This is a genomic window from Burkholderia ubonensis subsp. mesacidophila, assembly GCF_002097715.1.
GTDB classification, from domain to species: Bacteria; Pseudomonadota; Gammaproteobacteria; order Burkholderiales; family Burkholderiaceae; genus Burkholderia; species Burkholderia mesacidophila.
Genome location: NZ_CP020737.1, coordinates 3,114,800 through 3,563,879, shown reverse-complemented (window position 1 = coordinate 3,563,879; position 449,080 = coordinate 3,114,800). Strand labels below are relative to the sequence as shown.

Annotated in this window: 422 protein-coding genes, 1 tRNA gene, 2 pseudogenes and 1 riboswitch (2 of these 426 cut by a window edge); of the genes and pseudogenes, 243 read left to right on the top strand and 182 right to left on the bottom strand. The window is 68.4% G+C overall.

Translation table 11 applies throughout. From position 1 onward, the window contains the following. Nucleotides 1-632, top strand: the 3' portion of a protein-coding gene (locus B7P44_RS16775; RefSeq protein WP_084906018.1) for a TraB/GumN family protein. It extends 517 nt beyond the left edge of the window; the window shows 632 of its 1,149 coding nt (coding positions 518-1,149); its start codon lies beyond the left edge, outside the window; its stop codon occupies nt 630-632. Nucleotides 633-1,189: 557 nt separating this feature from the next. Here B7P44_RS16775 and pxpA read toward each other — a convergent pair. The 3 genes from pxpA to pxpB all read right to left on the bottom strand — a co-directional run bounded on the left by pxpA (nt 1,190) and on the right by pxpB (nt 3,742). After that, nucleotides 1,190-1,954 (bottom strand): 5-oxoprolinase subunit PxpA, encoded by a 765-nt coding sequence (gene pxpA / locus B7P44_RS16770; protein ID WP_084906016.1) that lies wholly within the window; start codon nt 1,952-1,954, stop codon nt 1,190-1,192. Nucleotides 1,955-2,015: 61 nt separating this feature from the next. Continuing rightward, on the bottom strand, nt 2,016-3,089 hold the full coding sequence (locus tag B7P44_RS16765; protein WP_084906014.1) for a 5-oxoprolinase subunit C family protein: 1,074 nt from the start codon (nt 3,087-3,089) through the stop codon (nt 2,016-2,018). Continuing rightward, nucleotides 3,086-3,742 (bottom strand): 5-oxoprolinase subunit PxpB, encoded by a 657-nt coding sequence (gene pxpB / locus B7P44_RS16760; protein ID WP_084906012.1) that lies wholly within the window; start codon nt 3,740-3,742, stop codon nt 3,086-3,088. The genes B7P44_RS16765 and pxpB overlap by 4 nt, the downstream gene beginning before the upstream one ends. A gap of 149 nt (nt 3,743-3,891) precedes the next feature. Here pxpB and B7P44_RS16755 point away from each other — a divergent pair, with 149 nt between their 5' ends. Continuing rightward, nucleotides 3,892-4,404, top strand: coding sequence for a winged helix DNA-binding protein (locus tag B7P44_RS16755; protein ID WP_084906010.1), 513 nt, complete (start codon nt 3,892-3,894; stop codon nt 4,402-4,404). Between the two features lie 119 nt (nt 4,405-4,523). Here the strand turns inward: B7P44_RS16755 and B7P44_RS16750 are convergent, their stop codons facing one another. Next, nucleotides 4,524-5,132 carry a 5-formyltetrahydrofolate cyclo-ligase gene (locus B7P44_RS16750; RefSeq protein WP_084906008.1) on the bottom strand — a complete coding sequence of 203 codons (609 nt, stop codon included), beginning with the start codon at nt 5,130-5,132 and terminating at the stop codon, nt 4,524-4,526. 8 nt (nt 5,133-5,140) lie between these two features. On the opposite strand from B7P44_RS16750, the gene B7P44_RS16745 reads away from it, so the two are divergent. From B7P44_RS16745 to B7P44_RS16730, 4 genes are all read left to right on the top strand, one after another. Next, nucleotides 5,141-7,093, top strand: coding sequence for a lytic transglycosylase domain-containing protein (locus B7P44_RS16745; protein ID WP_084906006.1), 1,953 nt, complete (start codon nt 5,141-5,143; stop codon nt 7,091-7,093). A 95-nt stretch (nt 7,094-7,188) separates the two neighbouring features. Next, a complete protein-coding gene (locus B7P44_RS16740; protein WP_084906004.1) occupies nt 7,189-8,145 on the top strand; it encodes a complex I NDUFA9 subunit family protein in 957 nt (318 codons plus the stop codon). Between the two features lie 35 nt (nt 8,146-8,180). Next, nucleotides 8,181-8,828: a glutathione S-transferase family protein gene (locus tag B7P44_RS16735; RefSeq protein ID WP_084906002.1), complete on the top strand. Its 648-nt coding sequence runs from the start codon at nt 8,181-8,183 to the stop codon at nt 8,826-8,828. Then, nucleotides 8,825-10,066, top strand: a complete 1,242-nt coding sequence (locus B7P44_RS16730; RefSeq protein ID WP_084906000.1) for a multifunctional CCA addition/repair protein — start codon at nt 8,825-8,827, stop codon at nt 10,064-10,066. The genes B7P44_RS16735 and B7P44_RS16730 overlap by 4 nt, the downstream gene beginning before the upstream one ends. A 54-nt stretch (nt 10,067-10,120) precedes the next feature. Here the strand turns inward: B7P44_RS16730 and B7P44_RS16725 are convergent, their stop codons facing one another. Then, entirely contained in the window at nt 10,121-11,170 is a 1,050-nt protein-coding gene (locus B7P44_RS16725; RefSeq protein WP_084905998.1) for a threonine/serine dehydratase family protein, read from the bottom strand. 235 nt (nt 11,171-11,405) lie between these two features. After that, a complete protein-coding gene (locus B7P44_RS16720; RefSeq protein ID WP_084905996.1) occupies nt 11,406-12,233 on the bottom strand; it encodes a helix-turn-helix domain-containing protein in 828 nt (275 codons plus the stop codon). A gap of 289 nt (nt 12,234-12,522) precedes the next feature. Here B7P44_RS16720 and B7P44_RS16715 point away from each other — a divergent pair, with 289 nt between their 5' ends. The 15 genes and pseudogenes from B7P44_RS16715 to B7P44_RS16645 all read left to right on the top strand — a co-directional run bounded on the left by B7P44_RS16715 (nt 12,523) and on the right by B7P44_RS16645 (nt 28,612). Continuing rightward, nucleotides 12,523-13,029, top strand: a complete 507-nt coding sequence (locus B7P44_RS16715) for a MaoC family dehydratase (protein ID WP_084905994.1) — start codon at nt 12,523-12,525, stop codon at nt 13,027-13,029. A 70-nt stretch (nt 13,030-13,099) separates the two neighbouring features. Further along, complete coding sequence (locus B7P44_RS16710) at nt 13,100-14,314, top strand: M24 family metallopeptidase (RefSeq protein ID WP_084905992.1); 1,215 nt, start codon at nt 13,100-13,102, stop codon at nt 14,312-14,314. A gap of 71 nt (nt 14,315-14,385) precedes the next feature. Next, nucleotides 14,386-15,354 carry an isopenicillin N synthase family dioxygenase gene (locus B7P44_RS16705; RefSeq protein WP_084905990.1) on the top strand — a complete coding sequence of 323 codons (969 nt, stop codon included), beginning with the start codon at nt 14,386-14,388 and terminating at the stop codon, nt 15,352-15,354. Nucleotides 15,355-15,403: 49 nt separating this feature from the next. Then, a complete protein-coding gene (locus tag B7P44_RS16700) occupies nt 15,404-16,246 on the top strand; it encodes an HpcH/HpaI aldolase/citrate lyase family protein (RefSeq protein WP_084905988.1) in 843 nt (280 codons plus the stop codon). A gap of 125 nt (nt 16,247-16,371) precedes the next feature. Continuing rightward, a complete protein-coding gene (locus B7P44_RS16695) occupies nt 16,372-17,283 on the top strand; it encodes a hypothetical protein (RefSeq protein WP_084905986.1) in 912 nt (303 codons plus the stop codon). Nucleotides 17,284-17,300: 17 nt separating this feature from the next. Further along, a pseudogene (locus B7P44_RS16690) lies at nt 17,301-18,443 on the top strand (2-isopropylmalate synthase); the annotation flags it as partial. Between the two features lie 62 nt (nt 18,444-18,505). After that, complete coding sequence (locus tag B7P44_RS16685; protein WP_084905982.1) at nt 18,506-19,423, top strand: alpha/beta hydrolase; 918 nt, start codon at nt 18,506-18,508, stop codon at nt 19,421-19,423. Continuing rightward, on the top strand, nt 19,420-20,673 hold the full coding sequence (locus B7P44_RS16680; protein ID WP_084905980.1) for an aminotransferase class I/II-fold pyridoxal phosphate-dependent enzyme: 1,254 nt from the start codon (nt 19,420-19,422) through the stop codon (nt 20,671-20,673). The genes B7P44_RS16685 and B7P44_RS16680 overlap by 4 nt, the downstream gene beginning before the upstream one ends. A 31-nt stretch (nt 20,674-20,704) precedes the next feature. Then, entirely contained in the window at nt 20,705-21,931 is a 1,227-nt protein-coding gene (locus B7P44_RS16675; RefSeq protein WP_088511458.1) for an aminotransferase class I/II-fold pyridoxal phosphate-dependent enzyme, read from the top strand. Between the two features lie 35 nt (nt 21,932-21,966). Continuing rightward, complete coding sequence (locus B7P44_RS16670; protein ID WP_084905976.1) at nt 21,967-22,866, top strand: hypothetical protein; 900 nt, start codon at nt 21,967-21,969, stop codon at nt 22,864-22,866. Then, complete coding sequence (locus B7P44_RS16665) at nt 22,866-23,840, top strand: fatty acid desaturase family protein (protein WP_084905974.1); 975 nt, start codon at nt 22,866-22,868, stop codon at nt 23,838-23,840. Before B7P44_RS16670 ends, B7P44_RS16665 begins: the two co-directional genes overlap by 1 nt. Then, a complete protein-coding gene (locus B7P44_RS16660) occupies nt 23,837-24,736 on the top strand; it encodes an isopenicillin N synthase family dioxygenase (RefSeq protein WP_084905972.1) in 900 nt (299 codons plus the stop codon). The genes B7P44_RS16665 and B7P44_RS16660 overlap by 4 nt, the downstream gene beginning before the upstream one ends. 45 nt (nt 24,737-24,781) lie before the next feature. After that, a complete protein-coding gene (locus tag B7P44_RS16655) occupies nt 24,782-25,696 on the top strand; it encodes an ornithine cyclodeaminase family protein (RefSeq protein WP_157721067.1) in 915 nt (304 codons plus the stop codon). A gap of 1 nt (nt 25,697) precedes the next feature. Then, nucleotides 25,698-27,152 carry an MFS transporter gene (locus tag B7P44_RS16650; protein WP_084905970.1) on the top strand — a complete coding sequence of 485 codons (1,455 nt, stop codon included), beginning with the start codon at nt 25,698-25,700 and terminating at the stop codon, nt 27,150-27,152. Between the two features lie 2 nt (nt 27,153-27,154). Further along, nucleotides 27,155-28,612: a DHA2 family efflux MFS transporter permease subunit gene (locus tag B7P44_RS16645; RefSeq protein WP_157721066.1), complete on the top strand. Its 1,458-nt coding sequence runs from the start codon at nt 27,155-27,157 to the stop codon at nt 28,610-28,612. On the opposite strand, the gene B7P44_RS16640 is transcribed toward B7P44_RS16645, so the two are convergent. Beyond that, entirely contained in the window at nt 28,587-29,906 is a 1,320-nt protein-coding gene (locus B7P44_RS16640) for an ATP-grasp domain-containing protein (RefSeq protein ID WP_133117972.1), read from the bottom strand. The genes B7P44_RS16645 and B7P44_RS16640 overlap by 26 nt on opposite strands. A 463-nt stretch (nt 29,907-30,369) precedes the next feature. On the opposite strand from B7P44_RS16640, the gene B7P44_RS16635 reads away from it, so the two are divergent. The 8 genes from B7P44_RS16635 (at nt 30,370) to B7P44_RS16600 (ending at nt 39,171) form a co-directional block, all read left to right on the top strand. Continuing rightward, entirely contained in the window at nt 30,370-31,494 is a 1,125-nt protein-coding gene (locus tag B7P44_RS16635) for a porin (RefSeq protein ID WP_084905964.1), read from the top strand. Between the two features lie 53 nt (nt 31,495-31,547). Then, nucleotides 31,548-31,997 (top strand): GAF domain-containing protein, encoded by a 450-nt coding sequence (locus B7P44_RS16630; protein ID WP_133117971.1) that lies wholly within the window; start codon nt 31,548-31,550, stop codon nt 31,995-31,997. A 32-nt stretch (nt 31,998-32,029) separates the two neighbouring features. Next, complete coding sequence (locus B7P44_RS16625) at nt 32,030-33,604, top strand: ABC transporter substrate-binding protein (protein WP_084905960.1); 1,575 nt, start codon at nt 32,030-32,032, stop codon at nt 33,602-33,604. After that, entirely contained in the window at nt 33,601-34,680 is a 1,080-nt protein-coding gene (locus B7P44_RS16620; RefSeq protein WP_084905958.1) for an ABC transporter permease, read from the top strand. Before B7P44_RS16625 ends, B7P44_RS16620 begins: the two co-directional genes overlap by 4 nt. Next, nucleotides 34,677-35,570: an ABC transporter permease gene (locus tag B7P44_RS16615; protein WP_084905956.1), complete on the top strand. Its 894-nt coding sequence runs from the start codon at nt 34,677-34,679 to the stop codon at nt 35,568-35,570. The genes B7P44_RS16620 and B7P44_RS16615 overlap by 4 nt, the downstream gene beginning before the upstream one ends. After that, nucleotides 35,563-36,420 carry an ABC transporter ATP-binding protein gene (locus B7P44_RS16610; protein ID WP_084906755.1) on the top strand — a complete coding sequence of 286 codons (858 nt, stop codon included), beginning with the start codon at nt 35,563-35,565 and terminating at the stop codon, nt 36,418-36,420. Before B7P44_RS16615 ends, B7P44_RS16610 begins: the two co-directional genes overlap by 8 nt. 4 nt (nt 36,421-36,424) lie before the next feature. Next, nucleotides 36,425-37,201, top strand: coding sequence for an ABC transporter ATP-binding protein (locus tag B7P44_RS16605; protein ID WP_084905954.1), 777 nt, complete (start codon nt 36,425-36,427; stop codon nt 37,199-37,201). 119 nt (nt 37,202-37,320) lie between these two features. Beyond that, the gene (locus B7P44_RS16600; protein ID WP_084905952.1) at nt 37,321-39,171 is read left to right on the top strand and encodes a M24 family metallopeptidase; all 1,851 of its coding nucleotides are present in this window, start codon (nt 37,321-37,323) and stop codon (nt 39,169-39,171) included. A 90-nt stretch (nt 39,172-39,261) separates the two neighbouring features. Here B7P44_RS16600 and B7P44_RS16595 read toward each other — a convergent pair whose 3' ends face one another. The 4 genes from B7P44_RS16595 to flgA all read right to left on the bottom strand — a co-directional run bounded on the left by B7P44_RS16595 (nt 39,262) and on the right by flgA (nt 43,082). Continuing rightward, a complete protein-coding gene (locus B7P44_RS16595; RefSeq protein WP_084905949.1) occupies nt 39,262-40,608 on the bottom strand; it encodes an SGNH/GDSL hydrolase family protein in 1,347 nt (448 codons plus the stop codon). A gap of 155 nt (nt 40,609-40,763) precedes the next feature. Continuing rightward, a complete protein-coding gene (locus B7P44_RS16590; RefSeq protein WP_084906752.1) occupies nt 40,764-41,204 on the bottom strand; it encodes a flagella synthesis protein FlgN in 441 nt (146 codons plus the stop codon). Nucleotides 41,205-41,280: 76 nt separating this feature from the next. Beyond that, nucleotides 41,281-41,619, bottom strand: coding sequence for a flagellar biosynthesis anti-sigma factor FlgM (gene flgM / locus B7P44_RS16585; protein WP_084905947.1), 339 nt, complete (start codon nt 41,617-41,619; stop codon nt 41,281-41,283). A 104-nt stretch (nt 41,620-41,723) separates the two neighbouring features. Next, the gene (gene flgA / locus B7P44_RS16580) at nt 41,724-43,082 is read right to left on the bottom strand and encodes a flagellar basal body P-ring formation chaperone FlgA (RefSeq protein ID WP_084905945.1); all 1,359 of its coding nucleotides are present in this window, start codon (nt 43,080-43,082) and stop codon (nt 41,724-41,726) included. Between the two features lie 204 nt (nt 43,083-43,286). On the opposite strand from flgA, the gene flgB reads away from it, so the two are divergent. The 12 genes from flgB (at nt 43,287) to flgL (ending at nt 55,159) form a co-directional block, all read left to right on the top strand. Beyond that, a complete protein-coding gene (flgB, locus tag B7P44_RS16575) occupies nt 43,287-43,763 on the top strand; it encodes a flagellar basal body rod protein FlgB (RefSeq protein ID WP_084905944.1) in 477 nt (158 codons plus the stop codon). Nucleotides 43,764-43,794: 31 nt separating this feature from the next. Continuing rightward, nucleotides 43,795-44,220 (top strand): flagellar basal body rod protein FlgC, encoded by a 426-nt coding sequence (gene flgC / locus B7P44_RS16570; protein ID WP_010090425.1) that lies wholly within the window; start codon nt 43,795-43,797, stop codon nt 44,218-44,220. A 38-nt stretch (nt 44,221-44,258) separates the two neighbouring features. After that, entirely contained in the window at nt 44,259-45,020 is a 762-nt protein-coding gene (locus B7P44_RS16565; protein ID WP_084905942.1) for a flagellar hook assembly protein FlgD, read from the top strand. A gap of 27 nt (nt 45,021-45,047) precedes the next feature. Further along, nucleotides 45,048-46,289, top strand: coding sequence for a flagellar hook protein FlgE (flgE, locus tag B7P44_RS16560; protein WP_084905940.1), 1,242 nt, complete (start codon nt 45,048-45,050; stop codon nt 46,287-46,289). A 20-nt stretch (nt 46,290-46,309) separates the two neighbouring features. Next, the gene (gene flgF, locus B7P44_RS16555; RefSeq protein WP_084905938.1) at nt 46,310-47,068 is read left to right on the top strand and encodes a flagellar basal-body rod protein FlgF; all 759 of its coding nucleotides are present in this window, start codon (nt 46,310-46,312) and stop codon (nt 47,066-47,068) included. A gap of 28 nt (nt 47,069-47,096) precedes the next feature. Then, nucleotides 47,097-47,885 carry a flagellar basal-body rod protein FlgG gene (gene flgG, locus B7P44_RS16550; protein ID WP_059760151.1) on the top strand — a complete coding sequence of 263 codons (789 nt, stop codon included), beginning with the start codon at nt 47,097-47,099 and terminating at the stop codon, nt 47,883-47,885. Between the two features lie 21 nt (nt 47,886-47,906). Continuing rightward, a complete protein-coding gene (gene flgH / locus B7P44_RS16545) occupies nt 47,907-48,596 on the top strand; it encodes a flagellar basal body L-ring protein FlgH (protein ID WP_084905936.1) in 690 nt (229 codons plus the stop codon). After that, complete coding sequence (locus B7P44_RS16540; protein WP_084905934.1) at nt 48,590-49,789, top strand: flagellar basal body P-ring protein FlgI; 1,200 nt, start codon at nt 48,590-48,592, stop codon at nt 49,787-49,789. Before flgH ends, B7P44_RS16540 begins: the two co-directional genes overlap by 7 nt. Beyond that, entirely contained in the window at nt 49,790-50,785 is a 996-nt protein-coding gene (flgJ, locus tag B7P44_RS16535) for a flagellar assembly peptidoglycan hydrolase FlgJ (protein ID WP_084905932.1), read from the top strand. A 221-nt stretch (nt 50,786-51,006) separates the two neighbouring features. After that, on the top strand, nt 51,007-51,762 hold the full coding sequence (locus B7P44_RS16530; RefSeq protein WP_084905929.1) for a flagellar brake protein: 756 nt from the start codon (nt 51,007-51,009) through the stop codon (nt 51,760-51,762). A gap of 141 nt (nt 51,763-51,903) precedes the next feature. Next, entirely contained in the window at nt 51,904-53,895 is a 1,992-nt protein-coding gene (flgK, locus tag B7P44_RS16525) for a flagellar hook-associated protein FlgK (RefSeq protein ID WP_084905928.1), read from the top strand. 22 nt (nt 53,896-53,917) lie between these two features. Continuing rightward, a complete protein-coding gene (flgL, locus tag B7P44_RS16520; protein ID WP_084905926.1) occupies nt 53,918-55,159 on the top strand; it encodes a flagellar hook-associated protein FlgL in 1,242 nt (413 codons plus the stop codon). 61 nt (nt 55,160-55,220) lie between these two features. Here the strand turns inward: flgL and B7P44_RS16515 are convergent, their stop codons facing one another. Continuing rightward, nucleotides 55,221-55,889, bottom strand: coding sequence for an HAD family hydrolase (locus B7P44_RS16515; RefSeq protein ID WP_084905924.1), 669 nt, complete (start codon nt 55,887-55,889; stop codon nt 55,221-55,223). A gap of 399 nt (nt 55,890-56,288) precedes the next feature. Here B7P44_RS16515 and B7P44_RS16510 point away from each other — a divergent pair, with 399 nt between their 5' ends. Further along, entirely contained in the window at nt 56,289-57,596 is a 1,308-nt protein-coding gene (locus tag B7P44_RS16510) for a solute carrier family 23 protein (RefSeq protein WP_084905923.1), read from the top strand. An 87-nt stretch (nt 57,597-57,683) separates the two neighbouring features. On the opposite strand, the gene B7P44_RS16505 is transcribed toward B7P44_RS16510, so the two are convergent. Next, nucleotides 57,684-58,571 carry a transcriptional regulator GcvA gene (locus tag B7P44_RS16505; protein WP_084905921.1) on the bottom strand — a complete coding sequence of 296 codons (888 nt, stop codon included), beginning with the start codon at nt 58,569-58,571 and terminating at the stop codon, nt 57,684-57,686. A gap of 96 nt (nt 58,572-58,667) precedes the next feature. On the opposite strand from B7P44_RS16505, the gene B7P44_RS16500 reads away from it, so the two are divergent. From B7P44_RS16500 to B7P44_RS16455, 10 genes are all read left to right on the top strand, one after another. Further along, entirely contained in the window at nt 58,668-59,330 is a 663-nt protein-coding gene (locus B7P44_RS16500; protein WP_084905919.1) for a chromate transporter, read from the top strand. After that, complete coding sequence (locus B7P44_RS16495; RefSeq protein ID WP_084905918.1) at nt 59,327-59,854, top strand: chromate transporter; 528 nt, start codon at nt 59,327-59,329, stop codon at nt 59,852-59,854. The genes B7P44_RS16500 and B7P44_RS16495 overlap by 4 nt, the downstream gene beginning before the upstream one ends. A gap of 125 nt (nt 59,855-59,979) precedes the next feature. Further along, nucleotides 59,980-60,321, top strand: a complete 342-nt coding sequence (locus B7P44_RS16490) for a zinc ribbon domain-containing protein YjdM (RefSeq protein WP_084905916.1) — start codon at nt 59,980-59,982, stop codon at nt 60,319-60,321. Between the two features lie 32 nt (nt 60,322-60,353). Continuing rightward, nucleotides 60,354-61,049: a YoaK family protein gene (locus B7P44_RS16485; protein ID WP_084905914.1), complete on the top strand. Its 696-nt coding sequence runs from the start codon at nt 60,354-60,356 to the stop codon at nt 61,047-61,049. 413 nt (nt 61,050-61,462) lie between these two features. Continuing rightward, complete coding sequence (locus tag B7P44_RS16480; RefSeq protein WP_084905912.1) at nt 61,463-62,584, top strand: porin; 1,122 nt, start codon at nt 61,463-61,465, stop codon at nt 62,582-62,584. Nucleotides 62,585-62,869: 285 nt separating this feature from the next. After that, entirely contained in the window at nt 62,870-63,097 is a 228-nt protein-coding gene (locus B7P44_RS16475) for a hypothetical protein (protein ID WP_042586494.1), read from the top strand. A 232-nt stretch (nt 63,098-63,329) separates the two neighbouring features. Beyond that, nucleotides 63,330-64,685: a glutathione-disulfide reductase gene (gene gor, locus B7P44_RS16470; RefSeq protein WP_084905910.1), complete on the top strand. Its 1,356-nt coding sequence runs from the start codon at nt 63,330-63,332 to the stop codon at nt 64,683-64,685. Between the two features lie 600 nt (nt 64,686-65,285). After that, a complete protein-coding gene (locus B7P44_RS16465) occupies nt 65,286-65,963 on the top strand; it encodes a CsgG/HfaB family protein (RefSeq protein ID WP_084905909.1) in 678 nt (225 codons plus the stop codon). 55 nt (nt 65,964-66,018) lie between these two features. Then, a complete protein-coding gene (locus tag B7P44_RS16460) occupies nt 66,019-66,435 on the top strand; it encodes a DUF4810 domain-containing protein (protein WP_084906750.1) in 417 nt (138 codons plus the stop codon). 10 nt (nt 66,436-66,445) lie between these two features. Next, nucleotides 66,446-67,120, top strand: a complete 675-nt coding sequence (locus B7P44_RS16455; RefSeq protein WP_084905907.1) for a DUF799 domain-containing protein — start codon at nt 66,446-66,448, stop codon at nt 67,118-67,120. A 101-nt stretch (nt 67,121-67,221) separates the two neighbouring features. Here B7P44_RS16455 and B7P44_RS16450 read toward each other — a convergent pair whose 3' ends face one another. From B7P44_RS16450 to B7P44_RS37505, 11 genes are all read right to left on the bottom strand, one after another. Beyond that, nucleotides 67,222-68,523 (bottom strand): NAD(P)/FAD-dependent oxidoreductase, encoded by a 1,302-nt coding sequence (locus B7P44_RS16450; protein WP_084905905.1) that lies wholly within the window; start codon nt 68,521-68,523, stop codon nt 67,222-67,224. Between the two features lie 24 nt (nt 68,524-68,547). Continuing rightward, on the bottom strand, nt 68,548-69,852 hold the full coding sequence (locus tag B7P44_RS16445; protein WP_084906748.1) for an NAD(P)/FAD-dependent oxidoreductase: 1,305 nt from the start codon (nt 69,850-69,852) through the stop codon (nt 68,548-68,550). A 100-nt stretch (nt 69,853-69,952) separates the two neighbouring features. Further along, nucleotides 69,953-71,548: a DUF3138 family protein gene (locus B7P44_RS16440; protein ID WP_084905904.1), complete on the bottom strand. Its 1,596-nt coding sequence runs from the start codon at nt 71,546-71,548 to the stop codon at nt 69,953-69,955. A 130-nt stretch (nt 71,549-71,678) separates the two neighbouring features. Next, complete coding sequence (locus B7P44_RS16435; RefSeq protein WP_084905902.1) at nt 71,679-72,512, bottom strand: ABC transporter permease subunit; 834 nt, start codon at nt 72,510-72,512, stop codon at nt 71,679-71,681. Next, nucleotides 72,509-73,495, bottom strand: coding sequence for an ABC transporter permease subunit (locus B7P44_RS16430; RefSeq protein ID WP_084905900.1), 987 nt, complete (start codon nt 73,493-73,495; stop codon nt 72,509-72,511). Before B7P44_RS16430 ends, B7P44_RS16435 begins: the two co-directional genes overlap by 4 nt. Beyond that, nucleotides 73,492-74,646: an ABC transporter ATP-binding protein gene (locus tag B7P44_RS16425; RefSeq protein WP_084905899.1), complete on the bottom strand. Its 1,155-nt coding sequence runs from the start codon at nt 74,644-74,646 to the stop codon at nt 73,492-73,494. Before B7P44_RS16425 ends, B7P44_RS16430 begins: the two co-directional genes overlap by 4 nt. A gap of 138 nt (nt 74,647-74,784) precedes the next feature. Then, nucleotides 74,785-75,903: a polyamine ABC transporter substrate-binding protein gene (locus tag B7P44_RS16420; protein ID WP_084905897.1), complete on the bottom strand. Its 1,119-nt coding sequence runs from the start codon at nt 75,901-75,903 to the stop codon at nt 74,785-74,787. A gap of 57 nt (nt 75,904-75,960) precedes the next feature. Continuing rightward, nucleotides 75,961-77,388: an aspartate aminotransferase family protein gene (locus B7P44_RS16415; RefSeq protein ID WP_084905896.1), complete on the bottom strand. Its 1,428-nt coding sequence runs from the start codon at nt 77,386-77,388 to the stop codon at nt 75,961-75,963. A gap of 28 nt (nt 77,389-77,416) precedes the next feature. After that, complete coding sequence (locus B7P44_RS16410; RefSeq protein WP_084905894.1) at nt 77,417-78,754, bottom strand: glutamine synthetase family protein; 1,338 nt, start codon at nt 78,752-78,754, stop codon at nt 77,417-77,419. Nucleotides 78,755-78,782: 28 nt separating this feature from the next. After that, nucleotides 78,783-79,574 carry a gamma-glutamyl-gamma-aminobutyrate hydrolase family protein gene (locus tag B7P44_RS16405; RefSeq protein ID WP_084905893.1) on the bottom strand — a complete coding sequence of 264 codons (792 nt, stop codon included), beginning with the start codon at nt 79,572-79,574 and terminating at the stop codon, nt 78,783-78,785. Between the two features lie 300 nt (nt 79,575-79,874). Continuing rightward, on the bottom strand, nt 79,875-80,060 hold the full coding sequence (locus B7P44_RS37505) for a hypothetical protein (RefSeq protein WP_084906746.1): 186 nt from the start codon (nt 80,058-80,060) through the stop codon (nt 79,875-79,877). Nucleotides 80,061-80,515: 455 nt separating this feature from the next. Between B7P44_RS37505 and B7P44_RS16395 the strand changes: the two genes are divergently transcribed. Next, nucleotides 80,516-81,067: a cupin domain-containing protein gene (locus tag B7P44_RS16395; protein WP_084906744.1), complete on the top strand. Its 552-nt coding sequence runs from the start codon at nt 80,516-80,518 to the stop codon at nt 81,065-81,067. 85 nt (nt 81,068-81,152) lie between these two features. After that, on the top strand, nt 81,153-82,643 hold the full coding sequence (locus B7P44_RS16390; protein ID WP_084905891.1) for an aldehyde dehydrogenase: 1,491 nt from the start codon (nt 81,153-81,155) through the stop codon (nt 82,641-82,643). 51 nt (nt 82,644-82,694) lie between these two features. Here the strand turns inward: B7P44_RS16390 and B7P44_RS16385 are convergent, their stop codons facing one another. Continuing rightward, a complete protein-coding gene (locus tag B7P44_RS16385) occupies nt 82,695-82,895 on the bottom strand; it encodes a heavy-metal-associated domain-containing protein (protein ID WP_084905890.1) in 201 nt (66 codons plus the stop codon). A 349-nt stretch (nt 82,896-83,244) separates the two neighbouring features. On the opposite strand from B7P44_RS16385, the gene B7P44_RS16380 reads away from it, so the two are divergent. Together B7P44_RS16380 and B7P44_RS16375 are read left to right on the top strand one after the other, a co-directional pair. Continuing rightward, nucleotides 83,245-83,577 (top strand): cupredoxin domain-containing protein, encoded by a 333-nt coding sequence (locus B7P44_RS16380; RefSeq protein WP_084905888.1) that lies wholly within the window; start codon nt 83,245-83,247, stop codon nt 83,575-83,577. A 12-nt stretch (nt 83,578-83,589) separates the two neighbouring features. Next, nucleotides 83,590-84,426, top strand: coding sequence for an FTR1 family iron permease (locus B7P44_RS16375; protein WP_084905887.1), 837 nt, complete (start codon nt 83,590-83,592; stop codon nt 84,424-84,426). 65 nt (nt 84,427-84,491) lie between these two features. On the opposite strand, the gene B7P44_RS16370 is transcribed toward B7P44_RS16375, so the two are convergent. The 7 genes from B7P44_RS16370 to B7P44_RS16340 all read right to left on the bottom strand — a co-directional run bounded on the left by B7P44_RS16370 (nt 84,492) and on the right by B7P44_RS16340 (nt 90,823). Then, nucleotides 84,492-84,710 carry a DUF6566 family protein gene (locus B7P44_RS16370; RefSeq protein WP_084905885.1) on the bottom strand — a complete coding sequence of 73 codons (219 nt, stop codon included), beginning with the start codon at nt 84,708-84,710 and terminating at the stop codon, nt 84,492-84,494. Next, nucleotides 84,710-85,168, bottom strand: coding sequence for a hypothetical protein (locus B7P44_RS16365; RefSeq protein WP_084905883.1), 459 nt, complete (start codon nt 85,166-85,168; stop codon nt 84,710-84,712). The genes B7P44_RS16370 and B7P44_RS16365 overlap by 1 nt, the downstream gene beginning before the upstream one ends. A gap of 39 nt (nt 85,169-85,207) precedes the next feature. After that, the gene (gene glmS / locus B7P44_RS16360; protein ID WP_084905881.1) at nt 85,208-87,040 is read right to left on the bottom strand and encodes a glutamine--fructose-6-phosphate transaminase (isomerizing); all 1,833 of its coding nucleotides are present in this window, start codon (nt 87,038-87,040) and stop codon (nt 85,208-85,210) included. Between the two features lie 52 nt (nt 87,041-87,092). Next, on the bottom strand, nt 87,093-88,454 hold the full coding sequence (glmU, locus tag B7P44_RS16355; protein ID WP_084905879.1) for a bifunctional UDP-N-acetylglucosamine diphosphorylase/glucosamine-1-phosphate N-acetyltransferase GlmU: 1,362 nt from the start codon (nt 88,452-88,454) through the stop codon (nt 87,093-87,095). Nucleotides 88,455-88,588: 134 nt separating this feature from the next. After that, entirely contained in the window at nt 88,589-89,605 is a 1,017-nt protein-coding gene (gene ttcA / locus B7P44_RS16350; protein ID WP_084905877.1) for a tRNA 2-thiocytidine(32) synthetase TtcA, read from the bottom strand. Next, nucleotides 89,602-90,006 carry a dihydroneopterin aldolase gene (locus tag B7P44_RS16345; RefSeq protein ID WP_084905875.1) on the bottom strand — a complete coding sequence of 135 codons (405 nt, stop codon included), beginning with the start codon at nt 90,004-90,006 and terminating at the stop codon, nt 89,602-89,604. Before B7P44_RS16345 ends, ttcA begins: the two co-directional genes overlap by 4 nt. Before the next feature lie 55 nt (nt 90,007-90,061). After that, entirely contained in the window at nt 90,062-90,823 is a 762-nt protein-coding gene (locus tag B7P44_RS16340; RefSeq protein ID WP_084905873.1) for an SDR family oxidoreductase, read from the bottom strand. 13 nt (nt 90,824-90,836) lie between these two features. Between B7P44_RS16340 and B7P44_RS16335 the strand changes: the two genes are divergently transcribed. Both B7P44_RS16335 and B7P44_RS16330 read left to right on the top strand, forming a co-directional pair. Further along, the gene (locus tag B7P44_RS16335; RefSeq protein ID WP_084906742.1) at nt 90,837-92,030 is read left to right on the top strand and encodes a class I SAM-dependent methyltransferase; all 1,194 of its coding nucleotides are present in this window, start codon (nt 90,837-90,839) and stop codon (nt 92,028-92,030) included. 12 nt (nt 92,031-92,042) lie between these two features. After that, entirely contained in the window at nt 92,043-92,237 is a 195-nt protein-coding gene (locus B7P44_RS16330; protein WP_084905871.1) for a DUF2905 domain-containing protein, read from the top strand. A 13-nt stretch (nt 92,238-92,250) separates the two neighbouring features. On the opposite strand, the gene B7P44_RS16325 is transcribed toward B7P44_RS16330, so the two are convergent. From B7P44_RS16325 to B7P44_RS16290, 8 genes are all read right to left on the bottom strand, one after another. After that, the gene (locus B7P44_RS16325) at nt 92,251-92,472 is read right to left on the bottom strand and encodes a hypothetical protein (protein WP_010090460.1); all 222 of its coding nucleotides are present in this window, start codon (nt 92,470-92,472) and stop codon (nt 92,251-92,253) included. Between the two features lie 134 nt (nt 92,473-92,606). Next, a complete protein-coding gene (locus B7P44_RS16320; RefSeq protein ID WP_084905869.1) occupies nt 92,607-92,807 on the bottom strand; it encodes a hypothetical protein in 201 nt (66 codons plus the stop codon). Next, nucleotides 92,804-93,265 (bottom strand): hypothetical protein, encoded by a 462-nt coding sequence (locus B7P44_RS16315; RefSeq protein WP_084905867.1) that lies wholly within the window; start codon nt 93,263-93,265, stop codon nt 92,804-92,806. Before B7P44_RS16315 ends, B7P44_RS16320 begins: the two co-directional genes overlap by 4 nt. A 249-nt stretch (nt 93,266-93,514) precedes the next feature. Then, complete coding sequence (locus tag B7P44_RS16310; protein WP_084905865.1) at nt 93,515-94,423, bottom strand: carbohydrate kinase family protein; 909 nt, start codon at nt 94,421-94,423, stop codon at nt 93,515-93,517. Beyond that, on the bottom strand, nt 94,420-95,700 hold the full coding sequence (locus B7P44_RS16305) for an AGE family epimerase/isomerase (protein ID WP_084905863.1): 1,281 nt from the start codon (nt 95,698-95,700) through the stop codon (nt 94,420-94,422). The genes B7P44_RS16310 and B7P44_RS16305 overlap by 4 nt, the downstream gene beginning before the upstream one ends. Beyond that, nucleotides 95,697-96,716, bottom strand: a complete 1,020-nt coding sequence (locus B7P44_RS16300) for a LacI family DNA-binding transcriptional regulator (RefSeq protein WP_084905861.1) — start codon at nt 96,714-96,716, stop codon at nt 95,697-95,699. The genes B7P44_RS16305 and B7P44_RS16300 overlap by 4 nt, the downstream gene beginning before the upstream one ends. Nucleotides 96,717-97,211: 495 nt before the next feature. Next, complete coding sequence (locus B7P44_RS16295; RefSeq protein WP_084905859.1) at nt 97,212-99,047, bottom strand: EAL domain-containing protein; 1,836 nt, start codon at nt 99,045-99,047, stop codon at nt 97,212-97,214. Between the two features lie 164 nt (nt 99,048-99,211). After that, the gene (locus B7P44_RS16290) at nt 99,212-100,246 is read right to left on the bottom strand and encodes a bile acid:sodium symporter family protein (RefSeq protein ID WP_084905857.1); all 1,035 of its coding nucleotides are present in this window, start codon (nt 100,244-100,246) and stop codon (nt 99,212-99,214) included. A gap of 363 nt (nt 100,247-100,609) precedes the next feature. Between B7P44_RS16290 and B7P44_RS16285 the strand changes: the two genes are divergently transcribed. The 3 genes from B7P44_RS16285 to B7P44_RS16275 all read left to right on the top strand — a co-directional run bounded on the left by B7P44_RS16285 (nt 100,610) and on the right by B7P44_RS16275 (nt 103,649). Further along, nucleotides 100,610-101,092 carry a peptide-binding protein gene (locus tag B7P44_RS16285; protein ID WP_084905855.1) on the top strand — a complete coding sequence of 161 codons (483 nt, stop codon included), beginning with the start codon at nt 100,610-100,612 and terminating at the stop codon, nt 101,090-101,092. Nucleotides 101,093-101,436: 344 nt separating this feature from the next. Next, nucleotides 101,437-102,516 carry a porin gene (locus tag B7P44_RS16280; RefSeq protein ID WP_084905853.1) on the top strand — a complete coding sequence of 360 codons (1,080 nt, stop codon included), beginning with the start codon at nt 101,437-101,439 and terminating at the stop codon, nt 102,514-102,516. A 170-nt stretch (nt 102,517-102,686) separates the two neighbouring features. After that, nucleotides 102,687-103,649, top strand: coding sequence for a LysR family transcriptional regulator (locus B7P44_RS16275; protein WP_084905850.1), 963 nt, complete (start codon nt 102,687-102,689; stop codon nt 103,647-103,649). A 96-nt stretch (nt 103,650-103,745) separates the two neighbouring features. Here B7P44_RS16275 and B7P44_RS16270 read toward each other — a convergent pair whose 3' ends face one another. Continuing rightward, entirely contained in the window at nt 103,746-104,705 is a 960-nt protein-coding gene (locus B7P44_RS16270; protein ID WP_084905848.1) for an NAD(P)H-dependent flavin oxidoreductase, read from the bottom strand. A 259-nt stretch (nt 104,706-104,964) separates the two neighbouring features. Between B7P44_RS16270 and B7P44_RS16265 the strand changes: the two genes are divergently transcribed. After that, nucleotides 104,965-105,861, top strand: coding sequence for an alpha/beta fold hydrolase (locus tag B7P44_RS16265; protein WP_084905845.1), 897 nt, complete (start codon nt 104,965-104,967; stop codon nt 105,859-105,861). A gap of 22 nt (nt 105,862-105,883) precedes the next feature. Here the strand turns inward: B7P44_RS16265 and B7P44_RS16260 are convergent, their stop codons facing one another. Further along, on the bottom strand, nt 105,884-106,375 hold the full coding sequence (locus B7P44_RS16260; RefSeq protein ID WP_084905843.1) for an Lrp/AsnC family transcriptional regulator: 492 nt from the start codon (nt 106,373-106,375) through the stop codon (nt 105,884-105,886). 110 nt (nt 106,376-106,485) lie between these two features. Between B7P44_RS16260 and B7P44_RS16255 the strand changes: the two genes are divergently transcribed. Further along, entirely contained in the window at nt 106,486-107,388 is a 903-nt protein-coding gene (locus B7P44_RS16255; RefSeq protein ID WP_084905841.1) for a DMT family transporter, read from the top strand. Between the two features lie 238 nt (nt 107,389-107,626). Here B7P44_RS16255 and B7P44_RS16250 read toward each other — a convergent pair whose 3' ends face one another. From B7P44_RS16250 to B7P44_RS16230, 5 genes are read right to left on the bottom strand one after another with little or no spacing between them, the layout of a single operon-like run. Continuing rightward, nucleotides 107,627-107,824 carry a DUF1289 domain-containing protein gene (locus tag B7P44_RS16250; protein WP_059829146.1) on the bottom strand — a complete coding sequence of 66 codons (198 nt, stop codon included), beginning with the start codon at nt 107,822-107,824 and terminating at the stop codon, nt 107,627-107,629. Further along, entirely contained in the window at nt 107,821-108,327 is a 507-nt protein-coding gene (locus B7P44_RS16245; RefSeq protein WP_084905839.1) for a YbaK/EbsC family protein, read from the bottom strand. Before B7P44_RS16245 ends, B7P44_RS16250 begins: the two co-directional genes overlap by 4 nt. Nucleotides 108,328-108,354: 27 nt before the next feature. Continuing rightward, nucleotides 108,355-109,287: a hydroxymethylglutaryl-CoA lyase gene (locus B7P44_RS16240; protein WP_084905837.1), complete on the bottom strand. Its 933-nt coding sequence runs from the start codon at nt 109,285-109,287 to the stop codon at nt 108,355-108,357. Nucleotides 109,288-109,324: 37 nt separating this feature from the next. Next, nucleotides 109,325-110,266 (bottom strand): 2-hydroxyacid dehydrogenase, encoded by a 942-nt coding sequence (locus B7P44_RS16235; protein ID WP_084905836.1) that lies wholly within the window; start codon nt 110,264-110,266, stop codon nt 109,325-109,327. Nucleotides 110,267-110,270: 4 nt separating this feature from the next. Continuing rightward, entirely contained in the window at nt 110,271-110,708 is a 438-nt protein-coding gene (locus tag B7P44_RS16230; RefSeq protein ID WP_059634379.1) for a VOC family protein, read from the bottom strand. A 167-nt stretch (nt 110,709-110,875) separates the two neighbouring features. Between B7P44_RS16230 and B7P44_RS16225 the strand changes: the two genes are divergently transcribed. Then, a complete protein-coding gene (locus tag B7P44_RS16225) occupies nt 110,876-111,499 on the top strand; it encodes an RBBP9/YdeN family alpha/beta hydrolase (protein WP_084905834.1) in 624 nt (207 codons plus the stop codon). A gap of 126 nt (nt 111,500-111,625) precedes the next feature. On the opposite strand, the gene B7P44_RS16220 is transcribed toward B7P44_RS16225, so the two are convergent. The 3 genes from B7P44_RS16220 to B7P44_RS16210 form a co-directional block, all read right to left on the bottom strand. Then, nucleotides 111,626-113,743 carry a phosphocholine-specific phospholipase C gene (locus B7P44_RS16220; protein WP_084905832.1) on the bottom strand — a complete coding sequence of 706 codons (2,118 nt, stop codon included), beginning with the start codon at nt 113,741-113,743 and terminating at the stop codon, nt 111,626-111,628. A 42-nt stretch (nt 113,744-113,785) separates the two neighbouring features. Beyond that, complete coding sequence (locus B7P44_RS16215; protein WP_084905830.1) at nt 113,786-114,061, bottom strand: hypothetical protein; 276 nt, start codon at nt 114,059-114,061, stop codon at nt 113,786-113,788. A 145-nt stretch (nt 114,062-114,206) separates the two neighbouring features. After that, nucleotides 114,207-115,127, bottom strand: a complete 921-nt coding sequence (locus B7P44_RS16210) for a LysR substrate-binding domain-containing protein (RefSeq protein ID WP_084905828.1) — start codon at nt 115,125-115,127, stop codon at nt 114,207-114,209. A gap of 114 nt (nt 115,128-115,241) precedes the next feature. On the opposite strand from B7P44_RS16210, the gene B7P44_RS16205 reads away from it, so the two are divergent. Beyond that, nucleotides 115,242-115,880, top strand: coding sequence for a glutathione S-transferase family protein (locus B7P44_RS16205; protein WP_084905826.1), 639 nt, complete (start codon nt 115,242-115,244; stop codon nt 115,878-115,880). 45 nt (nt 115,881-115,925) lie between these two features. Here B7P44_RS16205 and B7P44_RS16200 read toward each other — a convergent pair whose 3' ends face one another. Then, nucleotides 115,926-116,405, bottom strand: a complete 480-nt coding sequence (locus B7P44_RS16200) for a Rid family hydrolase (protein ID WP_084905824.1) — start codon at nt 116,403-116,405, stop codon at nt 115,926-115,928. A gap of 14 nt (nt 116,406-116,419) precedes the next feature. Further along, nucleotides 116,420-117,691: an MFS transporter gene (locus tag B7P44_RS16195; protein ID WP_084905822.1), complete on the bottom strand. Its 1,272-nt coding sequence runs from the start codon at nt 117,689-117,691 to the stop codon at nt 116,420-116,422. Between the two features lie 108 nt (nt 117,692-117,799). On the opposite strand from B7P44_RS16195, the gene B7P44_RS16190 reads away from it, so the two are divergent. From B7P44_RS16190 to B7P44_RS16180, 3 genes are all read left to right on the top strand, one after another. Then, nucleotides 117,800-118,756 (top strand): LysR substrate-binding domain-containing protein, encoded by a 957-nt coding sequence (locus tag B7P44_RS16190; protein WP_231716630.1) that lies wholly within the window; start codon nt 117,800-117,802, stop codon nt 118,754-118,756. A 95-nt stretch (nt 118,757-118,851) separates the two neighbouring features. Further along, nucleotides 118,852-119,079: a type II toxin-antitoxin system Phd/YefM family antitoxin gene (locus tag B7P44_RS16185; protein WP_167389804.1), complete on the top strand. Its 228-nt coding sequence runs from the start codon at nt 118,852-118,854 to the stop codon at nt 119,077-119,079. Continuing rightward, a complete protein-coding gene (locus B7P44_RS16180) occupies nt 119,079-119,459 on the top strand; it encodes a type II toxin-antitoxin system VapC family toxin (protein WP_084905815.1) in 381 nt (126 codons plus the stop codon). The genes B7P44_RS16185 and B7P44_RS16180 overlap by 1 nt, the downstream gene beginning before the upstream one ends. A 21-nt stretch (nt 119,460-119,480) precedes the next feature. Here B7P44_RS16180 and dapA read toward each other — a convergent pair whose 3' ends face one another. Then, entirely contained in the window at nt 119,481-120,374 is an 894-nt protein-coding gene (gene dapA / locus B7P44_RS16175; protein WP_084905813.1) for a 4-hydroxy-tetrahydrodipicolinate synthase, read from the bottom strand. Nucleotides 120,375-120,822: 448 nt separating this feature from the next. Between dapA and B7P44_RS16165 the strand changes: the two genes are divergently transcribed. Beyond that, a complete protein-coding gene (locus B7P44_RS16165; RefSeq protein WP_084905811.1) occupies nt 120,823-121,845 on the top strand; it encodes a sulfate ABC transporter substrate-binding protein in 1,023 nt (340 codons plus the stop codon). 25 nt (nt 121,846-121,870) lie between these two features. On the opposite strand, the gene B7P44_RS16160 is transcribed toward B7P44_RS16165, so the two are convergent. Beyond that, nucleotides 121,871-122,230: a c-type cytochrome gene (locus B7P44_RS16160; RefSeq protein WP_084905810.1), complete on the bottom strand. Its 360-nt coding sequence runs from the start codon at nt 122,228-122,230 to the stop codon at nt 121,871-121,873. A 10-nt stretch (nt 122,231-122,240) separates the two neighbouring features. After that, complete coding sequence (locus tag B7P44_RS16155) at nt 122,241-123,470, bottom strand: molybdopterin-dependent oxidoreductase (RefSeq protein WP_084905808.1); 1,230 nt, start codon at nt 123,468-123,470, stop codon at nt 122,241-122,243. 193 nt (nt 123,471-123,663) lie between these two features. On the opposite strand from B7P44_RS16155, the gene B7P44_RS16150 reads away from it, so the two are divergent. Next, nucleotides 123,664-124,635, top strand: coding sequence for an ion channel (locus B7P44_RS16150; RefSeq protein ID WP_084905806.1), 972 nt, complete (start codon nt 123,664-123,666; stop codon nt 124,633-124,635). Between the two features lie 12 nt (nt 124,636-124,647). On the opposite strand, the gene B7P44_RS16145 is transcribed toward B7P44_RS16150, so the two are convergent. Next, on the bottom strand, nt 124,648-125,262 hold the full coding sequence (locus B7P44_RS16145) for a glutathione S-transferase family protein (RefSeq protein WP_084905804.1): 615 nt from the start codon (nt 125,260-125,262) through the stop codon (nt 124,648-124,650). A gap of 488 nt (nt 125,263-125,750) precedes the next feature. Between B7P44_RS16145 and B7P44_RS16140 the strand changes: the two genes are divergently transcribed. The 3 genes from B7P44_RS16140 to B7P44_RS16130 all read left to right on the top strand — a co-directional run bounded on the left by B7P44_RS16140 (nt 125,751) and on the right by B7P44_RS16130 (nt 132,343). Beyond that, nucleotides 125,751-126,569 carry a LysM peptidoglycan-binding domain-containing protein gene (locus B7P44_RS16140; protein WP_088511455.1) on the top strand — a complete coding sequence of 273 codons (819 nt, stop codon included), beginning with the start codon at nt 125,751-125,753 and terminating at the stop codon, nt 126,567-126,569. A 58-nt stretch (nt 126,570-126,627) separates the two neighbouring features. Next, nucleotides 126,628-126,924 (top strand): lysozyme inhibitor LprI family protein, encoded by a 297-nt coding sequence (locus B7P44_RS16135; protein WP_231716690.1) that lies wholly within the window; start codon nt 126,628-126,630, stop codon nt 126,922-126,924. 1,846 nt (nt 126,925-128,770) lie between these two features. Continuing rightward, on the top strand, nt 128,771-132,343 hold the full coding sequence (locus B7P44_RS16130) for an indolepyruvate ferredoxin oxidoreductase family protein (protein WP_084905800.1): 3,573 nt from the start codon (nt 128,771-128,773) through the stop codon (nt 132,341-132,343). A 91-nt stretch (nt 132,344-132,434) separates the two neighbouring features. Here B7P44_RS16130 and B7P44_RS16125 read toward each other — a convergent pair whose 3' ends face one another. Next, nucleotides 132,435-134,102, bottom strand: a complete 1,668-nt coding sequence (locus tag B7P44_RS16125; RefSeq protein ID WP_084905798.1) for a Na+/H+ antiporter — start codon at nt 134,100-134,102, stop codon at nt 132,435-132,437. Nucleotides 134,103-134,434: 332 nt separating this feature from the next. Between B7P44_RS16125 and B7P44_RS16120 the strand changes: the two genes are divergently transcribed. The 3 genes from B7P44_RS16120 (at nt 134,435) to B7P44_RS16115 (ending at nt 137,022) form a co-directional block, all read left to right on the top strand. Then, on the top strand, nt 134,435-135,721 hold the full coding sequence (locus B7P44_RS16120; protein WP_084905796.1) for a sensor domain-containing phosphodiesterase: 1,287 nt from the start codon (nt 134,435-134,437) through the stop codon (nt 135,719-135,721). Between the two features lie 179 nt (nt 135,722-135,900). Beyond that, nucleotides 135,901-136,038: a hypothetical protein gene (locus B7P44_RS36365; protein WP_157721065.1), complete on the top strand. Its 138-nt coding sequence runs from the start codon at nt 135,901-135,903 to the stop codon at nt 136,036-136,038. Between the two features lie 261 nt (nt 136,039-136,299). Then, complete coding sequence (locus tag B7P44_RS16115) at nt 136,300-137,022, top strand: copper homeostasis protein CutC (RefSeq protein WP_084905795.1); 723 nt, start codon at nt 136,300-136,302, stop codon at nt 137,020-137,022. Nucleotides 137,023-137,189: 167 nt separating this feature from the next. On the opposite strand, the gene bioB is transcribed toward B7P44_RS16115, so the two are convergent. The 10 genes from bioB to aceK all read right to left on the bottom strand — a co-directional run bounded on the left by bioB (nt 137,190) and on the right by aceK (nt 148,413). Next, on the bottom strand, nt 137,190-138,209 hold the full coding sequence (bioB, locus tag B7P44_RS16110; RefSeq protein ID WP_084905792.1) for a biotin synthase BioB: 1,020 nt from the start codon (nt 138,207-138,209) through the stop codon (nt 137,190-137,192). Nucleotides 138,210-138,243: 34 nt separating this feature from the next. Further along, nucleotides 138,244-138,963: a dethiobiotin synthase gene (bioD, locus tag B7P44_RS16105; RefSeq protein WP_084905790.1), complete on the bottom strand. Its 720-nt coding sequence runs from the start codon at nt 138,961-138,963 to the stop codon at nt 138,244-138,246. Then, a complete protein-coding gene (bioF, locus tag B7P44_RS16100; RefSeq protein ID WP_084905788.1) occupies nt 138,960-140,177 on the bottom strand; it encodes an 8-amino-7-oxononanoate synthase in 1,218 nt (405 codons plus the stop codon). The genes bioD and bioF overlap by 4 nt, the downstream gene beginning before the upstream one ends. Beyond that, the gene (bioA, locus tag B7P44_RS16095) at nt 140,174-141,520 is read right to left on the bottom strand and encodes an adenosylmethionine--8-amino-7-oxononanoate transaminase (protein ID WP_084906740.1); all 1,347 of its coding nucleotides are present in this window, start codon (nt 141,518-141,520) and stop codon (nt 140,174-140,176) included. The genes bioF and bioA overlap by 4 nt, the downstream gene beginning before the upstream one ends. 427 nt (nt 141,521-141,947) lie before the next feature. Then, nucleotides 141,948-143,210 (bottom strand): dienelactone hydrolase family protein, encoded by a 1,263-nt coding sequence (locus B7P44_RS16085; RefSeq protein ID WP_084905784.1) that lies wholly within the window; start codon nt 143,208-143,210, stop codon nt 141,948-141,950. A 107-nt stretch (nt 143,211-143,317) separates the two neighbouring features. Then, entirely contained in the window at nt 143,318-143,755 is a 438-nt protein-coding gene (locus tag B7P44_RS16080) for a YchJ family protein (protein ID WP_084905782.1), read from the bottom strand. A 29-nt stretch (nt 143,756-143,784) separates the two neighbouring features. After that, entirely contained in the window at nt 143,785-144,462 is a 678-nt protein-coding gene (locus B7P44_RS16075; RefSeq protein ID WP_084905780.1) for an SDR family oxidoreductase, read from the bottom strand. 32 nt (nt 144,463-144,494) lie between these two features. Further along, nucleotides 144,495-145,691, bottom strand: coding sequence for an acetyl-CoA C-acetyltransferase (locus tag B7P44_RS16070; RefSeq protein WP_084905778.1), 1,197 nt, complete (start codon nt 145,689-145,691; stop codon nt 144,495-144,497). Between the two features lie 85 nt (nt 145,692-145,776). Further along, on the bottom strand, nt 145,777-146,544 hold the full coding sequence (gene can / locus B7P44_RS16065) for a carbonate dehydratase (protein WP_084905776.1): 768 nt from the start codon (nt 146,542-146,544) through the stop codon (nt 145,777-145,779). Nucleotides 146,545-146,601: 57 nt separating this feature from the next. Continuing rightward, nucleotides 146,602-148,413 carry a bifunctional isocitrate dehydrogenase kinase/phosphatase gene (gene aceK, locus B7P44_RS16060; RefSeq protein WP_084906739.1) on the bottom strand — a complete coding sequence of 604 codons (1,812 nt, stop codon included), beginning with the start codon at nt 148,411-148,413 and terminating at the stop codon, nt 146,602-146,604. Between the two features lie 296 nt (nt 148,414-148,709). On the opposite strand from aceK, the gene B7P44_RS16055 reads away from it, so the two are divergent. Beyond that, nucleotides 148,710-149,789 (top strand): MBL fold metallo-hydrolase, encoded by a 1,080-nt coding sequence (locus tag B7P44_RS16055; RefSeq protein ID WP_084905774.1) that lies wholly within the window; start codon nt 148,710-148,712, stop codon nt 149,787-149,789. Between the two features lie 16 nt (nt 149,790-149,805). Here the strand turns inward: B7P44_RS16055 and B7P44_RS16050 are convergent, their stop codons facing one another. From B7P44_RS16050 to argS, 6 genes are all read right to left on the bottom strand, one after another. Then, a complete protein-coding gene (locus B7P44_RS16050; protein WP_084905772.1) occupies nt 149,806-151,446 on the bottom strand; it encodes an ABC-F family ATP-binding cassette domain-containing protein in 1,641 nt (546 codons plus the stop codon). A 198-nt stretch (nt 151,447-151,644) separates the two neighbouring features. Next, a complete protein-coding gene (locus B7P44_RS16045) occupies nt 151,645-153,231 on the bottom strand; it encodes an ABC transporter substrate-binding protein (RefSeq protein ID WP_084905770.1) in 1,587 nt (528 codons plus the stop codon). 285 nt (nt 153,232-153,516) lie between these two features. Further along, entirely contained in the window at nt 153,517-154,290 is a 774-nt protein-coding gene (locus tag B7P44_RS16040; RefSeq protein WP_084905768.1) for an SDR family oxidoreductase, read from the bottom strand. A gap of 19 nt (nt 154,291-154,309) precedes the next feature. Further along, nucleotides 154,310-154,948 (bottom strand): thiol:disulfide interchange protein DsbA/DsbL, encoded by a 639-nt coding sequence (locus B7P44_RS16035; protein ID WP_084905766.1) that lies wholly within the window; start codon nt 154,946-154,948, stop codon nt 154,310-154,312. Between the two features lie 63 nt (nt 154,949-155,011). Next, entirely contained in the window at nt 155,012-155,932 is a 921-nt protein-coding gene (locus B7P44_RS16030) for an SPOR domain-containing protein (protein ID WP_084905764.1), read from the bottom strand. 78 nt (nt 155,933-156,010) lie between these two features. Continuing rightward, nucleotides 156,011-157,792, bottom strand: a complete 1,782-nt coding sequence (gene argS, locus B7P44_RS16025; protein WP_084905762.1) for an arginine--tRNA ligase — start codon at nt 157,790-157,792, stop codon at nt 156,011-156,013. Nucleotides 157,793-157,992: 200 nt separating this feature from the next. Between argS and B7P44_RS16020 the strand changes: the two genes are divergently transcribed. Further along, nucleotides 157,993-158,316 carry a DUF1840 domain-containing protein gene (locus B7P44_RS16020; RefSeq protein WP_042586434.1) on the top strand — a complete coding sequence of 108 codons (324 nt, stop codon included), beginning with the start codon at nt 157,993-157,995 and terminating at the stop codon, nt 158,314-158,316. 102 nt (nt 158,317-158,418) lie between these two features. Here the strand turns inward: B7P44_RS16020 and metH are convergent, their stop codons facing one another. The 5 genes from metH to B7P44_RS15990 all read right to left on the bottom strand — a co-directional run bounded on the left by metH (nt 158,419) and on the right by B7P44_RS15990 (nt 165,223). Continuing rightward, on the bottom strand, nt 158,419-161,136 hold the full coding sequence (gene metH, locus B7P44_RS16015) for a methionine synthase (RefSeq protein ID WP_084905760.1): 2,718 nt from the start codon (nt 161,134-161,136) through the stop codon (nt 158,419-158,421). A gap of 47 nt (nt 161,137-161,183) precedes the next feature. Next, the gene (locus B7P44_RS16010) at nt 161,184-162,263 is read right to left on the bottom strand and encodes a homocysteine S-methyltransferase family protein (protein WP_084905758.1); all 1,080 of its coding nucleotides are present in this window, start codon (nt 162,261-162,263) and stop codon (nt 161,184-161,186) included. A gap of 208 nt (nt 162,264-162,471) precedes the next feature. Beyond that, a complete protein-coding gene (locus tag B7P44_RS16005) occupies nt 162,472-162,729 on the bottom strand; it encodes a BTH_I0359 family protein (protein WP_059566449.1) in 258 nt (85 codons plus the stop codon). 284 nt (nt 162,730-163,013) lie between these two features. Then, a complete protein-coding gene (locus B7P44_RS15995; RefSeq protein WP_084905756.1) occupies nt 163,014-164,228 on the bottom strand; it encodes a DUF3108 domain-containing protein in 1,215 nt (404 codons plus the stop codon). 128 nt (nt 164,229-164,356) lie between these two features. Further along, nucleotides 164,357-165,223: an IclR family transcriptional regulator gene (locus B7P44_RS15990; protein ID WP_084905754.1), complete on the bottom strand. Its 867-nt coding sequence runs from the start codon at nt 165,221-165,223 to the stop codon at nt 164,357-164,359. A 136-nt stretch (nt 165,224-165,359) separates the two neighbouring features. On the opposite strand from B7P44_RS15990, the gene B7P44_RS15985 reads away from it, so the two are divergent. Then, entirely contained in the window at nt 165,360-166,352 is a 993-nt protein-coding gene (locus B7P44_RS15985; protein ID WP_084905752.1) for a fumarylacetoacetate hydrolase family protein, read from the top strand. 65 nt (nt 166,353-166,417) lie between these two features. Here B7P44_RS15985 and B7P44_RS15980 read toward each other — a convergent pair whose 3' ends face one another. After that, nucleotides 166,418-166,711 (bottom strand): DUF1493 family protein, encoded by a 294-nt coding sequence (locus B7P44_RS15980; RefSeq protein WP_231716629.1) that lies wholly within the window; start codon nt 166,709-166,711, stop codon nt 166,418-166,420. Between the two features lie 47 nt (nt 166,712-166,758). Next, nucleotides 166,759-167,145: an STM2901 family protein gene (locus B7P44_RS15975; RefSeq protein WP_231716628.1), complete on the bottom strand. Its 387-nt coding sequence runs from the start codon at nt 167,143-167,145 to the stop codon at nt 166,759-166,761. A gap of 345 nt (nt 167,146-167,490) precedes the next feature. On the opposite strand from B7P44_RS15975, the gene B7P44_RS15970 reads away from it, so the two are divergent. The 5 genes from B7P44_RS15970 to rfaE2 all read left to right on the top strand — a co-directional run bounded on the left by B7P44_RS15970 (nt 167,491) and on the right by rfaE2 (nt 172,296). Continuing rightward, complete coding sequence (locus B7P44_RS15970; protein ID WP_084905747.1) at nt 167,491-168,318, top strand: enoyl-CoA hydratase/isomerase family protein; 828 nt, start codon at nt 167,491-167,493, stop codon at nt 168,316-168,318. A 70-nt stretch (nt 168,319-168,388) separates the two neighbouring features. After that, on the top strand, nt 168,389-169,141 hold the full coding sequence (locus B7P44_RS15965; protein WP_084905745.1) for a PhaM family polyhydroxyalkanoate granule multifunctional regulatory protein: 753 nt from the start codon (nt 168,389-168,391) through the stop codon (nt 169,139-169,141). 31 nt (nt 169,142-169,172) lie between these two features. Continuing rightward, complete coding sequence (locus tag B7P44_RS15960; RefSeq protein ID WP_084905743.1) at nt 169,173-170,381, top strand: patatin-like phospholipase family protein; 1,209 nt, start codon at nt 169,173-169,175, stop codon at nt 170,379-170,381. Nucleotides 170,382-170,817: 436 nt separating this feature from the next. Beyond that, complete coding sequence (locus B7P44_RS15955) at nt 170,818-171,693, top strand: ferritin (RefSeq protein ID WP_084905741.1); 876 nt, start codon at nt 170,818-170,820, stop codon at nt 171,691-171,693. Between the two features lie 117 nt (nt 171,694-171,810). Then, the gene (gene rfaE2 / locus B7P44_RS15950; RefSeq protein WP_084905739.1) at nt 171,811-172,296 is read left to right on the top strand and encodes a D-glycero-beta-D-manno-heptose 1-phosphate adenylyltransferase; all 486 of its coding nucleotides are present in this window, start codon (nt 171,811-171,813) and stop codon (nt 172,294-172,296) included. Nucleotides 172,297-172,318: 22 nt separating this feature from the next. Here the strand turns inward: rfaE2 and B7P44_RS15945 are convergent, their stop codons facing one another. The 3 genes from B7P44_RS15945 to B7P44_RS15935 form a co-directional block, all read right to left on the bottom strand. Further along, complete coding sequence (locus B7P44_RS15945; RefSeq protein ID WP_084905737.1) at nt 172,319-172,561, bottom strand: hypothetical protein; 243 nt, start codon at nt 172,559-172,561, stop codon at nt 172,319-172,321. 99 nt (nt 172,562-172,660) lie between these two features. Next, nucleotides 172,661-173,449: a type III pantothenate kinase gene (locus B7P44_RS15940; RefSeq protein ID WP_084905735.1), complete on the bottom strand. Its 789-nt coding sequence runs from the start codon at nt 173,447-173,449 to the stop codon at nt 172,661-172,663. Further along, nucleotides 173,446-174,366, bottom strand: a complete 921-nt coding sequence (locus B7P44_RS15935; protein WP_084905733.1) for a biotin--[acetyl-CoA-carboxylase] ligase — start codon at nt 174,364-174,366, stop codon at nt 173,446-173,448. Before B7P44_RS15935 ends, B7P44_RS15940 begins: the two co-directional genes overlap by 4 nt. Before the next feature lie 268 nt (nt 174,367-174,634). Here B7P44_RS15935 and B7P44_RS15930 point away from each other — a divergent pair, with 268 nt between their 5' ends. Further along, the gene (locus B7P44_RS15930) at nt 174,635-174,817 is read left to right on the top strand and encodes a hypothetical protein (protein WP_133117967.1); all 183 of its coding nucleotides are present in this window, start codon (nt 174,635-174,637) and stop codon (nt 174,815-174,817) included. A 32-nt stretch (nt 174,818-174,849) separates the two neighbouring features. Beyond that, entirely contained in the window at nt 174,850-175,359 is a 510-nt protein-coding gene (locus tag B7P44_RS15925; protein ID WP_084905728.1) for a hypothetical protein, read from the top strand. Between the two features lie 28 nt (nt 175,360-175,387). Here B7P44_RS15925 and B7P44_RS15920 read toward each other — a convergent pair whose 3' ends face one another. The 3 genes from B7P44_RS15920 to B7P44_RS15910 all read right to left on the bottom strand — a co-directional run bounded on the left by B7P44_RS15920 (nt 175,388) and on the right by B7P44_RS15910 (nt 179,005). Continuing rightward, nucleotides 175,388-175,918, bottom strand: coding sequence for a hypothetical protein (locus tag B7P44_RS15920; protein ID WP_084905726.1), 531 nt, complete (start codon nt 175,916-175,918; stop codon nt 175,388-175,390). A 166-nt stretch (nt 175,919-176,084) separates the two neighbouring features. Continuing rightward, nucleotides 176,085-176,930, bottom strand: a complete 846-nt coding sequence (locus tag B7P44_RS15915; protein ID WP_084905724.1) for a tetratricopeptide repeat protein — start codon at nt 176,928-176,930, stop codon at nt 176,085-176,087. Nucleotides 176,931-176,938: 8 nt separating this feature from the next. Continuing rightward, on the bottom strand, nt 176,939-179,005 hold the full coding sequence (locus tag B7P44_RS15910; protein ID WP_084905722.1) for a bifunctional 2',3'-cyclic-nucleotide 2'-phosphodiesterase/3'-nucleotidase: 2,067 nt from the start codon (nt 179,003-179,005) through the stop codon (nt 176,939-176,941). 309 nt (nt 179,006-179,314) lie between these two features. Between B7P44_RS15910 and B7P44_RS15905 the strand changes: the two genes are divergently transcribed. The 7 genes from B7P44_RS15905 (at nt 179,315) to B7P44_RS15875 (ending at nt 185,156) form a co-directional block, all read left to right on the top strand. Continuing rightward, nucleotides 179,315-180,439 carry an MlaE family ABC transporter permease gene (locus B7P44_RS15905; protein ID WP_084905720.1) on the top strand — a complete coding sequence of 375 codons (1,125 nt, stop codon included), beginning with the start codon at nt 179,315-179,317 and terminating at the stop codon, nt 180,437-180,439. Continuing rightward, complete coding sequence (locus B7P44_RS15900) at nt 180,436-181,320, top strand: ABC transporter ATP-binding protein (protein WP_084905718.1); 885 nt, start codon at nt 180,436-180,438, stop codon at nt 181,318-181,320. The genes B7P44_RS15905 and B7P44_RS15900 overlap by 4 nt, the downstream gene beginning before the upstream one ends. Nucleotides 181,321-181,334: 14 nt before the next feature. After that, nucleotides 181,335-182,261: an MlaD family protein gene (locus tag B7P44_RS15895; RefSeq protein ID WP_084905716.1), complete on the top strand. Its 927-nt coding sequence runs from the start codon at nt 181,335-181,337 to the stop codon at nt 182,259-182,261. Between the two features lie 20 nt (nt 182,262-182,281). After that, nucleotides 182,282-182,920: an ABC-type transport auxiliary lipoprotein family protein gene (locus B7P44_RS15890; protein ID WP_407923993.1), complete on the top strand. Its 639-nt coding sequence runs from the start codon at nt 182,282-182,284 to the stop codon at nt 182,918-182,920. A gap of 16 nt (nt 182,921-182,936) precedes the next feature. Next, nucleotides 182,937-184,109 (top strand): VanZ family protein, encoded by a 1,173-nt coding sequence (locus tag B7P44_RS15885; RefSeq protein ID WP_084905714.1) that lies wholly within the window; start codon nt 182,937-182,939, stop codon nt 184,107-184,109. 67 nt (nt 184,110-184,176) lie between these two features. Next, nucleotides 184,177-184,494, top strand: coding sequence for a (2Fe-2S) ferredoxin domain-containing protein (locus B7P44_RS15880; protein WP_084905712.1), 318 nt, complete (start codon nt 184,177-184,179; stop codon nt 184,492-184,494). 17 nt (nt 184,495-184,511) lie between these two features. Next, the gene (locus B7P44_RS15875; protein WP_084905710.1) at nt 184,512-185,156 is read left to right on the top strand and encodes an alpha/beta hydrolase; all 645 of its coding nucleotides are present in this window, start codon (nt 184,512-184,514) and stop codon (nt 185,154-185,156) included. A gap of 157 nt (nt 185,157-185,313) precedes the next feature. Here the strand turns inward: B7P44_RS15875 and B7P44_RS15870 are convergent, their stop codons facing one another. Next, nucleotides 185,314-186,408 (bottom strand): IS5-like element ISButh5 family transposase, encoded by a 1,095-nt coding sequence (locus tag B7P44_RS15870; RefSeq protein ID WP_084905708.1) that lies wholly within the window; start codon nt 186,406-186,408, stop codon nt 185,314-185,316. Between the two features lie 551 nt (nt 186,409-186,959). Here B7P44_RS15870 and B7P44_RS15865 point away from each other — a divergent pair. From B7P44_RS15865 to B7P44_RS15855, 3 genes are read left to right on the top strand one after another with little or no spacing between them, the layout of a single operon-like run. Continuing rightward, nucleotides 186,960-188,276, top strand: coding sequence for a D-alanyl-D-alanine carboxypeptidase family protein (locus tag B7P44_RS15865; protein WP_084905706.1), 1,317 nt, complete (start codon nt 186,960-186,962; stop codon nt 188,274-188,276). Nucleotides 188,277-188,325: 49 nt separating this feature from the next. Further along, a complete protein-coding gene (locus tag B7P44_RS15860) occupies nt 188,326-189,252 on the top strand; it encodes a D-amino acid aminotransferase (RefSeq protein ID WP_084905704.1) in 927 nt (308 codons plus the stop codon). Then, nucleotides 189,252-189,560 carry an HP0495 family protein gene (locus B7P44_RS15855; RefSeq protein WP_010090550.1) on the top strand — a complete coding sequence of 103 codons (309 nt, stop codon included), beginning with the start codon at nt 189,252-189,254 and terminating at the stop codon, nt 189,558-189,560. The genes B7P44_RS15860 and B7P44_RS15855 overlap by 1 nt, the downstream gene beginning before the upstream one ends. A gap of 31 nt (nt 189,561-189,591) precedes the next feature. Here B7P44_RS15855 and B7P44_RS15850 read toward each other — a convergent pair whose 3' ends face one another. After that, on the bottom strand, nt 189,592-190,536 hold the full coding sequence (locus B7P44_RS15850; protein WP_084905702.1) for a transcriptional regulator GcvA: 945 nt from the start codon (nt 190,534-190,536) through the stop codon (nt 189,592-189,594). A 101-nt stretch (nt 190,537-190,637) separates the two neighbouring features. Between B7P44_RS15850 and B7P44_RS15845 the strand changes: the two genes are divergently transcribed. From B7P44_RS15845 to lipA, 3 genes are all read left to right on the top strand, one after another. Then, the gene (locus B7P44_RS15845) at nt 190,638-190,964 is read left to right on the top strand and encodes a DUF2917 domain-containing protein (RefSeq protein ID WP_084906734.1); all 327 of its coding nucleotides are present in this window, start codon (nt 190,638-190,640) and stop codon (nt 190,962-190,964) included. A gap of 83 nt (nt 190,965-191,047) precedes the next feature. Next, nucleotides 191,048-191,794 (top strand): lipoyl(octanoyl) transferase LipB, encoded by a 747-nt coding sequence (lipB, locus tag B7P44_RS15840; protein WP_084905699.1) that lies wholly within the window; start codon nt 191,048-191,050, stop codon nt 191,792-191,794. Beyond that, a complete protein-coding gene (lipA, locus tag B7P44_RS15835; protein WP_084905697.1) occupies nt 191,787-192,779 on the top strand; it encodes a lipoyl synthase in 993 nt (330 codons plus the stop codon). The genes lipB and lipA overlap by 8 nt, the downstream gene beginning before the upstream one ends. Nucleotides 192,780-192,843: 64 nt before the next feature. Here the strand turns inward: lipA and B7P44_RS36360 are convergent, their stop codons facing one another. Beyond that, nucleotides 192,844-193,464: a hypothetical protein gene (locus B7P44_RS36360; RefSeq protein WP_133117966.1), complete on the bottom strand. Its 621-nt coding sequence runs from the start codon at nt 193,462-193,464 to the stop codon at nt 192,844-192,846. A gap of 474 nt (nt 193,465-193,938) precedes the next feature. On the opposite strand from B7P44_RS36360, the gene tauA reads away from it, so the two are divergent. From tauA to B7P44_RS15820, 3 genes are read left to right on the top strand one after another with little or no spacing between them, the layout of a single operon-like run. Then, nucleotides 193,939-194,964: a taurine ABC transporter substrate-binding protein gene (gene tauA, locus B7P44_RS15830; protein ID WP_084906732.1), complete on the top strand. Its 1,026-nt coding sequence runs from the start codon at nt 193,939-193,941 to the stop codon at nt 194,962-194,964. Nucleotides 194,965-194,991: 27 nt separating this feature from the next. Further along, the gene (locus tag B7P44_RS15825; RefSeq protein ID WP_084905695.1) at nt 194,992-195,813 is read left to right on the top strand and encodes a taurine ABC transporter ATP-binding protein; all 822 of its coding nucleotides are present in this window, start codon (nt 194,992-194,994) and stop codon (nt 195,811-195,813) included. Then, the gene (locus tag B7P44_RS15820; protein ID WP_084905693.1) at nt 195,813-196,787 is read left to right on the top strand and encodes an ABC transporter permease subunit; all 975 of its coding nucleotides are present in this window, start codon (nt 195,813-195,815) and stop codon (nt 196,785-196,787) included. The genes B7P44_RS15825 and B7P44_RS15820 overlap by 1 nt, the downstream gene beginning before the upstream one ends. A gap of 26 nt (nt 196,788-196,813) precedes the next feature. On the opposite strand, the gene ggt is transcribed toward B7P44_RS15820, so the two are convergent. Further along, the gene (ggt, locus tag B7P44_RS15815) at nt 196,814-198,694 is read right to left on the bottom strand and encodes a gamma-glutamyltransferase (protein ID WP_084905691.1); all 1,881 of its coding nucleotides are present in this window, start codon (nt 198,692-198,694) and stop codon (nt 196,814-196,816) included. Between the two features lie 71 nt (nt 198,695-198,765). Then, entirely contained in the window at nt 198,766-199,728 is a 963-nt protein-coding gene (locus B7P44_RS15810; protein ID WP_084905689.1) for a LysR family transcriptional regulator, read from the bottom strand. Between the two features lie 177 nt (nt 199,729-199,905). On the opposite strand from B7P44_RS15810, the gene B7P44_RS15805 reads away from it, so the two are divergent. From B7P44_RS15805 to B7P44_RS15765, 9 genes are all read left to right on the top strand, one after another. Further along, on the top strand, nt 199,906-202,032 hold the full coding sequence (locus B7P44_RS15805) for a 3-hydroxyacyl-CoA dehydrogenase NAD-binding domain-containing protein (RefSeq protein WP_084905687.1): 2,127 nt from the start codon (nt 199,906-199,908) through the stop codon (nt 202,030-202,032). Nucleotides 202,033-202,062: 30 nt separating this feature from the next. Further along, nucleotides 202,063-203,271, top strand: a complete 1,209-nt coding sequence (locus tag B7P44_RS15800; RefSeq protein ID WP_084905685.1) for an acyl-CoA dehydrogenase family protein — start codon at nt 202,063-202,065, stop codon at nt 203,269-203,271. A gap of 9 nt (nt 203,272-203,280) precedes the next feature. Next, the gene (locus B7P44_RS15795; protein WP_084905683.1) at nt 203,281-204,411 is read left to right on the top strand and encodes an acyl-CoA dehydrogenase family protein; all 1,131 of its coding nucleotides are present in this window, start codon (nt 203,281-203,283) and stop codon (nt 204,409-204,411) included. Between the two features lie 31 nt (nt 204,412-204,442). After that, nucleotides 204,443-205,648, top strand: coding sequence for a CaiB/BaiF CoA transferase family protein (locus tag B7P44_RS15790; protein ID WP_084905681.1), 1,206 nt, complete (start codon nt 204,443-204,445; stop codon nt 205,646-205,648). Nucleotides 205,649-205,745: 97 nt separating this feature from the next. Continuing rightward, a complete protein-coding gene (locus tag B7P44_RS15785) occupies nt 205,746-206,051 on the top strand; it encodes a DUF485 domain-containing protein (RefSeq protein WP_084905679.1) in 306 nt (101 codons plus the stop codon). Between the two features lie 11 nt (nt 206,052-206,062). Beyond that, on the top strand, nt 206,063-207,748 hold the full coding sequence (locus B7P44_RS15780; protein WP_084906730.1) for a cation acetate symporter: 1,686 nt from the start codon (nt 206,063-206,065) through the stop codon (nt 207,746-207,748). Nucleotides 207,749-208,101: 353 nt separating this feature from the next. Then, nucleotides 208,102-209,391 carry a dicarboxylate/amino acid:cation symporter gene (locus B7P44_RS15775; protein WP_084905677.1) on the top strand — a complete coding sequence of 430 codons (1,290 nt, stop codon included), beginning with the start codon at nt 208,102-208,104 and terminating at the stop codon, nt 209,389-209,391. Between the two features lie 4 nt (nt 209,392-209,395). After that, nucleotides 209,396-211,417, top strand: a complete 2,022-nt coding sequence (locus tag B7P44_RS15770) for a sensor histidine kinase (RefSeq protein ID WP_084905675.1) — start codon at nt 209,396-209,398, stop codon at nt 211,415-211,417. A gap of 64 nt (nt 211,418-211,481) precedes the next feature. Next, nucleotides 211,482-212,837, top strand: coding sequence for a sigma-54-dependent transcriptional regulator (locus B7P44_RS15765; protein WP_084905673.1), 1,356 nt, complete (start codon nt 211,482-211,484; stop codon nt 212,835-212,837). Between the two features lie 110 nt (nt 212,838-212,947). Here B7P44_RS15765 and B7P44_RS15760 read toward each other — a convergent pair whose 3' ends face one another. Then, nucleotides 212,948-213,484: a TlpA disulfide reductase family protein gene (locus tag B7P44_RS15760; protein ID WP_045567123.1), complete on the bottom strand. Its 537-nt coding sequence runs from the start codon at nt 213,482-213,484 to the stop codon at nt 212,948-212,950. A 157-nt stretch (nt 213,485-213,641) separates the two neighbouring features. Here B7P44_RS15760 and B7P44_RS15755 point away from each other — a divergent pair, with 157 nt between their 5' ends. After that, nucleotides 213,642-214,223: a hypothetical protein gene (locus B7P44_RS15755; RefSeq protein WP_084905671.1), complete on the top strand. Its 582-nt coding sequence runs from the start codon at nt 213,642-213,644 to the stop codon at nt 214,221-214,223. 323 nt (nt 214,224-214,546) lie between these two features. Here B7P44_RS15755 and B7P44_RS15750 read toward each other — a convergent pair whose 3' ends face one another. Then, nucleotides 214,547-216,103 carry a YifB family Mg chelatase-like AAA ATPase gene (locus tag B7P44_RS15750; protein ID WP_084905669.1) on the bottom strand — a complete coding sequence of 519 codons (1,557 nt, stop codon included), beginning with the start codon at nt 216,101-216,103 and terminating at the stop codon, nt 214,547-214,549. 190 nt (nt 216,104-216,293) lie between these two features. Next, on the bottom strand, nt 216,294-216,545 hold the full coding sequence (locus tag B7P44_RS15745; RefSeq protein ID WP_006398174.1) for an accessory factor UbiK family protein: 252 nt from the start codon (nt 216,543-216,545) through the stop codon (nt 216,294-216,296). Nucleotides 216,546-216,898: 353 nt separating this feature from the next. On the opposite strand from B7P44_RS15745, the gene B7P44_RS15740 reads away from it, so the two are divergent. From B7P44_RS15740 to ptsP (B7P44_RS15710), 7 genes are all read left to right on the top strand, one after another. Continuing rightward, nucleotides 216,899-217,237: a P-II family nitrogen regulator gene (locus B7P44_RS15740; RefSeq protein WP_006398175.1), complete on the top strand. Its 339-nt coding sequence runs from the start codon at nt 216,899-216,901 to the stop codon at nt 217,235-217,237. Nucleotides 217,238-217,279: 42 nt separating this feature from the next. Then, the gene (locus B7P44_RS15735) at nt 217,280-218,797 is read left to right on the top strand and encodes an ammonium transporter (RefSeq protein ID WP_084905667.1); all 1,518 of its coding nucleotides are present in this window, start codon (nt 217,280-217,282) and stop codon (nt 218,795-218,797) included. A gap of 242 nt (nt 218,798-219,039) precedes the next feature. Further along, the gene (gene gshA, locus B7P44_RS15730) at nt 219,040-220,329 is read left to right on the top strand and encodes a glutamate--cysteine ligase (RefSeq protein ID WP_059962809.1); all 1,290 of its coding nucleotides are present in this window, start codon (nt 219,040-219,042) and stop codon (nt 220,327-220,329) included. Between the two features lie 36 nt (nt 220,330-220,365). Then, nucleotides 220,366-221,322 (top strand): glutathione synthase, encoded by a 957-nt coding sequence (gene gshB / locus B7P44_RS15725; protein WP_084905665.1) that lies wholly within the window; start codon nt 220,366-220,368, stop codon nt 221,320-221,322. Nucleotides 221,323-221,552: 230 nt separating this feature from the next. Next, the gene (locus tag B7P44_RS15720; protein ID WP_084905663.1) at nt 221,553-222,023 is read left to right on the top strand and encodes a PTS sugar transporter subunit IIA; all 471 of its coding nucleotides are present in this window, start codon (nt 221,553-221,555) and stop codon (nt 222,021-222,023) included. A 71-nt stretch (nt 222,024-222,094) separates the two neighbouring features. After that, a complete protein-coding gene (locus B7P44_RS15715; RefSeq protein ID WP_059566496.1) occupies nt 222,095-222,364 on the top strand; it encodes an HPr family phosphocarrier protein in 270 nt (89 codons plus the stop codon). Between the two features lie 201 nt (nt 222,365-222,565). Continuing rightward, nucleotides 222,566-224,335, top strand: a complete 1,770-nt coding sequence (gene ptsP, locus B7P44_RS15710) for a phosphoenolpyruvate--protein phosphotransferase (protein ID WP_084906728.1) — start codon at nt 222,566-222,568, stop codon at nt 224,333-224,335. A 46-nt stretch (nt 224,336-224,381) separates the two neighbouring features. Here ptsP (B7P44_RS15710) and B7P44_RS15705 read toward each other — a convergent pair whose 3' ends face one another. The 3 genes from B7P44_RS15705 to gpmA form a co-directional block, all read right to left on the bottom strand. Continuing rightward, the gene (locus tag B7P44_RS15705; RefSeq protein WP_059710976.1) at nt 224,382-225,134 is read right to left on the bottom strand and encodes a HesA/MoeB/ThiF family protein; all 753 of its coding nucleotides are present in this window, start codon (nt 225,132-225,134) and stop codon (nt 224,382-224,384) included. A 177-nt stretch (nt 225,135-225,311) separates the two neighbouring features. Next, nucleotides 225,312-226,859, bottom strand: coding sequence for a S41 family peptidase (locus tag B7P44_RS15700; protein WP_084905661.1), 1,548 nt, complete (start codon nt 226,857-226,859; stop codon nt 225,312-225,314). A gap of 182 nt (nt 226,860-227,041) precedes the next feature. Next, nucleotides 227,042-227,788 (bottom strand): 2,3-diphosphoglycerate-dependent phosphoglycerate mutase, encoded by a 747-nt coding sequence (gene gpmA, locus B7P44_RS15695; protein WP_084905659.1) that lies wholly within the window; start codon nt 227,786-227,788, stop codon nt 227,042-227,044. 135 nt (nt 227,789-227,923) lie between these two features. Between gpmA and B7P44_RS15690 the strand changes: the two genes are divergently transcribed. The 5 genes from B7P44_RS15690 (at nt 227,924) to B7P44_RS15670 (ending at nt 230,804) form a co-directional block, all read left to right on the top strand. Then, the gene (locus B7P44_RS15690) at nt 227,924-228,346 is read left to right on the top strand and encodes a rhodanese-like domain-containing protein (RefSeq protein ID WP_084905656.1); all 423 of its coding nucleotides are present in this window, start codon (nt 227,924-227,926) and stop codon (nt 228,344-228,346) included. Next, nucleotides 228,343-228,603 carry a glutaredoxin 3 gene (gene grxC / locus B7P44_RS15685; protein WP_084905654.1) on the top strand — a complete coding sequence of 87 codons (261 nt, stop codon included), beginning with the start codon at nt 228,343-228,345 and terminating at the stop codon, nt 228,601-228,603. The genes B7P44_RS15690 and grxC overlap by 4 nt, the downstream gene beginning before the upstream one ends. A gap of 100 nt (nt 228,604-228,703) precedes the next feature. Continuing rightward, complete coding sequence (secB, locus tag B7P44_RS15680) at nt 228,704-229,186, top strand: protein-export chaperone SecB (protein WP_017334323.1); 483 nt, start codon at nt 228,704-228,706, stop codon at nt 229,184-229,186. Nucleotides 229,187-229,212: 26 nt separating this feature from the next. Continuing rightward, nucleotides 229,213-230,211: an NAD(P)H-dependent glycerol-3-phosphate dehydrogenase gene (locus tag B7P44_RS15675; protein ID WP_084905652.1), complete on the top strand. Its 999-nt coding sequence runs from the start codon at nt 229,213-229,215 to the stop codon at nt 230,209-230,211. A 68-nt stretch (nt 230,212-230,279) separates the two neighbouring features. Then, nucleotides 230,280-230,804 (top strand): O-acetyl-ADP-ribose deacetylase, encoded by a 525-nt coding sequence (locus tag B7P44_RS15670; RefSeq protein WP_084905649.1) that lies wholly within the window; start codon nt 230,280-230,282, stop codon nt 230,802-230,804. 1 nt (nt 230,805) lies between these two features. On the opposite strand, the gene trmL is transcribed toward B7P44_RS15670, so the two are convergent. Then, entirely contained in the window at nt 230,806-231,276 is a 471-nt protein-coding gene (trmL, locus tag B7P44_RS15665; RefSeq protein WP_084905647.1) for a tRNA (uridine(34)/cytosine(34)/5-carboxymethylaminomethyluridine(34)-2'-O)-methyltransferase TrmL, read from the bottom strand. 108 nt (nt 231,277-231,384) lie between these two features. After that, nucleotides 231,385-232,116: a ComF family protein gene (locus tag B7P44_RS15660; RefSeq protein ID WP_088511454.1), complete on the bottom strand. Its 732-nt coding sequence runs from the start codon at nt 232,114-232,116 to the stop codon at nt 231,385-231,387. A gap of 119 nt (nt 232,117-232,235) precedes the next feature. Here B7P44_RS15660 and B7P44_RS15655 point away from each other — a divergent pair, with 119 nt between their 5' ends. The 8 genes from B7P44_RS15655 to B7P44_RS15625 all read left to right on the top strand — a co-directional run bounded on the left by B7P44_RS15655 (nt 232,236) and on the right by B7P44_RS15625 (nt 239,240). Continuing rightward, the gene (locus B7P44_RS15655) at nt 232,236-233,201 is read left to right on the top strand and encodes a methyltransferase domain-containing protein (protein WP_084905645.1); all 966 of its coding nucleotides are present in this window, start codon (nt 232,236-232,238) and stop codon (nt 233,199-233,201) included. Nucleotides 233,202-233,396: 195 nt separating this feature from the next. Further along, nucleotides 233,397-233,921, top strand: coding sequence for a DUF2244 domain-containing protein (locus B7P44_RS15650; protein ID WP_084905643.1), 525 nt, complete (start codon nt 233,397-233,399; stop codon nt 233,919-233,921). A 49-nt stretch (nt 233,922-233,970) separates the two neighbouring features. Continuing rightward, on the top strand, nt 233,971-235,536 hold the full coding sequence (coxB, locus tag B7P44_RS15645; protein ID WP_084905641.1) for a cytochrome c oxidase subunit II: 1,566 nt from the start codon (nt 233,971-233,973) through the stop codon (nt 235,534-235,536). Between the two features lie 43 nt (nt 235,537-235,579). Continuing rightward, nucleotides 235,580-237,187, top strand: a complete 1,608-nt coding sequence (gene ctaD, locus B7P44_RS15640) for a cytochrome c oxidase subunit I (protein WP_084905639.1) — start codon at nt 235,580-235,582, stop codon at nt 237,185-237,187. A 75-nt stretch (nt 237,188-237,262) separates the two neighbouring features. Beyond that, the gene (locus tag B7P44_RS35945) at nt 237,263-237,403 is read left to right on the top strand and encodes a cytochrome oxidase small assembly protein (RefSeq protein WP_042586883.1); all 141 of its coding nucleotides are present in this window, start codon (nt 237,263-237,265) and stop codon (nt 237,401-237,403) included. Nucleotides 237,404-237,426: 23 nt separating this feature from the next. Then, nucleotides 237,427-238,029, top strand: a complete 603-nt coding sequence (locus B7P44_RS15635; RefSeq protein ID WP_084905637.1) for a cytochrome c oxidase assembly protein — start codon at nt 237,427-237,429, stop codon at nt 238,027-238,029. A gap of 16 nt (nt 238,030-238,045) precedes the next feature. After that, entirely contained in the window at nt 238,046-238,246 is a 201-nt protein-coding gene (locus tag B7P44_RS15630; RefSeq protein ID WP_059531385.1) for a DUF2970 domain-containing protein, read from the top strand. Between the two features lie 136 nt (nt 238,247-238,382). After that, nucleotides 238,383-239,240, top strand: coding sequence for a cytochrome c oxidase subunit 3 (locus B7P44_RS15625; RefSeq protein ID WP_084905634.1), 858 nt, complete (start codon nt 238,383-238,385; stop codon nt 239,238-239,240). A gap of 183 nt (nt 239,241-239,423) precedes the next feature. On the opposite strand, the gene B7P44_RS15620 is transcribed toward B7P44_RS15625, so the two are convergent. After that, nucleotides 239,424-239,633 carry a twin transmembrane helix small protein gene (locus B7P44_RS15620; RefSeq protein ID WP_084905632.1) on the bottom strand — a complete coding sequence of 70 codons (210 nt, stop codon included), beginning with the start codon at nt 239,631-239,633 and terminating at the stop codon, nt 239,424-239,426. An 84-nt stretch (nt 239,634-239,717) separates the two neighbouring features. Between B7P44_RS15620 and B7P44_RS15615 the strand changes: the two genes are divergently transcribed. The 5 genes from B7P44_RS15615 to B7P44_RS15595 all read left to right on the top strand — a co-directional run bounded on the left by B7P44_RS15615 (nt 239,718) and on the right by B7P44_RS15595 (nt 243,797). Further along, nucleotides 239,718-240,428, top strand: coding sequence for an SURF1 family protein (locus B7P44_RS15615; RefSeq protein ID WP_231716627.1), 711 nt, complete (start codon nt 239,718-239,720; stop codon nt 240,426-240,428). 63 nt (nt 240,429-240,491) lie between these two features. Next, nucleotides 240,492-241,112 (top strand): SCO family protein, encoded by a 621-nt coding sequence (locus B7P44_RS15610; protein WP_084906725.1) that lies wholly within the window; start codon nt 240,492-240,494, stop codon nt 241,110-241,112. A gap of 25 nt (nt 241,113-241,137) precedes the next feature. After that, complete coding sequence (locus tag B7P44_RS15605) at nt 241,138-242,250, top strand: COX15/CtaA family protein (RefSeq protein ID WP_084905628.1); 1,113 nt, start codon at nt 241,138-241,140, stop codon at nt 242,248-242,250. Between the two features lie 8 nt (nt 242,251-242,258). Continuing rightward, complete coding sequence (gene cyoE, locus B7P44_RS15600; RefSeq protein WP_084905626.1) at nt 242,259-243,161, top strand: heme o synthase; 903 nt, start codon at nt 242,259-242,261, stop codon at nt 243,159-243,161. An 18-nt stretch (nt 243,162-243,179) separates the two neighbouring features. Further along, nucleotides 243,180-243,797: an SCO family protein gene (locus B7P44_RS15595; protein ID WP_084905623.1), complete on the top strand. Its 618-nt coding sequence runs from the start codon at nt 243,180-243,182 to the stop codon at nt 243,795-243,797. 111 nt (nt 243,798-243,908) lie between these two features. On the opposite strand, the gene B7P44_RS15590 is transcribed toward B7P44_RS15595, so the two are convergent. Then, the gene (locus B7P44_RS15590; RefSeq protein ID WP_084905621.1) at nt 243,909-244,199 is read right to left on the bottom strand and encodes a YciI family protein; all 291 of its coding nucleotides are present in this window, start codon (nt 244,197-244,199) and stop codon (nt 243,909-243,911) included. Nucleotides 244,200-244,389: 190 nt separating this feature from the next. Between B7P44_RS15590 and B7P44_RS15585 the strand changes: the two genes are divergently transcribed. From B7P44_RS15585 to B7P44_RS15570, 4 genes are all read left to right on the top strand, one after another. Continuing rightward, nucleotides 244,390-246,021, top strand: a complete 1,632-nt coding sequence (locus B7P44_RS15585) for a methyl-accepting chemotaxis protein (protein WP_084906723.1) — start codon at nt 244,390-244,392, stop codon at nt 246,019-246,021. Between the two features lie 209 nt (nt 246,022-246,230). Then, nucleotides 246,231-247,046 carry a MetQ/NlpA family ABC transporter substrate-binding protein gene (locus tag B7P44_RS15580; protein ID WP_084905619.1) on the top strand — a complete coding sequence of 272 codons (816 nt, stop codon included), beginning with the start codon at nt 246,231-246,233 and terminating at the stop codon, nt 247,044-247,046. A gap of 444 nt (nt 247,047-247,490) precedes the next feature. Then, nucleotides 247,491-247,709 (top strand): STM2901 family protein, encoded by a 219-nt coding sequence (locus B7P44_RS37350; RefSeq protein WP_205128702.1) that lies wholly within the window; start codon nt 247,491-247,493, stop codon nt 247,707-247,709. Between the two features lie 230 nt (nt 247,710-247,939). Next, the gene (locus B7P44_RS15570; protein WP_205128701.1) at nt 247,940-248,272 is read left to right on the top strand and encodes a DUF1493 family protein; all 333 of its coding nucleotides are present in this window, start codon (nt 247,940-247,942) and stop codon (nt 248,270-248,272) included. Between the two features lie 68 nt (nt 248,273-248,340). On the opposite strand, the gene B7P44_RS15565 is transcribed toward B7P44_RS15570, so the two are convergent. Beyond that, complete coding sequence (locus B7P44_RS15565) at nt 248,341-248,643, bottom strand: VF_A0006 family four-cysteine protein (RefSeq protein ID WP_084905615.1); 303 nt, start codon at nt 248,641-248,643, stop codon at nt 248,341-248,343. Nucleotides 248,644-248,855: 212 nt separating this feature from the next. Between B7P44_RS15565 and B7P44_RS15560 the strand changes: the two genes are divergently transcribed. From B7P44_RS15560 to nagE, 11 genes are all read left to right on the top strand, one after another. Further along, the gene (locus B7P44_RS15560) at nt 248,856-249,821 is read left to right on the top strand and encodes an ABC transporter substrate-binding protein (protein ID WP_084905613.1); all 966 of its coding nucleotides are present in this window, start codon (nt 248,856-248,858) and stop codon (nt 249,819-249,821) included. A 142-nt stretch (nt 249,822-249,963) separates the two neighbouring features. Then, nucleotides 249,964-250,860 (top strand): ABC transporter permease, encoded by an 897-nt coding sequence (locus B7P44_RS15555; RefSeq protein ID WP_084905610.1) that lies wholly within the window; start codon nt 249,964-249,966, stop codon nt 250,858-250,860. 1 nt (nt 250,861) lies between these two features. Continuing rightward, nucleotides 250,862-251,656 carry an ABC transporter ATP-binding protein gene (locus B7P44_RS15550; RefSeq protein WP_084905608.1) on the top strand — a complete coding sequence of 265 codons (795 nt, stop codon included), beginning with the start codon at nt 250,862-250,864 and terminating at the stop codon, nt 251,654-251,656. Nucleotides 251,657-251,821: 165 nt separating this feature from the next. After that, the gene (gene imuA, locus B7P44_RS15545; protein WP_084905606.1) at nt 251,822-252,532 is read left to right on the top strand and encodes a translesion DNA synthesis-associated protein ImuA; all 711 of its coding nucleotides are present in this window, start codon (nt 251,822-251,824) and stop codon (nt 252,530-252,532) included. Continuing rightward, the gene (locus B7P44_RS15540) at nt 252,465-253,943 is read left to right on the top strand and encodes a Y-family DNA polymerase (protein WP_084905604.1); all 1,479 of its coding nucleotides are present in this window, start codon (nt 252,465-252,467) and stop codon (nt 253,941-253,943) included. The genes imuA and B7P44_RS15540 overlap by 68 nt, the downstream gene beginning before the upstream one ends. A gap of 6 nt (nt 253,944-253,949) precedes the next feature. Beyond that, nucleotides 253,950-257,180, top strand: a complete 3,231-nt coding sequence (locus tag B7P44_RS15535) for an error-prone DNA polymerase (protein WP_084905602.1) — start codon at nt 253,950-253,952, stop codon at nt 257,178-257,180. 310 nt (nt 257,181-257,490) lie between these two features. After that, the gene (locus B7P44_RS15530) at nt 257,491-258,225 is read left to right on the top strand and encodes a GntR family transcriptional regulator (protein WP_084905600.1); all 735 of its coding nucleotides are present in this window, start codon (nt 257,491-257,493) and stop codon (nt 258,223-258,225) included. A 98-nt stretch (nt 258,226-258,323) separates the two neighbouring features. Next, entirely contained in the window at nt 258,324-259,427 is a 1,104-nt protein-coding gene (nagA, locus tag B7P44_RS15525; RefSeq protein WP_084905598.1) for an N-acetylglucosamine-6-phosphate deacetylase, read from the top strand. Beyond that, nucleotides 259,420-260,442 (top strand): SIS domain-containing protein, encoded by a 1,023-nt coding sequence (locus B7P44_RS15520; protein WP_084905596.1) that lies wholly within the window; start codon nt 259,420-259,422, stop codon nt 260,440-260,442. The genes nagA and B7P44_RS15520 overlap by 8 nt, the downstream gene beginning before the upstream one ends. A gap of 16 nt (nt 260,443-260,458) precedes the next feature. Beyond that, a complete protein-coding gene (gene ptsP / locus B7P44_RS15515; protein WP_084905594.1) occupies nt 260,459-263,041 on the top strand; it encodes a phosphoenolpyruvate--protein phosphotransferase in 2,583 nt (860 codons plus the stop codon). Between the two features lie 93 nt (nt 263,042-263,134). After that, nucleotides 263,135-264,892 (top strand): N-acetylglucosamine-specific PTS transporter subunit IIBC, encoded by a 1,758-nt coding sequence (nagE, locus tag B7P44_RS15510; RefSeq protein WP_084905592.1) that lies wholly within the window; start codon nt 263,135-263,137, stop codon nt 264,890-264,892. 115 nt (nt 264,893-265,007) lie between these two features. Here nagE and B7P44_RS15505 read toward each other — a convergent pair whose 3' ends face one another. The 6 genes from B7P44_RS15505 to rpoH all read right to left on the bottom strand — a co-directional run bounded on the left by B7P44_RS15505 (nt 265,008) and on the right by rpoH (nt 272,441). Further along, nucleotides 265,008-267,491, bottom strand: a complete 2,484-nt coding sequence (locus B7P44_RS15505) for a beta-N-acetylhexosaminidase (RefSeq protein ID WP_084905590.1) — start codon at nt 267,489-267,491, stop codon at nt 265,008-265,010. Nucleotides 267,492-268,011: 520 nt separating this feature from the next. Then, entirely contained in the window at nt 268,012-268,137 is a 126-nt protein-coding gene (cydX, locus tag B7P44_RS15500; RefSeq protein ID WP_042586361.1) for a cytochrome bd-I oxidase subunit CydX, read from the bottom strand. Between the two features lie 54 nt (nt 268,138-268,191). Next, nucleotides 268,192-269,328 carry a cytochrome d ubiquinol oxidase subunit II gene (cydB, locus tag B7P44_RS15495; RefSeq protein ID WP_084905588.1) on the bottom strand — a complete coding sequence of 379 codons (1,137 nt, stop codon included), beginning with the start codon at nt 269,326-269,328 and terminating at the stop codon, nt 268,192-268,194. Nucleotides 269,329-269,359: 31 nt separating this feature from the next. Next, nucleotides 269,360-270,940: a cytochrome ubiquinol oxidase subunit I gene (locus B7P44_RS15490; protein ID WP_084905586.1), complete on the bottom strand. Its 1,581-nt coding sequence runs from the start codon at nt 270,938-270,940 to the stop codon at nt 269,360-269,362. Continuing rightward, complete coding sequence (gene cydP / locus B7P44_RS15485) at nt 270,930-271,202, bottom strand: cytochrome oxidase putative small subunit CydP (RefSeq protein ID WP_193834331.1); 273 nt, start codon at nt 271,200-271,202, stop codon at nt 270,930-270,932. Before cydP ends, B7P44_RS15490 begins: the two co-directional genes overlap by 11 nt. Nucleotides 271,203-271,505: 303 nt before the next feature. Then, nucleotides 271,506-272,441: an RNA polymerase sigma factor RpoH gene (gene rpoH / locus B7P44_RS15480; RefSeq protein WP_084905584.1), complete on the bottom strand. Its 936-nt coding sequence runs from the start codon at nt 272,439-272,441 to the stop codon at nt 271,506-271,508. A 361-nt stretch (nt 272,442-272,802) separates the two neighbouring features. On the opposite strand from rpoH, the gene B7P44_RS15470 reads away from it, so the two are divergent. Beyond that, complete coding sequence (locus tag B7P44_RS15470; protein WP_084905580.1) at nt 272,803-273,369, top strand: acyloxyacyl hydrolase; 567 nt, start codon at nt 272,803-272,805, stop codon at nt 273,367-273,369. A 45-nt stretch (nt 273,370-273,414) separates the two neighbouring features. Next, nucleotides 273,415-273,798, top strand: a complete 384-nt coding sequence (locus B7P44_RS15465) for a nuclear transport factor 2 family protein (RefSeq protein ID WP_010090640.1) — start codon at nt 273,415-273,417, stop codon at nt 273,796-273,798. 140 nt (nt 273,799-273,938) lie between these two features. Here the strand turns inward: B7P44_RS15465 and leuA are convergent, their stop codons facing one another. Both leuA and ybiB read right to left on the bottom strand, forming a co-directional pair. Beyond that, a complete protein-coding gene (leuA, locus tag B7P44_RS15460; RefSeq protein ID WP_084905578.1) occupies nt 273,939-275,585 on the bottom strand; it encodes a 2-isopropylmalate synthase in 1,647 nt (548 codons plus the stop codon). A gap of 414 nt (nt 275,586-275,999) precedes the next feature. Further along, nucleotides 276,000-276,983 (bottom strand): DNA-binding protein YbiB, encoded by a 984-nt coding sequence (gene ybiB / locus B7P44_RS15455; RefSeq protein ID WP_084905576.1) that lies wholly within the window; start codon nt 276,981-276,983, stop codon nt 276,000-276,002. Nucleotides 276,984-277,215: 232 nt separating this feature from the next. On the opposite strand from ybiB, the gene maiA reads away from it, so the two are divergent. Further along, nucleotides 277,216-277,860, top strand: coding sequence for a maleylacetoacetate isomerase (maiA, locus tag B7P44_RS15450; RefSeq protein WP_084905573.1), 645 nt, complete (start codon nt 277,216-277,218; stop codon nt 277,858-277,860). 66 nt (nt 277,861-277,926) lie between these two features. On the opposite strand, the gene ftsY is transcribed toward maiA, so the two are convergent. Then, nucleotides 277,927-279,099 carry a signal recognition particle-docking protein FtsY gene (gene ftsY, locus B7P44_RS15445; protein ID WP_084905571.1) on the bottom strand — a complete coding sequence of 391 codons (1,173 nt, stop codon included), beginning with the start codon at nt 279,097-279,099 and terminating at the stop codon, nt 277,927-277,929. Between the two features lie 202 nt (nt 279,100-279,301). Here ftsY and rsmD point away from each other — a divergent pair, with 202 nt between their 5' ends. The 3 genes from rsmD to B7P44_RS15430 all read left to right on the top strand — a co-directional run bounded on the left by rsmD (nt 279,302) and on the right by B7P44_RS15430 (nt 280,893). Beyond that, entirely contained in the window at nt 279,302-279,925 is a 624-nt protein-coding gene (rsmD, locus tag B7P44_RS15440; protein ID WP_084905569.1) for a 16S rRNA (guanine(966)-N(2))-methyltransferase RsmD, read from the top strand. A gap of 138 nt (nt 279,926-280,063) precedes the next feature. Beyond that, nucleotides 280,064-280,564 (top strand): pantetheine-phosphate adenylyltransferase, encoded by a 501-nt coding sequence (gene coaD, locus B7P44_RS15435; protein ID WP_010090649.1) that lies wholly within the window; start codon nt 280,064-280,066, stop codon nt 280,562-280,564. A gap of 59 nt (nt 280,565-280,623) precedes the next feature. Continuing rightward, nucleotides 280,624-280,893, top strand: a complete 270-nt coding sequence (locus B7P44_RS15430) for a YfhL family 4Fe-4S dicluster ferredoxin (RefSeq protein WP_084905567.1) — start codon at nt 280,624-280,626, stop codon at nt 280,891-280,893. Nucleotides 280,894-280,934: 41 nt separating this feature from the next. Here B7P44_RS15430 and hisC read toward each other — a convergent pair whose 3' ends face one another. From hisC to B7P44_RS15385, 8 genes are all read right to left on the bottom strand, one after another. Next, nucleotides 280,935-282,002 (bottom strand): histidinol-phosphate transaminase, encoded by a 1,068-nt coding sequence (gene hisC, locus B7P44_RS15425; protein WP_084905565.1) that lies wholly within the window; start codon nt 282,000-282,002, stop codon nt 280,935-280,937. Between the two features lie 58 nt (nt 282,003-282,060). Further along, on the bottom strand, nt 282,061-282,663 hold the full coding sequence (pth, locus tag B7P44_RS15420) for an aminoacyl-tRNA hydrolase (RefSeq protein ID WP_042586348.1): 603 nt from the start codon (nt 282,661-282,663) through the stop codon (nt 282,061-282,063). A 108-nt stretch (nt 282,664-282,771) separates the two neighbouring features. Continuing rightward, entirely contained in the window at nt 282,772-283,377 is a 606-nt protein-coding gene (locus tag B7P44_RS15410; RefSeq protein ID WP_084906717.1) for a 50S ribosomal protein L25/general stress protein Ctc, read from the bottom strand. Between the two features lie 161 nt (nt 283,378-283,538). Next, nucleotides 283,539-284,495 carry a ribose-phosphate pyrophosphokinase gene (locus tag B7P44_RS15405; RefSeq protein WP_084906715.1) on the bottom strand — a complete coding sequence of 319 codons (957 nt, stop codon included), beginning with the start codon at nt 284,493-284,495 and terminating at the stop codon, nt 283,539-283,541. A gap of 45 nt (nt 284,496-284,540) precedes the next feature. Next, a tRNA-Gln gene (locus B7P44_RS15400) sits at nt 284,541-284,617 on the bottom strand. A gap of 52 nt (nt 284,618-284,669) precedes the next feature. Continuing rightward, nucleotides 284,670-285,551 carry a 4-(cytidine 5'-diphospho)-2-C-methyl-D-erythritol kinase gene (gene ispE, locus B7P44_RS15395; RefSeq protein ID WP_084905563.1) on the bottom strand — a complete coding sequence of 294 codons (882 nt, stop codon included), beginning with the start codon at nt 285,549-285,551 and terminating at the stop codon, nt 284,670-284,672. A 31-nt stretch (nt 285,552-285,582) separates the two neighbouring features. Then, nucleotides 285,583-286,203, bottom strand: a complete 621-nt coding sequence (gene lolB, locus B7P44_RS15390) for a lipoprotein insertase outer membrane protein LolB (protein ID WP_084905561.1) — start codon at nt 286,201-286,203, stop codon at nt 285,583-285,585. Continuing rightward, nucleotides 286,203-288,029 carry a tetratricopeptide repeat protein gene (locus B7P44_RS15385; protein WP_084905558.1) on the bottom strand — a complete coding sequence of 609 codons (1,827 nt, stop codon included), beginning with the start codon at nt 288,027-288,029 and terminating at the stop codon, nt 286,203-286,205. The genes lolB and B7P44_RS15385 overlap by 1 nt, the downstream gene beginning before the upstream one ends. An 87-nt stretch (nt 288,030-288,116) precedes the next feature. Between B7P44_RS15385 and mutM the strand changes: the two genes are divergently transcribed. Beyond that, on the top strand, nt 288,117-288,947 hold the full coding sequence (mutM, locus tag B7P44_RS15380) for a bifunctional DNA-formamidopyrimidine glycosylase/DNA-(apurinic or apyrimidinic site) lyase (RefSeq protein WP_084905557.1): 831 nt from the start codon (nt 288,117-288,119) through the stop codon (nt 288,945-288,947). A 25-nt stretch (nt 288,948-288,972) separates the two neighbouring features. After that, nucleotides 288,973-290,079 carry an A/G-specific adenine glycosylase gene (gene mutY, locus B7P44_RS15375; RefSeq protein ID WP_084905555.1) on the top strand — a complete coding sequence of 369 codons (1,107 nt, stop codon included), beginning with the start codon at nt 288,973-288,975 and terminating at the stop codon, nt 290,077-290,079. 25 nt (nt 290,080-290,104) lie between these two features. Here mutY and B7P44_RS15370 read toward each other — a convergent pair whose 3' ends face one another. The 11 genes from B7P44_RS15370 to kdsD form a co-directional block, all read right to left on the bottom strand. Further along, nucleotides 290,105-290,743: an LON peptidase substrate-binding domain-containing protein gene (locus B7P44_RS15370; RefSeq protein ID WP_084905553.1), complete on the bottom strand. Its 639-nt coding sequence runs from the start codon at nt 290,741-290,743 to the stop codon at nt 290,105-290,107. 26 nt (nt 290,744-290,769) lie between these two features. Then, on the bottom strand, nt 290,770-291,678 hold the full coding sequence (gene rapZ, locus B7P44_RS15365; RefSeq protein WP_084905551.1) for an RNase adapter RapZ: 909 nt from the start codon (nt 291,676-291,678) through the stop codon (nt 290,770-290,772). A gap of 76 nt (nt 291,679-291,754) precedes the next feature. After that, nucleotides 291,755-292,723: an HPr(Ser) kinase/phosphatase gene (gene hprK, locus B7P44_RS15360; protein ID WP_010090664.1), complete on the bottom strand. Its 969-nt coding sequence runs from the start codon at nt 292,721-292,723 to the stop codon at nt 291,755-291,757. 131 nt (nt 292,724-292,854) lie between these two features. Next, nucleotides 292,855-293,367, bottom strand: coding sequence for a PTS sugar transporter subunit IIA (locus B7P44_RS15355; protein ID WP_084905549.1), 513 nt, complete (start codon nt 293,365-293,367; stop codon nt 292,855-292,857). Between the two features lie 191 nt (nt 293,368-293,558). Continuing rightward, on the bottom strand, nt 293,559-293,927 hold the full coding sequence (gene hpf / locus B7P44_RS15350) for a ribosome hibernation-promoting factor, HPF/YfiA family (protein ID WP_017334258.1): 369 nt from the start codon (nt 293,925-293,927) through the stop codon (nt 293,559-293,561). 158 nt (nt 293,928-294,085) lie between these two features. Next, on the bottom strand, nt 294,086-295,591 hold the full coding sequence (locus tag B7P44_RS15345) for an RNA polymerase factor sigma-54 (RefSeq protein ID WP_084905547.1): 1,506 nt from the start codon (nt 295,589-295,591) through the stop codon (nt 294,086-294,088). Between the two features lie 165 nt (nt 295,592-295,756). Continuing rightward, nucleotides 295,757-296,533: an LPS export ABC transporter ATP-binding protein gene (lptB, locus tag B7P44_RS15340; protein WP_084905545.1), complete on the bottom strand. Its 777-nt coding sequence runs from the start codon at nt 296,531-296,533 to the stop codon at nt 295,757-295,759. After that, entirely contained in the window at nt 296,530-297,195 is a 666-nt protein-coding gene (gene lptA, locus B7P44_RS15335) for a lipopolysaccharide transport periplasmic protein LptA (RefSeq protein WP_084905543.1), read from the bottom strand. The genes lptB and lptA overlap by 4 nt, the downstream gene beginning before the upstream one ends. 20 nt (nt 297,196-297,215) lie before the next feature. Then, entirely contained in the window at nt 297,216-297,830 is a 615-nt protein-coding gene (gene lptC, locus B7P44_RS15330; RefSeq protein ID WP_084905542.1) for an LPS export ABC transporter periplasmic protein LptC, read from the bottom strand. A gap of 3 nt (nt 297,831-297,833) precedes the next feature. Further along, the gene (locus B7P44_RS15325; protein WP_084905540.1) at nt 297,834-298,370 is read right to left on the bottom strand and encodes a KdsC family phosphatase; all 537 of its coding nucleotides are present in this window, start codon (nt 298,368-298,370) and stop codon (nt 297,834-297,836) included. Then, the gene (gene kdsD, locus B7P44_RS15320) at nt 298,370-299,353 is read right to left on the bottom strand and encodes an arabinose 5-phosphate isomerase KdsD (RefSeq protein WP_084905538.1); all 984 of its coding nucleotides are present in this window, start codon (nt 299,351-299,353) and stop codon (nt 298,370-298,372) included. Before kdsD ends, B7P44_RS15325 begins: the two co-directional genes overlap by 1 nt. 126 nt (nt 299,354-299,479) lie before the next feature. Here kdsD and B7P44_RS15315 point away from each other — a divergent pair, with 126 nt between their 5' ends. From B7P44_RS15315 to purU, 5 genes are all read left to right on the top strand, one after another. Then, complete coding sequence (locus B7P44_RS15315; RefSeq protein WP_084906713.1) at nt 299,480-301,486, top strand: monovalent cation:proton antiporter family protein; 2,007 nt, start codon at nt 299,480-299,482, stop codon at nt 301,484-301,486. A gap of 76 nt (nt 301,487-301,562) precedes the next feature. Then, nucleotides 301,563-302,129, top strand: a complete 567-nt coding sequence (locus B7P44_RS15310) for an adenine phosphoribosyltransferase (RefSeq protein ID WP_084905536.1) — start codon at nt 301,563-301,565, stop codon at nt 302,127-302,129. A 26-nt stretch (nt 302,130-302,155) separates the two neighbouring features. Continuing rightward, nucleotides 302,156-302,770, top strand: coding sequence for a LysE family translocator (locus B7P44_RS15305; RefSeq protein ID WP_084905534.1), 615 nt, complete (start codon nt 302,156-302,158; stop codon nt 302,768-302,770). 10 nt (nt 302,771-302,780) lie between these two features. After that, the gene (locus tag B7P44_RS15300; protein WP_084905532.1) at nt 302,781-303,638 is read left to right on the top strand and encodes an NUDIX hydrolase; all 858 of its coding nucleotides are present in this window, start codon (nt 302,781-302,783) and stop codon (nt 303,636-303,638) included. A gap of 104 nt (nt 303,639-303,742) precedes the next feature. After that, nucleotides 303,743-304,627 (top strand): formyltetrahydrofolate deformylase, encoded by an 885-nt coding sequence (gene purU, locus B7P44_RS15295; RefSeq protein WP_084905530.1) that lies wholly within the window; start codon nt 303,743-303,745, stop codon nt 304,625-304,627. Nucleotides 304,628-304,715: 88 nt separating this feature from the next. Here purU and B7P44_RS15290 read toward each other — a convergent pair whose 3' ends face one another. Together B7P44_RS15290 and uvrA are read right to left on the bottom strand one after the other, a co-directional pair. Then, complete coding sequence (locus tag B7P44_RS15290; protein WP_084905528.1) at nt 304,716-305,801, bottom strand: AI-2E family transporter; 1,086 nt, start codon at nt 305,799-305,801, stop codon at nt 304,716-304,718. Nucleotides 305,802-306,067: 266 nt separating this feature from the next. After that, entirely contained in the window at nt 306,068-308,953 is a 2,886-nt protein-coding gene (uvrA, locus tag B7P44_RS15285) for an excinuclease ABC subunit UvrA (protein WP_084905526.1), read from the bottom strand. Between the two features lie 262 nt (nt 308,954-309,215). On the opposite strand from uvrA, the gene B7P44_RS15275 reads away from it, so the two are divergent. Continuing rightward, nucleotides 309,216-310,403, top strand: coding sequence for an MFS transporter (locus B7P44_RS15275; RefSeq protein WP_084905524.1), 1,188 nt, complete (start codon nt 309,216-309,218; stop codon nt 310,401-310,403). A gap of 102 nt (nt 310,404-310,505) precedes the next feature. Then, nucleotides 310,506-311,054, top strand: coding sequence for a single-stranded DNA-binding protein (locus B7P44_RS15270; protein WP_084905522.1), 549 nt, complete (start codon nt 310,506-310,508; stop codon nt 311,052-311,054). Nucleotides 311,055-311,146: 92 nt separating this feature from the next. Here B7P44_RS15270 and bamE read toward each other — a convergent pair whose 3' ends face one another. Next, nucleotides 311,147-311,494, bottom strand: coding sequence for an outer membrane protein assembly factor BamE domain-containing protein (gene bamE / locus B7P44_RS15265; protein ID WP_084905520.1), 348 nt, complete (start codon nt 311,492-311,494; stop codon nt 311,147-311,149). 156 nt (nt 311,495-311,650) lie between these two features. Here bamE and B7P44_RS15260 point away from each other — a divergent pair, with 156 nt between their 5' ends. The 13 genes from B7P44_RS15260 (at nt 311,651) to B7P44_RS15205 (ending at nt 326,453) form a co-directional block, all read left to right on the top strand. Further along, on the top strand, nt 311,651-312,523 hold the full coding sequence (locus tag B7P44_RS15260) for a hypothetical protein (RefSeq protein ID WP_084905518.1): 873 nt from the start codon (nt 311,651-311,653) through the stop codon (nt 312,521-312,523). A gap of 123 nt (nt 312,524-312,646) precedes the next feature. Then, on the top strand, nt 312,647-312,859 hold the full coding sequence (locus tag B7P44_RS36355; RefSeq protein WP_133117964.1) for a hypothetical protein: 213 nt from the start codon (nt 312,647-312,649) through the stop codon (nt 312,857-312,859). 36 nt (nt 312,860-312,895) lie between these two features. Continuing rightward, the gene (locus tag B7P44_RS15255; RefSeq protein WP_084905517.1) at nt 312,896-316,663 is read left to right on the top strand and encodes a nitrate reductase subunit alpha; all 3,768 of its coding nucleotides are present in this window, start codon (nt 312,896-312,898) and stop codon (nt 316,661-316,663) included. Further along, entirely contained in the window at nt 316,660-318,186 is a 1,527-nt protein-coding gene (narH, locus tag B7P44_RS15250; RefSeq protein WP_084905515.1) for a nitrate reductase subunit beta, read from the top strand. The genes B7P44_RS15255 and narH overlap by 4 nt, the downstream gene beginning before the upstream one ends. After that, nucleotides 318,186-318,887 carry a nitrate reductase molybdenum cofactor assembly chaperone gene (gene narJ / locus B7P44_RS15245; protein WP_084905513.1) on the top strand — a complete coding sequence of 234 codons (702 nt, stop codon included), beginning with the start codon at nt 318,186-318,188 and terminating at the stop codon, nt 318,885-318,887. The genes narH and narJ overlap by 1 nt, the downstream gene beginning before the upstream one ends. A 40-nt stretch (nt 318,888-318,927) precedes the next feature. Next, nucleotides 318,928-319,611 (top strand): respiratory nitrate reductase subunit gamma, encoded by a 684-nt coding sequence (gene narI / locus B7P44_RS15240; RefSeq protein ID WP_084905511.1) that lies wholly within the window; start codon nt 318,928-318,930, stop codon nt 319,609-319,611. 9 nt (nt 319,612-319,620) lie between these two features. After that, nucleotides 319,621-320,406: a peptidylprolyl isomerase gene (locus B7P44_RS15235; RefSeq protein WP_084905509.1), complete on the top strand. Its 786-nt coding sequence runs from the start codon at nt 319,621-319,623 to the stop codon at nt 320,404-320,406. 15 nt (nt 320,407-320,421) lie between these two features. Then, nucleotides 320,422-321,684 (top strand): MFS transporter, encoded by a 1,263-nt coding sequence (locus B7P44_RS15230; RefSeq protein ID WP_084905507.1) that lies wholly within the window; start codon nt 320,422-320,424, stop codon nt 321,682-321,684. Between the two features lie 152 nt (nt 321,685-321,836). Continuing rightward, the gene (locus B7P44_RS15225) at nt 321,837-322,601 is read left to right on the top strand and encodes a ParA family protein (RefSeq protein ID WP_084905505.1); all 765 of its coding nucleotides are present in this window, start codon (nt 321,837-321,839) and stop codon (nt 322,599-322,601) included. A 539-nt stretch (nt 322,602-323,140) separates the two neighbouring features. Then, entirely contained in the window at nt 323,141-323,719 is a 579-nt protein-coding gene (phaP, locus tag B7P44_RS15220; RefSeq protein WP_084905503.1) for a TIGR01841 family phasin, read from the top strand. A gap of 229 nt (nt 323,720-323,948) precedes the next feature. Next, on the top strand, nt 323,949-325,130 hold the full coding sequence (locus B7P44_RS15215) for an acetyl-CoA C-acetyltransferase (RefSeq protein ID WP_084905501.1): 1,182 nt from the start codon (nt 323,949-323,951) through the stop codon (nt 325,128-325,130). Between the two features lie 202 nt (nt 325,131-325,332). Then, the gene (gene phbB / locus B7P44_RS15210) at nt 325,333-326,076 is read left to right on the top strand and encodes an acetoacetyl-CoA reductase (protein ID WP_084905499.1); all 744 of its coding nucleotides are present in this window, start codon (nt 325,333-325,335) and stop codon (nt 326,074-326,076) included. 179 nt (nt 326,077-326,255) lie between these two features. Beyond that, nucleotides 326,256-326,453 carry a hypothetical protein gene (locus B7P44_RS15205; protein ID WP_084905497.1) on the top strand — a complete coding sequence of 66 codons (198 nt, stop codon included), beginning with the start codon at nt 326,256-326,258 and terminating at the stop codon, nt 326,451-326,453. A gap of 48 nt (nt 326,454-326,501) precedes the next feature. On the opposite strand, the gene B7P44_RS15200 is transcribed toward B7P44_RS15205, so the two are convergent. The 10 genes from B7P44_RS15200 to B7P44_RS15155 form a co-directional block, all read right to left on the bottom strand. Then, nucleotides 326,502-326,804, bottom strand: a complete 303-nt coding sequence (locus B7P44_RS15200; RefSeq protein ID WP_084905495.1) for a hypothetical protein — start codon at nt 326,802-326,804, stop codon at nt 326,502-326,504. Nucleotides 326,805-326,826: 22 nt separating this feature from the next. Continuing rightward, nucleotides 326,827-327,318, bottom strand: a complete 492-nt coding sequence (locus B7P44_RS15195; RefSeq protein WP_084905493.1) for a hotdog family protein — start codon at nt 327,316-327,318, stop codon at nt 326,827-326,829. After that, nucleotides 327,315-328,133 carry a beta-ketoacyl synthase chain length factor gene (locus tag B7P44_RS15190; protein ID WP_084905491.1) on the bottom strand — a complete coding sequence of 273 codons (819 nt, stop codon included), beginning with the start codon at nt 328,131-328,133 and terminating at the stop codon, nt 327,315-327,317. Before B7P44_RS15190 ends, B7P44_RS15195 begins: the two co-directional genes overlap by 4 nt. Continuing rightward, nucleotides 328,130-329,353: a beta-ketoacyl-[acyl-carrier-protein] synthase family protein gene (locus tag B7P44_RS15185; protein ID WP_084905489.1), complete on the bottom strand. Its 1,224-nt coding sequence runs from the start codon at nt 329,351-329,353 to the stop codon at nt 328,130-328,132. Before B7P44_RS15185 ends, B7P44_RS15190 begins: the two co-directional genes overlap by 4 nt. Nucleotides 329,354-329,433: 80 nt before the next feature. Next, complete coding sequence (locus B7P44_RS15180) at nt 329,434-330,312, bottom strand: polysaccharide deacetylase family protein (protein WP_084905487.1); 879 nt, start codon at nt 330,310-330,312, stop codon at nt 329,434-329,436. Beyond that, the gene (locus tag B7P44_RS15175) at nt 330,309-332,774 is read right to left on the bottom strand and encodes an MMPL family transporter (RefSeq protein ID WP_084905485.1); all 2,466 of its coding nucleotides are present in this window, start codon (nt 332,772-332,774) and stop codon (nt 330,309-330,311) included. Before B7P44_RS15175 ends, B7P44_RS15180 begins: the two co-directional genes overlap by 4 nt. Then, complete coding sequence (locus tag B7P44_RS15170) at nt 332,774-333,382, bottom strand: outer membrane lipoprotein carrier protein LolA (RefSeq protein ID WP_084905483.1); 609 nt, start codon at nt 333,380-333,382, stop codon at nt 332,774-332,776. Before B7P44_RS15170 ends, B7P44_RS15175 begins: the two co-directional genes overlap by 1 nt. A 3-nt stretch (nt 333,383-333,385) precedes the next feature. Beyond that, the gene (locus B7P44_RS15165; RefSeq protein ID WP_084905481.1) at nt 333,386-334,360 is read right to left on the bottom strand and encodes a lysophospholipid acyltransferase family protein; all 975 of its coding nucleotides are present in this window, start codon (nt 334,358-334,360) and stop codon (nt 333,386-333,388) included. Further along, on the bottom strand, nt 334,357-336,117 hold the full coding sequence (locus B7P44_RS15160; protein WP_084905479.1) for an AMP-binding protein: 1,761 nt from the start codon (nt 336,115-336,117) through the stop codon (nt 334,357-334,359). Before B7P44_RS15160 ends, B7P44_RS15165 begins: the two co-directional genes overlap by 4 nt. A gap of 58 nt (nt 336,118-336,175) precedes the next feature. Then, a complete protein-coding gene (locus tag B7P44_RS15155; protein ID WP_084905477.1) occupies nt 336,176-336,832 on the bottom strand; it encodes a COG4648 family protein in 657 nt (218 codons plus the stop codon). 547 nt (nt 336,833-337,379) lie between these two features. Between B7P44_RS15155 and B7P44_RS15150 the strand changes: the two genes are divergently transcribed. From B7P44_RS15150 to loiP, 8 genes are all read left to right on the top strand, one after another. Continuing rightward, nucleotides 337,380-337,643: a phosphopantetheine-binding protein gene (locus B7P44_RS15150; RefSeq protein ID WP_231716626.1), complete on the top strand. Its 264-nt coding sequence runs from the start codon at nt 337,380-337,382 to the stop codon at nt 337,641-337,643. A 116-nt stretch (nt 337,644-337,759) separates the two neighbouring features. Further along, a complete protein-coding gene (gene fabG, locus B7P44_RS15145) occupies nt 337,760-338,476 on the top strand; it encodes a 3-oxoacyl-ACP reductase FabG (RefSeq protein ID WP_084905473.1) in 717 nt (238 codons plus the stop codon). A gap of 89 nt (nt 338,477-338,565) precedes the next feature. Then, nucleotides 338,566-339,351 (top strand): glycosyltransferase family 2 protein, encoded by a 786-nt coding sequence (locus tag B7P44_RS15140; RefSeq protein ID WP_084905471.1) that lies wholly within the window; start codon nt 338,566-338,568, stop codon nt 339,349-339,351. A 143-nt stretch (nt 339,352-339,494) separates the two neighbouring features. Further along, on the top strand, nt 339,495-339,785 hold the full coding sequence (locus tag B7P44_RS15135) for a GYD domain-containing protein (protein ID WP_084905469.1): 291 nt from the start codon (nt 339,495-339,497) through the stop codon (nt 339,783-339,785). A 397-nt stretch (nt 339,786-340,182) separates the two neighbouring features. Then, a complete protein-coding gene (pdhA, locus tag B7P44_RS15130) occupies nt 340,183-341,271 on the top strand; it encodes a pyruvate dehydrogenase (acetyl-transferring) E1 component subunit alpha (RefSeq protein WP_084905467.1) in 1,089 nt (362 codons plus the stop codon). After that, a complete protein-coding gene (locus tag B7P44_RS15125) occupies nt 341,264-342,244 on the top strand; it encodes an alpha-ketoacid dehydrogenase subunit beta (protein WP_084905465.1) in 981 nt (326 codons plus the stop codon). Before pdhA ends, B7P44_RS15125 begins: the two co-directional genes overlap by 8 nt. A gap of 2 nt (nt 342,245-342,246) precedes the next feature. Next, nucleotides 342,247-343,371 (top strand): dihydrolipoamide acetyltransferase family protein, encoded by a 1,125-nt coding sequence (locus B7P44_RS15120; protein WP_084905463.1) that lies wholly within the window; start codon nt 342,247-342,249, stop codon nt 343,369-343,371. Nucleotides 343,372-343,553: 182 nt separating this feature from the next. Then, nucleotides 343,554-344,315, top strand: a complete 762-nt coding sequence (loiP, locus tag B7P44_RS15115) for a metalloprotease LoiP (protein ID WP_084905460.1) — start codon at nt 343,554-343,556, stop codon at nt 344,313-344,315. A gap of 90 nt (nt 344,316-344,405) precedes the next feature. Here loiP and B7P44_RS15110 read toward each other — a convergent pair whose 3' ends face one another. The 4 genes from B7P44_RS15110 to B7P44_RS15095 are packed head-to-tail and all read right to left on the bottom strand — an operon-like array spanning nt 344,406 to nt 349,122. Further along, a complete protein-coding gene (locus B7P44_RS15110) occupies nt 344,406-346,103 on the bottom strand; it encodes a lactate permease LctP family transporter (RefSeq protein ID WP_084905459.1) in 1,698 nt (565 codons plus the stop codon). 57 nt (nt 346,104-346,160) lie between these two features. Next, nucleotides 346,161-347,606: a LutB/LldF family L-lactate oxidation iron-sulfur protein gene (locus B7P44_RS15105; RefSeq protein WP_084905457.1), complete on the bottom strand. Its 1,446-nt coding sequence runs from the start codon at nt 347,604-347,606 to the stop codon at nt 346,161-346,163. Continuing rightward, nucleotides 347,603-348,325 carry a LutC/YkgG family protein gene (locus tag B7P44_RS15100; protein ID WP_084906711.1) on the bottom strand — a complete coding sequence of 241 codons (723 nt, stop codon included), beginning with the start codon at nt 348,323-348,325 and terminating at the stop codon, nt 347,603-347,605. The genes B7P44_RS15105 and B7P44_RS15100 overlap by 4 nt, the downstream gene beginning before the upstream one ends. Continuing rightward, nucleotides 348,322-349,122: a (Fe-S)-binding protein gene (locus B7P44_RS15095; RefSeq protein ID WP_084905455.1), complete on the bottom strand. Its 801-nt coding sequence runs from the start codon at nt 349,120-349,122 to the stop codon at nt 348,322-348,324. Before B7P44_RS15095 ends, B7P44_RS15100 begins: the two co-directional genes overlap by 4 nt. Nucleotides 349,123-349,245: 123 nt before the next feature. Between B7P44_RS15095 and B7P44_RS15090 the strand changes: the two genes are divergently transcribed. The 5 genes from B7P44_RS15090 to B7P44_RS15070 all read left to right on the top strand — a co-directional run bounded on the left by B7P44_RS15090 (nt 349,246) and on the right by B7P44_RS15070 (nt 354,639). Beyond that, on the top strand, nt 349,246-349,962 hold the full coding sequence (locus B7P44_RS15090) for a FadR/GntR family transcriptional regulator (protein WP_084905453.1): 717 nt from the start codon (nt 349,246-349,248) through the stop codon (nt 349,960-349,962). A gap of 209 nt (nt 349,963-350,171) precedes the next feature. Then, nucleotides 350,172-351,797 carry a phospholipase D family protein gene (locus tag B7P44_RS15085; RefSeq protein ID WP_084905452.1) on the top strand — a complete coding sequence of 542 codons (1,626 nt, stop codon included), beginning with the start codon at nt 350,172-350,174 and terminating at the stop codon, nt 351,795-351,797. A gap of 226 nt (nt 351,798-352,023) precedes the next feature. Beyond that, entirely contained in the window at nt 352,024-352,797 is a 774-nt protein-coding gene (locus B7P44_RS15080) for a class II aldolase/adducin family protein (protein WP_084906709.1), read from the top strand. A gap of 348 nt (nt 352,798-353,145) precedes the next feature. Beyond that, on the top strand, nt 353,146-353,580 hold the full coding sequence (locus tag B7P44_RS15075) for a CHRD domain-containing protein (RefSeq protein ID WP_084906707.1): 435 nt from the start codon (nt 353,146-353,148) through the stop codon (nt 353,578-353,580). 96 nt (nt 353,581-353,676) lie between these two features. Next, on the top strand, nt 353,677-354,639 hold the full coding sequence (locus B7P44_RS15070; RefSeq protein ID WP_084905450.1) for an alpha/beta hydrolase: 963 nt from the start codon (nt 353,677-353,679) through the stop codon (nt 354,637-354,639). Here the strand turns inward: B7P44_RS15070 and B7P44_RS15065 are convergent. Beyond that, the gene (locus B7P44_RS15065) at nt 354,609-355,463 is read right to left on the bottom strand and encodes an EcsC family protein (RefSeq protein ID WP_084905448.1); all 855 of its coding nucleotides are present in this window, start codon (nt 355,461-355,463) and stop codon (nt 354,609-354,611) included. The two genes, B7P44_RS15070 and B7P44_RS15065, sit on opposite strands and share 31 nt — an antisense overlap. Before the next feature lie 106 nt (nt 355,464-355,569). Here B7P44_RS15065 and B7P44_RS15060 point away from each other — a divergent pair, with 106 nt between their 5' ends. Together B7P44_RS15060 and B7P44_RS15055 are read left to right on the top strand one after the other, a co-directional pair. Next, the gene (locus B7P44_RS15060) at nt 355,570-357,165 is read left to right on the top strand and encodes an MDR family MFS transporter (RefSeq protein WP_084905446.1); all 1,596 of its coding nucleotides are present in this window, start codon (nt 355,570-355,572) and stop codon (nt 357,163-357,165) included. Nucleotides 357,166-357,199: 34 nt separating this feature from the next. Next, nucleotides 357,200-357,646 carry a MarR family winged helix-turn-helix transcriptional regulator gene (locus B7P44_RS15055; RefSeq protein ID WP_084905445.1) on the top strand — a complete coding sequence of 149 codons (447 nt, stop codon included), beginning with the start codon at nt 357,200-357,202 and terminating at the stop codon, nt 357,644-357,646. 64 nt (nt 357,647-357,710) lie between these two features. Here B7P44_RS15055 and B7P44_RS15050 read toward each other — a convergent pair whose 3' ends face one another. Further along, nucleotides 357,711-358,292, bottom strand: a complete 582-nt coding sequence (locus tag B7P44_RS15050; protein ID WP_084905443.1) for a DJ-1/PfpI family protein — start codon at nt 358,290-358,292, stop codon at nt 357,711-357,713. A gap of 174 nt (nt 358,293-358,466) precedes the next feature. Next, nucleotides 358,467-359,747, bottom strand: a complete 1,281-nt coding sequence (locus tag B7P44_RS15045) for an amino acid deaminase (RefSeq protein ID WP_084905441.1) — start codon at nt 359,745-359,747, stop codon at nt 358,467-358,469. 119 nt (nt 359,748-359,866) lie between these two features. On the opposite strand from B7P44_RS15045, the gene B7P44_RS15040 reads away from it, so the two are divergent. From B7P44_RS15040 to B7P44_RS15025, 4 genes are all read left to right on the top strand, one after another. Beyond that, entirely contained in the window at nt 359,867-360,796 is a 930-nt protein-coding gene (locus tag B7P44_RS15040; protein ID WP_084905439.1) for a MurR/RpiR family transcriptional regulator, read from the top strand. 2 nt (nt 360,797-360,798) lie between these two features. Continuing rightward, nucleotides 360,799-362,280 (top strand): N-acyl-D-amino-acid deacylase family protein, encoded by a 1,482-nt coding sequence (locus B7P44_RS15035; protein WP_084905437.1) that lies wholly within the window; start codon nt 360,799-360,801, stop codon nt 362,278-362,280. Nucleotides 362,281-362,365: 85 nt separating this feature from the next. After that, the gene (locus tag B7P44_RS15030; RefSeq protein ID WP_084905435.1) at nt 362,366-362,752 is read left to right on the top strand and encodes a RidA family protein; all 387 of its coding nucleotides are present in this window, start codon (nt 362,366-362,368) and stop codon (nt 362,750-362,752) included. A 256-nt stretch (nt 362,753-363,008) separates the two neighbouring features. Continuing rightward, a complete protein-coding gene (locus tag B7P44_RS15025; protein WP_084905433.1) occupies nt 363,009-363,611 on the top strand; it encodes a peptidoglycan recognition protein family protein in 603 nt (200 codons plus the stop codon). Between the two features lie 110 nt (nt 363,612-363,721). Here B7P44_RS15025 and B7P44_RS36350 read toward each other — a convergent pair whose 3' ends face one another. After that, nucleotides 363,722-363,952, bottom strand: coding sequence for a hypothetical protein (locus B7P44_RS36350; RefSeq protein WP_133117961.1), 231 nt, complete (start codon nt 363,950-363,952; stop codon nt 363,722-363,724). 216 nt (nt 363,953-364,168) lie between these two features. Here B7P44_RS36350 and B7P44_RS15020 point away from each other — a divergent pair, with 216 nt between their 5' ends. Next, entirely contained in the window at nt 364,169-364,522 is a 354-nt protein-coding gene (locus B7P44_RS15020) for a DUF1493 family protein (protein WP_084905431.1), read from the top strand. Between the two features lie 16 nt (nt 364,523-364,538). Continuing rightward, nucleotides 364,539-365,162, top strand: coding sequence for a hypothetical protein (locus B7P44_RS15015; protein WP_084905429.1), 624 nt, complete (start codon nt 364,539-364,541; stop codon nt 365,160-365,162). A gap of 43 nt (nt 365,163-365,205) precedes the next feature. On the opposite strand, the gene queF is transcribed toward B7P44_RS15015, so the two are convergent. Then, nucleotides 365,206-366,030 (bottom strand): NADPH-dependent 7-cyano-7-deazaguanine reductase QueF, encoded by an 825-nt coding sequence (gene queF / locus B7P44_RS15010; protein ID WP_084905427.1) that lies wholly within the window; start codon nt 366,028-366,030, stop codon nt 365,206-365,208. Nucleotides 366,031-366,041: 11 nt separating this feature from the next. Further along, nucleotides 366,042-367,565, bottom strand: coding sequence for a threonine ammonia-lyase, biosynthetic (gene ilvA / locus B7P44_RS15005; RefSeq protein WP_084905425.1), 1,524 nt, complete (start codon nt 367,563-367,565; stop codon nt 366,042-366,044). 551 nt (nt 367,566-368,116) lie between these two features. On the opposite strand from ilvA, the gene B7P44_RS14995 reads away from it, so the two are divergent. The 24 genes from B7P44_RS14995 (at nt 368,117) to B7P44_RS14885 (ending at nt 395,625) form a co-directional block, all read left to right on the top strand. Further along, nucleotides 368,117-372,142: a DUF3683 domain-containing protein gene (locus tag B7P44_RS14995; protein WP_084905422.1), complete on the top strand. Its 4,026-nt coding sequence runs from the start codon at nt 368,117-368,119 to the stop codon at nt 372,140-372,142. A gap of 31 nt (nt 372,143-372,173) precedes the next feature. Then, nucleotides 372,174-372,617, top strand: a complete 444-nt coding sequence (locus B7P44_RS14990) for an HIT family protein (protein WP_084906705.1) — start codon at nt 372,174-372,176, stop codon at nt 372,615-372,617. Beyond that, a complete protein-coding gene (locus B7P44_RS14985) occupies nt 372,614-373,027 on the top strand; it encodes a gamma-butyrobetaine hydroxylase family protein (RefSeq protein WP_084905420.1) in 414 nt (137 codons plus the stop codon). The genes B7P44_RS14990 and B7P44_RS14985 overlap by 4 nt, the downstream gene beginning before the upstream one ends. 52 nt (nt 373,028-373,079) lie before the next feature. Beyond that, the gene (gene ubiE / locus B7P44_RS14980; protein WP_084905418.1) at nt 373,080-373,811 is read left to right on the top strand and encodes a bifunctional demethylmenaquinone methyltransferase/2-methoxy-6-polyprenyl-1,4-benzoquinol methylase UbiE; all 732 of its coding nucleotides are present in this window, start codon (nt 373,080-373,082) and stop codon (nt 373,809-373,811) included. 41 nt (nt 373,812-373,852) lie between these two features. Then, nucleotides 373,853-374,863 (top strand): Tim44 domain-containing protein, encoded by a 1,011-nt coding sequence (locus tag B7P44_RS14975; protein WP_084906702.1) that lies wholly within the window; start codon nt 373,853-373,855, stop codon nt 374,861-374,863. Nucleotides 374,864-375,009: 146 nt separating this feature from the next. Continuing rightward, nucleotides 375,010-375,636, top strand: a complete 627-nt coding sequence (locus B7P44_RS14970; RefSeq protein ID WP_059612112.1) for a ubiquinone biosynthesis accessory factor UbiJ — start codon at nt 375,010-375,012, stop codon at nt 375,634-375,636. 12 nt (nt 375,637-375,648) lie between these two features. Next, on the top strand, nt 375,649-377,226 hold the full coding sequence (gene ubiB / locus B7P44_RS14965) for a ubiquinone biosynthesis regulatory protein kinase UbiB (RefSeq protein ID WP_084905416.1): 1,578 nt from the start codon (nt 375,649-375,651) through the stop codon (nt 377,224-377,226). A 23-nt stretch (nt 377,227-377,249) separates the two neighbouring features. Further along, nucleotides 377,250-377,885, top strand: a complete 636-nt coding sequence (locus B7P44_RS14960) for a methyltransferase domain-containing protein (RefSeq protein ID WP_084905414.1) — start codon at nt 377,250-377,252, stop codon at nt 377,883-377,885. A gap of 95 nt (nt 377,886-377,980) precedes the next feature. Continuing rightward, on the top strand, nt 377,981-378,319 hold the full coding sequence (locus B7P44_RS14955; protein ID WP_084905412.1) for an FmdB family zinc ribbon protein: 339 nt from the start codon (nt 377,981-377,983) through the stop codon (nt 378,317-378,319). A gap of 61 nt (nt 378,320-378,380) precedes the next feature. Then, a complete protein-coding gene (locus tag B7P44_RS14950; protein WP_010090712.1) occupies nt 378,381-379,031 on the top strand; it encodes a DUF502 domain-containing protein in 651 nt (216 codons plus the stop codon). A 61-nt stretch (nt 379,032-379,092) separates the two neighbouring features. After that, nucleotides 379,093-380,895 carry an aspartate--tRNA ligase gene (aspS, locus tag B7P44_RS14945; protein ID WP_084905409.1) on the top strand — a complete coding sequence of 601 codons (1,803 nt, stop codon included), beginning with the start codon at nt 379,093-379,095 and terminating at the stop codon, nt 380,893-380,895. 156 nt (nt 380,896-381,051) lie between these two features. Next, on the top strand, nt 381,052-381,579 hold the full coding sequence (gene nudB, locus B7P44_RS14940; protein WP_084905408.1) for a dihydroneopterin triphosphate diphosphatase: 528 nt from the start codon (nt 381,052-381,054) through the stop codon (nt 381,577-381,579). After that, complete coding sequence (gene clsB / locus B7P44_RS14935; RefSeq protein ID WP_084905406.1) at nt 381,576-382,865, top strand: cardiolipin synthase ClsB; 1,290 nt, start codon at nt 381,576-381,578, stop codon at nt 382,863-382,865. Before nudB ends, clsB begins: the two co-directional genes overlap by 4 nt. A gap of 187 nt (nt 382,866-383,052) precedes the next feature. Continuing rightward, on the top strand, nt 383,053-383,652 hold the full coding sequence (locus tag B7P44_RS14930) for a TetR/AcrR family transcriptional regulator (RefSeq protein WP_084905404.1): 600 nt from the start codon (nt 383,053-383,055) through the stop codon (nt 383,650-383,652). Between the two features lie 57 nt (nt 383,653-383,709). Continuing rightward, a complete protein-coding gene (locus tag B7P44_RS14925) occupies nt 383,710-385,497 on the top strand; it encodes an acyl-CoA dehydrogenase C-terminal domain-containing protein (protein ID WP_084905402.1) in 1,788 nt (595 codons plus the stop codon). 113 nt (nt 385,498-385,610) lie between these two features. After that, on the top strand, nt 385,611-388,046 hold the full coding sequence (locus B7P44_RS14920; RefSeq protein WP_084905400.1) for a 3-hydroxyacyl-CoA dehydrogenase/enoyl-CoA hydratase family protein: 2,436 nt from the start codon (nt 385,611-385,613) through the stop codon (nt 388,044-388,046). Between the two features lie 16 nt (nt 388,047-388,062). After that, nucleotides 388,063-389,262 (top strand): acetyl-CoA C-acyltransferase, encoded by a 1,200-nt coding sequence (locus B7P44_RS14915; protein WP_084905398.1) that lies wholly within the window; start codon nt 388,063-388,065, stop codon nt 389,260-389,262. Between the two features lie 91 nt (nt 389,263-389,353). Further along, nucleotides 389,354-390,121, top strand: coding sequence for an enoyl-CoA hydratase (locus B7P44_RS14910; RefSeq protein ID WP_084905396.1), 768 nt, complete (start codon nt 389,354-389,356; stop codon nt 390,119-390,121). A 190-nt stretch (nt 390,122-390,311) separates the two neighbouring features. Then, the gene (locus tag B7P44_RS36345; RefSeq protein WP_133117960.1) at nt 390,312-390,515 is read left to right on the top strand and encodes a hypothetical protein; all 204 of its coding nucleotides are present in this window, start codon (nt 390,312-390,314) and stop codon (nt 390,513-390,515) included. Continuing rightward, entirely contained in the window at nt 390,512-391,402 is an 891-nt protein-coding gene (gene cyoA, locus B7P44_RS14905; RefSeq protein ID WP_084905394.1) for a ubiquinol oxidase subunit II, read from the top strand. The genes B7P44_RS36345 and cyoA overlap by 4 nt, the downstream gene beginning before the upstream one ends. A 3-nt stretch (nt 391,403-391,405) precedes the next feature. Further along, nucleotides 391,406-393,418: a cytochrome o ubiquinol oxidase subunit I gene (gene cyoB, locus B7P44_RS14900; RefSeq protein ID WP_084905392.1), complete on the top strand. Its 2,013-nt coding sequence runs from the start codon at nt 391,406-391,408 to the stop codon at nt 393,416-393,418. Beyond that, complete coding sequence (cyoC, locus tag B7P44_RS14895) at nt 393,418-394,029, top strand: cytochrome o ubiquinol oxidase subunit III (protein WP_084905389.1); 612 nt, start codon at nt 393,418-393,420, stop codon at nt 394,027-394,029. Before cyoB ends, cyoC begins: the two co-directional genes overlap by 1 nt. Beyond that, on the top strand, nt 394,030-394,362 hold the full coding sequence (gene cyoD / locus B7P44_RS14890) for a cytochrome o ubiquinol oxidase subunit IV (protein ID WP_042586271.1): 333 nt from the start codon (nt 394,030-394,032) through the stop codon (nt 394,360-394,362). A gap of 87 nt (nt 394,363-394,449) precedes the next feature. Beyond that, nucleotides 394,450-395,625: a fatty acid desaturase gene (locus B7P44_RS14885; RefSeq protein WP_084905387.1), complete on the top strand. Its 1,176-nt coding sequence runs from the start codon at nt 394,450-394,452 to the stop codon at nt 395,623-395,625. On the opposite strand, the gene fdhD is transcribed toward B7P44_RS14885, so the two are convergent. Next, on the bottom strand, nt 395,610-396,434 hold the full coding sequence (fdhD, locus tag B7P44_RS14880; protein WP_084905384.1) for a formate dehydrogenase accessory sulfurtransferase FdhD: 825 nt from the start codon (nt 396,432-396,434) through the stop codon (nt 395,610-395,612). The two genes, B7P44_RS14885 and fdhD, sit on opposite strands and share 16 nt — an antisense overlap. A gap of 125 nt (nt 396,435-396,559) precedes the next feature. On the opposite strand from fdhD, the gene B7P44_RS14875 reads away from it, so the two are divergent. Continuing rightward, nucleotides 396,560-397,042 (top strand): nitrate reductase associated protein, encoded by a 483-nt coding sequence (locus B7P44_RS14875; RefSeq protein WP_084905382.1) that lies wholly within the window; start codon nt 396,560-396,562, stop codon nt 397,040-397,042. A 44-nt stretch (nt 397,043-397,086) separates the two neighbouring features. Here B7P44_RS14875 and B7P44_RS14870 read toward each other — a convergent pair whose 3' ends face one another. Beyond that, the gene (locus tag B7P44_RS14870) at nt 397,087-397,485 is read right to left on the bottom strand and encodes an acyl-CoA thioesterase (RefSeq protein WP_084905380.1); all 399 of its coding nucleotides are present in this window, start codon (nt 397,483-397,485) and stop codon (nt 397,087-397,089) included. Between the two features lie 174 nt (nt 397,486-397,659). On the opposite strand from B7P44_RS14870, the gene B7P44_RS14860 reads away from it, so the two are divergent. Beyond that, nucleotides 397,660-399,531 (top strand): ABCB family ABC transporter ATP-binding protein/permease, encoded by a 1,872-nt coding sequence (locus B7P44_RS14860; protein ID WP_084905376.1) that lies wholly within the window; start codon nt 397,660-397,662, stop codon nt 399,529-399,531. A gap of 13 nt (nt 399,532-399,544) precedes the next feature. On the opposite strand, the gene murU is transcribed toward B7P44_RS14860, so the two are convergent. Further along, nucleotides 399,545-400,264, bottom strand: a complete 720-nt coding sequence (gene murU / locus B7P44_RS14855; protein ID WP_084905374.1) for an N-acetylmuramate alpha-1-phosphate uridylyltransferase MurU — start codon at nt 400,262-400,264, stop codon at nt 399,545-399,547. Between the two features lie 2 nt (nt 400,265-400,266). Further along, nucleotides 400,267-401,301, bottom strand: a complete 1,035-nt coding sequence (locus B7P44_RS14850; RefSeq protein ID WP_084905372.1) for an aminoglycoside phosphotransferase family protein — start codon at nt 401,299-401,301, stop codon at nt 400,267-400,269. 214 nt (nt 401,302-401,515) lie between these two features. On the opposite strand from B7P44_RS14850, the gene B7P44_RS14845 reads away from it, so the two are divergent. The 4 genes from B7P44_RS14845 to rsmA all read left to right on the top strand — a co-directional run bounded on the left by B7P44_RS14845 (nt 401,516) and on the right by rsmA (nt 407,188). Beyond that, nucleotides 401,516-403,879 (top strand): LPS-assembly protein LptD, encoded by a 2,364-nt coding sequence (locus B7P44_RS14845; RefSeq protein WP_084905370.1) that lies wholly within the window; start codon nt 401,516-401,518, stop codon nt 403,877-403,879. Nucleotides 403,880-403,951: 72 nt separating this feature from the next. Next, nucleotides 403,952-405,310: a peptidylprolyl isomerase gene (locus B7P44_RS14840; RefSeq protein WP_084905368.1), complete on the top strand. Its 1,359-nt coding sequence runs from the start codon at nt 403,952-403,954 to the stop codon at nt 405,308-405,310. A gap of 11 nt (nt 405,311-405,321) precedes the next feature. After that, a complete protein-coding gene (gene pdxA, locus B7P44_RS14835; protein WP_084905366.1) occupies nt 405,322-406,326 on the top strand; it encodes a 4-hydroxythreonine-4-phosphate dehydrogenase PdxA in 1,005 nt (334 codons plus the stop codon). A 34-nt stretch (nt 406,327-406,360) separates the two neighbouring features. Beyond that, on the top strand, nt 406,361-407,188 hold the full coding sequence (gene rsmA / locus B7P44_RS14830) for a 16S rRNA (adenine(1518)-N(6)/adenine(1519)-N(6))-dimethyltransferase RsmA (protein ID WP_084905363.1): 828 nt from the start codon (nt 406,361-406,363) through the stop codon (nt 407,186-407,188). A gap of 63 nt (nt 407,189-407,251) precedes the next feature. Here the strand turns inward: rsmA and B7P44_RS14825 are convergent, their stop codons facing one another. Further along, the gene (locus B7P44_RS14825; RefSeq protein WP_084905361.1) at nt 407,252-408,181 is read right to left on the bottom strand and encodes a DMT family transporter; all 930 of its coding nucleotides are present in this window, start codon (nt 408,179-408,181) and stop codon (nt 407,252-407,254) included. A 269-nt stretch (nt 408,182-408,450) separates the two neighbouring features. Here B7P44_RS14825 and gloA point away from each other — a divergent pair, with 269 nt between their 5' ends. Then, complete coding sequence (gloA, locus tag B7P44_RS14820; protein ID WP_084905359.1) at nt 408,451-408,840, top strand: lactoylglutathione lyase; 390 nt, start codon at nt 408,451-408,453, stop codon at nt 408,838-408,840. Nucleotides 408,841-408,935: 95 nt separating this feature from the next. Here the strand turns inward: gloA and B7P44_RS14815 are convergent, their stop codons facing one another. From B7P44_RS14815 to glyQ, 5 genes are read right to left on the bottom strand one after another with little or no spacing between them, the layout of a single operon-like run. Then, nucleotides 408,936-409,838 (bottom strand): M48 family metallopeptidase, encoded by a 903-nt coding sequence (locus B7P44_RS14815; RefSeq protein ID WP_084905357.1) that lies wholly within the window; start codon nt 409,836-409,838, stop codon nt 408,936-408,938. A gap of 49 nt (nt 409,839-409,887) precedes the next feature. Beyond that, entirely contained in the window at nt 409,888-410,652 is a 765-nt protein-coding gene (locus tag B7P44_RS14810) for a lysophospholipid acyltransferase family protein (protein ID WP_084905355.1), read from the bottom strand. Nucleotides 410,653-410,695: 43 nt separating this feature from the next. Then, entirely contained in the window at nt 410,696-411,259 is a 564-nt protein-coding gene (gene gmhB, locus B7P44_RS14805) for a D-glycero-beta-D-manno-heptose 1,7-bisphosphate 7-phosphatase (RefSeq protein WP_084905353.1), read from the bottom strand. Between the two features lie 10 nt (nt 411,260-411,269). Next, the gene (gene glyS / locus B7P44_RS14800) at nt 411,270-413,369 is read right to left on the bottom strand and encodes a glycine--tRNA ligase subunit beta (RefSeq protein ID WP_084905352.1); all 2,100 of its coding nucleotides are present in this window, start codon (nt 413,367-413,369) and stop codon (nt 411,270-411,272) included. Between the two features lie 17 nt (nt 413,370-413,386). Next, nucleotides 413,387-414,391: a glycine--tRNA ligase subunit alpha gene (gene glyQ, locus B7P44_RS14795; protein ID WP_084905350.1), complete on the bottom strand. Its 1,005-nt coding sequence runs from the start codon at nt 414,389-414,391 to the stop codon at nt 413,387-413,389. Between the two features lie 333 nt (nt 414,392-414,724). Here glyQ and B7P44_RS14790 point away from each other — a divergent pair, with 333 nt between their 5' ends. Continuing rightward, nucleotides 414,725-416,362, top strand: a complete 1,638-nt coding sequence (locus B7P44_RS14790) for a tetratricopeptide repeat protein (RefSeq protein WP_084905348.1) — start codon at nt 414,725-414,727, stop codon at nt 416,360-416,362. Nucleotides 416,363-416,479: 117 nt separating this feature from the next. Here B7P44_RS14790 and lnt read toward each other — a convergent pair whose 3' ends face one another. The 7 genes from lnt to miaB all read right to left on the bottom strand — a co-directional run bounded on the left by lnt (nt 416,480) and on the right by miaB (nt 423,656). After that, nucleotides 416,480-418,171: an apolipoprotein N-acyltransferase gene (gene lnt / locus B7P44_RS14785; RefSeq protein ID WP_084905346.1), complete on the bottom strand. Its 1,692-nt coding sequence runs from the start codon at nt 418,169-418,171 to the stop codon at nt 416,480-416,482. 64 nt (nt 418,172-418,235) lie between these two features. Beyond that, entirely contained in the window at nt 418,236-419,123 is an 888-nt protein-coding gene (locus B7P44_RS14780; protein WP_084905344.1) for a CorC family transporter, read from the bottom strand. 289 nt (nt 419,124-419,412) lie between these two features. Beyond that, nucleotides 419,413-419,562, bottom strand: a complete 150-nt coding sequence (locus B7P44_RS37140) for a hypothetical protein (protein ID WP_167389803.1) — start codon at nt 419,560-419,562, stop codon at nt 419,413-419,415. A 66-nt stretch (nt 419,563-419,628) separates the two neighbouring features. Continuing rightward, the gene (locus B7P44_RS14775) at nt 419,629-420,261 is read right to left on the bottom strand and encodes a gamma-glutamylcyclotransferase (protein ID WP_084905342.1); all 633 of its coding nucleotides are present in this window, start codon (nt 420,259-420,261) and stop codon (nt 419,629-419,631) included. Between the two features lie 16 nt (nt 420,262-420,277). Beyond that, the gene (gene ybeY, locus B7P44_RS14770; RefSeq protein WP_084905340.1) at nt 420,278-421,057 is read right to left on the bottom strand and encodes an rRNA maturation RNase YbeY; all 780 of its coding nucleotides are present in this window, start codon (nt 421,055-421,057) and stop codon (nt 420,278-420,280) included. 153 nt (nt 421,058-421,210) lie between these two features. Then, entirely contained in the window at nt 421,211-422,257 is a 1,047-nt protein-coding gene (locus tag B7P44_RS14765; RefSeq protein WP_084905338.1) for a PhoH family protein, read from the bottom strand. Between the two features lie 25 nt (nt 422,258-422,282). Then, nucleotides 422,283-423,656, bottom strand: a complete 1,374-nt coding sequence (miaB, locus tag B7P44_RS14760; protein WP_084905336.1) for a tRNA (N6-isopentenyl adenosine(37)-C2)-methylthiotransferase MiaB — start codon at nt 423,654-423,656, stop codon at nt 422,283-422,285. A gap of 399 nt (nt 423,657-424,055) precedes the next feature. On the opposite strand from miaB, the gene B7P44_RS14755 reads away from it, so the two are divergent. Both B7P44_RS14755 and ribB read left to right on the top strand, forming a co-directional pair. Beyond that, nucleotides 424,056-424,739 (top strand): helix-turn-helix domain-containing protein, encoded by a 684-nt coding sequence (locus B7P44_RS14755; RefSeq protein WP_084905334.1) that lies wholly within the window; start codon nt 424,056-424,058, stop codon nt 424,737-424,739. Between the two features lie 129 nt (nt 424,740-424,868). Further along, nucleotides 424,869-425,018: riboswitch (FMN riboswitch) on the top strand. 117 nt (nt 425,019-425,135) lie between these two features. After that, a complete protein-coding gene (gene ribB, locus B7P44_RS14750) occupies nt 425,136-425,858 on the top strand; it encodes a 3,4-dihydroxy-2-butanone-4-phosphate synthase (protein WP_084905332.1) in 723 nt (240 codons plus the stop codon). Nucleotides 425,859-425,997: 139 nt separating this feature from the next. Here the strand turns inward: ribB and B7P44_RS14745 are convergent, their stop codons facing one another. The 4 genes from B7P44_RS14745 to glpD form a co-directional block, all read right to left on the bottom strand. Beyond that, nucleotides 425,998-426,684 (bottom strand): HAD family hydrolase, encoded by a 687-nt coding sequence (locus tag B7P44_RS14745; RefSeq protein ID WP_084905330.1) that lies wholly within the window; start codon nt 426,682-426,684, stop codon nt 425,998-426,000. Between the two features lie 198 nt (nt 426,685-426,882). Then, nucleotides 426,883-427,599 carry an MIP/aquaporin family protein gene (locus B7P44_RS14740; protein ID WP_084905327.1) on the bottom strand — a complete coding sequence of 239 codons (717 nt, stop codon included), beginning with the start codon at nt 427,597-427,599 and terminating at the stop codon, nt 426,883-426,885. A gap of 81 nt (nt 427,600-427,680) precedes the next feature. Then, on the bottom strand, nt 427,681-429,183 hold the full coding sequence (gene glpK, locus B7P44_RS14735) for a glycerol kinase GlpK (RefSeq protein ID WP_084905326.1): 1,503 nt from the start codon (nt 429,181-429,183) through the stop codon (nt 427,681-427,683). Nucleotides 429,184-429,262: 79 nt separating this feature from the next. After that, nucleotides 429,263-430,786, bottom strand: a complete 1,524-nt coding sequence (gene glpD, locus B7P44_RS14730) for a glycerol-3-phosphate dehydrogenase (protein ID WP_084905324.1) — start codon at nt 430,784-430,786, stop codon at nt 429,263-429,265. Nucleotides 430,787-430,948: 162 nt separating this feature from the next. On the opposite strand from glpD, the gene B7P44_RS14725 reads away from it, so the two are divergent. Beyond that, on the top strand, nt 430,949-431,314 hold the full coding sequence (locus B7P44_RS14725; protein WP_084905322.1) for a hypothetical protein: 366 nt from the start codon (nt 430,949-430,951) through the stop codon (nt 431,312-431,314). Nucleotides 431,315-431,691: 377 nt separating this feature from the next. Here the strand turns inward: B7P44_RS14725 and B7P44_RS14720 are convergent, their stop codons facing one another. Further along, nucleotides 431,692-431,889 carry a phage tail assembly chaperone gene (locus B7P44_RS14720; RefSeq protein WP_059612197.1) on the bottom strand — a complete coding sequence of 66 codons (198 nt, stop codon included), beginning with the start codon at nt 431,887-431,889 and terminating at the stop codon, nt 431,692-431,694. 306 nt (nt 431,890-432,195) lie between these two features. Next, nucleotides 432,196-432,975, bottom strand: coding sequence for a DeoR/GlpR family DNA-binding transcription regulator (locus B7P44_RS14715; RefSeq protein WP_084905320.1), 780 nt, complete (start codon nt 432,973-432,975; stop codon nt 432,196-432,198). A gap of 200 nt (nt 432,976-433,175) precedes the next feature. Here B7P44_RS14715 and B7P44_RS14710 point away from each other — a divergent pair, with 200 nt between their 5' ends. The 3 genes from B7P44_RS14710 to B7P44_RS14700 all read left to right on the top strand — a co-directional run bounded on the left by B7P44_RS14710 (nt 433,176) and on the right by B7P44_RS14700 (nt 436,515). After that, nucleotides 433,176-434,816, top strand: coding sequence for a gamma-glutamyltransferase family protein (locus B7P44_RS14710; protein WP_084906700.1), 1,641 nt, complete (start codon nt 433,176-433,178; stop codon nt 434,814-434,816). Nucleotides 434,817-435,110: 294 nt separating this feature from the next. Continuing rightward, a complete protein-coding gene (locus tag B7P44_RS14705; protein ID WP_084905318.1) occupies nt 435,111-435,938 on the top strand; it encodes a ferritin-like domain-containing protein in 828 nt (275 codons plus the stop codon). Between the two features lie 70 nt (nt 435,939-436,008). Beyond that, entirely contained in the window at nt 436,009-436,515 is a 507-nt protein-coding gene (locus tag B7P44_RS14700) for a hypothetical protein (protein WP_084905316.1), read from the top strand. Here the strand turns inward: B7P44_RS14700 and B7P44_RS14695 are convergent. From B7P44_RS14695 to B7P44_RS14685, 3 genes are all read right to left on the bottom strand, one after another. Beyond that, on the bottom strand, nt 436,509-437,978 hold the full coding sequence (locus B7P44_RS14695; protein WP_084905314.1) for a DEAD/DEAH box helicase: 1,470 nt from the start codon (nt 437,976-437,978) through the stop codon (nt 436,509-436,511). The genes B7P44_RS14700 and B7P44_RS14695 overlap by 7 nt on opposite strands. Nucleotides 437,979-438,117: 139 nt before the next feature. Then, on the bottom strand, nt 438,118-439,416 hold the full coding sequence (locus tag B7P44_RS14690; RefSeq protein ID WP_084905313.1) for a c-type cytochrome: 1,299 nt from the start codon (nt 439,414-439,416) through the stop codon (nt 438,118-438,120). A gap of 19 nt (nt 439,417-439,435) precedes the next feature. Then, nucleotides 439,436-440,200: a c-type cytochrome gene (locus tag B7P44_RS14685; RefSeq protein WP_084905311.1), complete on the bottom strand. Its 765-nt coding sequence runs from the start codon at nt 440,198-440,200 to the stop codon at nt 439,436-439,438. Between the two features lie 364 nt (nt 440,201-440,564). Here B7P44_RS14685 and B7P44_RS14680 point away from each other — a divergent pair, with 364 nt between their 5' ends. Beyond that, a complete protein-coding gene (locus B7P44_RS14680) occupies nt 440,565-441,497 on the top strand; it encodes a CopD family protein (protein ID WP_084905309.1) in 933 nt (310 codons plus the stop codon). A gap of 94 nt (nt 441,498-441,591) precedes the next feature. On the opposite strand, the gene dgoD is transcribed toward B7P44_RS14680, so the two are convergent. Next, nucleotides 441,592-442,740, bottom strand: a complete 1,149-nt coding sequence (dgoD, locus tag B7P44_RS14675) for a galactonate dehydratase (protein ID WP_084905307.1) — start codon at nt 442,738-442,740, stop codon at nt 441,592-441,594. Nucleotides 442,741-442,855: 115 nt separating this feature from the next. Between dgoD and B7P44_RS14670 the strand changes: the two genes are divergently transcribed. Next, nucleotides 442,856-443,539, top strand: a complete 684-nt coding sequence (locus tag B7P44_RS14670) for a FadR/GntR family transcriptional regulator (RefSeq protein ID WP_084906698.1) — start codon at nt 442,856-442,858, stop codon at nt 443,537-443,539. Nucleotides 443,540-443,597: 58 nt separating this feature from the next. Here B7P44_RS14670 and B7P44_RS14665 read toward each other — a convergent pair. Continuing rightward, a pseudogene (locus tag B7P44_RS14665) lies at nt 443,598-443,857 on the bottom strand (DUF1272 domain-containing protein). Between the two features lie 145 nt (nt 443,858-444,002). Between B7P44_RS14665 and B7P44_RS14660 the strand changes: the two are divergent. Next, complete coding sequence (locus tag B7P44_RS14660; protein ID WP_084905305.1) at nt 444,003-444,350, top strand: GFA family protein; 348 nt, start codon at nt 444,003-444,005, stop codon at nt 444,348-444,350. Nucleotides 444,351-444,365: 15 nt separating this feature from the next. On the opposite strand, the gene B7P44_RS14655 is transcribed toward B7P44_RS14660, so the two are convergent. After that, nucleotides 444,366-447,452 carry a transglycosylase domain-containing protein gene (locus B7P44_RS14655; RefSeq protein ID WP_084905303.1) on the bottom strand — a complete coding sequence of 1,029 codons (3,087 nt, stop codon included), beginning with the start codon at nt 447,450-447,452 and terminating at the stop codon, nt 444,366-444,368. A gap of 424 nt (nt 447,453-447,876) precedes the next feature. Here B7P44_RS14655 and B7P44_RS14650 point away from each other — a divergent pair, with 424 nt between their 5' ends. Further along, nucleotides 447,877-449,080: the 5' portion of a dicarboxylate/amino acid:cation symporter gene (locus B7P44_RS14650; protein ID WP_084905301.1), read on the top strand. 107 nt of this gene lie beyond the right edge of the window; the window shows 1,204 of its 1,311 coding nt (coding positions 1-1,204); the start codon lies at nt 447,877-447,879; its stop codon lies beyond the right edge, outside the window.

The window sequence follows — 449,080 nt, the reverse complement described above, 5'->3', positions numbered from 1 at the left end:
ACGGCATCTGCAACTACGCGTGCCTGCCGCGCCTGTTGCCCGAGCCGCTGTGGCAGCAGCTGGCCGGCCGGCTGCGCGGCAATGCGGCCGCGCTCGCCGAGATCCGCAAGATGCGGCCGTGGCTTGCCGCGCTCGTCGTCGAGACCTACGACTCGCTGTCGGCCGGCCTGCAGACCGAGTACGGCACCGAGGCGCAATTGCAGAACGTGTACCTGAAGAAGAAGGGCGGCCGGGTGGTCGGGCTCGAGACGCTCGCCGAGCAGATGCGCGCGTTCACCGGCCTCACGCTCGCCGAGCAGCGCGAGATGCTCGCGCAGGACATGGTGCAGACGCCCGCGCAGAACGCCGCCGACATCAAGGCGCTGCACCGGCTGTGGCGGATCGGCGACGCCGATGCGCTCGCCGCGTGGGCCGTCGCGAAGAGCGAGCGCCTGACGCGTTCGAAGGCGCTGTCCGCCTCGTTGGACAACAAGATCCTGTACGAGCGCAACCGGCGCTTCGTTACGCGGATGACGGCAATCGCCGCGCCGAACCGGCCGCTGTTCGTCGCGATCGGCGCGCTGCACCTGGGCGGCCCGCGCGGCGTGCTCGAATTGTTGCGCCAGCAAGGTTACCGGGTCGACGCGAACTGATCGCGCCGATGTCCGCGTGCCGATCATTCCCCGTTTGACGGGCGATCTGCGGACCGCGTGAGCGGCGTAAGGAAAACCCTCGATTCGTCAGAAAATAGCGTTTCAAACGATTGACATCTCGTTCGGGCAATCTCTATTCTTCATCCCACAAGTTGAAAAATTGAAAAGAACAGAAAAAGTTCTACGGGGTAGCAAATATAAAGCGCGGGGTGAGCGTTGCCGGCACGTGTATCGCGTGCCGGCCGCGGAGTGTCTGCATGCACGGCGGGGCCAACCATCGTCCGACATCAACTGCATGCGGGCCGACTTGCGGATAAGCAACGTTCCGTCGTCCGACCGGGGGATGCAACAGCGGGCGGCGGCGGACGTATTTTGATCCGGAGCAGGTCTTTCCGGTCGCCGTCGACAGACGGCTTCAGCTGGGCGAACCGGCATCCATCGATGCGGTCCGGTCAACGGAAAAGCGCCTCCAGGGCGCTTTTTTCTTTTCCGGATTCGCTATGGCCGCGCTGCGGTTCTGTCGGGTTTCCAGTCAGCCGCCGCTGCGACGGCGCCCGTCACGCGCCTTCGTCCGCATGCAGCGCCCCCGGCGCGACAACGTCGATCCCCGCCTGTTCGAGCGCCGCGCGAATCCTTCGCGCAAACGCCAGCGCATGCGGCCCGTCGCCATGCAGACAGACCGTCTGCGCATTGAGCGGCACCCACTCCCCGCTGACCGCGCGCACCCGCCGGTCGCGCACCATGTCGAGCGTGCGGGCGATCACCTCGTCCTCGTCGTCGACGAGCGCACCCGGCTCGCTGCGCGGCACGAGCGCGCCGTCCGCGCGGTAGCCGCGATCGGCGAACACTTCCTCGATCGCCGCGAGCCCCGCGTGCCGCGCGGCCGCGACGAACACGCTGTTGGCGAGGCCGAACACCGCGAGCGACGGATCAAAGTCGTGAATTGCGGACACCACCGCGTCGGCGATCATCGGATCGCGCGCGGCCTGGTTGTACAGCGCGCCGTGCGGTTTCACGTGCGCGATGCGGCCGCCTTCGGCCTGTGCGATCGCAGATAGCGCGCCGAGCTGATAAAGCACGCCTGCATAGATGTCGTTCGCCGGCAGCTGCATTTCCTTGCGGCCGAAATTCTCGGGATCGAGAAAACTCGGATGCGCGCCGATCGACACGCCCTTCTGCACGGCCCAGCGCACGCAGTCGCGCATCGCGTTCGCGCCGCCCGCGTGCCAGCCGCATGCGATGTTTGCCGACGTAACGAGGTCGAGCAGCGCCTCGTCCGATCCGTATCCTTCGCCCAGGTCGGCGTTCAGATCGATTTCCATGATGTTCCTCGTCCACCAATTGCGTGGCGCGCCGCCTGGATGCGGCGCTTGTTCTGCATCGTCACGCCGCGCGCGACTGCGCGCGCTGGCGCGCTTCCTCGCGCATCGCGATCGCGACGTCGATCTGCCGCAGGTAGGCCCGCTCCGCGGCCAGTGCGTCGCGCGCCGCGTTCGGCGTCGTGCGCACGAAACGGATCGGCAGGTTCAGGCGCGCCTGTGCGAGCTTCCACAGGTCCGCGCGAATCACCGTTCCGATCTTAGGATATCCCCCGGTCGTCTGCGCGTCGTGCATCAGCACGATCGGCTGGCCGTTCGGCGGCACCTGGATCGTGCCGGGAAGCACCGCGTGCGACAGCAGTTCCACCGGCCGTTCGCGGGTCAGCTCGACGCCGGCGAGGCGGTAGCCCATCCGGTTGCTGTTGGCCGTGACGAGCCATTCTTCATCCCAGAACGCCTGCTGCGACTCCGCGCCGAACGACGCGTAGTCGGGGCCGGGCAGCACGCGCACCGGCATCGCCCACGGCGCGTGCGCGTGGGCGGGCCGGTGGCGGCGCGGCGGCTCGTCGACGCGCGCGAAACCGCACCAGGCCGGCGCCTTGACGCCGAACTCGGGCGCATCGGCCGCGAGGCAGCCGAGCGTCGCCGGCGGCACGCCGACCGGCAGCCGGTCGCCGTCGCGCAGCACGCGGCCGCCGAGGCCGCCGAAGCGCGACGCGAGATCGGTGCTGCGCGAGCCGAGCATCGGCAGCACGTCGATGCCGCCCGCGATGCACAGATAGCCGCGCATCCCGCGCTTCGCGGCCGGCATCGTCAGCGTCTGGCCGGCCTCGACGGGCAGGCTCCACCACGAGTGGACCGGCATGCCATCGAGCGCCGCGCCGAATTCGGTGCCGGTGATCGCGATGCGCGTCGCGCGCGGGAAGCGGAAGGCGGCCGGGCCGATCGTGATCTCGACGGCGGCCGCGTCCGGGCGGTTGCCGACGAGCCGGTTGCCGACCTCGAGCGCGAGGCTGTCGAGCGCGCCGCCCTGCGCGACGCCGAGATGGCGCGCGCCCTGGCGGCCGAGATCCTGCACGGTCGACAGCGGGCCGGCCCGCAACACCTCGATGCCGCCCGGCGCTTTGCTCTGACTCATGTCGCGTGGACTCCCGCAATGGTGAAGCGCACCCGGTCGCCGGGCAGGAGCAGCGTCGGCGGCTGCCGGGACGGATCGAACAGCACGTGCGCGGTGCGGCCGATCAGTTGCCAGCCGCCGGGCGACGTGGCGGGGTAGATGCCGGTCTGCGCGCCGCCGATGCCGACCGATCCGGCCGGCACCTCGAGGCGCGGGGCCGCGCGGCGCGGCGTGTGCAGCGCGGCGTCGAGGCCGCCGAGATACGCGAAACCCGGCTGGAAGCCGAGGAAGAACACCACGTATTCGGCCGCCGCATGGCGCGCGACCACTTCGTCGGCCGTCAGGCCGGTGTGCGCGGCGACCGCCTGCAGGTCGGGGCCGGCCGCGCCGCCGTATTCGACCGGAATCTCGATCTCGCGGCCGGGCGCATGCTCGACGTCGGCGGTTTCCCACGCGTCGCGCAGCATGTCCGTCAGCGTGTCGGCAGACGCGGCGAGCGCGTCGAACACGATCGTCAGGTTGTTCATGCCCGGCACGACGTCGACGACGTGCGGCCACGCGCGCGCGGCCTCGGCAACGGCCCAGACGCGCCGCTGGCAATCGAGCGTGGCGGGGGGCGGCACCTCGCAGACAAGCGCGGCGTCGCCGAGCGGATAGATGCGTGGATGCGTCATCGGTCTGGCACGGTTCGGGCGGCAATATTAACGTACATTGTCAAGAAGATATCGACATCTTGCCAGTGCGCGTTTTTGCCTAGCTGGCGCGCACAGGCTTCTGACGTACACTCGGCACACCCTGACATCCTGCGTGCGCCGACTGTCCCATGAAGCGTCATCCGACCAAGATCGTCTCTTCCGAACACCTGGTTTCCGATTCGAGCGCGGAACTGTCCGAGCTCGAATACGGGCTCATCATGGCGGGCAATGCGTTCAACCGCTGGATGGTGCGGTGCATGTCGGCCGCGGGCGCGAAGGACATGACGGCGGTCGAGGTGTCGCTGCTGCATCACGTCAGCCATCGCGAACGCCAGAAGAAGCTCGCCGACATCTGCTTCGTGCTCAATATCGAGGATACGCACGTCGCGACCTACGCGCTGAAAAAACTGATCGCCCGAGGCTACGTCAAGAGCGAGAAAAGCGGCAAGGAAGTGTTCTTCTTCGCGACCCAGGCCGGGCGCGACCTGTGCCTGAAGTACCGCGAGGTGCGCGAACACTGCCTGATCGAGACGCTCAGGGACAGCGGCCTCACCAACGAACAGATCGGCGACGCGGCGCAGCTGCTGCGCCACGCGTCCGGGCTGTACGACACGGCCGCGCGGGCGGCGGCGTCGCTGTAGCCGGGCGCACGGCGGCCCGTGGTGACCCGGCAGTGTAGGCTGCCGATTGCGACGGTTTATTGACGGACGATGACGATGCCGGACGGCTTTCGGGGATCTTTCGACGCGCGGCGGCGCGCTCACGCGTCGGCGACGTAGGTTTCCTCGTCCGTCACGACCCAGTGCATCGCGAGATCGTGATCCTCGGCCGGCAGCGCGTCGACCTTGCACGCCTCGTACGCGATGCCCACCGTTACCGGCAGCGACCCGCCCGGCCACGCGGCGAGCGTGCGGTCGTAATATCCGCCGCCATACCCGAGCCGGTACAGCCACGTATCGAATCCCACGCACGGAATCAGCAGCAGGTCCGGCACCACGACCACGCCGGAGGCCGGCTCCGGAATCCGGTGATGCCCCTCGCGCATCGGCGTCGCGTCGTCCCACGCATGAAACTCGAGCGGCGTGCGCTGCTCGCGGATCACCGGCAGCGCCACCTGCCGGCCGGCCTGCGCCGCGCGCCACGCGAGCACCGCCGCGCGCGCGTCGAACTCCCCCGGCAGCGGCCAGTAGAACCCCACCGTGCGCGGCGCGAGCCGTTCGAGCAACGCACGCAGCCGCGCATCGAGCGCGTCGTTCGCCGCGGGGCGCGACGCGGCGTCGCGGCGGGCCTCGGACAGCGCCCGGCGCAATGCCTGCTTCCGTTCGGCCAGATGGTTGCGTGCTATGCTTTCGCTCACTCCGTGCTCCATTCAAAACGATGTCGAACAGCCTTTTTCGAGTATATCGCGCGGTCGCGCTGACGCTTTCGGCGGCCGCGGTCGTCGCGGGCACGGCCGCGTGCGCCGCGCCGTCCGGCGATACGCTCTCCGGGGACGACCAGACCTTCATCCAGCTGCGCGAAGCCGCGCGTCGCAACGACGCCGCGAAGGCCGCGCAGCTTGCCGCGATGATCCCGAACTATCCGGCTCCGTCGTACCTCGAGTATTTCCAGATCAAGCCGCAGCTGTTCGATGCCACGGGCCGCGCGCGCGTCGACGCGCCGGATGCGCCCGTGCTGTCGTTCCTGCAGCGCTACGACGGCCAGGCGATCGCCGACCGCATGCGCAACGACTACCTGCTCGTGCTCGGCGCGCGCCACGACTGGCGCAATTTCGACGAGCAGTACAAGCGCTTCGTGCTCGACGACGACACGCAGGTCAAGTGCTATGCGCTCGAATCGCGGGCCGCGCGCGGCGAGAACGTCGCCGACGCGGCGCGCGCGCTGCTCGTCGAGCCGAAGAACTACGGCGACGCGTGCGTCGACCTGATCACCGCGCTCGCGGTCAACCAGCAGTTCGCGAGCGACGACGTGTGGCAGCAGGCGCGGCTCGCGTTCGAGCAGAACTACACGACGCTCGGCGGCAAGATCGTCGATGCGCTCGGCCCGCGCCCGGTCGCGTTCGACCAGGCGACGAGCGCGCCGCCGCTGTTCCTCGCGCGCGGCGTCGGCCCCGACGCGGTGTCGCACCAGCTCGCGCTGATCGCGATCGGCCGCATCGCGCGCAACGATCCGGACCAGGCGGCCGGCGTGGTCACGTCGCTCGCGTCGTCGCTGACGAAGCAGGAACAGGCGATCGCGTGGGGCGCGGTCGGCTACCAGGGCGCGGTGAAGCGCTCGGCGCTCGCGTCGGTCTGGTATGCGAAATCGGCGAACGCGCCGCTGTCGAACTCCGCGTACGAATGGCGCACGCGCAGCGCGCTGCTCGTCGGCAACTGGCCGATGGTGCGCTGGTCGATCGAACAGATGCCGCCGTCGCTGCGCGACGATCCGGCGTGGGTCTACTGGCATGCGCGCGCGCTCAAGCAGAGCGGCGACACGCTGCAGGCGAACCAGGAATTCGAGCAGATCGCCGGGCAGTTCAACTTCTACGGCCAGCTCGCCGGCGAGGAGCTCGGCCAGCGCACGAAGATCCCGCCGCGCACGACCGTCTCCGACGCCGAGATCAGCGAGATGGGCAAGGTGCCGGGCTTCGCGCTCGCGCAGCGCTTCTACGCGCTGAACCTGCGCCTCGAAGGCAATCGCGAATGGAGCTGGCCGCTGCGCGGGATGACCGACCGCCAGCTGCTCGCGGCCGCCGAGTACGGCAAGCGCGTCGACCTGCTCGACCGCGCGGTGAATACCGCCGACCGCACGAAGGCCGAGCACGATTTCACGCTGCGCTACCCGTCGCCGTACCGCAACATCGTCGAGCGCTACGCGCAGTCGACGGGCCTCGACGTCGAATGGGCGTACGGGCTGATCCGCCAGGAATCGCGCTTCATCACGGGCGCGCGTTCGTCGGCCGGCGCGGGCGGCCTGATGCAGCTGATGCCGGCGACCGCGCAGCTCGTCGCGAAGAAGCTCGGCCTCGGCACGATCTCGCGCGCGCAGATGCACGACATCGACACGAACATCCAGCTCGGCACCTGGTATCTGGCGGACATCTACAACAACTTCGACAGCTCGCCGGTGCTCGCGACCGCCGGCTACAACGCGGGTCCGGGCCGGCCGCGCCAGTGGCGGCAGGTGTTGACGCAGCCGGTCGAAGGCGCGATCTTCGCGGAGACGATCCCGTTCAACGAGACACGCGACTACGTGAAGAACGTGCTGTCGAACACGACGTATTACGCGGCGCTCTTCGAAGGGAAGCCGCAGTCGCTGAAGAAGCGGCTAGGCATGATCTCGCCCTGATCTGCAACCTGCACACTGCCGCGCGAGACGCGGCAGTGTGCTTTTGGGGCCTGCAATCCGCGTGCGCGCGGGCGGGCCTGATGGGAGCCCCGAACATGGATCAGACCGTCGCGCTGTTGGGAGGGACCGGCTTCATCGGCAGCCGGCTCGTGAGTGCGCTGATCGATGCCGGCAAGCACGTGCGGATCGGCACCCGCCGCCGCGAGCATGCGCGCCACCTGATGATGCTGCCGGTCGAGATCGTCGAGCTCGAAAGCTTCGACGAGCGCCGCCTGGCCCGCTTCGTCGCCGGCGCACACGCGGCCGTGAATCTCGTCGGCGTGCTGCACGGCGGGCACGGCACGCCGTACGGCGCCGGCTTCGAGCGCGCGCACGTCGCGCTGCCGGCCGCGCTCGCGAGCGCGTGCATCGAGGCCGGCGTGCGGCGCCTGCTGCACATGAGCGCGCTCGGCGCGAATTCGCACGGCGCGAGCATGTACCAGCGCTCGAAGGGCGACGGCGAAGCCGCGCTGCACGCGGTCGCGGCCACCGATTCGCTCGCGCTGACGATCTTCCGGCCGTCGGTCGTGTTCGGGCCGGGCGACGCGTTCCTCAACACGTTCGCGCGGCTGCACCGCACGCTGCCGGCGATTCCGCTCGCGATGCCCGACGCGCAGTTCCAGCCGGTGTTCGTCGGCGACGTCGCGCGCGCGTTCGTCAATACGCTCGACCTCGCGGCCGCGCACGGCAAGACCTACGAGCTCGGCGGCCCGAAGGTCTATACGCTCGAGGAGCTGGTCCGCTATTGCGGCACGCTGGCCGGCCGCGAGGCGCGGATCGTGCGGCTGCCCGACGCGATCGCGCGGCTGCAGGCGGCGTTCTTCGAATGCCTGCCGGGCGAGCCGGTGATCACGCGCGACAACCTCGCGTCGATGTCGGTGCCGAACGTGCTGTCCGGCCCGCTCGCGCCGGAGCTCGGCCTCCAGCCCGTGAGCCTGGAGAGCATCGTGCCCGCGTATCTGGGCGACGCGGCGCTGCGGTCGCGCTTCGACTGGTTCCGCTCGCGCCGATAGCCGATTTTTCCCCTGCGTTTTCCTGGAATTACGTCATGAGACTCGTCATTGGAGACAAGAACTACTCGTCATGGTCGATGCGGCCCTGGGTGCTGCTCGCGCATTTCGGCATCCCGTTCGACGAAATCGTCATCGAGCTGCGCCGCGACGATACGAAGGCACGCATTCTCGAGCACGCGCCGTCCGGCAAGGTGCCGTGCCTGATCGACGATCACGGCGTCGCGATCTGGGATTCGCTCGCGATCGCCGAGACGCTCGCCGAGCGCTATCCGCAGCACCCGATGTGGCCGGCCGATCCGCTGGAGCGCGCGCATGCGCGCTGCGTGTCGGCGGAGATGCATGCGGGCTTCGCGGCCATGCGCGAGCAGATGGGGATGAACGTGCGTGCGTCGATGCCGGGCCGCGGCGCGACGCCCGACGCGCTCGCCGACGTCGCGCGCATCGACGCGCTGTGGAGCGAATGCCTCGAGGCGTCGGGCGGACCGTTCCTGTTCGGCGAATTCGGCATTGCCGACGCGATGTACGCGCCGGTCGTGATGCGCTTCAACACGTATGCGCCGGGCCTGTCGCCGGAAGCGGCCGGCTACGTCGAGCGCGTGACCGCGCTGCCCGCGGTGCAGCGGTGGATCGACGGCGCGCGCCGCGAGACGCACGTGATCGCCGACTACGAGCCGACGCCATGAGGGTCTATGCAGTAGGCGGCGCGATCCGCGACGAACTGCTCGGCGTGCCGGTGCAGGACCGCGACTACGTGGTGGTCGGCGCGACGCCGGAGCAGATGGTCGCGCAGGGCTTCAAGCCGGTGGGCAAGGATTTTCCGGTGTTCCTGCATCCGCAGACGCACGAGGAGTACGCGCTCGCGCGCACCGAGCGCAAGACGGCGGCCGGCTATCACGGGTTCCAGTTCTACTACGCGCCGGACGTGACGCTCGAGGACGATCTCGCGCGGCGCGACCTGACGATCAACGCGATGGCGCGCGAGGTGAGCCCGGACGGCTCGCTGGCCGGGCCGGTGATCGATCCGTTCGACGGGCAGGCGGACCTGCGCGCGCGCGTGTTCCGGCACGTGAGCGACGCGTTCGTCGAGGACCCGGTGCGGATCCTGCGCATCGCGCGCTTCGCCGCGCGCTTTTCCGGCTTCACCGTTGCCGACGACACGCTCGCGCTGATGCAGCGGATGGTCGACGCGGGCGAAGTCGATGCGCTCGTCGCGGAACGCGTGTGGCAGGAGGTCGCGCGCGGGCTGATGGAGGCGCGGCCGGCGCGGATGTTCGATGCGCTGCGCGAATGCGGCGCGCTCGCGCGCATCCTGCCCGAGGTCGATGCGCTGTGGGGCGTGCCGCAGCGTGCCGACTATCACCCGGAAGTCGATACGGGCGTGCACGTGATGATGGTGGTCGACCACGCGGCGAAGCAGGGCTATTCGCTTGCGGTGCGCTTTGCGGCGCTGACCCACGATCTCGGCAAGGCGACGACGCCCGAGGACGTGCTGCCGCGCCATATCGGCCACGAAGGCCGCAGCGTCGATTTGCTGAAGCCGCTGTGCGACCGGCTGCGGGTGCCGAACGAGTGCCGCGACCTCGCGCTCGTCGTCGCGCGCGAGCACGGCACTATGCATCGCGTGATGGAGATGGGCGCGGCGGCGCTGGTGCGGCTGTTCGAGCGCACCGACGCGCTGCGCAAGCCGGCGCGCTTCGCCGAGATCGTGCAGGCGTGCGAAGCCGATGCGCGCGGCCGGCTCGGGCTGGAGACCCAGCCGTATCCGCAGGCCGAGCGGCTGCGCGTCGCGCTCGTGGCGGCGCGCGGCGTCGATGCGGGCGCGATCGCGCGCGGTGTCGGCGCCGATACCGCGAAGATCAAGGACGCCGTGCATCGCGCGCGGATCGACGCGGTCGCGCACGCGCTCGACATCGGCGAGTGACGTGGGTGGACGGCGGGGCGGCGCGGGCGGTAGCTGCTGCGTGCGCCGCGCGCGTTATGCCGCCGCCTCGATGCGCGGCTCCGGTGCGCGCGCGGCCGGCATCCCCATCGCCGCATAGCGCGCGAACGCGTCCGGCGTCAGGTTCGAGCCGCAGACGATGAGCGCCACGCGCTTGCCGGCGAGCCGTTCGCGCAGCGGCCCGAACAGCGCGGCGGTCGCGGCCGCGGCCGCCGGCTCCAGCGCGAGCTTCATGTCGCGGAACAGCCAGTAGACCGCCTGCGCCAGCTGCGCGTCGTCGATCTGCACGACGTCGTCGAGATAGCGCCGGCACAGCGCATACGTATACGCGGACGCGTGCGGCGCGCCGAGGCTGTCGGCGATCGATGTCATCGCGAGCAGGCGCTCGGGGCGGCCCGACGCGAAGCTGCGGTGCATCGTGTCGGCGCCCGCCGGTTCCGAGCCGTACACCGCGCAGTGCGGCGCCAGCTGCTTGACGGCCGCGGCGATGCCGCCGCTCAGGCCGCCGCCGCCGACGGGGACGATCACCGCGTCGAGCCCGTCGATCTGCCGCAGCAATTCGAGCCCGATCGTGCCGGTGCCTTCCGCGATGCGCGGGCCGTCGAACGCGGGCACCATCGCCCGCCCGTCGCGCAGCTCGATTTCGCGGGCTTGCGCGAAGGCTTCGTGAATGTCCTCGGTGAGGATCACGTTTGCGCCGAAGCTTCGGCACGCGTCGATGCGGGCGGGGCTCGCATGGCGCGACATCAGCAGCGTCGCCTGCGTGCCCGACACGCGCGCCGCATAGGCGACCGCGACCGCATGATTGCCCGCGCTCGCGGCGACCACGCCGCGCGCGCGCTCGGCGGCGCTCAGCGCCTCGATGCAGTTGAGCGCGCCGCGCAGCTTGAACGTGCCGGTGATCTGGAACAGCTCGAGCTTGAGCCAGACTTCGGTGGCCGGCGCGAGCGTCGCGACGGCGGGCCCGGTGCGCCACTGCCAGACCGGCGTTTCCAGCACCTTGCCGCGCAGCCGCGCGGCGGCCTGGCGAATGTCTCCGAGCGTTGGCCATGCGCAAGGGAGGGCGGCTGCGTTTCGACTCGACATACGACCTTGCCTCTCAATATGGTTCCGTCTTCCTTCGCCCGCGCGTTGCACGCGGCGAAGGACGCCCGCCGCGCCGTGTTGGGCCGGTGTCGGTTCGGGTCTGTCCGTCAGGAACGGGTTTAAGTATGGCTAAAATTAAGTGTCACTTAAATTTTAGTCAAGGAAAATTTTTGAGATGAGGGCAGGGAGGCGGGGCGGGGTGCGGAGGCCGGCTGGAGCAGCCGGCCTGCGAGGGTTATTTCTTCGTGCGTGCGGCGGTCTTGCGTGCGGGGGCGGCGTCGGCCGAGCGCTTGGCGGCGGACGCGCGCGGCTTCGCGGCGGCGGCCTTGTCCGCTGCCCTGGCTTTCTTGACGGCGGGCCGCGCCGTGCCCGACGGCGCCGGCTCCGCGGCGCGGCCGCGCTTTTGCGCCGGCGCGCGGCGGCTCACGCGCGGCTCGCCCACCGGCGGTTTGGCATCGCTGCCGGGCGGCGCGAATTCGGCCGACGCGGACACGAATTCGGAGCGGCTGTCGTCGAACAGCGGCAGCGTACCGACCACGATCAGTTCCGCGGGCCCGGCGCCCACGTTGGCGACGCGGTGCTGCTTGTGCGCGTCGAAGTGGATCGAATCGCCGGGCGACAGCAGGTAGTCCTTCTTGCCGACGGTATAGCGGATCTGCCCGGACAGGATGTAGACGAATTCGTCGCCGCCGTGCGCGACCCATTCCGAGCAGTAGCCTTCCGTCATCTGGACCTTGAGGGCGTTGATGAGGCTGCCGTCGAAGGTGGTGGAGAGCCGCTCGTAGCGCTGCGACGTCTCGCCGACCGAATACGACTCGCGGCTGCCCTGGTGCGAATCGGGCTGCTCCTGGCGCGGCTGGTCGAGCAGCACGCCGAGCGGCACGTTCAGCGCCTTGGCGACGTTGACGAGCGACGAAATGGAGATGCCCGTGAGATTGCGCTCGACCTGCGACAGAAAGCCGATCGACAGCTTGGCTTCGGTGGCGACTTCCAGCAGCGTTTTCTTCGATTCCCGGCGCAGGCGGCGAATGCGCAGGCCGATATGCATGATGTCTGAATCCATGAATTTCCTTCGTGGCAACGAGTGGAAGGCGAGCGGAGGAGGCGGTGCAGTCGCCAGGACGTTCCTTTCCGCGAATCGCACGTAGCACGATCGTTCGCAAGACGAGGTCGGCGCATTGTACCGCGCAGCGTCGCCCGGGCGGTTCACGTGCCGCGCACACGTTTTACATTGGACATAAATTTCAGTCCGGTAAAAATTTTAGCTTGACCTCAATTTCGGCCTGATCTAGATTCTCGAACGCGGCATCAAAAATTTAAGTTGGACAATAATTTCCGAGGCTCTACCGCACATGGACAGACACGCTGGCTACACGCGCATCTCGCCGAACCGCTATCGCGAGGACAAGGGGTTCCACTACGACGACTTCGTCGTCGGCGAGACGATCGAGCACCGCCCCGGGCGCACGATCACCGCCACCGACAACGTCTGGCAATCGCTGATCGCGATGAACCAGCATCCGCTGCACATCGAGGGCGAATACGCGAACCGCACCGAATTCGGCGAGCTGCTGGTGTCGAGCCTCGTCACGTTCAACATCGTCAACGGGATGACGGTGCACACGATCAGCCAGAAAGGCATCGCCAATCTCGGCTGGGACGAGGTGCGGCTGCTCGCGCCCGTGTTCGTCGGCGACACGCTGTACGCCGAGACGGAAATCCTCGACAAGCGGCTGTCCCGGTCGCGGGCCGGGCAAGGCATCGTGACGGTTCGCACGACCGGCGCCAAGCAGGACGGCGCACCCGTCATCACGTTCAAACGTACTATCCTGATTCCGCAGCGCGCCGCATTGACGTAACGCAGCGCGCCGCGAACCTCGGGCGGAAGACCGCATTTTTTATCTCAAAAAAGTAGAAGGGAAACGAGACATGGCAATCGGCATCGGCGGATCGAACGCCGCAGCGGAACTGGCGAAACTCAAGGACATGACGGGCGGCGTCGAGCCGATCCAGCCCGCCGAACACGCGGCGCGGGTCGCGCGCGCGCAGGCGCTGATGAAGCAGCACGGGCTGGACGCGATCTACATCGAAGCGGGCACGAACCTGCTGTATTTCACGGGCGTCGCGTGGCGCCGCAGCGAGCGGCTGGCGGGCGCGCTGATTCCGGCGTCGGGGCCGCTGCATTACATCGTGCCCGCGTTCGAGCGCGGCACGTTCACCGGCATGCTGCAGATTCCCGGTGACATGCATTGCTGGGACGAGGACGCCGATGTGTACCGGCTGCTGGCGAACGTCATCGAGCAGGCCGGCTGCGCGAACGGCACGCTCGGTTTCGACGAGTCGGCGCCGTACTTCATGTACGAAGGCATCCGCGAGCGCGCCCCGGGCATCCGCATCAAGAGCGCCGCGCCGGTCACGAGCGGCTGCCGGCTGCGCAAGTCGGCGGCGGAGCTGGCGCTGATGCAGCGCGCGAACGACATGACGCTGCGGGTGCACCAGGCGGCCGCCGCGATCCTGCGCGACGGCATCGGCACCGACGAGGTGGCGGATTTCATCGACGCCGCGCATCGCGCGGTCGGCGCGCGGCGCGGCTCGACGTTCTGCATCGTGCTGTTCGGTCCGGACACCGCGTTCCCGCACGGCGTCAAGGCGCCGAAGCGGCTCGAGCGCAACGACATGGTGCTGATCGACACCGGCTGCCAGCTTCACGACTATCACTCCGACATCACGCGCACCTACGTGTTCGGCGAAGCGAGCGCGCGGCAGCGCGACGTCTGGGCGCACGAGAAGCGCGCGCAGGCGGTGGCGTTCGAGCGCGTCAGGATGGGCATCGCGGCGGAAGAAGGCGATCGCGCGGTGCGCGACTACCTGGTGACGGCCGGCTACGGCCCCGGCTACGCGCTGCCTGGCGTGCCGCACCGCACCGGCCACGGCATCGGTCTCGACATCCACGAAGGGCCGTACCTCGTCGGCGGCGACCGTACGGTGCTCGACGAAGGGATGTGCTTCAGCATCGAACCGATGCTGTGCGTGCCGAACGAATTCGGCATTCGCCACGAGGATCACGCGTACATCACGGCGGACGGCCCGCGCTGGTTCACGCAGCCGGCGAAGAGCATCGACGATCCGTTCGCGCTCGGCTGAGCCGCGCGTGCCGCCGCCCCGCCGGGCGGCGGCCGGCATCAGGATGGACCCGATTTCTTTGCGAGGAGAGCATGAAGGACATTCCGTTGATCGACCTGGGCGCGGCCGCGACGGGGCCCGCCGGTGAGCGCGACGTCGCGATGCGGATCGACCGCGCGTGCCGCGACGTCGGCTTCTTCACGGTGTGCGGGCACGGCATCGAGCGCGCCGTGTTCGACGACGCCTATCGCGCGTCGCAGCGCTTCTTCGCGCTGCCCGACGCGGCGAAGCGTTCGAGCCGCCTGCCGACCGGCATCACGTCGGGGCTCGACGACTACACGCCGTACGGCTACAGCGGCCTGCTCGAGGAAAACGCGTTCGCGTACATGGGGCAGGACAGCAAGCCGGCCGACTACGTCGAGAAATTCAGCACGGGGCGGTTGATCCTCGACGACGCGGCGCCGCTGCCGTTTCCCGAGGGCGACGAAGGGGCGGACCTGCGCCGTGCGCTCAAGCGCTATTTCGCGGCGTGCGAGCAAGTGGCGCAGCGCCTGACCGCGCTCCTCACGATCGCGCTCGACCTGCCGCGCGATTTCTTCCTGGTGCGCACCGACCGGTCGAACGATTCGCTGCGCTCGCAGCGCTATCCGCAAGTCGACGCCGCATTCGCCAACGACCAGGGGATGGGCGAGCACACCGACGGCACGCTCATCACGCTGCTCACGCATACGGTGCCGGGCATCGAGGTGCGCACCCGCGCGGGCGAATGGCTGACTCCGTCGATGCGCGGCCTCGATCATTTCATCGTCAACATCGGCGACCTGATGGCGCGCTGGTCGAACGACGTGTACGTGTCGACGCCGCATCGCGTCGCGCTGCGGGCGGCTGCCCGCCAGTCGATCGTGTTCTTCAAGCTCGCGAACGACGATGCGCTGATCGAGTGCTTCCCGAAGTTCTGCAGGACGGAGGCGGCGCGCTACGCGCCGGTGGTCTACAAGCAGTTCTCGCTGGACAAGATGAACGCGCTGTTCGGCCGCAGCCCGGAACCGCAACCGCAGTAACGCTTTCGCGATCCCGGACGCCGGGGTTGATTTCACGACGAGGTTCGACATGGATATCAGCTTTCTGTACACGCCCGCACTGCGCATCGACGACCTGCGCAAGAAAGCGGGGCTCGTTGCGCCCAGCCGGGTCATCCTCGACCTGGAGGATTCCGTGCATGCGCATTCGAAGGACAAGGCGCGGCGGCACCTGGCCGAGCAGGACGTCGGCGACCTGACGGCGGCGGGCCTCAGGTTCGGCATGCGCGTGAACGTGCTGACGAGCTACGACGGGATTGCCGACATCCAGTTCCTCAAGGCGCTGTACGAGAGCGGCAAGACCTACGTCGAGTACGTGCTGGTGACGAAGATCACGCACCCGAAGGAGGTCGAGGTGTACCGGTCGCTGTTCGCGACGCTGCCGAAGCCGCCGAAGATCTACGCGTTCATCGAGACGGTCGAGGCGGTGGACCGCGCCGACGCGATCGCGGCGGTCAGCGACGGCCTGTGTTTCGGGCAGGCCGACCTCGCGGCCGAGATGTACCACGCGAACGCCACGTTCATCGACTATGCGCGCGCCCGGATGTGCATCGCGGCGTCCCGCCGCCGGATTCCGGCGATCGACACCAACTCGTTCGACGTGGTCGACATGGATGCCTTCCAGAAGGAATGCGAAGCCGCGAAGGCCTACGGCTTTACCGGCAAGGCGGCCATCCATCCGCGCCAGGTCGATCCGATCAACCGCGTGTTCTCGGTGCGCGACGAGCTGATCGACCAGTACCAGGCGTCCATCGCCGCGTATGAAGCCGCCGAGACGGGCTTCGCGATTCGCGACGGCGAAGTGATCGCACCGCCTTTCATCACCAAGGCGCGCCGCATGCTGGCGTTCTACGCGAGCCAGGCCGCGCGCTAGGCCGCGCACCGATTCCGCGCCGCCAGGCGGATTTTTAAGTTAGGACGACGAACCGGCTCGCGCGAGCGGGCCGGCGGGGTGAACTCGTCTCCTGCATTCGACTCAACCGCACCCGGTACCTGAACATGAAGCCACTCGAAACGACTGATGTGACCCGCGCCTTCATCGACATCGGCGCTTATCCGACCCGCCTCGCGGACGGCGTGCTGACGCCCGCCGACGGCCGCCTTGCCGAGCGCCTCGTCGAGCTCGTCGACCGCGGCGCCGGCTTCGCCGTCTGCTACGGCGCGCAGGCGATGCTGGCGCAGCACGGCCTGAGCGTGCACGACGCGGCGGCCGCCGAAATGGCGCGGCGCTATTACGAAGCGCTGTTTCGCGCCGCGTCGGCGTCGTTCGACGCCGCGCGCGCCGACATGCCGTCGATCGACTACGACCGCATCGCCGCGATGGACGCCGACGGCTACAACGTGAACCGCAGCTTCACGCCGAACGGCGACCACACCGACGCGCGCGAATTCGTCACGACCAAGTGCGTGCACTTCGACGCGGCCACGCCGTTCATCGCGAATCTCTACGGGCCGTACGAGAACATCAGCGGCGGCTATCCGGTGATCTGCGACACCCGCGCGTTCTGCCGCGACCGCGGCATCACGCCGGCCCAGCTCGTCGAGAACATCCCGAACAACTACAACGTCGCGGTCAAGGCGGAATTCGTCGACCCGATCCTCGAGCACTATTCGATCGTCGTGCGTCAGGACCTGCAGCGCGACATCGTGATGCTCGTGCTGTTCAACGAAGTCAACGGCGGCGTCGCGCACGCGGCCACGACGCCGAGCCTGACCGACGCGCAGCGTCCGGGCAAGCGTCCGATCCGCCACATCGAATACCAGTTCGCCGACACGTCGAGCCTCGCGCGCTGGTACGACTTCTACCGGCTGCAGACCGTCACGGCCACGCCCGCGGTGGCGTCGAACGTGGCGCGCTATCACCGCGGCGAGACCGTGCCGGACGGCCGGATCGTCGACCTGGCTCACTGACACGCGAGGAGACCAAGATGAGCACCGACAAGATCGTCATTTTCGACACGACATTGCGCGACGGGGAGCAGAGCCCGGGCATCAACCTCAACACGGCGCAGAAGGTCGAGATCGCGCTGATGCTCGAAACGCTGCGGGTCGACGTGATCGAGGCCGGCTTCGCGGCGTCGAGCGCGGGCGACTTCGACGCGATCCGCACCATCGCCGCGCAGGTGCGCGACAGCACGATCTGCAGCCTGAGCCGCGCGGTGGAGCGCGACATCGACCTGACCGCGCAGGCGGTGGCGGGCGCGGCGTCGTCGCGGATCCACATCGTGCTGGCGACGTCGCCGATCCACATGAAATACAAGCTGCAGATGAGCCCGGAGAACGTGCTCGAGCATGCGACGCGCGCGGTGCGCCATGCGCGTCGCCACGCGGGCGACGTCGAGTTCTCGTGCGAGGACGCGAGCCGCTCGGAGCCTGAGTTCCTCGCGCGCATCGCGGAGGCCGTGATCGACGCGGGCGCGACCACCGTGAGCTTTCCCGACACGGTCGGCTATGCGACGCCGCACGAGTACGGCCAGATCATCGCGCGGCTCCTGAACACCGTGCCCAACGCGGACCAGGCCGTGTTCTCCGCGCACTGCCACGACGATCTCGGCATGGCGGTCGCCAATTCGGTGGAGGCCGCGCGGCAGGGCGCACGGCAGATCGAATGCACGATCAACGGCATCGGCGAGCGCGCGGGCAATGCGTCGCTCGAGGAAATCGTGATGGCGCTGCGCACCCGCGCCGATTTCTACCACGTCCATTCGCGCATCGACACGCGCCACCTGACGGCCGCGTCGCGCCTCGTGTCGGAGATCACCGGCTTCGTCGTGCAGCCGAACAAGGCGATCGTCGGCAAGAACGCGTTCTCGCACGAATCCGGCATCCATCAGGACGGCATGCTGAAGCACCCGCAGACCTACCAGATCATGACCGCGGCCGACGTCGGCGCGGACGATTTCCGGCTGGTGCTCGGCAAGCACTCGGGCCGCAACGGCTTCCGGATGGTGATGCACTCGCTCGGCGTCGAGTTCGCGAGCGACGTCGAGCTCGACACGGCGTTCTCGCGCTTCAAGGACATCGCCGATCGCAAGCAGACGCTCGCCGACGAAGACCTGCTCGCCACCGTGCGAGGCCATTGAGCGGCCGCGCGTCGCGCCATTCCGAGTTCATTCCGAAGAGGGCCAGCATCATGTTTACACCTGCATCGTTCGTCGACCCGCGCGAAGTCGACGCCGTCCTGGACGACCTGCTGAGCGTGCCGTGGCCGCCGGGCGTCGACGCCGCGCGCGTGCATTACGACGACCTCGGGCCGCCGATCGCGGACGACATCCGCATCGAGCCGATCGCGTCGGCGGACGTGGCCGGCCAGTTCCTGACGCCGCCGCTCGCCGATCCTGCGCGCGCCGTGATCTTCATGCACGGCGGCGGCTACGTGTTCGGTTCGCTGAAAAGCCACGGCGGGCTCGCGGCGGAAGTCGCGCGCGCCGCGCGCTGCCGCACGCTGCAGCTCGACTACCGGCGGGCGCCCGAGCATCCGCATCCGGCCGCGGTGGAGGATGCGTGCGCGGCCTACCGGCTGCTGCTCGCCGACGGCATCGCGCCGGGCCGGATCGCGTTCGTCGGCGATTCGGCGGGCGGCGGGCTGGTGGTCGCCGCGCTCGTCGCGCTGCGCGACGCGGGCCTGCCGCTGCCGGGCGCGACCGTGTGCCTGTCGCCGTGGGTCGATCTCGAAGCGACGGGGGAGAGCTACGAAACCCGCAAGCACATCGATCCGATGGTCGAGCGCGAGACGGTCGACCTGGTGCGCAAGCTCTACCTGAACGGCATCGACCCGCGCACGCCGACCGCATCGCCGCTCTTTGCCGACCTGACCGGCTTCCCGCCGTTCCTGATCCAGGTGGGCGAACGCGAGATCCTGTTCAGCGACGCCGAGCGGCTCGCGGCGAAGGCGCGCGCGAGCGGCCTCGACGTCACGTTCGAGGAATGGCCGGCGCTCTACCACGTGTGGCACCTGCAGTTTCCGGTGCTGAGCGCGGCGCGCGTCGCGATCGCCCGTATCGGCGACTTCATCCGTCAGCACACCGAACCGCAAGGAGACGCGCAATGAGCGACGTCGTTCACGACGGCATCGTCGGCCCGCACGTATGGCGGAACAACCAGAAGATGGTGCCCGCGGCCGAGAGCGCATGGGACGTCGCGCGCCGCAACAACATGCTCGGCATTCGCGTGGCCGCGCGCGGCACGCAGAACCGGCTCGTCGATCTCGACACGCAGCGCGAGTTCGTGAACCTGAGCTCGTGCTCGTACCTGGGGCTCAACAGTCACCCCGACGTGATCCAGGGCGGCATCGACGCACTGCGCGACGAAGGCATCACCGGGCTGTCGATGGCCGAGTTCCGGATCCGGCTCGGCCTGATGGAGGAGCTCGAGCACGGCCTCGCGCAGCAGTTCGGCGGCCCGGTCGTGCCCGCCGTGACGTGCAGCGCGCTGACCGCCGCGATCCTGCCGCTCCTCGCGTCCGGTCACCTGACGGACGGCGAGCCGATGGTGATGGTGTTCGACCGCTTCGCGCACTTCTCGATGGCGTTCATGAAGCCCGTGGTGGCGGACGAGTCGCTCGTGCTGAGCTGCGGGCACAACGACATGGACGAGCTCGAAGCCATCTGCAAGCGCTACCCGCGGGTCGCCTACGTGTGCGACGGCGTCTATTCGGTCGGCGGCGTCGCGCGGCTCGACCGGCTGCTCGACCTGCAGGCGCGCTACGGGCTGTTCCTCTACATCGACGATTCGCATTCGCTGTCGGTGGAAGGCGCGCGCGGCGAGGGCTACATCCGTTCGCGCCTGCCGGAGCTGAACGACCGCACGATCATCGTCGCGTCGATCGCGAAGGCGTTCGGCAGCACCGGCGGCATCGCGATGCTGCCGTCGTCGCGGCACTTCGACTTCCTGTACCGGTCCGGGCCGCTCGGCTGGTCGCAGAGCCTGCGCACCGCCGCGATCGGCACGAGCCTCGGCAGCCTGAAGGTGCACCGGAGCGACGAGCTCGCGCGGCGCCAGCAGCAGCTGCGCGAGAACATCGCGCTGTTCGACCGGCATGTCGACACGCCGCAGCGCGGCAACGGACTGAACATCAAGGTCGTCGAAGTCGGGACGCAGGAGCGCGCCGTGTTCCTGTCGAACGAGCTGTACCGGCGCGGCTTCTATTGCTCCGCGGTGTTCTTCCCGATCGTCGCGCGCGACCGGGCCGGCATCCGGGTGATGCTGCGCGGCGACCTGCCGACCGAAACGATGCAGCGCTTCATCGACGTGCTCACGGCGCTGCTGGACGACCTGAACGAGGCCCCGTCGCACGACTGACCGGGCCACTGCAATCACAACGAGGAAAAACATGGGACAGATCGAGGAACTGCGCGCGCCGCGCAACCGCTACCGCAACAACGACAAGGCGATCGGCATCGGCAATGCGTTCTGGGAAGCGACGCGCGACGCCGGGCTCGCGGGCATCGTCGCGAACCTGGACGGCGACGGCTATCTGAAGACGGACGACGGCCATCGTTTCCTGAACCTGAGCTGCTGCTCGTACCTGGATCTCGATTCGCATCCGGCAGTCGTCGAGGGCGCGATGGCGGCGCTGCAGCGCTACGGCGTGCTGGATCACTGCATCTCGCGGATTCGGATCCAGCTGCCGGCGCTGCTCGAGCTGGAGGCGCGGCTGTCCGCGCTGTTCCGCGCGAAAGTGGTGACGGCGATCTCGGCGAGCGCCGCCACCGCGGGCGTGCTGCCGCTGGTCGCGTCCGGGCACCTGAGCGGCGGCCCGAAGCCGGTGATGGTGTTCGACAAGCAGTGCCATTTCTCGATGAACCTGTACAAGCCGGTGTGCGGCGACGAGACGCTCGTGCTGACCTCGCCGCACAACGACATGAACTGGCTCGAGGACGTGTGCCGCAAGTATCCGAACGTGGCCTACGTGTGCGACGGCACGTACAGCATGGGCGGCCACGCGCCCGTGCACGACCTGCTCGAACTGCAGCGCAAGTACGGGCTGTTCCTGTACTTCGACGATTCGCATTCGCTGTCGATCATGGGCGAGAAGGGCGAGGGCTACATCCGCTCGAATCTCGGCGAGCTCGACGAGCGGACCATCATCGTCGCGACGCTGAACAAGGCGTTCGGCACGAGCGGCGCGGCGATCATGTTCGGCCCGAAGGGGCCGGACACGGCGCTGCTGCTCGAGCGCTTCGGCGGCCCGCTCGCGTGGTCGCAGCCGATGAACACCGCCGCGATCGGCGCGTCGCTCGCGGTGGCCGAGCTGCACGACAGCCCCGAGCTCGGCGTGCGCCAGCGCCGGCTGCAGGCGCACATCGCGCAATTCGACCGCCACGTCGCCACCGAGCAGAGCGGCAACGGCTTTCCGATCAAGCTGGTCGCCGGCCACGGCGACAAGGTGATCGCGGCCGGCCAGCAGCTCTACCGGCAGGGCTTTTATGTTTCGCCGGTGTTTTTCCCGATCGTGCCGCGCGACCAGGCCGGCTTGCGCGTGATGGTGCGCGCCGGCATCGACGACGCGGAAATGACGCGCCTGTGCGAGGCCGTCGCCTCGCTGGACCTCCACTGAGCCGCGCCGCGGCCGCTACCGACAAGGATATCGACATGACCCGCCTGCAATCCGACAAGCTTCGCCAATCCCTCATCGACGTCAGCACCGGCGACGTCACGTTCGAAGACGGCCGCTTCGTGCCGTCGCCCGGCCTGACCGAGGCCGCCGCGCGCCTGATGGAGCGCGACAACGGCTTCGTCGTCGTGTACGGCGCGGGCGCGCTGCTCGCGAGCCGCCAGCTCGAGCTCGACGCACACCGCGATCTCGTCTATGCGCTGTACGAGGACATCTTCCGCAAGGCGATGCAGCACGTCGAATTCGCGCGCTACAACGTGACCAAGCGCGATTTCACGCTCGCGTACATGGACGTCGACGGCTACCAGAACAACAAGAACTTCTCGCACGACGGCAAGGTGGACGGCCGCGAATACTCGACGACGAAGTGCATCCACTTCGATACGGCGACGCCGTTCGTCGCGAACGTCTACGGGCCGAACCGCAACATCGAGGGCGGCTACCCGGTGATCGCGGACGTGCCCGCGTACTGCCGCGACCACGGCGTCGCGCCGCGCGACATGGTGACCAACATTCCGGCCAACTACAACGTGGCGATCCGCGAGGAGCACTACCAGGCGCTGCTCGACGACTATTCGTTCTGCGTGAAGGTGAACCTCGACACCGACATGGTGATGGTGATGCTGTCGAACGAGGTGGAGTTCGGCGTCGCGCACGGCGCGACGGACCCGCGGCGCATCGTGCCCGGCGAGGCGTCGGCGCGCCCGATCCGCCATTACGAGTACCAGTACCACGCGGAAGAGCACTACGCCGAATGGCTCGACTACTACGGCATCGCGCAATCGCAGATCCGCGACCACGACGGCACGGTGAACCTGTCGCTCGACTATTACAAGAAGGGCAACCGGATCCACCACGTGATCGAGGTGGGCAACTGATGTCGGCTTATCGCAAGCACCGGTTTGCCGCGTCGATCCGCGAACAGGTCCGGCCGCTTTATCAGTCGAACAACTGGCGCGGCGGTCTCGCGGTGCTCGGAGACTACGCGGCGATCGGGCTTGCGGCGGCGGGCGGCGCGCGCTGGCCGTGGCTCGCGCCGGCCGCGATCCTCGTGATCGGCTCGCGCCAGCGGGCGCTCGTCACGCTGCTGCATGACGGCGTCCACCTGTCGCTCGCGCGGGCGCGCTGGCTGAACCGGTTCCTGACGCGCTGGCCGGCGGGATTCGCGATGTTCCAGAGCGACGAGTACTACCGGGCGATCCACGTGCCCGCGCATCACGGCCATCTCGGCGACCCGCAGCACGACCCCGACTACGTCGGCTTCCGCGAGAGCGGCCTGCTGGCGGTGACGAGCAGCCGCGCGTTCCTGCGCGGCTTCTTCTTCAAGACGCTGCTGCTCGGCAATGCGCTCGGCAACGTGCGCGAGCTGGTGACGGGCCGCATCGCGTACATGGCCGGCAAGCGCGGCGACCTCGCGCGGCTCGCGGCGGCGCAGGCCGTCGTCGCGGCCGCGCTGTCGTGGCTCGCCGGGCCGCTCGGCTATGTCTGGTTCTGGCTGGTGCCGTTTCTCACCGTGTCGCACGTGCTCGCGTGGTTTCTCGAGATCACCGAGCACTACCGGCTGTTCGGCGAGGACCGCTCCGAGCTGGAGATCACCCGCAATCGCTTTCCGTGCTGGTGGGAGCGCTGCTTCTTCGGCATGCACGGCGAGACCTGGCATCTGACCCACCACCTGTTTCCCGGCGTGCCGTTCTGGAACCTGCGCCGGGTGCACGAGATCCTGCTGCAGGACGACGCGTACCGGGCGGCCAACGCCGCGCGGGGCGGGCTGCTGTCCGCGCCGGCCGGGCGCGTGAGCATCCTGCGCGAGATTCTCGACGATATCGACCGAACCTATTGGAGACCGCTATGAGCGCGATTCCCCTGATCGACCTGACGCCGTCGCTCTCCGGCGACCCGGCCGGCGAGCGCGACGTCGCCCGGCAGATCGACGACGCCTGCCGCAGCGTCGGCTTCTTCACCGTCTGCGGGCACGGCGTGCCGCGCGACGTGATCGTCGGCGCGCAGGCCGCGTCGAAGCGCTTCTTCGAGCTGCCGCTCGCCGAGAAGCTGCGCTGCAAGCTGCCGACCGGCTTCACGTTCGGCAGCGACGAATACACCCCTTACGGCTACAGCGGCCTGCTCGAGGAGAACGCGTACGCGTTCATGGGCGTGAAGGGCAAGCCGTCCGACTACGTGGAGAAGTACAGCGCGGGCAAGCTCGTGCTCGACGACGGGCAGGCGCTGCCGTTCCCCGACGGCGCAGTCGGAAATGAACTGCGCGGCGCGCTCAAGGCGTACTATCGTGCCTGCGACGCGCTGTCGGACCGGCTGATGCGCCTCTTCACGATTTCGCTCGGCCTGCCGCGCGATTTCTTCACGATCCGCACCGACCAGTCCGCCGATTCGTTGCGCTCGCATCTTTACCCGGCCTTCACCGGCCCGATCGAACACGATCAGGGCATGGGCGCGCATACCGACAGCAGCCTGATTTCGCTGCTGACCCAGACCTCGCAGGGCATCGAGGTGCGCATCGGCGGCCGGGAATGGGTTTCACCCGGGCTGGGCGACGTCGATCATTTCCTCGTCAACATCGGCGACCTGCTGTCGCACTGGTCGAACCGCGAGTATCTGTCGACCGAGCACCGCGTGGTCCTGCTCGACCAGCCCAGGCAGTCGATTGTTTTCTTCAAGTTAACGAACGACGACATGCTCGTCGAATTCGGCAACAAACAGATGGATGCATTGTTCGGCCGCGATACGGTCTGATTCTGCGGCGGCGCCCGTGGCGCCGCCCTTCTGACGGAGACATGCTTGAAGCCGCCTTATTCCTACGATGCGCTGTACGCGGCCGCGAAGCTCGGCGACCTGATCGACGAACTCGACGAACTGGTGCGCGGCAGCGGGCACCGGCACATCACGGTGCCGCCGCGCGAGATCGTGCCGGCGGGCGACGCGGGCCTGTGCCTGTCGATGCCGGCGGTGAGCGCGCGGCACGGGCTCTACATCAACAAGGTTGCGACCATCTTCGAACGCGCGCCGGACGACGTGCTGCCGCGCATCCACGCGCTCGTCGCGGCGTTTTCCGCGACCACCGGCGAGCTGCTCGGGCTGTTCGACGGCGCGGCCGTCACCAACCTGAAGTGCGCGGCGGTCTCGGCGCTCGTCACGCGCTACTGCGCGGCCGAGCAGGCCGAGGTGCTCGCCGTGATCGGCGCGGGGGTGCAGGCGCGCCAGCAGGTCGCGGCCGTCTGCGCGGTGCGTCCGATCCGCGAGATCCGGCTGTACGCGCGCGATCCGGCGCGGCTCGCCGCGTTCGCGGGCGACGTGGCGGCGCAGTGCGGCCCGCGCGTCGCGATCGTGCGCGCGCGTTCCGTCGACGACGCGATCGACGGCGCGGACGTGATCGGCACGGCCACCGCGTCGGACCGGCCGATCGGCCGCTTCGCGAACCTGCGGCCGGGCGTGCACATCAACTGCATGGGCGGCCACACGACCGAATCGCGCGAGCTGCCGAACCCGCTGCTGCGCGACGCGGTGCTGATCGTCGAGGACGTGCCGACCGCGATCGAGGAAGCGGGCGGACTGCACCGCGACGCGCTCGATCTCGGCCGCCTCGCGGCGCAGCCGGTGGCCGACCTGCGGCGTCGCACCACCGTGTTCAGCTCGACGGGCCACGCGTTTCTCGACCTGGCGACGGTCGCCTACCTGCTGAAAGCGGTGGGCTGACATGGCCGATCTCGAACTCGACGCGGCGCCGGGCGCCGCGCCGCGCGATGCGGCGTTCGCGCGGCAAGGCTGGCTGGCGGTGCTGGGGGGGATCGTCGCGGTCCTGATGAGCGTGATGGACCTGCAGATGATGAACGCCGCGATGGCGCAGATCCAGGCGGGCGTGCACGCGCCGCTGGGCGCGGGCGCGTGGCTGTCGTCGGCCTACCTGCTCGGCGAGGCGGCGATGCTGCCGGTGTCGGGCATGCTGCTGGCCCGGCTCGGCAGCGCGCGCTATGCGCGCTGCTTCATCCTGCTGTTCGTCGCCGTGTCGATCCTCTGCACGTTCGCCACCGGCATGACCGGGCTCGCGGTGCTGCGTGCCGCGCAAGGGCTCGCGAGCGGCGCGCTGATTCCGTTCGCGTACGTGCTGATCATCCAGCGCCTGCCGCGCGACGAGCATGCGCGCGCGTTCGCGGTGTTCGGCGCGACGATGGCGCTCGCGCCGACGCTCGGGCCGGCCGTGGGCGGCGCGCTGGCCGCGCTGTTCGACTGGCGGGCGCTGTTCTACATCAACGTGCCGATCGGCGCGCTCGCGCTCGTGCTGACGCATGCCGGCCTGCGCCGGCTGCCGGCCGCCGATGCGAGCGCGCAGCCGGTCGACTGGCGCAGCGTCGCGACGCTCGCCGTCGCGCTCGGCGCGCTGCAGTTCGTGCTGCAGGAAGGGCGCGGCCTCGGCTGGCTCGATTCGCCGCTGATCGTCGCGCTGCTCTCGCTCGCCGGGCTGATGCTGGTCGGCTTCGTCGGCAGCGAGCTGCACAGCACGCGCGCGCTCGTCGACCGCGGCCTGTTGCGCAACCCGCAGTTCGTGATGGCGTGCGGCGCGAACGCGCTGGCCTGCGGCGCGACCTTCGCCAGCTACTTCGCGATTCCGTATTTCCTGATCTCGGTGCGCGGCGCGGGGCCGCAGCAGATCGGGCAGGTCATCATGCTGACCGGCGCGACGCAGTTCGTCGTGCTGTGGTTCACGCCGGCGATCGTCAGGCGGCTGCCGCTGTTCATCACGATCGCGCTCGGCGCGGGCCTGTTCGCGGCGGGCACGTTCGGCTGGAGCGCGCTCGTCGAGCACTACACCGGCGCGGGCGTGGCGGCGGCGCAGATCGCGCGCGGCGTCGGGCTGTCGCTGCTGCTCGCGCCGCTGTGCGTGGCGGCGACGACGGTGGCCGAGCCCGCGCAGGCGGCGAGCGCGTCGATTTTGTACAACATGTCGCGCAGCCTCGGCGGCTCGCTCGGCGTCACGCTCGCGGCGGCCGGGATCGATGCGGCATGGGCGGCGCGCGTGGTGTCGCCGGGCAGCGGCGCGACGGTGTTCGCGCACGCGTTCGGCTGGATGGGCGCGGTGGTGGCGGCGATCGGCGCCGCCTTTTGCATCGCATGGTTCGCACGGCGCGCGAACGTGCATTCCGGGGAGCGTTGAGCATGGCGTGGCGCAGTGTGATCGGCAGCATCGTCGCGGTCCTGATGACCATCATGGACATCCAGATCACCAACGCGGCCATCGGGCCCATCCAGGCGGCGCTGCATGCGCCGCTCGCCGATGCGTCGTGGATCTCGTCGGCCTACCTGATCGCCGAGATCGTCACGCTGCCGCTGACCGGGCTGCTGTCGCGGCGGCTCGGCTACCGGCGCTATGCGCAGGTGTTCAGCCTGATGTTCATGGCGGCGTCGGTGCTGTGCGCGCAGTCGACGAGTTTCGAGATGCTGGTCGGCTGCCGGCTGCTGCAGGGCGTCGCGGGCGGCGCGCTGATGCCGCTCGCGTACAGCCTGATCATGACGCGCCTGCCTGACGGCGAGCACGGCCGCGCGATGTCGTTGTTCGGCGCGATGGTGACGCTCGCGCCGATGCTCGGGCCGGTGATGGGCGGCTTCCTGACCGCGCATTTCGGCTGGGCGTCGATCTTCTACCTCAACCTGCCGATCGGGCTCGTGGGGCTCGCGCTGATGATGAGCGGGCTGCGCGACGAACCCGCCGCCGGCCGCGAGAAGACCCGGGTCGACTGGCCGGGCCTCGTGCTGATCGTGATCGGGCTCGGCACCCTGCAATACGTGCTCGAGGAAGGCAACCGCTACGGCTGGTTCGCGTCGCGCGAGATCGCGGTGCTGACGGGCATGGCGCTCGTCGCGCTGGCGGCGTTCGTCGTGCGCGAGCGGGCGAGCGCGCACCCGCTCGTCGCGCTCGGCCTGCTCGCGAACCGGCAACTGCGGATCGCGTGCGCGGCGAACGTGACGACGGGCGCCGCGGTCTTCGGCACCTACTTTCTCGTGCCGTATTTCCTGATCGAGCTGCAGCGCTACACGCCCGCGCAGATCAGCCTCGTGATCCTGTACGGCGGTGCGGTGCAACTGTCGATCCTCGGCTTCATCCCGCGCATCCTGAAACGTGTGCACGTTCACGTGCTGGTCGTCGTGGGCGCGCTGCTGTCGTGCGTCAGCGCGTGGATGTGGAGCATGGCCGCGGCGGATTTCAGCTATGCGTCGGTGGTCGTCGCGCAGCTGCTGCGCGGGCTCGGCTTCACGCTGATGCTGACGCCGCTCGGCGTGCTCGCGACGACGGCGACGGTCAAGCACGATGCGCCGTCCGCGTCGATTCTCTTCAACATCTCGCGCAGCCTCGGCGGGGCGATCGGCGTGGCGCTGCTGACGGCGCTCGTCGGGATCCGCCATGCCGCCTATCTCGACGGGCTGGGCGGCGCGCCTGGCGCGGCGGACGACCGCGCGGGCTTCGTGCTGGCGTTCGGCCAGACTTTCGCGGTCATGGCGGGCTTTCTCGCGGCGATGGCGCTGGCGTTCGCCGCGCTGCACGTCCGGCAGGCGGCCCGCGCGCGGCAAGCCGCACGCGGCCCCGGCCGGGCTACAGCTGTCGAATCCGATCGATGAAGTGCTGACGCGCCGGCGCGTCGAGCACGAGGCCCCACGCCATCTTGCCCGCGCCGCTCGACAGGTTGACCACGCGCGACGACGCGCTGCCGCGCACGAAGAAGCCGCAGGTATGGCCGTCGTGCACGTACAGGCCGAGCACGAGATGGTGCGGCGCGACGGCGTCGCTGTCGTCGTAGGGCATGGTGAGCGTTTCCGCCTCGACGAAGCGCTGCACGATCCAGTTCTCGATCCCTTTCTCGCGAATCGCGCGTTCCAGCTCGTCCGCCGACGTGGATGCGCCGATCAGCACGCCCTCGCCGCCGTACGAGTGGTTGAACTTGAAGACCCATTGCGCACGCTCGGCGAGGAACGCGCCCAGGTTGTCCTCGGTCAGCGCGTAGGTCGGCGGCACGTAGCGCCTGACCGCTTCCCGCTCGGCATCGTCGAGCAGCGCGCCGTACCGGTCGTCCCACAGCAGCGCAAGCCATAGCTTGCTCATCCGCATTTCCGCTTCGAACGTGTTCGTGATCACCGCGCCGCTGTCGGCAAGCCGCGCGAGGAACGCGCAGCCGTCGGTGATCTCGTCGTACGTGAACATCCGGTGCACGAGCGTGCGCTCGCCCAGCTCGCGGGCGAGCCATGCTTCGGGGTAGGTGTCTTCGCGGTGATTCGCGACCTCGCAGCCGGGATTCATCTGCCGCAGCAGCGCGGCGAGATCGTCGTGGCGCGGATAGCCGAGCGACGCATGGTGCACGGAATCGAGGATCACGATCCGCTCGATGCCGCGCGCCTGCGCGATGCGGGTGTACATCTGCGCGAGATGGTAGTCGGGCGAACGTGCCTGGCTGTCGGCGGGCAGGCCGAGCGCGCGGCAAAAGTGCAGGTAGCAGCCGTGGCTTTCCGCGCCGCCGACGGCCGAATGCACGTTGAATTCGCAGAACTGGTAGCCGTCGGCCGTCGGCACGATGTCCATGCGCGCGACGGTCATCGCGCCCGTCTGGAATTTATCCCAGTCGACGAAGCGCGCCATGTGGTCGGGCACCCGGAAGCGCCGCAGCAGCGCTTCGCGCGACTGGGTGCTCACCAGGTGCCGGGCGATCTTCAGTTGCGCGGACAACAACGCGCGGGCCGCCGCGCCGAGCCGCTCGTAATCGGTGCGGTCGATCAGCACGGGCTGCGGGAGGGCGACGTACAGGCGGGCTTCGAGCGCATCGAGCCAGTCTTGCGCGTGGCGGCGCGCGCCGCGCGCGACGATCGTGCGGCGCTTCGCCGTGATGGCTTCCATGAATGCTTCGTTGGTATGCGAAAGCATGAAGGCTCCAGAGAATGGGCGGGGTGGACTGCCGTCTGAAATTTAAGCGTCACTAAAATCAAAGTCAAGCGGGCGGCGCGTCTGGCGCGCTGTTCCATCCGTCTTCGCAGCGTCGGATTCCAGTGGCGTGAAATGAGAAATACCCCTTGTTTAAAGGGCTATTTATCGATTTATGGACGATCGTGACACGCGCGAATCCCTGCGAAACCGCGTCAAAATTTTAGCTTGACTAAAATTTTAGTCCGGTAAAAACTTGGCCCGCAGATCGCCCGCGGGCATGCGTCCGACGCCGACCAGGCAAGGCCCGTTGGCCGGTCTGCGGGCGGCGCGACGCCTGTCACGCGCGCCGCTCGAACACCCTGGCAGAGGCACCGGAGCGCGCACGCGGGGCAAGTGCATGTCGCTGCTGGCGAGCCGTTCCGGAATTCGCAAGACACAACGCAAGGACGGCTTGGAGATAAGCATGAATGTGTTGAAAGCAGCGGTCGCGGCAGCGGTGGCGGCATGGGCGTGTCACGCGCCGGTGGCGCGGGCCCAGAGCTCGGTCACGCTATACGGCGAGATCGATTCCGGTTTGACCTACGTGACGAACGAAGGCGGTTCGCACAACTTGAAGATGGACGACGGCGTGATGTTCGGCAACCGTTGGGGGTTGAAGGGCAGCGAAGACCTGGGCGGCGGCGTGAAGGCGATCTTCACGCTGGAGGGCGGCTACCGGCTCGGCACGGGGCAACTCGGGCAGGGCGGGCTGGCCTTCGGCCGGCAAGCCTTCGTCGGCTTGTCGAGCGATTACGGCACGATCACCTTCGGCCGTCAATACGATTCGATCTGCGACTTCCTCACGCAGTTCGCGGTCGGCCTGAACGGCACCGGCTACGGCACGCACCAGGGCGATTACGACCGCCTGGCGGGCGAGCGCCTCGACAACGCCGTGAAGTTCATGAGCGTCGACTACTCGGGGTTCAGCTTCGGCGGCCTCTACTCGTTCAGCAACCGCCCGGGCAATGTCCACGACGGCAGCGCGTACACGTTCGGCGCGCAGTACGCGCGCGGCGCGTTCAAGATCGGCGTCGCCTACGCGGCGCTGTTCAAGCCGGTGCTCGATCCGTATGCGGCCACCGGGCTGTCGCGCTTCCTCGGGCAAACCACCGCCACCGTCAATCCCGCCACCGGCGCGCGCACCGACGTCGCGCCGTCGCTCGTCGTCGAGTCGAGCAAGGTCGCGGGCATCGGCGCGAGCTATGCGGCGACCAAGGCGCTGACGCTCTATGCGGACGTCACGCACAACGCGATCGAAGGCTTCGGCCGCCGATCGTCCTTCAACGTCTACGAGGGCGGGCTGCGCTACGAAATCGCGCCCACCTGGACGTTCTACGGCGGCTACCAGCGCGACACCTTCGAGCAGCACGCGTGGAATCAGTTCACGGCCGGGCTGTGGTACGCGCTGTCGAAGCAGACCAGCCTTTATCTGGGCGGGGAATACCTGAGGGCATCGGCGGGCGTCGATCCGGTCGTGGGCTACAGCTTCGCGCCGTCCACGTCGAATCAGCAGACCGTCGTGCGGCTCGGCATGTTCCATTTCTTCTAACCGGGTGCCGCGTACGGCGCCCGCGTGCGCGCATCACAGCACACAGGACGGCCATGAGTACGGCAAACGATTGGTTCAAACACGTGGAAGACGCTTTTCAACGGACGGTCGGACACCGACTGTTCACCGCGATGCGCATCGTCGCCTCGGGCGGCGAAGCGGAACGCATCTACAGCAACGACGAGCGTGCTTATCCGCTCACCGGGCGCAAGCCGATGCTGCGCGACGCGTGGTACACGCGCGTGGTGGTCGAGCAGCGAAGTTTTCTCGCCCGGCAGCCGGACGAGTTTCGCGCGTTCTATGCGGATCACGAAAAGATCGTGGCGATGGGCCTCGGCAGCGCGATCAACGTGCCCGTCATACACGACGGACACGTGCTCGGGACGATCAACCTGCTCGACCGGTGCCATGCCTATGCCGAATCGGTGCTGCCGACCTGCGAGCGGTTGGCGCACGGCGCCGTTCAAGCATTTCTCTCGGCCGCCGCCGGCTCGGGGAAATGACGCGACACCACACACATTCGAGAAATCAAATCATGAGACACATTCTGACTTTCCTGATCGGCCTTGCGCTGCTCGTGCAGGGAGCCATGGCCGTGACGCCGAGGGACATGCTCGTCGTCGTCAAGAACATCGAGGACATCGTGAGCCTGGACCCCGCCGAAAGCTACGAGCTGACGAGCATGGAGCTCGGGGCCAACCTGTACCAGAACCTCGTGCAGTACGATCCCGCCGACCCGAACAACGTGCGGCCCGGGCTGGCCGCGAGCTGGAGCGTCGGGCGCGATGGCCGCTCGATCGACTTCGTGCTGAAGCCGGGCGCGAAGTTCGCATCGGGCAATCCGGTGCGGCCCGAGGACGTCGTGTATTCGTTCCGGCGCGTCGTCGTGCTGAACAAGGCCCCGGCGTTCATCCTCACGCAGCTCGGCTGGACGAGCGCGAATCTCGCGCAAATGGTGCGCAGGACGGGGGCGCAGACGCTCAGCGTCGCGTGGCAGGGCGAGTTCGGCGCGGCGTTCGTGCTGAACCTGCTGGCGTCGCGGCCCGCGTCGATCGTCGACCAGGCGACGGTGGCCGCGCACGACAGCCGCGGCGATCTCGGCAATGCGTGGCTGCAGGCGCATTCGGCCGGCAGCGGCAGCTATGCGCTGAAGCTGTACAAGCCGAAGGAGGTGGTGATCCTCGACGCGAATCCGCTGTCCCCGGCGGGCGCGCCGGCGATCCGCACGGTGCTGATGAAGAACGTGGCCGAAGCGGCGACGCAGCGGCTTGCGCTCGAATCGGGCGATGCGGACGTCGCGCGCGATCTTGGTCCCGACCAGATCGCCGCGCTGCAGGGCAAGCCGGGCGTGCGGGTGCAGACCTCGCCGCAGGCGATCGTGCATTTCGTGAGCCTCAACCTGACGCACGCGAAGCTGCGCAATCCCGCGATCTGGCAGGCGCTGCGTTACCTGGTCGACTACGACGGCATTGCCGGCCATCTGCAGAAGGGGCAGCTGACGGTGCATCAGGCGTTCCTGCCGAGCGGCTTCGCGGGCGCGCTGAACGACAACCCGTACCGCTTCGATCCGCAGAAGGCGCGCGCGATTCTCGAGCGCGCCGGCGTGAAGAACCTGAGCATCGATCTCGACGTGATCAACACGCCGCGCTTTCTCGACATCGCGCAATCGATGCAGGCCAGCTTCGCGAAGGGCGGGATCAGGCTGAACCTGCTGCCCGGCACGGGCGCGCAGGTCATCACGCGCTATCGTGCGCGCGCGCATGAGGCGATGCTGCTGTACTGGGGCGCCGACTACTTCGACCCGCATGCGAATGCGAAGTCGTTCGCGTACAACGTCGACAACGGCGACGCGAATCCGCAGAGCACGACCGCGTGGCGCAACGCGTGGCTCGTGCCCGAGCTGAGCCGGCGCACCACGGCCGCGCTGCAGGCGCGCGATCCGGCGCGCCGCGCGGCGGACTACCAGGCGATCCAGCGCGAGGTCCAGCGCAATTCGCCGATCGTCGTGACGTTCCAGGAGCTGAGCCAGGTGGCGGTGCGCGGCAACGTCAAGGGGTTCGCGGTCGGCCTGACGCCCGACCTGATCCAGTACGCGGGGGTGTCGAAATGACGCGCGCGCCGGCTTCCACTTTGGCCGGCGCGTCGCCGGACGGCGGATCGCTCCGATCCGCCGTCCGGCGGTGTGCGACCGGCCTCGGCCGCGCGCTGGGCGCGCTCGCGCTCACGTCGCTCGGCCTGCTGCTCGTCACGTTCCTGATCGGCCGCGCATCGCCGATCGACCCGGTGCTGAAGGTGGTGGGCGATCACGCATCGCCCGAGACCTACCGGGCCGCCCGTCATGCGATGGGGCTCGACCGGCCGCTGGCCGTGCAGTTCGTCCGCTACGTGCGCGACGCGCTGCACGGCGATCTCGGGCAGTCGACGAGCACCGGCCGACCGGTGCTCGTCGACCTGCTGACCTACTTCCCCGCGACGCTCGAGCTGGCCACGCTGGCGATCCTGCTCGGCGTGCTGCTCGGCGTGCCCGCGGGCGTGTGGGCCGCGCAGCGCCACAACCGGGCCGCCGATCACGCGATCCGGATCGTGGCGCTCGTCGGCTACTCGGTGCCGGTGTTCTGGCTCGGGCTGATGGGGCTCCTCGTCTTCTATTCGAAGCTCGGATGGGTGGCGGGGCCCGGGCGGCTCGACGACGTGTACCTGTACACGGTGCCCGCGTGGAGCAACGCGATGCTGATCGATACGCTGCGCGCGGGGAACGTGGAGGCGTTCGGCAATGCGGTGCGGCACCTCGTGCTGCCGGTGGCGCTGCTGGCGTTCTTCTCGATCGCGTACATCGCGCGCATCACGCGCGCGCTGACGCTCGAGGAGCTCGGCAAGGAGTACGTGCTCACCGCGCGCGCGAAGGGCGCGCCCACCGCGCACCTGCTGTGGCGGCACGTGATGCCCAACATCGCCGCGCCGCTCGTGACGGTGATCGCGCTGTCGTACGCGATGCTGCTCGAAGGCGCGGTGCTCACCGAGACGGTGTTCTCGTGGCAGGGCATCGGGCTCTACATGACGAACGCGCTGTTCGCGGCGGACATGCCCGCGGTGCTGGGCGGCACGCTGCTGATCGGCCTGGCGTTCGTCACGCTGAACGCGTGCGCCGATTTCCTTTCCCATCTGATCGAGCCGAGGTCCGAATGAACCTGATGACATGGCTGGCGGACGATGCGCCGGCAAGCACCTGGCAGGCCCGCTGCGGCGCGGCCTATCGCGCGTGGCGTCGCGCGCGCCGCAATCCCGCGATCCTGTTCGGCGCCGCGGTGGTGGCGGCGCTGCTCGCGTGCGCGGCGTTCGCGCCCGCGCTCGCGGGCTGCGATCCGAATGCGCAGGACATCGCGCAGCGGCTCGCGCCGCCCGGCGCCGCGCACTGGCTGGGCACCGACCAGCTCGGGCGCGACCTGTGGGCGCGCACGATCCACGGCGCGCGTCCGACGCTGGCGATCGTCGCGCTCGTGTCGCTGCTGTCGGCGCCGTTCGGGATGGCCGCGGGCATCTGCGCCGGCTACTTCGGCGGCTGGGCGAACGCGGTGCTGATGCGCGTGACCGACGTGTTCATGGCGTTTCCGCGCCTCGTGCTCGCGCTGGCGTTCGTCGCGCTGCTCGGGCCGGGCATCGAGAACGCGGTGCTCGCGATCGCGATGACCGCATGGCCCGCGTATGCGCGCATCGCGCGCACCGAAACGCGCGTCGTGCGGCGCAGCGAGTTCGTGCTCGCCGCGCGCGCGCTCGGCCTGCCGACCTGGCGGGTGCTGCTCGGCCAGGTGCTGCCGATGTGCCTGCCGTCGTCGATCATCCGCGTGACGCTCGACATGGCCGGCATCATCCTGACCGCCGCGGGGCTCGGCTTTCTCGGCCTCGGCGCGCAGCCGCCGATGTCCGAGTGGGGCGCGATGATCGCGAACGGCCGGCAGTACATCTTCGACCAGTGGTGGGTGGCGGCCGCGCCGGGCGCGGCGATCCTGCTCACGAGCCTGGCCTTCAACCTGCTGGGCGACGGCCTGCGCGACCTGCTGGATGCCAAACATGCGTGAGCTCATCGTGGAAGACCTGTCGGTCACCTATCCGACCCTGCGCGGCGACGTCGACGTCGTGCAGCACCTGTCGATGCGGATCGGCTGCGAACGCGTCGGCATCGTCGGCGAATCCGGCTCGGGCAAGTCGATGACGGCTCGCGCGCTGATGGGGCTGGTGCGCGCGCCCGGGCGGGTGCGCGCCGCGCGGCTCGAATTCGGCGGGCAGGACCTGCTCGGGCTGTCCGAGCGCGGCTGGCGGCGCTTGCGCGGCAGCGGCATCGGGCTGGTGCTGCAGGACCCGAAGTATTCGCTGAATCCGGTGCGCCGGATCGGCGAGCAGGTCGCCGAGGCGGGGCTGCTGCATCGCGCGTTCGGCAAGGGCGACGCGCGCGCGAAGGTGCTGGCGCTGCTCGCCGAGGTCGGCGTCGCCGATCCGGAGCGCGTGGCCGGCGCGTATCCGCACCAGCTGTCGGGCGGCATCGGCCAGCGCGCGATGATCGCCGCGATGCTGGCGGCGTCGCCGCAGCTCCTGATCGCCGACGAGCCGACCTCCGCGCTCGACGTGCAGGTGCGCGACCAGGTGCTCGCGCTGCTGAGCCGCGAGATCGACACGCGCCGGATGGGGCTGCTGCTGATCAGCCACGACCTGCGGATGGTCGCGCGCTTCTGCGACCGGGTGCTGATCATGTACCGCGGCCGCGTCGTCGAGGAATGCCGCGGCGACCGGCTGTTCGACGCGCGTCATCCGTACACGCGCGGGCTGCTCGACTGCCTGCCGTCCGCCGCGACGCGCGGCACGACGCTGCCGGTGCTGGATCGTGCGCGGCTCGACGGCGCGCGCGACGTTCTTTCCGCCAACGGGAGCTGACCTCATGACCCTGCTTCTCCGATGCACCGGCCTGTCGGTGCGGTATCACACGCGGCGCGGCGCGTTCGACGCCGTCGCGGACGTGTCGTTCGACGTCGCGCGCGGCGAGACCTTCGGCCTGGTCGGCGGCTCCGGCTGCGGCAAGTCGACCGTCCTGCGGGTGCTCGCCGGGCTCGAGGACGCGTGGCGCGGCGAGCTCGACGTCGACGGCGCGGTGCGCCGCGACGGCGCGCCGCCGGGGCGAGGCCATGCGCGCGCCGTGCAGATGGTGTTCCAGGATCCGTACGGCTCGCTGCACCCGAAGCACACGATCGACCGGACGCTGGCCGAGCCGTTGCGGCATCACGGCTTCGACCGCGTCAACGAACGGGTGAGCCGGGTGCTCGACCTGGTGGGGCTCGGCGCGCGCTTTCGCTACCGCTATCCGCACCAGTTGTCGGGCGGGCAGCGCCAGCGGGTGGCGATCGCCCGTGCGCTGGTGCTGGAGCCGCGGCTCCTGTTGCTCGACGAGCCGACCTCCGCGCTCGACGCGTCCGTGCAGGCCGAGATCCTCAACCTGCTGGCGGCGCTCAAGCGCGAGTTCGACATCGGCTACCTGTTCGTCAGCCACGACATCGGCGTGGTCAGCCACCTGTGCGACCGGGTGGCGGTGATGGAGCGCGGCCGCATCGTCGAGCAGCTCGACCGCGCGGGGCTGTCGGCGGGCGGCAGCCATCCGGCGGCGCGCGCGCTGTTCGGCGCGCCGGAAAGACCACCCGAAAGGCCGCTCGCGCAGATTTAAGTAAGGCATAAATTTAAGCTTGACGTAACTTTGGTCGAGCGGTAATTTGGGGCGCGCTGGCCGCGGGTTCGCGCGCCGCGCGCGCTCCCTCCGACAACAATGAACAATGTGGGCATCCGATGATCGATCAACTGAAATACAGTTTCTCCGGCCTTCCCCCCTACGATGCATCCGTTGACGAGACACACGCAGGCCTGTCGCGCCTGCTCGACGCCGTGCAGCTCGACGCCGTGGTGATCACGTCGCAGGACGAATTCATTACCGAGTACCTGCCGCGCCGCAACAACCAGCGCTACGCGCTGTCGGGCTTCGACGGCTCGGCAGGCTCCGGCATCTTCCTCAGCGCGGCGGCGGCGCAGGCGCTCGGCGTGCCGCAGTTCCTGCTGTTCGTCGACGGCCGCTATCACCTGCAGGCCGAAAAGCAGTGCAATCCGGCGCGCGTGCACGTCGAGAAGCTCGGGCTGAACGTGTCGATGTGGCCGGCGATGGCCGACTGGCTCGTCGCCCACGCGGGCCGGCTCAAGCGGGTCGGCTACGACGGGCTGCGGATCAGCGTCGCGCAGCGCGACCGGCTGCTCGACAGCACGCAGGCGGCGCAGTTCGACTGGACGAGCCTCGTCGGCCGCGAGATCGACCGGGCGATCGCGCTGCCGGGCTGGGTCGTCGAGCGGCCGATCTTCGAGCTGCCGGAATCGATGACCGGCGTGAGCGTCGCGCAGAACATCGCGACGCTGGGCGAGCGGCTCGCCGCGCACACCGGCGCGGCAAAAGGAAGGACTGCGTTCGTCACCTGCCTGGCGGACGACCTCGGCTATCTGCTGAACAGCCGCGGCTATCACATCCCGAATGCGTCGTCGCACCTGGGCTTCCTGTTCGTGGTCGGCGCGCAGGTCGTGCTGTTCCTGCCGGAAGGCTGCGACCGCTGTCCGGTCGACCTCGAATCGTATCCGGCGCTGCAGGTGATCCGGCGTGACTTCGACGAGCTCGAACGCTTCCTCGCGCAGTTCGTGGCCGAACAGGTGTGCTACGGCTTCGAGTCGGTCAACTGCGCGCTCGTCGAGACGGTGAGCCGCGTGTGGCCGCACGCCCGGCATGCCGATTTCAGCCCGGTCGAGGCGATGCGGGTCGCGAAGACGCCGGAAGTGCTCGACCAGTTCCGCGACGCGTTCGTGCGCAGTTCCGCGGCGATCGCCGACGCGATGCGCTGGGCGAAGACGGGCGAGCCGGGGCAGCGGCATTCCGAATACGACCTGGCCCGCGTGATCAACGACGCATACGGCGCACGCTCGGCGGTGGCGCTGACCTTCACGACGATCGCGGCGAACGGCGCCAACAGCGCGTCCGCGCACTACACGGCGGCGAGCCCGGAAGTCGAGCTGACGGAAGGCGAGCTGGTGCTGCTCGACAGCGGCGCGTACTACGAAGCCGGCTTCGCGACGGACTGCACGCGCGTCGTGCTGCGCCGGACCCGGCCGGACACGGTCGCGCAGCCGTGGCAGCGGGAGATCTACACGGTGGCGCTGAAGGCGTGCATCAAGGGGCTCGTCACGTCGTTCCCGAAAGACGCGTCGGGCGGCGACGTCGATGCGGCCGTGCGGCAGGTGTGCCGCGATCACGGCCACGATTTCGGCCACGGCACCGGGCACGGCGTCGGGATCCACGTGCACGAAGGCGGGGTGCGGTTCGCGCCGGGGTCGAAGTATGGTCTCGTGCCGAATGCGGTGATCTCGGTCGAGCCGGGCATCTACGTGCCGGGCAAGGGCGGCGTGCGGATCGAGAACATCGTGATCATCCATCCGAGCGAGCAGGAGCCGGACAAGATGACGTTCGAGAACATCGTCGCGGTCGGCTACGACTGGGACCTGATCGATCTCGACCTGCTGACCGACGACGAACGCGATTACCTGCGCGACTACGAGCGGCTGTGCGCCGAGCGCGGCACGCAGGTGACGGCGTGCCCGCTGCTGTAAGCGACGCCGGCGATGCCGCCGCGGGCCCGGCCCGGCGGCGGTGACGCGGATGACGGCGGCGGGCCGCGCGCGGCCCGCCGTTTGCGTCGATCAGTTCATCAGGCGTGCGCGCACGAACGGCGCGACCTGCTCGGCGAGCCACGCGTGCGTGCGCGTCGTCGGGTGCAGCGTGTCCCAGAACACGAAGCGCGCCGGATCGCGGCAGTCCGCGCGCGGCGTCTGCGCGGCCATGTAGGTGAACGACGACGGTTTCGGAATGTCGAGGCACGAGCGCTTCGCCTCGTCGAAGCCGTATTTGGCCGGGTGGCTCAGCAGGTCGTCGAACAGCGCGTACGCGTCGAACACCTCGAGCCGCAGCGTCGCGCCGTAGCGGGCGCGCAGCGCGGCGGCCGCGTCGGCGAGGCGCTTGTTGTAGTCCTTCACCTGCGCGGCGACGCTTGCGGTGTCGGTGCGGGTCGCGAACACCGGCGCGCGCGACACGTCCGGCAGCGTGACGAGCATGATCCGCGTCGCGCCGGCCGCGGCGAGCCGGTCAAGGCTGTCGCGCACCGCATTGGCCGCCTGCTCGGGCGAGCGCCCGTAGTTCACGAGATCGTTGCCGCCCGCGAACACCGCGAACAGCGTGTTGCCGGGCCGGTAGTCCGGCGCGCGCTCCATGTATTCGCGCCACGAGTCGATCTGCTGCACGAGGCCCGGCACGACGAGGTGCTGGTCGGTCGCCGCGCCGCCGATCGCCCAGTTGTAGAACGGCAGCCGCAGCGTGTTCGCGAGGTATTCGGCCCACACCGGGCCGTTGCTGAAGCGCCCCGCATGCCAGCTCGTGCCGTTCGGCAGCTTCCACTGGCTCGCGTTGAACATGTTCTGGGTGTCCGACAGGCTGTCGCCGAACACGATCAGCTTGTTGACGCGCGCGTCCTGCTGCGCGGAATCGATGGTCCACACCGTGTAGTTGAACGACAGCGCATTGTTGGCCGCGACCGCCTGCGTGAGGTCGGACTTGATGCCTTTCGCGGCCAGCGTCTTGCGGCACACGTCGGCCAGCGTGTCCTGCGGCGTCGTGCTGTAGAACATGTTCTTCCACTGCGTGACGCCGTCCGCCCACCAGTAGCCCGGCACGCGATACCAGTCGCCGCCGGCGGGGTCGCGCGCCCATTCGTAGGTCGCGGCCGGCTTCAGCGGGTCCGCGTCGATGCGGTACCAGCAGCGCAGGTAGGTGTAGGTGTCGGAGCCGCGCCGCGCGGTGCGCGGCGTCACGACGGACCCGGTCGAGGCGGCCGGCGGCGTGACGTCGGGGCCGGCCGGCGACAGCGACATGTCGCCGGTCGGCGTGGGCAGCGGCGCGGGGCCGGCGGCGTGCGCGGGAGCGAGCGTCAGCGTGGCGCCCAGCGCCGCGACGGCGGCGATGCGGTGTGACAGGGGAATACGGAAACGTTGCATGAGGCCCTCTTCTGATTGTTGTGATTGGACGGCCGCGCGGCTGCGCTGCCGTGTATTGGAGGGGACCGTGGGCGCCGGGTTCGAGCCCGGTCTGTTGAAACGTGAACTGCGTTGAACTGCGGTGAAACTCGGCGGCGCGGGCCGCCGCCGGCCGGTCAGCGCACCAGCGTCGACACGCGACCGTCGGGGCCGTAGAAGCCGACCCGCGCGGGCGCGTCGCGCAGCACCGCGAGCGCGCGCTCGTTGTAGTCCATCCGAATGCGGATCAGCATGCCGTTGTTCGCGTTCGCGCGGCGGGCGCGATCGGCGGCATGCTGCAGCAATTGCCAGCTGCCGGACAGGCGCGCGTCGTGCTCGGCGGCCTGGTCCATCCCTTTCTTGCCGCCGGGAAAGCCGAGCGCGGACAGCTGGGTGTCGCGGGTGCGCTCGAGCTGCGCGAGCCGGTCGATCAGCTCGCTTTTCTTCTCGATGATCCCGGGCAGCATCTCGAGCGGCTCGGGCGTCGTCAGCGCCTTTTCCTCATAGGCGAGCAGCGACGCGAACGCTTCGACCGTCGCGTGTTCGTCGTTGACCGTGGCCAGCAGCTCGTCTCTCATCGCCATTCGCTCTTCAGGCCGGCGCGCGGACGGGCCGCGCGCCGGCAAACCGGTTGGACCGGCCTTGCGGGCCGGATCAGGCGCCCTGCGGACGCTGCTGCTTCAGCAGCTCGCGGGCGGTATTCAGTACGCCGTCGGCAATCTTGCTCGCGTCGATCGTCAGCGTGCCGTTGCTCAGCGCGTCCTTGATCGACTGGACGAGGCCCGTGTCGATGTCGGCGTTGCCGGACGCCGACAGCGTGCGCAACTGCCCGGACAGGCCCGACAGGTTGACGGTCGCGTCGCCGCCGGCCGTGCCTGCGGCGCCCGCTTGCGGGCCGGCCGCGGCGGGCGCGTCGTCCTGCGGACGAGCTGCGCCGTTGCCGGAAGTGGCAGGCGCGCGGGTATTCGGGGTAGGCGTCGAATCGATTTTCACGATGGCATTCCTGTGCGGTTTGACCCAGATAACGGCAAGGCGGGGCCAAACTTTAGCACCTCGTGGGCGACGCAAACCTCCGAGGAATCAGAATCTTGTCTCGGTCAGAGCGGAATCTCCACCGTGCCGGCGTCCTTGACGATCGCCGTGACGATCTGCCCGGCCGCCATCCGCACCCGCACCGACTGGCCGGGCGCCGCGTTGGCGAGCGCGCTGCCTTCGCCCGAGATCGTGAAACCCGGCCCGGCCGCGACGACCCGCACGGTCTGGCCGGCTGTCACCGACGCCGCGCTCTTCAGCATGTCCTGCCGCAGCGGCAACCCCGCGGCGACGCGCGCGAGCGCGGTCGAGCCGACCGCCTGCGACGGATCGGTGATGACCGCGAGCGGCAGCAGGGTCAGGTCGCCGTCGCGCGCGATGAGGTCGGCCGCGGTGAGCACCTCGCCCGGCGCGATCTGCCGCGCGGCCGCGTAATAGGTGGCCTGCACGGTGACCTTCGCCTGCAGGTAGACGGTCCACGGCCGCTCGCCCGCGCAGCGCACGCCGACCGTCGTGCGGCCCCACAGGCGCGCGCCGGTCGGCAGGAACGGCTCGAGCGTCGTGCACGCGGCGAGCCCGCGCGGAAAGGAGGGCGCGACGCTCGCCGCCGGCTTGCCGGGCAGGCCGGCGATCTGCTGCTGGAGGAACGCGAGCGCGGTGCGCCGGATCGTGTCGGGGTCCTGCTGGCCGGGCGGCGTCGAGACGGCGGCTGCGGCGGCTGCGGCGGCTGCGGCGGCGGCCCCGGCGGCGGGGCCGGCGGCGGGGCCGGTGCGCGAGGCCGGCGCGGCGGCGGCCACGTTGGCGCGCCAGGCCGGTTGGCGCGGCGCGAGCGCGGGGCGCATCACCGCGGCGGGCTCGCCCGCGACGACCGTGGCGATCCGGCCCGGATCGGCAGCCGCGACGGCCGGCTGAGCCGGGCGTGCCGCGCCGTAAGCGGTGTTGGGGTTGCCGGCCGGCATCGGCGCGGCCAGGCGGGCGGGGGCGGGCGCCGGGAGCGGCGCCTGCGGGCGCGCGGCCGGCGCCGCCGGAACGGTGGTCGGGGGCACGGCTGCCACGGTGCGCGGCGCGTAAGCCGGCGTGCCGGCGGGCAGTCCGGGCATACCGGGGGTGCCGGCGGCCATGCCCCCCGCGATCGCCGCCGGGCTTGCCGCCGGGTTCACTGCCGGCAGCGCGCCGGCCGTTTCCGCGGCGTTCGCCCCCGGCGTCCCGCCCGGGTTCAGGTTCCCCGCCGGGCGCCCGGCGTTGGCCGCATTCGCGTTCGCGAGCGCGGTCTCGGCCGACTCGCCGCGGCCGGGAATCACGATCATCCCGTCGTCCGCGGCCAGCGCGGTCGTGGCGCACGCCCACAGCGCGGCGGCGAGCGCGAACGCCAGCCGCGCGTGTGGCCGTTGCCCGTTGACGCTGCGAAGAGCGCTGCCGGTCATCGTCGTGTCCTCGATCCGTTGATCCGATTGGCATTCTAGGGAGCGGGGCCGCCGCGCAAACGATGAATAGAGGGGGGCTTTGCCGCGTTATTCGTCCGATTGCCCGTTGCGCCCGCCGCCTACCATGCGTGTCATGGAAAAAAGCCTCTTTGGCCGCCGTGCGGCGAAAGAGCGGTGCAGCGCTTCAAACGGAGAGACGCACACATGCTGGACAGACTCGATGCCGAATTCGCGTTCGGCCGCCAGGCACTCGACGTGCGCGCCTATCGGCAGGAACTGCTGTCGTCGAACATCGCAAACGCGGACACGCCCGGCTACCAGGCGCGCGACGTCGATTTCTCGTCGACGCTCGCCCGCTCGCTGAAACAGGTAAACGGCGGCGTCGCGCCGAGCAACGCCGCGCAGCTGCCGCTCGCGCAGCCGGCCGGCGTGACGAGCGGGATGACGATGGCGTCGACGGCGCAGGGCCACATGGCCGGCAACGCGAAGCTGATCCCGACCGACGACTACGGCCGGCCGCAATACCGCCAGCCGACGCAACCGGCGCTCGACGGCAACACGGTCGAGCTCGACGTCGAGCGCGTGCAGTTCGCGAACAACGCGCTGCACTACGAAAGCGGGATGACCGTGATGACCCAGCAGATCAAGGCGATGATCGCCGCGATCACGTCGAACTCGTGACCGCAACCCGCATCGAGCATAAGGAGTCTCCATGCCCTCGTTGATGAACATCTTCGGCGTTGCCGGCTCGGCGCTGTCCGCGCAGTCGCAGCGCCTGAACGTCACCGCGTCGAACATCGCGAACGCCGACAGCGCGACCGGCCCCGACGGCAAGCCGTACAAGGCGAAGCAGGTCGTGTTCGCGGCCGATCCGCAAGGCCGCGCGCGCACCGCGTCCGGTCAGGGCGTCGGCGGCGTGCGCGTGGCGAAGGTGATCGACGATCCGTCGCCGATGAAGTCGACCTACGATCCGGCGAACCCGGCCGCCGACGCGAACGGCTACGTGCAGATGCCGAACGTCGACCCGGTGCAGGAAATGGTGAACATGATTTCCGCGTCGCGCTCGTACCAGGCCAACGTCGAGACGCTGAACACCGCGAAGCAGCTGATGCTGAAGACGCTGACGATCGGCACCTGAGCGCGTTTCCCCTCTCACCAGACAGAAGGCACGACCGAATGGCATCCTCCTCCACCACGATCGGCGGCAACGGCACGAGCACGTCGACGCTGCCGACCGACACGATGAACACGAACAAGGTGTCGACCACCGGCACCTTGTCGACCACGTCGGCGAGCGACCTGCAGACGACGTTCCTGAAGCTGCTCGTCACGCAGTTGAAGAACCAGGATCCGACCAGCCCGGTCGACAGCTCGCAGATGACCTCGCAGCTCGCGCAGATCAACACGGTGAGCGGCATCGCGCAGCTCAACACGTCGCTGACTTCGCTGTCGTCGCAGCTCACGGCCGGCCAGCAGACCCAGGCGGCGCTCCTGATCGGCTCGAACGTGCTCGCGCCGGGCAACGGCGTCGCGGTGAAGGGCGGCGCGGCGTCGCCGTTCGGCGTGCAGCTGCCGAACGACGTGTCGAACCTGACCATCACCGTGAAGAACGATGCGGGCGTCGTCGTCAACTCGATCAACGCGGGCAAGCAGTCGGCCGGCACCGTGCCGTTCAACTGGACGCCGACCGACGCGGCGGGCAACACGCTGCCGGACGGCAAGTACACGATCAACGCGCAGTACGTCGGCAGCGACGGCAAGACCTATACCGCGACAGCGCTGTCGACCGCGCAGGTCCGCAGCGTGATCAAGCAGGCGGACGGCACGGCGGGGCTCGTGCTGTCGAACGGCACGACGGTGGGGCTCACCCAGGTCGCGTCGATCTTCCCGAGCGCGTCGTCGTCGTCCACGTCGACCAGCACGACCACCACCAACTGATTCAGCTTTCAGGAAACGGAGACCGGAATGGGTTATCAACAAGGTTTGAGCGGCCTCTCGGGTGCATCGAACGCGCTCGACGTGATCGGCAACAACATCGCGAACGCGAACACGGTCGGCTTCAAGTCGAGCACCGCGCAGTTCTCCGACATGTACGCGAACTCGGTCGCGACGTCGGTCAACACCCAGATCGGCATCGGCACGCGGATCGCGTCGGTGCAGCAGCAATTCGGCCAGGGCACGATCAACACGACGAGCAACGCGCTCGACGTCGCGATCAACGGCAACGGCTTCTTCCAGATGTCGAACAACGGCGTGGTCACGTATTCGCGCGACGGCACGTTCCAGCGTGACAAGAACGGCTTCATCGTCGATTCGCAGGGCCGCAACCTGATGGGCTATGCCGCAGCCGCGGGCGGCGTGATCAACACCGCGGCGACCGTGCCGCTGCAGGCGCCGACCGCCAACCTCGCGCCGACCGCGTCGACCAAGATCACCGGCCAGTTCAACCTGAACTCGCAGGACACGGTGCCGGCCACGACGCCGTTCAGCCCGACGGACAACACGACGTACAACTACTCGACGTCGATCCAGGTGTACGACACGCTCGGCGGCACGCAGCAGGTCGACATGTATTTCGTGAAGAGCGCGACGGCCGGCCAGTGGGAAGCGTACGCGCACGTGCAGGGCCAGCCGACGACCGACCTCGGCAAGGTGACGTTCAGCCCGACGGGCCAGATCATGAGCACGACCACCCCGGGCGGCGTGGGGACCCCGTCGCTCGGCAAGTTCCCGTTCTCGATCACGACCAGCGACGGCTCCACGACGCCGCAGAACCTGACGCTCGACCTGACCGGCACGACCCAGTACGGCGGCAAGGACGGCGTGACCAACCTCGCGCAGGACGGCTTCGCGAGCGGCACGCTGTCGACCTTCACGATCGGCGCCGACGGCAAGCTGACCGGCAACTACTCGAACGGCCAGACGCAGACGCTCGGCCTGATCGCGCTCGCGAACTTCAACAACCCGAACGGCCTCACGAACCTCGGCGGCAACCAGTACGCCGAGAGCTCCGTGTCGGGGGTGCCGCAGATCTCCGCGCCGGGCAGCACGAACCACGGCGTGCTGCAGGGCAGCGCGCTGGAAAACTCGAACGTCGACCTGACGGCCCAGCTCGTCAACCTGATCACCGCGCAGCGCAACTACCAGGCGAACGCGCAGACGATCAAGACGCAGCAGGCCGTCGACCAGGCGGTCATCAACCTCTGACGCGCGGATAATCGGCAGCCATGGACCGACTGATATACACGGCGATGACGGGCGCTTCGCAGGCGCTCGACCAGCAGGCGATCGTCGCGAACAATCTGGCGAACGCGTCGACGACCGGCTTTCGCGCGCAGCTCGCGACCTATCGCGCGGTGCCGATGAACTTCGGCGACGGCAGCGCGATCGACCCGACGACGACCCGCACCTACGTGCTGTCGTCGACGCCCGGCGCGGACTTCGCGCCGGGGCCGATCTCGCGCACCGGCAATCCGCTCGACGTCGCGGTGCAGGGCGCCGGCTGGCTGTCCGTGCAGCTGGCCGACGGCAGCGAGGCCTATACGCGCGACGGCAACCTGCACGTCAACCAGGACGGCCAGCTCGTCAACGCGAACAACCTGCCGGTGGTCGGCAACGGCGGCCCGATCTCGGTGCCGCCGAATGCCGAGGTGACGATCGGCAAGGACGGCACGGTGTCCGCGCTGATGCCGGGCGATCCGCCGACCGCGGTCGCGATGATCGACCAGATGAAGCTCGTCAATCCCGATCCGGCGACGATCACGCGCGGCAACGACGGCCTGTTCCGCACCGCCGACGGCAACCCGGCGGACGCCGACCCGAACGTCGTCGTCGTGCCGAATTCGCTCGAAGGCAGCAACGTCAACCCGGTGAACGCGATGGTCGCGATGATCGACAACGCGCGCGCCTTCCAGCTGCAGTCGAAGATGATCCAGACTGCCGACCAGAACGAGCAGTCGGCGAACCAGCTGCTCAATTTCAGCTGACGCCAGCCAACGAAGGAGTCAATTCAAAGTGAACCGTTCGCTCTACATCGCCGCTACCGGCATGAATGCGCAGCAGGCGCAGATGGACGTGATCTCGAACAACCTCGCGAACGTCAGCACCAACGGCTACAAGGGCTCGCGCGCGGTATTCGAGGACCTGCTGTACCAGACGATCCGCCAGCCCGGCGCGAACTCGACGCAGCAGACCGAGCTGCCGTCGGGCCTGCAGCTCGGCACCGGCGTGCAGCAGGTCGCGACCGAGCGCCTGTACACGCAGGGCAGCCTGCAGCAGACCGGCAACTCGAAGGACCTCGCGATCGATGGCGCGGGCTTCTTCCAGGTGCTGATGCCGGACGGCACGAACGCGTACACGCGCGACGGCTCGTTCCAGACCAACGCGCAGGGCCAGCTCGTCACGGCGAGCGGCTACCAGGTCCTGCCGGCGATCACCGTGCCGCAGAACGCGACCGCGCTGACGATCGGCAAGGACGGCGTGGTGTCGGTCAAGCAGGCGGGCTCGAACAACGCGGTGCAGATCGGCTCGATCCAGATCGCGACCTTCATCAACCCGGCCGGCCTCGAGGCGAAGGGCGAGAACCTGTTCGCCGAGACCACGTCGTCGGGCGCGCCGAACGTATCGCAGCCGGGCCTGAACGGCGCGGGCTCGCTCAACCAGGGCTATGTCGAAGCGTCGAACGTGAACGTCGTGCAGGAGCTCGTCAACATGATCCAGACGCAGCGCGCGTACGAGATCAACAGCAAGGCCGTGACGACTTCCGACCAGATGCTGCAGAACGTCACGCAGATGAAGAGCTAACCGGAATCACTCGTCGCCGCAATGAAGCAGGTTCGTCCCTTCCCGTTCGTCACCGCCCGCGCCGCCTGCGTGCTCGCGGCGGCGGCGCTCGCGGGCTGCGCGCAGATTCCGCGCGAGCCGATCATCCAGCAGCCGATGTCGGCGCAGCCGCCGATTCCGCCGTCGATGCAGGCGCCCGGCTCGATCTACAACCCGGGCTACGCGGGCCGGCCGCTGTTCGAGGATCAGCGCCCGCGCAACGTCGGCGACATCCTGACGATCGTGATCGCGGAGAACATCAACGCGACGAAGTCGTCCGGCGCGAACACCAACCGCGCGGGCAACACCAACTTCGACGTGCCGACCGCCGGCTTCCTCGGCGGGCTGTTCAGCAAGGCGAACCTGTCGGCGACGGGCGCCAACAAGTTCAACGCGACGGGCGGCGCGAGCGCGGCGAACACGTTCAACGGCACGATCACGGTCACCGTGACCAACGTGCTGCCGAACGGCAACCTGATCGTCAGCGGCGAGAAGCAGATGCTGATCAACCAGGGCAACGAGTTCGTGCGCTTCTCGGGCGTCGTGAACCCGAACACGATCTCCGGCGCGAACTCGGTCCTCTCGACGCAGGTCGCCGACGCGAAGATCGAATACTCGGCGAAGGGCTACATCAACGAAGCCGAGACGATGGGCTGGCTGCAGCGCTTCTTCCTCAACATTTCGCCGTGGTGATGACGATGCGTACCTTGCTCGCGCGCGTGATGCGCCATCTCGTCCGCTCGAATCGCCTGGCCGCCGTGCGCTGCGCGCTCGCCGCGTGCTGCGCGCTCGCCCTCGTACCGGCGGCCGCGCACGCCGAGCGCCTGAAGGACCTCGCGCAGATCCAGGGCGTGCGCGACAACCCGCTGATCGGCTATGGCCTCGTCGTCGGCCTCGACGGCACCGGCGACCAGACGATGCAGACGCCGTTCACGACGCAGACGCTCGCGAACATGCTCGCGAACCTCGGCATCTCGCTCAACAACGGCTCGGCCAACGGCGGCGGCTCGTCGCTGTCGAACATGCAGCTGAAGAACGTCGCGGCGGTGATGGTCACCGCGACGCTGCCGCCGTTCGCGCGGCCGGGCGAGGCGGTCGACGTCACCGTGTCGTCGCTCGGCAACGCGAAGAGCCTGCGCGGCGGCACGCTGCTGCTCACGCCGCTCAAGGGCGCGGACGGGCAGGTGTACGCGCTCGCGCAGGGCAACATGGCGGTCGGCGGCGCGGGCGCGAGCGCGAACGGCAGCCGCGTGCAGGTGAACCAGCTCGCGTCGGGCCGCATCGCCGGCGGCGCGATCGTCGAGCGCTCGGTGCCGAACGCGGTCGCGCAGATGAACGGGATGCTGCAGCTGCAGCTGAACGACATGGACTACGGCACCGCGCAGCGCATCGTGTCGGCGATCAACGGCAGCTTCGGGCCGAACACCGCGACCGCGCTCGACGGCCGCACGATCCAGCTCGCGGCGCCGGCCGATTCGGCGCAGCAGGTCGCGTTCATGGCGCGCCTGCAGAACCTCGACGTGAGTCCGGACAAGGCCGCCGCGAAGGTGATCCTGAACGCGCGCACGGGCTCGATCGTGATGAACCAGATGGTCACGCTGCAGAGCTGCGCGGTCGCGCACGGCAACCTGTCGGTGGTCGTCAACACGCAGCCGGTCGTGTCGCAGCCGGGGCCGTTCTCGAACGGGCAGACGGTGGCCGCGCAGCAGTCGCAGATCCAGCTGAAGCAGGACAACGGCGCGCTGAAGATGGTGACGGCGGGCGCGAACCTCGCCGACGTCGTGAAGGCGCTCAACTCGCTCGGCGCGACGCCCGCGGACCTGATGTCGATCCTGCAGGCGATGAAGGCCGCAGGTTCATTGCGGGCCGACCTGGAGATCATCTAAATGGCGAATTCCGCGAATCTCTCCAACGCGAACGACCTGTCGCAGCGCTTCGCGCTCGACGTGCAGGGCTTCGACGCGCTGCGCGCGCAGGTCAAGCAGTCGCCGCAGGCGGGCGTGAAGCTCGTCGCGGGCCAGTTCGACGCGATGTTCACGCAGATGATGCTGAAGAGCATGCGCGACGCGACGCCCGACGGCGGCCTGTTCGACTCGAGCACGTCGAAGATGTACACGTCGATGCTCGACCAGCAGCTCGCGCAGCACATGTCGTCGCGCGGGATCGGCGTGGCCGACGCGCTGATGAAGCAGCTGATGCGCAACGCGAACCTCGGCGCGGGCGGGGCGGGCGGCGCGGCCGACGCCGGCGCGGACGGGCTCGGGATGGCCGGCTCGGGGATCGCCGGCAACGAGGGCGGCATGGCCGCGATGAACGCGATGGCGCGCGCCTACGCGAGCGCGGCCGGCAACAACGGCGCGCTGGCGAGCGGGCGCGGCTATTCCGCGGGCAGCGCGCTGACGCCGCCGGTGAAGGGCGCGGGCGGCTCGCCCGACGCCGACGCATTCGTCGACCGGCTCGCCGGCCCGGCGCAGGCGGCGAGCGCGACGACCGGCGTGCCGGCGCGCTTCATCGTCGGCCAGGCCGCGCTCGAATCGGGCTGGGGCAAGCGCGAGATCCGCGCGGCCGACGGCTCGACGAGCTACAACGTGTTCGGCATCAAGGCGACCAAGGGCTGGACCGGCCGCACGGTGTCGGCGCTGACGACCGAATACGTGAACGGCGAGCCGCGCCGCGTCGTCGCGAAGTTCCGCGCGTACGACTCCTACGAGCACGCGATGACCGACTACGCGAACCTGCTGAAGAACAATCCGCGCTACGCGGGCGTGCTGAGCGCGAGCCGCAGCGTCGAGGGCTTCGCGCACGGGATGCAGAAGGCCGGCTACGCGACCGACCCGAACTACGCGAAGAAGCTCATCTCGATCATGCAGCAGATCGGCTGACCAGGCCGCTTTCGTCTATCCTGTTGCGCTCCTTCTTTCGGACCGCGCCCGGCCTCGCCGCGCGCGGTTTGAACGTTTGCGCGAAAAAAATCGGAAAATCGATCTAAACTTTCGGGCAGCACTGCCGCTAAGTGTGAGAGACCTGCGACCGGGCCGACGATCTGGCCCGGTTTTTTGCGCACCGGTTCCCGGGCGCTCATGACAAGAAAGACCGGCAAGCCATGAATATCGAACTGTCGACGGACCCGAGCCAGGACGCGGGGCACTCCGGGCCCGACTACGCCCGCCGCAATCCGCTGGAAATCGGCGTGCAGCTGCGCAACCTCGTGAACCGCGGCGATTTCCTGACCGTCCAGTACCCGGGCGGCCAGCTCGTCACCCGGCTGCTCGAGGTCGACGTCGGCGCACGCACCTTCACGTTCGACTGGGGCGCGCTCGCCGAACAGAACGACGGCATTCTCGCCGCGTCGCACTGCACGTTCTCGGCCTCGCCGGAAGGCGTGCGCGTCGAGTTCGGCACCAGCGCGCCGCGCGAGACCCGCTACGAAGGGCTGCCCGCGTTCGAGGCCGACTTCCCGGACGTGCTGTACTGCATCCAGCGGCGCGAATATTTCCGGGTCGACGCGCCGATCATCGATCCGTACCTGTGCCGCGGCAAGCTGCCGGACGGCGAGAGCTTCCTGTTCGAAGTGCACAACCTGTCGCTCGGCGGGGTCGGCCTGCGCACGGCCGACGAGCGCGTCGCGGCGCTCGAGCTCGGCACGGTGCTGCCCGACGTCGAGCTGGAGCTGAACGGGCACGGCAAGCTGTCGCTCGACCTGCAGCTCGTGTCGCAGCGCTCGACCGAGGTGCCGAACGGCACGCGGCGCTACCAGCTCGGCTTCCGCTTCATGTCGTTGCCGGGCAGTGCCGAGAACACGCTGCAGCGCCTGATCACCCAGCTCGAGATGAAGCGCCGCCAGCTCGCGCGCGCCTGACGTCTGCATCACCCCCCGGCCGCCCGCTGCCATTGCGCGCGGCGGCCCGCATTTTCCCCTCAATTTTTTCGATCCGCGGCCGTTATACCGGGAGTCACGCAACCCGGCGGCCGCAGCGCGGCCGACCCTTCAGGATCGCGCATGTCCAACACACTGATGAACCTCGGTATCAGCGGCCTCAACTCCGCCATCTGGGGCCTGACGACGACCAGCAACAACATCGCCAACGCGGCGACGCCCGGCTACACGATCGAGCGCCCGGTCTACGCGGAGGCGAGCGGCCAGTACACCGGCAGCGGCTACCTGCCGCAGGGCGTGAACACCGTCACCGTCCAGCGCCAGTACAGCCAGTACCTGAACGACCAGCTGAACAGCGCGCAGACCCAGGGCGGTTCGCTGTCGACCTGGAATACGCTGGTCGCGCAGCTGAACAACTTCGTCGGCAGCCCGACGGGCGGGATCTCGACCGCGATCACCAACTACTTCACCGGGTTGCAGAACGTCGCGAACAAGGCGGCCGACACGTCGGTGCGGCAGACTGCGATCAGCAACGCGCAGACGCTGGCCGACCAGCTGAAGGCGGCCGGCGCGCAATACGACGCGCTGCGCCAGAGCGTGAACACGCAGCTGTCCGGCACCGTCGCGCAGATCAATACGTATACGACGCAGATCGCGCAGCTGAACCAGCAGATCGCGACGGCGGGCAGCCAGGGGCAGCCGCCGAACCAGCTGCTGGACCAGCGCGACCAGGCGGTGTCGAACCTGTCGAGCCTCGCGGGCATCCAGGTCGTGCGCAACGACCAGGGCTACAGCGTGTTCCTCGCGGGCGGCCAGCCGCTCGTCGTCGCCGACAAGAGCTACACGCTCGCCGCGGTCACGTCGCCGTCGGACCCGAGCGAGCTGTCCGTCGTGTCGCAGGGGATCGCCGGCGCGAACCCGCCGGGCCAGAACCAGTCGCTGCCGGATACGTCGCTGTCGGGCGGCACGCTCGGCGGCCTGCTCTCTTTCCGCCGCCAGACCCTCGACCCCGCGCAGGCGCAGCTCGGCGCGGTCGCGACCAGCTTCGCCGCGCAGGTCAACGCGCAGAACGCGCTCGGCGTCGACCTGTCGGGCAATCCCGGCGGCAACCTGTTCTCGACCGGCAGCCCGACCGTGTTCGCGAACCAGGCGAACACGGGTGGCGCGACGCTCAACGTGTCGTTCGCGAACCCCTCGCAGCCGACGACGAGCGACTACACGCTGTCGTACCAGGGCGCCAACAAGTACGCGCTGACCGACCGCGCGACCGGCTCGGTGGTCGGCACGGCCACGTCGGCGACGATGCCGATTTCGATCGGCGGGCTGAACTTCTCCGTATCCGGCACGATGAACGCGGGCGATTCGTTCACGGTGCTGCCGACGCGCGGCGCGCTCGGTGGGTTCTCGCTCGCGACCACGAACGGCGCGGCGATCGCGGCGGCGTCGCCGGTCGCCGTGTCGGCGTCGGGGACCAACACGGGCACCGGCAAGATCACGCAAGGCGCGGTGACCGCGGGCTACCAGGTTCCGGCCGGCGGCACGACGCTGACTTACGACGCGACGACCAACACGCTGTCCGGCTTCCCTGCCGGCACGACGGTGACGATCGCGACCACGCCGCCGACCACGGTGCCGATCGCCGGCCCGGCGACGACGGTGCCGTACACCCCGGCGACGGGCGCGACGATGACGATGACGGGCGCCGCGGCGGGCGCGATCAACGGCGTGACGATTACGCTGTCGGGCACGCCGAGCACCGGTGACACCTTCAAGATCGCCCCGTACTCGGGCGGCACCAGTGACGGCAACAACGCACTCGCGCTCTCGCAGATCGTGACCGCGAAGACGCTCGGCAACGGCACGACAACGCTGACCGGCGCGTACGCGAACTATGTGAACGGGATCGGCAACACCGCGAGCCAGCTGAAGTCGTCGAGCGCCGCGCAGACCGCGCTCGTCGGCCAGATCACGAAGGCGCAGCAGGAGGTGTCGGGCGTGAACCAGAACGAGGAAGCGGCCAACCTGATGCAGTACCAGCAGCTCTACCAGGCGAACGCGAAAGTGATCCAGACGGCGTCGACGCTGTTCCAGACCGTGCTCGGCCTGTTCAACTGACCGGATTTCGAGGATTCAAGCGATGCGAATTTCCAGCGCCCAGTTTTTCCAGCTGAACGTCGCCACGATGAACGACCAGCAGGCACAGCTCGCGCAGCTGTACCAGCAGCTGTCGAGCGGCGTGAGCCTGACGACGCCGGGGGACAACCCGGTCGGCGCCGCACAGGCCGTGCAGCTGTCGATGACGTCGGCGACGCTGTCGCAGTACACGACCAACCAGAATGCGGCGCTGGCGTCGCTGCAGGCCGAGGACTCGGCGCTGTCGAGCGTCAACACCGTGCTGACCAGCATCCAGTCGACGTTGGTGCGCGCAGGCGACGGTTCGCTGTCCGACACCAACCGCGCGGCGCTCGCGACGCAGATCCAGAGCGCGCGCGACCAGCTGATGACGATCGCGAACTCGAACGACGGCGCGGGCAACTACCTGTTCGCCGGGTTCAAGAACGGCAGCCAGCCGTTCACGAACAAGGCGGGCGGCGGTGTGAGCTACGTCGGGGACACGGGCACGCGCAACGTGCAGATTGCCGATTCCCGCACCCTGTCGCAGGGCGACAACGGCGCGTCCGTGTTCATGTCGGTGCCGACGTTCGGCAGCCAGCCGGTGCCGGCCGGGAGTGCGTCGAACACCGGCACGGGCACGATCAGCCCTGTCACCGTGACGAGCCCGTCGGCCGCGACCAACAACCACCAGTTCACGATCCAGTTCGGCGGCACCGCCGCCGCGCCGACCTACACGGTGACCGACAACACGATCGGCCCGACGTCGACGACGCCCGCGCAGCCGTACACGGCCGGCGCGGCGATTTCACTCGGCGGCGGCATGACGGTCGCGGTGTCCGGCGCGCCCGCGAACACCGATTCATTCACGGTGTCGCCCGCGCCGCAGGCCCCCGGCGGCGCCGACGTGTTCTCGACGCTCGATTCGATCGTCGCCGCGCTGAATACGCCTTCCGTCAACAACCCGGTAGCCATGGCGACGCTCAAGAACGCGATGACGGCCGGCGCGACGAAGCTCAGCAACACGATGAGCAACGTCACGACGATCCAGGCGGACGTCGGCGGCCGCGAGCAGGAAATCAAGGCGATGCAGACGGTCACGCAGACCAACTCGCTGCAGGTTTCCAGCAATCTCGCGGACCTGACGAGCACCAACATGGTCTCGACGATCAGCCAGTTCACGCAGCTGCAGAACGCGCTGACCGGCGCGCAGAAGGCCTTCGTGCAAATGCAGAACCTGTCGCTGTTCCAGTACATCAACCCGTGATGCAGCCTGCGCCGGACGCGATGTGAGCGCATGCTCACGTCGCGCGGCGCGCCGTCCGGCCTTAGCTGGACAGGAACGGGCGGGCTTCCTCGAGATCCGGAAAGACCAAGGCGCCGCGCGCGGTCAGGACGTCCGCCTTGGGCGGCGTGCCGACGCCGACGAATTCAAGGCCGAGATGCCGGGCCACGTCGAGGTCCCAGCGCCCGTCGCCGACCGAAACGGTGCGGCAGGCCGAGTCGACGCGATAGTGCCGCCGGGCGCGCTCGACGGCGGCCGCGACAAGATCTGTCCGTGAAGGGTATTCCGACGCGGTCACCAGCAGCGCGTCGTCGAACGGAATGCCGACGGCCCGCAGCTTCCGCTCGCTGACGCGCCTCACCCCGCCCGTCGCAAAGACAATTCCCCACCCCGACGCCATCGCCTCCCGCACGAACGCGCCGGCGCCGCGAATTTCCCTGAGTTCTTGGCGGGACAGCGCGTCGACGAAATGACGATCCACCTCCTGCTCGAAGGTCGCAACGGCCGATGCGCTCATCGGGCGCCAGCCGTTGGACGATAGCGCGTGCGCGAGGATGCCCGTGTCGGTGTGGTGCGGATAGCGCCCCCAGTCAGTGTCGAGGGCCGGCAGCTTCAGGGCCAGCATCGCCGCCAGGAACGCGGACTGGTGCATGGCGACCGAGTCCGTCAGCGTGCCGTCGATATCCAGGACAAGTAGGCGTTCAGCTTTCATCGATCACCAGCACATAAAGGGTGGGAGGGCGGGAAAACGCAGGCCCGAAGTTCAGGGCAGCGGCCATTCTACTGAGGAATTTCGGTGATCGGCGGGGCCGAAAGCGGCAGGCCGGCGTTGCGTTCTCCGCACATTCGCGATGAACCAAAAAAAAGCCGTTCGGGCGGGGAGCGCGAACGGCCAACGGAGAGTGCAGAACACTGCCGCGCCTGGTGCACGGCAGTGCTGCTACTTTAGGGAACCCGGCCGCCGCCGTGAATGGGACGAGTCAGATTCTGCGGCGGCAGGTCGATCGTCCGGCCGCTTGCCAGCACCACCCCCGCTCCGTACACTTCGCGCCAGATTCCAGACCGGCGCATCCCTCGCAGCCGGCGACCGACAAGACAGGAGCGTGTCCCGATGTCCGATTCCTATTTCCCGCGCTGGCGGGTGCAACCGCCCGGCGCGGCCGCGCGCGTCGTCGGCCTCGACGAACGCCTGTCGTGGCCGCAGATGATCGCGATGGGCGTGCAGCACGTCGTCGCGATGTTCGGCTCGACCGTGCTCGCGCCGCTCCTGATGGGCTTCGATCCGAACCTGTGCATCTTCATGTCCGGCGTCGGCACGCTGCTGTTCTTCGCGCTGGTCGGCGGCCGGGTGCCGAGCTACCTCGGCTCGAGCTTCGCGTTCATCGGCCTCGTGATCGCGGTGACGGGCTACGGCGGCAGCGGCCCGAACCCGAACATCCCGGTCGCGCTCGGCGGCATCATCGCGTGCGGCGTCGTGTATGTCGCGCTCGGCGCGATCGTGTCGGCGGTCGGCACGCGCTGGATCGAGGCGCTGATGCCGCCCGTCGTCACGGGCGCGATCGTCGCGGTGATCGGCCTGAATCTCGCGCCGATCGCGGTCAAGGGCGTGTCCGCGTCGCAGTTCGATTCGGCGATGGCGCTCGTCACCGTGCTGTCGGTCGGCGGCGTCGCGGTGTTCGCGCGCGGGATGATGCAGCGTCTCTTGATTCTCGTCGGGCTCGTGATCGCGTACGCGATCTACGCGGTCGCGACCAACGGGATGGGCCTCGGCAAGCCGATCGACTTCTCGATCGTCGCGCATGCCGCATGGTTCGGCATCCCGACCTTCCACGCGCCGGTGTTCGATCCGCACGCGGTGCTGATGCTCGCGCCGATCGCGGTGATCCTCGTCGCGGAGAACCTCGGCCACATCAAGGCCGTGAGCGCGATGACGGGCCAGAACCTCGACCGCTACATCGGCCGCGCGTTCATCGGCGACGGGCTCGCGACGATCGTGTCGGGCAGCGTCGGCGGCACGGGCGTGACCACCTACGCGGAGAACATCGGCGTGATGGCCGTTACGCGCATCTACTCGACGCTCGTGTTCGTCGTCGCCGCGCTGATCGCGATCGTGCTCGGCTTCTCGCCGAAGTTCGGCGCGGTGATCCAGACGATTCCGGGCCCGGTGCTCGGCGGCGTGTCGATCGTCGTGTTCGGGCTGATCGCGGTGACGGGCGCGCGCATCTGGGTCGTCAACAAGGTCGATTTCTCCGACAACCGCAACCTGATCGTCGCGGCCGTCACGCTGGTGCTCGGCGCGGGCGACTTCTCGCTGAAGTTCGGCGGCTTCGCGCTCGGCGGGATCGGCACCGCGACGTTCGGCGCGATCCTCCTCTACGCAATCCTGCGCAAGGAAAAGGAACCGGGCCCGGTGGTCTGACGCCGGGCGCCAGCCTGTCATGGACGGGGACGGATCACGGCGCGGGCGGCGCGATGCCGCCCGCGCTGCTTCACTCCACATCACACATCACGCGCCGGCGGCGTTCGCCTGCGCTTCGAGCCACGCGCAGAACTGCGCGACGACCGGCTCGTCCGCGTGCTCGCGCGGCGTGATCCACCAGTAGCTGCGCGTCGCGATGCGCGGGCCGTCAAGCGGCATCACGAGCCGGCCGCTCGCAAGCTCGTCGTCGATCAGCGGCAGCGGGCCGAGCGCGACGCCGAGCCCGTCGACCGCCGCCTGCAGCGCCAGGTAGAAGTGGTCGAACGATTGCCGCTTGCGGCCCTTCATCGTCGCGCCGGCGGCCGCGAACCAGTCGCGCCAGCCTTCCGGGCGCGTATCCGAATGCAGCAGCACGTGCCGCGACAGGTCGTCGACGCGCGCGATCGGCAGGCGCTTCGCCAGCGCCGGGCTGCAGACCGGGATCACGCTTTCGTCGAGAAAGCGGCCGCTCGCGCAGTTCGGCCAGTGGCCCGGGCCTCGGCGAATCGCGACGTCGAAGCCGTCGAGCATGTCGAGCGGCGCATTCGACGTCGACAGCTTCAGCTCCACGTTCGGCACGTCGCGCTGGAAGCGCGACAGGCGCGGCAGCAGCCATTTCATCGCGAAGGTCGGCAGCGCGTTGATGCGCAGCACGCGCGCGGCGCCGGTGCGCCGCAGCCGCTCGGTCGCGAGCGCGATGCTGTCGAACGCGGCGCGCACGGTATCCAGGTACTGGCGGCCTTCGTCGGTGAGCTTCACGCGCTTGCCGATCCGGTGGAACACCGGCCTGCCGAGCCACGCCTCGAACCCGGCGATCTGCCGGCTGATGGCACCATGAGTCACATGCAGCTCGTCGCCGGCGGCGCTGAAGCTTTCGTGTCGTGCCGCGGCTTCAAAGGCCCGAAGCGCGGAAAAGGGCGGGAGATCGCGTGCCATGCTTGTGATTCTAGATCACAAGCGAGCGCCGATAAAATCGTTTTGCGGGTGCGCCGGACGGCGGTAACCTCGACCTGTCGTTTATCGAGGACTCCCATGCAATCCGTTTCCCCGCCGCCCGCCCACGCGCCGCGCGACGTCGGCGTCGCCGAGCTGTTCACCGGTTTCCTGTCGCTCGGCCTCATGTCGTTCGGCGGCGCGCTGCCGTTCGCGCGCCGCACGATCGTCGAGGAGCGCAAATGGCTGTCCGCCGACGAATTCACCGATCTGCTCGGCCTGTGCCAGTTCCTGCCCGGCGGCAACGTGATCAACCTGTCGGTTGCGGTCGGGATGCGCTTTCGCGGCGTGCCGGGCGCGTTCGCCGGCATTCTCGGGCTGATCGCGGGGCCGACGCTCGTGGTCGTCTCGCTCGGCGTGCTGTATGCGAAAACCGAGCACGATCCGGCCGTCCGGCACCTGTTCGCCGGCTTGTCGGCCGCCGCGGCCGGCCTGCTCACGGCGATGGCGGTGAAGGTCGCGAAGCCGCTGCGGCATGCGCGCGCGGCGGCGGGCATCGCGGCGTTGGCGTTCGTCGCGATCGCGGTGCTGCGCATCCCGCTGCTCACGACGATGCTGGTGCTGACGCCGCTCAGCGTGTGGCTCGCCGCGCGACGCGGCGCCGCATCGGCCGCGGCGCCGGCCGCGCACGGCGCGCCGCCGGGCGCGGGCGCGCCGCGCGACGCGCAGCAGCGCGGCCCGCACGACGGAGGCGCGCGATGAACGACACGCTGATCGCGCTCGCGACCCTCTTCACGCAACTGTCGCTGCTCGCGTTCGGCGGCGGCAATACGATCCTGCCGGAGATGCAGCGGCAGGTCGTCGACGTGCACCACTGGATGAGCGCGCACGAGTTCACCGCGCTGTTCGCGCTCGCGCAGGCGGCGCCGGGGCCGAACATGATGATCGTGTCGCTCGTCGGCTGGCACGTGGCCGGCTGGTCGGGACTGCTCGTCGCGACGCTCGCGAAGTTCGGGCCGTCGTCGGTGGTCACGGTGCTCGCGCTGCACGCATGGGAGCGCTTCCGCAACCGGCCGTGGCGGCGCTACGTGCAGCAGGGCATGGTGCCCGTCACGGCGGGGCTCGTCGTCGCGAGCGCGGTGCTGATCGCCGACGCGTCGAACCACACGGCCGTGCAGTGGGGCATCACCGCCGCGTGCGCGGTGCTCGCATACCGCACGCGCATCCATCCGCTGTGGCTGCTCGCGGCCGGCGCGCTGATCGGGCTGACCGGCTTCGGGCAGTGAGCGCCGCCGCCGCGCAGGAGCGGCCGGCCTGAGGGTGTCATTCGGTCGCGCGTTGAGATGCGGCGGGGTGGTGCGGTGCAGCGGGCCGGTATACTGCCGGCTTTCAATCAGCAGGACCCAGCATCATGTCGACGATTCCCGCCTGTCCGCAATGCGCGATGGAGAACACCTACCCCGACGGCGAGCAGTATATTTGCCCGGACTGCGGCCACGAGTGGTCGAGCGCCGCACCGGCGGCGGCCGATGACGACGCGGCGCGCGTCGTGCGCGACGCGAACGGCAACGTGCTGGCCGACGGCGACTCGGTCGTGCTGATCAAGGACCTGAAGCTGAAGGGCTCGTCGGTCACGCTGAAGATGGGCACGAAGGTGAAGAGCATCCGCCTCGTCGACGGCGATCACGAGGTCGACTGCAAGGTCGACGGGATGAGCGTGATGCTCAAGGCCTGCTACCTGAAGAAGAATTGAGCTTCCCTGCGCGCGAAGGAACCGGAGGACCGATGGATCTCGACGGCGCCAGCCGCAATCTCACGGTCGCCGCGCTGCTGACGCTGTCCGGCGGCTATCTCGACGCGTACACATACGTCGGCCACGGCCACGTGTTCGCGAACACGATGACCGGCAACGTCGCGCTGCTCGGCATCAACCTGTCGGCAGGCGAGTGGGCCGCGGCGCTGCACCACGTGCCGCCGCTCGTCGGCTTTGTGATCGCAGTGTTCGTCGCACACCTGCTCGGGCTCGCCGCGCAGCGCGGCTGGATGCGGCACACCGCGTTCGCGAGCCTGATCGTCGAGATCGCGTTTCTCGGCATCGCCGCGAGCGGCGTCGTCGGCGCGTCGAGCGCGTGGCTGATTCCCGGCATCTCGTTCGTCGCGACGCTGCAGACGCTGTCGTTCACGCACCTCGAGGAACTGTCGTACACCTCCGTGATGACGACCGGCAACCTGCGGCGCGCCGCGCAGAAGCTGTTCGTCGGGCTGATTCCGCGCTACGACGCCGGCGCGCTGCACGATTCGGCGCTGCTCGCGACGATCAGCTTCTGCTTTCTCGCGGGCGCCGTGGCCGGCGGCCTCGTCACGCGCCTCGTGCCGGGCGTCGCGTTGTGGGGCGCGGTGCTGCTGCTCGCAGGCGCGTTCGCCGAAATCGTGCGGCGCGCGTGGCGCCGCGTCGACGCGGGCGCCGGCGCGGCCGGCTGACGGCGAAGCGCGGTCGGTTCCGTGCTGCGGCGCGGCATCCGTCGCCGCTGTGGAACCGGTCCGCGCCCGTCACGTCGCCGTGTCATTGCCTTGCCGTCTCGCTCGCAGCCTCGCAGCTCGTCTGCTGCGCCGCATCAACCGCATCCCCGCTCACTCCCGGCGATCCCTCCGCCGCCCGCCCGAGTCGTGACGGATTCCTGCCGAATCGCCCGCCCGTCGCGCAAGCCCTGCGCGTGACGGGCGTTGTGCGCTGACGACAATCGAACCGTTACCACGCATTTCAATTTCTTTCGCGATTCGGAGTCATCTTATGATTCTCGCCACGTCGCGCGCGCCAAGAACGCGCGCGATTGTCACCCGGCCGCGCATGCGGCCGGCCATGTAAGGAGACACCAACAAATATGGGATCGCTCATGAAGCAGACCACCAGACTCGCAGCACTCGCAGGGGGCGCCGCGCTGGCCTTCGCCAGCCAATACGCAGCGGCACAAAGCTCGGTCACGCTGTGGGGCGTCGCCGACGTCAGCGTCCGCTACCTGACCAACGCGAACGCCAAGAACGACGGCCTGCTGTCGATGACGAACGGCGCGATCACGAACAGCCGCTTCGGCATCTACGGTACCGAAGACCTCGGCGGCGGGATGAAGGCGCTGTTCAAGCTCGAGAGCGGCGTGGACCTGCAAAGCGGTGCGTTCTCGGACAGCGGCCGCATGTTCAACCGCGCCGCGTACGTCGGCCTGTCGAGCCCGTACGGCACTGTGACCCTCGGCCGTCAGAAGACGCCGCTGTTCGACCTGTTGTCGGACACCTACGATCCGCTGACCGTCGGCAACTACTTCGAGAACGCGTGGCTGCCGGTGGCGCTCGGCGGCGGGCTGTACGCGGACAACCAGATCAAGTACACGGGCACGTTCAGCGGCCTGACCGCGAGCGCGATGTACTCGACCGGCACGAACTACGAGAAGACCGGCCCCGGCGGCTTCTCCGGCCAGATCCCCGGCTCGCTCGGCAAGGGCAATGCGTGGGGTATCTCGCTGTCGTACGTGATGGGCCCGCTCAGCATCGCGGCCGGCGCGCAGCAGAACAGCGACAACTCGGCACGCAAGCAGACCATTTATCACGCGAACGTCGTCTACGCGTTCAGCACGGTGAAGGTCTACGCGGGCTACCTGCGCTCGAAGGACGATACGGGCTTCGTCGACAGCCTGCTCGCGCAGCAGAAGATTCCGACTGCGAAGGGCACCGGCCGGATCGACGACGGTCCGTTCGCGGGCGTGAGCTGGCAGGCCAGCGCGCCGCTGACGCTGACGGGCGCGTTCTACTACGACCACATGCGCAACGCGATGACCGCGAACGGCACGCTCGCGAGCGGCAATCGCTACGCGATCGTGGGCATCGCCGAGTACGCGCTGAGCAAGCGCACGGAAATCTACGGCACGGTCGACTTCAACAAGACGAACGGCGCGGCCAACGTCGAGCTGCCGGGCCGCAGCAACCAGACGGGTATCGCGATCGGCCTGCGCAATATCTTCTGATAAATCGCCTGTGCCGGACCGGCGTCCGGCTCGCGACGAAGAGATCCCCGCGGGGATCTCTTTTTTTCGTCTGCTCGACACGCGCACCGCGTATCCGTAAGCCGTTCGTCGGCATTCCGGAACATAGTTTTACAGTCCGCGCGCAGGTGTTCCGCTAAGCTGCATGGATCGCTCGGCGTGGCCGGCGCGGTCGGTAAATTGTGTATCCGGTGATGACAAACGCTGTCAGCCGGTTTTTTTTCGTGGAACGATGCGCTTCACGATTGACCTTGAAAGGGGATGATGATGGGTATCCTGAACACCGTTGGCGAAATCGCGGGCGCCGTGGCGGCCGTCGAAGCGGCAGAGAAAGTCGATCCGGATGCGGGTCTCCTGACCAAGGCGGCGGCGGCCGTCGCCGGTTTCAAGGGCGCGGAAGCGCTCGAGGGCATGCTCGAGAAGAAGGAAGAGAAGCCCGAGCAAGCGGCAGACGATACGCAGGCGACCGACGGCGGCGACACGTCGCAGGCATGAGCATGGCGGCCGGCTCGGCCGCGCCCGCGCAAGCCGCGCGGACGGGCGAGCCGGCGTCGCGCAGCCGGCGGGTCGGGCATGCGGTCGATCGGTGACGCATGACGAACCCGGCAGCCGGATTGATCGGCGAGAGGCAAGGTCTCTCGCCGTTTTTTTTGCGCGGGCGCCGCGCGCCGCAGGAAAACCGGAATCTTGCTATCGTGCCGTCATCCGAACTCGATGAGGGCATGCGATGGAATTCGACTACGACCTGTTCGTGATCGGCGCCGGCTCGGGCGGCGTCAGGCTGGCCCGGATGTCGGCGCAATACGGCGCGCGCGTGGGCATTGCGGAAGAAGAGCAGATCGGCGGCACTTGCGTGCTGCGCGGCTGCATTCCGAAGAAACTGCTCGTCTACGCATCGCATTACCCGCATGAAGTCGAGGACGCGCAGGGCTTCGGCTGGACCTTCGGCGCCGGCACGCTCGACTGGCCCGCACTGATCGCCGCGAAGGATCGCGAGATCAACCGGCTGAGCGGCATCTACGTGAACCTGCTGCGGCAGTCCGGCGTCGAGATGCACGCGGGGCGTGCAACCCTCGTCGATGCGCACACGGTCGCGCTCGGCGAGCGCCGTATCGCCGCGCGCCACATCGCGATCGCGACGGGGTCGCGCCCGTCGCTGCCGCCGCTGCCCGGCATCGAGCATGCGATCACGTCGCGCGAGGCGCTGTCGCTCGCGACGCTGCCGGCGCGCGTCGCCGTGGTCGGCGGCGGCTATATCGCGGTCGAGTTCGCGGGCATCTTCAACGGGCTCGGCAGCCGCGTCGACCTGTTCTATCGCGGCGCGCAGATCCTGCGCGGCTTCGACGACGACGTCCGGCAGTTCCTCGCCGACGAAATGACGAAGCAGCGCGTGACGATCCACACCGGCGCGTCGGTGGACGCGATCGAGCGCGCGGCCGACGGCACACTGAGCGTGCGCGTCGGCGGCGCGCACCACGGGCCGTACGATGCGGTGCTCTATGCGACCGGACGCGTGCCGAACGTCGAGGGCCTCGATCTCGAGGCGGCCGGCGTCGCGCTCGATGCGCGCGGCGCGATCGCGGTCGACGCGTATTCGGCGAGCTCGGTCGCGTCGATCCACGCGATCGGCGACGTGACGTCGCGGCCGCAGCTCACGCCGGTCGCGACGCGCGACGGCGGCCTGCTCGCGCTGACGCTGTTCGGCGGGCGGCGCGTCGCGGCCGATCACGAATGGGTGCCGTCGGCGGTGTTCAGCCAGCCCGAGGTCGCGACGGTCGGCCTCACTGAAGCCCGTGCGCGCGACGTGCATGGCGCAGTGGATATTTACCGCACGTCGTTCAAGGCGCTGCGCCACACGCTGTCCGGCCGCGACGAGCGCACGCTGATGAAGCTCGTCGTCGCGCGCGACAGCCAGCGGGTGGTCGGCGCGCACATGGTCGGGCGCGACGCGGGCGAGATCATCCAGGGCATCGCGATCGCGATCCGCGCGGGCGCGACGAAGGCGCAGTTCGACGACACGATCGGCATCCACCCGACCGCGGCGGAAGAGTTCGTCACGATGCGGCAGAAGGTGGCGGACTGACCAGCCGGAGATCGCGCGCCGCGCGCCCTACAGAATGCGAACCGCGTGCCGTTATCACGAGATGCAAGGTTCCGAACGGCGGCATTCAGGCTGTGCGTTTGCGAATGCCTGATATTCCCGAACGGCGGCAGGGTCCAACCGCGTCGTTCGGGTTCGCGGATCGCCGTGACGCCCGCTTTCCCGCTTCCCGCGGGGCGTCGCGCGCAACCGCGATGAGGTGCGGATGCGGGATGCCGTGCGCCGGTCGAGTCACGACAAGGCATATTCGGCAACGCGTTTGCTATCATCGCGCCAAACCAGAAACGGGGCCGACCATGCGCGATCAACAGCGCAGCAATCAGAACAACGGGGTAACCACGCCGCGCGCGAATCGTGACGATTTCGCCGCCGGCCCGCCATTCGCCGTGACTCGCTCGTCACGCGCGCATCCGCTTTTATTTTCCTGATAGCACCCAAGGCGACGCCTGCCGCGTTGCGTGATCGCGTCGCGTCGAGCGACGCATCGGCGCGCGCGTGCGCGCCGACGCCGCCTTGAAGTCCCGCTCGTGCGCGCGCCGGCGCGCCCGCCACGGGCATTCTTTCCACGCAAGGAGATCAGCAGTGAACATCCAGACACGACGCAACGTCCTCGTCGCCGCGGCGCTCGTCGCGGCGCTGACCGGCTGCGCGACCGAATCGTCGCGCACGCTCGACGTGCCGGTCGTCAGCAGCGCGCAGCGCCCGTACACGGGCAAGCCGGTCGCGATCGCGGTCGGCAAGTTCGACAACCGTTCGAGCTATATGCGCGGCATCTTCTCGGACGGCATCGACCGCCTCGGCGGCCAGGCGAAGACGATCCTCGTCACGCGCCTGCAGCAGAGCCGCCGCTTCAACGTGCTCGATCGCGAGAACCTCGAGGAGATCAAGCAGGAAGCCGGCTTCATGAAGAAGGCGCAGGCGGTGAAGGGCGCGAACTACGTGGTGACGGGCGACGTGACCGAATTCGGCCGCAAGGACGTCGGCGATCACCAGCTGTTCGGCATCCTCGGCAACGGCAAGACGCAGGTCGCGTATGCGAAGGTCAACCTGAACATCGTCGACACGACGACGTCGGAAGTGATCGCATCGAGCCAGGGCGCGGGCGAATTCAGCCTGTCCAACCGCGAAATCATCGGCTTCGGCGGCACCGCGAGCTACGACTCGACGCTCAACGGCAAGGTGCTCGATCTCGCGATCCAGGAGGCCGTCAACCATCTCGTCGACCAGGTCGACGCCGGCGCGCTGAAGCCGGCGAAGTAAGCGTTGCGCATCACGGCTTCACCGATTCACCACATCAACAAGAAGAGAAATGACCATGAAACGGGGTATCTGGCTGCCGGCAACGGCCGCCGCATTGCTGCTCGCGGGCTGCGCGGCGCCGACCACGCCGCCGCTCTATCAATGGAACGGCTACCAGCCGCAGGTGTACGAGTACTTCAAGGGCAAGACGTCGCCGCAGGAGCAGATCGACGCGCTCGAAAAGGCGCTGCAGCAGATCCGGGCGAAGGGCAACACGCCGCCGCCGGGCTTCCACGCGCATCTCGGGATGCTGTACGCGAGCGTCGGCAGCGAACAGCAGGCCGAACAGGAACTGCAGGCGGAGAAGCAGCTGTTTCCGGAATCGTCGCCGTTCATGGACTTCCTGATGAAGCACAAACCGGCGGCGAAGAAGCCGGCCGAGCAGAAAACGGCTGAGCAGAAGCCGGTCGATCAGAACACCGCCAAACAGTGACGCACCTGCCATGTTCAAGACCATTTCATTCAAGCTGCTGTCCGTGCTGTCGATCGTCGCGCTGCTGAGCGCCTGCGCGCAGCCGGTGAAGCACGCCGACTACACGGCGTTCAAGAAGAGCCAGCCGCGTTCGATCCTCGTGCTGCCGCCGGTCAACGAAACCAACGACGTCGCGGCGACCTACGGGATGCTGTCGCAGATGACGCTGCCGCTCGCCGAGGCCGGCTATTACGTGGTGCCGGTGGCGGTGATGGACGAGGCCTTCAAGCAGAACGGCCTGACCAACGCCGCCGAGATCCAGGACGCGCCGCCGGCCAAGCTGCGCGAAATCTTCGGCGCGGACGCCGCGCTGTATTCGAAGGTCTCGAAGTACGGCTCGGTGTACCAGATCATCGACAGCACGACGGTGGTGACCGCGTCGGCCAAGCTCGTCGACCTGAAAACGGGCGACGTGCTGTGGCAGGGCGAAGGCAGCGCGAACGGCAAGGAAATCGGCACCAACATGGGCGTCGGCGGTTTCGGGATCGTCGGTGTGCTCGTGCAGGCCGCCGTCAAGCAGATCGCGCATTCGCTGACCGACGAGGCCCACGACGTGGCCGCGCTGACCAGCAATCGCCTGTTGTCGGCCGGCCCGCCGACCGGCCTGCTGTACGGCCCGCGTTCGAGCAAGTACGGCACCGACTGACGGGCTGCCCTGCAGTGCCGTCGTGACGACGGCATCTGGCGGCCGGCCGCCACTCAAGCCACGGCGCGCGTCATGCGCGCCGTGTGCGTTTCGGCGCCGGCTCAATGCACGCCGAACGCGTCCAGCAGCCGATACCAGCTCATCGCGAGCACCAGCGCCGGCGTGCGCAGCCGCGCGCCGCCCGGGAAATCGCGATGCGGGACCCGGCCGAACAGGTCGAAGCGGCTTGCCTGCCCGTCGATCGCCTCGGCGATCAGCTTGCCCGCCAGCGCGGTCGTGTTCACGCCGTGCCCCGAGAACCCCTGAGCGAAATACAGCGTCGGCGCGACGCGCCCGAAATGCGGCGCGCGGTTCATCGTGATGTCGACGAAGCCGCCCCATGCGTATTCCACCTTCACGTCCGCGAGCTGCGGGAACGTCTTCAGCATGTCGCGCCGCATCGCTTGCGCGAGATGGCGCGGCTGCCGCGTCGAGTAGCTGACCTTGCCGCCCCACACGAGCCGCGTGTCCGGCGCCGGCCGGAAATAGTCGAGCACGAAGCGGCTGTCGCAGACCGCGGCGCGCGCCGGCATCAGCGCGGCGGCGCGCGATTCGCCGAGCGGCTCGGTCGCGATCACGTAGGTGCCCACCGGCATGATCTTCCTCGCGAGCGCCGGCGCGAGCGCGCCCAGATACGCATTGCACGCGAGCACGACGAAGCGCGCGCGCACGTGGCCCTGCGCCGTCTCGACGAGATGGCCGGCCGGGATGTCGCGCACGCGCGTCACGCAGCTGTGCTCGTGGATGCGCACGCCGGCCCCGGTCGCCGCGCGCGCGAGGCCGAGCGTGTAGTTCAGCGGATGCAGGTGGCCGCTGTCGGGGTCGTACAGGCCGCCCCGGTAGCGCGACGACTGCACGTAGCCGCCGAGGTCGTCCGCTTCGACGAACCGCAGGCGCTCGTAGCCGAAGCGCTTCGCGGCGTCGTCGCGCCAGCGCTTGAGCGCATCGGCATCGCGCGCGGTGTTCGCCGCGGTCAGGTAGCCGGGCACCAGCGCGCAATCGATGGCGTGCTGCGCGATGCGCGATTTCACGAGCGACAGCGTTTCGAGCCCCATCGCCCAGATGCGCTTCACGTCGGCGTCCGGCAGGTAGCGCGCGAACGTGTCGATGTCGCACGCGTAGCCGCCGATCAGCTGCCCGCCGTTGCGGCCGCTTGCGGCCCAGCCGACCCGCGACGCTTCGAGGACGACGACCGAATGGCCGCGCTCGGCGAGATTGAGCGCGGCCGACAGGCCGGTCAGGCCCGCGCCGATCACGCACACGTCGGCGTCGACGGCGCCGGCGAGCGGCGCGTGGCGCGTCGTATCGTTGGAGGTGGCCGCGTAGTACGACGCGGCATGCGGTTGGTTCGCGAATGTCTGCATGGTCAGGAACACGAATGAATGGGCTCAGCACAGCTCGCGCAGCCGGTGATACAGCATGCCGAGCGCGAGCGCGGGTTGCCGCCACGCGTCGCCGCCCGGGAAGCGGCGATGGCGCAGGCGCGCGAACAGGTCGAACGCGCGCGTGTCGCCCGCGATCGCGCCGGCGACCGCGCGCCCGGCGATGCCGGTGAGCGCGACGCCATGCCCGCTGAAGCCCTGGACGTAGAAGAAGGTCGGGTCGATCGCGCCGAAGTCCGGCGCGCGGTTGCGCGTGACGTCGACGAAGCCGCCCCATGCGTAGTCGACGCGCACGTCGGCGAGCTGCGGGAACACGCCGGTCATGCGCCGCCGGATCGCGCCGGCGAGCGCGGCGGGCGACGCACCCGCGGAACTCGCGCGGCCGCCGAACAGCATCCGGTGATCGGCGGAGAGCCGGAAGTAGTCGAGAAAGAAGTTGTTGTCGCACACCGCTTCGCGCCGCGCGATCAGCGCGTCGGCGCGTGTCTCGCCGAGCGGTTCGGTCGCGATGATGTACGACGCGATCGGCGCGATGCGCGCGGCCGTCGCCGCAGGCAGCACGCCGCCCGGCCCCGCGTTGCAGCACGACACGACGAAGCGGCAGCGAATCTCGCCGGCCGGCGTGCGCACGATGGGCCGCGCGCCGCGCACGACGTCGAGCGCCGGCGTATGCGCGAACAGCGCGACGCCTTCGCGGCGCGCGGCGTCGGCGAGGCCGAGGCAGTACTTGAGCGGATGCAGGTGGCCCGACAGCGGATCGTGGACGCCGGCGAGGTAGCGGGTTGACGCAATGCGCGCGCGGATCGCGTCGGTGTCGAGCCACGTCAGCGACGGATGGCCCCAGCGCGAGCTCGCCGCGTCCATCCATGCGCGCAGGTCGCCGATGCGGCCCGGCTTGGTCGCAACGGTCAGGTAGCCGCGCGTGAAGTCGCAGTCGATGCCGTAGCGCGAGATCCGCTCGGCGATCAGCGCGACGCCGTCGAGCGACAGTGCCCACGCCGCGCGCGCGCCGTCGGCGCCGAGCTGATGCTCGATCGCCTCGTCCTTCGCGAAGCCGGCGATCGCCTGCCCGCCGTTGCGGCCCGACGCGCCCCAGCCGGGCCGGTGCGCGTCGATCACGGCGACCGACAAGCCGCGCGCTCGGCAGTCCAGCGCGGTCGAGAGGCCCGCGAAGCCGGCGCCGATCACGCACACGTCGACGTCGAGCGCGCCGTCGAGCGACGGGTCGTCGGCCGCGGGGCGCGCGGCGCTCGCTTCGTAGTACGAGTCGCGCGCGAGCGCGTCGGCGCGACGGGTGAAAGACTGGCTCATGAAACCGACTCCCTCCATGCGGCGCGCAACGCGCCGGAATCCTGCGTGAAGCCTTGCGCGGGACGCCGCGCGCGCCGCACGGCGTCCCGCGCGGCCGGCATCAGAACGAATAGATGAACTGCGTCGCGAGCAGGTCGTTGGACTTGCCGTACGACCCGTCGTGGCGCAGGAACACCTTGTTGTTCGCCCAGTCGTGCCGGTATTCGACCTTCACGGTGATCTGCTGGGTCGGATAGAACAGCAGGTCGAGCGCGACGTCCTGGCGCACCGCGCCCTTGCACTCGAAGCCGAGCCCGCCGCCGGCCTTCGACATCGCGAGGCAGTCCGCGTCGACGCCGAAGCCGTTGTTCGGGTCCATGCCGTTGCCGTTCAGCGCGATGCCGCCGCCGCCGCCGCCGTTCTTGCTGTTCGCGAGCAGATCGTAGCGCAGCGTCACGCCCATGCGGCCGACCACCGGCGCGTTGAACTTGCGGTGCGCGAGCAGCGACAGCCCGTACCACTGCGCGAGCCCGCCGTTGAACGCCGCATGATCCTGGCGGCCGTAGTCGACTTCCGCGTTGTACTGCACGTCCGCGAGCGTGTAGGTCGCGTCGAGCTCGCCGAAGAAGAACGAGCCGTACGCGCTCGGCGCCGCGCCGCCGGGGCCGTAGTGGACGACGCCGTTCGAATCGATCGCGCTCGACAGCGTCTGCCGGCCGATGTTGAACGAACCGCCGAGGTCGAGCGCGCTCGACCACGTGTAGTCCGCGCGCGCGGTGAAGGTCGGCACCTTGTTGCTGGTGGTGATGGGATCGCCGAGCGCGTTGGTGCCCGTCGTCGTGACCGAGCCGTAGGTGCGGTACTGCTCGTTGCCGACGAAGAACTTCCACGCCCAGTTGCCCTTCGTGTAGTTCGCGCCGATGCCGACGTACGCGCCCGGGTCGGAGAAGTCGTACAGCAGGTTGTGCGTGAGCGTGAGCATCTGGTTCGACTGCTGCACCTCGTAGCCGCCGAAGCTCGGGATCAGGCCGGCGACGAGCGTCGTCGTCGCGGTGAGCGGCACGTTGACGACCGCCGTGTTCAGCAGGTTGTTGCCGATGTTGTTGCTGCTGCGCGAGTTCTGCAGCAGCGTGATGCCGTTGCCGCGGTTCGGCATCAGCGTGATCTCCGCCGACGGCGCCATCGGGCCGACGCCGAAGGTCTTCTTGATGTCGAGGTACAGGTCGCCGAACGTGCTGTTGAAGTAGTTGTACACGCTCTCGTGGTTCGCGAACAGGAACGACGACGTGCCCGGCGCGCGGTTGTAGATGTAGGTCGGATCGATGTAGCCGGTGATCGACAGGCCGGCGATCGGCCCGGTGTTCGCCGCGTCCGACAGCGAGTCGACCTTCAGCTGCTGGTTCGCGATCTGCTGCTTCATCTCGGTCACGTCGTCGTTGGTCAGCAGGGCCTGCGACTTGCCGTAGTCGGGCGACGACGGATCGGCGGCCGCCGCGGCCACCGCGGCCGGCCGGCCGCCGGCCGGCGCGCCGCCCTGTGCGATCGCAGATGCGGCGCCGCCGGGCTTCGCGGCGAGCTGCGCCTGCATCGCCTTCATCTGCTTCTGCAGCGCGGCGACCTGCGCCTGCAGCGCCTTGAGCTGGGCGGACGTCGAGTCGGCCAGCGCGATGCCCGGCAGCGCGCCGGCCACCAGCAGGCAGATCAGTTTCTTCTTCATCACGGATTCTCCTAGCGGTCGTATGTCGGCAAAAAAATGCGATGAGCGCAGCGCGGCGCCCGTGCGGCGCATCTGTCGGAACGCACGGGGCCGCGTCATTGTTTTGATGGATGAGCGGTGAGCGGGGCGCTCAGGAAAACGCGAGCCGCATGTCGGCCACGCGCCGTCGTTCGCGCGCGATCATCATCTGGTTCACGACGATCACGCCGATCGTGACGGCCGTGATGAACAGCGTCGCGAGCGCGTTCATCTCCGGATTCAGGCCGAGCCGCACGCGCGAGAACACGACGAGCGGCAGCGTCGTCGAGCCGGGGCCCGACAGGAACGCCGACAGCACGAGGTCGTCGATCGACAGCGTGAACGACAGCAGCCAGCCCGACAGCAGCGCCTGCGAGATCAGCGGCAGCGTGACCACGAAGAACACCTTCAGCGGCGTCGCGCCGAGATCGAGCGCGGCCTCCTCGAGCGACTTGTTCAGCTCCTTCACGCGCGACTGCACGATGATCGCGACGTACGACACGCACAGCATCACGTGGCCGATCCAGATCGTGACCATCCCGCGTCCCTTCGGCCAGCCGAACATCTGCTCGAGCGCGACGAACAGCAGCAGCAGCGAGATGCCCTGGATCACTTCGGGAATCACGAGCGGCGCGTTGATCATCCCCGTGTACAGCGTGAAGCCGCGGAAGCGGCCGAAGCGCGCGAGCACGAAGCCCGCCCACGTGCCGATCACGACCGACGCGGTGGCGGTCAGCAGGCCGATCTTCAGCGACAGCCACGCGGCCGACAGCAGCTCGTCGTCCTGCCACAGCGACGCGTACCACTTCAGCGAGAAGCCCGACCACACGGTGACGAGCTTCGACTCGTTGAACGAATACACGACGAGGCTGATGATCGGGATGTACAGGAACAGGAATCCGAACGCGAGGACGCCCGTCGACAGCGGTTTGCTCGGCTTGATCATTTCGCCTCCTCCAGTTCCTTGACCTGGTAGTACTGGAACAGCGCCATCGGCACGAGCAGCAGCAGCACCATCGCCACCGTCACCGCGGACGCCATCGGCCAGTCCATGTTGTTGAAGAACTCGTCCCACATCACGCGGCCGATCATCAGCGTGTCCGCGCCGCCGAGCAGTTCCGGGATCACGTATTCGCCGACCGCCGGGATGAACACCAGCAGGCTGCCGGCGATGATCCCGTTCTTCGACAGCGGCAGCGTGATCTGCGTGAACGCGACCCACGGCTTCGCGCCCAGGTCGTACGCGGCTTCGAGCAGCGTGAGGTCCATCTTCACGAGGTGCGCGTACAGCGGCATCACCATGAACGGCAGGTACGAATAGACCATCCCGATGTAGACGCCCGCGTCGCTGTGATACAGGCGCAGCGGCGTGTGGATGATGCCCAGCGCGATCAGCGCGTGGTTCAGCAGGCCGTCGTCCTTCAGGATGCCGATCCAGGCGTACACGCGGATCAGGAACGACGTCCAGAACGGCAGCATCACGGCCATCATCAGCACGTTGCGCGTGCCCGGCTCCGAGCGCGCGATGTAGTACGCCATCGGATAGCCGATCAGCAGGCAGAACAGCGTCGACACGGCGGCCATCTTCAGCGAGCTGAGGTAGGTCGCGACGTACAGGTCGTCCTTCAGCAGGAACGCGTAGTGGCCGAGCTGGACCGCGAAGTGCACGACGCCGTCCTGGATCTGCATCAGCGCCGAATACGGCGGAATGCCCATCACCTGGTCGGCGAAGCTGATCTTGAGCACCAGCACGAACGGCAGCGCGAAGAACAGCGCGAGCCACACGAACGGCACGCCGATCGCGACGCTGCGCCCGGACGGCAGGAAGCGCGACAGCGCGGCGAGGCGGCGCTTGCGCGCGGGGGCCGCGCTTGCGGCCACGGCACCGGACGACACCGGCGCGGGGGAGGAGGGAGCGGAAGTTCTCATTGCGTCAGCACCACGCCGCTGGCGGGCGACCAGGAGACGAACACGTCGTCGTTGTAGGCGGGCGCACCGTCATGCATCAGGTGCGAGCTGGACAGGTTCGACACGACGGTCTTGCCGCTCGGCAGGCGCACGTGGTACAGCGAGTAGCTGCCCATGTACGCGATGTCGGTGACGACGCCGCGCGCCCAGTTGTGCGGCGAATGCGGCTTGTCGCGCGACACGTGGATGCGCTCCGGCCGCACCGAGATGCCGACCGGCATCCCGAGCGGACCCGTCACGCCGTGGCTCACGTACATGCGCGTCTCGAGGTCGTCGCTCTCGACGAAGATATGGTCGGGCTCGTCCTCGACGACGCGGCCCTCGAACAGGTTGGTCGAGCCGATGAACTCGGCCGAGAAGCGGCTGTTCGGGTATTCGTACACTTCGCCGGGCGAGCCGATCTGCACGATCTTGCCTTCGCTCATCACCGCGAGGCGGCTCGCCATCGTCATCGCCTCTTCCTGGTCGTGCGTGACCATCACGCAGGTCACGTCGACCTTCTCGATGATGTTGACGAGCTCGAGCTGGGTCTTCTGGCGGATCTTCTTGTCGAGCGCGGACATCGGCTCGTCGAGCAGCAGCAGCTTCGGGCGCTTGACGAGCGAGCGCGCGAGCGCGACGCGCTGCTGCTGGCCGCCCGACAACTGGTGCGGCTTGCGCTTCGCGTACTTGCTCATCTGCACCAGCGCGAGCGCATCGGCGACGCGTTCCCTGATCTCGTGCTTCGGCGTGCCTTCCTGCTTCAGGCCGAACGCGACGTTCGACTCGACCGACATGTGCGGGAACAGCGCGTACGACTGGAACATCATGTTCACCGGGCGGCGATACGGCGGCAGCGACGCGAGGTCCTCGCCGTCGACGTAGATCTTGCCGGCGGTCGCGGTTTCGAGCCCGGCGAGCATGCGCAGCAACGTCGACTTGCCGCAGCCCGAGCTGCCGAGCAGCGCGAACAGCTCGTTTTTCGCGATCGTCAGGTTCACGTTGTCGACGGCCGTGCTGTCGCCGAACTTCTTCACGACGTTTTCGATGCGCACGAACGCGTCGTGCGTCGTGCGGGCCGCGGCGGCCGGCTGCGCATGGCGCGCAGCTGCGGTAGAGGGTATCGATTGCATGGGGTTCACCATTCGTTCGTCACGGATTGCAGGCGTGAGCGTCCCCGCGCGAGGCGCAGGATGCGACTCGCGGAAACGGCTCGTGCCGGGTGGAGCGGGGCGCGCGCCCGGACGGTCAGTCCGCGGCGCGCAAGGCGATCAGTGGCCGGTCTTCAATTGCGCCCACAGACGGTTCTCGAGACGCAGGATGTCGGCCGGCATCGGCTTCATCAGCGTCATCTTCTTCAGCACGTCCTCGGCCGGATACACGGTCGGGTCCTGCGCGACGGCCGGCGTGACGAACTGGTGCGCGGCCTTGTTCGCGGTCGGGTAGAACACCGTGTTGGTGATGGCCGCGTTGACCTTCGGATCGGACACGTAGTTGATCCACTTCAGCGCGGCTTCCGGATGCGGCGCGTCCTTCGGGATCACCATCACGTCGAACCACAGCAGCCCGCCTTCCTTCGGGTTCGCGAACTTGATGTCGTACGAACGTTTCGCTTCCGCCGAGCGGCGGTGCGCGATGCCGACGTCGCCCGACCAGCCGAGCGCGACGCAGATGTCGTTGTTCGCGAGGTCGTTGATGTAGCCGGACGAGTTGAACTGGGTGATGTACGGGCGGACTTTCTTCAGGACTTCGAACGCCGCCTGGTAGTCGGCGGGGTTCGTGCTGTTCGGGTTCTTGCCCATGTACTGCAGCGTCGCGGCGAACACGTCGACGGCCTGGTCGAGGAACGACACGCCGCAGCCCTTGAGCTTCGACATGTTCGCCGGGTCGAACACCAGCGCCCAGCTGTCGACCGGCGCGTTCTCGCCGAGCGCCTTCTTCACCGCCTGCGCGTTGTAGCCGAGGCCGTCCGTGCCGTACGCCCACGGCACGCCGTACTGGTTGCCGGGGTCGGCGTCCGAGATCATCTTCATCAGCAGCGGATCGAGGTTCGCGAGGTTCGGCAGCTTCGACTTGTCGAGCTTCTGGTAGACGCCGGCCTGGATCTGCTTGGCCATGTAGTTCGACGTCGGCACGACGATGTCGTAGCCCGAGCTGCCGGCGAGCAGCTTCGCCTGCAGCGTGTCGTCGCTGTCGTAGTTGTCGTACTTGACGTGGATGCCGGTCTGCTTCTGGAAGTTCGGGATCGTGTCGGGCGCGATGTAGTCGGACCAGTTGTAGACGTTCAGCTCGTCGGCGGCCTGCGCCGGCGGGCTGGCGACCGACGTGAACGCGGCCGCGGCGGCGAGGGCGACGGCGGAACAGGCTTGGCGAAGAGTGCGAGCACGCATGGTGGAGTTCCCCTGGTAAGGTGGCCGCGGCGCATGCGCGGCCCATATGCAAAGCCGTTACGAAATACCCAGTTGCTGGGCGGTCGCATCGACGGCCTTCTTCGCCTTCGACACGAGTTCGTCGATTTCCTGACGCGAGATCACGAGCGGCGGCGACAGCAGCATCCGGTCGCCGGTCGCGCGCATGATCAGGTTGCCGTTGAAGCAGAAGTCGCGGCACATCGTGCCGACGTCGCCGCCGTTCGCGAAGCGGCGGCGCTCGGCCGGCGCTTGCGCGAGCTGCAGGCTCGCGACGAGGCCCGCGCCGTGCACCTCGCCGACGATCGGATGGCGCGCGAAGGTCTCGCGCATCAGCGCCTGGAAGTACGGGCCCGTGTCGGTCTTCACGCGCGCGACGATGCCTTCGTCGCGCAGCAGCTTCAGGTTCGCGACCGCGACCGCCGCCGCGACCGGGTGGCCCGAGTAGGTGAGGCCGTGGTTGAATTCGCCGTTGTCGATGATCGGCCGCGCGACGCGCTCGTGGATGCCCACCGCGCCCATCGGCACGTAGCCGCTCGTCAGCCCCTTCGCCAGCGTGATCAGGTCCGGCTCGAAGCCGAAGTGCTGGTGCGCGAACCATTCGCCGGTGCGCCCGAAGCCGCCGATCACCTCGTCGGCGACGAGCAGGATGTCGTACTTGCGGCAGATCCGCTGGATCTCCGGCCAGTACGTCGACGGCGGGAAGATCACGCCGCCCGCGCCCTGGAACGGCTCGCCGATGAATGCGGCGACGTTCTCCGCGCCGAGTTCGAGGATCTTCGCTTCGAGCTGCTGCGCGCGCGCGAGGCCGAACGCCTCGGGCGTTTCGCCGGCTTGCGCTTCGCCGAAGAAGTACGGCTGGTCGATGTGCACGATGTGCTCGACCTTCGACGGCATCTGCTCGTGCATGTAGCCCATCCCGCCGAGCGTGCCGCCGGCGATGGTCGAACCGTGATAGCCGTTCTTGCGCGAGATCACGTATTTCTTCCGCGGCTGGCCCTGCACGCGCCAGTACTGGTGCACGACGCGCAGCACGGTGTCGTTGCCTTCCGAGCCGCTGTTGCAGTAGAAGAAGTGGTTGAAGCCCGGCGGCGTGACTTCCGCGAGCATCGCCGAGAGTTCGATCACCGGCGGATGCGTGGTCTTGAAGAACGTGTTGTAGAACGGCAGTTCCTGCAGCTGGCGGTACGCGGCGTCGGCGAGTTCCTTGCGGCCGTAGCCGACGTTCACGCACCACAGGCCGGCCATCCCGTCGATGATCTTGTTGCCGTCCGAATCCCACAGATAGACGCCGTCCGCCTTCACGATCACGCGGCTTCCCGTGCGGTTGAGCGCGCCCATGTCGGAGAACGGGTGGATGTGATGCGCGGCGTCGAGCGCGCGGTATTCGGCGGTGGTGCGGGCCTGCGCGGTGCGGGCCGCCGGCGCGGCGGGCTGGATCCAGGCCGATTCGTTGCGGTATGTCATGTTTCCTCCGTATGGCGGTTGCGCACGCTTACACGTGCAGCAGCAGATGGCGGCGTTCCCACGAGCTGATCACGCGGAAGAACGCTTCGTATTCGGTTTCCTTCAGTGCGAAATACGCCTTCAGGAACTTGTGGCCGAGGATTTCGCCGAGCGGCTCGCAGGCGGCCATCAGCGTCAGCCCTTCCTCGAGGTTGCGCGGCAGCTGGTACGGCAGGTCGTAGCCGTCGCTGACGAGCGGCTCGGTCGGCTCGAGGCGCTGCGTCATCCCGAGATAGCCGGCCGCGAGCGTCGCGGCGAGCGCGAGGTACGGGTTGCAGTCGACGCCCGGGATGCGGTTCTCGATGCGGCGCGCGGCCGGGCCCGAGTGCGGGATGCGGAAGCCGACCGTGCGGTTGTCGTAGCCCCACTGCACGTTGATCGGCGCGGCCATGAAGCGCGACAGCCGGCGGTACGAGTTGATGTACGGCGCGAAGATCGGCATCAGCGCCGGCGTGTACTTCTGCAGGCCGGCGAGGAAGTTGTAGAACATTGACGTCGCGCCGCCCGTCTCCTGCGACGTGAACAGGTTCTGGCCCGTTTCCTCGTCGACGATGCTCTGGTGCACGTGCATCGCCGAACCCGGTTCGTCTTCCATCGGCTTGGCCATGAACGTCGCGTACATGTTGTGACGCAGCGCGGCCTCGCGCACCGTGCGCTTGAACAGGAACACCTGGTCCGCGAGCGACAGCGCGTCGCCGTGCATGAAGTTGATCTCCATCTGCGCGGCGCCGACCTCGTGGATCAGCGTGTCGATGTCGAGATCCTGCAATTCGCAGTACTCGTAGATGTCCTCGAACAGCGGATCGAACTCGTTGACCGCCTCGATCGAATACGACTGGCGGCCCGTTTCGGGGCGGCCCGTGCGGCCGACGGGCGGGCGCAGCGGCAGGTCCGGGTCCTTGTTCATGTCGACCAGGTAGAACTCGAGCTCGGGCGCGACCACCGGCTTCCAGCCCTTCGCCTTGTACAGGTCGAGCACGCGGCGCAGCACGTAGCGCGGCGAGATCTCGACCGGCGAGCCGTCGAAGTGCACGCAGTCGTGGATCACCTGCGCGGTCGGGTCGACCGCCCACGGGATCAGGCGGATCGTCGACGTGTCGGGCACGCACACCATGTCGGGGTCGGTCACGCCGGTCAGCGAGCCGTCTTCCGGATATTCGCCGGTGACGGTCTGCACCATCACGGCCTGCGGCAGCCGCATCGATTCGCCGGACGTGAACTTGTTGCGCGGCGTGATCTTGCCGCGCGCGATGCCGGCCATGTCGGGAATGATCGCTTCGATCTCGGTGATGCGGTGTTTCTTCAGGAATTCGTCTATGTCGTGCATGTTTGTTCTCGTTGGTTGGTCGGCGCGCTCACGCGAGCGCGGCGGCGGCCCCGGCCCCGGCGTTCGTACGGGCGTCCCGGCGGGCGCGGCACGCGTCGCCGAACGCGCGAAAGATCGCGGTCGACAGCGGGTCGTGCGCATGCCGCCATTCCGGATGCCATTGCACGGCGAGCGCGAACGCGGCGGCGCCGGCGACGCTCACGGCCTCGATCAGGCCGTCCGGCGCGACCGCCTCGATCGCGAGACCGGCGCCGAGCTGCGCGATGCCCTGCTTGTGCAGCGAATTGACGCGCACTTCGTCGCGACCGTCCGCGAGTGCGTGCAACACGCCGCCGGGCGTCAGGCGCACCGCGTGCGCGGGGCCGTATTGCGTGTCGAGCGGCGCGTTGTCGTCCTCGCGGTGGTCGGCGAGGCCCGGCACTTCGTGCACGCGCTGATGCAGCGTGCCGCCGCAGGCGACGTTCAGCTCCTGGAAGCCGCGGCACAAGGCGAGCACGGGCACGCCGGCCGCGATCGCCGCGGGCAGCAGCGGCAGCGTCGTTGCGTCGCGCGCGGCGTCGTGCTTCGTGCCGGGCGCGCTCGGTTCGCCGCCGTAGCGATGCGGCTCGACGTTCGAATAGCTGCCGGTGAACAGCAGCCCGTCGACCACATCGAGGATGTCATCGACCGACTGGCGCTCGCCGAGCGCGGGCAGCACCATCGCGAGCGCATGCGCGCCGTCGACGACGGCGGCGATGTACTTGTCGCCGACCGTATGCGACGGATGCGCACCGATTTGCGTCATGTCGGCGGTGATGCCGACGAGGGGTTTCCTTTCCATGGCGTCGATCAGGTTACCTAAGCAAACCGTGAAGCGAGGCGACCGGCGCGGCCAGCATGGCTAGCGCAGATTGCAGGCGCGACACGGCCCCGCAGCCGTGCGCGAGGCGCATGGCTGCCGATAAGGGCGCGCAGCGGGAGATCCGGAACGGGTCGCGTTGCGCGCGACGATCAGGCCGACGTTCGTTTCGTGGTGCGGCGCAGCGCGCGGCAATGCATGCGCGAGCGCCATCCGTCACCGGTCAGGCGACGCGGCGGACGGGATGCGGGCGAAACGGACGACGTGAAAGGGAAAGAGGCGCTATGGCAGCAGCGACGCCACTTCGTCGGTATGGATGGCGACGAACGCGCGTGCGGAGACGGCGTTGTGACGCCGGACGGAACGACGGGACAGGATGGTGTAGATGGACAGATGCAGCAGGCGAGGACTATGCCAGCCGCAACTGCCATCGGTGATGGTCGGGGCGGCGCTGCGCAGACTTCGCACATCGCCACGATCCCACCTCACCAGAGGGCCACGGACTCTCACGATTACACTCGACTGGTTCGTTGAAAGTATTGAACGCCTGATTGCCTGAACGCGCGAGGCGTTTAAATAATCGAGACGCGGGTCGCGCGCCGTGAACCTCGGCGGGCATCGGTTTTTTGCGTTGCAATAACGCGTTTCGATGCGCGTGACGGTTCAATGACGCTGACCTGAGAGCCAGCATATACGAGCCAAAAACGGCGTCAAATGTTTTTTTATGGTCTTCGATCAGGGCTTTCCCGAAGCACTGCGAATAAAATATGCGTGAATGGAATGGCGGAAAAGTGTTGAATATTTCGGACGCCTTTCAGGGTTTTCCCCGCCAATACCCGACATAAAGTGATTAGAATATTCAACGGCCGCTCCACGCGTCGTTTCATTCTTTCCTCGCACTTATCGTGTCCGAAACCGAATCGATGTCCACCGAAGTCGCCGAGCGCCTGCGTTTCGTGCGCAACAAGCATGGCCTGTCGCAGCGCGAACTCGCGAAGCGGGCCGGCGTGACCAACGGCACGATCTCGCTGATCGAGCAGGGCCGCGTGAGCCCGTCGGTCGGCTCGCTGAAGAAGCTGCTCGAGTGCATTCCGATGAGCCTTGCCGAGTTCTTCACGTTCGAGCTCGTCGAGTCGCGCACCGTGGTGTCGCGCCGCGACGCGATGCCGAACCTCGGCAACGACACGCTCGCGTTTCATCTCGTCGGCGCAGGCGTGAAGGACCGCAACATGTGCATCATGCGCGAGGTCTACCAGCCGCACGCCGACACAGGGCCCGAGATGCTCGCGCATGCCGGGCACGAGGGCGGCGTCGTCGTGTCGGGCCGGCTCGAGCTCACCGTCGACGGCGCGACCTGGCTGCTCGATCCCGGAGACGGCTACTACTTCGAAAGCCGTTTGCCGCACCGTTTTCGCAATCCCAGCGCGGAGCAAGTCTGCGAGGTCGTCTCGGCCAACTCGCCGCCGACCTTCTGATCGCGCGTCATCGCATTCGCCACCGGCCGCACGACGTGCGCTGCCGCCCACCCGCGGCGAATGCCACAACCATTGAGGCATCCTGATGAACAAGTTGACTTTGAAAGATTGGCAGGACAAGGCAGCGTCGCTCGCGATCGAAGGGCGCGCGTTCATCGACGGCGCGTCTCGCGATGCGCAGTCCGGCCGGACTTTCGACTGCGTGAGCCCGATCGACGGCCGCGTGCTCGCGCAGGTCGCCGATTGCGGCGAGGCGGACGTGAACGCGGCCGTCGCGGCCGCGCGCCGCGCGTTCGACGCGCAGGTGTGGGCCGGGCTGAACCCGCGTGCGCGCAAGGCGGTGCTGCTGCGCTGGGCCGCGCTGATGCGCGCGCATCTCGACGAGCTCGCGCTGCTCGAGACGCTCGATGCCGGCAAGCCGATCGGCGACACGACGACGGTCGACGTGCCGGGCGCCGCGTATTGCGTCGAATGGTTCGCCGAAGCGATCGACAAGGTCGGCGGCGAAGTCGTGCCGGCCGATCATCACCTGGTCGGGCTCGTCACGCGCGAGCCGGTCGGCGTCGTCGCGGCGGTCGTGCCGTGGAATTTCCCGATCCTGATGGCCGCGTGGAAGTTCGGTCCCGCGCTCGCCGCCGGCAACAGCGTCGTGCTGAAGCCGTCGGAGAAGTCGCCGCTCACGGCGATCAAGGTCGCGCAGCTCGCGCACGAGGCCGGCATTCCGGCGGGCGTGTTCAACGTCGTGCCGGGCGCGGGCGAGCCGGGCAAGCTGCTCGCGCTGCATCCCGGCGTCGACTGCATTGCATTCACCGGTTCGACCGCGGTCGGCAAGCTGATCATGCAGTACGCGGCGCAATCGAACCTGAAGCGCGTGTGGCTCGAGCTCGGCGGCAAGTCGCCGAACATCGTGCTGCCGGACTGCCCGGATCTCGATCGCGCGGCGCAGGCCGCGGCCGGCGCGATCTTCTACAACATGGGCGAAATGTGCACCGCGGGCTCGCGCCTGCTCGTGCATCGCGACATCAAGGACGTGTTCATCGAGAAGCTCGTCGCGGCCGCGCGCGCGTATGTGCCCGGCAATCCGCTCGATCCGGCGGTGTCGATGGGCGCGATCGTCGACGGCATCCAGCTCGAGCGCGTGCTCGGCTATATCGACGCGGGGCGCCAGGAAGGCCGGCTGGTGACGGGCGGGGCGCGCGTGAAGCAGGAGACGGGCGGCTTCTACGTCGAGCCGACGGTGTTCGAGGTGAAGCCCGATGCGAGGATCGCGCGTGAGGAGATCTTCGGGCCGGTGCTGTCGGTGATCGCGTTCGACGACGTGGACGAAGCCGTGCGCATCGCCAACGATTCCGAGTACGGGCTGGCCGCGGCGCTGTGGACGTCGAACCTGACGACCGCGCACGAGGTGTCGCGACGCCTGCGCGCGGGCACCGTGTGGGTGAACTGCTACGACGAGGGCGGCGACATGAACTTCCCGTTCGGCGGCTACAGGCAGTCGGGCAATGGCCGCGACAAGTCGCTGCATGCGCTCGAGAAGTACACGGAGCTGAAGTCGACGCTCGTGCGGCTGCGGTGACGCCGGCCGCGCGCTGCCGGCTCCCTGTGGTACGGGAGCCGGCGGTGCGCGTTACGCGGCGCGCAGCGCGGGATGAAAGCCCGCGGCTTCGATGATCGACTGCACGCGCTCGGCGGATTGGGTCGACTGGACCGACACGCGCTTCGCGGCGACGTCGATGTCGAGCGTGGCGGCGGGATCGGCCGCGGTCACCGCGCGGGTGATCGCGTTCGCGCAGCCGCCGCAGGTCATGTCCTGAACTTCGAATTCCATGGTTTTCTCCAGAGTTGACGAGCCCGCACAGCATGAAGCTTGCCATCGTGGGAAGGTCAAGCGTGTGCGCGCCGGTGCGCAGGATACCCCGTGCGCCGCCTGCACGATGCGACAGCCATTCGTCAGCGTGTCATCAGACGAATAAAAACTTTGATCGGATCGTCAGTCGGTATTTAGCCTGATTGACCGTTCAGGGTCTGCCGCGTCGGCGAGGAAATACCTTTTGAGACAAAGGCTTGTGAAACGATGTGAAGCGCGATCCCCATTTTGCGAACAAGGGTAATTGATGCGGAAATGCGAATCGCTCTTAGTATCAATTCCTCTCCCGCATTTCTTTCTACTCCTGATCATGAATCGTTTCGCTTTCGGTTTCGCTCTGGCCCTGCTGGGCGCGTCGGCCACCTCCGCATTCGCGGCCGACGACGTCGTCAACCTGACCCTGAAGGACCACAAGTTCTCGCCCGAAGGCGTGACGATTCCCGCCGGCAAGAAGGTGAAGTTCGTCGTGAAGAACCTCGACGCGACGCCCGCCGAATTCGAAAGCGACGACTTCAAGGCGGAGAAGGTCATTCCCGCCGGCAAGTCGGCCGAGATCCTGGTCGGGCCGCTGAAGGCCGGCACCTACGAGTTCCACGACGAGTACCACGAAGCTCAGTCGAAGACGAAGCTCACCGTCAAGTAAGCGCACGCCATCATGTTGTCTACCGCCCTGATCGTCTTTCGTGAAGTGCTCGAGGCCGCGCTGGTGGTCTCGATCGTGATGGCCGCCACGAAGGGCGTGCCGCGGCGCGGCTGGTGGGTCGGCAGCGGGCTGGTCGGCGGCGTGATCGGCGCCGGCCTGATCGCCGCGTTCGCCGACGTGATCTCGCAGTGGGCGTCCGGGATGGGCCAGGAGGTGTTCAACGCGGGCGTGATGTTCGTTGCGACGCTGATGCTCGCGTGGCACAGCATCTGGATGAGCAAGCATGGCCGCGAGATGGCGCTGCACATGACCGCGGTCGGCCGGGCGGTTGCGGCCGGCAGCAAGCCGCTGACCGGGCTCGCGATCGTCGTCGGCGTCGCGGTGCTGCGCGAAGGCTCCGAGGCCGTGCTGTTCCTGTACGGCATCGCGGCGGGCGATCCGGGGCAGACGCCGCAGATGATCGCCGGCGGGCTGCTCGGCGTGCTCGGCGGCGCGGGGCTCGGCTATGCGATGTATGCGGGCCTGCTGCGGATTCCGCTGAAGCGGCTGTTCTCCGTCACCAACGGGCTGATCGTGCTGCTCGCGGCCGGGATGGCGAGCCAGTGCGTCGGCTTCCTGCTGGCGGCCGGCCTCGTGCCGTCGTGGGGCGACGCGGTGTGGGATACGTCGTGGCTGCTGAAGGATTCGAGCCTCGTCGGCAAGGCGCTGCATACGCTGATCGGCTATACCGCGCGTCCGGCGGGCATCCAGATCGCCGTGTACCTCGCGACGCTGGCGACGATCGTCGTGCTGGCGCGGTTCGTCGGCCGGCCGCAAGGCGCGGTGCGGCCGCCGCGACCGGTCGCCTGAGTGACGGGGTCTGAATGAGCGAAGGGGCGTCATGGACGCCCCTTCGTTCGTTTACCGGCCTGCGCTCAGCGGTGGTTGTCGATCCACGCGCGCGCCCATTCGAGCCCGGCGACGCGCGCCTCGTCATCGGTGTCGAACACGCCGAGCACGCCCGACGCTTCAACGAGCTTGTTGTTCTGCGTGATCGTGCCGCTTGCCGCGAAGCGCTCGGGCTGCATGATCTCGTCCTGCTGCAGGATCGCGTGGCCCCAGATCTGGTAGCCGTGGTAGCTTTCTGCTTCCATTATCGTGTCACCTTGGCGGGGCCGTTGCGGGTGCCGACGCGCAGCACGTTGCCGTCCGGCGTGTATTGCCGCGGGATGTCGGTGAAGGCGAGACCATGCGGCGAATCCTGCGCGTCCGGCTGCATCACCGTAAGCCGGCCCGGTGCGGGCTGGGCGACGGGGCGCGCGGCGGGCGTGGCGGACGGCGTGCCGGCCGCCGGCATGCGATGCGCGCCCGTCTTCAGCGTCTGCGTGGCGGGCGCGACGTGGCGCTTGTGCGGCTTCGCGACCGCCTTTTGCTGGACGGCGGCATGCTTCGCGGGGGCGGCCGCATGTGCGTCGGGGGCGTGCGCCGCCGGCGGACGCGGCGCAGCCGTGCGCGCCTCGGGCGGATTCCACACCTCGACGTAATGGTCGGCGGCCATGGCCGGCGTCGCACACGCCAGCGCCAGCAATCCGCATCCGATCAGTCTCACCATGCTTTCTCCGTCTGTCTCATCGGCGGCGCGCCGCGCCGCTTATTCCACCGTCACCGACTTCGCGAGGTTCCGCGGCTTGTCGACGTCGGTGCCGCGTGCGCAGGCGGTGTGATACGCGAGCAGCTGCAGCGGCACGACGTGCAGGATCGGCGACAGCTGGCCGTAGTGCTCCGGCATCCGGATCACGTGCAGGCCGTCGTCGTTGACGATCTGCGTGTCCGCGTCCGCGAACACGTACAGCTCGCCGCCGCGCGCGCGCACTTCCTGCATGTTCGACTTCAGTTTCTCGAGCAGCGTGTCGTTCGGCGCGACCGTGACGACCGGCATCGCTTCCGTGACGAGCGCGAGCGGCCCGTGCTTCAGTTCGCCCGCCGGATACGCCTCGGCGTGGATGTACGAGATTTCCTTCAGCTTCAGCGCGCCCTCGAGCGCGATCGGGTAGTGCAGCCCGCGGCCGAGGAACAGCGCGTTTTCCTTGCGCGCGAATTCTTCCGACCACGCGATGATCTGCGGTTCGAGCGCGAGCACGCTGTTCAGCGCGGCCGGCAGGTGGCGCAGCTGCTTCAGGTACTCGGCTTCCTGCGCGGCGTCCACGTGCCCGCGCAGCTTGCCGAGCGTCGCGGCCAGCACGAACAGCCCGACGAGCTGGGTCGTGAACGCCTTCGTCGACGCGACGCCGATCTCGGTGCCCGCATGCGTGAGGAACTGCAGTTCGGTGAGGCGCACCATCGCGCTCGTCGCGACGTTGCACACCGCGAGCGTGTGCGCATGGCCGAGCGACTGCGCGTGCTTGAGCGCCGCGAGCGTGTCGGCCGTCTCGCCCGATTGCGAGATCACGACGACGAGCTGGCGCGGGTTCGGCACCGATTCGCGGTAGCGGTATTCGCTCGCGATCTCGACCTGGGTCGGGATCTTCGCGATCGATTCGAGCCAGTACTTCGCGGTGAGGCCCGAGTAGTAGCTGGTGCCGCACGCGAGGATCAGCAGGCTGTCGATCTCGCCGAACGCGGCGGCCGCGGCGTCGCCGAACAGCGCGGCGTCGAACGCGTCGGCCTGCGGGATCGTGTCGCTGATCGCGCGCGGCTGCTCGAAGATTTCCTTCTGCATGAAGTGCCGGTACGGCCCGAGCTCGACCGCGCCGCCGTACGCGCTGACGACGCGGACTTCGCGCTGCGCCGCCGCGCCGTGGCGGTCGACGATCTTCACGCCGTCGAGCGACAGCTCGCACACGTCGCCTTCCTCGAGGAACGTGAAGTGGTCGGTGCTGCCTGCCAGCGCGAGCGCGTCGGACGCGAGGAAGTTCTCGCCGTCGCCGTAGCCGACGACGAGCGGCGAGCCCTGGCGCGCGCCGACGACCGTGTGCGGCTGGTCCTTGTGGATCACCGCGATCGCATACGCGCCGTGCAGCTGCTGCACCGCGTTGCGCACCGCGGCGAACAGGTCGCCGCGATACAGGCTGTGCACGAGGTGCGCGATCACTTCGGTGTCGGTCTGCGACACGAATTCGTAGCCTTTCGCGCGCAGCGCGTCGCGCAGCGACTCGAAGTTCTCGATGATGCCGTTATGCACGAGCGCGAGCGCGTTCGACGAGAAGATCGGGTGCGCGTTGTGCGTGACCGGTGCGCCGTGCGTGGCCCAGCGCGTGTGCGCGATGCCCGTGACGCCTTCGAGGTGCGACTCGCGGACCTGCGCGTCGAGGTCGGCGACGCGCGCGACGCTGCGCGCGCGCTTCGGGGCACCCGGCGTAGGGGCGTCCGGTTCGAGCACGGCGACGCCGCACGAATCGTAGCCGCGGTATTCGAGGCGCCGCAGACCTTCGATCAGCACCGGAACGATATTACGCTTTGCAACTGCGCCGACAATGCCGCACATGAAAACAGTCCTGTAAGTCGAAGCGGGCGCAACGACGGCGCCCGCGGGGTGTTCAGCCTTTCTTCTTGACCGGGCGGACGTAGCCGCTCTTCGCGGTCTGCGTCTTCTCGTTCAACGCGAGCATGCCGTCGGCCACGTCCTTCCAGATCGTCGTGCCCGCGGCGATCGTCACGCCGCGCCCGACGCGCACCGGCGCGACCAGCTGCGTATCCGAGCCGACGAACACGTCGTCCTCGATCACGGTGCGGAACTTGTTCGCGCCGTCGTAGTTGCAGGTGATCGTGCCCGCGCCGATGTTCACGCGCGCGCCGATGTCGGCGTCGCCGATGTACGTGAGGTGGTTCGCTTTCGAGCCGTGGCCGATCACCGCGTTCTTCACCTCGACGAAGTTGCCGACGTGCGCCTCGTCGGCGAGCTGCGCGCCCGGGCGCAGCCGTGCGTACGGGCCGATCACCGTGTGCGCGCCGAGCTCGGCGCCGTCGATGTGCGTGAACGCGTCGATGCGCGCGCCCGCACCGACCGACGCGTTGCGGATCACGCAGTTCGCGCCGATCGTCACGTTGTCGGCGAGCGTCACGTTGCCTTCGAACACGCAGTTCACGTCGATCGACACGTCGCGGCCGCAGCGCAGCGTGCCGCGCACGTCGAGCCGCGCCGGGTCGGCGAGCGTCACGCCGTCGGCGAGCAGCGCGTCGGCGAGGGTGCGCTGGTGCACGCGCTCGAGCTCCGCGAGCTGCGCCTTGCTGTTCACGCCGAGCGTTTCCCATTCGGCGTCCGGTTGCGCGGTGACGACCTCGAAGCCGGCGTCGATCGCGAGCTCGACGACGTCGGTCAGGTAGTACTCGCCCTGCGCGTTGTCGTTGTTCAGCGCGCCGAGCCACATCGCGAGCTGCGCGGTCGGCGTGACGACGATGCCGGTGTTGATCTCGGCGATCTTCTGCTCTTCCGGCGACGCGTCCTTCTGCTCGACGATGCGCGTGACGAAGCCGGCCGGGTCGCGCACGATGCGGCCGTAGCCGGTCGGATCGTCGAGCGTGACCGTCAGAATGCCGTAGCGGCCTTCGCGCGCGGCGGCGACGAGGCGCTCGAGCGTGGATACGCGCGTGAGCGGCACGTCGCCGTACAGCACGAGGGTCGGCTGCGCGGGATCGAGCAGCGGCAGCGCCTGGCGCACCGCGTGGCCGGTGCCGAGCTGCTCGGCCTGCACCGCGAACTGCACGTCGGGCGCGCCGACGGCCGCCTGCACCTGCTCCGCGCCGTGGCCGACGACGACCACGAGCCGGGACGGCTGCAGCGCGCGCGCGGTGGCGATGACGTGAGAGAGGAGGGGCCTGCCGGCCAGAGGATGAAGCACTTTCGGCAGCGCGGAACGCATGCGCTTGCCGGTGCCTGCCGCCAAAATCACGATATTCATGGCGCCAGCTTGTCAGAAGAGTTCGAAGCTACACATTCTAGCATGGGGCCCCGCCCGCCGAGCCCGGCCGAGGCGGGGCCGGCAGGGCTGGCGGGCCCGCCCGGCGGGCGTCGCCGGGCCCCGCGCGGGGCGGCTTACAGGTCGTCGAACTGGACGATCGAGATCGGTCGGGCCGCGTCAGGTTTGGCCGCGCCCGCGGGGGTGCTGTCGTCGCCGCTCGAGCACGGTTCCTCGTCGAACGCGATGTCGCCCTGCGGATCGGCCTCGCCGGTCGCGCGCAGCGACGTGAACGGGAACAGCGTGGTGTCCATCAGGTGCGACGGCACGACCTTCGCGAGCGCGTTGAACATGTTCTCGACGCGGCCCGGGAAGCGCTTGTCCCAGTCGCGGATCAGCGCCTTCATTTCCGCGCGCTTCAGGTTCGGCTGGCTGCCGCACAGGTTGCACGGGATGATCGGGAATTCGCGCAGCTCCGCGTATTTCTCCAGGTCGGTTTCCTTCACGTACGCGAGCGGGCGGATCACGACGTTCTTGCCGTCGTCCGACTGCAGCTTCGGCGGCATCCCCTTCAGCTTGCCGCCGTAGAACATGTTCAGCAGCAGCGTCTGCACGATGTCGTCGCGGTGATGGCCGAGCGCGATCTTGGTCGCGCCGAGCTCGCCCGCGACGCGGTACAGGATCCCGCGGCGCAGCCGCGAGCACAGCGAGCAGGTGGTCTTGCCCTCGGGCACGAGGCGCTTGACGATGCTGTAGGTGTCCTGGTTCTCGATGTGGAACGGCACGCCGATCCGCGTCAGGTACTCGGGCAGCACGTGCTCCGGGAAGCCCGGCTGCTTCTGGTCGAGATTGACGGCCACGATGTCGAAGTCGATCGGCGCGCGCTCGCGCAGGCGCAGCAGCACGTCGAGCATCGCGTAGCTGTCCTTGCCGCCGGACAGGCAGACCATCACCTTGTCGCCGTGCTCGATCATGTTGTAGTCGCCGATCGCCTGGCCGACCTGGCGCACGATGCGCTTGAACAGCTTGTTGTTCTCGTACGCTTCCTTCTGCTCGCGGCGCGTCAGCGCGGGGCGGCCGGCGCTGGCCGCGCCGTCTTCGACGGCGGCAGCGGCCGCCGGATCATTCAGATTGGGTGTGTGGGGGGCGTTCATGCTCGCTCCTCGTCCTTGATGCGAAAGACTTCGACGCCGACGGCGTCGCAGTCCGGATAGGCGTCCGGTTTCTCGGTACAGACGCGTACCGCGCGCACGGCGTCGTGCGCCAGCAGGCGCGCGGCGATCGCGTCGCACAGCGTTTCCTGCAGGTGGATGTGGCCGCGCGCCACGCACTGCGCGACGCTCTGCTTCATCAGGTCGTAGTCGACGACTTCATGCAGCCGGTCGTCGACAGGGGTGCTGAGCGCCAGCGGCACGAACAGGTCGACATTGATGACGACGCGCTGCTCGCCGCGCTTCTCGTGCTCGAATGCCCCGATGTTGATGTGCACCTCGTAGTCGCGCAGGTAGAGCCTGCGGCAATCCGCGAGGCGGGGGTGCAGGAGGGCGGAATGCATGGTCGTTCCAGTCAAATTGGCGTGCGCGCACGCAAAGCGGCGCGGGCGGCGGCCGTCATGGCGCGCGCCCGTGCGGTTCATTCGGGCCGGCGGCAGGCGGCGCCAGGTGCTCGCCGCCGTCGACGGTCAGCGTCGCGCCGGTGATGCCGGGCGCGTCCGCCAGGTAGCAGGCCGCCGCCGCGATGTCGTTCGCGTGCGGCGCGCGCCCGCGCACCAGCGCCGCGATGCGCACCTTCGGCGCGAGCGTCAGCGCCAGCGCGGCCGTCGCGCGGTTCAGCGCGGCCTGCATCAGCGCGTGCGACAGCTGTTCGGGCGCCGGGTGGAACAGCGCCTGGTCCAGCACGTGGATCGCGCACGCGCGCAGCGCCTCGTCGGCGCGCGCGGCGTCGGGCGTCGCGGCTTCGAGCGCGCGGGCCAGCGCGAGCGGCGCGGCGACGTTGCGGGCCAGCGCGGCGGCGAGCGACGCATGGCGCACCGAGTGCGCGTCGTCGGCATCCGTCGGCGCGCTGTGGAACACGACGCATGCCGGCCGGCCGAGCGCCGCGCCGCAGGCCGCGACCAGCCCGGCCGCGTCGGCTTCGAGGGCCAGATCGGCATCGAGCACGGCCGCACGGCGTCCGAGCGCGCCGACCTCGGCGACGAGCGCGTCGGCCACGGCCGGCGGCGCGTCGCGGCCGCGCTGCAGCGCGACGTCCCAGCCGTGCCGGGCGAACCCCGTGGCGAGCGCGCGGCCGATCGACGCGGCGTCGGCCGCGCTGTCCAGGGCGCCCGCGACGAGCACCACGCGCGCGGTCGACGTATCGGCTGAAACGGTCATTTACAATGCCGGGATGAACCCGAAAGCTCACGAACCCGCTAGTTTACCTGCTCCCGGCCCCGACGCGCTCGCGCAGTCCGAAACCCTCGCCGCGCAACTGCGCGACGAGATCGCGGCGGCCGGCGGCTGGCTGCCGTTCGACCGCTTCATGGAGCGCGCGCTGTACGCGCCCGGTCTCGGCTACTACAGCGGCGGCGCCCGCAAGTTCGGCCGCCGCGCCGACGACGGCAGCGACTTCGTCACCGCGCCCGAGCTGTCGCCGCTGTTCGCGCAGACGCTCGCGCGGCCCGTCGCGCAGGCGCTCGCGGCGAGCGGCACGCGCCGCGTGATGGAATTCGGCGCGGGCACCGGCAAGCTCGCGGCGGGGCTGCTCGCGGCGCTCGACGCGCTCGCAGCCGAACTCGACGAATACCTGATTGTCGACCTGTCCGGCGAGCTGCGCGAGCGGCAGCGCGACACGCTCGCGGCGGCTGCGCCCGGCCTCGCGTCGAAGGTGCGCTGGCTCGACGCGCTGCCCGAGCGCTTCGAGGGCGTCGTGGTCGGCAACGAGGTGCTCGACGCGATGCCGGTGCGGCTGTTCGCGAAGGCGGACGGCGCGTGGCGCGAGCGCGGCGTCGCGCTCGACGCGCGGCAGGCGTTCGTGTTCGAGGACCGGCCGGCCGCGCCGGCCGACGTGCCGCCGGCGCTCGCCACGCTCGACGGCGTGAGCGACGGCTACGTGGCCGAGACGCACGAGGCGGCGCTCGCGTTCACCCGCACCGTCTGCACGATGCTCGCGCGCGGCGCGGTGCTGCTGGTCGACTACGGTTTCCCCGCGCACGAGTACTACCATCCGCAGCGCGACCGCGGCACCCTGATGTGCCACTACCGGCACCGCGCGCACGACGACCCGTTCCTCTATCCGGGGCTGCAGGACATCACCGCGCACGTCGAATTCTCGGGGATCTACGAGGCCGGCGTCGCGACCGGCGCGGACCTGCTCGGCTACACGTCGCAGGCGCGCTTCCTGCTCAATGCCGGCATCACCGAGGCGCTCGCCGCGATCGACCCGTCCGACGTCCACGCGTTCCTGCCCGCCGCGAACGCGGTGCAGAAGCTGATCTCGGAAGCGGAGATGGGCGAGCTGTTCAAGGTGATCGCGTTCTCGCGCGGGCTCGACGGCACGCTCGACGCGTTCGCGCGCGGCGACCGCTCGCACGCGCTCTGACGGGAACGGCCGATGCTGCGCTGGCTGATGGCGTCATTCGTCGCGGTGATGATCCTCACGCGCTGCTGGCCGTGGCTCGGCAAGCTGGGCGTCGGACGGCTGCCCGGCGACGTGACGCTGACGCTTGGCGGGCGGCGCTACCCGTTTCCGTTCATGTCGACGCTGGTGATCACGATGCTGGTGTCGATGGTGGCGCGGCTCGTCTGACGCGCTGTGCGCGTCACAGCTCGATCTCGCCAAGGATGCGATGGGCGAGCGCCTTCGCTTCGTTGAACGCCTCTTCCTCGTTCGGGCTCGTGCTGCCGACGTCGTACACCGTGTTGTCGGGGGCCTCCCCTTCGTCCCGGCTCAGGATCACATAGCCCTGGAACTGGCCGTGGCCGGCGTGCCGGGTATGCGCCTTGGCCGTGTAGATGCCCTTCGTGAACGTGTTGGTGTCCATGATGCCTCTCCCGCAAAAGGACACTTCATCGTAGCACCGCGCCGCAACATGTACAGCGGTTCGTGCGGCTGTGTGTGACGCTGCGCGGTCCGCGCGACGGCATTCGAGATGCGTGGCCAGTGATCTCCCGATCGTCACTTCTCGGCACGCGGTGGCGCTTCCAGTTCGCGCAGACGTTTCTTCAGCCTACCGTTTTCCGCCATCAGCGCGGCAAACGCGATCGTCGTCGCCAGTGGAAAGTACCACTGGCCTGCGTAGTGCAGCGTGGCCCACGCGACGCCAGATGCAAAAACCGCTGCTGCGATTAACTCAAGCCGATCGCGGAGCCGGCTCATGCTGCGGCTCGTCCAAATACGCGGGCCCGACCTGCGTAAGCGCGCGAATTGATCGAGGGATTCAGAATTTCGGGATGGCGTGCAATCAAATAGTATATTTCGGTCGGGACTGGCAGACCATTGCGTCCCGCCCAAAGTTGTATTTTTGAGATTGTGGACACGGTTTTATTCGAGCAAGCCAATGATTCGTCGGTGGCAACGATCATGCTGCCAATCAAAGCTCCAATGTAATAAGACGCTCCAATTGAAGACAGTACCAGCAGTTTTTCCAAACCAGTTGTGGCAGCAATCAACTCGCCTACCGTGGCGCCGGTGCCAAGCGATTTTAAGGTGCTCAGAAGCGTTGTCAGCGTTCCGATCGCCATTTGCTGCGATTCAAACAGGCTCGATGGTACTGGCAGGCCCAGCGACGCCATGTTTTCTTTCAAAGCCGGATAAAATCCTTTGCATGCTTTCATCTCAATATAATCGGATAGTTATGAATAACGCCGAATATACACCATTCGGCACGGCTTCCATGCTTTGCCGTTCCGGTTGGATTAATCGAATGCTCTGGGTCCTGGCCATGTCGCGCGCGTTCGGTTTTGCCTGATCTTTCATTGGCCGATTGCTCGCCGTCGTCGGCAACGTGTTGCATGAGCACGTGCACTCTATTTATTGTTTGGCAACGCCTGAAAGCTCGAACGCGCCATGTGGTGCTTCCCGCGTCAGCCCTCCAGCAGCGCGACCACCTCGTCGAGCGTCGGCGCGTGCGCGCCGGTGTGGCGGCACGCGGCGGCGCCCGCGGCGAGCGCGAACGCAAGGTGCGCCGGCCACGGCCGCTGCGGCGCCGCCATCAGGCTGAACAGCATCCCGCCGATCGACGCGTCGCCCGCGCCGACCGTGTCGGCCACTTCGACGCGCGGCGGGCGCGCTTCATGCGTGGCGCCGTCCGCGTACAGCGTCGCGGTGTCCGCGCCGCGTGTGACGAGCAGCGCCGCGCGCGGATTCAGCGCGCGCAGCGCTGCGATCGCAGCGTCCTCGCTGCCGCCGAACAGGTGCCGCAGGTCTTCGTCGGACGCCTTGATCAGGTCCGCGAGGCCGGCCATCTTCTCGAGCGTCGGCCGGTACGCGGCCGTCATCAGGTTCCGGTAATTCGGATCGAAGCTGATCTTCACGCCGCGCGCATGCAGCTCGGCTGCGAGCGCGATCAGCGTGCCCGCGAGCGGCTCGCGCACGAGGCTGATGCAGCCGAAGTGCGCCCATTTCACGTGATCGGCCCAGCCGGCCGGCAGCCGCTTCGGGTCGAACGCGAGATCGGCGCTCGCTTCGCCGATGAAGAAATACGCGGGCGGCCGCGTCTCGTGGACGATCGCGAGCAGCGGCGGGCGCGCGACGCGCTGCAGGAACCGCAGGTCGAGCCCGGCCGCTTCGCTCGCGCGCCACAGCGTGTCGGAGAAGCAGTCCTCGCCGATCGCGCCGGCGAGCGCGCTCGGCACGCCGAGCCGCGCGACCGCGCGCGCGACGTTCCAGCCGGCGCCGCCCGGCACCGAGGTCCAGTGCGCGCCGCCCGCGCGCACCATGTCGGTCAGGATGTCGCCGGCGGACACGAACGCCGGAAAGCCGCCGCCCGTCATTGCGTCGGTTCGCTGCGCGCCGTGCGCGCGAGCGTCGCGAGCACGTCGTAGCACGCGCCCATCGTGTGGTAGTCGGTCTTGCCGGCGGGGCTCTTCTCGTCGCTGTACTTGCGGTTGTCGCAGGTCAGGATCCGGTACCACGCGCCGTAGCGGTGATCGACGAAATGCGCCCAGCTGTAGCGCCAGATCTCGTCGTACGAGTCCCAGTAGCGTTCGGCGCCGGTGCGCGCGCCGAGCATCGCGGCCGCCGCGAACGATTCCGCCTGCACCCAGAAATACTTGTTGTGATCGCAGATCGTGAAGTCGGGGCCGAAGCCGTAGCAGAGCCCGCCGTGATCGGCGTCCCACGCGTGCGCGAGCGCCGCGTCGAACAGCTCGGCCGCGCGCGGCGCGAGCCAGTCGAGCGGGCGGTGCCGCTCGAGGATCAGCAGCAGCTTCGCCCACTCGGTCTGGTGCCCCGGCTGGAAGCCCCAGGGCCGGAAGATGTTCGAGCTGTCTTCCTTGTTGTAGTCCCAGTCGACCGACCAGTCCGCGTGATAGTGCTCCCACACGAGGCCGCCCGACAGCGCCGCCTGGCGCCGCGTGACGTGCGTCGCGAGCTTTTCCGCGCGGTCGAGGTAGGTGAGGTGGCCGGTCGCCTCGTACGCGGCGAGCAGCGCCTCGGTCATGTGCATGTTCGCGTTCTGGCCGCGGTAGCTCGACACGATCCAGTTCGGTGTCGCGTCGTCCGCGTAGAGGCCCGCGGCGGCGTCCCAGAAACGGTGCTCGGCGAGTTCGTAGGTCGCGGCGATCAGCGGCCGCGCCTCGTCGACGCCGGCCATCGTCGCGTGCGCGGCGGCGAGCAGCACGAACGCGAGGCCGTAGCAGTGGCGCGTGCCGTCGAGCGTCGCGCGCTTCGCGCCGTCGCGCCAGTCGAGTTCCCAGTCGTAGCCCTGCAGCGCGTCGTCCCAGTGCGCGTCGCGCAGGAAGCGCAGCCCGTGGCGCGTGTATTCGAGATGGCGCGGATCGCCGAAATGCCGGTACGCCATCGCGTAGTTGAAGACGAACCGGCAACTGCTGACGAGGTGCCGCGACGTGCGGTTGTACACGCTGCCGTCGTCGCGGAAGTAGTGGTAGAAGCCGCCGGTCGGATCGAGCGCGTTCGGTGCATAGAAGCGCAGCGTGTCCTCGACGTGCGACAGCAGGAACGACGGATCGCGGAAGCTCGCGACGAACGGGGCCGGATGGGCGTGCGCGGCCGGCGTCGCCGGGGCGGGTTGGGCCGGGGGCGTAGTCATGATTCGGTGCTCGTGGCGGTGACGGGCGCCCGCGTCGCGGCGGGCCGGCTGCTGGCCCGCACGATCAGCTCGACGGGCAGGCAGACCTCGGTGTGTTCGGGGGATTCGGCCAGCAGCAGCTCGACGCCGCGGCGGCCGAGCGCTGCCTTGTCGACGGCGAGCGTCGTGAGGGGCGGGCTCGCATGCGCGGCGGCGGGGATGTCGTCGAAGCCGACGATCGCGATGTCGTCCGGCACCCGCAGCCCGCGCGCGATGCACACGCGCTGCGCGGCGAGCGCGGCCGCGTCGTTGTACGCGAACACCGCGTCCGGGCGCGGGCCCGGCGCGTCGAGCAGCTGCTGCATCGCGCGCGCGGCGCCGGTGTCCGGGTCGAGCCCGGCGTCGATCGTCACTTCGTAGGCCGGGTCGAAGAGCCGCCCGGCTTCGAAGAACGCGCGCCGGTAGCCGATCGCGCGCTGCGTGATGCTGTAGTGCGCGGGCGAGCCGCCGATGAACGCGATGCGCGTGCGGCCGGTGGCCAGCAGATGGCGCATCGCGAGCGCCGCGCCGGTCGCGTTGTCGATGTTGACCGAGCGCAGCCCGGGCGCCCACAGGTCGATCAGCACGAGCGGGCGGCCGGTCGCGGCGAGCGCCTCGATCGTCTCCGGCTCCATGAAGCCGGCCACCGCGATCGCGTCCGGCGCGTGCGGGCGCATCTGGCGCAGCACGTCGTCGTTCGGGCCGACGGTCAGGAGCGTCGGCACGATGCCGCGCTCGCGGCACGCGTCCTCGACGCCGTGCAGCACGTGCGAGAAGAACGGGCTGGCGGGAAAGCGGTTGTGCTGGCGGTGCAGCAGGAAGGTGAGCCGGCGGATGCGCGGCCGCAGTTGCGCGGGATCGTAGCCGAGGCGCTGCGCGATCTCGACGATGCGCGCGCGAGTGGCTTCGGACAGGCCGGGCTGGTTCTTCAGCGCGCGGGACACGGTGCCGATCGAGACCTCTGCCGCCCGCGCCACGTCGCGAATGGTGGTGCCCATCGTTCGGAAATCCGGTTTGTTTAGGGTGACGGCGATTGTATAGTAAAACGTAACGGGAAAATCGCGCCAGATTGCCGGGGAATACCCGTAAATCCGCGAATTTAAAGCACTAATCTACGTCGACGCTTTTACTAAAAATACTAAACAGGCGCGACGAAAGGCAAGGTGTCCGCGCGTCGCGGTTAGGGCCTGTTCACGCTAATAACGGGCTTGCGAACGTGCCTTGCCGGCCGTCCCCCAAGGGGACTTCCTTTGGGCGCGTGCAAGGAGGAAGGAGCGCCGTTTGGCCGAGCCAAACAAGCGACGCGCGACGCCGCAATGCGGCCGGCAAGGCACGTTCCCGTAACTAAAAAATTCCTGCTTGGGGCTGGCCGCCAGAAGGGCCGATCGCCGCGTCATGCTCCTTGCGAATACGTCCAGTATTCGCTGCGTCGCATTCCTTGCGCTCGGCCCTTCTGGCGGCCAGCGCAAGCCCGTTATTAGCGTGAACAGGCTCTAATGCGGCGCCGCGGGTGGTTCGCCGCGCGCGAGCAGCGCCGCGCGGCCCGCATCGAGATCGACGACCGCGAGCCCGTCGGGCTGCTGCTTCGCGCGCCGTTTCGCGAGCGCCGCGACCGACGCGATCTCGTCGCTGCCGTAGCGCATCGCGCGGTGCGCGCCAGCCGGCACGCCGACCGCGCCGATCGCCATCGTCACGAAGCCGAAGAACGCCGGGTTGCCGTGGCGGTCCTCGCCGCGCAGGCCGCCCGCGCGCTGGTCGGTCAGCGTGTAGAAGCGCTGCGCGCCGTCGTTGAAGCGGCCGATCGCGGCCGCCGTCCGCGCGCGCCAGTCGTCGCTCTGGAACAGCACCAGGAAATCGTCGCCGCCGACATGGCCGAGGAAGTCCCGCTGCGGATCGCAGATGCCGGCCAGCACGGTCGCGGCGTACTTCAGCACCTCGTCGCCCTGCCAGTAGCCGTACTGGTCGTTGAACGGCTTGAACTGGTTCAGGTCGACGTAGCACGCGTGGAACCCGGCGTCGCGCGCGAGCAGCCGGTCGATGTGCGCGCTGATCGGGATGTTGCCGGGCAGGAACGTCAGCGGGTTCGCATAGCGCGCGGCCTCGATGCGCATCTCGGTCACCGCGCGCACGAGGCTCTCGCCGGTGCCGAGCCCGACGTAGCGGCCGTGCTCGGTGATCACGAAGCCGTCCGCGAGATAGCGCTGGTCGTTGTTGGCGAGCAGCAGCGCGAGCTGTTCCACCGTCGTCGCGTTCTCGATCATCAGCGGCGCGTCGTTCGCGAACTGCAGGCACGGCTTCTTGCCGAACACCTCGCGGTGGTACGGCAGCGCGAAGCGGTCCATGAAGCTGCGGCGGTTCACGAGCGCGACGGGCCGCTCGTGCTCGACGAGCGCGACCGCGTGCAGCTCGGGCATCCGGTTGAACAGCGCGAGCACGTCGTTGCTGGTCGCGTCGCGCGGCAGCGCAGGCGCCGCGACGAGCATCTTCGCGGCGACCGTGCCGCTCGGGCGGGCCGCGCGCGATGCATCCGGAAACACCGCGATGTGCGGCGCGCGGATCGCGTCGCGCGCGGCGGGCGTGACGACGCGCTCCGGCTGCGCATGCGGGCGGCCGAGCAGGAAGCCCTGCACGCAGCAGATGCCCATGTCGCGCACGACGATCAGGTCGCGCTCGTGCTCGACGCCTTCGGCGATCAGCGTCGCGCCGCTCGCGTGCGCGAAGTGCTGCATCGCCTTGACCGCCTCGAACTTCAGCGGATCGAGGGCGATGTCGTGGATGAAGAAGCGGTCGATCTTCACGACGTCGGGATGCAGGCGCAGCCACAGGTTCATGCTCGCGTTCGCGGTGCCGTAGTCGTCGAGCGCGAACTGGATGCCCGCGTCGCGCAGCGACGCGACCGCCGGCGCGACCTGCGCGAGATCGGTCGTCGCGTTCTGCTCGGTCAGCTCGATCACGATGCGCTCGGCGGCGATCTGCGCGCGCTCGAGCAGCGTGCGGGCGCGCTCGCGTTCGCGCGCGAGCTGCAGGATCGCGCCCGCGCTGAAATTGAGGAACAGCTTGCCGTCGCAGCCGAGCGCGGCGAACGCGTCGAGGCAGGTGACGGCGGCCGCGTGTTCGAGCGCGATGGTCGCGCCTTCGCGCGCCGCCTGCGCGAACAGTGCGGCGGGCGGCTCCAGGTCGGTGCCGCGCGGGCCGCGGATCAGGCCCTCATAGGCGATGACCGTGCCCGAGCCGAGGTCGACGATCGGCTGGAACACGGCGGCGAGCGCACGATCCGCGATCAATCGCGCGGTGCGGGCGGCATCGGGAGCGGCGGGGGTGGCGGACATGGCAGGACGGCCGAAACGTCGGAACGCCCGGCTTAACGGCGCCGCGCAGGAAGAATTGAATGAATTTTTCGTGACGCGATGCGCCGTCCTGGTGCATCGCCACGAATCATGGCCGCCGCGTCGCGCGGCGCGGGCCGGGTGAGGGCGTGACGGCGGCCCGCGCGTCAGCGCTTGCCGGCGCTCAGCGCGGAAGCGACCGGGCCGGGAGCCGCGCCCTCGTCGCCCGGTTCGCCCAGCCGGCGCGCGCCCCAGCGCTGCGCGAGCGCCGCGCAGGCCATCAGCTGGATCTGGTGGAACAGCATCAGCGGCAGCACGATCGCGCCGACCGCGTGCGCGGAGAAGATCACCTTCGCCATCGGCACGCCGGCGGCGAGGCTCTTCTTCGAGCCGCAGAAGATGATCGTGATCTGGTCGGCGCGGTTGAAGCCGAGCCGCTTGCTGACGAACGCGGTCAGCAGCAGCGCGATCGCGAGCAGCACCAGGTTGACGGCCAGCAGCCCGGCGAGCGCGCGCGGAGGAATCTGGTGCCAGAGACCCTGGTCCACGGCCTCGCTGAACGCGACGTAGACGACGAGCAGGATCGAGCCCTGGTCGACGAAGCGCAGCACCGCGCGGTTGCGCTCGATCCAGCCGCCGATCACGGGCCGCAGCAGCTGGCCGGCGACGAACGGCACGAGCAGCTGCATCACGATGCTGCCGACCGTGCTCCACGGCGACGCGCTCGCCGCCGACTGCGTCGTGATCATCAGCCCGACGAGCGCCGGCGTGACGAAGATGCCGAGCAGGCTCGACGCGGACGCCGCGCAGACCGCGGCCGGCACGTTGCCTTTCGCGATCGACGTGAACGCGATCGACGACTGGACCGTCGACGGCAGCGTGCAGAGGAACAGCACGCCGGCATACAGCGCCGGCGTGACGAGCGGCTGCAGCACCGGCTTCAGCGCGAGGCCGAGCAGCGGGAACAGCGCGAAGGTGCTGAGCAGCACGACCGCGTGCAGCCGCCAGTGCGTCGCGCCTGCGACGATTGCTTCGCGCGAAAGCTTCGCGCCGTGCAGGAAGAACAGCAGGCCGACCGCGATGTTGGTCGCCCAGTTGAACGCGTGCGCGGCCGGGCCGCGGCACGGCAGCAGGCTCGCGAGCACGACGGTGCCGACGAGGGCGAGCGTGAAGTTGTCGGGGAGGTAACGGGGGCGGGCCATCGGAATCTCGATCGGGACGATAGGAGGGCGTGCCGCGCACGCGCGAACGCCGCACGCGCGGACGCCGGTATTTTCCCGGTTGCCGATTCAAACCACAAATTCATTGTATGAATCGATTGATGAATCGGATGAATGCTGAGCGGCCGATCGCGCCTGTCGCGCTGGCGACGAAAACGGCAGAAGAATGTGCTGCGACGATCCGTCCCCTACATGAAAAACCTAGCAGTAACATGGTGTTACACCGATGCCCCGGACCTAACACTTTTTGGCTCGACACGATTTCGCCTCGCTCATAAATTACTGCTGAAAGGCGTGCGCCCGCTCAGGACGGGGCTCGCGGCAGGCAGAATCAGGCTCTGAACGATGACGGATCGGGTGAAACGGAAGATCGGACGATGGGTGGCGGGCGTGCTCGGCGCGCTGCTGGTGCCGCTCGCGCTTGCGCAGCCCCCGCACGGCGGACACGGGTTCGGCGGCGGCGGCGATCGCGGCCTGCGCGCATCCGGTCAGGCGTCCGGTGGCCCGCCCGTCTGGCGTCATGCACCGCAGTGGGCCGGTAATCCCGGGGCCCGCATGGGGGTCAACGGCTACGGCCCCCGCTGGGGCCTGCGGCCGACGCCGTCGTACGGCCACTACGCCGCGCAGAGCCCGTACCGCCCGATCAGCGCCGACGCGCGCCAGGTGCCGCGCCCGCCGGGCGGCGGCAACATGCCGCTGCGCGCCGGGTCGATCCGCGCCGACGTCGCCCGCTACAACGAGGAGCGGGGCGGCCGGCCGCTGCCGCCGCCGCGCGCGCAGGACGAGCCCGCGCATTCGCTGTATTTCTCGCCGTTTTACCGAAACTGAGCGCGCCCGCGTTCTGTCCCCCGCCGACTGATGCGAATTCGCCACAGTCGCGCATCGATTTCCGCTGATTTTCCCGCCGCATTGCGCTATCTTTCGCGCCCGGTTCGCGCGTGACGCGTCGCCGTGCCGCCGCGTGACGCGCTCGCGCGTTGCCGCCGCGCCCCGTCTGTCGCCGAACCGCCGTCGCGAAGTTAATGCCGCCGCTATACCCGCAATAAGCCCATGCATTTTTGACCGGAAAAATGATCCGCAAAGATGGCTGCGCCCCAGCACGACGCAAGCGGCGGCCCCTATAACAACGCTCGCGCCGCCCCGGTTTCTTATCGACAATACCTGGAGATCCCATGAAAGCATTTGCCCGCCGTGCGTCGAGCACGTCCGCCGCGCTGGTCGCGGCCGCCGCCTGCGTCGCCGCCGCGCCCGTCCACGCGCAATCGAGCGTCTCGCTGTACGGCCAGGTCGACGAGTGGGTCGGCGCGACGAAATTCCCGGGCGGCGATCGCGCATGGAACGTGTCGGGCGGCGGGATGTCGACGTCGTACTGGGGTATGCACGGCACCGAGGATCTCGGCGGCGGCTACAAGGCGATCTTCACGCTGGAGAGCTTCTTCCGCGCGCAGAACGGCCAGTTCGGCCGCTTCAACGGCGACACCTTCTTCGCGCGCAACGCGTACGTCGGCATCAATTCGCCGTACGGCACGGTGACCGCCGGCCGCCTGACCACGCACCTGTTCCTGTCGACGATCCTGTTCAACCCGTTCTTCGACTCGTACGTGTTCTCGCCGATGGTCTATCACACGTTCCTCGGCCTCGGCACGTTCCCGACCTATCCGAGCGACCAGGGCGCGGTCGGCGATTCGGGCTGGAACAACGCGGTGTCGTATACGTCGCCGGCGTTCGGCGGCGCGAACTTCGGCGTGATGTACGCGCTCGGCAACCAGGCGGGCGACAACGGCGCGAAGAAGTGGAGTGCTCAGTTCAACTATGCGAGCGGGCCGTTCGCGGCGACCGCGGTGTACCAGTACGTGAACTTCAACAATGCCCCGCGCGACCTGGGCACGCTCCCCGGCGTCACCGGCATGAAGAGCCAGGGCATCGCGCAGGTCGGCATGACGTACGACCTGAAGTACGTAAAGCTGTTCGGCCAGTACATGTATACGAAGAACGACCAGGTCGCGGGCAGCTGGCACGTGAATACCGGGCAGGGCGGCGTGACGGTGCCGCTCGGCGCCGGCACCGCGATGGCGTCGTACGCGTACTCGCGCGACGCGGGCGGCCTGAACCAGACGCGCCAGACGTGGGCTGTCGGCTATGACTACCCGCTGTCGAAGCGCACCGACGTTTACGCCGCGTACATGAACGACCACATCAGCAGCCTGTCGAACGGCAACACGTTCGGCGCCGGCATTCGCGCGAAGTTCTGACCCCGCGGGCACCCCGCCGCGCGAGCCGCGGCGGATTCGCGCCCTGTTTCGTTTTGTTGAACGGCGCCGCCAATTGCGGCGCCGTTTTGCTTTTGTTGACCTTTCTGTTTCCTCTCTTTTGCTACTCTATCTCGTAATTTCCCGATTCTCTGGAATTCCGAGCCAGTTCGATGGATACCCTCGTCAGCATGAATGTGTTTCGCTACGTCGTCGAAGTGGGCAGCTTCGTCGGCGCGGCGGAGCGCATGCAGATGTCGGCGGCGATGGCGAGCAAGCACGTGATGCATCTCGAGCAGCAGCTCGGCGCGCGGCTGCTGCATCGCACGACCCGCCGCGTCGCGCCGACCGAAGCGGGGCGCGAATACTACGAGCGCCTCGTGCAGGCGCTGTCCGAGCTCGACGAAGCCGGGCAGGCGGTCGGCGCCGCGAGCGTCGTGCCGCAGGGCCGGCTGCGCGTGACGTCGCTGTCCGCGTTCGGGCTGCGCCACGTGATGCAGGCGGTGACCGACTACGCGGACCGCTATCCCGACGTGACGGTCGAGATCACGCTGTCCGATCGCGTCGTAGAACTGATCGACGAAGGCTACGACGTCGCGGTGCGCGCGGCGCCGAGCGGGCTGAAATCGTCGTCGCTGGTCGCGCGGCAGATCGCGACCGCGCACATCATGCTCGTCGCGTCGCCCGAGTACCTAGAGAAACGCGGCACGCCGCAGACGATCGCCGATCTCGCGCACCACAACTACCTGCGGCGCGACACGAACTCGACGATGCTCGATGCGATGGTGACCGATGCGGCCGCCGCGTCGCGCGTGAATCTCAACGGCAACCTGATCGTCAACCACCTCGAAGGGCTGCGCGCGGCCGTGCTCGGCGGCGCGGGCATCGCGCTGCTCGGCACCGAAGTGGTCGGCGACGACCTCGAGGCCGGGCGTCTCGTGCCGGTGCTGCTCGACGCGGTGCCGCCGCGCGAGCTGCCGATCTACGCGGTGTACGCGAGCCGCCGCCATGTGTCGGCGAAGGTGCGCTCGTTCGTCGATTTCCTCGCCGCGCGGTTCGAGAACGAGTCGCTGTGCCCGTCGATCGAGGCGCGCCTGCGCGTGCTGCCGATCACGCGCATCAAGCGCACGGGCTGAGCGGCGCGGCAGTCGCCGCAGGAACGTCGCGACAAACAAAAAGCGCGAACCCCGTGAGGCGTTCGCGCTTTTGCTTTGCTGCGGTGACGCGCCGCGTCAGCGTGCGATGCCGAGCCGCGCCTTCGTGTCGTCGTACTCGCGCTTCAGGCGCTCGACGAGCGTCGCGACGCTCGGCAGGTCGTCCATCAGGCCGACGCCCTGGCCCGCGCCCCAGATGTCCTTCCACGCCTTCGTCTTGTCGCCGCCGAAGTTCATCTTCGTCTTGTCCGATTCCGGCAACGCGTCCGGGTCGAGCCCCGCTTTCTCGATGCTTTCGCGGATGTAGTTGCCGTGCACGCCGGTGAACAGGTTCGTGTAGACGATGTCGGCGGCCTTCGCGTTGAGGATCGCGTGCTTGTAGTCCTCGACCGCGTGCGCTTCCTGCGTCGCGATGAAGCGCGTGCCCATGTACGCGAGGTCGGCACCCATCGCCTGCGCGGCGAGGATCGAGCCGCCGTTGGCGATCGCGCCGGACAGCACGATCGGGCCGTCGAACATCCTGCGCACTTCGCCGACGAGCGCGAACGGCGACGTCGTGCCCGCGTGGCCGCCCGCGCCGGCCGCGACGAGGATCAGCCCGTCGACGCCCGCTTCGAGCGCCTTCTGCGCGTGCCGCAGGTTGATCACGTCGTGCAGCACGATGCCGCCGTAGCTGTGCACCGCGTCGACGATCTCGCGCGACGGGGCGCGCAGGCTCGTGATGAAGATCGGCACCTTGTGGTCGACGCACACGCGGATGTCGTGCTCGAGCCGCGCGTTCGACTGGTGGACGATCTGGTTGACCGCGATCGGGCCGATCACCGCATCCGGATGCTTCGCCTTGTGGTCGGCGAGCTCGGCCTGGATCTGCGTGAGCCATTCGTCGAGCAGTTCGGCCGGGCGCGCGTTGAGCGCCGGGAACGAGCCGACGATGCCGGCCTTGCATTGCGCGAGAACGAGTTCGGGATAGCTGACGATGAACATCGGCGACGCGATGACGGGCAGCGTCAGATGCTGAAGGACGGCGGGCAGTGCCATGTGAAGTCTCCTGATTCCGAACGTGGCCGTACGGCTGCGCGAACGGCGTTTCGAGTGTAGCCGGTGTGGCCGCAGTGAAGGTCTGCAGCACATATTAATACGAACGATCGTGCGTTTGCGTGCGAGCTTAACAAAGTGCGCCGTGCGCGGGCAATCGAGTGAGTGCTCTCTTTCTACGAATTCGGGTATCCACGTCCCTGTGCGGTTTCGAACGCGCTCCTACAATAGCCGCCTATAACAAACCAACGAGAAACAAACCATGTCGTTCGAGACATTCGCCCCGTTTCGCGTAACGGGGCAGGACACCGACATCTTCGGTGTCAAAGGAGGCGCGGGGCCGCCGCTTCTGCTGCTGCACGGCCATCCGCAGACCCACATGATCTGGCATCGCGTCGCCGCGACGCTCGCGAATCATTTCACGGTGATCGCGACCGACCTGCGCGGCTACGGCGCGTCCGGCAAACCCGCGAGCGACGCGCAGCACACGCCGTATTCGAAGCGCGCGATGGCGGCCGACCAGGTCGCGGTGATGCGGCAGTTCGGCTTCGAGCGCTTCTACGTGTGCGCGCACGATCGCGGCGCGCGCGTCGCGCACCGGCTCGCGCTCGATCACGCCGACGCGGTCGAGCGGATGATGCTGCTCGACATCGCGCCGACGCTCGCGATGTACGAGAAGACCGATCGCGCGTTCGCGACCGCGTACTTCCACTGGTTCTTCCTGATCCAGCCCGAGCCGCTGCCTGAGACGCTGATCGGCGGCAACACCGATGCGTACATCGAGCGCGTGATGGGCAACCGCTCGGCGGGCCTTGCGCCGTTCGCGCCCGACGCGCTCGCCGCGTATCGCGCGGCGCTCGCGCAGCCGGGCGCGGTGCACGCGATGTGCGAGGACTACCGCGCGTCGGCGACGATCGATCTCGAGCACGACCGTGCGGATCTCGAGCGCGGCACCAAGGTCGCGTGCCCGCTGCGCGTGCTGTGGGGCGCGAACGGGATCGTCGCCCGCTGCTTCGATCCGCTCGACGAGTGGCGGCACGTCGCGCGCGACGTCAGCGGCCGCGCGCTCACGTGCGGGCACTACATTCCGGAAGAGGCGCCGGTCGACCTGATCGACGAGATGCTCGCATTCTTCGAGGCGCGCGACCCGGTGGCCTGATGCGGGCTGCGGCGCGCGTGCGTCAGCGCTGCGCCGCGTCGTCGTCCGCAAGCGGCGGCAGCCGGCGCGGCACCGGCGTCGACTTGACGATCGCGGTGCTCGTCTCCGCGCGCTCGGTCACCTTCGCGAGGATGCCGTCGAGCTGCTCGATCGAGCGCAGGTAGAGCCGGCAGATGAAGCAGTCGTCTCCCGTCACCTTGTCGCATTCGACGAATTCGGGGATGCGCCGCAGCAGCTCCTCGACGAGATGCAGCTGGCCGGGCAGCGGCTTCACGCGGACGATCGCCTGCAGCGTGTAGCCGAGCGCGCGCGGGTCGAGCTCGACGGTGAAGCCGGCGATCACGCCCTGCGCCTCGAGGCGCCGCACGCGGTCCGCGGTCGCGGGCGCCGACAGCCCGATCTGCCGCGCCAGCTCGCTGGTCGCGATGCGTGCGTCGTCGGCGAGTGCGGCCAGGATCGCGCGGTCGGTCGCGTCGAGCGCGGCGACGGAGGGAGGGGAAAGGCGTTTCGTCATGATCGCTTTGCTTTCGAAGGTGAATCGGATGATTCGCTTCAGTTTAGCCGTGGAGATCGCGAAAGCAAGTTTCTAGAATCGAAGTCATCCGATCCTCAACGGGAACTGTCATGGCTTCGAACGAAATTCGCCGCGGCGCCGCCGAAATGGTCGTCGCGATGCTGATGTCCGGCACAATCGGCTGGCTCGTGATGTCGTCGCGGCAGCCGCTCGCCAACGTCGTGTTCTTCCGCTGCGTGTTCGGCGGCGCGACGCTCGCGCTCGTCTGCGCGGCGTTCGGGTTCCTGCGCCGCCCGCTGTTCTCGTGGCGCATGCTCGGCCTCGCCGCGCTCGGCAGCGTCGCGATCGTCGCGAACTGGCTGCTGCTGTTCGCCGCGTATTCGCGCGCGTCGATCTCGATGGCGACCGCCGTCTACAACACGCAGCCGTTCATGCTCGTCGCGCTCGGCGCGCTGGTGTTCCGCGAACGGATCACCGCGTCGACGCTCGCGTGGCTGCTGCTCGCGTTCGTCGGCCTCGTGTGCGTAGTGCGCGTCGAGCCGGCCGTGCTCGCGGTGCCGGGCGAGTATCTCGAAGGCGTCGCGCTCGCGCTCGGCGCGGCGTTCCTGTACGCGGTGTCGTCGATCATCACCAAGCACCTGAAGGGCACGCCGCCGCACCTGATCGCGCTGCTGCAGGTCGGGCTCGGCGTCGTGATGCTCGCGCCGTTCGCGCACTTCGACGCGCTGCCTGCGACGCCTGCGCAATGGCTCGACCTCGTCGTGCTCGGGATCGTGAACACGGGCGTGATGTACGTGCTGCTGTACGGCGCGATCCAGAAGCTGCCGACCGCAATGACGGGCGCGCTGTCGTTCGTCTATCCGGTCGTCGCGATCGCGGTCGACCGCGTCGCGTTCGGACAGACGCTCGCGTGGACGCAGGTGCTCGGCGCGCTGTTGATCCTGCTCGCGGCGGCCGGCGTCAATCTCGGCTGGCGGATCGTGCCGGCGCGCCGCGCGGTGGCCGGGCACTGAAATGGTCGTGCGATTCGGTTCACCGCTACGGTTCACCGCTACGGCTCGCCGCGGCGGTTCACTGCTACGGAGCGAAAAGCGTGCCGCGCGCGCACCTGCAACACGCTGTAAGAAGTTGTAGGGAAACACCCGATGCGATGCGCCGGCGTCGCTCGTATGATGCGTGCTGTGACGTTGATCACGTTCACAGGATTCCGATTCGAGATGCCGTTCGCCCGTCAGGCTGAACGGCATTTTTTTATGCGTCGCTCGCCGCGAGCGCACGCCGCGCGTCGAGTCGCGCAAGTACCTCACGCTTCGCGTCGTCGTCCGACGCGCGCCATCCCTTGATCTCGTCGCGGGTGCGCAGGCAGCCCGCGCACCATTCGGTGCGCGGATCGATCTTGCACACGCCGGTGCACGGCGACGCGACGGCGCTTTGCGGCACGTCGCTCATGCGGTCTCCCGCAGCGCGACGTCGGCAACCGGCGCGCCGGTCAGCGTGACGAGCTCCTGCGGCGACAGGTTGAACACCGCATGCGGATGGCCGGCCGCGGCCCACAGGCTGTCGAGCGCGAGCAGGTCGGCGTCGATCAGCGTGACGGGCTCGACCAGGTGGCCGATCGGGCACACGCCGCCGATCGCATAGCCGGTGTTGTCGCGCACGAACTTCGCGTCCGCACGGCCGACCTCGCCGACCCGCGCGGCGACCTTCTGCTCGTCGACGCGGTTCGCGCCGCTCGCGACGACCAGCACCGGCGCGCCGTCCGACTGGCGGCGGAACAGGATCGACTTCGCGATCTGCGCGACCGAGCAGCCGAGCCCGGCCGCCGCCTCCGCGGATGTCTTGCCGGTTTCGGACAGCATCACGATGCCTTTCGCATGGCCGCGCTCGCGCAGCAGCGTCGCGACGCGTCGCGCGGAATCGGGGAGGGAGTCGAGTGAAGTGGGTGTCGTCATGTGTTCGGATCCGTTGAATGCATGGGGTCAGGCGCAGCTCGGCGCGTCGGCCGCGCTTTGCGCCTTCGCGAGCAGCGCGCGGCCGGCGCGCGACGCGTTCGCGCGGCCGATCGCGTTCGAGATGAATTCGCCGGCGGCGACCACCTGCGCGAGATCGACGCCGGTGTCGATGCCGAGGCCCTGCATCAGGTACAGCACGTCCTCGGTCGCGACGTTGCCGGTCGCCCCCTTCGCGTACGGGCAGCCGCCGAGGCCCGCGACCGACGCGTGGAAGATCTCGATCCCCTCGAACAGCGCGGCGTAGATGTTCGCGAGCGCCTGGCCGTAGGTGTCGTGGAAGTGGCCCGACAGACGCTCGCGCGGGAACACGCGCGTGACGGCTTCGAGCACCTCGCGCGTGCGCTTCGGCGTGCCGACGCCGATCGTGTCGGCGATGTCGATCTCGTCGCAGCCGAGCGCCGCGAAGCGCTCGACGACGTCGACCACCGACGCGACCGGCACCTCGCCTTGGTACGGGCAGCCGAGCGCGCAGGACACGCTGCCGCGCAGCCGCAGGCCCGCGTCCTTCGCGGCCTTCGCGACCGGCTCGAAGCGCGCGATGCTCTCGGCGATGCTGCAGTTGATGTTCCGCTGCGAGAACGCCTCGCTCGCCGCGCCGAAGATCACGACTTCGTCGGCGCGCGCGGCGAGCGCGTTCTCGAAGCCCTTCAGGTTCGGCGTGAGCACCGAGTAGATCGCGCCCTCGCGGCGCTCGATGCCGGCCATCACCTCGGCGCCGTCGGCCATCTGCGGCACCCATTTCGGCGACACGAACGACGCGGCCTCGATGTTGCGGAAGCCCGCGCGCGACAGGCGGTCGACCAGCGCGATCTTCACGTCGGTGGGCACGAAGGTTTTCTCGTTCTGCAGCCCGTCGCGCGGGCCGACTTCGACGATCTTGACGGCGGTGGGGAAGGTCATGGCTGTCTCCAGTTTCCTGATATTTGAAATGCGCGATTCAGTAGCCGCGCGCGTAGTCGACGATTCCGCTGACGGGCTCGCCGCGCTCGAACGCGCGGATCTTGCCGGCGATCTGCTCGATCGCTTCCGCACGCAGCGTCTCGGCGGAGCTGTGCGGCGTGATCGTGACGCGCGGCGCGCGCCAGAACGGGTGGTCGTCCGGCAGCGGCTCGTGCTGGAACACGTCGAGCGTCGCGGCGGCGACGCGGCCGCTCGCGAGCGCGTCGAGCAGGTCGGCTTCGACCAGATGCGCGCCGCGCGCGACGTTGATCACGTATGCGCCGGGCGCGAGGCGCGCGAACGTGCGCGCGTCGAGAATGCCGTCGGTGTCCGGCGTGCTCGGCAGCAGGTTGACGAGCACCTTCGCGCCGTCGACGCACGCGTCGAAGCCGGCTGCGCCGGCGAACGTCGCGACGCCGTCGAGCTGCTTCGGGCTGCGGCTGTAGCCGCGCACCGGCAGTCCAAGGCCGGCGAGCGCCCGCGCGACCTGCGCGCCGAGCACGCCGAGGCCGAGCACGGCGACCGTGAAGGTCGCGCGCGGATGCGGCTCCAGCGCCTGCCAGCGGCGCGCGCGCTGCAGCTCGGCGTATTCGTCGAAGCGGCGCAGGTAGCGCAGCACCGCGTGCGTCACGTATTCGATCATCTGCTGCGCCATCCCGGAATCCTCGAGCCGCACGAGCGGCACGTGCGGCGACAGCGTGCCCGGATGCGCGCGTTCGAGCGCGAGCAGCGCGTCGACGCCCGCGCCCAGGTTGAAGATCGCGCGCAGGCCGTCGCGCGGCGCGAACAGCTCGCGCGGCGCGCGCCACACGAGCGCGTAGTCGGCGGCGGCCGTGTCGCCCGGCCGCCACGCGCGCAGCTCGGCTTCCGGCAGCGCCTGCGCGAGCTCGGCGCGCCATGCGTCGGCATCCTGGTACGTCGAATGGAACAGGACCTTCATGCCGTCACTTCGCGAACAGCTGGCCGATGTCGGCGAATGCCTTGAATTCGAGCGCGTTGCCGCAGGGGTCGAGGAAGAACATCGTCGCCTGCTCGCCGACCTCGCCCTTGAAGCGGATGTGCGGCTCGATCACGAAGCGGGTGTGTGCGGCCTTCAGTTTGTCGGCGAGCGCGTGCCATTCGTCCATCGCCAGCACGACGCCGAAGTGGCGCACCGGCACGTCGTCGCCGTCGACCGGATTGACCGCGCTCGCGCCCGTTTCGTGCGGCGCGAGATGCGCGACGAGCTGGTGGCCGAAGAAGTCGAAATCGACCCAATGATCGGAGCTGCGGCCTTCCGGGCAGCCCAGCAGGCCGCCGTAGAACGCACGGGCGTCGGCGAGGCTCGACACGGGAAAGGCAAGATGGAACGGGCGTAGCGCGCCGGCGGGCGTAGCGGGCATCGGGTGTCTCCTTTTGGGAACCTCACATTCTACGGTTTCGCGGCGGATTGCGTCGGCGGGCGGGGGCGCGATCCCGTCCGACGAAAAGCAAAGCACAAAATATTGGTTCGGCCGCCGCGGGCGGCGCGCCACAATCGGGCCTCGTCTTCAAGCGAGCGAGGGCAAACATGAGCGCATGCAGCAAATCGGTCTGGCCGCCGCGGCTCGTCACCGTTCCCGGCCTGCACGGCAGCGAAGGCGCTCATTGGCAGACCTGGCTCGAACGGCAGTTCCCGCGTTCGCTGCGCGTCGAGCAGGCGGACTGGGATGCGCCGGATCTCGCGGGCTGGGCGCAGTCCGTGCGCGCGCTGCTCGAGCGCGAGCGCGGGCCGTTCGTGCTCGCCGCGCACAGCTTCGGCTGCCTCGCGGCCGCGCACGCGCTCGCGCAGTGGCCGCATGCCGGCGAAGTCGCCGGCGTGCTGCTCGTCGCGCCGGCCAGCCCGCTGAAATTCACGTTCGCCGGCGCCTTCGACGCCCGGCGCCTCGCGGTGCCGTCGATCGTGATCGGCAGCGAGACCGATCCGTGGATGTCGCTCGGCGACGCCCGCACCCTCGCGCAGCGGCTCGGCAGCGCGTTCGTCAATCTCGGCGACGCGGGCCACATCAACACCGCGGCCGGCTTCGGGCCGTGGCCGCGCGCGAAGTACTTCGTCGATACGCTCGTGCATTGCGCGGCGCCGCTGCGTTTTCGGGAGGATGCGGGGGAGTTCGATGCCGCCTTCGCCGGGAGGATGCTCGCGCAAGCGGTTTGACGCATAGCGCGTGCGCGACGCCGCGCGCCACCATGAAAAGCGCCCTGCGGCGCGGGCCGAGGCCCGCCCTGCAGGGCGTCGTCGTTCGATGCGCGGCGCGACCGGCCGTCGGCCGCGCCGCTGTCGTCAGGCGGTGACCGGCTTCACCGCCGCCGGATCGGAATAACTCGGCCGCCCGTTCTCGACGTGCCCCGCGAAGCGGCGCGAGAACGCGCCGTTCGCGCCGTCGCTCACCGTCACGTCGTACCACTGGTGGCTCGATGCGAGCAGCCATTGCTCGACGCGCTCGTCGCCCGCGTGCAGCGTCACCTGCCGCGCCGGCGCGCCGTATGCGTTGTCGGCCAGCGTCAGCGTGACGTGGCCCGTCCCGTGATTGCGCAGCTTCAGGTACAGGTTGCCGTTCGCGACGTCGTAGCCGGCCTTGACCTCCGGCTGCGCGTGCTGGTGGCGATGCGCGGTCGCGGCCGGCGCGTTGCCCGAGAAGATCCGCACGAAGCCGTTCGGCCCGTACACCGAGAACGCATACGCGCCATTCGTCGCCGACAGGTCGAAATCCGCGTGCAGCGTGCGGTGCGCGCCGACCGTGTAGCGCCACGGCCCGTCGCCGCGATTCGTCGCATACACGTTGAAGTGCGCGCCCTGCTCGCCGCGGTTCGCGAATTCGATGCGCAGCCGGTTCGCGCCGTCGACGCGCGCGTTCACGTGCAATTCATACGGCAGCGCGCGCGCCGGCCGCACGCCCGGTTCCTGCGGATCGATCGGCGCCGGTTGCGCGGGCACGGTCGGCGCGGGCTGCGACGTGCACTGCTGGTCGGCGATCGAGCGGTATTGGCTCGTATCGGGCAGCGGCGGGAACGTCGCGTCCTGCGTGCGGAAATCGAACGCGGCGCTCAGGTCGCCGCACACCGTGCGGCGCCACGGCGTGATGTTCGGCTCGTCGACGCCGAAGCGCTCGCCGATGAAGCGGATCACCGACGTATGGTCGAACACCTGCGAGCACACGAAGCCGCCCTTGGTCCACGGCGACACGACCGTCATCGGCACGCGCGGGCCGAGGCCGTACGGCAGGCCGTCGGCCGTGTAGCTGCCGCCGCGCCCCGGGTTCACGACGGTGTGCAGCTCGCCGTCGGTCGTGACGGTCGATGCGCCTTGCGCGGCCGACGTCGGCGGCTGCGGCGGCACGATGTGGTCGAAGAAGCCGTCGTTCTCGTCGTACATGATGAACAGCACGGTCTTGCTCCACACGTCCGGGTTCGCGGTGAGCGCGTCGAGAATCTGCGACGTGTAGTTCGCGCCGTACGCGGGCGTGTATTTCGGGTGCTCGGAGAACACCGCTGGCGGCAGCAGCCACGACACCTGCGGCAGCCGGCCGTTGATCACGTCCGACTTCAGGTCGTCGAGCGTGCGCACCGTCTGCGCGCGCTGGTACAGCGACGAGCCCGGCTGCGCGTCGATGAAGTTCGCGAAGTTCTGCAGGATGTTCGTGCCGTAGTTGCCGTTGTACGGATCGGCCCACGTGAGCCCCTGCTGGTAGACCTGCCACGAGATGCCGCGCGCCTCGAGCCGCTCGGGGAAGGTCGGCCACGTGAGCAACTGGTACGCGGGCGGCCGGTCGCCGTCGACGTAGTCGGCGTTGTCGAGCAGCGGGCCGCCGAACTTGCCGGTCGGGTCGATCGTGCCCGTCATCAGGTACGCGCGGTTCGGGTGCGTCGGGCCGGGCAGCGAGCAGAAGTAGTGGTCGCAGACGGTGAACGCATCGGCGAGCGCGTAGTGGAACGGGATGTCCTCGCGCACGTGGTAGCCCATCGTCATGTCGGTCTTGTTCGCGGGCCACTGGTCGTAGCGGCCGCCGTCGATCGCCGCATGGGTCTTCGCCCACGAGTGGTCGAGCGCGCCGAGGCATTGTGCGCTCGTCGTCTTCGTGTCGAGCCGGAACGGCAGCACGGGCTTCGCCGGGTCCTCCTTCGACGGCTGGTACCACACGGGCTTGCCGTTCGGCAGCGGGATCGGGAACCGGTCGTTGTAGCCGCGCACGCCGCGCAGGTGTCCGAAGTAATGGTCGAACGAGCGGTTCTCCTGCATGAACACGACGATGTGCTCGACATCGCGGATCGTGCCGGTGCCGCGCGCGGCGGGAATCGCGAGCGCGCGGCGGATCGATTCGGGGAACGCGCCGAGCGCGGCGGCGGCGCCCGCGGATTGCGCGACGGTATGCAGGAAGCGGCGGCGGCTGGATGACGTCATGTTTTTCACCTCGATTCTGCGAACGGGGACGGAAACGGCGGATCAGCCTGGCGTCGATGCGGGGGCCGGTGCCGGGGCGGCCGGCTTCGCGCCGTCGTCGTCTTCCGGCGGATAGTGGACGACGGGGGGCGCAAGCGGCGCGGCCGCCGACGCGTTGCCGCCGGCGGCCGCGCCGCTGTTGAATGCGCTTGCCGTGCCGGCAGACCCGCCGGCCTGCTGCGCGCCGTCGGCCGGGTGTGCGCCATGCGATGCATCGTCGCTGCACGCGGCGGCGGACAGGGCGGCACAAAGGGCGACGGCGGTGGCAAAGCGGCGCATCACAAGTCTCCTGCGGGGCTGATCTCGAACGTCGTCGAGTATGACGAATCGATGAGGCGTTTCGATGAATCGTTTGCGACCGGCGCGTGATCGCGGCATGCTTTCGGCGCGGTGACGAATGGCTTTCGGTCGTGCGGGTTGCGCGTCAGCGGCGCGGCGTGCGGCGGCGCACTTCGCTGCGCAGCCAGTCGAGCCACGTCCGGATCGCCGCTTCCTTCGGATGGTCGGGACGCCACACGACATAGTGCGCGTAGACGTCGCTGATGCGCACCGTCGACACGCGTACGAGCGTGCCCGCCGCCAGCTCGGGCTCGATCAGCGAGCGGCGCGCGAGCGCGACGCCGCGCCCCTTCAGCACGGCGTCGATCAGCGCGTTCGCGTCGGTGAATTGCGGCGCGCGCGCGGATTCGGTGAGGTCGAGCCGTGCGGCCTGGAACCACGGCTCCCACGGCTGCGCGGGATGCCGCAACAGCGTCGCGCGCGCGAGGTCGGCCGGCGCGCGCGGCGCGATGCCGTCGCGATTGCGGTACGCGGGGCTCGCGACCGGAAACACGGTCTCGTTCATCAGCTTCTCGGCGACGACGCCCGGCCACGTGCCGGGGCCGTAGCGCAGCGCGACGTCGATGCGGTCGCGCTTGCGCAGGGGGGCGAGCGCGGCGTCCGGATGCAGTGCGATGTCGATGTGCGGGTGCGCGGCCGCGAAGCGCGGCAGGCGCGGCGCGAGCCAGCGTTCGGCGACGCTCGGCAGCACGCTGACGTTGAGCGTGACGGCGCGCGCGCGTGGCCGGCTGCGCGTCGCGAGCGCCGGCTCGAACGCGCGCTCGAGCACGCTCAGGCCCTGGCGCACCTGCAGCGCGAGCGCGTGCGCGGCGTGCGTCGGCGTCGCGCCGTTGCGTTCGCGCGTGAAGAGCGGATAGCCGAGCTGCGCCTCGAGCGCGCGAATGTGCTGGCTCACGGCGCCCTGCGTGAGCGCGAGCGCGTCGGCGGCGCGCGTGAAGCTCTGCAGCCGCACGGCGGTCTCGAATGCGCGCAGCGTCTGCAGCGGAGGAAGATGGATCGGTCGCATGGCGGGTATTAGTAGCACTAATGCCCGAGCACGACAATTCATCGTTTGCCGACGCCGCGGCCGCGTTCCTACACTCGGTGCCATCTTCCACACGGCCTGCATGGCACCGTCAACATGACTGCATATCGTCTCTACTATTCACCGGGCGCCTGTTCGCTCGCCTCGCACATCGCGCTCGAGGAAACCGGCGCGCCGTTCGACACCGAAGTCATCTCCGTGCGCGAGCGCGACAACTTCAGCGACCGCTATCTCGCGATCAATCCGAAGGCGCGCGTGCCCGCGCTCGCGATTCCGGGCGAGCCGCGCGTGCTCACCGAAACGCCCGCGATCCTCGCGTATCTCGCGCGCCGCCATCCCGACGCGCACCTGCTGCCGCTCGACGATCCGCTGCGCGAGGCGCGCTGCCACGAATGGCTCGCGTGGCTCGTCGGCTGGGTGCATGGGGTCGGCTATGGCGCGCTGTGGCGGCCGGGCCGCTTCGTCGACGACCCGGCGGTGCACGGCGCGATCAGCGCGCACGGGCGCGGCGTGATCGAAGCGGCGAACGCGACGATCGAAGCGAGCCTGGCCGACGGGCGCGCGTGGGCGGAGCCGGGCGGCCATTCGATCGTCGATCCGTTCCTGCTCGTGCTGTATCACTGGGGCGCGGCGGTCGGGCTCGACATGACGCGGCACGCGGCGTGGAGCGCCCATGCGCGACGCGTCGCCGCGCGGCCCGCGGCGCGGCGCGCGCTGGCGACAGAGGGGCTCTGACGCGCGGGATCGGAAGATGCCGGCGCGCAGCGTGCCCGGTGCGCGCTACGGCCGCGCGCCTGAGCGCGGCGCGAACGCCAGCGCCTTGATCTCGACGATGCCGCCGGGCGGATTCAGCTCGGCGACGGCGAGTTCGACCGCCGCCGGGTAGGGCGCGGGGAAGAATTCGTCGCGCACCGCGGCGATCGCGGCGAGCTGGCCGGTCTTGTCGAGCGCGACGTGGCCGCTGCCGAATACGTGGAACATCTGCAGCTCGACCACGTCGGCGAGCTGGGCGTCGCAGGCCGCCAGCAGGCGAGCGATTTGCCCGAACACCCGGCGCAGTTCGTCGCGAAACGCGGCGTCGTCGAGCGGCTGAGCGCCGTGCCGGGCGGCCACGATGCCCGACAGGAACACGAAATCGCCGGCCCGGCGCGCGGGCGCGTAATGGAATGCGTCGACGTCGGCCTGCAGCTCGGCCGGGACGACGACCTTGCCTGTCGTCGTCGGCAGGGTGACCAGCGTGTCTTGTGACAGATCATGCATAAGGAATCGAAACCTCATTGGGCAATGCGGCGGGTCTGCCGCGGAAACAACGGATAGGCGAGCCACGCGCACAGCGCGGTGGCGAGCCAGACGACGCTCCATGAACTGGCTGCGAGCAGATGCGGAATCGTGAGCGGTGTCAGGAACAGGCCGACGTACACGGCGGTGTTGGCCATGCCGAGCGCGGTGCCGGCGTTGTCCGCGCCTGCGAGCGTCGCGAGCTCGGTGTAGGCGACGCCGTGCCATGCCGACACGCACACGCCCGCGCCCACCAACAGCACGACTACCGCGGCGGCCGGCAGGCGAGCGGCGGCTGCCGTCGCAAGCGCGAGCAGGCCGAACGCGGCGACCGCGACGAGCACCGAGCCGCGCACGTAGGCGCGGCGGTTGCCGCGGCGATCGGTGTAGCGGCCGCTCCACACGCGCATGACCATCGCGCCGAGCTGGATCGTCACCATGGCGGCCGTGATGCCGGCGAGACCGAGCCGGATGAAGTCGTGCAGGAACACGGTGGCGAACGTGAGTATCGCAAATTGCGGCGCGCACAGCAGGCCGATGCCGAGCACCACGCGCCAGACCGGGCCGTTGCGCAGCGGATGCGGGCCGGCGGGGGCGGCGGTGGTCGCCGGCGCATGGCTGCGCACCGGCGCCTCCGGCGGCTCGTGCAGCCAGCGCCAGGTGAGCACCGCGGAGGCGGCGCACAGCAGCGCGAGCAGGCCGAAGACGCCGGCGAAGCCTGTGGTCGACGCGAGCGTCGGCAGTAGCGCCGCGCCGAGCCCGCCGCCGAGCGGCACGGCGGTCTGGCGGATGCTCATCGCGAGTCCGCGCTCGCCCTCGCGGAACCAGCGCATCACGGCGCGCCCGCTCGAGCCGTTGACGCTGCCGCCGAGCATGCCGACGAGCGCCATCGCCGCCGCCACGCACGTGAGCGACGGTACCGCGCCTGCCGACGGTACGATCAGCAGCGTCATCGCCGCGAGCACGGTGGCGGTCGCGAGCAGGCCGGTGAGCAGCATGCGGCGGTCGCCCCAGCGGTCGGCGGCCATGCCCCACGGCAGCTCGGATAGCGCGACGCCGAGCCCGAGCGCGCCGAGCACGAGGCCGAGCGCGCCGTTGCCGAGGTGATAGTCGGCGCGCAGCCAGATGGCAGTGGTCGGGATGCCGGTCGCGGCCGCGGAAAAGCTCATGTTGGCCGCGACGCCGACACCGAGCACGCGCCAGCGGTGCGCGGCCCCGCGGGCGGCGCGCGCCGTCGGAACCGAATCGAAAGTGGCTTGGGTTTCCATGATGTGCCGCCTCATTGAGCGATTGACGGCACACAGTGTCGCGTCCTACATTAATCCCGAAAATCGAAAAGTTTTTGATGAATCGTTCGATAAATCAGGATGATTGGCATGTCCCAGACGAATTTCGACCTCGCCGCGCTGCGCAGCCTCGTGGCCGGCATGGATCTCGGCAGCTTCGCGAAGGCGGCCGACCGCGTCGCGCGATCGTCGTCGGCGGTCAGTGCGCAGATCAGGAAGCTGGAGGCGCAAGCCGGTGCGCCGCTGTTTCGCAAAGCGGGGCGCGGCCTTGCGCTCACCGACGCAGGCGAAGCGATGCTGCGCTACGCGCGGCGCCTGGTCGAGCTGAATGACGAGGCGGCGGCCGCCGTGCGCGGCGTGAATCTCGACGGGTGGGTGCGGATCGGGCTGCAGGAGGATTTCGGCGAGGCGATCCTGCCCGACGTGCTGGGCCGTTTCGCGCGCGCGCACCCGAAGGTGCGGATCGAGGCGCGCGTCGCCCATAACGCGGAGTTGCTCGAAAGGCTCGACGCGAACCAGCTCGATCTCGCGCTGGTGTGGGGTGATCCCGCGTCGGCGGCGTTCGTCGCGCGCACGGGGATCGACTGCGAGGAGATCGCGCACGTGCCGATGCGGTGGATCGGCGCGGCCGGCTTAGGCGCGGCCGGCTTAGGCGCGGCGGCAGACGGTGACGCAGGCGAGCCGTCCGTTCGCATGCCGGGCGAGCTGCTGCCGCTCGTGGTGTTCGACCGGCCGTGCCGTTTCTTCAGTGCGGCGACGGCCGCGCTCGATCGCGCGGGCGTGCCGTGGCGCGTCGCGTTCACGACGCCGAGCCTCGCGGGCCTGTGGGCCGCAGCCGCCGCGGGCCTTGGGCTGACGGTGCGCTCGCATTACGGGCTGCCTGCGTCGGTCAGGTTGCTCGACGCTGCGCCGCTCGGCCTGCCCGACTTGCCGAGCGTGCCGCTGATGCTGCTGCGGCGTGCGTCGTCGGCGACGCCGACCGTCGATCGGCTCGCGCGGATCATGACGCAGGCGGTGAGCGGGGCAGCGACGGCGCTTGCGGCGTGACTCCGATCGGCGCGTGCGCCTTTAGTCGCCCGTTCGGCTGACTGGAGCGACTTGCCGAATCCCGCGACAATGGCGGTCACTCAATGGAGCCCATCATGCAGAACGCAAACCTCCACGACGCCGCGCTCGATCTGCCGCGGCTCGTCGATGCCGCGATCGCCGGCGAAGACGTCGTGATCTCGCAGGACGGCAAGCCTTCGGTCCGGCTCGTGCCTCTCAAGCCCATCCACCAGTATGGCCTCCTCAAGGGGCAGATATGGATCGCCGACGACTTTGATGCGCCGCTTCCCGACGACCTGCTGGATGCGTTCGAAGGGAAGTAATGCGCTTGCTGTTCGATACGCACATTTTTCTCTGGATGTTGGCCGATGATCCGAAACTGAGCGTTCGCGCGCGCAGGCTGATCTCCACCGCCGATGAAGTGTTCATCAGCAGCGCGAGCATCTGGGAAGTGGCGATCAAGGCCGGAAAGGGAAAGCTGGACGTCGACGTGGAAGGGCTGGTCGATGCGATCAAGACGAGCAAGTACCAAGAACTACCGGTTCGGGCCGCGCACGGAGCGGCCGTGCGCAACCTGCCCCATTATCATCGCGACCCGTTCGACCGGTTGCTCGTCGCGCAGGCGTGGTGCGAACCGCTGCTGCTGGTCACGGCCGATGGCGACCTCGCGCAGTACGGCTCGTCCCGAATCCTGACGGTTTGAAACAATTTCGGGAGCGAAATCCTACGCTGCCGCGACAGCCGGCGTGGATGCTTCCAGCGCCGCACAAAGCTCCACCACCTTCGCCCGCAGCGCGTCGCTTGCCGGCACGAACGGCAGCCTCAACCCATCCTCGCACCAGCCCTGCGCGGCCAGCAGCGCCTTCACGGGCGCCGGATTCGGCTCCGCGAACAGCGCCGCGACGAGCGGCTGCAGCGCGACCGCCAGACGCCGCGCGTCGGTGAGCCGTCCGTCGCGCAGCAGCGCATGGATGCGCACGTGCCACTCGGTCAGCACGTGCGCGCTGCTTGCGATCGTGCCGTGCGCGCCCGCGCACAGCGCCGCGAAGTTCTGGTTGTCGTCGCCGGACAGGATCGCGAGCGGCGTCTCGTGCACGAGTCGCGCCATCCGGTCGAGGCTGCCTCCGCACTCCTTGACGCCCGCGACGCGCGCGTCGCGCGCGAGCGCCTGCAGCGTCTCCAGCTCGACGTTCACGCCGGTGCGGTACGGAATGTTGTAGACGAGCACCGGCCGGTCGGCGGCTTCGACGATCACTTCGAAGTGCCGCCGGATGCCGTCCTGCGTCGGCCGCACGTAGACGGGCGGCGTCACGAGCAGGCCGTCGGGAGCCAGCGCAGCGAGCTCGCGCGCGCGCGCCGCGGCGAACTGCGTCGCGCTCGCGGTCAGCCCGACGATGATCGGAAGGCCCGGCACGGCGTCGCGCAGCGTCGCGAACACCGCATCCTGTTCGCGCGCGTCGAGCAGCGCGCCTTCGCCCGTCGTCGCGCCCGCGACGAACCCGGCGATGCCGGCGGCCGCATAGCGGCGCGCGAGCCGCGCGAGCGCCGCGTGGTCGACTTCACCGTGGTGAAACGGCGTGATGAGCGGCAGCCAGATACCTTCGAAACGTGTTTGCATGCAAAGCCTCATGGTGAAAACGGATGTGGGAGAGAACCGTTCCGCCGACGGGGTGCCGGAGCGAGGCTTGCGAGCGAGGAGAAAGAAACAACCTGCGGGCATCCCGTCCGGCATTCGCCTGACGGGACGCGACATCCCCGTCAGTCGAGGAGTCGTTTTTTCAGTTTCAGCCCGGCCGCGCGCGCGCCTGCCGCGACGGCGGCGAGGATCGGATGCGGGCGCAGGGCAACAGACATGGATGGACCGTGAAAAGGGCTGAACGGCGATCTTAGCATCAGATCCGGCGCGTGCGCGAGCGGTCGCCGTCACTTATCCGAAATCCTGCTTTGCTTTCCACGACTGATTGGAAGCCGCCGCGCGGCCCGCCGCTAGAATGCCCGCTTACGTTTCGATGACGGCGCGTGCGCGCGCCGGCACGCATCAACCACTGGAAGCGGGGCATTCAACGATGGGATACACGAACGGAATCGGCGGCCGGCTGCTGAAGGGCGTCGCCGCGGCGGCGCTGGTCGTCTCGGCTGCGGCCGCGCACGCGGACACGTCGCTGCTGAACGTGTCGTACGACGTGACGCGCGAGCTGTACAAGGACATCAACGCGGGCTTCGTCGCCGCCTACAAGCAGAAGACCGGCGAGACGGTCGCGATCAGGCAATCGCACGGCGCGTCGAGCGCGCAGGCGCTGTCGGTGCTGCAGGGCCTGCAGGCCGACGTCGTGACGATGAACCAGCCGAACGACATCGACCTGCTCGCCGAGCGCGGCCAGCTGCTGCCGAAGGACTGGCGCACGCGCTTCCCGGACAGCAGCTCGCCGTACTCGACGACGATGGTGTTCCTCGTGCGCAAGGGCAACCCGAAGGGGATCAAGGACTGGAGCGATCTCGCGAAGCCGGGCGTGCAGGTGATCATCGCGAACCCGAAGACGTCCGGCAACGGCCGCTACGCGTATCTCGCCGCATGGGGCTACCAGAAGCAGAAGGGCGCGACCGACCAGCAGGCGCTTGATTTCGAGAAGGCGATCTTCCGCAACGTGCCGGTGCTCGATTCGGGCGGCCGAGGCGCGACGACGACGTTCACGCAGCGCGGCATCGGCGACGTGCTCGTCACGTTCGAGAACGAAGTCGCGCTGATGGACACCGGCGCGTCGGGCGCGCAGTTCGACGCGGTGTACCCGTCGGCGAGCATCCTCGCGGAGCCGCCGGTCGCGGTCGTCGACAAGGTGGTCGACAAGAAGGGCACGCGCAAGGTCGCGCAGGCGTATCTCGACTACCTGTACACGCCGGATGCGCAGGAGATCATCGCGCAGCACCATCTGCGCCCGCGCGACCCGAGCGTGCTGAAGAAGCACGCGGCCGAGTTCAAGCCGCTGAAGACGTTCAGCGTCGAGCAGGTCTTCGGCAACTGGGCGAACGCGCAGAAGACGCACTTCGCCGACGGCGGCACGTTCGACCGGGTGATCGTCGACCGGAAATGACGGCGGCCTGACGCGGCACGATGCATCACGGCTTGCCGTTGATCGTGGTCAGGTAGCGGGCGAGGTCGTCGATCGCCTCGGGCGGCAGCGGCGCGCCATACACCGCGCGCATCTTGACGACTTCCGCCTTCCACTCGTCGAACGACAGCGGCGGCTGGCGCGTCACCATGCCGACCGAATGGCAGACGAGGCAGTGCTGGTTCGCGAGGTCGGCGCCCGGGCCGGGCGGAAACTTGCGCGTATCGCCGGGCAGCTCGACCTCGACCGTGCGAGTTTCGATCGTCCGGGCTGCCGCGGCGCGCGCCGGCCCGGTCGCTTCCGCCATCGCGACGCTTGCCGCGCACGTCGCGGCGGCGAGCAGGATCGCGGCACATGTCTTTGTCATGATCGGCTCCTCACGCGATGACCACGTTCGTCGTTTCGACCACGTTGCGCATGTAGCCGGCCGGGTTCCAGTTCGGTGCGTCGGGCTGCTCGACGCCGTCGGCGTTGACCGCCTTGACCTGCAGCGCCGCCGGTCCGGCGCGCCGCGGCGTGAACTGCGCTTCCCAGCGGCGGAAGCTGTATTTCCCGTAGTCCTTCCCGAGCCGCGCCGCCGTCCACGACGCGCCGCCGTCGGGCGAGAACAGCACGTTGCGCACGCCCGTGTCGCCGCCGAACGCGATGCCCCGGACCGTCTGCACGCGATCCTGCGCGATCACGCTGCCGTCGGCGAGGTTGGTGATGAACGAGCGCGGCACCATCCGGCCGATCGGCACGGTCGCGACGCCGGCCTGCCCGGGCTGGACGCTCGCATGCGGGGTGTCGGGAATCCGGTAGGCCTTCGCCATCCAGAAGTTGTCGTCGCGGCGGTCGATGACCTCGATGTCGTGCAGCATCTTCACCCAGTACGTCGAATACCAGCCGGGCACGACGAGCCTCACCGGGAAGCCGTTGAGCAGCGGCAGCGGCTGCCCGTTCATCGCGAACGCGACGATCACTGCGCCGTCGCGCGCGCGATCGACGTCGAGCGCCTTCACGTAGGCCGGCGTGGCGGGCAGCACGCCCGTGTCGAGGCCGTTGAAGCGGACCTGGACCGCGCCCGCCTTCACGCCCGCCCGGTCGAGGATGTCCTTCAGTCGCACGCCGGTCCAGCGTGCGTTGCCCATCGCGCCGTTGCCCCATTCGCCGCCGGCCACGCGCGGCTTGAAGAAGCCGCGCGAATTGCCGGCGCACTGATTGACGGCGGCGACCTCGACGTGCGGAAAGTCCCGCGCGAGCTCGCGCAGGCTCAGCGCCAGCGGCCGCTCGACGAGCCCGTGCACGGCGAGCCGGAACGCGCCGGCGTCGATCCGCGTCGGAATGTTGGCCAGGTGCCAGCGCACGAAGAAGCGGTCGTTCGGCGTGAACACGCCGTCGTCGAACACGGCGAACGGCGTCTCCAGCAGCGGCGGGCGGGTGCGCACGAGCAGCATCTCGCCTTTTTGCGGAAACGCGCGCGTCAGCTCGCGCAGCCCGTTCTCGAACGGCAGCGAGACCGCGTCTGCGGCGAATGCGTGGCGGAACCAGCCGCCGCCGACGGCAAGCAGGCCGCCTGCGGCGGCCTGCATCAGGTGACGGCGTTGTGGATCGAGTGGGGCGGCCATGTCGACCCCCGGGTTAGCCGATCTGTCGGTGGATAACGCAACCGTTCACCCGGCCGGGGACCCGCATGCGAGCCGGGGTTGCATTCAATATTAGGCGCTATCCGGCGTCATATCCGGTTCGGCTGCGCGTTGCATTTCCGCTTCCGCGACCCGCGTGCTACGCTCGTCGCCTCCCCGTCTGCGGCGCCGCGCGATGAACGTCGATCCTTCCGCTTCCTCCCCTCGCGGCCGCGGCCGCAAGATCTGGTCGGGCACCCGCCACGTGATCGCGTACGGGATGCCGCCGCTCGGCTGGCGCGACCTGTACCACCGCGCGCTGACGGTGAGCTGGCCCGTGTTCTTCCTGTCGCTCGCGGTGCTGTTCCTGCTCCTCAACGGCGGCTTCGCGACGCTGTACATGCTCGGCCACGCGCCGATCGCGAACCAGTCGCCGGCCGGGTTCGGCGGCGCGTTCTTCTTCAGCGTCGAGACGCTCGCGACCGTCGGCTACGGCGACATGCATCCGCAGACCCTCTACGCGCACGTCGTCGCGACGCTCGAGATCTTCATCGGGATGTCGGGGATTGCGCTGGCCACCGGGCTCGTGTTCGCCCGTTTCTCGCGGCCGCGCGCGAAGATCCTGTTCGCGCGCTACGCGATCGTGCGGCCGCTGAACGGCCGGATGACGGTGATGGTGCGGGTCGCGAACGCACGCCAGAACGTGATCGCCGAGGCGCGCGCGAAGCTGCGCCTGATGCGCGTCGAAGGCACGCACGAGGGCTATACGCTGCGCAAGATCCACGACCTGCCGCTCGTGCGCAGCGAGCATCCGATCTTCCTGCTCGGCTGGAACCTGATGCACGTGATCGACGAGTCGAGCCCGCTGTTCGGCGAGTCGGCGGAGTCGCTCGCGGCGCGCGACGCGTCGCTGCTGATCACGATCGAGGGCTCGGACGAGACGACCTCGCAGGTGATGCTGGCGCGCCACTCATGGGAACACGGCGAGATTCGCTGGTTCCATCGCTACGTCGACCTGATGCACGAAGAGGGCGGCATCACGCACATCGACTACACGCACTTCCACGACGTCGTGCCGGTCGACGCCGACACGGCGGGCGGCACGCCCGGCGCGACCATCGTGTCCCGCGAGGCACGCGCGCCCGGCCCGAGCGCGTCGTCGACGTAGCGGCCGTTCGCGTCAGGGATGCAGCAGCCGCGCCGCTTCGCGTTGTTCGATCGCGACCGCGCGGCGGAAGCCGTCGCGATCTTCCGCGCGCGCGACGTAATCACCGAGCACGCCTTCGTGCGGCAGCAGGTGCGCGTCGAATGCGATCTTCAGCGTGCTCGCGAGCAGCAGGTCGGCCGCGGTGAAGTGCGCGCCGACGAGCCACGGGCTTTGCGCCAGCGTCTGCGCGAGCGCGCGCTGCACGCGCGCGATGTTGCCCCAGCCGAATGCGACCGGGTTGCCCGACGCGCCGGTGAATTTTTCCGCCATTGCCGGTTCGAGGCAGGTCGGCGTGAAGAACAGCCATTGCAGGAACCGGCCCCGCAGTGGATCGTCGGGTGCGATGCCGAGCTGCGCGTCGGGAAAGCGGTCCGCGAGATAGAGCAGCACCGCGCCGGATTCGGCGAACGGCACGCTGCCGTCGTCGAGCGCGGGCAGCTTCGCCATCGGATTGACCTGAACGAACGCGTCGCTGCCCTGCTCGTGCGAGCGCAGGTCGATCGGCGCCAGCTCGTACGGCACGCCGATCTCCTCCAGCATCCACAGCGCCCGGAACGCCCGGGTCTTCGGCCAGTAGTAGAGCTTCATCGCGTGCTCCGTGTATGCGGTGACGATCCAGTGTAGTCGAGTCGGTCCGCGGAATGTGCGTCGTTCGTCGCGTGGCCGGCCGTGTGACGCGCTCGGTGGGGCTCAGGCGGCCAATGGGGCGGCGAGGCTCGGATTCTCGATACCAGACGGGGGCTTGGTGACCTTTTGTCATCTTTTTCCGTCCGTCTTTCCGGCTTTGAGCGGCTTCCGGCCGTGGTTCGGCTGTTCGGCGGCTATCCCGAAAATTGAAACGCGATCAGAGCATGTGCATTGTTTCTTTCATTTTTATTGCGGTGACGAGGCAACGATGCCGCAGGACGATGACGGAGAGGCCCGGAGCGTACCGAGCACACTGCCGTTGGCGGTCGTGCTGAAAAGGCGTCGATTAGCGCGACCGGGATGCTGAGTATGGAATATGCGCTCGTACAACTACCTGTTGTGCGCCGGAAGGCAAACAATACGATCAATTTAATCAGAGGGGTTTGAATATGGCGATTCAGGAACCAACGAAGACCGGCTTTGAAAAATGGCAGGACGATATTAATAAGGCCGCAGGCGATGTCAACTGGGATACCTGGGATTGCGAGATTCAGATGGCGGTGAACGAGTACAACCGGCACCTGTCAGGAACTGCCGGGTACAGCCCATTGGATTGGCACTTAATCAAGGCAATGCTATGGGTTGAAACAGGAGCAAATAGTTCGGAATGGAAGATTAAACCATTGCAGATCGGCGTATCAGGCGATCCAGGCTTGACATCATTCCTTTCGGGTAACGAAGGCGGTGACTTGATTCTGCCTCCCACCTGGAAAGGGCAACTGACTATGGGATCAGCGAGAACAATGCCAGCGCATAACATCCGCGCAGGAATTGGTTACCTGCTCATGCGCATGGCAACCTTTGAGCACCGTAGCGTGTCCGTTGCAGCCTCCAAGGTCTATGACGTCACAGTCAAGTCGGGCGATAGTCTCGACAAAATCGCGACGGAACACGGCAGTACAACCGAAGTGCTGAAGAAACTGAATCCAATGGTCGGCGTGTTGCGGCCAGGACAAGTCTTGAAGTGCCAAAAAGCCTCGGTTCGACGTGTCATCACGGGGTGGCGACCGTTATCCGCAACATCAGTGGCATTACGTTACAATTCAATGCGCCGCGATCCGAACTATGCAAAGAAATTGGACTTTGCACGGGTTTGGTACGCAAGGGAGCGGAGGCTTCATGCACGCAATAAGACGGATTGGTTTGGGGTTTATGCTGTCCTTGCCGCTGCTCTCAATTGCTGCGCCGGGCAATGTCGTCAGGAGTGAGAAGGATTTATACGAAGAGTGCGGCGCTTATTCTCAGGCTGGAATGAAGGATTGCCTTGTGAAGAAGGCCGATGAAAGTCGGGCATCTTTAAAAAAAGCTGAAATCGATGTGATTGCCGTGATAAAAAAATGGGATGAGGGTAATAAATATATCCGTGCATCCCAAGCAATGCTCGCGGCATCGAATAAGGAATTTGTGAAGTACCGCGGGGCTCAATGTGAATTTTCTGCTTCGCTAAGTGGCGGCGGAGCTGGTAATGCCTATGAAATGGGGCGACTGGCCTGTATCGCGGAACTCAACACCAGACGCGTCGAACAGCTACGCAACGCCGTCTCTGACTTACCGTTGAAGTAGCATTGAAACGCACAATGGCCAGCCTAGGGCCTGTTCTCGCTAATACCGGGCTTGCGCTGGCCGCCTTCCTGTTCCCTGGGAATATTCGGTTGTTTCCTTTCTGGATGACCTGAAGCGGCTTTTGTCGGATTTGATCTGGTTCACAGCAGGTGAGCGTGCCAATTCGATCAAGCAGCGGCGGCCCGTCACATAGTCGCGCTCGTTGTGGATATCCCGCCCCCCAACAACTCGAAACCCTGTGCATTTCGAAGGTGAGCGCGAGGGCCTGATCAAACGCGTCGCCAGAATCGATGTGGATAACCAACCCCCGAGGCAACTCGAAACACTGTGGATTTTAACGGTGAGAGTGAGCCCTCGATCGAACGTTTCGCCAGCCCGATGTGGATATCCGGCCTCCGAAGCCAGTCGGAAGGCTGTGGATTCTAACGGTGAGGGTGAGACCTCGATCGAACATTTCGCCAGCATCGATGTGGATAACCAACCCCCGAGGCAACTCGAAACACTGTGGATTTTAACGGTGAGAGTGAGCCCTCGATCGAACGTTTCGCCAGCCCGATGTGGATATCCGGCCTCCGAGGCCACTCGGACGGCTGTGGATTCTAACGGTGAGGGTGAGACCTCGATCGAACATTTCGCCAGCATCGATGTGGATAACCAACCCCCGAGGCAACTCGAAACACTGTGGATTTTAACGGTGAGAGTGAGCCCTCGATCGAACGTTTCGCCAGCCCGATGTGGATATCCGGCCTCCGAAGCCAGTCGGAAGGCTGTGGATTCTAACGGTGAGGGTGAGACCTCGATCGAACATTTCGCCAGCCTCGATGTGGATATCTGACCGCCGAGGCCACTCGGAAGGCTGTGGATTCTAACGGTGAGGGTGAGCTTTCGATCGAACGTTTCGCCAGCCCGATGTGGATATCCGGTCTCCGAGGCCACTCGGACGGCTGTGGATTCTAACGGTGAGAGTGAGCCCTCGATCGAACGTTTCGCCAGCCCGATGTGGATATCCGGCCTCCGAAGCCAGTCGGAAGGCTGTGGATTCTAACGGTGAGGGTGAGACCTCGATCGAACATTTCGCCAGCCTCGATGTGGATATCTGACCGCCGAGGCCACTCGGAAGGCTGTGGATTCTAACGGTGAGAGTGAGCCCTCGATCGAACGCGTCGCCAGCCCGATGTGGATATCCGGCCTCCGAAGTCACTCGGAACGCTGTGAATTCTAGCGGTGAGGGTAGGTCTCCGATCGAACGTGCCGTCAGCCACGAGGTGGCCAACCTATCTCCGACGCAACTCGAAAGGCTGTGGATTCTACAGGTGAGCATGATCCCCCGATCGAACACGTTGCCGATTCCAACGTAGATATCCGATTTCCGAAGCGACTCGAAGCACTGTGGATTTCAAAGGTGAGCGTGAACACCCGACCAGGCGCGTCGAGCCGCATTTCCATTGTGGATATCCGCCACCCCGGGCAAATCGAAACGCTGTGCAATCCAACGGTGAGGACGCGCGCCTCCAACCAGCCGGCCCCGGTCACACGGCGCACGAGCGCCGGCCGCCATCCGGCGAACGGCTATCTCCAACCCCCTGCTTCCACGGCCACCCGAGCACGCGCCACGACCCCCACCTGATCCGCCATTCATCCCCCGTGCGCGAAAACTCTCTCAAATCCCGCACAAATGCTGCGTAGTTTTTCTCACCGGACGGCCGTCCGAGCAAGATGAGAAAAAACATTCTCCTTTCCGCGCGAAAAAATAGAGCCATTCCGCTGCCGCCGGCACAGCGTCGCTCGACGCGCCGCCGACGCAGCCAAGAACAGCAGAAATCTGCACAAATCAGGAGACGTCCCCATGACCGCCCGCTTGCCCATCGACGGCACGCCCGCCCTATCCGACTACCGTCTGACCGACAACCTGACCGCGACGCGCGGCCGGATCTTCCTGACCGGCACGCAGGCGCTGGTGCGCCTGCTGCTGATGCAGCGCGCAGCCGACGCCGCGCAGGGCCTGAACACGGCCGGCTTCGTCAGCGGCTACCGCGGCTCGCCGCTCGGCATGGTCGACCAGCAGCTGTGGAAGGCGAAGAAACTGCTCGATGGCGGCGGCGTGCGCTTCCTGCCCGCGATCAACGAGGAACTCGGCGGCACCGCGGTGCTCGGCACGCAGCGCGTCGAGGCGGATCCGGAGCGCACCGTCGATGGCGTCTATGCGATGTGGTACGGCAAGGGCCCCGGCGTCGACCGCGCGGGCGACGCGCTGAAGCACGGCAACGCGTACGGCTCGTCGCCGCACGGCGGCGTGCTGGTCGTCGCGGGCGACGATCACGGCTGCGTGTCGTCGTCGATGCCGCACCAGAGCGACTTCGCGATGATCGCGTGGCACATGCCGGTCGTGAACCCGTCGAACATCGCCGACATGCTCGAATTCGGCCTGTACGGCTGGGCGCTGTCGCGCTATTCGGGCGCGTGGGTCGGCTTCAAGGCGATCTCGGAAACCGTCGAATCGGGCTCGACCGTCGACCTCGACGCGGTGCAGACGCACTGGCCCGCGCCGCAAGGCTTCACGCCGCCGGCGGGCGGCCTGCACAACCGCTGGCCCGACCTGCCGAGCCTGACGATCGAAGCGCGCCTCGCGGCGAAGCTCGACGCGGTGCGCCACTTCGCGCGCACCCACAGCATCGACAAGTGGATCGCGCCGAGCGCGCAGGCGAACGTCGGCATCGTCACCTGCGGCAAGGCGCACCTCGACCTGATGGAAGCGCTGCGCCGCCTCGACCTGACCGTCGCCGATCTCGACGCGGCCGGCGTGCGGATCTACAAGGTCGGCCTGTCGTACCCGCTCGAGATGACGCGCATCGAGACCTTCGTCGACGGCCTCGCCGAAGTGCTCGTGATCGAAGAGAAGGGCCCGGTGATCGAGCAGCAGATCAAGGACTACCTGTACAACCGCGCGGACGGCGCCCGCCCGCGCGTGCTCGGCAAGCACGACGCGGAAGGCGCATGCCTGCTGTCCGAGCTCGGCGAGCTGCGCCCGTCGCGGATCCTGCCGGTGTTCGCCACCTGGCTGGCTCGCCACAAGCCGGCGCTCGACCGCCGCGAGCGCGTCGTCGATCTGGTCGCGCCGCAGATCCTGTCGAACGAGGCGGACGCGGTGAAGCGCACGCCGTACTTCTGCTCGGGCTGTCCGCACAACACGTCGACAAAGGTGCCGGAAGGCTCGATCGCGCAGGCCGGCATCGGCTGCCACTTCATGGCGTCGTGGATGGACCGCGACACGACCGGGCTGATCCAGATGGGCGGCGAGGGCGTCGACTGGGCCGCGCACGCGATGTTCACCAACACGAAGCACGTGTTCCAGAACCTCGGCGACGGCACCTACTTCCACTCGGGGATCCTTGCGATCCGCCAGGCGGTCGCCGCGAAGGCGAACATCACGTACAAGATTCTCTACAACGACGCGGTCGCGATGACGGGCGGCCAGCCGGTCGACGGCAGCATCTCGGTGCCGCAGATCGCGCGGCAGGTCGAGGCGGAAGGCGTGTCGCGCTTCGTCGTCGTGTCCGACGAGCCGGAGAAGTACGACGGCCATCACGGGCTGTTCCCGAAGGGCACGACGTTCCACCATCGCAGCGAGCTCGACGCGGTGCAGCGCGAGCTGCGCGAGACGGCGGGCGTCACCGTGCTGATCTATGACCAGACCTGCGCGGCCGAGAAGCGTCGCCGCCGCAAGAAGGGCGAGTTCCCCGACCCCGACAAGCGCCTGTTCATCAACGACGCGGTGTGCGAGGGCTGCGGCGACTGCGGCGTGCAGTCGAACTGCCTGTCGGTCGAGCCGCTCGAGACGCCGCTCGGCCGCAAGCGCCGCATCGACCAGTCGTCGTGCAACAAGGATTTCTCGTGCGTGAACGGCTTCTGCCCGAGCTTCGTGACGGTCGAAGGCGCGGCGCTGAAGAAGGCCGCGGGCGCGGCGTTCGACGAGGCGGTGCTCGCCGCGCGCGTCGACGCGCTGCCGGTGCCGGCGACGCATCTGGACGCGGCGCCGTACGACATGCTCGTGACCGGCGTCGGCGGCACGGGCGTCGTGACGGTCGGCGCGCTGATCAGCATGGCCGCGCACCTCGAAGGCAAGAGCGCGTCGGTGCTCGACTTCATGGGCTTCGCGCAGAAGGGCGGCTCGGTGCTGTCGTTCGTGCGGATCGCCGCGCGCGACGAATGGCTGAACCAGGTGCGCATCGACACGCAGCAGGCCGACGTGCTGCTCGCGTGCGACATGGTCGTCGGCGCGAGCGCCGAGGCGCTGCAGACGGTGCGTCACGAGCGCTCGCGGATCGTCGTCAATACGCACCGGATTCCGAACGCATCGTTCGTGCAGAACCCCGACGCGAACCTGCACGCGGACGCGCTGCTCGAGAAGATGCGCCACGCGGCCGGCGACGGCTTCCTGTCGAGCTGCGACGCGCAGGCGCTCGCCGCGAAATTCCTCGGCGACTCGATCGGCGCGAACATCCTGATGCTCGGCTATGCGTGGCAGCTCGGCCTGGTGCCGGTGTCGCACGCGGCGCTGATGCGCGCGATCGAGCTGAACAACGTCGCGGTGCCGATGAACAAGCTCGCGTTCGCGGTCGGCCGGATGGCGGCGGGCGATCCGGTTGGCCTCGATGCGTTGTGGAATGCGCGTCACACGGTGGCGACGCACGCCGCGCCCGAGACCCTCGCCGAGCTGATCGCCGATCGCGAGGCGCGCCTCGCCGAATACGGCGGCGCGCGCTACGTCGAGCGCTACCGCGCGCTCGTGGACGCCGCGCGCGCGAAGGGCGACGACGCGCTCGCGCGTGCGGTCGCGACGACGTTCTATCGTCTGCTCGCGGTGAAGGACGAATACGAGGTCGCGCGCCTCTATGCGGACGGCGCGCTCCGCACGGCGCTCGAAGCGCAGTTCGAAGGTGTGCCGGGGCAGGACTATCGCGTGAAGTTCAACCTGGCGCCGCCGACGGTCGCGAAGGGCGGCAGTGACGGCAGCGCGCCGAAGAAGCGCGTGTTCGGCCAGTGGATGTGGCCAGTGCTCGGCGTGCTCGCGCGCGTGCGCAGCCTGCGCGGCACGTGGCTCGACCCGTTCGGCCGCACCGTCGAGCGCAGGATGGAGCGCGCGCTCGCCGACGACTACGAGACGACGCTGACCCGCGCGCTCGCGGCGACGACCGCGGACAACGCAGCAAGCGTCGCGCAGCTCGCCGACCTGCACGCACGCGTGCGCGGCTTCGGCCACGTGAAGCTGCGCAACCTCGCCGGCGTGAAGCGCGCGGAGCGCGAGCTCGCGCTGCAGCTCGGCATCGACGCGGCGACGAGCGCGCACGTGCAGCATGCGCTCGACGAAGTGAAGGGCGCGGGGATGCTGAAGGGGATTCCGGTCGTCGTCGCGAAGTAACGCGAAGGCAGGCGGATTGGAAAACGGCGACGCTTTGGGGCGTCGCCGTTTTTTTATGGGGAGGCGTTTCGACGGCGACGTGCCCGCGCCGTCAGACGATGCCCTTCTTGCGCGTCGACAGCGCCGTCTCCGACAAATCGATCTCGCGGATCAGCTTGGTCAGCGTCTCGTCGGAAATCCTGCTTTCGCCGCGCAGCCGGTACAGCACGGAGCGTTCCGCGCGCACGGCCGCGATCCGCATCTGCAGCTCCATCGTCTCGGACTGCTGCGCCTGCGCGCGCGGCGTGGGGCCGTCCTCGGCGAGCGCGGCGAGCCGGCGGCGGTACTGGTCCATCACGCGCGCGGAGATGTCCGCGCAGCGCGCGGCGCCCGATTCGTCGAGATCGGTCGAGATCGCGCCGTGCGACGAATCGATCGCGCGGATCGCGGCCTGCGCGGCGGCGGCGCGCGCGTGGCGCTCCTCGTCGGCGAGCGGATTGCGCGTCGAGCGCACGCCGCGCAGCAAGAGCGGCAGCCCGATCACGGCAAAGATCAGCGAACCGAGGATCACGGCCGACGCGACGAAGATCGCGGTGTCGCGGCCGGGCAGCGGCGTGCCGTCGGCGAGCGCGACCGGAATCGACAGCACGCCGGCGAGCGTCACCGCGCCGCGCACGCCGCCGACCGTCATCACCGCGATCGTGCGCAGCCCGGCCATCGTGCCGGCAAGGCCCTGGCGCGCCGCGCGGCGGCTCGCGATCCAGCGCAGCAGCCAGACCCACATGAAGCGGATCGCGTAGAGCGCGAGCATCATCGCGAGCACGTTGAAGATCATCCGGCCGACGAGCGCGTCGCTCGTGTGATGCGCGTCGACGAGCGCGCGGCCGATGATGTGCGGCAGCTGCAGGCCGAGCATGATGAACACCATGCCGTTGAACACGAACTCGATCATCGCCCACGTGCTTTCCGCGCGCACGCGCGACGCGACGGTGCTTTTGCGGGAGAAGCTCGTGTAGTTCATCATCATCCCGGCCGCGACGGCCGCCAGCACGCCCGACAGGTCGAGATGCTCGGCGATCAGGTAGGCCGCGAACGGCACGAGCAGCGTCATCACGATCCCGGGCGCCGGGTCGCCTTCCTGCTCGGCGTTCAGGAAACGCGTCGACAGCGCGCTGAACAGCCACGACACGGCCGCGCCCGTCACGAGCCCGCCCGCCGCGACGATCACGAACGTGAGCGACGCGTCGCGCAGCGAGAACATGCCGGTCAGCGCGGCGGCGACCGCGAACTTCAGCGCGACGAGGCCGGACGCGTCGTTCATCAGCGCCTCGCCCTCGAGGATGTGCATCAGCTGCGGCGGGATCCGGCCCTTGCCCGCGATGCCCGACAGCGCGACCGCGTCGGTCGGCGACAGCACCGCGGCGAGCGCGAACGCGATCGGCAGCGGCAACTCGGGAATCAGCCAATGCGCGAAGTAGCCCACTGCGAGTACCGTCATGAACACGAGCCCGAACGCGAGCATCAGGATCGCGCGGCGCTGCAGGTAAAGCTCGCGCTTCGGAATCCGCCAGCCGTCCGCGAACAGCAGCGGCGGAATGAACAGCAGCATGAAGATTTCGGGGTCGAACGTGACGTGCAGGTTGAATTTCGGCCACGCGAGGATCGCGCCGAACGCGATCTGCATCAGGGGCAGCGGCAGCCGCAACGGCAGCACGCGCGTGAGCGCGCCGGACAGCGCGACGGTGAGCAGCAGGACCAGGACGGTGAAGACAATTTCCATCGATACGTCGAAAGCGGGGTATGAAACGGTCGTACGGAGTGTAGCGTGCCGACCGGACGGCTGCGTTCGAGTGCGCCGGTGCGTGCGCACTGAAATGGTGCGCGTGGCGTGCGCCACAGCGGTGCGCCGCTCGCGCAGGCGTGCGCGGCGGGCGTGCACGGCGTGCGCACGAAGCTTGCTTGATGCTTGCCGACAAGCGACGACAACAACCGAAGATCCGAGGGCCGAATCATGACAACCCGCATGACAATCCGCATGACAACCCGCATCACACATCACGCGCCGTCCAGTTCGTCCGCCGCCGCGTTCGCCAGCATCAGGAGGAAGGGGGTATGACGATCGTGCAACAGGAGCGTCCGGCCGCCGCGTCGCCGTACCGCTTCGAGCGGGAGGTGACGTCCGGCCTCGAGCGTCTTGCGACGCAGCATCACGACCTGACGCTCACGAGCGTGTTCCAGCCGATTTTCAGCCTGTCGCACCAGCGTGCGGTGGGCTACGAAGCGCTGCTGCGCGCGCACGACACGCTCGACCGGCCGGTGTCGCCGCTCGACGTGTTCGGCGACGCGGCGCGTCACGGCGAGCTGCTGCAGCTCGACCGGCTCGCGCAGGCGCTGCATCTCGAGAACTTCGCGCTGCTCGGCGCGGAGCGCGAATGGCTGTTCCTGAACGTGCATCCGGGCGTGCTGACCGATCCGTTCCAGGCCGCGGCGCTGCTCGCGAACCTGAAGCGCCTCGACATGCCGCCGCGCCGCATCGTGCTCGAAGTGCTCGAGCAGCGCGCGGACGACCACGAGCGGCTTGCCGACGCGATGCGGGAATTCCGCGCGCAGGGCTTCCTGCTCGCGCTCGACGATTTCGGCGCGGGCCATTCGAACCTCGAGCGGATCTGGCAGCTGAATCCGGACATCGTGAAGCTCGACCGCATCATGCTGTCGCACGCGGCGCACCGCACCGGGCTCACCGCGATCCTGCACGGTCTCGTCACGCTGCTGCACGAGGCCGGCAAGCTGGTGCTGGTCGAAGGGATCGAGACCGAGCACGAAGCGCAGATCGCGCTGTCGTGCGAGGCCGATTTCGTGCAGGGCTACTTCTTCGGCCGGCCGGCGCCGGGGCTGTCCGACAGCGCGGCCGCGAACGCGTGCATCGGCGAGCTGACCGAGCGCTTTCGCCGGCAGACCGAGGCGCACGAGCGGCGCGACGCGCAGCGGCTCGCGCCGTACCTGCGCGCGTTCGAGCGCGCGGCCGAGCGTCTGGCGGCCGGCGAGCCGCTCGACGAGGTGTGCTGGAATTTCCTCGCGCTCGATGGCGCGGCGCGCTGCTTCCTGCTCGACGCGCAGGGCCGGCAGGCGGGCCGCAACGTCGTGCTGCGCGCCGATCGCGCGGCCCGCGAGACGCGCTTTCTGCCGCTCGCGGACGCGCAGGGTGCGAACTGGCTGCGGCGGCCGTATTTCCGTACCGCGATCGCCGAGCCGGGCCGCGTGCAGGTGACGCGGCCGTACCTGTCGATCAACGAGGCGCAGCCATGCGTGACGCTGTCGGTCGCGGTCCGCGTGGGCGACACGCTGCGCGTGCTGTGCGGGGATATCGACTGGGGCGACGAGGAGGTGCTGGAGGATTAGCCCGCGTGCATGTCGTGACGTGGCCGGCGGCTCGGGCGTACGGATTGATGATTTGTTGAGAATCATTCGTCAGACGAAGCCGCGCACCTACGATTACGTTTCCTGATCGGCGATCAGGACGATCCCGGTCCCGATTCCGCGCGATCGCCCATTTTGCTATTTCATGAGGAAACCCATCCATGATCAAGAAACTGCTGGTTTTGTTCACCGCTGCGTCCGCATTGCTCTTTGCAGGCTCCGCAGCCTACGCGGGCACGATCGTTTGCTTCCCGAGCGGCGAATGCGTTAACGTCAACGACCCCGGTATCTTCCCCTGATTTAAATCAGCGCATGTTGGCTCCGCAGCAAGGCCGCTCGGCCGGCGCTGCGGATTGCACCCCGGTCAATGCCGGGAAATCGCCGCAGGGGGCCCCGGCGGCGACTCCAGCTGCGACCCGACAGGATTTCACTGACGCTTTGTTCCCTGTTCTCCACGGCGTACACGATTGCACCGATACGTCGATGCGACCCGCTGTCTGGCGCTGCCCGCGCCGCTCGGCTAGGATGCGCGAATCGTCATACCGATACGCGAGCCGCCAATGAACCGAAGCGCTTCCCCGTCCGTCCTGCTCGAAGTCATCGCCGCGACCGTCGGCGACGCCAAAGCCGCCGCCCGCGCGGGCGCCGACCGTCTCGAACTCGTCACCGCGATCGGCGAGGGCGGGCTGACGCCGAGCGTCGGCCTGATCGAGGCCGTCGTCGCCGCGGTGCCGATTCCCGTCAACGTGATCGTGCGGCCGCACAGCCGCTCGTTCGTCTACGACGCCGACGATCTCCGGGTGATCGAGCGCGACGTGCGCGCGGCGGTCGCGGCCGGCGCCAACGGCGTCGTGTTCGGCGCGCTCGACGCGCGCGGCGACATCGACCTCGGCGCACTCGCGCGCATCGCCGGCGCCGCCGAAGGCCGCGCGCTCACGTTCCATCGCGCGTTCGACGTCGCGCGCGACCTCAACGCCGCATTCGACGCGCTGCTGCGCGTGCCGGCCGTCACGTCGGTGCTTACCTCGGGCGGCCATCCGTCGGTGCTCGACGCGGCCGCGACGATCGCGCGGATGGTGCGGCGCGCCGAGGGTACGCCGTGCACGGTGCTGGCCGGCTCGGGGCTGACCGCCGACGCGGTCGGCGACTTCGTCAGGACGACCGGCGTGCGCGCGGTGCATTTCGGCTCGGGCGTGCGCCCGCGCGGCGAGGTGCTCGCGCCCGTCGACGAGAGGCTTGTCGCGAAGGTGCGCTCGGTGCTCGACGGGGCCGGGCGAGCGTGACGCACGCTGCAGCCGCGCGTGCCGGCGAATCCGCGATCGAGGGCAGGCGCTGGCGGAGCGGGAAGACCGTGATCCGCGAGCCGCAGGGCAATGCCGCGCGGATCGTCGGCTGAACGAAAAAAAGCCGGGGCATGCCCCGGCTTCTGCATTGCGCGGTGGTCGCGCGCTTACGCGTCCGTGCCGAGCGCGTCCGCCTGGCTCGCGCGGATGCCGAGCCGGTCGAACAGCGCGCGGTCGCGCTGGGTCTGCGGGTTGCTGGTCGTCAGCAGCTGGTCGCCGTAGAACATCGAGTTCGCGCCCGCGAGGAAGCACATCGCCTGCAGCCCGTCGTCGAGCTGCTCGCGGCCGGCCGACAGCCGCACCACGGCCTTCGGCATCGTGATCCGCGCAACCGCGATCGTGCGGACGAACTCGAACGGGTCGAGCGCAGCGGTGCCTTCGAGCGGCGTGCCTTCGATCGCAACGAGGTTGTTGATCGGCACCGAATCCGGATACGGACTCAGGTTCGCGAGCTGCGTGATCAGGCCCGCGCGCTCGCGGCGCGACTCGCCCATCCCGATGATCCCGCCGCAGCACACGTTGATGCCCGCGTCGCGCACGCGGTCGAGCGTGTCGAGGCGGTCCTGGTAGGTGCGCGTCGAGATGATCTGGCCGTAGAACTCCGGCGACGTGTCGAGGTTGTGGTTGTAGTAGTCGAGGCCCGCGTCGGCGAGTTCCTTCGCCTGCTCGTCCTCGAGCATGCCGAGCGTCATGCAGGTCTCGAGCCCCATCTCCTTCACGCCGCGCACCATCTCGGTCAGCGCCGGCATGTGGCGCTCCTTCGGGTTGCGCCACGCGGCGCCCATGCAGAAGCGGCTCGCGCCGTTCGCCTTCGCGGCGCGCGCGGCGTCGAGCACCGCGTCGACGTCCATCAGCTTCTCGGCCTTCAGGCCCGTATCGTGATGCGACGACTGCGAGCAATAGCCGCAATCCTCCTCGCAGCCGCCCGTCTTGATCGACAGCAGCGTCGACAGCTGCACCGCGTTCGCGTCGAAGTGCTCGCGGTGCACCTGCTGCGCGCGGAACATCAGGTCGTTGAACGGCAGGTCGAACAGGGCGACGACGTCGGCGACGCGCCAGCGCTGCGCGGCCGGAGCGGCCACGGGGATTGCGTCGGTTTGCACTGCGGCAGTCTGGGCTTGGGTCATATCGTTGTTCCTGGGTGCGGGGAAATAGGGTGATTCAACGCTGCGCGGCGCGCAGCGCGTCGACGAGCGCGGCGACGTCGAGCATCGCCGCGGCGGATTCCGGGGCGGCCGGCGCCAGATGCGGAATGCGGCCGATCAGCGGCGCGCCGTGCTCGCGGGCGAGCCAGTCGCGCAGCGTCGCGACGTTCTCGTCCTGGAGCGACATCGCCGGATCGACGTGGTTCGCGACCCAGCCGGCGAGCGTGAGCCCGCGTTGGCGAATCGCGTCGGCGGTGAGGAGCGCGTGGCTGATGCAGCCGAGCCGCACGCCGACGACGAGCACGACCGGCACGCCGAGCGCGACCGCGAGGTCGGCCATGTCGCGCGTGTCGGTGAGCGGCACGCGAAAGCCGCCGGCGCCCTCGACGACGACGACGTCCGCGCGCGTCAGCACGTCGCGATGGCACGCGACGATCGTGTCGAGGTCGAGCGTCACGCCCTCCTGCGCGGCGGCGAGGTGGGGTGCTGCCGGCGCCTTCAGCAGGAACGGCGTGCGCAGCGCCGGCGGCAGCACGACGTTCGCGGCCGCGTCGAGCTGGTCGGCGTCCTCGTTGCGCCACACGCCGTCCTGCTCGTACGCGCCGGCCGCGACCGGTTTCATCGCGGCCGCGCGCAGGCCGAGCCGTGCGAAGCCGTGCAGCAGCGCGGCGGACACGAAGGTCTTGCCGATCTCGGTATCGGTGCCGGTGACGAACAGCGACAGCGGGGGGCTCATGCGGCCTCCCGCCGGTCCGCTTCGCCGGAGACCGCCGCCCGGTCGCTCGCGTCGATCAGCGCCGCTTCGAGCCGCGCGAGATCGTCGAACGAATGCGCGGCCGACAGCGAGATGCGCAGCCGCGACGTGCCGGCCGGCACGGTCGGCGGCCGGATCGCGGGCACCCACAGGCCGTGCGCGTCGAGCGCGCGCATCGCGGCGAGGGTCGCATCGTTGCTGCCGATCACGAGCGGCTGCACGGCCGTATGCGAATCGACCGGCTGCCAGCGCGTGCTGCGCAGCAGCGCACGGGTGCGCTCGATCAGCGCGGCGAGGTGCGCGCGCCGCGCGTCGCCTTCGTCGCCGGCGATCACCTTCAGGCTCGCCGACACCGCATGCGCGACCGCGGGCGGCGCGGCCGTCGTGAAGATGTAGCTGCGCGCGCGCTGGATCAGCCATTCGATCACCGTTTCGTGCGCGATGACGAACGCGCCCGCGACGCCGGCCGCCTTGCCGAGCGTGCCGACGTAGACGAGGTTCGGCGAGCGCAGCGCGGCGGCCGCGAGCGCGCCACGCCCTTGCGGGCCGAGCACGCCGAAGCCGTGCGCGTCGTCGACGACGAGCCACGCACCGTGCCGCTCGGCCAGCGCGACGAGCTCGGGCAGCGGCGCGAGGTCGCCGTCCATGCTGAACACGGTGTCGCTGACGATCAGCTTGGTCGGCGCGTCGGATGCATCGAGCAGCGCGGCGAGCGCGGCCATGTCCGCGTGCGGGTAGACCTGCACGGTCGCGCGCGACAGGCGCATCCCGTCGATCAGCGACGCATGGTTCAGCGCGTCGGAGAAGATCGTCGCGCCCTTGCCCGACAGCGCGGTGATCGCGGCGAGGTTCGCCATGTAGCCGGTGCTGAAGTACAGCGCACGCGGCGCGTCGGAGAAGCCGCCGGAAAAGCCCGCGAGCTCGTCCTCGAGCCGCGCGTGCGCGCGCGAGTGGCCGCCGAGCAGGTGCGAGCCGCCGCTGCCGGAGCCGTAGCGCTGCGCGCCTTCGCCGAACGCGGCGACGAGCGCCGGATGCGCGGCGAGGCCGAGGTAGTCGTTGCTCGCGAAGCCGACGATCGTGCGGCCGTCGACGCTCATGTGCGCGTCGCACGCGGTGTCCGCGGTGCGGCGCAGGCGGCGCAGGCCTTGTGCGTCGAGCTCGGCAAGGCCGCGCTGCAGGGTGTCGAGCAGGGTCATCGGGTGATCTCCGCGAGGGTGGCGTCGAGTGTGTCGCGCGTGCGCTGCGCGAGCCACGCGATGTCGTCATGAGTCATCACGTACGGCGGCATCAGGTAGACGGTCGTGCCGATCGGGCGCAGCAGCAGCTCGCGTTCGAGCGCGCGTTCGAAGAAGCGCCGCGAGAAGCCGCGCGCCGCGTCGCCGTCGAGCGCGACGTCGAACGCGAACAGCGTGCCGCGCTCGCGCAGGTGGCGCACCCGGGGATGCGCGGCGAGCGGCGCGAGTGCGTCGCGCAGCGCGGCGGAGTTGCGTGCATTGCGCGCGAGCACGTCGTCGCGCGCGAACAGGTCGAGTGTCGCGAGCGCCGCGCGGCACGCGAGCGGGTTGCCCGTGTACGAGTGCGAATGCAGGAAGCCGCGCGTCGTGTCGTCGTCGTAGAACGCCGCGAAGATCTCGTCGCGCGACAGCACCAGCGACAGCGGCAGGTAGCCGCCGCTGATGCCCTTCGACAGGCACAGGAAATCGGGCCACACGCCGGCCTGCTCGCACGCGAAGAAGGTGCCGGTGCGCCCGCAGCCGACCGCGATCTCGTCGGCGATCAGGTGCACGCCGAATTCGTCGCACAGCGCGCGCAGCCCGCGCACGTACGACGGATCGTGCATCGCCATGCCCGCCGCGCACTGCACGAGCGGCTCGACGATCAGCGCGGCGATCTTGCCGTTGCGCTCGACGAACAGGCGCCGCACGTCGGCGAGCGCGCGGCCCGCGACGTCGGCGGCCGTCTCGCCCGGCTGCGCGAGCCGCGCGTCGGGCGACGCGACGACGTGCGCGTGGCGGATCAGCGGGTCGTACGCGTCCTTGAACAGCGCAACGTCGGTGACGGCGAGCGCGCCGATCGTCTCGCCGTGATAGCTGTTCGCGACGCAGACGAATTCCTGCTTTTCCTTGAGGCCGCGATTGCGCCACGCGTGGAAGCTCATCTTCAGCGCGATCTCGACGGCGGACGCGCCGTCCGACGCGAAGAACGCATGGCCGAGCGTGTGCTGCGTGAGCGCGGACAGCCGCTCGGCGAGCTCGATCGCGGGCTCGTGCGTGCAGCCCGCGAGCATCGCGTGCTCGAGCGTGTCGAGCTGGTCCTTCAGCGCGGCGTTGATGTCCGGGTTCGCATGGCCGAACAGGTTGACCCACCACGAGCTGATCGCGTCGAAATAGCGGCGGCCGTCGCGGTCGTACAACCACAGGCCAGCGCCGCGCGCGACGGGAATGAGCGGCATCCGCTCGTGGTGCTTCATCTGGGTGCAGGGGTGCCAGACCGCGCGCAGGCTGCGCGCGACCCAGTCGTCGGTCGCTTGCGTACTCAAAACGGCTCCGGTGAGAAACAGGTGGCGCGCGGCATCGTCGGGGATGCGTCGCGGCCGGTATCGGATGACGGCCATGCAAGCCGTCAGGGCGGCGTGCAAAACACGGCATGTAAAACACGAAACGCGCTGAGATTAGCGTGTTCCGCCGCGCCTTGCACTACCGGTTACAAACGCCGCAAAGCCTTGGCTGGCGGGATTTTGACGCAGATCCGGGCGGCTCGGGACGGTACGGCTCAGAAGCCCCGAAATGCGTGCAGATGACGACGTCCGAGTGACGCCCCCCAGTAGAAAAAAATCATGATTCGCCGGTCCGGAATGCGCGGGAAAACAGGGCGCGAAGGCGCGCGCGGGCCGACGCGCGGCCGCGTCATCACACAAGCGAACGGGAATCGAAACAGGGGATGGGGTGGATCAGGCGAACGCGCGATCAGCGCGCCGCGAGCGAACGTGCGGCCTGCGCGTCGTCGTCGCGCTCGCCGCTGTCCGCGGTCTGCGACGTATTCGCGTTCCACACGACGCGATCGTTGACCGCATACAGCCGGCAAGCGCCCGCGCCTTGCTTCGCGCAGTTGTCGAGCGCGAGCGCCATCGGATCGTCGCCGCCCTCGGCCCATGACCACGCGCCTTCGGCCGACACCGCGAACGCGCGGCTCGGGTGCTGGTTCAGGAAGCGGCGATAGCCGTCGCGGCCGGCTGCGTCGATGAACGGCACCGCGTCGACCGCGTCGATCGACGCATAGCCCGACGCCTTCGGCTCGTGCGGGTTCGCCACTGCGTAGCGCACCGCGGTCGGCAGGTTCAGCTTGGCCAGGAACGCGTGGACGGCGGGCCACCAGACCGGCACGCCGTCGCGGTCGACGATCAGCCGGTGCGCGTCGTCCTTGTAGCGGCCGAAATCGACGAACTCCGCGCGGGTGCCGTGCGACGCATACGCGTCGTGCATCTGCGCGACGAGCGCCGGCGTCCACACCGAGTCGTTGTCGCCGTAGAGCCACAGCGACTGCACCGCGGTGCGCGCGCCGTACTGGTCGAACGCGTCGACGAGATTGCGCTGCCAGCCGTCGCACAGGTCCTGGCGCAGCCCGCCGGAGAAATTGATGATGCCGCGCACGCCGGCCGCCGCTTCGGTGCCGTAGGCGATCGATGCGAGCCCGCCGTGCGACGTGCCGGCGACGACGATGTGCGACGCATCGACGTACGACTGGTGTGACATGTAGCGGATCGTCGCGCCGATGTCGGCCGCCTGCGCGAGACCGTTCTTCGCGACGTTGCAGCCTTCCTGCTGATAGGTGCCGCCGGAGCCGGCGAAGCCCTGGCGGTTCGGCGCGATCACCGCATAGCCGCGGCGCACGAATTCGCGCGCGAACGCGAGCGGGCGGCTGCGCGGCTGCTGATGGAGGTCGCCGGGATTCTTGCCGTGGTTGAACACGACGAGCGGGAACGGGCCGGGGCCATCCGGCTTGAACAGCGTGGCTTCGAGGGTAACGGTGCCGGATGCGTCGGCCGGGATGCGGATGATCTGTTCGTTCAGGTCGGCGGCAACCTGGGGCAGGCCCGAGGCGCCGTAGTCGAAGCGTTCGGCGCGGGCGAGCGGCCCGCTCGAGGCGCCGGCGTTCGGCAGCGTGTCGGCCAGCGCGGCCGACAGCGCGCACGCTGCCATCCATCCCACCAGTACCTTGCTGAACGCCATTCGTAAGCCCTGCCATGCAACTCGACCAAACCAGGGCTCATCGTAGCCTGACAATTTTGGGTAGTGCAATGCGGGAATTACCCGGCGTCTGACACAGCAACTATTTATCAGCGCTCGCTTACATCGCCGTCAACGTAGCGCCAGAAACCCTGCTCGTCGCGCTCGAAACGGCTCGTCTCATGAAGCCGGTATGCGCGCCCGCCGACCTTGTAGCGGGCCACGAACTCGACCTCCGCGTGGCGCTCGTCGAGCGGCGCGTGGCGCTTCACCGCGAGGCCGAGCCAGCGCGGCGCGTCGGGCGCAGTGGGGTCGGCATCCAGATCTGCGGGGCAGGTGCGGACGGCCCACGTCGCGCGCAGGTAGTCGGTCGCGCCGAGCACGTACGCGCTGTACCGCGAACGCATCAAGTCGAGCGCGGTCGGCGCCGCCTCGCCGCCGTCGATGAAACGGCCGCAGCACGCGGCGTAGCGGGGCGCCGGCGCGCGGCCGGCGGGAAGCGGGGACGCGCCGCCGCATGGGCACGCGTCAGGTCGGGACAGAATCATGCGAAAGAGGAATTAACGACGTTGGGTTGTTACCAGGCCAGCTCGATGCCGTCGTACTGGAAGAAGCGGCCGTTCGCGAGCGCGAGGTCGGCGGCGGCTTCGGCGAGCACGCGCCGCATGCCGGTCACGCTCGTCTCCGGATCGATCGCCGCTTCCGCGCCGCCCATGTCGGTGCGCACCCAGCCCGGATGCAGCGACACGCACGCCGCGTGACGCGTCTGCAGCGACGCGATGCGCAGCACGTCGTTCAGCGCGGCCTTGCTCGCGCGATACAGCCAGCCGGTCGTGCCGGTCGCGTCGGCGATGCTGCCCATCCGGCTCGACACGACCGCGAGCACGCCCCGCGCATCCTCGACGAGCGGCAGCAGGATCGGCAGCAGCTGCATCGGGCCGCGCACGTTGGTGTGCATCACCGCGTCGAAATCCTCGGCGGCGATCGTTTCGACCCCTTCGGTGCGCGGCCCGTAGACGCCCGACACGACGATGGCGACGTCGAGCCGCTCGCCGTCGAGCTGCCAGCCGAGCGCGGCGATCTGCTCCGGTTGCGCGATGTCGAGCGGATGCGCGTGCGCGCCGAGTTCGCGCAGCGCGGCCAGCGATGCGTCGTCGCGCGCGGTGGCGATCACGTTCCAGCCGTCGCGCCGGTATTGCCGGACGAATTCGCGGCCGAGGCCGCGCGATGCGCCGATGATCAATGCGGTTTTCATGTACGACGCTCCTTGGCAGTGGTGCCGTTTGGTCAGAGGAGTTCGATGCCCATCGCGGTGGCTTCGCCGCCGCCGATGCACAGGCTCGCGACGCCGCGTGTGCCGCCGCGTGCGCGCAGCGCGCCGATGAGCGTGACGAGGATGCGCGCGCCGGACGCGCCGATCGGGTGGCCGAGCGCACAGGCGCCGCCGTTCACGTTGACGCGGTCGTGCGCGAGGTCGTGCTCCTTCATCGCCGCCATCGCGACGACCGCGAACGCCTCGTTGATCTCGTACAGGTCGACGTCGGCTGCGCGCCAGCCGTTGCGCTCGAACAGGCGGCGGATCGCGCCGACCGGCGCGGTCGTGAACTTCGCCGGCGCCTGCGCGAACGTCGCATGGCCGACGACGCGCGCGAGCGGTGCGACACCGAGCCGCGCGGCGGTGGACGCGCGCATCATCACGAGCGCGGCCGCGCCGTCGGAGATCGACGACGCGTTCGCGGCGGTGACGGTGCCGGTCTTGCCGAACGCGGGCTTCAGCGACGGGATCTTCGACGGATCGGCCTTGAACGGCTGCTCGTCGCGCGACACGACTGTCTCCCCCTTCTTGCCGGCCACCGTCACGGGCGCGATTTCCCAGCCGAACGAGCCGTCCTCGTTCGCGCGCTTCGCCCGTGCGAGCGACTCGATCGCGAACGCGTCCTGCGCGTCGCGCGAAAACGCGTACTCGGCCGCGCATTCGTCGGCGAACGTGCCCATCAGGCGGCCTTTGTCGTACGCGTCCTCGAGGCCGTCGAGGAACATGTGGTCGAGCACCTGGGCGTGGCCCATGCGCATCCCGCCGCGCGCCTTCGGCAGCAGGTACGGCGCGTTGGTCATGCTTTCCATGCCGCCCGCGACGATCACGTCGGCCGAGCCGGCGGCGAGCATGTCGTGTGCGAACATCGCCGCGCGCATGCCCGAGCCGCACATCTTGTTGATCGTCGTGCAGCCGGTCGAGAGCGGCAGGCCCGCGCCGAGCGCCGCTTGCCGCGCGGGCGCTTGGCCCTGGCCGGCGGGCAGCACGCAGCCCATCAGCACTTCGTCGATCCGGTCCGGGGCGACGCCGGCGCGCGCGAGCGCCGCACCGATCGCGGCGCTGCCGAGCTGCGGCGCCGCGAGCGACGCGAAGTCGCCCTGGAATCCGCCGATCGGGGTGCGCGCCGCCGATGCGATGACGATCGGATCGTTGTGATCGATAACTGACATGTTCGTCTCCTGTCGGCCCGAGTTGGCGCTTCAGCGCCTACACCGGCCCCATGCTTCGCACCGGGCCGGCATGAGCCGTTAGCCCTTACTCCGTTCCCGCGCAAGGCTTCAACGTATCCGCGACGGACTGCGCGACTTCGGTGAGCTGCGCCGCATCGGCCGCGACCATGTCGTTGCCGCGTGCGTGGTCGCCGCGCGCGCCCAGCGCGGCGACCGCGCGCCGGTAGGTGCCGTCGAGCGCGTCGGGGTTCGACACGGCCATTCCGAGGTCGCGCATGCGGCCGTCGTGCACGCCGTACACGAGCGCGTGCACGGTGAGCTGCTGGCCGCGCGCCCACGCGTCGTTGACGATCGTCGTGCGGCACACGTTGACGACCTGCTCGATCGCGTTCAGCTCGATCAGGCGGCGGTAGCGCGCCTCGCCGACCGGCCATTCGTCGAGCAGCGCCGCGTGCCGCTCGCGCACGTCCTGCACGTGGTGCAGCCAGTTGTCCGCGAGGCCGACGCGGCGGTTGTGCAGCGCCGCGTTCACGCCCGAGCAGCCGTAGTGGCCGACCACCATGATGTGCTTCACGCGCAGGATGTCGACCGCGAACTGGATCACCGACAGGCAGTTGAGGTCGGTGTGCACGACGACGTTCGCGATATTACGGTGCACGAACACTTCGCCCGGCGGCAGGCCGATGATCTGGTTCGCCGGCACGCGCGAATCCGAGCAGCCGATCCACAGGTATTCCGGCGCCTGCTGGTCGGCGAGACGCGAGAAGTATTGCGGATCGTCGGCGAGCTTGCGCTTGACCCAGGCGTCGTTGTTGTCGAACAGGTGTGAGAGCGGGTGGTCGTTGGTATTCATCGGGTTGGGATTCCGGGTACGGAAAACGGGTCGGTATCAGGGCGGTTTCGGGGCGTTTCAGGCGGCGCGCTGCGCGCCGCCTTCGTCGTCGTCCGCCGCGTCGAAGCGATCGGGGTAGCGCACGCAAAAGCGCAGCGACGCGTCGTACGGATGGAAATCGGGCAGTTCGCCCTGCAGCAGCCGGTCCTTGCTCGCCTGCCACAGGGCCGGCTCGAAGAAATCGGCGTGGTATTTCAAGAATACGTCGCGCACGCGCGGATCGCCGAGCAGGAACGGCCCGTAGGTTTCGGGAAAGATGTCGTGCGGGCCGATCGAGTACCACGGCTCGCCGGACAGCTCGTCCTCCTCGTGGCGCGGCGGCGGCACGCGGCGCACGTTGCAGTCGGTCAGGTACTCGATTTCGTCGTAGTCGTAGAACACGACGCGGCCGTGGCGCGTGACGCCGAAGTTCTTGTACAGCATGTCGCCGGGGAAGATGTTCGCCTTCATCAGCTCCTTCACCGCGTTGCCGTACTCCCGCACGCCGTGCTCGACTTCCGCGTCGGTGCCGTTCTGCAGGTACAGGTTGAGCGGGACCATCCGACGCTCGATGTACAGGTGCTTGATCACGAGGTTGTCGCCCTCGTATTCGAGCAGCGACGGCACTTCCTTCTCGAGCTCGCGCAAGAGCGCGTGGTCGAGCCGCGCGAGCGGCAGCGCGACGCTCGAATATTCGAGCGTGTCGGCCATCCGCCCGAGCCGGTCGTGGCGCTTGACGAGCTGGTACTTCTCCATGATCTGCGCGCGCGTCGTTTCCTTCGGCGGCGGGAAGCGGTCCTTGATGATCTTGAACACGTACGGGAACGACGGCAGCGTGAACACGAGCATCACGAGGCCCTTGATCCCGGGTGCGACGATGAAGCGGTCGCTCGAGTGCGACAGGTGATGCAGCAGGTCGCGGTAGAACAGGTTCTTGCCCTGCTTCTGCAGGCCGACCGACGTGTAGATTTCCGCCTTCGGCTTGCCCGGCATGATCGAGCACAGGAAGTCGACGTACGCGGACGGCACGCCCATGTCGACGAGGAAGTACGAGTGCGAGAAGCTGAAGATGATCTGCAGCTGGTCGCGGCGCAGCAGCACCGCGTCGAGCGCGAGCAGGCCCGGGCGCGTGTGGCGGATCGGCACCGCGAACGGCAGCACGCGGTCGCCGTTGATGATGCGGCCGATCACGTATCCGGTCTTGTTGCGGAAGAACAGCGACGACAGCACGTGGATCTGGAAATTCGGCGCTTCGTCGAAGCGGCCGAACTCGTCGTGGATCGCCTGCATCACGCAAGCGATGTCGCGCTCGAGATCCTCGAACGGCGGCTCGAGCTGGAAGTTCGTGACGATGCGCTCGAGCGTGACCGCGAGCCCGTCGGTGCCCGGGTAGTACGCGCGGTAGGTCGGCTTCGCGGCGGGCTCGTCGTTCTCGAGGTATTCCGTCGAGATCGCCGGGCGCACGAAGATGAAATCGTTGTTGAAGTACGAGCGGTGCAGGATCTTGCAGCACACCGAGTTGAAGAACGTTTCCGCGCACTCGGGCTGGCGGTGCGACGTCAGGAGGCCGATGTAATGCAGCTTGATCTGCTGCCAGACCTCGTCGTCGATGTTCTCCGCGTCGTATTCGTCTTCCAGCACCTCGACGCATTCCTGCACGCGATCGTCGTACGACGTGATGCGCTCGCGCGCGAGCCGCTGCAGCCCGTGCCAGTCCGCGCGCTCGAACAGGGCCTTCGCCTCGACGGCCGCCTCGCGGAAGATCCGGTAGTGGCGGTCGAAGTTCTCGAGCATGGTCTGCGCGACATCGAAGCCGATCTGCGACGACAGCAGTTTGGGGAAGTGATTCATTGCGTGCAGGCTCATGGGCGGTAAGCACTCGGTATTTTAGCGTCCGGGCGCCGGATTCAGCGCATCCGGCGGCGGGCCGGACGGCGCGTCATCGGGGGCGTTGCCCGGCGTTCCGCGACGTTCGGGGCTTCTTCGCATAAAGATACAGGTACGGAACCGAATCTGACGCGAACTTTTTTTGACGCGCGGGCGGCCCGGGCGACGCCCGCCGCGAGACGGCGATAGAATCGGCGGAACGCCCGCGGCGGCCCGGCCGCACGCCGGCCCCGCATGCATAACGACGAGACGCCCCACCGATGAACGCACTGGAACACCAACTCGACTATCCCTTCGCCGATACGCTGCCCGCCGCGGGCGACGCGTTCGAGGTCGCGCCCGGCGTGCGCTGGCTGCGCATGCCGCTGCCGTTCTCGCTCGATCACATCAATCTCTGGCTGCTGCGCGACGAGATCGACGGGCAGGCCGGCTGGACGATCGTCGACTGCGGGATCGCGTCGGACGCGATTCGTGAGCACTGGGAACGGATCTTCGACACCCATCTCGACGGCCTGCCGGTGCTGCGCGTGATCGTCACGCACTGCCATCCCGATCACTTCGGGCTTGCGAACTGGCTGTGCGAAGGCGGCGGCCAGTCGCGCTGGAAGGCGCGGCTGTGGATGACGCTCGGCGAATACATGTTCGGCTGCCTGATGGCCGCCGGCAACGGCTCGAACGCAGGCGGCGCAGCCGCGGCAGATCACTTCGCGCGCCACGGCCTCACCGATCCCGTGTCGCTCGACAAGCTGCGCAACCGCCGCAGCTACTACTCGGACCTGGTGCCGGCCGTGCCGCCGCGTTATCGCCGCCTGCGCGAAGGCGACGCGGTGACGATCGGCGGGCGCACGTGGCGCGTCGTCACGGGCTACGGCCATTCGCCTGAACATTGCGCGCTGCATTGCGATGCCGACGGCCTGCTGATCTCCGGCGACATGGTGCTGCCGCGCATCTCGACGAACGTGTCGGTGTTCGACCTCGAACCGGAAGCGAACCCGCTCGCGCTGTACCTCGAATCGCTCGGCCGCTACGAGACGATGGCCGCCGACACGCTCGTGCTGCCGTCGCACGGCAAGCCGTTCCGCGGCGTGCGCACCCGCATCGCGCAACTGCGCGCGCACCACGACGCGCGGCTCGACGAAGTGCGCACGGCGTGCGCGGAGAAACCGATGAGCGCGGCCGACATCGTGCCGATCATGTTCCGCCGCCGCGAGCTCGACATCCACCAGATGACGTTCGCGCTCGGCGAGGCGATCGCGCATTTGAACCTGCTGTGGCTTGCGGGCGAACTCGTGCGCGAGCAGGGCGACGACGGCGTGCTGCGCTTCAGCATCGCGCGCTGACTCCGCGCCATCAACCTCACGCGACGGGCTCGTAGCGCCACCCGTCGCGATTCCACTGCATCGTGTGCGTCGGTTCGAGCGCCGCGAGAAACGCCGCGTCGTGCGACGCGACGACCAGCGCGCCCGGGAAATCCGCGAGTGCCGCTTCCACCGCCCGCACCGATTCGAGATCGAGGTGATTGGTCGGCTCGTCGAGCAGCAGCAATTGCGCGGGCGTGCCGCGCCACAACGCGCACGCGAGCGCGGCCTTCAGCCGCTCGCCGCCGCTCAGTTGCCGCGCCGGCTGCGTCGCGCGCGCCGCATCGAGCTGCAGCAGCGCGAGACGGCTGCGCAGGTCGCCTTCGGCGAGCGGTGTGTCGAGCAGGCCGAGCTGCTCGACGATCGAGCGGTCCGGGTCGAGCAGCGCGAGCCGCTGGTCGAGATACGCGGCGCTCACGTGCGTCGTGCATTCGCCCGAGCGCGGTGAAAGTTCACCCGCGAGCATCCGCAGCAACGTCGATTTCCCGCAGCCGTTCGGGCCGGTGAGCGCGATGCGCACGGGCCCGCTCGCCGACCACGTGATCGCGTCCGCGGCGCCCGTCGCGCGCCACGGCAGTTGCGCGCGCTCGAGCGTGAAGAGCTGGCGGCGCGCGCTGACCTCGGTGCCCGGCAGCGACACGAGCACCGGCGCGTCGGCTTCGACGCGCGCGGCCGCCTGCTGCACGCGCTCGTCGAGCGTCGCCTTGGTGTCGTGCTGATGGCGCCGGACGTGCCCCATGACGTTGCGCGCCGCCCCCTTGCGGCTCTCGCGCGCCATCGACGACAGATTGGCCGTCTTCGCGTAGCGGAGCGATCCGGCCGCGTGGCGCTGGATCGTGTCGTGCTCCTGTTCGAGCCGGCGCCTGACGCGCCCGCGCTCGGTGCGCGCATGATCGAGCGCGGCCTGCGCGGCATCCTGCTCCGCGTCGCGCTGCGCGCGGTAGAGCGCGTAGTTGCCGCCGTACGAGCGCACGCGTTGCGGCGTCAGTTCGACGATCCGCTCGACGTCGGCGAGCAGCGCGCGGTCGTGGCTGACGACGACGAGGCCGCCGCGCCAGCCGTCGAGCGCCGCGCGCAGCCACGCGCGGCCCGGCGCGTCGAGATGGTTGGTCGGCTCGTCAAGCACGAGCAGGCCGGCGTCCGACAGCAGCGCGCCGATCAGCGCCACGCGCGCGAGCTGGCCACCGCTCAGCGCGTGCGCCGGCGTCGCGGGCTGCACGCCGTGCAGCCCGGCCGCGTCGAGCTCGGCGCGCAGGCGCTCGGCCAGGTCCCAGCGCTCGCCGATCAGGTCGAAATCGTGCGGCTCGGCGCTGCCGCCCGCGAGCCGCGCGAGCGCCGCAAGGGGCGCGTGCAGCCCGGCAGCTCGCGCGACGGTGCGCGGATCGGGCGACGCGTCGATGCGCTGCTGCGCGACGTAGGCGACCGGCACGCGGCGGTCGATCGTGCCGGCGCTCGGCGCGTGCCGCCCCGCGATCAGCTGCGCGAGCACGCTTTTGCCGATGCCGTTGCGGCCGACGATGCCGGTCGGCGTGCGATCGAGCGTGAGGTCGAGCGAATCGAACAGCGTGACGCCGGTGTCGAAGCGGAAAGAAACGTGATGAAGCGCGACGAGCGTCGCGGCGGACGTGACTTGAGCCATAAGCTCCTCCGAAAATGCATGAAACCGTTCGCGCGGCGCGCATGACGCGGCGGCGAAGACATTTTGGGAAGGCTTAGTTGTTCACTTTGGCTGGAGTCCGGCGAGAGAAAAGATCGGCGGAGTGTAGCAAGCGCGGCGCGCGATCCGCAAGCGGCGGGCGGTCACACCCGTCGCTTGCGCGCCACGGTCGGGGGCGGGTTACTGCACCGACACCGTCGCGAAGTTCTGGCGTCCGAACGGACTCACGCGGTAGCCGCTGACGTTTGCGCGCGTGAGTGCCGCCGCCGTCGGATAGCCGAGCGGAATCCACAGCGCCTGGTCGTGGATGAGCTTCTGCGCGGCTTCGTACAGCTTCGCGCGCTTGCCCTGGTCGGCCGTTTCCTTGCCGTCGGCGATCAGCTTGTCGAGCTGCGGATCGCAGTAGCGCGCGAAGTTGATGCCGGACTTCACCGCGTTGCAGCTGAACTGCGGCGTCAGGTAGTTGTCCGGATCGCCGTTGTCGCCGGCCCAGCCCATGAACAGCAGGTCATGCTGGCCGAGCTTCGCCTGCTTGATCAGCTCGCCCCATTCGATCACCTTCACTTCGGCCTTCACGCCGATCTTCGCGAGATCGGCCTGCAGCAGCTCCGCGCCGGCCTTCGGGTTCGGGTTCAGCACGCTGCCCGTCGGGCGCACCCAGATCGTCGTCGAGAAGCCGTTCGGGAAGCCCGCCGCGGCGAGCAGCTGCTTCGCCTTCGCCGGATCGTACGCATACGGCGCGACGTCCTTCGCGTAGCTCCACGTGTTCGGCGGATACGGGTTGTTCGCGGGCGTCGCGGTGTTGTCGAACACGACCTTCAGGTAGCTCGCGCGGTCGAACGCAAGATTCAGCGCCTGCCGCACCTTGTCGTTGTCGAGCGGCTTCTTCTGCGTGTTCAGCGCGACGAACGCGGTCATGAATGCGGGCGTCTGCACGACCTTCAGCGCGCTTTCGCCCCTCGCGGCGAGCACGTCCTGCGGCTTCGGCGACAGCGCGATCTGGCATTCGCCGGCCTTCACCTTCTGCAGGCGCACCGACGGGTCGGGCGTGATCGCGTAGATCAGCCGGTCGACCTTCGGCTTCGCGCCCCAGTAGGCCGGGTTCACGTCGTAGCGGATCAGCGCGTCCTTCGTGTAGCTCTTCAGCACGAACGGGCCGGTGCCGACCGGCTTCGCGTTCAGGTCCGCCTGCTTGCCCGCCTTCAGCAGCTGGTCCGCGTATTCGGCCGAGTAGATCGACGCGAAGCCCATCGTCAGGATCGGCACGAACGTCGCGTTCGGCTCGTTCAACACGAACTTCACGGTGCTGTCGTCGACCTTCGACACCGACTTCACGAGCTTGATCAGGCCCATCGACTGCGCATGCGGGAAGCCGCTCGCGCCGGCGACCTTGTGCCAAGGATTGGCGTCGTCGAGCATCCGTTCGAACGTGAACACGACGTCGTCGGCGTTCAGCGGGCGCGACGGCTTGAAATAGTCGGTGGTCTGGAACGCGACGTTCGGGCGCAGGTGGAACGTGTAGGTGAGGCCGTCGGCGCTCGCGTCCCATTTGTCCGCGAGCGCGGGCACGACCTTCTTCGTCGCTTCGTCGTACGACACCAGCGTGTTGAAGATCACGTCGGCCGACGCGTTGGTCGTGACGAGCGAGTTGTACTGCACGACGTCGAAGCCGTCCGGGCTCGATTCCGTGCAGACGGTGAGCGGCTTGGCGGCGACGAGGACGGGAGCCGCGGCCAGGGCGACCGCGGCGAACAGCTTGACGTGCATAGGTTCTCCCACGTGGCGTGTGCTTTTTGCTTGATTGATGACGGGATGCGAATGCGCCGCCCGGAGGCGACGCGGCCGGCGGATAGCATACCGTCAAAGCGCGCCTTGCGTGGAAAAAGGCGACGGAACGCGGCGAGTTGCGCGAAAAACGGCTGCGATGACGACGGAACGGCCGTTTGCGCGCCGGGCAGCCGGCGGTCGGGGCGGGAGAGAGGGCGGGGCGGGTTCGGGCGCGCGGCGGCGGCGCTCGAAAGCGGTCCGGCCGTGCGGCCGGACCCGGGGAGCTCAGTGTGCGCTTGCCTTCGGCTTGCGCGGGGCCTTCTCGAACAGGCGGTCGTACAGCCAGCGCGGCATTACGTGCAGCACCTTCGCGACGACGCCCATCTGCCACGGAATCACGCGGAACGCGCGCTGCTGCGCGATCGTTTGGGCCGCGCGCGCGGCGAAGCGGTCGGCGTCCATCAGGAACGGCATCCGGTACGGATTGTGCGCGGTCATCGGCGTGCGGATGTAGCCGGGCGCGATCGTCACGACGCCGACGCCCGCGGGGCGCAGCTCGACGCGCAGCGACTCGAGATACTTGATCGCGGCCGACTTCGACGCGCTGTACGCGCCGGAGCCCGGCAGCCCGCGCACGCCGGCGACGCTCGCGACGCCGACGAGCGTGCCGTGGCGGGCGGCCGTCATCGGGCCGACGAACGGCTCGAAGGTCGCGACCATCCCGAAGTAGTTGATGTCCATCACGTCGCGGAACGCGGCCAGGTCGCCCTGGCCCGTCACCGCGCCCTGGCTGATGCCCGCGTTCGCGATCACGACGTCCGGGCAGCCGTGCGCGGCGATGAACGCCGCCGCGGCGCCCGCGAGCGCGTCGGGGTCGCGCACGTCGGCGGAATAGACGGAGATGGACAGCGCGGGAAAGCGCCGCGCGAACGCTTCGAGCGCGTCGGTGCGGCGCGCGACGAGCGCGAGCGTCGCGCCCTGGCGCGCGTATTCCTCGGCCAGCGCGAGGCCGAGGCCGCTCGATGCGCCGGTGATGAAGACCTTCAGCGGAGTTGTCATGCCGACGCCGGGACGGGGATCAGAGCTTCTTGTCCTGGACCTGCTTCACGAGGTAGTCGAGGACCTGCGCGGTGCCTTCGAGGCTGTTCGTGTAGGCCGGACCCGTCTTGTACTTGCCCTGCACGACGATCGTCGGCACGCCGTCGATGTTGTAGCTCTTCAGCAGCTCGGCCGACTGCTTCACCTGGCCCTGCACGCTGAACGAGTTGTACGCGTCCATGAACTTCTTCTTGTCGACGCCCTGCGTCGCCAGGAAGTCGGCCTGCGCCTGCGGCGTCAGCAGGTAGTTCTTCTGCTTGTGGATCGCATTGAAGATCGCCGGCGTGACCTTCTCGGAGATGCCGAGCGCGGACACCGTGTAGAACAGCTTCGAGTGCGGGACGAAATCGTCGCGGAACGCGACCGGGATGCGCTTGAAGTCGATCTTGTCGCCCTGTTTCTTCACCCAGGCCTCGACCGTCGGCTCGAACTCGTAGCAGTGCGGGCAGCCGTACCAGAAGAATTCGATCACCTCGACCTTGCCGGCCGGCGCGGACACCGGCTGCGGCGCTTTCATCACCTCGTAATCCTTGCCGGCGACGGGTGCGGACGGAGCGGCCTGGGCGAAACCGGCCGCGAGGCTCAGGGACAGGAGAAGCGTGCTCAGCAGTTTTTTCATGTTGTGTATGGCAGATCTTTGTTCGGGAAGCGAAACGTGACAGGGGCGGCGGTGCGGCCGGTCTTACTGCTTCGTGAAACGGATCACCGCCGTGTCGACTCCTGCATCGGACAGGCGCTGGCGTGCCGAGTTCATATCCTCGAATTTCGAGAACGGGCCCACGCGCACGCGGAAATACGTGACACCGCTGACATCGCGCTTCGACACCTTCGACTCGAAGCCCTGGAAGCCGAGGCGCGCGCGCTGCTGCTCGGCGTCGCCTTCCGTCTTGTACGCGCCGACCTGCAGGAAGTAGCCGGTGTTCGCGTCGCCCGCGCTCGGCGGCTTCGCGGCATTGCCGGCGTTGTTCGCGGCCTGCTGTTGCGCCTTCTGCGCGGCTTGCAGTTGCGCCTGCTTCTGCGCGGCGAGGCGCGCGAGGTCGTCTTCGCCCGCCTGCTGTTGCTGCTGCGGCTGCTGCTGTTGCGGCTTCTTCGGCGGCGTATTGTCGGCCGCCTTCGGCGGGACGGCGACGCCGTTGTTTGCCGAGTTGTTCGAACCGTTCGACGCATGCGACCCGTTTGAACCATTCGAACCATTCGACGCGTTCGCCCCATTCGATGCGGTCGACCCGCTGGAGCCGTTCGACCCGCCGTTCGACGGCGGCACTTCGACGATCTGCGGCTCGGGCAGCAGGCCGCCGCCCTGGGTCTGGTTCGCGGCCTGGCCGGGCGCGGTGTTCGGCGGCGCCGGCTGCGCGGCCTGCGGCACCGGCTGGCCGGGCGTCTTGCCCTGCAGCGCGCGGTTCGGATCGAACTGCTGCGGCTGGCTCGCGCCGGTGTCGGCCGGCGGCGGCGCGACCTTCGACACGAACGGCGACGGCGAGCGCGTGATGTAGAGCGCCACCACCACGGCGATCGCGAGGCCGACGATCAGGCCCAGCACGATGCCCAGAAATGTTCCTCCGGCTTGTTTCGATTGCTTCGACGTGCGGCGTGGTTGTGCCATTGCTTGAGTCACCTGCAAAAAGAATCGTGAAAAGGCCACGGCGGGCGCAGCCGCGGCCTGTCTGCCCGCTCGGGCAACTTACATCTTGGCGGGCGCGGAGACGCCGAGCATCGCCAGGCCGTTCTCCAGCACCTGCCGGGTCGCGGCGAGGAGCGCGGCGCGCGCGGTGCGCGGCGCTTCGTCGTCGACCAGCACGCGCTCCGCATTGTAGAACGAGTGGAATTCACCAGCGAGATCGCGCAGGTAGAACGCGACCGCGTGCGGCGCCAGCTCGTTCGCCGCATGCGCGAGCATGTCCGGATACTCGGCGAGCTTCTGCATCAGCGACGCGGCCTGCGTGCTCGTGAGCTGCGACAGGTCGGCGCCCGGCAGCTGCGCGGCGTCGCCGTTGTAGCGCGACTTCAATTCGTTGAGCACCGAGCAGATCCGCGCGTGCGCGTACTGGACGTAGTAGACCGGGTTCTCGTCGTTCTGTTTCAGCGCGAGGTCGATGTCGAACACGAACTCGGTGTCGGCCTTGCGGGAGATCAGGAAGAAGCGCACCGCGTCGCGGCCGCGCGTGATCGTCGCCTCGTCGATCAGGTCCGGCGCCGCCTCCTGGCCCGGCGCCGCGCCGCCCGACCATTCGATCAGGTCGCGCACGGTCACGTAGCTGCCCGCGCGCTTCGAGATCTTCACTTCCTGGCCGTCGCGCATCACGGTGACCATCTTGTGCAGCACGTAGTCGGGGTAGCCCTTCGGGATGCCGATGTGCAGCCCCTGCAGGCCGGCGCGCACGCGCGCGATCGTGCCGTGGTGGTCCGAGCCCTGGATGTTGATCACCTTCGTGAAGCCGCGCTGCCACTTGGTCACGTGGTACGCGACGTCCGGCACGAAGTACGTGTAGGTGCCGTCGGTCTTGCGCATCACGCGGTCCTTGTCGTCGCCGTTGTCGGTCGTGCGCAGCCACAGCGCGCCGTCCTGCTCGTAGGTCACGCCGGCCTTGATCAGCGCGTCGACCGTCTGCTCGACGCGGCCTTCCTTGTACAGCGACGATTCGAGGTAGTACTGGTCGAACTTCACGCCGAACGCCTGCAGGTCCATGTCCTGCTCGTGGCGCAGGTACGCGACCGCGAACTTGCGGATCGCCTCGAGATCCTCGACGTCGCCCGCGCCCTTGACCGGCTCGCCGTCCTTCGCGGCGACCGTCTCGCCGTTCAGGTAGTCGCGCGCGATGTCGGCGATGTACTCGCCGTTGTACGCGGCTTCTGGCCAGCCCGCGTCGCCCGGCTTCAGGCCGCGCGCGCGTGCCTGCGTCGAGATCGCGAGGTTGCCGATCTGCACGCCGGCGTCGTTGTAGTAGAACTCGCGGTGCACCGCGTAGCCCTGGCTCGCGATCACGTTCGCGAGCGCGTCGCCGAGCGCCGCCTGGCGGCCGTGGCCGACGTGCAGCGGGCCGGTCGGGTTTGCCGACACGAACTCCAGCAACACTTGCTTGCCATGTTCGCGCGTGGACAGGCCGAATGCGCGCCCTTCCGCGAGCACCGCGGCGATCACGGCCTGCTTGGCCGCCGCCGTCAGGCGCAGGTTGATGAAGCCGGGGCCGGCGATTTCGGCGGCTTCGACGAGGCCTTGCGCGCCAGGCTGCGCGGTGAGGGCCGCGACGATCTGCTCGGCGAGCTGGCGCGGGTTCGCGCCGAGCGGCTTGGCGAGCTGCATCGCGACGTTGCACGCGACGTCGCCGTGCGCGGCAACCTTCGGGCGCTCGAGCGTGATCGCGGGCGCGACGAAGGCCGCGTCGGCGCCCTTCAGGGCGTGGGCAACCTGCTTCACGCTATCCGCGAGCAGGGCTTCGAGGGTCTGTTTTTGGGCTGGCAGCATGCTGGTAGAAGGCTTCGTTGATGGCAGCCGGGGAGGCCGGCGGACCGGCGCGCTCTTTTAAGCGCGCGTTTCAGGGATCGTAGAATTTTAACAGGTGCTAATATGCCGCTCAGGCGCCACGCGTCCGCGAGGCCGGACGCCGGCCTGCCGGCGGCCCCAGCCGGGCCCGGCGGGCACAACAAGATGAAAAGGGAATAGTCATGATTACGTTTAAGAGCAAGGCGGCACAGGATCTCGACGTGTTGAAGGATTTCGCCGTCTACGTGCTGGGTCTCGTCGGCAAGCAGCTTGGCGAGCGCGGCGTGATTACCCACGACGAGCTGGACCACGCGATCGCGAAGCTGGAAGACGCCGTCACGCAGGCGAAGCAGGAGCGCGCGGAGCACGCCGGCCATTTCCACGAGGACGAGGACGACCACGCGCACCACGAAGTGCCGCCGAGCCTGGCGCAGCGCGTCGCGCCGTTCCTGTCGATGCTGCGCGAAGCGAAGGCCGGCCAGGCCGACGTGCACTGGGGTTTCTGACCTCCGCCGGCCGCCGGCACGACAAAAAGCCCGCTCTCGAGCGGGCTTTTTGCTGGTCATTCGTCGGGTGAAAGGGCGGCGCGCGCCGCCCGCCGATGCGGATCAGAGCTGCGGCGCAAGCGCGCGCCGCGCGTCGTCGAGCGACAGCGCCATCCGCTGCGCATAGTCCTCGAGCTGGTCCTGGCCGATTTTCCCGACCGAGAAGTACCGGCTGTCCGGGTGCGCGAGATAGAAGCCCGATACGCTCGCCGCCGGCAGCATCGCGAGCGACTCGGTGACCGTCATGCCGATCTCTTCCGCATTAAGCGCTTCGAACATGTCGCGCTTCACGAGGTGGTCGGGGCAGGCCGGATAGCCGGGCGCCGGGCGGATGCCGGCGTACTTTTCGGCGATCAGCGCGTCGTTGTCGAGCATCTCGCCGCTCGCATAGCCCCACAGGTCGCGGCGCACGCGCGCGTGCATCGCCTCGGCGAACGCTTCCGCGAAACGGTCCGCGAGCGCCTTCAGCATGATCGCGCTGTAGTCGTCGTGGTCGGCTTCGAACTGCTTTTCCTTCACGTCGACGCCGAGGCCGGCCGTCACCGCGAACATGCCGATGTAGTCGGCGACGCCCGATTCCTTCGGCGCGATGAAGTCGGCGAGCGAGCGGTTCGGCCGCATCACGCCGTCGACCACCGGGCGCACGCTCTGCTGGCGCAGGTTGCGCCACGTGAGCAGCACCTCGGAGCGCGATTCGTCGGTGTAGATCTCGATGTCGTCGTCGTTGACCGTGTTCGCCGGCAACAGCGCGATCACGCCGCTCGCGGTCAGCCAGCGGCCCTGGATCAGCCGCGCGAGCATCGACTTCGCGTCGGAGAACACGCGGCGCGCCGATTCGCCGACGATCTCGTCGTTCAGGATCGCCGGGTAGGGGCCCGCGAGATCCCAGGTCTGGAAGAACGGGCCCCAGTCGATGTAGTTCGCGAGCTCGTTCAGGTCGTAGTTCTTGAACACGCGGCGGCCGATGAACTTCGGCTTCACGGGCGTGGTGTTCGCCCAGTCGACCTTGGTCTTGTTCGCGCGCGCCTCGGCGAGCGTGACCATCGGCTGCGCCTTGCGGTTCGCGTGCTGGTCGCGGATCCGCTCGTAGTCGGACTTCAGCTCGTCGAGATACTTCGCCGCGCCTTCGTCGGACAACAGGCTCGACGCGACCGACACCGAGCGCGACGCGTCCGGCACGTAGACCACCGGGCCTTCGTAGTTCGGCGCGATCTTCACCGCCGTGTGCACGCGCGACGTGGTCGCGCCGCCGATCAGGAGCGGAATCTTCTTCACGCGGAAATAGTCGTCGCGCTGCATTTCCGACGCGACGTACGCCATTTCCTCGAGGCTCGGCGTGATGAGGCCCGACAGCCCGATGATGTCTGCGCCCTCGACCTTCGCCTTTGCGAGGATCTCGTTGCACGGGACCATCACGCCCATGTTGACCACTTCGAAGTTGTTGCACTGGAGCACGACCGACACGATGTTCTTGCCGATGTCGTGCACGTCGCCCTTCACGGTCGCGATCACGATCTTGCCCTTCGCGCGCACGTCGCCGCCCGCTTCCGCGAGCAGGCGCTTCTCTTCCTCGATGAACGGGATCAGGTGCGCGACCGCCTGCTTCATCACGCGCGCCGATTTCACGACCTGCGGCAGGAACATCTTGCCCTGGCCGAACAGGTCGCCGACGATGTTCATCCCGTCCATCAGCGGGCCTTCGATCACGTTGATCGGGCGCCCGCCCGCCGCGTCGATCTTCGCGCGCACTTCCTCGGTATCCTCGACGATGAAGGTCGTGATGCCGTGCACGAGCGCATGCGAGAGCCGCTTCTCGACCGGCTGGTTGCGCCACTCGAGGTTCTCTTCCTTCTTCGCGCCCCCCGCCTTGAACTTGTCGGCGATTTCGAGGAGCCGGTCGGTCGAATCCGCGCGGCGGTTCAGGATCACGTCCTCGACCCGCTCGCGCAGCTCCGGGTCGAGCTCGGCATACACGCCGAGCTGGCCCGCGTTGACGATGCCCATGTCCATCCCCGCCTGGATCGCGTGGTACAGGAACACGGTGTGGATCGCTTCGCGCACCGGGTCGTTGCCGCGGAACGAGAACGACACGTTCGACACGCCGCCGCTCACCTTCGCGTACGGCAGGTTCTGCTTGATCCAGCGGGTCGCCTCGATGAAGTCGACCGCGTAGTTGTTGTGCTCCTCGATGCCGGTCGCGACCGCGAAGATGTTCGGGTCGAAGATGATGTCTTCCGGCGGGAACCCGACTTCGTTCACGAGGAAGTCGTACGAGCGCTTGCAGATCTCGGTCTTGCGTTCGTACGTGTCGGCCTGGCCGGTTTCGTCGAACGCCATCACGACGGCCGCCGCGCCGTAGCGGCGGATCAGGTTCGCATGGTGGCGGAACGCATCCTCGCCTTCCTTCAGCGAGATCGAGTTGACGATCGCCTTGCCCTGCACGCACTTGAGGCCTGCTTCGATCACATCCCACTTCGACGAGTCGATCATGATCGGCACGCGCGCGATGTCCGGCTCCGACGCGATCAGGTTCAGGAAGCGGACCATCGCCGCCTTCGAGTCGAGCATCGCCTCGTCCATGTTGATGTCGATCACCTGCGCGCCGTTCTCGACCTGCTGGCGCGCGACGGCGAGCGCCTCGTCGAACTGGCCGTTGAGGATCATCCGCGCGAACGCCTTCGAGCCGGTGACGTTGGTGCGTTCGCCGACGTTGATGAAGAGCGTCCCGGACGTGACGTTGAACGGCTCGAGGCCGGCAAGGCGCATCGTGTGATCGGTCATGGCGGTGCGAATTCGTGTGGTGTGGGGCGGACGGGGAATCGGTCGGGTCAGGCGGCGTCGCTGTACTGGGTCGGCCAGCGGCGCGGCTTCACTTCGGCGAGCGCCTTCGCGATCGCCGCGATGTGCTCGGGCGTCGTGCCGCAGCAGCCGCCCGCGAGGTTCACGAGCCCGGCCTGCGCGAATTCCTTCAGGAGGCCCGACGTGACGTCGGGCGTCTCGTCGAAGCCGGTGTCGCTCATCGGGTTCGGCAGGCCCGCGTTCGGGTAGCACGACACGTAGGTGTCGCACAGCTTCGCGAGCTCGGCGATGTACGGGCGCATCAGCGCCGCGCCCAGCGCGCAGTTCAGGCCGAACGTGAGCGGCTTCGCGTGGCGCAGCGAATTCCAGAACGCCTCGACCGTCTGGCCGGACAGGATGCGGCCCGACGCATCGGTGACGGTGCCCGAGATCATGATCGGCAGGCGCTCGCCGGTGTCCTCGAACAGCTGGTCGAGCGCGAACAGCGCGGCCTTCGCGTTCAGCGTGTCGAAGATCGTCTCGACGAGGAACAGGTCGACGCCGCCGTCGAGCAGCGCCTTCGCCTGCGCGTAGTACGCGTCGCGCAGCTCGTCGAACGTGATGTTGCGCGCGCCCGGGTCGTTGACGTCCGGCGAGATGCTCGCCGTCTTCGGCGTCGGCCCGATCGCGCCCGCGACGAAGCGCGGCTTGTCCGGCGTCGCGTATTGCGCGGCCGATTCGCGCGCGAGCCGCGCCGATTCGACGTTCATCTCGACGACGAGGTCTTCCATCCCGTAGTCGGCCTGCGCGACCGTCGTCGCGCCGAACGTGTTGGTCTCGACGATGTCCGCGCCGGCCGCGAAGTACTGGTCGTGGATCTCGCGGATGATCTGCGGCTGCGTGAGCGACAGCAGCTCGTTGTTGCCCTTGATGTCGCGCGGGAAGTCCTTGAAGCGCTCGCCGCGATACGCGGCCTCGTCGAGCTTGTAGCGCTGGATCATCGTGCCCATCGCGCCGTCGAGGATCAGGATGCGCTGCTTCAGCAGCGCGGGCAGCTGGGCGCCGCGCGTGTACGGGGCGTCGAGCGCGGCTAACGGAGCGGAACGAACGGCGGATGAAGTCGCAGACATGGCGGATGACCGGCGAGTCGGGAAAAGCGCCATTGTAGCCGGTGCGGCCGCGCGCCGTTAGGCGTGGCGCGGCGCCAAATGAAAGCCCCCGCGCGGCGGACCGGGCGGGGGCGGGAGCGGAGTGCTCGAGGCGGCGCGGGTGAGCCGCGCGCCGCGTGCGGCTCACCCGGCGGCATCGATCAGTATCGGGCGCCGGGCGGGTGTGTCGTCAGTGCAGGACGACCGGTTGCGTCATCAGGCTGTCGAACTGTCCGAGGAATTCGTCGACTTCGTCGAGCGACGGCTCGTCCTCGATCAGCTGCTTCACGTGTTCGCGAAACCGGGCGGCGAGTTCGCCGTCGATGAAGATCTCGCGCTGCGCGTTCTTGTCGACGATTTCGTAGCCACCCGAATTCATCGCGTGATGGCCGGCCTGCGGCGGGAACTCGACGACGCAGTAGTTGGGGCTGTTGTAGATCATTTGCATGGCGGCACTCCTCTTCGCAGTGGCTTCTGGCCTTGTTGTTCCCCTAAGTGGGGTAGACCTCGCCGGTTTCAAGGGGCTTGCGCTGCACACCCCGTTCCCTCTGCATGGGGTGTATCGGTTAGAAGCCGATATCTCCGAAACGTTTCCTATTGTCGGCCGGTGTACCGAAATAGTTGTTAAAGAGTGTCATGCGTGGCATGTCTGATATTACGGCGCGTGACCGCAAATCTTTATGGCGGAAAACCATCGGTCGAATTTGCCGATTCGGGGCGCGGCGTGCTGCGTCATGGCGCTGCGGGCGATGCGGCGGGTGGCGACGCAGCCGAGGCAGGGGTGGACGGCGGCGCAACCGCGCCGGACGTCGCGTCCGGCGTGCCGCCGGTGTCCGGCGCCGCGTCGGCGGACACGCCGGGCGCGGCCAGCGGGCCGTGCCACAGCAGCTCGATCTGCGTGCCGTTCGGTTCCGTCTGCACGAGTCGTGCGGGCAGCCAGCCGAGCGACGGCGCGAGCCACATGTCGATGCGCCGCGTGTCGCCGGCGCGGCGCGGCAGGCGCATGAAGTGCCGCGTCGCGATGAAGCCGGCGGCGGTCTGCACCTGCTCGTCGCCGATCACCGTGATCGGCCAGGTCTCGCCGCTGTTGTTGTCGATCACGAAGAACTGCTGCGTGACGCCCCGCTTGTACGCGTCGGGATTGCCGCGCAACAGGCCCGACAGCTGCATCAGCATGCTGAAGCGGTCCTGCACGCCGTCGGGCAGCGGCGCGTTGTCCGGCGTGCGCGTGAACACGACCTGCCTGATCTCGCGGTTGAAGATCGCGATGTCCTCCGGGCGCTTGCCGCGCTGCTCGACATACCGGTCGGGCGCGATCCCGTATGCATCGATGCGGCCCTGGCTCCGGTACCTGAACGGACCGACGAACGGCACGGGCATCGTCACCGACAGCTCATACGTTTGTCCGTCGCTGCGCCAGTGGATCGTCCCCGTCGAGTTCTGCATGCCGTTGAAGAACGCGTCGTACCGCAGGTCGCCGGACGGCGGCGCGGCAAACTTCACACCGTTCGACGCGGGGCCGGCTGTCGCGGCGCCGCTTGCGCCGCCGGCCGCCGCAGCCGACGCGCCTGATGCGCCCGTTGCGGTGCCGCCGGCGGATGCGCCAGCCGGCGGCACGCCTTCCGCGGCGGTCTGCGTCGACGTCAGCACCGGCTCCTGCGGCGCCGGCTGCGATGGCGCGGCCACCGGCTTGGCGGGCTTCGCGGGCTTCGGCTCGGCGGGCTTTGCAACCGGTTTCGGCGCCGGTTGCCGCTCGATCGGCCGCGGCTTCAGCAGCTCGATCTGCACGGGCACCTCGGCGGGCGCCGGCGGCGTGAACGGTTCGCGATGGCGCGTGAACCACAGCGCGGCGAGCGCATGCAGCACGAGCACCACGAACAGCGCGACGCCCGCGCGCAGCCAGCGGCGGGGCGGAGCGTAGCGGGGGCGGGCGTCGGAAGGCGGCATCGTCGGGCAGCGAAGGGTTCGGGGCGGTTGCGCAGCGTCGGCGCGCCGGTTGGCAGGTTGGCCGGTTGCGTCAGGATTCGGACCGCCGGGTGCGTCGCGCGTTCATGCGGCGCGTCGCGCACCCCGCGTCAGGCGTCGCGCGCGTCCGGACTATAGCCCAGTTCGTACGACAGTTCCTGCGCGCAGGCGCGCAGCGCGGTGTCGATCTCGCCGCCCCACGCGATGTCGAACGTGCCTTCGTGGCCGAGCGCGAGGATCGCGAGCGCCAGTTCGCCGACCGCGTCGAACACTGGCATGCAGAACGCGTGGATCGTCGGCAGCAGCATCCCTTCGACGCGCGCGGCCGCATGGGCGCGCACGTCCGCGAGCGCCGCGTCGACCTCGGCGAGCGTGCGCGGCCCGCCGTGATGCGGCGAGCGGCGCGTGTCGGCGAGCTCGCGCTCGATCATCGCGGCGGTCTTGCTGCGCGGCAGGTACGCGGCGAACAGCAGGCCCGTCGCGGAGCCGAGCAGCGGCATCACGTCGCCGAGCTTCAGCGACGCCTTCGCCGGATGGCTCGATTCCATCCAGTGCACGATCGTCGGGCCCTGGTTGCCCCACACCGCGATGCCGACCGTCTGGTCGAGCCGGTCGCGCAATTCGGTCAGCGCGATCCGCGCGAGCTTCACGCCGTCGACCCGCGCCAGGCGCGCGAGGCCCATCTGCAGCGCGAAGCCGCCGAGCTCGTAGCGGCCGGAGACGGGGTCCTGCGACACGACGCCGAGCCGCGAGAAGCTGACGAGGTAGCGGTGCGCCTTCGCCGGGCTCATGCCCGCGCGCTGGGCGAGATCGCGCAGCATCATCGCGCGCGGCTCGCTCGTCAGCACGTCGAGCAGGCGGAAGCCGACCTCGATCGACTGGATGCCGGAACGGACCTTCTCGCCGTTTTCGCCGGCGGCTTCGTCGGCGGTGTCGGAGTCGGCGAGATCGTCGTCTGGGAGCTGGCTGGCGGGCATGGGGCAACGGCGCGCGGCGCGCGATCTGGAGGCAAGGGGCGAATCGGCCACGGCGCACGCAAGGAAGGTGCGCCGCACGGATTCACCATCGTAAAATAGATTCCTTCCATCGTCACTACAACGGCAGATTCCCCCTATGAAACTTGCTTCGCTGAAGGACGGCACGCGCGACGGCCAACTGATCGTGGTGTCGCGCGACCTGCACACCGCGGCGATCGCCGACGCGATCGCGCCGACGCTGCAGCGCGTGCTCGACGACTGGGCGTTCTACGCGCCGCAATTGCGCGAACTGTACGACGCGCTGAACCACGGCCGCGCGCGTCACGCGTTCCCGTTCGATCAGGCGAACTGCATGGCGCCGCTGCCGCGCGCATTCCAGTGGGCCGACGGCTCCGCGTACGTGAACCACGTCGAGCTCGTGCGCCGCGCGCGCGGCGCCGAGATGCCCCCGGAATTCTGGACCGATCCGCTGATGTACCAGGGCGGCAGCGACGATTTCCTCGGGGCGCGCGACGACGTCGTCTGCCCGTCCGAGGAATGGGGCATCGATTTCGAGGCGGAAGTCGCGGTGATCACCGGCGACGTGCCGATGAGCGCGTCGCCCGACGATGCGCTGAAGGCCGTGCGGCTCGTCACGCTCGTCAACGACGTGTCGCTGCGCAACCTGATTCCGGCCGAGCTCGCGAAGGGCTTCGGCTTCTTCCAGAGCAAGCCGGCGACCGCGTTCGCACCGGTCGCGGTCACCCCGGACGAACTCGGCGAGCACTGGCGCGAAGGCCGCGTGCACCGGCCGATGATCGTCCACTGGAACGGAAAGAAGGTCGGCCAGCCCGACGCGGGCACCGACATGGTGTTCCATTTCGGCCAACTGATCGCGCACGCGGCGAAGACGCGCAACCTGCGCACGGGCTCGATCGTCGGCTCGGGCACGGTGTCGAACAAGGATTCGAAACGCGGCTATTGCTGCATCGCCGAGAAGCGCTGCCTCGAGACGATCGAGCACGGCGCGCCGCAGACGCCGTTCATGCGCTACGGCGACACCGTGAAGATCGAGATGTTCGACGACGCGGGCAAGTCGATCTTCGGCGCGATCGAGCAGTCGGTCGCGCCGCTTGATGGCGACGCGTGACGGTGACAGGCGCGGCGGTGTCGTGCACGAGTGCCCGTCGCCGCGCCCTGCGCCGATTATGGATCTCACTCGGCGAGTTTGCGCGAATCCCATATGCCGAGTTCGATTGCGTGCTCCAGCATGGCGACCGTCAACGGTTCCTTCTCGTATCGCTGCCGCGCTTTCTTCGAGAACAGCAGCAGTGCGATCACAAAAGGATTGAATCCTTCCCCCGAGAAATACCGGTCGAAGCGAAAGTCCCCCGGCTCGACCGAAAATTGGTCGAAAAATGCGCCCATGAAATCGTCGGCATCGTCTCCGGTGATGCCCAGGTCGCTTTCGAGGCGGTCGGTCGGCTTGAGCGGCCGGTTCGTGCTCATGCCTGTCGCGTGCCTGATAAAGGCCTCGAGTCGAGCGTGCGTCGTATTCATCGGGTGAACAGGCGATCTTCTCGATTGACGAGACGATTGAAGCGGGCAACCGAATTGGTTGCGATTGCGTAAACGTCGTGTGCCGCGACAGCCCAGCCGACGACGGGAATGGCGCGACCAACGAATGTACCGATATTGCGAACAAAGAAAAATTTCATTTGTTTAATGCTGGCATTGGTGAGCGTGGGCAGGATTTGATACTTGATGTTGTAATTCAGGAGGGCGCGAGAGCCAATTGACGCGAGCGACGTGTTTTTGGTGGCTCCGGCGAACTTGGCCCGCGTCGGAATCCAGTTCTGGCCCGCGAGTATCGCGGCGACTGCGCCAACATCTTCAACGCCGAGCTGTTTGCACGTTTCGTCAATGGAAATCAGGAAAAACAATTCCTATGGCGTCAGTTCGCGATGTGATCCGTAATGGTAGGTTTGTTTCATTGGTTTTCGAAGGGTAGTTGTCGAGTGATTACCATCGTGATTCAATGTGATTGAGTGTCAAGGGTTTAGCGACGGTTGTTAAACATGTTCGTGCTCATGCGATCGTGTCGACATGAACCCCGTCAACACGGGACCGGAAGAAAAACCGACCACCGACCACAGACCACCGGCATTCCGCCGTCGCTCGTTCTTCGCATGCCGTGGCGGTCCGTCCCACTGGGTAACGCCCGATTCCCCGTCGCGTCCGAGTGGTTACACTGGGCGGGTTTCCATCCTGAGTGCAAGGAGCAGCGCATGGCCGATCTCGCCGCATACGGCAGTTACGAAGCACTGAAGGTGACGCGTCGTCAGCACGGCGTGCTCGAGATCGTGATGAGCGGCGAAGGCGCGAACAAGAGCGGCCTCGCGACCGCCAACGAGCGCATGCACCGCGAGCTGGCCGACATCTGGCGCGACGTCGATCGCGATCCCGACACGCGCGTCGCGGTGATTCGCGGCGAAGGCAAGGGCTTCTCGGCGGGCGGCGACCTCGCGCTCGTCGAGCAGATGGCGAACGATTTCGACGTGCGCGCGCGGGTCTGGCGCGAAGCGCGCGACCTCGTCTACAACGTGATCAACTGCAGCAAGCCGATCGTGTCAGCGATGCACGGCCCGGCCGTCGGCGCGGGGCTCGTCGCGGGGCTGCTCGCCGACATCTCGATCGCGTCGAGGAGCGCGCGCATCATCGACGGCCATACGCGGCTCGGCGTCGCGGCGGGCGACCACGCGGCGATCGTGTGGCCGCTCTTGTGCGGGATGGCGAAGGCGAAGTACTACCTGCTGCTGTGCGAGCCGGTGAGCGGCGAGGAGGCCGAGCGGATCGGCCTCGTGTCGCTCGCGGTCGACGAAGCCGACCTGCTGCCGAAGGCGTACGAAGTCGCGGAGCGGCTCGCGCACGGCTCGCAGACGGCGATCCGCTGGACCAAGTACGCGCTCAACAACTGGCTGCGCTCGGCGGGGCCGACCTTCGACGCGTCGCTCGCGCTCGAATTCATGGGTTTCTCGGGGCCCGACGTGCAGGAGGGGATTCGCTCGCTGCGCGAACGGCGCCCGCCCGATTTTCCCGGCGGCGCGCCGTTCTGACGCGCGCGCTATGATCGATCCAGGCGGCCGGTCGATCCGGCCGCTCCCCCCAGTCAACCAGGATGCCCGCATGACGATCGATACCTCCGGCTCCAATCCGTTCTCCGGCTTTGCCGGCTTCCAGCCCGCAGACATGCTCGAACGCATGTGGGAAATGATCCGCCTGTCGCCGTTCGGCAGCATGGGCGCGTTTCCCGGCGCGACGCACGGGCTGCCGCCGTCGCTGTCGAGCATGTCCGACATGATGGCGCCGCTCACCAGCGTCGAGGAGCTCGACAAGCGCATCACCGACCTGCGAGCGGTCGAGCAATGGCTGAAGCTGAACCTCGGGATGCTGCAGTCCGCGATCCAGGCGCTCGAGGTGCAGCGCGCGACGCTCGCGACGCTGCGCGCGTTCGGCGCGTTCGCGCAAACCTCGATGTCGGCCGCCGAGGATGCGGCCGTCGCGGCGGCGAAGGCGGCCGCGACGCCGCTCGGCGACACGCCGGAAGGCGCGCAAGCGGACGCGCCGCCGCCCGAGGACGCGAGCGCCGCGCAGAACGCGGCCTTCGATCCGGCCGGCTGGTGGAACCTGCTGCAGACGCAGTTCAACCAGCTTGCGAGCCTTGCGATGGCGCAGCCGGGCGCACAACCGGCCGCGCCGGACGCACCGGCGGCGGCGGCATCGGCCGCGGCGCCGCCCGACGCGTCCGACCCGCCGCCGGCCGCGCCGCGCAAGCCCGCCGCGAAGCGCGCGAAGCCGGCCGGATCGGCCGGTTCTGCCGCGGCGCGCGCGGCGGCAGCGTCGACGCCCGCGAGCCGTCCGCCGAAGCGCTCGACGTGACGGCGCGGCGGCTCATGTAGCAGGCCAGGCGATGCGGCTCGCGCTCGTACTGATGGGAGGCGGTGCGCGCGCCGCGTATCAGGTCGGCGTGCTGAAGGCGCTGGCCGAGATCACGCTCGAGGCCGATCCGCAACGACGCACGCTGCCGTTCGCGGTCGTATGCGGGTCGTCGGCCGGCGCGATCAACGCGACGTCGATCTCGAGCCACGCCGACGATTTCTCGCACGGCGTGCGCCGCCTGCTCGAATTCTGGGAGCACCTGCGCGCGGACTACGTGTACCGCACCGACTGGCTCGGCATCGCCGCCGCGGGCGCGCGCTGGCTCGCGGCGATGAGCTTCGGCTGGGCGGCCCGCCGCTCGCCGCGCGGCCTCCTGGACAACGCGCCGCTCGCGCACCTGCTGCAGCGCGAGCTGAGCTTCCACCGGATCGAGCAGATGCTCGAGGCGCGCACGCTGCACGCGCTCGCGGTGACCGCGCTCAGCTACTCGAGCGGCCGCCATCTGACGTTCTACCAGGCCGCCGAACCGATCCAGGCGTGGCGGCGCGCGCAGCGCACCGCGCGGCTCGTCGACCTGTCCGCGTCGCACCTGCTCGCGTCGTCGGCGATTCCGTTCGTGTTCCCGGCCGTGCCGCTCGTGCTCGACGGCCAGATCGAGTATTTCGGCGACGGCTCGATCCGCCAGATCGCGCCGCTGTCGCCTGCGATCCACTTCGGCGCGGACCGGATCGTGGTCGTCGGCGCCGCGGACCCGCGGCCGGAGATTCCGGTGAACGGCGGCGGCTTCGTGCGCGGCTATCCGTCGCTCGCGCAGATCGGCCAGCAGGTGCTCGCGAGCGTGTTTCTCGATTCGATCGGCTCGGACATCGAACGGATCGAGCACATCAACCGGATGATCGCGCACCTGCCGCACCAGGTCGAAGTGGACAGCGGCTGGCGGCACGTCGACGTGCTGGCGATCGCGCCGTCCGAGCGCATCGAGCTGATCGCCGCGAAGCACCTGAAGCAGTTGCCGCTCACCGTGCGCGGGCTGCTCGGCGCGGTCGGCGGCAGCCAGCCGGCGGGCGCGTCGTTCGCGAGCTACCTGCTGTTCGAGGAAGCGTTCGCGCGCGAGCTGATCGAGCTCGGCTATCGCGACGGCTGCGCGCAGCACGACACGCTCGCCGCCTGGATCGCGCACGCGGACGGCGCGAGCGCGTCGCCGGCCGACGGGCAGGCGGCCGGGGAAATGCGGGTCTGATGCGGATCGGTGGCGTTTTCCCGACAGCCGGCTGCGACGCTTCGCCGCATGCCGGCTGTCGGGAAGCGACCGGACGCCTGTCGCGGAACCGTCATGCGTGCGTGATATCATGGCCGCCGCCGAATACATCAAATCGAGCAGCTCGCCGGACCGGCGCCCGCAAGGGGCCGCGACGGGCTCGCCAGCGAAGCCGGCCAGCGCCGGCCCCCACTCAGGCACGCGCGGTCGGTTCCGTTCGAGCGGAGCGCGGCACGTGGCTTGCCTCAAGCGAGCGGCTTACGCGGCCGCGCGGCTGCCGGACGCGGAACACGCGGCCGGGGGCTGGTTTCACGCGTAAAATTACAGTCTTGGTTGCAAAAAGCGCGTCCGCACGCGCATTGCTGCAACGATCACGTTTAAGAGAAGTCGCATTGCGCAGAACAGGGGTGGGACCATCATGAACACCATGCTTTATCCGGAACTTTACAGGTCGCTCGAAGCCGTCCGCTGGGACATGGAGAAGGACATTCCGTGGGACAAGTTCGACGCTTCGCTGCTCACCGACGAGCAGGCGAAGACGATCAAGATGAACGCGATCACCGAATGGTCGGCGCTGCCCGCGACGGAAATGTTCCTGCGCGACAACCAGCACGACAGCGACTTTTCCGCCTTCATGAGCGTGTGGTTCTTCGAAGAGCAGAAGCATTCGCTCGTGCTGATGGAATACCTGCGCCGCTTCAAGCCGGAACTGGTGCCGACCGAGGAAGAGCTGCACGCGGTGCGCTTCGAGTTCGACCCGGCGCCGCCGCTCGAGACGCTGATGCTGCACTTCTGCGGCGAGATCCGCCTGAACCACTGGTATCGCTGCGCGGCCGACTGGCACACCGAGCCGGTCATCAAGCACATCTACGAAACGATCTCGCGTGACGAAGCGCGTCACGGCGGCGCGTACCTGCGCTACATGAAGAAGGCGCTCTCGAACTGCGGCGACGTCGCGCGCGCGGCGTTCGCGAAGATCGGCGTGCTGATGGCGTCGGCGCGCCGCACCGAGAAGCCGCTGCATCCGACCAACCTGCACGTGAACCAGGCGCTGTTCCCGCGCGACACCGTGCAGTCGCGCCTGCCGGATCCGGAATGGCTCGAGCGCTGGCTCGACGAGCAGATCCGCTTCGACGGCGAGTGGGAGAAGAAGGTCGTCGAGCGCATCCTGCACAACCTGTCGATCCTGTTCGAGCGCACGTTCGCGACCGCGCAGGAGCTCAACCGGTATCGCAAGGAAGTCACCGGCCGCCTGCAGGCCGAAGGCGGCCAGGCGGCCGCCCAGCCGGCCTGACGACGAGACGCGCGCCCGGCTAGGGCGCGCACGACATGAAGCCCGCCCGGCCCGCCGGCGGGCTTTTTCTTGGGCATGCGCACCGCGCACGCCGTTCGCTTCCGCCAGTCACCCATCATGCCCGCTACCTTCGAACGTAAGCTGATCACCCGCGACGCGCTTGTCGCCCTGCGCGCGTCGCTGCCCGCGCCCGTCGTGTTCACGAACGGCGTGTTCGACATCCTGCATCGTGGCCACGTCACCTATCTCGCCGACGCGAAGGCGCTCGGCGCGTGCCTGATCGTCGGCGTCAACAGCGACGCGTCGGTGCGCATGCTCGGCAAGGGCGACGATCGCCCGATCAACCACGAGGACGACCGGATGGCGCTGCTCGCGTCGCTCGAAAGCGTCGACTGGGTGGTGAAGTTCGAGGAGCAGACGCCGGTGTCGTTGATCGAGGCCGTGCATCCGGACATCCTCGTCAAGGGCGGCGATTACGACATGGATGCGCTGCCGGAATCCGTGCTGGTCCGCGGCTGGGGCGGCCGGGCGCTGGCGATTCCGTTCGAGCATGAACGCTCGACCACGGCGCTGCTGAAGAAGGTGCGCGCGCAGCAGCCGTAAATCCGCGCCGCCGCGCTCGGCATCAGGGTGCGGAGGCCGCGAGCGGCTCCGCGGGCGCGGCCGGTGCCGCGATCGGGCCGCCCGTGAGCGCCTGATCGGCGCCTTGCGCGAGCGGCGTGACGCGCAGCGCGTCGGGATGCACCTGTCGCGCCAGCATCCCCGGATCGCGCGGACCGGCCGCCGGCAGCGGCCCGAACACCCCGCGCGCCACCACGAGCGCGAGCATGTTGGCGAGAAAGAGAACAGCGATCAGCCAGCGCAGCATCGTCGACACCCCTTTTCGTCATCCAGTCAGGCCAGCCGCGGGGCTGGTCATTCAGTTCGCCCGGTCCGTCAGCGCAGCCGACGGCGCGCGCATCCCGTTTCAACCATTCGCAACCCTTTCCGCCGCAATCAGCGCCAGTCCGGACAGGATCAGCGCATCGTGGCGCGTATGCGGCACCGTCAGCGCACGCGCGACGTCGTCCGCCGCGCCGCCCGCCAGCACGAGCCGCACCGGCGCTTGCCACGCGGCGTTCAGGTCGCGCCACGCGCGCTCGATCAGCCCGGCCTGCGCATACAGGCAGCCCGCCGACAGCGAGCGCGGCGTGTCGAACTGGAACGGTTCCGCTTGCGCGTCCGCGAGCAGGCCGCTCGCGATGTCGGTGGTGAGCGTCGGCAACTGCGCGGTGTGGCTGCCGAGCGAACGCATCATCAGCGCCCAGCCGGGCGCGATCAACCCGCCCGTGAAGCGGCCGTCCGCGCGCAATGCCTCGAGCGTCGTCGCGGTGCCGAACGTCGCGATCAGCAGAGGCTCGCCCGGAAACGCCGCATGCGCGCCGATCAGGCCGGCCCAGCGGTCGCTGCCGAGCTGGTCGGGCGTCGTATAGCCGTTGGTCACGCCGCACTGCGCGGCGCACGCGCGGATCGTCGTGCGCGGCAGGCCCGGCCAGCGTGCATCGAGCAGCGCGTCGAGCCGTGCGGCCACCTCCGCGCCGGCGACGTTCGAGATCCATGCGCCGTGCGGGCGCGGCACGTGCGACCAGTCCGGATCGGCGCCGCCGTCGCGCGCGTGGCCGAACGCGCCCGTCTCGACCAGTTCGCGCCGCGCGTCGGCGAGCGCCCACTTGATCCGGCTGTTGCCGGCGTCGATCAGCAGGTGCGGTGCGCTCATTGCGCTTCGCGCAGCGACACGTCGCCGGCCGCGATCGCCTGCACGCCGCCGGGCGTGTCGAGCAGCAGCTGGCCTGCCGCGTCGATGCCGGTCGCGATGCCGCGCGCGCGTTCCGCGCCTTGCTCGATCAGCACCACTTCGCGGCCCGCGTACGCGTGCCGCGCGTGCCAGCGCGGCACGAACGGCGCGAGCCCGTCGGCCGCGAACTGCGCGAGCGCGGGCGTGAGCGCGTTGAGCGACGCGGCGAGCGTATCGGTGAGGTTCGCCGCGGCCCACGCGGAAGACAGCGCGGCGGGCGGCAGCGCGCCCGCGGTCGACGCTTCGCGCGCGCGCTGCGCGTCGACCTGCGCGGCGACGGCTTCCGCGCCGCGCACGTTGACGCCGAAGCCGATCACGATGGCCGTCGCGTCGGACGTCGTCCATACCGTTTCGATCAGGATTCCGGCGAGCTTGCCGACGATGCGTTGGCCGCCGGCGTCGGCGGCGGTCAGCAGCAGGTCGTTCGGCCACTTGAGCGCGACGCCGCAGCGGGTATCGAGCGGCAGCGCGGCGAGCCCTTCGGCGAGCGCGACGCCGATCGCGAGGCTCAACCCGCCGAGCGCGTCGACCGGGCGCGGCACGATGCAGCCGACCGAGCAGAGCAGCGCGTTGCCCGGCTGCGCGAACCACGGGCGGCCTTGCCGGCCGCGGCCGGCCGTCTGCTCGAACGCGACCCGCACGAGCGGCGCGGGCAGCGCGTTCGCGGTGCGCGGCAGCGCCTTCAGGCGGGCGGCGAGGTCGGCATTGGTCGAGCCGGTCGCGGCGACGATGTCGAGCGGCCACGCACGCGGCGCGGCGTCCAGGTGCGCGTCGAGCCGGTTGCGCGCGATGTGCGCGTCGCCGGAGTCGGGCGTGTCGGAGGAGGTGGGGGCGTTCATGGCGACTATTGTAGCGACAGGGGGGCGAGGCGGTGCTCGACAGGCGCGCGGTGCGCGGCCGCCCGTTGCCGCGCCTCGACGGCGCCCCCGGCGGCGTGCCGCGAAACCGTCGGCGCTTTCTTCGGGAGAACGACGAGGCGTCGCGCGACCTGCGCCGTCGTCATCTTGATATTCCCGACCAGCGAGACTACGTTCGATATATCCGCTCCGGCGGCGTGTGCGGCGCGTGCCGCCGGTTCTCGTCGCTGCCGCATCGAGGGAAATCGCGATGAGCAAGCTTCATTCGTGTTCGAGCCTGTCCAGCCTGTTCGAGCGCTTGCACCGCAAGACGACCCGGGTCTCCGACGCCGTCGGGCCGCCGATGACGCGTGCCTGTCACCGGCTGTCGGAGTCGCTCGCGTCGGCATGGTCGGCGGTGCGCTCGGGTACGTCGCATACGCACCGGCATTGACGCGGCGGCGGACCGCTTTCAAGGAGATCGCCATGCAACTCCACATGCATTCGCACCATTACGCGCGCCGCATTCCGGTGTGGCGCGCCGCCGTGATCGGCGGGTGCGTGGCCGGCGCGGTGTTCCTCGTCATTCAGGTCGTCGCGTCGGCAATCATCGGACAGGACGCGTGGGCGCCGCTGCGCATGATCGCGGCCATCTATTTCGGCGACGACGCGCTCGCGCCGTCGACTACGGTCGAAGTGGGAACCCTGCTGGCGGCGCTGGGCGTGCACTTCGCGCTGTCGATCGTATTTGCGCTGATCCTGGCCGTGATCATCGCGTGTTTCAGCCTGGATTCGAGTGTCGGAATGGTCAGCGTGGCGGGGGCCGTATTCGGCGTGCTGCTGTACGTCGTCAATTACTACGGCATGACGCAATTGTTCCCGTGGTTCGCCGACGCGCGTGGCTGGGTGAGCGCACTCGACCACATCGTCTTCGGGCTGATCGTGTCCGACGCGTACATGCGTCTGGAACGGCCCGCGCGCAGCAGCGCCGCCTGACGGGATGTCACGGCGGCGCTTGGCCGGCTCAATGCTGTTCCATCTGCTCCAGCGCGTTGATGTCTTCCTCGGACGTCATTTCGCAGGCAAGCAGCGTCTTGCCCTTCAGCGCCGGGCCTTGGCGGGCCGAAACGAGGATCAGGGCGCCCCCCGGCCCCCGGACGGTCAGCCGGCGGGAATAGCCGACGGACGACGCGCCCAGCAGGTGGCCCTTCTCGGGGGCGAGCTTGTAGCGTTGCGCGAGCTGGTCGGCGACCTCACCTTCCACGAGCACGCCGATTCCCGTACTGGTGAACACGACGTTCTGCGTCGTGAAGCCGTCCCGGCGGATCGGCTCCGGCAGACGAAAGACCGCGGCGCCCAGCATCGATTCGTCCGGCTTCGGATCGGTCGCCTTGACGGTGTCGTAGATCGCGCTCATGAGGTCCGAAGTAAACGGCGGCTTGCAGATCGCGGCGCTGAAGATATCGGGATGGGCGGGCGGCGCGGCGAGCGCGACGAACGGGGCGGCGACGACGGCGCCGAGGGCGGCGCGAAGGCCGGACAGGCGATGCGACATGGATGCGGTCCTCTCAGGTTTTGTTGTGAGGCGGCATGATAAGGCACCGCCGCGCGCATGCCGGCGTCTCGCGATCGATCCCGGTTCAAGGCGATCGATGCGCGGGGCGCCGGGTCATGCGCGTCAGGCCACCGCCGTCCTGCCGGCTTGCGCTTCCGACGCACCCTTACGGCGCAACAACCGGATGCTTCAGCGCATGCGCGGTCTCGATCCACTGCGCGTGGAATTCGTCCGCATCCGGCGTGAGGCCCAGCTCGCCGTTTCGATACGCCATCGCGAGCGTCTGCACCGCTTCCGGCAGTTCGTGCTCGGCCGCGCGCCGGTACAGCGCGAGCGCGCGCGCGTCGTCGCGCGGCACGCCGCTGCCGTCGCGATACGCGTTTGCGAGCATGAAGTCGGCGGCCGGGATGTCCGCGCGCGACGCCACGTCGAACCAGCGCGCCGCCTGCGCGGGATCGGCGGCGATGCCGTAGCCGCTGCGGTAGATCAGCCCGAGGTAGTACGCGGCGGCCGGGTCGCCGTGTCCGGCGGCGGCGGCCAGCAGCGTCCGGGCGCGCGCATAGTCCTTCGGCAGCCCGCCGCTGCCGAGCAGCAGCGCCTTGCCGAGCGCGAGCTGCGCGCGGCGCGCAGCCGGCGCGCCCGCCGCGCCGTCCGCTTGCGCGGCGGTTTCGAGCCAGCCGCGCCCTTCGTCGCGCAAGCCGGGCTCGCGCGCATCGATGAGCGCGCCGCCGAGCGCCGCCTGTGCGTCGGCGGACCCGGCGCGCGCGAGGTCGCGCAGCCGCGCGAGCGCGTGCGGCTCGCCGGCCTGCGTGACCATCGCCTGCCATTCGTCGAGCTGCGCGGCGCTCGGCGCGGGGCCGGCGCCGCGCCAGCCGCTCGCCGCGACGACGGCGGCGGCGAGCGCCGCCACCGCCGCCAGCAGCACGGCGGGCGGCAGCTTCACGCGCAGCAGGCGCCGCGCGGCCGGCGCGAAGCCCGCCTCGGCGGGCCGCATGGTGCGGATCGGTTGCATCGCGTGCCTCATTGCGTCAGGTCGATCTCGTAGGTGGCGAGGTTCTTGCCCGAGCCGTCGTCGGCCGCGACCTGCGTGATGCCGGTCAGGCCGGCCGCCGCCGCGTCGGCGAGGCGATTCGGCGCGGACGCGAACTGCACGTGCGCGACCGAGCTCGCGAGCTTCGTGAAGCGCCAGCTGCGCTGCGCGCCGTCCGCCGCGCGCGTGATCGCGCCGCGCTTCTTGATGAACGCGATCAGCACGTCGCGGTTCGCGTCCGGCGACGCGAAGATCGTCTTGCTGCCGTCGAGGCCGGGGAAGTTGCCGCCGCCGCTCGCGCGGTAGTTGTTGGTCGCGACGATGAACTGCCCGTTCGGGTCGATCGGCGCGCCCTTGTACGTCAGGTTCCTGATCCGGCTGCCGACCGGCTGCGTGACGTCGATCTCGTACGACAGATCGGCGGACGTGAACATGTCGAAGTTGTAGCCGGGGAAGCCGCTGACGAGCTTCTGCACGGTCGCCTGCGTCGGATCGATCCGGTTGAAGCGCTTCGCGGCGGTCTCGAGCCAGTTCTTCACGTCCGCGCCGCTCACCTTCGTCGCGTAGACGGTGTTCGGATACAGGTACAGGTCGGCCGCGTTGTTGATCGCGAGCGCGCCCGGCGCGACGTCGGTGAAGTCGTTGCCGCCGCCGAAGCCGCTCTTGAACGGCGCGCTGACCGACAGCACCGGCAGCGACGCGTACTGCGGCAGGTTCGCCTGCACGTAGGTCTTCACGTAGTCGGCCTGCGCCTCGTTGACGACCTGGATCGCGCCCGGATCGCCGACGTCGGCGAAATACGAGTTCATCCGGTAGTCGGTCGAGCCGATCGGCGTCTTCACGTAGTTGATCGTCGCCTGGTGCTCGGCGGCGATCGCGGCCGCCACCGACGGGTCGGCGGCGACGTAGCTCTTGTCCGCGTTCTGGATCGGGCGCGCCTCGACGGTCGTGAGCGACTTGTCGACGCTCCACGTCTTGCCGTCGAACGCGAGGCCGAGCTTGATCACGCCGAGGTGCTTGCCCCAGTAGTTCGCCATCACGGTCGGCACGCCGTTGACGGTGCCCTTGACCTTGTCGACGCCCGGCAGGTTGAACTGCTGCACCGTGCTGTTCGCATCCGGGAACACCTGGTGCGAGTGGCCGATCAGCATCGCGTCGATGCCCGGCACGGTCGACAGCCACCAGCTGCCGTTTTCCATCGTCGGCGAGTACGCCGAGTTGTCGAGCCCGCCGTGCGAGATCGCGACGATGAGGTCCGCGCCCTTCGCGCGCATCTCCGGAATGTACTTCTCGGCCGCTTCCTTCAGGCCGGTCGTGTAGACCTTGCCGTCGAGCCAGCGCTTGTCCCAGTTCATGATCGCGGGCGGCGTGAAGCCGATGATGCCGACCTTCACCGGCGCGCTGACCGTCTTGCCGTCCGGCGTGGCCGCCGTGATCGTGCGGGTCAGGATCGTGTACGGCGTGAAGAGGGGCGCGTTGGTCTTCGCGCTGATCACGTTCGCGAGCACCTGCGGGAACGCCGGGCCCGCGCACTTCTTCTGCTGCGCGGGCGCGGGCAGGCCGTCGACGTCGAACGTGTTGCCGGTCACCTGCGACAGGTACGGCAGCCCGTAGTTGAATTCGTGGTTGCCGATCCCGCCGCCGTCGAACTTCGTCGCGTTCATCACCTTGTAGATCGCGAGCGTCTGGTCGCAGCCGAGCGGGCTCACGAGCGCCTGGTAGTCGGCGAGCGCGGTGCCCTGGATCGTGTCGCCGTTGTCGAGCAGCAGCGTGTTCGGGTACTGCGCGCGCGCCTGCGCGATCAGCGTCGACACGCGCTCGAAGCCGAGCGAGTTGTCCGCCGCGAGCTTGAAATAGTCATACGAGAGCACGTTCGTGTGCAGGTCGGTCGTCTCGAGCAGCGCGAGGGTCGCCTTGGTGCCGACGGGCGCTTGCGCGTGCGCCTGCGACGACGGCGGGGCGATCACGTCGTCGCCGTTGCAGGCGGCGAGAAAGGTGAGGCTCGCGAGCGCGGCGGCAGCCGGCGCGCGATGGCGGAGAGGCGAAGGGAATCGCATCGGTTGTCCTGTTTGGTGTTCTGTTGTCGTGGTCTGCACGGAAGGCGGCGCGTGGCGCGCCGACGGCCGGTCGTGCAGCGCGTGAGAGTATCGAAAGGAAACGTGACGGTGGAATGAAAGGCCCGCGACGGCTCGCGGAAAGGGGGCGCGACGAGCAGCGGGCGGCAGGCCGGGGGCGGCGAGCCGCGGGCGTCCGGGGACGGCGGAGCCGTCGCCTGCGAGCCGGACGATCCCGGCGGAAATCCTCACGTCGCGGGAGCGGGCGGTTCGTTACAATGGCCAGTGTCATTCATTTGCAAACTAGCCGCCTTGGATTTCGACACTCCTCCCGGCCTGTCGGTCGATGCCGGCGGCCCGGGCCCGACCGTGCGCCTGTACGGACAGTGGACCGCGCTCGCGCTGGCGCGCAATCGCGGCGTCGTCGCGCGCCGCGTCGCGGGGCTCGCGAAAGGCCGCGTGCGCGAATGGGATCTGTCCGGCATCGAGCGGATCGACCACGTCGGCGGCCAGGCGCTCTGGCGGGTCTGGGGCCGCAAGCTGCCGGCCGGCATCGCGCTCACCGAGACCCAGCGCACGATCTTCGAGCGCATCGAGCGGCTCGACCGCCAGCGCGAGGCGCCCGAGCGCATCGAGCGCGTCGATCCCGTCACGCGCCTCGGTCGCGCGCTGTTCACGTTCTCCGAGCACCTGCAGGGCGGCATCTCGATGTTCGGCCGCGTGGTGCTCGATGCGCTGTCGGTGCTGCGCCGGCCGAAGACGATGCCGTGGAAGGAGACGTCGGCGAACGTCTACAGCGCGGGCGCGCAGGCGCTGCCGATCACCGCGCTCGTCGCGTTCCTGATCGGCATCGTGCTGAGCTACCTGTCCGCGCAGCAGCTGCAGATGTTCGGCGCGAACCGGTACATCGTGAACATCCTGGGGCTGTCGGTGATCCGCGAGCTCGGGCCAGTGCTGTCGGCGATCCTCGTCGCCGGCCGTTCGGGCTCGGCGATCACCGCGCAGATCGGCGTGATGCGCGTGACGGAAGAACTCGACGCGATGCGCGTGATGGGCATCCCGCACGGGCTGCGGCTGATCCTGCCGCGGGTGCTCGCGCTCGGCGTCGCGATGCCGCTGCTCGTGATGTGGACCAACGTCATCGCGCTGTCGGGCGGCGCGCTCGCGGCGAAGCTCGCGCTCGGCATCGACTTCAGCTTTTTCGTGCGCTCGCTGCCGGGCGTCGTGCCGATCGCGAACCTGTACATCGGGCTCGGCAAGGGCGTCGTGTTCGGCATGCTGATCGCGCTCGTCGCGTGCCATTTCGGCTTCCGGATCAAGGCGAACTCGCAGAGCCTCGGCGAAGGCACGACGACGTCGGTCGTCACGTCGATCACGGTCGTGATCCTCGCCGACGCCGTGTTCGCGATGCTGTTTCAGAACGTGGGGCTCGGATGAACATGCTGAACCTGCCGACAACCGATGCGGCGTCGGCCGGCGCCGCGCCGGCCGACGACCTCGTGATCGAGGTGCGCAACCTGACGAAGCGCTACGGGCGCAACATCATCCACCAGAAGCTCGATTTCGACGTGCGGCGCGGCGAGATCGTGGCGATCGTCGGCGGCTCGGGCTCGGGCAAGACGACGCTCGTGCGGCAGATCCTCGGCCTCGAGCGGCCGACGTCGGGCACGATCAAGGTGTTCGGCCAGGACACGTCGACGATCGACGCGGCCACGTCGCGAATGATGCGCACCCGTTCCGGGATGCTGTTCCAGCAGGGCGCGCTGTTCTCGTCGATGACGGTGTTCGACAACGTCGCGCAGCCGCTGCGCGAGCTCGGCCGCGTGCCGGCCGACCTGCTGCACGACATCGTGATGCTCAAGCTCGAGATGGTCGGGCTGCCGTGCAAGCATGCGTCGAAGATGCCGGCCGCGCTGTCGGGCGGGATGGTGAAGCGGGTCGGCATCGCGCGCGCGATCGCGCTCGAGCCGGAGCTGCTGTTCCTCGACGAGCCGACGGCAGGGCTCGATCCGGAAGCGTCCGACGAATTCGTCCAGCTGATCGCCACGCTGCACCGCACGCTCGGGCTGACGGTCGTGATGGTGACGCACGATCTCGACACGATGGTCGCGCTGTCGACGCGCGTCGCGGTGCTCGCCGACCGCAAGGTGCTGGTCGCCGCGCCGGTCGAGGAGGCCGCGAACGTCGACCATCCGTTCATCCACGAATATTTTCTGGGGCTGCGCGGCCGGCGCGCGCTGCAGGCGCTGCCGCCCGAGCGGCGCGCGAAGCTGCCGCCGGCAGCCCTCGAACCGGCGCCGGCGAGCGTCGAGCTGTAGCAAGGAACCCGCGAATGGAAAACAAATCTCATGCGTTCTTGGCCGGCCTGTTCACGATCGCGCTGACGCTCGTGATCGCCGGCGCCGTGTTCTGGTTCAACGTCGATCGCGCAGTGCGCATTCCGTACGACCTGATCGCGCGCACCAACGTCACCGGGCTGTTTCCGGACGCGGCGGTGCGCTTTCGCGGCCTCGACGTCGGCAAGGTGCAGTCGATCGGCTTCGACCGCTCGCGCCCCGGGCAGATCCGGATCCGCATCATGGTCGACAAGGACGCGCCGATCACGCAGTCGACGTTCGGCAGCCTCGGCTTCCAGGGCGTGACGGGCATCGCGTTCGTGCAGCTCGACGACACGGGAACCGACCTGTCGCCGCTGCCGTCTTCGACGAAGGCGGTCGCGCAGATCCCGATGCACCCGAGCCTGTTCGACCAGATCCAGCAGCGCGGCGACGTGCTGCTGCGGCAGCTCGAACTGGCGGCGAAGAGCGCGAACGAGCTGATGTCGCCCGAGATGCGCGAGCAGCTGCGCGCGACGGTGGAAAGCATGCAGCACGCGGCGGACGGCGTGACGACGCTGTCGAAGCAGCTCGGCCCGGCGGTCGCCGAGCTGCCGACGACGATGCACGAGGTGAACCGCGCGATGGCGTCGGCGAACACGCTGCTGCAGCCGAACGGCCCGCTCGTCGCGAACCTGAACAAGGCCGGCACGGCCGCCGAGCATATCGGCGACGCGCTGAACGAGCTGAACGCACGCGTGCAGTCCGACACGCTGCCGCGCTTCAACACGCTGGCGACGAGCGTCGGCGACGCGTCGCGCCAGCTGAAGGACGTCGCGGGCGAGCTCGGCCGCAATCCGCGCAGCCTGCTGTTCGGCTCGCCGGGCGCGGCTCCTGGGCCGGGCGAGGCGGGCTTCGTCTGGCCGGGCGCGGCGGCCCACTGATCATCGAATCCGGAATTTTCATGCAGGAACACGTCATGTCCCGAACCCTCGCCCGCGCGCTGCGCCCGGCCGCCGCCGCGCTCGCCGTGCTGACGCTCGCGCTCGCGGCCGGCTGCGCCAGCGAAAACGCGGCGCTGTCGAACGTCCGCTACGACCTCGGCCCGGCCGCGCCGGTCACGACCGCCGGCCCCGGCCCCGCGCTGAAGGTGCTCGACATCGTCGCGCCCGACGCGCTCGATTCGGACAAGTTCGTCTACCGGCTCACGTATGCGGACGCGCAGCGCATGGCCGTCTACCGCGACAGCCGCTGGACCGCGCCGCCCGCGCAGCTGCTCACGCAGCGGCTGCGCGGCGCGCTGTCGTCGCGCGGTGCGGTGCTCGAAGGCTCCGACGGCGTGCGCGCGCCGACGCTGCGGATCGACCTGAGCGAGTTCGAGCAGGTGTTCGACGGGCAGTCGCAGAGCCACGGCGCCGTTACCGCGCGCGCGACGCTCACGCAGGACGGCAAGGTGCTCGGCCAGCGCACGTTCGTCGCGCGCGCGCCGTCAAGCACGCCGGACGCCGCCGGCGGCGCGCGCGCGCTCGCGATGGCGAGCGACGACCTCGTCGCGCAGATCGCGGCCTGGGTCGGCATGCAGGCCTACGCGGGCACGCCTTGATGCGCCGGCGCCCGCGATGAGCGCGCCCGGCTCGCCCCGCGCATCGACGCTGGCGCGGCAGGCGCTCGCCGCGTACACGGCGCTCGTCGTCTACGCATCGCTGTATCCGTTCGAGGGCTGGACTGCGCTCGGCATCGGCCCGTTCGACTACCTGTTCGCGCCGATGCAGCGCTACGTGACCGCGTTCGACGTGGTCACCAACGTGCTCGGCTACCTGCCGTTCGGCGGCCTCGCGGTGCTCGCGCTGCATCCGCGCTGGCGCGGGGTCGGCGCGACGCTGATCGCCGGCGTGCTCGGCGCGCTGCTGTCCGGGTCGATGGAGGCGCTGCAGACCTACCTGCCGACGCGCGTCGCATCGAATCTCGATCTCGCCGCCAATGCGCTCGGCGCGCTGCTGGGCGCGGCGTTCATGGCGCCCGCGACCGGCGCGCTGCTCGATCGCGGCGCGCTCAGGCGGCTGCGCTTCGCGTGGTTCGAGCCGGACGGCGCGACGCCGCTGTTGCTGGCCGCGCTCTGGCCGTTCGCGATCCTGTTTCCTTCCCCGTTCCTGTTCGGCATCGGCGACTGGCCGGCCGCGCTGTGGGAGCGCGCCGACGCGTCGATGCAGGACGCGCTGCTCGCATGGCTGCCGGCCGCGTGGCAGGTGTCGGCATGGCCCGAGCAGGTCGACGGCTGGCTGTCCGATTCCGGGTGGGAGGCCGTGCTCGGCGCGCTGATGCTGTTCCCCGCGCTTGCGATCGCGTCGCTCGCGATGCGGCCGCGCGCGCCGCGCGTGCGGCTCATGATCGCGTTCGTCGCCGCGACGCTCGTGCTGAAGTCCGCCGCGACGTTCATGCAGTCGGCCACCGGGCTCGTCGTCGTGTGGGCGACGCCCGGCGCGCGGCTCGGCATCGAGCTCGGCTTCGCGGCCGCGCTCGCCGCGCTGTACGTGTCCGACGCGTGGCGCGCGTCGCTCGCCGCCGCCGCGCTCGTCGCGGGCGTCGTGCTCGTCAACCTGCTGCCCGTCAACCCGTTCTTCGACTTCACGCTGTCCGGCTGGCGGCAGGGCCGCTACGTGCACTTCAACAGCATCGCGCGCTGGCTCGCGTGGATCTGGCCCTATGCGGCGCTGATCTGGCTCGGGCTGCGCGTCGAGCGCGCGTGGCTGACGGGCGGCGGTCCGGGCAGCCGCGCGCGCCGCTCGCTATAATCGTCCGCACCATTCACCTGCCACCGCCGACCCGGCCTCGTCGCCGGGCCGCTCGCCGTCACCCATCATGGATTCCTACTACCAGCACCACGTCTTCTTCTGCCTGAACCAGCGCGAGCCCGGCGCCGAACGTCCGAGCTGCGCGCAGTGCGACGCGCAGACCATGCAGGAATACGCGAAAAAGCGCGTGAAGGAGCTCGGCCTCGCCGGGCCGGGCAAGGTCCGCATCAACAAGGCAGGCTGCCTCGACCGCTGCGAGGAGGGGCCCGTGATGGTCGTCTATCCGGAAGGCACCTGGTACACGTATGTCGACAAGGCCGACATCGACGAGATCGTCGAATCGCACCTGCGCGACGGCAAGCCCGTCGACCGCCTGAAGATCTGAGCGGGGCGATCGACAGCATGAACGTACATACGCAGAAATCGCTGATCGCCGGCCCCGTCGGCCAGATCGAGATCGCCGTCGACCTGCCCGACGCGGTGCGCGAAGGCAGCGCCGCGCCGCGCGGCATCGCGCTCGTCGCGCATCCGCACCCGCTGTTCGGCGGCACGATGGACAACAAGGTCGCGCAAACCCTGGCGCGCACGCTCGTGCAGCTCAACTACGTCGTCTACCGGTCGAACTTCCGCGGCGTCGGCGCGACCGAGGGCGTGCACGACAACGGCTTCGGCGAAGCCGACGACCTGCTCGCGGTGCTCGCGCACATGCGCGCGCAGCCCGCGTATGCGGACCTGCCGCTCGTGCTGGCCGGCTTCTCGTTCGGCACCTTCGTGCTGTCGCACGTCGCGAAGCGGCTGCGCGACGCGGGCGACGCGATCGAGCGGATCGTGTTCGTCGGCACGGCCGCGAGCCGCTGGCAGGTCGCCGACGTGCCGGAGAACACGCTCGTGATCCACGGCGAGACCGACGACACGGTGCCGATCGCGGCGGTGTACGACTGGGCGCGGCCGCAGGAATTGCCCGTCGTCGTGATTCCCGGCGCCGAGCATTTCTTCCATCGCAAGCTGCATGTGCTCAAGCGCGTCGTCGTCGATGCGTGGCGCTAGCAGGCTGTTGAAAAGCGCCTCGTTTTGACGGCCGGGGCACTATTTAAAAGGGTTTCGTATGCGATTGGCTGCTGAGTTGCGGATAAATCGTCCCGGCTGCCCCGCTGGCGAGCGGGCCAGCCGGCGAGCTGCCGCGCGACGGCCACGCTTGGCCGGCTCATCGCATTGCCCCTTGTGGCACCGCCGTCAGTATTCGGGCCATTCGAGTCAGGTTGCTCGCCAGCATCGTCAGTTTGAAGTGCTGGTCGACTCGCTTGATGCCGCGATACACGGTCTGTCGAATCCGGCCGACGGTCTTGCCCCAGCCGAAGTGCTCCTCGATGCGTTTGCGAATGACTTGGCTGATGCCATAGCCGACGTGCCGCGACGTGCGCCCGTCGATCGCGCTGCCGCCTTGATGCGCGTCGTTGCGCGCGACATGCGGCGTCACCTTGCGCGCACGACAGTCCCGCACAAAGTCGCGCATGTCGTAACCCTTGTCGGCGCCGAGCGTCTTGGCGTGACGGCCCGGCACGCAATCGAGCAGGCGCAACGCGCTGGCGCGTTCGCCAAAGCCATCGGCATGGCTCACCACAGCACCCACTACCAAGCCCGATCGGTTCTCCATCAGGATGTGCCCCTGGTAACACAGGATGGACGGCGTGCCTTTGCTCTTCCTAAACAGCCGCGCGTCCGTATCGGTGCTCGACTCGTGAGTCTCGTTGCTGCGCCGCTTGCCCTTCCAGTCGGTGTCGACATTGCGGCCACCGCCGGCCGGCGGATCGTCCGAACCGTCCTTGGGCCGGAAGCTCTTGTGGCTGGCCCATGCCTGGATCAGCGTGCCATCGACCGAGAAGTGTTCTCTGGACAGCAGCCCTTGCTTGTCGGCCAGGCTCATGACTTCAGTAAAGAACGCTTCGACCACTTCGTGCTCGAGCAGACGATCGCGGTTCTTCGAGAACACCGAGTGATCCCAGACGGCGTCTTCGATGGCGAGGCCGACGAACCAGCGGAACAGCAGGTTGTATCGCATCTGCTCCATCAGCATGCGCTCGCTGCGCATCGAATAAAACACTTGCAGCAGCAACGCACGCAGCAGCTTCTCAGGCGCAATCGAGGCCCGGCCGCTGTCTGCATAGATCGTGCTGAACAGCCCGTTGAGCCGCTTCAGCGCTTGATTGACCAGCAGCCGAAGCGGCCGCAACGGGTGATCAGCCGGCACGAAGTCTTCCAGCTTCACCGTCGTGAACAGCGGTTCTTGCATCTCGTCCATTCCGCGCATCGCTCTCGTTTGCCCAAGATCATGAACACGATATCTCTAACGCACCGCCCGCAGCGCCCGCTTACACCGTATCCAATTTCAACAGCCTGCTAGGGCCGGATCACCCCGTGATCACGCCCCGATAATGCTCCGATAGCGGCTTGAAGGCGGGACCCGCCCGGGTTCCGCCGCCGCGCGACTTGCAGGCCGCCTCGCGCATCTTGCATCTCCCTTCGATAGTGGTCCTGCGCATTCCCGTCGCGCTATCCCCGCGACGCCGATCTGTGCCGGTGTAGCGCCGCATTCACGAAAACGCGCGTCGCGGCCACGTATAATGGCCGGATTTCGCGTCGCCCGCGGCCCGGCCGGGCCCATGCGGCGCTCGATTCGCTGGCCCGTCGCGCACGCGCTGCGCCGGTCGCGAACCGAACGCGTCCGCACGAGTCCAACCGGCGCGTTTCGCATCGCCTGACGTTTCAGGTGCAGGCCGAAACGCCCGCCGCCTTGCCATTCAACCGTGCGTGTTTCGCGCCCGTACTTTCTGCCATCAGCCTGAATCGATCATGCGTTTGTCCACCCAAGGCCTCAAGTCCCTCGCTTCCTCCATCGCCTTCAGCACCGCCGCGCGCAACGTCGCGCTCGGCGTGATGCTGCCCGTCGCGCTCGCGTCGACGATCGTCGCCGCCGAGGCGAAGCCCGCCGCCAAGGCCCGGGCCGCGCATGCGGCGCCGGCCGCCGCGCCCGAGGCGACCGGCGCGCCCGCGACCTACATGCCGGGCGCGGTGCCGCCGCCGGGCGTGAACGCGCGCTCGTGGGTGCTCGTCGACGCGACGAGCAACACCGTGCTCGCGTCGGGCAACGCGGACGAGCGCGTCGAGCCGGCATCGCTGACGAAGCTGATGACCGCGTACCTCGTGTTCGAGGCGCTCGACAAGAAGAAGATCTCGATGGAGCAGATCGTCACGCCGAGCGCGGCCGTGCGCCGCGTCGGCACCGACGAGTCGCGGATGTTCATCGAGGCGGACAAGCCGGTGTCGGTGCACGACCTCGTCTACGGGATGATCATCCAGTCGGGCAACGACGCGGCGATCGCGCTCGCCGAGCTGGTCGGCGGCAGCGAGGCGCAGTTCGTCAACATGATGAACGACGAGGTCCAGCGCCTCGGCATGAAGGGCACGCGCTTCGCCGACGTGAACGGCATGCCCGACCCGAACCACTACACGACGGCCGGCGATCTCGCGACGCTGTCCGCGCACCTGATCCGTGATTTTCCGCAGTACTACAGCATCTTCTCGGAGAAGGAATTCAAGTACAACAATATCCGCCAGGGCAACCGCAACCGCCTGCTGTGGCTCGACCCGACGGTCGACGGCCTGAAGACCGGCCACACGCAGGCGGCGGGCTTCTGCCTGATCGCGTCGTCGAAGCGGCCGATGCCGGGCACGGCGGATGCGCCGCGCCGCCTCGTGTCGGTGATGATGGGCGAGACCAAGGAAAGCGACCGCACGCAGGACAGCATGAAGATGCTGAACTACGGCTACAGCGCGTTCGATGCGGTGCGCCTGTTCAAGGGCGGCCAGGCGATCTCGACGCCGCGCCTCTACAAGGGCAAGAGCAACAACGTGCAGGTCGGCGTGAAGGGCGACCAGTGGGTGACGGTGCCGCGCGGCCTCGGCGACAAGGTGAAGACCGAGGTCGAGGTGAACGCGCCGCTGATCGCGCCGCTCGCGGAAGGCCAGGCGGTCGGCACCGTGAAGATCGTCGCCGACGGCAAGACGCTGTCGCAGTTCCCGATCGTCGCGCTGCAGGCGGTGCCGGAAGCGGGTATCTTCGGCCGTATCTGGGACTCGATCCTGCTGATGTTCAGCAAGAAGAAGTAAGCGAGTCGAGGCCTTTGTTTCGACGACTTCATCCCCATCTGACATAGCCATGAGCCAAGCCGAATTCGAACCGATCGTCTACCTGAGCGTCTCCTCGCAGGAGGAGCTGGTGCCGCTGTCGCAAGCCCGCGTGCCGGTGCTCGACCGCGGGTTCATCTTCGGCGACGGGGTGTATGAGGTCGTCCCCGTCTACGCGCACGACGGCGCGCACGTGCCGTTCCGGATCGCGCAGCATCTCGCGCGGCTCGAGCGCAGCCTGAAGAAGATCGGCATCGCCAACCCGCACGACGACGCGGGGTGGCGCGCGCTGATCGAGCGCGTCGTCGCGGCGAACGCCGACGGCCTCAGCGCACGCGACGCGCTCGTCTACCTTCAGGTGACGCGCGGCGTCGCGAGGCGCAGCCACGCGTTCCCGGCGAACGCCGTGCCGACCGTGTTCATGATGACGCACCCGCTGCGCCTGCCGTCCGAGCAAGAGCGCGCGGCCGGCGTGCGCTGCGTGACCGCCGAGGATCGGCGCTGGCTGCATTGCGACATCAAGTCGACCTCGCTGCTCGGCAACGTGCTGATGGCGCAGCATGCGGTCGAGCACGACGCGTTCGAGACGCTGCAGCTGCGCGACGGCAAGCTGACCGAAGGCTCGTCGTCGAACGTGTGGATCGTGAAGAACGGCGAGCTGCTTGCGCCGCCGCGCAGCAACAAGATCCTCGAGGGGATCCGCTACGCGCTGCTCGAGGAGCTGGCCGACGAATGCGGGATTCCGTTCGTCGCGCGCGAGATCAGCGAAGTGGAGCTGCGCGCGGCCGACGAGATCATGATCACGTCGGCGACGAAGGAGGTGCTGCCCGTCACGTCGCTCGACGATCTGCCGGTGCAGGGCGGCAAGCCCGGCCCGGTATTCGCGGCGTTGTACGACGCGTACCAGCGCGCGAAGGCGCGCGAGTTTGAACAGTTTGACCTAACCCGGAGAAAGTGATGAGCGAACCGTCCAAAACCGTCGAGCTGACCGGCGCGATCGATACCCGGAAGGAATCGCTGCTGGAGTTCCCGTGCGATTTCCCGATCAAGATCATGGGCAAGGCGCACCCGGAGTTCAAGGACACGATCTTCAAGGTCGTGAGTGTCCATGACAACGAAATCGACCTCGAGAAGATCGAGGAGCGCGCGTCGAGCGGCGGCAACTACACCGGCCTCACGATCACCGTGCGCGCGACGAGCCAGGAGCAGCTCGACAACATCTACCGTGCGCTGACCGGCCATCCGATGGTCAAGGTCGTGCTCTGATCCTGATCCCCTCCCTCCCTTCCTTGCGCGCTCACGCGGCGGCGGATTTCTCCGCCGCGCGGCGCGCGTCCAGTTCGTCGCACAGCAGCTTGAATCCGGCGACTTCCTGCAGCATCCACGTCCTGAACGCCTGTACGCGCGGTGTACCCAGCAGCGGCGGCGGGCACACGAAGAAATAGTTCCACGGGCTCGGCCCATCGATGTCGAACAGGCGCACGAGGCGCCCCTGCCGCAGCTCGTGCACCGCGAGCGAGCGCCGCACGAGCGCGATGCCCTGGCCGCCGATCGCCGCCTGCAGCAGGTTCGACGAATCCTGGTACAGGATCCCGCGCTTCGGCTCCGTCAGCGTATCGAGGCCCGCCGCGTCGAACCACGGCCGCCACAGCTCGTCGTCGGAGCGCAGCAGGTTGTAGCGGACCAGATCCGCGGGCGTTTTCGGCAGCACGCCGCCGTTCAGTGTCGGCGCGCAGGCCGGGAAGAACACTTCGTCGAGCAGCGGCTCCACGTACAGCCCCGGATAGGTGCCGAACCCGAAGCGGATCGCGATGTCGACGTCGTCCCGCGCGAAATCGGTGAGGGCGTTGGTCGACTGCAGCTCGACGTCGATTTCCGGATGCTGCTCGATGAACGAGCCGATGCGCGGCGTCACGAAGCGCGCCGCGAACGACGACAGCATCGAGATCACCAGCCGCCGGTCGCGGTCGCTCGCGCGCACTTCGCGCGTCGCCTCGACGAGCATCATCAGCGCGGTGCGGACCTGCTGCGCGTAGCGGATGCCCGCGTGGGTCAGGCACAGGCGCTTGCCGTTGCGCGTGAAGAGCTGCACGCCGAGCTCCTCCTCGAGCGCGCGCACCTGGTGGCTGACCGCCCCGTGCGTGACGAACAGCTCGTCGGCGGCGCGCGAGAAGTTTTCGTGGCGGGCGGCAGCCTCGAATGCGCGAATCGCGTTCAGCGCGGGGAGCTGGCGCAGGTCCATTTGCTAATTTTCCTCACATCGACGTGAAAATTGGTCGTTTGGTCGGACGCCTGGAGATGAATACGATTGTAGCCATCGAAGCATTTTTGGCGGAGCGCATCATGCAAGAAATTTCTTCAAGCATCACGTTCGAGATTCCCCCCGGAGAAACCGTCCCGATGCGGGTGCAGCGCAGCACGCGGCTGACGGTCCAGTGCGGGCCGGTGTGGGCGACGCGCAGCAACGACGTCGGCGATTACTTCCTCGTGGACGGCGAAACGCTGCGGCTGCGCCGCGGCGAGCGCCTGTGGCTGAGCGCCGAGGGTGCGGGGAGTGCGTGCGTCGCGTTCTCGGTGTCGCGGCCGCCGAAGGAAGTCGCGCTGACGGGGCTCGCCCGGTTGCGCGAGCGCGTCGCGGCGCTGTTCCAGAACGGGTGGCGCACCGTCTGATGTCGTTCTGATCCGGCGGATGCCATCGATCCGTCCCTTTCCATAGCCGGCGAGACGTCCGGGTTTTCGGTAAACTACCGCCCATGTCCGTCTCGCCGGTTTCCACTGTGTCCACGCCTGTCGCCGCACCCGATTCGCCCGCAGCCCTTCCGGTCCCGCCGGTGACGGTACGCTGGCGCGGCGTCGAGCTGTACGACGTGAGCTTCGGCGCGATGCGCGCGTTCACCGATGCGCGCACCGCGGACACCGGCGACGAAATCTGGGTGGTCGAGCATCCGCCCGTCTATACGCTCGGGCAGGCGGGCGATCCGGCCCACCTGCTGGTCGCCGACAGCGGCATCCCGCTCGTCAAGGTCGACCGCGGCGGGCAAATCACCTATCACGGCCCCGGCCAGATCGTCATGTACCTGCTGCTGGACTTGCGCCGGCGCAAGCTGATGGTCCGCCCGCTGGTGTCCCGGATCGAGGAGGCCGTGATCGAAACCCTCGCGGCGTATAATCTCGCCTCGGTCCGCAAGGCGGGCGCGCCGGGCATCTACGTGGCGTCGGGCCTTCACGAGGGCGCGAAGATCGCGGCCCTCGGCCTGAAGATCCGCAACGGCTGCAGTTATCACGGGCTGAGCCTGAACGTGAAGATGGATCTGCGCCCGTTTCTCGCGATCAATCCGTGCGGCTATGCCGGACTGGAAACCGTCGACATGGCGAGCCTCGAGGTTGCCGCCGACTGGAACGACGTCGCCCATACGCTGGTGCGCCGTCTGATTGTCAACCTCGACGGCGCATCCGCGGCCGCCGACAAGCCGCAGGCACTGGAACATTCGAATGACTGACTTGACCGCTTCCCCCGCACCGGCCGATTCGGCCGCGACCCCTGCCTACGATCCGACCGCCAAGCAGAAGGCGCAGGCGAAGACGGCGCGCATCCCGATCAAGGTCATTCCGATCGAGCGGCTGAAGAAGCCCGAGTGGATTCGCGTGAAGGCGGCCACCGGCAGCTCGCGCTTCAACGAGATCAAGACGATCCTGCGCGAGCACAACCTGCATACGGTGTGCGAGGAAGCGAGCTGCCCGAACATCGGCGAGTGCTTCGGCAAGGGCACCGCGACGTTCATGATCATGGGCGACAAGTGCACGCGCCGCTGCCCGTTCTGCGACGTCGGCCACGGCCGTCCCGATCCGCTCGACACCGACGAGCCGAAGAACCTCGCGCGCACGATCGCCGCGCTGAAGCTCAAGTACGTGGTGATCACGAGCGTCGACCGCGACGACCTGCGCGACGGCGGCGCCGCCCACTTCGTCGAGTGCATCCGTGAAGTGCGCGAGCAGTCGCCGGAAACGCGCATCGAGATCCTGACGCCGGACTTCCGCGGCCGCCTCGACCGCGCGATTTCGATCCTCAACGCCGCGCCGCCGGACGTGATGAACCACAACCTCGAAACGGTGCCGCGCCTGTACAAGGAAGCGCGCCCGGGTTCGGACTACGCGCACTCGCTGAAGCTCCTGAAGGACTTCAAGGCGCTGCATCCGGACGTCGCGACGAAGTCGGGCCTGATGGTCGGCCTCGGCGAGACCGAAGAGGAAATCCTGCAGGTGATGCGCGACCTGCGCGCGCACGACGTCGACATGCTGACGGTCGGCCAGTACCTGCAGCCGTCCGAGCACCACCTGCCGGTGCGCGCGTACGTGCATCCGGATACGTTCAAGATGTACGAGGAAGAGGCGTACAAGATGGGCTTCACGCACGCGGCCGTCGGCGCGATGGTGCGCTCGAGCTATCACGCCGACCTGCAGGCGCATGGGGCCGGGGTGGTCTGAGCGTCCGCCTCGTTGCCGCTTCGTCGTCGGACGAGCCTGGAAAAGCCCGCACGCTGCGGGCTTTTCATCTTTCAAACTTCATTTGGCCATTCGGCAACGGAAATGACCGCAGCCCCAAAGCAGGCAGCGTCATTTCGCCGATCGTGTCGACACTGTGGTCATACAGGTCGTCGCCCGCAGCGCCGCTATGATTCTCGTCGCTGGACCCCGACGGCGCGTTGACCCATTGCAGGGTCAACTCGAACCTCGCGGTGTCCCTGCTGTGGCCACTCGAAGTGAATACGCTCAGCGGTATCTGTCCCGAGACCGTCACCGATTTCGGCCATCGGCTACCGTCGGCTGCCCCGACCGAAAGGTCACATCGCCGTGAAGCGCCGTAAGCGAAGACGGGCGAGCGTTTGCAGCGATCAAAGCGATAGACGACGACCGACGCTGCAGCATTGGGGGCATTTTCGAGGTCTGTCGTCCCGAAGGTCGAGATCGTGACGGCGGTCTGAGTCACGCCGCACGAGTCGAGCACCGTACCATACGCGGTTGCGGAGACCCGGCTGAAGGGAGGCCGGCCAGCCTGTGCATCTGCGCGGAGTGGTGAAGCCAGAAGCACGATGGCAAATGCCGCTGCAACCAGCCGACCCAACGCATGTTCGATCTTGGCGCGCAGACAGGCCGAACCAGGACTTATCACGAGACGCGCCTCCGGTTTCGCTCTTCTGCAGGCTGATTGGTTTGCCCGGGCGCCGATCGAACGCGAGACGGCGCGGGCTTCCGGGGCGCTGCATATATCGGGCCAGGCCAGCGAATATGCGGCTCTCGGCCTGTCGGTTGAGCGTCCGGTAGCGATGTGGCCGGGTGAACGTTGCGGAATTGAATCGTGGCGTTGCCGGGCCAGGCTGCGTCCTGGCAAAGAGGGCTCCCGGACCCGCAGCGGGCGCGTGTCCGGAGAGCCGGATGGACCGATTCATCGTTGACACGTGCGGTTCCGCCAGAGGCGGCTTGCGCACGACAATCGCCACCCGACCGGACGCGCGATCCAATCCAGCGTGGAAAGCAAAGCTGAAACGTCGTCGATAGCTTCGCAGGATAAGTTCGCTCCCGCCGCGCGCAAACCTCCTATAGTCGGCTCTCTCGTTGAATCGCCAGAATGCCGAAGGAGAGCCGCATGCCCCGTTTCAGCCTCATCCGCCGCGCCGCTGCCGCGCTGACCGCGCTCGCCGCCTTTGCCGCGCCCGGCGCGGCGCACGCCGAATCGCGCGAGGTCGTGATCGCCTACCAGGACATGGTCGTGCCGTGGCGCTACGCGCAGGCGAGCGGCGAGGTCGAGAAGGCAACCGGCTACAAGGTCACGTTCCGCAAGCTCGACAGCGGCGCGGACGTGATCCGCGCGCTAGCGTCGGACTCGGTGCAGCTCGGCGAGGCCGGCTCGAGCCCGATCGCGGCCGGCCTGTCGCAGGGGCTCGACATCTCGCTGTTCTGGATACTCGACAACATCAACGATGCCGAAGCGCTCGTCGCGCGCAACGGCTCCGGCGTGACGAGCGTCGCCGCGCTCAAGGGCAGGAAGATCGGCGTGCCGTTCGTGTCGACGTCGCACTTCCACACGCTCGTCGCGCTGCAGGCCGCGGGCGTCAACCCGAACGACGTGAAGATCGTCAACCTGCGCCCGCCCGAAGTCGCGGCGGCCTGGACGCGCGGCGACATCGACGCGACCTACATCTGGGATCCGGTGCTCGCGAAGGTCAAGCAGTCCGGCACGGTGCTGACGACATCCGGCCAGGTCGCGAAGCAGAGCGGCAAGGCCACCTTCGACGGCTTCGTCGTGAGCCGCAAGTTCGCGCGCGACAACCCCGAGTTCGTCACGCGCTTCGTCAAGGTGCTCGCGGCGGCTGACGCCGATTACCGCGCGCACGCCGCCGCATGGAAGGTCGGTTCGCCGCCGGTCGCGGCCGTCGCGAAGGTGTCCGGCGCGAACGCGCAGGACGTGCCGGCGAGCCTCGCGCTCTACGCATTCCCGACGCCCGCCGAGCAGGCGTCGCCGACGTGGCTCGGCGGCGGCGCGCAGTCGGGCGCCGCGAAGTCGCTCGCGGCGACGGCCGCGTTCCTGAAATCGCAGGGCACGATCCAGACGGTGCTCGCCGACTACTCGGTCGGCGTCGATCCGCAGTTCGTGCAGAAAGCCGCGCGCTGAGCGCGACGACGCATCGCGGAGCCAGACATGAGCACGCTCGAAGTCCGTCAGGTATCGGTCGCCTATCCGGGCGAGCGCGGGCGTCCGACGACGCAAGCGCTCGCGCAGGTCGACCTGCGCATCGACGCGGGTGAATTCGTCGTCGCGCTCGGCGCGTCGGGGTGCGGCAAGACGACGTTGCTGAACTGCATGGCCGGCTTCGTCGCGCCGACGACCGGTGACGTGCGGGTCGACGGCGTACCCGTGACGGGCCCCGGCGCCGACCGCGGCGTGGTGTTCCAGAAATACGCGCTGCTGCCTTGGCTCGACGTGCTCGACAACGTCGCGCTCGGGCTGCGCTTCGCGCGCGTGCCGAAGGCCGAACGCGCGGCGCGCGCACGGGAGATGCTCGCGCTCGTCGGGCTCGAGCGCCATGCGCATGCGCGCGTCTACGAGCTGTCGGGCGGGATGCAGCAGCGCGTCGGCATCGCGCGCGCGCTTGCGAGCGATCCGCGTGTGCTGCTGATGGACGAGCCGATGGGCGCGCTCGACGCGATGACGCGCGGCACGATGCAGGCGCTCGTGCTCGATGTGTGGGCGCGCACCGGCAAGACGGTGTTCTTCATCACGCACGACGTCGAGGAGGCGCTGTTTCTCGCGACGCGGCTCGTCGTGATGACGCCCGGCCCGGGCCGGATCGCCGACACCTTCGAACTGCCGTTCGCGCGCCGCTACGTCGAATCGCGCGACGCGCGCGGGGTGAAGTCGTCGCCCGATTTCATCGCGTGGCGCGAGCGGCTGATCGCGTATCTGCATCGCGACGAAGCGGGTGGAGAAGCGCTCGGGGGACCGGTCGGAGAAGCGGCGTGATGCGCGAGCTGGCGCGGCAGGGCGCGTCCAGCGGGCGCGGTCGGTACGGTACTTTGCACAGGCAGGACAGCATGAGCACACAGGATTCGTGGGCGGCCGATCGCGCGGCCGCCGGTTTCGAGCAGGACGATCGCACCGCGTCGCCGCGCGCCTTCGCTGCCGCCGCCCGGCCCGCTCGCGCATCGCGCCGCTACCGGTTGCCGGGGCAGGGGAAGACGGGCGTGCTGAGCGCGGCGACGGTCGCGGCGCTCGCCGTGCTGTGGTGGGTCGCGACGCACCGGCAATGGCTGCCGCCGCTGTTCCTGCCCGCGCCGGAAGCGGTATGGACGGCGTTCGTCGACGCGTGGCACGGCCGCATCCAGGGTGGGCTGCCGCTGTCCGAGCATCTGCTGTGGAGCGCCGCGCGCGTGTTCGGCGCGTTCGTGCTGGCGACCGCGTTCGGCGTGCCGGCCGGCATCCTGATGGGCGTGAGCCGCGTCGCGCGCGGCGTGCTCGATCCGCTGCTGGAGTTCTACCGGCCGCTGCCGCCGCTCGCGTACCTGCCGCTCGTCGTGATCTGGTTCGGGATCGACGAGACCGCGAAGCTCGTCGTGATCTTCCTCGCGTGCTTCGCGCCGGTCGCGATGGCGGCGCGCGCGGGCGTGCGGGCCGCGACGGTCGAGCAGATCAACGCCGCGTATTCGCTCGGCGGCAGCTTCGCGCAGATCGTGCGGCACGTGGTGCTGCCCGCCGCGCTGCCGGAAGTCCTCACCGGGCTGCGGATCGCGATCGGCTTCGGCTGGACGACGCTCGTCGCGGCCGAGATGGTCGCCGCGACGGCCGGGCTCGGGCAGATGGTGCTGAATGCATCGAGCTTCCTGCGCACCGACATCGTCGTGATGGGCATCCTGATCATCGGCGCGATCGCGTGGCTGTTCGACCTCGGGATGCGCTGGGTCGAGCGGCGGGTCGTGCCGTGGAAGGGCAGGGGGTAAGCGCGTGACGCGTGCGCGTCGTCCGCTCAATCCCCCATCGCAATCCCCTCGCGCCGCGGATCGGCGCCGCCGAACCACACCGTTTGCCCCTGCACGTTCAGCCGCTGGATGCCCTGCAGCCCCGAGTTCATCTCGACGACCTGCACGGTGTGGCCGCGTCCCTTCAGCGCGTCGACGAGCGTGTCGGATACGCGGCCGCGCTCGAGCTGCGTCGGCCCGTTCATCGACCCGAAGTTCGGCAGCGCGATCGCCTGCTGCATCGTCATCCCCCAGTCGAGCACGCCGACCAGCGCTTTCGCGACGTGGTTGATGATCGCCGGCCCGCCCGCGGAGCCGACGATCAGCGTGACCTGCTTCGTCTTCCTGTCGAACACGAGCTCCGGCGACATCGACGAGCGCGGCCGCTTGCCGGCCTGCACGCGGTTCGCGACCGGCCGGCCGTTCTCGCTCGACACGAACGAGAAATCGGTGAGCTGGTTGTTCAGCATGAAGCCGCGCACCATCATGCGCGAGCCGAACGCATCCTCGACGCTTGTCGTCATCGACAGCGCCTGCCCGTGGCGGTCGACGATCGCGATGTCGGAGGTCGACGGCAGCTCGGGGCTGCGGTCGTCGGCCATCGCGAGCGCCGCGCCCTGCGGCGTGCCGGCCTGCGCGGCGCCCATGCTGCCGTCGCCGATCAGCCGCGCGCGCTGCGCGAGATACGACTTGTCGACGAGGCTCGCCCAGTTGCCGCCCGGCAGCGGCACGAAGTCCGGATCGGCGACGTAGCGCGCGCGGTCCGCATACGCGAGGCGCCCGGCCTCGCTGAACAGGTGCGCGGCGAACGGCGTCGGCTCGAAGCCGACGTCGTTGCGCACCGGCTTCTGCGCGCCGATCTGCTGCCAGTCGGGCATCGCCTCGAGAATGCCGAGCATCTGCGCGATCGCGAGGCCGCCCGACGACGGCGGCGGCATCCCGCAGACGATCGAGCGGCGGTAATCCGCGCACAGCGGCTCGCGCACCTTCGCCTTGTAGCGTGCGAGGTCCTGCAGCGACAGCAGGCCCGGGTTGGCCGGATGCTTCCTGACCTTGGCGACGATGTCGCGCGCGATCGCGCCGGTGTAGAACGCGTTCGCGCCGTGATCGGCGATCTGGCGCAGCACGACCGCGAGCGCCGGGTTCTTGAGGACCGTGCCGGCCGCCTTCGGCGTGCCGTCCGGGTTGTAGAAATACGCGCGCGCGGCCGGGTCCTTCATCAGATAGCGGTCGTTCGCGATCAGCGTCGCGAGCCGCGGGCTGATCGTGAAGCCGTGCTGCGCAAGGGCGATCGCCGGCTGGAACAGCCGCCGCCACGGCAGCCTGCCATGCGCGCGATGCGCGGCCTCCAGCATCCGCAGCACGCCCGGCGCGCCGACCGAACGCCCGCCGACGACGCCTTCGTAGAAGCTCATCGGCTGGCCGGTCGGGCCGTAGAACAAGCGGTCGGTGGCGGCGGCCGGCGCGGTTTCGCGGCCGTCGTACGCCTGCGTCGCCTTGCCGTCGAAATACAGCATGAACGCGCCGCCGCCGATGCCCGACGATTGCGGCTCGACGAGCGCGAGCACCATCTGCGTCGCGATCGCCGCGTCGATCGCGGTGCCGCCGGCCTTCAGCATCGTGTAGCCGGCTTGCGCCGCGAGCGGATTCGCGGCCGCGATCATGTCGTGCTGCGCGGTCCAGCCCGGCTTGTCGGCCCAGCCCGACGACAGTTCGGGCGCGTGCGCGGCAGGCGCGACGGGGCTGGATGCGGCAACGGGTGCGGTGGTGCTGGCGGCGGCGCCGGCGGGCGGCACGGGGGACGTGCAGGCGGCATTGAGCGCGACGAGCGCGGCGGCGGCGGCAAGCGTCGCCCAGGCGCGCGGGCGCGGACGAATCCGGTCGGACATTGAACCCTCGGCAGGAGTGAATGCTGAAACGGCGCAACAGGGAACGACAGGGAGCGGCAGGCTCCGGCGGGCTATTGTCGCCGCGCCGTGCGCGGGTTGTCATCCGACAGGAAACCCTGACGCAGCGCGTCGGGCCCGCCCCGGCCGGTCTTTCCGGCCTGTTCGAGGACGAACTCTATGAACGTCGCGGTCGCGCGCGTGTGATGCCGGTTCGGCATGTAGAGCATGTACATGTGCGTGCCGAAGATGGACAGCCGGTACGCGTCGAGCGACGTGACGACCGCGCCGCGCCGCGCGTCGTCGTGCACGACGTAGTCCGGCACGATGCCGACGCCGAGCCCGGCGAGGATCGCCTGCCGCAGGAACAGGAAGTTCTCGGAGATCAGCGTCGGCTCGAGCAGCACCTCGTGGCGCTCGTCGCCGAGATACGCGGCGATGCGCAGCTGCCGTCCCATTACCGTCGCGGTGATCACGGGCGCGCCCGCCAGCGCGTCGAGGCTCGCCGGCATCCCGTGCGCGGCCGCGAACGCGGGCGACGCGCACGCGACGTAGCGCACCGCGCCCATGTCGCGCGCGACGAGGTTCTGCGGCGGCTCGGACATCACGCGGATCGCGATGTCGACCTCGTCGCGCACGAGGTCCTCGACGCGGTTCTCGAACACGACGTCGAGCACGATGCCCGGATGCAGCCGCTTGAACGCGAGCAGCCATTCCGACATCACGAGCTGCCCGTAGCCGCTCGGCACCGACAGCCGCACGCGGCCCTGCAGGTCCTGGCCGAGCGTCGTCACCGACTCCTGCGCGGCGAGCAGCTCGTTGCGAATGCGCCGGCCGTGCTCGTAGAGCTTCAGGCCGATCTCGGTCGGCTCGATGCGGCGCGTCGTGCGCCGCACGAGCTGCTGGCCGATCGAGCGCTCGAGCTGGTTGAGCCGGTAGCTGACGTTCGCACGGCTCATCTTCAGCCGCTGCGCGGCCTTGCTGAGATTGCCGGCGTCGAGAATCTCGACGAGCAGCGTCAGCGCGTTCAGGTCCATGTCGAAGGTCTCCTCATCGCGCCCTGTTAATGGTTCGCAAGCATTCAGTGTCAAGCCGGATTTGACAGCTTGTTAAAGCGCGCTGGAATTGTCAATGAATCTCGATCAATCGAGAATCGTGTCATACCCGGCGGCTCGCCGGAGACCTTTACCGTTTTCGATGGGACCCGAGACACGATGAACGTATCCACCTCGCCCGATACCGGCACGGTCACGCACGAACGGCGCGACAAGGTGCTCGTCGTCACGATCGACCATGCGCCCGTCAATGCGCTGTCCGCCGACGTGCGGCGCGGCCTTGCCGATGCGCTCGACGCCGCGCAGCGCGACGCCGCGATCCACGCGGTGCTGATCGTCGGCGCCGGGCGCAACTTCATCGCCGGCGCGGACATCCGCGAATTCGGCAAGCCGCCGGCGCCGCCGTCGCTGCCCGACGTGTGCGAGCGGATCGAGTCGAGCGCGAAGCCGGTCGTGGTCGCGCTGCACGGCGCGACGCTCGGCGGCGGCCTCGAAGTCGCGCTCGCCGCGCATTACCGGCTTGCGGTGCCGGGCGCGAAGCTCGGGCTGCCCGAAGTGACGCTCGGCCTGCTGCCGGGCGCGGGCGGCACGCAGCGCGCGCCGCGGCTGATCGGCGCGAAGGCCGCGCTCGACCTGATGCTGTCCGGTCGCCACGCGGGCGCGGACGAGGCGCTTGCGCTCGGCCTCGTCGACCGCCTCGCGCACAGCGACGACACGCTCGCCGAAGGGCTCGCCTATGTGCAGGAACTGCTGTCGCTCGGCGCGAGCGCACGGCGCGCGCGCGACGCGCAGGGGCTCGCGGATCGCGCGGCCGCACAAGCCGCGATCGACGCGGCGCGCGCCGAGCTCGCGAAGAAGTCGCGCGGGCTGTTCTCGCCGGCGAAGATCGTCGACGCGGTCGAGGCCGCGCTCACGCTGTCGTTCGACATGGGGATGAGGCTCGAGCGCAGCCTGTTCCTGCAATGCGTCGACAGCCCGCAGCGCGCGGGCCTCGTGCATGCGTTCTTCGCGGAGCGCGAGGCGGCGAAGGCGCCCGAGGCGCGCCGTGCGAGCGCGCGGCCGGTCGAGCGGATCGGCGTGGTCGGCGGCGGCACGATGGGCGCCGGCATCGCAGTCGCGGCGCTCGATGCCGGGCTCCCGGTAACGATGATCGAGCGCGACGACGCGTCGCTCGCGCGCGGCCGCGCGCACGTCGAGAAGGTGTACGACGGGCTCGTCGCGAAGGGCCGCATGACGCCCGCCGCGCACGCGGCACGGCTCGCGCGCTTCAAGGGCAGCACGTCCTACGACGCGCTCGCGCAGGCCGACGTCGTGATCGAGGCCGTGTTCGAGGACATGGCGGTCAAGCAGGCCGTGTTCGCCGAGCTCGCTCGCGCGTGCAAGCCGGGCGCGGTGCTCGCGACCAACACGTCGTATCTCGACATCGACCGGATCGCCGCGAGCATCGACCGGCCGTCCGACGTGATCGGCCTGCACTTCTTCTCGCCGGCCAACGTGATGAAGCTGCTCGAGATCGTCGTGCCGGCGCGCGTGAGCCCGGACGTCGTCGCGACCGCGTTCGAGCTCGCGAAAAAGCTGAAGAAGACGCCGGTGCGCGCGGGCGTGTGCGACGGCTTCATCGGCAACCGCATCCTCGCCGTCTATCGCACCGCGGCCGACTATCTGATGGAAGACGGCGCATCGCCGTACCGGATCGACGGCGCGGTGCGCGCGTTCGGCTTCCCGATGGGGCCGTTCCAGGTCGTCGACCTCGCGGGCGGCGACATCGGCTGGGCGACCCGCAAGCGCCGCGCGGCGACGCGCGATCCGCGCGCCCGCTACGTCGGGATTTCCGACCGGCTGTGCGAGCGCGGCTGGTTCGGCCAGAAGACCGGGCGCGGCTACTACCTGTATCCGGACGGCGCGCGCACCGGCACGCCGGACCCGGAGGTGGAGGCGATCGTCGCCGACGAGCGCGCGAACAAGGGCGTCACGCCGCGCACGTTCACCGACGACGAAATCCAGCGCCGCTATCTCGCCGCGATGATCAACGAAGGCGCGAACGTCGTGCACGAGCGGATCGCGCTGCGCCCGCTCGACGTCGACGCGGTGTTCCTGCACGGCTACGGCTTCCCGCGCCATCGCGGCGGCCCGATGCACTACGCGGACACGGTCGGCCTCGCGAACGTGCTGGCCGACATCCGCGCGTTCGCGAAGGAGGATCCGCTGTTCTGGAAGCCGTCGCCGCTCATCGTCGAACTCGTCGCGCGCGGCGCGGACTTCGCCAGCCTGAACCGTCCCGACTGAACGTCGCCCCGAATTCATTACGGATACCCGATGGATCTCAATTTCACTCCCGAAGAAGAGGCGTTTCGCGCCGACGTGCAGCGCTTCCTGCATGAGCAGCTTCCCGAACGCATTTCCCGCAAGGTGAAGGGCGGGCTGCGCCTGACGCGCGACGACATGCGCGAATGGCACGCAATCCTCCACGCGCGCGGCTGGCTCGCGAGCCACTGGCCGCGCGAGTTCGGCGGCCCCGGCTGGAGCGTCGCGCAGAAGTTCCTGTTCGACAACGAGTGCGCGCTCGCGGGCGCGCCGCGCATCGTGCCGTTCGGCGTGAACATGCTCGGCCCGGTGCTGATCAAGTACGGCAGCGACGCGCAGCAGCGCTACTGGCTGCCGCGCATTCTCGACGGGTCGGACTGGTGGTGCCAGGGCTACTCGGAACCGGGCGCGGGCTCGGACCTCGCGGCGGTGAAGACGAGCGCGGTGCGGGGCGTCGATGCACAGGGCAACCACTACGTCGTCAACGGCCAGAAGACGTGGACCACGCTCGGCCACTACGCGAACATGATCTTCTGCCTCGTGCGCACCGCGACCGACGTGCGCAAGCAGGAAGGCATCAGCTTCCTGCTGATCGACATGAACACGCCCGGCGTCGAGGTACGCCCGATCGTCACGCTCGACGGCGAGCACGAGGTGAACGAGGTGTTCTTCACCGACGTGCGCGTGCCGGTCGAGAACCTCGTCGGCGAGGAGAACCGCGGCTGGACCTATGCGAAATACCTGCTGACCTACGAGCGCACCAACATCGCGGGCGTCGGCTTCTCGACGGCCGCGCTCGACCGGCTGCGCGCGGTCGCCGCGAAGGTGCGCAAGAACGGCCGGCCGCTCGCCGACGATCCGTTCTTCGCGGCGCGCGTCGCGCGCGTCGAGATCGAGCTCGACAACATGAAGACGACCAACCTGCGCGTGCTGGCCGCGGTGGCGGGCGGCGGCGCACCGGGCGCGGAAAGCTCGATGCTGAAGATCCGCGGCACGCAGATCCGCCAGGAGATCACCGCGCTGATGCGGCGCGCGATGGGGCCGTATGCGCAGCCGTTCGTCGACGAAGCGCTCGACGCCGGTTACGACGGCGAGCCGGTCGGGCCGGAAGAGGCCGCGAGCGCCGCGCTGCAGTACTTCAACAACCGCAAGCTGTCGATCTTCGGCGGCTCGAACGAGATCCAGAAGAACATCATCGCGAAGATGATGCTCGGCTTGTAAGGAACGCTGATGGACTTTCGACATACCGAAGACCGCCGGATGCTGGCGGACACGCTGAACCGCTTCATCGCCGAACAGTACGCGTTCCCGGTGCGCGACCGCATCGCGCAATCGGCGGCCGGCTTCGACCGGACGATGTGGGAACGCTTCGCCGAACTCGGCGCGATCGGCGCGCTGTTTCCCGAAGCCGACGGCGGCTTCGGCGGCGCGGGCTTCGACATCGCGGTCGTGTTCGAATGCCTCGGGCGCGGGCTCGTCGTCGAGCCGTTCCTCGGCGCGCTGCTCGCGGGCCGCGCGCTCGCGCTGGCCGGCGGCGACGCGCATCGCGCGAAGCTCGCCGCGCTGATCGACGGCAGCGCAAGCGCCGCGTTCGCTCACGACGAGCCGGGCTCACATTACGAACTGACCACCGTGCGCACGCGCGCGGAGCGGCACGGCGACGGCTGGGCCCTGACGGGCGCGAAGGGCATCGTCGACCAGGCCGCGCAGGCGGCGTTCTTCGTCGTGTCCGCGCGCACGGCCGGCAGCGACGACGATACGGACGGCATCGGCCTGTTCGTCGTGCCGGCGGATGCGCCGGGCGTGTCATTGCGCGATTACCGGAAGATCGACGGCGGCCGCGCGGCGGAAGTGCGCTTCGATCGCGTCGCGCTGCCGGCCGGCGCGGCGCTCGGCGATCCGCACCAGGGCGCGGCATTGCTCGAACACGTGCTCGGCTACGGGCTGCTCGCGCTGTCGGCCGAAGCGCTCGGCGCGATGGACGTCGCGAAGGAACACACATTGGACTACCTGCGCACGCGCAAGCAGTTCGGGATGCCGATCGGCAGCTTCCAGGCGCTGCAGCACCGGATGGCCGACCTGCTGCTCGAAGTCGAGCAGGCGCGCTCGGCGGTGATCAACGCGGCCGCGCAGCTCGATGCGCCGCGCGTGACACGCGAACGCGCGCTCGCGGCAGCCAAGTACAGCATTGGCCGGATCGGCACGCTGGTCGCGGAAGAGAGCATCCAGTTGCACGGCGGGATCGGGATGACGTGGGAGCTGCCGCTGTCGCATTACGCGAAACGTCTCGTGATGATCGATCACCAGCTCGGCGACGAGGATCACCATCTCGCGCGCTACATCGCGTTGTCGAAACAGTAAAAAGCGCATAACGCGAATGGAGGAGACAAGGATGACGAACGAACCGCGCGCGTTGCCGCTGGCCGGTGTGAAGGTGCTCGATTTCTCGCGTGTGCTCGCGGGCCCGTGGTGCGCGATGGTGCTCGCCGATTTCGGCGCGGAAGTGATCAAGGTCGAGCATCCGGCGCGCGGCGACGACACGCGCGACTGGGGGCTGCGGATCGGAGACACCGAGACCACGTATTTCAACAGCGTGAACCGCAGCAAGCGGTCGATCTGCGTCGACCTGCAGACGGAAGCCGGGCAGCGCGTCGCGCGCGAGCTGGCCGCGCAGGCCGATGTGCTGATCCACAACTTCAAGTTTGGCGGCGCGGAAAAGCTCGGCCTCGGCTACGACGCGCTGGCCGAACTGAATCCGCGCCTCGTGCACTGCGCGATCTCAGGCTACGACCGTTCGGGCGCCGAGGCCGCGCGGCCCGGCTACGACCTCGTCGTACAAGGCGAGGCCGGGCTGATGGCGCTGAACGGCGAGGCCGGCCAGCCGCCGCTGAAGTTCGGCGTCGCGGCGGTCGACCTGTTCACCGGGATGTATTCGGCGCAGGCGATCCTGGCCGCGCTGTACGAGCGCCATGCGACGGGGCGCGGGCGGCGCATCGAGATGGCGCTGTTCGACTGCGGGCTGATGATCACCGCGTACTACGGGCTCGACGCGTTGCTGATGGGCGAGGACCCGCCGCGCTACGGCAACGCGCATCCTTCGATCGTGCCGTACGGCGTGTTCGACGCGGCCGACGGCCCGCTCGTGATCACGGTTGGCAACAACACGCAGTTCGCGCGCTTTTGCGATGCGATCGAGCGGCCCGATCTCGCGGCCGACGCGCGTTACAAGACCAACCTCGGCCGCTCGGAGAATCGCGCCGATCTGCTGCCCGAGATTCGCCGCGAACTCGCACGCCGGTCGCGCGCGACGCTGCTGACGGCGCTCGCCGATGCGGGCATTCCGTGTGGCGAAGTGCTCGGGCTGCACGAAGCGCTGACGTCCGAGCGCGCGACCCGCGCGGGGCTCGTCACGCGACAGCCGCATCCGGTCGCGGGCGGCGTCGACGTGCTCGCGCCGCCGTATCGATTCGACGGTGCGCGGCTGCCGGTGCGCGGCGCGCCGCCGGTGCTCGGTGCGGATACGGACGCGGTGCTCGGCGGCTGGCTCGGGATGTCGGCCGACGATGTCGCGCGGCTGCATGCGGACCGCATCGTGTAACGCGTTTTCTTGCCGCCGCGGCGCGGGCGGATCGGATCGCGCGCCGGCCATCCACAAGACAACCCTCGCGAAACGACGAGGAGACATTGGAGACAACATGGAGCTTTCCGTCATCGAATCGGTCACGGCGCGCCGCGACTACCAGCAACTCGTGCGCGCGCGGCGCCGCTTCAGCTTCACGCTGACGGCGCTGATGGTCGCCACGTACTACGGCTTCATCCTGCTCGTCGCGCTCGCGCCGCACGTGCTCGCGACGCCGCTGTACCGCGGCGCGACGACGACGGTCGGGATCGCCGCGGGCATCGCGATCATCCTGGTCGCGATCGGCCTGACCGCGTGCTACGTGCTGCGCGCGAATCGTGCGTTCGACCGCCGGGTCGACGCGATCCTGCAGCGTTCTTGACGGAGGCCGACATGCGACGCACATCGATCGCGCTCGGCGCGCTTGCCTCTCTCGTTTCTTCCGCCGCCCATGCGGTATCCGTCGCCGGCCCGATGCCCGACAAGGTCGAGCTGAATCCCGTCGCGATCGGCATGTTCTTCGCGTTCGTGTTCGCGACGCTCGCGCTCACGCGCTGGGCCGCGCGCCGCACGCGCTCGGCGCGCGACTTCTACACGGCGGGCGGCGGCATCACCGGCCTGCAGAACGGCCTCGCGATCGCCGGCGACTACATGTCGGCCGCGTCGTTCCTCGGTCTCTCCGGGATGGTGTTCATGTTCGGCTTCGACGGGCTCATCTATTCGATCGGCTTCCTCGTCGGCTGGCCGTTCGTGATGTTCCTGATCGCCGAGCCGCTGCGCAACCTCGGCAAATTCACGTTCGTCGACGTCGTCGCGTACCGCTTCGCGCAGCGGCCGATCCGGCTCCTGACGTCCGCGAATGCGCTGACGATCGTCGTGCTGTACCTCGTCGTGCAGATGGTCGGTGCGGGCAAGCTGATCCAGCTGCTGTTCGGGCTGTCGTACGGCACGGCCGAGCTGATCGTCGGCGTGCTGATGGTCGTCTACGTGTTCTTCGGCGGGATGACCGCGACCACCTGGGTGCAGGTGATCAAGGCCGTGCTGCTGCTGTGCGGCGCGACGCTGCTCGCGTTGCTGGCGCTCGGCGAATTCGGCTTCAGCGTCGACGAGATGTTCCGCCGCGCGGTGGCCGTGCATCCGGGCGCGCTCGGCATCATGGGGCCCGGCAAGCTGATCCGCGATCCGGCCAACGCGCTGTCGCTCGGCATCGCGCTGATGTTCGGCACGGCCGGCTTCCCGCACATCCTCATGCGCTTCTTCACGGTGCCGAACGCGAAGGAGGCGCGCAAGTCGGTGCTCTACGCGACCGGCTTCATCGGCTACTTCTACCTGCTGACGTTCGTGATCGGCTTCTCGGCGATCGTGCTGCTCGCGCAGCATCCCGAATTCTTCCGGCTCGGCGCGGGCGGCACCTTCAACCTGACGCACGACCTGCTCGGCGGCTCGAACATGGTCGCGGTGAAGCTTGCGCAGGCGGTCGGCGGCAACTGGTTCTACGGCTTCATCGCGGCGGTCACGTTCGCGACGATCCTCGCGGTGGTCGCGGGCCTCACGCTCGCCGGCGCGACGACGATCTCGCACGACCTGTATGCGCAGATGTGGGCGCGCGGCAAGCCCGACGAGCGCCTGGAGATGCGCATCTCGCGCGCGGCGACGATCGCGCTCTCCGCGATCGCGATCGGGCTGTCGATCCTGTTCGAGCACGTCAATGTCGCGTTCATGGTCGGCCTCGTCGCGGCGGTCGCGGCGAGCGCGAATTTCCCGGTGCTCGCGATGTCGATCTTCTGGCGCGGGATGACGACGCGCGGCGCGGTGATCGGAGGCAGCCTCGGGCTCGCGTCGGCGGTCGTGCTCACGCTGCTGTCGAAATCGGTGTGGGTCGACGTGCTGCATCACGCGCACGCGCCGGTGTTCCTCGACAACCCGGCGCTCGTGTCGGTGCCGCTCGCGTTCGTCGGCATCGTCGTCGGCTCGCTGGCCGATCGCGGCGAGCGCGCGCGCCGCGAGCGCCACGCGTTTGCGCGGCAGGAGTTCTACGCGCAGACCGGCGTGCTGGCAGGGCAGGCCGTGCGGCACTGATTCATCTGATGAAACAATGAATCCGTCCGGATCGCCGGACGGATTCATTCCGGATTTCCGGAAACCCGGATTTACTTGCCTGCCGCATTGTGGGAAGTTCAACGAAAACAACGGCTTGAATGCTTTCGCGTGGCTGGCATCGACCTTGCAATATAAAAGGCACGGCCACCCTCGGCCGAACTACTACAGCAAGCAAGGAGACAACCGATGACCGACGCCCTCCTCCCCCTCCGGATGTCCTGAGGCATCGCTTGTTGCGGCACGGCAGCCGCGCGGGCGCATGACTTCCCCTGGCATTCGCCCGCGCGCGTGACGCCGCTTCCCGGCTCATCTACCCTTCATCAGGAATCATCGTGAAGAAGAAACCGTTCTACAAAGTGCTCTATGTGCAGGTGATCTTCGCCATCGTCGTCGGCGTGATCCTCGGTCACTACTATCCGTCGCTCGCCACCGAGATGAAACCGCTCGGCGACGGCTTCATCAAGCTGATCAAGATGGTGATCGGGCCGATCATCTTCTGTACGGTCGTGACCGGCATCGCCGGCATGGAGGACATGAAGAAGGTCGGGCGCGTCGGCGGCAAGGCGCTGCTGTACTTCGAGGTCGTGTCGACCTTCGCGCTGGTGCTCGGCCTCGCGGCCACGCACATCCTGCGTCCGGGCGTCGGCTTCAACATCGATCCGGCAACGCTGAACGGCAAGGAAGTCGCGTCGTACGCGGCGAAGGCGCATGGGCAGTCGACGGTCGACTTCCTGATGCACATCATCCCGAACACGATGGTCGACGCGTTCGCGCAGGGCGAGATCCTGCAGATCCTGCTGATCGCGCTCCTGTTCGGCAGCGTGCTCGCGCACCTCGGCGAGCGCGGCAAGGTCGTCACCGACTTCATCGACGGGATCACGCGCGTGCTGTTCGGCATCGTGCACATCGTCACGAAGCTCGCGCCGATCGGCGCGTTCGGCGCGATGGCGTTCACGATCGGCAAGTACGGCGTCGGCTCGCTGGTGCCGCTGCTCAAGCTGATCGGCACGTTCTACCTGACGTCGGTCGTGTTCGTGCTCGTCGTGCTCGGCACGATCGCGCGCATCACGGGCTTCTCGATCATCCGCTTCGTCGGCTACATCAAGGAAGAGCTGCTGATCGTGCTCGGCACGAGCTCGTCGGAAGCCGCGCTGCCGCAGCTGATGGAGAAGCTCGAGAAGGCGGGCTGCTCGCGCTCGGTCGTCGGCCTCGTCGTGCCGACCGGCTACTCGTTCAACCTCGACGGCACCAACATCTACATGACGATGGCCGTGCTGTTCATCGCGCAGGCGACCAACATCGAGCTGACCTGGATGCAGCAGCTCACGCTGCTCGCGGTCGCGATGCTGACGTCGAAGGGCGCGAGCGGCGTCACCGGCGCGGGCTTCATCACGCTCGCCGCGACGCTCGCCGTCGTGCCGACCATCCCGCTGTCCGGCATGGTGCTGATTCTCGGCATCGACCGCTTCATGAGCGAGTGCCGCGCGCTGACGAACATCGTCGGCAACGGCGTCGCGACGGTCGTCGTGTCCGCGTGGGAGAAGGAGCTCGACCGCAACAAGCTGCGCCAGGCGCTGAAGGGCGGCGGCGAAGTTTCCGCCACCGAGACGGCCGGCGTCTGACGCGATGAAGGAGCAGGCGGCGCTGCCCGCGGGCGGCGCGCCGCGCGACGGCGGCAGGGCAGGGGCGGGCGGCTATGACACAATAGACGATCCGCATCGCCAGGAAGCCGTCACCTTGAAGCGCCGCCTGCTCGTCCTCGTCGCGCTCGCCGCCGCGCTCGCCGCGGCGTGCGCGCTGACGTGGACCGTGACCTGGCAGCGCGGGGTCGCCGAACTGCAGCGCAATGCCGCGGTGCGCGTCGACCGCACGACCAACGCGCTGAAGAGCACGCTCGACCGCTACGAATCGCTGCCGTACCTGCTCGGCAGCCACCCGTACGTGCAGGAACTGCTCGCCGAGCCGAAGCGCGCCGACTACGCCGCGCGCGCGAACCGCTACCTCGAAGACCTCAACGAACACGCGCACGCGACCGTCACCTATCTCGTCGGCGCGGACGGCCTGTGCGTCGCCGCGAGCAACTGGCGCGCGCCCGAGAGCTTCGTCGGGATCGAATACCGTTTCCGCCCGTATTTCATCGACGCGATGAACGGCCAGGTCGGCCGCTTCTTCGGCATCGGCACGATCTCGCGCGACCCCGGCTACTACATCTCGCAGCCCGTGTGGCGCGACGGCCGGATCGTCGGCGTCGTCGTCGTGAAGCTCAACCTCGAATGGTTCCAGGGCGCCGACGCGTCCGAGCCGCTCGTCGTCGCGGACGACCACGGGGTCGTGTTCCTGTCGTCGGTGCCCGCGTGGAAATACCACACGCTCAAGCCGCTGGCCGGGCCCGTCGCCGCGTCGATCTACGAGACCCGCCAGTACGCGCAGCAGCCGGTCACGCCGTTGCCGCTGCGGGTCGAGCAGGTGCTCGATCCCGATGCGCAGATCGTGCGGCTCGGGCCGGGCCGCCGCGCGCCGCGCTATCTCGCGACGCAGCGCCGCATCGGCGAGCCGGACTGGCTGCTCGTCACGCTCGCGCCGATCGCGCCGGTCGACGCCGACGCGCGCAACGCGACGATCGTCACCGGCTTCGGCTTCGTGTCGGTCGCGCTGCTCGCGTTCTACTGGCGGATGCGCCGCGCGCGCGTGCGCGAGATGATCCGCAGCCGCGCGCTGCTGCAGCAGGCGTATGCGGAGCTGAACCGGCGCGTCGAGGAGCGCACGGCCGACCTGTCGGAAGCGAATGCGCAGCTGCAGAAGGAGGTCGGCGACCGGATTCGCGCCGAACAGGACCTGCGCGCCGCGCACGACGAGCTGATCCAGGCGAGCAAGCTCGCCGCGCTCGGCCAGATGGCGGCGGGCATCACGCACGAGCTGAACCAGCCGCTCGCCGCGCTGCGCAGCTTTTCCGACAACACGCGCGTGCTGCTCGACCGCGGCGAGCAGGCGGCCGCGCGCGAGAACCTCGAGGCGATCGCCGCGCTTACCGAGCGGATGGGCAAGATCACCAACCAGCTGAAGCTGTTCGTCGGCCGCGCACGGCCGCGCAACGAACAGGCGCTCGTCGTGCGCGCGCTGCGCAGCGTGCTCGCGCTGCTCGGCGAACGGCTGCGCGGCGTCGAGCTGGTGCTGACGCTGCGCGATGCGGCGGCGTCGCCCGCGCGGGATGCGCCGCTCGATCTCGCGAACGACCATCCGGAGCTCGTTGCGCGTTGCGAGGACCTGCGTCTCGAACAGGTGCTGATCAACCTGCTCGGCAACGCGCTGGATGCGGTCGCGGCGGGGGCCGCCCCACGGATGGCCGCCCCACGCATCGACGTAACGATCGAGGCGTCGGCCGCGACGCTCGCGATCCAGGTGCGCGACAATGGCCCGGGCATCGCCCCCGACCTGCTGCCGCGCCTGTTCGAGCCGTTCTTCACGACGAAGGAAATGGGGCGCGGGCTCGGCCTCGGGCTCGCGATCTCGTCGTCGATCGCGAGCGACGCGGGCGGCTCGCTGACCGCCCGCAACGCGCCGCGCGGCGGCGCGCTGTTCGTCTTGACGTTGCGGCGCGCCCGCACGCATCATCCGGACTCCGTGTCCGAGCGGACGGGCTCGCGCTAGCCGCCCGCCGCGCGCCGAATCGACCCGCGCCACACGCGACGCCCATCAGGAGCAAGTGAGTACGATGGCCAACCGGCTGCAAGTGATCTATATCGAAGACGACGCGCTCGTGCGCCGCGCGAGCGTGCAGAGCCTCCAGCTGGCGGGTTTCGACGTGACCGGCTTCGAGTCGGCCGAGGCCGCCGAGAAGGCGATCGTCGCCGATGCCGCCGGCGTGATCGTCAGCGACATCCGCCTGCCCGGCGCGAGCGGGCTCGACCTGCTCGCGCAATGCCGCGAGCGCGTGCCCGACGTGCCGGTGATCCTCGTCACCGGCCACGGCGACATCTCGATGGCAGTGCAGGCGATGCGCGACGGCGCCTACGACTTCATCGAGAAGCCGTTCGCCGCCGAGCGGCTGATCGAGACGGTGCGGCGCGCACTGGAGCGGCGCGAGCTCGTGCTCGAGAACCACGCGCTGCGCCGCGAGCTCGCCGAGCAGAACGTCGTCGCGCCGCGCATCATCGGCCGCAGCCCGGCGATCGAGCAGGTGCGCAAGCTGATCGCGAACGTCGCGCCGACCGATGCGTCGGTCCTCATCAACGGCGACACCGGCGCCGGCAAGGAGCTGATCGCGCGCAGCCTGCACGAGCTGTCGCCGCGCCGCGACAAGCCGTTCATCGCGGTGAACTGCGGCGCGCTGCCCGAGCCGATGTTCGAATCGGAGATGTTCGGCTACGAGCCCGGCGCGTTTACGGGCGCAGCGAAGCGCCGGGTCGGCAAGCTCGAATACGCATCCGGCGGCACGCTGTTCCTCGACGAAATCGAAAGCATGCCGCTCGCGTTGCAGGTGAAGCTGCTGCGCGTGCTGCAGGACGGCGTGCTGGAGCGGCTGGGCTCGAACCAGCCGATCCGCGTGAACTGCCGGGTCGTCGCGGCCGCGAAGGGCGACATGAGCGAGCTGGTCGCGGCCGGCACGTTCCGGCGCGACCTGCTGTACCGCCTCAACGTGGTGACGATCGCGCTGCCGCCGCTTGCCGAGCGCCGCGAGGACATCGTGCCGCTGTTCGAGCACTTCATGCTCGACGCGGCCGTGCGCTACGACCGCCCGGCGCCGGTGCTCACCGACCGGCAGCGCGCGAGCCTGATGCAGCGCGACTGGCCGGGCAACGTGCGCGAGCTGCGCAACGCGGCCGACCGGTTCGTGCTCGGCGTCGCCGACATGCCGCAGGATGCGGGCGCGGCCGGTGACGACGACGCGAACGAGCAGACGCTGAAGGAGCGGATCGAGCAGTTCGAGCGCGCGGTGATTGCCGAAGCGCTGAACCAGACGGGCGGCGCGGTCGCGGCGACCGCCGACCGGCTGCACGTCGGCAAGGCGACGCTCTACGAGAAGATGAAGCGCTACGGGCTGTCGGCCAAAGGCGATGCAGACCGCTGAAACGACACGGACCGCAGAACCGGTGCTGTCCGGTCATGCGGTCCGTCTTGGGGTCCTGCTTGCGGCGAGGCGCGCATCGCGCGCCTGTCGGCCGGTATCGGTCGGGGCGCTCAGGCGGCGTTGCCGAGCGCCTTCTTGAGCAGCGCGTCGAGCTCCGCGAACTGCGGGGCGCCGACATAGCGCTTCAGGATCTTGCCGTCCTTGTCGACGACGAAGGTCGTCGGCGTCAGCTGCACGTTGCCGAACTGCTTCGCGGCGCTGCCGTCGTCGAGCGCGACCTTGAACGGCAACTGGCGCGTCTGCGCGTAGTTCGCGACGTACATCGGCGGATCGTAGTTCATCGCGACCGCGACGAATTCCAGGCCCTGTCCCTTGAAGCGGTTGTAGGTCTCGACCATCTGCGGCATTTCCTGCATGCAGGTCGCGCAGCTCGTCGCCCAGAAGTTGACGAGGTAGACCTTGCCCTTCAGGTCGGACGCGGTCGAAATCTTCTGGCCCGACAGCAGCGTGAAGGTGGCGTCCGGCGCGCTGGACTTGCCGTTGAACGCGAAGAAGCCGGCCACGGCGATCGCGGCCACGACGACGACGGCCGCGACGTAGCGCATCGGGCTGGCGCGGCGGCCTTGGGTGGGAGGCGTGGAGTTCATCTGCGGGGCTCTCGGAGTCGGTCGACAGCGCAGGACATTGCGGTCGAAATTCGGCGTCCATTTTAGCGCGAATGCGGCGCGTGCACCGGAGGCCGCCGCGCATCCTCGGATGGCCGTTCGACGCATAATGCAGGCTTTGCCTGCTTCGATCCGCGTCATGCCGAAGGAACTTGCCGATTCGCTGCGTCCCCTTTTTCGTCGTGTTCGTCCGCTGCGGCAGTTCGCCGCAGCGCTCTGCGCGAGCGCCGCGCTGGCCGCGTGCTCGCCGTCCTTCGACTGGCGCACGCTGCACAGCGACGCCGGCTACACGATCGACCTGCCCGCCAAGCCGACCGTCGAGGAACACGCGGTCGCGATCGGCGGCACGCCGATGAAGATGCGAATGCAGGCCGCGCATGTCGGCGGCGCGGTGTTCGCGGTCGGTACGGTGATGCTGCCCGACGACCGCGACGACACCCGGCGCGCGGTGCTCGACTACCTGCGCGCGGGCCTGTCGCGCAACCTCGACGGCGCGCCGCAGACGGCCGCGGTGCCGGTGCCGCTCGCGGCGGGCGGCGCGGTGAACGGGCTCGAGCTGCGCGTCGCCGGCGCGGCGGCCGGGCCGGACCGCGCCCGCAAGACGATCGTGGCGCGGCTCGTCGCGCGCGGCAAGCATGCGTACCAGGCGGTCGTGATCGCCGACGCGCCGCTCGCGCCGGAACAGCTCGACCAGTTCTTCGGCTCGTTGAAACTCGACTGAACAGGGTGGGCGAGGGCGCCTCAGAGCGTCTTCGCTGACTGAAAGTTCCTTCGCAGCATTCGCTGCTAATCGCCGGATTTTGCTGGGCTTTTTCGGCTATCCACAGCGCATGTGGATAACTTTGTTGAAAAGTTGGCCGAATCAGCCGCCCGCCCGCGCCGGGCGGCCTTCCGGCCTGCTGGCGCGGCTGCTTGCCGTTTAAGAAAAGTCAATTAAAACAATGGCATGCGATTCGTGCATCAAGTATCGCCCGTCGCGACGCAATCCGGGCCCGGATGCGTGGAATTGTGCATAAGTCAAGTCTTGACAGCCAAATTTTGTCCTCAGAGTGAAGTCAGTGCGCGCCGGTAGCGGATCGCCTCGGCGATCTGCGCGGCGGTCGGCAGCGGATCGCCGGCAAGATCGGCGATCGTCCGCGCGACCTTCAGCACCCGGTAATACGCGCGCGCCGACCAGCCGAACCGCTCGCCGGCCTCGCGCAGCAGCCGCTCGCCTTCGTCGGTCGGCCGGCACAGGTCGTCGGTCTCGCGGCCGGTCAGCATGTGATTGGTCTTGCCCTGGCGGTCGAGCTGCAGCGCGCGCGCCTGCGCGACCCGCGCGGCGACCGTGGCGCTCGGCTCGCCGGGGGCCGACGCCCGTGCTGCGAGCTCGGCCGGCGTGAGCGCGGGCAGGTCGATCTGGATGTCGATGCGGTCGAGCAGCGGCCCGGACAGCTTGCGCAGGTAGCGCGCGGCGACGTCCGGCGAGCAGCGGCAGCGGCCGGACGGGTCGCCGTGCCAGCCGCACGGACACGGGTTCATCGCGGCGATCAGCTGGCACGAGGCGGGGAAATCCGCCTGCATCGCCGCCCGCGAGATCGTGATGCGGCCCGCTTCGAGCGGCTCGCGCAGCATTTCCAGCACGTGCCGGTCGAATTCCGGCAGCTCGTCGAGGAACAGCACGCCGAGGTGCGCGAGCGTGATCTCGCCCGGCTGCGGCGGATTGCGGCCGCCGACGAGCGCCGCGGCGCTCGACGAGTGGTGCGGCGTGCGAAACGGCCGCTGCCGCCACTGCGCAGGCGAGAAGCCGGCGCGGCTCGCCGACAGCAGCGCGGCCGACATGAGCGCTTCGTCGTCGGTCAGCGGCGGCAGCAGGCCCGGCAGCCGGGCGGCCAGCATCGACTTGCCCGCGCCGGGCGGCCCGACCATCAGCATGTGATGCCCGCCCGCGGCGGCGACCTCGAGCGCCCTCCGCGCGCCGCGCTGGCCGATCACGTCGGCGAGGTCGGGCGCGGCCGACGCCGGCCGGCCGTCGAGCCGCGGCGCGGCGACGGGGGCGAGCCGCCCGTCGGGCGCATCGGCCAAGTGCGCGCACAGCGCGGGGAGATCGGGCGCGCCGAATACGGTCACGCCCGGCACGAGCGCGGCTTCGGCTGCGCTGTCGAGCGGCAGGTAAAGCTCGGGGTCGCGGGACGGAGCGGCCGGCTCGGCGACGCCGGCATGCCGGTCGCGCGCGACGCCGCACGCCATCGCGAACGCGCCGCGCATCGGCCGCAGCGCACCGGTCAGCGACAGCTCGCCGGCGAATTCGCGGCCGGCCAGCGCGTCGGCCGGGATCTGGCCGTTCGCGGCGAGGATGCCGAGCGCGATCGGCAGGTCGAAGCGCCCCGATTCCTTCGGCAGGTCGGCGGGCGCGAGATTGACGGTGATACGGCGGACCGGAAATTCGAATCCGCAGTTCTGCAGCGCGGCGCGCACGCGCTCGCGGCTTTCGCGGACTTCGAGATCGGGCAGGCCGACGATCGAGAACGACGGCAGGCCGTTGGCGAGATGGACTTCGACGGTGACGTCCGGCGCGCGGCCGGCCGCCGGGGCGCGGCTGCGCACCAGGGCAAGCGACATGGCGAGGCTCCTGTTGAGCGGTCGGGCAGCGGGTCGGGCCGCCTGCCGCGGGAAAGGGAGGGATCGGTGCGCGCTTGCCGGCGTGGCGCGGAACAAAGAACGACGTGAGTACTACAGATCAGGGCATGGCTGACGAGCAGGCCGCGGCACGCGGCCTGCTCGTCATGCCTGCGAAATCAGGCTTGCGAAATCAGGCCTGTGAAGCGGCGAGCTTCTGCTCGAGTTCCGCGACGCGCTTTTCCAGCTCCTCGAGACGCACGCGGGTGCGGGCGAGCACCTGCGCCTGCGTGTCGAACTCCTCGCGCGTGACGAGATCGAGCTTCGAGAAGCCTTGCGACAGCATGGCCTTCACGTTGCGCTCGACATCCTTGGCCGGCGAGTTTTTCAGCAGGTCGCTGACGCGCGACTGCAGATCGTTGAAAACGTCGCTGGGTTGTTTCATGTGATTCCCCTTCATTGCACAAAAAATGTGCATCTTCAGTTGCATACGTGCCCATGATGCACGCATGACCGGAAATGGTGCGCGTCCCGCGCGATTTCCGGGCATGGCGCCCGCATGGGTGAAAGTCCCTGCATCCCGGGACGTGCGTGCACTCTAGCAACGATCGTCGCCCGGCGCCAGCAAACCCGGCCCCCGTTGGCCGTTCGGCCGGGCTCCGACGTCCTTTCGCACGGGATGCGACCGTCGCCGCACGGGCGCAATGCGTCACCCGGACGCACATGGCATGCGAGTTGCTGGAGAGAGTCCGGTACACATCCAACCAATTCGACGGGACAACCCAGCGAGAGGACTTCATGAAACTCATTACCGCAATCATCAAGCCGTTCAAGCTCGATGAGACGCGCGAGGCGCTCTCCGCCCTCGGCGTCTCCGGCATCACGGTGACGGAGGTGAAAGGGTTCGGTCGCCAGAAAGGGCACACCGAACTGTATCGGGGCGCCGAATACGTGGTCGATTTCCTGCCGAAGATGAAGATCGAGGCGGCCGTGTCCGACGATCTCGTCGACCAGGCGGTGGAAGCGATCGAGCGGGCCGCGCGCACCGGCAAGATCGGCGACGGCAAGATCTTCGTCACGCCGATCGAACAGGTGATCCGGATCCGCACCGGGGAGACAGGCGCAGACGCGCTGTAACGGACAAGACGAGCGACAACGAGCGACAAGAGGAAAACCAAGATGCGCAAACTTCTGATGACCCTGCTGATGGCCGGCTCGCTGATCGCGGCCGGCGTTGGCCCCGCGCTCGCGGACGACGCGGCGTCGGCCGCGGCTGCGTCCGCGCCTGCCGCAACGGCCGCCGATGCATCGGCCGCTGCCGCCCCGGCCGCTTCGGCGCCGGCTGCGTCGGAGGCCCCCGCAACGGCTGCAACGGCTGCCGCCGCGCCGGCTTCGGGCGCCGAAGCATCGGCCGCCGCAGCCGCGTCGGCCCCGGCCGCGCCCGCCGCGCCGACCGCGCCGTTCTCGGTCGATGCGTCGAAGATCAGCGCGGGCGACACCGCGTGGATGCTGACGTCCACCGCGCTCGTGCTGTTCATGACGATCCCGGGCCTCGCGCTGTTCTACGCGGGCATGGTCCGCAAGAAGAACGTGCTCGCGACCGTGATGCAGAGCTTCGCGATCACCGCGCTGATCACGGTGCTCTGGACGGTCGTCGGCTACAGCCTCGCGTTCACGCCGGGCAACGGCTTCATCGGCGGCCTGTCGCGCGTGTTCCTGCACGGGATGAACTACATCCACGGCGACAAGGCGACGACGCTGACCGTCAGCCATCTCGCGACGACGATTCCGGAATCGGTCTATTTCGTCTACCAGATGACGTTCGCGATCATCACGCCGGCGCTGATCTGCGGCGCGTTCGCCGACCGGATGAAGTTCTCGGCGATGCTCGTGTTCATGACGCTCTGGTCGCTGATCGTCTACGTGCCGATCGCGCACATGGTGTGGGAGCCGACCGGCTGGCTGTCGGCCGACGGCGTGCTCGACTTCGCGGGCGGCACGGTCGTGCACATCAACGCCGGCATCGCGGGCCTGATGTCGTGCCTCGTGCTCGGCAAGCGCGTCGGCTACGGCCGCGAATCGATGGCGCCGCACAACCTGGTGCTGACGATGATCGGCGGCTCGATGCTGTGGGTCGGCTGGTTCGGCTTCAACGCCGGTTCGGCGGTCGCGGCCGACGGCCGTGCCGGTTTCGCGATGCTGACGACGCAAGTCGCGACGGCCTGCGCGGCGCTCGGCTGGATGTTTGCCGAATGGGTCGCGAAGGGCAAGCCGTCGGTGCTCGGCATCGTGTCGGGCGCGGTCGCGGGTCTCGTGGCGATCACGCCGGCCGCCGGCTTCGTCGGCGTGGCGGGCGCGCTCGTGATCGGCATCGCGGCGGGCGTGGTCTGCTTCTGGTCGGCGACGTGGCTCAAGTCGAAGCTCGGCTACGACGATTCGCTCGACGCGTTCGGCGTGCACGGCGTGGGCGGGATTCTCGGCGCGCTGCTGACGGGCGTGTTCGCGGTCAAGGACATCGGCGGCGCCGACGGCAGCCTGCTGCTGCAGGCGAAGGGCGTGCTGATCACGCTGGTCTACAGCGGCGTGCTGAGCTTCATCCTGCTGAAGCTGATCGACCTGACGATCGGCCTGCGCGTGTCGGAAGAGGAGGAGCGCGAAGGCCTCGACGTGATCCTGCATGGCGAGCACGTCGAGTAAGCCGGAACGATGGACGGCGGGCGGCCGCGACGCCGCCCCCGCAACGAATGAGCGCAGCGACTTCGGCCCGCCTTCCCGGCGGGTTTTTTTTCTCCTGCAATGGGGCCCGGCAGCGGATAACCCTGCGCGCTATCAGGTCAATAGCCAGAAACTTCCTCCAAATCCTTGCGAACCCGGGAACAATCCCCAAATGGGCAATGCAATTGCTCTACAATCTTCATTCTCCCGCTCGCGAGTGATTCATGGTTCCCCACCTCGTTACGGCGTTAAACGGTCCGCTGCTTGAACTCGAGCAGAAAATCCTCGACGCCACGCCTGCGATCGAACGCTGGTTCAGGCTCGAATGGCAGGAACACACGCCGCCGTTCTACTGTTCGGTCGACCTGCGCAACGCCGGCTTCAAGCTGGCGCCCGTCGACGCCAATCTGTTTCCCGGCGGCTTCAACAATCTGCCGTCCGAAGTGCTGCCGCTCGCCGTGCAGGCGGCGATGGCCGCGATCGAGAAGATCTGCCCGGACGCGAAGAACCTGCTCGTGATTCCCGAGCTGCCGACCCGCAACGCGTTCTATCTGGAAAACGTCGCGCGGCTCGCGACGATCATGCGCCAGGCCGGCCTCAACGTGCGCTTCGGCTCGCTCGACCCGAGCATCACCGACATCACGCCGATCACGCTCGCCGACGGCCAGAAGATCGTGCTGGAGCCGCTCGAGCGCACGCCGCGCCGGCTCGGCCTGAAGAATTTCGACCCGTGCTCGATCCTGCTGAACAACGACCTGTCGGCCGGCATCCCGCCCGTGCTGGAAAACCTGCACGAGCAGTACCTGCTGCCGCCGCTGCACGCGGCCTGGGCGGTGCGCCGCAAGTCGACGCACTTCTCGTGCTACGACGACGTCGCGAAGAAGTTCGCGAAGATGGTCGGCGTCGATCCGTGGATGGTGAATCCGTATTTCGCGCACGTCGAGGGCGTCGACTGGCAGGGGCATGAAGGCGAGCAGGCGCTCGCCGACGCGATCGACGGCGTGCTGAAGAAGATCGCGCGCAAGTATCGCGAGTACGGCATCAGCGAGAAGCCGTACGTCGTCGTGAAGGCCGATGCCGGCACCGCCGGGCGCGGCGTGATGACCGTGCACGACGCGGCCGAGATCGGCCGGATGTCGAAGGCGGAGCGTGCGCAGATGGCCGAGTCGAAGGCCGGCGTCGCGGTGCGCGACGTGATCGTGCAGGAAGGCGTGTACACGTTCGAGCGGATCGGCGACGAGGTCGCGGAGCCGGTCGTCTACATGATCGACCGGTATGTGGTCGGCGGCTTCTACCGCACGCACGGCGGCCGCGAGCGCGACCAGAACCTGAACGCGCCGGGCATGCACTACGTGCCGCTCGGCTTCGAGCACACCGCGCTGCCGGATGCCGGAGCCAAGCCGGGCGCCGCGCCGCCGAACCGGTTCTACATGTACGGCGTCGTCGCGCGGCTGTCGCTGATCGCGTCGTCGATCGAACTGGAAAAGACCGATCCGGAAGCCATTCAGGTGTAACGGCCGCGCTGCCGGCACCGCAAAGACAGGACCCGCATGGACATTCTCTTTATCGCCGACCCGCTCGAGCGCTTCAAGATCTACAAGGATTCGACCTACGCGATGATGGCGGAGGCGGCGCGGCGCGGGCATGCGATCTATGCGTGCGAGCCGCGCCACCTCACGTGGACGGGTTCCGCCGTCGAGGCCGACGTGCGGCGCATCACGTTCGTCGGCGACCTGGACGACCTGCATCGCGCGCCATGGTACGAGGCGGGGGCGGTCGAAGCGCGACGGATCGCGTCGTTCGGCGCGGTGCTGATGCGCAAGGATCCGCCGTTCGACATGGAGTACGTCACGTCGACGTGGCTGCTCGAACTCGCCGAGCGCGCGGGCGCGCGCGTATTCAACAAGGCGCAGTCGATCCGCGATCACTCGGAGAAGCTCGCGATCGGCGAGTTTCCGCAATTCGTCGCGCCGACGCTCGTCACGCGGGATGCGCAGCGGCTGCGCGCGTTCCACGCCGAGCACGGCGACGTGATCCTGAAGCCGCTCGACGGGATGGGCGGGATGGGCGTCTTCCGCGTGAAGGCGGACGGCATGAACCTCGGCTCGATCGTCGAGATGCTGAGCCACGACGGCGCGCGCACGGTGATGGCGCAGAAGTTCATTCCCGAGATCAAGCAGGGCGACAAGCGCATCCTGCTGATCGGCGGCGAGCCGGTGCCGTATTCGCTCGCGCGGATTCCGCAGGGCAACGAAGTGCGCGGCAACCTCGCCGCGGGCGGGCTCGGCGTCGCGCAGCCGCTCACCGCGCGCGACCGCGAGATTGCCGAAACGCTCGGTCCGGTGCTGGCCGCGCGCGGGCTGCTGCTGGTCGGGCTCGACGCGATCGGCGACTGGCTGACCGAAGTGAACGTCACGAGCCCCACGTGCTTCCGCGAGATTATGGAGCAGACGGGCTTCGACGTCGCCGCGATGTTCGTCGACGCGCTGGAGCGCGCGGCCGCGTAAGCCGCCCTTTTCGCGCAACGCCGGCGGCGGCCGCGCAGGTCCCCCGCCGCCGGGATGGCTCGGCCGGATCGGCCGACCGGCCTGCTACAATGCCCGCTCGCCCGGCGCCGCGTTGCGACGCGCCGAAGGCCCGGCGGCCGGGCCGAACTCGTTGCAAGGCTTGAACATGAAACGACCCTCTCAATCGCGTTGCTCGTTGCCCGGCTCGGGGCGGACAGGCGGGTGCTGACATGGCAGGGATTCTGATCATCGCGCACGCCCCGCTCGCGACCGCGCTGCGGGACTGCATCGCGCACATCTACGGCGGCGTGCCCGCGCGCATCGGCTGCATCGACGTGCAGGCGGACAGCGATCCCGTTCAGGTGATGGCGTTCGCGCATGCGGAGCTCGCGCGGCTCCGGGAAGAAAACGGCGCGATCGTGCTGACCGACATGTACGGCGCGACGCCCGCGAACATCGCCGGCCAGCTCGCGAAGGTCGCAAATGTGCGGGTGCTGGCGGGCGTCAACCTGCCGATGCTGGTGCGCGCGGTCTGCTACCGCACGATGCCGCTCGACAAGCTCGTCGACAAGGCGTTGTCCGGCGGCGCGAAAGGCGTCCACGAAGTCGCGGCGGGCACGCCGCCGCCGCCGTCCGAGGTCGGCTGCGGCGCATGCGCGCCGATTCCGCCGGAGCCGTGCCCGCGCACCCGATCGACGTGACCGGATTGCGTTCCCCGTTTTAGACCCGTTCGCCGGCGCAGGCCGCCGGCGGCCTCGACCGACCGAGAACCATGCTTCAACAAGAAACCACTATCGTCAATAAATTGGGGCTGCATGCGCGCGCATCGGCCAAGCTCACGCAACTGGCCGGCAATTTCCAGTCGGAAGTGTGGATGACGCGCAACGGGCGCAAGATCAACGCGAAAAGCATCATGGGCGTGATGATGCTCGCGGCGGGCATCGGCAGCACGGTCACGATCGAGACCGAAGGGCCGGACGAGACGGAAGCGATGGACGCGCTGCTCAAGCTGATCGCCGACAAGTTCGGCGAAGGGCAGTGACCCGCAGCACAGAATCGCTGCCGTTTCCAGTGAGAATGCCGCGCCTATCGCGGCATTTTTTTCGCGGGCACGATTGATGCGATCCGCGCAATGCTGCGCTGCATGCAGTCAGCTGCCACGTGCGGAATTTATAATCGCTATCGGGGTCATAAGCGCATCGCAGCGGTGCGCCGCGGCTGTTCATGTAAAGAGGAGGTGCGCGTGTCGTTCACGCTGCATGGCATTCCCGTCTCACGTGGTATCGCGATCGGTCGTGCGTATCTGATCGCGCCGGCGGCGCTCGACGTCGCCCATTACCTGATCGAGGCGAATCAGATCGACGCCGAGGTCGAGCGCTTCCGTACGGCGCTCGCGGCCGTGCATCGCGAGCTCGACGCGCTTCGCGCGGACCTGACCGACGATACCCCGACCGAAGTGGGCGCATTCATCGACGTGCACGCGATGATCCTGAGCGACGCGATGCTCGTGCAGGAAACCATCGACCTGATCCGCGCGCGCCGCTACAACGTCGAATGGGCGCTGACCGAGCAGCTCGACCTGCTCACGCGCCATTTCGACGACATCGAGGACGAATACCTGCGCGAACGCAAGGCCGACATCGAGCAGGTGGTCGAGCGCGTGCTGAAGGCGCTCGCGGGCGCGCCGTCCGCCGCGCAGGCGTTCAACGGCGCCGCGAAGTCCGGCACCGAAGAGATGATCGTCGTCGCGCACGACATCGCGCCGGCCGACATGATGCAGTTCAAGACCCAGTCGTTCCAGGCGTTCGTCACCGATCTCGGCGGGCGCACGTCGCATACGGCGATCGTCGCGCGCAGCCTCGGCATTCCGGCCGCGGTCGGCGTGCAGCACGCGAGCACGCTGATCCGCCAGGACGACCTGATCATCGTCGACGGCGACCAGGGCATCGTGATCGTCGATCCGGCGCCGATCGTCCTCGAGGAATATTCGTACCGCCAGTCCGAAAGGGCGCTGGAGCAACGCAAGCTGCAGCGTCTCAAGTTCTCGCCGACGCAAACGTTATGCGGCACCAAGATCGACCTGTACGCGAACATCGAGCTGCCCGACGACGCGAAAGCGGCGGTCGAGGCGGGCGCGGTCGGCGTCGGGCTGTTCCGCTCCGAATTCCTGTTCATGCACCAGAAGGCGATGCCGGAGGAAGAGGAGCAGTTCGCCGCGTACAAGCGCGCGGTCGAATGGATGAAGGGCATGCCGGTGACGATCCGCACGATCGACGTCGGCGCCGACAAGCCGCTCGAAGCGCTCGACGAAGGCTACGAGACCGCGCCGAACCCGGCGCTCGGCCTGCGCGCGATCCGCTGGAGCTTGTCCGAGCCGCAGATGTTCCTCACGCAGCTGCGCGCGATCCTGCGCGCGTCCGCGTTCGGGCAGGTGAAGATCCTGATCCCGATGCTCGCGCACGCGCAGGAGATCGACCAGACGCTCGACCTGATCCGCGAGGCGAAGCGCCAGCTCGACGACGCGGGGCTTGCCTACGATCCGAACGTGCAGATCGGCGCGATGATCGAGATTCCGGCGGCGGCGATCGCGTTGCCGCTGTTCCTGAAGCGTGTCGATTTCCTGTCGATCGGCACCAACGACCTGATCCAGTACACGCTCGCGATCGATCGCGCGGACAACGCGGTCGCGCATCTGTACGATCCTCTGCATCCGGCGGTGCTGCACCTGATCGCGTACACGCTGCGCGAAGCGAAGCGCGCCGGGGTGCCGGTGTCGGTGTGCGGGGAGATGGCGGGCGATCCGGCGCTCACGCGCCTGCTGCTCGGCATGGGCCTCACCGAGTTCTCGATGCAAACGAGCCAGCTGCTCGTCGTCAAGCAGGAGATCCTGCGCGCGCACCTGAAGGCGCTCGAAAAGCCGACGGCCGACGTGCTCGCGGCGTTCGAGCCCGAGGAAGTGCAGTCGGCGCTGCAGCGCCTGTCGACCGCCGAGCCGCACGCGGACGCGGCCTAGAGCCTGTGTGCGCCCACGTTCCCGCACGCGGGGCGTGGGCCGCGCGTCAGTGCCGCCCGCCGCACACCGGGCAGTCCGCCTGGCGCGCGATCTTCATCGTCGTCCATTCCATCCGCAGCGCATCGAGCATCATCAGCCGGCCGTTCAGCGTCGCGCCGATGCCGCCGATCACGCGCAGCGCCTCGGCGGCCTGCATCGCGCCGATGATCCCGACCGTCGGCGCGAACACGCCCATCGTCGCGCACGCGACTTCCTCGAACGGCTGGTCCTCCGGAAACACGCACGCGTAGCAGGGCGCATCCGCGCGCCGGAAGTCGAACGTGCTGATCTGGCCGTCGAAGCGCAGCGCCGCGCCCGACACGAGCGGCACGCGGTGCGCGACGCACGCGCGGTTGATCGCGTGGCGGGTCGCGAAGTTGTCGGTGCAGTCGAGCACGACGCTCGCCTGCGGCACGTGCGCGTCGAGCCACGCGCCGTCGACGCGCTCGGCGACCGCGTGCACGGTCACGTCGGGGTTGAGCTGCGCGAGCGTGTCGCGCCCCGATTCCACCTTCCGGCGGCCGACCGATGCGGTCGCGTGCAGGATCTGCCGCTGCAGGTTCGTGAGATCGACCGTGTCCGCGTCGACGAGCGTGATCGTGCCGACGCCGGACGCCGCGAGGTACATCGCCGCGGGCGAGCCGAGCCCGCCCGCGCCGACGACGATCGCGTGCGCGTCGAGAAAGCGCTGCTGCGCCTCGATGCCGATTTCGTCGACGAGGATGTGGCGGGAGTAGCGGAGAAGTTGATCGTCGTTCATGAGCGGAGGGCGGGGCGCGGGGCGGACCTGCTTATTCTAGAGCCTGCCCGCACGGGTGGCGGGCGGCCGAACGTGCTGTGCCGGTCGGGGCGGCATCGATCTGTGCGCGGCGGCGCACCCAAACAAAACGGGCCATCGCGGGGTTGCCGCGATGGCCCGTCGGGTGCCGCCCGGCGCTTATTGCGGCGCCGACGCGGGCTTCGGCGCGGACGCCGGCTTGGCGGCGGACGCCTTCGGCGCCGGCTTCGCGGCCGACTTGCCGGCCGGGGCCTGCGTGCTCTCGGCGAGCAGCGACTTCGAGGCCTGCACCGGCTTGCCTTCGAGCTTCGCGAGCGCCTGCTGCATCATGAAGTCTTCCGTGCTGCCGAACTCGATCGGCTTGCGATCGCGGTCCTTCTGGCGCTGCTCCGGCGTCTTCTTGTCGTTCTGCTCCTCGAGAATGCGGAGCTGGTCCATCCGGCGCTGCTCGCGTTCTTCCTGCTCCTTCTTCTCGTTCGGATCCTGCGTGTTCGCGAGGTGGTTCGTGTAGTCGACCTCGCGCGTCACGAGCACGTCGTCCGGATCGCCGTCCGCGTACTGGTCGACCGGCACGTCCGGCGTGATGCCCTTGTTCTGGATCGAACGGCCGCTCGGCGTGTAGTAGTAGGCGGTCGTCAGGCGCAGCGCGGTGTCGGCCGTCATCGGACGGACCGTCTGCACCGAGCCCTTGCCGAACGTCGTCTTGCCCATGATGGTCGCGCGCTTCGAATCCTGCAGCGCGCCCGCGACGATTTCCGACGCGGAGGCCGAATACGCATTCGTCAGCACGATGATCGGCACGGTCTTGAAGACCGGCGACAGGCCCTTCAGCGGATCGCCGTCGAACGACGGCAGGCGGTAATTGTCGTAGGTGTCGCGGTAGACCTGCTTCGAATCGGGGATCTGGCCGTTGGTCGACACGACGACGGAATCCGGCGGCAGGAACGCGCCCGCGACGCCGACCGCGCTCTGCAGCAGGCCGCCGCCGTTGTTGCGCAGATCGAGGATCAGGCCCTTCACGTTCGGCTGCTGGCGCGCGATGTCCTGCAGCTTCGCCGCGAGATCGGGCGTCGTGCGTTCCTGGAAGCTCGTGATGCGGATGTACGCGTAGCCCGGGTCGAGCATCTTCAGCTTCACGCTCTGCACGCGGATCACCGCGCGCGTGACCGTGATCGGGAACGTGCGGTCATCGCTCTTGCGGAAGATCGTCAGCGTGACCTTGGTGCCCGGCTCGCCGCGCATCTGCTTGACCGCCTTGTCGAGCGTCATGCCGCGCACCGGCTTGTCGTTGATGCGGGTGATCAGGTCGCCCGGACGGATGCCGGCGCGAAACGCCGGGGTGTCCTCGATCGGGGAGATCACCTTGACGAGGCCGTCTTCCTGCGAGATCTCGATGCCGAGACCCGCGAAGCGGCCCTTCGTCTGCTCCTGCAGCTCTTCGTAGTCGGTCTTGTCGAGGAACGACGAGTGCGGGTCGAGGCTCGACACCATGCCCTTGATCGCCGCCGTCAGCAGCTTCTTGTCGTCGACCGGCTCGACGTACTCGCGCTTGATCTGGCCGAACACCTCGGCGAACAGGCGAAGCTGGTCGAGCGGAAGCGGCGCCGTGACGGTCTGCTCGGCCGACGCGGAGATTTGCAGCGTGGCGAACACGCCCGTGGCAAGGCCCGCGGCAATCAGGCCGATGTTCTTCAATTTCATACGCATAGAGATCTGGTGCGGTCGGGAAGCGCGTGGCGGTAGCGGGGATTGAGCGGACTAGTATAACTGTTCGTCCGGCGGGGCAGTGGAATGGACCGAAACCGGTTCGACCGCGCCCGGGCGAAGAGGTTCGCGGGTCCGGGCGGACGCCCGCCGCGCCGGCGCGGGGCCGGCACGGCGGGGCGGGATCAGCCCGCCTTGCCCTGCTTCGCGACGGCGGCCTGCGCCTTCGCGATCGCGTCCTGGTCGCCCAGGTAGTAGCTCTTGACCGGCTTCAGGTTCTCGTCGAGTTCATAGACGAGCGGCACGCCGTTCGGGATGTTCAGGCCGACGATGTCGCTGTCCGAGATGCCGTCGAGATACTTGATCAGCGCGCGCAGCGAGTTGCCGTGCGCGGCGATCAGCACCTGCTTGCCGCCCTTGATGGCCGGCGCGATCGACTCGTTCCACAGCGGCAGCACGCGCGCGACCGTGTCCTTCAGGCATTCCGTGAGTGGCAGCTGCTCGCGCGGCACCCGTGCGTAGCGCGGGTCGGCGAACGGCGCGCGCTCGTCGGTCGGCTCCAGCGCGGGCGGCGGCGTGTCGTAGCTGCGGCGCCAGACGAGCACCTGCTCGTCGCCGAACTTCGCGGCCGTTTCCGCCTTGTTCAGGCCCGACAGCGCGCCGTAATGGCGCTCGTTGAGGCGCCACGAATGCACGACGGGCAGGTACATCAGGTCCATGCGGTCCTGCACGTGCCACAGCGTGCGGATCGCGCGCTTGAGCACGGACGTGTACGCGATGTCGAACGTGTAGCCGGCTTCCTTGAGCAGTTCGCCGGCCTGGTAGGCCTCGTTGCAGCCTTGCTCGGTCAGGTCGACGTCGACCCAGCCGGTGAAGCGGTTTTCCTTGTTCCACGTCGATTCGCCGTGGCGGATGAGGACGAGCTTGTACATAGATGCTTGCGGTCGGTAGTGAAGGAAGCGGTGCGCGCCGCACGGCGCCCGGGACGGGCCCGCCATCGCGCAAGACGGTTATTTTATAATGGCCGGATTGTCCTTTTCCGATTTCTCTCTTTCCGGCGGAATTCCGTGAGTTTCTTTACCGATTACACGAACCTGGCCCTGATCGCGATCCTGCTGGTATCCGGCGGCCTGCTTGCGTTTCCCGCGCTGCGACGCGGCCGCGGCGGCCTGTCGGCCGCCGAGGCGACCCAGCTCATCAATCGTCGCAACGCGGTCGTGATCGACGTGCGTCCGGCGTCCGAGTTCGCCGCCGGCCACCTGCCGTCGGCGCGCCAGGTCGAGGCCGGCGAGATCGGCGCGAAGATCGCGCAGGTCGCGAAGAACAAGAGCACCCCGGTGCTGCTCGTGTGCCAGAACGGCCAGCAGTCGCAGAAGGCGGCGCGCGCGGTCGAGGCGGCGGGCTATGCCGAGGTGCACGTGCTCGAAGGCGGCGTCGCCGCCTGGCAGCAGGCCGGGATGCCGGTCGTCAAACAAGGAGTGGCGAAGTGAACAAAGTGGTCATGTACAGCACCCAGGTGTGCCCGTATTGCGTCCAGGCCGAGCGGCTCCTGAAGCTGCGCGGCGTCGAGCAGATCGAGAAGGTGCTGATCGACAAGGAGCCGGCGCGCCGCGAGGAAATGATGTCGCGCACCGGCCGCCGCACGGTGCCGCAGATCTACATCGGCGACACGCACGTCGGCGGCTACGACGATCTGTCGAAGCTCGACCGCGCAGGCGGCCTCTTGCCGCTTCTGCAAGCCGCCTGATTAGGGCAGAATGGCCGCCGGCCGCGCGGCCACGCGCGCAGGATCAACCGGGGCGGCCGGCGCAGGCCGGCCGCCTCGTCACCACATTTAGGGAAACAACATGTCCGACGTCGAAAACCAACCGTTCTTCAACATCCAGCGCGTCTACCTGAAGGATATGTCGCTCGAGCAGCCGAATTCGCCGGCGATCTTCCTCGAGCAGGACATGCCGTCGGTTGAAGTCGAAGTCGACGTGAAGGCCGAGCGTCTCGCCGAAAGCGTGTTCGAAGTCGTCGTGTCGGGCACCGTGACCGCGAAGGTGAAGGACAAGGTCGCGTTCCTGATCGAGGCGAAGCAGGCCGGCATTTTCGACATTCGCAACATTCCTGACGAACAGCTCGACCCGCTCGTCGGCATCGCCTGCCCGACGATCCTGTTCCCGTACCTGCGCTCGAACATCGCCGACGCGATCACGCGTGCGGGCTTCCCGCCGATCCACCTCGCCGAGATCAACTTCCAGGCGCTGTACGAGCAGCGTCTCGCGCAGCTCCAGCAGCAACAGGCTGGTGCGGCCGGCGCGCCGAACGGCTCGACGCTGAACTGAGGGACGAGCAAGGACCGGTGCTGGGTATGAAAGTAGCCGTTCTCGGCGCCGGTGCCTGGGGCACCGCGCTCGCGGGCCATCTGGCCGCGCGGCACGACACGCTTCTGTGGGCGCGCGACGCCGCGCTCATCGCCGGGCTGCAGGCCCGGCACGAGAATTCCCGCTATCTCGACGGCATTGCGCTGCCCGATGCGCTGCGCTACGACGCGGATTTCGCCGCGGCGCTCGCGCACGGCGCCGCGGACGACGCGCTGTGCGTGATCGGCGCGCCCGTCGCCGGCCTGCGCGCGCTGTGCCGCGCGATGCGCGACGCGGGCTGCGTGCCCGCGCACGTGATCTGGGTTTGCAAGGGCTTCGAGGCGGACACGCATCTGCTGCCGCATCAGGTGATCGCCGCCGAGCTGCCGGAACAGCGCAGCAACGGCGTGCTGTCGGGCCCAAGCTTCGCGCGCGAGGTCGGCCAGGGGCTGCCGGTCGCGCTGACGATCGCGAGCACGTCGGCCGCCTGCCGCGACCGCACGCTCGCGGCGTTCCATCACGGCGCGATGCGGATCTATACCGGCGACGACGTGGTCGGCGTCGAGGTCGGCGGCGCGGTGAAGAACGTGCTGGCGATCGCGACCGGCATCGCCGACGGCCTCGGCCTCGGCCTGAACGCGCGCGCCGCGCTGATCACGCGCGGCCTCGCGGAAATGTCGCGGCTCGGCGTCGCACTCGGCGGCCGCGCGGAAACCTTCACCGGCCTCGCGGGCCTCGGCGACCTGATCCTCACCGCGACGGGCGATCTGTCGCGCAACCGCACGGTCGGCCTGCAGCTGGCTGCCGGCCGTTCGCTGAACGACATCCTCGCCGCGCTCGGCCACGTTGCTGAAGGCGTGCGCTGCGCGCAGGCGGTGCTTGCGATCGCGCGCGAGCATGCGATCGAGGTGCCGATCACCGAAGCCGTGTGCGGCGTGCTGTTCGACGGCGTCGCGCCGCGCGACGCGGTCAGCGGCCTGTTGCGGCGGGACGCGCGCGCGGAGTAGCGCGGCGGTCGCATCGCCGCGCAAAGCGGATTACGCTTGAACCATCTCCGGCATTCGAGGAGGGTGTCATGCTGCAGATCGGTTCCACCACGCTCGACGCGCAGGTCGTCGACATCACGACGCTCGCGGTCGACGCGATCGTCAACGCGGCGAACAGCTCGCTGCTCGGCGGGGGCGGCGTCGACGGCGCGATCCATCGCGCGGCCGGCCCGGGCCTCGTCGCCGAATGCCGCACGCTCGGCGGCTGCCAGACCGGCGACGCGAAACTCACGCGCGGCCACGGGCTGCCGGCCAGATACGTGATTCATGCGGTCGGCCCGGTATGGCATGGCGGCATGCAGAACGAGGCCGAAATGCTCGCGTCGTGTTACCGCCGCGCGATCGAGCTCGCCGAAGAGGTCGCGTGCACGTCGATCGCGTTTCCGGCGATCAGTTGCGGCGTCTACCGCTATCCGGCCGAGCAGGCGGTCGACATCGCCGTCGATACGGTCGTCGACATGCTGCCGCAGGCGCCGAACCTCGCGCGCGTGGTGTTCGCGTGCTTTTCTCCCGACATATACGAGCTGTATCGCGTGCGGCTCGCGCGTCGCTAGCTCAGTCGCCGCCTTCGAAGCCGGCCTGGCGCCACGCCTCGAACACCACCACCGCGACCGTGTTCGACAGGTTCAGGCTGCGGTTGCCCGGCCGCATCGGCAGGCGCACGCGCTGCGCGTTCGGGAACCGCTCGAGCAGCGGGGCGGGCAGGCCGCGCGTTTCCGAGCCGAACACGAACCAGTCGCCGGGCAGGAACGCATGGTCGTGGAAGCGGCCCGAGCCGCGCGTCGTGAACGCGAACATCCGCGCGGGATCGGGCGTCTCGGCCGCGACGAACGCATCCCAGTCCGGATGCACGCGCATTTCCGCGTATTCGTGATAGTCGAGGCCCGCGCGGCGCATCTTGGCGTCGTCGAGCGGAAAGCCGAGCGGCTCGATCAGGTGCAGCCGCGCGCCGGTATTCGCGCACAGGCGGATCACGTTGCCGGTGTTCGGCGGAATTTCGGGGGCGACGAGGACGACGTTGAACATGTTTCGGTTTCGGATGGCGGTTTCCGGCGCGCCCCTGTCACGGGGCGGCGGCCGGACCGGCCGGTTTGTCACGATCGCGGCCGCGGGTGGCGGCCGGCTTCTCTCTAATTAATCCCTGGCGGTGCGCAGCGCAACCAGATTCGTCACGCGCGCGGCGCCCGCCGCCTTGAGCGCGTGCGCCGCGGCGGCCAGCGTCGCGCCCGACGTCATCACGTCGTCGACGAGCGCGACATGGCGTCCGGCGACGTCGCGCGCGACCGCGAAGGCTGACGCGACGTTGTCGCGCCGCGCGCGCCGGTCGAGCCGCGACTGCGGCGCCGTTTCGACGACGCGCGCGAGCAGCGTCGCGTCGGCCGGCACGCCGAGCCGGCGCGCGAGCGGCCGTGCGATCGCCCATGCCTGGTTGTAGCCGCGCGCGGCGAGCCGGGCATGCGCAAGCGGCACCGGCGCGATCACGTCGAAGCCGCCGTCCGCGCCGCGCGTGTCGGCGAGCAGCCGGGCGAGCCGGTTGGCGAACTCCGCGCCGAGCGCGAGCCGCGCGTGGAATTTCAGCCCGCGCGCCAGACCGTCGAGCGGCGCCCGGTAGTCGCCGAGCGCGAGTGTCGCATCGAACGGCGGCGGCGTGGCGCGGCACGCGTCGCACCGGTAGCCGGCCGCGCGCCGGGCGTGCCCCGGAGCGAGCGGCGCCGCGCAGACGGCGCAGCGCAGGCGCGCTTCGTTCCAGTACGCGGCATCGCATCCGGCGCAAATCACTTCATGTGACAAATTGCCGCACAGTGCGCAGCGGTTCGGCAACGCGATCGCCGCAATGCGTGCAACCTGCGCGAAAGCGTGCGACATAACGCCGCGGATCGACAGCGGAAACGGGCGGCGATTGATCGGCAGGCTCCTCAATTTGGCCTCAATGAAGCTTCCGGGGCGAGCGAGTATACTTCGGGCTCTTCGCCAGTTTGCCCGACATGTCTCCACCTTCGACCCTCCCCGGCCGTCCGGCCTATGACGCGAGGCGCCTGCGTCGAATCTTCGACCGCCGCGCGGCCACGTTCGACGCGGTCGCGTTCCTGCCGCGCGAGATCGCGCACCGGATGTGCGAGCGTCTCGAATACATCAAGGTGAGCCCCGCCGCCGTGCTCGACGCGGGCTGCGGCGCGGGCGACGACCTCCCGGCGCTGCGCGCGCGCTTTCCCGAGGCGCCGGTGTTCGGCGTCGACCTGTCCGGCGCGATGCTCGCGCGGGCGGGGCAGCGCGAGATCGAGCAGACGAGCTGGCGCCGCTGGCTGCCCGCGTCGCTCGGCAAGGCGCTCGGCCAGCGCGGCCCGCGCGTCGCGCAGGCGGATTTCTCGGCGCTGCCGTTCGCGGCGGGCGCGTTCGACCTGATCTGGTCGAATCTCGCGCTGCACTGGCATTGCCGCCCCGACACGGTGCTGCCCGAGTGGCAGCGCGTGCTGCGCGTGAACGGCCTGCTGATGTTCAGCACGCTCGGCCCCGACACGCTGCGCGAGCTGCGCGCGGCCTGCGGCGAGGCCGAGGCCGCGCTCGGCATCGCGCCCACGGCGCCCCGCGTGATCGATTTCGTCGACATGCACGACCTCGGCGACATGCTCGTCGAGAGCGGCTTCGAGATTCCCGTGATGGACCAGGAAGTGCTGACCGTCACCTACAAGTCCCCCGATTCGCTGCTGGCCGACGTGCGCCGCTGGGGCGCCTATCCGTTCGAGCGCGCGGCGCCGCAGCGCGCGACGCGGCGCTTCCGGCAGGCGCTCGGCGACGCGCTCGACGCGCGCCGGCGCGCGGACGGCACGATCCCGCTGACCTTCGAGGTGATCTACGGGCACGCGTGGAAGGCCGTGCCGCGCACGACCGCCGAAGGGCATGGCATCGTCCGCATCGAGGATATCGGAAAGGGGCGTCCGAAGAATCGGTAAAGCGGTAAAGAGGGGTTTTGTTATGTCTGAAATTAGCAGCGCAAGGCGGGGCCAAAATCGCCCCTGAAACGGCCGAAAAGCTTGTCGCGCTTGGCTCGCGGGGCGATAGGCGTTTGCTTGTGGATGCCATTGAACCCGCCTATAATGCGTCAGCTTGTCGCCCCGGGGTCCCCGCAATACGGGGTGGCGAGTCCGATGCAGGCATGCATCGCATGCCATTCGCGTGAGGCGGCGATGGAAGCAGCGAGCGTTTCGACTGATTCGGCAGACGCAGAACCTGTCCTCGAGGACTGGCTCATGAAGCGCAACTGTTCGGCGTCGCCGCGCCAGTTCGTGCTGTTTTACGCGTCGCTCGCGGGCTTTTCGCTGGCGATCGCGGCAATGCTGATGTGGCGGGGGGCATGGCTCGTCATGCCTTTCACCGGAATCGAGCTGCTGGCGGTGGGTGTCGCGTTTGCGATCTACGCGCGGCATGCGGTCGATTACGAGCGCATCAGGCTGTTTCCGCACCGGCTCCTGATCGAGCGGATGGATGCGGAGCAGCTCACGCAGATCGAATTCAACCCGCGCTGGGTGCGGGTCGAGCCGGGCGCGACGCCACGCGATCCGATTCGGCTGGTATCGCGCGGGCAGACCGTCGTGATCGGGCAGCATCTCGCACAGTACCGGCGCGCACAGTTTGCCGACGAGTTGCGCGCATCGCTGCGGCGCTGCGGCTGAGCAGGTTGGCCGGCGCGGCGCAGGCGGCTTGCGACGGGGGAGGGTTTGAATGGAAATTTTGGGTAAGGATGCTATGAAAACAATCAAGCGAGCCCTCACGGGCGTGCTGGCATGCAGCGGACTGCTCTTTGCCGGTGCCGCCCTGGCGGTCGGTGATAGCCCGGGCGGCCCCCGCGTCAACGAGATCAACTTTCAGCCGCCTGTCACGAAGATCGCCGAGGAGCTCTACGATCTCCACACGATGATGCTGATCCTGTGTACGGTGATCTTCGTCGGCGTGTTCGGCGTGATGTTCTATTCGATCTTCGCGCACCGCAAATCCAAGGGCCACAAGGCCGCCAATTTCCATGAAAGCACGACCGTCGAGATCATCTGGACGATCGTGCCGTTCATCATCGTCGTGCTGATGGCGCTGCCGGCCACCAAGGCCGTCGTCGCGATGAAGGACACGACGAACGCCGATCTCACGGTCAAGGTCACCGGCTACCAGTGGAAGTGGGGCTACGACTACGTGAAGGGCCCGGGCGAGGGCATCAGCTTCCTGTCGACGCTGTCCACCCCGCGCGACGAGGTGATGGGCAAGAAGGCGATCACCGACACCTACCTGCAGGAAGTCGACAACCCGCTCGTCGTGCCGGTCAACAAGAAGGTCCGCATCATCACGACCGCGAACGACGTCGTCCACTCGTGGTACGTGCCCGCGTTCGGCGTGAAGCAGGATGCGATCCCGGGCTTCGTGCGCGACACGTGGTTCAAGGCCGACAAGGTCGGCACCTTCCGCGGCTTCTGTACCGAACTGTGCGGCAAGGAGCACGCGTACATGCCGGTCGTCGTCGTCGTGCTGTCGGACGAAGACTACGCGAAGTGGGTCAGCGCGCAGAAGGCCAAGCTGGCCGGCGCGGCAGTCGACCCGAACAAGGTCTACACGATGGCCGAGCTGGTGGCGCACGGCGAGGACGTCTACAAGGCGAACTGCGCGGCCTGCCACCAGGTCAGCGGCAAGGGCCTCGGCGCGTTCCCGGCAATGGACGGCAGCCCGATCGTGAACGGCCCGATCGCCGCGCACGTCGAGCGCGTGCTGAAGGGCAAGGGCGCGATGCCGTCGTGGGCGTCGCTGTCGGACCTCGACATCGCCGCAGTCGTCACCTACGAGCGCAACTCGTGGGGCAACCACAAGAACGACCTGCTGCAACCGAAGCAGGTGGCGGACGCGCGTAACGGCAAGCTGCCTGAAGGCACTGCGGACGCTGCAGGCGCAGCGCCGGCAGCAGCGGCTTCGGCGCCGGAGCCGGCGGCCACGACCGCGCTGTCGACGATCTATTTCGAAACGGGCAAGAGCACGCTGCCGGCCGACGCACAGTCGGCGATCGCGGCGGCGGCGGACTATGCGAAGGCGCATCCGGACGCGAAGCTCGCGCTGTCGGGCTTCACCGACAAGTCGGGCTCGGCCGACGCGAACGCCGAACTGGCCAAGCACCGCGCGCAAGCCGTGCGCGACGCGCTGAAGGCGGCGGGCGTGGCCGAAGACCACATCATTCTGAAGAAGCCGGAAACGGTCACGGGCGGGGCTGACGCGAAGGAAGCCCGGCGTGTCGAGATCGGCCCGGCGGCCTGACGTGTCGCTGTGTTTGTCGACGTATTCGCATTAGGAGAATCTCATGTCTAGCATCGGGCACGACGTAGCTGCGGGCCACGCGCACGACGACCACGCGCACGAAACCCCGCATGGCTTTCGGCGCTGGCTGTTCGCCACCAACCACAAGGACATCGGTACGCTGTACCTGTTGTTCTCGTTCATCATGTTCCTGTCGGGCGGCGTGATGGCGCTCGCGATCCGCGCCGAGCTGTTCGAGCCGGGCCTGCAGATCATGCGTCCGGAGTTCTTCAACGAACTCACGACGATGCACGGCCTGATCATGGTGTTCGGCGCGATCATGCCGGCGTTCGTCGGCTTCGCGAACTGGATGATCCCGCTGCAGATCGGCGCATCCGACATGGCGTTCGCGCGGATGAACAACTTCAGCTTCTGGCTGCTGCCGGTCGCAGCGGTGCTGCTGGTCGGCTCGTTCTTCGCGCCGGGCGGCGCGACGGCCGCCGGCTGGACGCTGTATGCGCCGCTGTCGACGCAGATGGGCCCGGGCATGGACTTCGCGATCTTCGCGGTCCACCTGATGGGCGCATCGTCGATCATGGGCGGCATCAACATCGTCGTGACGATCCTGAACATGCGCGCGCCGGGCATGACGCTGATGAAGATGCCGATGTTCGCGTGGACGTGGCTGATCACGGCGTACCTGCTGATCGCGGTGATGCCGGTTCTGGCAGGCGCGATCACGATGGTGCTGTTCGACCGCCACTTCGGCACGTCGTTCTTCAACGCGGCCGGCGGCGGCGATCCGGTGATGTACCAGCACATCTTCTGGTTCTTCGGGCACCCCGAGGTGTACATCATGATTCTGCCGGCGTTCGGGATCGTGTCGCAGGTGATCCCGGCGTTCGCGCGCAAGACGCTGTTCGGCTACAGCTCGATGGTGTACGCGACGGCCTCGATCGCGATCCTGTCGTTCATGGTCTGGGCGCACCATATGTTCGCGACCGGCATGCCGGTGACGGGCCAGCTGTTCTTCATGTACGCGACGATGCTGATCGCGGTGCCGACGGGCGTGAAGGTGTTCAACTGGCTGGCGACGATGTGGCGCGGCTCGATGACCTTCGAGACCCCGATGCTGTTCGCGATCGGCTTCCTGTTCGTGTTCACGTTCGGCGGCCTGACGGGCCTGATGCTGGCGATGGCGCCGCTCGACATCCAGTACCACGGCACCTACTTCGTGGTCGCGCACTTCCACTACGTGCTGGTGGCCGGTTCGCTGTTCGCGCTGTTCTCGGGCTGGTACTACTGGTCACCGAAGTGGACGGGCTGGATGTACAACGAGACGCGCGGCAAGATCCACTTCTGGTCGTCGATGATCTTCTTCAACCTGACGTTCTTCCCGATGCACTTCGTCGGTCTCGCGGGCATGCCGCGCCGCTATGCGGACTACCCGGCGCAGTTCACGGACTTCAACCAGGTCGCGACGATCGGCGCGTTCGGTTTCGGTCTCGCGCAGGTGTACTTCCTGTTCGCGGTCGTGCTGCCGGCGTACCGTGGCGGCGGCGAGCTGGAGAAGGCGTCCGACAAGCCGTGGGACGGCGCGACGGGCCTCGAGTGGACGGTGCCGAGCCCGGCTCCGTTCCACACGTTCGAGCACCCGCCGACCGTCGAGTAATACGATTCACCGGATGTTCCGCCTTCGCCTGCCAGCGCAGGCAGGCGAGGCGGAATGTTCTACAGCAGGTTTCAGATGAACCGGAATCCACAACAAAGACGCACGCCCGAGCAGATCCGCGCGGGCAACAAGCGGCTCGGCCTGATTCTGCTTGCGATCGCCGCCGTCTTTTTTGTGGGTGTCGTGATCAAGCAGTGGTGGCTGTCCACTCACTGACGCAGTAGCGAGGAAGTTGTCGTATGTCGAAGCCGGAAGCGGAGAACACGGATCGCGCGTTCAACCGTTCGATGCTGGTGAAGCTCATCGTCGTGGCCGGGCTGATGTTCGGCTTCGGTTTTGCGCTGGTGCCGATGTATCGCGCGATCTGCCAGATCACCGGCATCAACAACCTCGTACAGCGCGACGTCAGCGAGCGCGAGGCGAAGAACACGCAGATCGACACCAGCCGCACCGTGTCGGTCGAGTTCGACGCAAACGCGCGCGGCCCGCTGGGTTTCAAGCCGGAGCACAACAGCCTCGACGTGCATCCGGGCGAACTGACGACGATCGTGTACGACGTGACGAACGGCCAGAACCGTCCGGTTGTCGCGCAGGCGATCCCGAGCTACGCGCCGAAGCAGGCGACGGAGTTTTTCAAGAAGATCGAATGCTTTTGCTTCACGCAACAGACGCTGGCCGCGAACGAGTCGCGCAAGATGCCGGTGGTGTTCGTGATCGATCCGAAATTGCCGAAGGACGTGAAGACGATCACGCTGTCGTACACGTTCTTCGAACTGAATACGCCGGCCCAGGCGACAGTCGGTGCGGCGAAGCCGTCCGGCTCGGCGAAGCCGGGCGCATGACGATGGAGGCGATGTGATGACGGAGGTCAAGCGGGGCGGCTCGTTCGGCCAGGCATTGAAGGCGGTGCTGTGGTCGTTCTTCGGCGTGCGCAAGCGGCGCGACCTGGAAGCCGATGCGACGCAGCTGAATCCGCTGCACGTGCTGATCGTCGCGCTGCTCGCGGCCGGCATGTTCATCGGCGTGCTGATCCTGATCGTGCGCGCCGTCGTGGGCTGAGGCCCGCGGCAGCAACGGAATGCAAGCGGCGCGCCTGGCGTGCCGCGAAGGAAAGAGCGGCGGCCGTCACGCCGCGCGAGAAATAAAGCCGGAGCGGTTTCCGGTACACAAATTGGACTGAAGTGGAGAATCAAGCATGAGCGGTCAAAACCAGACCCCGTACTATTTCGTGCCGCATCCGTCGCAGCATCCGATCAGCGCGGCCGTCGGCCTGCTGGTCATGCTCGGATCGGTCGCGCTGTGGATCAATGGTCACGACTGGGCGCCGTATACCGCGCTGCTCGGCCTGCTGTGGTTCCTCTTCACGCTGTACCACTGGTTCGGCGACGCGATCGCCGAGTCGGAAGGCGGGATGTACGGCAAGAACGTCGACCGGTCGTACCGCTGGAGCATGAGCTGGTTCATCTTCTCCGAAGTGATGTTCTTCGGTGCGTTCTTCGGCGCGCTGTTCTACGCGCGTGAAATCGCGCTGCATCAGCTCGGCAGCCTCGACTACAAGCTGATCTGGCCGGATTTCTCCGCCGTGTGGCCGAACGAAGGCCCGGCCGCGCTCGCCGGCCACTTCAAGACGATGGGCCCGTGGCCGATCCCGACGCTGAACACTGCGCTGCTGCTGTCGTCGGGCGCGACGCTGACGATTTCGCACCACGCGCTGCGTGACGACCACCGCCGCAAGGCGATCGCGTGGCTCGCCGCGACGCTCGTGCTCGGCGTCTGCTTCCTGTTCACGCAGGGCTTCGAATATTTCCACGCGTACAACGAACTGAACCTGACGCTCGGCTCGGGCATCTACGGTTCGACGTTCTTCCTGCTGACGGGCTTCCACGGCTTCCACGTGTTTCTCGGCGGCACGATGCTCGCGGTGGTGCTGGTGCGGATGATCCGCGGCCACTTCAAGCCGGAACATCACTTCGCGTTCGAAGGCGCCGCGTGGTACTGGCACTTCGTCGACGTCGTCTGGCTCGGCCTGTACGTCGTCGTCTACTGGCTGTAAATGCAACACGGCCCGCGCAGCGATGCGCGGGCCGTTTGGTTTTGTGGGCGCCGGACGGCGTGAACGAATCGTCCGGCACCCGGCATCACCCAAGCGCCGCCGCGACTTCGTCAGGCGGCGCTTTTGCTTGGAGGCGCGGCCGTGCGGCGAAATGTCACATCGGTCGCATCGGCCGCGGCGGCGTCAGCGTCCGATCGGCAGGCCGGTCGAATGGATCCAGCCCATCCAGTTCGCGAACAGGATGAACAGGAACAGCGAGATCGACAGCCCGACGCGGGTGGCGAGCGACCAGACCATGCGCTTCGTGTGACCGCGGTCGTGCATCATGAAATAGAGTGCCGAGGCCATGCTGGCAATGATGAGGACGAAGGCGACAGGGACGAGGATGTGCATGGAGCGAACCGGACGACGGCAATTCGAAAGGAAGAGGATAATTATCGCACTTCGCTTTCGCGATGGCGCTTGGCGGGCGGCACGATGAAGATCCGCTGGCTTCCCGCGCTGCTCGTGCTGGCCGTGGTCGCGGTCACGATCCGGCTCGGTTTCTGGCAGCGCGACCGCGCGCACCAGAAGGAGGCGCTGCAGGAGAGCATCGTGCGCTACGAGCACGCGATGCCCGTCGACGTCGGCGCGCAGCCGGTTCCGCTCGCATCGATCGAGTTCCATCGGGTGCGCGCGACCGGGCGCTTCATGCCGGAGCTCGCGGTGTTTCTCGACAATCGGCCGTATAACGACCAGCCGGGCTTTTACGTCGTGATGCCGTTTAAACTCGCGGGCGGCGGCTACGTGCTCGTCAATCGCGGCTGGCTGCCGCGCAACGTCGCCGATCGCGAGGCGATCGAGCCGTTCGCGACGCCCGCGGGCGACATCGAGGTCGTGGGGATTGCCCGCGCCGACGCGTCGCGCGCGTTCGAGCTCGGCGAAGGCGGCTCGGCGCCGCACCAGAAGATTCGCCAGAACCTGGACGTCGCCGCTTATGCGAAGGAAATCGGCCTGGCGCTGCAGCCGTTCGTGATCCAGCAGACGAGCGACGACGGCGACAAGCTGGTGCGTGACTGGCCGGCGCCGACGACCGGCGTCGAGCGCAATTACGGTTACATGTTTCAGTGGTGGGGCATGGCGGCGGCCGCGCTCGGTTTCGGCTTGTACGCGGCGCGGCGCGCGGCGAAGAAGCCGTCCGGCGCGTGAGCGGCGCGATGTCCGTGCGCGGCGGCGACGCCGCGGGTACGTTTCGTGAGGTCTGATTTGTCCATCCAATCTTCCCGTCAGGGCGCGGCGCCCGTTTCGCCGGCCGCCAGAAAGCGCGGCCGCTGGACGCTCGTGCTGCTCGGGCTCGTCTGCGCGGCGCCGATGATCGCGTCGTACTTCACCTATTACGTAATCAAGCCGAAGGGCGGCTCGACCAACTACGGCACGCTGATCGAGCCGCAGCGGCCGATTCCGCCGGACCTGACGGTCACCGACGAAACCGGCAAGACCGTGCCGCTCGCGTCGCTGCGCGGCGTGTGGCTGTTCGTGATGACCGACCGCAGCGCGTGCGACGAAGCGTGCGCGAAGAAGCTCTATTTCATGCGCCAGGTGCGCGTGACGCAGGCCGGCGAACGGCACCGGCTCACGATGGTGTGGCTGCGCAGCGATGCGGGCGCGGTGCCGGACAAGATCACGGCCGCGTACCCGGACACGCGCAGGCTCGTCGCCGATCCGGCTGCGCTCGCCAAGTGGCTGCCGGCCGACGCCGGCACGCAGGACACCGACCACCTGTACCTGGTCGACCCGAACGGCAACCTGATGATGCGCTTCCCGAAGGACCCGAACCCCAGCAAGATCAAGACCGACGTCACGAAACTGCTGAAGTGGTCGAGCATCGGCTGACGCGAGACAACGAGGCAATAATCCGATGTCGTATCTACTGCAACTCGGCCTGATCGGCTCGTGCATCGCGCTGCTGCCGCTGTCGTACGTGTGGGTGAAGGCCGACGACGACAAGTTCCGCAAGCTCGTGTGGATCACCACGTTCCTGACCCTCGACCTCGTGATGTTCGGCGGCTTCACGCGGCTGACCGATTCGGGCCTCGGCTGTCCGGACTGGCCCGGCTGCTACGGCACGTCGTCGCCGTTCATCGCGCACGCGGCGATCACGGCCGCGCACCAGGCGATGCCGAGCGGCCCCGTCAGCATGACGAAGGCATGGATCGAGATGATCCACCGCTATTTCGCGATGGCGATCGGCGTGCTGATCATCGCGCAGACGGTGATCGCGTGGGCCGCGCGGCTGCGCCGCCGGCCGCTGCACGTGTCGCCGTGGTGGCCGACGAGCCTGCTGCTCCTGATCCTGGTGCAGGGCGCGTTCGGCGCATGGACGGTGACGATGAAGCTGCAGCCGGTGATCGTCACGATCCACCTGCTGCTCGGCCTGACGCTGCTCGGCACGCTCGGCTGGCTCGCGGCGCGGCAGACGCCGCTGCCCGCATACGATCCGGAGGCAGGGCGCTATCGCGCGGCGGCCCTCGCGGCGCTCGTGCTGCTCGTCGCGCAGATCGCGCTCGGCGGCTGGGTCAGCACCAACTACGCGGTGCTCGCGTGCACGGACTTCCCGACCTGCAACGGCCAGTGGATTCCGCCGATGGATTTCGGGCACGGCTTCCATTTGTGGCGCGCGCTCGGGATGACGAAGGACGGCGACGCGATCACGCAGGATGCGCTCGTCGCGATCCACTGGACGCACCGCACGTTCGCGTTCGTCGTCGTCGCGTACCTGGCCGCGTTCGCGCTGAAGATGCGCCGCTTCGAATCGCTGCGGCGGCCCGCCAACGGCGTGCTGCTGGTGGTCGTGCTGCAGTTCGTGACGGGTTTGACGAATATCGTATTGCAGTGGCCTTTGCCGGTCGCGGTGGCCCATAACGGGGGCGCCGCGATCCTGCTGCTGCTCGTCGTCATGTTAAACTTTCGCATCCTTTCAAGCCGCCCCGGCCGTGTCGCGCAGCCTGCGCGCGACGCCGCCCCGGCGTGACCGTCCCCATGCAAAGCACCCTTTCCCAATCGCCCGGTAGCCGGTTTTCGCAGTACATGGCGCTGACGAAGCCGCGTGTCACGCAGCTCGCGGTGTTCTGCGCGGTGATCGGCATGTTCCTAGCGACGCCGGGCATGGTGCCGTGGCGGGTGCTGGTCGGCGGCACCATCGGCATCTGGCTGCTGGCGGGCGCGGCGTTCGCGATCAACTGCCTCGTCGAGCAGAAGATCGACGCGATGATGCGCCGCACCGCGTGGCGTCCGTCCGCGCGCGGCGAGATCACGACCGCGCAGATCCTGCTGTTCTCGGGCGTGCTCGGCAGCGCCGGCGCCTGGACGCTCTACACGTTCACGAACCCGCTGACGATGTGGCTGACGATCGCGACCTTCGTCGGCTACGCGGTGATCTACACGCTGCTGCTCAAGCCGATGACGCCGCAGAACATCGTGATCGGCGGCGCGTCGGGCGCGATGCCGCCGGCGCTCGGCTGGGCCGCAGTGACGGGCGCGGTGCCCGGCGACGCGTGGATCCTCGTGCTGATCATCTTCGTGTGGACCCCGCCGCATTTCTGGGTGCTCGCGCTGTACCGCCGCAAGGACTACGAGAACGCGGGCCTGCCGATGCTGCCCGTCACGCACGGCGAGAAGTTCACGCGGCTCCATATCCTGCTCTACACGGTGATCCTGTTCGCGGTCACGATGATGCCGTTCATCTCGGGCATGAGCGGGGCCGTCTACCTGACGAGCGCGGTGCTGCTCGGCGCGGTGTTCCTCGCGTACGCGTGGAAGATCCACCGCGAGTACTCGGACGAGCTGGCTCGCAAGGCCTTCCGCTACTCGATCGTCTACCTGTCGCTGCTGTTCGCGGCGCTGCTCGTCGACCACTATGCACGCCCGCTGCTCGGCGTGTAACCGCACGGTTTGAATACGATGCTTCGTTCATGGTTCGGGCGCCGCGCGCGCCAAGGCTGGATGCTCGGCTGCGCATTCGCGGCGGCGATGCTGCTCGCGGCGTGCGACAACGCGCCGAAATTCCAGAATCTCGACATCACCGGCAACACGCAGTTCGGCAGCGATTTCTCGCTGCCCGACACGGCCGGCAAGGTGCGCACGCTCGGCGACTTCAAGGGCAAGGCGGTCGTGGTGTTCTTCGGCTATACGCATTGCCCGGACGTCTGCCCGACGACGATGGCCGAGCTGTCCGAGGCACTCAAGCAGCTCGGGCCGGACGCCGCGAAGCGCGTGCAGGTGCTGTTCGTCACCATCGATCCGGAGCGCGACACGGCCGCGCTGCTCGGGCAGTACGTGCCGGCGTTCGATCCGTCGTTCGTCGGCCTGCGCCCGGCGGACGAAGCGCAGCTGAAGAAGGTGACGAAGGATTTCCGCGTCTATTACGCGAAAGTGCCGGGCAAGGCGCCCGGCAGCTACACGATGGATCACACCGCCGCGAGCTATGTGTTCGACACGAACGGCAGGCTGCGCCTCTTCGTGCGCGACGGCCAGGGCCCCGGCCCGTGGGTGCACGACCTGAAGCTGCTGCTCGGCTGAGCCGCAGCGCGGGGCGGCGCGCGCCGTCCCGCGTTTTCTCTCTAATCTTTTCCCGCCTATTCCTCGTTTTGCATGCGCAGGCCGCCGCCCGGCAGGCGGCGGCGCGTCACGTCACGGCAGCGCCGGCAGGACGACGCCCGGCGCCGCGCGCGTCATCCGGAATTCGGTCACGCGGTAGGTCGCGAGGCCTTCGGTGACGAACGGATCGGTCTGCAGGAGCGCTTCCAGCGCGTCGCGATCGATGCGCGCCGCGAGGATCATGCCGCCGTCACGCGGCACCTTCGGCCCCGCCGCGATGAAAATCCCCTGGTCCAGCAGCGGCTGCAGATACGCGCGATGGCGTTCGAGCGCGTCGTCGATGCGGTCGAGCGGCGCGGTGTAGTGAATGTCGATGACGTACATGGGTGGCCTCGGAATGTCGCCGGGACGCGGTGCGCCGGCACGGCGATCTTTTAGCACAGGCCGCTTCGCGTGTCGCGTTGCATTCAAGTTGTAAGCGTCGCTGCCGTCATTACGTGTGCAATCGACTCCGCGCGGCAGGCCGTTCGCGCGCGTCGCGTCACCCATCGACATCGATAACAAGGCACGCACGATGAGCAGAATGAGTTTGAACCGCAAGCTGTGGCTCGCACTGGCGCTGGTATGGATCGGCCTGTTGGGCGTCGGCGCATGGAGCGCGTTCGAGACGCGCGCGACGATGCTCGCCGAGCGCAAGGAGGGCATCGCGAACCTCGTCGAGGCGGCGGCCGGCATTGCGAAGTCGTACCACGCGCTCGCGCAGGCAGGCACGCTGCCGGAGGCCGACGCGAAGCGCGAAGCGCTCGCGAGCCTCGCCGCGATGCGCTACGGCGAGTCGGGCTACGTGTTCGTGATGGATTCGCAGCCGGTCGTGCTGATGCACCCGACGCTGCCGAAGCTGGTCGGCACGCAGGTCGGCGACTACAAGGACCCGGACGGCAAGCCGCTGTTCGTCACGATCCTGAACGCCGCGAAGGCCACCGGCAGCGGTTTCGCCGAATATCGCGGGCGCCTGCCGCACAGCGAGACCGCGGTGCCGAAGATCAGCTACGTCACGCGCTTCGCGCCGTGGGACTGGAACATCTCGAGCGGCGTGTTCGTGAAGGACATCGATACGGTCTATTACGAGACGCTGTTCGGCCACCTCGCGGTGGTGCTCGTGATCGGCCTCGTGATCACCGCGGCGATGGTCGTGATCATCCGCAACGTGCGCGGCAGCCTCGGCGGCGAGCCGGACGAGGCCGCGGCGCTCGCGGCGCGCATCGCGGGGGGCGACCTGACGCAGCCGGTGCCGGTGCGCGCGGGCGACCGCACGAGCATGATGGCGGCGATGCACGCGATGCAGGATCGCCTGCAGGCGACGATCGGCGGCATCCGCCAGTCGGCCGAATCGATCGCGTCGGCGAGCCGAGAGATCGCGTCCGGCAACGACGACCTGTCGCAGCGCACCGAGGAACAGGCGGCGTCGCTGGAAGAGACGGCGGCGAGCATGGAGCAGCTGACCGCGACCGTGAAGCAGAACGCCGACAACGCGCGGCAGGCGAGCGGGCTCGCGAACAACGCGTCGGACATCGCGCGCGCCGGGCACGACGTCGTGAACCGCGTGATCGGCACGATGGGCGAGATCGACGACAGTTCGCGCAAGATCGCGGACATCATCGGCACGATCGAAGGGATCGCGTTCCAGACCAACATCCTCGCGCTGAATGCCGCCGTGGAAGCGGCGCGCGCGGGCGAGCAGGGCCGCGGCTTCGCGGTGGTCGCGGGCGAGGTGCGCACGCTCGCGCAGCGCTCGGCCACCGCGGCGAAGGAGATCCGCACGCTGATCGGCGAATCGGTCGAGCGGGTGCGCAACGGCTCGACGCTGGTCGGCCAGGCCGGCACGACGATGGGCGAGATCCTGCAGGCGGTCGCGCGCGTGACGGACATCATGGGCGAGATCGCGGCGGCGTCCGAGGAGCAGGCGAGCGGCATCACGCAGGTCGGCCGCGCGGTCACGCAGATGGACCAGGTGACGCAGCAAAACGCGGCGCTCGTCGAGGAAGCGGCCGCGGCCGCCACGTCGCTGCAGGAGCAGGCGGCGCGGCTGCGCGACGCGGTGGGGGCGTTCCGGGTCGGCGACGCCGGCGCGGCGCGCGCCCGGCCGGCGGCCGGGCCGGTGTTCCGCGAAGAGACGGCGACAGCGGTCGAAGCGACGCCCGCGTAACATCGGTGCGACGCGGGGCTGGCGGGCCGTGCATGGAGATGCAACTAACAGCCTGCTCCGCCGTGTGCCGGCCTGCGCGTGGGGCATACCCATATGAGCGGGATGTATTTCACTTCCCGCTGATCCTGTGACACCATTTGCCCCTTTCCCGCGAGCCGGGACATACCCGCATCGCGCCCTTTTTTAGTTAGCAAGAAAGCGAGAAACAGATGAAGCGTCGCAGTCTCCTGAAAGTGTTTTCCGTGCTGGCAACCGGCGCAGCGCTGACGATGTCGGCGGGTGCGCACGCCGAGGACAAGGTGATCAAGGTCGGCACGGTGGCCGGTCCGGATGCGGAAGTGTGGCAGCTCGTGCAGAAGGTCGCGAAGGAGAAGGAAGGCCTGAACGTGAAGGTCATCGAGTTCAACGACTACGTGCAGCCGAACGCGGCGCTCGACGCGGGCGACCTCGACGCGAACAGCTTCCAGCACCAGCCGTACCTCGACAGCCAGGTGAAGCAGCGCGGCTACAAGCTCGTCAGCGCGGGCCTGACCTACATCTCGCCGATCGGCGTCTACTCGAAGAAGTTCAAGGCGCTGAAGGACCTGCCGCAAGGCGCGAAGCTCGCGGTGCCGAACGACCCGTCGAACGAGAACCGCGCGCTGCTGCTGCTGCAGGCGCAGGGCGTGATCAAGCTGAAGGCCGGCGCGGGCACGGGCGGCAACAACGCGACGGTGCTCGACATCGCCGACAACCCGAAGAAGCTGAAGATCTCCGAACTGGACGCGGCGCAACTGCCGCGCGTGCTGTCGGACGTCGACGCGGCCGTGATCAACACGAACTACGCGATCGCCGCGAACCTGCAGCCGACCAAGGACGCGATCGCGCTCGAATCGCTGACGAGCCCGTATGCGAACCTGATCGCGGTGCGCGCGAAGGACAAGGACCAGCCGTGGGTGAAGAAGCTGGTCAAGGCGTACCAGTCGACGGAAGTGAGGGAGTTCATCAAGAAGCAGTTCAAGGGCTCGATGGTCGCGTCGTTCTGAACGTGATCCGTTGATCGAAAAAGGCCTGCACGCGTGCAGGCCTTTTTTTGTTTGCGGTGGATGGTGTTCTGTTGCCGCCGTGCAGGCGTTGCTCGCTCGGGCTGTCACGTGTTTTTTATTTGCAAGAGCGAGGCGAAAATAACGAACCGCAATTGCACTCGTACGTCGTCGATAACGAGGTTTGGTAACGGTCCGCTACATTGGCATCGAGCTTCCGCGCCGTCGCTTGAAAGCAAAACCGGTATGTCCGTTCCTGCTTCGGCGCCACGTTGCCGCCCGCGCCAGTTCTTCCCGCTGAGTCAAATAACAAGAATTTCAAGCGATAGTCCACCGCCGATGCCGAGGGGGGATCAAGAAATTGGCGGGAATTTATCGGCACAGTAGTCAGGGAATCTTCGCTAGCCTTTCGAAGGCAGTTCGAAAAATCACATGCGAGGATGTTGAATGAATGCCGTTGTGGAATTGAATGGTGGCTACCATTGCTATGGGATGAGCAACCTGAGCGCCGGAGAGTTATTTTTCTGGATCATGGTTGACGAAACAATGAATCAGTTGGGTGTTGGTGACGCGGCGTCGGTCGGAATGATTTTGCTTGGTGGAAACAATTTGTCGACCAGGACAAAGCCACTCGGAGCGATAAAAGGAACCTCGCGTGCAAGCTGATACTCAAGAAGGATTTTTCAGAAGGCTCAGTTCCCTTTGGGCCTAAAATTACCAACGCTGGTGGGCGGGCCAGTGCGAAACTTGAAAATCAGACTGGTTAGAAACATCGGAACCTTTGTAGGGAGAACGATCCCCGTGCTTGGTTGGGTAATTCTTGCAAGCGATATTTCTATTATCACCTACAAGGCGGTGAGTCACTACAATAGAGTCGCAAGGGAAGGTGATAGATTATGGTAGATATTGAGGGTAGGGTGATTGAATTTGTAAGGAAAAAGTCCGGATTTTACATTTTATCAAGGGCTGCGGACATAACGGAAAATACCGATCTGGATACCGACCTGGATTTCAATGCTGCAGAGGTCGAAGAGATGATGCGGGAATATTCTGCGGAATTTAATGTTGATGTGAGTGGATTCGATATAAAAAAATATTACCCGGAAGATGATTTTTCATTCTTTGACTTGATCAATCCGTTCAAGAAAAAAGTGGTTCATCATGTTCCGGATTTGAACGTTCGAATGCTGATCACATCGGCAAAAGCAGGGCGCTGGCTTTACGACTGACTGCTCACCGGGTTTGTCTACGACCTGACGGCTGCATCGCGCAGCCCCTTTTCATTGGCGAGGCCGGCTCACATCTCGCCGCGCCGCGAGCAGATCGTCAGGATCTCCCGGATCGCGACGTTGTCCCGCACGCCGGGCAGCGACTGCAGGATGCATTCGTAATACCGCCTTTCGCGCGGCAGCAGCATTGCGTTGTTGAGGTAGAGCGCGTCGCAGGACTGCCGGATCAGGCGCGCCGCCGCGGGGTTCCAGCTGTCGCGCAACGACTGCAGCACGCATTCGTCGTATTGCGCGTAGCCGTCGGTCAGCGCGAACGCGGCGGCCGGCATCGCCAGTGCGACGCTGGCGAGCGAGCGAACAGTCCACGACATGCTGCCTCCCGTCGGTCGGATAGCTGCAACCAGCATAGCGCATCGGCGCCGCTTCATCCGGCGGCCATGCCGCCCCGGCGTGCGTAAGCGGACGGTCAGGAAGTGGTCTGCGGAAATGGTATGCTCGCTTTCGCCGCCGCGCACCGTTGCAGGGGCGCCGGCCGCGGCGGAGACACCCTCAACCAGAACCGAGAATACGGGGAGACACATTCATGAAGCGTTTCAAGACTTTCGCGATCCGTTCGATCACGGCCGGCGTTGCCGCGCTGGCGCTGGCCGGCGCCGCGCACGCGCAGACCGTCAAGGTGCTGTCGATCGTCGATCACCCGGCGCTCGACGCGATCCGCGACGGCGTGCGCGCGGAACTGAAGGCCGAAGGCTTCGGCGACGACAAGCTCAAGTGGGAATACCAGAGCGCGCAGGGCAACACGGGCACCGCCGCGCAGATCGCGCGCAAGTTCGTCGGCGACCAGCCCGACGTGATCGTCGCGATCGCGACGCCGGCCGCGCAGGCGGTCGTCGCGTCGACGAAGAGCGTGCCGGTCGTCTACTCGGGCGTCACCGACCCGGTCGCCGCACAGCTCGTGAAGGGCTGGGGCCCGACGGGCACCAACGTGACGGGCGTGTCCGACAAGCTGCCGCTCGACCGCCAGGTCGCGCTGATCAAGCGCGTGGTGCCGAAGGCGAAGACGGTCGGCATGGTCTACAACCCGGGCGAAGCGAATTCGGTCGTCGTCGTGAAGGCGCTCCAGGAGATCCTCGCGAAGCAGGGGATGACGCTCAAGGGAGCGGCCGCGCCGCGCACCGTCGACATCGGCCCGGCCGCGAAAAGCCTGATCGGCAAGGTCGACGTGATCTACACGAACACCGACAACAACGTCGTGTCCGCGTACGAAGCGCTCGTGAAGGTCGCGAACGAAGCGAAGATCCCGCTCGTCGCGGGCGACACCGACAGCGTGAAGCGCGGCGGCATCGCGGCGCTCGGCATCAACTACGGCGATCTCGGCCGGCAGACCGGCAAGGTCGTCGCGCGCATCCTGAAGGGCGAGAAGCCGGGCGCGATCGCGTCGGAGACGAGCAGCAACCTCGAGCTGTTCGTGAACACGGGGGCGGCCGCGAAGCAGGGCGTGACGCTGTCGCAGGATCTCGTCAAGGACGCGAAGACGGTCATCAAGTAAGCCGCGGCCGGCTGTGCACCGCGCTTGAAGGCCCCGACCCGGGCCTGAACGAAACCGCCGGACGGGCGGCCCTTACCGGGGCCGCTCGTTCGCTTCGCCCGGCCGCATCCGTCCGGCCGGGAAGCAACAGGATTTCCCCATCATGTCTCTGTTCTCGTTTCTGGGCGCACTGGAGATCGGCCTGATCTTCAGCCTCGTCGCGCTCGGGGTGCTGATCTCGTTTCGCATCCTCAACTTTCCCGACCTGACCGTCGACGGCAGCTTCCCGCTCGGCGGCGCGGTGGCCGCGACGCTGATCTCGGCCGGCTTCGACCCGTTCGCGGCGACCGGCTTTGCGATCGTCGCGGGCGCCGTGGCCGGCTTCGTCACCGGCTGGCTCAACGTGCGCCTGAAGATCATGGACCTGCTCGCCAGCATCCTGATGATGATCGCGCTCTATTCGGTGAACCTGCGGATCATGGGCCGGCCGAACGTGCCGCTCATCACCGAGCCGACGATCTTCACCCTGCTGCAGCCGGCGTGGCTGCCCGACTACGTGCTGCGCCCGGCGCTGCTCGCGATCGTCGTCGTGGTCGCGAAGCTCGGCCTCGACTGGTTCTTCTCGTCGCAGCTCGGCCTCGCGATGCGCGCGACCGGCGCGAACCCGCGGATGGCGCGCGCGCAGGGCATCGCCACCGGCCGCGCGACGCTCGCCGGAATGGCGCTGTCGAACGCGCTCGTCGCGCTCGCGGGGGCCCTCTTCGCTCAGACGCAGGGCGGCGCGGACATCTCGATGGGGATCGGCACGATCGTGATCGGGCTGGCCGCGGTGATCATCGGCGAGACGCTGCTGCCCGCGCGCCGGCTGGTGCTGACGACGCTCGCGGTCGTGCTCGGCGCGATCGTCTACCGCTTCTTCATCGCGCTGGCGCTGAACAGCGAATTCATCGGCCTGAAGGCGCAGGACCTGAACCTCGTGACCGCCGCGCTCGTCACGATCGCGCTGGTGCTGCCGGCGACGCGCAAGAAGCTGTTCGCGCGCAAGAACGGAGGGGCATGACATGCTGTCCGCACAAGACCTGAAACTCACGTTCAATCCCGGCACGCCGATCGAGACGCGTGCGCTGCGCGGGCTGTCGCTCGACATTCCGGACGGCCAGTTCGTCGCGGTGATCGGCTCGAACGGCGCGGGCAAGTCGACCTTCCTCAACGCGATCAGCGGCGACCAGACGGTCGACGCGGGCCGCATCGCGATCGACGGCGCGGACGTCACGCGCCAGCCCGCGTGGGACCGTGCGCACCTCGTCGCGCGCGTGTTCCAGGACCCGATGGCCGGCACCTGCGAGGCGCTGACGATCGAGGAGAACATGGCGCTCGCGATGGCGCGCGGCGGGCGGCGCGGCTTCAGGGCCGCGCTCGATCGAGCGTCGCGCGAGCTGTTCCGCGACAAGCTGCGGCTGCTCAATCTCGGCCTCGAGAACCGGCTGACCGACCGGATCGGGCTGTTGTCCGGCGGGCAGCGGCAGGCGGTGAGCCTGTTGATGGCGTCGCTGCGGCCGTCGCGGATCCTGCTGCTCGACGAGCATACGGCCGCGCTCGACCCGAAGACGGCCGCGTTCGTGCTGGAGCTGACCGCGCGCATCGTCGCCGAGAGCCGGCTGACGACGATGATGGTCACGCACAGCATGCGGCAGGCGCTCGACTACGGCGACCGCACGGTGATGCTGCACCAGGGGCAGGTCGTGCTCGACGTGTCGGGCGATGCGCGCAAGGGGCTCGACGTGCCGGACCTGCTGCAGATGTTCGAGAGGGTGCGGCACGAGCAGCTCGACGACGATGCGCTGCTGCTTGGCTGACGCGTAGCCGTTGGCTGGCCGGCGGGTGCGGCGCGGGAGGCGCCGCTGCGTCGGCCGGTCTATCGATCCGTCTTCTCCTCTGACGAAAGGCCGGTTTCGCGCCGACGCTGTGCGGCGCGCGAGCATTGCCATATACTGTATATCCATACAGTTGTGGGTGGCGTCATGCTCGCATCCTCCATTTCTCCCGAATCCCTGCATCCGACGCTCTGGCGCGGTTCGCAGCTTGCGCGCGGCGGTCCGCGCACGATCGATACCGGTTTCGCGGCGCTGTCGGCCGAGCTGCCGGGCGGCGGCTGGCCGGTCGGCGGCCTCGTCGAACTGCTGGCCGCGCAGCCGGGCTGCGGCGAGATGCGGCTGCTCGCGCCGGCGCTCGCGCGCGCAGTCGGCGGCAAGCGGCCGCTCGCGCTCGTCGCGCCGCCGCAGCCGCCGCACGCGAGCGCGCTCGCGAGTCTCGGCGTGCCGTCCGACGCGCTGCTGTGGCTGCGCGCCGGCAGCCGCGCGGACGCGCTGTGGGCGGCCGAGCAGGCGCTCAAGACGGGCTGTTGCGGCGCGCTCCTGTTGTGGCAGCCGGACGCGCGGCCCGACGTGCTGCGGCGCCTGCATCTCGCCGCCGCGCGCGGCGGCGACACGCTGTTCGTGATGCTGCGCCCGCTGTCGGCCGCGCGGCAGCCGTCGCCCGCGGTGCTGCGCCTCGCGCTGCATCCCGCGCCGGGCGGCGTGGCGGTCGAGATCGTCAAGCGCCGCGGCCCCGTGCGCAGCGAGCTGCTCGAGCTCGATCTGCCGTCGCCCATCGTGGAGAGCCGCTATGCGCGTCTTGCTCGGCATTCATCTGCCGCGTCTGCCGCTCGACGTGTGCGCGCCGCCGCCGGCTGACGGCGACGCCGGCCGTGCGGTGCTCGAGCAGGGCGTCGTGCTGATCGCCGACGCGGCCGCGCGCAAGCAGGGCGTGCGCGCGGGCATGAAGCGCGGCGGCGTGCTGACGCTCGCGCCCGACACGCAGCTCGTCGAGCGCGATCCGGCGCGCGAGGCCGATGCGCTGCGCGCGGTCGCGCTTGCGCTGCTGCGCTTTTCGCCGTGCGTCGCGCTCGACGACGAAGCGACACTCGTCGTCGACGTCGGCCCGAGCCTGCGCCTGTTCGGCGGCCTGCCGTCGCTGTGCCGCCAGGTGCGCGCGACGCTCGCGGCGCTCGGTTATGCCGCGCGCCTGTCCGCCGCGCCGACCGGGCGTGGGGCGTGGCTGCTCGCGCGCGTGCCGGCCCGCTCGCGCAGCCGGCGTCGGGTGGCCGGCCAAGCGTCGCTCGTCCGCGCGCTCGATGCGCTGCCGTGCGAACTGCTGCCCGACGCGCGCCCGTACGCGGGCTGGTTCGACGGCCTGGGCTGCCGCACGCTGGCCGATCTGCGCCGCCTGCCGCGCGCGGGGCTGCAGCGCCGCTGCGGTCCTGCGCTGCTGGCCGCGCTCGATCGCGCATACGGCGACGCCGTCGAGCCGCTCGCGTGGATGCCGGTGCCGCCGGTGTTCGATGCGCGGCTCGAATTGCCGGAGCGCGTCGAATACGCGGAGGCCGTGCTGTTCGTCGCGCGGCGGCTCGTCGTGCAGCTGTGCGGCTGGCTCGCCGCGCGGCAACTGTCGCTGGCCGCGATGACGTTCGGCCTCGAGCACGAGCGCGGCCGCCAGGCGGTGCCGCCGACGTCGCTCGAGCTCGCGTTCGCGGAGCCCGCGCGCGACGAGGCGCACTTCATGCGGCTGCTCGGCGAGCGGCTCGCGCGTGTCGAGCTGCCCGCCGCGGTGATCGCGGTGCGCCTGACGGCCACGCGCGTCGAGTCGGTCGCGCCGCCGGCCGACGATCTCTTTCCCGAGCCGGGCGGCACGCGCGAGGCGCGCGCGCGGCTCATCGAGCTGCTGGTCGCGCGGCTCGGCACGGACAACGTGCTGCGCGCGGCGCCCGTCGCCGATTACCGGCCCGAGGCCGCGAACCGCTGGCTGCCGCTCGATGCGCCGGCGGGCCGGCCGGCCGCCGGTCCGCCCGCCGCGCCGCCGCGTCCCGCGTGGCTGCTGGCCGAGCCGCAGCCGCTGCTGATGCGCGAGAACCGGCCGGTATTCCATACGCCGCTCCGGATGATGTCGTCGCCCGAGCGGATCGAGGCCGGGTGGTTCGATGGTCAATTGGCTGCACGCGATTACTACGTCGCGCAGGACGAGGTTGGCGCGTGCTACTGGGTATTCAAGGAACGCTCGGGGAGCCAGTCCGAGCCGCGCTGGTTCCTGCACGGCCTGTTCGGGTGAGCGGCGATGGCTACGGAATACACGTTGCTGCCCGATTACGCGGAGCTGTTCTGCCGCTCGAATTTCTCGTTCCTGCATGGCGCGTCGCATGCGGAGGAACTGGTCGAGCGGGCGGTCGAGCTTGGCTATCGCGGGATCGCGATCACCGACGAATGCTCGCTCGCAGGTGCGCCGCGGATGCACGTCGCGGCGAAGGCGAAAGGGCTGCCGCTGATCGTCGGCGCGTACTTCGACGTGACGCCCGATGAAGTCGCACCCGGTCACGATCCGGGCCCCGGCGCGTTCGGGCTCGTGCTGCTCGCGCAGAACCGCGAGGGTTACGGCAACCTGTCCGAGCTGATCTCGTGGCGGCGCATGAACGCGCCGAAGGGCACGTACCGGCTGACGTCGCGGATGCTGTCGGCGCCGCCCGGGGAATTCGCGCACCTGCGCGGGATGCCCGACTGCTTTGCGATTCTTGTCCCCGCGTATCCGGTGCGTGCCGACGTGCTCGATGCGCAGGTCGCGTGGTTTCGTTCAACGTTCGGCGAGCGTGCGCGGCTCGGGCTCGTGCAGTTGCAGCGCGCGCTGGACGGTGCGCAGCGCGAGGAGATTCGTGCGGCGGGCGAGCGGCGCGGCGTGCGTATCGTCGCGCTCGGCGACGTGACGATGCACAAGCGCTCGTGCAAGCCGCTGCAGGATGCGATGACGGCGATCCGGCACCGGATGCCGATCTCGGAGTGCGGCTATGCGCTCGCGCCGAACGCGGAGCAGCATCTGCGTTCGCGGCAGCGGATCGCGCAGCTGTTCTCGTCGGACGAGATCGCGCAGACGTGCGCGATGCTCGATACGTGCGGCTTCTCGCTCGACGAACTGCGCTACGAGTATCCGCTCGAGCTCGTGCCGGACGGACACACGCCGGCCAGCTACCTGGAGCAGGAAACCTGGGCGGGCGCGCACCGGCGTTATCCGCACGGCGTGCCGGAGAAGGTGGTGAAGCTGATCGAGCACGAACTCGAACTGATCGAGGACCTGAAATACGAGCCGTTCTTCCTGACGGTCTACGACGTCGTCACCTATGCGCGCAGCCGGAACATCCTGTGCCAGGGGCGGGGCTCGGCGGCGAATTCGGTGGTCTGCTACTGCCTCGGCGTCACCGAGGTGGATCCGGAGCGCAGCACGCTGCTGTTCGAACGCTTCATCAGCCGCGAGCGCGGCGAGCCGCCCGACATCGACGTCGACTTCGAGCACCAGCGGCGCGAGGAAGTCATCCAGTATCTGTACAAGAAATACGGTCACGACCGTGCCGCGCTCGCCGCCGCCGTATCGACCTACCGTCCGCGCGGCGCGTTGCGCGAGACCGGCAAGGCGCTCGGCGTCGATCCGATGCTGATCGAGCGCGTCGCGAAAGGGCATCGCTGGTTCGACGGCAGCCGCGACCTGCTGCAGCAATTCGCGTCGGTCGACCTCGATCCCGGCGCGCCCATCATTCAGGCATGGGCCGAGCTTGCCGCCCGGCTGCTCAATTTTCCACGCCATCTGTCGCAGCACTCGGGCGGTTTCGTGATCAGCCGCGGCAAGCTCACGCGGCTCGTGCCCGTCGAGAACGCGGCGATGGACGGGCGGCGCGTGATCCAGTGGGACAAGGACGATCTCGAATCGCTCAAGCTGATGAAGGTCGACGTGCTGGCGCTCGGCATGCTGTCGGCGCTGCATCGCGCGTTCGACATGGTCACCGCGTGGCGCGGGCCGCCGAAGCGGGCCGGCCGGCCCGACGACGACAGGCCTGACGGCAAGCCGTTCGGGATGGACGACATTCCGCAGGATGACGAAGCGACCTACGACATGATCTGTCGCGCCGACACGGTCGGCGTGTTCCAGATCGAATCTCGCGCGCAGATGTCGATGCTGCCGCGCCTGAGGCCGCGCGACTATTACGACCTCGTGATCGAGGTCGCGATCGTGCGGCCGGGGCCGATCCAGGGCGGCGCCGTGCATCCGTACCTGAAGCGGCGGCAGGGGATCGAGAAAGTCAGCTATCCGAAGGAGGACCTGAAGCCCGCGCTCGAACGCACGAAAGGCGTGCCGATCTTCCAGGAACAGGTGATGCAGATCGCGATGATCGCGGCCGGCTTCACGCCCGGCGAGGCCGACGAGCTGCGGCGCGCGATGGCCGCGTGGAAGCGCAAGGGCAATCTCGAGCAATATCACCGCAAGATCGTCGACGGCATGCGGGAGCGCGACTATCCGCCCGAATTCGCCGAGCAGATATTCGAGCAGATCAAGGGCTTCGGCGACTACGGTTTTCCGGAGAGCCACGCGGCGAGCTTCGCGCATCTCGTGTACGCGAGCAGCTGGCTCAAATGCCACGAGCCCGAGATCTTCCTCGCCGCGCTGCTGAACAGCCAGCCGATGGGCTTCTACGCGCCCGCGCAGCTCGTGCAGGACGCGAAGCGTCACGGCGTGACGGTGTTGCCGGCCGATGCGACGCACAGCGGCTGGGAAGCCTCGCTCGAAGCGCTGCCCGGCGACGCGCCGCCGCACGGCCGGCCCGCGGTGCGGCTCGGCCTGTCGCTCGTGCGCGGTCTCGGCGAGGCGGCCGCGCGGCGGATCGAGGCCGCGCGCGCGGCCGGCCCGTTCGAAAACGTCGACGCGCTCGCCCGCCGCGCGCAGCTCGAGCGCCGCGACCTCGAAGCGCTGGCCGCCGCGAACGCGCTCGCGACGCTCGCCGGCCATCGCCGCGATGCGCTGTGGCAGGCCGTTGCCGCGGCGCCGGAGCGCGACCTGCTCGCGGCCGCGCCGATCGACGAGGCGGAGATGCCCGTGCTCGGCGCGCCGTCGGAGGCCGACGACGTCCTCGCCGACTACCACACGACGGGCCTCACGCTGAACCGCCACCCCGTCGCGCTGCTGCGGCCCGCGCTGCGCACGCGGCGGCTGTCGTCCGCGGCCGAGCTGCGCGACCGCCCCGACGGCCGGCTCGCGCGCGCCTGCGGGCTCGTGATCGCGCGGCAGATGCCGGGCACCGCGAAGGGCGTGATGTTCATGACGCTCGAGGACGAAACGGGCTGCGTGAACCTGATCGTCCGGCCCGAGCTGCTCGCGCGGCAGCGCCGCGAGACGCTCGATTCGAGGCTGCTCGCGGCGTCGGGCGTCTGGCAGGTCGTGAGCGACGTGCGGCACCTCGTCGCGCAGCATTTCGAGGATCTGACGCCGCTGCTCGGCGGCCTGCGCACGTCGAGCCGCGAGTTCCACTGAGAATCCGCGAGCCAGCTCGTTGCGCGATGCATACCAGTACGCGGAACTGGTTCTATTCCGGTCTCGTTTCCGTTGCGATTTTCCCGCCCGGCGGCATCGCGAAACCGTCCCCTTGCATACCACCCCGGGTAAATCCCTATCCCGTATTGCGTTGTAAACAAAGGCTTTGTTGCGACTAAAACGCTTGCCGGGCAAGGCTTCCGGCGATTTTCACGGCGCTAATACCAGTTCGTTGACTGGTATTATTGTGGTTATATAATGCCTTCACTTTCCGACGGCCCGCGTCCGTCGTCCGACTCCCCGGAGGCTCATGGAAACCGGCTGTTCCGAACTGGCGCCCGATCCTCACCGCGATACGCCGCTTTATCTGCAGCTCGCGCGCAATCTGGCGAGCGCGATCCACGACGGCGCATGGCAGGCCGGCGAGGCGCTGCCGTCGGAGCGGGTGCTGTCGGCGTCGGTCGGCGTGTCGCGGATCACCGCGCGGCGCGCGCTGGCGCTGCTGGTCGAGCAGGGCCTGGTCACGCGGGCGCGCGGCGCGGGCACCTTCATCACGCCGCGTGTCACCGATCCGCTGTCGCACCTGGTCGGCTTTACCGCGAAGATGCGTCAGCGCGGCTTCGCGCCGGATTCGGTGTGGCTGTCGCGCAAGCTGCGCGCCGCGAGCCGCGACGAGATCACGCATCTCGGCCTCGCGCCCGGCGCGATGGTCGCGCGGCTCGAGCGGCTGCGCCGCGCGGACGGCATCGTGATGGCGGTCGAGCACTCGACGCTGCCGGCCGCGGTGGTGCCCGATCCGCACGCGCTCGACGCGTCGCTGTACGAGTACCTCGAAGCACGCGGCAAGGTCGTGGTGCGCGCGCTGCAGCACTTTCGCGCGGTGAACGCGACGCGCGACATCGCGAAATGGATGGCGGTGGCGCCGGGCGCGGCGCTCCTCGTGATCACGCGGATCGGCTACGGCACCGACGAGCGCGCGATCGAAGTGACCGAAACGTATTGCCGCGACGATTACTACGACTTCGTCGCCGAACTGAAACGCTGAAGCGGGAGACTGCCCCGGCGCGCGAAGACCGGCGCACCCTGCGGACTTTGCACATCACGACGCGGCTCGCCGCGTCACCAGATCATCAAGAGACTGTCATGCTGACTGGCAACATCCTGACCCCCGACGGCTGGATTCACGGTTCGCTCGATTGCGAGAACGGGCGCATCACGGCGCTCGACGGCGCCCCTGCCGATCCCGCGAAGAACGACGCGCCGTACATCCTGCCCGGCTTCATCGACCTGCACGTGCACGGCGGCGGCGGCGCCGACGTGATGGAAGGCGGCGACGCGATCGAGACGATCGCCCGCACGCACGCGCAGTACGGCACGACGAGCCTGCTCGCGACCACGATGACCGCGCCGCGCGACGAGCTGATGAAGGTCGTCGGCAACCTCGGCAGCGTCGCGCGCACCCGCACGCCGGGCGGCGCGCGCGTGCTCGGCGTGCACCTCGAAGGGCCGTACATCAACCCCGGCAAGCTCGGCGCGCAGCCGGACGCGGCCGTGTCGGCGGTGCTCGACGAAGTGCTGAAGTACCTGTCGATCGCGCCGATCCGCGTCGTCACGCTCGCGCCGGAAATCGCCGGCCACATCGAGATCATCGGCGAGATGGCCGCGCGCGGCGTGCGCGTGCAGCTCGGCCACTCGCTCGCGACCTACGACGACGCGGTCGCCGCGCTCAAGCACGGCGCGTGCGGCTTCACGCACCTGTTCAACGCGATGTCGCCGCTGCACCACCGCAACCCGGGCCTCGTCGGCGCGGCGCTCGCGCACGCCGAATACGCGGAGATCATCCCCGACCTGCTGCACGTGCACCCGGGCGCGATCCGCGCGGCGCTGCGCGCGATTCCGCGCCTGTACGTCGTGACCGACAGCACGTCGGCGACCGGCATGCCCGACGGCGAATACCGGCTCGGCAGCCAGCACGTGACGAAGTGCCTCGGCGGCGTGCGGCTCGCCGACGGCACGCTCGCCGGCAGCACGCTGACGATGGACCAGGCGCTGCGCAACCTCGTGTCGCTCGGCCTGCCGATCGCCGACGTGTCGAACCGGATGTCGCGCTACGCGGCCGACTATCTCGGCATCGCCGATCGCGGCCGCCTCGTGCGCGGCGCGTGGGCCGACGTCGCCGTGTTCGATCGCGACCTGAACCTCACCGCGACCTACGTCGAAGGAGAATCGATTGTCGAATATGCTTAAGGAAGCGCGCGAGGCCGCCCAGGTCGTCGCCGCGCAGCTCGCCGACACCGCGCGCGTCGAAGCGCTCGCCGGCCAGCTGATGGATCATCCGCCGGCCGTCGCGCTGACGGTCGCGCGCGGCAGCTCGGATCACGCCGCGAGCTATTTCGCGAGCCTGACGATGAGCCGCCTCGGCGTGCCGGTCGCGTCGCTGCCGATGTCGGTCGCGACGCTGCAGCAGGCGCCGCTGAAGGTGCAGGACCAGCTCGCGATCGCATTCTCCCAGTCGGGCAAGAGCCCCGATCTCGTCAACACGATGGCCGCGCTGCGCGAAGCCGGCGCGCGCACCGTCGCGGCGGTCAACGTGCTGCCGTCGCCGCTCGCCGACGCCTGCGAGCACCAGCTGCCGCTGCTGGCCGGCCCCGAACTGTCGGTCGCGGCCACCAAGAGCTACATCGCGATGCTGTCGCTGTCCGCGCAGATCGTTGCGTTCTGGCAGCGCGACGCGGCGCTCGTCGCCGCGCTGCGCGGCTTGCCCGACGTGCTCGCGCACGCGGGTTCGCTCGACTGGTCGCCGGCCGTCGCCGCGCTCGCCGACGTCGAGCGGATGATCGTGATCGGCCGCGGCCTTGGCCTCGCGATCGCGCAGGAAGCCGCGCTGAAGCTGAAGGAAACCTCCGGCATCCAGGCCGAGGCGTTCTCGAGCGCCGAGGTGCGTCACGGCCCGATGGAGCTGATCGACCGCGACTACCCGCTGCTCGTGTTCGCGCCGCCGGGGCCGGAGCAGGCGGGCCTCCTGCAGCTCGCGGCCGACATGCGCGCACGCGGCGCCGCGGTGCTGCTCGCCGCGCCGGCCGGCACGCCCGGCTTGTCAGGCGCAGGCACGGTGCTGCCGCTCGCGCAGTCCGCCCATGCGGCGCTCGACCCGATCGCCGCCATTCTGTCGTTCTACGTGATGGCGGCGGATCTCGCCGTCGCGCGCGGCCGCAATCCCGATACGCCGCGCCACCTGAACAAAGTCACCGAAACGCATTGATGAGCCGAGAACGCCGATGAGACGCGCCGAGGAGTCCCAGTTGAAGAGCCCCACCCACGATCAGATCGTCCTGCTTGCTCCGTTGACGGGGCCGATCGTTCCGCTGGCCGACGTGCCCGATCCGGTGTTCTCCGGCGGGATGTTCGGCGACGGCATCGGCATCGACCCGCTCGCCGGCAAGCTCGTCGCGCCGTGCGCCGGCATCGTGTCGCATCTCGCGCGCACCGGCCACGCGGTGACGATCACGACGCCGCAGGGTGCGGAAGTGCTGCTGCACATCGGCATCGACACCGTCGAGCTGAACGGGCAGGGCTTCACCGCGCGCGTCGAGGCCGGCGCGCGCGTCGAGGCGGGCGACCTGCTGATCGAGTTCGACCAGGACGCGGTCGCGCGCAGCGCGCATTCACTCGTGTCGGTGATCGCGATCGCGAATTCCGATGCATTCGACGTGATCGACCGCGCGCAAGGGTTCGCGACGGCGGGCGAGACGCCGCTCCTCACGCTGCGCGGCAAGGGCGACGCCGCCGTGCAGGCGGCCGCGGCCGGCGCCGCGGCGATGAACGAAGTGCGCCGCGCGGTTCAGTTGACGCAGCCGGGCGGCCTGCACGCGCGGCCGGCCGCGCGGGCGCGCGAGGCGGCGCGCGGGCTCGACGCGCACGTCGACGTGCATTTCGACGGCCGCAAGGCGCCGATCGAAAGCGTGGTCGGGCTGCTCGGCCTCGGCGCCGGCGAACAGGCGACGATCGAGCTGGTCGGCCGCGGCGCGCAGGCGCAGCAGGCGGTCGACGCGGTCGCGCAGGAGTTGCTGCGCGAGGCGCACGGCGAAGTCGAGGAGAAGCCGGCGCGCACGCTGTCGCCCGCGCCGCAGGCAGTCGTGCGCAACGCCGGCGCGCCGCTTGAGCCGAACACGCTCGCGGGCGTGTGCGCGGCGCCCGGCATCGCGGTCGGCACGCTGGTGCGCCTCGACGACGCGGACCTCACGCCGCCCGAGCAGGCGAGCGGCACGCCCGCATCGGAAAGCCGCCAGCTCGACCAGGCGCTGAAGGCCGTCGATGCGGAACTCGACGTCACCGTGCGCAACGCATCGGCGCGCGGCGCGGTCGGCGAGGCAGGGATCTTCGCGGTGCATCGCGTGCTGCTCGAGGATCCGACGCTGATCGACGCGGCGCGCGACCTGATCAGTCTCGGCAAGAGCGCGGGCTTCGCGTGGCGCGCGACGATCCGCGCGCAGATCGACACGCTGTCGAAGCTCGACGACGCGCTGCTTGCCGAGCGCGCGGCCGACCTGCGCGACATCGAGAAGCGCGTGCTGCGCGCGCTCGGCCACACGAACGGCGCGGCGCGCGCGCTGCCCGACGAGGCCGTGCTCGCGGCCGAGGAATTCACGCCGTCGGACCTGTCGTCGCTCGATCGCGCACGCGTGACCGCGCTCGTGATGGCGCGCGGCGGCGCGACGTCGCACGCGGCGATCATCGCGCGCCAGCTCGGCATTCCGGCGCTGGTCGCGGTCGGCGACGCGCTGTACGCGATTCCGGACGGCACGCAGGTCGTCGTCGATGCGAGCGCGGGCCGTCTCGAACACGCGCCGACCGCGCTCGACGTCGAGCGCGCGCGGCACGAGCGCGAGCGTCTCGCCGGCGTGCGCGAAGCGAACCGCCAGACCGCGGGCGAAGCCGCCGCGACCGCCGACGGCCGCGCGATCGAGGTCGCCGCGAACATCGCGACGCTCGACGACGCGAACACGGCCGTCGACAACGGCGCGGACGCGGTCGGCCTGCTGCGCACCGAGCTGATGTTCATCCATCGCCAGTCGGCGCCGACGATCGTCGAGCACCAGCAGAGCTACCAGTCGATCGTCGACGCGCTGCAGGGCCGCACCGCGATCATCCGCACGCTCGACGTCGGCGCGGACAAGGAAGTCGACTACCTGACGCTGCCGCCCGAGCCGAACCCGGCGCTCGGCCTGCGCGGCATCCGTCTCGCGCAGGTGCGCCCCGATCTGCTCGACGACCAGCTGCAGGGCCTGCTCGCGGTGAAGCCGTTCGGCGCGGTGCGCATCCTGCTGCCGATGGTCACCGACGCGGGCGAGCTCGTGCGGCTGCGAAAGCGCATCGACGAGTTCGCGCGCGCGATGGGCCGCATCGAGCCGATCGAGGTCGGCGTGATGATCGAGGTGCCGTCCGCGGCGCTGCTGGCCGACCAGCTCGCGCAGCATGCGGACTTCCTGTCGATCGGCACCAACGACCTCACCCAGTACACGCTCGCGATGGACCGCTGCCAGGCCGATCTGGCCGCGCAGGCAGACGGCCTGCATCCGGCCGTGCTGCGCCTGATCGACATCGCGGTGCGCGGCGCGGACAAGCACGGCAAGTGGGTCGGCGTGTGCGGCGCGCTCGGCGGCGATCCGCTCGCGGTGCCGATCCTCGTCGGCCTCGGCGTGACCGAGCTGTCGGTCGATCCGGTGTCGGTGCCGGGCATCAAGGCGCGCGTGCGCCGACTCGATTACCCGTTGTGCCGCCAGCGCGCGCAGGATCTGCTCACGCTCGATTCGGCACAGGCGGTCAGGGCAGCAAGCCGCGAGATCTGGCCGCTCGACTGAGCGTCGGCGGGGACTCGCGTGCGGTTTCAGCGGCAACGCAAATTCACTACGAAAGCAATCAGGTCAACGAAGAGACAAGGATTGGAGGACTGAATGGACGGGAATCCGTTTCTGAAGATACAGAGCCTGGGAAGGGCGCTGATGTTGCCGATCGCGGTGCTGCCGGTCGCCGGCATCCTGCTGCGGCTCGGCCAGCCGGACGTGTTCAACATCAAGATGATCGCCGACGCGGGCGGCGCGATCTTCGACAACCTGCCGCTGCTGTTCGCGATCGGCGTGGCGGTCGGCTTCGCGAAGGACAACAACGGCGTCGCGGCGCTCGCGGGCGCGATCGGCTACCTGATCGAAACCGCGATCATGAAGGACATCGATCCCAAGCTGAACATGGGCGTGCTGTCCGGGATCATCGCGGGCGTGGTCGCGGGCTTGCTGTACAACCGCTACAAGGACATCAAGCTGCCCGACTACCTCGCGTTCTTCGGCGGCAAGCGCTTTGTGCCGATCGCCACCGGCCTCGCGTGCGTGCTGCTCGGCATCGTGTTCGGCTACGTGTGGCAGCCGGTCCAGCATGCGATCGACGCGGCTGGCCAGTGGCTGACGACCGCGGGCGCGATCGGCGCGTTCGTGTTCGGCTTCCTGAACCGGCTGCTGCTCGTCACGGGCCTGCACCACATCATCAACTCGCTCGCGTGGTTCGTGTTCGGCAACTTCACGCCGCCGGCCGGCGGCGAGCTCGTGCACGGCGACCTGCACCGCTTCTTCGCGGGCGACCCGAGCGCGGGCACCTTCATGGCCGGCTTCTTCCCGATCATGATGTTCGGCCTGCCGGCCGCGTGTCTCGCGATGCTGCACGAGGCGCCGAAGGAGCGCCGCGCGGTGGTCGGCGGCCTGCTGTTCTCGATGGCGCTCACGTCGTTCCTGACCGGCGTGACCGAGCCGATCGAATTCAGCTTCATGTTCCTCGCGCCGGTGCTGTACGTGATCCACGCGGTGCTGACGGGGCTGTCGCTCGCGATCTGCCAGATTCTCGGCGTGAAGCTCGGCTTCACGTTCTCGGCGGGCGCGATCGACTACGGGCTGAACTACGGGCTGTCGACGAAGGGCTGGATCGCGATTCCGCTCGGCCTCGCATACGGCTTCGCGTACTACGGGCTGTTCCGCTTCTTCATCCGCAAGTTCAACATGGCGACGCCGGGCCGCGAGCCGGCGACGGCTGAAGGTGCGGCCGAGTCGTACCAGTCGGGCGGCTACGTCGCGCCGGCCGCGAGCGCCGCGGCGCCGCGCGCGCAGCGCTACATCGCCGCGCTCGGCGGCGCGGGCAACCTGACGGTCGTCGACGCGTGCACGACGCGCCTGCGGTTGACCGTCGCCGATCCGGACAAGGTGTCGGAACCGGACCTGAAGGCGATCGGCGCGCGCGGCGTGCTCAAGCGCGGCGGCAACAGCGTGCAGGTGATCATCGGGCCGGAGGCGGACATCATCGCCGACGAAATGCGCGCGGCGATCGGCGGTGGCGCGACGGCCGCGGCGTCGGCTGTCGCAGCGGCGGCGCCGGCCGCGACGGCGGACGGCGCGGCCGGTCCGCTCGATCCCGATCCGGCGCGCTGGCTCGCGGTGTTCGGCGGCGCGACCAACGTCGCGTCGCTCGACGCGGTGGCGACGACGCGGTTGCGCGTCGCGGTGGTCGATCCGTCGGCGGTCGATCGCGAGCGGCTCGCGTCGCTCGACGTCGCGTGGGTCGGGGCCGATACGTTCCACATCGTCTGCGGTTCGTCGGCTTCGCGTTATGCGCAATTGCTCACGGCGCGTCTGCCTTCGGCTGGCGGTAGCGCGGCGGCCCAGCCCGCGTGACGGGTTCGCGCCGCCCGGGAAAAGGAAAAAAGAAAACGGCTTGCGATGATCGCAAGCCGTTTTTGTTTGGGGTGAACGACCGGAGGCGCACCCGAAGCGCGCCCCCGGCCGCCGTTCACTCGTTCGTCAGCGTGAACGTCGGCTTCCGATAGCCGATCCCCGCGCGCTCGAGCTTCGGCAGTTCACGCTGCTGGAGCAGCGTCGCGAAGCCCGCCCAGTCGCGCTGCAGCGCGGCCGTGTCGACGTGATGCGTGTCGCCGAGCTTGTAGCGCACTCCCGCCGCGTACGGCAGCTCCCAGTCGGCCTTGTGCCATGCGCGCTCGGCGAGCGCGAGCAGCCGCGGATACACCATGTATTCGAGCAGCCGGTCGTTGCGCATCACTTCGCCCCACGCCTGCCCCTGGATCCCTTCGATGCGCGGCGCGGCGCCGGCGCTCGTCACCTCGAACGGATTGCCGTCGCGGTCGCCGATCACCTCTGCGTTCTGCGGCAGGTTCTCCGGCGCGAGAGAGAACACCTTGTACTCGTCGGTCGCCTGCGAGCCCCAGTAATAGCCGCGCTCACGCGGATTGCGCGTGTACGGGAAATCGAAGTACAGGTAGTCGGGCAGCGCGAGCACCGTTCGGTATCCCTTCGCGCTCAGGTCGCGCGCGCTGTCGGATGCACCCCAGAAGATCGTGTCCCACAGCGACACCATCACGTTGCGCGTGCTGAAGTCCTGCGGACCGTTCGCGTGCTTGATGCCGTCCTGCCACGCGGCCATCGTGCCGATCCCGTTCGCGTTCACGACCGCGCTGACCTGCTTCGCGAAGCGGGTCGGCAGCTCGTCGATCGACTTGACCTCGCCCCGCTGCAGCAGCGCGGTGCACGCCGGCGAGCGCGCCCACGGCTTGTCCTGCGCCGCGAGATCGACGCGGCCCTTGCCGGGATCGGCGCCGGTGAGCGGCTGGAAGCCCGCGCCGAGCAGGATGTTCTTCGCCTCGTCGCCGCCGTAGTGCCAGGTGCGCAGCGGCACTTGCGCGTCCGCGTGCATCGCCGCGATTTCGCGGATCACCTTCGTCGCGAAGTTGAGCGCGCCCGGCACGCACGGGTTCAGGTCGCTGCGCCGGTCGTAGAACTGCACCGTCAGCAGGTTCGACGTGTCCTGCGGATCGAGCAGGCGGTACGCGTTGGCTTCCTGCTCGCGGCTCGCCGCGTGCAGGCGGCGATAGCGCGCCTCCATCGACACGACGGCCGCGCGCGAGTGCGCGGGCATGTCGATCTCGGGAATCACGTCGACGAAGCGGTCAGCCGCGTAGCGCAGCAGCGCTACGTAATCGGCGCGCGTCAGGTAGCCGCCGCCCGACTGGTTGTCGGGCCCCGAGCCGAGCTGCGGCAGCAGGCAACGCGTTTCGGACGGATCGTGGCAGCGGCGCGCGCCGACGTCGGTCAGCTCCGGCAGGCCGGGAATCTCGATGCGCCAGCCTTCGTCGTCGGACAGGTGCAGGTGCAGCCGGTTGAGCTTGTACGCGCTCATCTGGTCGATCAGGCGGCGCAGCGTCGCCGGGTGCTTGAAGTTGCGCGCGAGGTCGACGTGCATGCCGCGATGGTCGAAGCGCGGCGCGTCTTCGACAAGCATCGCGGGAAGCGTGCCGCCGCCGGCCGGCGCGAGCGAGAACAGGGTCTGCACGCCGTAGTAGAGCCCGGCGCGATCGTAGGCCTCGATGAACGCGCCGCGCGGCCCGATCGCCAGCCGGTAGCCGCCGGGCGTCGCGATATCGGCCGGCAGCCGGCGCGGCGCGACGACGCCCCACACCGGCACGCGCGCGCCGTCGAGCCCGAGCGTGCCCGCGCGCTCGCGCAGCGCCGCCACTTGCGCGGACGGCAGGTCCGGCAGCGTCAGGTCGACGCCGCGCAGCTCGAGCGCGCCGGCTAGCGCACGCTGCCGCTTCACGCTCGGCAGCGCGCGGCTGGCGTCCGGCCGCGCGGCGACGGGCGGCGCGTTGCCGGGTGAATTGTTCTGCGCGTCGGCGGGCAGCGATTCGACGTAGCGCAACTCGTCGTCGGTGTCGTTGTAGCGCAGCACGGCGGGCGGCGCGCCGTCGACGACCACGTAGGGCCGCGGAATCACGTCGCTGTAGCGGCGAAACCAGTATTCGGCGACGACCGGCAGCTCGATGCGCTCGCCCGGCGCGAGCCGGATCGAACCCAGCTGCGGCGTCAGTTCGTACAGGTCGCCGGTCAGGCGGCGCAGCGCGAAGCCCGGCCGGTCGATCCGCAGCAGGCGGCGGATGCTGTGCAGGTAGAGCCGCCAGCCGCCGTCGGCGATCGGCTGGTGGCCGCGGTTCTGCAGGATCAGGCGGCCTGTCGCGCAGCTCGCCCAGTCCGCGCCGAGATCGGCGCACGGCACGCCGGCCGATGCCGCGTGATTGTTGTCGATGGCGACGCGCAACGCGAGGCCGTTCGATAGCAGCGTCGCGAGCCCGGCGGGTGTCGGCGCGGGGGCGTTCACGGTCGCGCCGGGCGCCGCGCGCGCGGGCGTCTGCGCAGGCGACGCGGCCGGCGACAGCGCCGCCGTGATCAGCGCGCCGGCGCACAGGGAATGCAGGATGCGATTCATGGGGATTCCTCAAAAAAAGTTCGGCGATACGACGCCGTGGGATTACGTCGCTGCGATCGGGTCTTTCAAGGAGGCTGCGGGGAAGGCTGGGGGCCGCGCGCGGGCGAGGGGGCACGAAGTGCGCATAGGGCGTGCACGAGGCGTGCATGCAGCGCGCGGGGCCGTGCGCTACGGATCGGGTTCGCGGCACGCGCGCCGGCCGTGTGCGTTCATGAGCGGCGTGCCTCGACGGGCGCGGCCGGACCGGGCCAAGCGGGGATCTTTCATGTCTCCTCCACCCAAGTGGACGCGGCCTGTGGACGGCCGCGTGAAAGATCATATGAAACCTTTGAATGGTATTCAAGTGGTATTAATTTGGTTCCAGAATGGCATTAGCTTTTGAGACGAGGCGCCGCGAGGCGGCGTGCCGCGGGCGAAAAAAAACCTCGCACGAGGCGAGGTTGATTGCTGCGTGACGGCGATCTGTCCGGCGCGCCCGGCGCATGTCGTCCGGGCGGGCGCGGCGGCCACCGCCGCGGCATCAGGCCCGGTCGGCTTTCGCGCCGGCCGGCGCGACGCGCTTCGGCTGCGCTTCGAGCCACATCGCGTTGACGATGCCGAACGCGAGCGCGACGCCGATACCGAGAATCCAGCTGAAGTACCACATGATCCGACTCCTTGCGAAACGTGGGGCGGGGGGCGCGTGCGCGCCCCGCCGGGTTCAATACATCGAGTGCTTGTTTTCCTCGAGCGCCTCGCGCGTGACCTTGCCGCGCATCACGCGGTAGACCCAGCTCGTGTAGAGCAGGATCAGCGGCAGGAACACGATCACGGCGAACAGCATCACCTGCAGCGTCATGTGGCTCGACGTCGAGTCCCACACGGTCAGGCTGCTCCTCGGGTCGAGCGACGACGGCATGATGAACGGGAACATCGAGAAGCCCGCGGTCAGGATCACGCCGACGATCATCAGGCCCGTGCAGAAGAACGCGGTCTTCTCGAGGCGCGAGCCCGCGAGCAGCAGCGCGAGCACGCCGCCGGCGATGCCGACGACCGGCGCCGCGACCATCCACGGATACTGGCCGTAGTTCGCGAGCCACAGGCCCGAGCCGGCGGCGACGTCCTTCAGCAGCGGGTTCGCGACCGTGTCGGTGGGCGCTGCGCGGGTGATGTGATAGCCGCCGACATACGATGCGATCAGCACGCCCGCGAGCACGAACAGCACGACGGCGAGGAACGCCGACACGCGCAGCGCGACCGACGCGCGGCGCGCGATCACGCCGTCCGTCTTCATCTTGATGAACGCGGCGCCGTGCGCGACCAGCATCGTCAGGCTGACGAGGCCGCAGAGCAGCGCGAACGGGTTCAGGAGCGCCCAGAAGCTGCCGTGGTAGCTCACGCGCAGGTCGGTGTCGAACTGGAACGGCACGCCCTGCAGCAGGTTGCCGAATGCGACGCCGAACACGAGCGCCGGCACGAAGCCGCCGATGAAGAGGCCCCAGTCCCAGCCCGCGCGCCAGCGCGGGTCCGGCCGCTTGCTGCGGTAGTCGAAGCCGACCGGCCGGAAGAACAGCGCGAACAGCACGAGCAGCATCGCGAAGTAGAAGCCGGAGAACGATGCCGCATAGACGAGCGGCCAAGCGGCGAACATCGCGCCGCCGGCGGTGATCAGCCACACCTGGTTGCCTTCCCAGGTCGCGCCGACCGTGTTGACGATGATGCGGCGCTCCTCGTCGGTCTTGCCGAGGAACGGCAGCAGCGCGGTCGCGCCCATGTCGAAGCCGTCGGTGACGGCGAAGCCGATCAGCAGCACGCCGACGAGCAGCCACCAGATAAGCTTGAGAGTTGCGTAGTCCATAGCGATTCCTTGTTCGGTGTCTGGGCCGGGCTCAGGCCGGGGCGCGCTCGCTGGCTGCCGCCAGCTCGTGGTGGTAGCGGCCGGTATGCAGCGACGACGGGCCGAGGCGCGCGTACTTGAACATCAGCGTGATCTCGATGATGAACAGCACCGTGTAGAACAGGATGAAGCCGGCCAGGCTCAGGTACAGGTCGGTCGGCGTCAGGCTCGACGCGGACAGGTGCGTCGGCAGGATGCCCGCGATCGTCCACGGCTGGCGGCCCAGTTCGGCGACGACCCAGCCGAATTCGATCGCGATCCACGGCAGCGGGATTGCCCACACCGCATAGCGCAGGAACCAGCGGCGGTTGTCCTGCAGCAGCTCGCGGCGCGCGCAGAACCAGAACGCGGCGACGAACGTCGCAAGGAACAGGAAGCCGAGGAACACCATGATCCGGAACGAGAAGAACACCGGCGCAACAGGCGGGATGGTCTTCTTCGCGGCGGCCTTGATCTGCTCCGGCGTCGCGTCGGTGACCTTCGCCGTGAACTGCTTGAGCATCAGCCCGTAGCCGAGATATTCCTTGTGCTTGTCGAACAGCTCGCGGGTCGCGGCGCTCGTGTCGCCTTCCTTGAGCTTCTGCAGTGCGCCGTAAGCGATCATCCCGCTCTGGATGTGCTCTTCGCTGCGCTTGGCAAGGTCCCGCAGGCCGATCACCGGCTCGCTGATCGAGCGCGTCGCGATCAGGCCGAGCGCATAAGGGATCTTGATCGCGTAGTCGGTGCGTTCTTCCTGCTGGTTCGGCAGCCCGATCAGCGTGAACGCCGCCGGCGCCGGCGCGGTCTCCCATTCGGATTCGATCGCGGCGAGCTTCATTTTCTGAACTTCGCCGGTCGTATAGCCCGATTCGTCGCCGAGCACGATCACGCAGAGCGTCGACGCGAGGCCGAAGCCGGCCGCGACCGCGAACGAGCGCAGCGCGAAATCGGTGTCGCGCTTCTTCAGCAGGTACCACGACGACACGCCGAGCACGAACATCGCCGCCGACACGTAGCCGGCCGACACCGTGTGCACGAACTTCACTTGCGCGACCGGGTTGAACACGACGTCGAACAGGTTCGTCATTTCCATGCGCATCGTCTGGTAGTTGAACTCGGCGCCGACCGGGTTGTTCATCCAGCCGTTCGCGACGAGGATCCACAACGCGGACAGGTTCGAGCCGAGCGCGACGAGGAACGTGACCATCAGGTGCTTGACCTTCGACAGGCGGTTCCAGCCGAAGAAGAACAGGCCGACGAACGTCGATTCGAGGAAGAACGCCATCAGGCCTTCAACCGCGAGCGGCACGCCGAAGATGTCGCCGACGTAGTGCGAGTAGTACGACCAGTTCGTGCCGAACTGGAATTCGAGCGTGATGCCGGTCGTCACGCCCATCGCGAAGTTGATGCCGAACAGCTTGCCCCAGAACTGGGTCATGTCCTTGTAGACCTGCTTGCCGGTCATCACGTAGACGGCTTCCATGACGACGAGCAGCCAGGACAGGCCGAGGGTCAGCGGGACGAACAGGAAGTGGTAGAGCGCTGTGATGCCGAACTGCAGACGCGACAGATCGACGACTTCGCTACTTATCATGATGGTCTCTCTCGGTAGATGCGGGGGCCGGCACCGAGAGCAGCTTCTCGGCGACGGCGGCAGGCGGCAACGACATGTGCTCGGCCTGCGGGTGATTGAAGAATGCGTATTTGAGCGCCATCAGCAGGGCCAGCTTGACAAGCAGCACGATGGTGATGTCGCGGGCGAGTGTCGGGCCACGGGCCCATGCGGCGAGGCGACCGCGCCAGCCGGTCGCGCCGGCCGTGGGCGCGGGCTTTTTATCGATCGAGATCAAGGCCATTATCCTGAATCGGATTAAAGCAGGTTTGGGGCGACTCTACGTCGGATTGATGACGGCTTGTTAAGCAGTTTTTAATCCTATTGCGCCTGACGCATCAATTTTAAGAGGACGCCCGCGACGTGCCGAGTGCTGCGCTGCGGCGGACCGTCGCGAAGGGTTCGTCGAAACTTGATCTGAATCAAGCTTCTCCGGAACAGGCGTCGTTTTGGTGAATACCCGATTGAATTGGTCAATTTATGGGCGAAAAAAAACCGCTGCCGGGTGGGCAGCGGTTTTTGATGAAGCGTTTTAAATCGGCGGGCGTTATGCGTAAGCGGCGAGGGCCGTGCGCATTTTTTTCATCGCGCTCGCTTCGATCTGGCGGATGCGCTCCGCCGACACGCCGAACTCGGCGGCGAGATCGTGCAGCGTCGAGCCGCCCGAGCCGTCGTCGTCGACGTGCAGCCAGCGCGCCTCGATGATGCGGCGGCTGCGCGCATCGAGCGCGTCGAGCGCCTGCGCGATGCCGTCCGTCTGCAGCGTGTCGCGCTGACGCGCGGCGAGCACGGCGGTCGGCTCGTTGTGCGAATCGGCGAGATACGCGATCGGCGCATAGCTTTCCTCGCCGTCCTCGACCTGCCCTTCGAGCGCGATGTCGCCGCCCGACAGGCGCGTTTCCATCTCGGTGACTTCTTCGCGCTTGACGTTGAGCTCTTGCGCAAGGCCGTCGATTTCCTCGGGCGTCATCGCCTGCATGCCCTTCTTGTGGCTGCGCAGGTTGAAGAACAGCTTGCGCTGCGCCTTCGTCGTCGCGACCTTCACCATGCGCCAGTTGCGCAGGATGTATTCGTGGATCTCGGCCTTGATCCAGTGGATCGCATAGGACACGAGGCGCACGTTCTGCGCCGGATCGAAGCGCTTCACGGCCTTCATCAGGCCGATGTTGCCTTCCTGGATCAGGTCGCCGTGCGGCAGGCCGTAGCCGAGATAGTTGCGCGCGATCGACACGACGAGCCGCAGGTGCGACAGCACGAGGCGGCGGGCCGAGTCGAGGTTGTTCTGCTCGCGGAACTCGGTGGCGTACTGACGTTCTTCCTCGGCGGTCAGCAACGGGATACGATTGACTGCCTGGATATAGGCGTCGATGTTGCCCAGCTGGCCCGGCAACATCGAATGGGTTGCGAGCGCCAGCGAGCCTGCCGATTCGGCCTTAGCAGACGCCGGGCTCAGGGTGTTCGGAAGGGTCAGTGCGTTGCTCACTTAAAAAAACTCCTTTGGAATCAGGGATGAACCCCGGTCTCGGATGATTCCGCGGTCAATCTTAGCACTCCCACCAACTGAGTGCTAATTCCTTAGAGAGGGTGCGGGCTTTGGAGTTCCCGGTTTTCTATCGATCTGGTGATGTCGATAGTATTAGACATGACCGCTCGAATGCATGCAAGTTCCATAACCTGTTGTTTTTTCTGAGAATTAGCAGGCGATTCCGATTTTTGTAGTTTCGGCAGCAAACCATTTCGTTTCGCGATGCCGATCCGAAATGTCCTTTACCATACCATTCTGTTCGCTCGAGTCCGGCCGTCTGGCGGCTGGCTCCGTTCAACCCACAAAGTTGGAGTGTCAGATGAACAACAAGAACGGTCGGCGGCGGAGCCGGCTTGCGTTGCACGCGGTCCTGGCGGCGTCGCTGCTGGGTGGTTCAGGGGCAGCGCTGGCGGATCGCTGGGGGATTCAGGCGGGCGGCGGGTTTTCCGATCGCCATGGCATCGACAAGGGCAATCTCGGTGTGGTCTGGGATCCGGACTGGACCTGGTGGGAAATCGGCGGCTGGCACTTCGCGTTCGTGATGGAGGGTAACGTCAGTTACTGGCATACGAACGGCAACATCCACTCGAGCATCTGGGAGTTCGGCGCGACGCCGATGGTCCGCTTCATCAAGAGCGCGGGCGCGGTCCGCCCGTATGTCGAAGCCGGCGCCGGCATCCGGCTGCTGTCTCATCCGACGATTTCGAACGATCTGTCGATGTCGACCGCGTTCCAGTTCGCCGACGTGGCCGGCGTCGGCCTGCAGTTCGGCCAGCGGCAACAGTACCAGGTCGGCTACCGCTTTCAACATGTGTCTAACGCGGGTATCAAAGAGCCGAATCCTGGTATAAATTTCCACCAGTTCTATCTGCAGTACAACTTCTGATCCGCACGCCCGCGCACGGCGTGCGCGTTGCCGAGGAGTCAGGCGATGGCGAAGGTGGTCGATGCGATTCGCGCGCTCGAGCGCGATCGGTTCCGGGCGATGGTGGATGCAGACGGCGAAGTGCTCGACGCGCTGCTGTCGGACAAGGTGTTCTACGTGCACACCAACGGCAAACGGGAAACCAAGCAGCAGTTCATCGACGCCATCGCCGCCGGTCGCCGCCGCTATCGTCAGATCGAAATCCAGTCGCAGGACGTGCTGCCCGTGGGCGACGATACCTGCCTCGTCACGGGACGCGCGCTGATCGAGATGGAAACGAACAACGGCGGCCTCGTATTTCCGATTGCGTACACCGCGGTGCAGACGCAGGAGCAGGGGCGCTGGCGCCTGCTCGCGTGGCAGGCGACGCGGTGCGCGACCGAGACATGAACGCGCGTGGCGTTCCTTTTCGTGTCCCGTCCGAAGCGGCCTCCTGGGCCGCTTCTTGCTGGCCTGCGCAGCGCGGATCGCACGCTGCGCAGGCGGTCTCGCACCGCTCGCTGACCTTCTTCAAACCCTGAATCGAATCGTCACGCCGCCGCACGGCGGTCGGCGCAGTGCCACGCCGAGCGGTTGATCGCGCTGACGACCGCGTCGAGCGCGGCGCTCGCCGCATCGGCGTGCACGCCGATGCCGTGCCGCAGCGGCGCGTCGCCGACCCGGCAGCCGACCGATACCGCGATGTGTCCGTCGACCGTGCGCGCGTGTTCGCACGACGCGACGTCGATCGCGACGCCCGCCGCGGCCGCGAAGGCCGCCGCCGCGCGCCGCGCCGCCTCTTCGGGCGCCGCGCCGGTTGCACTGGCGCCTGCGACGTCGCGGTTCTGCCAGTGTGCGCTGCCGCCGTTGCGCGCGGCCGGGCCCTCGGTCTCGTAGAATTCACGTGCGAACAGCGCGCAGATCGCGTCGCCCGTCACTTCCTCGCCGGATGCATCGGCCAGCGTCTGCACCGCGTGGCTGAACTCGATCTGCACGCGGCGCGGCGGCGTGAAGCCCATCCCGCGTTCGAGCAGGAACGTCGCGCCGCCCTTGCCGGACTGGCTGTTCACGCGGATCACCGCGTCGTAGCTGCGGCCGAGATCGGCCGGATCGATCGGCAGGTACGGCACTTCCCAGATCGCGTCGGGCCGCTGCTGCGCGAAGCCCTTGCGGATCGCGTCCTGGTGCGAGCCGGAGAACGCGGTGAACACGAGGTCGCCCGCATACGGGTGGCGCGGGTGCACGGGAATCTGGTTGCAGCGCTCGACGACGCGGCGCACCGCGTCGATGTCGGAGAAATCGAGCCCCGGATCGATGCCCTGCGTGTAGAGGTTCAGCGCGAGCGTGACGAGATCGACGTTGCCGGTGCGCTCGCCGTTGCCGAACAGGCAGCCTTCGATGCGGTCGGCGCCCGCGAGCAGCGCGAGCTCGGCGGCGGCGACGGCGGTGCCGCGGTCGTTGTGCGGATGCACGGACAGCACGATGCTGTCGCGATAGCCGAGGTTGCGGTCCATCCATTCGATCTGGTCTGCGAACACGTTCGGCGTCGCGGCTTCGACGGTCGCCGGCAGGTTGACGATCATCTTGTGGTCGCGGGTCGGCCGCCAGGTCTGCGCGACTGCGTCGCACACTTCGCGAGCGAACGACAGCTCGGTCATGCTGAAGGTCTCGGGCGAGTACTGGTAGGTCCAGTGCGTGTCCGGGCGCGCCGCCGCATATTCCTTGATGAGCCGCGTGCCGTCGACCGCGAGCGCCTTCACGTCGTCCTTCGACATCCCGAACACGATGCGGCGGAACGACGGGCAGATCGCGTTGTACAGGTGCACGATCGCGCGCGGCACGCCTTCGAGCGCGTCGAACGTGCGGGCGATCAGGTCTTCGCGCGACTGCACGAGCACTTCGATCGTCACGTCGTCGGGAATGCGCTGCTCGTCGATCAGCCTGCGCACGAAATCGAAGTCGGTTTGCGACGCCGACGGAAAACCGACTTCGATCTCCTTGAAGCCGATCGCGACGAGCATCTCGAAGAACTCGAGCTTCTGCTCGATGCTCATCGGCTCGATCAGGGACTGGTTGCCGTCGCGCAAATCGGTGCTCATCCAGACCGGCGCGCGCTCGATCGTGCGGGTCGGCCATTTGCGGCCATTGATGCGGACGGGCTCGAACGGTCGGTACTTTTCTTGCGGGTTGCGCTTCATCTTCGGGACCTCGGGTCTCAAGTCGCGAGCGAAGACGGGCGGCATGAGCGACGGTTGACGCTGCCTCGCACCGGTGCGCACGAACGCGCGCCGGATACGGATGATCTTCGCGAATCGGCCGACGGATAGACGGACGAAAGCTGACGACTTCGGGTTGTAAAAACTACGAGAGGGGTACTGCGAGGAACTGCTGGGAGGGACCGTGCGGACAGCACACGGCGCTACGACAGCCTTAGGCTAGTCGTAGCGATAGCGGCCGCGCTAGGCGGCCGGAGGTAATTCGGAGGGTGTTCGGAAAGGAACGCATGGCGACAACTCTATGCCAGGATGCCCGCGCGTGTCAAATGGGGCGGTTTGGCCGGCGTGGGCCGCGAGCGACAGCGCGCGGCGCCGGATCGGCGCGCCGCTGCGCGCTCAGGCGCCGCGGCGGACGACGCGCACGATCGTCTCGACCTGTCGCGCGACCGTCTCGGGCACCGGCATCTCGCCGCGCAGCACGGCGTCCGTCCAGGCCGCGGTCGTGGCCGCATCGCGCGATTCCGGCAGCGCGACGGGCGGCGCGTCGGCCGACGAGCGCTCCGCTTCGATCAGCGTGTCGCAGACGCCGTCGTGCAGCCAGTCGACCTGCACCTGGCGCCGCGTGTCGGCAACGGCCTCGCCTTCGGTGCCGCGCGCGAGCAACGCGCCGCCCTGCGCCGCGTCAGGATGGCCGCGGAACAGCTGCGCGAGACTGTCGCGGTACGGCGGATGCGTGTAGTTGACGAGCCGCAGGCCCGCGGGCGCGAACGGCTGCAGGATCTTCACGAGCGTATGCGTCGAGTTGCGCACGCCGAGCACGCCGCGCATCGCCAGCAGGCGCGCGAGCTGCGGCGCGAGCGTGTCGATCGGCGCGAACGCGACGCGGCGTTCGGCGAGCATGTCCTCGATCCCGGCGTGCGATGCCGACGGCGCGATCGACAGCGCGGCGAAGATCTCGGCGCTCGTCACGCGGCCCGGATCGTGCGTGACGCCGTGCACGAGCACCGGCACGCCTTCGCGCGCGAGCAAGAGCGCGAGCAGCGGCACGAGGTTCGGCTGCTTGCGCGCGCCGTTGTAGCTCGGGATCGACACCGCGCGGAACGCGCCGTCGCGCACGTGCACGGGCTCGAACGACGCGTGTGCGGCGGCCAGCATCGCGGCCAGCTCGTCGGCGGTCTCACCCTTCAGGCGATACGCGATCAGGATCGCGCCGAGTTCGAGGTCCGACACGCGCGCGTCGAGCATCGCCCGATACAGCTCGAAGGTGTCTTCGGCGGACAGCGCGCGCGCGCCATGCGGTCCGCGCCCGATTTCCTTGATGAAGCGGGCACTGTGGAACGGCTCGGCCGGGCGGGCGGCGGGATCGTGGGAAGCGGTCATCGAAGCGGGGTGGGGCGGCCGGCGTCGGGGCCGCGCATCTGATGTGAGGAACCCTCTCAGTATCGCATGTGCGCGGATCCGGCAAGCGCGCGGGGGCGCGGCGCCGCGCGCTACACTGATGCATCCGGCGACGCCCGCGTCGGCCCCCGGTTCCCTGCGCGCTGCCCATGCCGCGCATGCCGGTCTCCGCCCTGCGCGTTCACCGGCCGATCACGACAACGAGAGACATCCGATGAAGCTTTACAGCTATTTCCGCAGTTCCGCCTCGTATCGCGTGCGGATCGCGCTGCACCTGAAGCAGCTGCCGTTCGACTACGTGCCGGTGCATCTGCTGCGCGACGGCGGCCAGCAACTGAAGGACGAATATCGCGCGCTGAGCCCGGATTCGCTGGTGCCGACGCTCGTCGACGGCGACGCGGCGCTGCAGCAGTCGCTCGCGATCGTCGAGTACCTGGACGAGGCTCATCCCGAGCCGCCGCTGCTGCCGAAAGCGCCGCTCGACCGTGCGTACGTGCGGTCGATCGCGCTGCAGATCGCGTGCGAGATCCACCCGCTCAACAACCTGCGCGTGCTGAAGTACCTGAAGCACATGCTCCAGGTGCCGGAAGAGGCGAAGAACGACTGGTATCGCCACTGGATCGAGGCGGGGTTCACGACGCTGGAAGCGCGCCTTGCGAACGATCCGCGCACCGGCAAGCTGTGCTTCGGCGATACGCCGACGCTTGCGGACATCTGCGTCGTGCCGCAGGTGTTCAATGCGAACCGCTTCGCGATCGACACGTCGCGCTTCCCGACGATCCAGCGGATTTACGATTACGCGATGACGCTCGACGCGTTCAAGGCGGCCGCGCCCGGCGCGCAGCCCGACGCCGAGTGAGGTCGGTGCCGGCCGCATGAAAAAGGGCGCCCATGGGCGCCCTTCGTGCGGGACGGTGCGCGGCGTTCAGCCGAGCAGCGCGTCGACGAATTCCTCTGCGCTGAACGGCTGCAGGTCCTCGACCTTCTCGCCGACGCCGATGAAGTAGACGGGCACCGGGCGCTGCCGCGCGATCGCGGCGAGGATGCCGCCCTTCGCGGTGCCGTCGAGCTTCGTGACGATGAGGCCGGTCAGGCCGAGCGCGTCGTCGAACGCCTTCACCTGCGTGAGCGCGTTCTGGCCCGTGTTCGCGTCGATCACGAGCAGCACTTCGTGCGGCGCGCCGTCGTGCGCCTTCGAGATCACGCGCTTCACCTTCTTCAGCTCTTCCATCAGGTGCAGCTGCGTCGGCAGGCGGCCGGCGGTGTCGGCCATCATCACGTCGATGCCGCGCGCGCGCGCGGCGCTGACCGCGTCGAAGATCACCGCGGCTGGATCGCCGCTTTCCTGCTGCACCACCGTCACGTTATTGCGCTCGCCCCAGATCGTCAGCTGTTCGCGGGCGGCCGCGCGGAACGTGTCGCCCGCGGCCAGCAGCACCGACTGGTCGAAGCTCTGCAGGTGCTTGGCGAGCTTGCCGATGCTGGTCGTCTTGCCGGCGCCGTTGACGCCCGCGATCATCATCACGAGCGGCTGCGCGCGGCCGAGCATCAGCGATTTCTCGAGCGGCTTCAGCAGGTCGACGAGCAGGTCGTGCAGCGCACCCTTGACCTGCTGCGGATCGGTGAGCCGGTTCGTGCGCACTTTCTCGCGCAGCGCGTCGAGCAGGTATTCGGTCGCGTCGATGCCCGCGTCGGACATCAGCAGCGCGGTCTCGAGCTCCTCGTACAGGTCCTCGTCGATCTTCGTGCTGACGAACACGCCGGTGATGCTCGAACTGGTCTTCGCGAGCCCGGACTTCAGGCGCGCGAGCCACGACTTCTTCGCATTGGGGTCCGTTGTGGGCGGCGGGACGATCTCGACCGTCTCGACGACCTCGCCGCGGCCGCCGTCGGCCGGGGTGACCGTCATCACGACGGCGGGCGTGTCCAGCTGCGGCGCCGCGCCGCCGGACGAGGGCGCGGATTCGCGCGGGGCCGGCGCCGGCTGCGGCGCGGGCGCATCGGCGGACTGCGCGTCCGCCTGCGGCTCGGCGGCCGACGGCGCTTCCGCGGGCGTCGGCTCCTGCGTTTTCTTGAATCGTTTGAAGAAACTGAACATGGTCTGGTGTCGGAAAGAGGGCGATCCGGCGTCGCTGAAGGCGCGGATTGCGTGCGGGCTGTCGCGCGCGACAGCCGAAACCTCGCATTTTATCAGGCGCAGCGCGGCGCTCGCGCCAGCGCGCGCCGCCGCTGTGGTAACGTGCGCCTGTTTGGCGGCGCGCCCCGTGCGCGCCCGGTCCTCCGTTCGATATTCCTCCCGCATGTCCCGTTCATCCCGTTCACCCTCCGGCCGCCCCGCGGCCCCCACCAGCCGCGGCAAGCCGCACGCGATCCGCATCATCGGCGGCGACTGGAAACGCACGCCGCTCGCGGTGCTGGATCTCGACGGCCTGCGCCCGACGCCCGACCGCGTCCGCGAGACGCTGTTCAACTGGCTCGGCCAGGACCTCGACGGGCAGCGCTGCCTTGATCTGTTCGCCGGCACCGGCGCGCTCGGCTTCGAGGCCGCCTCGCGCGGCGCGGCGAGCGTCGTGATGGTCGAGCGCCATCCGCGCGCGGCGCAGCAGCTGCGCGCGATCCGGGACAAGCTCGGCGCGCGCACGGTCGAGGTCGCCGAGGCCGATGCGCTGCGGCTCGCGGCAGGCCTCGCGCCGGGCGCGTTCGACGTCGTGTTCCTCGACCCGCCGTTCGGCGACGCGGCCGTGCTCGCGCGCGCGATCGCGCTCACCGCGCCGCTGGTGGCGCCGGGCGGCGCGCTGTACGTCGAGACCGGGGAGGAACTCGACCCGGCCGCGCACGATGCGCTCGCCGGCTGGGAGATTGCGAAGCACGGCAAGGCGGGGGCGGTGCACTATCATTTGCTGCGACGCGAAAATGATGAATAATGCGCGTTCCAAACGAGGCGCGTGCAACGGGCGACGTGCAACAGGCGGCGAGCCTGAACGGCGGCGTTTGCCCATCTCGGCAGTGGCGTGCGCGTCGCACGGCTGCACCCCCATTTGCGTGAAGACAGGAGGAGCGACATGGTAGTCGCCGTGTATCCGGGTACGTTCGATCCGCTGACGCGTGGCCACGAAGATCTCGTGCGGCGCGCATCGAGCATTTTTGATACGCTGGTCGTCGGCGTCGCCGACAGCCGCGCGAAAAAGCCGTTCTTCTCGCTGGAGGAACGTCTGGAGATTGCGAACGAGGTGCTTGGCCATTACCCGAACGTGAAGGTGATGGGCTTCACCGGCCTGCTGAAGGATTTCGTCCGCACCAACAACGCGCGGGTGATCGTGCGCGGCCTGCGCGCGGTGTCCGATTTCGAATACGAGTTCCAGATGGCGGGGATGAACCGCTATCTGCTGCCGGACGTCGAGACGATGTTCATGACGCCGTCCGATCAGTACCAGTTCATTTCCGGGACGATCGTGCGCGAAATCGCCCAGTTGGGTGGAGATGTCAGCAAGTTCGTGTTCCCGTCGGTCGAGAAGTGGCTGACGGAAAAAGTGGCCGCAATGGGCCAGGGCCCGGCCGCGTGATGCGGCGCCGGCCGGCTTCTCCCCGAAGCCGGCCGCTGGCCTGAGCAAGTGAGATCAGTATGTCTTTGATGATTACCGACGAGTGCATCAATTGCGACGTGTGCGAGCCTGAGTGCCCGAACGGCGCGATTTCGATGGGCCCGGAAATCTACGTGATCGACCCCAACAAATGCACCGAGTGCGTCGGCCATTTCGACGAGCCGCAGTGCCAGCAGGTGTGTCCGGTCGAATGCATCCCGCGCGATCCGCAGCACGCGGAAACGCAAGCGCAGTTGATGGAGAAGTACCACGCGTTGATTGCCGCGAAGGACGACGACGCGCCGCAGTGACGCAATGAAGGGCCGGGCGGCGCGTGCCGCCCGCGCCGATTTCAGCCCAGCAGGTCGCGCAGCGCCGCGGCGAGCGAGTCGCACTCGGCATCGGTGCCGACGGTGATGCGCAGATGCTGGTCGATCCGCGGCAGCTTGAAGTGCCGCACGAAAATCTCCCGCTCCTTGAGCCGTGTCGCCAGCGTGGCCGCGTCGTGCGCCGGATGGCGCGCGAACACGAAATTCGCCGCCGACGGCACGACGTCGAATCCCATGGCTTCCAGCGCTTGCGTGAGCCGCGTGCGGCTGTCGATCACGCGCCGGCACGTCGCGTCGAAGTACGCGTCGTCCTCGTAGGCGGCGCGCGCCGCGACCTGCGCGAGACGGTCGAGCGGGTACGAGTTGAAGCTGTCCTTCACGCGGTTGAGCGCGTCGATCAGGCCGGCATCGCCGAACGCGAAGCCGACCCGCATCCCCGCGAGCGAGCGGGCCTTCGACGTCGTATGGACGACCAGCAGGTTCGGGTAGCGGTCGATCAGCGAGATCGCCGACTGCGCGCCGAAATCCACATATGCCTCGTCGATGACGACCGCCGACGACGGATTCGCGGCGGCGATCCGCTCGATGTCCGCGAGCGGCAGCGCGCGGCCCGTCGGCGCGTTCGGGTTCGGGAACAGCACGCCGCCCGCGTCGTCGAGGTAGTCGTCGACGCGGATCGAGAAATCGTCAGCGAGCGGCAGCGCCGTGTAGGGCACGTCGTACAGCCGCGCATAGGTTGGATAGAAGCTGTACGAGATGTCGGGGAAGCGCAGCGGCCGGTCGTGCTTGAGCAGCGCCTGGAACGTGTGCGCGAGGACTTCATCGGAGCCGTTGCCGACGAATACCTGATCCGGCGCGATGCGGTGATGGGCGGCGACCGTCTCGCGCAGCTGGCGCGCGAGCGGATCCGGATAGCGGCGCAGCGTCTCGCCGGTTTCGCCGAGTTCGTGCGCGATCGCCGCGACGACGCGCGGCGACGGCGGATAGGGATTCTCGTTGGTGTTCAGCTTGACCGGATGCGCGAGCGCGGGCTGTTCGCCCGGCACGTAGGGCACGAGTTGCTGAACGACGTCGCTCCAGTAACGGCTCACCGCTTGGCTCCTGACGGGTAAAACGACGAGATTACCTCATGCGCGGCCAGCGGTGCGCTCAGCCGTTGCGATGCAGCAGCATCGTCGCGCGGTCGAGCTCGCCCTTGACGACCATCGGCATCACCGCGAGCGCACGTTCGATCGACGCGTCGATCACGTCCTGCTCTTCGCGGCGCGGCGGCTTCAGCACGAAATTCGCGACGTCCGGCTTCGCGCCGGCGCGCGCGCTTTCGGGGATCAGGTCGCGCGGATGGCCGATGCCGATCCGCAGCCGCCAGTACTGCTGCGACGACAGGTGCGCGGAAATGTCCTTGAGGCCGTTGTGGCCGCCGCTGCCGCCGCCGCGCTTCAGCTTGACGGTGCCGGGCGGCAGGTCGAGCTCGTCGTGCGCGACGAGGATCTGGTCGGGCAGGATCTTGAAGAATTGCGCGAGCGCGACGACCGACTGGCCGGAGCGGTTCATGTACGTCTGCGGTTCGAGCAGATGGACTTCCTCGCCGTGCAGGCGGGCCTTCGCGTAGAAGCCGTGGAAGCGGCGCTCGTCGCGCAGCGTGGCGCCCGCTTCGCGGGCCAGCTGGTCGATCAGCCAGAAGCCGGCGTTGTGGCGCGTCGCGGTGTATTCCGCCCCGGGATTGCCGAGGCCGACGATCAGTTTGATCATGACGTTTCGATAGCGGCGGCAAGCCGCCTGGGCGCAAAAAAGAAAAACCCGCCGGGCAAGCCGCGGCGGGTTGCGTCGACCGTTTCGAAAAACGGATCGAAAAGGCGCTTAGGCAGCCGGCGTTTCGCCTTCAGCCGCGTCCGACACGGCGCCGGCCGGCAGAGCTGCCGATGCGATGACCGGGTTTTCAGCGTCGACGTGGGCGACCAGCGCGACGCCCTTCGGCAGCGTGATGTCCTTCGCGTGCAGCGATTGGCCCGCTTCGATCTTCGACAGGTCGAGTTCGAGGAATTCCGGCAGGTCGGCCGGCAGGCATTCAACTTCGATTTCCGTCGCGACGTGCGAGATGATCGCGCTCGACAGCTTCACGGCCGGGCTGACTTCAGCGTTCAGGAAGTGCAGCGGCACCTTCGTGTGCAGCTTCTTCTTCGCGTCGACGCGCTGGAAGTCCACGTGCAGCACGAGTTGCTTGAACGGGTGGTACTGAACGTCACGCAGCAGGACTTGCTGCGATGCGCCGGCCACTTCGAGGTCGAGGATCGACGAGTGGAAGGCTTCCTTCTTCAGCGCGTGCCACAGGGCGTTGTGATCGAGTTCGATCATTTGCGGGGCTGCTTCGCCACCGTAGACGATACCCGTGGTCTTACCAGCGTTGCGCAGGCGGCGGCTCGCACCCGTACCTTGCTGTTGGCGCTCGAAAGCGACGACTTTCATGTGATTCTCCATGTGCTGCCCGCGACCAGGCAGTAAGACGGGCCGTCAAAACGGCGGCCCCTGATGAAACGGCCGGGGTTTCGTACGTCCCGGCCGATTGTGCAAAAAGCGAAGCGTTGCCGCTTCGCTTTCTGCGCATGCTTTGCTTGTCGGTATCCCGATCAGGATTCCGCGAACAGCGACATCACCGAATCGCCGCGGCGGATCCGCGAGAACGTCTCGGCCAGGAGGCTCGCGCTCGTCAGCGAGCGGATCTTCGAGCAGGCCAGCGATTCTGCGGACAGCGGGATCGTGTCGGTAACGACCAGCTCGTCGAGCGCCGATGCGGCGATGCGCTCGGCGGCGCCACCCGACAGCACCGGGTGCGTCGCATACGCGAACACCTGCTTCGCGCCGCGATCCTTCAGCACTTGCGCGGCCTTGCAGAGCGTGCCGGCGGTGTCGACCATGTCGTCCATGATCACGCAGGTGCGGCCTTCGACTTCACCGATGATGTTCATCACTTCGGCGACGTTCGCCTTCGGGCGACGCTTGTCGATGATCGCGAGGTCGCAGTTGAGCTGCTTCGCGAGCGCACGGGCGCGGACCACGCCGCCGACGTCCGGCGACACGACGAGCAGATCCGAGTAGTTCTGCTTGCGCAGGTCACCCAGCAGGATCGGCGTTGCGTAGATGTTGTCGACCGGAATGTCGAAGAAGCCCTGAATCTGGTCGGCGTGCAGATCCATCGTGATGATCCGCTCGACGCCGGCGATTTCCAGCATGTTCGCGACGATCTTCGCCGAGATTGCGACGCGCGCCGAACGCGGGCGGCGATCCTGGCGGGCGTAGCCGAAGTAGGGGATGGCTGCGGTGATCCGGCCGGCGGATGCGCGCTTGAGCGCATCGACCATGATCATCAGTTCCATCAGGTTGTCGTTGGTCGGTGCGCACGTGGATTGCAGGACAAAGACGTCCTTGCCGCGCACGTTTTCCTGGATCTCGACCTGGATTTCGCCGTCGGAGAAACGGCTGACCATTGCCTTGCCGAGGGGAATACCAAGGATATTGACGACTTCCTGAGCAAGCGCGGGATTCGCGTTGCCAGTAAAAACCATCAGGCCGTCATGGCTGCTCATCATGCACCTGCTTCGGGCTTGGGCGGGAAAATGCGGGAAAATTTTTGGCAGGGGAGGAAGGACTCGAACCCTCGCATGCCGGAATCAAAATCCGGTGCCTTGACCAACTTGGCGACTCCCCTACACTCAACTGAAACTTCACCGGACTTGTAGGTCATCCGATAAAGCAAAACTTCATGACGCGAAAGCGAAGAGCGGATGCTCGTTCAAGCTCTCGGCAACTGCGCCGTTCCAACCGGCGGGCAGCTTGGCTTTCACCGCTTCTGCCTCGCGCTTGCTATGAAACACTGCAAACACGCTTGCTCCGGAGCCGGTCATTCTCGCGGGGGCCTCATTATACAACCATTTAGCCACCTGCGCAACTTCCGCGTACTTACTTGTCACAACTTGCTGCATGTCATTCCGGCCGAAACTGTCTGGCCATCCTGCATCACTGCTTTGCAGTGCAAGAAAGTCCGTAATTGTGACTGGCTTTGAATCTCTTGTCAACAACTCATCTGAAAATATTTCAGCGGTCGGGACATGAACGCTTGGCGTCACAACCAGGAACCAGCGAGTCGGCAATTCTACCTCAGCTAATTCTTCTCCGATACCCTCTGCGAACGCATTTTTTCCAAAAATAAAAAACGGCACGTCCGCGCCGAGTTTCACTGCGAGCGATTGCAGTTCCGCGCGCGGCAGATTCAGCTGCCACAGACGATTCAGCGCGAGCAGCGTCGTCGCCGCGTCGGAGCTGCCGCCGCCGAGGCCCGCGCCCATCGGCAGGCGCTTGTCGATCTCGATGTCGACGCCGGCCGCCGCGCCGGTGTGCGCCTTCAGCAGGTTGGCGGCGCGCACGACGAGATCGCTTTCCTCGGGCACACCCGGCACGTCGGTTGCGCGTGCGACCTTGCCGTCGTCGCGCAGCGTGAAGTGCAGCGTGTCGCCCCAGTTCAGCAGCTGGAACACGCTCTGCAGGTCGTGATAGCCGTTCGGGCGGCGGCCGGTGATGTGCAGGAACAGGTTGAGTTTCGCGGGCGCAAGGCAATTGCGCAGCGAGCGGGTCGAGTCGGTCATGCTGGTGTCGTGTCAGGCTAGGCGCGCGTGCTCACTGGTCGAGCACGAGCTTGATGTCGAGCGGCGGCGTCGCGCGCACGAGGTTCACGCGCTTGACGCCGGTGGCCGGCGCATCCGCGTACGAGAGGTAATCGATCGTCCAGCCGTCCTGGCGGATCTGCTTGATGCGGGCGCCGTCTTCTTCGGCGTCGCGCACGGTCGCGGCCGGCGAGGCGGGCGCGGGCGTCGGCTGCAGCCAGTAGCGCAGCCCCGCGAGCGGCAGCGAGAAGCCGAGCGTGTTCTGCATCAGCAGGTCGACATCCGTTGCGAACTGCGGCTGGCGGTTCGGCAACTCGAGCGACGCCGTGCGCGGCGACGACTTCACGATCGCGAGCGTCTGGCCGAGCGGGCTGCGCAGCTCGAGCGACACGTCGTCGCCGTGCTCCTGCCAGTCGAAGTTGCCGTACACGTTCTGCGGCCTGCCGAGGCGGTCGTTGTACTGCACCGCGAAGCGGCCGTGATACGCGTGCGTCGCGGCGGTCTGCAGCACGCCGCCGGGCGCGCTCGCCGATGGCGGCGTGCTCGCGCAACCGGCGAGCGCAATCGCAGCGCCCGCCGCGGCGATGCCGCGCGCTGCACGTGAGGACAGGGAAAACATCCGGGCCATCCGCATCAGAGGCCGTTGATCTGGAGGCGCTTGAGCGTCTGCACGAGCGTGTCGTTGTCCGGTTCGAGCTTCTGCGCCGCGCGCCACGCGGTGCGCGCTTCTTCCTGCGCGCCGCTCTTCCACAGCACCTCGCCGAGATGCGCGCCGATTTCGGCGTTCGGCTGCAGGTCGTACGCGCGCCGCAGGACCGTCGTCGCGCCGGCGGAGTCGCCCATCCGGAATTTCACCCAGCCGAGGCTGTCCATGATGTACGCGTCGTTCGGCGCGAGCGCGACGGCCTTCTCGATCAGCTTGCTGGCTTCCGGCAGGCGCTGGTTGCGGTCGGCGAGCGAATAGCCGAGCGCGTTGTACGCCTGCGGGTTGTCGGGCTGCGTGCGGATCAGTTCGCGCAGCTGCTTTTCCATCGTCGTGTAGTGGCCGGTCTTCTCGGCCGCCATCGCGTAGTCGTAGCGCAGGTCCGGATCGTCCGGGAAATCGTCGACGGCTCGCGACAGGCGCGTCTCCGCTTCGCCGTAGCGCTTCGCGGTGAACAGGATCGAAGCGTCGGTGCGCGCGATCACGGCGGCGTCGCGCGGATCGTTGACCGGCAGGTTGTCGAGCACCTTGCGCGCTTCGTCGGTCTTGCCCTGTTTCTGCAGCAGCTGCGCGCGCGTGATCTGCGCGGGCAGGTAGTGCTGGCTCGTCTGGTCGACCTTGTCGAGCCATTGCGACGCGGCCGTGTCGTTGCCCTGGTCGATCGCGATCTGGGCGAGGTAGATGTAGCCCTGGCCGACGTCGGCGTTCGGCTGCTTCTCGCCGAGCTGCACGTACTGCTTCAGGTAGGACGTCGCGTCGTCGAGCTTCTTCTGCTGAATCTTGATCAGCGCGAGCGCCATCAGCGGCGTCGGATCCTTCGAGTCGAGCTTGCGCATCGTCTCGAACTGCTTCTGTGCGTCGTCGAGGCGTTCGTCCGCGAGATACAGCTGCGACAGCGCGAGCCGCGCGTCGCGCGACTTCGGATTCTGCTGAACATACTTCTCGAACGACGCGATGCCGGCCGCGCGCTCCGCGGGACCCATCTGCGACAGCATCAGCGCCGCGGGCAGGTAGTCCGGCCGGATCTGCAGCGCCTGCTTGAGCGATTGCGCGGCGCCGTCCTTGTCGTCGGTCGCGAGCTGCTGCCGGGCGAGCGCGAGTTGCGCCTCCGGGCGATTCATGTCGTTCTTCAGCATGTCCCGCAGCACCGCGAGGCCGCCGACACGATCGGCGCCGCGCGCGAGCAGCGCCTGCAGCGCGAGGATCGCGGGGCCGCGCGTGTCGCCGGTCGCGCGGGCAAGTTCGCGCGCGAGCATCGGCTGCGCGTCGGCCGGCTTGCCGGCGAGCACCAGCAGCGCGGCGTCGACCTGCGACGCGCGGTTCGAATCCGGCGCGTACTGGCGCCACAGGTTCGCGGCGGACAGCGCATCGGCCGGGCTCTGCGCGGCGAGCGCGATTTCGGTCGCGCGCTGCGCCATGCGCGGATCGCGCGTGTCGCGCGCGAGTGCGAGATAGGTCTGGAAGGCCGGCGCGGGCTGGTTGCGCTGGAGCGCGACTTCCGCGGCGAGCACCTGGTAGACGATCTGGCTCGTCAGCGGCACGCTCGGGAGATTCTTTTTCTCGTCCGGCAAGACATGGTCGAACGCGCCCTGCGACTCGTCGTCATCCGGCGCGGGCATCTGCGCGTGGGCCGGAATGGCCGCGAAAGTCCATGCGGCGATCAGCGCGGCGCCAAGCACGCGGCGGACCGGGAAGGCGCGCAAGCCGCGCGCGTCGGCGGCGGGGCGCTTCTGAAGCAGCTTCAAGGGCAGGGTCATGGAAATCCGTTCGATGTTTCGGTCGATTGTAACGCGCTCGCTACAATACACGCACAATCACGACTACCAGCTTGAGATCCCCAGAACATGCCAGAGTTGCCAGAAGTCGAAGTGACCCGCCGGGGTATCGAACCCTTTGTCGCGGGTCGGCGCGTCGAGCGCGTCGACGTCCGTACCGCGATGCTGCGCTGGCCGGTGCCGGCCGGGCTCGCGGAGCAGTTGCGCGCGCGCGAGGTGCTCGGCGTCGAGCGGCGCGGCAAGTACCTGCTGTTCGAGGTCGACGCCGGCTGGTTCATCGTGCATCTCGGCATGACGGGCACGCTGCGCGTGCTGCCGACCGCCGGCGCGCCGCCCGCCGCCGCGAAGCACGACCACATCGACTGGATCTTCGACGAATTCGTGCTGCGCTACCGCGATCCGCGCCGCTTCGGCGCCGTGCTGTGGCATCCGCGCGAGGCGGGCGACGTGCACGCGCACCCGCTGCTCGCGAGCCTCGGCGTCGAACCGTTCTCGCCGGCCTTCACCGGCGCGCTGCTCCATGCGCGCACGCGCGGGCGCTCGGTGTCGGTGAAGCAGGCGCTGCTCGCGGGCGACATCGTCGTCGGCGTCGGCAACATCTATGCATCGGAGAGCCTGTTCCGCGCCGGCATCCGGCCGACCACCGCCGCCGGGAAGGTGTCGCTGCCGCGCTACGAGCGGCTGGCCGACGCCGTGCGCGCGACGCTCGCCGACGCGATCGAGCGCGGCGGCAGCACGTTGCGCGATTTCGTCGGCAGCAACGGCGAGAGCGGCTACTTCCAGCTCGATTGCTTCGTCTATGATCGCGCGGGCCACCCTTGCCGCGTGTGCGGCACGCCGATCCGGCAGATCGTGCAGGGCCAGCGGTCGACCTATTTCTGTCCGACGTGCCAGCGTTGAAACCTTTTGCCCCTTTCTTGTCATCTTGAAGCCGCCCCGTATTGCCCCCGCTCCGTTTCCCGTCACGCCGCTGCACCGCACGTTCGCCACGCGCCTGATCGCGTGGCAGCGCGCGCACGGACGCCATGACCTGCCGTGGCAGAACACGCGTGATCCGTATCGCATCTGGCTGTCGGAAATCATGCTGCAGCAGACCCAGGTGTCGACCGTCGTGCCGTACTACCTGCGCTTTCTCGACCGCTTTCCGGACGTCGCCGCGCTCGCCGCCGCGCCGGCCGACGACGTGATGGCGCTGTGGGCTGGCCTCGGCTACTACTCGCGTGCGCGCAACCTGCACCGCTGCGCGCAGGTGGTGGTCGCCGAGCACGGCGGTGCGTTCCCGGCGACGCCGGATGCGCTCGCCGAGCTTCCCGGCATCGGCCGCTCGACCGCCGCGGCGATCGCGTCGTTCGCGTTCGGCGCGCATGCGACGATTCTCGACGGCAACGTGAAGCGCGTGCTCGCGCGGGTGTTCGGCGTCGAAGGCTTCCCCGGCGAGAAGCGTGTCGAGAACGACATGTGGGCGCTGGCCGAATCGCTGCTGCCCGATGCCGCGAATGCAGCCGACGTGAGCGCATACACGCAAGGCCTGATGGATCTCGGCGCGACGCTGTGCGTGCGCGGCAAGCCGGATTGCGCGCGCTGCCCGTTCGCTGGCGATTGCGTGGCGCAGTCCACCGGCCGGCAGCGCGAATTGCCGGCGGCGCGTCCGAAGAAGAAGGTGCCGACGCGCAAGACCTGGATGCTCGTGCTGCGCGACGGCGACGCGGTGCTGCTCGAGCGGCGGCCGCCGGCGGGCATCTGGGGCGGGTTGTGGAGCCTGCCGGAGGCCGACGGCGACGCGGCGCTCGCCGACCGCGCGCGTGGTCTGGGCGGCGGCGGGCCGGTGCCGCTCGCGCCGCTGACGCACACGTTCACGCATTTCAAGCTCGAGATCGAGCCGCGGCTGAGCGAAATGGGCGACGGTGGCGACAGCGTCGTCGTCGCGCAGGATGCGCAAACCGCATGGGTGCCGCTGAGCCGACTCGACGCGTACGGCGTGCCCGCGCCGGTGCGCAAGCTGCTCGATGCGTTGAGCGGGCCGCTGCTGTAACTCGCGTGGAACGCGCGGCGGGCGGTCAGAGCCAGCCGTGCCGGTTCAGCACATGATGGACGGCGTCGATGCGCGCGCCGACGTCGGGAAACTCCATCAGCTTTTGCCGCGCGCGCAGATCGAGCGGCAGCAGTTCGGCGAGACGGTTCGATACCCAGCTCGGATCGTCGAGCCGGAACGGTTCGCAGAACGGCAGCTTGTCGGGCTCGTTCTTCTGCTTCAGCGCATCGATGATGCGCTCCAGCACCTCCGAGCACGCGCCGAACTGCGCGAGCGCCTGCTCGCCTTCGAGCGGAATGTCGTCGGGCAGCGGCTCGGCGATGCCGACGAGCAGCCCGTTTGCCTCGACGCGGTGCGACAGCAGCTCGAAGCGCTGCGTGCCGATCGCCTGCAGAAACAGCATCCCGAATTCGCCGGTGTCGCATTCGACGATGCGGGCCATGCAGCCGATCGTCTCCGGTACCGACACCGCACCTTCCTGCGCGACTTCCGGCCCGCTCTTCAGCAAGCAGACGCCGAACGGCGCGTTGTCGCGCAGACACGCTCGCGACATGTCGAGATAGCGCGCCTCGAACACCTTGAGCGGCAGCAGCCCTCCGGGAAACAGCACCGTATGCAGCGGAAACAGCGGCAGGTCGAGCAGGGTGGTGGAGAGAGAGGACATGGCGCGCTGATGAGGAGGCGGCGTCGCTAGGGTCTTGCGACCTCGGTCACGAGCCGCGACGACGCGCCGACATCCACCGGTGCGTCACGATGCCGCACGATCACGTTCGCCTCGGCCGCGAGGCGCGTGGCGAGCGTTTCCGCGATGAAGACCGAGCGATGCTGCCCGCCCGTGCAGCCGATGGCGACGGTCAGGTAGCTGCGATTGTCTTCGCGGAAGTGCGGCAGCCATTTGATGAGAAACGCATGGATGTCGTCGATCATCTGGTGGACGATCGGCAGTGCGTCGAGAAACGCGATGACCGGCTGGTCGAGCCCGGTGAGCGGGCGCAACTCGTGGTCGTAGTACGGATTCGGCAGTGCGCGCACGTCGAACATCAGGTCCGCGTCGAGCGGCACGCCGCGCTTGAAGCCGAACGATTCGAACATCAGCATCAGGTCGTCGTTCTTCTGCTCGATGAACCGCTTGACCCAACTGCGCAGCACGTTCGCGCGCAGGTTGCTGGTGTCGATCTGATGGCCGAATTCGGCGAGCGGCGCGACCAGGTCGCGCTCGCGCTCGATCGCCTCTTCGAGTGACGACAGCAGGCCGACGTCGGCGTCGTGCGACGGCGAGCCGGACAGCGGATGGCGGCGGCGCGTCTCGGAGAAGCGCTGGATCAGCGCCTGGGTGCTCGCGTTCAGGAACAGCACGCGCACATCGTGCTCGCGCGACAGCGCGCGGATCAGGCCGGGCATTTCGTCGAGCGACGCGCTTGAACGCGCGTCGATCGCGACCGCGAGCCGCAGCTGGCCTTCCTCGGCCAGGTAGCGGGCCAGCTCGGGCAGCACGTGCGGCGGCAGGTTGTCGACGCAGTAGTAGCCCGCGTCCTCCAGCGCGTTCAGCGCGACGGACTTGCCGGAGCCGGAAATGCCGGTGATGAGAACTATGCGCATGGGAAGCAGAAAATCCTGACGTTTCATCATAGCACCGGCACGACGCGCCCGCGCCGCGCGCCTGCACCGGTGCAGGTTACACGAGCTTGCCGGGGAACTGGCTATCGGGATCTTGCATCGCAAGTCGTTGCCGATCCATGAAATCGCGCAGCGTGTCGATGCCGCGCAACTGCAGGATCGTGTTGCGGACCGCCGCCTCGACCAGCACCGCAAGGTTGCGGCCGGCCGCGACCTGGATCGTGACCTTGCTGATCGGCAGGCCGAGCACGTCGACCGTCTGGCTTTCGAGCGGCAGGCGCTGGAACTCGCCGTCGGGGCGCCGCACCAGCTGCACGATCAGCTTCAGCTTCATTTTCCGCCGCACGGCGGTCTCGCCGAAGATCGTCTTGATGTCGAGCAGGCCGAGGCCGCGCACTTCGAGCAAGTTCTGCAGCAGCGGCGGGCAGCGCCCTTCGACGAAATCGGGGCCGAGACGCACGAAATCGACCGCGTCGTCGGCGACGAGGCCGTGGCCGCGGCTGATCAGCTCGAGGCCGAGTTCGCTCTTGCCGAGGCCCGAGTCGCCCGTCAGCAGCACGCCCATCCCGAGGATGTCGAGGAACACGCCGTGCAGCGTGGCGCGCGGCGCGAGGATGCGCGACATGTAGAGGCGCAGGCTGTCGATCACCGCGGCGGCGGACATCGGCGTCGTGAACAGCGGCGTCGACGAGCGCGTGCAGCGCAGCACCAGTTCGGGCGGGGCCGCGGCGCCGCCGGCGACGACGAGGAACGGCGGCTCGAGGGCGATCAGCTCGGCCATGTGGCGCGAGCGGTCTTCGTCGGTCTGCCGCTGGTAGTAGTCGATCTCGGCTTCGCCGAGCACCTGGATCCGGTTCGGGTGGATCAGGTTCAGGTGGCCGACGAGGTCGGCGCTCGACGTCGCATTGGCGACGGTATCCGCGGAAAAGCCGCGTTCCCAGCCTTCATGCCCCGTCAGCCAGCTCAGCTTCAGCGTGGCGGCGTTGTCGTCGAAGATGCTCTGGGCGTTGATGCTGGACGTATCCATGAGTCCGTCACTCCAATGAGCCGGTGCGCGCGCGTGGCGGCGACGCTCGTCGCCACGCCGGGCCGGCGCCGGGCGGCCCGGGATGGCGGCGCGTGCCGCCTCGTTCGGGAAAATATACCGCCCGGATCAACTCAAGGTTGCCACTGAGTGAGCAGGCTATGCAACTCGGCGCGATCCGTTTCATTGTGCAGACGCTCGCGCGCATCGCGGTCGGACAGCAGCTGCGCGATTTCCGACAGGATCTCGAGGTGCTGCTGGGTGGCTTGCTCGGGAACGAGCAGGAAGATCAGGAGCGCAACGGGCTGGCCGTCGGGCGCTTCGAACGGAATCGGCTCGGCAAGCCGCACGAACGCGGCGAGCGGATGCTTGAGGCCCTTGATGCGCCCGTGCGGAATCGCGACGCCTTCGCCGAGCCCGGTCGAACCGAGGCGCTCGCGTGCGAACAGGTTGTCCGTGACGGTGCTGCGGGCGATGCCGTTCTGATTCTCGAAGATCAGCCCGGCTTGTTCGAAGACGCGTTTCTTGCTGGTGACGGAGAGGTCGATGACGACGTTCTCTAGGGGCAGGATTTTGGCTAGGCGATTCATGTTGGCAGGCGATAGGGCGGCCTGGGGTCTCCTCGCGGCGGCAGACTGATTTTCCATGTTTGGCAATATCAAGGCGTTAGGCGATGGAGACCTGCAAGGCACGGCGACCGTACCCAACGCCCCCCGGCAATAACCGAAGCATTATAGAACACGGGCGGGAGCGTGGCGCGGATGCGGGCGGCGCTGCGCCGTGACACAAAAAAAACCGCCCGGCGAACCGGGCGGCGTGGCGATGCGGCTATGGCAGGTTACTGCGGCGGCAGTTCGATCTGTTCGAATTGCTCGACCGCCGGCTGAAGCTTGATCGGATCATGCGCATGCGTTTGCAGGCGCTCCATGTGCTTCACGACCTGGCGGTCCAGCTTGTCGATCAGCAGGTCGATTGCTGCGTACAGGTTGCCGTTTGCGCTTTCGACGAAGATGTCCTTGCCCTTCAGATGCAGATTGATTTCCGCGCGTTGCTGCTTGTCCTTTTCCTTGTGATTGTCGACCGAGAGGATCACAGTGCCATCGATCACCTGATCGCTATGCCGTAGCACCCGGTCCAGCTTGGTGATCACGTATTCGCGAATTGCAGGCGTGACTTCGAGATGATGTCCACTGATCTTCAGGTTCATAGTGCTTCTCCAAGCGAGTGACCACGCGGCCGCATCGAGGCGGCGCTCCGGTCGACATGCCCGTGCCGCACGGTGCGGCAGTTGGCGGACAGGTCGCCCGGCCTGTTCCCCGTATGCGCGGTGGCCGGAACACGCCTGCCGCCGGGCAGGCAGCAGGCTTAAAGAGACTTGCGCAGATTCACTGCCGGGATCTTGAGGGCTTCGCGATATTTCGCAACCGTGCGGCGCGCGACCACGAAGCCTTGTTCTGCCAGCAGTTCGGCAATTCGGCTGTCCGAAAGAGGCGATTTTGGGTCTTCGGCTCCTATCAGTTGCTTGATCAGGGCACGGATGGCGGTCGACGATGCGGCGCCACCGGTGTCGGTCGAGACGTGAGATCCGAAGAAGTACTTAAATTCAAGCGTCCCGAACGGGGTCAGCATGTACTTCCCGGTTGTCACACGGCTGACAGTCGACTCGTGTAGGCCCAGCGTATCAGCTATTTCCCGCAAAACCAAGGGGCGCATGGCGATTTCGCCGTGCGCAAAGAAATTCTTCTGACGTTCGACAATAGCCTGTGCAACACGCAGGATCGTGTCGAACCGCTGCTGGATATTTTTGATCAGCCAGCGCGCTTCCTGCAGTTGCTGCTTGAGCGAACCCGCGGACGGATCGCCGCGGCTGTTGCGCAGGATGTTCGCGTAGAGGTTGTTGATCCGCAGGCGCGGCATGACCTCGGGATTCAGCTCAGCCTGCCAGCCCTGGCCGACCTTCTTCACGATGATGTCGGGCACGACGTAGTCCGCTTCGGCCTTGCCGTACGCGGCGCCGGGGAACGGCTCCAGCGAGCGGATCAGCGCGTGCGCGTCGCGCAGCGCGTCGTCGCTCGCCTTCAGGTGCTTGCGCAAGCGCGTGAAGTCGCGCGCGGCGAGCAGTTCGAGATACTGCGACACGATCTCGAGCGCGAGCGTGCGCGTCGGGGACGGATCGAGCCGCAGCAGTTGCAGCTTCAGGCACTCGGACGCCGAGCGGGCCCCGACCCCGGCCGGGTCGAAGCTGTGCAGCAGCGCGAGCGCGGCGTTCAGTTCGTCGCAGTCGACTTCGAGTTCGGGCGGCAGGTCGGCGAGCACCTCGTCGAGCGTTGCGGTCAGGTAGCCGTCGTCGTCGAGCGATTCGATCAGGAACATCACGAGCGCGCGGTCGCGCGGCCCGGCCTGCGTGACCCGCAACTGCGCGGACAGGTGGTCGCGCAGCGACGTCGCCGCCTCCTGGACCTGCAGCGGCGGCAGGTCGTCGTCGTCCGACGCGCCGCTCGCGCGGCCGAATTCGTCGAGGTTCCACTGCGGGCCGTCGCTGTCGCCGGCGGCGTAGCCGTCGTAGTCGTCCGTGGCGGCCGGCTCGTCGCGTTCGGTGCGCTCGCCGGTCTGGCCAGCGCCGTTCGTGGCCGCCATCGGCTCGGGGTTCGACGCGGGCGGCGTCTGCGCGATCAGCGAACCGTCCGCTGCAACGCGCAGCGGGCTCGCGATCCATTCGTCGTCGCTCTCGAGCAGCGGATTCTGGGCGACCGCCATCGCCACTTCCTGTTGCAGTTCGAGCGTCGACAACTGCAGGAGCCGGATCGACTGCTGCAGTTGCGGCGTCAGCGCCAAGTGTTGCGACAGGCGGAGTTGAAGGCTGGCTTTCATGGCAGGGAGGGAGTCATACCGGCAGTTTGCCACGACCCAGGCGCCTTGAGCCATCCGCGATTACGCGCGGCGCCCGTCCGGCCGCGAGCGGGCCGCAAACGGGACAGTGAAACGGGGCGCGGCCCCGCGCGGCGTGACCGGGCGGGGCGCGTCCTCGACGACGGGTTACATGCGGAAGTGTTCGCCGAGATAGACGCGGCGCACGCTTTCGTTCTCGATGATTTCGCTCGGCGCGCCGGCGGCGAGCACGGAGCCGTCGCTGATGATGTACGCGTGGTCGCAGATGCCGAGCGTTTCGCGGACGTTGTGGTCCGTGATCAGCACGCCGATGTTGCGCTGCTTCAGGAACTTGACGATCTTCTGAATCTCGAGCACCGCGATCGGGTCGACGCCCGCGAACGGCTCGTCGAGCAGGATGAAGCTCGGGTTGGTCGCGAGCGCGCGCGCGATCTCGACGCGGCGACGTTCGCCGCCGGACAGCGACAGCGCCGGATTCTCGCGCAGGTGGCTGATCTGCAGCTCGTCGAGCAGCGCCTCGGTGCGTGACGCGATCGCGTCCTTCGACAGGCGCTTGCCGCCGTCGTCGTGCTGCAACTCGAGCACCGCGCGGATGTTTTCCTCGACGGTCAGCTTGCGGAACACCGACGCTTCCTGCGGCAGGTACGACAGCCCCAGCGACGCGCGCTTGTGGATCGGCAGCAGGCTGATCGAGCTGCCGTTCAGCGAGATTTCGCCCGCGTCGAGCGGCACGAGCCCGACGATCATGTAGAACGACGTGGTCTTGCCGGCGCCGTTCGGGCCGAGCAGGCCGACGACTTCGCCGCTCTTCACGTCGAGCGACACGTCCTTGACCACCGTGCGCGAGCCGTAGCGCTTCTTCAGGTTGCGGACGACGAGCGAGCTGCTGGTGCCGGCCGGCTGGCGGTTCGGTAGCGCGTTCATTGGCCCGGCGCCCCCTGGATCGTGGTCGACGGCGCCAGCTTGGCCGGCGCCCCGTTCAGCGGGGCGGGGCCGCCGTTGCGCGGCGACAGCATCGCGCGCACGCGGCCGTTCGGGTTGCCCGGCGCCGCGACGTCCTTGCCGCCGCGCGCGGTGTAGAAGTCGCGCTGGCCGTCGTAGGTGATCACGCTGCCGTGCACGGTGTCGGCGATCGTCGACGTGCCCTGCAGGCGGCGCACGGTCGCGGTGGTCGTGAGGGTCGTCAGGTCCTGCTTGCCGTCGTAGTCGATGCGTTCCGAGTCGCCGTCGATGTATTCGTCGAGCCCTTCGCGCTTCTGGCGGAACGACGCGTGCTTCTTGCCGCTGCCGTACGAGGTCGCGTACTGATAGCCTTCCGGATCCTGGCGCACCTCGACGCGATCACCCTTGATGATGATCGTGCCCTTCGTGATCACGACGTTGCCGGTCGCGATGGTGACCTGCTTAAGGTCGTCGTAGGTCAGGTTGTCCGCTTCGACGTTGATCGGCTTGCCCTGATCGGCCTTTTCGGCATGGGCGAGCGGCGCCAGCCCGGCCAGCGGGAGCGCCACGAGCGTCGCGGCGAGCGCGACGCGGGCGGCGCGCCGGGCGCCGCCGTAAATCTGACACGGGAACGATTCGTTCATGCAGTCACGCGTGGGATGAGTTACTTGGGTTGACCTTTCGAGCCGCCGGACGCGTCCGACGCGGCGATCGTGCCGCGCACGTTGCCGTAAAGCTCGATGACCCGGGTGACGTTGTTGTACTTCATGCCGTCGGTCGCGTTGACGAGCGACAGGCCGCGCTGAAGTTTAACCGGCTTTTCGGTCTGGATCACATCGTCATTGACGAAGATCCGGAAATGCTGGGAATCCGCCTGCATCTGCGGATCGCCGCCGCCCGCCGCGCGCAGGATGCGCGCGTCGTCGTACAGGTCGACGATCGACACGTCGCCGTTGACGGTGCCGCGCTTCGCGGTGGTCGTCACGATCGGCTTGCCGGGCTGGAACGCGCGCATCGCCGGGGTGGTCAGGTCGCTCGACTCGGTGTCCTCGTAGTGGATCAGCTTCGCCGCGGTCAGCCGGTACTGGGTCGCGCCGGACTGGTCGAGCTCGGTCACCGAGAAGTTGTCCGCGAAATAATCGGGCGTGTGCTGCTTCTGCTGCGCGGCGCCGACGCCGGGCGGCGGCAGCGTCGCCTGCAGCAGCCACCAGGTGATGCCCGCGAGCGCCGCGACCGCGGCGAGCGGCAGCAGCTGGGTCCAGCGGAAGTGAGGATTCATCCGTCAGGCCCCGCAGGCTTGCGCGAGCAGCGCGTCGTAGCGGCGCTGCGCACGCAGGATCGCGTCGCAGACCTCGCGCACCGCGCCCTGGCCGCCGCGGGCCTCGGCGACCCAGTGCGCGCGGGCGATCACCTCGGGGTGCGCGTTCGCCGGCGCGGCCGCGAAGCCGCTGCGCAGCATCACCGGCAGGTCGGGCCAGTCGTCGCCCATGTAGCCGCATGCGTCCGGCGCGATGCCGAGCGACGCGGTCAGCTCGCCGAACACGGCGAGCTTGTTCTCGACGCCCTGGAACAGGTGCGCGATCTTCATTTCCTTCGCGCGCGCGGCGACGATGTCGGACTTGCGGCCCGTGATGATCGCGGTCGCGATGCCGGCCTCGCCGAGCAGCTTCACGCCGTGCCCGTCGAGCGAATTGAATGACTTCATCGCGTCGCCGGCGGCCGTGAACAGCAGGCCGCCGTCGGTCAGCACGCCGTCGACGTCGAAAATCATCAGCTTCACACGGCTCGCGCGCTCGGCTGCGGTCAGCGCAGCGGTCATCAGATCACCTTCTTCGAGAACAGGTCGTGCATGTTCAGCGCGCCGAGCAGCGCGCCGCCGGCATCGACCACCAGCATCTGGTTGATCCGGTGGCGCTCCATCAGTTCCACCGCCTCGACCGCCAGGTGATCCGGCCCGATCGTGCGCGGCTGGCGCGTCATCACGTCGACGATCGGCAGCCGGCGGAAGTCGCCGTCGCGTTCGAGCACGCGGCGCAGGTCGCCGTCCGTGAAGATCCCGGCGACCTTGCCGTCGGCGTCGACCACGGCCGTCATCCCCAGCCGCTTCGCGGTGATCTGGAACAGCGCGTCGGACAGCGTCGCGTCGAGCCCGACGGACGGAATCTCGTCGCCGGTGCGCATCACGTCGCGCACGTAGGTGAGCAGGCGCCGGCCGAGCGCGCCGCCCGGGTGCGAGCGCGCGAAATCCTCGGAGCCGAAGCCGCGCGCGTCGAGCACCGCGACCGCGAGCGCGTCGCCGAGCGCGAGCGCGGCGGTGGTGCTCGCCGTGGGCGCGAGGTTGAGCGGGCACGCTTCCTTCGCGACCGCGGCGTTCAGGTTGACGTCGGCGAGCTGGCCGAGGCTGGATTCGGCGCGGCCCGTGATCGCGATCAGCTTCGCGCCGATCCGCTTCACGAGCGGCAGGATTGCGACGAGTTCTTCCGACTCGCCGGAGTACGAGATGCCGATGAACACGTCGTCGGCCGTGACCATCCCGAGGTCGCCGTGGCTGGCCTCGGCCGGATGGACGAAGAACGCGGGCGTGCCGGTGCTGGCCAGCGTGGCCGCGATCTTGCGGGCGATGTGCCCCGATTTGCCGATTCCGGAGACCACCACGCGGCCGCCGCAGCCGAGCAGCAGCGCGACGGCCTTGACGAAGTCGCCGTCGAGCTGGTCGCTCAGCGCGCGCACGGCGTCCGCCTCGATGTCGAGCACGTCGCGGGCGAGCGCGAGCGCCCGATCATCATTGATTTTCGCTATCATGCGCGGAGTATAGCAAAGGCGTTTGTTCGCCGCGCCGGCCGTTCGGACTCGTCCGATGTCGCCTGTCTCCCGCCACCATGCCGCGCCTGCTTTGCCGTGGCCCCGACGACCGAGGACGCTTCGCCCGTGATTTCCCCGCTCGAAATGACGCTCCTGCTGCTGCTGGCTTCGGTGGTGGGCGTCGTCGTATTCCGTTCGCTGAACCTGCCGCCGATGCTCGGCTACCTGACCGTCGGCATCCTGGTCGGCCCGCACGCGTTCGGCGTCGCGGCGGACCTCGAGCGGGCCGAGCATCTCGCGGAATTCGGCGTGGTGTTCCTGATGTTCTCGATCGGCCTCGAGTTCTCGCTCGCGAAGCTGCGGGCGATGCAGAGGCTCGTGTTCGGCCTCGGGTTGCTGCAGGTGGTCGCGACGCTCGTGCTCGCGCTCGTGCTCGGCGCGCTGTTCGAGCGCTGGATGCATATCACGTGGCAGGGCTGCATCGCGCTCGGCGGCGCGCTCGCGATGTCGTCGACCGCGATCGTGTCGAAGATGCTCGCCGAGCGCCTCGAGATCGAGACCGAGCACGGCCGCAACATCTTCGGCGTGCTGCTGTTCCAGGATCTCGCGGTCGTGCCGCTGCTGATCGTGATCGCCGCGTTCGGCGCCGAGTCGTCGAAGGACCTGATGCTCACGCTCGGGTTCGCGGCCGTGAAGATCGTGATCGCGCTCGCGCTGCTGCTGATCGTCGGGCAGCGCTTCATGACCCGCTGGCTCAACGTCGTCGCGCGGCGCCGCTCGCAGGAGCTGTTCGTGCTGAACCTGCTGCTCGTCACGCTCGGCGCCGCGTTCTTCACCGACAAGTTCGGCCTGTCGCTCGCGCTCGGCGCGTTCATCGCGGGGATGCTGATTGCCGAGACGCCGTTCCGCCATCAGGTCGAGGAAGACATCAAGCCGTTCCGCGACGTGCTGCTCGGCCTGTTCTTCGTGACGACCGGGATGCTGCTCGATCCGCGCGTGATCTGGGAGCATCCGTTGCTCGTGTTCGGCTTCTTCGTCGGGCAGATCCTGTTCAAGGGCACGATGATCACGGGGCTCGCACGGCTGTTCGGCGCGACGCCGGGCGTCGCGATGCGCACCGGCATCGGCCTCGCGCAGGCCGGCGAATTCGGCTTCGTGCTGCTGAACCTGATCCTCGACCGGCACCTCGTCGATTCGACGCTGCTGCAGGCGATCCTCGCGTCGATGCTGCTGTCGATGCTCGCCGCGCCGTTCCTGATCCAGAACGCGGACCGGATCGTGATGCGGCTGTCGTCGACCGAATGGATGCAGCAGTCGCTGCAGATGACCCGGATCGCGACGCAAAGCCTCAAGCAGCGCGGCCACGTGATCATCTGCGGCTACGGCCGCGCGGGCCAGAACCTGGCGCGGATGTTGGAGCAGGAAGGGATTCCGTACGTCGCGCTCGACCTCGACCCCGATCGCGTGAGCGCGGCCGCGGCCGCGGGCGAATCGGTCGTGTTCGGCGACGCGGCGCGCCGCGAGTCGCTTCTCGCGGCCGGTATCCACCGCGCGGCGGCGGTCGCGATCACCTATGCGAACACGCCGTCGGCGCTGCGCGTGCTGCATCACGTGCACGAGCTCGAGCCGACGCTGCCGGCGATCGTGCGCACCGTCGACGACGCCGACCTGGAGAAGCTGCTCGCCGCCGGCGCGACCGAGGTGATTCCGGAAATCGTCGAGGGCAGCCTGATGCTCGCGTCGCATACGCTGGTGCTGGTCGGCGTGCCGATGCGCAAGGTCGTGCGGCGCGTCGAGGAGATGCGCGACGAGCGCTACAGCCTGCTGCGCGGCTACTTCCGCGGCGCCGACGACGCGGACGACGACGACCACGAGCAGGTGCGGCTACAATCGGTGCCGGTCGACGCGCGCGCGGACGCGGTCGGGCGCTCGCTGGATGAGCTCGGGCTGTTCGCGCTCGGGCTCGAGGTCACGGCGATCCGCCGGCACGGGATTCGCGGCGTCGAGCCGGATCCGCAGACCAAGCTGCGCGCGAGCGACATCGTCGTGCTGCGCGGGCTGCCCGAAGCGCTGGCGCTCGCGGAGGAGCGCCTGTCGCGCCATCGGCGCGAGCCGCCGGCCACCGCCGTGTGAGCGGCGATCCATAACCTGACCCGTATTTTCTGAACGGTGCCCGAAACGTCGCGCACCGTTTTTTTCGGAGAGTTTCATGCCGCATTCGTCGTCGGGGGCGCCGGTCGATCCGGCCGCCTTCATTCACAGCCAGATCCGCACGGTGCCCGACTGGCCGCAGCCGGGCGTGCAGTTCCGCGACATCACGACGCTGCTGCAAAGCCCGAAGGCGCTGCGCGTGCTGGTCGACCTGTTCGTCGAGCGCTATGTCGACGCGAAGCTCGACTACGTCGCGGGCCTCGACGCGCGCGGCTTCATCATCGCGCCGATCGTCGCGTATGAGCTGAGCGTCGGCTTCGTGCCGATCCGCAAGGTCGGCAAACTGCCGTACAAGACGCAGCGCGAGTCGTACGACCTCGAATACGGCAGCGCGACCGTCGAGATCCACGAGGATGCGTGCCGGCCCGGCGACCGCGTGATCATCATGGACGACCTGATCGCGACCGGCGGCACGATGATGGCGGGGCGCAACCTGCTGCAGCGGCTCGGCGCGGTCGTCGTCGAGGGCGCGGCGATCATCGACCTGCCGGATCTCGGCGGCTCGGCGCTGCTGCGCAACGCGGGGCTGCCCGTCTACAACGTCACCGAATTCGCCGGCCACTGAGCGCCGGCTTACGCAGCGAGGTCAAGATGCCGAACTTCATGCTGTTTCTCGCCACGTCGATCGCGATCACGTTCGCGCCCGGCCCGGACAACCTTCAGGTGCTCGCGCGCGGCATCTCGCAGGGCCGCGCGGCCGGCCTCGTCGCGGCGCTCGGCTTCGCCGCCGGCGTGACGTTCCACACGACGCTCGCCGCGCTCGGCGTCGCGGCGGTGCTGCGCTCGTCGCCGGTCGCGTTCCAGATCCTGAAGCTCGCGGGCGCCGCGTACCTGATCTGGATCGGCATCAAGGCGCTGCGCAGCCAGGGCCTCGCGACCGCGCACACGCGCGCGCCGCAGCCGCTGCGGTCGATCTTCCGCCAGAGCGTGCTCGGCAACCTGATGAACCCGAAGGTGACGCTGTTCTTCGTCGTGTTCCTGCCGCAGTTCGTCGACGCCCACGGCGCGCAGAGCGTGACGCTGCAGATGTTCGAGCTGGGCGTGCTGTTCATGCTGCAGACGGCCGCGGTCTTCTCGCTGTTCGGCGTGTGCGCCGGCGCGATCGGCACGTGGCTGAAACGCCGGCCGAAGGCGGGCGTGTGGCTCGACCGGCTCGCCGGCGCGACGTTCATCGCGATCGGCATCCGTGTCGCGCTGAAGGACTGAAGGGGGCCGCATGACGTTTCCGTGCATCGCCGCCGCGCGCCGCTTCGATCCGGCCGCGCACCTGCGTTTCGTGATCGCTGGCTTGGCCGTAGGCTGGGTGCGGCGTTCGGACGCAGCGCGGCTGACCCGCTGGCCCGACGTGTTCGACCTGACGGACGACCGCGTCGTGCTGTCCGAGCGCTACGACACGGTCGACGCGCGCAGCATGGCGCTCGCGAGCGCGATCGGCGCGCTCGCGGCCGAAGGCGCGATCCCCGGCTGGCGCGACGAGATCTACGCGATCCGCAACCGCTTCGACGATCCGCCGCTCGCGTACATCGAGCGGGCCGCGTCGCGGTTCTTCGGCACGCAGACTTATGCGGTGCATCTGAATGGCATCGTAGAATATGCGGCTCGGCCGGGGGCGCCGGTTGCGCCGCAGATGTGGCTCGGCCGCCGCAGCGCGACCAAGGCGACCGACCCCGGCATGCTCGACAACGTCGTCGCGGGCGGCATCGGCTGGGGGCTCGGCGTTCACGAGACGCTGGCCAAGGAGTGCTGGGAGGAAGCCGGCATTCCGCCCGAACTGGCGGCGCGCGCGATCGCGGGCCGCGCGGTGCAGGTGCTCTGCTCGCTGCCGGAAGGCACGCAGTCCGAACTGCTGTTCGTCTACGACCTGCCGCTGCCGCGCGACTTCGCGCCGCACAACCAGGATGGCGAAGTCGCCGAGCACCTGCTGGCCGGCGTGCCCGAGGTGATCGGCTGGCTGCGGGACGGCGACGCGACGCTCGACGCGAGCCTCGCGATGCTCGACACGCTGCTGCGCCACCGCTGGCTCGCGGCGGATGACGCGGCGGGCATCGACGCGCTGTTCGCGCCGGCGGCCTGACGCGATGCGCGGCGCCGGCCGCGCGCCCGCTGCGCGCGCCTGTTGCACGCGCCTGTTGCACGCGCCACCATTTTCACGAATACGGAAACGAAGGGAGTACGGTCATGTCGGTCGATCACAGCTTTATCCTGAAACTGTCGTGCCCCGACCGGCACGGCATCGTCCACGCGGTCTCGGGCTTCCTGTTCGAGCGCGGCAGCAACATCATCGATTCGGCGCAGTTCGGCGACAGCCGCACCGGCGAATTCTTCATGCGCGTGCACTTCGACCAGAACGGCAGCGGCGCGGACGTCGCGGCGACGCTCGACGCGCTGCGCGCGCAGTTCGCGCCGCTCGCCGAGCAGTTCGCGATGCGCTGGGAGCTGCATGACGCGGCGGTGAAGCCGCGCGTCGTGATCATGGTGTCGAAGATCGGCCATTGCCTGAACGACCTGTTGTTCCGCTATCGCACGGGCCAGTTGCCGATCGAGATTCCGGCGATCGTGTCGAACCACAAGGATTTCTACCAGCTCGCCGCGAGCTACGACATCCCGTTCCATCACTTCCCGCTCGTCGGCGGCTCGACCGACGCCGCGAAGGCCGCGCAGGAGGCGCGCGTGCTGGAAGTGATCGACGAGCACCAGGCCGACCTCGTCGTGCTGGCGCGCTACATGCAGATCTTGTCGCCGAACCTGTGCGAACAGCTCGCCGGGCGCGCGATCAACATCCACCATTCGTTCCTGCCGAGCTTCAAGGGCGCGAAGCCGTACTACCAGGCGTTCGACCGCGGCGTGAAGCTGATCGGCGCGACTGCGCACTACGTGACGACCGACCTGGACGAAGGCCCGATCATCGAGCAGGAAGTGGAGCGCGTCGATCACAGCATGACGCCGGACCAGCTGACCGCGATCGGCCGCGACGTCGAGTGCGTGACGCTCGCGCGCGCGGTGAAGTGGCACGTCGAGCACCGGATCGTGCTGAACGGGACGAAGACGGTCGTGTTCCGCTGAGCCGCCGTTCTACTGAGCAGAAAACGAAACGCCGCGCCCTGCAAGGGGCGCGGCGTTTTTTCTGGCGGACCGAGCCGGGTCTTGCGCGTCAGATCAGCCGCAGCGTATGCAGCTCGCGTTTCACGTACGCATAGAAGATCGGCGCGGCGATCACGCCCGGCAGCCCGAACGCGGCTTCCATCACGAGCATCGCGAGCAGCAGCTCCCACGCGCGCGACTCGATCTGGCCGCCGATGATCTTCGCATTCAGGAAGTATTCGAGCTTGTGGATCACCACGAGGAACGCGAGCGACGCGATCGCGGTGCCCATGCTCACCGACAGCGACACCGCGACGATCAGCGTGTTCGAGATCAGGTTGCCGATCACCGGCAGCAGGCCGACGATGAACGTGACGAGCACGAGCGTCTTCGACAGCGGCAACTGCTGGTGGAAGATCGGCAGCGCGACGAGCAGGTAGATGCCCGTGAAGAACGCGTTGATCGCCGAGATCTTGATCTGCGCGAACACGATCCGGCGGAACGCGTCGGCGAAGCGCGACACGCGCGTGACGAGCGCGGTCGACAGCGGCCGGCGCACCTTGCCGTGCTCGACGCCGATCGCGATCATCGCGCCGATGATCATCCCGAACAGCACGTGGCCGAAGCCGCGCGCGACGCTCTTGCCGCTCTGCTGGAGCTGGTCCATGTGCGAGTGCATCAGCACGGCCGCCTTCGTCTTCATCTGCTCGACGTCGACGGGCAGCAGGTTCGCGATCCAGGCCGGCGTGCGCGCGCGGGTCTGCTCGACGATCTGCATCAGCTGGCCGAGCAGGCCCTGCAGGTTCGGCACCGCGTGCTCGAAGTGCTCGATGATGCCGATCGTGAGGCCCGTCAGCGCGCCGACGATCGCGACCGACAGCAGCACGACCGCGACCCAGCGCGCCCGCATGCTCGTCGTGTGCCGTTCGATCACGGGCGCGATCGTGTGGATCAGCTGGTAGACGAGCAGGCCGGCCAGCATGCCGCCGAGCAGCCTCAGCTCGAGGACGAGCCACATCGAGAGGAGCGCCAGCAGGTAGCTGCCGACCTCGATCGCCGACAGTTTCGGCAGGCTGAAGTCGCTCGTCAGCCGGACGCTGCGCAGGTGCGGTTCCTTGTTCTGCGCGTCGCTGGGCGACTCGTGTTGCTTCTCCATCGTGTTTTCCTGTGTCGGCTCGGCCGGAGTTGACGCTTTAGCGCTTTGTCGTGCGCCGTGCCGTGCGGGGTCCGGCCGGGCAGCGTCTGCCTTTCGCTGCACCGGATTGGTGCGGATGGCAAACCTTACGACCGTAAAGTATAGCCGCCATTATGGGCCGCAACCGGGCGTTTGGCGCAGGGTGTCACGCAGAAAGGGAAGCGGCGCCGAACGGCGGCCGGGGAGGGGGCGCGCGCGGCCGCCTAGCCGCGCGCGGTGCGGCGGGCTCAGCCCGCCGCGACTTTGCGGCTGGTGCGCCGGAGCAGCGGCGCGAGGTACTTGCCGGTGAAGCTCGCCTTCGTCTTCGCGACCTGCTCGGGCGTGCCCTGCGCGATGATCTGGCCGCCGCCGGCACCGCCTTCCGGGCCGAGGTCGATCACCCAGTCGGCCGTCTTGATCACGTCGAGGTTGTGCTCGATGATCACGACCGTGTTGCCCTGGTCGCGCAACCGGTGGATCACTTCGAGCAGCAGCGCGATGTCGTGGAAGTGCAGGCCGGTGGTCGGCTCGTCGAGGATGTACAGCGTGCGGCCCGTGTCGCGCTTGGACAGCTCGAGCGACAGCTTCACGCGCTGCGCCTCGCCGCCCGACAGCGTCGTCGCCGACTGGCCGAGGCGGATGTAGCCGAGGCCGACGTCGAGCAGCGTCTTCAGCTTGCGCGCGACGACGGGCACCGCGTTGAAGAACTCGTACGCATGCTCGACCGTCATGTCGAGCACTTCGCTGATGTTCTTGCCCTTGTACTGGACTTCGAGCGTCTCGCGGTTGTAGCGTTTGCCGTGGCAGACGTCGCACGGCACGTAGACGTCCGGCAGGAAGTGCATCTCGACCTTCAGCACGCCGTCGCCCTGGCACGACTCGCAGCGGCCGCCCTTCACGTTGAACGAGAAGCGGCCCGGATCGTAGCCGCGCTCCTTCGAGGTCGGCACGCCGGAGAACAGCTCGCGGATCGGCGTGAACAGGCCCGTGTAGGTGGCCGGGTTCGAGCGCGGCGTGCGGCCGATCGGCGACTGGTCGACGTTGATCACCTTGTCGAAATGCTCGAGGCCCTCGATCGCCTCGTGCGGCGCCGGCTCGGCCGACGAGCCGTACAGGTGGCGCGCGACCGCGTGATACAGCGTGTCGTTGATCAGCGTCGACTTGCCGGAGCCGGACACGCCGGTGATGCAGGTCAGGAGGCCGACCGGCAGCTCGAGGTCGACGTGCTTCAGGTTGTTGCCGTGCGCGTCGAGGATGCGCAGCATCCGCTCCGGCTCGGGCGAGATCCGCTCGTCCGGATACTCGATCGTGCGCTTGCCGACGAGGTACTGGCCGGTCAGCGACTGCGCGTTCGCCTGCACCTGCTTCGGCGTGCCTTCGGCGACCACCACGCCGCCGTGCTCGCCCGCGCCGGGGCCCATGTCGACCACGTAGTCGGCGGTGCGGATCATGTCCTCGTCGTGCTCGACGACGATCACCGAGTTGCCGAGGTCGCGCAGGTGCTTGAGCGTCGCGATCAGGCGGTCGTTGTCGCGCTGGTGCAGGCCGATCGACGGCTCGTCGAGCACGTACATCACGCCGGTGAGGCCCGAGCCGATCTGCGACGCGAGCCGGATGCGCTGCGCCTCGCCGCCCGACAGCGTTTCCGCGCTGCGCTCGAGCGACAGGTAGTCGAGGCCGACGTTGTTCAGGAAGGTCAGCCGCGCGACGATTTCCTTGATCACCTTGTCGGCGATCTCGCGCTTCGCGCCGTCGAGCGTCAGCGCGTCGAAGTAGCCGAGCGCGTCGCGCAGCGGCCAGCTGCTGACTTCGTAGATGGCGCGCGCGTAGTCGCCCGCGCCGAGCCGCACGTGGCGCGCCTCGCGGCGCAGGCGGGTGCCGTCGCACGCTGGGCACGGCTGGTTGTTCTGGTACTTCGACAGCTCCTCGCGCACCGCGACCGAGTCGGTCTCGCGGTAGCGGCGCTCCAGGTTCGGGATGATCCCCTCGAACACGTGCTCGCGGATCGTCGTGCGGCCGCGCTCGTTGATGTACGAGAACGGGATCGTCTGCTTGCCCGAGCCGTACAGCAGCACCTTCCTGATCTTCTCGGGGAGATCCTCGAACGCGGCGTCGATGTCGAATTCGTAGAACGCCGCGAGGCTCTGCAGCATCTGGAAGTAGAACTGGTTGCGCCGGTCCCAGCCCTTCACCGCGCCCGCGGCGAGCGACAGCGACGGGTGCGCGACGACCCGCTTCGGATCGAAGAACGTGATCTGGCCGAGGCCGTCGCATTCCGGGCACGCGCCCATCGGGTTGTTGAACGAGAACAGGCGCGGCTCGAGCTCCTGCAGCGAGTACGAGCAGATCGGGCACGCGAACTTCGAGCTGAACAGGTACTCCTTGTCGGTATCCATCTCGAGCGCGATCGCGCGGCCGTCGGCGAGGCGCAGCGCCGTCTCGAACGACTCGGCGAGGCGCTGCTTCATGTCCGGGCGCACCTTCAGGCGATCGACGACGACGTCGATCGTGTGCTTGTCGTTCTTCTTGAGCTTCGGCAGCGAGTCGACCTCGTAGATCTTCGCGACGCCTTCGTTCGCGGTGCCGCCGCCCGAGCGCACGCGAAAGCGCACGAAGCCCTGCGCCTGCATGTCCTCGAACAGGTCCGCGTGCTCGCCCTTGCGGTTCGCGACGACGGGCGCGAGGATCATCAGCTTGGTGTCCTCGGGCAGCGCGAGCGCCGCGTCGACCATCTGCGACACGCTCTGCGCTTCCAGCGGGATGTCGTGGTCCGGGCAATACGGCGTGCCGACCCGTGCGTACAAAAGTCGCAGGTAGTCGTGGATTTCGGTGACCGTGCCGACGGTCGAACGCGGGTTGTGCGACGTCGCCTTCTGCTCGATCGAGATCGCGGGCGACAGACCCTCGATCAGGTCGACGTCCGGTTTCTCCATCAGCTGCAGGAACTGGCGCGCGTACGCGGACAGGCTTTCGACGTAGCGGCGCTGCCCTTCCGCATAAAGGGTATCGAACGCGAGCGACGACTTGCCTGACCCGGACAGCCCGGTAATCACGATCAGCTTGTGGCGCGGCAGGTCGAGATTGACGTTTTTCAGGTTGTGGGTGCGCGCCCCACGGATGCGGATCTGTTCCATGAACCTGGCGAAAAGGAGGGGAACCAAACCTGCTACTATAACGGCTTTTCGAGACCGTCGTTCGGGGCTCCCGACTATTGCAGCAGCTGTCAGCAAGGCCGCCGCCCGCGCCGGGACGGCTGCCCGCCGCACGGCCTTGCGCGCGCCGGGGCGGCCTGCCGATGGCTCGCGTCGCACCCGGCCGCCCGCCCGGTGCCGACGGCCGTGATCTTCCGCCGCCCGCTGCCGGGCGGACATTCCGATCATTCGAAATTCACTCCCGATGTCCAATCCGTCCGCCACGTCTTCCCGCATGACTGCGCCCGAATTGCGCGCGACCACGTCGCTCGCCGCCATCTTCGCGCTGCGCATGCTCGGCCTGTTCATGATCATGCCGGTGTTCTCGGTCTACGCGAAAACCATTCCGGGCGGCGACAACGTGCTGCTCGTCGGCATCGCGCTCGGGGCCTACGGCGTCACGCAGTCGCTGCTCTACATCTTCTACGGCTGGGCGTCCGACAAGTTCGGCCGCAAGCCGGTGATCGCGACCGGCCTGCTGGTCTTCGCGATCGGCAGCTTCGTCGCCGCGTTCGCGCACGACATCACGTGGATCATCGTCGGCCGCGTGATCCAGGGGATGGGCGCGGTGTCGTCCGCGGTGCTCGCGTTCATCGCGGACCTGACGTCCGAGCAGAACCGCACGAAGGCGATGGCGATGGTCGGCGGCTCGATCGGCGTGTCGTTCGCGGTCGCGATCGTCGGCGCGCCGATCGTGTTCCACTGGGTCGGGATGAACGGGCTGTTCGCGCTCGTCGGCGTGCTGTCGATCCTCGCGATCGGCGTCGTGCTGTGGGTCGTGCCGAATGCGGCGAAGCCCGTGCACGTGCCCGCGCCGTTCGCCGAGGTGCTGCACAACGGCGAGCTGCTGCGCCTCAATTTCGGCGTGCTCGTGCTGCATGCAACGCAGACCGCGCTGTTCCTCGTCGTGCCGCGCCTGCTCGTCGACGGCGGGCTGCCGGTCGCGTCGCACTGGAAGGTCTACCTGCCGGTGATGGGGCTCGCGTTCGTGATGATGGTGCCGGCGATCATCGTCGCGGAAAAACGGGGCAAGATGAAACCCGTGCTGCTCGGCGGCATCCTCGCTATCCTGATCGGCCAATTGCTGCTGGGCAGCACGCCGCATACCATCCTGATTGTGGCTGCGGTGCTGTTCGTCTATTTCCTCGGATTCAACATCCTGGAAGCGTCGCAGCCGTCGCTGGTCTCGAAGCTCGCGCCGGGCTCGCGCAAGGGCGCGGCCACCGGCGTGTACAACACGACGCAATCGATCGGGCTCGCGCTCGGCGGCGTCGTGGGCGGGTGGCTGCTCAAGCATGGCGGCGCGAACACGGTGTTCTACGCGTGCTCGGGCCTCGTGGCCGCGTGGCTTATAATCGCGGCCAGCATGAAAGCGCCGCCGCGCAAGGCCTGACCCCTTATCCGGGCTCGCATCGGCGGGGCTTGCCGGGCTGCCCGGCGGGCCGGCTCGACGTGATTCGCGAGCGGCCCGGCATCGAATTTATTGGAGAAACACATGGCATCCGTCAACAAGGTCATCCTCGTCGGCAATCTCGGCGCCGATCCTGAAGTCCGTTACCTGCCGAGCGGCGACGCGGTTGCGAACATCCGTCTCGCGACGACCGACCGTTACAAGGACAAGGCGAGCGGCGAGTTCAAGGAAATGACCGAGTGGCATCGCGTCGCGTTCTTCGGCCGCCTCGCGGAAATCGTCAACGAATACCTGAAGAAGGGTTCGTCGGTGTATATCGAAGGCCGCATCCGCACCCGCAAGTGGCAAGGCCAGGACGGCCAGGACCGTTACTCGACAGAAATCGTCGCTGACCAGATGCAGATGCTCGGCGGCCGCGGCGGTTCGGGCGGCGGCGGTGGTGGTGACGAAGGCGGTTACGGTGGTGGCTATGGCGGCGGTGGCGGCCGTGGCGAGCAGATGGAGCGTGGCGGTGGCGGCGGTGGTCGTGCCGGCGGCGCGGCCCGCGGCGGTAGCGGTGGCGGCGCACCGAGCCGTCCGAGCGCGCCGGCCGGCGGCGGGTTCGACGAGATGGATGACGATATTCCGTTCTGACGATCAGCTTCTGCTTCACATAAACAAAAAGCCCATAACCCTCGTGGTTACGGGCTTTTTGTTTGGCTTTACGATTCTCTATCGTGCCGGCATTACATCTTGTGCTGCCCGCGGCCCAAGGCGGTGACGACCCCCTTCTTGTTGAAGCGCACGGTGAGGTTGTCTTCCTGAAACGACTTGCCGAGCATATTCGCGATCGGGACGAAGGCGATGGCATTGGTCTTGACCGTCTGGTACGTCCAGACCTGTGAGCCATTTTCTTCAAGCTGGACCTCGCCCGGCTTGCCGAGTGTCCTTTCGACGTCCTGTGTCGTCGACTTGCCTACTCGAATGGACGAGATTTTCTGTTCGTCGGTAATCGACGTGCTGCCGGTGGCGCATCCGCCCAATGCCAGGCCGGCCGCGGCGGCGACAAGCACGCTTGCAACAATTTTTTTCATGCGATTTGGTCTTTTGCTTTGCAGAGTTGTTCTTGTTAATTGGCGGTATGCTTCGATTCGGCTCGAATGCTCGCCGTCCGTAGATATCGGCAGCGGGCGGTGAAACTTTATTTGGCCTGCGTGATGTAATCGAGGTTCTGAATCCCGAGGTCTTCCATGTCAGCGCCATATCTCGACCCCGTGCTGTTCATCGATGATGGCGAGGCCTATGGCCTCGACTGCAAGCGGTTTCCTTACCTCTACAACAATCAGGGCCGATGCGAGCAGTACGCGGAGCCTCGGGGCAGCGAGATCGCGCTTGCGCCTGAAGACCCGCAGTTGGACATGGGCGCCAAGTACGCCGGCATCGGCTGGCGCGAGAAGCGGATTCCGACGCGTGACGGCGGGTACATGATCAAGGAATTCGATTTCCACGCCGAGCTCGTCGAGTACCAGCCGCTCTGGGCCACGCAGGCCACGGCACAGGCCTTCGGCATGACCTTGCTGCGCGCCGGCGAGTGCATCCGTTTCCAATACGACGGGCTCGTATGTGGGCAATACACCTATGGTCAATGGGCAAGCTATCAGTCGCCGTATCTCGAGCTCGGACGCCGGCGCGAATTGCTGACCTACAACCCGACAGACCTCGAATACCACGACTTTCCGCATGTGTTCTTTTCGCGTCATCGCAGCTTGCCGCTGGTCATCAGCGTTGCCCGCTGGCGGCCGTACGCGCACGAGATCAGTCTGGCGGACTTGTGGCTCGCACCCGGCGATGCGCTGGTCTTGCCGCCGCAACGTTTCCCCGAGCCGCTTGCTCCGGGCGCGTCGAAGCATGACGCGTGGATGGCGGTCGCCAATTTGCACGGCAATCGCAATTCGGCGTTGGCGTGCCGGTTCCAGGGCGGCGAGAACAGGTTGCTGACCGAGACGATCCTCGGCAATGCGGCGCTGATGCAGGCCCCGGCCACGCGCCCGCATTACCACGAGGAGCAAACGCCGACGCGACACACGGAGCCGGCGCGCACCGGTGCACGGCCTGCGCCATGATTGCCGATTTATGCTCAATTCATCGCTCCGTTTCTTGATCTGAAGCAAGAAACGCGAGATCCGTTCCGGCGCGGACCCATTCGCGATCCGCGACGATCGCGATCGATTCGCAACGATTCCGTCATGTTGCGCACCGATACTGGCGAGAAGCGCGCAACGCCGGGCAGGTTGATTCACGCCATGACGAATGCCGCGCCGTCCGGCCTGACGTGGATCAACATCCGTCTCTCCGGAGCCCGCAATAATCGACCTGTCAGTACACCGCATCGAAATTCAGCACGTAAAAGATGCAGATCGAATCCGCCTTTGCAACGGCGATTCGACTTCTTCAAATGACCAGGGTCTGCCGAAAAGACCGGAAACGAGATCCCCATGAGCCATTTCCTTGACCGGCTGCGCTACTTCACGACCACAAGACCTCAGTACTCCGATGGACACGGCGTCGTCACCGACGAGGACCGGAAATGGGAGGACGGCTATCGAAAACGCTGGCAGCACGACAAGATCGTCCGGTCGACCCATGGCGTGAACTGCACGGGCTCGTGCTCGTGGAAGGTCTACGTGAAGGGCGGCATCGTCACGTGGGAGACCCAGCAGACCGACTATCCGCGCACGCGCGCCGACATGCCGAACCATGAGCCGCGCGGCTGCTCGCGCGGCGCGTCGTACTCGTGGTACCTGTACAGCGCGAACCGTCTCAAGTATCCGCTCGTGCGCAGCGCGCTCGTGAAGCTGTGGCGCGAGCGCCGCAAGACGCTCGGCCCCGTCGACGCATGGCGCGCGATCGTCGAGGACGACGACGCGCGGCGTTCGTACCAGAGCCGGCGCGGGCTCGGCGGGTTCGTGCGCGCGAGCTGGGACGAAGTGAACGAGATCGTCGCCGCCGCAAACGTTTACACGGTGAAGCGGCACGGCCCCGACCGCGTGGTCGGCTTCTCGCCGATTCCGGCGATGTCGATGGTGTCGTACGCGGCCGGCTCGCGCTACCTGTCGCTGATCGGCGGTGTGTGCCTCAGCTTCTACGACTGGTATTGCGACCTGCCGCCGGCGTCGCCGCAGACCTGGGGCGAGCAGACCGACGTGCCCGAATCGGCCGACTGGTACAACTCGACATTCATCATGATGTGGGGCTCCAACGTCCCGCAGACGCGTACCCCGGACGCGCACTTCCTCGTCGAGGCGCGCTATCGCGGCACGAAGGTCGTGTCGGTGTTCCCCGATTACTCGGAAGGCGCGAAGTTCGGCGATTTGTGGCTGCATCCGAAGCAGGGCACCGACGCGGCGCTCGCGCTCGCGATGGGGCACGTGATTCTCAAGGAGTTTCATTTAGCCGGGAAAAGCGACTACTTCGTCGATTACTGCAAGCGCTACACGGACATGCCGTGCCTCGTGCGGCTCGTGCCGCACGGCGACGGCTACGTGCCCGAGCGGCTCGTGCGCGCATCCGACTTCGACGATGCGCTCGGCGAGGCCGCGCTGCCGGAATGGAAGAGCGTGATGATCGACGACGCGACCGGCGAATTCGTCGTGCCGGTCGGCTCGGTCGGGTTCCGCTGGGGGCAGCAAAACGAAGCCGACAAGGGCAAGTGGAACCTGCGCGCCGAGACGTCGAAGGGCGCGGCGCTCGCGCCGCGGCTGTCGTGCACGGCCGCGCACGACGAAGTCGTCGACGTGCTGTTCCCGTATTTCGGCAACCAGCCGCACGCGCACTTCAACCACACGCCGCACCAGTCGGAACTGTCGCGCCGGATCGGCGTGCGCCGCGTCGCGACGCGCGACGGCGAGATGCTGGTCGCGACCGTCTACGACCTGTTCGTCGCGAACTACGGGCTCGACCAGGGCCTGGGCGGGCGCGACGTCGCGACGAGCTACGACGACGACCTGCCGTACACGCCCGCGTGGCAGGAAGCGATCACCGGCGTGAAGCGCGCCGACGTGATCTCGGTCGCGCGGCAGTTCGCGGAGAACGCGCACAAGACGCAGGGCAAGTCGATGGTGATCATCGGCGCGGGGATCAACCACTGGTTCCACATGGACATGTCGTACCGCGCGATCATCAACATGCTGATCATGTGCGGCTGCGTCGGTAAGCCGGGCGGCGGCTGGTCGCACTACGTCGGGCAGGAGAAGCTGCGCCCGCAGACGGGCTGGACGGCGCTCGCGTTCGCGCTCGACTGGAACCGCCCGCCGCGCCAGATGAACGCGACGTCGTTCTTCTACGCGCACACGGACCAGTGGCGCTACGACACGATGGACCCGTCCGCGCTGCTGTCGCCGCTCGCGGACAAGACGCAGTTCCACGGTTCGCCGATCGACTACAACGTGCGCGCGGAGCGGATGGGCTGGCTGCCGTCCGCGCCGCAGCTCGGCACGAACCCGCTGCAGGTCGGCGCGCAGCTCGCCGACCCGGCGCGCGCGGGCGCAGATGTCGCGCAGCAGCTGAAGGCGGGCACGCTGAAGATGGCGTGCGAGGACCCCGACGCACCCGAGAGCTTCCCGCGCAACCTGTTCGTGTGGCGCTCGAACCTGCTCGGCTCGTCCGGCAAGGGGCATGAATATTTCCTGAAGCACCTGCTCGGCACGACGCACGGCGTGCAGGGCGAGGATCTCGGCGCGACGGGCGGGGCGCGTCCGGAAGAAGTCACGTGGCGCGACGACGCGCCGCGCGGCAAGCTCGACCTGCTCGTCACGCTCGACTTCCGGATGTCGACGACCTGCATGTACTCGGACGTCGTGCTGCCGACCGCGACGTGGTACGAGAAGGACGACATGAACACGTCCGATATGCATCCGTTCATCCATCCGCTATCGGCGGCGGTCGATCCGGCATGGCAGTCGAAGAGCGACTGGGAGATCTTCAAGGGGATCGCGAAGCGCTTCTCGGAACTGTGCGACGGGCAGCTCGGCGTCGAGCGCGACGTCGTGCTCGCGCCGATCGCGCACGACACGCCGGCCGAGCTCGCGCAGCCGTTCGACGTGCGCGACTGGAAGCGCGGCGAGTGCGAGCCGGTGCCGGGCCGCACGATGCCGGCGGTGACGGTGGTCGAGCGCGACTATCCGAACACCTACCGGCGCTTCACGTCGCTGGGGCCGTTGATGGACAAGCTCGGCAACGGCGGCAAGGGGATCGGCTGGGATACGAAGGACGAGGTGAAGTTGCTCGGCGAGCTGAACTATCGCGTGAGCGAAGATGGGGCGACGCAGGGCCGCCCGCGCATCGACACGGCGCTCGACGCGGCCGAGGTGATCCTGTCGCTCGCGCCGGAGACCAACGGCGAAGTCGCGGTGAAGGCGTGGCGCGCGCTGTCGGGCATCACGGGCATCGACCACACGCACCTGGCCGCCGCGCGCGCGGACGAGAAGATCCGCTTCCGCGACATCCAGGCGCAGCCGCGCAAGATCATCTCGTCGCCGACCTGGAGCGGGATCGAATCGGAGCACGTGTCGTACAACGCGGGCTACGTGAACGTGCATGAGCTGGTGCCGTGGCGCACGCTGTCGGGCCGCCAGCAGCTCTACCAGGACCACCCGTGGATGCGCGCGTTCGGCGAATCGCTGTGCGTGTACAAGCCGCCGATCGATACGGGCAGCTACGCGCACATGCTCGGCAAGCGCTCGAACGGCAACCCGGAGCGCGTGCTCAACTTCCTCACGCCGCACCAGAAGTGGGGGATACACAGCACGTACACGGACAACCTGCTGATGCTGACGCTGTCGCGCGGCGGGCCGATCGTGTGGATGTCGGAGGATGACGCGAAGGCGATCGGCATCGCCGATAACGACTGGATCGAATGCTTTAACTCGAACGGCGCGCTGTGCGCACGGGCGGTCGTGAGCCAGCGGATTCCGGCCGGGATGGTGATGATGTATCACGCGCAGGAGAAGATCGTGAACACGCCGGGCTCGGAGATCACCGGCACGCGCGGCGGCATTCACAACTCGGTGACGCGCGTCGCGCTCAAGCCGACGCACATGATCGGCGGCTACGCGCAGCTGTCGTACGGCTTCAATTACTACGGGACGGTCGGCTCGAATCGCGACGAGTTCCTGATCGTGCGGAAGATGAACAGGATCGACTGGCTCGACGGCGAAGCCGACGGAGCCGCAACACCGAGCGTTCGCGCGGGAGAAACGTCATGAAGGTACGCGCACAGATCGCGATGGTGCTGAACCTCGACAAGTGCATCGGCTGCCATACCTGCTCGGTGACCTGCAAGAACGTGTGGACGAGCCGCGACGGGATGGAATACGCGTGGTTCAACAACGTCGAGACGAAGCCGGGCATCGGCTATCCGAAGGACTGGGAGAACCAGGCGCGCTGGCGCGGCGGCTGGAAGCGGCGCGCGGACGGCAAGATCGAGCCGCGGCTCGGCAGCAAGTGGCGGCTGCTCGCGCAGATCTTCGCGAACCCGCACCTGCCGGAGATCGACGACTACTACGAGCCGTTCACGTTCGACTACGCGCACCTGCAGGAAGCGGGCGACGCGCGCGCGATGCCGGTTGCGCGGCCGCGCTCGCTGGTGAGCGGCCAGCGGCTCGAGAAGATCGAGTGGGGCCCGAACTGGGAAGAAATCCTCGGCGGCGAATTCGAGAAGCGCGCGAAGGACGCCAACTTCGAGGCGGTGCAGAAGGAGATCTACGGGCAGTTCGAGAACACCTTCATGATGTACCTGCCGCGCCTGTGCGAGCACTGCCTGAACCCGGCGTGCGTCGCGTCGTGCCCGTCCGGCTCGATCTACAAGCGCGAGGAGGACGGCATCGTGCTGATCGACCAGGACAAGTGCCGCGGCTGGCGCATGTGCGTGTCCGGATGCCCGTACAAGAAGATCTACTACAACTGGCAGAGCGGCAAGGCGGAGAAGTGCATCTTCTGCTATCCGCGCATCGAGGCGGGCCAGCCGACCGTGTGCTCGGAAACCTGCGTCGGGCGCATCCGCTATCTGGGCGTGCTGCTGTACGACGCGGACCGGATCGGCGAAGCGGCGAGCGCGGAGAACGAAACCGACCTGTATGAAGCGCAACTGTCGCTGTTCCTCGACCCGAACGATCCCGCCGTGATCGCGCAGGCGGAACGCGACGGCGTGCCGGCCGCATGGCTCGACGCCGCGCGGCGCTCGCCGGCGTACAAGATGGCGATCGACTGGAAGATCGCGTTCCCGCTTCATCCCGAATACCGGACGCTGCCGATGGTCTGGTACGTGCCGCCGCTGTCGCCGATCAACGCGGCCGCGAACAGCGGCGCGCTCGGGATGAACGGCTACCTGCCGGACGTCGAGTCGCTGCGGATTCCGCTGCGCTACCTCGCGAACCTGCTGACGGCGGGCGACGAGGCGCCGGTGAAGCTTGCGCTCGAACGGCTGCTCGCGATGCGCGGCTTCATGCGCGCGCGCCACGTCGACGGCGTCGATGCGCGGGGCGTGCTGGACCAGGTCGGCCTGTCGCTCGCGCAGGTCGAGGAGATGTACCGCTATCTCGCGATCGCGAACTACGAGGACCGTTTCGTGGTCCCGACCACGCACCGCGAATACGCGGAAAACGCCTACGACCTGCGCGCGTCGTGCGGCTTCTCGTTCGGCAACGGCTGCTCGGACGGCCGCTCCGAGGCGAGCCTGTTCAGCCCGCGAAAGGGCAGGAAGACGATTCCGATCCGGGGGGCATCCTGATGAGCGCGGCAACCGATCCGACCTATGCGGCGCTGTCCGCGCTGCTCGACTATCCCGACGACGCGCTGCTCGATGCGCTGGATTCGATCGAGGCGCATCTGCGCGACCGCGCGCAGTTGCCGAAGCCGGCGCGCGCCGGGCTCGAACGGTTCTTCGCGTACCTGCGCGAGCGCGACCTGCTGACGCTGCAGGAAAACTACGTCGCGCTGTTCGATCGCGGCCGCGCGACGTCGCTGCATCTGTTCGAGCACGTGCACGGCGAATCGCGCGACCGCGGCCAGGCGATGGTCGACCTGCTGCAGATGTACGAGCGGCAAGGCCTGTACCTGCAGCCCGGCGAGCTGCCCGATCACCTGCCGGTGCTGCTCGAGTACCTGTCGCGGCTGCCCGCGCCGGACGCGCGCGGCCTGCTCGGCGAGACGGGCGAGATCCTGCGCGCGCTCGCCGCGCAGCTCGCGAAGCGCGGCAGCCACTACGGGTTCGTCGTCGGCGCGCTGCTGCCGCTCGCCGGCATTGCACCGGTCGATGCGCCGGACGAGCCGTGCGATGACGCGGCGGCCGAACGGCCCGGCGCCGCCGATTACCGCGCGCTCGACGCCGCGTATGCGGACGAGGCGGTGCGCTTCGTCGGCGCTACAACACCTGCGCCCGCCGAGGAGCCGGTGCGCTTCTACGACCAACGGCCCGCCCGCCGCGCGTAACTGCCGTGCCGCGGCGCATCCGGCCCACCAGGGGAAAGCCATGAACGACTACCTGCATCAATTCCTGTTCGGACTCTATCCGTACATCTGTCTCGCCGTGCTGCTGGTCGGCAGCCTGATCCGCTTCGACCGCGAGCAGTACACATGGAAGAGCGATTCGTCGCAGCTGCTGCGGCACGGCGCGCTGCGGCTCGGCAGCAACCTGTTCCACTGGGGCGTGCTTGTCGTCGTGCTCGGGCACTTCGGCGGCTTTCTCGCGCCGCACTGGCTCGTGTCGCCGTTCCTGTCGGCGTCGGGGCACCAGCTCGTCGCGATGATCGCGGGCGGCGCGGCCGGCGTCGCGGGGATCATCGGCCTGACGATCCTGATCGCGCGGCGGCTCGGCGACCCGCGCATCCGGCACAACAGCCGCAAGTCGGACATCCTGATCGTGCTGATGCTGTGGGTGCAGCTCGCACTCGGGCTCGGCACCGTCGTGCTGTCGACGCGCCACATGGACGGCGCGATGTTCGAGCAGCTCACCGACTACGTGAAGGGCGTCGTCACGTTCCGGCCGGACATTGCGAGCCTGCTGGTCGGCGTGCCGCTGACCTACCGGCTGCACATCCTGCTCGGCTTCACGATCTTCCTCGTGTCGCCGTTCACGCGGATGGTCCACATCTGGAGCGGGATCGCGTCGATCGCGTACCTGATCCGGCCGTATCAGCTCGTGCGCAAGCGCTGAGGGGGACGCATGAACGCCTTGATGGAAACCGTGCTGCCGCCGCTGAGCGTCAATGGCATCGCGATCGGCGACGACGCGATCGAAGCCGAGCGCGCGCATCACGGCGACGCGCCGGACCCGCTCGACGCCGCGCGGCGCGCACTCGTCGTACGCGAGCTGCTGCGCCAGCGCGCGGTCGCGCTCGCGCTGGTCGCCGACGGCGCGCCGCTCGACGATGCCGCGCTCGACGCGCTGCTCGAACGCGAGCTGACGCACCTGCCCCAGCCCGATCGTGCGGACTGCGAACGCTATTACGCGCAGCACCCGGCGCGGTTCCGGCGCAACGACATCGTCTATGCGAGCCACATCCTGTTCGCGGTGACGGACCGCGTGCCGCTCGCGCCGCTGCGCGGCCGTGCGGAAGCGGCGCTGGCGGGCGTGCTCGCGGCGCCGGAGACATTCGAGGCGGTCGCGCGCGCATCGTCGAACTGCCCGTCGGCGACGCTCGGCGGCAGCCTCGGGCAACTGCTGCGCGGCGACTCGGTGCCCGAATTCGAAGCGGCGCTGTTCGAAACGGACGCGCTCGGCGTGCTGCCGCGCCTCGTCAACACGCGCTACGGCTTTCACATCGTGCGCATCGAGCGCCGCGTGGCCGGCGACGCCGTGCCGTTCGACGAAGTCGACACGCGCATCGCCGCGTTCCTCGCGGAACGCGTGCGGCGCAACGCGATGCGGCAGTACGTGGCGATTCTCGCGGGCGGCGCGCGCGTCGAAGGCATCGCGCTCGACGGTGCGAACGGGCCGCTCGTTCAATGAAACGGAGTGTGATGAATGGCAACTCACAGTGATACCGGCGCGCTTGCGAACACGCAGGCGGTGCCGTTGCGCGCATGGTCGGTGCTCGCCGCGAGCACGCTCGCGTTCATGGTGTGCTTCGTCGTGTGGATGATGTTCGGCGTGCTCGGCGTGCAGCTGCGCACCGATCTCGGCCTGAACGGCACGGAGTTCGGGCTGCTGACGTCGACGCCGGTGCTCACCGGCGCGCTGATGCGCCTGCCGCTCGGCACCTGGACCGACCGCTTCGGCGGGCGCATCGTGATGACGGTGCTGCTCGTCGTCTGCGCGGTGCCGGTCTACATCGTCAGCTATGCGACGCAGCTCTGGCAGTTCCTCGTAATCGGCCTGTTCCTCGGCTGCGTCGGCGCGTCGTTCGCGGTCGGCACGCCGTACGTCGCGCGCTTCTTCCCGCCGCAGCGGCGCGGCCTCGCGATGGGCGTGTTCGGCGCGGGCACGTCTGGAGCTGCGGTCAACCTGTTCGTCACGCCGCTGCTGCTCTCCGCATACGGCTGGCGCTTCGTGCCGCGCGTCTATGCGGTCGCGCTGCTCGTCACGGCCGTGATCTTCTGGTTCGCGTCGGCGCCGGATCCGGGCGCGGGCAAGCGGGGCGGCTCGTGGCTCGATGCGTTCAAGGTGCTGCGCGACCCGCGCGTGTGGCGGCTGTGCCAGTACTACTCGATCACGTTCGGCGGCTTCACCGCGCTGTCGCTGTGGATTCCTCAGTACCTGAAGGCCGAATACGGGATGACGCTCGTCGCGGCGTCGGCGTTCGCCGCCGGCTTCTCGCTGCCGGGCTCGGTGCTGCGCGCGCTCGGCGGCGCGCTGTCCGACCGCTTCGGCGCGCACGCGGTCACGTGGTGGGGTTTGTGGGTCGCGTGGATCTGCCTGTTCGTGCTGTCGTATCCGGCGACCGACTTCGTGATCCACACGATCGACGGCACCGCCGCGCTGCATCTCGCGATGCCGCTCGCGGGCTTTGTCGCGATCGCGTTCGTGCTCGGCGCGGTGTTCGCGCTCGGGATGGCGTCGACCTTCAAGTACGTCGCCGACGATTTCCCGGACAACATGGGCGTCGTGACCGGCATCGTCGGGCTCGCGGGCGGCCTCGGCGGGTTCCTGCTGCCGATCCTGTTCGGCATGCTGCTCGACCTGCTGCGCGTGCGGACCACCTGCTTCATGTTCCTGTACGGGATCGTCTGGGTGTCGCTGATCCTGATCTACCTGTCGGAAGTGCGCCGCAAGCCGATCATCGCGTGACGACGCCGAGGTACTGATGGCGCGTTGATCGCGCACCGTTTTTCCCGCCCCGGCCGCGCTTCGTCGCGGCCGGGGCATTTGTGGCGCGTCACGACGCCGCCACGAATGTTCGGCTATGCTGGCTCCTTTGGCGCTTCGATCGAGAGGGGACCATGCGGCGTGTCGTGTTCAACCAGAAGGGCGGCGTAGGCAAATCGACGATCGTCTGCAATCTCGCCGCGATCAGCGCGAGCGAAGGGCTGCGCACGCTGGTGATCGATCTGGACGCGCAGGCGAACTCGACCCAGTACCTGCTCGGCGAGCGCGCCGCGGACACCGCGCCGACCGTCGCCGACTTCTTCGAAACCGCGCTGACGTTCAACTTCCGGCCGGTCGACGCAGCGTCGTACATCCATCCGACCCCGTTCGAGAACCTCGACGTGATGCCCGCGCATCCGGATCTCGATGCGCTGCACGGCAAGCTCGAATCCCGCTACAAGATCTACAAGCTGCGCGACGCGCTGAACGAGCTCGACGCGTATGACGCGGTCTACATCGACACACCGCCCGCGCTCAATTTCTACACGCGGTCCGCGCTGATCGCGGTCGAGCGCTGCCTGATCCCGTTCGACTGCGACGACTTCTCGCGCCGCGCGCTGTACACGCTGCTCGAGAACGTGAAGGAGATCCAGCAGGACCACAACGCGGGGCTCGAAGTCGAAGGGATCGTGATCAACCAGTTCCAGCCGCGCGCGAGCCTGCCGCAGCAGCTCGTCGACGAACTCGTCGGCGAAGGGCTGCCCGTGCTCGCGTCGCGGCTGTCGTCGTCGGTGAAGATCCGCGAATCACATCAGCGTGCGACCCCCGTCATTCATCTCGAACCGGGCCACAAGCTCGCGCTGGAATTCCGCGCGCTGCACCAGGAACTGGCCGGCTGACGCCGCCGCCGCGCTGCCCTGATCCCCGTCATTCCGCGTCCGCGCACTCGTGCGCGGCGCCCGCTCTCGCCATTTCTCGTTGCAGGGGCAAGGCGTCCCGCCTTATTCCGGTTTTTGGAAAATAATCGTGAAAACGATTTTGATGGAAATCAGAAAAAACGATTTCATCGTGCGGGATTCATCTGTAAAAGATCGGTGTATGAGCGCGCACTAATTTACATTCGTCATAATAATTAGAGCGTAAATCTTGCTCGATAGTTTTGCGAAAAATGTGTAAAAAAGTGAAAATCGTTTTCAGGCGGGCGTTTGCGACATGTCCCTGAAATAAATTGCCGCCCGACCCGATTGGCGGGGCTGTTTACGAATCAGGGTTTGTCCGTAGTATTGATGCCATTCGATTGACAATTAATCGTCGTAGAGTGGACACTCTAAACTTCGCGCAATCAATGTATGATGTGCGATAAATAAGAAACCGAACGAAATGTTCGGTATTTGTCCTTCTTACATAAACTCTCGCATTGTAAACAGGAGCGTGCCCGATGTCCTTTTTTGCCCCCGAGAAGCTTATTGCCGATTATCAATCCGGCGTCGCTGCCTGGTTTGCCGTCGCTCATCCGGCGCTGCGCGGTTACGAGGCCGTGGTCGACCTCAACCTGCAGGCGACCAAGGCCGCGCTGACGGAATACGAAGACAGCCTGAAGGGCGCCTTCAGCGGCACCAGCCCGGCCGACTTCATCACGCATCAACTGGGCGCGTCGCAGCAGACGGTCACCAAGGCGGCGTCGTATGGCCGTCATCTGCTCGACATCGCGACGGCGACCCAGGCCGAGTGGGCGAAGGTTGCGCAAGCGCAGTACGAGCAGAACGACAAGCGCCTGAAGGACGCGATCAGCGAGCTGACGAAGCACGCGCCGGCCGGTACGGCGCCGGTGGTGGCCGCCTTCAGCTCGGCGCTGTCGGCGGCCAGCGCGGCGGCGGAATCGGTGCGCGCGGCGACGGGCCAGGTGATCGAGGCGGCGCAGAACGGCCTCGACGCCGTCGGCGCATCCGCGCGCAACGGCAAGCCGGCGGCGGGCGGCGCACGCAAGGACGCGGGCGCGCGCGAAACGGCGGCCTGAGTTCGCGTCGCGCGCTCGCGCGACGCATCGATGACGCGACCCGCTGCCGGACGCCGCGTGTGCCACGCGGAGCCTGACGGCGAGGTTCGCCGGCCGCCGTGCCGCGTAGCGGCCGCCGGCCCGTGCAAGGTGCCGCGCCGACGCCCGGTGCGGATCTTGCGGCAACCGATGCCGGTCCGGCGCACGCCGGCGGCACAACAGCAATGTGACTCTGATGCAGGAATCGAACATGACGGATGTGGTGATCGTATCGGCCGCGCGAACCGCGGTCGGCAAATTCGGCGGCACGCTCGCGAAGATCGCGGCGCCGGAGCTGGGCGCGACGGTGATCCGCGCGGTGCTGGAGCGCGCCGGCGTGAAGCCGGAGCAGGTGAGCGAAGTGATCCTGGGCCAGGTGCTGGCGGCCGGCTCGGGCCAGAACCCGGCGCGCCAGTCGCTGATCAAGGCCGGGCTGCCGAGCGCGGTGCCGGGGATGACGATCAACAAGGTGTGCGGGTCGGGCCTGAAGGCGGTGATGCTGGCGGCGAACGCGATCATTGCCGGCGAGGCGGACATCGTGATCGCGGGCGGGCAGGAGAACATGAGCGCGGCGCCGCACGTGCTGCCGGGCTCGCGCGACGGGTTCCGGATGGGCGACGCGAAGCTGGTCGACACGATGATCGTAGACGGGCTGTGGGACGTGTACAACCAGTACCACATGGGAATCACGGCGGAGAACGTCGCGAAGGAATACGGGATCACGCGCGAGGAGCAGGACGCATTTGCGGCGCTGTCGCAGAACAAGGCGGAAGCGGCGCAGAAGGCGGGCCGCTTTAACGACGAGATCGTGCCGGTGGCGATCCCGCAGAAGAAGGGTGAGCCGCTGCAGTTCGCGACCGACGAGTTCGTGCGTCACGGCGTGACGGCGGACGCGCTGGCGGGGCTGAAGCCGGCGTTCGCGAAGGACGGCACGGTGACGGCGGCGAACGCGTCGGGGCTCAACGACGGCGCGGCGGCGGTGCTGGTGATGTCGGCGCAGAAGGCGGCGGCGCTGGGTCTCACGCCGCTGGCGCGGATCAAGGCGTACGCGAACGCGGGCGTGGACCCGAGCGTGATGGGGATGGGCCCGGTGCCGGCGTCGCGGCGGTGCCTGGAGCGCGCGGGCTGGACGCCGGGCGACCTGGACCTGATGGAGATCAACGAGGCGTTCGCGGCGCAGGCGCTGGCGGTGCACAAGCAGATGGGCTGGGACACGTCGAAGGTGAACGTGAACGGCGGGGCGATCGCGATCGGTCATCCGATCGGGGCGTCGGGCTGCCGGATCCTGGTGACGCTGCTGCACGAGATGGTCAAGCGCGACGCGAAGCGCGGGCTGGCGTCGCTGTGCATCGGCGGCGGGATGGGCGTCGCGCTCGCGGTCGAGCGCGGTTGAGCGGTTTGTGAAGATACGGCGCCGTCGCGGTGCAGGCCTGCACCACGGCGGCGCGTGACGGCTTGCGCGCCGGACAGGCAGTTCACAAAGAGACGCGCGATTCGACGATGCGCATCGCGCATCGCAGCGGTGTGGGCGGCAACCAGTGCCAGGTCGCCGCGCCACATCAACGATTACTCTTCTTGTCGGTACTCTTAATAGGATGACTAAGCGAATTGCAGTTGTGACAGGTGGAATGGGCGGTCTCGGCGAGGCAATCAGCATCCGGTTGCACGACGCGGGCTACCGGGTTGTCGTCACGTATTCGCCGAACAACAATGGCGTCGACCGCTGGTTGACCGAAATGCACGCCGCGGGCCGCGAATTCCACGCGTATCCGGTGGACGTGGCCGATCACGACTCGTGCCAGCAATGCGTGGCGAAGATCGTGCAGGACGTCGGGCCGATCGACGTGCTGGTGAACAACGCGGGCATCACGCGCGACATGACGTTCCGCAAGCTCGACAAGGTCAACTGGGACGCGGTGATCCGCACCAACCTCGATTCCGTGTTCAACATGACCAAGCCGGTGTGCGAAGGGATGGTCGAGCGCGGCTGGGGGCGGATCGTCAACATCTCGTCGGTCAACGGCTCGAAGGGTTCGGTCGGCCAGACCAACTACGCGGCCGCGAAGGCCGGCATGCACGGCTTCACGAAATCGCTCGCGCTGGAAGTCGCGCGCAAGGGCGTGACGGTGAACACCGTGTCGCCCGGCTATCTCGCGACGAAGATGGTGACGGCGATTCCGCAGGACGTCCTCGACAGCAAGATCCTGCCGCAGATTCCGGCCGGCCGGCTCGGCAAGCCGGACGAGGTCGCGGGGCTCGTCGCGTACCTGTGCTCCGAGGAGGCGGGCTTCGTGACCGGCTCCAACATCGCGATCAACGGCGGGCAGCACATGCATTGACGCGCGGCGGCCCGGGCTGCGCGGTCGCGCGCCCGGGCCGTGCTCCAGCGGTATCCCGCGCCGGGGCAGCACGCGGGTGCGATGACGATGACGGACACGGGCCCGTTCCCACGCGTCCGGCGGGCCGCTCGCCGTCGTCCGCCCGACGCGTCGCCGCGGCTTCACATTCCGGAGCAGGCATGGGTGACACTTCGATGGGGCTCGCGATCGGCGGGGCGGCGCTCGCCGTCGCGCTGACGGCGACGATCGTTCACTACTGGCTCGAGCGGCGCCGCGCGCGCTTGCTGCGCGAATTCGACCACCGCGACTGCTGGCGCGCGGCATACGGCAAAGCGGCCATGCGCGGCGGCGTCAGGGCGAAGCGCCGGGCAGGCTGAGCGGATGCGTGGCGGCGCAGCCATGCGCTGCGCCGCCGCGGACTGCGTTCAGTCGCTGCCGTCCTTGTGGAACACCCGCTTCGTCGTGCGCTTGGTCGCGTCCCAGCCTTCGCGCGACGCGTGCTTGGTCGCGTCCCAGCCCTCGCGCGATGCATGCGCGACGCCGTGGCCGACCGCCTTCGCGGCGCTCGCGGTCGCATGGCCGAAGCTGCGCGCGGCCTCGCCGGTCTTGTGCGCGGCTTCCTTCGAATCGCGCTTGATGTCCTGCTTCACCTCGGACAGGTCCGCGTGCGCGGCCGGGCAAACCGACGCGAACACGAGTGCGGCAAAAATGAACTGACGACCTTTCACAACCTGATTCCTCCCGACGTTGTCATCGAAATTGCGCGCCGCCGCCAGGCGGGCGAAGCGCGCCGGCCGCGGATGCATCGAGCATCACCGCGGCGCGGCCGCTCAGCAGCACGCGCTCGCCGCAGCGAAGCGTGAAACCGTACAGCACCGTGACGTCGTCGCCGCCGACGCGCTCGGCTTCGACGGTCAGCGGCGCGTCGCAGGTGTCGAGGCGCTCGACGAACGCGTCGACGCCGCGCACGCTTGCCAGAAAGCCGGCGCGCGGCCGCTCGCGCGGCGCGCCGACGAGCGCGCCGTGCACGGCCATCGCCTGCGCCGCGTATTCGATCCCGCAGACCGACGCGAGCCGACCGTGCGCGCGCAGCGGGTTGCGCGGATCGCGGTGGCTCGTCGCCGTGCAGCGGATTCGCGCGTCGTCCCAGAAGTCGACCGTGTCGAGCAGGCACATCGCGCCGTCGTGCGGAATGTGCGCGGCGATCCACGCGCGATCGCGCGTCGTGCCGGCGGCCGTCATCGCGCAGGCTCCGCGAAGCCATCCGGCATCGCGACGTCGACCTGCACGCGCCGATCCGCCAGATAGTCGAGCACGACGCGCGCGGCGCGCCGCGCGGCGAGCGCATCGAGCAGCGGCAGCGCGCGCGCGGCGGGATTGCCGACGCGCAACGCTTCGAGCGCGGGCGACGCGAGCGCCGTCGCGGGCGCATCGGTGAGCTGCACGTCGATGCGCGCGAGCGTGGCCGCGCCGGCCTCGGGCGCGAGCACGAGCGCGACGCCGAACGCATCGACGATCGGGCGCACCGCGCGCAGCGGCTCCGGATAGTCGGTGTCGTACGCGATCAGCAGGCACGGCACGCGATCGACCGCAACCTGGCAGACGCTTTCGAGCAGGCCGGCGGCGAAGCTGCCGTCGTGCGCGCACAGCACGTTCGACGCGGCCGTCGAGCCCGTCGCGATGCTCCAGTAACCGGCCGGCGCGTTGTGCACGGAGTTGTGGAAGCGCGTGGGCGACAGCAGCCGGTCGTCGCCCGCGAGCGTTTCGCAGATCACGTGGCAGTTCTGGCCGTCGCCGCCGGACGCGCTGAACACGGTCGCGAGCGTCGCGGCGTCGCGTCCGCTGGCGGCAACCGCTTCGCGGCCGACCGCGAGCGCGACCCGCACGACGGGGCCGGTGCGCCGCCGCTCGGCGCTCGGCAGGCCGGCCGGCGGCGGCAGCGCGGTGCGCGCGCTCGCATAGGCCGCGCGGCCGGCGAGCACGTCGGCGGCGTGCGGCCAGTCGTTCAATCCCGGCCCGATGAGGCCGATGCTCTCGATGTAGGCGCTGAGTGTCATGTCGGTTGCCGGCGGCGCGCGTAGTCGGCGCGGCCGAGGATCAGGCTGCAGTTGGTGCCGCCGAAGCCGAACGCATTGCTGAGCACGGCGCGCACGCGCGCGTCGCGGCTCGCGAGCACGTAGTCGGTGGCGAGCGCCGGGTCGGGGTGCGTCGTGTTGACGCCGGCCGGCACGAACTGGCCGCGCAGCGCGACGGCGGCGACGACCGCTTCGAGCGCGCCGGCTGCGCCGAGCGTGTGGCCGGTCGCGCCCTTGGTCGAGCTGCACGGCGTCTGCGCGAACAGCGCGCCGACCGCGCGGCTTTCCGCGGCGTCGTTGCTCGGCGTCGCGGTGCCGTGCAGGTTGATGTAGTCGATGTCGGCCGCGCCGAGGCCGGCCGACGCCAGCGCCTGCTCGATCGCGGCGCGCGCGCCGAGCCCGTCCGGATGCGGCGACGACATGTGATGCGCGTCGCTCGACTCGCCGATGCCGAGCAGCAGGATCGCGTCGTCGTCGAGCGTATCGGGCGACGCGGGCACGCGCTCGACGAGCGCGAACGCGGCGGCCTCGCCGATCGAGATCCCGTCGCGCGCGACGTCGAACGGCCGGCACGGCCGGCGCGACAGCAGTTCGAGCGAATTGAAGCCGTACAGCGTCGTGAGGCACAGCGAATCGACGCCGCCGACGACCGCCGCATCGATCAGGCCCGCGGCGAGCATGCGGCGCGCGGAGCCGAACACCTTCGCGCCCGACGAGCACGCGGACGACACCGCCAGCGCCGGGCCGCGCAGCGCGAAGTACGCGCGCACGAACGCGGCGGGCGAATACGGGTTGTGGGTCTGCGCATAGTGGAAGCCGGCCGGCAGCGCGCCGCTTTGCGGGTCGCGGCGCCGGTACGCGTGCTCGGTCTCGAGGATGCCGGCCGTGCTGGTGCCGACGAACACGCCGACACGTTCCGCGCCGTAGCGCGCCACGGCGGCCGCGACGCGTTCGGCGAAGCCGTCCTGGGTGAGGCCGAGCTGCGCGAGACGGTTGTTGCGGCATTCGAAGTCGCTCAGGTCGGCGCGCACCGGCTGCGCGTCGACGCCGTCCACCGCGCCGATCCACGTGTCGAGGTGCGCGCGCTCGAAGTCGCATCGCGCGAGTCCGCCGCGCGCGCCGCGCAGCGCGGCGACGGTCGCGTCGAGTCCGCGCCCGATGCAGCTGGTGGCCGTGAAATGCGAAAGCAGGAGAGGGTTCACGAGGGTCGAATCCGGTTGCCGGACCGGGCGCCGCGGTGCGGGATGAGGCCGCGCGGCGCGCCGATAGCCATTGAATTTTATCAAACAGGTGCTGTCTGGCCGGCCGCTGCGGGCGGTTCCGGCTCGAGCGCGGCGCGCAGCGTCGTCCAGCGCAATTGCGCGTCGGCGGCCGCGCGCAGCACGGCCGGCAGCACGTCGAGCACGACCGGTTCGCCGCGCGCGTCGCGCGCCGCATGGCCGTCGTGCACGAGCAGGATGTCGCGCGGCGCGAGCCTGTGCAGCAGGCGGCGCGTGACCACGCCGGCATCGCGCTCGCGTGTGTCGAAGCCGCGCCGCGTCCAGCTCGCGAGCTGCAGGCCGAGCTCGCACAGCACCGGCTCGAGGAACGGGTTGCGCAGGCCTGCGGGCGCGCGGAAGAACAGCGGGCGCGTGCCGCTGAGCTCGGTCAGCGTGCGCTGCGCGGCCTCGATCTCGCGCCGCAGCGCGCGCGGGCCCGACAGCGAGAACGTGTGCCGGTGCCGCTGGCTGTGATTCTCGACCGCATGGCCGCGCGCGACGATCGCTTCGATCCACCGCGGATGCCGGCGCGCGAGCTCGCCGATGCAGAAGAACGTCGCCTGCGCGTCGTAGCGGTCGAGCAGGTCGAGCACGCGCGGCGTGATGTCCGGGTCGGGGCCGTCGTCGATCGTCAGCGCGATCCGTTGGCCGGCGCTGTCCGGCAGGCGCGTCCAGTTCGGGCCGAGCAGCGCGCTCTTCGGCCACAGGCCCGCCGCCGTCAGCACGAGGTGCGACGCGACCACGCCGCCGGCCGCCCACGGCCAGCTCGCCGGCTGCGCGACGACGGCCGCGGCCGCGCCCGCGTGCAGCGCGGCCGCGCCCGCGACGAGCGGCGTCGGCTTCCAGCGGCGCGCGTCGCCGGGGCGCGGCACGGATGACGGTGTGGATGACGGCGCATTCATGTGAGGCCTCCCTGCAGAGGTGCGGCGGCCGGCGGCGCCAGGATCGCGGCGAACGCGAGCGCGAGCATCGCGCCCGGGCCGACGGTCAGGCCGAAGGTTTCGAGCAGCGGCACGTGCGACAACGCGAGCAGCCCGAAGCCGGCGACCGTCGCGAGATTGGCGACCAGCAGCGACACGAGCGTGTGGGGCGTGACGGGTTGCGCATCGCCGCGCTTGCAGAAGAACAGCGCGTAGTTCGAGCCGACCGCGACGATCAGCAGCATGCCGATCAGGTGCAGGATCGTCAGCGGCACGCCCGCGACCGCGAAGCCCGCGGCCACGACCAGCACGGCCGCGACGAGCGGCGCGAGCGCGCGCACGACGCGCCGCGGCGAGCGCAGGGCGATCAGCAGCAGCACCGCGATGGCCGCGAAGCCCGCGAGCGACAGGCGGATGTCCTCGCGCACGTAGTCCACGTAGAGGCGGTCGGCCTCGGCCTTCATGTCGATGAACAGCGCGCCGGGCACGCCGGCGCGCGCGACGGCCGCGCGGATCGGCGCCGAGTCGAGGCTCGGCGCGGCTTGCGCCGCGTGCGCCGCGCGTGCGGCGTCCGGCGCGCGCAGCGGCAGCATCGCGCTCCAGCGGCCCGCGCGCTCGGTCAGCAGCGCATCGACCGCGAGCGCCATCGACGTGCCGCGCAGGTCCGCGCGCGTCAGGAGCGGCGCGTGGCGCGCGGCGTCGATGTCGGCGACGAACGGCGCGAACAGGTCCGGCCTGACGGTGATCGGCTGGTGCGCGACGGCTGCGCGCAGCCGCGCGGCGAGCGTGCCGGCGTCCGGCAGGCTTGCCTGCCGCGCGCGTTGCGCGGCGTCGCTCGGCAAGTAGCGCGCGGGGTTCTCGAAGCCGGCGAGCGCGCCGCGCTCGACGAGCGGCTGCAGTTGCGCGGCGACGCGCTCCGCGCCTTCGAGCGCGGCCTGTTCGCCGGCTGCGGGAATCACGACCAGATAGCGGACGTCGGGCGCGCCGACGTCGGCGCGCAGGCGTGCGTCGAGCGCCTGCGCGCGCTCGGGCACCGGGCTCAGCGCGGCGAGCTCGCGGCTCCACATGCCGTCGCGATGCAGCGCGAGCGCCACGCACGCGGCGAGCACCAGCGCGGCCAGCGGCCAGCGCAGGCGTGGCGCGGCGGCGACCGCGCGCGCGAGCGCCGCGCCGACGCGCGACACGTCGCGGATCGCGACATGCTCGCCGCGCAGCGGCGGCAGCACGAAGCGCGTGACGAGCGCGGCGGCCGTCAGGCCCGCGATCGAATACAGCCCGAGCTGCACGAGGCCGGGGAAGCCCGAGAACAGCATCGACGCGAAGCCGCAGACGGAGGTCAGCACGCCGAGCCGGATCGTCGGCCAGTACGCGGCGAGCCACGCGCGCGTCGCGTCGGCCGCGCGCGCCGCGGGGCGCGGGCCGGCCTGCGCCGACTGCACGAACAGGTAGATCGAGTAGTCGACCGCCTCGCCGATCAGCGTGGTGCCGAAGCCGAGCGTCAGCCCGTGGACCGTGCCGAACGCGACGCTGACCGCCGCGAGCCCGGCCACGATGCCCGACAGCACCGGCAGCAGCCCGAGCGCGAGCGTGCGCGGCGAGCGGTACAGCGTCAGCAGCAGCGCGACGATCAGCAGCACGCTCAGCGTCGACAGGCGCTCGACGTCGCGCCTGATCGTGTCGCGCGTGTCGACCGAGAACACGCCGGGGCCGGTCATCGCGAGCGTGCAGGACGACGCGCCCGGCGCCGCCTGCCGCGCCGCGTCGAACGCGCGGCGCACGGCGTCGATCGCGCGCGCCTGCGCATCGGTGTCGGAGCCGGCGGCGGCCGTCTGCACGACGAGCACCGCGCGCGCGCCGTCGCGCGACGCCCACACGCCGTTGCGCACCGCCGGCAGCGCGCCGCTGTCGAGCTGGCCGACGAGCGCGGCGACTTCGCCGGTCGGGTCGTGCGGCAGCAGCGCCTTCGCGACGAGGCCGGCCGACGAGCTCAGCAGGTCGAGGCTGTCGCCGAGCGCCTGGTGCAGGCCGTCGGCGGTGAAGCGCCGCGGCGTCACGGCCGGGCTCAGCAGGTAGCGATGCGCGACGATGAACTGCTGGTCGCGCGCGTCGTTGACCGGCTCGCCGTTGTTGACCGCCGCGAACTGCGGATCGTCGCGTAGCGTCGCGGCCATGCGCCGCGACAGCGCCGCGCGCGCGGCGGCGGTGTCGCCGTCGATCGCGACGAGGATCAGCCGCGACACGAGGCCGTCGCGCAGCTGGTCGACGAGCACGCGCTGCCCGGCGCTCGGCGAGCGCGGCAGGAACGCGGACAGGTCGGCGGTGAAGCTCGCGTGGCCGATCGCGAAAGCGCAGGCGAGCAGGCCCAGCAGCCACGCGAGCACCGCGCGCTGCCGCAGCGCGCGCAGGCCTCGGGCGACGGGAGCGTGGCGGGCGCGATCGTCCATCAGTTCGCCGGAACGGGTTGCAGGCGCATCAGCGAGCGGTCGCCGTCGGCCTGCCGGATCGCGACGCTGCGCAATACGTCGCGCGTGCCGTCGAGCGTGATCGTGCTGACGACCTTCAGCATCCGCGAGTCGAGCGGCGTGAGGGTCAGCGTCCAGTCGTCGCCGCGCCCCGACAGCGCGACCTTGTACACCCGCTCGAGCGCGAAGCGGTTGCCGGAGAGCGTCGCGCGAATGCTGTCGATGAACGCGCCGAGCTCCGGATAGCGGTCGAGCGCGAGCGTGTATTTGCGGTTGTTGCGCTCGACGGTCAGCATGTCGCCGTCGACCACGAGGTGTTCGGGCTTCGGGCTCAGCGTGTGCTTCTCGAGATGATCGGGCGCGACGAACACGAGCTCGCCGGACGACTCGACCGGCTGCGCGGCGATCGACAGGTTTTTCGTCTCGGTGAACGTCGCGCGGCCGGACTTGTGCTGCGCGAGCGTCGACATCAGCCGGTCGAGGCTCCACGGCGCGCCGGCGTCCGCCGCGCGCGCGGGCGCGGCCAGCGCGACGGCGGCAGCGAGGCTGGCAACGGCGGCGGTGAACGGGAAGCGGCGGAATGCGGCCATGCGTCAGGAATCCCTTGTGGCGGACAGGCCGGCGGCGCGCACCGGCGCGTCGTCGCGATGCGCGGCGGGGGCGTCGCCGTCCTGCCAGAAGTCGAAGAAGTTGAACCAGTTGTACGGCGCGGTGCGGCAGTACTGGTCGAGCAGCGCGACGTAGCGCGCGAGCGCCGCGTCGACGGCGGCCGCGCGCGCGTCGCGGCGCACGCCGGAGAAATCGGCGAGCGGCTCGAAGTGGACGTCGTAGCGGTTGCCGTCGCGATAGAGGCCGGTCATGAAGATCACCGGGCGCCCGAGCATCGCGGCCATGTACAGCGGCCCGAGCGGGAACGCGGCCGGCGCGCCGAGCAGGTCGAGCCGCCGGGTCGACGCGGCGGCGTCGTCGCGCAGCGTGCGGTCGGCGAGCATGCCGACCATGCAGTTCGCGTCGAGGCGCTCGCGCACCTTCAGCATCGAATCGACCTGCCCGAGCGGAATCACGTCCGGCTTCGCGGCGGGATTCACGGCGGCCAGCGTCGCGTTGATCTTGCGCGCGTTTTCCTCATACATCGTGACGGCGACGCGCAGGTCCGGCTGCGTGCGGCCAAGCGCGCGCACGACCTCGAAGCTGCCGAGGTGCGCGCCGATCAGGAACGCGCCGCGTCCGCCCGCGAGCGCGGCGACGACGTGCGCCTCGCCGTGCAGGCGGACGTCGAACAGGTCGAAGCGCCCGTTCATCAGGTACACGCGGTCGTGGATCGTCGAAGCGAACGTGAACACGTGCCGGTACACGTCGCGCCAGCGCGCGGGCCGGCCGAGCGCGCGGCGCAGGTAGCCGCGCGACGCCGCGCACGCGCACGGCGAGAACAGCACGAAGTAGGTCGCGACGAGATGCAGCACGACGCGCGCGGCGCGCCGCCCGAACCGCAGCGAGATCCACGTCATCGCGCGCAGCAGCGGCGTGTTGCTGCGCTCCTGGCGCCGGGCCCATGCGGTGCGCTTCATGCGGGCGTCGCCTCCCGCGCGGCCGGCGGCGCGGACAGCACGCCGGTCGCGATGTCGCGGCGCCCGGCGCGCACGGTGAAGCGGATCGCGCCGCTGGCCGCCGCGTCGAACGCGAGGTCGAGCGGCTCGCCGGGCGCGGCCGGGCTCAGGAATTTCGCGGAGCCGAGCCGCCACGCGTGCAGCGGGCGGTTCAGCGCCGCGCCGATCGCGGTGATCGCGTGATCGAGCAGCACGACGCCGGGCACGATCGGATGGCCGGGGAAGTGGCCGGGCAGCGCCGGATGGTCGGCGGGGATCGTGAACGCGAGCGCGTTCGCCGCGTCGGCGTCGCGATCGGGCGCGGGCGCGGGCGCGGGCGACGGCGCGGCGTGCGTATGCCGGGCGACCAGCGCCGCGAGCACGTCGCGCGGCAGCTTGCCGGTGTCGTTGCGCGGCAGCGCGTCGACGAACACGAGCGGGCGCGGCATGAACGCGGGGTCGATCCGCTCGCGCAGCGCGCGTTGCAGGCCGGCGGCCGTCAGCGTCGGCGCGACGACGAGCGCGACGAGTCGCGTGACGGGTTCGACGCCCGCCGCGCGGCCGGCGTGCGGCGCGTCGTCGGGCATGAAGAACACGCCGTCGGCGACACCGGGGATCGCATTGAGCTGATGATTCAGGTATGCGAGCGACGTGCGCTTGCCCGCGATGTTGACGAGGTCCGCCTTGCGGCCGTGCAGCAGGAAGCGGCCGTCGCCGAGCAGTTCGAGCGCGTCGCCCATCGGCACGGGCGCGTCGACGTGCGCGCCGGAGATCCACACGGTCGGCTCGCCGTCATCGTCGGCGCTTGCGCGCGCATCGACGCGGATGCCCGGAAACAGTTGCCAGGTCGCGTCCCGCGCGGTGCGGCGCGTCGCGATCTGGCCGGTCTCGGTGCTGCCGTAGATCTCGACGAGCGGCGCGTCGAGCGCGGCCTCGGCTTCGCGCGCGAGCGCGGCCGCGAGCGGCGCGGTCGCCGACAGCACGAGTGCGGCGCGCGGCAGCGCGTGCGCGGACGACAGCAGCGCGCGCAGGTGGATCGGCGACGCGACGAGCACGCGCGGCTGCGGCACCGCGTCGAGCGCCGCGCGGATGTCGAGCGGGTAGAACGGCAGGCGGTTGCTGAACGCGAACCCGCCGACCAGCGCGAGTAGCACCGTCGCTTCGAAGCCGTACATGTGCTGCGCGGGCACCGTGCCGACCAGCGTGTACGCGCGGCCGTCGAGCAGCCCGAGGCGCTCGGTCGATGCGCGCAGGCAGCCGACCAGGCTGCCCCAGGTCTTGCGGTGCGGCACCGGTGCGCCGGTCGAGCCGGACGTGAACACATAGGCCATCAACCGCGACGCATCGATCCGCGGGACGGCGAACGGCGCATCGTCCGCATCGCCCACGCCGTTCGCCGGCGCGGCGTCGGGATACGCGAAGCGCGGCAGGTCGATCGTGCAGCCGGGCGCGTCGTGCAGGCAGAACGCATCGGGCGCGAACGACGCGAGCTGGCGGACCGTTTCCGGCGTCAGCGTGGACGGCAGCAGGCTGACCTTGCCGGCGACGAGCGCCGCGCACAGGCCGACGGCGAAGCGGTAGCGATCGCGGCACACGTTGAGCACGTGGCCGCCCGCGGGCAGCGCGGCGGCCACGCGCGCGACGTCGGCGAGGAAGGCGCGCACGGTCACGCGCGCGCCGTCGCGCCATGCGATCGTCTGCTCCGGGGACGAATGGAAAACCAGCGGATAAGTCGGCATAAATCAGCGGCAATGAAAGCGGGGCCGGCGCGGCCGCCACGCGGCGCCGGCCGTGAATTCAGCGCGCATGGCTGGCGCGGGCCCCGGTCGACTGCCGGTACGCGCGCACCGCGTCGAGCATGCGCGGCCGCGGCTCGTGCGGCAGCGCGAAGCGCCGGCACGCATGCTCGGCGGCGAACATCACGGCGACGAGCGGCAGCGACAGGTAGTTCGCGAACGTCGACCACGCGACGATCGGCGCGGTCGCGAACAGCAGCGTCGACACGGCGGCGATCGCGACGAAGAACAGCGTCCACGCGACGGTGATCTGCCGCGTGTAGCGCGCGACGGCCGGCGTGAGCGCGCCGTGGATCATCGCTGCGAAGCGTGAGCAGAGCGGCGTCTGCCCGGCCGCCAGCGTGCGGCCGAACAGCAGCGCCATCGCGAGGTTGAAGCTCACGTGCTCGAGATACAGACCCCAGCCGAAATGCCGCGCGAGCGGTTCGCGCGCCATCCACAGCGCGGCGGCGGCGAGCGCCCAGGCCGGCACGAGCCACGCTCGGCGCGGCGAGCGCAGCGCCGCGCCGAGCGCGAGCAAGAGCGGCGGCACGAGCGCCATCGCGAGGCCGAAGCCATGCGCGCCCGGCGTCGCGGCAGCGTAATGCGCGCCGGCCTGGTACGCGACCACCGCGCCGACGGCGAGCGTGCCGCGCGCGATGCGCTCCGGCGTGCTCATTGCGCGGCTCCGGGCGCATGGCGCGCGCCGCCGGCGCGTGCGGCGGCAGCGCGGCAGCGGATCGGAACAGGCGCAAAAATGCGGCGAACGGGTGGGCACGGCATGGCTGGGTGCGTCGATACGGGTCGGGGGCGCGACGCGAGAGTCGGGCCGTCAATTGTCTTAGGAATGGCGGCCGGGGCAAGGGGCCGGCCGACTGTCATGGCACGCACATTTTAGGGTGCCTGACGGTGGACTTTCGGGTGGGCGGGAAGGGGTTTTGTAACCGATTGTATGGCGCCGCGCGCAGCCCGCCGCGCGGCCGATCCATTTCCATCCAAAGCGGCTCAAGCGTCCCGTGGGTTCGCGTCCCGAAATGCGGGCGGCGCGGGCCCGCACGTCTGTAACCCTTTCACCGTATACGCCCCGATACCCGTCGACTAGAATCCGCGTAACTTTTACCAAACGATCCCCAAAAACACGGGCGGGGTGGCCGGCGGACGCCGGAGGAATGGCGAGACCGCCGTTCCCGTGCGCTCCCGCTGCCGTGCGCTGCCTGTTTGCAAGCATGATGAACGCACTGGAACAAGAGCTCGCCGCGCTGATCATCGGCGAACTGAATCTCGAAGACGTGTCGCTCGACGCAGTGACCGCCGACACTCCGTTGTATGGGGAAGGATTCGGGCTCGACTCCATCGACATCCTGGAAATCGCGCTGCTGATCTCGAAGAAGTACGGCTTCGAGCTGCGCTCGGACAATCCGGATAACGAAAGGATCTTCGCGACGCTCGGCGCGCTCGCCGACTACGTCGCCGCGCATCGCGCGAAATGACGTCGCGCGCCGCTTCGGCGCGAAATCGGTGACAACGGCACGCGGCCGGATGCGAAGCAGGCGCTTCGCCGCCGCCGCGTCGATCGGAGTGAAACGCACATGGAAGGAGACGGTCGATGCGCGCGCTCGTGACGGGCGGCAGCGGCGCGCTCGGGCAGGCGATCTGCGAAGCGCTGGCGCTGGCCGGCCATGAAGTCTGGGTGCACGCGAACCGCCATCTCGCGCAGGCGGAGGCGGTCGCGCAGCGGATCGTCGCGGCAGGCGGCGCCGCGCATGCGATCGCGTTCGACGTGACCGACGCCGACGCGGTCGACGCCGCGCTCGCGCGGCTCGTCGACGACGCGCCGGTGCAGATCCTCGTCAACAACGCGGGCATCCACGCCGACGCGCCGATGGCCGGCATGTCGCGGCAGCAATGGCGCAGCGTGATCGACGTGTCGCTGAACGGCTTCTTCAACGTCACGCAGCCGCTGCTGCTGCCGATGATCCGCACGCGCTGGGGGCGGATCGTCAACATCGCGTCGGTCGCGGGCGTGACCGGCAACCGCGGGCAGGTCAACTATGCGGCCGCGAAGGCCGGGCTGATCGGCGCGACCCGGTCGCTGTCGCTCGAGCTCGCATCGCGCGGCATCACCGTGAACGCGGTCGCGCCCGGCATCATCGCGTCGCCGATGGCCGAACACGCGTTTCCCGCCGAACGCATCAAGCAGCTCGTGCCCGCGCAGCGCGCGGGCCGGCCCGACGAAGTCGCGGGCATGGTCGCGTATCTCGTGTCGGATGCGGCGGCCTACGTGACGGGGCAGGTGCTGTCGGTCAACGGCGGCCTCGCATGACGATGCCGGACGTGGAAACCCGATGCCGCGGGTCGTCGGCAGGTCATAAAATTCCGTCAGGATCCCCGTCTTCGACCTTGGCCGTGCCCATGTCCTCGCCGCGCGCTTCGTCCACCCATCTCGTGCTGATTCCGAGCTACAACCCGGGCCTCAGGGTCGATGCGACCGTGCGCAGCGCCCGCGCGCAGTGGAATCCGGTGTGGGTGGTCGTGGACGGCAGCACCGACGGCAGCGCCGAGCGCCTGCAGGCGCTGGCCGAGCGCGATCCGGGGCTGCACGTGATCGTGCTGCCGGAGAACCGCGGCAAGGGCGCGGCGGTGCTCGCGGGGCTCGACGCGGCCGCCGCGCGCGGCTTCACGCACGTGCTGACGATGGACTCCGACGGCCAGCATCCGGCCCACCTGATTCCCGCGTTCATGGCGGAGTCGCAGGCCGCGCCCGACGCGATGGTGCTCGGGATGCCGAAGTTCGACGCCGACGCGCCGCGGTTGCGCGTGCAGGGGCGGCGACTGTCGAACCTGTGGGCCGACGTCGAGACGCTGTGGGCCGGCATCGGCGATTCTCTGTACGGCTTTCGCGTGTATCCGGTCGCGCCGCTCGCGGCGATCATGCACCGGCAGATGTGGATGCGCGGCTTCGACTTCGATCCCGAAGCCGCGGTGCGGCTGTGCTGGGCCGGCGTGCGCCCGATCCGCATCGACGCGCCCGTGCGCTATTTCCGCGAGAACGAGGGCGGCGTGTCGCACTTCCATTACGGGCGCGACAACGTGCTGCTCACGTGGATGCACCTGCGGCTGATCGCGGGCTTCGTGCTGCGGCTGCCGCTGCTGGTCGCGCGCCGGCTCGCGCGGCGTCCGCACGCGCACCGCGGTTGATCCAGATCGTCTTTCCCTCCCGATCCCGCTGCCTAGAATCCAGTTACGCGCGACGCGGCGCCGCCGGCGCAGTCGCAAAATCATGGGCGAAACCGCTCGCGCGCAGGCAATTCCGACACGGTTCAATCGTAGGGGGAATAGTCATGGCGACTTACGTGGTTCTCGCAAACTTCACGGATCAGGGCATCCGCACGATCAAGAGCACGCGGCAGCGCGCGGGGCAGGTCGCGGAAATGGCCCGGACGTTCGGCTGCACCATGAAGGAGGTGTACTGGACGCTCGGCGCATTCGACATCGTCACGATCATCGAAGCGCCGGACGAGCAGAGCCTCACCGCATTCGGCTTCGCGCTCGGCTCGGCGGGCAACGTCCGCACGCAGACGCTGCGCGCATTCACGAGCACCGAGGTCGGTGAAATCATCGCGAAGATGTAGCGCAAACGCGGCCATCGTGCGCGCATGCCGGTTCCGCCGATCGGGGCACGCGGCAGTCGGCCTCAGGTCGTGCGCGCCTTCTTTTTGCTTTCTTCGTCACGCAACGTGACGCCTTCGATGCCGCACCGCGTCACGCGTTGCGTGCGTACAGTTCCGACTTGCTTTCACCCGATAACTGACTAAGGTTGAAGGACGGTCAAAGGGCCGGAAGGGGCGCCGCCCGCATCGCGCAGCCCGCATGCGTGCATTGAGCGTGCCCCCGCAACGGCGGCGCAGTTCCGCCGGCGACGCGATCCGTCGCCGAGCCGGATGCGCGCGCCTCGGCGGCATCACTTCACCGAGCCGCGCCGCATCGACGCACGCGTCGCCAGGCTTCGCACCCGCACGGAGGCGAGTCATGAGCACGGTCGCGCGCTTTCATGTCGACTACACGCAGTATCTGGGGCCCGACGGCGAGCCGGTGCGGCCGTTGCCCGAATTCGCGCAGGATCCCGAGGCGCTGCTGCCGCTCTATCGCGCGATGGTGCTGACGCGCGCGTTCGATGCGAAGGCCGTCGCGCTGCAGCGCACCGGCAAGCTCGGCACGTTCGCGTCGTCGGTCGGGCAGGAGGCGATCGGCGTCGGCGTCGCGAGCGCGATGCAGACCGACGACGTGCTGTTCCCGTCGTATCGCGACCATGCGGCGCAATTGCTGCGCGGCGTCACGATGGCGGAAAGCCTGCTGTACTGGGGCGGCGACGAGCGCGGCAGCGATTTCAAGGCGGCGCGCCATGACTTCCCGAACTGCGTGCCGATCGGCACCCAGGTGTGCCATGCGGCGGGCGCGGCCTATGCGTTCATGCTGCGCCGCGAGCCGCGCGTCGCGGTGACGATCTTCGGCGACGGCGGCACGTCGAAGGGCGACTTCTACGAAGCGATGAACATGGCCGGCGCATGGCAGGCGCCGCTCGTGCTCGTCGTCAACGACAACCAGTGGGCGATCTCGGTGCCGCGCACCCGGCAGACCGCCGCGCAGACGCTCGCGCAGAAGGCGATCGCGGCCGGCATCGAGGGCCGGCAGGCCGACGGCAACGACGTGATCGCGGTGCGGCAGGTCGTGTCGGAAGCGCTCGACAAGGCGCGCCGCGGCGGCGGCCCCACGCTCGTCGAGGCGCTCAGCTACCGGCTCGGCGATCACACGACCGCCGACGACGCGACGCGCTATCGCGACGCCGACACCGTCGCGAAGCAATGGGAGCGCGAGCCGCTGATCCGGCTGCGCACGTACCTGACGCGGATGAACGTATGGGACAAGGCGCGGGACACCGAGCTCGGCAAGGCCTGCTACGCGCAGGTCGAAGCGGCCGTGCAGGAATATCTGGCGGTCGCGCCGCCCGACACGTCCGCGATGTTCGACCACCTGTACGCGACGCTGCCGCGCGCGCTGCGCGAACAGCTCGACACGGCGCTCGCGTTCGCGCCGGCCGCGGGGAACCATCATGGCTGACCTGAACCTGGTGGAAGCGGTCAATCGCGCGCTGGCCTACGCACTCGCGAACGATCCGGCGGTGGTGCTGCTCGGCGAGGACATCGGCGTGAACGGCGGCGTGTTCCGCGCGACCGTCGACCTGCAGTCGCGCTTCGGCGCCGAGCGCGTGATCGACACGCCGCTCGCGGAATCGGGAATCGCGGGCGCCGCGATCGGCATGGCGGCGATGGGGCTGCGGCCGGTTGCCGAGATCCAGTTCACCGGGTTCATCTACCCGGCCATCGACCACATCCTCAATCACGCGGCGCGGCTGCGGCACCGCACGCGCGGCCGGCTGTCGTGCCCGCTCGTGATCCGCTCGCCGTGCGGCGGCGGGATCCACGCGCCCGAGCATCATTCCGAAAGCCCCGAGGCGCTGTTCGCGCATATCCCCGGGCTGCGCGTCGTGATGCCGTCGTCGCCGGCGCGCGCATACGGGCTGCTGCTCGCCGCGATCCGCGATCCGGACCCGGTGATCTTCCTCGAGCCGACGCGCCTGTACCGGCTGTTCCGGCAGCCGGTCGAGGACGACGGCGAGGCGCTGCCGCTCGACACCTGCTTCACGCTGCGCGACGGCACCGACGTCACGCTGGTGAGCTGGGGCGCGGCGCTGCAGGACGTGCAGGCGGCCGCCGACCGGCTCGCGCAGGACGGCGTGATGGCCGAGGTGATCGACGTCGCGACGCTCAAGCCGCTCGACGTCGACACGATCCTCGCGTCGGTCGCGAAGACGGGCCGCTGCGTGATCGTCCACGAGGCGCCGCGCACCGCGGGGCTCGGCGCGGAGGTCGCCGCGGTCATCGCCGAGCGCGGGCTGTATTCGCTGCTCGCGCCGGTGCAGCGCGTGACGGGCTACGACGTCGTCGTGCCGCTGTTCCGGCTCGAAAGCCAATATCTGCCGAGCGTCGAGCGGATCGTCGACGCGGTCCGCAAGACGCTGGAGGCGTCATAACCATGAAGATCTTCAAACTGCCTGATCTCGGCGAAGGGCTGCAGGAAGCGGAAATCGTCGAATGGCACGTGAAGGCGGGCGACGCGGTCGAGACCGACCAGCCGCTCTTGTCGGTCGAGACCGCGAAGGCGATCGTCGACATTCCGTCCCCGCAGGCGGGCCGCATCGCGAAGCTGTTCGGGCAGGCGGGCGACCTCGTGCATCTCGGCGCGCCGCTCGTCGCGTTCGAAGGCGAGGGCGACGACGCGGATGCCGGCACCGTCGTCGGCAAGGTCGAAGTGGGCGCGCAGGTCGTGCACGACGCGCCGGCGGCGCTCGGCGGCGGGATCGGCGGTGCAATCGGCGGCGCGGGCGCGATCAAGGCGATGCCCGCGGTGCGCGCGCTCGCGCGCAAGCTCGACGTCGATCTCGCGATGGTCACGCCGTCGGGCGCGGACGGCGTGATCACCGCGGCGGACGTGCAGCGGGTCGCGAAGGTGCTCGCCGAGGTCGGGCCGGCGGAAGTGCTGCGCGGCGTGCGGCGCGCGATGGCGCAGAACATGGCGCGCGCGCAGAGCGAGGTGGCCGCGGCGACGGTGATCGACGACGCCGACATCCACGCGTGGGCGCCGCGCACCGACGTGACGATCCGGCTGATCCGCGCGCTGGTCGCGGGCTGCCGCGCCGAGCCGGGGCTCAACGCGTGGTACGAGGGGCACACCGGGCGCCGGCACGTGCTCGCGAAGATCGATGTCGGCATCGCGGTCGACCTGCCCGATGGCCTGTTCGTGCCGGTGCTGCGCGACGTCGCGCAGCGCGATGCCGCCGGCCTGCGGGCCGGGCTCGACCGGATGCGCGACGACATCCGCGCGCGCAGGATTCCGCCGGAGGAGCTGCGCGGCAACACGATCACGCTGTCGAACTTCGGGATGATCGCGGGCAAGTACGCGGCGCCCGTCGTGGTGCCGCCGACGGTCGCGATCCTCGGCGCGGGCCGCATTCACGACGCCGTGGTGGCCGTCGGCGGCGCGGCCGCCGTGCACCGGATCCTGCCGCTCAGCCTGACGTTCGACCATCGCGTCGTCACGGGCGGCGAGGCGGCGCGCTTTCTCGCGGCGGCGATCGCCGACCTGCAGGCGGCGGACTAAGCCCATCCGCACGTGCGCCGTTCAACCTTTTCAACATTCCTGCAGCGTAATGGCTGCCGCGATGAGCCGATTGCGTCGTTTCGTGCGAGTAATCGACCTTTCATGCGATGTAAATAACTGGTAATTTTCTGCCGGATTATGCAAAATCGCCGCTTCCAAATACAACCACCGAGGGTACACACATGCAGTTGAAGAAAGCGGTTGCAGCTTGTGGCGTGGCGTTCCTGCTGAGCGCGTGCGGCGGCGTGCAGGGTCTCGATGCGAACGGCCTCGCGTCGGCGGGCTCGAACATGCTCAAGGCCGCGACGCTGTCGGACGCCGACATCGCCGCGCTGTCGAACGACTCGTGCAAGTCGAGCGACGCCGAGTCGAAGATCGCCGCGCCCGGCAGCGCGTACGCGAAGCGGCTGACGAAGGTGATGGCGGGCTTCGGCGACATGACGCTGAACGGCCAGAAGATCAACTACAAGGTCTACCTGACCAAGGACGTCAACGCGTGGGCGATGGGCAACGGCTGCGTGCGCGTGTATAGCGGCCTGATGGACATGATGAACGACGACGAGCTGCGCGGCGTGATCGGCCACGAAATGGGCCACGTCGCGCTCGGCCACTCGAAGAAGGCGATGCAGACCGCCTACGCGGTGAGCGCGGCGCGCAGCGCGGCCGGCGCGGCATCTCCGGGCGTGGCGGCGCTGACCAACTCGCAGCTCGGCGACATCACCGAGAAGTTCATCAACGCGCAGTTCTCGCAGTCGCAGGAAAGCGCGGCCGACGACTACTCGTTCGACCTGCTCAAGCAGAAGGGCATGAACCAGAAGGGCCTCGTCACCTCGTTCCAGAAGCTCGCGAAGCTGGACGGCGGCAAGAGCTCGATGATGGATTCGCACCCGTCGTCGGCGAGCCGTGCGCAGCACATCCAGGATCGCATCGCGAAGGGCAGCTGATAAAGGAAAAGCGCCGGCGAGGCCGGCGCTTCAGTCTGCTGACGAACCCCACGTTCTCCGGAGCGTGGGGTTTTGTTTTTTCAGGCGCGGCTACGGCACCATCCCCGGCAGCACATACGCCTGCACGAGCGTGATCAGCCCGACGATCACCGCGAACAGGACGCTGTGCCGCACCGTGAAGCGGAACAGCTCCGCTTCCTTGCCGACGAGGCCCGTCGCCGCGCACGCGACCGCGATCGACTGCGGCGAGATCATCTTCGCGGTCACGCCGCCCGTCGTGTTCGCTGCGACGACGAGCGTGTCCGGCAGGCCGAGCTGGTGTGCGGTCGCCTGCTGCAGCGAGCAGAAGAGGGCGTTCGACGACGTGTCCGAGCCGGTCAGGAACACGCCGAGCCAGCCGAGGAACGGCGAGAAGAACGGGAACGCGGCGCCGGTGCCGGCCAGCAGCAGCGCGAGCGTCGACGACATCCCCGAATAGTTCGCGACGAACGCGAACGCGAGCACGAAGCCGATCGACAGGATCGGGCGCGTGAGTTCCTTCAGCGTCTCGCCGAACGTGACGAGCGCGTCGCGCGGCTTCATCCGCAGCAGCACGATCGAGATCATCGCGGTCACGAGGATCGCGCTGCCGACGGCCGAGACGAGGTCGATCTTCAGCACCGCGTCGAGCGCCTTCGGCGTCGCGACGATCGGCGCGGTCTTCACGACGAGCTGGTCGAGCGCCGGCACCTTGAACTTCAGCACGGTCGCGGCGAGCGCGCCGTGCGGGCCGAACAGCGCCTTGAACGGCGCGAGGCTCCACACGGTGACGACGCCCGTCAGGATCAGGAACGGCGACCACGCGCGCACCGTCTGCGCGAACGTGTACGGCGACGCCTGGCGGCTCGTCGACGCGCCGAGGCCGCCGAAGCCGGCCAGCGCCGCTGCGCCGCCGCCCGATGCAGCCACGCCGCCGGCCGTCTGTCTCGCGCTGCTCGGCTGCCACACCTTCAGGAACGCGGCGAGCGCGACGAGGCTGACGAGCGACGACGTGATGTCCGGCAGCTCGGGCCCGATGTGGTTCGACGTGAAGTACTGCGTGATCGCGAAGCTGCCGCCGGCGACGAGCGCGGCCGGCCACGTCTGCCGCACGCCGCGCAGCCCGTCCATCATGAACACGAGCCAGAACGGCACCGCGAGCGACAGCAGCGGCAGCTGGCGGCCGGCCATCGCGCCGATGTGGAATGCGTCGATGCCGGTGACCTGCCCCGCGACGATGATCGGGATGCCCATCGCGCCGAACGCGACCGGCGCGGTGTTCGCGATCAGGCACAGTCCGGCCGCGTGCAGCGGGCGGAACCCGAGGCCGACGAGCAGCGCGGCGGTGATCGCGACCGGCGCGCCGAAGCCGGCCGTGCCTTCGAGGAACGCGCCGAACGAGAAGCCGATCAGCAGCATCTGCAGCCGCTGGTCGTCGGTGATCGACAGCACCGATGCGCGGATGACGTCGAACTGGCCGGTCTTGACGACGATCTTGTACAGGAACACCGCGGCGACGATGATCCACGCGATCGGCCAGAGGCCGTACGCGAAGCCGAAGCCGGCTGCCGCGAGCGCCTGCGGTGCCGGCATCCGGTACGCGAGGATCGCGACGCCGAGCGACAGCAGCAGCGTGATCGCGGCGGCGATGTGCCCCTTCAGCCGCAAGCCGGCGAGCGCGACGAAAAAGAAGATGATCGGGATTGCGGCGACGAACGCCGACAGCCCGAGGCTGCCGAGCGGGGTGTAGATCTGTTGCCAGGCCTGCATGGTTGTCTCCTCCAAATGTCTCTGTATGTCTATTGGTACGGGTCGGAAAGCGGGGGGCTATTCGGGCTGGCCGCGCGCGCGCAGCAGGTCGGACAGGCTGCGCGGCGCGGGTTCGAGCGGCGTGCGGTGCTGCGTCCAGCCCATCTGCTTCGCGGGCGCGAGCGCGCGCAGGCGCGTCGCCGCCCAGCGGAACGCGCGGTACGCGCGCGGATGCGCGAACGCGCCGGACCAGAAGCGCCATACAAGGTCTTCCGCGCGGTTGTAGTTCGCGCCCTGGCCGCGCAGCGGATGCGCGACCGGCTCGTCGGGCTGGCGGTTCGCCTCGGTGCGCAGCCGCACCAGCAACTGCGGGATCGGAATCCGCACCGGGCATACCTCGCCGCACGCGCCGCACAGCGTCGACGCGGTCGGCAGGTCGGCGGTCGCGTCGAGGCCGAGCAGGTGCGGCGAGATGATCTTGCCGATCGGCCCCGGATAGGTCGTGCCGTACGCATGGCCGCCGATCCGCGTATAGACGGGGCAGTGGTTCATGCACGCGCCGCAGCGGATGCATTGCAGCGTCGCGCGCAGCTGTTCGTCCGCGTACGCCTGCGTGCGGCCGTTGTCGAGCAGCACGAGATGCAGCTCGCGCGGGCCGTCGCGCTCGCCGTCGCGGCGCGGGCCGGAGATCAGGTTGAAGTAGGTCGTGATCGCCTGGCCGGTCGCCGAGCGCGTGAGCAGGCTCGACAGCGGCACGATGTGCTCGAGCTTCGCGACGACCTTCTCGATCCCCATGATCGCGATGTGCGTGTCGGGCACCGTGGTCGACAGGCGGCCGTTGCCCTCGTTCTCGACGAGCCACAGCGTGCCCGTGTCGGCCGCCGCGAAGTTCACGCCCGACAGGCCGATGTCCGCGTCGACGAACGCCTGGCGCAGCGCGCGGCGGCCGGTCTGGATCAGCTCGTCGACGTCTTCCGTGTAATGCGCGTCCGGAATGTGCGCCTCGAACAGTTCGGCGATGTCGCCGCGCGTCTTGTGGATCGCGGGCATCACGATGTGCGACGGCTTCTCGCCCGCGAGCTGGACGATGTATTCGCCCATGTCGGATTCGACGCAGTCGATGCCGCGCTCGGCGAGGTAGTGGTTCAGCTCGATTTCCTCGCTCGCCATCGACTTGCCCTTGATCACGCGGCGCGCCTGTTTCGCCTGCGCGATGCCGAGCACGATCGCGTTCGCTTCGTCGGCCGTCTCGGCCCAGTGCACGCGCACGCCGGCCTCGGTGAGCTTCGCCTCGAGCTGGTCGAGCAGCGCCGGCAACTGCGCGAGCGCATGCTGCCGGATCGCTTCGCCGAGATCGCACAGCTGCTGCAGCTCGGTGTCGTCGGGGAACTGCGTCGCGCGCTTGGCCTGCAGGAAATCCATCGCGCCGCGAAAGCTGCGGCGCAGCTTCGGATCGTCGAGCGCATGGCGCGCGCGGGCCTTGAAGTCGCCTGGGGCGACGAACTGCATCCGGTGGTCGCTCATCGCGAAGCTCCTTGGCGATCGCGCGGGTCCGCGGCGTCGGCCGGATCGGTGACGATCACGACCCACAGGCGGCGCGGGCCGTGCGCGCCGTACGCGAGCGTCTGCTGGATGTCGGAGGTCTTCGACGGCCCCGACACCAGCACGAGATTGGTCGGCATGCCCGCCTGCCAGCGTTCGGCGTGCACGGCCGCATGCAGGTCCGCGTGCAGCGTGCGCGCGTGGACGAGCGCGACGTGCAGCGGCGGCACCAGCGACACGGTGCGCGGCGTGCCGGCGTCGGGCGCGAGCACGACCGTGCCGGTCGCCGCGATGCCCGAGCGCGCGACCGTGAAGCCCGCGTCGATCGTGTCGAACAGCTCGGCTTTCCACGCGTCGATCGGCCGGTCGAACGGCACGGTCGCGACGGTGTCGGGCAGCGCGTGGACCAGCGCCGCCGACTCGGCGCGGGCCGGGTCGAGCAGCAGCCGGCGCACGCCGGCCGCGGCAAGGCGTGCGGCGAGCTGCGCGGGCCACGCTGCCGCGTCCGCGCACCAGACGTCGGCGTGCGACGCGGCGAGCGCGGCCTGCATCGCCTGCGCGAGCGCGTGCGGATCGGCCGGGGCGGCGGCGCGCCGGGCCGCGTAGTGGCGGTCGATGCAGGCGTCGAGCGGGGCGGTGTCAGGTGCGGCGGCCGGGGCGGCGGCGCGCAGCCGCGCGAGGATGGCGTCGCGCGCGCTCATCGGTCGTCTCCGCGCAGCGACGCCGCGCCGGCGGTGCGGCGCCACAGGAAGCTCGCGAGATGCTCGACCGGCAGCGGCGCGCCGGCTTTCGCAGCCGCATGGCCGATGTTCAGCAGGCAGCCGCAGTCGGCGGACACGAGCCGGTCGCAGCCGGTTGCGCACGCCGACGCGACCTTGTCGCGCACCATCGCGCCGGAGATGTCGGGATGCTTCAGCGAGAACGTGCCGCCGAAGCCGCAGCATTCGGATTCGCGTTCGTGTTCGATACGGGTCACGCCGGGCAGCGCGTCGACGAGCGCGACGCCATGTGCGCGCGTGCCCATTTCGCGCCGGGCCGCGCACGACGTATGCAGGACCACGCGCTCGTCCGGCTGAGCGGACGCGGCGAGCGCGTCGAGCCGCACGCCGAGCACTTGGACGAGGAATTCGGCGAGTTCGTACACGCGTTCGGCGATCGCGTGGGCTTTCGCGCCGTTCACGGGATCGTCGGCGAACAGGGCCGGCCAATGGTGCCGCATCATGCCCGCGCACGAGCCGGACGGGACGATCACGGGCCACGGTTCGCTGAACAGGTCGAGCTGCGCGGCGGCGACGCGGCGTGCCTCGTCGGGATTGCCGCTGCTGTAGGCGGGCTGCCCGCAGCAGCTCTGGCCCCGCGGGTAGTGGACGGTCAGGCCCTCGCGCTCCAGCAGCCGCACCGCGTCGAGCCCGGCGTCGGGGACGAACAGGTCGACCAGGCAGGTCGCGAACAGATAGACGTCCGCGGGTGCGGCCGGGGGGTACTGCCTTTCGTTCATGTCTCGCTCCAGGGGACGGCGGCCCGGCACGCGGGACGGCTTTCGCTGCATAATTCCCGCGACGGCGCGTCGGCTCAAATTGGTTGGGCCAATCGCGCCGCCCGGTGTTCTGGAGACCCGACGATGGCAGGCATGGCGGCCCGTGGCCGGACCGAAGTGGTGATGCGCAAGATCGAGACGGCGCTGCTCGACGGCACGTGGCCGGCCGGCGCCCGGCTGCCGGCGGAGCGGGTGCTCGCGGAGCAGTACGGCGTCGCGCGCAACACGATCCGCGAGGCGACCCAGCGGCTCGTCGCGCGCGGCCTGCTGCAGAGCCGGCGCGGCGCGGGCGTGTACGTGACGGACCAGCTGCGCGCGGGCATCGCTTCGCCGTGGGGGCAGCTCGTCGCCGACCATCCGGCGCTGCGCGACGACATCCTCGAGTTCCGCCGCGTGCTGGAGGGCGCGACCGCCTATTTCGCCGCGCTGCGCGCCGACGCGGGCGACCGTCGCCGGATCCGCGCGCTGATGCGCGAGTTGGAAGCCGCGCACGCGAACGACGACCGGGCGGTCGAGGCGGCGACCGACTCGAAGCTGCACGAGGCGATCGCGCTCGCATCGCACAACACGATGTTCCTGCACCTGCATACGAGCGTGATCGGCATGCTGCGCGAGCACATCACGGTCAACGCGACCGGAATGAGCGAGCAGGACGCGGGCGCGGCGGAGCAGCTGCTGCGGCAGCACCGGGTCGTCTGCGACGCGATCTGCGCGCAGCGGCCCGAGGAGGCGCGCACCGCGATGCAGACGCACATCGACTACGTGCGCAGTCACTTCGAGCGGCGCGGCGACGCGGGCTGAGATTGGTTGGACCAGATCGCAGGGCGTCGCGCATGCGCCGCCGGCTGCGGCCCGTGCGGACCGCCCGTTCAGCCGTCCGCCCGCCGGGCGTGCGCGATTGACCGTGTCATCCGGCGCCACTTAGAATCGCCCGAATTCACCTGAATTCGCCCGTCAGCCGCGCGCCAGAGCGTGTGCGGGATGGTTGATCCGCCTGTCGAGAACGCCCCGTGCTCCTGTCCGTCCTCCGGCGCGCACCGGCCGCCCATGCGTGGCGCGCCGCCTGTCGCTCGACCCGCGCGCTGGCCGTCTGCGCGCTGCTGTCGCTCGTCGCCGCGTGCGCGATGCATCCGAGCGCCACCACGCTCGAGCGCACGGTGTCGCACGCATTGCCCGCCGATGCCGCGACGCCGCTGCGCGACGCGCTCGCCGCGCCCGAGGCTGCGCATCCGGGCGAATCGGGCTTCCGCCTGCTCGCGGACGGCGCCGCCGCACTGCAGATGCGCATCGCGCTCGCCCGCGCGGCGACCCGCACGCTCGACATGCAGTACTACATCGCGACCGAGGACACGACCGGCAAGCTGCTGCTCGGCGCCGCGCTGCACGCGGCCGATCGCGGCGTGCGGGTGCGGATGCTGGTCGACGACCTGAACTTCCGCGACATCGACCGCGTGATGGCCGCGCTGGACACGCACCCGAACATCGAGATCCGCGTGTTCAACCCGTTCGGCGCGTCGCAGCAGGGCATGATGCAGCGCACGACGAATTTCTTCACACGGATCGACCGCTTCACGCGCCGGATGCACAACAAGGCGATGATCGCCGACAACCGGATCGCGATCGTCGGCGGCCGCAATCTCGGCGACGAGTATTTCAGCGCGAGCCCGACGCTGCAGTTCCGCGATCTCGACGTGCTCGCGGCCGGCCCCGTGACACAGGACATCTCCGCGAGCTTCGATGCGTATTGGGCGAGCGGCAGCAGCTATCCGCTGCGGGTGCTGAATCGTCAGACGTTCGATCCGAAGGATCTCGACGCGATGCGCGACGAATTGCGCGCGCACTGGCGCAAGAATGCGGAGCCGTACAACGCGAAGCCGCTGAACGCGACGCCGCTTGCGCAGCAGATCGCGCGCGACGAGCTCGGCCTCGTCTGGGCGCCGGCCGAGTTCGAGGCCGACGCGCCGGACAAGGTCGCGCAGCCCACCGACGGCTACGTGAGTCCGCCGATGCGGCGCCTCGTCGAGCTGACCCGCGGCGCGCAACACGAATTCCTCGCGTTCTCGCCGTATTTCGTGCCGCATGACGCGGGCGTGAAGATCCTCGGCGACACCGCCGCGCGCGGCGTGCGCGTCGCGATCCTGACGAACTCGCTCGCCGCGACCGACGCGGTGGCCGTGCAGGCCGGCTACGGCCCGTACCGCGTGCCGCTGCTGCAGCACGGCGTCGAGCTCTACGAATACAAGGCGCGACCGGGCCGGCCGCGGACGCGGCTGTTCGGCTCGCGCTCGCGCGCGAGCCTGCACGCGAAGGCCTACGTGATCGACCGGGAGATCCTCGTGATCGGCTCGATGAACCTCGATCCGCGCTCCGTATACCTCAATACCGAGATGGCGCTCGTGGTCCACAGCCCGGCGCTCGCGCAGCAGGTCGCGACGATCTTCGCGCGGGCGACGCAGCCCGACGAAAGCTATTGCGTGCAGCTTGCGGCGCTGTCGGAGCCCGGCGCGTCCGAGCTGACGTGGACCGGCACCGACGACGGGGTGCCGCGCACCTATCACGTCGATCCGCATGCGGGGCTGCTGCGCAACCTGCTGACCGGCGTGTTCATGCTGCTGCCGGTCGACGACCAGCTATAAGGACCGGTCGGCGGTCGCCGTTCCGGTGCGCGTGGAAAGGTGCTATGGTTGTGTGCGCAACGATCATGGAATCGTGACGGTGCTGCCGGAACCGCCGCACGTCGCGTGCGGCCCGCCCCGGCGGCGACATGTAATGCGCCGGCCCGCACGGCCCCGGCGCCAGGAGACGACGTGCGACGCCGCCGCGGTGCGGCCCGGCACGCGCCTGCTCAAACGGAGCACTCGCATGCATCACGTACCGAACCAGCCGTTTTCCCGTCCCGCCCGCTTCTCCGACGCCGAATGGCAGGCGCGCGTGCAGCTCGCGGCCGCGTACCGCATCTTCGATCATCTCGGCTGGACCGAGCTGATCTACAACCATATCTCGCTGCGCGTGCCGGATGCCGACGGGCATTTCCTGATCAATCCGTTCGGCCTGCATTACCGCGAGGTGTGCGCGTCGAATCTCGTCAAGGTCGACATCGACGGCAACGTGATCGGCCATTCCGACTGGCCGATCAATCCGGCGGGCTTCACGTTCCACGGTGCGATCCATGCCGCGCTGCCGGATGCGCATTGCGTGATGCACGTGCACACGACGCCCGCGATGGCCGTGTGCAGTTCGCGCGGCGGCCTGTCGTTCTCGAACTTCTACGCGGCGCAGCTGTACGGCAAGGTGGCGTATCACGACTTCGAAGGGATCACGGTGCATCTCGACGAAGGCCGGCGCATCGTCGCGAGCGCCGGCGGACGGCCCGTGCTGCTGCTGAGGAACCACGGGCCGGTCACGATCGGGCGCACGCTCGCGCAGACGTTCTCGCTGATGTGGCTGCTCAATCGCGCGTGCGAAGTGCAGGTCGCGACGCACGCGATCGGCGACCCGCTGCCGATCGCGCCGCCGGTGCTGGAGGCGTGCGTGCGCGACTCGCTGAACTTCGACCCGAAGCACGGCGCGGGGCAGGACGCGTTCGATGCGCTGCAGCGCATCGTCGATCGCATCGATCCGGGTTATCGCGGTTGAAGCGCGTGGCTCGATCTCGACCGATGCGCCGGGCGATGGCGGCAATGATTCGAGATCCTTGACATTCGGCCGCGCGTCGCGGGAATGCCGTGTTCGTCCGTGCTGCAGGCAAAAAAAACGCGGCCGGGTGGCCGCGTAAATACTCGCAGACTCCTTCGGACGAAGGAAACAAGCAACTGTGAAACGAAGTGTAGCGAAAGGCCGCGCGTGGATTCAGGCGTCTTGCTGGAAAGGTCTGTTCCAGGATGCGTCAGTCTGGCCGACGCACTCACTGACCGGCGCCGATCGACTAACATGGGCGGGACGTCGTCCGTCCGGATGGCGCACACCGTCGTACAAGGAGATTCCATGCCGAAGCTGCGTTTCCTCCAGGTGGCGTTGCTCGTGGGCGTGCTGGCCGCCGGCAGCGCCGCCGCCGAAACGGTTCGCCTGGCTGCCGACCTTCAGCCGTCGAGCGAGGTGCCGCCCACCACCAGCCACGGTTCGGGCAAGGTCGACGCGACTTACGACACGGCCACGCACACGTTGCAATGGACGATCACCTACAAGGACCTGACCGGCCCGGCCGCCGCCGCGCATTTCCACGGGCCGGCGTCCGTCGGGCAGAACGCCGGCGTGCAGGTGCCGATGCCGAAGGGCGGCCTCGCGAGCCCGATCCGGGGTGCGAAGGAGCTGAACGATGCGCAGGTGACCGACCTGATGGCTGGCAAGTGGTACTTCAACATCCAGACGAAGGAGCATCCGTCCGGCGAGATTCGCGGGCAGGTGCTGCCGGCCGGCTGAGCGGGGGCGTTTGATATAGAGCCATTCGTCGAACGGCACGGGAACAATCGCACGTACCATCGTGACATTTGCGTAACACGTGATGGAGTGCGTCCGATGAGTTGGCAAAGCAAGTTCGCCTGCTGGCTGCTGCGCTGGCAGTTCCGCCCCGAGACGGCGCGTCCCGTGCTCGATCCCGCGCGTGCCCGGCGCTTCACGGACTTGCGGATGTGGGTGCCGCGCCGTGCGCCTGCCGGCTATCGCCTGCGCGAATGCTACGGCCCGGACGATGCGCCGCTGCGCGGCGAGTGGCTCGAACGGGTGGAGGTGGGGCCCGGGCAGGCGTCCGGACGCACGCTGCTGTATTTCCACGGTGGCGGCTACTACTTCTGTTCGTCGAGGACGCATCGACAGCTCGTGTTCGGGCTGACGAAGCGCGCGGGCGTGCGTTCGTTCTCGCTCGATTACCGGCTCGCGCCGGAACACCGCTTCCCGGCTGCGCTGGACGACGCGCTCGCAGCGTATCGCCGGCTGCTCGACGCGGGTACGCCGCCGGAGTCGATCGTGCTCGGCGGCGATTCGGCGGGCGGCGGCCTCGCGCTCGCGACGCTGGTCGCGCTGCGCGATCGCGGCGAGCCGCTGCCGGCCGGCGCGATCCTGTTCTCGCCGTGGACCGATCTCGCGGCGACCGGCGACACGCTGCGCACCAATGACGGCATCGATCCGATGTTCGCTAGCGCCGCGTTCCCGAAGGCCGCGAAGCTGTATCTCGGCGACGCGTCGCCGACCCATCCGTACGCGTCGCCCCTCTATGCGGATTTCACGGGCCTGCCGCCGCTGTTCATCCAGGTCGCCAGCAACGAGGTGCTGCTCGACGATTCGCGCCGCGTCGCCGACAAGGCGAAGGCAGCCGGCGTCGCGGTCGAGATCGAGATCCGCCCGGACGTGCCGCACGTGTGGCAGCTGTATGCGCCGATGGTGCCGGAGTCGCGGCAGGCGCTCGACCGCGCGGCCGCGTTCCTGCGCCGCGTCGCGGTCGAGCGGGCGGTTCAGCGCGTGGGCGACGCGTCGATCGCCTGATAGGCGGCCTCGACGGCCGCGGCGCCGTACTTGCGCTCGAGCCGCCGCACGGTGAAGTGGCCGTGCGCCATCTGCTGGAAATGATCGATGAACAGCGTGTTGACGGTTGCGCCGAGCACCGCGCCGATCGCCGGGATCGACTTCGCCGCCATCTGCTCGGTCACCTGCACCGAGAAACGCGACGCGACGGTCTGCACGAGCCTGAACAGCGCGGCCGAGCCGTGCGCGCCGATGCCCTTCGACGTGATGTCCGACGACGCCTTCGAGATCGCCTGCGCGAGCGCGCCGCGCAGCACGAAGTAGCCGAGATCGGCGTCCTCTTCGTTGCGCGCCGGGTTGCCGCCCATCCCGAGCACGGCGAGGCACTGCAGCTGCGTGTCCACCGACGACAGGTCCTCGCCTTCGCTGCGCGCGATGTCGCAGACCGAGCGGAAGATCAGCGTCGTCGTGACCGGCAGCTCGACCGGCAGCGCGAAGAAGCCGAACGCGCCGCCGGCGGCGCCCGTCGTCGCGACCGCGAGCTTGTGCAGCAGGTTGCTCGGCTTGTCGTGCATTTCGGGCGCGTCGGCGTCGGGCGCCGGCGCCTTGCCGAGCGTGCGCAGCGCGAGGTTCAGGCACTTGCGCAGCGCGAGCTGGGTCGCGTCGTTGATCTTGCCGGTCGCGAAATCCGGCAGCCTGCCGATCATCTTCTCGATCGGCGTGCCGAGCAGGCTCGTCAGCTTCATCGTCAGCGACGGGCTTTCCAGTACCTGCTTCGCGCGCCGCAGCGCGTCCCGATCGTCTGCCGACAGCGTCGTCGCGACGCCGCTTGAAATCGGTTCCATTTTTCTCCCTTGCAACTGGGGCCGGGCGTCGGCCGGGGCTTAGGTTACTCCACGCGTGCTAAAATTTTCCAATCCTTTGACTTGTCAAAAGTTGTTTCATCAAAAAATGGCCGTCCACACCTCCGCCCACCATTCGAGCGGGCAAGTGCTGCCGTTCCGCGAATCGCTGCTCGCGATGATCGGCATCTCGTTCGTGACGATGCTCGTCGCGCTCGACCAGACCGTCGTCGGCACCGCGCTGCCGACCATCGTTGCCGAACTGAAGGGATTCGACCTGTATGCGTGGGTCGCGACGTCGTACCTGCTCAGCTCGGTGATCACCGTGCCGATCTTCGGGCGGCTCGGCGACTACTACGGGCGCAAGCCGTTCGTGATCGCGTCGATCGTGCTGTTCACGGGCGCGTCGGTGCTGTGCGGGATGGCCAACGACATGCTATCCCTCGTGCTCGCGCGCGGCCTGCAGGGGATCGGCGGCGGGATGCTGGTCGGCACCGCGTTCGCGTGCATTCCCGACCTGTTCCCCGATTCCGTCGTGCGGCTGCGCTGGCAGGTGATGATGAGTTCCGCATTCGGCATCGCGAATGCGATCGGACCGTCGCTCGGCGGCGTGCTGACCCAGTCCCTCGGCTGGCGCTCGGTGTTCTACGTGAACCTGCCGGTCGGCCTGCTGTCGCTGCTGTTCGTGTGGCGCTACCTGCCGCACCTGCGGCAGGTCGAGCACGACCGGAAGATGCGGCTCGACTGGCCGGGCGCAGTCCTGATCGCGCTGTCGCTCGGCGCGCTGCAACTGTTCGTCGAATGGCTGCCGAAGCATGGGGTCTTCGGCTGGCCGACGCTGCTGCTCGGCGTCGCGCTCGCCGCCGGCGTCGGGCTGTGGCGCTGGGAGAAGCGCTGCGCGCAGCCGATTTTGCCGTTCGACATGTTCGGCAATCGCGCGCTGTCCACGCTGTTCGTGCTCGCGATCCTCGCCGGCTTCTCGATGTTCTCGCTGCTGTTCTACGCGCCGCTGCTGTTCCAGGGCGGGTTCGGCATGTCGCCGCGGGAAGCGGGGCTCGTCATCACGCCGCTCGTCGTGTTCATCACGATCGGCAGCATCATGAACGGCCGCGTCGTCACCCGCATCCGCAATCCGAATGCGATGCTGCACGTCGGCTTCGTGCTGTTCGCGATCACGTGCGTCGGCGTCGTCGTGTCGACGCATACGACGCCCCGCTGGCTGCTGATGGCGCTGATGGTCGCGGGCGGCGTCGGCCTGGGCTTCGTGCTGCCGAACCTGACGGTGTTCGCGCAGCAGACCGCCGGACGCGAGCACCTCGGCATCGCCACCGCGCTGCTGCAGTCGCTGCGGATGGTCGGCGGGATGGTCGGCACCGCGCTGACGGGCACGCTCGTCAGCCAGATGTACGCGGGCGGCGTGCGCGACGCGCTCGGCGCCGACCATGCGCTGCAATGGCACGCGCAGCTCGCCGATCCGCAGATCCTGATCGACCGCGCGGCGCAGGCTGGTCTCATAGGCGAGCTGACGCGCGGCGGGCATAATGGCGCGCTGCTGCTGGAAGCCGCCCGCGAATCGCTCGTCAGCGCGATTCACCTGGGCGTCGCCGTGGCGGCGGTGGTGGCCGTGTATGCGGTGTGGCAGTGCCGCCGCGTGCCGCCCATCACGCTGCGGCGCAAGATCGAGCCGCATGTCGCGGCCGATTGACCGATCAACCGATTGAACGACTAGAACTGAACGCATGGAAGAACAGGACCGCGTCGCGATCTTGCAGCAATTCGGACGGACGTATCGCGCGTTCTTGACCGCGTTCGAGGCGCACGTCGGCCAGCCGATGCCGCGCTGGCGCATCATGGTCGCACTGCATTCGCTGGGTGGGGCGTCGTCGCAGAAGCGGCTCGTCGAGATTCTGCGGATCGACCCGGGCGCGCTCACGCGCCAGCTGAAGGCGCTCGACGCGCTTGGCTGGATCGAGCGCGAATCCGACGAGCGCGACAATCGCGTGACGAACGTGAAGCTGACCGCCGACGGGCGTGCGGCGTTCGAGGCGAGCCTGCCGCGCCGCCGGGTGTTCATCGACAAGACGGTCGCGCGGCTGCCGGACGACGTGCTGACGGCGCTGTCCGGCGCGCTGGCGATGCTCGAGGAGCGGATCGCCGACGTCGGCACGCCGCCGACGGCGCGCTGAGCGGGCAGGGGCGTGCGGCCAGCGGCTAGCGGCGCGCGGCCAGCGGCTTCGCCGGCGTGCGGTGTTACAGCTCGATGCGCGTGCCGAGCAGCGCGAGGAATTGCGCGAGCCAGGCCGGATGCGCGGGCCACGCGGGCGCGGTGACGAACGGTGCGTCGGTGACCGCCGCATCGACCGGGATGTCCGCATATTCGCCGCCCGCGAGCTTCACTTCGGGCGCGCAGGCCGGGTAGGCCGAGATGCGCTTGCCGCGGATCACGTCCGCGGCGGCGAGCAACTGCGCCGCATGGCAGATCGCCGCGATCGGCTTGGCCGCAGCTGCGAACGCGCGCACGAGCGCGATTACCTTCGGATCGAGCCGCAGATATTCCGGCGCGCGGCCGCCGGCGATCGCGAGCGCGTCGTAGCGCGCGGCGTCGACGTCGTCGAACGCCGCGTTCAGCGTGAACTGGTGGCCGGGCTTTTCGGTGTAGGTCTGGTCGCCCTCGAAGTCGTGGATCGCGGTCTTGATCTTGTCGCCCGCGCGCTTGCCCGGGCAGACCGCGTCGACGTGGTGGCCGACGGCCTGCAGTGCCTGGAACGGCACCATCGTTTCGTAGTCTTCGGCGAAATCGCCGGTGAGGAGCAGGATCTTCTTCGCGGCCACGGCTTTCTCCTTCCTGCATCGACCGGAGCGGGCGCTTTAGCGCTTGCTCGGGTCCCATGCAAAGTTGAGGGTGGGATCAGGACGAAAGCGCAGTGTACTCCCGCGTCGTTGAATCCGGCGTGACGGCCGCCCCGCTGCGAAAACGGGGCGACCGGCCATGGCGAGCAGCGTCCGTCAGAAGAACGTCTCGACCACTTCCGTCACGCGGAACTGCGGATCAAGCACGAGCAGCTGGCGCCACTTGTCGAACGTCAGGCACGGGTGCGAGATGTCGAACGCGATCATGTCGCCGACCTTCACGTCCGCGCCGGGCGGGATCTGCAGGTACGCGTGCTGGTCCATCAGGCCGGTGATCGCCCAGCCTTCGCTTGCGGCGACGTCGCGCGGCGCGCTGTCGCGGCCCGGGCGGAAATGCCGGGCCGGCTCGGGCAGGCCCGCGTCGAACGCCGAGTCGCGCTTGCCGAGCGCGACGATCGCGCGGGTCGGCTCCGGCACCGACTGCACGTACGCCCACAGCTGCAGCGCGGGCAGCAGCCCTTCGCCCATCTTGCGCGCGGTCGGGTTGCGCGCGAACACGTCGGTCTGCGCCTTCTTGTAGATGCCGACGTCGTGCGTCAGGTAGCAGCCCGGGCGCAGCACGACTTCCGCGAAGCCCGCGCCGGACGCCTTCGCGAATTCCTCCGCGACCACGTCGTACCATGCCGAACCCGCGCCGGACAGGATCGCCGGCGTGCGCGCGAAGCGGCCGGCGGCGGCGAGCTCGCGCGTCAGCGCGACCGCGCCCTGCAGGAACGTGCGGATCTCGCCTTCTTCCTTCAGCACGCCTTCGTAGAGTTCGATCCCGGCCAGCTTCAGCGTGTCCGGATAGCGGGCGAGCGCCGCGAGCACCGCGTCGCGCTGCGCGGCGTCGCGCACGCCGGTGCGGCCGCCCGGCACGCCGAGCTCGAGCAGCACGTTGAGCGACTTCTTCGCGTCGCCGAAGAAGCGGCCGAGCTGGTCGACGCCGTCGGCGGAATCGACGCAGCAGAAGAACTCGAAGTCGGGATCCGACAGCAGCCCCGCGATGATCGTCATATTGTGGCGGCCGACCAGCTGGTTCGCGAGCAGCACGCGCCGCACGCCGCCGTGATATGCGGCCTGCGTCTGGTGCGCGGTCGCGAGCGTGATGCCCCACGCGCCGGCGTCGAGCTGGCGGCGGAACAGCTGCGGCGCCATCGTCGTCTTGCCGTGCGGCGCGAACTTGACGCCGTATTCCTCGACGAACGCCTGCATCCACTTCAGGTTGTGCTCGATGCGGTCCTCGTACAGCACCGCGGCCGGCAGGCTGACGTCCTCCGCGAGCAGGTTCCACTCGAGGCGGCCTGCTTCGCCGAGCGGCACACTTGCGCTCGGCACGATGCCGAGCCCCTTGCCGAACGGATCGATCGTCGCATCCTGATAGTTTGTAACTTTCATGTCATCCCGCTCCATCATTGATATGCATTGCGCCGAAGTTGACATGCCGATGGTACAGAAAGTAGCATCGGCGCGGTAATGTTATTTAGTAACATGGTGCGCCGCACCCTTTCCCGCAGATGAATTCGTCCGCCACTACATCCTCCGTCGCGCCGGCTGCCGGCCCTGCCGCCCAGCCTGGCGTCGACATCGTCGCCCGGATCGCCGAATGCGCGCCCGAGCTGCGCGACGCCGAGCGCAAGGTGGCCGCGTTCATCCTCGCCGATCTCGCGCGCGCCGCGCATGCGAGCATCGGCACGCTCGCACGCGACGCGGACGTGAGTGTCGCGACGGTCACGCGTTTCGCGAAGGCGGTCGGCTGCCGCGACGTGCGCGAGCTGAAGCTGCTCGTCGCGCAGGCGGCGGCGGTCGGCCAGCGCTTTCTCGCGCCGTCCGACGGCGCAGGCGAGGATGACGCGAATCCGGCATCGGTCGTCTACGACGAGATCCAGGTCGCGCTCGCGCACAACCACCAGCTGCTGCGCCAGACGTCGTTCGACGCGGCCGCCGACCTGCTCGCCGGCGCGAGGATGATCTACGTGTACGGGCAGGGCGGCGGCTCGACCGCGCTCGCCGACGAGCTGCGCTTTCGTCTCGTGCGCTTCGGCCGGCCGGTCGCGAGCTACCAGGACAGCGTGCTGCAGCGGATGGTCGCGGCGACGGCGTCGCGCGATTCCGTCGTGGTCGCCTTGTCGGTGAGCGGGCGCGTGCCGGAACTGCTGGAAAGCTGTGCGCTCGCGAAGCGCTACGGCGCGCCGCTGATCGCGGTGACCGCGCCGGCGTCGTCGCTCGCGCAGCTCGCCGACCACCTGATTCCGGTCGTCGCGTTCGAAACCGATTTCATCTACAAGCCGTCGACCTCGCGCTACGCGATGATGATGGCCATCGACGTGCTCGTCACCGAGGTCGCGCTGCGGCTCGGCGACGCGTGCCGCGAATCGCTGCGCCGCGTCAAGCATGCGCTCGATGCGCACCGCGGCGGCGGAGACCGCCAACCGCTAGGAGACTGACCATGCATTCGCATCCCGAAGCCGCCGATACGCTGATCGTCGGCGCGCAGCTGTACGACGGCACCGGCGCGCCGCCCGTCGAGCGCGACGTCGCGATCCGCAACGGCGCGATCGTCGCGATCGGCAATCTGTCGAACTGGCTGGCCGAGGAGGTCGTCGAAGCGAACGGCCGCGCACTTGCGCCGGGCTTCGTCGACGTGCACACGCACGACGACACGCACGTGATCCGCTCGCCGCAGATGCTGCCGAAGATCACGCAGGGCGTGACGACCGTGATCGTCGGCAACTGCGGGATCAGCGCGTCGCCGGTGACGCTCGCGGGCGATCCGCCCGACCCGATGAACCTGCTCGGCGAGCGCGGCGCGTTCCGGTACCCGACCTTTGCCGACTACGTCGCGGCGGTGAACGACGCGCGGCCGGCCGTCAACGTCGCCGCGCTCGTCGGCCACACCGCGCTGCGCAACAACCAGATGGACCGTCTCGACCGCGCGGCCACCGACGCGGAAATCGCCGGCATGCGCGCGCAGCTCGAGGAGGCGCTCGCGCACGGCGCGCTCGGGCTGTCGTCGGGCCTCGCGTACGGCTCCGCGTTCGCGGCGCCGGCCGAGGAGGTGATGGCGCTCGCCGAGCCGCTCGCGAACGCGGGCGCGCTGTACACGACGCACATGCGCACCGAGTTCGACGCGATCCTCGACGCGATGGACGAGGCGTATCGCGTCGGCCGCCACGCGCGGGTGCCGGTCGTGATCTCGCATCTGAAATGCGCGGGCCCGTCGAACTGGGGCCGCAGCACCGAGGTGCTCGCGTCGCTGGAAGGCGCGCGCCGCTACCAGCCGGTCGGCTGCGACTGCTATCCGTACAGCCGCAGCTCGTCGACGCTCGACCTGAAGCAGGTGACGGGCGACATCGACATCACGATCACGTGGTCGGAGCCGCATCCGGAAGTGGCGGGCAAGCTGCTGAAGGCGATCGCGGCCGCGTGGGGCGTGACCGAGCAGGAAGCCGCGCAGCGCATCCGGCCGGCCGGCGCCGTGTACCACAACATGTCCGAGGACGATGTGCGCCGGATCCTGTCGCATCCGGCGACGATGGTCGGCTCGGACGGCCTGCCGAACGATCCGCTGCCGCATCCGCGGCTGTGGGGCGCGTTTCCGCGCGTGCTAGGGCATTACGCGCGCGACACCGGGCTGCTGCCGCTCGAGGAGGCGATCCGCAAGATGACGTCGCTGTCCGCGCGCCGCTTCGGGCTTGCGGGGCGCGGCGAGGTGCGCGTGGGCTTCCACGCGGATCTCGTGCTGTTCGATCCCGAGCGCGTGATCGACGCGGCGACCTTCGACAAGCCGCAGCAGCCCGCGCACGGCATCGACGCGGTGTGGGTCAACGGCGTGCTGACCTACCGCGACGGCCAGCCGACCGGCGAACGCGCGGGCGGGTTCGTCACGCGCGGGGTGCGGGCGCAGGCGGCGGCCGACGCGGCGTTCTGAGCATTGCGCGGTCATCCATCCGCGAATTTTTTCGGCGTGCGTCGTGTCCGGCGCGCGCATTGGCAACCGAAACAGGAGTGAAACGATGAAGCGATATGGCGTAGGCGAAGCGAAGGGGACGGGCGGGCAGGTGATGCCGTTTGCGCGTGCGGTCGAGGCCGACGGCTGGCTGTACGTGTCGGGCCAGACGCCGATGGTCAACGGCGAGGTGGTCGAAGGCGGGATCGTCACGCAGTCGAAGCAGACGATCGAGAACGTGATCGCGATCCTGAAGGAAGCCGGCTACGGCCTCGAGCACGTCGTGCGCTGCGGCGTGTGGCTCGACGACGCGCGCGATTTCGCGTCGTTCAATAAAGTGTTCATCTCGTACTTCGGCGAGCATCCGCCGGCGCGCGCGTGCGTGCAGTCGAGCATGGTGATCGACTGCAAGGTCGAGGTCGATTGCATCGCGTACAAGGCGCCAGGCGCGTAAGCGTATCCGGCGGACCCATGCGCGCGGGTTTGCATGCCGTCGCGCATGGGTCGAGCGAAAGTGAACTGGCAATCACTTGTATTTTGCAATTCGATACGGTTCTTTGTGCCGGAAGAAATTTGAAGCGCCTTGCCCGGCGGGGTTGCAGGCCTGATTGATGGAAGTAGTTTTGATATAGGGTATCCCGATATTACTGAGTTTTGCGAACGCCCTACGATGTGACGGTAGCACTCGTCATAATTGAGCCGAGGGATAAATGCTTTCGATTGACTCCAATGGGATGATTGTTAGTTCGCGTGTGGTGCGGGTCAGGAAGACCCAGATCGAGCGCGGTGCGATGCAGGTGATTAGTGGAGTTATCGTCCATCAAACCGGTGGTTCAACTGCGGCATCTGCTTTCAATAGCTATCAGAATCCGTCTGCTAACGGGGCGCATTTTTTGATCGACAAGGATGGAACGATTTATCAGACGGCATCTTTGAAGAAGCAGACTTGGCATGTCGGCCGTGTCAAGGCGCGCTGTGTTGCGGAAATGCGTTGCACGCCAGTCGAACTGGAGCAACTTCGCCGTTTTGACCCGCGTGGCGAAAACCGGCGGGAGATGCGCAAGGCGGTCCCGGATCGTTACCCTTCCAATACAGATAGCATTGGCGTGGAATTAGTCGGTGAAGCTCTACCGCTCGACGAACCCGTTCCAGAGCGACGAACCTACGTCGCGGCGCCAGAAGCTCAGAATGACTCGCTTCGATGGCTCATTCATGAACTTTCGATAACACTGAACGTCCCGATGGCAGAGGTCTTTCGCCACCCAACGGTATCACGAAAGAACGATACAGAGGCAGCGAGGGTGCAATGGTGACTCGGATCGCAGCTTTGACCTTGGCACTCCTGCTAAACCACAGCGCGGTTGCGGGCACGCTATCCGATCGCTTGTCGCCCAGCAAGACAGGACTCACTGTCGCGCCGGAGTCAATCAAGATCACCAAAAACGGTGCGTGGTCGGCTGATATCAGCGGGTACGAAACGGCGGATACGTGTCGCGCGTTCGTTCTTCGACAGGCGGATGTCAGCGCGTTTTTTAAGCGCGCGAACCGCGTCACCGAACGGGAATACAGCCATGAGTTGGACGCTGCAAATTGCTATGCCGAAGGCAAAGCCTATCTTGCGAATGGTGGTGTGGCGAAATGGAGGATAGACCAAGCAAGGCGCGGTCTCGTTTCCATGCCCGATGGCCGAACACGCTACCTGTATTGTCCGAAGTGCCGAGCCAACGTGTTCGCGCCGAATTAGAGGGATGCTGCTCAATACGAGTTTGCTGATCGATCTTAGGCCGCTCAAGGATCGACATCCGGGGCACGCGGAACATTATTTGCCGGCTCGTCGATTTCGACGCGAGCCAGAGGACAAGGTGTTCTGATGGAAAACGTGCGTTGGGACGAGATCGAAGCCTTCGTCAGATCAGAGGCGGGGCTCGGAAAATCCGCGCCGCTATCCGCCGCCACGAGGCTTTGGGAGGATCTTGGCCAAACCGGCGACGAAGCCAACGATTTCATGGGTCTCTTTTTCGAACGTTTTGCCGTCGATACGGGCGACTTCGATTTCCACAGATATTTTCTGATGGAAGGCGAGGGACTGCTCTATTCGCTGTTCCAGCGTTGGGTTCTTCGAAAGCCGCACGGCCTCAAGCGGGAATCGATCACGCTTGCAATGCTGTACCGCGCCGCCGTCGAAAGGAAATGGGACGCCCGGCGATTGGCCGAGCTGTCGTGAAAGGCTGAGATTGCAGATGTGTGCAACCGATGGCGGCGACATGAACGTAAACGATCAGAGGAATGGCCACGGTGACATGACCCTGCCGATGCTGATCGGCGAATGGGCCGTGTTGATGGAGATCATCCGCCTGCGGCTCGATCACATTGAGCGTATCGATCCCGATTCGCTGGATGAGGACGTGCTTGCCGACCTCTACGAAAACCAGGACACGCTGACGCGCCTGCTGGCCTATATCGAGAACGGCTTCGCGCGCACCTTCGGCGGTCTGCCGCCGGTACCGGTGCGTGAGCGCCGCGCGTGGCCGCCAGCGCCACGAGGTCGGTGCGCTGGCGCGGCATCTGGCTTCGCCCCCGGAACTGTTTGCCCTGGGAACAGCTCGGCACCACTACCGCGTGATGAGCCTCGCGCAACAGGCAACAGCATGAGTCGGATCGCAGATCGCGTCGCGCTTCTGATTTGTGGCGTCGTCTTCGCGGGTATTGCGTGGGCGACCTTCCGGTATGCGGGTGAGTGGGTGATGCCCGTTGTGATGGCCGTGATGCTTGTGGCGCTCGGGAGCGAAGTCCGCCGACTCAGACGCCTACTGGACGGCCACGGCATCGATTGGCGTCCGCGGAGACGCTTTTTCCGCAAGTAGTCTGCATTGGCGGGCCGCGAAATGCCCGCCGGCTTCACTTCGTTTACTGCCGCGCCGTCCGCGCGTTATCCGGCATCGGCTGGTTGTAGTTCGTGCGGAACGGGTTGATATCGAGCCCGCCACGGCGCGTATAACGCGCATACACCGCGAGCTTCACCGGTTTGCACGCATGCAGGATGTCGAGGAAGATCCGCTCGACGCACTGCTCGTGAAAGCCCGTGTGATTGCGGAACGAGATGATGTAGCGCAGCAGGCCCGCGTGGTCGATCTGCGGCCCGACGTAGTGGATCTGCACGCTGCCCCAGTCTGGCTGGCCGGTGACCGGGCAGTTCGACCGCAGCAGGTCGGACACGAGCGTTTCCTCGACCGGCGCCTCGTCGTGCGCGGCGGTCAGCAGCGACGGATCGGGCTCGTAGATGTCGGTGTCGAGATCGAGCCGGTCGAGCGACAGCCCGTCGAGCTCGTCCATCTCGAGCTTGCCGAAATCGTGCGGCGACACGAGCTGCACGGAAACGCTCGCGCCGCACGCGGCCGAGACGTCACGCTTCAGCGCGTCGCGCACCGCATCGATCGACTCGAACTTCGTTTGCGCGAACGCGCCGAGATACAGCTTGAACGACTTCGATTCGACGATGTTCGGCGATTCGGCCGGCACGTAGAACGTCGCGACCGCGACTTGCGGCTTGCCGCGCGCGTTGAGCCACGACAGCTCGTACGCGTTCCAGATGTCGGTGCCGAAGAACGGCAGCGCCGACGTGATGCCGATCTGCGCGCGCGCGCCGGCGCGCGGGATCGGGAACAGCAGCGACGCGTCGTACTGGTTCGCGTAGACGGTTGCCTTGCCGAGCGGGGAGTGTTCGGGATTCATGATGGGCTCGCTCAGGACAGGAACAGGCGATAGGCCGGGTTGCCGCTCTCTTCGACGTGCGGATAGCCGAGCGCCGCGAGGAAACGCTCGAATTCCGCGCGGTCGGTCTGCGGCACCTGCAGGCCGACGAGGATCGAGCTGTAGTCCGCGCCCTGGTTGCGGTAATGGAACAGGCTGATGTTCCAGTCAGGCGCCATCGACGACAGGAACTTCATCAGCGCGCCCGGGCGCTCCGGGAATTCGAAGCGGAACAGCCGTTCGTCGAGCGCGAGCGGCGAGCGGCCGCCGACCATGTAGCGGATGTGCTCCTTCGACAGCTCGTCGTGCGTCAGGTCGACGGTCCGGAAGCCGTGCGACTCGAAGTTCGCGGCGATCTCCGCCGATTCGCCGCGGCGCTTGATCTGCACGCCGACGAAGATGTGCGCGGCCTGCGCATCGGCGATCCGGTAGTTGAACTCGGTGACGTTGCGCTCGCCGACGAGCGAGCAGAAGCGCTTGAAGCTGCCGCGCTCCTCGGGGATCGTCACCGCGAACACCGCTTCGCGCGCCTCGCCGACCTCGGCGCGCTCGGCGACGAAGCGCATCCGGTCGAAGTTCATGTTCGCGCCGGACGTGACCGCGACGAGCGTCTGGTTCTCGATGCCTTCGCGCTCCGCGTAGAGCTTCGCGCCCGCGACCGCGAGCGCGCCGGACGGCTCGAGCACGCTGCGGGTGTCCTGGAACACGTCCTTGATCGCCGCGCACAGCGCGTCGGTGTCGACCGTCACGACGCCGTCGAGATATTCGCTGCAGAGCCGGAAGGTTTCCTCGCCGACGAGCTTCACCGCGGTGCCGTCCGCGAACAGGCCGACCTCGGCCAACTCGATGCGTTCGCCCGCCTTCAGCGACTGCGCCATCGCGCACGAATCCTCGGCCTGCACGCCGATCACCTTGATCTCCGGGCGCACCGCCTTCACGTACGCGGCGACGCCGGACGCGAGTCCGCCGCCGCCGATCGGCACGAAGATCGCGTGAATCGGGCCCTGGTGCTGGCGCAGGATCTCCATCGCGATGGTGCCCTGGCCGGCGATCACGTAAGGATCGTCGAACGGGTGGACGAACGTGAGGCCGCGCGCCTCCTGCACCTTGACCGCGTGCGCGTACGCGTCGCTGTACGACTCGCCCGCCTGGATCACCTCGACGCTCGGGCCGCCGTGCGCGCGCACCGCGTCGACCTTCACCTGCGGCGTCGTGACCGGCACGACGATCACGGCCTTCACGCCCATCCGGGCCGCCGAGAACGCGACGCCCTGCGCATGATTGCCCGCCGACGCGGTGATCACGCCGCGCGCGAGCGCGTCGGGCGGAATGTGCGCCATCTTGTTGTACGCGCCGCGCAGCTTGAACGAGAACACCGGCTGGTTGTCCTCGCGCTTCAGGTAGACGGGGTTGTGCAGCCGGGCCGACAGGTTGCGGGCCGGTTCGAGCTCTGTCTCGATCGCGACGTCGTAGACGCGCGCGGTGAGGATTTTCTTCAGATAATCGTGGGATGCCATGGGCGCTCGCGTGCAGTGCGGATGCAGACGTAAAAGATCAATGATAGCGCCTGGGGTCTGTTTTCATACGGAATGCATGCGTGTCGAGTACGTTTGCGGCGATGCAACGACGGCCCGGCGGGCTTAACCGGCCGGTTACCGACCGGCCGGACGGCGAATGGCGGCCCGAAACCGCTTCGGGCCCCGGCCGGCGGGCCTTCCGCTGATATCCACACGGCTGGTCCCGGGTCTCACGCGAGGCCCGATCATGGGTTAGAATTCCGTTTTGAATCAAGGATCGGAAGATGCAGAGGCACCCTCGGATCGCCCTTTTGAAGCCGTCGCCGCGCGCAGCCAGCCCCGCGGCGGAACGGCATGCGCGCCGCGCGCGATCGTGTTGATGGCTCCGAGCGCCGCCAGGCCGTGTCGACCGGAGTGGGCGCTTCAGCGCTTGCTCCGGTTCCATGCAACGCAGTTGCCCGCCTGGTACTAGAACAGATTTCCCCAAGATTGCGCCCACGCGCTTGCCGACGCCCGTTGCCCGGTGTTTCGGCCCTCCGAGTCGTCCGAACATGAACGCACCACAAGTTTTCGATCCGCATGGCGCGGCTGCTGCCGTCGCCGCCGACCCCGCACCCCGCCTGCGCGAGATCCCGTACAACTACACCTCGTTCTCCGATCGCGAGATCGTGATTCGCCTGCTGGGCGAGGAAGCCTGGGCCGTGCTCGACGAGCTGCGTGCCGAGCGCCGCACCGGCCGCTCGGCCCGGATGCTGTACGAAGTGCTGGGCGACATCTGGGTCGTGCGCCGCAACCCGTACCTGCAGGACGACCTGCTCGACAACCCGAAGCGCCGCGCGCTGCTGATCGAGGCGCTGAATCACCGCCTGGGCGAGATCGAGAAGCGCCGCCATGCCGACCTTACCGCGCACCAGGACGACGCAGGCCGCGAGCGCGCGGTGCGCGTCGGGATGCTCGAGGCCGCCGCGCAGCGCGCGGTCGACGAGTTCGCGGACGAATTCGACAAGATGGCCGAGCTGCGCCGCCGCGCGACCAAGGCGCTCGGCCGCTGCACGCAGAAGGACAACATCCGCTTCGACGGGCTGTCGCGCGTGTCCCACGTGACCGACGCGACCGACTGGCGCGTCGAGTACCCGTTCGTCGTGCTGACCCCGGACACCGAAGCGGAAATCGCGGGCCTGATCAAGGCCTGCTTCGAACTCGGCCTGACGGTGATCCCGCGCGGCGGCGGCACCGGCTACACGGGCGGCGCGGTGCCGCTCACGCCGTTCTCGGCGGTGATCAACACCGAAAAACTGGAGCAGCTCGGCGCGGTCGAGCTGACCGAGCTGCCGGGCGTGGCGCACAAGGTGCCGACGATCTTCTCCGGCGCGGGCGTCGTCACGCGCCGCGTGACCGAGGCGGCCGAAGCGGCCGGCTACGTGTTCGCGGTCGATCCGACCTCGCTCGACGCGTCCTGCATCGGCGGCAACGTCGCGATGAACGCGGGCGGCAAGAAGGCCGTGCTGTGGGGCACCGCGCTCGACAACCTGGCCTGGTGGCGGATGGTCGACCCCGACGGCAACTGGCTCGAAGTCACGCGCCACGAGCACAACCAGGGCAAGATCCACGACATCCCGGTCGCGCGTTTCGAGCTGAAGTGGTTCGACGGCGCGTATGCGCCGGGCGAGAAGCTGCTGAAGAGCGAGATGCTCGAGATCGAGGGCCGCCGGTTTCGCAAGGAAGGCCTCGGCAAGGACGTCACCGACAAGTTCCTCGCCGGCCTGCCGGGCGTGCAGAAGGAAGGCTGCGACGGCCTGATCACGTCCGCGCGCTGGGTGCTGCACAAGATGCCCGCGCACACGCGCACCGTCTGCCTCGAATTCTTCGGCCAGGCGCGCGAGGCGATCCCGAGCATCGTCGAGATCAAGGACTACCTGTTCGAGACGTCGAAGCAGGGCGGCGCGATCCTCGCCGGCCTCGAGCACCTCGACGAGCGCTACCTGCGCGCGGTCGGCTATGCGACGAAGAGCAAGCGCAACGCGTTCCCGAAGATGGTGCTGATCGGCGACATCGTCGGCGACGACGCCGACGCGGTCGCGCACGCGACGTCCGAAGTCGTGCGGATGGCCAACGGCAAGAGCGGCGAAGGCTTCGTCGCGGTCAGCGCCGAGGCGCGCAAGCGCTTCTGGCTCGACCGCAGCCGCACGGCCGCGATCGCGAAGCACACCAACGCGTTCAAGATCAACGAGGACGTCGTCATCCCGCTGAACCGGATGGGCGAGTACACCGACGGCATCGAGCGGATCAACATCGAGCTGTCGCTGAAGAACAAGCTGCAGCTCGTCGACGCGCTGGAAGCGTTCTTCACGAACGGCAACCTGCCGCTCGGCAAGACCGACGACGCGAACGAGATCCCGAGCGCCGAGCTGCTGGAAGACCGCGTGCAGCAGGCGCTGGAACTGCTCAAGCGCGTGCGCGCACGCTGGGAATTCGTGCGCGACCGGCTCGACCAGCCGCTGCGCGAGGCGCAGCACTACCTCGTGCAGCTCGGCTACGAGGCGCTCACCGAGAAGTTCGCGGACCGCGTCGACGCGCAGCCGGGCGTGAACGTGTTCCACATCACGCAGGACCGCACGGTGCGGATCTCGTGGAAGCAGGAGATCCGCGCGGAACTGCGCGCGATCTTCAACGGCGGCGCGTTCAAGCCGATCCTCGACGAGGCGCAGGCGATCCACAAGCAGGTGCTGCGCGGCCGCGTGTTCGTCGCGCTGCACATGCACGCGGGCGACGGCAACGTCCACACGAACCTGCCGGTCAACTCCGACAACTACGAGATGCTGCAGGACGCCCACGCGGCGGTCGCGCGCATCATGACGCTCGCGCGTTCGCTCGACGGCGTGATCTCCGGCGAGCACGGGATCGGCATCACGAAGCTCGAGTTCCTGACCGACGACGAGATCGCCGAATTCCGCGCGTACAAGCAGCGCGTCGACCCGAACGGCCGCTTCAACAAGGGCAAGCTGCTCGACGGCGCGGACCTGCGCAACGCGTACACGCCGAGCTTCGGGCTGATGGGCTACGAGTCGCTGATCATGCAGCAGTCCGACATCGGCGCGATCGCCGATTCGGTGAAGGACTGCCTGCGCTGCGGCAAGTGCAAGCCGGTGTGCGCGACCCACGTGCCGCGCGCGAACCTGCTGTACAGCCCGCGCAACAAGATCCTCGCGACGTCGCTGCTGGTCGAGGCGTTCCTGTACGAGGAACAGACCCGCCGCGGCGTGTCGATCAAGCACTGGGACGAGTTCAACGACGTGGCCGACCACTGCACGGTCTGCCACAAGTGCGCGACGCCGTGCCCGGTGAAGATCGACTTCGGCGACGTGACGATGAACATGCGCAACCTGCTGCGCAAGATGGGCAAGAAGAAGTTCAACCCGGGCCAGGCCGCGGGCATGTTCTTCCTGAACGCGACCAATCCGCAGACGATCAACGCCGCGCGCGGCGTGATGATGGGCGTCGGCTACAAGGTGCAGCGCTTCGCGAACGACATGCTGAAGAAGGTCGTGACGAAGCAGACGCAGCATCCGCCCGCCACGACCGGCAAGCCGCCCGTCGTCGAGCAGGTGATCCACTTCGTCAACAAGAAGATGCCGGGCAACCTGCCGAAGAAGACGGCGCGCGCGCTGCTCGACATCGAGGACAACAAGATCGTGCCGATCATCCGCAACCCGAAGTCGACGACCGTCGATTCGGAAGCGGTGTTCTACTTCCCGGGCTGCGGCTCCGAGCGCCTGTTCTCGCAGGTCGGGCTGGCGACGCAGGCGATGCTGTGGGAAGCGGGCGTGCAGACCGTGCTGCCGCCGGGCTACCTGTGCTGCGGCTATCCGCAGCGCGGCGCGGGCCAGTACGACAAGGCCGAGAAGATCGTCACCGACAACCGCGTGCTGTTCCACCGGGTCGCGAACACGCTGAACTACCTCGACATCAAGACGGTGGTCGTGTCGTGCGGCACCTGCTACGACCAGCTCGCCGGCTATGAATTCGACAAGATCTTCCCGGGCTGCCGGATCATCGACATCCACGAGTTCCTGCTCGAGAAGGGGATGAAGCTCGACGGCGTGAAGGGCACGCGCTACATGTACCACGACCCGTGCCACACGCCGATCAAGACGATGGACCCGGTCAAGCTCGTCAACGAGCTGATGGGCTCGGACAAGGACGGCTACAAGATCGAGAAGAACGAGCGCTGCTGCGGCGAGTCGGGCACGCTCGCGGTCACGCGGCCGGACGTGTCGACGCAGGTCCGCTTCCGCAAGGAAGAGGAGATCCGCAAGGGCGCGGCGAAACTGCGCAGCATCCCGGTCGTGGCCGGCGACGCGCCGGCGCCGGCCCCTGCCATGAATGGCGGCGCGGACGTGAAGATCCTGACGAGCTGCCCGTCGTGCCTGCAGGGCTTGTCGCGCTACAACGAGGACGCGAACATCGAAGCCGACTACATCGTCGTCGAGATCGCGCGCCAGGTGCTCGGCGAGAACTGGATGGTCGACTACGTCGCACGCGCAAACAATGGCGGGATCGAGCGCGTGCTGGTCTAATGCGGGCATGACCGCACGACTGGGAGCGACGATGGAATGCGTGTTTTGCCGTGAAGACGGCGGCGAGGTGCTCTGGCAGGACGACGCGCTGCGCGTCGTCCTCGCGACGGGCGAGCACGACTACCCGGGCTTTTGCCGGGTGATCTGGGGCGCGCACGTCGCCGAGTTCTCCGACCTCGGCGACGCCGAGCGCGCCCGCGTGATGGACGTCGTCTGCGCGGTCGAGCGCGCGGTGCGGCGCGTGATGCAGCCGAACAAGGTGAACCTCGCGAGCCTCGGCAACATGGTGCCGCACGTGCACTGGCACGTGATCCCGCGCTTCTCGAACGACGCGCATTTCCCGCAGCCCGTCTGGGCGCCGCGGCAGCGCAGCGTATCCGAGGCGCTGCTGCGCTCGCGCGCCGCGCAGGCCACGCTGTTGCACAATGCGGTGCGTGAAGAGATTCAACGAGTGACCGATTCGAGGCAATCATGAGCGGTTTGACTTCCACGACCCCGATTCCGTCGGGCGTCGTCGTGCACGCGGTGTCGCGCGTGCTCGAATTGCAGTATCCGAACGGCGAGAACTACCGGATCCCGTTCGAGCTGATGCGCGTGTACTCGCCGTCGGCGGAGGTGCGCGGCCACGGGCCCGGCCAGGAAACCCTGCAGACCGGCAAGCGCGAAGTGTCGATCACCGCGCTCGAGGGCGTCGGCAACTACGCGCTGCAGCCGACCTTCTCCGACGGTCATTCGACCGGCATCTATTCGTGGGACCTGCTGTACCAGCTGGCGACGCAGCAGGATGCGCTCTGGCGCGACTATTTCGACAAACTGCAGGCGGCGGGCGTCGAGCGTGACGCCCCGATGCCGGCGGCGGGCACGCCGCACGGCCACTGCCACTGAACGACGGCGCCGGCTCTCGGCGCCGTCTTGCCATTTACTGAGGATCAACGCGATGAGCAAAACCCACTTCGGCTTCGAAAGCGTCGAGGAAAACGATAAAGCGAAGAAAGTGGCGGGTGTGTTCCATTCGGTCGCGAGCAACTACGATCTGATGAACGACCTGATGTCGGCGGGCATGCACCGCGCATGGAAGGCGTTCACGATCGCGCAGGCGAACATCCGCCCGGGCTACAAGGTGCTCGACATCGCGGCCGGCACGGGCGACCTGACCAAGGCGTTCGCGAAAGCCGCCGGGCCGACCGGCGAGGTCTGGCACACGGACATCAACGAATCGATGCTGCGGGTCGGCCGCGACCGGCTGCTCGACAAGGGCGTCGTGACGCCGTCGCTCCTGTGCGACGCCGAGAAAATTCCCTTTCCGGACAACTACTTCGACGTGGTCACGGTCGCGTTCGGGCTGCGCAACATGACGCACAAGGATGCCGCGCTCGCCGAGATGCGCCGCGTCGCGAAGCCGGGCGGCCGCGTGATGGTGCTCGAATTCTCGAAAGTCTGGGAGCCGCTGAAAAAAGCGTACGATCTGTATTCTTTCAAAGTATTACCGTGGCTTGGCGACAAGTTCGCGAAAGATGCCGACAGTTACCGGTATCTTGCTGAATCGATCCGGATGCATCCCGATCAGGACACGCTGAAGACAATGATGGAACAAGCGGGCCTCGATGCCGTCAAATATTACAATTTGTCAGGTGGCGTGGTAGCTTTACACCTTGGAACCAAGTATTAAGGGGTTCTTTCCATACATTTGCCTTACATCTGGAGATGCTGATGTCCCAATCGCGTTCGTTGTTCAACCGTAGCAAGCCGTCGAAGCCGTGGGCTCGACGGGTCGGCACGCTGCTGATGGTCGGCCTGCTCACGGCCGGCACGTTCGCATCGCTCGACGCCGAAGCCCGGCGCATGGGCGGCGGGCGCAGCATCGGCCGCCAGAACTCCACCGTCACGCAGCGCCAGGCGACGCCGCCCGCGCAGCAGCCGATGCAGCAGGCCGCGCCGTCGCAGGCGCAGCGCGCGAACCCGGCCGCGCCGACGCCCGCCGCGCAGCCCAACCGCTCGCGCTGGCTCGGGCCGATCGCCGGCCTCGCGGCCGGTCTCGGCATCGCGGCGCTGCTGTCGCACTTCGGCCTCGGCGGCGCGTTCGCCAGCATGATGTCGAACCTGATCGTGATCGCGCTGCTCGCGGCGATCGGCATCTGGCTGATCCGCAAGTTCATGAATCGCCGCCGTTCGAACGAGCCGGCGTACTCGGTCGGCGGCTCGGCGTCGGCATCGGGCAACTATTCGCAAGGTCCGTCGTTCCAGGCCGGCAACGGCAGCAGCTACGCGAACGAAGCGCAAGGCGTGTTCGGCGGCGGCGCGCCGGCGGCGGCTGCCGCGGCGGGCGCCGCAGCGGCGCCGCTGCAGGTCCCGGCCGGCTTCGACACCGAAGCGTTCCTGCGCAGCGCGAAGGTCTACTTCGTGCGCCTGCAGGCTGCGTGGGACCAGGGCAACCTGGCCGACATCCGCGAGTTCACGACGCCCGAGATGTTCGCCGAGATCAAGATCGACCTCGATTCGCGCGGCAACGAAGCGAACCAGACCGACGTCGTGCAGCTCGACGCCGAGCTGGTCGCGATCGAGGACCGCGGCATCGAGCAGTCGGCGAGCGTGCGCTTCCACGGCCTGATCCGCGAGGCCGCGAATGCGCCGGCCGCGCCGTTCGACGAGGTGTGGAACCTGACGAAGTCGGGTAGCCAGGGCTGGTTGCTCGCGGGCATCCAGCAGCTCAATACCCACTGAGCACGCACTGAGCGTCGGCGGGCGGCCCGCTGCTGCGACCGCTTGCCGCTCGGGCTTGCGCTCGGACACGGGTCTCACCCGATCCGACGTTACAATAGAAACCCGCGTGGACGTCCGGTCCGCGCGGGTTTTTCTTTCCCAGTCCGATGACCTTTGCCGCCAAGCCTTTTGCTGCTGCTGTCAATCACCTGCTCGCGCGCGAATCCTGGGCGCGTGACCGCCTGATTCCCTACGCGGGCAAGACCGCCCGCTTCGACGTGCCGCCCGTCACGCTCACGCTGCTGGTGCAGCCCGACGGCTACCTGTCCGCGGTCGATGCGCAGGACGCGCAGCACGTCGACGTGTCGATCGCGCTGGCCGGCGACACCGTGGCCGCGTTCCTGCAGGGCGGGCAGGCGGCCGTGATGAAGCACGTGAAGATCGAGGGCGACGCGGAGTTCGCGACGCAGATCGCGAAGCTGGCCGAGCACCTGCGCTGGGAGCCGGAAGAAGATCTCGCGAAGCTGGTCGGCGACGCGGCGGCGCACCGGATCGCGACGGTCGTGCGCGACGCCGGCGCGCGCGCGCGCCGCACCGGCCGCAACGTGCTCGATTCTGTCGTCGAATATTGGCTCGACGAGAAACCGCAAGTCGTCCGGCGTGCATCGCTCGCGGACCTCGACGCCGAACTGGCGCGCGCGCGGGACGCGCTCGCGCGGGTCGAGAAGCGGGTCGAGCGACTCGAACAAAAAATTGGCGCGCGCACGGGCGGCAGCCCGCGCGGCGCGCACTGAGGGCCGCCGGGCATGCGCATTTTCCGTTTCATCAAAATTCTCTACACCGTCATCCGCTTCGGTCTCGACGAGGTGATGCTGTCCCGGATCGACGACCGGCGCGTGAAGCTGCTGCTGCGGATCACGACGATCGGCCGCCGCTATTCCGATCCGCCGGCGGTGCGGCTGCGCCGCGCGCTCGAAAGCCTCGGCCCGATCTTCGTGAAGTTCGGCCAGGTGCTGTCGACGCGCCGCGACCTGCTGTCGGTCGATTTCGCGAACGAGCTTGCCAAGCTGCAGGACCAGGTGCCGCCGTTCGAGTCGTCGGTCGCGATCGGGCTCGTCGAGAAGGCGCTCGGTGCGCCGGTCGACGAGCTGTTCGACGAATTCGAGCGCGAACCGGTCGCGAGCGCGTCGATCGCGCAGGTGCATTTCGCGAAGCTCAAGCAGGGCGTGCACGCGGGCAAGGCGGTCGCGGTGAAGGTGCTGCGCCCGAACATGCTCCCCGTCATCGATTCCGACCTCGCGCTGATGCGCGACATCGCGACGTGGACCGAGCGCATGTGGGCCGACGGCCGGCGCCTGAAGCCGCGCGAGGTCGTCGCCGAATTCGACAAGTACCTGCACGACGAGCTGGACCTGATGCGCGAGGCGGCGAACGGCAGCCAGCTGCGCCGCAACTTCGCGGGCCTCGATCTGCTGCTGGTGCCGGAAATGTTCTGGGATTTCTCGACGTCGACCGTGCTCGTGATGGAGCGCATGTCCGGCGTGCCGATCAGCCAGGTCGAAACGTTGCGCACGGCGGGCGTCGACATCAAGAAGCTCGCGCGCGAGGGCGTCGAGATCTTCTTCACGCAGGTGTTCCGCGACGGCTTCTTCCACGCCGACATGCACCCCGGCAACATCCAGGTGAGCCTCGACCCGAACACGTTCGGCCGCTACGTCGCGCTCGACTTCGGGATCGTCGGCGCGCTGTCCGATTTCGACAAGAACTACCTCGCGCAGAACTTCCTCGCGTTCTTCAAGCGCGACTACCACCGCGTCGCGACGCTTCACCTCGAATCGGGCTGGGTGCCGCCGGACACGCGGGTCGAGGAGCTCGAAAGCGCGATCCGCGCGGTGTGCGAGCCGTATTTCGACCGCGCGCTGAAGGACATCTCGCTCGGCCAGGTGCTGATGCGCCTGTTCTCGACGTCGCGTCGCTTCAACGTCGAGATCCAGCCGCAGCTCGTGCTGCTGCAGAAGACGATGCTGAACGTCGAGGGGCTCGGCCGCTCGCTCGACCCCGAACTTGACCTGTGGAAAACCGCGAAGCCGTATCTCGAGCGCTGGATGACCGAGCAGATCGGTTTGCGCGGCTGGTACGAGCGCTTCAAGGTCGAGGCGCCGCAATGGAGCAAGACGCTGCCGCAACTGCCGCGCCTGATCCACCATGCGATCGCCGCGCGCCACGACGCGCCGCGCGCCGCGAGCGAAGACCTGATGCGGCAGATCCTGGTCGAGCAGAAGCGCACTAACCGGCTGCTGCAGGCGCTGCTGATCTTCGGCCTGGCCGTGGGCGTCGGCGCGCTCGTCGCGCGGGTGCTGCTCGCGCTCGCGTACAGCGCCTGACATACCCGCCTGGAGGCCATCCGATGTCCGACCCGACCCGCGAACCCCCGCCCGCAGCGCCGCCCGCCGCGGATTTCTCGACGCGCGACCCGGGCGACGCGTCGTTCTGGGACGAGCGCTTCGCGCGCGGCGTGACGCCGTGGGAATTCGGCGGCGTACCCGACGGCTTTCGCGCGTTTGCGAGCCGCCACGCGCCGTGCGCCGTGCTGATTCCCGGCTGCGGCAGCGCGCAGGAAGCGGGATGGCTCGCGCAGGCCGGGTGGCCCGTGCGTGCAATCGATTTCGCCGAGCAGGCGGTTGCCGCCGCGAAGGCGCAGCTCGGCGCGCACGCGGATGTCGTCGAGCAGGCGGATTTCTTCGCCTACGCGCCGCCGTTCGACGTGCAATGGGTCTACGAGCGTGCGTTCCTGTGCGCGCTGCCGCGCGACCGGCGCGCCGACTACGCGGCGCACATGGCCGCGCTGCTGCCGGCCGGCGGGCTGCTGGCCGGCTACTTCTTTGTCGGTGCGACGCCGAAGGGGCCGCCGTTCGGCATCGACCCGGCGGAACTCGACGCGCTGCTCGGGCCGCACTTCGCGCTGGTCGAGGATCTGCCGGTCGCCGATTCGCTGCCGGTGTTCGAAGGGCGCGAGCGCTGGCTCACGTGGCGGCGTCGCTGAAGCCGGCGCATCGCGGCTGTTGCCGGGGCGCGTCGGGGTTTCGGCTATAATTCAAGGTTTTGCAAGCCGTTTCCAGTTTCTGCGGGAAAAATACCATGCCGATCTACGCCTATCGATGCGAAGCGTGCGGTTTCGCGAAGGACGTGCTCCAGAAGATGAGCGACGCGCCGCTGTCCCAGTGCCCCGAATGCGGGAAGGATGCATTCCGCAAGCAGCTGACCGCTGCGGGCTTTCAGTTGAAGGGCTCCGGCTGGTATGTCACCGATTTCCGCGGCGGCTCGGGCGGCACGAGCGCGCCGGCGGCGGCGTCCGCTTCGGGCGATGCGGCGCCGGCAGCCGCCGTGCCCGCGCCTGCGTCCGCGTCCGGTTCCGACAGTGCGGCGAGCGCTGCGCCGGCGCCCGCGCCGGCCGCGACGCCTGCGGCCGGCAGTTGACTGTCGCGGCCCTGTCGGGCCGCGCCCATTCCGCGCCGCCGGTGCGACTATTTGACGGCAGATGATGAAAAAGACGACCCTGAAATCGGTGTTTCTGACCGGCCTGCTGGTTCTCGTCCCGCTCGCGATCACGCTGTGGGTGCTCGGCCTCATCATCGGCACGATGGACCAGACGCTGCTGCTGCTGCCGGAATCGTGGCAGCCGGAGCGGATGTTCGGCTTCCGCGTGCCGGGGATCGGCGCGGTGCTGACCCTTGCGTTCATCTTCATCGTCGGGCTCGCGACGCAGAACTTCATCGGCCAGAAGCTCGTCACGTGGTGGAATGCGGTCGTGCGTCACATTCCGGTCGTCGGGCCGATCTATACGAGCGTCAAGCAGGTGTCGGACACGCTGCTGTCGAGCAGCGGCAACGCGTTCCGCAAGGCGCTCCTGATCGAATATCCGCGCCGCGGGTCGTATACGATCGCATTTCTGACCGGCACGCCCGGCGGCGACGTGCTCAATCATCTGACGGAAGAGTACGTGAGCGTGTACATCCCGACGACGCCGAACCCGACGTCGGGCTTCTTCCTGATGCTGCCGAAGAGCGAAGTCATCGAACTCGACATGTCGGTCGATGCCGCGCTGAAGTACATCGTCTCGATGGGCGTGGTGGCGCCCCCGGCGCCGGCACCGGCGCCCGCCCGCCGTCCCGTCGAGCCGCCGCTGTAAAGAATCATTGCCCGGGCCGCGTTGCGGCGCCCGTTGATCAAACCGAACGAAAGCAAACATCATGTCGATGCGAACTGAATACTGCGGTCTCGTGACCGAACACCTGCTGGGCCAAACCGTGTCGCTGTGCGGCTGGGTGCAGCGCCGCCGCGACCACGGCGGTGTGATCTTCATCGACCTGCGCGATCGTGAAGGCCTCGTGCAGGTCGTGTGTGATCCGGACCGCGCGGAGATGTTCGCGACCGCCGAAGGCGTGCGCAACGAGTTCTGCGTCCAGGTCAAGGGCCTCGTGCGCAACCGTCCGGAAGGCACGGTCAACGAAGGCCTGAAGAGCGGCAAGATCGAAGTGCTGTGCCACGAGCTGATCGTGCTGAACGCGTCGGTCACGCCGCCGTTCCAGCTCGACGACGACAACCTGTCGGAAACGACGCGCCTCACGCATCGCGTGCTCGACCTGCGCCGTCCGCAGATGCAGCACAACCTGCGCCTGCGCTACCGCGTCGCGATCGAGGCGCGCAAGTACCTCGACGAGCAGGGCTTCATCGACATCGAGACGCCGATGCTGACGAAGAGCACGCCGGAAGGCGCGCGCGACTACCTCGTGCCGTCGCGCGTGAACGCGGGCCAGTTCTTCGCGCTGCCGCAGTCGCCGCAGCTGTTCAAGCAGCTGCTGATGGTCGCGAACTTCGACCGCTACTACCAGATCACCAAGTGCTTCCGCGACGAGGACCTGCGCGCCGACCGTCAGCCGGAATTCACGCAGATCGACTGCGAGACGTCGTTCCTCGGCGAGCAGGAAATCCGCGACCTGTTCGAGGACATGATCCGTCACATCTTCAAGACGACGATCGACGTCGAGCTGGACGCGACGTTCCCGGTCATGCCGTATTCGGAAGCGATGGCGCGCTTCGGCTCGGACAAGCCGGACCTGCGCGTGAAGCTCGAGTTCACCGAGCTGACCGACGCGATGAAGGACGTCGAGTTCAAGGTGTTCAGCACGCCGGCCAACGCGAAGGACGGCCGCGTCGCGGCGCTGCGCGTGCCGAAGGGCGGCGAGCTGTCGCGCGGCGACATCGACGGCTACACCGAGTTCGTGCGCATCTACGGCGCGAAGGGCCTCGCGTGGATCAAGGTCAACGAGAAGGCGAAGGGCCGTGACGGCCTGCAGAGCCCGATCGTCAAGAACCTGCACGACGCGTCGATCGCGGCGATCCTCGAGCGCACCGGCGCAGAAGACGGCGACATCATCTTCTTCGCGGCCGACCGCGCGAAGGTCGTCAACGACAGCCTCGGCGCACTGCGCCTGAAGATCGGCCACTCGGAATTCGGCAAGGCGAACGGCCTCGTCGAAGCCGGCTGGAAGCCGCTGTGGGTCGTCGACTTCCCGATGTTCGAATACGACGACGAAGACGCGCGCTACGTCGCCGCGCACCATCCGTTCACGAGCCCGAAGGACGAGCATCTCGAATACCTCGAGACCGACCCGGGCCGCTGCCTCGCGAAGGCGTACGACATGGTGCTGAACGGCTGGGAGATCGGCGGCGGCTCGGTGCGTATCCACCGCGAGGAAGTGCAGAGCAAGGTGTTCCGCGCACTGAAGATCGGTGCGGAAGAGGCGCAGCTGAAGTTCGGCTTCCTGCTGGACGCGCTGCAGTACGGCGCGCCGCCGCACGGCGGCATCGCGTTCGGTCTCGACCGCATCGTCACGATGATGGCCGGCGCCGACTCGATCCGCGACGTGATCGCGTTCCCGAAGACCCAGCGCGCGCAGTGTCTGCTTACGCAGGCGCCGAGCCCGGTCGACGAGCGCCAGCTGCGCGAGCTGCACATCCGCCTGCGTCAGCCGGAGCAGCCGAAGGCGTAATGCACGCTTGACCCCGAACGCGCGCGTGGCGACATGCGCGCCACACGACGAAAAAGGCGCAACGGTGCGCCTTTTTCGTTTTTTGCGGTACAGTCGCAGCACCCGCCGCGCTGCCCGGACCAACCGCCGCGCGGTCTCGCGCCGTATGAAACAAACATGACGAAGTCGCCGAAAATTCCCGAATCCGTTCTCGTCGTGATCTACACGCCCGACCTCGACGTACTGGTGATCAAGCGCGCCGACCAGCCCGATTTCTGGCAATCGGTCACCGGGTCGAAGGACGCGCTCGACGAGCCGCTCGCCGTCACCGCCGCGCGCGAAGTGGCCGAGGAAACGGGCATCGTGGTCGGCACGCCGGAGGTGCCGGCCGGCGCGCTCGTCGACTGGCATCACCGGATCGACTACGCGATCTATCCGCAGTATCTGCACCGCTATGCGCCCGGTGTCACGCGCAATACCGAACACTGGTTCGGCCTGTGCGTGCCGCGTCGCGTCGACGTGACGCTGTCGCCGCGCGAGCATGTCGACCATGCGTGGCTGCCGTATCGCGAGGCGGCCGCGCGCTGCTTCTCGCCGTCGAACGCCGAGGCGATCCTGCAATTGTCCGCGCGCGCGGCCCGGCCTCCGGAAGGCCGGCCCCCCGGAAGGCCGGCCCCCGGAAGGCCGGCCCCCGGGGCCGCATGAACGGCGGGTCCGGCCTTCCGGAGGCCCGCAAGCGATTCGCGCAACTGCGGCAGATGTTCCTGCAGGAGCGGGGCTCCGCTTCGCGGCTCGCCTTCACGTCTGGCAATGCCGTGCGGCTGTGCCAGGGCGGCGAGGCCTTCTTCGGCGCGCTGATCGAACGGATCGACGCGGCCCGCGAGCAGGTGATGCTCGAAACCTACATTTTCTGCGACGACGCGGCCGGGCGGCCGGTGTCGGACGCACTGCTGCGCGCCGTGCGCCGCGGCGTGCGCGTGCGCGTGATCACGGACGGCATCGGCACGGCGCGCCTGCCGCTGTTCGACGCGTGGGCCGACGCAGGCATCGAGCACTGCGTGTACAACCGCTACCTGTTCGGCCCCTTCGGCTTCTCGCGCACGCACCGCAAGCTTGCGGTCGTCGATCACGCGCATGCGTATTGCGGCGGCATCAACCTCGTCGACGACTACGCGCAGAACGGCACGACGCTCCCGTACCCGCGCTGGGACTTCAGCGTCGAGATGGCGGGGCCCGTCGTGTCCGACGTGCGCGCCGCGTTCGAGCTGCAATGGCACCGGATCCGCTTCGGCCACAAGCCGTATGCGCAATACGCGGCGGGGCTCGCCGGCGGCGACGCGTTCCCGGACATGTTCCGCCGCTGGATGCGCAGCCACCGCTGGATCAAGGCCGGGGCGCTCAGGATCGTGACCGAGCCGAGCGTCGCGTTCGTCGCGCGCGACAACGTCGTGAACCGCCGCGCGATCGAGAAGGCGTACCTCGCCGCGATCGGCCAGGCCCGGCAGCGGATCCTGCTCGCGAATCCGTACTTCATGCCGGGCCGCAAGCTGCGCCGCGCGCTGACGGGTGCCGCGCGGCGCGGCGTCGATGTACGGATCCTGCTCGGCCGCAACGAGTTCGCGGCGCTCGACACCGCGGTGCCGTTCCTCTACCACGCGCTGCTGCGCGCCGGCGTGCGCATAGCCGAATATGACAAGACGATGTTGCACGGCAAGGTGGCCGTGATCGACGACAATTGGGCGACGGTCGGTTCGTCGAATCTGGACGCGCTGAGCCTGATGCTGAACAATGAAGCCAACGTCGTGCTGGTGCGGCACGATGCGGTCACGAACGAGCTGCGCGACGCGATCGCCACGGCGTTCGCCGACGGCCGCGAGATCGACCCGGCGCGCTACGCACGACGCCCGCTCGGCGAGCGCATATTGAACTGGCTGGCCTACACGGCCTACCGTGCCGCGATGAAGGTACTGACGGTCGGCGGCTACGACTAAGCGCCCGCTTAAATCATTTCTGCACGCCCGTGCGGAAAACCGCTTCCAACGCGGCCCGAATCGCGCAAAATAGCGACTCGGTTAGACACCGGTTTCTAATAATTTCCTTGTTTCGCGGGCGGTCGCACTCAATAATAGTACGGCCGTTCGATTTTATTTGAACCCCCGAACGGTTACAGAAAAAGCTATGCGAAAAGGCGAACAGACGCGTGCCGCGATACTCGAAGCTGCATTGGACCTCGCCAGCCGTGACGGGCTGGAGGGGTTGACGATCGGCCTGCTGGCCGAGCGCATGCAGATGAGCAAGAGCGGCGTGTTCGCGCACTTCGGATCGCGCGAGGATTTGCAGGTGGAAGTCGTGCGCGAGTATCACCATCGTTTCGAGAACGAGGTGTTCTTTCCGAGCCTGCGCGAGCCGCGCGGTTTGCCGCGTCTGCGGGCGATGCTGGCGCGCTGGATCGAGAAGCGCATCCAGGAGGTGACGACTGGGTGCATCTACATCAGCGGAGCCGTCGAGTACGACGACCGGCCGGACAGCCCCGTGCGCGAGCAGTTGATCGCGAGCGTGACGGCGTGGCGCGCCGCGCTGCTGCGCGCCATTTCGCAGGCGAAGGAAGAAGGCCATCTGCGCCCGGACGGCGATCCGGACCTGATGCTCTTCGAGCTGTACAGCTTCACGCTCGGCCTGCATCACGACGCACGCTTCCTGCATTCGCCGGACGCCGTGCGCCTCACGTGGGCCGCGCTGGAAAAAACGATTGTTTCGTATCAGAGCGAGAGCCGTTAGCGGCGCGTGATCCGCCCGCCAGAAGCTCGAGCCGATTGCCCTACTTTGGAGAGAGTCATGGGACAGTACGCCGCGCCGTTGCGCGACATGCAATTCGTGTTGCACGAGCTTCTGAACGTCGAAGCCGAAGTCAAGCAGATGCCCAAGCACGCGGACCTCGATGCCGACACGATCAACCAGGTCCTCGAAGAAGCGGGCAAGTTCTGCTCCGAGGTGCTGTTCCCGCTGAACCAGGTCGGCGACCGCGAAGGCTGCACGTACGTCGGTGACGGCGTCGTGAAGACCCCGACCGGCTTCAAGGAAGCGTATCAGCAATACGTCGAGGCCGGCTGGCCGGCGCTCGGCTGCGATCCGGACTACGGCGGCCAGGGGCTGCCCGCGTTCGTGAACAACGCGCTCTACGAAATGCTGAACTCGGCGAACCAGGCATGGACGATGTATCCGGGCCTGTCGCACGGCGCCTACGAATGCCTGCACGCGCACGGCGCGCCGGAACTGCAGCAGCGCTACCTGCCGAAGCTCGTGTCGGGCGAATGGACGGGCACGATGTGCCTGACCGAGCCGCACTGCGGCACCGACCTCGGCATCCTGCGCACCAAGGCCGAACCGAACAGCGACGGCTCGTTCTCGATCAGCGGCACGAAGATCTTCATCTCGAGCGGCGAGCACGACATGTCGAAGAACATCATCCACCTCGTGCTCGCGCGCCTGCCGGACGCGCCGCAAGGCACGAAGGGGATTTCGCTGTTCATCGTGCCGAAATTCATCCCCGACGCAGCGGGCGAGCCGGGCGAGCGCAACGGCGTCAAGTGCGGCTCGATCGAGCACAAGATGGGCATCCACGGCAACTCGACCTGCGTGATGAACCTCGACAACGCGACGGGCTGGATGGTCGGCGAGCCGAACAAGGGCCTCAACGCGATGTTCGTGATGATGAATGCCGCGCGTCTCGGCGTCGGCATGCAGGGCCTCGGCCTCACGGAAGTCGCGTACCAGAACTCGCTGACGTACGCGAAGGAGCGCCTGCAGATGCGCGCGCTGACGGGTCCGAAGGCGCCGGACAAGCCGGCCGACCCGATCATCGTCCACCCGGACGTGCGCCGCATGCTGCTCACGCAGAAGGCCTACGCGGAAGGCGCGCGCGCGTTCACGTACTGGTCGGCGCTGCAGATCGACAAGGAGCTGTCGCACGGCGATGAAGCGGTGCGCAAGGAAGCGGCCGACCTCGTCGCGCTGCTCACGCCGATCATCAAGGCGTTCCTGACCGACAACGCGTTCGAGTGCACGAACCACGCGATGCAGATCTACGGCGGCCACGGCTTCATCTCCGAGTGGGGCATGGAGCAGTACGTGCGCGACGCGCGGATCAACATGATCTACGAAGGCACGAACTCGATCCAGTCGCTCGACCTGCTGGGCCGCAAGGTGCTCGGCGACATGGGCGCGAAGCTGAAGAAGTTCGGCAAGCTCGTGTCCGACTTCGTCGAGGCGGAAGGCGTGAAGCCGGAGATGTCCGAGTTCATCAACCCGCTCGCGGACATCGGCGAGAAGGTGCAGAAGCTGACGATGGAAATCGGCATGAAGGCGATGCAGAACCCGGACGAAGTCGGCGCTGCCGCCGTGCCGTACCTGCGCACCGTCGGCCACCTCGTGTTCTCGTACTTCTGGGCCCGCATGGCGCGCCTCGCGCTCGACAACGAAGCGTCGGGCGATCCGTTCTACAAGTCGAAACTCGCGACGGCGCGCTTCTATTTCGCGCGCCTGCTGCCGGAAACGGCCGCGACGATCCGCGCCGCGCGCGCCGGCTCGAAGACGATGATGGAAGTCGACGAGTCGCTGTTCTGATGCGGCATCGGGCGGAGCGCGCCGCGCTCCGCCCGGACGATACGGTCCAGGTACTCACTACGCTGCGTAGCCCTCACCATCCCGTGCTACGCGACACTATCCGGAGACATCCCGTGAGCAATTTCATCATTCGCAAGGTGGCCGTGCTGGGCGCCGGCGTGATGGGCGCGCAGATCGCCGCGCACCTCGTCAACGCGCGCGTGCCGGTGCTGCTGTTCGACCTGCCGGCCAAGGAAGGCCCGAAGAATGCGATCGCGCTGAAGGCGATCGAGAACCTGAAGAAGCTGTCGCCCGCGCCGTTCGGCGTGAAGGACGACGCGAAATACCTCGAAGCCGCGAACTACGAGGACGACATCGCGAAGCTCGCCGAGTGCGACGTCGTGATCGAGGCGATCGCCGAGCGGATGGACTGGAAGCACGACCTGTACAAGAAGGTCGCGCCGCACATTGCGCCGAACGCGATCTTCGCGACCAACACGTCGGGCCTGTCGATCACGACGCTGTCGGACGGCTTCTCCGACGAGCTGAAGGCGCGCTTCTGCGGCGTGCACTTCTTCAACCCGCCGCGCTACATGCACCTCGTCGAGCTGATCCCGACCGCGCATACGCGCCCGGAAATCCTCGACCAGCTCGAGACGTTCCTGACGAGCGTCGTCGGCAAGGGCGTCGTGCGCGCGAAGGACACGCCGAACTTCATCGCGAACCGCGTCGGCATCTTCTCGATCCTCGCGGTGATCACCGAGGCCGCGAAGTTCGGCCTGCGCTTCGACGAAGTCGACGACCTGACCGGCAGCCGCCTCGGCCGCGCGAAGTCGGCGACGTTCCGCACCGCGGACGTGGTCGGCCTCGACACGATGGCGCACGTGATCAAGACGATGCAGGACAACCTCGCCGAAGATCCGTTCTTCCCGGTCTACCAGACGCCTGCCGTGCTCGCCGAGCTGGTGAAGCAGGGCGCGCTCGGCCAGAAGACGGGCGGCGGTTTCTACAAGAAGGAAGGCAAGGCGATCAAGGTGCTCGACGCGAAGACCGGCACCTACGTCGATTCGGGCGCAAAGGCCGACGAGACCGTCGCCCGCATCCTGAAGCGTCCGCCGGCCGAGCGCCTGAAGCTGCTGCGCGAGACGGACCATCCGCACGCGCAGTTCCTGTGGTCGATCTTCCGCGACGTGTTCCACTACATCGGCGTGCATCTCGAGTCGATCGCCGACAACGCGCGCGACGTCGATCTCGCGATCCGCTGGGGCTTCGGCTGGAACGAAGGCCCGTTCGAAGGCTGGCAGGCCGCCGGCTGGAAGCAGGTCGCCGAGTGGGTGCAGGAAGACATCGCCGCGGGCAAGGCGCTCGCGAACGCGCCGCTGCCGTCGTGGGTGCTCGAAGGCCCGGTCGCCGAGAAGGGCGGCGTGCACACGGCCGAAGGTTCGTGGGCGCCGGCGGCCACGCGCTTCGTGCCGCGTTCGGACCTCGCCGTCTACAACAAGCAGGTGTTCCGCGCGCCGCTGCTGGGCGAAGCGGGCGCCGACCCGAAGACCTACGGCAAGACGCTGTTCGAGACCGACTCGGTGCGCGCATGGGTCGATGACCGCGCGGGCGAGGACGACGTCGTGATCGTGTCGTTCAAGTCGAAGATGAACACGATCGGCCCGAGCGTGATCGACGGCCTCGTGCAGGCGATCGAGCTCGCGGAGAAGGACTACAAGGGCGTCGTGATCTGGCAGCCGACGTCGCTGAAGCTCGGCGCGCCGGGCGGCCCGTTCTCGGCGGGCGCGAACCTCGAAGAGGCGATGCCGGCGTTCATGATGGGCGGCGCGAAGGGCATCGAGCCGTTCGTGAAGAAGTTCCAGCAAGGCATGCTGCGCGTGAAGTACGCGAACGTGCCGGTCGTCGCGGCCGTGTCGGGCATCGCGCTCGGCGGCGGGTGCGAGCTGATGCTGCACAGCGCGAAGCGCGTCGTGCACGTCGAGAGCTACATCGGCCTCGTCGAAGTGGGCGTCGGTCTCGTGCCGGCGGGCGGCGGCCTGAAGGAAGCAGCGCTGCGCGCGGCGGATGCCGCTACGGCAGCGAACGCGACCACCGACATCCTGAAGTTCGTCACGAAGTCGTTCGAGAACGCGGCGATGGCGAAGGTGTCGGCCTCCGCGCACGACGCACGCGCGATGGGCTACGTGAAGCCGTCCGACACGATCGTGTTCAACGTGTTCGAGCTGCTCGACACCGCGAAGAAGGAAGCGCGCGCGCTCGCCGACACCGGCTACCGCGCGCCGCTGAAGGCGAAGGACGTGCCGGTTGCGGGCCGCTCGGCGATCGCGACGATCAAGGCGTCGCTCGTCAACATGCGCGACGGCCGCTTCATCAGCGACCACGACTTCCTGATCGCGAGCCGCATCGCGGAAGCGGTGTGCGGCGGCGACGTCGAGGCGGGCAGCCTCGTCGACGAGGAATGGCTGCTGGCGCTCGAGCGCCGCGCGTTCGTCGAGCTGCTCGGCACGCAGAAGACGCAGGAACGGATCATGGGCATGTTGCAGACCGGCAAGCCGGTGCGTAACTGAGCGACAGGAGTCTGAAATGAGCAAACAATTGCAAGACGCATACATCGTCGCCGCGAGCCGCACGCCGATCGGCAAGGCCCCGCGCGGTGTCTTCAAGAACACGCGTCCCGACGAGCTGCTGGTTCACGCGATCAAGTCGGCGGTCGCGCAGGTGCCCGGCTTCGACACGAAGCTGATCGAGGACGCGATCATCGGCTGCGCGATTCCGGAAGCCGAGCAGGGCCTGAACGTCGCGCGGATGGGCGCGCTGCTCGCGGGCCTGCCGCAGACGGTCGGCGGCGTGACGGTCAACCGCTTCTGCGCATCGGGCATCACCGCGCTCGCGATGGCGGCGGACCGCATCCGCGTCGGCGAATCGGACGCGCTGTTCGCGGGCGGCTGCGAATCGATGAGCATGGTGCCGATGATGGGCAACAAGCCGTCGATGTCGCCGCACATCTTCGACCGCAGCGAGGACTTCGGCATCGCGTACGGGATGGGCCTGACCGCCGAGCGCGTCGCCGAGCAGTGGAAGGTGAGCCGCGAGGACCAGGACGCGTTCTCGGTCGAGTCGCACCGCAAGGCGCTTGCCGCGCAGCAGGCTGGCGAGTTCAACGACGAGATCGCGGCGTACACGATCACCGAACGCTTCCCGAACCTCGCGACGGGCGAAGTCGACGTGAAGACGCGCGAGATCGCGCTCGACGAAGGCCCGCGCGCGGACACGTCGCTCGAAGGCCTCGCGAAGCTGCGCACGGTGTTCGCGAACAAGGGCTCGGTTACGGCCGGCAACAGCTCGCAGACGTCGGATGGCGCGGGTGCGCTGCTCGTCGTGTCGGAGAAGGTGCTCAAGGAGTTCAACCTGACGCCGCTCGCGCGCTTCGTGAGCTTCGCGGTGCGCGGCGTGCCGCCGGAAATCATGGGCATCGGCCCGAAGGAAGCGATTCCGGCCGCGCTGAAGGCTGCGGGCCTGAAGCAGGACGATCTCGACTGGATCGAGCTGAACGAAGCGTTCGCCGCGCAATCGCTGGCGGTGATCCGCGACCTCGGCCTTGACCCGTCCAAGGTCAACCCGGTGGGCGGCGCGATCGCGCTCGGCCACCCGCTCGGCGCGACCGGCGCGATCCGCGCCGCGACCGTCGTGCACGGCCTGCGCCGCCGCAACCTGAAGTACGGGATGGTGACGATGTGCGTCGGCACCGGCATGGGCGCCGCGGGCATCATCGAACGCCTGTAAGCGAGGCGGAGCAGTAACGATCGCGGTGCGCGGGCCACGAGCTCGCGCACCGTTTTTTTCATTCGGATGGGATACAGCCAAGGAGACGCTCGTGACGGACATCCAGGTGGAACGCGCCGACGGCGTGATGACGATCACCATTGCGCGGCCGGCGAAAAAGAACGCGCTGACGGCCGCGATGTACCAGACGATGGCCGACGCGCTCGGCGAAGCGCAGGAGGACAAGGAGGTTCGCGCGATCCTGCTGCGCGGCAGCGACGGCATCTTCAGCGCGGGCAACGATCTCGAGGATTTCATGAAGGCGCCGCCGAAGGACGACAGCGCGCCGGTCTTCCAGTTTCTCGCGCGGATCAGCAGCGCATCGAAGCCGATCGTCGCCGCGGTGCCGGGCATCGCGGTCGGCGTCGGCGTGACGATGCTGCTGCATTGCGACCTCGTCTATGCGGCCGACACGGCGTCGTTCTCGCTGCCGTTCGTGCAGCTCGGGCTGTGCCCGGAGGCCGCGTCGAGCCTGCTGCTGCCGCGTCTCGCGGGGTATCAGGTCGCGGCCGAGAAGCTGCTGCTCGGCGAGCCGTTCGACGCGCTCGAGGCGCACCGGATCGGCATCGTGAACCGCGTGCTGCCGGCGGCCGAGCTCGACGCATTCGCGGCGAAGCAGGCGGCGAAGCTCGTCGCGCTGCCGGCCGCGTCGCTGCGCGTGACGAAGGCATTGCTGAAGAACGCCGGCGGCGTGTCGATCGCCGAGCGGATGGCGGAAGAAGGGCAGCAATTCAGCGCGATGCTGCGCGGGCCGGAAGCCCGCGAGGCGATGACCGCGTTCTTCGAGAAGCGCAAGCCGGACTTCCGTTCGCTGCCGTAACGCGCGGCCGGCGCCGGCGTCGCGCCGGCTGCGCCTCCCACCTCCCGTTTTTCGCTTGCCGGCGCGCGGTTCGATGCGCCGGCGCCCGCCATGCTGCGGCGCATCGTCGCAGCGTTTCCCCCCTCCGAGGTCATTCCCCCGATCGCCGCGAGCCTTGCGCTGAAGGCGCGCGGCCTTTCCCCATCTGACGTTGCCGGCCATCACCCGCGCCGGCATCACGTTCGTCCCCGGCCAGTTTTCGCTCAACTCGGCGAAGTTTGTCCGCGGTCAAGATGCACTGCGGCAAGTTTCCGTACAGTTCGCGCGGCAGGCTGCTGCGGTCGTCACGCGTCGCGCATTGGCGGCGCGCGACCCGGCAGTCCTTCTCAACGACACTCAGGCAAACGAACCATGATCAGACGAATCACCGGCGGTGCGCGGGCGGCCCCCGTCATCGCGATACTGGCGGGACTGGCCGGATGCAACGACCTTCACGTGCTCGATCCCAAGGGCGCGGTGGGCGTCGCGGAGAAATCGCTGATCGCGACGGCCACGTGGACGATGCTGATCGTCGTCGTGCCGGTGATCCTGCTGACGCTGTTCTTCGCGTGGCGCTACCGCGCGTCGAACCGCAACGCGACGTATGCGCCGAACTGGTCGCACTCGACCGCGATCGAGGTCGTGATCTGGTCGGTGCCGACGATGATCATCCTGTACCTCGGCATCCTCACGTGGCGGACCACGCACGAGCTCGATCCGTACAAGCCGCTCGAATCGGCGGTCAAGCCGATCGACGTCGAAGTCGTCGCGCTCGACTGGAAGTGGCTGTTCATCTATCCGGAGCTCGGCATCGCGTCGGTCAACCAGCTCGCGATTCCCGTGGGCACGCCGGTGAACTTCCGCATCACGTCGGATTCGGTGATGAACTCGTTCTTCATCCCGCAGCTCGGCAGCCAGGTCTATGCGATGGCTGGCATGCAGACGCGCCTGCACCTGATCGCCGACGAAGCGGGCGATTACGCGGGCGTGTCCGCCAACTACAGCGGCCGCGGCTTCTCCGACATGAAGTTCCGCACGCTCGCCGAGCCGCGCGAGCAGTTCGACGCGTGGGTGCAGAAGGTGAAGGCGTCGTCCGACCGGCTCGACATGACCGCTTACAGCACGGTCGCGCAGCCGAGCGAGAAGGCGCCGGTGCGCTACTTCTCGACGGTCGATCCGAAGCTGTTCCACAACATCATCGCGAAATACAACGACGGTCACGTCCTCGACCTGAAGGACGCTGCCTGTACGACGAAGGGGTAACGCATGTTCGGCAAACTGACACTTTCGGCGATCCCGTTCGATCAGCCCATCATCATGGGGGCGAGCGCCTTCATGGGGCTCGTCGTGCTGGGCATCGTCGCTGCACTGACGGTCACCGGCCGGTGGAAATGGCTATGGAGCGAATGGCTGACGTCGGTCGATCACAAGAAGATCGGCGTGATGTACCTGGTCGTCGCCGTGCTGATGCTGCTGCGCGGCTTCGCGGACGCGGTCATGATGCGCCTGCAGCTCGCGCTCTCGTACAACGGCCCCGGCTACCTGCCGCCGCATCACTATGACCAGATCTTCACCGCGCACGGCGTGATCATGATCTTCTTCATGGCGATGGCGCTGCTGGTCGCGTTCTTCAACCTGATCGTGCCGCTGCAGATCGGCGCGCGCGACGTCGCGTTCCCGTTCCTGAACTCGCTGAGCTTCTGGATGACGGCGGTCGCCGCGATCCTGATGAACATCTCGCTCGTGATCGGCGAATTCGCGCAGGTGGGCTGGCTCGCGTATCCGCCGCTCTCCGAGCTGCAGTTCAGCCCGGGCGTCGGCGTCGACTACTACCTGTGGGCGCTGCAGATCTCCGGCGTCGGCACGCTGATCACGTCGATCAACTTCTTCGTGACGATCATCAAGATGCGCGCGCCGGGCATGACGCTGATGAAGATGCCGGTGTTCACGTGGACCGCGCTGTGCTCGAACGTGCTGATCATGGCGACGTTCCCGATCCTGACGGTCGCGCTCGCGCTGCTCGGCCTCGATCGTTACCTCGACATGCACTTCTTCACGAACGATGCCGGCGGCAACGCGATGCTGTACCTGAACCTGATCTGGGCGTGGGGCCATCCGGAGGTGTACATCCTCGTGCTGCCCGCGTTCGGCATCTATTCGGAAGTCATCTCGACGTTCGCAAAGAAGCCGCTGTTCGGCTACAAGACGATGGTGTACGCATCGTGCGCGATCATGGTGCTGGCGTTCCTCGTGTGGCTGCATCACTTCTTCACGATGGGCTCGGGCGCCGACGTCAACGCGTTCTTCGGGATCATGACGATGGTCATCGCGATTCCGACCGGCGTGAAGATCTTCAACTGGCTGTTCACGATGTACCGCGGGCGTGTCGAGTTCACGGTGCCGGTACTGTGGACGATCGGCTTCATGGTGACGTTCACGCTCGGCGGCATGACGGGCGTGATGCTGGCGATTCCCGGCGCGGACTTCGTGCTGCACAACAGCCTGTTCCTGATCGCGCACTTCCATAACACGATCATCGGCGGCGTCGTGTTCGGCTATTTCGCGGGCGTCCATTTCTGGTTCCCGAAGGTGTTCGGCTTCAAGCTCGACGAGAAGCAAGGCAAGCGCGCGTTCTGGTGCTGGCTCACCGGCTTCTACGTCGCGTTCGTGCCGCTCTACGTGCTCGGCTTCATGGGCATGACGCGGCGCCTGAACCACTACGACAACCCGGCGTGGCATCCGTGGCTGGTCGCCGCCGCATTCGGCGTGGCACTGATCGCGCTCGGCGTGGTGTTCCAGGTCGCATCGGTGTGGGTCGGCTGGCGCAACCGCACGCAGCCGCAGTATCGCGACGTGACGGGTGACCCGTGGAACGGCCGCACGCTCGAATGGGCGACGTCGTCGCCGCCGGCCGTCTACAACTTCGCGGTGATTCCGGACGTGCACGAACTCGACGAGCTCGCGTATCGCAAGGCGAAGGGCCTCGGCATCGGGCTCGGCAAGAACGTCGCGTACCAGGACATCCACATGCCGTCCAACACGAGCGCCGGCCTGTTCGTCGGTGTCTTCAGCCTGCTGCTCGGCTTCGCGCTCGTCTGGCACATCTGGTGGCTCGCGATCGCGTCGCTCGTCGGCATCGTCGCGACGGTGGTGCTGTACAGCGCGCAGGACAACGAAGGCTATTACATTCCGGCGGATACCGTCCGCAAGATCGAGGAACAACGCGCAGGCGTGCGGATGCGCGCGCCGACGCCGGAAGCCGAACTGGAGGCGAACTGATGTCGTATCAATCTCTCACGGGCGCCGCCCGTCATCCGGCGGCGCACCACCATCCGCCGTCGCACTCGGTGTTCGGCTTCTGGCTGTACCTGATGACCGACTGCGTGATCTTCGCGTCGCTGTTCGCGACCTTCGCGGTGCTCGGCAACCAGTTTGCAGGCGGCCCGACCGCGAAGGACCTGTTCGACATTCCGGGCGTCGCGCTCGAGACCGCCGCGCTGCTGCTCTCCAGCATCACGTACGGCTTCGCGATGCTCGGCGCGCAGCGCCGCCGGCGCGGTGCGGTGTTCGTCTGGCTTGCGGTGACGTTCGTGCTGGGCGTCGCGTTTCTCGCGATGGAGCTGCGCGAGTTCTCGCACCTGATCGCGGAAGGCGCGGGGCCCGGACGCAGCGCGTTCCTGTCGGCGTTCTTCGCGCTGGTCGGCACGCACGGGCTGCACGTGGCCGTCGGCCTGTTGTGGATGGTCGTGCTCGCCGTGCAGATCGCGCGCGGCCCCGGCATGACGGAACGCGACTTCCGGCGCCTGACCTGCCTGAGCCTCTTCTGGCACTTCCTCGACATCGTCTGGATCTGCGTGTTCTCCTTCGTCTATCTCGCGAGCGTGATCTAAATGGCCCATTCGGAACTCATTCACCACGATGAAGCGCACGGCACGGCCGGCGGCTACATCGTCGGTTTTGTCCTGTCGGTGCTGCTGACCGCCGCGTCGTTCGGCCTCGTGATGGGCGGCGTGCTGGCGCCGAAGGCGGCGATCATCGCGCTCGCGGTGCTCGCGTTCGCGCAGATCCTCGTGCATCTCGTGTGCTTCCTGCACATGAACACGTCGTCGAGCCAGCGCTGGAACGTGATGGCGTTCAGCTACACGGTGCTCACCGCGCTGATCCTGATCGTCGGGACGCTGTGGGTGATGCACAACGTCAGCATGAACATGATGTCGCGGTAACCGGCATCCTGTTCACGCATTCGCGCCGTGCCCGTCGCACGGCTGGTTTCCTTTCGGGGGCGCGCGGTCTGCGCGCCTTTCTGCATCATGGTCAATAACGATTCCCAGACACCCGTTCGCGCCGACGCGCCGATGCCGCATCGCAAGGTCATCCGCTCGTGGCTCGTGCCGTTCGCCGCGCGCGAGATCGTGCGGCCGATCCTCCTGCTCGTGCTCGACTACCTGCTGTTGTTCGCGACGTTCGCGGGCGCGCTGCTGATCCCGTCGATCATCGGCAAGATCGTCTGCGGGATGGCGGCCGGCTTCGTCACGGGGCGGCTCTTCATCATCGGGCATGACGCGTGCCACCAGAGCCTGACGCCCGATCGCCGGCTGAACCGCTGGCTCGGCCGCATCGCGTTCCTGCCGTCGCTGACGCCGTACAGCCTGTGGGAAGTCGGGCACAACGTGGTGCACCACGGCTACACGAACCTGAAGGGCTTCGATTTCGTGTGGGCGCCGCATACGCCGGCGGAATACGCGGCGCTGTCGCCGACGCGCCGGCTGCTCGACCGCATTTACCGAAGCGGCTGGGCGCCGGGGCTCTACTATTTCGTCGAGATCTGGTGGCTGCGGATGTATTTCCCGACCAGGACCTATATCGGCGCGTCGCGGCCGGTGTTCCGGCGCGACTGCCTGCTGGTGACCGGCTTCGCGGCCGTGTGGATCGGCGCCGTCGTCTGGGCGGCGCTGGCGACGCAGCAATCCGTCGCGCTGCTGCTCGCGACCGGCGTGCTCGTGCCGTTCCTGTTCTGGTGCTCGATGATCGGGTTCGTCGTCTACGTTCACCATACCGACCCGCGCATCGCGTGGCACGCGAACCGGGCCGAATGGTCGAACGCCGCGCCGTTCGTGTCGACCACGCTGCACCTGACGTTCCCGTTCGGCATCGGCGGCCTGCTGCACCACATCATGGAGCACACGGCCCACCACGTCGACATGAGCGTGCCGCTGTACCGGCTCAAGCCGGCGCAGGCGAAGCTGGAGGACATGCTGCCCGGGCGCATCGTCGTGCAGCGCTTCAGCTGGCGCTGGTACTTCGACACGGCCCGCCGCTGCAAGCTGTACGACACCGACCGCAAGCTCTGGACCGACTATCTCGGCAACCTGACGAGCGAGCCGGCGAGCGGGCCGCTGCCGCCGGCCGCCACGGACGAACCGCCGGCCGCCGTGCCGGAGCCGGCAGGCGCGGCGTCCGCCGCGCAGCCTCACGCGGTGCCGTAATCGACGTAGCCGGTTTCGCGGCAGAAGCTGACGAGCCGCAGGCCGGCCTGCTGCGCAATCGCGATCGCGAGCGACGACGGCGCGGAGATCGTCGCGACCATCGGGATGCCGACGCGCGCCGCCTTGCGCACCAGCTCGTAGCTCGCGCGGCTCGACAGGAACACGAAGCCGTCGGTCGCGTCGGCGCGGGCGAGCACCAGCGAACCGATCAGCTTGTCGAGCGCGTTGTGGCGGCCGACGTCCTCGAACGCCATCCGGATCGCGCCTGTTGCGTCGCACCACGCGGCCGCGTGCAGGCCGCCCGTCAGGCGCGTCAGCGCCTGATGGGCCGGCAGCTCGCCGGCGGCGCGCGCGAGCGCGTCGGGCGCGAGGCGCGCGAGGAAGCCGGTATCGGGCACGCGCTCCGGCGCCAGGTCGAGCAGGTCGATGCTCTCGATCCCGCAGACGCCGCAGCCGGTGCGCCCGGCGAGCGCGCGGCGCTTGTCTTTCAGCGCGGCGAACGCCTGCTGCACGACTTCCAGGTGGACTTCGGCGTGCGGCAGCGGCGCGTCGGCGTGCAGGATCACGTCGATGTCCTTGATGTCGCTGCCGCGCGCGACGATCCCTTCCGAAATCGCGAAGCCGACCGCGAACGCCTCGAGGTCGCGCGGCGTGCACATCATCACCGCGTGCGAAATGCCGTTGAAGACGAGCGCGACCGGCCATTCCTGGCCGACATGGTCGAGCGCCGTTTCGGCGGCGCCGCCGCGCGTGCGGCGCACGGACAGTTCGATCGCGCCGCGCGGTTCGGCGGATTCGGTCGGATTCACTGAGACTCCCGTTCGGTTGACTGGCGCGCGGCCGGACGACGATCGCGTCCGCCGTTCGAGCGCAGAGGTTCTAAAATACCTCAGGCAGGCCGGCCGCGCCGGCATCCGCCACTTCGGGTAACGCCATGGGACTTAGCGACGCACCGTTGCTTTTCAACTTCGAACGCGATTCATCGGAAAATTTCACGTACATCCCGATGATCGTGCGCTTCAATCTCGACCGCTTCGGCTTGCGGATCTCGCTCGAGCAGTGGCAATTGCTGCCGCTCGAGGACCGCAAGCTGCTCGCCCGCTTTCCGGCGGACGACGACACCGCGATCGAGCCCAATTTCGACCACGCGCTGTTCGAGATGCTGCGCACGCACGCCGATCTCGAGCCGAGCTGGTTCCAGCCGGACGAGCAGCCGGCCTGGCGCGGCACCGAGCGGGTGCCGGACGCGCTGGTGCAGCAGAGCGCGCTGGCGGGGCTGCCGGCGCCGGACGTCGCGCAATGGCAGCGGCTCGCGCCGTTCCAGCGCTACGTGCTGGTGAAGCTGTCCCGCAAGCCGAAGCTGAACCACGATTTTCTGCCGGCGATGCGGGAATTCGGGCTGACGGCCGCGCACTGATGCGGCGGCCGAGGCGTGTCATGCCGCGCCGGCGCGCGGCACGCTCATTCGAGCGGCGGCAGCGGGCGCGGCTTGCGGTCCGCGCCGGTCGCGACGTAGGTGAGCGTTGCTTCGGTCACCTTCACGATTTCACCCGCGAGGCGCATGCGCTGCGCATAGACCACGACGTCGACCGTCACCGACGTGTTGCCGGTGCGCGTGACGGTCGCATAAAAGCTCAGCAGGTCGCCGACGAACACCGGCTGCTTGAACACGAACGAATTGACCGCGACGGTCGCGACCCGGCCGTTCGCGCGCTGGCTCGCGGGGATCGAGCCGGCGATGTCGACCTGCGACATGATCCAGCCGCCGAACACGTCGCCGTGGACGTTGGCGTCGGACGGCTGCGGGACGACGCGCAGGGCGGGCTGGTTTTGCGGGAGGGCGAGCGGGGAGTCGGTCATGGCGATGCTTTCATCCTGTAATAAAACGCACCGGCCCGCACGCGCGGCCGGCGAGGCCGCCGACAGCGGCGCGAACCGGCTTCTGCGACAATACAACGTTCGCAAATTGTACGAGAAAGCGGGCGAGCCGGCGGTCGTCGAGCGCGGCCCGCACTGCCGAGCCTCCCATTCCCCATGCGCCGATTTCCCGCTTCCGGCGAGCCCGCGCCGCTTCACACCGGGCCCCGCAACGACTGGCAGACCATCCGTTCGCTGCTGCCGTACCTGGCGACCTACAAGTGGCGCGTCGCGCTCGCGCTCGGCTGCCTGATCGGCGCGAAGGTCGCGAACCTCGGCGTGCCGGTCGTGATGAAGCGCATCGTCGACCATCTCGCCGCGGTGCAGCAGCTGACCGCGCTCGGCCGCGCCGAGCAGTCGGCCGGGATCGTGCTCGCGGGCGGCATCGGGCTGCTCGTCGTCGCGTATGCATTGGTGCGGCTGTCGACGTCGCTGTTCACCGAGCTGCGCGAGATCCTGTTCTCGAAAGTGACCGAAAGCGCGGTGCGGCGGCTCGCGCTGCAGGTGTTCCGGCATCTGCACGGGCTGTCGCTGCGGTTTCACCTCGAACGCCAGACGGGCGGCATGTCGCGCGATATCGAACGCGGCACGCGCGGCATCCAGCAGCTCATCTCGTACTCGCTGTACAGCATCCTGCCGACGCTCGTCGAGGTCGGCCTCGTGCTCGGCTTCCTCGTCGTCAAGTACGACGCGTACTACGCGTACGTGACGTTCGCCGCGCTGGTCGCGTACATCGTGTTCACCGTGAAGGTCACCAACTGGCGCACGCATTTCCGCCGCACGATGAACGAGCTCGACTCGCGGGCGAATTCGCGCGCGATCGATTCGCTGATCAACTACGAGACGGTCAAGTATTTCGGCAACGAGGATTGGGAGGCGCAGCGCTACGACGAGAACCTGAAGCGCTACCGCAAGGCGGCGATCCGCTCGCAGAACTCGCTGTCGCTGCTCAACTTCGGCCAGCAGGCGATCATCGGCACCGGGCTCGTGTTCATCCTGTGGCGCGCGACGCAGGGCGTGCTCGCCGGCAAGCTGACGCTCGGCGATCTCGTGCTGATCAACACGTTCATGCTGCAGCTGTACATTCCGCTGAATTTCCTCGGCGTCGTCTATCGCGAGCTGAAGCAGAGCCTCACCGACATGGACCGGATGTTCGGGCTGCTGTCGGCGGCCAAGGAGGTCGCCGACGCGCCCGATGCGGCGCCGCTCGCGGTGGCCGGCGCGCAGGTGCGCTTCGAGCACGTGAACTTCGCGTACGAGCCGGCGCGGTCGATCCTGCACGACGTGACGTTCACGATCGACGCCGGCACGACGACCGCGGTGGTCGGCCACAGCGGCTCGGGCAAGTCGACGCTGTCGCGCCTGCTGTTTCGCTTTTACGATCTCGACCGGCAGGCGGGCGGCGCGATCCGCATCGACGGGCAGGACATCCGCGACGTCACGCAGGATTCGCTGCGCGCATCGATCGGCATCGTGCCGCAGGACACCGTGCTGTTCAACGATTCGATCTACTACAACATCGCGTACGGCCGGCCGACCGCGACCCGCGACGAGGTGATCGCGGCCGCGCGCGCCGCGCACATCCACGATTTCGTCGAAAGCCTGCCGAAGGGCTATGACACGCCGGTCGGCGAGCGCGGGCTCAAGCTGTCGGGCGGCGAGAAGCAGCGCGTCGCGATCGCGCGCACGCTGCTGAAGAATCCGCCGATCCTGCTGTTCGACGAGGCGACGTCGGCGCTCGACTCGCGTTCGGAGCGCGCGATCCAGCACGAGCTCGAGCAGATCGCGCGGCATCGCACGACGCTCGTGATCGCGCACCGGCTGTCGACGGTCGTGCACGCGCAGCAGATCCTCGTGATGGATCACGGGCGGATCGTCGAGCGCGGCACGCACGACGAACTGGTGCGCGCGGACGGGCTGTATGCGCAGATGTGGGCGCTGCAGCAGCAGCGCGCGGCGGCGGGCGGGGAGGAGGCGGAGGAGGTTTAGGGCCCGTTCGCGGTCAGCGCGCGCCGCGCAGCCGCCTGTCGAGCTCGCCGAGCTGCGCGGGCGTACCGACGTTTTCCCAGATTCCTTCGTACAGCTCGCCGCGCGCGCGGCCGGCCTCGATCGCCGCGCGGTAGTACGGCGTCAGTGCGCGCCGTGTGCCGGGCGCGAGATCGGCGAACATCCGCGTGTCGTACAGGCCGATGTTGCCGAACGTGAAACGCGGGGCGCCGTCGAGCGACAGCCGGCCGTCCGCGTCGAGCGCAAAATCGCCCGCCGGATGGAACGGCGGGTTCGGCACCATCACCAGATGCATCGCAGGCGCGTCGAGCGCGGCCATCTGCGCCGCGCGCGCGGCGAGCGTGCCGTAGTCGAATTCGCAGAACACATCGCCGCTGACCGCGACGAACACCGTCGGCCGGCCGTCGCGCGCGATGAGCGGCAGCGCCTGCGCGATGCCGCCCGCGGTTTCGAGCGCGTCGTCCTCGGCCGAATAGGCGAGCCGCACGCCCCAGCGCGAACCGTCGCCGAGCGCGGCTTCGATCTGCGCGCCGAGCCACGCGTGGTTGATCACGATCGTCTCGATGCCCGCCTGCGCGAGCCGCTCGATCTGCCAGACGATCAGCGGCTTGCCGCCCGCTTCGAGCAGCGGCTTCGGGCAGGTGTCGGTGAGCGGGCGCATCCGCTCGCCGCGCCCGGCGGCGAAGATCATCGCCGTGGTGAGGGATTGGCTCATCTTCAGAACGTATAGCCGACGTCGGGGGTGGCGCCTTCGAGCTCGTCGAGCAGCTTCGCGAACGGCGCGAGCGGACGGTAGCGCAGCGCGACCTTGCGCGCGTATGCAAGGAAGCGCGGCAGGTCCGCGAGGTACTGCGGCTTGCCGTCGCGATAGTTGAGGCGCGCGAACAGGCCGAGGATCTTGATGTGCCGCTGCAGGCCGATCCATTCGAGCTGGCGGTAGAACTCGCCGAAGTCCGGATCGACCGGCAGGCCGGCCTTCTTCGCCTTCTCCCAGTAATACGCGAAGCAGTCGAGCTCGAATTCCTCGTCCCAACTGATGAACGCGTCGCGCAGCAGCGACACGACGTCGTAGGTCAGCGGCCCTTCGACCGCGTCCTGGAAGTCGAGCACGCCCGGATTCGGCTCGCAGACCATCAGGTTGCGCGGCATGAAATCGCGCAGCATGAAACCCTGCGGCTGCGCGCGGGCGCTCGCGATCAGCAGCGCGAAGGTGCGCTCGAGCACGCCGCGCATCGCGTCGGTGACCGTCCTGTCGAGGTGCCGGCCGACGTACCACTCGGGCATCAGCTCCATTTCGCGGCGCAGGAACGCTTCGTCGAACGCCGGCAGCACGCCGGGCGCGGACGTCAGCTGGAAGCGGATCAGCGCGTCGAGCGCGGCGCGCATCAGCGGCCGCGCGGCGAGCGGGGCGGCCGGGTCGAGCACCGAGAGGTACGACGTCCGGCCGAGGTCGGTCACGAGCATGAAGCCGTCGCCGAAATCGTGCTCGAGCACCTGCGGCGCGTGGACGCCCGCGGCGGCGAGCATCTGCGCGACCTGGACGAATTCGCGGCACTTCTCGGGCGGCGGCGCGTCGACGGCGATCAGCGAGCCGTCGGGGCTCGCGGACGACGCGACGCGGAAATAGCGGCGGAAGCCGGCGTCCGTCGATGCGGGCGCGAGGGTGGCGAGATCGAGGGCGTGGCGCGCGGCGAGGGGGCGCAGCCAGGCGGTGAGCGCTTCAAGGCGGGAATCGTCGGATGGGGGCGTCATGAAACTCGGAGGAGGGGGGAACGTCTTGCCATATAATACCCCACGACTTTTTTGACGCGCCCCGCGTCAGCATCCGCCGTGCAGGCCCGCTGCCTGTCGCGCCGTTCGCCCGATCGCCTCCCCTGGTTTGCGCTCAGCCGCAGTCACGGTTCGATTGCGCGGGCCGCGATGCGCGACCGCACGGGTTGACGAGGGGCGATTCGCCAAACGATAGATGCCGCCCAAACCGCTATTCCCGATTGTTTCCCCCGGTGACGGGGCGCCGCGCAAACGGCGGCTCGCGCTCGCGCTCCTGGCCGTGCCGGGCCTCGTGCCGGCGGTGTCGCACGCGCAGTTGACGGGCGCGGCCGCGCAGCCGCAGCCGCTCGATTCGCCGTGGGATCTGCGTCTCGCGCCCCAGCTCCAGGATCATCCGCTGAAGGAAGGGGCAAAGCCGGCCACCTTCGTGATCGCCGACCACACGAGCGGCACGGCCGAGCAGGACCTGGCCGCGAAAGGCACGGCCGAGCTCCGCCGCGGCAATGCGGTCGTGAAGGCCGACGCGCTCCACTACGATCAGGATACGGACATGGCCGATGCGTACGGCCAGGTCAAGGTGGTCAACGGCGGCACGTCGTTCGCCGGTCCCGAGGCGCACCTGAAGATCGAGTCGAACCAGGGCTTCATGACGGCGCCGAAGTACCACTTCAACGCGACGGGCGGGTCGGGCAGCGCGGAGCGCGTCGACATGGTCGACGCCGAGCGCTCGGTGTTCGTCGACGGCACTTACACCGCGTGCCAGTGCGCGGCGCATCCCGCGTGGTACATCAAGGGCAGCCGGTTCGACTTCGACACCGGCGCCGACGAGGGCACGGCCCGCAACAGCGTGCTGTTCTTCCAGGGCGTGCCGATCTTCGCGAGCCCGTGGATGACGTTCCCGCTGTCGGGCGACCGGCGCAGCGGCCTGCTGCCGCCGACGTTCACGTCGAGCTCGGACAACGGGTTCGAGCTGTCGCTGCCGTACTACTTCAACATCGCGCCGAACCGCGACCTGACGCTCACGCCGCGCATCCTCGCGAAGCGCGGGGTGCAGACGCAGGCGACGTTCCGCTACCTGTCGACGAACTACGCGGGCACGTTCACCGGCGAGTTCCTGCCGGACGACCGGCTCGCGCACCGCAACCGCTACGCGATCTACTGGCAGCACCAGCAGAACTTCGGCAGCGGCTTCGCCGGCTACATCAACTACAACAAGGTCTCGGACAACCAGTATCCCGAGAACCTCGGGTCGGTGTCGAACCAGTTCGTCAACGGCACGCAGACGCTGTACCAGCAGGAGGCCGGCCTCACGTACAACAACGGCCCGTGGTCGGTGCTCGCGCGCTACCAGCACTGGCAGACGCTGCCGCCGTCGATCGCGCCGTACAGCCGCGAGCCGCAGCTGAACGTGAAGTACGCGAAGTACAACGTCGGCGGCTTCGACTTCGGCGCGGAAGCCGACTATTCGCGCTTTCGCATCACGACGGCCGACGCGACGCAGGGCGACCGGATCGTCTTCAATCCGTACATCGCGTACGGCGTCTACGGCCCCGGCTATTTCGCGGTGCCGAAGGTCCAGTACCACTTCGCGTCGTACGACCTGAACTACCTGTCGTCGGGCACGCCGAACAATCCGAAGCGCTTCACCGAATCGATCCCGACCGTGAGCTTCGACACGGGCCTGATCTTCGACCGCTCGGTGCGCCTGTTCGGCCAGGATTTCATCCAGACGCTCGAGCCGCGCCTGTACTACGTGTACACGCCGTACCGCAACCAGTCGAATGCGCCGCTGTTCGACACCGCGGAATCGGACTTCGGCCTCGCCGAGATCTACCAGCCGAACACGTTCGTCGGCAATGACCGGGTCGCCGACGCGAACCGCCTGACGGCCGGGCTGACGTCGCGCTTCATCGATCCGCGCACCGGCGACGAGCGCGCGCGCTTCGTGGTCGCGCAGCAGTACTATTTCGCCGACCAGCGCGTGACGCTCACCCCGACTCAGGCGGCCGCGCAGGCGCGGCACTCGGACCTGATCGCGGGCGCCGCGATCAAGCTGGGCGCCGGCTTCGCGTCGGAAACGGCGTTCCAGTACAACCAGAACAACAACCAGCTCACGAAGTCGAGCATCGGTTTCGCGTACAGCCCCGAGGCGCGCAAGGTGATCAACGTCGGCTACCGCTACACGCGGGCGACCGCGACGCTGGACGGCCGGCCGATCAACCAGTTCCTGGTGTCCGGGCAGTGGCCGCTGACCCGCCGCCTGTACGCGGTCGGCCGCTTCAACTACGACTTCGCCGGCAAGCGGATGATCGACAGCGTGGTCGGCTTACAATACGACGCGGATTGCTGGGCGCTCGGGGTCGGTATCCAGCGGTACACGAACGGCGTGGATTCGTCGTTGCAGCGGAATACGTCGTCGCGGATCATGGCGCAGCTGACGCTCAAGGGGCTGTCGACCATCGACAACGGCCTCGTGAGCGCATTCCGCGCCGGGGTGCAGGGCTATACGCCGCTGCCGCCCGCGCCGCCGCCGTTGTCCCGCTTCAGCAACTACGACTAACGCCGGGGCGCCCGCAAGCGGCCGAAGGCGCCGGCGCCGGACCAGCACGATTTCAATGGAGTATCAGTGGCAATGAAGAAAACCCTTCGCTTCGCGGCAGTCGTCTCCAGCCTCGCCGCGTCCGCCGCGCTGCTCGTCGCCGCGCCGGCTGCGGCGCAAGCGCTCGGCTCGCATGGCGCACAGCTCACCGACGAAGTCGTCGCGGTCGTCAATAACGACGTGATCACGGGCCGTGAGCTCGACCAGCGCGTCGGCCTGATCTCGCGCCGCCTGCAGCAGCAGAATGCGCCGGTGCCGCCGCTCGACCAGATGCGCGCGCAGGTGCTGAACCAGATGGTGCTCGAACGCATCCAGGTGCAGAAGGCCAAGGACGACGGGATCCGGATCGACGACGCGGCCGTGCAGTCGACGCTGCAGCGGCTCGCGCAGGCGAACGGCATGACGCTCGACCAGTATCGTGCGCGGATCGAGGCGCAAGGCGTGCCGTGGAACGTCTTCACGGGCGACGCGCGTACCGAGCTGATGCTGTCGAAGCTGCGCGAGCGCGAGGTCGACAGCAAGATCACCGTGTCGGACGCCGAGGTCGCGAGCTACATCGCGAGCCAGCGCGGGCCGAGCGCGTCGCAGCAGCAGGACCTGCGCTTCCAGCACATCTTCGTGAAGGCGCCGACCAGCGCGCCGCAGGCCGACATCGAGGCCGCGCAGAAGAAGGCCGACGCGCTGCTGAAGCAGGCGCAGTCGGGCGCGGATTTCGAGCGCCTCGCGAAGAACAATTCGGAAGCGAACGACGCGAAGAAGGGCGGCGACCTCGGCTTCAAGTCGCCCGGCGCACTGCCGGCCGACGTCGTCGCGGCCGCGTCGCAGCTGCGCCCGGGCCAGGTCAATCCGACGCTGATCCGCGTGCCGGACGGCTTCGAGATCGTGCGTCTCGTCGACCGCCGCCAGAGCCAGGGCGCGTCGGCCGCCGCGCCGAAGATCGTGCAGACGCACGTGCGCCATATCCTGCTGCGCGTCGGCGAAGGCAAGTCCGAAGGCCAGGCGCGCCAGCAACTGATCGACATCCGCAAGCAGGTCGAGGCCGGCGGCGATTTCGCGAAGTTCGCGCGCACCTATTCGCAGGACGGCTCGGCGTCGCAGGGCGGCGACCTGGGCTGGATCAGCCCGGGCGAGACGGTGCCCGAGTTCGAGCGCGCGATGAACAACCTGCAGGACGGCCAGGTCAGCATCCCGGTGCGCACCGAGTACGGCTACCACCTGATCCAGGTGCTCGAACGCCGCGAATCGGAAGGTTCGGTGCAGCAGCAGATGGACATCGCGCGCCAGGCGATCGGCCAGCGCAAGGCCGAGCAGGCGTATGCCGACTGGCTGCGCGAGCTGCGCGATTCGTCGTACGTGCAGTTCAAGCTCGGCGACTTCGGCGCGGCGCGCTGAGCGAGCCGACGATGACGTCGCCCGCGCTGCATATCGCGATCACGACCGGCGAGCCTGCGGGCGTCGGTCCGGAGCTGACCGCGCAGGCGCTGCGCGACGCCGGCGAGCGCTGGCCCGACGCGCGCTTCACGGTGCTCGGCGATGCGGCGCTGGTCGCCGCGCGCGCCGCGGCGGTCGGCGTGGACTGGGCAGCGCTCGTCGCGGCGGGGCAGGTTGCCGTCGCGCACCGCCCGCTCGCCGCGCCCGCGCGCGCGGGCGAGCTGAACGCGGCCAACGGCCGCTACGTGCTCGCGCTGCTCGACGCGGCGATCGACGGTGCGCTCGCGCGCGAATACGACGCGATCGTCACCGCGCCGCTGCAGAAGAGCACGATCAACGATGCCGGCGTCCCGTTCACCGGCCACACCGAATACCTGGCGGAGCGCACCGGCACGCCGCGCGTCGTGATGATGCTGGCGGGCACGGGCGACAAGCCGCTGCGCGTCGCGCTCGCGACGACGCACCTGCCGCTGAAGGACGTGTCCGCTGCGCTGACGATCGACGGGCTGGTCGAGACGCTGACGATCGTCGACCACGACCTGCGGCGCGATTTCGGTCTCGCCGCGCCGCGCATCCTCGTCACGGGGCTCAACCCGCACGCGGGCGAGAACGGCTATCTCGGCCGCGAGGAGATCGACGTGATCGAACCCGCGCTCGCGCGCGCGAAGGCGCAGGGCATCGACGCGCGCGGCCCGTATCCGGCCGACACGCTGTTCCAGCCGCGCTACCTTGCCGATGCGGACTGCGTGCTCGCGATGTTTCACGACCAGGGCCTGCCGGTGCTCAAGTACGCGACGTTCGGCGAGGGGATCAACGTCACGCTCGGCCTGCCGATCGTCCGCACGTCGGTCGATCACGGCACCGCGCTCGACCTCGCCGGCACCGGTCGCGCCGATCCGGGCAGCATGATCGCCGCGCTCGATACCGCCGTCACGATGGCGCGTCACCGCCGCGCAGCCCGGCCTGACGCAGCCTGACTCCCTTTCTCGCGTTTTTCGTTTTTTATAGTCGATGTCGAACAGCAGACAGCACCAGGGCCATTTCGCGCGCAAGCGCTTCGGGCAGAACTTCCTCGTCGATCACGGCGTGATCGACTCGATCGTCACGACGATCGGTCCGGCGCGCGGCCAGCGGATGGTCGAGATCGGCCCGGGCCTCGGCGCGTTGACCGAGCCGCTGATCGCACGCCTCGCGACGCCCGAGGCGCCGCTGCATGCGGTCGAGCTCGACCGCGACCTGATCGCCCGGCTGCAGCAACGCTTCGGCCCGCTGCTCGAACTGCACGCGGGCGACGCGCTCGCGTTCGACTTCCGCTCGCTCGCGGCGGCGGGCGACAAGCCGTCGCTGCGCATCGTCGGCAACTTGCCGTACAACATTTCCAGCCCGCTGCTGTTCCACCTGATGACGTTCGCCGACGTGGTCGTCGACCAGCATTTCATGCTGCAGAACGAAGTCGTCGAGCGGATGGTCGCCGAGCCGGGCACGAAGGCGTTTTCGCGCCTGTCGGTGATGCTGCAGTACCGCTACGTGATGGACAAGATGATGGACGTGCCGCCGGAGTCGTTCCAGCCGCCGCCGAAGGTCGATTCGGCGATCGTGCGGATGATCCCGTACGAGCCGCACGAGCTGCCGGACGTCGATCCGGTGCTGCTCGGCGAGGTCGTGACGGCGGCGTTCTCGCAGCGCCGCAAGATGCTGCGCAATACGCTCGGCGACTATCGCGAGACGGTCGATTTCGACGCGCTCGGCTTCGATCTCGCGCGCCGCGCGGAAGACGTGAGCGTGGCCGAGTATGTCGGCGTCGCGCAGGCGCTCGCCGCGGCGCGCAAGGCCGGGTGACGCACGCAGCGTCGACGCCGGATCGCGCGCCGATCTTCAAGGCTGCCCCGAGGGCAGCCTTTTTCATTTGCGCGCGGGCGCGTTGACGAGCCCGATGCCGATCAGCACCAGCGCCGCGGCGGACAGGAAGCGCCAGCCGACCGATTCGCCGAGCAACAGGACGCCGAACGCAACGCCGAACAGCGGCGACAGGAACGTGAACACCGACAGCCGCGATGCGATGTAGCGGGTCAGCAGCCAGAACCACGACAGATAGCTGACGAACGCGACGATCACCGACTGGTACGCGAGGCTCGCGATCGCGACGGGCGTCACGTGCACGAACGACGCCTGGCCGAGCAGCGCGGCCAGCGCGAGCAGCATCGCGGCCGACACCGCGAGCTGGTAGAACAGCGTCTTGCTGGCGCTCGCGTGCGAGAGCGACGTCGAGCGCACGACGACCGTCGTCGCCGCCCACATCGCGCCGCCGAGAATCCCGAGCGCGTCGCCGGCGAGCCCGGCGAGCACCGATGCGCCGGGCGCGAGCGGCTTCAGGAAGCCGTCGGCGAACGCGAGCGCAATGCCGGCGAACGCCAGGCCGACGCCGAGCCACTGGGTGCGCTGCAGGCGCTCGCCCGGCGTGAACAGGTGCAGGCCGAGCGCGGTGAAGCATGGCGCGGTGTACAGGAAGATCGCCATGTGCGAAGCGCTCGTCAGCGTCAGGCCGAAGAACACGCAGATGAATTCACCGGCGAACAGTGCGCCGGCCGCGAGCCCGGGGACGAACGTGCGGTCCGCGCGGAACAGCGGCGTGCCGCGTGCGCGCGCCCAGCCCCACAGCAGCAGCGCGGCGATCAGCGAGCGCAGTCCGGCCTGGAACATCGGCGGGATCGCGGCGTTCGTGCTCTTGATCGCAACTTGCTGAAAGCCCCAGATCGCGCACAGCAGCAGCATCAGCCCGACCGCGCGCGCGTCGGGCGCGCGGCGCGCCGGAGCGGCGGCAAGCGTGCTCATCGGCGGGCTTCGCCGGTACGGCAGGGCGGGCAATGGGCGCGTGCGGTGCGCGCGAATCGGTGGTTGTGCACGGCGGTCTAGCGGTTGGCTGAGGTGGGCGGGTGAGCGCGCGGGCGGCGGGCGGTGCGTGGGGCGAGCTGCGACGATGTTACCTGATCGGTGTGGCGTGCGCTGCTGCAAGGCGCCGCCGGGCCGGGCGCGCCTCCGGCGAGATCCCCCCGACTCTGGTAGAGTCTGCCGTTCAGGCAAGTCCCCACGGAGTACAAGAAATGCGTTTACTGCACACGATGCTGCGAGTCGGCGATCTCGACCGCTCGATCAAGTTCTACACCGAATTGCTCGGCATGAAGCTGCTGCGCCGCGAGGATTATCCGGAAGGCAAGTTCACGCTCGCTTTTGTCGGCTACGACGACGAAAGCAGGAGCACGGTGCTCGAACTGACCCACAACTGGGATACGCCGTCCTACGACCTCGGCACGGGTTTCGGCCATCTGGCGCTGGAAGTCGACGATGCGTACAAGGCCTGCGAGCAGATCAAGGCGCAAGGCGGCAAGGTCACGCGCGAAGCGGGCCCGATGAAGCACGGCACGACCGTGATCGCGTTCGTCGAGGATCCGGACGGCTACAAGATCGAGTTCATCCAGAAGAAGGCGCACTGAGCGCCGGATGAGCGAGCCGCGGTGCGCGCCATGCGCGTCGCGATGCAAAGCGGAAAAACGGGCGGCGCGGGGAATCCCGCACCGCCCGTTGATGTTTACAGCGACGGCAGCAGCTCGGGCGGATGATGCTTGAGCGTGTGCCGCGCTTCGCGGAATTCCGGGAAGATCGATTCGACGGTCTGCCAGAAGCGCGGGCTGTGGTTCATCTCGCGCAGATGCGACAGCTCGTGCGCGACGACATAGTCGATGATCGACATCGGAAAGTGGATCAGCCGCCAGTTCAGGCGGATCTTGCCGTCGCTCGAGCAACTGCCCCAGCGCGTCGCGGCCGACGACAGCGCATACATCGAATACGTGACGCCGAGCTGTTCCGCGTAGAACGCGAGCCGTTCGCCGAAGATCCGCTTCGCCTCGCCCTGCAGCCAGCCCTGCACGCGGTCCTTGATCTGCTGCGCGTCGGCGTGCGCGGGCAGCGGCAGCGCGAGCCGCTGCGCATCGCCGTCGAACGCGACCGCGCCGGCATCGGACGCGAGCGCGACCGTCACCGATTTGCCCAGATACGGGAGCTGCGCGCCGTCGCGCCAGTCGATCTGCGGCAGCGCGCGCTGTTCGGTGCGCGTCTTCCATTCCGCGAGCTTCGCGAAGATCCAGCGCTGTTTCTCCGTGATCGCCGCCTCGATGTCCGAGAGCGTGACCCAGCGCGGCGCGGTGATCGTCAGCCCGCTGCCGTCGATCGTGAAGCCGATCGTGCGGCGCGCGGAGCGCTTCAGCCGGTATTCGAGCACCCGGCTGTCGAGCGCGAACGTGCGCACGCGCGAACGGTCGGGCGCGGGATCGGGAGCGGGTACCGCGACGGGCGTTGCTTCGGGTGGCGTCTGCGGCGCTGAGGGCGCGGACGGCGCCGACGGCGCGGCGGCCGGCCCGTCGAAGAGCGGCAGATCCAGCTGGCGATGATCGAGAGCCACGACGGCGGGTCGTGGCCGCGGACGCTTCTTCATCAATTCGCTTCGTCTTGTAGTACGCAACAACGGATCCGGCCCGGGTGAATCAGACGCGCGCGGCATTGCGCCTTTCGGCGTTGCCGGGCGCGCTGTACGCGTCCGGATCGATGCGGCGCATTTCCGCTTCGATCCAGGCTTCGACCTGAGAGTTCAATGCGTCGGGCGTGAGGCCGGCCGATTCGATCGGCTTGCCGATCGACACCGTGACGACGCCCGGGAATTTCGTGAACGAATTGCGCGGCCACACATTGCCCGCGTTGTGCGCGATCGGCACGACCGGCGCGCCGGTCTCGATCGCGAAGCGCGCGCCGCCCGTCTTGTACTTGCCCTGCTTGCCGACCGGCGTGCGCGTGCCTTCGGGGAACATGATCACCCACGCGCCTTCCGCGAGCCGCTTCTTGCCCTGGCTGATCACCGAGCCGAACGCGTTCTTGCCTTCCTTGCGGTTGATGTGGACCATGTGCAGCATGCCGAGCGCCCAGCCGAAGAACGGCACGTACAGCAGCTCGCGCTTGAACACGTAGCAGAGCGGCTTCGGCATCAGCGCCGGGAACGCGAGCGTTTCCCATGCGGACTGGTGCTTCGACAGCAGCACGGCCGGGCCGTCGGGCAGGTTCTCGATCCCTTCGATCCGGTAGCGGATGCCGTTCAGCCAGCGCACGACCCACAGCGTGGACTTGCACCAGCCGGCCGCCATCCAGTAGCGCGCGTCGGGGCGCAGGAACGGGAACGCGATGAAGCACGCGGTCGCGTACGGCACCGTGTACAGGACGAAGTAGATCAGCAGCAGCAGGGAGCGGACAAAGCGCATCGGCGTGTGTCTGGTGTAAGGGAGGATGCGCGCGGCGGCCGCATCACTCGTGTTCGTGTGAAAGGAAGTCGAGCGCGAACGCGCGCAGATCGTCGTGGACCTTCGTGCCGGGCGGCAGGTTGCCGGCGGCAAGCGTCTTCTTGCCCTTGCCGGTCAGCACGAGATGCGGCTGGAAGCCGAGCGCGACGCCGGCCTGCAGGTCGCGCAGCGAATCGCCGACGACCGGCGTATGGTCCGGATCGATCTCGAAACGGTCGGCGATCATCTGCATCATGCCGGGCTTCGGCTTGCGGCAGTCGCAGTGGTCTTCCGCCGTGTGCGGGCAGAAGAACACCGCGTCGATGCGCGCGCCGACCGCCGCCGCCGCGCGATGCATCTTCAGATGCATCGCGTTGAGCGTCGCCATGTCGAACAGGCCGCGGCCGATGCCGGACTGGTTGGTCGCGACGACCACGCGATACCCCGCGTGGTTGAGCCGTGCGATCGCCTCGAGGCTGCCGGGCAGCGGGATCCACTCGTCGGGCGTCTTGACGAACGCATCCGAATCGGCGTTGATCACGCCGTCCCGGTCGAGGACGACGAGCTTCCTGGTGGGACTGGTCGGCATCGTGCGGCCCTTAAGCGGCGAGCTTCGAGATGTCCGCGACGCAGTTCATCTGCTGGTGCAGCGCGGACAGCAGCGCGAGGCGGTTCGCGCGCAGCGCGGGATCGTCGGCGTTGACCATCACGCCGTCGAAGAACGCGTCGACCGGCGCGCGCAGCGCGGCGAGCGCCGACAGCGCGCCCGTGTACGCACGGGCCTCGAGCTGCGACTGCACGCGCGGCGTCACGGCCGTGAGCTGCTCGTGCAGCGCCTTCTCGGCCGCCTCGACGAACAGGGCCGGCTGCACCGCGCCGTTCGCGCCGCTTTCCGACTTCTTCAGGATGTTCGAGATCCGCTTGTTCGCGGCGGCCAGCGCCTCGGCTTCCGCGAGGCGCGTGAATTCGCGCACCGCGTCGAGGCGCGCGACGATGTCGTCGAGGCGCGTCGGGTTCAGGCTCAGCACCGCGTCGACTTCGCCCGCCGTGTAGCCGCGCTCGCGCAGCAGGCCGCGCAGGCGGTCCATGAAGAACGCGAAAATCGCGTCGGTCGATTCGGCGACGTCCGGCACGGCCGCGAAGCGCGCATGCGCGAGGCGCAGCAGCGACACGAGATTGAGCGGCAGCTGCTTCTCGAGCAGCACGCGCAGCACGCCGAGCGCGTGGCGGCGCAGCGCGAACGGATCCTTCTCGCCGGTCGGCGCGAGGCCGATGCCCCAGATGCCGACGATCGTCTCGAGCTTGTCGGCGAGCGCGACCGCGGTCGACACGGGCGTCGTCGGCAGCGCGTCGCCGGAGAAGCGCGGCTGGTAGTGCTCGGTGCACGCGAGCGCGACGTCGTCCGGCTCGCCGTCGTGGCGGGCGTAGTACGTGCCCATCGTGCCCTGCAGCTCGGGGAACTCGCCGACCATGTCGGTCAGCAGGTCGGCCTTCGCGAGACGTGCGGCGCGCTTCGCATGCGCGGCGTCGGCGCCGATCGCCGGCGCGATTTCGCCGGCCAGCGCCTCGAGGCGCTCGACGCGCGCGAGCGTCGTGCCGAGCTTGTTGTGATAGACGACGTTTGCGAGCAGCGGCACGCGGTCGGCGAGCGTCTTCTTCTTGTCCTGCTCGAAGAAGAACTTCGCGTCGGCGAGGCGCGGGCGCACGACGCGCTCGTTGCCTTCGATGATCTCGCCCGGCGTCTTCGTCTCGATGTTCGACACGATCAGGAAGCGCGAGCGCAGCTTGCCGGCGACGTCGGTCAGCGCGAAATACTTCTGGTTGGTCTGCATCGTCAGGATCAGGCATTCCTGCGGCACCTGCAGGAATTCGTCCTCGAAGCGGCACGGATAGACGACCGGCCATTCGACGAGCGAGGTCACTTCGTCGAGCAGCGCTTCGGGCATCACGACCGTATCGCCGTTCGCGTGCTCGTTGAGCTGCGTGCGGATCGTTTCCTTGCGGTCGCCGAAGTGCGCGATCACGCGGCCCTTGTCGCGCAGCGTGTCCGCATACGCGCGCGCATGCGAGATCGCGACGAGGCCGTCGGACAGGAAGCGGTGGCCGAGCGTCGTGTCGCCGGCGTCGATGCCGAACGCGGTGACGGGCACGATGCGGTCGTCGTGCAGCGCGGTCAGGCGGTGCACCGGGCGCACGAACTGCACGTCGGTGCCGTCCGGGCGCTGGTAGGTCATGACCTTCGGGATCGGCAGCTTCGCGAGCGTTTCGTCGAGCGCGGCCTGCAGGCCGTCGGCGAGCGTCGCGCCGGCGGCCGCGTAGTTGACGAAGAACGCCTCGGCCTTGCCGTCCTGCGCGCGCTCGAGATCGGCGATCGACAGGTTCGGGTGGCCGAGCGCTGCGAGCTTCTTCGCGAGCGGGGCGGTGGGCTTGCCTTCGGCGTCGAGTGCGACCGACACCGGCAGCACTTTTTCACGGACCTGCTTCTCGGGCGCGACGGCGCGCACGTTTTGCACGACGACGGCGAGGCGGCGCGGCGTCGCATAGCGTTCGAAGACGAGCTCGCCTTCGATCAGGTCGCGCGCCGCGAGGCGCTGCGCAAGGCCTTCGGCGAACGCGTCGCCGAGGCGCGCGAGGGCCTTCGGCGGCAGCTCTTCGGTCAGCAGTTCGACGAGCAGGGGGGCGGGATGATTGTGCGTCATGATGTGAAGAAGTCTCGTCAGTCCTGATCGATCTTGCGTTCGGCCTTCAGCGGCGGCACCCAGGCCGGCTGCGCGGCTTCCTGGGCGTCGGAGGTGAGGCCCGGCACGCCCGGCGGGTTGCCGAGCATCGGGAAGCCGAGTTTCTCGCGCGATTCGTAGTATGCCTGCGCGACGAGGCGCGACAGCGCGCGGATGCGGCCGATGTACGCCGCGCGCTCGGTCACCGAGATCGCGCCGCGCGCATCGAGCAGGTTGAACGTGTGGCCGGCCTTCAGCACGAGTTCGTACGCGGGCAGCGCGAGCTGCGCGTCGATCATCCGCTTCGCTTCCGCTTCGTAGCTGTTGAAGAACGTGAACAGCAGGTCGACGTTCGCGTGCTCGAAGTTGTACGTCGATTGCTCGACTTCGTTCTGGTGATAGACGTCGCCGTAGGTCAGGCGGCGCAGCTCGGGACCGTCCGGGCCTTGCTCTTCCCATTCCGTCCAGATCAGGTCGTACACGTTCTCGACCTTCTGCAGGTACATCGCGAGACGCTCGAGACCGTAGGTGATCTCGCCGAGCACCGGCTTGCAGTCGAGGCCGCCGACCTGCTGGAAATACGTGAACTGCGTCACTTCCATCCCGTTCAGCCAGACTTCCCAGCCGAGGCCCCACGCGCCGAGCGTCGGGTTCTCCCAGTCGTCCTCGACGAAGCGCACGTCGTTCTGCTTCAGGTCGAAGCCGAGCGCTTCGAGCGAGCCGAGGTAGAGGTCGAGGATGTTTTCCGGCGCCGGCTTGAGCACGACCTGGTACTGGTAGTAGTGCTGCAGGCGGTTCGGGTTCTCGCCGTAGCGGCCGTCCTTCGGGCGGCGCGACGGCTGCACGTACGCGGCGCGCCACGGCTCGGGGCCGATCGCGCGCAGGAACGTGTGGACATGCGACGTGCCCGCGCCGACTTCCATGTCGATGGGCTGGAGCAGAGCGCAACCCTGCTTGTCCCAGTAGGACTGCAGGGTCAGGATGATTTGCTGAAACGTAAGCATGAAGAGCCTTCGTGGCGCTGGCGCTCCGTTGCGGGCGGCGTCCCGGGCGCAAACCCGGGGGGCGGCTCGCGCGGCGGCGCGGCTTGTTAGTGTGCTGAAACGTGTAATTTTACCGGATCGGCGAGGCGATGCGACCGGAACGGCGGCGAAGGGGCGCGCCGAGGCCCGGCCGGCGGCCCGGCGCGTGTCGTGTCGGCCGCTTCGCGGAGCGGTTCGAGCCGGTGTGCCGGCGTGCGCCGGCTTGCGTCTCGGCGCCGCGCGCGGACGGTAAGATGCGCGTATTGTGCCTCGCGCGGCCGATGGGCGGCCGCGCGGCTCACCGTATCCGATCGCATGGACGACTCGACCGATTTCCTCGTTCCGCTGCTGCCGCCGTTCACCGCGCTGCTCGGGCGGGCCGCCGACGCGCAGGCGCGCGGCGACCGCGCCGCGCACGACCTCTGGCTCGCCGCGGCCGCCCACCTGCACGGGGCCGACCCGGCTTCGCTCGCGCGGCTCACCGCGGCGCTCATCGGGCGGCAGCGCACGGCGGACGCGATCGCGCTGGCCGATCTCGGCGTGCGTCTGCATCCGAATGCGGCCGCCCGCTTCAATCTCGGCTACGCGCTGCAGATGGCCGGCCGCCACGCCGACGCGGTCGCGCCTTACCGCGCGGCGCTCGCGACCGAGCCCGACCTGCCGTCGCTGCGCAACAACCTCGCGATCGCGCTGCGGCTGTCGGGCGGCGATCGCGCGGAGGAGGCGGCGCTGCTCGAGGAAGCGGTGACGTTCGATCCGCACGACGTGCAGGCGTGGATCAACCTCGTCACCGCGCGCCTCGCCGCGCAGGACCTGACGGGGGCGCTCGCGTGCGCGGAACGGCTCGCCGTGCTCGCACCGGACAACGCGCTCGCGATGAACAACGTCGCGATGGCGATGAAGGAAGCGCAGCGCTGGGACGACGCCGAGCACTATGCCGCGCGCGCGTGCGCGCTCGCGCCCGACGACGCGTCGCACCGCTTCAACCTCGCGATCATCCATCTCGCACGCGGCGATTACGCGGCGGGCTGGCGCGAGCACGAGGCACGCTGGGACGGCTCCGGCGAATTGCGCGGCCGCCTGCCGGCGCTGCCCGGCCCGCGCTGGCGGGGCGAGCCGCTCGCCGGCAAGACGCTGCTCGTGTGGGGCGAGCAGGGGATGGGCGACGTGCTGCAGTTCTGCCGCTTCATCGCGCCGCTTGCCGAGCGCGTGCACCGCGAAGGCGGGCGGCTTGCATGGAACACGTTTCCGCAAATGGGCGCGCTGATGGAGCGCAGCCTCGGCGCGCATGCGGATGTGTTCGGCGCGGGCGGCGGCGTCGACGCGTTGCCGCCGTTCGACTACGAAGTGCCGCTGATCAGCCTGCCGTTGATGCTCGGCACCGGCGACGCGACGCTGGCGGCGTCCGTGCCGTACCTGCGGGCCGATGCGCGCTCGCGCGACGCATGGCGCGCGCGCCTCGCGGGCGAACATCGGCTGAAGGTCGGACTCGTGTGGACAGGCAGCGCGGGGCATCAGCGCAATCCGTTCCGGCGCGTCGGGATCGAGCGCTACGTGGACGCATTCCGCGGGATCGACGGCGTCGCGTTCTTCTCGCTGCAGCCGGGCGCGGAGGCCGACGTCGCCGCCGCGCGCGCGGCCGGTCTGCCGATCGCCGATCACACTGCCGAGCTGCAGAGCTTCGACGACACGGCCACGTACATCGGTGCGCTCGATCTCGTGATTACCGTGTGCACGTCGGTCGCGCATCTGGCCGGCGCACTGGGCGCGCCGACCTGGGTGCTGCTCGACGTGAATCCGCACTGGCCGTGGCGGCTCGAGCGGCGCGACAGCCCGTGGTATCCGAGCGCGACGCTGTACCGGCAGCCGGCATTCGGGCAGTGGGAGCCGGTGATGGAGGCGGTTGCGCGGGATTTGCGGGGGCTGGCGGAGCAGGGCGGGCGGAGCGCCTGAATGCGGGGCGCTGGTTTCCGGAGGCGGCCGTCGGATCACTGGCCGCCCGCGCCGGCGGCGTGACGACGCGCGTCGATGCCGGCGCGGCGGCGGGCTGCTGCCGCACCGCCGCCCGCGTTATGCTTTCCGGTCGCCGCGCGCCGGCTTGCCGTTGCGCCGCCGCAACCCCGGCCCGAACGTGAACCCGAACGCGAGCAGCACGAACGACACCGCGAGCACGGCGGCGTTGCCGCTCGTCACATATGGCGTGAAGCCGCTCGTGCCTTCGATGCGCACGTCGAGCGAGCCGATCGTGAACGGCTTGAGCTGGCCGAGCACGCGGCCGCGCGCATCGATCGCGGCCGTCATGCCCGTGTTGGTCGCGCGCAGCATCGGCCGGCCGGTCTCGAGCGCGCGCATCCGCGCGATCTGCAGGTGCTGGTCGAGCGCGATCGTGTCGCCGAACCACGCGAGGTTCGTCACGTTGACGAGCACGCCGGGCGGCTGCGGGTTGTCGCGAATGGTGGCGGCGATCTCCTCGCCGAAGATGTCCTCGTAGCAGATGTCGGCCATCACCGGCTGGTTGCGCACGAGGAACGGCTTCTGCACCGGCGCGCCGCGCGCGAAATCGCCGAGCGGCATCTTCATCAGGTCGACGAACCAGCGGAAGCCCCACGGGATGAATTCGCCGAAGGGCACGAGGTGGTGCTTGTCGTAGTGATAGATGTCGCGCGAATTCGGCGTCACGCCGTACAGGCTGTTCGTGTAGTCGACGTAGCGTCCGTCGTCGGTGACCGACGCGCCGACCGCGCCGAACAGCACCGCGGAGCCGGTGCCGTCGCTGAACTTGCGCACCGCGCGCGCGAACGGCTCGGGCAATTCCTGGATCATCACCGCGATCGCCGTCTCGGGCGTGACGATCAGGTCGGCGGACTTGTCGGTGATCATCTGCGTGTACATCTTGATCGCTGCATCGATGCCCGCCTGCTCGAACTTGATGTCCTGCTTCACGTTGCCCTGCAGCAGCCGGACCGTGAGCGGCGCGTTCGCCGGCACGGTCCACGTCGCCTGCGACAGCGCGACGCCGGCCACGACGAGCGCGAGCGCGACACCGGCCGGCGCCGCGATGCACACGCGCCGGTCGCCGCCGTTATCCGCCTGCTGCGCCGGGGACCGTCGGGCGGCGGCGAGCGCCTGCACGATCAGCGCGGCGAACAGCGCGAGCAGCCAGCCGATCCCGTACACGCCGACGATCGCCGCGAAGCCCGCGAACGGGCCGTCGACCTGCGGATAGCCGCTCGCGAGCCACGGAAAGCCGGTGAGGACGGTGCCGCGCAGCCATTCGCCGAGCGCCCACGCGCTCGCGAACGCGAATGCGCCGTGCCACGTCGGCGCGAACGGCCGCGGGTCCGGTTCGCGGCGGTGCCACGCATGGCCCGCGCAGAACGACCACAGCCCGGCCGAGAATGCCGGATACAGCGACAGGTACAGCGAGAACAGCACCAGCGCGCCGCCGGCAAGCGGCGCGGCCATCTCGCCATAGACGTGCATGCTGATGTAGAGCCACCAGATGCCGGAGATGAAGTTGCCGAAGCCGAACGCGCCGCCCGTCAGCGCCGCGCTCTTCCAGCTCGCGGTGCGCGTGAGCTGCGCGAAAAACCAGACGAATACCAGCAACTGCAGCCAGCCGCCGTGCGGGGTCGGTGCGAAGGTCAGGGTATTGGCCGCGCCGGCGAGCAGCGCGGCGGGGTAGTGCCAGCGCGGCAGCGTGCGGCCGGGCGCCGGCGCGAGGAGGCCGCCTGCCGGGCGGGACGGGATCGGCTCGTCCATGCGATTCGAAGGGGGGGCGAAGCGGTTGGTGGAGACGCCGCGCGGGGCGCGGCGGTCAGGGCGGTCAGTCTTCGTGCGACGTCTCGGCGCGGCGGCTCGCGAGCGGACTGCGGCGCACCAGCAGCACGTGGACCTGGCGCGCGTCGCCGCGCTGGATCTCGAATACGAGGTTGCCGAGCTGCACTTTCTCGCCGCGATGCGGGACGCGCCCGAAATGGTGCGTGATCAGGCCGCCGATCGTATCGACCTCTTCGTCGGAGAAATCGGTGCCGAACGCGTCGTTGAACTGCTCGATCTCCGTCAGCGCGCGCACGCGGTAGCGGCCGTCCGGCGCGGCGATGATGTTGCCGGCTTCCTCGTCGAAATCGTATTCGTCCTCGATGTCGCCGACGATCTGCTCGAGCACGTCCTCGATCGTGATCAGGCCCGCGACGCCGCCGTATTCGTCGACGACGATCGCGAGGTGGTTGCGGTTGACCCGGAAGTCGTGCAGCAGCACGTTCAGGCGCTTCGATTCGGGGATGAACACGGCAGGACGCAGCATCCCGCGCACGTCGAATTCCTCTTCCGCATAAAAGCGCAGCAGGTCCTTCGCGAGGAGCACGCCGATCACGTTGTCGCGGTTTTCCTCGTAGACGGGGTAGCGCGAGTGCGCCTTTTCGAGGACGAACGGAATGAAATCCTCGGGCTTGTCGGCGATGTTGATCGCGTCCATCTGCGCGCGCGGCACCATGATGTCACGGGCGCACAGGTCGGACACCTGGAAGACGCCCTCGATCATCGACAGCGAATCGGCGTCGATCAGGTTGCGTTCGTGGGCGTCCTGGAGGATTTCCAGCAGCTCGCCGCGGGATTCGGGCTCGGGCGAGATGAAGTCGGTCAGGCGCTCGAGCAGCGAGCGCTTTTCATGCGGTTTGTCGTTGGACTTTCGACTGGGATACGAATCGTTCATGGTGGTGCGCCCGGTTCATGTCGGGGCGCGCTGTCACGGAATTGGCAAGGATACACCATGGGCAAGGCGCGGCCGTGTCACCCCGGCCATCAGGCCAGGGCGGGCAGCCGTGCGGGCCCCGCTCGGGGACAGGCGGGCTCGGCACCGCGCCGTCCTGTCGTTTCCATCGTATCTCAGAAAGGCGCGGCGGGGCAGCGGCGGACGAAATTCCGTGCGGACCGGCCCGTCGGCGCCTTTTTCGGGACGGAGCAGGGGGCGACGATTTGTCGCCGGCGGCGGGCCGCCGGGCTCAGAATCGCATGCCGGCCGAGCAGCCGCCGGCCGCCCCGCCGTTCGACGCGGCGCCGCCGCAGCCGAACACGCCGCAGCCGGACAGCGCGACGCTCGCGGCGATGACCAGTGCGATGGTTTTGCAGCGCGGCCAGCGGGGCGAGGTCATGACGGGCGTCCTTCGAAGGTGAACGGGCGGTGGTCGGGGCGACGGCCGCCGGGTGGGCGCACCGCGTCAGCGGCAGCGCGCCAGCAACCCTTCCAGTGCGCGATCGGGGATGCCGCTCGCGCGCAGCGCGTCGACGGTCCGGCTCACGTAGTCGAGCGTCGTGCCGTAGCGCCCGGACGCGCAGCCGAGCACTTCCTTCACGACGCCGTCCGGCAGCTTGCCGGTGTAGGTCGGCGCGTCGCGCCGCATCACGAACGCGAGCGCCATCACGCGCTCGCCGTTCTCGAGCAGGCACGGCAGCCATGCGGGCCGGTACGAGCCCATCGGCATCTCGCGTTTCCACAGCGTTTCGAGGTGCGGCTGCGCGGTCGCGCCGGCGAGCCGGAACGCGATGCCGCTGCACGAGCCGCCGCGGTCGAGCGCCAGCACGAGGCCCGGGCGCTCCGGCGTGCCGCGGTTCACGCGCGACCACAGATAGAGGCCGCGGTGATAGCCGTGCACCTTGCTGCGCACGGCGTCGACGGTCGGCAGCCCGGGATTCCAGATCAGCGACCCATAGCCGAACAGCCAGAGATCCTGCCGGCCGTCCCAGTCGCGCATCGTGTGCGCGAGCGACGCCGCGAGCTCGGCTTCCGTCAGCAGCCGCCCCTCGCCGATCGACGGCGGGTACGCGGGCGGGAGCGTGGCGGCGTTGCGCATCGGGGGGCGGGGCGGCTTACCGGTACGGGTTCGGGAAGCCCAGTTTCGCGAGGATGTCGACTTCGAGCGCTTCCATCTGGGCGGCGTCCTCGTCGCTCGTCTCGTGGTCGTAGCCCTGCGCATGCAGCACGCCGTGCACGAGCAGGTGCGCGTAGTGGGCGTCGAGCGGCTTGCCCTGCTCGCGCGCCTCCTTCTCGACGACCGGGCAGCACAGCACGAGGTCGCCGATCACGGTGCCGTCCGGCGCTTCGTCGTACGCGAAGGTCAGCACGTTGGTCGGGTAGTCCTTGTGACGGTAGCTGTCGTTCAGCGAGCGGCCTTCTTCGTCGCCGACGAAGCGCACGGTCAGCTGCGCGTCGGCGAACAGCGCGGGCGCGATCCATTCGGCGATCAGCTTGCGCTTGGGCAGCGCCTTGCGCACGTCGCCGGTGATCTCGTCGCCGTACTGGACGGCGAGGTCGAGCTCGGGATCGCGGATCGCATCGTCATCGAGGCCGACGTCGCGCGGCGCGGGTTCGGCGCCGACGTGCAGCGTGATGCTGTCGTAGTGCTCGGGCTGGAGCGCGAGCTTTGCGCGCATCGCCGGATCGGCGTGCTGCGCGACGATCGCGACGGCGGCTTCGCCGGACGCGCCCGACAGGTCGAACATCAGGCTGCGGCCGTCGGGAAAATCGATTCGCAGCCCCTGTGCGTCGACGGACTTGACCTTGCCTTTCGCATCGAACAGCGAAAGACGGAGCGTTTCGGACGTGGCCTGGTCGGCGCGGGCGGACTTGCGGGAGCGGGACGATTTCATGACGCGTCGGGCAATTGGAACGCGATGAGGATACACCAAACGGCCAATCCCGCCCGAATTCGGCCGGCGCGGGCGCCGCGCGCCGCGCAGCCGAAAAAAAGCCCGGCGCGCCGTGGGGCGGGCCGGGCTGGGCGTGACACGGGCGCGGGCGCGTCAGGCGTCCTTGTGCTGCGCGTGGAACTCGTCGTACGCCTCGACGATGCGCGCGACGAGCGGGTGCCGGACCACGTCGGCGCTCGTGAAGCGCGTGAGCGCGATGCCGCGCACGCCGCCGAGCACCTGCTGCGCCTCTATCAGGCCGCTTTTCTGCGCGCGCGGCAGGTCGACCTGGCTCGTGTCGCCGGTGACGACCGCCTTCGAGCCGAAGCCGATCCGCGTGAGGAACATCTTCATCTGCTCGGGCGTCGTGTTCTGCGCCTCATCAAGGATGATGAACGCGTGGTTCAGCGTGCGGCCGCGCATGTACGCGAGCGGCGCGATCTCGATCATCTGGCGCTCGAACATCTTCGCGGTCTTGTCGAAGCCGAGCAGGTCGTACAGCGCGTCGTACAGCGGCCGCAGGTACGGATCGACCTTCTGCGCGAGATCGCCCGGCAGAAAGCCGAGCCGCTCGCCGGCCTCGACGGCCGGGCGCGTCAGCACGATGCGCTTGACCTGGTCGCGCTCGAGCGCGTCGACCGCGCACGCGACCGCGAGATAGGTCTTGCCGGTGCCGGCCGGGCCGATCCCGAACGTGATGTCGTGCGACAGGATCTGCTTCAGGTATTCGCGCTGCGCGGGCGTGCGGCCGCGCAGGTCGGCGCGGCGCGTGTAGAGCTTCGGCGCGGGCTCCTCGAGCTCCTCGTCGTCGACGCGCATCACCGGCTCGTCGAACGGATGGTCGGGGTCGCCGCGAAAGCGCACGTCGAGCGTGTCCTCGACGCGGCCGTTGCCGCCCGTGTGACGCACCTCGACGAGCGCGAGCTGGATGTCGTCGACCGACAGCGGATCGCGCGAGCGGTTGTAGAAGTTTTCGAGCGCGGTGAGCGCGAGCTTCGCGCCGCGCCCGCGGATCGAGATCCGGTGGCCGCGCCGCTGCAGCGTGACGTCGAGCGCCTGTTCGATCTGCCGCAGGTTCTCGTCGAGCGGGCCGCAGAGATTCGCGAGGCGCGCGTTGTCGTCGCGCGGCGCGGTGAATTCCAGTGCTTGGGTGGCTTTCAAAGTGGCGTCGGGCTCCTGGTGAACGTCAGTGCGTGGCCGTGCTCGCGTCGTCGTGCGCGAGCACGAGCTCGCCGCGCAGCGAGTGCGGATACGCGTGATTGATCTTCACGTCGATCATCTGGCCGATCAGGCGCGGGTGCGACGCGAGCGGCGCCGGGAAGTTCACGACCCGGTTGTTCTCGGTGCGGCCCGCGAGCTCGTTCGGGTCCTTGCGCGACGGCCCCTCGACGAGGATCCGCTCGACCTTGCCGACCATCGACTGGCTGATGCGTGCGACGTTCTCCTCGATGGTCGCCTGAAGATGTTGCAGGCGTTTGAGCTTGACCTCGCGCGGCGTGTCGTCGGCGAGGTTCGCGGCCGGCGTGCCGGGGCGCGGGCTGTAGATGAACGAGAAGCTCGTGTCGTAGCTCATCTCGTGCACGAGCGCCATCGTCTTGTCGAAGTCGGCCTCGGTCTCGCCGGGGAAGCCGACGATGATGTCGGTCGACAGCGACAGGTCCGGGCGGATCGCGCGCAGCTTGCGGATCACCGATTTGTACTCGAGCACCGTGTAGCCGCGCTTCATCGCCATCAGGATGCGGTCCGAGCCGTGCTGGACCGGCAGGTGCAGGTGGTTCACGAGCTTCGGCACCTTCGCGTAGGTGTCGATCAGGCGCTGCGTGAATTCCTTCGGATGCGACGTCGTGTAGCGGATCCGCTCGATGCCGGGGATGTCGGCGACGTATTCGATCAGCGTCGCGAAATCGGCGATCTCGGTCGAGCCGGCCGTCAGCGCGCCACGGTATGCATTCACGTTCTGGCCGAGCAGCGTGACTTCGCGCACGCCCTGGTCGGCGAGGCCCGCGACTTCGGTCAGCACGTCGTCGAGCGGGCGCGACACTTCATCGCCGCGCGTGTACGGCACCACGCAGTAGCTGCAGAACTTCGAGCAGCCTTCCATGATCGACACGAACGCGCTCGGGCCCTCGACGCGCGCGGGCGGCAGGTGGTCGAACTTCTCGATTTCGGGGAACGTGATGTCGACCTGCGCACGGCCGCTCGCGCGGCGGGCATCGATCATCTTCGGCAGCCGGTGCAGCGTCTGCGGGCCGAACACGAGGTCGACGTACGGCGCGCGCGACACGATCGACGCGCCTTCCTGGCTCGCGACGCAGCCGCCGACGCCGATCAGCAGGTCCGGCTTCGCTTCCTTCAGCTCGCGCACGCGGCCGAGGTCGGAGAACACCTTCTCCTGCGCCTTCTCGCGCACCGAGCAGGTGTTGAACAGGATGATGTCCGCGTCTTCCGGGTTGTCGGTCTTTTCGAGGCCTTCGGCGGCATTGAGCACGTCCACCATCTTGTCCGAGTCGTACTCGTTCATCTGGCAGCCGAAGGTCTTTACGTAAACTTTTTTCGTCATGGGGATTCGCCGTTCGCAGTGGTTGACCTGGGGGCGTCGTCTAGGGTGAATCGGGACGGCCGCCCGCCGCGCGGCGCACGCGCCGCTGCCGGGAAGAGACCGTCGGGAAAGCTTTCTATTATAGCTTTTCATCCCGCGCGGAACGGCCGGCCGGTTGCGGGCGCGTGCGGCGACGGAAGCCTGGGGCCGGACCCTGGGCGCCCGGCGGCGCGATAGCGTGGGAACGGGCCACGCCGATACGCATTCCTCCGCGATGCTGATAACGGTGTGAAGATAACTTCGTTTGCCGGTGCGGGGGCGGGTGATAGCGTCTCGGTACGCGCTTCGATCGATGCGCAACCCGATTCCCACCCGCTTATCCCATTCGCAGGGCCGCGTCGCGGCCCGGAGGCAAGGCCAATGTATTCACCCCTGGCGCTGGTGCGCGATGTGTCTTCCGTGGAGTCCGGCGACGCCGCCGAGGTCCGGACGCAGGCGTCGCTCGACGCGCTCGAGCAGGTCGTCGGCGTCAATCTCGCGCGGCTGCGCGCCGAGCGGCAGCTGTCGCTCGATGCGCTCGCGCGGCTGTCCGGCGTGTCGCGCGCGATGCTCGCGCAGATCGAGTCGGCGCGCAGCGTGCCGTCGATCAAGGTGCTGTGCAAGATCGCGGCCGCGCTGAAGGTGTCGGTCGCGGCGTTCCTGCGCCGCCATGCGGTGAACGGCTTCGAGCATCTCGCGGCCGACCGCGCGTCGCGCGTCGTCAGCTCGAACGGGCGCTTCTCGGCGCGCGCGCTGCATCCGGAAGGGGAGCCGGCCGCGGCCGAGTTCCACGAGCTGCGGATCGCGCCGCTGCATACCGAGGCGGGCGTGCGCCGCGCGCCGGGCACGACGATCAACCTGGTGGTCAGCGAAGGCACGCTGGAGGTGAGCGTGCACGACCGCCGCCAGCTGCTCGCGACCGGCGACGCGATCGTGTTCGACGCCGACCAGCCGCACAGCCTGCGCAATCCGGGCGACAGCGAAGCGCGCGCGTTTCGCGTGACGGTGAGCCCGGAGGTGCCGCCGCGCTGGCTCGTGCCGGATGCGGCGCGCGTTGCGGGGTAGGGCCGGCGAGGTGCGGCCGGTTCGTTGGACGATCCATTAGACGGGGTCGTCAGTAAGGTTTTAGATGCGGTTCGCTGCGCCGCGCGTGCGGCTGTTGTATGCTTTGCCCGCCGGTTCGTCCGGCAATCAGTGCGTCTTCAGGGCGGGGTGGAATTCCCCACCGGCGGTAGGCTGGCGTAAGCCGGCGAGCCCGCGAGCGCCCGCGCGTCATGCGCGGGGTCAGCAGATCTGGTCGAATGCCAGAGCCGACGGTCACAGTCCGGATGAGAGAAGATGTGCAGATAGTCATGTCCGTCAGGGCCGCTTCGCCGTGCGTGCGAAGCGGGTTGTCGTTCTGTCTGTTTGCAATGCCCTGAAACGTTTTTCGCCCACATCGTATTGCGAGGAGCGTTTCACATGTCCTTTACTTCCCCGGTTTTGTCCCATTCGTCGGCGCCTGCCGACGCCTTTGCCGATCTCCCGTTGCTCGATTCCGAACCGGTGCCGCCGCGCATCGCCGCCGCGCTCGACGCGTTGCGCGCGGGCCGCGCGGTCGTGCTGCAGGACGATCACGACCGCGAGAACGAAGCCGACCTGATCGTGGCGGCCGAGCGGATCACGCCGGAAACGATGGCGCTGCTGATCCGCGAGTGCAGCGGCATCGTCTGCCTGTGCCTGACCGACGACAAGGTGCGCGCGCTCGCGCTGCCGCCGATGGTGCAGACCAACGAGAGCCGCAACGGCACCGCGTTCACCGTGTCGATCGAGGCGCGCGAAGGCGTGCATACCGGCGTGTCGGCGGCCGACCGTGTGACGACGATCCGCGCGGCGATCGCCGACGACGCGACGCCGCACGACATCGTCCGCCCGGGCCACGTGTTTCCGTTGCGCGCGCAACCGGGCGGCGTGCTTGCGCGCCGCGGCCACACCGAGGGCACGGTCGACCTGGCGATCCTCGCGGGGCTGAAGCCGGCCGGCGTGCTGTGCGAGCTGATGAACCCGGACGGCACGATGACGCGCGGCGACGACGTCGAGCGTTTCGCGCGGCAGCACGGCCTGCCGATGCTGACGATCGCGGAGCTGGTCGAATTCCGCGAAGCGCTTGCGGCCGCGCGCGAGGGCTGCCTGAGCGACGCGTAACGCGTGCTCGGGATACTCCGTGCGTGACGGCAAATCCGGACGTTCGTCGATGTCCGGCGCCTAGGCCGCTACCGATACCCGGTTGCGCTTGACGTCATCCCGGCCGGGCGGCAAACCGTCGTCCGGCCGCTGTCGCGCGTCAGGACTGCACGTCGCCGAACTCGCCGCGCACGCCGGCGGCGACGAGCGACGGCAGCTCGTCCATCTTCCGCATGATCCGCGTGATGCCCATCGCGCGCAGCGCATCCGCGTAGTTGTCGGGGATGTGGCTCGCGCCGACGAACGCGATCGTCTTCATCCCGGCCGCGCGTGCGGCGTTCAGGCCCGACACGCTGTCCTCGACGACGATGCAGCGCTCGGGTGCAACGCCGAGCGTGCGCGCCGCGTGCAGGTAGACGTCGGGGTAGGGCTTCGGCCGCGCGACCTGCTCGGCGCTGAACACGCGCTCGCCGAAGATCTCGGTGAGCGCGGCGCGCTTGAGCGAACTGCGCACGCGCGCAAGGCGGCTGTTCGACACGACGGCCGCGGGCAGGCTCACCTTCAGCAGCGCGTCGCGCACGCCGGTGATCGGCGCGAGCGATTGCGCGAGACCGGCCTCGATGTTGTGCTCGATCGTCTCGATGAAGTTCTCGGGCATCGTGATGCCGTAGCGTGACTCGAGCCCGGCGAGGAAGCGCGACGTCTGCTGGCCGAACGCGGTCTTCGCGGCGGCCTCGAAATCGATGTGCGGGAACGTGGCGGACAGCGTGTCGAGCAGTACGCGGTCGGCGATGACTTCGCTGTCGACGAGCACGCCGTCGCAGTCGCAGATGAGGTGATCGAGCATGATGGTGAAGAAGCAGGGGCGTCGGCGACGCCTGTTAGCCGCCATGATACGTGCTTTGCCGGGCGGCAGCGCGCAGGCTCGGACGGTTCGGCGGCACCATGCCGGCGCCGGTGTCCGGCCGCGGCAGGCGCCGCCTGTGAAACAGCCCGCGGCCTTGCGGCGCGCGGGCTGCGTTGCTTCGGCGAGGCGGGCCGCCGGTCAGTGCGGCACGTGCAGCGTCAGGTATAGCCCGGCTGCCAGCGAGCCGCCGATCAGCGGGCCGATCACCGGAATCCACGCGTAGCGCCAGTCGCTGTCGCGCTTGCCGGGGATCGGCAGCAGCGCGTGCATGAGGCGCGGCGCGAGGTCGCGCGCGGGGCTCATCGCGTAGCCGGTCGGGCCGCCGAGCGAGATGCCGATGCCGAGCACGAGCAGGCCGACGGGCAGCGCGTCGAGCGCGCCGAGGCCGACCTGCGGCGACGCGAGGTACAGCACGCCGAGGATCAGCACGAACGTGCAGATCGCTTCGGTCAGCACGTTGTGACGGACGCTGCGGATCGCAGGCGCGGTGCAGAACACCGCGAGCTTCAGATCGGGATCGGCTTCCTTCGCGAAGTGCTGGCGATACGCGAGCCACACGAGCAGCGCGCCCGCCATCCCGCCGAGCATCTGCGCGAGGATGTAGCCGCCGACCTTCGACCACGCGAACTTGTGCGCGAGCGCGAGGCTGATCGTCACGATCGGGTTCAGGTGCGCGCCGCTGAACGACGCGGTCACGTAGACGGCGACGAATACCGCCATCGCCCAGCCCCACACGATCACGATCAGGTCCGCGCCCCGGCCCTTGGTGTTGGCGAGCAGCACGTTCGCGACCGCGCCGTTGCCGAGCAGCACGAGGATGGCGGTGCCGATGAATTCTGCGAAATAAGGTGACATGTTGTCTCTCGTATGTCGTGGCGGACTCGCGCGTTGCGCGGTCCGCCGGTCGTTTTTGTATTCGTTATGGAAGACGAACGGTTACTGCGCGTCGTCGGCCCACACCTTCGCGGCGCGCACCGCGCGCTGCCAGCCGGCCATGCACTGTTCGACCTGCTCCTTCGGCATCGACGGCGAGAAGCGGCGGTCGAGCTGCCACTGGCTGCGCAGTTCGTCGAGGTTCTTCCAGTAGCCGATCGCGAGACCCGCGAGGTAGGCCGCGCCGAGCGCGGTCGTCTCGGTGATCTGCGGACGCACCGCGTCGACGCCGAGCAGGTCCGCCTGGAACTGCATCAGCAGGTTGTTCGCGCTTGCGCCGCCGTCGACGCGCAGCTCGCCGACGCTGATGCCCGAATCGGCTTCCATCGCCGCGAGCACGTCGAGCGACTGGTACGCGATCGAATCGAGCGCCGCGCGCGCCAGGTGCGCGGACGTCGTGCCGCGCGTGACGCCGAACAGCGAGCCGCGCGCACGGGCGTTCCAGTGCGGCGCGCCGAGGCCGGCAAATGCGGGCACGAGGTAGACGCCGTCGGTGTGCGGCACGCTCTCGGCGAGTGCCTCGATCTCGGCCGCGCTCTTGATGATGCCGAGGCCGTCGCGCAGCCACTGCACGACTGCGCCCGCGATGAAGATGCTGCCTTCGAGCGCGTACTGCACGTCGTCGCCGATCTGCCACGCGATCGTCGTCACGAGGTTGTTCTTCGACTCGATCGGCTTGTTGCCGGTGTTCATCATCAGGAAGCAGCCGGTGCCGTAGGTGTTTTTCACCATGCCCGACGTCGTGCACATCTGGCCGAACAGCGCCGCCTGCTGGTCGCCCGCGATGCCGGCGAGCGGGATCTTCGACGCGAACACGGTGGTCTTCGTGTGGCCGTAGATCTCGGACGACGCCTTCACTTCGGGCAGCATGCTGCGCGGGATGTCGAACAGCTCGAGCAGCTCGTCGTCCCACTGGCGCGTGTGGATGTTGAACAGCAACGTGCGCGACGCGTTCGTCACGTCGGTCACGTGCAGCTCGTGCTTCGTGAAGTTCCACACGAGCCAGCTGTCGACGGTGCCGAACGCGAGCTTGCCCTGGCGCGCACGGTCGCGTGCGCCGGGCACGTTCTCGAGGATCCAGCGGATCTTGGTCGCGGAGAAGTACGCATCGATCGGCAGGCCGGTCTTCGCGCGCACCTTTGCTTCGAGGCCCTGCGCCTTCAGCGTGTCGCAGAAGTCGGCGGTGCGGCGGTCCTGCCAGACGATCGCGTTGTAGACCGGCTGGCCCGTCTCGCGATCCCAGACGATCGTCGTCTCGCGCTGGTTCGTGATGCCGATCGCGGCGATCGACGTGCCGTTCAGGCCGGTGCGGGTGACGGCCTCGGCCGCGACGCCCGCCTGCGTCGACCAGATTTCCTGCGGGTCGTGCTCGACCCAGCCGGGTTGCGGGTAGATCTGTTCGAATTCTTTCTGCGCGGTCGACACGATGTTGCCCTGGCGATCGAACAGCATCGCGCGGGAGCTCGTCGTGCCCTGGTCGAGCGCGAGGATGTACTGTTCCTGCATGTCTCTCATCTCCATCCGTAGTTGGCTTAGTTGTGATTCGCGCCGCACGAGGCGGCGCGTTTGGGTGAGTCGAAAACGGTCAGGCGTGTTGCGCGTGCGCGGCGGCGAACCACGCGTCGAGCGCGGCCGTCACCGCGTCGAGCGTGCCCGGCGCGACGTGCAGGCCGAGTTTCGAGCGGCGCCACAGCACGTCCTGTGCGCGCGTCGCCCATTCGACGTCGCGCAGGTAGCGCAGTTCGGCTTCGTGGATGCCCGGCGCGATCGCCGCGCCGAGCTCGGCGAGCGACTTCGCATTGCCGACGACGCGTTCCGCGCGCGTGCCGTATGCGCGCGCATAGCGGCGCGCGAGCTCGGCGGGCAGCCACGGATGACGCGCCGCGAATTGCGCGGCAAACGCGTCGAACTTCGCGTCGGCGATGTCGCCGCCCGGCAGCGGCGCGCCGGCGGTCCACGGCGCGGCGTCACGGCCGAGCGCGCGGCACAGCAGGTCGCCGGCTTCCTCGGCGAGCTTGCGGAACGTCGTGATCTTGCCGCCGAACACCGACAGCAGCGGCGCGCCCGCGCCGTCGTCCATCTCGAGCCGGTAGTCGCGCGTGACGGCGGACGCGTTGGCCGCGTTCTCGTCCTCGAGCAGCGGGCGCACGCCCGAATACGTCCAGTGGACGTCGGCGGGCGAGATCTTGCGCTTGAAGTAGCGGTTGATCGAGTCGCACAGGTATTGCGTCTCGTTGCCGTCGATCGCGACCTTGGCCGGATCGTTCGTGTATTCGACGTCGGTCGTGCCGATCAGCGTGAAGTCGCGCTCGTACGGAATCGCGAAGATGATCCGCTTGTCCGGGTTCTGGAAGATGTACGCGTGATCGTGATCGAACAGGCGGCGCGTGATGATGTGGCTGCCCTTCACGAGCCGTACGCTATGATTCGCGCCGCGGCCGAGCGCGCCGTGCAGCACTTCGCCGACCCACGGGCCGGCCGCGTTCGCGATCGCGCGAGCGCGCACGACGCGAATCGAGCCGTCCGCGAGCTGGAGCCGCGCTTCCCATTCGTCGCCGGCCCGCTCGGCGGACACGAGCTTGGTGCGCGTCAGGATGTCGGCGCCGCGCTCCTTCGCGTCGAGCGCGTTCAGCACGACGAGGCGCGCGTCGTCGACCCAGCCGTCCGAGTACACGAAGCCGCGCTTGATCGAGTCGATCAGCGGCGCACCGGCCGCATGGCGGCGCATGTCGATGCCGCGCGAGCCGGGCAGCAGCTCGCGCTTCGCGAGGTGATCGTAGAGGAACAGGCCGATGCGGATCAGCCAGGCTGGCCGCAGGTTCGGCATGTGCGGCATCACGAAGCGCAGCGGCCACATGATGTGCGGCGCCGCGCGCAGCAGCGTCTCGCGTTCCTGCAGCGCCTTGCGCACGAGCCCGAATTCCTTGTACTCGAGATAGCGCAGGCCGCCGTGAATCAGCTTCGTGCTGGCCGACGACGTGTGCGACGCGAGGTCGTCCTGCTCGCAGAGCATGACCGACAGGCCTCGGCCGGCCGCATCGCGCGCGATGCCCGCGCCGTTGATGCCGCCGCCGACGACGAGCAGATCGTAGCGATTCGGTTGGGTCACCTGCTGTCCTTATCGTCTGATGGAAATTGACGAACAAGAAATGTTCGAATTCGAAATTTAACGAACGAATTCGAAAAAGTAAAGTTCGAAAAAGAGGGGCGGGTGGCGCGCCGGGCGATCCCGGACGATACTGGCGGAATCGACCGTTTCATGAGGTGAATCATGCGTATTGGGATGTGGGCCGGCGTATGCGCCGTCCTTCTGGCGGGGTGCGCGGGCACGCCGCCGCTCGGCGGCAACTGGCGGGCGCCGTCGTTCGTGGCGTTGCAGACGGCATGCGGCGGCACAGCGCGCGACTGGGGCGCGGATGCGCAGCCGGTCTACTCGGCGATCTACGATGCGTATGTCGCGAAGCGGTATCGCGGGCTGTCGGAAGCGAACTACTGCACGTTCGTAAACGAACTTTCGGCGCGTTATGCGGCGCCGGATGCGTCGGCGCGGGCCGGCTGGGTCGCGTATTTCAACGACGCGCGCGCGAAGGCCATCACCTGGCGCGCGGCGGTCGATCCGACGCTGCGCGGCGGGTGAGCGTCGCGTCCGGGATGGGGCAGGGCCTGTTCCCGCTAATAACGGGCTTGCGCTGGCCGCCAGAAGGGCCGAGCGCGAGGAATGGGACGCAGCGAATACCGGATGTATTCGCAAGGAGCATGACGCGGCGATCGGCCCTTCTGGCGGCCAGCCCCACGAACGAATTTCTTGAAATCAGGGGAACATGCCTTGCCGGCCGCATTGCGGCGTTGCTCGTCGCTTGTTTGGCTCGGCCAAACGGCGCTCCTCGCGCCTTGCACGCGCCCCGAAGGAAGTCCCCTTGGGGGACGACCGGCAAGGTACGTTCGCAAGCCCGTTATTAGCGGGAACAGGCCCTGGGAGAGAGAGGGGGCGGCCGGCAGCCGGCCGCGGTCAGGTCAGGAAAAGCGGCATTTGATGGATCGCAGCGCCGCGTCGCCGGTTTCGGTCACGCAGTATTTGCGTCCCGAACCGAGCCCTTCGAGCCGGACGAGTTGCTGCTCGAGCAGCGCGTCGAGTTCATCGCGATCCATGTTGGCCTGATCGGGAGCGTCCTTCACAAGCAGTAGCGTGGCGAATTCATGCGGACTCAGCATCGTTCTCTCCATGGCATCCGGACTGCCCGTGCACACGGCTCGGCGGCCGGTGCGCGATACCCAGCGGGGGTATGGCTTGGGGGGAAAAGCTGCATTCGCCGGCCCAACGGATCGCCCGTGCCTTGTGGCACAGGCGGGACGGGCGAACAGGCCGGGGAACTGGAGTCTAGTCGAGCGCGCGGGCAACGCCAAATCGCGCCCCATTAATTTTCCAATTGACAGAGGGATGCGCTGCAAGCGGTGTTGCAGTGCCGCCAACTTCTTGATTTCACTTGAAGTTCTGGGTGCGGCGCAGCATCGCCACGGTCATTCCGCGACGTACACCTGGGTGCCGGCGGCGGCGACCGTCTCCGCCATGTCCGGCGGCAGCGGCTTGTCGGTGAAGAGCGCATGCACCTGGCTCAGGTGCCCCTGGCGCACGAGCGCCGGGCGGCCGATCTTCGAATGGTCGGCCACGAGGTAGACGGTGCGCGCGTGCTGCATGATCGCCTCGGCGACCCGCACCTCGCGGGTGTCGAAGTCGCGCAGCGTGCCGTCGGTCTCGATCGCCGACGTGCCGATGATCGCGTAGTCGACCTTGAACTGGCGGATGAAGTCGATCGCCAGCTCGCCGACGATCCCCTTGTCCCACGGCCGCACGATGCCGCCGGTGATCAGCACCTCGCAGTCCGGGTAGCCGCTCATCATCGACGCGACGTTCAGGTTGTTGGTGATCACGTGCAGGCCGTGATGGCGGTTCAGCGCGCGGGCGACCTCCTCGGTGGTCGTGCCGAGGTTGATGAACAGCGACGCCTGGTCGGGGATGTGCGACGCGGCGAGCGCCGCGATGCGCCGCTTCTCGTCGTGGAACATCCGCTGGCGCGCGGTGTACGACACGTTCTCCGAGCTCGTCGGCAGGCTCGCGCCGCCGTGGTAGCGGCGCAGCAGGTTCAGGTCGGCGAGCCAGTTGACGTCGCGGCGGATCGTCTGCGGCGTCACCGCGAAGTGCGCGGCGAGATCGTCGACGGTCACGAAGCCGTCGCGCTGCACCCAATCGAGCAATTCCTGCTGGCGCGCGTTGAGGGTGAGGCGAGGGTCTCGGGTCATGGCTCGATGGCGAAGGCGTGAACACGGAGCGGGTATTGTAAGGGCGTTCGGCCGGCGCGCCGGGCACGGGCAGCCGGTGATTCATGCGTATGATGCATGGATTCATGTGACAAATGAATTTGCGCGACCGTGCCGATCGCGCTGCAATGGCGGATTGTCCGCGTTCGCGCGCTCATTCAGTTTCCGACGAGGTGGAATCGATGACCGGCTTCAACTGGCACAACCCGTATCCGACGACGCGCATCCCGGTGTTCGCGCGCAACGTCGTGTCGACGTCCCATCCGCTGGCCGCGCAGGCCGGCCTGCGGATGCTGTGGAAGGGCGGCAATGCGGTCGACGCGGCGCTTGCCGCCGCGGCCGCGATCACGGTGGTCGAGCCGGTGTCGTGCGGGCTGGGCGGCGATGCGTTCGCGCTCGTGTGGGATGGCCAGCGGTTGCACGGGCTGAATGCGTCGGGTGTCGCGCCGGCCGCATGGAACGTCGACTATTTCCGCCGGCGTCACGGCGAGGACGCGCAGGGCCACGCGCGCAAGCCGACGCGCGGCTGGGACACGGTCACCGTGCCGGGCGTCGTCGCGGGCTGGGAGGCGCTGCATGCGAAGTTCGGTTCGCTGCCGTTCGCGGACCTGCTCGAGCCGGCGATCGAGATCGCCGAGCGCGGCTATGCGGTGCCGCCGATCGTCGCGCACAAGTGGGCGGCCGCGGTGCCCGAGCTCAAAGGGCTGCCTGGCTTCGCCGATACCTTCATGCCGCGCGGCCGTGCGCCCGAGGTGGGTGAGCGCGTGTGCCTGCCCGGCCATGCGCAGACGCTGCGCACGCTCGCGAAGGACGGCGCGCGCGCGTTCTACGAGGGTGCGCTCGGCGAGCGGATCGCCGCGTTCGCGCGCGACGGCGGCGGCGCGCTGACCGAGGCCGACCTGCGCGCGTACCGGCCGGAATGGGTCGAGCCGATCGGCAAGCGCTTTCGCGGCTACACGATTCACGAGATCCCGCCGAACGGGCAGGGCATCGCCGCGCTGATCGCGCTCGGCATCGCCGAGCATGCGGGCCTAGCCGACTGGCCGGTCGATTCGCCGGAGTCGCAGCACCTGCAGATCGAGGCGATGAAGCTCGCGTTCGCGGACGTCTATCGCTACGTCGCCGACCCGCGCGCGATGGAGGTCACGCCCGCGCAGATGCTCGACGACGCGTACCTCGCCGAACGCGCGAAGCGGATCGACCCGGCGCGCGCGACGCACTTCGGCCACGGCCGGCCGCCGTCGGGCGGCACGATCTATCTGTCGGCGGCCGACGAGCGCGGGATGATGGTGAGCTTCATTCAGTCCAACTACATGGGCTTCGGCTCGGGCCTCGTCGTGCCGGGTGCGGGGATCGCGCTGCAGAACCGGGGGTACGGCTTCTCGATGGACCCCGCGTCGCCGAACGTCGTCGCGGGCGGCAAGCGGCCGTTCCACACGATCATTCCGGCGTTCGTCACCGAGCAGGTGAATGGCCGCACCGAGGCGGTGATGAGCTTCGGCGTGATGGGCGGCGACATGCAGCCGCAAGGCCATCTGCAGACCGTCGTGCGGATGCTCGGCTACGGCCAGCAGCCGCAGGCGGCGTGCGACGCGCCGCGCTGGAAGGTCAACCGCGACTTCACGCTCGACGTCGAGTCGAGCATGGATCGCGCGACGGTCGGCGCGCTTGCCGCACGCGGCCACACGATCAAGTCGGTCGACGATCCTTACATGGATTTCGGCTCAGGCCAGTTCGTGTGGCGGCTCGACCGGGACGATCCCGAGCGCGGCTACGTCGCCGCGAGCGACAGCCGGCGCGACGGGCTCGCCGCCGGTTTCTGACGGTTCGCTTCCACACGCGTTCCCGACGGGCGGCCGGAAGGCCGCCCGTTTCGTTTGTGCGCGACGCGTTCGAGGGTCTCCTCTGACGAACCGCAACGGCCGTCGCGGAACTGCGCTTGGCCTGCGCGGTCAGTGCTCTGAAGCACGATCATTAAAGTACGGCTAAGATGCCGGAATGGTCGGCCGGACCCATTTCTTCTAATAACGTCAAGCAATACGCCGCATCCGGGATGGCTGTCGCCCGCGCCGTGCGCGCGGGCGATTGCCGGATGGGGCGACTGGGAGCGCAACACCATGCAGACTGAAACGACGCATGTCATGCCGTGGCGAATCGAGGACATCGACCTTACGCGGATCGATCGTCAGCGCGCCGCGGTGAACGAGGATTTGCTGCTGCTGCTGTGCGCGGCGTCGTTCATCGAGAGCGGTTCGGATCTCTACACGAGCAACCTGAGTGAATTCTTCAACGACGATCCGGAAGTGTCGGCGTGGCTCAACAATGCATGGGAGCACGAAGAATTGCAGCACGGCCGCGCGCTGAAGGCCTACATCGCGTACGTCTGGCCGGAGTTCGACTGGGATACCGCATTCGCGAATTTCTTCGACGAATACTCGAAGACCTGCTCGATCGAAGCGTTCGAGAAGACCCGCGCGCTGGAGATGGTCGCGCGCTGCGTCGTCGAGACGGGCACGGCCACGCTCTATCGCGCGATCAACGAGTGCTCGGACGAGCCCGTGCTGAAGGAAATCACCGACAACATCCGCACGGACGAAGTGCGCCACTACAAGCACTTCTTCAAATATTTCAAGAAGTACAACCAGCTCGAAGGCAACGGCCGGCTCGCGGTGCTCGGCGCGCTGATGCGCCGGTTGCTGGAAATCAAGAACGAGGATTCGGAGATCGCGCTGCGCCACGTGTTCGCGATCCGCTATCCGGACCGCGTCGGCGACAGCGAATACAGCCGTGCGCGGGTCGCGCGCATCAATGCGCTCGTGCGTCGCAACCTGTCGGCGGACATGTGCGTGAAGATGCTGCTCAAGCCGCTCGACCTGCCCGCGAAGATCCAGCCGGGCGTCCACTATCCGCTCACGAAGCTCACGCAGCACGTGTTCTTCCGCTGATCGCCGTCCACAGGGCGGCCCGCCGCGGGTATGCTGCGGCATCCCTCACGTTCGACGAGGCCGCTCCATCATGACCGATTCACATCGCCGCGCGCTCGAGCAATGGACGTTCGACGCGTGGCCGCCGGCCGTCGTTTCGCTGTTCGACGGCACCGCGCTCGAGCGCAAGGCAGATGTCGCTGCGTCGCTGATTGTTGCGACTGAAGAGGGCCAATTGCGTACGACGCTGCTGAGCGTCGGCGAGATCTACGCGCGCGATGCGCGCGTGCTGCTGCTCGCGCTGTGGCCGCATTCGCGCGCGGCGCGCGCGCTCGCGCAACGGCGCACGGCCGCGCTGACGCTGGTCGCCGACGGCGCGTTCTTTCAGGCGCAATTGAAGATCGAACCGCTCGAAGGCGACTTCGGCGGGCTCGCGGGTTTTGCCGCGACGATCGCGCACGGCGATGCGCAGCGCGTCGGCTATGCGCGTCTCGCGACGGGCGTCACGTTTGCGCTGGAAGGGGAGCGCGCCGAGGTGCTCGAACGCTGGCAACGCCAGGTCGAGCACCTGAGGCGCGCGGCGGCCAGGCTTCAGTGACCGCGCTGGCCGCTGCGCGACGAACGGTTGCGGTTCGCGTGCGCGGCGTTGCCATTGGCCGACCGCCCGCCACCGCCACCGCCGCCGCTCGCCGGACGCGCGCCGTTGCCGCCCGCGTTGGCCGGCTTCGCGGCCTTCTGCGTCTGAGCGGCCTTGGGTGCGGCCGCCTTAGGCTGCGACGCCTTCGGCGCGCCGTCGCGCTTCGCCGCCGGCTGGCCTGAGCCGCCCGCGCGCGGCGCGCGATTGCCGCCACCACCGCCACCACCACCGCCGCGCGGCTGCTGCCCGCGGCGCTGCTGGATCGGCTCCGGCTTCGCGTTCGGGTCCGGCTCGAAGCCCGCGATCACTTCCTGCGGAATCTCGCGCTTGATCAGTCGCTCGATGTCGCGCAGCAGCTGCTTCTCGTCGACGCACACGAGCGACACCGCTTCGCCGGTCGCGCCCGCGCGGCCGGTGCGGCCGATCCGGTGCACGTAGTCTTCCGGCACGTTCGGCAGGTCGAAGTTGACGACGTGCGGCAGCTGGTCGATGTCGATGCCGCGCGCGGCGATGTCGGTCGCGACGAGCACCTGCAGCGTGCTGTTCTTGAACTCCGCCAGCGCGCGCGTGCGTGCCGACTGGCTCTTGTTGCCGTGGATCGCCATCGCGCTGATGCCGTCCTTCGTCAGTTGCTCGGCGAGCCGGTTCGCGCCGTGCTTCGTGCGCGTGAACACCAGCACCTGGAACCAGTTGTGCTCGCGGATCAGGTGCGTGAGCAGCTCGCGCTTGCGGTCGCGGTCGACCGGGTGGATCTTCTGCGCGACGGTCTCGGCGGTCGTGTTGCGGCGCGCGACCTCGATCAGCGCCGGCGAATCGAGCAGGCTGTCTGCGAGCGCCTTGATCTCGTCGGAGAAGGTGGCCGAGAACAGCAGGTTCTGGCGGCGCGGCGGCAGCTTCGCGAGCACGCGCTTGATGTCGTGGATGAAGCCCATGTCGAGCATCCGGTCGGCTTCGTCGAGCACGAGGATGTCGAGCTGCGACAGGTCGATCGTCTTCTGCTGCATGTGATCGAGCAGGCGCCCCGGCGTCGCGACGACGATGTCGACGCCGCGCTTGAGCGCGTCGATCTGCGGATTGATGCTGACGCCGCCGAACATCACGGTCGAGCGCAGCTTCAGGTACTTGCCGTACGCGCGCACGCTCTCCTCGACCTGGGCGGCGAGTTCGCGCGTCGGCGTGAGGATCAGCGCGCGCACGGCGCGCTTCGCGTTGTGGTGTTCGGCGTAGAAGGTGTGCAGGCGCTGCAGGATCGGCAGCGTGAAGCCCGCCGTCTTGCCGGTGCCGGTTTGCGCGCCGGCGAGCAGGTCGCCGCCGCCGAGCACGGCGGGGATCGCCTGCGACTGGATCGGCGTGGGCGATGTGTAGCCGAGCTCGTTGACCGCTTTGACGAGCGGTTCGGCCAGGCCAAGAGATTCAAAAGACATAGATAGATACGACTCTGGAGTTTTATGATCGACGACGCATCGCGCGGCCAGCGCGGGGATAGCGTCGCAAGAAATACAAAAAAGAAAAGGGCGCGGCCGCGGTTTCCCGCAGCCGCGCCCCGTTTGCGTCACCCGATACTTAGTCGAGCGGTGCGGAACGCAGATCGCTCACCTGTTGCGGCGAGATCGGCGAACCGTTGTTGCCCCACGACATCCGGATGTACGAGACGACTGCCGCGACCTCCTGGTTCGACAGCGACTGCGCGAACGGCGGCATCCCGTACGGACGCGGATTCTTGAACGAGCTCGGCGGATAGCCGCCATTCAGCACCATGCGGATCGGGTTCACGGCCGATTCCATCATGATCGAATGGTTCTGCGCGAGCGGCGGATAGGCCGGCGGCTTGCCCTGGCCGTTGTCGGCGTGACAGGTCGCGCAGTTGTCCGCGTAGATCTTCTTGCCTTGCTCGAGCAGCACGTTGCCGAATTGCTTCGACGGTTCGTACTGCATGTTCTTCGGCGCTTCAGCCTTCTGCGGGATCGACTTCAGGTACGTCGACATCGCGCGCGTATCCTCGTCGGTCATGTACTGCAGGCTGTTGTGGACCACGTCCGCCATCGGGCCGAACACGGCGCCCTTGCGCGACACGCCGGCTTGCAGCAGGTCGGACAGCTCCTGCACGTGCCAGTCGCCGAGGCCGAGTTCCTTGTCGTTCGTCAGCGACGGCGCGTACCAGTTCTGCAGCGGGATCAGGCCGCCTGCGAACGCCGATGCGCTCACCGGGCCGCCCATCATGTTGATCGACGTGTGGCACATCGAGCAGTGGCCGAGGCCTTCGACGAGATACGCGCCGCGGTTCCATTCGACCGACTTGGTCGGATCCGGCTTGTATTCGCCTTCCTTGAAGAACAGCGTGCGCCAGCCGATCAGCAGGTTGCGGTTGTTGAACGGGAACTTCAGTTCGTGCGGACGGCTCGGCACCGACACCGGCGCGACCGAGCGCAGGTACGCATAGATCGCATCCGAATCCGCGCGCGTGACCTTCGTGTAGCTCGCGAACGGGAAGCCCGGGTAGAGCAGGCTGCCGTCCTTCGAACGGCCCGTGTGCATCGCGCGGTAGAAGTCATCAGACGACCACTTGCCGATGCCGTCCTTGTCGTCCGGCGTGATGTTCGGCGTGTACATCGTGCCGAACGGCGTCGCCATTGGCAGGCCGCCCGCGAACTGCTTGCCGCCGCGCACGGTGTGGCACGCGACGCAGTCGCCGACGCGCGCGAGGTATTCGCCCTTCTTGATCTGCGCGGCCTGGTCGGCCGGCGTGGCTGCGACGGCAGCGTTGCCGTGCAGCGTGTCGTTGCCCGGCCACAGGACCGGCACGAGGGCCGCTGCCGCGACGATCGCGACAGCCGTGAGTGCAAACAGGGACTTGCGTTTCATTGTGTCTGTCTCCCTAGCCTTATTGCGGTTCGCTGCCGCAGGCGAGCGGAGTCTTCATCGAGCGGGCCGGGGCCGGCACGGGGTTGGCGGGCGCCGGTTGCGCGGCGAGCCATGCCGTCACGGCGGTCACGTCTTCGTCGGAAAGCTTCGCGGCGATATCGTGCATGCAGTCGGGCGCCTTCGCGTGGCGGTTGCCCGAGCGCCATGCGCCGAGCTGCGCGCTCAGGTAGTCGGCGTGCAGGCCGACGAGGCCCGGGATCGCCGGCTGCATGCCGGTCAGCGTCGCGCCGTGGCAGGCCACGCAGGCCGGCAGCTTGCGCGACGGATCGCCCTGCGTGACGAGCTGCTTGCCGCGTGCGAGCGTCGCGGCCGGCAGGCTCGGCTTCGCCGGCGCCGGGTACGGTGGGCGCTCGGCCGAGAAGTGCTCGGCGATCTCGCGCAGGTAGTCGTCGTTCAGGTACGTGAGCAGATAGTTCATCGGCGGGTACTTGCGCCGGCCGTCACGGAAGTTGACGAGCTGGTTGTACAAGTACTCGGCAGGCTTGCCGGCGAGACGCGGGAAGTAGTCGTTGTCCGTGCCCTGGCCATGGACGCCATGGCAGGCCGTACAGCCGCGCACGCGCTCGGCCATCGTATCGGGCGCCTTGAGCGGCGCCTGCTGGGCCTGGGCTTGCTCCGTGGGCTTGGTCTGCGCTTGGGCAGCGCTCATGAGGCCCGCACCGCCGATCATCAGAACGGCGAGCAGCGGACGGAAGACGCGTCTTGAAGACACACGAGACTCCATGTTTATTCGTCGGGGACCTGACCGGGCTACGATCGGCTCGGCATGACGGCAGGACAGCCGGGCTGCTGCGACGCGGCATTCTATCATCGATGGGTAATGACGGCTATTTGACAAAAGGTCATCGGTTCCTGCCTGTTTACGACTTGCGACAATTTGACGCGCATCGAAAACAGTCGTCGTGAACCGGCGTGCGTTTTGCCTATCGAAGACCGTACACTCGCGGGTCGCGCGGTGCCGCCTCCGCCGCAGATCGTGTCATTTCACAGTTTCCGGATTCATCGATGACGTTTTCTACCGTGCCGTTGCCCGATTTTCATGACTCGTTCCGATGCCGCGCCAGCGGCTGCCAAGGAGGGTTTGCGCGATGAGGATCGACAGCTTGTGGATCGGCCAGGTCGCGCTTGCCGCGCTGATGGACGCGACGTTCGCGATGGCGGTCGGCTCGGCGCTGCTCAAGGGCTGGCTCGCGAAGGACGGCGCGCGGCCCGTCATCGCGCCGTCGCATCCCGCATGGCTGCGTGCGCAACATTCGCTGATGGCCGCCGCGGCCGCGCTGCTGCTGGCGGACCTCGGCTGGCTCGTCTATGAGGCCGCGGCGATGAGCGGCGCGGGGCTCGGCGGCGCGTTCGGCGCGATTCCGACGATGCTCGCGCAGACCCACGCGGGCTTCGCGTGGAGCGTCGCGTTCGGCGGCGCGGTCGTGCTCGCCGTCGTCGCGCTGCTGCGGCCGGACGGGCCGCTCGCGTATGCGGTGCTGTGGCTGGCGGTGATCGCGATCGCCGCCGGCAAGGCGTCGCTCGGGCACGCGGCCGACACCGGCGTGTTCTCGGCCGCCGTCGGCGTGCAGACGCTGCACCTGCTCGTCACCGCCGCGTGGGGCGGGCTCGTGCTCGCAGGCGGGCTCGCGGTGCTGCCCGCGCTCGGCTCGTCGATCGCGCGTGGCGCGCTGATCCGTATCGCGCAGCGGCTGTCGCGGACCTCGATCGTCGCGCTCGTGTTCGTGCTCGCCACCGGCGCGCTCAACGCGGTGCGCGGGCTTGGCGGCTCGCTCGCGCCGCTCGACGGCAGCGCATGGGGCCGCGTGCTGCTGCTGAAGCTGCTGCTGGTCGCGTTCGCGCTGGTGCTCGGCGGGCTGAACCGCTTCTCGGCGCTGCCGCGCCTGCGCCGCACCGCGTCGACCGAGGATGCGCACACGTTCCGCAACATCCTGCATCTCGAAGGGTTGACGATGATCGGCGTGTTCATCGCGGCGGCCGTGCTGGCCGCGAGCGTGCCGGGCTTCGTCGCGCTCGGCTAGCGCAGGTGCCGCCGCTGCGAAGCGGCGCTCCGCGGGGCCGGCGTGAGCCGGCCGACGGCGGGGACGGGCGCGTCAACGAGGCGCGCCCGGGCCGTCACCACTCGGCGACGCTGCCGTCCGCGTGGCGCCACACCGGGTTGCGCCAGCGGTGGCCGACCTGCGCCATCTCGCGAACCTTCTCCTCGTTGACGTCGATGCCGAGCCCCGGGCCTTGCGGGATCGCGACGAAGCCGTCGTCGTAGCGGAACACCTCGGGGTTGCGCAGGTAGTCGAGCAGGTCGTTGCCCTGGTTGTAGTGGATGCCGAGGCTCTGTTCCTGGATGAATGCGTTGTAGCTGACCGCGTCGAGCTGCAGGCACGCGGCGAGCGCGATCGGGCCGAGCGGGCAGTGCAGCGCGAGCGCGACGTCGTAGCTCTCGGCGAGCGTCGCGATCTTCCGGCATTCGGTGATGCCGCCCGCATGCGACGCGTCCGGCTGGATGATGTCGACGTAGCCGCCCGCGAGGATATGCTTGAAATCCCAGCGCGAGTACAACCGCTCGCCGAGCGCGATCGGCGTATCGGTCTGGTTGACGATGTCGCGCAGCGCCTCGGCGTTCTCCGACAGCACCGGCTCCTCGATGAACATTAGCCGGTACGGATCCAGCTCCTTCGCGAGCACCTTCGCCATCGGCTTGTGCACGCGGCCGTGGAAGTCGACGGCGATGCCGACGTGCGGGCCGACCGCGTCGCGCACCGCCGCGACGTTCGCGATCACCTGTTCGACCTTGTCGTAGGTGTCGACGATCTGCAGTTCCTCCGAGCCGTTCATCTTCACCGCGCGGAAGCCGCGCTCGACGACCGCGCGCGCGTTGTTCGCGACGTCGCTCGGCCGGTCGCCGCCGATCCACGAATACACCTTGATGCGCTCGCGCACCTGGCCGCCGAGCAGCGCGTGCACCGGCGCGCCGTGATGCTTGCCCTTGATGTCCCACAGCGCCTGGTCGACGCCCGCGATCGCGCTCATCGTGATCGGGCCGCCGCGGTAGAACCCGGCGCGGTACATCACCTGCCAGTGATCCTCGATCAGCAGCGGGTCCTTGCCGACCAGATAGTCCGCGAGCTCGTGCACGGCCGCCTCGACGGTGTGCGCGCGGCCCTCGACGACAGGCTCGCCCCAGCCGACGATGCCCTCGTCGGTCTCGATCTTGAGGAACAGCCAGCGCGGCGGGACGATGAAGGTTTCGAGGCGGGTGATCTTCATGGCGGGCGTCTCCTGACGGTAGGCTGTGGGGTCATCCTAGCGCAGGCCATTAAAAAATAGTATTAATAGGACTGTTGTGCAGATAGTGGGCTGTCTTTGCCTCGGGAGAACGATCATCATTCAACGCGACCTGCATGGACAAACGGCATTTCGGCTCGCGACGGCGATCCTGCGCGGCGACCATCCGCCCGAATCGCTGCTGCCGAAAGAGCCTGAATTGATGGAGCGGTTCGGCGTGAGCCGCACGGTGCTGCGCGAGGCGCTGCGCACGCTGACGTCGAAGGGGCTCATCGAGTCGCGGCCGAAGGTCGGCACGCGGGTGCGGCCGCGCCGCGCGTGGAACCTGCTCGATGCCGACCTGCTCGACTGGTATTCGCGCGTCGCGCCGCCGCTTTCGTTCGCGCTGAAGCTGCAGGAGATGCGCGAAATGGTCGAGCCGCATGCGGCGGCGCTTGCCGCACGCGCGTATGCGCCGGAAGCGTTCGAAGCGATCGACGCCGCCGCGCGGGCGATGGCCGACGCGCGCAACGTCGACGAATGGGTGCGCGCCGACCTGCGGTTCCACCTGAGCGTGCTCGAGGCCGGCGGCAACGAGCTGCTGGTGCCGCTCGGCGCGCTGATCGACCGCACGCTCGAGGCGCAGCTGCACCTGAATGCGCGCCGCGCCGACGTGTTCAATGCGTCGCTTGCGGACCATCTGGCCGTGTGCGATGCGATCCTTGCGCGCGACGCTGAAGGCGCGCGCCGGGCGATGGCGATGCTGCTCGCGGTCACGCGCGCGCGGATCGAGTCGAACTGATCCGGCAACCCGAACGCGCGGCCTGAACGGGCGGCGACCGGCGCGCCCGGGCCGACGGCTAGGCGGCCGCGCAGCCGCCGGGCTTGTGGATGCGTTGCGTCGACGCCGGATATTTCGCGAGCAGGCTGGCCGGCCGGCGCGGCCGCACGACCAGCTTGCCGCCGCAGTTCGGGCAGCGGCCCTTCAGCACCTCGTCGGCGCAGGCCGCGCAGAACGGCTCGCCGCCCGCGTGCACTCAAACGTGCAGATTCGCGCGTCGCCCGAATCGGGCGGCAGGTCCTTGTCGCAGCATTCGCAGCCGGGGCGCAGTTCGAGCATGCCGGTCTCCTTGACGATTGTTCGTGATCGATGGGCGCCGGACGTTGCGGGGGCGCCGGCGGCGCGCTACTGTAAGCGCATCGATTCAGTTTGACCAACTGCCCGCCGGTGCGGCATCGCAGCGAGCGGGCCACAGGAGACGGCCATGCTTTACCGAGGAAGCTGCCATTGCGGCGACGTGCAGTTCGAGGTGGACGGCGAGCTGACGGGCGTGATGGCGTGCAACTGCTCGATCTGCCAGCGCAAGGGCGCGCTGATGTGGTTCGTGCCGCGCGCGAGCCTGTACCTGCTGACGCCGGAAGAGAACCTGGCCAGCTACACGTTCAACAAGCACGTGATCCAGCATCGCTTTTGCAAGCGCTGCGGGATTCATCCGTTCGGCGAGGGCACCGATCCGAAGGGCAACCGGATGGCGGCGATCAACGTGCGCTGCCTTGAAGACGTCGACATCGACGCGTTGCCGGTCACCCATTACGACGGACGCTCGCACTGACGGCGAGCGTCCGGATCACGACGGCGCCGCGCTGCGGGCAGCCGGCGCGCTCACCTCGGCCTGCGGGCCGACCGCGGCCGGCCGCTCGATCAGCGGCGCGAGCGCCGGCGCCATCGATTTCAGCAGCTGCACGGCCATCGCGCTCGTGAAGTCGTAGCGCGCCGCGTACGGCTCGTGCGCGGTCGCCGTCAGCACGCCGAAGAAACGGTCGCCGAGCACGAACACGAACGTGCCGCTGCGGTTCACCTTGCGCGACTCGATCAGCCGCGCGCCGCGCGCGTAGACGTTGAAGCGCTGGTCGCCGGTGCCGGTCTTGCCGTACACCTCGAGCGTCTTGCCGCTGGGCAGCGTCATCCCGTCGGCGAGCCGCCTGCCGGTGCCGGTGAGCACGACGTCGCGCAGCAGCTGGTGCACGACGCCCACGATCTCCGGCGACAGCGTCGGCTGCGGCTGCGCGGCCGCCCGCACGAAGCGCGTCTCGTACGGCGTGCCCTTCGCGAAGTCGAGCCGCGTGATCGTCTCGGTCGGCGCCTTGTCGCCGCCGTTCGCGATCAGCCCGATCAGCTTCGCGAGCGCGTCCGGCTGGTCGCCCGATGCGCCGATCGCGGCCGCGTACGACGGCGTGACTTCCGCGAACGGATAGCCGAGCGCGCGCCACGACTTGCTGATCGCCGCGTACGCGCGCAGTTCCACCATGTGGCGGATCCGCCGGTCCTGCGTGCCGTGATAGCGCGTCTTGTACAGCCACGTGTAGGTGTAGAAGCGCGCGTCGCGGCTCGCCTGCTCGACATCGCCGAGCGATGCGTCCGGATGCGCGCGCAGGTAGTTGAGCGTCCACAGCGCGAGCGGGTGCACGCTGGCGATGTAGCCGCGGTCGTTCAGGTTGAAGCGGTCGATCGCGTACTTCGCATAGAGCGCCGCGAGATCGTCGTCAGACAGCGCCGCCGCCGGCGTGCCCTTCAGTTGCGCGCGCATCTGCGCATCGAACCACGCGCGCGATTCGTTCGGCGCGACGCTGCGCAGCACGGTCGCGATCTTCGGCGGCGACTTGCGCACGTCCTTCAGCATCAGCGCGAGCGCGTCGTCCGCGGGCTTGCCCGCGTAGCGCGTGTAGAAGCGCTTCACGTAGACCTTGCTTTCGCCGTCGACGAACTGCTGCAGATAATGCTTGCGCTGCTCGGGATCGTCGAGCCACGACGACGACGGCCCGGAGGTCTGGATCATCTCGTAGTGGACGATGTCGCGCATCAGCCGCACGAACACGAGGTTGACCGAGTGCGCGAAGGCCTGGTGCAGCGTCAGGATGCGGTGGTTGTCGGACTTCTCGAAGTTGCTGAACACCTGCGCGCCGCCGCCCGTATAGAACACGTCGGGGCTCGCCGAATACTTGCGCTCGACGGCCGCGTCGAGCATCGCCTGCAGCGAGCGGTCCTGCGTGCGGGACAGGTAGTCGAGCGCCCACAGCGACAGGCCGTCCATCGGGTCCGGCCTCACGCGCGCGAGCTCGGCCCTCGACAGCGCGCCGTAGCGCGCATGCAGGTCGGAGACGATCTGCAGGTACGTGACGAGCGTGCGCAGCTTCGCGGTCGAACCGAGGTTGATGCGCCCGCCGCGGTTGATGTCGAACGGTTCGTTCACGCTGTCGGTCTGCACGCGCAGCACGTTCGCGCCGTTGCGCCGCTCGTACAGCGTGAAGCTGTACGTGAGGTGCGACGGGTCGTCCTTCGCCGCGAGCATCTCGTAGCCGTACAGGCCGGCGGCCTGCGCGCCTTCGCGCGTCGACGCCTTCGCGAGCCGCTCGGCGACCGCCTGCTGCACGCTGTTGTCGAGCGTGCTCGTCGCTTCCAGGTCGAACTGGTCGAGCTGGTACACGTCGTCGATGCCGAGCGCGGTGAGCAGCGACGCGCGCGCCGACGTGATGGCCTTGCGCGAGATGAACGACTGCACGCGCGCCGCCTTCGGCGGCTGCGCGCGCTCGATGTGCGCGGCGAGCGCGGCGTCGCGCAGCGTGGGCGCGATCACGCCGCCGCCGGCGAGCAGCCGCAGGTAGCTGTCGGTCAGCCGCTGCAGCGCCGGGTAGCCGCTGTTCAGGAAGTACGACGGCGCGCGCTGCGCGATCATCAGCGACAGCACCTCGCGGAACGCGACGCCCTGCTGGTCGACGTTCTCGGCCGTCGTCGGCGCGGCGAGGAGGCGGTTCAGTTCGTTGAAGTCGCGGCCGTACCACACGGCGAGACCGTCGCCGATGCCGGTGATTTCGCCGATGTGCGGCCGTGCCGCGAGCGGCACCGAATTCAGGTAGCGGACCACGATCGCGCGGCGCGCGAGCATCGTCTGCGGGCCGTTCAGGTACGCGAGCACCGATGCGGACGCGATCTGCCGCAGCTTCTCGGGCGGCGACGCGGTGCGGCCGTCCGGCGAGTGGCGGAACTTCTCGATCTGGGTCGCGAGCGTGCTGCCGCCCGGCCGCGCCTGGTGCCGGTTGACGATGTGCAGGCCCTGGTCGGCGATCGCGCGGCCGAAGCGGCCCCAGTCGATCGCCGGGTTGCGGTTCGGCTGGCTCGGGTCGAGCAGGTAGCGGTCCTCGATGAACAGCAGCGAATTGACGACGACGGGCGGGATCGCGTCGAAGTCGCGATAGACGCGCTGCGGGAACGCGGTCGCGAACAGCGGCGCGCCGGTCGAATCGAACAGCATCAGGCCGGCCTGGTCCTTCTCGTCATAGGGGAGGAACAGGCCGCGATCGGCGAGCGCCAGCATCCGCTCGGAGTCGCGCGCCTGCCTGCTGACGACGAAGCCGCGCGCGAGCAGCCGCTCCTGGAACGCCGGAATCATCGCGTAGCCGAGCCGCTCGTCGTACGGGCCGTTGGCGGGAAACCGCACGTGGTCGCTCGCACCCGCCTCGACCGCATAGCCGACGTCGCGGGTCAGCTCGGACAAATAGCGGGCCTGCAGCCGGGAGGTCTCGATTTCGACCTGAACCAGCCGGGCGACGATCGCGACCGCGACCAGCATGGCTGCGACCAGCGACCATTTGATCCACGTCCAGACCGACGCGAGGCCGGTCACACGCGGCAGGATTCGATTCAGCGGCCGATTCATGGCGGCGTCTCCCTGCAGGGGGCGGACTCCGGCCGCACCCCATTAAGGATTAGTTTAGTCCTCAACCGCGTGCTGCCAAGGACGGTCGGGTCCTAAGATGCGCCGAAGCAACGCGCGCGCCGGTACGGTGCGCGCCGATAGGGCCACATCCGCCCGCGGTGCACCGGCGCGGCGCATGCGCCGCACATTCCGTACCCGTGATGCGCGTTTTCGGCCGCCGGTATTCGAAATACGCATGACGGTTGGTGCGGTGAATTTGGCTGACTACCCTGCGCGCCTGTTCGTCCGGCACGACCTGCGTCTAAATGGGGCTCGATTGGGTCTGTTATGATGCGCGCCGCGGGGCGCCCGGACCCGCCCAGGACGCCGTCGCGCGCCCACCCTTCAGACATCCTCAAAGCTTGCCCGGGCATCGGGATTCGTTATGCAAAAGAAACGCAACATTACTTCATACATCGTGATCGCGATGGTCCTCGGGATCGCGGTCGGATACGGCTGCCACAGCGCGTTTCCCGACCCGAATGTCACCAAGGAGATCGCCGGCTACGTCTCGCTGCTGTCCGACATCTTCCTGCGCCTGATCAAGATGATCATCGCGCCGCTCGTGTTCGCGACGCTGACCGTCGGCATCGCGCACATGGGCGATACGAGCGCGGTCGGCCGGGTCGGCGTGAAGGCGCTCGGCTGGTTCTTCACCGCGTCGTTCGTGTCGCTGCTGTTCGGCCTGCTGACCGCGACGCTGCTGCAGCCGGGCAGCCATCTGAGCCTGCCGCTGCCGGCCACGGACGCGGCTACCAACCTGAAGACCGGCGCGTTCACGCTGAAGGACTTCGTCATGCACCTGGTGCCGAAGTCGATCGCCGAAGCGATGGCGAACAACGAGATCCTGCAGATCGTCGTGTTCTCGATCTTCTTCGGCACCGCGCTGTCCTCGCTCGGCGAGCTGGGCAAGCGCCTGACCGGCGTGATCGAGGATCTCGCGCAGGTGATGCTGAAGGTCACCGGCGCGGTGATGTGGTTCGCGCCGATCGCGGTGTTCGCGGCGCTGGCGTCGACGATCACGACGCAGGGCCTCGGCATCCTGCTCACGTTCGCGAAGTTCATGGGCAGCTTCTACATCGCGCTCGCGCTGCTGTGGGGCATGCTGACGCTCGCCGGCCTCGCGTTCCTCGGCAAGCGCACGTTCTCGTTGATCCGCCTGATCCGCGAGCCGTTCCTGCTGTCGTTCGCGACCGCCAGCTCGGAAGCCGCGTATCCGAAGCTGCTCGACGCGCTCGACCGTTTCGGCGTGAACCGCAAGATCTCGAGCTTCGTGCTGCCGATGGGCTATTCGTTCAACCTCGACGGCTCGATGATGTACTGCACGTTCGCGGTGCTGTTCATCACGCAGGCGTACGGCATCCACCTGCCGCTCGGCACGCAGCTGACGATGCTGCTGCTGCTGATGCTGACGTCGAAGGGGATGGCGGGCGTGCCGCGCGCGTCGCTCGTCGTGATCGCCGCGACGCTCAACCAGTTCAACCTGCCGGAAGCGGGGCTGCTGCTGATCATGGGCGTCGACACGTTCCTCGACATGGGCCGCTCGGCGACCAACGCGGTCGGCAATTCGATCGCTGCCGCCGTGATCG

Excerpts from the sequence above, each read along its gene's own strand:
- pxpA (WP_084906016.1), bottom strand. The coding sequence starts at position 1,954 with ATGGAAATCGATCTGAACGCCGACCTGGGCGAAGGATACGGATCGGAC.
- B7P44_RS16765 (WP_084906014.1), bottom strand. The coding sequence starts at position 3,089 with ATGAGTCAGAGCAAAGCGCCGGGCGGCATCGAGGTGTTGCGGGCCGGC.
- pxpB (WP_084906012.1), bottom strand. The coding sequence starts at position 3,742 with ATGACGCATCCACGCATCTATCCGCTCGGCGACGCCGCGCTTGTCTGC.
- B7P44_RS16755 (WP_084906010.1), top strand. The coding sequence starts at position 3,892 with ATGAAGCGTCATCCGACCAAGATCGTCTCTTCCGAACACCTGGTTTCC.
- B7P44_RS16750 (WP_084906008.1), bottom strand. The coding sequence starts at position 5,132 with ATGGAGCACGGAGTGAGCGAAAGCATAGCACGCAACCATCTGGCCGAA.
- B7P44_RS16745 (WP_084906006.1), top strand. The coding sequence starts at position 5,141 with ATGTCGAACAGCCTTTTTCGAGTATATCGCGCGGTCGCGCTGACGCTT.
- B7P44_RS16740 (WP_084906004.1), top strand. The coding sequence starts at position 7,189 with ATGGATCAGACCGTCGCGCTGTTGGGAGGGACCGGCTTCATCGGCAGC.
- B7P44_RS16735 (WP_084906002.1), top strand. The coding sequence starts at position 8,181 with ATGAGACTCGTCATTGGAGACAAGAACTACTCGTCATGGTCGATGCGG.
- B7P44_RS16730 (WP_084906000.1), top strand. The coding sequence starts at position 8,825 with ATGAGGGTCTATGCAGTAGGCGGCGCGATCCGCGACGAACTGCTCGGC.
- B7P44_RS16725 (WP_084905998.1), bottom strand. The coding sequence starts at position 11,170 with ATGTCGAGTCGAAACGCAGCCGCCCTCCCTTGCGCATGGCCAACGCTC.
- B7P44_RS16720 (WP_084905996.1), bottom strand. The coding sequence starts at position 12,233 with ATGGATTCAGACATCATGCATATCGGCCTGCGCATTCGCCGCCTGCGC.
- B7P44_RS16715 (WP_084905994.1), top strand. The coding sequence starts at position 12,523 with ATGGACAGACACGCTGGCTACACGCGCATCTCGCCGAACCGCTATCGC.
- B7P44_RS16710 (WP_084905992.1), top strand. The coding sequence starts at position 13,100 with ATGGCAATCGGCATCGGCGGATCGAACGCCGCAGCGGAACTGGCGAAA.
- B7P44_RS16705 (WP_084905990.1), top strand. The coding sequence starts at position 14,386 with ATGAAGGACATTCCGTTGATCGACCTGGGCGCGGCCGCGACGGGGCCC.
- B7P44_RS16700 (WP_084905988.1), top strand. The coding sequence starts at position 15,404 with ATGGATATCAGCTTTCTGTACACGCCCGCACTGCGCATCGACGACCTG.
- B7P44_RS16695 (WP_084905986.1), top strand. The coding sequence starts at position 16,372 with ATGAAGCCACTCGAAACGACTGATGTGACCCGCGCCTTCATCGACATC.
- B7P44_RS16685 (WP_084905982.1), top strand. The coding sequence starts at position 18,506 with ATGTTTACACCTGCATCGTTCGTCGACCCGCGCGAAGTCGACGCCGTC.
- B7P44_RS16680 (WP_084905980.1), top strand. The coding sequence starts at position 19,420 with ATGAGCGACGTCGTTCACGACGGCATCGTCGGCCCGCACGTATGGCGG.
- B7P44_RS16675 (WP_088511458.1), top strand. The coding sequence starts at position 20,705 with ATGGGACAGATCGAGGAACTGCGCGCGCCGCGCAACCGCTACCGCAAC.
- B7P44_RS16670 (WP_084905976.1), top strand. The coding sequence starts at position 21,967 with ATGACCCGCCTGCAATCCGACAAGCTTCGCCAATCCCTCATCGACGTC.
- B7P44_RS16665 (WP_084905974.1), top strand. The coding sequence starts at position 22,866 with ATGTCGGCTTATCGCAAGCACCGGTTTGCCGCGTCGATCCGCGAACAG.
- B7P44_RS16660 (WP_084905972.1), top strand. The coding sequence starts at position 23,837 with ATGAGCGCGATTCCCCTGATCGACCTGACGCCGTCGCTCTCCGGCGAC.
- B7P44_RS16650 (WP_084905970.1), top strand. The coding sequence starts at position 25,698 with ATGGCCGATCTCGAACTCGACGCGGCGCCGGGCGCCGCGCCGCGCGAT.
- B7P44_RS16645 (WP_157721066.1), top strand. The coding sequence starts at position 27,155 with ATGGCGTGGCGCAGTGTGATCGGCAGCATCGTCGCGGTCCTGATGACC.
- B7P44_RS16640 (WP_133117972.1), bottom strand. The coding sequence starts at position 29,906 with ATGCTTTCGCATACCAACGAAGCATTCATGGAAGCCATCACGGCGAAG.
- B7P44_RS16635 (WP_084905964.1), top strand. The coding sequence starts at position 30,370 with ATGAATGTGTTGAAAGCAGCGGTCGCGGCAGCGGTGGCGGCATGGGCG.
- B7P44_RS16630 (WP_133117971.1), top strand. The coding sequence starts at position 31,548 with ATGAGTACGGCAAACGATTGGTTCAAACACGTGGAAGACGCTTTTCAA.
- B7P44_RS16625 (WP_084905960.1), top strand. The coding sequence starts at position 32,030 with ATGAGACACATTCTGACTTTCCTGATCGGCCTTGCGCTGCTCGTGCAG.
- B7P44_RS16620 (WP_084905958.1), top strand. The coding sequence starts at position 33,601 with ATGACGCGCGCGCCGGCTTCCACTTTGGCCGGCGCGTCGCCGGACGGC.
- B7P44_RS16615 (WP_084905956.1), top strand. The coding sequence starts at position 34,677 with ATGAACCTGATGACATGGCTGGCGGACGATGCGCCGGCAAGCACCTGG.
- B7P44_RS16610 (WP_084906755.1), top strand. The coding sequence starts at position 35,563 with ATGCGTGAGCTCATCGTGGAAGACCTGTCGGTCACCTATCCGACCCTG.
- B7P44_RS16605 (WP_084905954.1), top strand. The coding sequence starts at position 36,425 with ATGACCCTGCTTCTCCGATGCACCGGCCTGTCGGTGCGGTATCACACG.
- B7P44_RS16600 (WP_084905952.1), top strand. The coding sequence starts at position 37,321 with ATGATCGATCAACTGAAATACAGTTTCTCCGGCCTTCCCCCCTACGAT.
- B7P44_RS16595 (WP_084905949.1), bottom strand. The coding sequence starts at position 40,608 with ATGCAACGTTTCCGTATTCCCCTGTCACACCGCATCGCCGCCGTCGCG.
- B7P44_RS16590 (WP_084906752.1), bottom strand. The coding sequence starts at position 41,204 with ATGAGAGACGAGCTGCTGGCCACGGTCAACGACGAACACGCGACGGTC.
- flgA (WP_084905945.1), bottom strand. The coding sequence starts at position 43,082 with ATGACCGGCAGCGCTCTTCGCAGCGTCAACGGGCAACGGCCACACGCG.
- flgB (WP_084905944.1), top strand. The coding sequence starts at position 43,287 with ATGCTGGACAGACTCGATGCCGAATTCGCGTTCGGCCGCCAGGCACTC.
- flgC (WP_010090425.1), top strand. The coding sequence starts at position 43,795 with ATGCCCTCGTTGATGAACATCTTCGGCGTTGCCGGCTCGGCGCTGTCC.
- B7P44_RS16565 (WP_084905942.1), top strand. The coding sequence starts at position 44,259 with ATGGCATCCTCCTCCACCACGATCGGCGGCAACGGCACGAGCACGTCG.
- flgE (WP_084905940.1), top strand. The coding sequence starts at position 45,048 with ATGGGTTATCAACAAGGTTTGAGCGGCCTCTCGGGTGCATCGAACGCG.
- flgF (WP_084905938.1), top strand. The coding sequence starts at position 46,310 with ATGGACCGACTGATATACACGGCGATGACGGGCGCTTCGCAGGCGCTC.
- flgH (WP_084905936.1), top strand. The coding sequence starts at position 47,907 with ATGAAGCAGGTTCGTCCCTTCCCGTTCGTCACCGCCCGCGCCGCCTGC.
- flgJ (WP_084905932.1), top strand. The coding sequence starts at position 49,790 with ATGGCGAATTCCGCGAATCTCTCCAACGCGAACGACCTGTCGCAGCGC.
- B7P44_RS16530 (WP_084905929.1), top strand. The coding sequence starts at position 51,007 with ATGAATATCGAACTGTCGACGGACCCGAGCCAGGACGCGGGGCACTCC.
- flgK (WP_084905928.1), top strand. The coding sequence starts at position 51,904 with ATGTCCAACACACTGATGAACCTCGGTATCAGCGGCCTCAACTCCGCC.
- flgL (WP_084905926.1), top strand. The coding sequence starts at position 53,918 with ATGCGAATTTCCAGCGCCCAGTTTTTCCAGCTGAACGTCGCCACGATG.
- B7P44_RS16515 (WP_084905924.1), bottom strand. The coding sequence starts at position 55,889 with ATGAAAGCTGAACGCCTACTTGTCCTGGATATCGACGGCACGCTGACG.
- B7P44_RS16510 (WP_084905923.1), top strand. The coding sequence starts at position 56,289 with ATGTCCGATTCCTATTTCCCGCGCTGGCGGGTGCAACCGCCCGGCGCG.
- B7P44_RS16505 (WP_084905921.1), bottom strand. The coding sequence starts at position 58,571 with ATGGCACGCGATCTCCCGCCCTTTTCCGCGCTTCGGGCCTTTGAAGCC.
- B7P44_RS16500 (WP_084905919.1), top strand. The coding sequence starts at position 58,668 with ATGCAATCCGTTTCCCCGCCGCCCGCCCACGCGCCGCGCGACGTCGGC.
- B7P44_RS16495 (WP_084905918.1), top strand. The coding sequence starts at position 59,327 with ATGAACGACACGCTGATCGCGCTCGCGACCCTCTTCACGCAACTGTCG.
- B7P44_RS16490 (WP_084905916.1), top strand. The coding sequence starts at position 59,980 with ATGTCGACGATTCCCGCCTGTCCGCAATGCGCGATGGAGAACACCTAC.
- B7P44_RS16485 (WP_084905914.1), top strand. The coding sequence starts at position 60,354 with ATGGATCTCGACGGCGCCAGCCGCAATCTCACGGTCGCCGCGCTGCTG.
- B7P44_RS16480 (WP_084905912.1), top strand. The coding sequence starts at position 61,463 with ATGAAGCAGACCACCAGACTCGCAGCACTCGCAGGGGGCGCCGCGCTG.
- B7P44_RS16475 (WP_042586494.1), top strand. The coding sequence starts at position 62,870 with ATGGGTATCCTGAACACCGTTGGCGAAATCGCGGGCGCCGTGGCGGCC.
- gor (WP_084905910.1), top strand. The coding sequence starts at position 63,330 with ATGGAATTCGACTACGACCTGTTCGTGATCGGCGCCGGCTCGGGCGGC.
- B7P44_RS16460 (WP_084906750.1), top strand. The coding sequence starts at position 66,019 with ATGAAACGGGGTATCTGGCTGCCGGCAACGGCCGCCGCATTGCTGCTC.
- B7P44_RS16455 (WP_084905907.1), top strand. The coding sequence starts at position 66,446 with ATGTTCAAGACCATTTCATTCAAGCTGCTGTCCGTGCTGTCGATCGTC.
- B7P44_RS16450 (WP_084905905.1), bottom strand. The coding sequence starts at position 68,523 with ATGCAGACATTCGCGAACCAACCGCATGCCGCGTCGTACTACGCGGCC.
- B7P44_RS16445 (WP_084906748.1), bottom strand. The coding sequence starts at position 69,852 with ATGAGCCAGTCTTTCACCCGTCGCGCCGACGCGCTCGCGCGCGACTCG.
- B7P44_RS16440 (WP_084905904.1), bottom strand. The coding sequence starts at position 71,548 with ATGAAGAAGAAACTGATCTGCCTGCTGGTGGCCGGCGCGCTGCCGGGC.
- B7P44_RS16435 (WP_084905902.1), bottom strand. The coding sequence starts at position 72,512 with ATGATCAAGCCGAGCAAACCGCTGTCGACGGGCGTCCTCGCGTTCGGA.
- B7P44_RS16430 (WP_084905900.1), bottom strand. The coding sequence starts at position 73,495 with ATGAGAACTTCCGCTCCCTCCTCCCCCGCGCCGGTGTCGTCCGGTGCC.
- B7P44_RS16425 (WP_084905899.1), bottom strand. The coding sequence starts at position 74,646 with ATGCAATCGATACCCTCTACCGCAGCTGCGCGCCATGCGCAGCCGGCC.
- B7P44_RS16420 (WP_084905897.1), bottom strand. The coding sequence starts at position 75,903 with ATGCGTGCTCGCACTCTTCGCCAAGCCTGTTCCGCCGTCGCCCTCGCC.
- B7P44_RS16415 (WP_084905896.1), bottom strand. The coding sequence starts at position 77,388 with ATGACATACCGCAACGAATCGGCCTGGATCCAGCCCGCCGCGCCGGCG.
- B7P44_RS16410 (WP_084905894.1), bottom strand. The coding sequence starts at position 78,754 with ATGCACGACATAGACGAATTCCTGAAGAAACACCGCATCACCGAGATC.
- B7P44_RS16405 (WP_084905893.1), bottom strand. The coding sequence starts at position 79,574 with ATGGAAAGGAAACCCCTCGTCGGCATCACCGCCGACATGACGCAAATC.
- B7P44_RS16395 (WP_084906744.1), top strand. The coding sequence starts at position 80,516 with ATGTCCACCGAAGTCGCCGAGCGCCTGCGTTTCGTGCGCAACAAGCAT.
- B7P44_RS16390 (WP_084905891.1), top strand. The coding sequence starts at position 81,153 with ATGAACAAGTTGACTTTGAAAGATTGGCAGGACAAGGCAGCGTCGCTC.
- B7P44_RS16385 (WP_084905890.1), bottom strand. The coding sequence starts at position 82,895 with ATGGAATTCGAAGTTCAGGACATGACCTGCGGCGGCTGCGCGAACGCG.
- B7P44_RS16380 (WP_084905888.1), top strand. The coding sequence starts at position 83,245 with ATGAATCGTTTCGCTTTCGGTTTCGCTCTGGCCCTGCTGGGCGCGTCG.
- B7P44_RS16375 (WP_084905887.1), top strand. The coding sequence starts at position 83,590 with ATGTTGTCTACCGCCCTGATCGTCTTTCGTGAAGTGCTCGAGGCCGCG.
- B7P44_RS16370 (WP_084905885.1), bottom strand. The coding sequence starts at position 84,710 with ATGGAAGCAGAAAGCTACCACGGCTACCAGATCTGGGGCCACGCGATC.
- B7P44_RS16365 (WP_084905883.1), bottom strand. The coding sequence starts at position 85,168 with ATGGTGAGACTGATCGGATGCGGATTGCTGGCGCTGGCGTGTGCGACG.
- glmS (WP_084905881.1), bottom strand. The coding sequence starts at position 87,040 with ATGTGCGGCATTGTCGGCGCAGTTGCAAAGCGTAATATCGTTCCGGTG.
- glmU (WP_084905879.1), bottom strand. The coding sequence starts at position 88,454 with ATGAATATCGTGATTTTGGCGGCAGGCACCGGCAAGCGCATGCGTTCC.
- ttcA (WP_084905877.1), bottom strand. The coding sequence starts at position 89,605 with ATGAACGCCCCCCACACACCCAATCTGAATGATCCGGCGGCCGCTGCC.
- B7P44_RS16345 (WP_084905875.1), bottom strand. The coding sequence starts at position 90,006 with ATGCATTCCGCCCTCCTGCACCCCCGCCTCGCGGATTGCCGCAGGCTC.
- B7P44_RS16340 (WP_084905873.1), bottom strand. The coding sequence starts at position 90,823 with ATGACCGTTTCAGCCGATACGTCGACCGCGCGCGTGGTGCTCGTCGCG.
- B7P44_RS16335 (WP_084906742.1), top strand. The coding sequence starts at position 90,837 with ATGAACCCGAAAGCTCACGAACCCGCTAGTTTACCTGCTCCCGGCCCC.
- B7P44_RS16330 (WP_084905871.1), top strand. The coding sequence starts at position 92,043 with ATGCTGCGCTGGCTGATGGCGTCATTCGTCGCGGTGATGATCCTCACG.
- B7P44_RS16325 (WP_010090460.1), bottom strand. The coding sequence starts at position 92,472 with ATGGACACCAACACGTTCACGAAGGGCATCTACACGGCCAAGGCGCAT.
- B7P44_RS16320 (WP_084905869.1), bottom strand. The coding sequence starts at position 92,807 with ATGAGCCGGCTCCGCGATCGGCTTGAGTTAATCGCAGCAGCGGTTTTT.
- B7P44_RS16315 (WP_084905867.1), bottom strand. The coding sequence starts at position 93,265 with ATGAAAGCATGCAAAGGATTTTATCCGGCTTTGAAAGAAAACATGGCG.
- B7P44_RS16310 (WP_084905865.1), bottom strand. The coding sequence starts at position 94,423 with ATGACGGGCGGCGGCTTTCCGGCGTTCGTGTCCGCCGGCGACATCCTG.
- B7P44_RS16305 (WP_084905863.1), bottom strand. The coding sequence starts at position 95,700 with ATGACTACGCCCCCGGCCCAACCCGCCCCGGCGACGCCGGCCGCGCAC.
- B7P44_RS16300 (WP_084905861.1), bottom strand. The coding sequence starts at position 96,716 with ATGGGCACCACCATTCGCGACGTGGCGCGGGCGGCAGAGGTCTCGATC.
- B7P44_RS16295 (WP_084905859.1), bottom strand. The coding sequence starts at position 99,047 with ATGTCCGCCACCCCCGCCGCTCCCGATGCCGCCCGCACCGCGCGATTG.
- B7P44_RS16290 (WP_084905857.1), bottom strand. The coding sequence starts at position 100,246 with ATGGCCCGCCCCCGTTACCTCCCCGACAACTTCACGCTCGCCCTCGTC.
- B7P44_RS16285 (WP_084905855.1), top strand. The coding sequence starts at position 100,610 with ATGACGGATCGGGTGAAACGGAAGATCGGACGATGGGTGGCGGGCGTG.
- B7P44_RS16280 (WP_084905853.1), top strand. The coding sequence starts at position 101,437 with ATGAAAGCATTTGCCCGCCGTGCGTCGAGCACGTCCGCCGCGCTGGTC.
- B7P44_RS16275 (WP_084905850.1), top strand. The coding sequence starts at position 102,687 with ATGGATACCCTCGTCAGCATGAATGTGTTTCGCTACGTCGTCGAAGTG.
- B7P44_RS16270 (WP_084905848.1), bottom strand. The coding sequence starts at position 104,705 with ATGGCACTGCCCGCCGTCCTTCAGCATCTGACGCTGCCCGTCATCGCG.
- B7P44_RS16265 (WP_084905845.1), top strand. The coding sequence starts at position 104,965 with ATGTCGTTCGAGACATTCGCCCCGTTTCGCGTAACGGGGCAGGACACC.
- B7P44_RS16260 (WP_084905843.1), bottom strand. The coding sequence starts at position 106,375 with ATGACGAAACGCCTTTCCCCTCCCTCCGTCGCCGCGCTCGACGCGACC.
- B7P44_RS16255 (WP_084905841.1), top strand. The coding sequence starts at position 106,486 with ATGGCTTCGAACGAAATTCGCCGCGGCGCCGCCGAAATGGTCGTCGCG.
- B7P44_RS16250 (WP_059829146.1), bottom strand. The coding sequence starts at position 107,824 with ATGAGCGACGTGCCGCAAAGCGCCGTCGCGTCGCCGTGCACCGGCGTG.
- B7P44_RS16245 (WP_084905839.1), bottom strand. The coding sequence starts at position 108,327 with ATGACGACACCCACTTCACTCGACTCCCTCCCCGATTCCGCGCGACGC.
- B7P44_RS16240 (WP_084905837.1), bottom strand. The coding sequence starts at position 109,287 with ATGACCTTCCCCACCGCCGTCAAGATCGTCGAAGTCGGCCCGCGCGAC.
- B7P44_RS16235 (WP_084905836.1), bottom strand. The coding sequence starts at position 110,266 with ATGAAGGTCCTGTTCCATTCGACGTACCAGGATGCCGACGCATGGCGC.
- B7P44_RS16230 (WP_059634379.1), bottom strand. The coding sequence starts at position 110,708 with ATGCCCGCTACGCCCGCCGGCGCGCTACGCCCGTTCCATCTTGCCTTT.
- B7P44_RS16225 (WP_084905834.1), top strand. The coding sequence starts at position 110,876 with ATGAGCGCATGCAGCAAATCGGTCTGGCCGCCGCGGCTCGTCACCGTT.
- B7P44_RS16220 (WP_084905832.1), bottom strand. The coding sequence starts at position 113,743 with ATGACGTCATCCAGCCGCCGCCGCTTCCTGCATACCGTCGCGCAATCC.
- B7P44_RS16215 (WP_084905830.1), bottom strand. The coding sequence starts at position 114,061 with ATGCGCCGCTTTGCCACCGCCGTCGCCCTTTGTGCCGCCCTGTCCGCC.
- B7P44_RS16210 (WP_084905828.1), bottom strand. The coding sequence starts at position 115,127 with ATGCGACCGATCCATCTTCCTCCGCTGCAGACGCTGCGCGCATTCGAG.
- B7P44_RS16205 (WP_084905826.1), top strand. The coding sequence starts at position 115,242 with ATGACTGCATATCGTCTCTACTATTCACCGGGCGCCTGTTCGCTCGCC.
- B7P44_RS16200 (WP_084905824.1), bottom strand. The coding sequence starts at position 116,405 with ATGCATGATCTGTCACAAGACACGCTGGTCACCCTGCCGACGACGACA.
- B7P44_RS16195 (WP_084905822.1), bottom strand. The coding sequence starts at position 117,691 with ATGGAAACCCAAGCCACTTTCGATTCGGTTCCGACGGCGCGCGCCGCC.
- B7P44_RS16190 (WP_231716630.1), top strand. The coding sequence starts at position 117,800 with ATGTCCCAGACGAATTTCGACCTCGCCGCGCTGCGCAGCCTCGTGGCC.
- B7P44_RS16185 (WP_167389804.1), top strand. The coding sequence starts at position 118,852 with ATGCAGAACGCAAACCTCCACGACGCCGCGCTCGATCTGCCGCGGCTC.
- B7P44_RS16180 (WP_084905815.1), top strand. The coding sequence starts at position 119,079 with ATGCGCTTGCTGTTCGATACGCACATTTTTCTCTGGATGTTGGCCGAT.
- dapA (WP_084905813.1), bottom strand. The coding sequence starts at position 120,374 with ATGCAAACACGTTTCGAAGGTATCTGGCTGCCGCTCATCACGCCGTTT.
- B7P44_RS16165 (WP_084905811.1), top strand. The coding sequence starts at position 120,823 with ATGGGATACACGAACGGAATCGGCGGCCGGCTGCTGAAGGGCGTCGCC.
- B7P44_RS16160 (WP_084905810.1), bottom strand. The coding sequence starts at position 122,230 with ATGACAAAGACATGTGCCGCGATCCTGCTCGCCGCCGCGACGTGCGCG.
- B7P44_RS16155 (WP_084905808.1), bottom strand. The coding sequence starts at position 123,470 with ATGGCCGCCCCACTCGATCCACAACGCCGTCACCTGATGCAGGCCGCC.
- B7P44_RS16150 (WP_084905806.1), top strand. The coding sequence starts at position 123,664 with ATGAACGTCGATCCTTCCGCTTCCTCCCCTCGCGGCCGCGGCCGCAAG.
- B7P44_RS16145 (WP_084905804.1), bottom strand. The coding sequence starts at position 125,262 with ATGAAGCTCTACTACTGGCCGAAGACCCGGGCGTTCCGGGCGCTGTGG.
- B7P44_RS16140 (WP_088511455.1), top strand. The coding sequence starts at position 125,751 with ATGGCGATTCAGGAACCAACGAAGACCGGCTTTGAAAAATGGCAGGAC.
- B7P44_RS16130 (WP_084905800.1), top strand. The coding sequence starts at position 128,771 with ATGACCGCCCGCTTGCCCATCGACGGCACGCCCGCCCTATCCGACTAC.
- B7P44_RS16125 (WP_084905798.1), bottom strand. The coding sequence starts at position 134,102 with ATGGAAATTGTCTTCACCGTCCTGGTCCTGCTGCTCACCGTCGCGCTG.
- B7P44_RS16120 (WP_084905796.1), top strand. The coding sequence starts at position 134,435 with ATGACGATCGTGCAACAGGAGCGTCCGGCCGCCGCGTCGCCGTACCGC.
- B7P44_RS36365 (WP_157721065.1), top strand. The coding sequence starts at position 135,901 with ATGATCAAGAAACTGCTGGTTTTGTTCACCGCTGCGTCCGCATTGCTC.
- B7P44_RS16115 (WP_084905795.1), top strand. The coding sequence starts at position 136,300 with ATGAACCGAAGCGCTTCCCCGTCCGTCCTGCTCGAAGTCATCGCCGCG.
- bioB (WP_084905792.1), bottom strand. The coding sequence starts at position 138,209 with ATGACCCAAGCCCAGACTGCCGCAGTGCAAACCGACGCAATCCCCGTG.
- bioD (WP_084905790.1), bottom strand. The coding sequence starts at position 138,963 with ATGAGCCCCCCGCTGTCGCTGTTCGTCACCGGCACCGATACCGAGATC.
- bioF (WP_084905788.1), bottom strand. The coding sequence starts at position 140,177 with ATGACCCTGCTCGACACCCTGCAGCGCGGCCTTGCCGAGCTCGACGCA.
- B7P44_RS16085 (WP_084905784.1), bottom strand. The coding sequence starts at position 143,210 with ATGGCGTTCAGCAAGGTACTGGTGGGATGGATGGCAGCGTGCGCGCTG.
- B7P44_RS16080 (WP_084905782.1), bottom strand. The coding sequence starts at position 143,755 with ATGATTCTGTCCCGACCTGACGCGTGCCCATGCGGCGGCGCGTCCCCG.
- B7P44_RS16075 (WP_084905780.1), bottom strand. The coding sequence starts at position 144,462 with ATGAAAACCGCATTGATCATCGGCGCATCGCGCGGCCTCGGCCGCGAA.
- B7P44_RS16070 (WP_084905778.1), bottom strand. The coding sequence starts at position 145,691 with ATGTCAGTTATCGATCACAACGATCCGATCGTCATCGCATCGGCGGCG.
- can (WP_084905776.1), bottom strand. The coding sequence starts at position 146,544 with ATGAATACCAACGACCACCCGCTCTCACACCTGTTCGACAACAACGAC.
- aceK (WP_084906739.1), bottom strand. The coding sequence starts at position 148,413 with ATGAATCACTTCCCCAAACTGCTGTCGTCGCAGATCGGCTTCGATGTC.
- B7P44_RS16055 (WP_084905774.1), top strand. The coding sequence starts at position 148,710 with ATGAACGCACTGGAACACCAACTCGACTATCCCTTCGCCGATACGCTG.
- B7P44_RS16050 (WP_084905772.1), bottom strand. The coding sequence starts at position 151,446 with ATGGCTCAAGTCACGTCCGCCGCGACGCTCGTCGCGCTTCATCACGTT.
- B7P44_RS16045 (WP_084905770.1), bottom strand. The coding sequence starts at position 153,231 with ATGCACGTCAAGCTGTTCGCCGCGGTCGCCCTGGCCGCGGCTCCCGTC.
- B7P44_RS16040 (WP_084905768.1), bottom strand. The coding sequence starts at position 154,290 with ATGACAACTCCGCTGAAGGTCTTCATCACCGGCGCATCGAGCGGCCTC.
- B7P44_RS16035 (WP_084905766.1), bottom strand. The coding sequence starts at position 154,948 with ATGAAAAAACTGCTGAGCACGCTTCTCCTGTCCCTGAGCCTCGCGGCC.
- B7P44_RS16030 (WP_084905764.1), bottom strand. The coding sequence starts at position 155,932 with ATGGCACAACCACGCCGCACGTCGAAGCAATCGAAACAAGCCGGAGGA.
- argS (WP_084905762.1), bottom strand. The coding sequence starts at position 157,792 with ATGCTGCCAGCCCAAAAACAGACCCTCGAAGCCCTGCTCGCGGATAGC.
- B7P44_RS16020 (WP_042586434.1), top strand. The coding sequence starts at position 157,993 with ATGATTACGTTTAAGAGCAAGGCGGCACAGGATCTCGACGTGTTGAAG.
- metH (WP_084905760.1), bottom strand. The coding sequence starts at position 161,136 with ATGACCGATCACACGATGCGCCTTGCCGGCCTCGAGCCGTTCAACGTC.
- B7P44_RS16010 (WP_084905758.1), bottom strand. The coding sequence starts at position 162,263 with ATGTCTGCGACTTCATCCGCCGTTCGTTCCGCTCCGTTAGCCGCGCTC.
- B7P44_RS16005 (WP_059566449.1), bottom strand. The coding sequence starts at position 162,729 with ATGCAAATGATCTACAACAGCCCCAACTACTGCGTCGTCGAGTTCCCG.
- B7P44_RS15995 (WP_084905756.1), bottom strand. The coding sequence starts at position 164,228 with ATGCCGCCTTCCGACGCCCGCCCCCGCTACGCTCCGCCCCGCCGCTGG.
- B7P44_RS15990 (WP_084905754.1), bottom strand. The coding sequence starts at position 165,223 with ATGCCCGCCAGCCAGCTCCCAGACGACGATCTCGCCGACTCCGACACC.
- B7P44_RS15985 (WP_084905752.1), top strand. The coding sequence starts at position 165,360 with ATGAAACTTGCTTCGCTGAAGGACGGCACGCGCGACGGCCAACTGATC.
- B7P44_RS15980 (WP_231716629.1), bottom strand. The coding sequence starts at position 166,711 with ATGAGCACGAACCGGCCGCTCAAGCCGACCGACCGCCTCGAAAGCGAC.
- B7P44_RS15970 (WP_084905747.1), top strand. The coding sequence starts at position 167,491 with ATGGCCGATCTCGCCGCATACGGCAGTTACGAAGCACTGAAGGTGACG.
- B7P44_RS15965 (WP_084905745.1), top strand. The coding sequence starts at position 168,389 with ATGACGATCGATACCTCCGGCTCCAATCCGTTCTCCGGCTTTGCCGGC.
- B7P44_RS15960 (WP_084905743.1), top strand. The coding sequence starts at position 169,173 with ATGCGGCTCGCGCTCGTACTGATGGGAGGCGGTGCGCGCGCCGCGTAT.
- B7P44_RS15955 (WP_084905741.1), top strand. The coding sequence starts at position 170,818 with ATGAACACCATGCTTTATCCGGAACTTTACAGGTCGCTCGAAGCCGTC.
- rfaE2 (WP_084905739.1), top strand. The coding sequence starts at position 171,811 with ATGCCCGCTACCTTCGAACGTAAGCTGATCACCCGCGACGCGCTTGTC.
- B7P44_RS15945 (WP_084905737.1), bottom strand. The coding sequence starts at position 172,561 with ATGCTGCGCTGGCTGATCGCTGTTCTCTTTCTCGCCAACATGCTCGCG.
- B7P44_RS15940 (WP_084905735.1), bottom strand. The coding sequence starts at position 173,449 with ATGAGCGCACCGCACCTGCTGATCGACGCCGGCAACAGCCGGATCAAG.
- B7P44_RS15935 (WP_084905733.1), bottom strand. The coding sequence starts at position 174,366 with ATGAACGCCCCCACCTCCTCCGACACGCCCGACTCCGGCGACGCGCAC.
- B7P44_RS15930 (WP_133117967.1), top strand. The coding sequence starts at position 174,635 with ATGAGCAAGCTTCATTCGTGTTCGAGCCTGTCCAGCCTGTTCGAGCGC.
- B7P44_RS15925 (WP_084905728.1), top strand. The coding sequence starts at position 174,850 with ATGCAACTCCACATGCATTCGCACCATTACGCGCGCCGCATTCCGGTG.
- B7P44_RS15920 (WP_084905726.1), bottom strand. The coding sequence starts at position 175,918 with ATGTCGCATCGCCTGTCCGGCCTTCGCGCCGCCCTCGGCGCCGTCGTC.
- B7P44_RS15915 (WP_084905724.1), bottom strand. The coding sequence starts at position 176,930 with ATGCAACCGATCCGCACCATGCGGCCCGCCGAGGCGGGCTTCGCGCCG.
- B7P44_RS15910 (WP_084905722.1), bottom strand. The coding sequence starts at position 179,005 with ATGCGATTCCCTTCGCCTCTCCGCCATCGCGCGCCGGCTGCCGCCGCG.
- B7P44_RS15900 (WP_084905718.1), top strand. The coding sequence starts at position 180,436 with ATGAACATGCTGAACCTGCCGACAACCGATGCGGCGTCGGCCGGCGCC.
- B7P44_RS15895 (WP_084905716.1), top strand. The coding sequence starts at position 181,335 with ATGGAAAACAAATCTCATGCGTTCTTGGCCGGCCTGTTCACGATCGCG.
- B7P44_RS15890 (WP_407923993.1), top strand. The coding sequence starts at position 182,282 with ATGCAGGAACACGTCATGTCCCGAACCCTCGCCCGCGCGCTGCGCCCG.
- B7P44_RS15885 (WP_084905714.1), top strand. The coding sequence starts at position 182,937 with ATGAGCGCGCCCGGCTCGCCCCGCGCATCGACGCTGGCGCGGCAGGCG.
- B7P44_RS15880 (WP_084905712.1), top strand. The coding sequence starts at position 184,177 with ATGGATTCCTACTACCAGCACCACGTCTTCTTCTGCCTGAACCAGCGC.
- B7P44_RS15875 (WP_084905710.1), top strand. The coding sequence starts at position 184,512 with ATGAACGTACATACGCAGAAATCGCTGATCGCCGGCCCCGTCGGCCAG.
- B7P44_RS15870 (WP_084905708.1), bottom strand. The coding sequence starts at position 186,408 with ATGGACGAGATGCAAGAACCGCTGTTCACGACGGTGAAGCTGGAAGAC.
- B7P44_RS15865 (WP_084905706.1), top strand. The coding sequence starts at position 186,960 with ATGCGTTTGTCCACCCAAGGCCTCAAGTCCCTCGCTTCCTCCATCGCC.
- B7P44_RS15860 (WP_084905704.1), top strand. The coding sequence starts at position 188,326 with ATGAGCCAAGCCGAATTCGAACCGATCGTCTACCTGAGCGTCTCCTCG.
- B7P44_RS15855 (WP_010090550.1), top strand. The coding sequence starts at position 189,252 with ATGAGCGAACCGTCCAAAACCGTCGAGCTGACCGGCGCGATCGATACC.
- B7P44_RS15850 (WP_084905702.1), bottom strand. The coding sequence starts at position 190,536 with ATGGACCTGCGCCAGCTCCCCGCGCTGAACGCGATTCGCGCATTCGAG.
- B7P44_RS15845 (WP_084906734.1), top strand. The coding sequence starts at position 190,638 with ATGCAAGAAATTTCTTCAAGCATCACGTTCGAGATTCCCCCCGGAGAA.
- lipB (WP_084905699.1), top strand. The coding sequence starts at position 191,048 with ATGTCCGTCTCGCCGGTTTCCACTGTGTCCACGCCTGTCGCCGCACCC.
- lipA (WP_084905697.1), top strand. The coding sequence starts at position 191,787 with ATGACTGACTTGACCGCTTCCCCCGCACCGGCCGATTCGGCCGCGACC.
- tauA (WP_084906732.1), top strand. The coding sequence starts at position 193,939 with ATGCCCCGTTTCAGCCTCATCCGCCGCGCCGCTGCCGCGCTGACCGCG.
- B7P44_RS15825 (WP_084905695.1), top strand. The coding sequence starts at position 194,992 with ATGAGCACGCTCGAAGTCCGTCAGGTATCGGTCGCCTATCCGGGCGAG.
- B7P44_RS15820 (WP_084905693.1), top strand. The coding sequence starts at position 195,813 with ATGCGCGAGCTGGCGCGGCAGGGCGCGTCCAGCGGGCGCGGTCGGTAC.
- ggt (WP_084905691.1), bottom strand. The coding sequence starts at position 198,694 with ATGTCCGACCGGATTCGTCCGCGCCCGCGCGCCTGGGCGACGCTTGCC.
- B7P44_RS15810 (WP_084905689.1), bottom strand. The coding sequence starts at position 199,728 with ATGGACCTGAACGCGCTGACGCTGCTCGTCGAGATTCTCGACGCCGGC.
- B7P44_RS15805 (WP_084905687.1), top strand. The coding sequence starts at position 199,906 with ATGAACGTATCCACCTCGCCCGATACCGGCACGGTCACGCACGAACGG.
- B7P44_RS15800 (WP_084905685.1), top strand. The coding sequence starts at position 202,063 with ATGGATCTCAATTTCACTCCCGAAGAAGAGGCGTTTCGCGCCGACGTG.
- B7P44_RS15795 (WP_084905683.1), top strand. The coding sequence starts at position 203,281 with ATGGACTTTCGACATACCGAAGACCGCCGGATGCTGGCGGACACGCTG.
- B7P44_RS15790 (WP_084905681.1), top strand. The coding sequence starts at position 204,443 with ATGACGAACGAACCGCGCGCGTTGCCGCTGGCCGGTGTGAAGGTGCTC.
- B7P44_RS15785 (WP_084905679.1), top strand. The coding sequence starts at position 205,746 with ATGGAGCTTTCCGTCATCGAATCGGTCACGGCGCGCCGCGACTACCAG.
- B7P44_RS15780 (WP_084906730.1), top strand. The coding sequence starts at position 206,063 with ATGCGACGCACATCGATCGCGCTCGGCGCGCTTGCCTCTCTCGTTTCT.
- B7P44_RS15770 (WP_084905675.1), top strand. The coding sequence starts at position 209,396 with ATGAAGGAGCAGGCGGCGCTGCCCGCGGGCGGCGCGCCGCGCGACGGC.
- B7P44_RS15765 (WP_084905673.1), top strand. The coding sequence starts at position 211,482 with ATGGCCAACCGGCTGCAAGTGATCTATATCGAAGACGACGCGCTCGTG.
- B7P44_RS15760 (WP_045567123.1), bottom strand. The coding sequence starts at position 213,484 with ATGAACTCCACGCCTCCCACCCAAGGCCGCCGCGCCAGCCCGATGCGC.
- B7P44_RS15755 (WP_084905671.1), top strand. The coding sequence starts at position 213,642 with ATGCCGAAGGAACTTGCCGATTCGCTGCGTCCCCTTTTTCGTCGTGTT.
- B7P44_RS15750 (WP_084905669.1), bottom strand. The coding sequence starts at position 216,103 with ATGTCGCTTGCCCTGGTGCGCAGCCGCGCCCCGGCGGCCGGCCGCGCG.
- B7P44_RS15745 (WP_006398174.1), bottom strand. The coding sequence starts at position 216,545 with ATGAAACAACCCAGCGACGTTTTCAACGATCTGCAGTCGCGCGTCAGC.
- B7P44_RS15740 (WP_006398175.1), top strand. The coding sequence starts at position 216,899 with ATGAAACTCATTACCGCAATCATCAAGCCGTTCAAGCTCGATGAGACG.
- B7P44_RS15735 (WP_084905667.1), top strand. The coding sequence starts at position 217,280 with ATGCGCAAACTTCTGATGACCCTGCTGATGGCCGGCTCGCTGATCGCG.
- gshA (WP_059962809.1), top strand. The coding sequence starts at position 219,040 with ATGGTTCCCCACCTCGTTACGGCGTTAAACGGTCCGCTGCTTGAACTC.
- gshB (WP_084905665.1), top strand. The coding sequence starts at position 220,366 with ATGGACATTCTCTTTATCGCCGACCCGCTCGAGCGCTTCAAGATCTAC.
- B7P44_RS15720 (WP_084905663.1), top strand. The coding sequence starts at position 221,553 with ATGGCAGGGATTCTGATCATCGCGCACGCCCCGCTCGCGACCGCGCTG.
- B7P44_RS15715 (WP_059566496.1), top strand. The coding sequence starts at position 222,095 with ATGCTTCAACAAGAAACCACTATCGTCAATAAATTGGGGCTGCATGCG.
- B7P44_RS15705 (WP_059710976.1), bottom strand. The coding sequence starts at position 225,134 with ATGAACGACGATCAACTTCTCCGCTACTCCCGCCACATCCTCGTCGAC.
- B7P44_RS15700 (WP_084905661.1), bottom strand. The coding sequence starts at position 226,859 with ATGCGTATGAAATTGAAGAACATCGGCCTGATTGCCGCGGGCCTTGCC.
- gpmA (WP_084905659.1), bottom strand. The coding sequence starts at position 227,788 with ATGTACAAGCTCGTCCTCATCCGCCACGGCGAATCGACGTGGAACAAG.
- secB (WP_017334323.1), top strand. The coding sequence starts at position 228,704 with ATGTCCGACGTCGAAAACCAACCGTTCTTCAACATCCAGCGCGTCTAC.
- B7P44_RS15675 (WP_084905652.1), top strand. The coding sequence starts at position 229,213 with ATGAAAGTAGCCGTTCTCGGCGCCGGTGCCTGGGGCACCGCGCTCGCG.
- B7P44_RS15670 (WP_084905649.1), top strand. The coding sequence starts at position 230,280 with ATGCTGCAGATCGGTTCCACCACGCTCGACGCGCAGGTCGTCGACATC.
- trmL (WP_084905647.1), bottom strand. The coding sequence starts at position 231,276 with ATGTTCAACGTCGTCCTCGTCGCCCCCGAAATTCCGCCGAACACCGGC.
- B7P44_RS15660 (WP_088511454.1), bottom strand. The coding sequence starts at position 232,116 with ATGTCGCACGCTTTCGCGCAGGTTGCACGCATTGCGGCGATCGCGTTG.
- B7P44_RS15655 (WP_084905645.1), top strand. The coding sequence starts at position 232,236 with ATGTCTCCACCTTCGACCCTCCCCGGCCGTCCGGCCTATGACGCGAGG.
- B7P44_RS15650 (WP_084905643.1), top strand. The coding sequence starts at position 233,397 with ATGCAGGCATGCATCGCATGCCATTCGCGTGAGGCGGCGATGGAAGCA.
- coxB (WP_084905641.1), top strand. The coding sequence starts at position 233,971 with ATGGAAATTTTGGGTAAGGATGCTATGAAAACAATCAAGCGAGCCCTC.
- ctaD (WP_084905639.1), top strand. The coding sequence starts at position 235,580 with ATGTCTAGCATCGGGCACGACGTAGCTGCGGGCCACGCGCACGACGAC.
- B7P44_RS35945 (WP_042586883.1), top strand. The coding sequence starts at position 237,263 with ATGAACCGGAATCCACAACAAAGACGCACGCCCGAGCAGATCCGCGCG.
- B7P44_RS15635 (WP_084905637.1), top strand. The coding sequence starts at position 237,427 with ATGTCGAAGCCGGAAGCGGAGAACACGGATCGCGCGTTCAACCGTTCG.
- B7P44_RS15630 (WP_059531385.1), top strand. The coding sequence starts at position 238,046 with ATGACGGAGGTCAAGCGGGGCGGCTCGTTCGGCCAGGCATTGAAGGCG.
- B7P44_RS15625 (WP_084905634.1), top strand. The coding sequence starts at position 238,383 with ATGAGCGGTCAAAACCAGACCCCGTACTATTTCGTGCCGCATCCGTCG.
- B7P44_RS15620 (WP_084905632.1), bottom strand. The coding sequence starts at position 239,633 with ATGCACATCCTCGTCCCTGTCGCCTTCGTCCTCATCATTGCCAGCATG.
- B7P44_RS15615 (WP_231716627.1), top strand. The coding sequence starts at position 239,718 with ATGAAGATCCGCTGGCTTCCCGCGCTGCTCGTGCTGGCCGTGGTCGCG.
- B7P44_RS15605 (WP_084905628.1), top strand. The coding sequence starts at position 241,138 with ATGTCGTATCTACTGCAACTCGGCCTGATCGGCTCGTGCATCGCGCTG.
- cyoE (WP_084905626.1), top strand. The coding sequence starts at position 242,259 with ATGCAAAGCACCCTTTCCCAATCGCCCGGTAGCCGGTTTTCGCAGTAC.
- B7P44_RS15595 (WP_084905623.1), top strand. The coding sequence starts at position 243,180 with ATGCTTCGTTCATGGTTCGGGCGCCGCGCGCGCCAAGGCTGGATGCTC.
- B7P44_RS15590 (WP_084905621.1), bottom strand. The coding sequence starts at position 244,199 with ATGTACGTCATCGACATTCACTACACCGCGCCGCTCGACCGCATCGAC.
- B7P44_RS15585 (WP_084906723.1), top strand. The coding sequence starts at position 244,390 with ATGAGCAGAATGAGTTTGAACCGCAAGCTGTGGCTCGCACTGGCGCTG.
- B7P44_RS15580 (WP_084905619.1), top strand. The coding sequence starts at position 246,231 with ATGAAGCGTCGCAGTCTCCTGAAAGTGTTTTCCGTGCTGGCAACCGGC.
- B7P44_RS37350 (WP_205128702.1), top strand. The coding sequence starts at position 247,491 with ATGAATGCCGTTGTGGAATTGAATGGTGGCTACCATTGCTATGGGATG.
- B7P44_RS15570 (WP_205128701.1), top strand. The coding sequence starts at position 247,940 with ATGGTAGATATTGAGGGTAGGGTGATTGAATTTGTAAGGAAAAAGTCC.
- B7P44_RS15565 (WP_084905615.1), bottom strand. The coding sequence starts at position 248,643 with ATGTCGTGGACTGTTCGCTCGCTCGCCAGCGTCGCACTGGCGATGCCG.
- B7P44_RS15560 (WP_084905613.1), top strand. The coding sequence starts at position 248,856 with ATGAAGCGTTTCAAGACTTTCGCGATCCGTTCGATCACGGCCGGCGTT.
- B7P44_RS15555 (WP_084905610.1), top strand. The coding sequence starts at position 249,964 with ATGTCTCTGTTCTCGTTTCTGGGCGCACTGGAGATCGGCCTGATCTTC.
- B7P44_RS15550 (WP_084905608.1), top strand. The coding sequence starts at position 250,862 with ATGCTGTCCGCACAAGACCTGAAACTCACGTTCAATCCCGGCACGCCG.
- imuA (WP_084905606.1), top strand. The coding sequence starts at position 251,822 with ATGCTCGCATCCTCCATTTCTCCCGAATCCCTGCATCCGACGCTCTGG.
- B7P44_RS15540 (WP_084905604.1), top strand. The coding sequence starts at position 252,465 with ATGCGCGTCTTGCTCGGCATTCATCTGCCGCGTCTGCCGCTCGACGTG.
- B7P44_RS15535 (WP_084905602.1), top strand. The coding sequence starts at position 253,950 with ATGGCTACGGAATACACGTTGCTGCCCGATTACGCGGAGCTGTTCTGC.
- B7P44_RS15530 (WP_084905600.1), top strand. The coding sequence starts at position 257,491 with ATGGAAACCGGCTGTTCCGAACTGGCGCCCGATCCTCACCGCGATACG.
- nagA (WP_084905598.1), top strand. The coding sequence starts at position 258,324 with ATGCTGACTGGCAACATCCTGACCCCCGACGGCTGGATTCACGGTTCG.
- B7P44_RS15520 (WP_084905596.1), top strand. The coding sequence starts at position 259,420 with ATGCTTAAGGAAGCGCGCGAGGCCGCCCAGGTCGTCGCCGCGCAGCTC.
- ptsP (WP_084905594.1), top strand. The coding sequence starts at position 260,459 with ATGAGACGCGCCGAGGAGTCCCAGTTGAAGAGCCCCACCCACGATCAG.
- nagE (WP_084905592.1), top strand. The coding sequence starts at position 263,135 with ATGGACGGGAATCCGTTTCTGAAGATACAGAGCCTGGGAAGGGCGCTG.
- B7P44_RS15505 (WP_084905590.1), bottom strand. The coding sequence starts at position 267,491 with ATGAATCGCATCCTGCATTCCCTGTGCGCCGGCGCGCTGATCACGGCG.
- cydX (WP_042586361.1), bottom strand. The coding sequence starts at position 268,137 with ATGTGGTACTTCAGCTGGATTCTCGGTATCGGCGTCGCGCTCGCGTTC.
- cydB (WP_084905588.1), bottom strand. The coding sequence starts at position 269,328 with ATGGACTACGCAACTCTCAAGCTTATCTGGTGGCTGCTCGTCGGCGTG.
- B7P44_RS15490 (WP_084905586.1), bottom strand. The coding sequence starts at position 270,940 with ATGATAAGTAGCGAAGTCGTCGATCTGTCGCGTCTGCAGTTCGGCATC.
- cydP (WP_193834331.1), bottom strand. The coding sequence starts at position 271,202 with ATGGCCTTGATCTCGATCGATAAAAAGCCCGCGCCCACGGCCGGCGCG.
- B7P44_RS15470 (WP_084905580.1), top strand. The coding sequence starts at position 272,803 with ATGAACAACAAGAACGGTCGGCGGCGGAGCCGGCTTGCGTTGCACGCG.
- B7P44_RS15465 (WP_010090640.1), top strand. The coding sequence starts at position 273,415 with ATGGCGAAGGTGGTCGATGCGATTCGCGCGCTCGAGCGCGATCGGTTC.
- leuA (WP_084905578.1), bottom strand. The coding sequence starts at position 275,585 with ATGAAGCGCAACCCGCAAGAAAAGTACCGACCGTTCGAGCCCGTCCGC.
- ybiB (WP_084905576.1), bottom strand. The coding sequence starts at position 276,983 with ATGACCGCTTCCCACGATCCCGCCGCCCGCCCGGCCGAGCCGTTCCAC.
- maiA (WP_084905573.1), top strand. The coding sequence starts at position 277,216 with ATGAAGCTTTACAGCTATTTCCGCAGTTCCGCCTCGTATCGCGTGCGG.
- ftsY (WP_084905571.1), bottom strand. The coding sequence starts at position 279,099 with ATGTTCAGTTTCTTCAAACGATTCAAGAAAACGCAGGAGCCGACGCCC.
- rsmD (WP_084905569.1), top strand. The coding sequence starts at position 279,302 with ATGTCCCGTTCATCCCGTTCACCCTCCGGCCGCCCCGCGGCCCCCACC.
- coaD (WP_010090649.1), top strand. The coding sequence starts at position 280,064 with ATGGTAGTCGCCGTGTATCCGGGTACGTTCGATCCGCTGACGCGTGGC.
- B7P44_RS15430 (WP_084905567.1), top strand. The coding sequence starts at position 280,624 with ATGTCTTTGATGATTACCGACGAGTGCATCAATTGCGACGTGTGCGAG.
- pth (WP_042586348.1), bottom strand. The coding sequence starts at position 282,663 with ATGATCAAACTGATCGTCGGCCTCGGCAATCCCGGGGCGGAATACACC.
- B7P44_RS15410 (WP_084906717.1), bottom strand. The coding sequence starts at position 283,377 with ATGAAAGTCGTCGCTTTCGAGCGCCAACAGCAAGGTACGGGTGCGAGC.
- B7P44_RS15405 (WP_084906715.1), bottom strand. The coding sequence starts at position 284,495 with ATGAGCAGCCATGACGGCCTGATGGTTTTTACTGGCAACGCGAATCCC.
- ispE (WP_084905563.1), bottom strand. The coding sequence starts at position 285,551 with ATGACCGACTCGACCCGCTCGCTGCGCAATTGCCTTGCGCCCGCGAAA.
- lolB (WP_084905561.1), bottom strand. The coding sequence starts at position 286,203 with ATGCGGATGGCCCGGATGTTTTCCCTGTCCTCACGTGCAGCGCGCGGC.
- B7P44_RS15385 (WP_084905558.1), bottom strand. The coding sequence starts at position 288,029 with ATGACCCTGCCCTTGAAGCTGCTTCAGAAGCGCCCCGCCGCCGACGCG.
- mutM (WP_084905557.1), top strand. The coding sequence starts at position 288,117 with ATGCCAGAGTTGCCAGAAGTCGAAGTGACCCGCCGGGGTATCGAACCC.
- B7P44_RS15370 (WP_084905553.1), bottom strand. The coding sequence starts at position 290,743 with ATGTCCTCTCTCTCCACCACCCTGCTCGACCTGCCGCTGTTTCCGCTG.
- rapZ (WP_084905551.1), bottom strand. The coding sequence starts at position 291,678 with ATGCGCATAGTTCTCATCACCGGCATTTCCGGCTCCGGCAAGTCCGTC.
- hprK (WP_010090664.1), bottom strand. The coding sequence starts at position 292,723 with ATGGATACGTCCAGCATCAACGCCCAGAGCATCTTCGACGACAACGCC.
- B7P44_RS15355 (WP_084905549.1), bottom strand. The coding sequence starts at position 293,367 with ATGGAAAATCAGTCTGCCGCCGCGAGGAGACCCCAGGCCGCCCTATCG.
- hpf (WP_017334258.1), bottom strand. The coding sequence starts at position 293,927 with ATGAACCTGAAGATCAGTGGACATCATCTCGAAGTCACGCCTGCAATT.
- B7P44_RS15345 (WP_084905547.1), bottom strand. The coding sequence starts at position 295,591 with ATGAAAGCCAGCCTTCAACTCCGCCTGTCGCAACACTTGGCGCTGACG.
- lptB (WP_084905545.1), bottom strand. The coding sequence starts at position 296,533 with ATGAACGCGCTACCGAACCGCCAGCCGGCCGGCACCAGCAGCTCGCTC.
- lptA (WP_084905543.1), bottom strand. The coding sequence starts at position 297,195 with ATGAACGAATCGTTCCCGTGTCAGATTTACGGCGGCGCCCGGCGCGCC.
- lptC (WP_084905542.1), bottom strand. The coding sequence starts at position 297,830 with ATGAATCCTCACTTCCGCTGGACCCAGCTGCTGCCGCTCGCCGCGGTC.
- B7P44_RS15325 (WP_084905540.1), bottom strand. The coding sequence starts at position 298,370 with ATGACCGCTGCGCTGACCGCAGCCGAGCGCGCGAGCCGTGTGAAGCTG.
- kdsD (WP_084905538.1), bottom strand. The coding sequence starts at position 299,353 with ATGATAGCGAAAATCAATGATGATCGGGCGCTCGCGCTCGCCCGCGAC.
- B7P44_RS15310 (WP_084905536.1), top strand. The coding sequence starts at position 301,563 with ATGCCGCATTCGTCGTCGGGGGCGCCGGTCGATCCGGCCGCCTTCATT.
- B7P44_RS15305 (WP_084905534.1), top strand. The coding sequence starts at position 302,156 with ATGCCGAACTTCATGCTGTTTCTCGCCACGTCGATCGCGATCACGTTC.
- B7P44_RS15300 (WP_084905532.1), top strand. The coding sequence starts at position 302,781 with ATGACGTTTCCGTGCATCGCCGCCGCGCGCCGCTTCGATCCGGCCGCG.
- purU (WP_084905530.1), top strand. The coding sequence starts at position 303,743 with ATGTCGGTCGATCACAGCTTTATCCTGAAACTGTCGTGCCCCGACCGG.
- B7P44_RS15290 (WP_084905528.1), bottom strand. The coding sequence starts at position 305,801 with ATGGAGAAGCAACACGAGTCGCCCAGCGACGCGCAGAACAAGGAACCG.
- uvrA (WP_084905526.1), bottom strand. The coding sequence starts at position 308,953 with ATGGAACAGATCCGCATCCGTGGGGCGCGCACCCACAACCTGAAAAAC.
- B7P44_RS15275 (WP_084905524.1), top strand. The coding sequence starts at position 309,216 with ATGTCCAATCCGTCCGCCACGTCTTCCCGCATGACTGCGCCCGAATTG.
- B7P44_RS15270 (WP_084905522.1), top strand. The coding sequence starts at position 310,506 with ATGGCATCCGTCAACAAGGTCATCCTCGTCGGCAATCTCGGCGCCGAT.
- bamE (WP_084905520.1), bottom strand. The coding sequence starts at position 311,494 with ATGAAAAAAATTGTTGCAAGCGTGCTTGTCGCCGCCGCGGCCGGCCTG.
- B7P44_RS15260 (WP_084905518.1), top strand. The coding sequence starts at position 311,651 with ATGTCAGCGCCATATCTCGACCCCGTGCTGTTCATCGATGATGGCGAG.
- B7P44_RS36355 (WP_133117964.1), top strand. The coding sequence starts at position 312,647 with ATGTTGCGCACCGATACTGGCGAGAAGCGCGCAACGCCGGGCAGGTTG.
- B7P44_RS15255 (WP_084905517.1), top strand. The coding sequence starts at position 312,896 with ATGAGCCATTTCCTTGACCGGCTGCGCTACTTCACGACCACAAGACCT.
- narH (WP_084905515.1), top strand. The coding sequence starts at position 316,660 with ATGAAGGTACGCGCACAGATCGCGATGGTGCTGAACCTCGACAAGTGC.
- narJ (WP_084905513.1), top strand. The coding sequence starts at position 318,186 with ATGAGCGCGGCAACCGATCCGACCTATGCGGCGCTGTCCGCGCTGCTC.
- narI (WP_084905511.1), top strand. The coding sequence starts at position 318,928 with ATGAACGACTACCTGCATCAATTCCTGTTCGGACTCTATCCGTACATC.
- B7P44_RS15235 (WP_084905509.1), top strand. The coding sequence starts at position 319,621 with ATGAACGCCTTGATGGAAACCGTGCTGCCGCCGCTGAGCGTCAATGGC.
- B7P44_RS15230 (WP_084905507.1), top strand. The coding sequence starts at position 320,422 with ATGGCAACTCACAGTGATACCGGCGCGCTTGCGAACACGCAGGCGGTG.
- B7P44_RS15225 (WP_084905505.1), top strand. The coding sequence starts at position 321,837 with ATGCGGCGTGTCGTGTTCAACCAGAAGGGCGGCGTAGGCAAATCGACG.
- phaP (WP_084905503.1), top strand. The coding sequence starts at position 323,141 with ATGTCCTTTTTTGCCCCCGAGAAGCTTATTGCCGATTATCAATCCGGC.
- B7P44_RS15215 (WP_084905501.1), top strand. The coding sequence starts at position 323,949 with ATGACGGATGTGGTGATCGTATCGGCCGCGCGAACCGCGGTCGGCAAA.
- phbB (WP_084905499.1), top strand. The coding sequence starts at position 325,333 with ATGACTAAGCGAATTGCAGTTGTGACAGGTGGAATGGGCGGTCTCGGC.
- B7P44_RS15205 (WP_084905497.1), top strand. The coding sequence starts at position 326,256 with ATGGGTGACACTTCGATGGGGCTCGCGATCGGCGGGGCGGCGCTCGCC.
- B7P44_RS15195 (WP_084905493.1), bottom strand. The coding sequence starts at position 327,318 with ATGACGGCCGCCGGCACGACGCGCGATCGCGCGTGGATCGCCGCGCAC.
- B7P44_RS15190 (WP_084905491.1), bottom strand. The coding sequence starts at position 328,133 with ATGACACTCAGCGCCTACATCGAGAGCATCGGCCTCATCGGGCCGGGA.
- B7P44_RS15180 (WP_084905487.1), bottom strand. The coding sequence starts at position 330,312 with ATGAATGCGCCGTCATCCACACCGTCATCCGTGCCGCGCCCCGGCGAC.
- B7P44_RS15175 (WP_084905485.1), bottom strand. The coding sequence starts at position 332,774 with ATGGACGATCGCGCCCGCCACGCTCCCGTCGCCCGAGGCCTGCGCGCG.
- B7P44_RS15170 (WP_084905483.1), bottom strand. The coding sequence starts at position 333,382 with ATGGCCGCATTCCGCCGCTTCCCGTTCACCGCCGCCGTTGCCAGCCTC.
- B7P44_RS15165 (WP_084905481.1), bottom strand. The coding sequence starts at position 334,360 with ATGAAGCGCACCGCATGGGCCCGGCGCCAGGAGCGCAGCAACACGCCG.
- B7P44_RS15160 (WP_084905479.1), bottom strand. The coding sequence starts at position 336,117 with ATGCCGACTTATCCGCTGGTTTTCCATTCGTCCCCGGAGCAGACGATC.
- B7P44_RS15155 (WP_084905477.1), bottom strand. The coding sequence starts at position 336,832 with ATGAGCACGCCGGAGCGCATCGCGCGCGGCACGCTCGCCGTCGGCGCG.
- B7P44_RS15150 (WP_231716626.1), top strand. The coding sequence starts at position 337,380 with ATGATGAACGCACTGGAACAAGAGCTCGCCGCGCTGATCATCGGCGAA.
- fabG (WP_084905473.1), top strand. The coding sequence starts at position 337,760 with ATGCGCGCGCTCGTGACGGGCGGCAGCGGCGCGCTCGGGCAGGCGATC.
- B7P44_RS15140 (WP_084905471.1), top strand. The coding sequence starts at position 338,566 with ATGTCCTCGCCGCGCGCTTCGTCCACCCATCTCGTGCTGATTCCGAGC.
- B7P44_RS15135 (WP_084905469.1), top strand. The coding sequence starts at position 339,495 with ATGGCGACTTACGTGGTTCTCGCAAACTTCACGGATCAGGGCATCCGC.
- pdhA (WP_084905467.1), top strand. The coding sequence starts at position 340,183 with ATGAGCACGGTCGCGCGCTTTCATGTCGACTACACGCAGTATCTGGGG.
- B7P44_RS15125 (WP_084905465.1), top strand. The coding sequence starts at position 341,264 with ATGGCTGACCTGAACCTGGTGGAAGCGGTCAATCGCGCGCTGGCCTAC.
- B7P44_RS15120 (WP_084905463.1), top strand. The coding sequence starts at position 342,247 with ATGAAGATCTTCAAACTGCCTGATCTCGGCGAAGGGCTGCAGGAAGCG.
- loiP (WP_084905460.1), top strand. The coding sequence starts at position 343,554 with ATGCAGTTGAAGAAAGCGGTTGCAGCTTGTGGCGTGGCGTTCCTGCTG.
- B7P44_RS15110 (WP_084905459.1), bottom strand. The coding sequence starts at position 346,103 with ATGCAGGCCTGGCAACAGATCTACACCCCGCTCGGCAGCCTCGGGCTG.
- B7P44_RS15105 (WP_084905457.1), bottom strand. The coding sequence starts at position 347,606 with ATGAGCGACCACCGGATGCAGTTCGTCGCCCCAGGCGACTTCAAGGCC.
- B7P44_RS15100 (WP_084906711.1), bottom strand. The coding sequence starts at position 348,325 with ATGAGCGCGCGCGACGCCATCCTCGCGCGGCTGCGCGCCGCCGCCCCG.
- B7P44_RS15095 (WP_084905455.1), bottom strand. The coding sequence starts at position 349,122 with ATGAACGAAAGGCAGTACCCCCCGGCCGCACCCGCGGACGTCTATCTG.
- B7P44_RS15090 (WP_084905453.1), top strand. The coding sequence starts at position 349,246 with ATGGCAGGCATGGCGGCCCGTGGCCGGACCGAAGTGGTGATGCGCAAG.
- B7P44_RS15080 (WP_084906709.1), top strand. The coding sequence starts at position 352,024 with ATGCATCACGTACCGAACCAGCCGTTTTCCCGTCCCGCCCGCTTCTCC.
- B7P44_RS15075 (WP_084906707.1), top strand. The coding sequence starts at position 353,146 with ATGCCGAAGCTGCGTTTCCTCCAGGTGGCGTTGCTCGTGGGCGTGCTG.
- B7P44_RS15070 (WP_084905450.1), top strand. The coding sequence starts at position 353,677 with ATGAGTTGGCAAAGCAAGTTCGCCTGCTGGCTGCTGCGCTGGCAGTTC.
- B7P44_RS15065 (WP_084905448.1), bottom strand. The coding sequence starts at position 355,463 with ATGGAACCGATTTCAAGCGGCGTCGCGACGACGCTGTCGGCAGACGAT.
- B7P44_RS15060 (WP_084905446.1), top strand. The coding sequence starts at position 355,570 with ATGGCCGTCCACACCTCCGCCCACCATTCGAGCGGGCAAGTGCTGCCG.
- B7P44_RS15055 (WP_084905445.1), top strand. The coding sequence starts at position 357,200 with ATGGAAGAACAGGACCGCGTCGCGATCTTGCAGCAATTCGGACGGACG.
- B7P44_RS15045 (WP_084905441.1), bottom strand. The coding sequence starts at position 359,747 with ATGAAAGTTACAAACTATCAGGATGCGACGATCGATCCGTTCGGCAAG.
- B7P44_RS15040 (WP_084905439.1), top strand. The coding sequence starts at position 359,867 with ATGAATTCGTCCGCCACTACATCCTCCGTCGCGCCGGCTGCCGGCCCT.
- B7P44_RS15035 (WP_084905437.1), top strand. The coding sequence starts at position 360,799 with ATGCATTCGCATCCCGAAGCCGCCGATACGCTGATCGTCGGCGCGCAG.
- B7P44_RS15030 (WP_084905435.1), top strand. The coding sequence starts at position 362,366 with ATGAAGCGATATGGCGTAGGCGAAGCGAAGGGGACGGGCGGGCAGGTG.
- B7P44_RS15025 (WP_084905433.1), top strand. The coding sequence starts at position 363,009 with ATGCTTTCGATTGACTCCAATGGGATGATTGTTAGTTCGCGTGTGGTG.
- B7P44_RS15020 (WP_084905431.1), top strand. The coding sequence starts at position 364,169 with ATGGAAAACGTGCGTTGGGACGAGATCGAAGCCTTCGTCAGATCAGAG.
- B7P44_RS15015 (WP_084905429.1), top strand. The coding sequence starts at position 364,539 with ATGTGTGCAACCGATGGCGGCGACATGAACGTAAACGATCAGAGGAAT.
- queF (WP_084905427.1), bottom strand. The coding sequence starts at position 366,030 with ATGAATCCCGAACACTCCCCGCTCGGCAAGGCAACCGTCTACGCGAAC.
- ilvA (WP_084905425.1), bottom strand. The coding sequence starts at position 367,565 with ATGGCATCCCACGATTATCTGAAGAAAATCCTCACCGCGCGCGTCTAC.
- B7P44_RS14995 (WP_084905422.1), top strand. The coding sequence starts at position 368,117 with ATGAACGCACCACAAGTTTTCGATCCGCATGGCGCGGCTGCTGCCGTC.
- B7P44_RS14990 (WP_084906705.1), top strand. The coding sequence starts at position 372,174 with ATGGAATGCGTGTTTTGCCGTGAAGACGGCGGCGAGGTGCTCTGGCAG.
- B7P44_RS14985 (WP_084905420.1), top strand. The coding sequence starts at position 372,614 with ATGAGCGGTTTGACTTCCACGACCCCGATTCCGTCGGGCGTCGTCGTG.
- ubiE (WP_084905418.1), top strand. The coding sequence starts at position 373,080 with ATGAGCAAAACCCACTTCGGCTTCGAAAGCGTCGAGGAAAACGATAAA.
- B7P44_RS14975 (WP_084906702.1), top strand. The coding sequence starts at position 373,853 with ATGTCCCAATCGCGTTCGTTGTTCAACCGTAGCAAGCCGTCGAAGCCG.
- B7P44_RS14970 (WP_059612112.1), top strand. The coding sequence starts at position 375,010 with ATGACCTTTGCCGCCAAGCCTTTTGCTGCTGCTGTCAATCACCTGCTC.
- ubiB (WP_084905416.1), top strand. The coding sequence starts at position 375,649 with ATGCGCATTTTCCGTTTCATCAAAATTCTCTACACCGTCATCCGCTTC.
- B7P44_RS14960 (WP_084905414.1), top strand. The coding sequence starts at position 377,250 with ATGTCCGACCCGACCCGCGAACCCCCGCCCGCAGCGCCGCCCGCCGCG.
- B7P44_RS14955 (WP_084905412.1), top strand. The coding sequence starts at position 377,981 with ATGCCGATCTACGCCTATCGATGCGAAGCGTGCGGTTTCGCGAAGGAC.
- B7P44_RS14950 (WP_010090712.1), top strand. The coding sequence starts at position 378,381 with ATGATGAAAAAGACGACCCTGAAATCGGTGTTTCTGACCGGCCTGCTG.
- aspS (WP_084905409.1), top strand. The coding sequence starts at position 379,093 with ATGTCGATGCGAACTGAATACTGCGGTCTCGTGACCGAACACCTGCTG.
- nudB (WP_084905408.1), top strand. The coding sequence starts at position 381,052 with ATGACGAAGTCGCCGAAAATTCCCGAATCCGTTCTCGTCGTGATCTAC.
- clsB (WP_084905406.1), top strand. The coding sequence starts at position 381,576 with ATGAACGGCGGGTCCGGCCTTCCGGAGGCCCGCAAGCGATTCGCGCAA.
- B7P44_RS14930 (WP_084905404.1), top strand. The coding sequence starts at position 383,053 with ATGCGAAAAGGCGAACAGACGCGTGCCGCGATACTCGAAGCTGCATTG.
- B7P44_RS14925 (WP_084905402.1), top strand. The coding sequence starts at position 383,710 with ATGGGACAGTACGCCGCGCCGTTGCGCGACATGCAATTCGTGTTGCAC.
- B7P44_RS14915 (WP_084905398.1), top strand. The coding sequence starts at position 388,063 with ATGAGCAAACAATTGCAAGACGCATACATCGTCGCCGCGAGCCGCACG.
- cyoA (WP_084905394.1), top strand. The coding sequence starts at position 390,512 with ATGATCAGACGAATCACCGGCGGTGCGCGGGCGGCCCCCGTCATCGCG.
- cyoB (WP_084905392.1), top strand. The coding sequence starts at position 391,406 with ATGTTCGGCAAACTGACACTTTCGGCGATCCCGTTCGATCAGCCCATC.
- cyoC (WP_084905389.1), top strand. The coding sequence starts at position 393,418 with ATGTCGTATCAATCTCTCACGGGCGCCGCCCGTCATCCGGCGGCGCAC.
- cyoD (WP_042586271.1), top strand. The coding sequence starts at position 394,030 with ATGGCCCATTCGGAACTCATTCACCACGATGAAGCGCACGGCACGGCC.
- B7P44_RS14885 (WP_084905387.1), top strand. The coding sequence starts at position 394,450 with ATGGTCAATAACGATTCCCAGACACCCGTTCGCGCCGACGCGCCGATG.
- B7P44_RS14875 (WP_084905382.1), top strand. The coding sequence starts at position 396,560 with ATGGGACTTAGCGACGCACCGTTGCTTTTCAACTTCGAACGCGATTCA.
- B7P44_RS14870 (WP_084905380.1), bottom strand. The coding sequence starts at position 397,485 with ATGACCGACTCCCCGCTCGCCCTCCCGCAAAACCAGCCCGCCCTGCGC.
- B7P44_RS14860 (WP_084905376.1), top strand. The coding sequence starts at position 397,660 with ATGCGCCGATTTCCCGCTTCCGGCGAGCCCGCGCCGCTTCACACCGGG.
- murU (WP_084905374.1), bottom strand. The coding sequence starts at position 400,264 with ATGAGCCAATCCCTCACCACGGCGATGATCTTCGCCGCCGGGCGCGGC.
- B7P44_RS14850 (WP_084905372.1), bottom strand. The coding sequence starts at position 401,301 with ATGACGCCCCCATCCGACGATTCCCGCCTTGAAGCGCTCACCGCCTGG.
- B7P44_RS14845 (WP_084905370.1), top strand. The coding sequence starts at position 401,516 with ATGCCGCCCAAACCGCTATTCCCGATTGTTTCCCCCGGTGACGGGGCG.
- B7P44_RS14840 (WP_084905368.1), top strand. The coding sequence starts at position 403,952 with ATGAAGAAAACCCTTCGCTTCGCGGCAGTCGTCTCCAGCCTCGCCGCG.
- pdxA (WP_084905366.1), top strand. The coding sequence starts at position 405,322 with ATGACGTCGCCCGCGCTGCATATCGCGATCACGACCGGCGAGCCTGCG.
- rsmA (WP_084905363.1), top strand. The coding sequence starts at position 406,361 with ATGTCGAACAGCAGACAGCACCAGGGCCATTTCGCGCGCAAGCGCTTC.
- B7P44_RS14825 (WP_084905361.1), bottom strand. The coding sequence starts at position 408,181 with ATGAGCACGCTTGCCGCCGCTCCGGCGCGCCGCGCGCCCGACGCGCGC.
- gloA (WP_084905359.1), top strand. The coding sequence starts at position 408,451 with ATGCGTTTACTGCACACGATGCTGCGAGTCGGCGATCTCGACCGCTCG.
- B7P44_RS14815 (WP_084905357.1), bottom strand. The coding sequence starts at position 409,838 with ATGAAGAAGCGTCCGCGGCCACGACCCGCCGTCGTGGCTCTCGATCAT.
- B7P44_RS14810 (WP_084905355.1), bottom strand. The coding sequence starts at position 410,652 with ATGCGCTTTGTCCGCTCCCTGCTGCTGCTGATCTACTTCGTCCTGTAC.
- gmhB (WP_084905353.1), bottom strand. The coding sequence starts at position 411,259 with ATGCCGACCAGTCCCACCAGGAAGCTCGTCGTCCTCGACCGGGACGGC.
- glyS (WP_084905352.1), bottom strand. The coding sequence starts at position 413,369 with ATGACGCACAATCATCCCGCCCCCCTGCTCGTCGAACTGCTGACCGAA.
- glyQ (WP_084905350.1), bottom strand. The coding sequence starts at position 414,391 with ATGCTTACGTTTCAGCAAATCATCCTGACCCTGCAGTCCTACTGGGAC.
- B7P44_RS14790 (WP_084905348.1), top strand. The coding sequence starts at position 414,725 with ATGGACGACTCGACCGATTTCCTCGTTCCGCTGCTGCCGCCGTTCACC.
- lnt (WP_084905346.1), bottom strand. The coding sequence starts at position 418,171 with ATGGACGAGCCGATCCCGTCCCGCCCGGCAGGCGGCCTCCTCGCGCCG.
- B7P44_RS14780 (WP_084905344.1), bottom strand. The coding sequence starts at position 419,123 with ATGAACGATTCGTATCCCAGTCGAAAGTCCAACGACAAACCGCATGAA.
- B7P44_RS37140 (WP_167389803.1), bottom strand. The coding sequence starts at position 419,562 with ATGACCTCGCCCCGCTGGCCGCGCTGCAAAACCATCGCACTGGTCATC.
- B7P44_RS14775 (WP_084905342.1), bottom strand. The coding sequence starts at position 420,261 with ATGCGCAACGCCGCCACGCTCCCGCCCGCGTACCCGCCGTCGATCGGC.
- ybeY (WP_084905340.1), bottom strand. The coding sequence starts at position 421,057 with ATGAAATCGTCCCGCTCCCGCAAGTCCGCCCGCGCCGACCAGGCCACG.
- miaB (WP_084905336.1), bottom strand. The coding sequence starts at position 423,656 with ATGACGAAAAAAGTTTACGTAAAGACCTTCGGCTGCCAGATGAACGAG.
- B7P44_RS14755 (WP_084905334.1), top strand. The coding sequence starts at position 424,056 with ATGTATTCACCCCTGGCGCTGGTGCGCGATGTGTCTTCCGTGGAGTCC.
- ribB (WP_084905332.1), top strand. The coding sequence starts at position 425,136 with ATGTCCTTTACTTCCCCGGTTTTGTCCCATTCGTCGGCGCCTGCCGAC.
- B7P44_RS14745 (WP_084905330.1), bottom strand. The coding sequence starts at position 426,684 with ATGCTCGATCACCTCATCTGCGACTGCGACGGCGTGCTCGTCGACAGC.
- B7P44_RS14740 (WP_084905327.1), bottom strand. The coding sequence starts at position 427,599 with ATGTCACCTTATTTCGCAGAATTCATCGGCACCGCCATCCTCGTGCTG.
- glpK (WP_084905326.1), bottom strand. The coding sequence starts at position 429,183 with ATGCAGGAACAGTACATCCTCGCGCTCGACCAGGGCACGACGAGCTCC.
- B7P44_RS14725 (WP_084905322.1), top strand. The coding sequence starts at position 430,949 with ATGCGTATTGGGATGTGGGCCGGCGTATGCGCCGTCCTTCTGGCGGGG.
- B7P44_RS14720 (WP_059612197.1), bottom strand. The coding sequence starts at position 431,889 with ATGCTGAGTCCGCATGAATTCGCCACGCTACTGCTTGTGAAGGACGCT.
- B7P44_RS14715 (WP_084905320.1), bottom strand. The coding sequence starts at position 432,975 with ATGACCCGAGACCCTCGCCTCACCCTCAACGCGCGCCAGCAGGAATTG.
- B7P44_RS14710 (WP_084906700.1), top strand. The coding sequence starts at position 433,176 with ATGACCGGCTTCAACTGGCACAACCCGTATCCGACGACGCGCATCCCG.
- B7P44_RS14705 (WP_084905318.1), top strand. The coding sequence starts at position 435,111 with ATGCAGACTGAAACGACGCATGTCATGCCGTGGCGAATCGAGGACATC.
- B7P44_RS14700 (WP_084905316.1), top strand. The coding sequence starts at position 436,009 with ATGACCGATTCACATCGCCGCGCGCTCGAGCAATGGACGTTCGACGCG.
- B7P44_RS14695 (WP_084905314.1), bottom strand. The coding sequence starts at position 437,978 with ATGTCTTTTGAATCTCTTGGCCTGGCCGAACCGCTCGTCAAAGCGGTC.
- B7P44_RS14690 (WP_084905313.1), bottom strand. The coding sequence starts at position 439,416 with ATGAAACGCAAGTCCCTGTTTGCACTCACGGCTGTCGCGATCGTCGCG.
- B7P44_RS14685 (WP_084905311.1), bottom strand. The coding sequence starts at position 440,200 with ATGGAGTCTCGTGTGTCTTCAAGACGCGTCTTCCGTCCGCTGCTCGCC.
- B7P44_RS14680 (WP_084905309.1), top strand. The coding sequence starts at position 440,565 with ATGAGGATCGACAGCTTGTGGATCGGCCAGGTCGCGCTTGCCGCGCTG.
- dgoD (WP_084905307.1), bottom strand. The coding sequence starts at position 442,740 with ATGAAGATCACCCGCCTCGAAACCTTCATCGTCCCGCCGCGCTGGCTG.
- B7P44_RS14660 (WP_084905305.1), top strand. The coding sequence starts at position 444,003 with ATGCTTTACCGAGGAAGCTGCCATTGCGGCGACGTGCAGTTCGAGGTG.
- B7P44_RS14655 (WP_084905303.1), bottom strand. The coding sequence starts at position 447,452 with ATGAATCGGCCGCTGAATCGAATCCTGCCGCGTGTGACCGGCCTCGCG.